Annotated in this window: 403 protein-coding genes, 1 pseudogene and 1 riboswitch (1 of these 405 cut by a window edge); of the genes and pseudogenes, 185 read left to right on the top strand and 219 right to left on the bottom strand. The window is 67.5% G+C overall.

Annotation, left to right across the window (positions count from 1 at the left end; all coding sequences use genetic code 11):
* Positions 1-86 precede the first annotated feature (86 nt).
* Both OHZ10_RS26985 and OHZ10_RS26980 read right to left on the bottom strand, forming a co-directional pair.
* Positions 87-1706 (bottom strand): methyl-accepting chemotaxis protein, encoded by a 1620-nt coding sequence (locus OHZ10_RS26985; protein WP_342704903.1) that lies wholly within the window; start codon positions 1704-1706, stop codon positions 87-89.
* A 465-nt stretch (positions 1707-2171) separates the two neighbouring features.
* Complete coding sequence (locus OHZ10_RS26980; RefSeq protein WP_342704901.1) at positions 2172-4253, bottom strand: TonB-dependent receptor; 2082 nt, start codon at positions 4251-4253, stop codon at positions 2172-2174.
* A gap of 367 nt (positions 4254-4620) precedes the next feature.
* Positions 4621-4777: riboswitch (FMN riboswitch) on the top strand.
* Positions 4778-4843: 66 nt separating this feature from the next.
* On the opposite strand from OHZ10_RS26980, the gene OHZ10_RS26975 reads away from it, so the two are divergent.
* On the top strand, positions 4844-5350 hold the full coding sequence (locus OHZ10_RS26975; RefSeq protein WP_174992128.1) for a 6,7-dimethyl-8-ribityllumazine synthase: 507 nt from the start codon (positions 4844-4846) through the stop codon (positions 5348-5350).
* Between the two features lie 105 nt (positions 5351-5455).
* On the opposite strand, the gene OHZ10_RS26970 is transcribed toward OHZ10_RS26975, so the two are convergent.
* Both OHZ10_RS26970 and OHZ10_RS26965 read right to left on the bottom strand, forming a co-directional pair.
* Positions 5456-5887, bottom strand: a complete 432-nt coding sequence (locus tag OHZ10_RS26970; RefSeq protein WP_059240503.1) for a MarR family winged helix-turn-helix transcriptional regulator — start codon at positions 5885-5887, stop codon at positions 5456-5458.
* Positions 5884-6801, bottom strand: a complete 918-nt coding sequence (locus OHZ10_RS26965; protein ID WP_174992129.1) for an alpha/beta hydrolase family protein — start codon at positions 6799-6801, stop codon at positions 5884-5886. The genes OHZ10_RS26970 and OHZ10_RS26965 overlap by 4 nt, the downstream gene beginning before the upstream one ends.
* A gap of 328 nt (positions 6802-7129) precedes the next feature.
* On the opposite strand from OHZ10_RS26965, the gene OHZ10_RS26960 reads away from it, so the two are divergent.
* On the top strand, positions 7130-8095 hold the full coding sequence (locus OHZ10_RS26960) for an ABC transporter substrate-binding protein (protein ID WP_256086351.1): 966 nt from the start codon (positions 7130-7132) through the stop codon (positions 8093-8095).
* 52 nt (positions 8096-8147) lie between these two features.
* Complete coding sequence (locus tag OHZ10_RS26955) at positions 8148-9242, top strand: LLM class flavin-dependent oxidoreductase (protein ID WP_059240505.1); 1095 nt, start codon at positions 8148-8150, stop codon at positions 9240-9242.
* 70 nt (positions 9243-9312) lie between these two features.
* On the opposite strand, the gene OHZ10_RS26950 is transcribed toward OHZ10_RS26955, so the two are convergent.
* The 7 genes from OHZ10_RS26950 to OHZ10_RS26920 all read right to left on the bottom strand — a co-directional run bounded on the left by OHZ10_RS26950 (position 9313) and on the right by OHZ10_RS26920 (position 17594).
* Positions 9313-10245: an ABC transporter substrate-binding protein gene (locus tag OHZ10_RS26950; protein ID WP_059240506.1), complete on the bottom strand. Its 933-nt coding sequence runs from the start codon at positions 10243-10245 to the stop codon at positions 9313-9315.
* A gap of 34 nt (positions 10246-10279) precedes the next feature.
* Positions 10280-12082, bottom strand: a complete 1803-nt coding sequence (locus OHZ10_RS26945; protein ID WP_342704897.1) for an amino acid ABC transporter permease/ATP-binding protein — start codon at positions 12080-12082, stop codon at positions 10280-10282.
* 61 nt (positions 12083-12143) lie between these two features.
* The gene (locus OHZ10_RS26940) at positions 12144-13496 is read right to left on the bottom strand and encodes an LLM class flavin-dependent oxidoreductase (RefSeq protein ID WP_342704895.1); all 1353 of its coding nucleotides are present in this window, start codon (positions 13494-13496) and stop codon (positions 12144-12146) included.
* Between the two features lie 7 nt (positions 13497-13503).
* Entirely contained in the window at positions 13504-14553 is a 1050-nt protein-coding gene (locus tag OHZ10_RS26935; protein WP_342704893.1) for an LLM class flavin-dependent oxidoreductase, read from the bottom strand.
* A gap of 52 nt (positions 14554-14605) precedes the next feature.
* Entirely contained in the window at positions 14606-15559 is a 954-nt protein-coding gene (locus OHZ10_RS26930; RefSeq protein ID WP_342704891.1) for an ABC transporter substrate-binding protein, read from the bottom strand.
* A 58-nt stretch (positions 15560-15617) separates the two neighbouring features.
* Positions 15618-16178 (bottom strand): GNAT family N-acetyltransferase, encoded by a 561-nt coding sequence (locus tag OHZ10_RS26925; RefSeq protein ID WP_256086354.1) that lies wholly within the window; start codon positions 16176-16178, stop codon positions 15618-15620.
* A 492-nt stretch (positions 16179-16670) separates the two neighbouring features.
* A complete protein-coding gene (locus OHZ10_RS26920; RefSeq protein ID WP_059240511.1) occupies positions 16671-17594 on the bottom strand; it encodes a recombination-associated protein RdgC in 924 nt (307 codons plus the stop codon).
* 436 nt (positions 17595-18030) lie between these two features.
* On the opposite strand from OHZ10_RS26920, the gene OHZ10_RS26915 reads away from it, so the two are divergent.
* Both OHZ10_RS26915 and OHZ10_RS26910 read left to right on the top strand, forming a co-directional pair.
* Complete coding sequence (locus OHZ10_RS26915; RefSeq protein ID WP_425394797.1) at positions 18031-19098, top strand: hypothetical protein; 1068 nt, start codon at positions 18031-18033, stop codon at positions 19096-19098.
* 258 nt (positions 19099-19356) lie between these two features.
* On the top strand, positions 19357-19833 hold the full coding sequence (locus tag OHZ10_RS26910; RefSeq protein ID WP_174992136.1) for a GNAT family N-acetyltransferase: 477 nt from the start codon (positions 19357-19359) through the stop codon (positions 19831-19833).
* A 126-nt stretch (positions 19834-19959) separates the two neighbouring features.
* On the opposite strand, the gene OHZ10_RS26905 is transcribed toward OHZ10_RS26910, so the two are convergent.
* Together OHZ10_RS26905 and OHZ10_RS26900 are read right to left on the bottom strand one after the other, a co-directional pair.
* Positions 19960-20994 (bottom strand): succinylglutamate desuccinylase/aspartoacylase family protein, encoded by a 1035-nt coding sequence (locus tag OHZ10_RS26905; RefSeq protein WP_059240512.1) that lies wholly within the window; start codon positions 20992-20994, stop codon positions 19960-19962.
* A gap of 96 nt (positions 20995-21090) precedes the next feature.
* Positions 21091-21996, bottom strand: a complete 906-nt coding sequence (locus OHZ10_RS26900; protein WP_174992137.1) for a LysR family transcriptional regulator — start codon at positions 21994-21996, stop codon at positions 21091-21093.
* A gap of 118 nt (positions 21997-22114) precedes the next feature.
* Here OHZ10_RS26900 and OHZ10_RS26895 point away from each other — a divergent pair, with 118 nt between their 5' ends.
* The 4 genes from OHZ10_RS26895 to OHZ10_RS26880 all read left to right on the top strand — a co-directional run bounded on the left by OHZ10_RS26895 (position 22115) and on the right by OHZ10_RS26880 (position 25136).
* Positions 22115-22696, top strand: coding sequence for a flavodoxin family protein (locus OHZ10_RS26895; protein ID WP_059240514.1), 582 nt, complete (start codon positions 22115-22117; stop codon positions 22694-22696).
* Between the two features lie 90 nt (positions 22697-22786).
* Positions 22787-23842, top strand: coding sequence for an aldo/keto reductase (locus OHZ10_RS26890; RefSeq protein ID WP_256086356.1), 1056 nt, complete (start codon positions 22787-22789; stop codon positions 23840-23842).
* Positions 23843-24113: 271 nt separating this feature from the next.
* A complete protein-coding gene (locus OHZ10_RS26885; RefSeq protein ID WP_059240516.1) occupies positions 24114-24581 on the top strand; it encodes an MEKHLA domain-containing protein in 468 nt (155 codons plus the stop codon).
* A 171-nt stretch (positions 24582-24752) separates the two neighbouring features.
* On the top strand, positions 24753-25136 hold the full coding sequence (locus OHZ10_RS26880; protein WP_174992140.1) for a nuclear transport factor 2 family protein: 384 nt from the start codon (positions 24753-24755) through the stop codon (positions 25134-25136).
* 169 nt (positions 25137-25305) lie between these two features.
* Here the strand turns inward: OHZ10_RS26880 and OHZ10_RS26875 are convergent, their stop codons facing one another.
* Positions 25306-25581 carry a hypothetical protein gene (locus OHZ10_RS26875; protein ID WP_059240518.1) on the bottom strand — a complete coding sequence of 92 codons (276 nt, stop codon included), beginning with the start codon at positions 25579-25581 and terminating at the stop codon, positions 25306-25308.
* A gap of 263 nt (positions 25582-25844) precedes the next feature.
* On the bottom strand, positions 25845-27395 hold the full coding sequence (locus tag OHZ10_RS26870; protein ID WP_342704881.1) for a diguanylate cyclase domain-containing protein: 1551 nt from the start codon (positions 27393-27395) through the stop codon (positions 25845-25847).
* A gap of 490 nt (positions 27396-27885) precedes the next feature.
* Between OHZ10_RS26870 and OHZ10_RS26865 the strand changes: the two genes are divergently transcribed.
* Genes OHZ10_RS26865 through OHZ10_RS26855 form a run of 3 tightly spaced genes read left to right on the top strand, consistent with a single transcriptional unit; the run spans position 27886 to position 32722 of the window.
* Positions 27886-30765, top strand: a complete 2880-nt coding sequence (locus OHZ10_RS26865; RefSeq protein ID WP_342704879.1) for a xanthine dehydrogenase family protein molybdopterin-binding subunit — start codon at positions 27886-27888, stop codon at positions 30763-30765.
* A complete protein-coding gene (locus OHZ10_RS26860) occupies positions 30762-31466 on the top strand; it encodes a (2Fe-2S)-binding protein (RefSeq protein ID WP_059240521.1) in 705 nt (234 codons plus the stop codon). Before OHZ10_RS26865 ends, OHZ10_RS26860 begins: the two co-directional genes overlap by 4 nt.
* Positions 31463-32722, top strand: a complete 1260-nt coding sequence (locus OHZ10_RS26855) for a cytochrome c (protein WP_174992144.1) — start codon at positions 31463-31465, stop codon at positions 32720-32722. The genes OHZ10_RS26860 and OHZ10_RS26855 overlap by 4 nt, the downstream gene beginning before the upstream one ends.
* Before the next feature lie 89 nt (positions 32723-32811).
* Here the strand turns inward: OHZ10_RS26855 and OHZ10_RS26850 are convergent, their stop codons facing one another.
* Positions 32812-32979, bottom strand: coding sequence for a hypothetical protein (locus OHZ10_RS26850; RefSeq protein ID WP_256086359.1), 168 nt, complete (start codon positions 32977-32979; stop codon positions 32812-32814).
* Positions 32980-33121: 142 nt separating this feature from the next.
* Between OHZ10_RS26850 and OHZ10_RS26845 the strand changes: the two genes are divergently transcribed.
* Entirely contained in the window at positions 33122-33520 is a 399-nt protein-coding gene (locus OHZ10_RS26845) for a hypothetical protein (RefSeq protein WP_342704877.1), read from the top strand.
* 275 nt (positions 33521-33795) lie between these two features.
* On the opposite strand, the gene pal is transcribed toward OHZ10_RS26845, so the two are convergent.
* From pal to OHZ10_RS26830, 3 genes are all read right to left on the bottom strand, one after another.
* The gene (pal, locus tag OHZ10_RS26840; protein ID WP_059240523.1) at positions 33796-34287 is read right to left on the bottom strand and encodes a peptidoglycan-associated lipoprotein Pal; all 492 of its coding nucleotides are present in this window, start codon (positions 34285-34287) and stop codon (positions 33796-33798) included.
* Positions 34288-34697: 410 nt separating this feature from the next.
* The gene (locus tag OHZ10_RS26835; protein WP_059240524.1) at positions 34698-35909 is read right to left on the bottom strand and encodes a porin; all 1212 of its coding nucleotides are present in this window, start codon (positions 35907-35909) and stop codon (positions 34698-34700) included.
* Positions 35910-36132: 223 nt separating this feature from the next.
* Positions 36133-36711, bottom strand: coding sequence for a hypothetical protein (locus OHZ10_RS26830; RefSeq protein WP_256086363.1), 579 nt, complete (start codon positions 36709-36711; stop codon positions 36133-36135).
* Positions 36712-37008: 297 nt separating this feature from the next.
* On the opposite strand from OHZ10_RS26830, the gene OHZ10_RS26825 reads away from it, so the two are divergent.
* A complete protein-coding gene (locus OHZ10_RS26825; protein ID WP_342704874.1) occupies positions 37009-38097 on the top strand; it encodes a hypothetical protein in 1089 nt (362 codons plus the stop codon).
* 20 nt (positions 38098-38117) lie between these two features.
* On the opposite strand, the gene OHZ10_RS26820 is transcribed toward OHZ10_RS26825, so the two are convergent.
* Together OHZ10_RS26820 and OHZ10_RS26815 are read right to left on the bottom strand one after the other, a co-directional pair.
* Positions 38118-39533, bottom strand: a complete 1416-nt coding sequence (locus OHZ10_RS26820; protein ID WP_342704872.1) for an ATP-binding protein — start codon at positions 39531-39533, stop codon at positions 38118-38120.
* Positions 39533-40246 (bottom strand): response regulator, encoded by a 714-nt coding sequence (locus OHZ10_RS26815; protein ID WP_059240528.1) that lies wholly within the window; start codon positions 40244-40246, stop codon positions 39533-39535. The genes OHZ10_RS26820 and OHZ10_RS26815 overlap by 1 nt, the downstream gene beginning before the upstream one ends.
* A gap of 157 nt (positions 40247-40403) precedes the next feature.
* Between OHZ10_RS26815 and OHZ10_RS26810 the strand changes: the two genes are divergently transcribed.
* From OHZ10_RS26810 to OHZ10_RS26770, 9 genes are all read left to right on the top strand, one after another.
* A complete protein-coding gene (locus OHZ10_RS26810) occupies positions 40404-41609 on the top strand; it encodes an ABC transporter substrate-binding protein (protein WP_340624934.1) in 1206 nt (401 codons plus the stop codon).
* Positions 41606-42700 (top strand): FecCD family ABC transporter permease, encoded by a 1095-nt coding sequence (locus OHZ10_RS26805; RefSeq protein ID WP_174992151.1) that lies wholly within the window; start codon positions 41606-41608, stop codon positions 42698-42700. The genes OHZ10_RS26810 and OHZ10_RS26805 overlap by 4 nt, the downstream gene beginning before the upstream one ends.
* Positions 42697-43524: an ABC transporter ATP-binding protein gene (locus tag OHZ10_RS26800; protein ID WP_174992152.1), complete on the top strand. Its 828-nt coding sequence runs from the start codon at positions 42697-42699 to the stop codon at positions 43522-43524. Before OHZ10_RS26805 ends, OHZ10_RS26800 begins: the two co-directional genes overlap by 4 nt.
* A gap of 36 nt (positions 43525-43560) precedes the next feature.
* Positions 43561-45930 carry a TonB-dependent siderophore receptor gene (locus tag OHZ10_RS26795; RefSeq protein ID WP_342704871.1) on the top strand — a complete coding sequence of 790 codons (2370 nt, stop codon included), beginning with the start codon at positions 43561-43563 and terminating at the stop codon, positions 45928-45930.
* A gap of 41 nt (positions 45931-45971) precedes the next feature.
* Positions 45972-46652, top strand: coding sequence for a Fe2+-dependent dioxygenase (locus OHZ10_RS26790; protein WP_059240532.1), 681 nt, complete (start codon positions 45972-45974; stop codon positions 46650-46652).
* Positions 46653-46819: 167 nt separating this feature from the next.
* A complete protein-coding gene (locus tag OHZ10_RS26785; protein WP_233464162.1) occupies positions 46820-47617 on the top strand; it encodes a hypothetical protein in 798 nt (265 codons plus the stop codon).
* A gap of 760 nt (positions 47618-48377) precedes the next feature.
* On the top strand, positions 48378-50327 hold the full coding sequence (locus tag OHZ10_RS26780; protein ID WP_174992155.1) for a Xaa-Pro dipeptidyl-peptidase: 1950 nt from the start codon (positions 48378-48380) through the stop codon (positions 50325-50327).
* Between the two features lie 158 nt (positions 50328-50485).
* Positions 50486-52222 (top strand): S10 family serine carboxypeptidase-like protein, encoded by a 1737-nt coding sequence (locus OHZ10_RS26775; RefSeq protein ID WP_342704868.1) that lies wholly within the window; start codon positions 50486-50488, stop codon positions 52220-52222.
* A gap of 13 nt (positions 52223-52235) precedes the next feature.
* Complete coding sequence (locus tag OHZ10_RS26770; RefSeq protein ID WP_059240535.1) at positions 52236-52637, top strand: hypothetical protein; 402 nt, start codon at positions 52236-52238, stop codon at positions 52635-52637.
* 178 nt (positions 52638-52815) lie between these two features.
* On the opposite strand, the gene OHZ10_RS26765 is transcribed toward OHZ10_RS26770, so the two are convergent.
* From OHZ10_RS26765 to tssJ, 22 genes and pseudogenes are all read right to left on the bottom strand, one after another.
* Positions 52816-55701: a hypothetical protein gene (locus tag OHZ10_RS26765; RefSeq protein WP_342704866.1), complete on the bottom strand. Its 2886-nt coding sequence runs from the start codon at positions 55699-55701 to the stop codon at positions 52816-52818.
* Positions 55702-56021: 320 nt separating this feature from the next.
* Positions 56022-56456 (bottom strand): annotated as a pseudogene (locus OHZ10_RS26760) (helix-turn-helix domain-containing protein); the annotation flags it as partial.
* Between the two features lie 148 nt (positions 56457-56604).
* Entirely contained in the window at positions 56605-56736 is a 132-nt protein-coding gene (locus tag OHZ10_RS26755) for a hypothetical protein (RefSeq protein WP_342704864.1), read from the bottom strand.
* 44 nt (positions 56737-56780) lie between these two features.
* Positions 56781-57578: a hypothetical protein gene (locus OHZ10_RS26750; RefSeq protein WP_342704863.1), complete on the bottom strand. Its 798-nt coding sequence runs from the start codon at positions 57576-57578 to the stop codon at positions 56781-56783.
* The gene (locus tag OHZ10_RS26745) at positions 57578-62152 is read right to left on the bottom strand and encodes an RHS repeat-associated core domain-containing protein (protein ID WP_342704862.1); all 4575 of its coding nucleotides are present in this window, start codon (positions 62150-62152) and stop codon (positions 57578-57580) included. The genes OHZ10_RS26750 and OHZ10_RS26745 overlap by 1 nt, the downstream gene beginning before the upstream one ends.
* The gene (locus tag OHZ10_RS26740) at positions 62149-63447 is read right to left on the bottom strand and encodes a hypothetical protein (protein WP_174992159.1); all 1299 of its coding nucleotides are present in this window, start codon (positions 63445-63447) and stop codon (positions 62149-62151) included. The genes OHZ10_RS26745 and OHZ10_RS26740 overlap by 4 nt, the downstream gene beginning before the upstream one ends.
* 16 nt (positions 63448-63463) lie before the next feature.
* Entirely contained in the window at positions 63464-64087 is a 624-nt protein-coding gene (locus tag OHZ10_RS26735) for a hypothetical protein (protein ID WP_256086376.1), read from the bottom strand.
* Between the two features lie 56 nt (positions 64088-64143).
* Positions 64144-66417: a type VI secretion system tip protein VgrG gene (gene tssI, locus OHZ10_RS26730; RefSeq protein WP_338083551.1), complete on the bottom strand. Its 2274-nt coding sequence runs from the start codon at positions 66415-66417 to the stop codon at positions 64144-64146.
* Positions 66414-69062, bottom strand: a complete 2649-nt coding sequence (tssH, locus tag OHZ10_RS26725) for a type VI secretion system ATPase TssH (protein WP_342704860.1) — start codon at positions 69060-69062, stop codon at positions 66414-66416. The genes tssI and tssH overlap by 4 nt, the downstream gene beginning before the upstream one ends.
* A 12-nt stretch (positions 69063-69074) precedes the next feature.
* Complete coding sequence (tssG, locus tag OHZ10_RS26720; RefSeq protein WP_342704859.1) at positions 69075-70166, bottom strand: type VI secretion system baseplate subunit TssG; 1092 nt, start codon at positions 70164-70166, stop codon at positions 69075-69077.
* Positions 70163-72034 (bottom strand): type VI secretion system baseplate subunit TssF, encoded by a 1872-nt coding sequence (gene tssF / locus OHZ10_RS26715; protein ID WP_342704858.1) that lies wholly within the window; start codon positions 72032-72034, stop codon positions 70163-70165. The genes tssG and tssF overlap by 4 nt, the downstream gene beginning before the upstream one ends.
* 4 nt (positions 72035-72038) lie before the next feature.
* Complete coding sequence (gene tssE / locus OHZ10_RS26710; protein ID WP_222907484.1) at positions 72039-72587, bottom strand: type VI secretion system baseplate subunit TssE; 549 nt, start codon at positions 72585-72587, stop codon at positions 72039-72041.
* A gap of 16 nt (positions 72588-72603) precedes the next feature.
* Complete coding sequence (locus OHZ10_RS26705; RefSeq protein WP_027791618.1) at positions 72604-73095, bottom strand: Hcp family type VI secretion system effector; 492 nt, start codon at positions 73093-73095, stop codon at positions 72604-72606.
* 59 nt (positions 73096-73154) lie between these two features.
* The gene (tssC, locus tag OHZ10_RS26700; RefSeq protein ID WP_256086380.1) at positions 73155-74663 is read right to left on the bottom strand and encodes a type VI secretion system contractile sheath large subunit; all 1509 of its coding nucleotides are present in this window, start codon (positions 74661-74663) and stop codon (positions 73155-73157) included.
* Entirely contained in the window at positions 74656-75210 is a 555-nt protein-coding gene (gene tssB, locus OHZ10_RS26695; protein ID WP_059240547.1) for a type VI secretion system contractile sheath small subunit, read from the bottom strand. Before tssB ends, tssC begins: the two co-directional genes overlap by 8 nt.
* Before the next feature lie 73 nt (positions 75211-75283).
* A complete protein-coding gene (tssA, locus tag OHZ10_RS26690) occupies positions 75284-76396 on the bottom strand; it encodes a type VI secretion system protein TssA (protein ID WP_342704854.1) in 1113 nt (370 codons plus the stop codon).
* Positions 76383-78731 carry a serine/threonine protein kinase gene (locus OHZ10_RS26685; protein ID WP_342704852.1) on the bottom strand — a complete coding sequence of 783 codons (2349 nt, stop codon included), beginning with the start codon at positions 78729-78731 and terminating at the stop codon, positions 76383-76385. Before OHZ10_RS26685 ends, tssA begins: the two co-directional genes overlap by 14 nt.
* Before the next feature lie 52 nt (positions 78732-78783).
* Positions 78784-79464 carry a type VI secretion system-associated protein TagF gene (gene tagF / locus OHZ10_RS26680; protein ID WP_063805273.1) on the bottom strand — a complete coding sequence of 227 codons (681 nt, stop codon included), beginning with the start codon at positions 79462-79464 and terminating at the stop codon, positions 78784-78786.
* Positions 79461-83087, bottom strand: coding sequence for a type VI secretion system membrane subunit TssM (gene tssM / locus OHZ10_RS26675; protein ID WP_342704851.1), 3627 nt, complete (start codon positions 83085-83087; stop codon positions 79461-79463). The genes tagF and tssM overlap by 4 nt, the downstream gene beginning before the upstream one ends.
* Position 83088: 1 nt before the next feature.
* Positions 83089-84408 (bottom strand): DotU family type VI secretion system protein, encoded by a 1320-nt coding sequence (locus OHZ10_RS26670; RefSeq protein WP_059240551.1) that lies wholly within the window; start codon positions 84406-84408, stop codon positions 83089-83091.
* A gap of 15 nt (positions 84409-84423) precedes the next feature.
* Positions 84424-85821: a type VI secretion system baseplate subunit TssK gene (tssK, locus tag OHZ10_RS26665; RefSeq protein ID WP_342704850.1), complete on the bottom strand. Its 1398-nt coding sequence runs from the start codon at positions 85819-85821 to the stop codon at positions 84424-84426.
* The gene (gene tssJ, locus OHZ10_RS26660) at positions 85818-86333 is read right to left on the bottom strand and encodes a type VI secretion system lipoprotein TssJ (RefSeq protein WP_059240553.1); all 516 of its coding nucleotides are present in this window, start codon (positions 86331-86333) and stop codon (positions 85818-85820) included. Before tssJ ends, tssK begins: the two co-directional genes overlap by 4 nt.
* 630 nt (positions 86334-86963) lie before the next feature.
* On the opposite strand from tssJ, the gene OHZ10_RS26655 reads away from it, so the two are divergent.
* Both OHZ10_RS26655 and tagH read left to right on the top strand, forming a co-directional pair.
* Positions 86964-87350: a TssQ family T6SS-associated lipoprotein gene (locus OHZ10_RS26655; protein WP_059240554.1), complete on the top strand. Its 387-nt coding sequence runs from the start codon at positions 86964-86966 to the stop codon at positions 87348-87350.
* A 46-nt stretch (positions 87351-87396) separates the two neighbouring features.
* Positions 87397-88824: a type VI secretion system-associated FHA domain protein TagH gene (tagH, locus tag OHZ10_RS26650; RefSeq protein ID WP_059240555.1), complete on the top strand. Its 1428-nt coding sequence runs from the start codon at positions 87397-87399 to the stop codon at positions 88822-88824.
* Positions 88825-88881: 57 nt separating this feature from the next.
* On the opposite strand, the gene OHZ10_RS26645 is transcribed toward tagH, so the two are convergent.
* From OHZ10_RS26645 to OHZ10_RS26610, 8 genes are all read right to left on the bottom strand, one after another.
* Complete coding sequence (locus OHZ10_RS26645; RefSeq protein ID WP_059240556.1) at positions 88882-89253, bottom strand: DUF4430 domain-containing protein; 372 nt, start codon at positions 89251-89253, stop codon at positions 88882-88884.
* Between the two features lie 352 nt (positions 89254-89605).
* Complete coding sequence (locus tag OHZ10_RS26640) at positions 89606-91051, bottom strand: NAD-dependent succinate-semialdehyde dehydrogenase (RefSeq protein WP_059240557.1); 1446 nt, start codon at positions 91049-91051, stop codon at positions 89606-89608.
* A 153-nt stretch (positions 91052-91204) separates the two neighbouring features.
* On the bottom strand, positions 91205-92503 hold the full coding sequence (locus tag OHZ10_RS26635) for a c-type cytochrome (protein WP_059240558.1): 1299 nt from the start codon (positions 92501-92503) through the stop codon (positions 91205-91207).
* A 15-nt stretch (positions 92504-92518) separates the two neighbouring features.
* Positions 92519-94738 carry a xanthine dehydrogenase family protein molybdopterin-binding subunit gene (locus OHZ10_RS26630; RefSeq protein WP_340624963.1) on the bottom strand — a complete coding sequence of 740 codons (2220 nt, stop codon included), beginning with the start codon at positions 94736-94738 and terminating at the stop codon, positions 92519-92521.
* A 1-nt stretch (position 94739) separates the two neighbouring features.
* Positions 94740-95195 (bottom strand): (2Fe-2S)-binding protein, encoded by a 456-nt coding sequence (locus OHZ10_RS26625; protein ID WP_048244466.1) that lies wholly within the window; start codon positions 95193-95195, stop codon positions 94740-94742.
* A gap of 145 nt (positions 95196-95340) precedes the next feature.
* Positions 95341-95640 carry a putative quinol monooxygenase gene (locus OHZ10_RS26620; protein ID WP_006482784.1) on the bottom strand — a complete coding sequence of 100 codons (300 nt, stop codon included), beginning with the start codon at positions 95638-95640 and terminating at the stop codon, positions 95341-95343.
* A 98-nt stretch (positions 95641-95738) separates the two neighbouring features.
* Positions 95739-96782 (bottom strand): NADP-dependent oxidoreductase, encoded by a 1044-nt coding sequence (locus OHZ10_RS26615; RefSeq protein WP_059240560.1) that lies wholly within the window; start codon positions 96780-96782, stop codon positions 95739-95741.
* Positions 96783-97017: 235 nt separating this feature from the next.
* The gene (locus OHZ10_RS26610) at positions 97018-97638 is read right to left on the bottom strand and encodes a TetR/AcrR family transcriptional regulator (RefSeq protein WP_059240561.1); all 621 of its coding nucleotides are present in this window, start codon (positions 97636-97638) and stop codon (positions 97018-97020) included.
* Between the two features lie 297 nt (positions 97639-97935).
* Between OHZ10_RS26610 and OHZ10_RS26605 the strand changes: the two genes are divergently transcribed.
* Positions 97936-99507 carry a hypothetical protein gene (locus OHZ10_RS26605; protein ID WP_342704848.1) on the top strand — a complete coding sequence of 524 codons (1572 nt, stop codon included), beginning with the start codon at positions 97936-97938 and terminating at the stop codon, positions 99505-99507.
* Positions 99508-99618: 111 nt separating this feature from the next.
* Here OHZ10_RS26605 and OHZ10_RS26600 read toward each other — a convergent pair whose 3' ends face one another.
* Positions 99619-100638 (bottom strand): DNA-binding protein, encoded by a 1020-nt coding sequence (locus tag OHZ10_RS26600; RefSeq protein ID WP_342705993.1) that lies wholly within the window; start codon positions 100636-100638, stop codon positions 99619-99621.
* A 183-nt stretch (positions 100639-100821) separates the two neighbouring features.
* On the opposite strand from OHZ10_RS26600, the gene OHZ10_RS26595 reads away from it, so the two are divergent.
* From OHZ10_RS26595 to OHZ10_RS26570, 6 genes are all read left to right on the top strand, one after another.
* Entirely contained in the window at positions 100822-101313 is a 492-nt protein-coding gene (locus tag OHZ10_RS26595) for a papain-like cysteine protease family protein (protein WP_342704847.1), read from the top strand.
* 160 nt (positions 101314-101473) lie between these two features.
* Entirely contained in the window at positions 101474-102928 is a 1455-nt protein-coding gene (locus OHZ10_RS26590; protein ID WP_342704846.1) for a HAMP domain-containing protein, read from the top strand.
* Positions 102925-103572 carry a response regulator transcription factor gene (locus OHZ10_RS26585; protein WP_342704845.1) on the top strand — a complete coding sequence of 216 codons (648 nt, stop codon included), beginning with the start codon at positions 102925-102927 and terminating at the stop codon, positions 103570-103572. The genes OHZ10_RS26590 and OHZ10_RS26585 overlap by 4 nt, the downstream gene beginning before the upstream one ends.
* A gap of 215 nt (positions 103573-103787) precedes the next feature.
* Complete coding sequence (locus OHZ10_RS26580; protein WP_059240567.1) at positions 103788-104159, top strand: DUF4156 domain-containing protein; 372 nt, start codon at positions 103788-103790, stop codon at positions 104157-104159.
* Between the two features lies 1 nt (position 104160).
* A complete protein-coding gene (locus OHZ10_RS26575; RefSeq protein ID WP_342704844.1) occupies positions 104161-105642 on the top strand; it encodes a S41 family peptidase in 1482 nt (493 codons plus the stop codon).
* Between the two features lie 118 nt (positions 105643-105760).
* Positions 105761-106426, top strand: a complete 666-nt coding sequence (locus OHZ10_RS26570; protein WP_342704843.1) for a cation diffusion facilitator family transporter — start codon at positions 105761-105763, stop codon at positions 106424-106426.
* A gap of 207 nt (positions 106427-106633) precedes the next feature.
* Here OHZ10_RS26570 and OHZ10_RS26565 read toward each other — a convergent pair whose 3' ends face one another.
* A complete protein-coding gene (locus tag OHZ10_RS26565) occupies positions 106634-107824 on the bottom strand; it encodes a helix-turn-helix transcriptional regulator (protein ID WP_059240569.1) in 1191 nt (396 codons plus the stop codon).
* 280 nt (positions 107825-108104) lie between these two features.
* On the opposite strand from OHZ10_RS26565, the gene OHZ10_RS26560 reads away from it, so the two are divergent.
* From OHZ10_RS26560 to OHZ10_RS26550, 3 genes are all read left to right on the top strand, one after another.
* Positions 108105-109043, top strand: a complete 939-nt coding sequence (locus OHZ10_RS26560) for an alpha/beta hydrolase (RefSeq protein ID WP_342704840.1) — start codon at positions 108105-108107, stop codon at positions 109041-109043.
* A complete protein-coding gene (ribBA, locus tag OHZ10_RS26555) occupies positions 109040-110164 on the top strand; it encodes a bifunctional 3,4-dihydroxy-2-butanone-4-phosphate synthase/GTP cyclohydrolase II (RefSeq protein WP_342704839.1) in 1125 nt (374 codons plus the stop codon). Before OHZ10_RS26560 ends, ribBA begins: the two co-directional genes overlap by 4 nt.
* A 252-nt stretch (positions 110165-110416) precedes the next feature.
* Positions 110417-111652, top strand: a complete 1236-nt coding sequence (locus OHZ10_RS26550; protein ID WP_174992184.1) for an NADH:flavin oxidoreductase — start codon at positions 110417-110419, stop codon at positions 111650-111652.
* A 38-nt stretch (positions 111653-111690) separates the two neighbouring features.
* On the opposite strand, the gene OHZ10_RS26545 is transcribed toward OHZ10_RS26550, so the two are convergent.
* Entirely contained in the window at positions 111691-112818 is a 1128-nt protein-coding gene (locus OHZ10_RS26545; RefSeq protein ID WP_174992185.1) for a 4-hydroxyphenylpyruvate dioxygenase family protein, read from the bottom strand.
* Positions 112819-113175: 357 nt separating this feature from the next.
* Between OHZ10_RS26545 and shiA the strand changes: the two genes are divergently transcribed.
* Together shiA and OHZ10_RS26535 are read left to right on the top strand one after the other, a co-directional pair.
* The gene (gene shiA, locus OHZ10_RS26540; RefSeq protein ID WP_342704837.1) at positions 113176-114483 is read left to right on the top strand and encodes a shikimate transporter; all 1308 of its coding nucleotides are present in this window, start codon (positions 113176-113178) and stop codon (positions 114481-114483) included.
* A 204-nt stretch (positions 114484-114687) separates the two neighbouring features.
* The gene (locus OHZ10_RS26535; RefSeq protein WP_059240575.1) at positions 114688-115989 is read left to right on the top strand and encodes a UDP-N-acetylglucosamine 1-carboxyvinyltransferase; all 1302 of its coding nucleotides are present in this window, start codon (positions 114688-114690) and stop codon (positions 115987-115989) included.
* Between the two features lie 88 nt (positions 115990-116077).
* On the opposite strand, the gene OHZ10_RS26530 is transcribed toward OHZ10_RS26535, so the two are convergent.
* Positions 116078-116692 carry a hypothetical protein gene (locus OHZ10_RS26530; protein WP_342704836.1) on the bottom strand — a complete coding sequence of 205 codons (615 nt, stop codon included), beginning with the start codon at positions 116690-116692 and terminating at the stop codon, positions 116078-116080.
* A 115-nt stretch (positions 116693-116807) separates the two neighbouring features.
* On the opposite strand from OHZ10_RS26530, the gene OHZ10_RS26525 reads away from it, so the two are divergent.
* A complete protein-coding gene (locus OHZ10_RS26525; protein WP_059240577.1) occupies positions 116808-117578 on the top strand; it encodes an IclR family transcriptional regulator domain-containing protein in 771 nt (256 codons plus the stop codon).
* A gap of 24 nt (positions 117579-117602) precedes the next feature.
* Here OHZ10_RS26525 and OHZ10_RS26520 read toward each other — a convergent pair whose 3' ends face one another.
* The 6 genes from OHZ10_RS26520 to OHZ10_RS26495 form a co-directional block, all read right to left on the bottom strand.
* Positions 117603-119903 carry an ATP-dependent DNA helicase gene (locus OHZ10_RS26520; RefSeq protein ID WP_342704833.1) on the bottom strand — a complete coding sequence of 767 codons (2301 nt, stop codon included), beginning with the start codon at positions 119901-119903 and terminating at the stop codon, positions 117603-117605.
* Complete coding sequence (locus tag OHZ10_RS26515) at positions 119900-121594, bottom strand: VRR-NUC domain-containing protein (protein WP_342704831.1); 1695 nt, start codon at positions 121592-121594, stop codon at positions 119900-119902. Before OHZ10_RS26515 ends, OHZ10_RS26520 begins: the two co-directional genes overlap by 4 nt.
* A 95-nt stretch (positions 121595-121689) precedes the next feature.
* Entirely contained in the window at positions 121690-122571 is an 882-nt protein-coding gene (locus OHZ10_RS26510; RefSeq protein WP_342704828.1) for a MipA/OmpV family protein, read from the bottom strand.
* Between the two features lie 203 nt (positions 122572-122774).
* A complete protein-coding gene (locus OHZ10_RS26505; RefSeq protein WP_059240581.1) occupies positions 122775-123086 on the bottom strand; it encodes a hypothetical protein in 312 nt (103 codons plus the stop codon).
* Between the two features lie 14 nt (positions 123087-123100).
* The gene (locus tag OHZ10_RS26500; RefSeq protein WP_342704826.1) at positions 123101-123298 is read right to left on the bottom strand and encodes a hypothetical protein; all 198 of its coding nucleotides are present in this window, start codon (positions 123296-123298) and stop codon (positions 123101-123103) included.
* A gap of 93 nt (positions 123299-123391) precedes the next feature.
* On the bottom strand, positions 123392-123691 hold the full coding sequence (locus tag OHZ10_RS26495) for a hypothetical protein (RefSeq protein ID WP_342704824.1): 300 nt from the start codon (positions 123689-123691) through the stop codon (positions 123392-123394).
* Between the two features lie 143 nt (positions 123692-123834).
* Between OHZ10_RS26495 and OHZ10_RS26490 the strand changes: the two genes are divergently transcribed.
* From OHZ10_RS26490 to OHZ10_RS26480, 3 genes are all read left to right on the top strand, one after another.
* Positions 123835-124083 carry a hypothetical protein gene (locus OHZ10_RS26490; RefSeq protein WP_059240584.1) on the top strand — a complete coding sequence of 83 codons (249 nt, stop codon included), beginning with the start codon at positions 123835-123837 and terminating at the stop codon, positions 124081-124083.
* A 339-nt stretch (positions 124084-124422) separates the two neighbouring features.
* The gene (locus OHZ10_RS26485) at positions 124423-124854 is read left to right on the top strand and encodes a CBS domain-containing protein (protein WP_342704822.1); all 432 of its coding nucleotides are present in this window, start codon (positions 124423-124425) and stop codon (positions 124852-124854) included.
* 59 nt (positions 124855-124913) lie between these two features.
* Positions 124914-125417, top strand: a complete 504-nt coding sequence (locus tag OHZ10_RS26480; RefSeq protein WP_256086401.1) for a PRC-barrel domain-containing protein — start codon at positions 124914-124916, stop codon at positions 125415-125417.
* 6 nt (positions 125418-125423) lie between these two features.
* Here OHZ10_RS26480 and OHZ10_RS26475 read toward each other — a convergent pair whose 3' ends face one another.
* The 4 genes from OHZ10_RS26475 to OHZ10_RS26460 all read right to left on the bottom strand — a co-directional run bounded on the left by OHZ10_RS26475 (position 125424) and on the right by OHZ10_RS26460 (position 129142).
* Positions 125424-126047, bottom strand: coding sequence for a DUF4142 domain-containing protein (locus OHZ10_RS26475; RefSeq protein ID WP_256086402.1), 624 nt, complete (start codon positions 126045-126047; stop codon positions 125424-125426).
* A 49-nt stretch (positions 126048-126096) separates the two neighbouring features.
* The gene (locus OHZ10_RS26470; protein ID WP_342704818.1) at positions 126097-126642 is read right to left on the bottom strand and encodes a hypothetical protein; all 546 of its coding nucleotides are present in this window, start codon (positions 126640-126642) and stop codon (positions 126097-126099) included.
* An 80-nt stretch (positions 126643-126722) separates the two neighbouring features.
* Positions 126723-127136 carry a BON domain-containing protein gene (locus OHZ10_RS26465; protein WP_059240589.1) on the bottom strand — a complete coding sequence of 138 codons (414 nt, stop codon included), beginning with the start codon at positions 127134-127136 and terminating at the stop codon, positions 126723-126725.
* 32 nt (positions 127137-127168) lie between these two features.
* The gene (locus tag OHZ10_RS26460; RefSeq protein ID WP_342704815.1) at positions 127169-129142 is read right to left on the bottom strand and encodes a hybrid sensor histidine kinase/response regulator; all 1974 of its coding nucleotides are present in this window, start codon (positions 129140-129142) and stop codon (positions 127169-127171) included.
* 364 nt (positions 129143-129506) lie between these two features.
* Between OHZ10_RS26460 and OHZ10_RS26455 the strand changes: the two genes are divergently transcribed.
* A complete protein-coding gene (locus OHZ10_RS26455; protein WP_342704813.1) occupies positions 129507-130553 on the top strand; it encodes a sigma-54 dependent transcriptional regulator in 1047 nt (348 codons plus the stop codon).
* Between the two features lie 30 nt (positions 130554-130583).
* Here OHZ10_RS26455 and OHZ10_RS26450 read toward each other — a convergent pair whose 3' ends face one another.
* Positions 130584-132383: a methyl-accepting chemotaxis protein gene (locus OHZ10_RS26450; RefSeq protein WP_059240592.1), complete on the bottom strand. Its 1800-nt coding sequence runs from the start codon at positions 132381-132383 to the stop codon at positions 130584-130586.
* A gap of 190 nt (positions 132384-132573) precedes the next feature.
* Positions 132574-132828: a DUF3562 domain-containing protein gene (locus OHZ10_RS26445; protein ID WP_059240593.1), complete on the bottom strand. Its 255-nt coding sequence runs from the start codon at positions 132826-132828 to the stop codon at positions 132574-132576.
* Between the two features lie 547 nt (positions 132829-133375).
* Here OHZ10_RS26445 and OHZ10_RS26440 point away from each other — a divergent pair.
* On the top strand, positions 133376-133810 hold the full coding sequence (locus OHZ10_RS26440; RefSeq protein WP_059240594.1) for a hypothetical protein: 435 nt from the start codon (positions 133376-133378) through the stop codon (positions 133808-133810).
* A gap of 499 nt (positions 133811-134309) precedes the next feature.
* Here the strand turns inward: OHZ10_RS26440 and OHZ10_RS26435 are convergent, their stop codons facing one another.
* The 6 genes from OHZ10_RS26435 to OHZ10_RS26410 form a co-directional block, all read right to left on the bottom strand.
* Positions 134310-135245 (bottom strand): universal stress protein, encoded by a 936-nt coding sequence (locus tag OHZ10_RS26435; protein ID WP_174992199.1) that lies wholly within the window; start codon positions 135243-135245, stop codon positions 134310-134312.
* A gap of 213 nt (positions 135246-135458) precedes the next feature.
* The gene (locus OHZ10_RS26430) at positions 135459-136841 is read right to left on the bottom strand and encodes an amino acid permease (RefSeq protein ID WP_174992200.1); all 1383 of its coding nucleotides are present in this window, start codon (positions 136839-136841) and stop codon (positions 135459-135461) included.
* 451 nt (positions 136842-137292) lie between these two features.
* Positions 137293-137580, bottom strand: a complete 288-nt coding sequence (locus OHZ10_RS26425) for a PAAR domain-containing protein (RefSeq protein ID WP_059240597.1) — start codon at positions 137578-137580, stop codon at positions 137293-137295.
* Positions 137581-137591: 11 nt separating this feature from the next.
* On the bottom strand, positions 137592-138551 hold the full coding sequence (locus tag OHZ10_RS26420) for a T6SS immunity protein Tli4 family protein (RefSeq protein ID WP_174992201.1): 960 nt from the start codon (positions 138549-138551) through the stop codon (positions 137592-137594).
* Between the two features lie 74 nt (positions 138552-138625).
* Positions 138626-140575: an esterase/lipase family protein gene (locus tag OHZ10_RS26415; RefSeq protein WP_174992202.1), complete on the bottom strand. Its 1950-nt coding sequence runs from the start codon at positions 140573-140575 to the stop codon at positions 138626-138628.
* Between the two features lie 35 nt (positions 140576-140610).
* Positions 140611-143376: a type VI secretion system Vgr family protein gene (locus OHZ10_RS26410; protein ID WP_342704805.1), complete on the bottom strand. Its 2766-nt coding sequence runs from the start codon at positions 143374-143376 to the stop codon at positions 140611-140613.
* Positions 143377-143674: 298 nt separating this feature from the next.
* On the opposite strand from OHZ10_RS26410, the gene OHZ10_RS26405 reads away from it, so the two are divergent.
* Positions 143675-143815 carry a hypothetical protein gene (locus OHZ10_RS26405; RefSeq protein ID WP_174992204.1) on the top strand — a complete coding sequence of 47 codons (141 nt, stop codon included), beginning with the start codon at positions 143675-143677 and terminating at the stop codon, positions 143813-143815.
* Between the two features lie 190 nt (positions 143816-144005).
* Here OHZ10_RS26405 and OHZ10_RS26400 read toward each other — a convergent pair whose 3' ends face one another.
* From OHZ10_RS26400 to OHZ10_RS26390, 3 genes are all read right to left on the bottom strand, one after another.
* On the bottom strand, positions 144006-145031 hold the full coding sequence (locus OHZ10_RS26400) for a DedA family protein/thiosulfate sulfurtransferase GlpE (protein WP_059240600.1): 1026 nt from the start codon (positions 145029-145031) through the stop codon (positions 144006-144008).
* A 184-nt stretch (positions 145032-145215) separates the two neighbouring features.
* On the bottom strand, positions 145216-145722 hold the full coding sequence (locus tag OHZ10_RS26395; protein ID WP_174992205.1) for a cupin domain-containing protein: 507 nt from the start codon (positions 145720-145722) through the stop codon (positions 145216-145218).
* 373 nt (positions 145723-146095) lie between these two features.
* Complete coding sequence (locus OHZ10_RS26390; protein ID WP_059240602.1) at positions 146096-146566, bottom strand: universal stress protein; 471 nt, start codon at positions 146564-146566, stop codon at positions 146096-146098.
* 320 nt (positions 146567-146886) lie between these two features.
* On the opposite strand from OHZ10_RS26390, the gene OHZ10_RS26385 reads away from it, so the two are divergent.
* Positions 146887-149001: a PAS domain S-box protein gene (locus OHZ10_RS26385; protein ID WP_174992207.1), complete on the top strand. Its 2115-nt coding sequence runs from the start codon at positions 146887-146889 to the stop codon at positions 148999-149001.
* Positions 148998-149645, top strand: a complete 648-nt coding sequence (locus OHZ10_RS26380; RefSeq protein WP_006483707.1) for a response regulator — start codon at positions 148998-149000, stop codon at positions 149643-149645. Before OHZ10_RS26385 ends, OHZ10_RS26380 begins: the two co-directional genes overlap by 4 nt.
* 38 nt (positions 149646-149683) lie before the next feature.
* Here OHZ10_RS26380 and OHZ10_RS26375 read toward each other — a convergent pair whose 3' ends face one another.
* Positions 149684-150088, bottom strand: coding sequence for a lysozyme inhibitor LprI family protein (locus OHZ10_RS26375; RefSeq protein ID WP_340624981.1), 405 nt, complete (start codon positions 150086-150088; stop codon positions 149684-149686).
* A gap of 325 nt (positions 150089-150413) precedes the next feature.
* Between OHZ10_RS26375 and OHZ10_RS26370 the strand changes: the two genes are divergently transcribed.
* From OHZ10_RS26370 to OHZ10_RS26360, 3 genes are read left to right on the top strand one after another with little or no spacing between them, the layout of a single operon-like run.
* The gene (locus OHZ10_RS26370; protein ID WP_059240606.1) at positions 150414-151016 is read left to right on the top strand and encodes a DUF1326 domain-containing protein; all 603 of its coding nucleotides are present in this window, start codon (positions 150414-150416) and stop codon (positions 151014-151016) included.
* 23 nt (positions 151017-151039) lie between these two features.
* Entirely contained in the window at positions 151040-151828 is a 789-nt protein-coding gene (locus OHZ10_RS26365; protein ID WP_174992208.1) for a DUF2182 domain-containing protein, read from the top strand.
* Positions 151829-151835: 7 nt separating this feature from the next.
* The gene (locus tag OHZ10_RS26360) at positions 151836-152732 is read left to right on the top strand and encodes a DMT family transporter (protein ID WP_059240608.1); all 897 of its coding nucleotides are present in this window, start codon (positions 151836-151838) and stop codon (positions 152730-152732) included.
* A gap of 77 nt (positions 152733-152809) precedes the next feature.
* On the opposite strand, the gene OHZ10_RS26355 is transcribed toward OHZ10_RS26360, so the two are convergent.
* The 9 genes from OHZ10_RS26355 to OHZ10_RS26315 form a co-directional block, all read right to left on the bottom strand.
* Positions 152810-153400 (bottom strand): SCO family protein, encoded by a 591-nt coding sequence (locus tag OHZ10_RS26355; RefSeq protein ID WP_342704788.1) that lies wholly within the window; start codon positions 153398-153400, stop codon positions 152810-152812.
* On the bottom strand, positions 153397-153822 hold the full coding sequence (locus OHZ10_RS26350) for a hypothetical protein (protein WP_338083558.1): 426 nt from the start codon (positions 153820-153822) through the stop codon (positions 153397-153399). The genes OHZ10_RS26355 and OHZ10_RS26350 overlap by 4 nt, the downstream gene beginning before the upstream one ends.
* A 26-nt stretch (positions 153823-153848) precedes the next feature.
* Positions 153849-156257, bottom strand: coding sequence for an RICIN domain-containing protein (locus tag OHZ10_RS26345; RefSeq protein ID WP_425394785.1), 2409 nt, complete (start codon positions 156255-156257; stop codon positions 153849-153851).
* 190 nt (positions 156258-156447) lie between these two features.
* Entirely contained in the window at positions 156448-156777 is a 330-nt protein-coding gene (locus tag OHZ10_RS26340) for a DUF4148 domain-containing protein (protein ID WP_034191417.1), read from the bottom strand.
* Positions 156778-157001: 224 nt separating this feature from the next.
* The gene (locus OHZ10_RS26335; protein ID WP_342704786.1) at positions 157002-157871 is read right to left on the bottom strand and encodes a PilZ domain-containing protein; all 870 of its coding nucleotides are present in this window, start codon (positions 157869-157871) and stop codon (positions 157002-157004) included.
* A gap of 79 nt (positions 157872-157950) precedes the next feature.
* Positions 157951-160527, bottom strand: a complete 2577-nt coding sequence (locus OHZ10_RS26330; protein ID WP_342704785.1) for a penicillin-binding protein 1A — start codon at positions 160525-160527, stop codon at positions 157951-157953.
* 174 nt (positions 160528-160701) lie between these two features.
* Complete coding sequence (lhpH, locus tag OHZ10_RS26325; RefSeq protein ID WP_059240612.1) at positions 160702-161709, bottom strand: trans-3-hydroxy-L-proline dehydratase; 1008 nt, start codon at positions 161707-161709, stop codon at positions 160702-160704.
* Positions 161710-161778: 69 nt separating this feature from the next.
* A complete protein-coding gene (locus OHZ10_RS26320; RefSeq protein ID WP_059240613.1) occupies positions 161779-162900 on the bottom strand; it encodes a branched-chain amino acid ABC transporter substrate-binding protein in 1122 nt (373 codons plus the stop codon).
* A 127-nt stretch (positions 162901-163027) separates the two neighbouring features.
* Positions 163028-163765 carry a FadR/GntR family transcriptional regulator gene (locus OHZ10_RS26315; RefSeq protein ID WP_059240614.1) on the bottom strand — a complete coding sequence of 246 codons (738 nt, stop codon included), beginning with the start codon at positions 163763-163765 and terminating at the stop codon, positions 163028-163030.
* Between the two features lie 263 nt (positions 163766-164028).
* Here OHZ10_RS26315 and lhpI point away from each other — a divergent pair, with 263 nt between their 5' ends.
* The 3 genes from lhpI to OHZ10_RS26300 all read left to right on the top strand — a co-directional run bounded on the left by lhpI (position 164029) and on the right by OHZ10_RS26300 (position 166334).
* Positions 164029-164964 carry a bifunctional Delta(1)-pyrroline-2-carboxylate/Delta(1)-piperideine-2-carboxylate reductase gene (gene lhpI, locus OHZ10_RS26310; RefSeq protein WP_342704783.1) on the top strand — a complete coding sequence of 312 codons (936 nt, stop codon included), beginning with the start codon at positions 164029-164031 and terminating at the stop codon, positions 164962-164964.
* Positions 164965-165133: 169 nt separating this feature from the next.
* Positions 165134-165538 (top strand): response regulator transcription factor, encoded by a 405-nt coding sequence (locus tag OHZ10_RS26305; protein ID WP_059240616.1) that lies wholly within the window; start codon positions 165134-165136, stop codon positions 165536-165538.
* 16 nt (positions 165539-165554) lie between these two features.
* Positions 165555-166334 carry a helix-turn-helix domain-containing protein gene (locus tag OHZ10_RS26300; RefSeq protein ID WP_059240617.1) on the top strand — a complete coding sequence of 260 codons (780 nt, stop codon included), beginning with the start codon at positions 165555-165557 and terminating at the stop codon, positions 166332-166334.
* 27 nt (positions 166335-166361) lie between these two features.
* On the opposite strand, the gene OHZ10_RS26295 is transcribed toward OHZ10_RS26300, so the two are convergent.
* The 6 genes from OHZ10_RS26295 to OHZ10_RS26270 all read right to left on the bottom strand — a co-directional run bounded on the left by OHZ10_RS26295 (position 166362) and on the right by OHZ10_RS26270 (position 170725).
* A complete protein-coding gene (locus OHZ10_RS26295) occupies positions 166362-166712 on the bottom strand; it encodes a metal ABC transporter ATPase (RefSeq protein WP_256086414.1) in 351 nt (116 codons plus the stop codon).
* A gap of 154 nt (positions 166713-166866) precedes the next feature.
* Entirely contained in the window at positions 166867-167106 is a 240-nt protein-coding gene (locus OHZ10_RS26290; RefSeq protein ID WP_059240619.1) for a hypothetical protein, read from the bottom strand.
* 16 nt (positions 167107-167122) lie between these two features.
* Positions 167123-167413 carry a DUF1488 domain-containing protein gene (locus OHZ10_RS26285; protein ID WP_059240620.1) on the bottom strand — a complete coding sequence of 97 codons (291 nt, stop codon included), beginning with the start codon at positions 167411-167413 and terminating at the stop codon, positions 167123-167125.
* Positions 167414-167524: 111 nt separating this feature from the next.
* A complete protein-coding gene (locus OHZ10_RS26280) occupies positions 167525-167923 on the bottom strand; it encodes a DUF488 domain-containing protein (protein ID WP_059240621.1) in 399 nt (132 codons plus the stop codon).
* A gap of 168 nt (positions 167924-168091) precedes the next feature.
* Positions 168092-169294 (bottom strand): amino acid aminotransferase, encoded by a 1203-nt coding sequence (locus OHZ10_RS26275; protein WP_059240622.1) that lies wholly within the window; start codon positions 169292-169294, stop codon positions 168092-168094.
* A gap of 45 nt (positions 169295-169339) precedes the next feature.
* Entirely contained in the window at positions 169340-170725 is a 1386-nt protein-coding gene (locus OHZ10_RS26270) for an amino acid permease (RefSeq protein ID WP_059240623.1), read from the bottom strand.
* Between the two features lie 321 nt (positions 170726-171046).
* Between OHZ10_RS26270 and OHZ10_RS26265 the strand changes: the two genes are divergently transcribed.
* From OHZ10_RS26265 to OHZ10_RS26250, 4 genes are all read left to right on the top strand, one after another.
* Entirely contained in the window at positions 171047-171520 is a 474-nt protein-coding gene (locus tag OHZ10_RS26265; RefSeq protein ID WP_342704778.1) for an Lrp/AsnC family transcriptional regulator, read from the top strand.
* A 176-nt stretch (positions 171521-171696) separates the two neighbouring features.
* Positions 171697-172242 (top strand): PAAR domain-containing protein, encoded by a 546-nt coding sequence (locus OHZ10_RS26260; RefSeq protein WP_342704776.1) that lies wholly within the window; start codon positions 171697-171699, stop codon positions 172240-172242.
* A gap of 3 nt (positions 172243-172245) precedes the next feature.
* Positions 172246-172878 carry a type VI secretion system amidase effector protein Tae4 gene (locus OHZ10_RS26255; protein WP_342704775.1) on the top strand — a complete coding sequence of 211 codons (633 nt, stop codon included), beginning with the start codon at positions 172246-172248 and terminating at the stop codon, positions 172876-172878.
* The gene (locus OHZ10_RS26250; protein WP_256086418.1) at positions 172875-173210 is read left to right on the top strand and encodes a hypothetical protein; all 336 of its coding nucleotides are present in this window, start codon (positions 172875-172877) and stop codon (positions 173208-173210) included. The genes OHZ10_RS26255 and OHZ10_RS26250 overlap by 4 nt, the downstream gene beginning before the upstream one ends.
* 139 nt (positions 173211-173349) lie before the next feature.
* Here OHZ10_RS26250 and OHZ10_RS26245 read toward each other — a convergent pair whose 3' ends face one another.
* Entirely contained in the window at positions 173350-174207 is an 858-nt protein-coding gene (locus OHZ10_RS26245; protein WP_256086419.1) for an EamA family transporter, read from the bottom strand.
* Positions 174208-174608: 401 nt separating this feature from the next.
* On the opposite strand from OHZ10_RS26245, the gene OHZ10_RS26240 reads away from it, so the two are divergent.
* Complete coding sequence (locus OHZ10_RS26240; RefSeq protein ID WP_174992216.1) at positions 174609-176282, top strand: phospholipase C; 1674 nt, start codon at positions 174609-174611, stop codon at positions 176280-176282.
* A gap of 94 nt (positions 176283-176376) precedes the next feature.
* Entirely contained in the window at positions 176377-177798 is a 1422-nt protein-coding gene (locus tag OHZ10_RS26235) for a cytochrome-c peroxidase (RefSeq protein WP_174992217.1), read from the top strand.
* 24 nt (positions 177799-177822) lie between these two features.
* Here OHZ10_RS26235 and OHZ10_RS26230 read toward each other — a convergent pair whose 3' ends face one another.
* From OHZ10_RS26230 to OHZ10_RS26210, 5 genes are all read right to left on the bottom strand, one after another.
* Positions 177823-178563 carry a class I SAM-dependent methyltransferase gene (locus tag OHZ10_RS26230; RefSeq protein WP_059240628.1) on the bottom strand — a complete coding sequence of 247 codons (741 nt, stop codon included), beginning with the start codon at positions 178561-178563 and terminating at the stop codon, positions 177823-177825.
* 79 nt (positions 178564-178642) lie between these two features.
* Entirely contained in the window at positions 178643-179953 is a 1311-nt protein-coding gene (locus tag OHZ10_RS26225) for an FAD-binding oxidoreductase (protein ID WP_342704770.1), read from the bottom strand.
* Entirely contained in the window at positions 179950-180705 is a 756-nt protein-coding gene (locus OHZ10_RS26220; RefSeq protein ID WP_059240630.1) for an amino acid ABC transporter ATP-binding protein, read from the bottom strand. The genes OHZ10_RS26225 and OHZ10_RS26220 overlap by 4 nt, the downstream gene beginning before the upstream one ends.
* Entirely contained in the window at positions 180702-181358 is a 657-nt protein-coding gene (locus OHZ10_RS26215) for an amino acid ABC transporter permease (protein ID WP_059240631.1), read from the bottom strand. The genes OHZ10_RS26220 and OHZ10_RS26215 overlap by 4 nt, the downstream gene beginning before the upstream one ends.
* Positions 181359-181446: 88 nt before the next feature.
* Positions 181447-182223: an ABC transporter substrate-binding protein gene (locus tag OHZ10_RS26210; protein ID WP_342704769.1), complete on the bottom strand. Its 777-nt coding sequence runs from the start codon at positions 182221-182223 to the stop codon at positions 181447-181449.
* Between the two features lie 159 nt (positions 182224-182382).
* On the opposite strand from OHZ10_RS26210, the gene OHZ10_RS26205 reads away from it, so the two are divergent.
* From OHZ10_RS26205 to OHZ10_RS26185, 5 genes are all read left to right on the top strand, one after another.
* Complete coding sequence (locus OHZ10_RS26205) at positions 182383-183174, top strand: IclR family transcriptional regulator (RefSeq protein ID WP_174992220.1); 792 nt, start codon at positions 182383-182385, stop codon at positions 183172-183174.
* 430 nt (positions 183175-183604) lie between these two features.
* Positions 183605-184315, top strand: coding sequence for a GntR family transcriptional regulator (locus OHZ10_RS26200; protein WP_340624990.1), 711 nt, complete (start codon positions 183605-183607; stop codon positions 184313-184315).
* Between the two features lie 72 nt (positions 184316-184387).
* Positions 184388-185194: an SDR family oxidoreductase gene (locus OHZ10_RS26195; RefSeq protein WP_059240635.1), complete on the top strand. Its 807-nt coding sequence runs from the start codon at positions 184388-184390 to the stop codon at positions 185192-185194.
* A 35-nt stretch (positions 185195-185229) separates the two neighbouring features.
* Positions 185230-186162, top strand: a complete 933-nt coding sequence (locus OHZ10_RS26190) for a 3-keto-5-aminohexanoate cleavage protein (RefSeq protein WP_006482842.1) — start codon at positions 185230-185232, stop codon at positions 186160-186162.
* A 222-nt stretch (positions 186163-186384) separates the two neighbouring features.
* Positions 186385-187713 (top strand): MFS transporter, encoded by a 1329-nt coding sequence (locus OHZ10_RS26185; RefSeq protein WP_059240636.1) that lies wholly within the window; start codon positions 186385-186387, stop codon positions 187711-187713.
* A gap of 66 nt (positions 187714-187779) precedes the next feature.
* Here the strand turns inward: OHZ10_RS26185 and OHZ10_RS26180 are convergent, their stop codons facing one another.
* From OHZ10_RS26180 to OHZ10_RS26155, 6 genes are all read right to left on the bottom strand, one after another.
* Positions 187780-189102 carry a TIGR00366 family protein gene (locus OHZ10_RS26180; RefSeq protein ID WP_342705991.1) on the bottom strand — a complete coding sequence of 441 codons (1323 nt, stop codon included), beginning with the start codon at positions 189100-189102 and terminating at the stop codon, positions 187780-187782.
* Between the two features lie 336 nt (positions 189103-189438).
* On the bottom strand, positions 189439-189786 hold the full coding sequence (locus OHZ10_RS26175; RefSeq protein WP_059240638.1) for a DUF1493 family protein: 348 nt from the start codon (positions 189784-189786) through the stop codon (positions 189439-189441).
* Positions 189779-190180, bottom strand: coding sequence for an STM2901 family protein (locus OHZ10_RS26170; RefSeq protein WP_342704768.1), 402 nt, complete (start codon positions 190178-190180; stop codon positions 189779-189781). The genes OHZ10_RS26175 and OHZ10_RS26170 overlap by 8 nt, the downstream gene beginning before the upstream one ends.
* Positions 190181-190515: 335 nt before the next feature.
* On the bottom strand, positions 190516-191850 hold the full coding sequence (locus tag OHZ10_RS26165; protein WP_342704767.1) for a chloride channel protein: 1335 nt from the start codon (positions 191848-191850) through the stop codon (positions 190516-190518).
* 165 nt (positions 191851-192015) lie between these two features.
* A complete protein-coding gene (gene codA, locus OHZ10_RS26160) occupies positions 192016-193257 on the bottom strand; it encodes a cytosine deaminase (protein WP_342704766.1) in 1242 nt (413 codons plus the stop codon).
* A gap of 74 nt (positions 193258-193331) precedes the next feature.
* On the bottom strand, positions 193332-193796 hold the full coding sequence (locus OHZ10_RS26155) for a VOC family protein (protein WP_059240642.1): 465 nt from the start codon (positions 193794-193796) through the stop codon (positions 193332-193334).
* A 310-nt stretch (positions 193797-194106) separates the two neighbouring features.
* On the opposite strand from OHZ10_RS26155, the gene OHZ10_RS26150 reads away from it, so the two are divergent.
* Both OHZ10_RS26150 and OHZ10_RS26145 read left to right on the top strand, forming a co-directional pair.
* Complete coding sequence (locus tag OHZ10_RS26150; RefSeq protein ID WP_059240643.1) at positions 194107-195249, top strand: porin; 1143 nt, start codon at positions 194107-194109, stop codon at positions 195247-195249.
* Positions 195250-195463: 214 nt separating this feature from the next.
* On the top strand, positions 195464-195766 hold the full coding sequence (locus OHZ10_RS26145) for a DUF4148 domain-containing protein (protein WP_059240644.1): 303 nt from the start codon (positions 195464-195466) through the stop codon (positions 195764-195766).
* A gap of 103 nt (positions 195767-195869) precedes the next feature.
* On the opposite strand, the gene OHZ10_RS26140 is transcribed toward OHZ10_RS26145, so the two are convergent.
* Positions 195870-196817: a LysR family transcriptional regulator gene (locus OHZ10_RS26140; RefSeq protein ID WP_059240645.1), complete on the bottom strand. Its 948-nt coding sequence runs from the start codon at positions 196815-196817 to the stop codon at positions 195870-195872.
* Between the two features lie 200 nt (positions 196818-197017).
* Between OHZ10_RS26140 and OHZ10_RS26135 the strand changes: the two genes are divergently transcribed.
* A complete protein-coding gene (locus tag OHZ10_RS26135) occupies positions 197018-199201 on the top strand; it encodes an FUSC family protein (protein WP_342704765.1) in 2184 nt (727 codons plus the stop codon).
* Between the two features lie 137 nt (positions 199202-199338).
* Entirely contained in the window at positions 199339-199551 is a 213-nt protein-coding gene (locus OHZ10_RS26130; protein ID WP_059240647.1) for a hypothetical protein, read from the top strand.
* Between the two features lie 138 nt (positions 199552-199689).
* Here OHZ10_RS26130 and OHZ10_RS26125 read toward each other — a convergent pair whose 3' ends face one another.
* Both OHZ10_RS26125 and OHZ10_RS26120 read right to left on the bottom strand, forming a co-directional pair.
* Entirely contained in the window at positions 199690-200799 is a 1110-nt protein-coding gene (locus tag OHZ10_RS26125; protein ID WP_059240648.1) for a P1 family peptidase, read from the bottom strand.
* Positions 200800-200863: 64 nt separating this feature from the next.
* The gene (locus OHZ10_RS26120; protein ID WP_174992231.1) at positions 200864-202270 is read right to left on the bottom strand and encodes an APC family permease; all 1407 of its coding nucleotides are present in this window, start codon (positions 202268-202270) and stop codon (positions 200864-200866) included.
* Between the two features lie 132 nt (positions 202271-202402).
* Here OHZ10_RS26120 and OHZ10_RS26115 point away from each other — a divergent pair, with 132 nt between their 5' ends.
* Both OHZ10_RS26115 and OHZ10_RS26110 read left to right on the top strand, forming a co-directional pair.
* Positions 202403-203203: a helix-turn-helix transcriptional regulator gene (locus tag OHZ10_RS26115; RefSeq protein ID WP_059240650.1), complete on the top strand. Its 801-nt coding sequence runs from the start codon at positions 202403-202405 to the stop codon at positions 203201-203203.
* A gap of 135 nt (positions 203204-203338) precedes the next feature.
* Entirely contained in the window at positions 203339-203722 is a 384-nt protein-coding gene (locus OHZ10_RS26110; protein ID WP_059240651.1) for a hypothetical protein, read from the top strand.
* Positions 203723-203794: 72 nt separating this feature from the next.
* Here OHZ10_RS26110 and OHZ10_RS26105 read toward each other — a convergent pair whose 3' ends face one another.
* Together OHZ10_RS26105 and OHZ10_RS26100 are read right to left on the bottom strand one after the other, a co-directional pair.
* Positions 203795-204100 (bottom strand): hypothetical protein, encoded by a 306-nt coding sequence (locus OHZ10_RS26105; RefSeq protein WP_059240997.1) that lies wholly within the window; start codon positions 204098-204100, stop codon positions 203795-203797.
* 188 nt (positions 204101-204288) lie between these two features.
* The gene (locus tag OHZ10_RS26100; protein ID WP_342705990.1) at positions 204289-205596 is read right to left on the bottom strand and encodes a cytochrome P450; all 1308 of its coding nucleotides are present in this window, start codon (positions 205594-205596) and stop codon (positions 204289-204291) included.
* Positions 205597-205815: 219 nt separating this feature from the next.
* Here OHZ10_RS26100 and OHZ10_RS26095 point away from each other — a divergent pair, with 219 nt between their 5' ends.
* Positions 205816-206751: a helix-turn-helix domain-containing protein gene (locus tag OHZ10_RS26095; protein WP_174992233.1), complete on the top strand. Its 936-nt coding sequence runs from the start codon at positions 205816-205818 to the stop codon at positions 206749-206751.
* Between the two features lie 7 nt (positions 206752-206758).
* On the opposite strand, the gene OHZ10_RS26090 is transcribed toward OHZ10_RS26095, so the two are convergent.
* Positions 206759-207136 (bottom strand): nuclear transport factor 2 family protein, encoded by a 378-nt coding sequence (locus tag OHZ10_RS26090; protein WP_174992234.1) that lies wholly within the window; start codon positions 207134-207136, stop codon positions 206759-206761.
* Between the two features lie 290 nt (positions 207137-207426).
* Here OHZ10_RS26090 and OHZ10_RS26085 point away from each other — a divergent pair, with 290 nt between their 5' ends.
* The 4 genes from OHZ10_RS26085 to OHZ10_RS26070 all read left to right on the top strand — a co-directional run bounded on the left by OHZ10_RS26085 (position 207427) and on the right by OHZ10_RS26070 (position 211103).
* Positions 207427-208311, top strand: a complete 885-nt coding sequence (locus tag OHZ10_RS26085; protein WP_059240654.1) for a LysR substrate-binding domain-containing protein — start codon at positions 207427-207429, stop codon at positions 208309-208311.
* Between the two features lie 152 nt (positions 208312-208463).
* Positions 208464-209396 carry an AEC family transporter gene (locus tag OHZ10_RS26080; RefSeq protein ID WP_196486624.1) on the top strand — a complete coding sequence of 311 codons (933 nt, stop codon included), beginning with the start codon at positions 208464-208466 and terminating at the stop codon, positions 209394-209396.
* 110 nt (positions 209397-209506) lie between these two features.
* Positions 209507-210439, top strand: a complete 933-nt coding sequence (locus tag OHZ10_RS26075) for a DMT family transporter (RefSeq protein ID WP_059240656.1) — start codon at positions 209507-209509, stop codon at positions 210437-210439.
* A 289-nt stretch (positions 210440-210728) separates the two neighbouring features.
* The gene (locus OHZ10_RS26070; protein ID WP_059240657.1) at positions 210729-211103 is read left to right on the top strand and encodes a COG4315 family predicted lipoprotein; all 375 of its coding nucleotides are present in this window, start codon (positions 210729-210731) and stop codon (positions 211101-211103) included.
* 119 nt (positions 211104-211222) lie between these two features.
* On the opposite strand, the gene OHZ10_RS26065 is transcribed toward OHZ10_RS26070, so the two are convergent.
* Together OHZ10_RS26065 and OHZ10_RS26060 are read right to left on the bottom strand one after the other, a co-directional pair.
* Positions 211223-212740: a CoA-acylating methylmalonate-semialdehyde dehydrogenase gene (locus tag OHZ10_RS26065; protein WP_059240658.1), complete on the bottom strand. Its 1518-nt coding sequence runs from the start codon at positions 212738-212740 to the stop codon at positions 211223-211225.
* 47 nt (positions 212741-212787) lie between these two features.
* Positions 212788-214143 (bottom strand): aspartate aminotransferase family protein, encoded by a 1356-nt coding sequence (locus tag OHZ10_RS26060; protein ID WP_059240999.1) that lies wholly within the window; start codon positions 214141-214143, stop codon positions 212788-212790.
* Between the two features lie 105 nt (positions 214144-214248).
* Between OHZ10_RS26060 and OHZ10_RS26055 the strand changes: the two genes are divergently transcribed.
* Positions 214249-215199, top strand: coding sequence for a LysR family transcriptional regulator (locus OHZ10_RS26055; RefSeq protein WP_256086430.1), 951 nt, complete (start codon positions 214249-214251; stop codon positions 215197-215199).
* Positions 215200-215325: 126 nt separating this feature from the next.
* On the opposite strand, the gene OHZ10_RS26050 is transcribed toward OHZ10_RS26055, so the two are convergent.
* Genes OHZ10_RS26050 through OHZ10_RS26040 form a run of 3 tightly spaced genes read right to left on the bottom strand, consistent with a single transcriptional unit; the run spans position 215326 to position 217428 of the window.
* A complete protein-coding gene (locus OHZ10_RS26050) occupies positions 215326-216582 on the bottom strand; it encodes an MFS transporter (RefSeq protein ID WP_340625003.1) in 1257 nt (418 codons plus the stop codon).
* Positions 216579-216920, bottom strand: a complete 342-nt coding sequence (locus OHZ10_RS26045; protein ID WP_174992236.1) for a hypothetical protein — start codon at positions 216918-216920, stop codon at positions 216579-216581. Before OHZ10_RS26045 ends, OHZ10_RS26050 begins: the two co-directional genes overlap by 4 nt.
* A 37-nt stretch (positions 216921-216957) precedes the next feature.
* On the bottom strand, positions 216958-217428 hold the full coding sequence (locus OHZ10_RS26040; RefSeq protein ID WP_059240662.1) for a MarR family winged helix-turn-helix transcriptional regulator: 471 nt from the start codon (positions 217426-217428) through the stop codon (positions 216958-216960).
* A gap of 168 nt (positions 217429-217596) precedes the next feature.
* Between OHZ10_RS26040 and OHZ10_RS26035 the strand changes: the two genes are divergently transcribed.
* Positions 217597-218088 carry a 2,4'-dihydroxyacetophenone dioxygenase family protein gene (locus OHZ10_RS26035; RefSeq protein WP_059240663.1) on the top strand — a complete coding sequence of 164 codons (492 nt, stop codon included), beginning with the start codon at positions 217597-217599 and terminating at the stop codon, positions 218086-218088.
* Between the two features lie 93 nt (positions 218089-218181).
* Here OHZ10_RS26035 and OHZ10_RS26030 read toward each other — a convergent pair whose 3' ends face one another.
* Complete coding sequence (locus OHZ10_RS26030) at positions 218182-219330, bottom strand: epoxide hydrolase family protein (RefSeq protein ID WP_059240664.1); 1149 nt, start codon at positions 219328-219330, stop codon at positions 218182-218184.
* Positions 219331-219406: 76 nt separating this feature from the next.
* Positions 219407-220366 (bottom strand): GlxA family transcriptional regulator, encoded by a 960-nt coding sequence (locus OHZ10_RS26025; RefSeq protein WP_342704764.1) that lies wholly within the window; start codon positions 220364-220366, stop codon positions 219407-219409.
* Between the two features lie 132 nt (positions 220367-220498).
* Between OHZ10_RS26025 and OHZ10_RS26020 the strand changes: the two genes are divergently transcribed.
* From OHZ10_RS26020 to OHZ10_RS26005, 3 genes are all read left to right on the top strand, one after another.
* Positions 220499-221299: an SDR family NAD(P)-dependent oxidoreductase gene (locus OHZ10_RS26020; protein WP_059240665.1), complete on the top strand. Its 801-nt coding sequence runs from the start codon at positions 220499-220501 to the stop codon at positions 221297-221299.
* Positions 221300-221340: 41 nt separating this feature from the next.
* Positions 221341-221745, top strand: a complete 405-nt coding sequence (locus OHZ10_RS26015; RefSeq protein ID WP_340625006.1) for a nuclear transport factor 2 family protein — start codon at positions 221341-221343, stop codon at positions 221743-221745.
* Positions 221746-221965: 220 nt separating this feature from the next.
* Positions 221966-223765, top strand: coding sequence for a sensor domain-containing diguanylate cyclase (locus OHZ10_RS26005; protein ID WP_425394784.1), 1800 nt, complete (start codon positions 221966-221968; stop codon positions 223763-223765).
* A 70-nt stretch (positions 223766-223835) separates the two neighbouring features.
* Here OHZ10_RS26005 and OHZ10_RS26000 read toward each other — a convergent pair whose 3' ends face one another.
* The 3 genes from OHZ10_RS26000 to OHZ10_RS25990 all read right to left on the bottom strand — a co-directional run bounded on the left by OHZ10_RS26000 (position 223836) and on the right by OHZ10_RS25990 (position 227797).
* Positions 223836-225203, bottom strand: coding sequence for an MFS transporter (locus OHZ10_RS26000; protein ID WP_340625009.1), 1368 nt, complete (start codon positions 225201-225203; stop codon positions 223836-223838).
* Positions 225204-225289: 86 nt separating this feature from the next.
* Entirely contained in the window at positions 225290-226654 is a 1365-nt protein-coding gene (locus OHZ10_RS25995; protein ID WP_174992241.1) for an MFS transporter, read from the bottom strand.
* A 183-nt stretch (positions 226655-226837) separates the two neighbouring features.
* The gene (locus OHZ10_RS25990; protein ID WP_174992242.1) at positions 226838-227797 is read right to left on the bottom strand and encodes an MBL fold metallo-hydrolase; all 960 of its coding nucleotides are present in this window, start codon (positions 227795-227797) and stop codon (positions 226838-226840) included.
* 177 nt (positions 227798-227974) lie between these two features.
* Here OHZ10_RS25990 and OHZ10_RS25985 point away from each other — a divergent pair, with 177 nt between their 5' ends.
* Both OHZ10_RS25985 and OHZ10_RS25980 read left to right on the top strand, forming a co-directional pair.
* Entirely contained in the window at positions 227975-229633 is a 1659-nt protein-coding gene (locus OHZ10_RS25985; protein WP_256086433.1) for an IclR family transcriptional regulator, read from the top strand.
* 231 nt (positions 229634-229864) lie between these two features.
* Entirely contained in the window at positions 229865-230008 is a 144-nt protein-coding gene (locus tag OHZ10_RS25980; RefSeq protein WP_226195990.1) for a hypothetical protein, read from the top strand.
* A gap of 374 nt (positions 230009-230382) precedes the next feature.
* Here the strand turns inward: OHZ10_RS25980 and OHZ10_RS25975 are convergent, their stop codons facing one another.
* Positions 230383-230865: an Lrp/AsnC family transcriptional regulator gene (locus OHZ10_RS25975; protein WP_059240672.1), complete on the bottom strand. Its 483-nt coding sequence runs from the start codon at positions 230863-230865 to the stop codon at positions 230383-230385.
* A 285-nt stretch (positions 230866-231150) separates the two neighbouring features.
* Here OHZ10_RS25975 and OHZ10_RS25970 point away from each other — a divergent pair, with 285 nt between their 5' ends.
* The 4 genes from OHZ10_RS25970 to OHZ10_RS25955 all read left to right on the top strand — a co-directional run bounded on the left by OHZ10_RS25970 (position 231151) and on the right by OHZ10_RS25955 (position 235724).
* Positions 231151-231801 carry a LysE family translocator gene (locus tag OHZ10_RS25970; protein ID WP_342704759.1) on the top strand — a complete coding sequence of 217 codons (651 nt, stop codon included), beginning with the start codon at positions 231151-231153 and terminating at the stop codon, positions 231799-231801.
* Between the two features lie 121 nt (positions 231802-231922).
* Positions 231923-233098: a voltage-gated potassium channel protein gene (kch, locus tag OHZ10_RS25965; RefSeq protein WP_174992245.1), complete on the top strand. Its 1176-nt coding sequence runs from the start codon at positions 231923-231925 to the stop codon at positions 233096-233098.
* 71 nt (positions 233099-233169) lie between these two features.
* Positions 233170-233601, top strand: a complete 432-nt coding sequence (locus OHZ10_RS25960; protein WP_340625012.1) for a YqaA family protein — start codon at positions 233170-233172, stop codon at positions 233599-233601.
* A gap of 140 nt (positions 233602-233741) precedes the next feature.
* Positions 233742-235724: a methyl-accepting chemotaxis protein gene (locus OHZ10_RS25955; RefSeq protein WP_342704758.1), complete on the top strand. Its 1983-nt coding sequence runs from the start codon at positions 233742-233744 to the stop codon at positions 235722-235724.
* Positions 235725-235761: 37 nt separating this feature from the next.
* Here the strand turns inward: OHZ10_RS25955 and OHZ10_RS25950 are convergent, their stop codons facing one another.
* The gene (locus OHZ10_RS25950; RefSeq protein ID WP_059240677.1) at positions 235762-237414 is read right to left on the bottom strand and encodes an acyl-CoA synthetase; all 1653 of its coding nucleotides are present in this window, start codon (positions 237412-237414) and stop codon (positions 235762-235764) included.
* Between the two features lie 168 nt (positions 237415-237582).
* On the opposite strand from OHZ10_RS25950, the gene OHZ10_RS25945 reads away from it, so the two are divergent.
* The 7 genes from OHZ10_RS25945 to OHZ10_RS25915 all read left to right on the top strand — a co-directional run bounded on the left by OHZ10_RS25945 (position 237583) and on the right by OHZ10_RS25915 (position 247324).
* Entirely contained in the window at positions 237583-238338 is a 756-nt protein-coding gene (locus OHZ10_RS25945; RefSeq protein ID WP_342704756.1) for a Crp/Fnr family transcriptional regulator, read from the top strand.
* A 185-nt stretch (positions 238339-238523) separates the two neighbouring features.
* Positions 238524-241691 carry an efflux RND transporter permease subunit gene (locus OHZ10_RS25940; protein WP_174992248.1) on the top strand — a complete coding sequence of 1056 codons (3168 nt, stop codon included), beginning with the start codon at positions 238524-238526 and terminating at the stop codon, positions 241689-241691.
* 36 nt (positions 241692-241727) lie between these two features.
* Positions 241728-242957, top strand: coding sequence for an efflux RND transporter periplasmic adaptor subunit (locus tag OHZ10_RS25935; RefSeq protein ID WP_059240680.1), 1230 nt, complete (start codon positions 241728-241730; stop codon positions 242955-242957).
* Positions 242958-242962: 5 nt separating this feature from the next.
* Positions 242963-244465 carry an efflux transporter outer membrane subunit gene (locus OHZ10_RS25930; RefSeq protein ID WP_059241001.1) on the top strand — a complete coding sequence of 501 codons (1503 nt, stop codon included), beginning with the start codon at positions 242963-242965 and terminating at the stop codon, positions 244463-244465.
* A 22-nt stretch (positions 244466-244487) separates the two neighbouring features.
* Entirely contained in the window at positions 244488-245183 is a 696-nt protein-coding gene (locus tag OHZ10_RS25925) for a heavy metal response regulator transcription factor (protein WP_009688307.1), read from the top strand.
* Positions 245180-246637 (top strand): heavy metal sensor histidine kinase, encoded by a 1458-nt coding sequence (locus OHZ10_RS25920; RefSeq protein WP_342704751.1) that lies wholly within the window; start codon positions 245180-245182, stop codon positions 246635-246637. Before OHZ10_RS25925 ends, OHZ10_RS25920 begins: the two co-directional genes overlap by 4 nt.
* A 99-nt stretch (positions 246638-246736) precedes the next feature.
* The gene (locus OHZ10_RS25915) at positions 246737-247324 is read left to right on the top strand and encodes a LysE family translocator (protein WP_059240682.1); all 588 of its coding nucleotides are present in this window, start codon (positions 246737-246739) and stop codon (positions 247322-247324) included.
* A gap of 15 nt (positions 247325-247339) precedes the next feature.
* On the opposite strand, the gene OHZ10_RS25910 is transcribed toward OHZ10_RS25915, so the two are convergent.
* Entirely contained in the window at positions 247340-248185 is an 846-nt protein-coding gene (locus OHZ10_RS25910; protein WP_340625016.1) for an AraC family transcriptional regulator, read from the bottom strand.
* A 241-nt stretch (positions 248186-248426) separates the two neighbouring features.
* Here OHZ10_RS25910 and OHZ10_RS25905 point away from each other — a divergent pair, with 241 nt between their 5' ends.
* A complete protein-coding gene (locus tag OHZ10_RS25905; RefSeq protein ID WP_059240684.1) occupies positions 248427-249221 on the top strand; it encodes an SDR family NAD(P)-dependent oxidoreductase in 795 nt (264 codons plus the stop codon).
* Between the two features lie 42 nt (positions 249222-249263).
* Here OHZ10_RS25905 and OHZ10_RS25900 read toward each other — a convergent pair whose 3' ends face one another.
* From OHZ10_RS25900 to OHZ10_RS25875, 6 genes are all read right to left on the bottom strand, one after another.
* Entirely contained in the window at positions 249264-249638 is a 375-nt protein-coding gene (locus tag OHZ10_RS25900; RefSeq protein ID WP_059241002.1) for a hypothetical protein, read from the bottom strand.
* A gap of 223 nt (positions 249639-249861) precedes the next feature.
* Positions 249862-250932 (bottom strand): AI-2E family transporter, encoded by a 1071-nt coding sequence (locus tag OHZ10_RS25895; RefSeq protein ID WP_174992251.1) that lies wholly within the window; start codon positions 250930-250932, stop codon positions 249862-249864.
* Between the two features lie 139 nt (positions 250933-251071).
* Positions 251072-252181, bottom strand: coding sequence for an NADH:flavin oxidoreductase/NADH oxidase (locus OHZ10_RS25890; RefSeq protein WP_059240686.1), 1110 nt, complete (start codon positions 252179-252181; stop codon positions 251072-251074).
* Between the two features lie 140 nt (positions 252182-252321).
* A complete protein-coding gene (locus tag OHZ10_RS25885) occupies positions 252322-253008 on the bottom strand; it encodes a type 1 glutamine amidotransferase domain-containing protein (RefSeq protein WP_059240687.1) in 687 nt (228 codons plus the stop codon).
* 568 nt (positions 253009-253576) lie between these two features.
* Complete coding sequence (locus OHZ10_RS25880; RefSeq protein ID WP_174992252.1) at positions 253577-254326, bottom strand: SDR family oxidoreductase; 750 nt, start codon at positions 254324-254326, stop codon at positions 253577-253579.
* 122 nt (positions 254327-254448) lie between these two features.
* Positions 254449-255366 carry a LysR family transcriptional regulator gene (locus OHZ10_RS25875; RefSeq protein ID WP_059240689.1) on the bottom strand — a complete coding sequence of 306 codons (918 nt, stop codon included), beginning with the start codon at positions 255364-255366 and terminating at the stop codon, positions 254449-254451.
* Between the two features lie 208 nt (positions 255367-255574).
* Between OHZ10_RS25875 and OHZ10_RS25870 the strand changes: the two genes are divergently transcribed.
* From OHZ10_RS25870 to OHZ10_RS25835, 8 genes are all read left to right on the top strand, one after another.
* On the top strand, positions 255575-257059 hold the full coding sequence (locus OHZ10_RS25870) for a PLP-dependent aminotransferase family protein (RefSeq protein WP_342704745.1): 1485 nt from the start codon (positions 255575-255577) through the stop codon (positions 257057-257059).
* A gap of 97 nt (positions 257060-257156) precedes the next feature.
* Positions 257157-257594 (top strand): carboxymuconolactone decarboxylase family protein, encoded by a 438-nt coding sequence (locus OHZ10_RS25865; protein WP_342704743.1) that lies wholly within the window; start codon positions 257157-257159, stop codon positions 257592-257594.
* Between the two features lie 10 nt (positions 257595-257604).
* Complete coding sequence (locus tag OHZ10_RS25860; protein ID WP_059240692.1) at positions 257605-258024, top strand: cupin domain-containing protein; 420 nt, start codon at positions 257605-257607, stop codon at positions 258022-258024.
* Positions 258025-258259: 235 nt separating this feature from the next.
* A complete protein-coding gene (locus tag OHZ10_RS25855) occupies positions 258260-258961 on the top strand; it encodes a TetR/AcrR family transcriptional regulator (RefSeq protein WP_256086442.1) in 702 nt (233 codons plus the stop codon).
* On the top strand, positions 258958-259923 hold the full coding sequence (locus OHZ10_RS25850; protein ID WP_256086443.1) for an HlyD family secretion protein: 966 nt from the start codon (positions 258958-258960) through the stop codon (positions 259921-259923). The genes OHZ10_RS25855 and OHZ10_RS25850 overlap by 4 nt, the downstream gene beginning before the upstream one ends.
* A complete protein-coding gene (locus tag OHZ10_RS25845; RefSeq protein ID WP_174992257.1) occupies positions 259920-260867 on the top strand; it encodes an ABC transporter ATP-binding protein in 948 nt (315 codons plus the stop codon). The genes OHZ10_RS25850 and OHZ10_RS25845 overlap by 4 nt, the downstream gene beginning before the upstream one ends.
* The gene (locus OHZ10_RS25840; RefSeq protein ID WP_342704739.1) at positions 260864-262018 is read left to right on the top strand and encodes an ABC transporter permease; all 1155 of its coding nucleotides are present in this window, start codon (positions 260864-260866) and stop codon (positions 262016-262018) included. The genes OHZ10_RS25845 and OHZ10_RS25840 overlap by 4 nt, the downstream gene beginning before the upstream one ends.
* Before the next feature lie 10 nt (positions 262019-262028).
* Positions 262029-263519 carry an efflux transporter outer membrane subunit gene (locus OHZ10_RS25835; protein ID WP_342704737.1) on the top strand — a complete coding sequence of 497 codons (1491 nt, stop codon included), beginning with the start codon at positions 262029-262031 and terminating at the stop codon, positions 263517-263519.
* Positions 263520-263663: 144 nt separating this feature from the next.
* Here OHZ10_RS25835 and OHZ10_RS25830 read toward each other — a convergent pair whose 3' ends face one another.
* Both OHZ10_RS25830 and OHZ10_RS25825 read right to left on the bottom strand, forming a co-directional pair.
* Entirely contained in the window at positions 263664-264878 is a 1215-nt protein-coding gene (locus OHZ10_RS25830; protein ID WP_059240697.1) for a porin, read from the bottom strand.
* A 477-nt stretch (positions 264879-265355) separates the two neighbouring features.
* Positions 265356-266420 (bottom strand): phytoene/squalene synthase family protein, encoded by a 1065-nt coding sequence (locus OHZ10_RS25825; protein WP_342704735.1) that lies wholly within the window; start codon positions 266418-266420, stop codon positions 265356-265358.
* A 375-nt stretch (positions 266421-266795) separates the two neighbouring features.
* On the opposite strand from OHZ10_RS25825, the gene OHZ10_RS25820 reads away from it, so the two are divergent.
* Positions 266796-267941: a glycerophosphodiester phosphodiesterase gene (locus tag OHZ10_RS25820; RefSeq protein ID WP_342704733.1), complete on the top strand. Its 1146-nt coding sequence runs from the start codon at positions 266796-266798 to the stop codon at positions 267939-267941.
* A gap of 59 nt (positions 267942-268000) precedes the next feature.
* On the opposite strand, the gene OHZ10_RS25815 is transcribed toward OHZ10_RS25820, so the two are convergent.
* A complete protein-coding gene (locus OHZ10_RS25815) occupies positions 268001-269626 on the bottom strand; it encodes a rhodanese-related sulfurtransferase (RefSeq protein ID WP_059240700.1) in 1626 nt (541 codons plus the stop codon).
* 105 nt (positions 269627-269731) lie between these two features.
* Complete coding sequence (locus tag OHZ10_RS25810; RefSeq protein ID WP_059240701.1) at positions 269732-270298, bottom strand: cysteine dioxygenase; 567 nt, start codon at positions 270296-270298, stop codon at positions 269732-269734.
* Between the two features lie 17 nt (positions 270299-270315).
* Here OHZ10_RS25810 and OHZ10_RS25805 point away from each other — a divergent pair, with 17 nt between their 5' ends.
* Complete coding sequence (locus OHZ10_RS25805) at positions 270316-271290, top strand: LysR family transcriptional regulator (protein WP_174991793.1); 975 nt, start codon at positions 270316-270318, stop codon at positions 271288-271290.
* Between the two features lie 61 nt (positions 271291-271351).
* Here the strand turns inward: OHZ10_RS25805 and OHZ10_RS25800 are convergent, their stop codons facing one another.
* Positions 271352-272695: an acyl-CoA dehydrogenase family protein gene (locus OHZ10_RS25800; RefSeq protein ID WP_059240703.1), complete on the bottom strand. Its 1344-nt coding sequence runs from the start codon at positions 272693-272695 to the stop codon at positions 271352-271354.
* Between the two features lie 214 nt (positions 272696-272909).
* Here OHZ10_RS25800 and OHZ10_RS25795 point away from each other — a divergent pair, with 214 nt between their 5' ends.
* The 8 genes from OHZ10_RS25795 (at position 272910) to OHZ10_RS25760 (ending at position 281004) form a co-directional block, all read left to right on the top strand.
* Positions 272910-273995, top strand: coding sequence for an LLM class flavin-dependent oxidoreductase (locus OHZ10_RS25795; RefSeq protein WP_342704729.1), 1086 nt, complete (start codon positions 272910-272912; stop codon positions 273993-273995).
* Positions 273996-274018: 23 nt separating this feature from the next.
* Positions 274019-274858: a class II aldolase/adducin family protein gene (locus OHZ10_RS25790; RefSeq protein WP_342704728.1), complete on the top strand. Its 840-nt coding sequence runs from the start codon at positions 274019-274021 to the stop codon at positions 274856-274858.
* Between the two features lie 30 nt (positions 274859-274888).
* Positions 274889-275923, top strand: a complete 1035-nt coding sequence (locus OHZ10_RS25785; protein ID WP_340625026.1) for an ABC transporter substrate-binding protein — start codon at positions 274889-274891, stop codon at positions 275921-275923.
* A 4-nt stretch (positions 275924-275927) separates the two neighbouring features.
* On the top strand, positions 275928-277019 hold the full coding sequence (locus tag OHZ10_RS25780; protein ID WP_256086450.1) for an ABC transporter permease: 1092 nt from the start codon (positions 275928-275930) through the stop codon (positions 277017-277019).
* The gene (locus OHZ10_RS25775; protein ID WP_342704726.1) at positions 277013-277828 is read left to right on the top strand and encodes an ABC transporter ATP-binding protein; all 816 of its coding nucleotides are present in this window, start codon (positions 277013-277015) and stop codon (positions 277826-277828) included. Before OHZ10_RS25780 ends, OHZ10_RS25775 begins: the two co-directional genes overlap by 7 nt.
* 50 nt (positions 277829-277878) lie before the next feature.
* Positions 277879-279060 carry a c-type cytochrome gene (locus tag OHZ10_RS25770; protein ID WP_174991798.1) on the top strand — a complete coding sequence of 394 codons (1182 nt, stop codon included), beginning with the start codon at positions 277879-277881 and terminating at the stop codon, positions 279058-279060.
* 34 nt (positions 279061-279094) lie between these two features.
* The gene (locus tag OHZ10_RS25765) at positions 279095-280048 is read left to right on the top strand and encodes an ABC transporter substrate-binding protein (protein WP_342704725.1); all 954 of its coding nucleotides are present in this window, start codon (positions 279095-279097) and stop codon (positions 280046-280048) included.
* A gap of 89 nt (positions 280049-280137) precedes the next feature.
* The gene (locus OHZ10_RS25760; RefSeq protein ID WP_342704724.1) at positions 280138-281004 is read left to right on the top strand and encodes an MOSC domain-containing protein; all 867 of its coding nucleotides are present in this window, start codon (positions 280138-280140) and stop codon (positions 281002-281004) included.
* 43 nt (positions 281005-281047) lie between these two features.
* On the opposite strand, the gene OHZ10_RS25755 is transcribed toward OHZ10_RS25760, so the two are convergent.
* The 3 genes from OHZ10_RS25755 to OHZ10_RS25745 form a co-directional block, all read right to left on the bottom strand.
* A complete protein-coding gene (locus OHZ10_RS25755) occupies positions 281048-282472 on the bottom strand; it encodes a sensor histidine kinase (RefSeq protein WP_342704722.1) in 1425 nt (474 codons plus the stop codon).
* On the bottom strand, positions 282469-283149 hold the full coding sequence (locus tag OHZ10_RS25750; protein WP_059240713.1) for a response regulator: 681 nt from the start codon (positions 283147-283149) through the stop codon (positions 282469-282471). The genes OHZ10_RS25755 and OHZ10_RS25750 overlap by 4 nt, the downstream gene beginning before the upstream one ends.
* A 124-nt stretch (positions 283150-283273) precedes the next feature.
* Positions 283274-284509 (bottom strand): multidrug effflux MFS transporter, encoded by a 1236-nt coding sequence (locus OHZ10_RS25745; RefSeq protein WP_059240714.1) that lies wholly within the window; start codon positions 284507-284509, stop codon positions 283274-283276.
* A 102-nt stretch (positions 284510-284611) separates the two neighbouring features.
* Here OHZ10_RS25745 and OHZ10_RS25740 point away from each other — a divergent pair, with 102 nt between their 5' ends.
* From OHZ10_RS25740 to OHZ10_RS25720, 5 genes are all read left to right on the top strand, one after another.
* Complete coding sequence (locus OHZ10_RS25740) at positions 284612-286087, top strand: PLP-dependent aminotransferase family protein (protein ID WP_059240715.1); 1476 nt, start codon at positions 284612-284614, stop codon at positions 286085-286087.
* Positions 286088-286306: 219 nt separating this feature from the next.
* A complete protein-coding gene (locus tag OHZ10_RS25735; protein WP_059240716.1) occupies positions 286307-287407 on the top strand; it encodes an ABC transporter substrate-binding protein in 1101 nt (366 codons plus the stop codon).
* A 100-nt stretch (positions 287408-287507) separates the two neighbouring features.
* The gene (locus OHZ10_RS25730; RefSeq protein WP_174991804.1) at positions 287508-289280 is read left to right on the top strand and encodes an ABC transporter permease; all 1773 of its coding nucleotides are present in this window, start codon (positions 287508-287510) and stop codon (positions 289278-289280) included.
* Positions 289273-290340, top strand: a complete 1068-nt coding sequence (locus OHZ10_RS25725; protein WP_059240718.1) for an ABC transporter ATP-binding protein — start codon at positions 289273-289275, stop codon at positions 290338-290340. The genes OHZ10_RS25730 and OHZ10_RS25725 overlap by 8 nt, the downstream gene beginning before the upstream one ends.
* Before the next feature lie 159 nt (positions 290341-290499).
* Positions 290500-291591 (top strand): porin, encoded by a 1092-nt coding sequence (locus OHZ10_RS25720; protein ID WP_059240719.1) that lies wholly within the window; start codon positions 290500-290502, stop codon positions 291589-291591.
* A gap of 137 nt (positions 291592-291728) precedes the next feature.
* Here the strand turns inward: OHZ10_RS25720 and OHZ10_RS25715 are convergent, their stop codons facing one another.
* Together OHZ10_RS25715 and OHZ10_RS25710 are read right to left on the bottom strand one after the other, a co-directional pair.
* Positions 291729-292691 (bottom strand): zinc-binding alcohol dehydrogenase family protein, encoded by a 963-nt coding sequence (locus tag OHZ10_RS25715; protein WP_342704719.1) that lies wholly within the window; start codon positions 292689-292691, stop codon positions 291729-291731.
* 46 nt (positions 292692-292737) lie between these two features.
* Positions 292738-292989 (bottom strand): hypothetical protein, encoded by a 252-nt coding sequence (locus OHZ10_RS25710; protein ID WP_059240721.1) that lies wholly within the window; start codon positions 292987-292989, stop codon positions 292738-292740.
* Positions 292990-293084: 95 nt separating this feature from the next.
* Here OHZ10_RS25710 and OHZ10_RS25705 point away from each other — a divergent pair, with 95 nt between their 5' ends.
* Positions 293085-293876: a helix-turn-helix transcriptional regulator gene (locus tag OHZ10_RS25705; RefSeq protein WP_340625032.1), complete on the top strand. Its 792-nt coding sequence runs from the start codon at positions 293085-293087 to the stop codon at positions 293874-293876.
* 64 nt (positions 293877-293940) lie between these two features.
* On the opposite strand, the gene hpaI is transcribed toward OHZ10_RS25705, so the two are convergent.
* The 7 genes from hpaI to OHZ10_RS25670 are packed head-to-tail and all read right to left on the bottom strand — an operon-like array spanning position 293941 to position 299842.
* On the bottom strand, positions 293941-294747 hold the full coding sequence (hpaI, locus tag OHZ10_RS25700) for a 4-hydroxy-2-oxoheptanedioate aldolase (RefSeq protein WP_059240723.1): 807 nt from the start codon (positions 294745-294747) through the stop codon (positions 293941-293943).
* 12 nt (positions 294748-294759) lie between these two features.
* A complete protein-coding gene (hpaH, locus tag OHZ10_RS25695) occupies positions 294760-295563 on the bottom strand; it encodes a 2-oxo-hept-4-ene-1,7-dioate hydratase (protein WP_059240724.1) in 804 nt (267 codons plus the stop codon).
* A 20-nt stretch (positions 295564-295583) separates the two neighbouring features.
* Positions 295584-295976 carry a 5-carboxymethyl-2-hydroxymuconate Delta-isomerase gene (locus OHZ10_RS25690; protein ID WP_059240725.1) on the bottom strand — a complete coding sequence of 131 codons (393 nt, stop codon included), beginning with the start codon at positions 295974-295976 and terminating at the stop codon, positions 295584-295586.
* A 35-nt stretch (positions 295977-296011) separates the two neighbouring features.
* The gene (hpaD, locus tag OHZ10_RS25685) at positions 296012-296860 is read right to left on the bottom strand and encodes a 3,4-dihydroxyphenylacetate 2,3-dioxygenase (protein WP_059240726.1); all 849 of its coding nucleotides are present in this window, start codon (positions 296858-296860) and stop codon (positions 296012-296014) included.
* Between the two features lie 45 nt (positions 296861-296905).
* Entirely contained in the window at positions 296906-298369 is a 1464-nt protein-coding gene (gene hpaE, locus OHZ10_RS25680; protein ID WP_174991808.1) for a 5-carboxymethyl-2-hydroxymuconate semialdehyde dehydrogenase, read from the bottom strand.
* A gap of 22 nt (positions 298370-298391) precedes the next feature.
* Positions 298392-299156 (bottom strand): fumarylacetoacetate hydrolase family protein, encoded by a 765-nt coding sequence (locus OHZ10_RS25675; RefSeq protein ID WP_174991809.1) that lies wholly within the window; start codon positions 299154-299156, stop codon positions 298392-298394.
* Positions 299153-299842, bottom strand: a complete 690-nt coding sequence (locus OHZ10_RS25670; RefSeq protein ID WP_340625035.1) for a fumarylacetoacetate hydrolase family protein — start codon at positions 299840-299842, stop codon at positions 299153-299155. Before OHZ10_RS25670 ends, OHZ10_RS25675 begins: the two co-directional genes overlap by 4 nt.
* Before the next feature lie 152 nt (positions 299843-299994).
* Between OHZ10_RS25670 and hpaR the strand changes: the two genes are divergently transcribed.
* A complete protein-coding gene (hpaR, locus tag OHZ10_RS25665) occupies positions 299995-300435 on the top strand; it encodes a homoprotocatechuate degradation operon regulator HpaR (RefSeq protein WP_034179682.1) in 441 nt (146 codons plus the stop codon).
* Positions 300436-300490: 55 nt separating this feature from the next.
* On the opposite strand, the gene OHZ10_RS25660 is transcribed toward hpaR, so the two are convergent.
* A complete protein-coding gene (locus OHZ10_RS25660) occupies positions 300491-301702 on the bottom strand; it encodes an SDR family oxidoreductase (RefSeq protein ID WP_059240730.1) in 1212 nt (403 codons plus the stop codon).
* 649 nt (positions 301703-302351) lie between these two features.
* Here OHZ10_RS25660 and OHZ10_RS25655 point away from each other — a divergent pair.
* From OHZ10_RS25655 to OHZ10_RS25640, 4 genes are all read left to right on the top strand, one after another.
* Positions 302352-302696: a DUF3564 family protein gene (locus OHZ10_RS25655; protein WP_059240731.1), complete on the top strand. Its 345-nt coding sequence runs from the start codon at positions 302352-302354 to the stop codon at positions 302694-302696.
* Positions 302697-303114: 418 nt separating this feature from the next.
* A complete protein-coding gene (locus tag OHZ10_RS25650) occupies positions 303115-305010 on the top strand; it encodes a peptidoglycan D,D-transpeptidase FtsI family protein (RefSeq protein ID WP_174991811.1) in 1896 nt (631 codons plus the stop codon).
* Positions 305011-305188: 178 nt separating this feature from the next.
* Positions 305189-306184 carry an arabinose ABC transporter substrate-binding protein gene (locus OHZ10_RS25645; protein ID WP_256086460.1) on the top strand — a complete coding sequence of 332 codons (996 nt, stop codon included), beginning with the start codon at positions 305189-305191 and terminating at the stop codon, positions 306182-306184.
* Positions 306185-306203: 19 nt separating this feature from the next.
* The gene (locus OHZ10_RS25640) at positions 306204-306968 is read left to right on the top strand and encodes an SDR family oxidoreductase (protein ID WP_256086461.1); all 765 of its coding nucleotides are present in this window, start codon (positions 306204-306206) and stop codon (positions 306966-306968) included.
* A gap of 94 nt (positions 306969-307062) precedes the next feature.
* Here OHZ10_RS25640 and OHZ10_RS25635 read toward each other — a convergent pair whose 3' ends face one another.
* The 4 genes from OHZ10_RS25635 to OHZ10_RS25620 form a co-directional block, all read right to left on the bottom strand.
* Positions 307063-308778 carry a cation:proton antiporter gene (locus OHZ10_RS25635; protein ID WP_059240735.1) on the bottom strand — a complete coding sequence of 572 codons (1716 nt, stop codon included), beginning with the start codon at positions 308776-308778 and terminating at the stop codon, positions 307063-307065.
* A gap of 208 nt (positions 308779-308986) precedes the next feature.
* Complete coding sequence (locus tag OHZ10_RS25630; RefSeq protein ID WP_256086462.1) at positions 308987-310408, bottom strand: c-type cytochrome; 1422 nt, start codon at positions 310406-310408, stop codon at positions 308987-308989.
* Positions 310405-312183, bottom strand: a complete 1779-nt coding sequence (locus OHZ10_RS25625) for a GMC family oxidoreductase (protein WP_059240737.1) — start codon at positions 312181-312183, stop codon at positions 310405-310407. The genes OHZ10_RS25630 and OHZ10_RS25625 overlap by 4 nt, the downstream gene beginning before the upstream one ends.
* A complete protein-coding gene (locus OHZ10_RS25620; RefSeq protein ID WP_059240738.1) occupies positions 312183-312923 on the bottom strand; it encodes a gluconate 2-dehydrogenase subunit 3 family protein in 741 nt (246 codons plus the stop codon). The genes OHZ10_RS25625 and OHZ10_RS25620 overlap by 1 nt, the downstream gene beginning before the upstream one ends.
* Before the next feature lie 536 nt (positions 312924-313459).
* Here OHZ10_RS25620 and OHZ10_RS25615 point away from each other — a divergent pair.
* Positions 313460-313744, top strand: coding sequence for an RNA 2'-phosphotransferase (locus OHZ10_RS25615; protein WP_342704707.1), 285 nt, complete (start codon positions 313460-313462; stop codon positions 313742-313744).
* Between the two features lie 12 nt (positions 313745-313756).
* Here OHZ10_RS25615 and OHZ10_RS25610 read toward each other — a convergent pair whose 3' ends face one another.
* Positions 313757-314173: a DUF3995 domain-containing protein gene (locus tag OHZ10_RS25610; RefSeq protein WP_174991815.1), complete on the bottom strand. Its 417-nt coding sequence runs from the start codon at positions 314171-314173 to the stop codon at positions 313757-313759.
* Between the two features lie 287 nt (positions 314174-314460).
* On the opposite strand from OHZ10_RS25610, the gene ald reads away from it, so the two are divergent.
* Positions 314461-315576: an alanine dehydrogenase gene (ald, locus tag OHZ10_RS25605; RefSeq protein ID WP_059240739.1), complete on the top strand. Its 1116-nt coding sequence runs from the start codon at positions 314461-314463 to the stop codon at positions 315574-315576.
* 53 nt (positions 315577-315629) lie between these two features.
* Here the strand turns inward: ald and polX are convergent, their stop codons facing one another.
* Positions 315630-317396, bottom strand: coding sequence for a DNA polymerase/3'-5' exonuclease PolX (gene polX, locus OHZ10_RS25600; RefSeq protein ID WP_342704703.1), 1767 nt, complete (start codon positions 317394-317396; stop codon positions 315630-315632).
* 149 nt (positions 317397-317545) lie between these two features.
* The gene (locus OHZ10_RS25595) at positions 317546-317938 is read right to left on the bottom strand and encodes a TraR/DksA family transcriptional regulator (RefSeq protein ID WP_059241005.1); all 393 of its coding nucleotides are present in this window, start codon (positions 317936-317938) and stop codon (positions 317546-317548) included.
* 151 nt (positions 317939-318089) lie between these two features.
* Between OHZ10_RS25595 and OHZ10_RS25590 the strand changes: the two genes are divergently transcribed.
* Positions 318090-318317, top strand: a complete 228-nt coding sequence (locus OHZ10_RS25590) for a hypothetical protein (RefSeq protein ID WP_340625039.1) — start codon at positions 318090-318092, stop codon at positions 318315-318317.
* Between the two features lie 10 nt (positions 318318-318327).
* Here OHZ10_RS25590 and OHZ10_RS25585 read toward each other — a convergent pair whose 3' ends face one another.
* Both OHZ10_RS25585 and OHZ10_RS25580 read right to left on the bottom strand, forming a co-directional pair.
* Positions 318328-319734: an undecaprenyl-phosphate glucose phosphotransferase gene (locus tag OHZ10_RS25585; protein WP_342704699.1), complete on the bottom strand. Its 1407-nt coding sequence runs from the start codon at positions 319732-319734 to the stop codon at positions 318328-318330.
* Between the two features lie 11 nt (positions 319735-319745).
* Complete coding sequence (locus OHZ10_RS25580) at positions 319746-320528, bottom strand: Crp/Fnr family transcriptional regulator (RefSeq protein ID WP_059240741.1); 783 nt, start codon at positions 320526-320528, stop codon at positions 319746-319748.
* Between the two features lie 921 nt (positions 320529-321449).
* Between OHZ10_RS25580 and OHZ10_RS25575 the strand changes: the two genes are divergently transcribed.
* The 6 genes from OHZ10_RS25575 (at position 321450) to OHZ10_RS25550 (ending at position 328363) form a co-directional block, all read left to right on the top strand.
* Positions 321450-322232 (top strand): Crp/Fnr family transcriptional regulator, encoded by a 783-nt coding sequence (locus OHZ10_RS25575; protein WP_226195986.1) that lies wholly within the window; start codon positions 321450-321452, stop codon positions 322230-322232.
* A 180-nt stretch (positions 322233-322412) separates the two neighbouring features.
* On the top strand, positions 322413-322664 hold the full coding sequence (locus tag OHZ10_RS25570; protein ID WP_059240742.1) for an acyl carrier protein: 252 nt from the start codon (positions 322413-322415) through the stop codon (positions 322662-322664).
* Positions 322661-323857: an acyl-CoA dehydrogenase family protein gene (locus OHZ10_RS25565; RefSeq protein WP_059236940.1), complete on the top strand. Its 1197-nt coding sequence runs from the start codon at positions 322661-322663 to the stop codon at positions 323855-323857. The genes OHZ10_RS25570 and OHZ10_RS25565 overlap by 4 nt, the downstream gene beginning before the upstream one ends.
* Positions 323854-324828, top strand: coding sequence for an amino acid--[acyl-carrier-protein] ligase (locus OHZ10_RS25560; RefSeq protein ID WP_342704693.1), 975 nt, complete (start codon positions 323854-323856; stop codon positions 324826-324828). The genes OHZ10_RS25565 and OHZ10_RS25560 overlap by 4 nt, the downstream gene beginning before the upstream one ends.
* Positions 324825-325880, top strand: coding sequence for a DUF1839 family protein (locus OHZ10_RS25555; protein WP_342704691.1), 1056 nt, complete (start codon positions 324825-324827; stop codon positions 325878-325880). Before OHZ10_RS25560 ends, OHZ10_RS25555 begins: the two co-directional genes overlap by 4 nt.
* 29 nt (positions 325881-325909) lie before the next feature.
* Positions 325910-328363 carry a glycoside hydrolase family 2 protein gene (locus tag OHZ10_RS25550; RefSeq protein ID WP_425394783.1) on the top strand — a complete coding sequence of 818 codons (2454 nt, stop codon included), beginning with the start codon at positions 325910-325912 and terminating at the stop codon, positions 328361-328363.
* Positions 328364-328403: 40 nt separating this feature from the next.
* Here the strand turns inward: OHZ10_RS25550 and OHZ10_RS25545 are convergent, their stop codons facing one another.
* Positions 328404-329795 carry a sigma-54 dependent transcriptional regulator gene (locus tag OHZ10_RS25545; protein ID WP_174991824.1) on the bottom strand — a complete coding sequence of 464 codons (1392 nt, stop codon included), beginning with the start codon at positions 329793-329795 and terminating at the stop codon, positions 328404-328406.
* A gap of 1340 nt (positions 329796-331135) precedes the next feature.
* On the opposite strand from OHZ10_RS25545, the gene OHZ10_RS25540 reads away from it, so the two are divergent.
* Both OHZ10_RS25540 and OHZ10_RS25535 read left to right on the top strand, forming a co-directional pair.
* Complete coding sequence (locus tag OHZ10_RS25540; protein WP_059240744.1) at positions 331136-331720, top strand: hypothetical protein; 585 nt, start codon at positions 331136-331138, stop codon at positions 331718-331720.
* The gene (locus OHZ10_RS25535; protein WP_174991825.1) at positions 331717-333282 is read left to right on the top strand and encodes a mannose-1-phosphate guanylyltransferase/mannose-6-phosphate isomerase; all 1566 of its coding nucleotides are present in this window, start codon (positions 331717-331719) and stop codon (positions 333280-333282) included. Before OHZ10_RS25540 ends, OHZ10_RS25535 begins: the two co-directional genes overlap by 4 nt.
* A gap of 33 nt (positions 333283-333315) precedes the next feature.
* Here OHZ10_RS25535 and OHZ10_RS25530 read toward each other — a convergent pair whose 3' ends face one another.
* The 14 genes from OHZ10_RS25530 to OHZ10_RS25465 all read right to left on the bottom strand — a co-directional run bounded on the left by OHZ10_RS25530 (position 333316) and on the right by OHZ10_RS25465 (position 350557).
* The gene (locus OHZ10_RS25530; protein WP_342704686.1) at positions 333316-334605 is read right to left on the bottom strand and encodes a hypothetical protein; all 1290 of its coding nucleotides are present in this window, start codon (positions 334603-334605) and stop codon (positions 333316-333318) included.
* 96 nt (positions 334606-334701) lie between these two features.
* Complete coding sequence (locus OHZ10_RS25525) at positions 334702-335916, bottom strand: glycosyltransferase (RefSeq protein ID WP_340625045.1); 1215 nt, start codon at positions 335914-335916, stop codon at positions 334702-334704.
* 163 nt (positions 335917-336079) lie between these two features.
* Entirely contained in the window at positions 336080-337246 is a 1167-nt protein-coding gene (locus OHZ10_RS25520) for an acyltransferase (RefSeq protein ID WP_342704684.1), read from the bottom strand.
* A 112-nt stretch (positions 337247-337358) separates the two neighbouring features.
* On the bottom strand, positions 337359-339167 hold the full coding sequence (locus tag OHZ10_RS25515) for an alpha/beta hydrolase (RefSeq protein WP_342704683.1): 1809 nt from the start codon (positions 339165-339167) through the stop codon (positions 337359-337361).
* 200 nt (positions 339168-339367) lie between these two features.
* Positions 339368-340576: a glycosyltransferase gene (locus OHZ10_RS25510; RefSeq protein WP_342704681.1), complete on the bottom strand. Its 1209-nt coding sequence runs from the start codon at positions 340574-340576 to the stop codon at positions 339368-339370.
* 65 nt (positions 340577-340641) lie between these two features.
* Positions 340642-341880 (bottom strand): hypothetical protein, encoded by a 1239-nt coding sequence (locus OHZ10_RS25505; protein ID WP_342704679.1) that lies wholly within the window; start codon positions 341878-341880, stop codon positions 340642-340644.
* Positions 341877-343310, bottom strand: coding sequence for a DUF6418 domain-containing protein (locus OHZ10_RS25500; RefSeq protein WP_342704678.1), 1434 nt, complete (start codon positions 343308-343310; stop codon positions 341877-341879). Before OHZ10_RS25500 ends, OHZ10_RS25505 begins: the two co-directional genes overlap by 4 nt.
* Before the next feature lie 11 nt (positions 343311-343321).
* Positions 343322-344503, bottom strand: coding sequence for a glycosyltransferase (locus tag OHZ10_RS25495; RefSeq protein ID WP_342704676.1), 1182 nt, complete (start codon positions 344501-344503; stop codon positions 343322-343324).
* 42 nt (positions 344504-344545) lie between these two features.
* Complete coding sequence (locus OHZ10_RS25490) at positions 344546-346768, bottom strand: GNVR domain-containing protein (protein WP_342704674.1); 2223 nt, start codon at positions 346766-346768, stop codon at positions 344546-344548.
* 232 nt (positions 346769-347000) lie between these two features.
* Positions 347001-347573, bottom strand: coding sequence for a D-glycero-beta-D-manno-heptose 1,7-bisphosphate 7-phosphatase (gene gmhB / locus OHZ10_RS25485; RefSeq protein ID WP_059236969.1), 573 nt, complete (start codon positions 347571-347573; stop codon positions 347001-347003).
* On the bottom strand, positions 347563-348294 hold the full coding sequence (locus tag OHZ10_RS25480; RefSeq protein ID WP_059236972.1) for a sugar phosphate nucleotidyltransferase: 732 nt from the start codon (positions 348292-348294) through the stop codon (positions 347563-347565). Before OHZ10_RS25480 ends, gmhB begins: the two co-directional genes overlap by 11 nt.
* Positions 348291-348872, bottom strand: a complete 582-nt coding sequence (locus OHZ10_RS25475) for a D-sedoheptulose-7-phosphate isomerase (protein ID WP_059236974.1) — start codon at positions 348870-348872, stop codon at positions 348291-348293. Before OHZ10_RS25475 ends, OHZ10_RS25480 begins: the two co-directional genes overlap by 4 nt.
* Entirely contained in the window at positions 348869-349915 is a 1047-nt protein-coding gene (locus tag OHZ10_RS25470; RefSeq protein ID WP_059236976.1) for a dehydrogenase, read from the bottom strand. The genes OHZ10_RS25475 and OHZ10_RS25470 overlap by 4 nt, the downstream gene beginning before the upstream one ends.
* Before the next feature lie 138 nt (positions 349916-350053).
* Entirely contained in the window at positions 350054-350557 is a 504-nt protein-coding gene (locus OHZ10_RS25465) for a hypothetical protein (RefSeq protein ID WP_342706019.1), read from the bottom strand.
* Between OHZ10_RS25465 and OHZ10_RS25460 the strand changes: the two genes are divergently transcribed.
* Positions 350499-351545, top strand: coding sequence for a polysaccharide biosynthesis/export family protein (locus tag OHZ10_RS25460; RefSeq protein WP_422674340.1), 1047 nt, complete (start codon positions 350499-350501; stop codon positions 351543-351545). The two genes, OHZ10_RS25465 and OHZ10_RS25460, sit on opposite strands and share 59 nt — an antisense overlap.
* 452 nt (positions 351546-351997) lie before the next feature.
* A complete protein-coding gene (locus OHZ10_RS25455; RefSeq protein ID WP_059240745.1) occupies positions 351998-354199 on the top strand; it encodes a glycoside hydrolase family 3 C-terminal domain-containing protein in 2202 nt (733 codons plus the stop codon).
* A 76-nt stretch (positions 354200-354275) separates the two neighbouring features.
* Here OHZ10_RS25455 and OHZ10_RS25450 read toward each other — a convergent pair whose 3' ends face one another.
* Both OHZ10_RS25450 and OHZ10_RS25445 read right to left on the bottom strand, forming a co-directional pair.
* Positions 354276-354401 (bottom strand): hypothetical protein, encoded by a 126-nt coding sequence (locus OHZ10_RS25450; protein ID WP_340625051.1) that lies wholly within the window; start codon positions 354399-354401, stop codon positions 354276-354278.
* A complete protein-coding gene (locus OHZ10_RS25445; protein ID WP_174991837.1) occupies positions 354398-354982 on the bottom strand; it encodes a DUF4865 family protein in 585 nt (194 codons plus the stop codon). Before OHZ10_RS25445 ends, OHZ10_RS25450 begins: the two co-directional genes overlap by 4 nt.
* Between OHZ10_RS25445 and OHZ10_RS25440 the strand changes: the two genes are divergently transcribed.
* From OHZ10_RS25440 to OHZ10_RS25425, 4 genes are all read left to right on the top strand, one after another.
* Positions 354981-355115 carry a hypothetical protein gene (locus tag OHZ10_RS25440; RefSeq protein ID WP_256086478.1) on the top strand — a complete coding sequence of 45 codons (135 nt, stop codon included), beginning with the start codon at positions 354981-354983 and terminating at the stop codon, positions 355113-355115. The genes OHZ10_RS25445 and OHZ10_RS25440 overlap by 2 nt on opposite strands.
* A complete protein-coding gene (locus tag OHZ10_RS25435) occupies positions 355112-355969 on the top strand; it encodes a LysR family transcriptional regulator (protein ID WP_342704668.1) in 858 nt (285 codons plus the stop codon). Before OHZ10_RS25440 ends, OHZ10_RS25435 begins: the two co-directional genes overlap by 4 nt.
* A gap of 75 nt (positions 355970-356044) precedes the next feature.
* A complete protein-coding gene (locus OHZ10_RS25430; RefSeq protein WP_059236979.1) occupies positions 356045-356695 on the top strand; it encodes a DUF2625 family protein in 651 nt (216 codons plus the stop codon).
* A 195-nt stretch (positions 356696-356890) separates the two neighbouring features.
* Complete coding sequence (locus OHZ10_RS25425; protein ID WP_059236980.1) at positions 356891-357478, top strand: IMPACT family protein; 588 nt, start codon at positions 356891-356893, stop codon at positions 357476-357478.
* A 49-nt stretch (positions 357479-357527) separates the two neighbouring features.
* On the opposite strand, the gene OHZ10_RS25420 is transcribed toward OHZ10_RS25425, so the two are convergent.
* The 8 genes from OHZ10_RS25420 to OHZ10_RS25385 form a co-directional block, all read right to left on the bottom strand.
* Complete coding sequence (locus tag OHZ10_RS25420; RefSeq protein ID WP_059236981.1) at positions 357528-358169, bottom strand: hypothetical protein; 642 nt, start codon at positions 358167-358169, stop codon at positions 357528-357530.
* Positions 358170-358568: 399 nt separating this feature from the next.
* On the bottom strand, positions 358569-359519 hold the full coding sequence (gene ppk2, locus OHZ10_RS25415) for a polyphosphate kinase 2 (RefSeq protein ID WP_059236982.1): 951 nt from the start codon (positions 359517-359519) through the stop codon (positions 358569-358571).
* Positions 359520-359607: 88 nt separating this feature from the next.
* Complete coding sequence (locus OHZ10_RS25410) at positions 359608-361002, bottom strand: OmpW/AlkL family protein (RefSeq protein WP_342704665.1); 1395 nt, start codon at positions 361000-361002, stop codon at positions 359608-359610.
* Between the two features lie 4 nt (positions 361003-361006).
* Positions 361007-362302, bottom strand: coding sequence for an HlyD family secretion protein (locus OHZ10_RS25405; RefSeq protein WP_059236984.1), 1296 nt, complete (start codon positions 362300-362302; stop codon positions 361007-361009).
* 12 nt (positions 362303-362314) lie between these two features.
* Positions 362315-363319 carry a hypothetical protein gene (locus tag OHZ10_RS25400; RefSeq protein ID WP_342704663.1) on the bottom strand — a complete coding sequence of 335 codons (1005 nt, stop codon included), beginning with the start codon at positions 363317-363319 and terminating at the stop codon, positions 362315-362317.
* A complete protein-coding gene (locus OHZ10_RS25395; RefSeq protein ID WP_342704661.1) occupies positions 363316-365436 on the bottom strand; it encodes a peptidase domain-containing ABC transporter in 2121 nt (706 codons plus the stop codon). The genes OHZ10_RS25400 and OHZ10_RS25395 overlap by 4 nt, the downstream gene beginning before the upstream one ends.
* A gap of 132 nt (positions 365437-365568) precedes the next feature.
* Complete coding sequence (locus OHZ10_RS25390; protein ID WP_027791386.1) at positions 365569-365754, bottom strand: hypothetical protein; 186 nt, start codon at positions 365752-365754, stop codon at positions 365569-365571.
* A 225-nt stretch (positions 365755-365979) separates the two neighbouring features.
* Positions 365980-366156: a hypothetical protein gene (locus tag OHZ10_RS25385; RefSeq protein ID WP_006479216.1), complete on the bottom strand. Its 177-nt coding sequence runs from the start codon at positions 366154-366156 to the stop codon at positions 365980-365982.
* Positions 366157-366433: 277 nt separating this feature from the next.
* Here OHZ10_RS25385 and OHZ10_RS25380 point away from each other — a divergent pair, with 277 nt between their 5' ends.
* The 7 genes from OHZ10_RS25380 (at position 366434) to OHZ10_RS25350 (ending at position 374110) form a co-directional block, all read left to right on the top strand.
* A complete protein-coding gene (locus OHZ10_RS25380; protein ID WP_425394782.1) occupies positions 366434-367849 on the top strand; it encodes a TolC family protein in 1416 nt (471 codons plus the stop codon).
* Between the two features lie 488 nt (positions 367850-368337).
* Positions 368338-369375 carry an aliphatic amidase gene (locus OHZ10_RS25375; RefSeq protein WP_059236988.1) on the top strand — a complete coding sequence of 346 codons (1038 nt, stop codon included), beginning with the start codon at positions 368338-368340 and terminating at the stop codon, positions 369373-369375.
* Positions 369376-369443: 68 nt separating this feature from the next.
* The gene (locus OHZ10_RS25370) at positions 369444-369926 is read left to right on the top strand and encodes an AmiS/UreI family transporter (protein ID WP_059236989.1); all 483 of its coding nucleotides are present in this window, start codon (positions 369444-369446) and stop codon (positions 369924-369926) included.
* Positions 369926-370765 carry a CbbQ/NirQ/NorQ/GpvN family protein gene (locus OHZ10_RS25365; RefSeq protein WP_342704644.1) on the top strand — a complete coding sequence of 280 codons (840 nt, stop codon included), beginning with the start codon at positions 369926-369928 and terminating at the stop codon, positions 370763-370765. The genes OHZ10_RS25370 and OHZ10_RS25365 overlap by 1 nt, the downstream gene beginning before the upstream one ends.
* Positions 370762-372318, top strand: coding sequence for a nitric oxide reductase activation protein (locus OHZ10_RS25360; RefSeq protein WP_342704643.1), 1557 nt, complete (start codon positions 370762-370764; stop codon positions 372316-372318). Before OHZ10_RS25365 ends, OHZ10_RS25360 begins: the two co-directional genes overlap by 4 nt.
* Positions 372319-372349: 31 nt before the next feature.
* Entirely contained in the window at positions 372350-373492 is a 1143-nt protein-coding gene (locus tag OHZ10_RS25355; protein WP_059236992.1) for a transporter substrate-binding domain-containing protein, read from the top strand.
* Positions 373493-373498: 6 nt separating this feature from the next.
* Positions 373499-374110 (top strand): ANTAR domain-containing response regulator, encoded by a 612-nt coding sequence (locus OHZ10_RS25350; RefSeq protein WP_174991845.1) that lies wholly within the window; start codon positions 373499-373501, stop codon positions 374108-374110.
* Between the two features lie 21 nt (positions 374111-374131).
* On the opposite strand, the gene OHZ10_RS25345 is transcribed toward OHZ10_RS25350, so the two are convergent.
* Positions 374132-374581: a winged helix-turn-helix transcriptional regulator gene (locus OHZ10_RS25345; RefSeq protein WP_059236994.1), complete on the bottom strand. Its 450-nt coding sequence runs from the start codon at positions 374579-374581 to the stop codon at positions 374132-374134.
* 352 nt (positions 374582-374933) lie between these two features.
* Between OHZ10_RS25345 and OHZ10_RS25340 the strand changes: the two genes are divergently transcribed.
* Positions 374934-375857: an alpha/beta fold hydrolase gene (locus tag OHZ10_RS25340; RefSeq protein ID WP_174991846.1), complete on the top strand. Its 924-nt coding sequence runs from the start codon at positions 374934-374936 to the stop codon at positions 375855-375857.
* A gap of 8 nt (positions 375858-375865) precedes the next feature.
* Here the strand turns inward: OHZ10_RS25340 and OHZ10_RS25335 are convergent, their stop codons facing one another.
* Both OHZ10_RS25335 and ggt read right to left on the bottom strand, forming a co-directional pair.
* Positions 375866-377086, bottom strand: coding sequence for an ISL3 family transposase (locus OHZ10_RS25335; protein WP_059233026.1), 1221 nt, complete (start codon positions 377084-377086; stop codon positions 375866-375868).
* 166 nt (positions 377087-377252) lie between these two features.
* Complete coding sequence (gene ggt, locus OHZ10_RS25330; RefSeq protein WP_174991847.1) at positions 377253-378974, bottom strand: gamma-glutamyltransferase; 1722 nt, start codon at positions 378972-378974, stop codon at positions 377253-377255.
* Positions 378975-379370: 396 nt separating this feature from the next.
* Between ggt and OHZ10_RS25325 the strand changes: the two genes are divergently transcribed.
* The 3 genes from OHZ10_RS25325 to OHZ10_RS25315 all read left to right on the top strand — a co-directional run bounded on the left by OHZ10_RS25325 (position 379371) and on the right by OHZ10_RS25315 (position 385971).
* A complete protein-coding gene (locus OHZ10_RS25325) occupies positions 379371-379895 on the top strand; it encodes a metal-dependent hydrolase (protein ID WP_059236997.1) in 525 nt (174 codons plus the stop codon).
* Between the two features lie 201 nt (positions 379896-380096).
* Entirely contained in the window at positions 380097-384557 is a 4461-nt protein-coding gene (locus OHZ10_RS25320; protein ID WP_342704636.1) for a DEAD/DEAH box helicase, read from the top strand.
* Positions 384558-384696: 139 nt separating this feature from the next.
* Entirely contained in the window at positions 384697-385971 is a 1275-nt protein-coding gene (locus OHZ10_RS25315) for an APC family permease (protein WP_342704634.1), read from the top strand.
* 93 nt (positions 385972-386064) lie between these two features.
* Here OHZ10_RS25315 and OHZ10_RS25310 read toward each other — a convergent pair whose 3' ends face one another.
* The 4 genes from OHZ10_RS25310 to OHZ10_RS25295 all read right to left on the bottom strand — a co-directional run bounded on the left by OHZ10_RS25310 (position 386065) and on the right by OHZ10_RS25295 (position 388712).
* A complete protein-coding gene (locus tag OHZ10_RS25310; protein ID WP_059240747.1) occupies positions 386065-386361 on the bottom strand; it encodes an XRE family transcriptional regulator in 297 nt (98 codons plus the stop codon).
* A gap of 74 nt (positions 386362-386435) precedes the next feature.
* Complete coding sequence (locus OHZ10_RS25305; protein WP_059237000.1) at positions 386436-386795, bottom strand: type II toxin-antitoxin system RelE/ParE family toxin; 360 nt, start codon at positions 386793-386795, stop codon at positions 386436-386438.
* Between the two features lie 115 nt (positions 386796-386910).
* A complete protein-coding gene (gene pcaQ / locus OHZ10_RS25300; RefSeq protein WP_059237001.1) occupies positions 386911-387897 on the bottom strand; it encodes a pca operon transcription factor PcaQ in 987 nt (328 codons plus the stop codon).
* A 77-nt stretch (positions 387898-387974) separates the two neighbouring features.
* Entirely contained in the window at positions 387975-388712 is a 738-nt protein-coding gene (locus tag OHZ10_RS25295; RefSeq protein WP_059237002.1) for a helix-turn-helix domain-containing protein, read from the bottom strand.
* A gap of 120 nt (positions 388713-388832) precedes the next feature.
* Between OHZ10_RS25295 and OHZ10_RS25290 the strand changes: the two genes are divergently transcribed.
* The 3 genes from OHZ10_RS25290 (at position 388833) to pcaG (ending at position 390989) form a co-directional block, all read left to right on the top strand.
* Entirely contained in the window at positions 388833-389408 is a 576-nt protein-coding gene (locus OHZ10_RS25290; protein WP_342704630.1) for a YiiX/YebB-like N1pC/P60 family cysteine hydrolase, read from the top strand.
* A 276-nt stretch (positions 389409-389684) separates the two neighbouring features.
* Positions 389685-390392: a protocatechuate 3,4-dioxygenase subunit beta gene (pcaH, locus tag OHZ10_RS25285; protein ID WP_059237004.1), complete on the top strand. Its 708-nt coding sequence runs from the start codon at positions 389685-389687 to the stop codon at positions 390390-390392.
* Positions 390393-390395: 3 nt separating this feature from the next.
* Positions 390396-390989 (top strand): protocatechuate 3,4-dioxygenase subunit alpha, encoded by a 594-nt coding sequence (pcaG, locus tag OHZ10_RS25280; protein WP_059237005.1) that lies wholly within the window; start codon positions 390396-390398, stop codon positions 390987-390989.
* 427 nt (positions 390990-391416) lie between these two features.
* Here pcaG and OHZ10_RS25275 read toward each other — a convergent pair whose 3' ends face one another.
* Positions 391417-392196, bottom strand: a complete 780-nt coding sequence (locus tag OHZ10_RS25275) for an AraC family transcriptional regulator (protein ID WP_059237006.1) — start codon at positions 392194-392196, stop codon at positions 391417-391419.
* A gap of 142 nt (positions 392197-392338) precedes the next feature.
* On the opposite strand from OHZ10_RS25275, the gene OHZ10_RS25270 reads away from it, so the two are divergent.
* Positions 392339-393118 carry an alpha/beta hydrolase gene (locus OHZ10_RS25270; RefSeq protein WP_342704627.1) on the top strand — a complete coding sequence of 260 codons (780 nt, stop codon included), beginning with the start codon at positions 392339-392341 and terminating at the stop codon, positions 393116-393118.
* A gap of 35 nt (positions 393119-393153) precedes the next feature.
* Here OHZ10_RS25270 and OHZ10_RS25265 read toward each other — a convergent pair whose 3' ends face one another.
* The 8 genes from OHZ10_RS25265 to OHZ10_RS25230 form a co-directional block, all read right to left on the bottom strand.
* Entirely contained in the window at positions 393154-393981 is an 828-nt protein-coding gene (locus tag OHZ10_RS25265; protein ID WP_059237008.1) for a M55 family metallopeptidase, read from the bottom strand.
* Between the two features lie 7 nt (positions 393982-393988).
* Positions 393989-395059: a P1 family peptidase gene (locus tag OHZ10_RS25260; protein ID WP_340625061.1), complete on the bottom strand. Its 1071-nt coding sequence runs from the start codon at positions 395057-395059 to the stop codon at positions 393989-393991.
* Positions 395059-395952 carry a glutathione ABC transporter permease GsiD gene (gsiD, locus tag OHZ10_RS25255; RefSeq protein WP_174948792.1) on the bottom strand — a complete coding sequence of 298 codons (894 nt, stop codon included), beginning with the start codon at positions 395950-395952 and terminating at the stop codon, positions 395059-395061. Before gsiD ends, OHZ10_RS25260 begins: the two co-directional genes overlap by 1 nt.
* A 7-nt stretch (positions 395953-395959) precedes the next feature.
* Positions 395960-396880, bottom strand: a complete 921-nt coding sequence (gsiC, locus tag OHZ10_RS25250; RefSeq protein ID WP_059237011.1) for a glutathione ABC transporter permease GsiC — start codon at positions 396878-396880, stop codon at positions 395960-395962.
* 67 nt (positions 396881-396947) lie between these two features.
* Positions 396948-398510, bottom strand: a complete 1563-nt coding sequence (gene gsiB, locus OHZ10_RS25245; protein WP_174991853.1) for a glutathione ABC transporter substrate-binding protein GsiB — start codon at positions 398508-398510, stop codon at positions 396948-396950.
* A gap of 123 nt (positions 398511-398633) precedes the next feature.
* Entirely contained in the window at positions 398634-400532 is a 1899-nt protein-coding gene (locus OHZ10_RS25240; RefSeq protein ID WP_256086496.1) for a dipeptide ABC transporter ATP-binding protein, read from the bottom strand.
* A gap of 25 nt (positions 400533-400557) precedes the next feature.
* Positions 400558-401556, bottom strand: a complete 999-nt coding sequence (locus tag OHZ10_RS25235; protein ID WP_342704620.1) for an isoaspartyl peptidase/L-asparaginase — start codon at positions 401554-401556, stop codon at positions 400558-400560.
* The gene (locus OHZ10_RS25230) at positions 401553-402497 is read right to left on the bottom strand and encodes a MurR/RpiR family transcriptional regulator (protein ID WP_059237015.1); all 945 of its coding nucleotides are present in this window, start codon (positions 402495-402497) and stop codon (positions 401553-401555) included. The genes OHZ10_RS25235 and OHZ10_RS25230 overlap by 4 nt, the downstream gene beginning before the upstream one ends.
* Positions 402498-402968: 471 nt before the next feature.
* Here OHZ10_RS25230 and OHZ10_RS25225 point away from each other — a divergent pair, with 471 nt between their 5' ends.
* The 5 genes from OHZ10_RS25225 to OHZ10_RS25205 all read left to right on the top strand — a co-directional run bounded on the left by OHZ10_RS25225 (position 402969) and on the right by OHZ10_RS25205 (position 410613).
* Entirely contained in the window at positions 402969-404240 is a 1272-nt protein-coding gene (locus OHZ10_RS25225; RefSeq protein ID WP_059237016.1) for an MFS transporter, read from the top strand.
* A 27-nt stretch (positions 404241-404267) separates the two neighbouring features.
* Entirely contained in the window at positions 404268-406688 is a 2421-nt protein-coding gene (locus OHZ10_RS25220) for a glycoside hydrolase family 31 protein (protein WP_059237017.1), read from the top strand.
* A gap of 99 nt (positions 406689-406787) precedes the next feature.
* Positions 406788-407975 (top strand): porin, encoded by a 1188-nt coding sequence (locus OHZ10_RS25215; protein ID WP_059237018.1) that lies wholly within the window; start codon positions 406788-406790, stop codon positions 407973-407975.
* A 308-nt stretch (positions 407976-408283) separates the two neighbouring features.
* Positions 408284-410305, top strand: coding sequence for a BCCT family transporter (locus tag OHZ10_RS25210; protein ID WP_342704617.1), 2022 nt, complete (start codon positions 408284-408286; stop codon positions 410303-410305).
* Positions 410302-410613, top strand: coding sequence for a hypothetical protein (locus tag OHZ10_RS25205; RefSeq protein ID WP_342704616.1), 312 nt, complete (start codon positions 410302-410304; stop codon positions 410611-410613). Before OHZ10_RS25210 ends, OHZ10_RS25205 begins: the two co-directional genes overlap by 4 nt.
* Positions 410614-410711: 98 nt before the next feature.
* Here OHZ10_RS25205 and OHZ10_RS25200 read toward each other — a convergent pair whose 3' ends face one another.
* A complete protein-coding gene (locus OHZ10_RS25200) occupies positions 410712-411560 on the bottom strand; it encodes a class I SAM-dependent methyltransferase (RefSeq protein WP_059237021.1) in 849 nt (282 codons plus the stop codon).
* 160 nt (positions 411561-411720) lie between these two features.
* On the opposite strand from OHZ10_RS25200, the gene OHZ10_RS25195 reads away from it, so the two are divergent.
* The 3 genes from OHZ10_RS25195 to OHZ10_RS25185 all read left to right on the top strand — a co-directional run bounded on the left by OHZ10_RS25195 (position 411721) and on the right by OHZ10_RS25185 (position 414930).
* A complete protein-coding gene (locus OHZ10_RS25195) occupies positions 411721-413184 on the top strand; it encodes a metallophosphoesterase family protein (RefSeq protein WP_059237022.1) in 1464 nt (487 codons plus the stop codon).
* Positions 413181-414557, top strand: coding sequence for a cytochrome-c peroxidase (locus OHZ10_RS25190; protein ID WP_425394781.1), 1377 nt, complete (start codon positions 413181-413183; stop codon positions 414555-414557). The genes OHZ10_RS25195 and OHZ10_RS25190 overlap by 4 nt, the downstream gene beginning before the upstream one ends.
* 97 nt (positions 414558-414654) lie before the next feature.
* Positions 414655-414930 (top strand): hypothetical protein, encoded by a 276-nt coding sequence (locus tag OHZ10_RS25185; protein ID WP_059237024.1) that lies wholly within the window; start codon positions 414655-414657, stop codon positions 414928-414930.
* Positions 414931-415011: 81 nt separating this feature from the next.
* On the opposite strand, the gene OHZ10_RS25180 is transcribed toward OHZ10_RS25185, so the two are convergent.
* Entirely contained in the window at positions 415012-416505 is a 1494-nt protein-coding gene (locus OHZ10_RS25180; protein ID WP_425394780.1) for a PLP-dependent aminotransferase family protein, read from the bottom strand.
* A 203-nt stretch (positions 416506-416708) separates the two neighbouring features.
* On the opposite strand from OHZ10_RS25180, the gene OHZ10_RS25175 reads away from it, so the two are divergent.
* Positions 416709-417059 (top strand): hypothetical protein, encoded by a 351-nt coding sequence (locus OHZ10_RS25175; protein ID WP_342704611.1) that lies wholly within the window; start codon positions 416709-416711, stop codon positions 417057-417059.
* 178 nt (positions 417060-417237) lie between these two features.
* Here OHZ10_RS25175 and OHZ10_RS25170 read toward each other — a convergent pair whose 3' ends face one another.
* The 8 genes from OHZ10_RS25170 to gtdA all read right to left on the bottom strand — a co-directional run bounded on the left by OHZ10_RS25170 (position 417238) and on the right by gtdA (position 423699).
* Positions 417238-417660 (bottom strand): DUF6691 family protein, encoded by a 423-nt coding sequence (locus OHZ10_RS25170; protein WP_174991862.1) that lies wholly within the window; start codon positions 417658-417660, stop codon positions 417238-417240.
* 1 nt (position 417661) lies between these two features.
* Positions 417662-418096: a YeeE/YedE family protein gene (locus OHZ10_RS25165; protein ID WP_059237028.1), complete on the bottom strand. Its 435-nt coding sequence runs from the start codon at positions 418094-418096 to the stop codon at positions 417662-417664.
* On the bottom strand, positions 418086-418436 hold the full coding sequence (locus tag OHZ10_RS25160) for an ArsR/SmtB family transcription factor (RefSeq protein ID WP_256087307.1): 351 nt from the start codon (positions 418434-418436) through the stop codon (positions 418086-418088). Before OHZ10_RS25160 ends, OHZ10_RS25165 begins: the two co-directional genes overlap by 11 nt.
* A 102-nt stretch (positions 418437-418538) precedes the next feature.
* Entirely contained in the window at positions 418539-419900 is a 1362-nt protein-coding gene (locus OHZ10_RS25155) for an aromatic acid/H+ symport family MFS transporter (protein WP_342704609.1), read from the bottom strand.
* Between the two features lie 81 nt (positions 419901-419981).
* Entirely contained in the window at positions 419982-421190 is a 1209-nt protein-coding gene (locus tag OHZ10_RS25150; protein ID WP_342704608.1) for a 3-hydroxybenzoate 6-monooxygenase, read from the bottom strand.
* Positions 421191-421209: 19 nt separating this feature from the next.
* On the bottom strand, positions 421210-421851 hold the full coding sequence (maiA, locus tag OHZ10_RS25145) for a maleylacetoacetate isomerase (RefSeq protein WP_059237032.1): 642 nt from the start codon (positions 421849-421851) through the stop codon (positions 421210-421212).
* A gap of 24 nt (positions 421852-421875) precedes the next feature.
* Positions 421876-422574 carry a fumarylacetoacetate hydrolase family protein gene (locus OHZ10_RS25140; protein ID WP_174991867.1) on the bottom strand — a complete coding sequence of 233 codons (699 nt, stop codon included), beginning with the start codon at positions 422572-422574 and terminating at the stop codon, positions 421876-421878.
* A gap of 81 nt (positions 422575-422655) precedes the next feature.
* A complete protein-coding gene (gene gtdA / locus OHZ10_RS25135) occupies positions 422656-423699 on the bottom strand; it encodes a gentisate 1,2-dioxygenase (RefSeq protein WP_059237034.1) in 1044 nt (347 codons plus the stop codon).
* A 168-nt stretch (positions 423700-423867) separates the two neighbouring features.
* On the opposite strand from gtdA, the gene OHZ10_RS25130 reads away from it, so the two are divergent.
* On the top strand, positions 423868-424812 hold the full coding sequence (locus OHZ10_RS25130; protein ID WP_174991868.1) for a LysR family transcriptional regulator: 945 nt from the start codon (positions 423868-423870) through the stop codon (positions 424810-424812).
* 43 nt (positions 424813-424855) lie between these two features.
* Here OHZ10_RS25130 and OHZ10_RS25125 read toward each other — a convergent pair whose 3' ends face one another.
* Genes OHZ10_RS25125 through OHZ10_RS25110 form a run of 4 tightly spaced genes read right to left on the bottom strand, consistent with a single transcriptional unit; the run spans position 424856 to position 428407 of the window.
* Complete coding sequence (locus OHZ10_RS25125; protein WP_342704606.1) at positions 424856-426124, bottom strand: FAD/NAD(P)-binding oxidoreductase; 1269 nt, start codon at positions 426122-426124, stop codon at positions 424856-424858.
* The gene (locus tag OHZ10_RS25120) at positions 426121-426354 is read right to left on the bottom strand and encodes a 2Fe-2S iron-sulfur cluster-binding protein (protein WP_011355492.1); all 234 of its coding nucleotides are present in this window, start codon (positions 426352-426354) and stop codon (positions 426121-426123) included. The genes OHZ10_RS25125 and OHZ10_RS25120 overlap by 4 nt, the downstream gene beginning before the upstream one ends.
* Positions 426351-427478 (bottom strand): NAD(P)/FAD-dependent oxidoreductase, encoded by a 1128-nt coding sequence (locus OHZ10_RS25115; RefSeq protein WP_059237037.1) that lies wholly within the window; start codon positions 427476-427478, stop codon positions 426351-426353. Before OHZ10_RS25115 ends, OHZ10_RS25120 begins: the two co-directional genes overlap by 4 nt.
* Complete coding sequence (locus OHZ10_RS25110; RefSeq protein WP_342705988.1) at positions 427475-428407, bottom strand: 4-hydroxyproline epimerase; 933 nt, start codon at positions 428405-428407, stop codon at positions 427475-427477. The genes OHZ10_RS25115 and OHZ10_RS25110 overlap by 4 nt, the downstream gene beginning before the upstream one ends.
* 251 nt (positions 428408-428658) lie before the next feature.
* Between OHZ10_RS25110 and OHZ10_RS25105 the strand changes: the two genes are divergently transcribed.
* The 5 genes from OHZ10_RS25105 (at position 428659) to ilvD (ending at position 436244) form a co-directional block, all read left to right on the top strand.
* Positions 428659-429579, top strand: a complete 921-nt coding sequence (locus OHZ10_RS25105) for a dihydrodipicolinate synthase family protein (protein ID WP_059237038.1) — start codon at positions 428659-428661, stop codon at positions 429577-429579.
* A gap of 230 nt (positions 429580-429809) precedes the next feature.
* Entirely contained in the window at positions 429810-431435 is a 1626-nt protein-coding gene (locus OHZ10_RS25100) for an APC family permease (protein WP_342705977.1), read from the top strand.
* Between the two features lie 74 nt (positions 431436-431509).
* Positions 431510-433102: an aldehyde dehydrogenase (NADP(+)) gene (locus OHZ10_RS25095; RefSeq protein ID WP_059237040.1), complete on the top strand. Its 1593-nt coding sequence runs from the start codon at positions 431510-431512 to the stop codon at positions 433100-433102.
* On the top strand, positions 433095-434117 hold the full coding sequence (locus OHZ10_RS25090; protein WP_059237041.1) for an Ldh family oxidoreductase: 1023 nt from the start codon (positions 433095-433097) through the stop codon (positions 434115-434117). Before OHZ10_RS25095 ends, OHZ10_RS25090 begins: the two co-directional genes overlap by 8 nt.
* 267 nt (positions 434118-434384) lie before the next feature.
* Positions 434385-436244 carry a dihydroxy-acid dehydratase gene (ilvD, locus tag OHZ10_RS25085; protein ID WP_059237042.1) on the top strand — a complete coding sequence of 620 codons (1860 nt, stop codon included), beginning with the start codon at positions 434385-434387 and terminating at the stop codon, positions 436242-436244.
* A 123-nt stretch (positions 436245-436367) separates the two neighbouring features.
* Here the strand turns inward: ilvD and OHZ10_RS25080 are convergent, their stop codons facing one another.
* Together OHZ10_RS25080 and OHZ10_RS25075 are read right to left on the bottom strand one after the other, a co-directional pair.
* Entirely contained in the window at positions 436368-437195 is an 828-nt protein-coding gene (locus OHZ10_RS25080) for a peptide-binding protein (protein ID WP_342705976.1), read from the bottom strand.
* Positions 437196-437238: 43 nt separating this feature from the next.
* Positions 437239-437661 (bottom strand): hypothetical protein, encoded by a 423-nt coding sequence (locus tag OHZ10_RS25075; RefSeq protein ID WP_340625073.1) that lies wholly within the window; start codon positions 437659-437661, stop codon positions 437239-437241.
* A 297-nt stretch (positions 437662-437958) separates the two neighbouring features.
* Here OHZ10_RS25075 and OHZ10_RS25070 point away from each other — a divergent pair, with 297 nt between their 5' ends.
* Positions 437959-439494 (top strand): sigma-70 family RNA polymerase sigma factor, encoded by a 1536-nt coding sequence (locus OHZ10_RS25070; protein ID WP_059237045.1) that lies wholly within the window; start codon positions 437959-437961, stop codon positions 439492-439494.
* 181 nt (positions 439495-439675) lie between these two features.
* Positions 439676-440557, top strand: a complete 882-nt coding sequence (locus OHZ10_RS25065; RefSeq protein ID WP_256086507.1) for a helix-hairpin-helix domain-containing protein — start codon at positions 439676-439678, stop codon at positions 440555-440557.
* A 1-nt stretch (position 440558) separates the two neighbouring features.
* On the opposite strand, the gene OHZ10_RS25060 is transcribed toward OHZ10_RS25065, so the two are convergent.
* Together OHZ10_RS25060 and OHZ10_RS25055 are read right to left on the bottom strand one after the other, a co-directional pair.
* Positions 440559-441275, bottom strand: coding sequence for a hypothetical protein (locus OHZ10_RS25060; protein WP_342705975.1), 717 nt, complete (start codon positions 441273-441275; stop codon positions 440559-440561).
* 215 nt (positions 441276-441490) lie between these two features.
* A complete protein-coding gene (locus tag OHZ10_RS25055; RefSeq protein WP_059237048.1) occupies positions 441491-441916 on the bottom strand; it encodes a helix-turn-helix domain-containing protein in 426 nt (141 codons plus the stop codon).
* A gap of 140 nt (positions 441917-442056) precedes the next feature.
* On the opposite strand from OHZ10_RS25055, the gene OHZ10_RS25050 reads away from it, so the two are divergent.
* On the top strand, positions 442057-442554 hold the full coding sequence (locus tag OHZ10_RS25050) for a DUF2938 domain-containing protein (protein WP_342705974.1): 498 nt from the start codon (positions 442057-442059) through the stop codon (positions 442552-442554).
* A gap of 135 nt (positions 442555-442689) precedes the next feature.
* Here the strand turns inward: OHZ10_RS25050 and OHZ10_RS25045 are convergent, their stop codons facing one another.
* Positions 442690-443130: a MarR family winged helix-turn-helix transcriptional regulator gene (locus tag OHZ10_RS25045; RefSeq protein WP_059237050.1), complete on the bottom strand. Its 441-nt coding sequence runs from the start codon at positions 443128-443130 to the stop codon at positions 442690-442692.
* Between the two features lie 135 nt (positions 443131-443265).
* On the opposite strand from OHZ10_RS25045, the gene OHZ10_RS25040 reads away from it, so the two are divergent.
* Positions 443266-444795, top strand: coding sequence for a DHA2 family efflux MFS transporter permease subunit (locus tag OHZ10_RS25040; protein WP_059237051.1), 1530 nt, complete (start codon positions 443266-443268; stop codon positions 444793-444795).
* 42 nt (positions 444796-444837) lie between these two features.
* Here OHZ10_RS25040 and OHZ10_RS25035 read toward each other — a convergent pair whose 3' ends face one another.
* On the bottom strand, positions 444838-446352 hold the full coding sequence (locus OHZ10_RS25035; protein WP_174991876.1) for an acetyl-CoA hydrolase/transferase family protein: 1515 nt from the start codon (positions 446350-446352) through the stop codon (positions 444838-444840).
* A gap of 664 nt (positions 446353-447016) precedes the next feature.
* Between OHZ10_RS25035 and OHZ10_RS25030 the strand changes: the two genes are divergently transcribed.
* The 10 genes from OHZ10_RS25030 (at position 447017) to OHZ10_RS24985 (ending at position 458008) form a co-directional block, all read left to right on the top strand.
* Positions 447017-447697, top strand: coding sequence for a CDP-alcohol phosphatidyltransferase family protein (locus OHZ10_RS25030; protein ID WP_059237053.1), 681 nt, complete (start codon positions 447017-447019; stop codon positions 447695-447697).
* The gene (locus OHZ10_RS25025) at positions 447694-448503 is read left to right on the top strand and encodes a HalD/BesD family halogenase (protein ID WP_059237054.1); all 810 of its coding nucleotides are present in this window, start codon (positions 447694-447696) and stop codon (positions 448501-448503) included. The genes OHZ10_RS25030 and OHZ10_RS25025 overlap by 4 nt, the downstream gene beginning before the upstream one ends.
* Positions 448500-449501, top strand: a complete 1002-nt coding sequence (locus OHZ10_RS25020) for an HpnL family protein (RefSeq protein ID WP_059237055.1) — start codon at positions 448500-448502, stop codon at positions 449499-449501. The genes OHZ10_RS25025 and OHZ10_RS25020 overlap by 4 nt, the downstream gene beginning before the upstream one ends.
* A gap of 35 nt (positions 449502-449536) precedes the next feature.
* Positions 449537-450304 carry an NTP transferase domain-containing protein gene (locus OHZ10_RS25015; RefSeq protein WP_059237056.1) on the top strand — a complete coding sequence of 256 codons (768 nt, stop codon included), beginning with the start codon at positions 449537-449539 and terminating at the stop codon, positions 450302-450304.
* Entirely contained in the window at positions 450301-451989 is a 1689-nt protein-coding gene (gene aepX / locus OHZ10_RS25010) for a phosphoenolpyruvate mutase (RefSeq protein WP_034205044.1), read from the top strand. Before OHZ10_RS25015 ends, aepX begins: the two co-directional genes overlap by 4 nt.
* On the top strand, positions 451986-453167 hold the full coding sequence (gene aepY, locus OHZ10_RS25005) for a phosphonopyruvate decarboxylase (RefSeq protein WP_342705973.1): 1182 nt from the start codon (positions 451986-451988) through the stop codon (positions 453165-453167). The genes aepX and aepY overlap by 4 nt, the downstream gene beginning before the upstream one ends.
* Complete coding sequence (locus OHZ10_RS25000; RefSeq protein ID WP_059237058.1) at positions 453167-454231, top strand: 2-aminoethylphosphonate aminotransferase; 1065 nt, start codon at positions 453167-453169, stop codon at positions 454229-454231. The genes aepY and OHZ10_RS25000 overlap by 1 nt, the downstream gene beginning before the upstream one ends.
* Positions 454232-454437: 206 nt before the next feature.
* Positions 454438-455307 carry a hypothetical protein gene (locus tag OHZ10_RS24995; RefSeq protein WP_155627200.1) on the top strand — a complete coding sequence of 290 codons (870 nt, stop codon included), beginning with the start codon at positions 454438-454440 and terminating at the stop codon, positions 455305-455307.
* Positions 455308-455476: 169 nt separating this feature from the next.
* Positions 455477-456217 (top strand): hypothetical protein, encoded by a 741-nt coding sequence (locus tag OHZ10_RS24990; protein WP_174991878.1) that lies wholly within the window; start codon positions 455477-455479, stop codon positions 456215-456217.
* 1497 nt (positions 456218-457714) lie between these two features.
* Positions 457715-458008 carry a toxin-antitoxin system YwqK family antitoxin gene (locus OHZ10_RS24985; protein ID WP_081051923.1) on the top strand — a complete coding sequence of 98 codons (294 nt, stop codon included), beginning with the start codon at positions 457715-457717 and terminating at the stop codon, positions 458006-458008.
* Positions 458009-458318: 310 nt separating this feature from the next.
* On the opposite strand, the gene OHZ10_RS24980 is transcribed toward OHZ10_RS24985, so the two are convergent.
* Positions 458319-458552 carry a hypothetical protein gene (locus OHZ10_RS24980; protein ID WP_011549124.1) on the bottom strand — a complete coding sequence of 78 codons (234 nt, stop codon included), beginning with the start codon at positions 458550-458552 and terminating at the stop codon, positions 458319-458321.
* Positions 458553-458843: 291 nt separating this feature from the next.
* Here OHZ10_RS24980 and OHZ10_RS24975 point away from each other — a divergent pair, with 291 nt between their 5' ends.
* The gene (locus OHZ10_RS24975; protein ID WP_342705972.1) at positions 458844-459662 is read left to right on the top strand and encodes a multidrug ABC transporter ATPase; all 819 of its coding nucleotides are present in this window, start codon (positions 458844-458846) and stop codon (positions 459660-459662) included.
* Positions 459663-459690: 28 nt separating this feature from the next.
* Here the strand turns inward: OHZ10_RS24975 and OHZ10_RS24970 are convergent, their stop codons facing one another.
* The gene (locus OHZ10_RS24970; RefSeq protein ID WP_342705971.1) at positions 459691-460842 is read right to left on the bottom strand and encodes an acyltransferase; all 1152 of its coding nucleotides are present in this window, start codon (positions 460840-460842) and stop codon (positions 459691-459693) included.
* A 328-nt stretch (positions 460843-461170) separates the two neighbouring features.
* Here OHZ10_RS24970 and pip point away from each other — a divergent pair, with 328 nt between their 5' ends.
* Positions 461171-461373 carry the 5' end (the start) of a prolyl aminopeptidase gene (pip, locus tag OHZ10_RS24965; protein WP_059237063.1) on the top strand. The gene runs 730 nt beyond the window's last position, so the window shows 203 of its 933 coding nt (coding positions 1-203); it begins with the start codon at positions 461171-461173; the stop codon falls past the right edge of the window.

Here is a 461373-nt window from a genome sequence, read left to right as displayed (position 1 = left end):
GTGGCCGCGCATCGTGCGGTGCACGTACGCACGATGCAGGCGGATGAGCGGAACAGCGTGCGCATCGTCGTCTCTTTCGCGTTTCGTTACGCGGTGGCCGGTTGCCAGTGCCGCATGTCGGCTCCCTGCGGATGCGTGCCCGACGCCGCCGCGTGTGCCCCGGACGGCATCCGGAACGCGGCGACCGTTTCGGACAGTTCGCGGCCCTGCGCCTCGAGCGACTTCGATGCGGCTGCAGCCTGCTCGACGAGCGCCGCGTTCTGTTGCGTCGTCTCGTCCATCTGCGTGATCGTCAGGTTCACCTGGTCGATGCCGCGGCTCTGTTCGGCCGACGCAGCGGCGATCTCGCCCATGATGTCCGTCACGCGCGCGACGGCCTGCGTGACGTCGGACATCGTCTTGCCGGCTTCACCCGCGAGCGCCGAGCCGTCCTGGATCGTCTGCACCGACACGGAGATCAGCTCCTTGATTTCCTTCGCCGCCGTCGACGAACGCTGCGCGAGACTGCGCACCTCGCTCGCGACGACCGCGAAGCCGCGGCCCTGTTCGCCCGCGCGCGCCGCTTCGACGGCGGCGTTCAGCGCGAGGATGTTGGTCTGGAACGCGATGCCTTCGATGATGCCCGTGATGTCGGCGATCTTCGACGAGCTGAGGCCGATCTCCGTCATCGTATCCACCACGCGGCCGACCACCGAGCTGCCGCGCTGCGCGACGTCCGACGCATTCGCGGCGAGCGTGCTCGCCTGTTGCGCGTTTTCCGCATTCAGCCGCACCGTCGACGTGAACTGCTCCATCGTCGCCGCGGTTTCCTGCAGCGACGCGGCCTGTTCCTCGGTGCGCTGGCTCAGATCGAGGTTGCCCGACGCGATTTCGCTCACCGCATGCGCGATGCTGTTCGACGAATCGCGCACGCGGCCGACGATGCCGATCAGCCGCTCGTTCATCGTCCGCAGCGCTTCGAGCAGGTCGCGCGTCTCGTCGTTGCCGCTCACCTGGATACGGCTGCCGAGATCGCCGTTCGCGACCGTGCGCGCGACATCCACCGCCGAGCCGATCGGCACCGTGATCTTGCGCGTCAGCCACAGGCCGCCGGCGGCCGCAACCGCGACCGCGATCAGGCAGATGCCGGCCAGCAGGTTGCGCTCCATCACGTAGCGGTCCGCGAATTGCTGCGCGATCGCGAGTTCGCGTTCATGCGTATAGGTTGCGTATGCGTCGGTCGCGCGCACCAGCTGCGCGAGCAGCGGGCGGCAATTGTCGTCGATGTCGGCGGTTGCCTCGTCCTTCTTGCCGGCCTGCGCGAGCCCGACGATGCGCAGCGCGACCGGCCCGTAGCTGCCTTCGATCCGCACGATGTCGCCCACCAGTTCGCGTGCGCGATCGGAGGTGTCGGTCGCGTTCGCCATCATGTCCTTGAGCTTCGCGAGATGTTCCTGCACATCCTTGTGCGCCTGGTTCACTTCGGCGAGTTCGACCTCGACGTCGGACGGTTTGGTCACCAGCACGAGGTTGCGCGCGGCGATCGCGCGACGGTCGACTGCGGTGCGGATTTGCGCGGACAGGTTCGCCCGCGCGCTGATGCCGTTCATGTAGCGGGAAAACTCGGCATTCGTATCGGACAGTGCCTTGAGGGCCATGCCCGACACGATCACGACGACCGCGGCGAGCAAGCCGAAGCCGCCAAGGAGTTTTGTTTTGATGCTCATTCTGGCGATTTTCACGTTGTGCCTCTGCGCGAGTGGTTGGCAAATGGAATTTATTGTTCGACCAGATACGGGCTCGTGCCGGCATTAACGGGTATACGGGATATTTCTTTACCCTTCGAAAACCCTGATATTAATTTTTTTAGTGCTGAAACCGTTGCCAGCTGGGCGTTCTTGATCTCGATCAAAAAGTCTCGGGTCGCCCGTAATTAAAGGGTTTATACGTGGAATTTGAAACCGGTTTTATTGGTGAAACAAGAAACGTCTTTTAACCAATAATCGTCTGATGATTTTGTTTCGATTTATGGATGAATAACGGAATTTCGTTTTCGACGAATTCCGGGAGGACGCCGATGCGGGTGCTCGGCGTGCGCCGCTCGATTGGCGCGATGGGAGGATTAACAGAGGCGGGCGCGCCATGTCGGCGCGCCCGACAAGCTCGCGGCGGGCGCCGCGAGCCGTGTGGGGTCAGAACGTGGTGCGCAACCCGGCCATCGCGCTGCGGCCGCCTTGCGGTGCGAAGCCGCGCACGACCGACGTCGAGTAGCGAATCTCCTGGTTCGTCAGGTTGTCGCCCCGCAGGTACGCGAGCCAGTGCGTCGGGCCGACGCGGAACTTGTAGGTCAGCATCACGCCGAGCGACGTGTAGCCGTCCGTCGAGAAGTCGTTGTCGGGCACGCGATGCTGCGACCACGCGTGCGTGACCTGCGCGCGCGCGCCGAACGGGCCGTAACCGTAGTCGGCCGCGAGCGTCGCGCGCAGCGGCGCGATGCGCGGCAGCGGCTGGCCCGTGTCGACGTTGCGCGCATGCGTGTAGTCGGCCGTCAGTTCGAGATCGACCGTATGGCCGCGTCGCGAGAACGCGCGCCATTTGCCGTCCAGCTCGATGCCGTAGAACTCGGCGCGCACGCCGCGATAGATCGCCTCGTTGAGCGAGCCGTCGGTGCCGGGTGCGACGGGTTCGCCGTCGTCGTTCACGACGCGGCCCGTGTTGTACTCGGTCAGGTAGTTCGAGAAGCGGTTGTAGAACACGCCGACGCTACCGCGGTTCGGCCCGCTCGCATAGCGCAGCGACAGGTCGGTCGACACGGCTTTTTCCTTCGACGCGTTCGGGTTGCCGATCAGGAACTGGCCGGTCGCATCGTGCGGGCCGTTCGAATACAGCTCGTAGAAGGTCGGCGCGCGTTCGGTGTACGCGACGTTCGCCGCGACCGACCATACCGGCGTCAGCGAGAACAGCGCGCCGGCCGACAGGCTGCCCGCGTTGAAGTCGCGCGGCTGCGCGCCCGCGAATTTCTCGACGCCGGCCGGATCGGGATCGACCTTCACATGCTCGAAGCGGCCGCCGAGGCTCAGCTTCAGCGCCGGGACGACCTGCCATTCCTCGAGGCCGAACAGCGCGACGCTGTTCGTGCGCGTGGACGGCACGAGCATTTCGTCGCCGAGCGCGGAGAACGTGTTCTGGCCGAACTGCACGCCGATCGCGCCTTCGAACGGGCCGATCTTGCGATGCCGCGCCTCGATGCGCGCCTCGTAGCCGCGATTGCGGAAGGTGGTCGCCGTTTCGCCGTTGTCGACTTCCTTGTGACGGTAGTCGGTGTAAGCGAAATCGAATTTCAGCTGCGTGAACGGCCCGCTCAGGTTGCGGATCTCGGACGCGAACGCGAGGCGTTCCTGCCGCATCCGCAGCCGCACGTCGCTTTCGGCGACGGAGCCGTAGTTCGATTCGTAACCGCTGTACGACAGGCCCGCGAACCCGTCGGCCCACGTGTACGACGCGCCGAGCGCGCCGCCATGCACGCGGCCGTCGCTGTTCGGCACGTTGCCTTCCGGCTGCGGCGTGTCGGGGCCGTCGATCGCGCGTTGCGGGCTGCTGCGCGCGTAACCGGGAATCCGCAGCTTGCTCGTTTCGCGGTCGAACGCGTCGACGTGGAACGCGAAGCGGCCATTGCCGCCTTCGACTTGCGCGGCACCGGCGCGCACGGAATTGGCGCCGCCGTAGCGCGCGTCGAGCGCGCCGGTCACGCCCTGGATCGCTTCGCGCGGGATCCGGTTGTCGATCGTGTTGACCACGCCGCCGACCGCGTTGCCGCCGTACAGCAGCGCGGCCGGGCCGCGTACGATTTCGATGCGTTCGATCGACAGCGGATCCTGCGGCACCGCATGGTCGTACGACAACGACGACGCGTCGTAGGCCGCGACGCCGTTCTGCAGCAGCCGGATCCGGTCGCCGTCCATTCCGCGGATGATCGGGCGGCCGACCATCGGTCCGTAGGTCGTGGTCGACACGCCGGGCAGCCCGTTGAGCGTTTCGCCGAGCGAATCGGCCTGGCGGCGCGTCAGCGCATCGCCGGAAAGCTGCACGGTCGGCGCGATCGGCTCGGTGTCGCCGAGCGGGTTCGCGGTCACGAAGATCGGCGCGAGCGGGGCGGCGGCCGGTGCCGGATTCGACGACGCGGGCGTATCGGTCTGCGCGTGGGCGACGGCGGCGAACAGCATCAGCGAAAGAGACGAGAGCGGGCGAAGCGGTAGACGAGGGAGGTCGCGCATGGTCGGTGAATCGGTTGGAATCGGATCGGATAACGAGCGATACGGGTCACCGCTGGATACGATATATTGTTGCGTCAATGACGCGCAGTGACCCGTTGGAACATGGCTCGGCGAGGCCCGGCCACCCACAGTGGAACAGCGTCGGGCGGACGAGCACCCGAAATGATATGTTATATCATTTCAAATTCCAAGCCGAATGGCAGGTTCCCGTCGGGTTTCTGTCGGATCGGTGAAAAGGGCGGCTGGAGCGGAGGGGCGATGGCGGGAAACGTGGGACGGGGTGCGCCGAGCGCATGAGGCGAGCGGCGATGTCCATGCGCCTGCACGTCGAGAGTGTGATAGATTTCCGGCGCGGCCAATGTGCCGCGAACGTTCTCAGGGCGGGGTGAAATTCCCCACCGGCGGTAATCGCGCGATTGCGCGTAGCCCGCGAGCGCTTGCCGGCACGCATGTGTCCGGCAAGGTCAGCAGACCCGGTTTGATTCCGGGGCCGACGGTTAAAGTCCGGATGAGAGAGAGCGGGGTTCGTTGCGTACGCAAGGTACGCGGCTTGTCCCTGTGCGCCCATTCAACTCACACAGGACCCATCGATGACCCAACTTGCTTCCCCCTCCCAAACTGCCGCGCCGCGTATCGCTTTTGTCCAGTCGTGCTGGCACAAGGAGATCGTCGACCAGTGCCGAAACGCGTTCGTCGACGGGCTCGCCAACGCGAACCTGAGCCAGGCGGATTGCGATTTCTTCGAAGTGGCAGGCGCTTTCGAAATTCCGCTGCATGCCAAATTGCTCGCGAAAACCGGCAAGTACGCGGCCATCGCGTGCGCCGGCCTGGTGGTCGACGGCGGCATCTATCGCCATGACTTCGTCGCGCAAGCGGTGATTTCCGGCCTCATGCAGGTGCAGCTCGAAACCGGCGTGGTGGTGCTGTCGGCGGTGCTGACGCCGCATCATTTCCACGGCGCCGAGCATGTCGCCTACTTCCACGAGCACTTCCTCGTGAAGGGCGCGGAACTCGCGCATGCCTGCGTCGATACGATCGGCAAGGTCGCGGCGCTGAAAGCGGAACCCGTGGTCGCTGCAATTCCGCAGGCTGCCTGACGCGTTGCGGTGTGCGTGCCGCCGCGTTGCCTGCGCGGCGGCACGCATGTCAGCTTTCGCGGGGTGTCAGCGAAGGCGGCAACGACACGATGTTGCCGCCTTCGCTCAGCGCTCTGCCGGAAACCGCTCCTGCAACGCGTGCAGCCAGCGCGCGACGACATCGAGTTCGTCGTCGGAAAACCCGTCGCACAGCTTGCCGTTCAGTTCGCGCAGCAGCACGCGCGCCCGCTTGAGCGCCGCGTGGCCTTCGTCGGTCAGGTACAGCCGCGTTGCGCGGCCGTCGTCGGAATCGGCATGACGCGTGATGAGGCCGGCCTTCGCCATCCGGTCGGCAAGGCCCGTCATCGCGGACGGCGCGAGCTGTAGCGCGGCGCCGACTTCGCCGATCAGCGCACCATCCTGCTTCGCGAGACAGAACAACGCGCCGGCCTGCGCGGCGCTCGCGCGCGTCTCGGTTTCGGCCTTGCGGTCGATCCAGCGCTGCACGCGCCGCTGGCCGATGTTCAACATGAAAAACAGTCGTCGGTCTTCGCTCAAGCTGGGTTCCCGGCTGCAATGGAAAGGGAGGGACGGCCCGCGGTGCGTGGCGTGTCGAGCGCCTGCGCGAGCCAGTCGGCGACGTCGGGCCACAGCACGGTGCCGGGCCGGCTGCGAAAGAAGCCCATGTGCCCGACCGGGCCGCTGCCCGCCGCGTGCGGATCGATCTGGCGGCGTTCGACCTTCGCGCGGGTCAGATAGCTTACCAGCAGGCCGATCGCGGCCGGGTTGGCCCACGGATCGTCGTTGAAACCGAGTGCGAGGATGGGCAACCGTTGCTTCGAGAAACGTTCGGCCGCGCCGAGCGTCGGATCGTCGAAGAAATAGTGCGGCAGCGTCGTCCAGCGGCTCCATTCGCGGAACACGCCGGCCGGCAGATCCTCGCCGAGCCCGAGCCGTTTGCCGGGCACGTAGCCGAGCAGCGCGGACATCAGCGGTCCGAGCACACGCAGGATCAGCCGTACCTTCAGGCGCTCGGCCGCCTGCGCGATCAGCCGCGTGCTGCCCGCATGCGCGGCGACGAGGACGGCGGCGCGCAGATGCGGCGTGCTTGCGGACAGCCCGATCGCATGCCCGCCGACGCTATGGCCGACCGCCAGCAGCGGCAACCCTTCATACGCCTGCCGCGCCCATGCGGTCGCGGCGCCCACGTCGAGCTCCATCCAGTCGCGCATGCGCGACCGCAGCGCGGCCAGGCGCGCGGGCCGCGATGCGCCGATGCCGCGATAGTTGTAGGTCAGCGCCGCGAAGCCGCGTTCGGTCAGGAAGCGTGCGAAGCCCGCATACAGCCGCTCGGGCACGGCCGTCGCCGGATGGATCAGCACCAGCGCGCGCGGCGCGGCGTCCGGCGACCACAGCGTGCCGTGCAGCACGTAGCCGTCGGCGGCCGAAAACTCGATGGGTTGGGCGGTCATGGGCGTCCTCGTTCCGGGTGGTTATTTCGTATGCGAAATATAGTCCGGGATTTATTTCGCGCACGAAATATCTATCGAGGAATCATTCGAACGACACGTGACGGAGGCCGGTGGCGAGCACGAGGGCGTGGTCGGTTGCTTCATAAAATATTTGCATCTTTCCATAGAAGAATATTGCGTTTGTCTCATGAAGTGGATCGACGTATCTTCATCGGTTGCATCGGTTGCATCGGTTGCATCGGTTGCATCGGTTTCGCCGGCCATCGCGCACGGCGGACAAAGGGTGCCGCCATCGCGCGGCAGCCTGCCAACCTTCCGGGAGATCACGTTGTTGAGCCGAATCGTCACGGCGCTCTTGCTGGCGCTTGCCGCGCAGCCGGGCATTGCCAAGGACACCGTCACGCTGCGCGTCGGTGAACAGAACTACTTCAACATCCAGGCCTCGATGGAGGCGTCCGGCGTGTTGAAGGACCTGCCGTACACGATCGAGTGGAAGCATTTCCAGGCCGCCGCACCCGTCGCCGAAAGCCTGAACGGCAACGCAATCGACGTCGGCTTCCTCGGCGATTCCGCGCTGCTGACGCTGGCCGCGCGCGGCGCGCCGGTCAAGGTCGTCGCGGTATCGCGGCAAAGCCTCGACGGCGTCGCGATCCTCGTGCCGAAGCATTCGCCGGTGCGTACCGTGGCCGATCTGCAGGGCAAGACCATCGCGGTCTGGCGCGGCGCATGGAGCCAGCAGCTCGTGCTGCGCGCGCTCGAACACGCGGGCCTGCGCGCCGATTCGGTGAAGTTCGCGTACCTGATGCCGATCGATGCGACCAACGCGCTCGCGAACGGCTCGGTCGACGCCGTGTCGCTGTGGGAGCCGTTCGTCAGCACGCTCGCCTTGCGGCAAGGCGCGCGGCCCGTGACGACCGCGCAGGGGCTGATGCCGGCGCTGAGCTTCGTCGCCGCGAACGAGCAGGCGGCGTCGGGCAAGCGCGCCGAGATCACCGATTTCCTGCGGCGCGTGGTGGCCGCGCGCCAGTGGGTCGACAGCCATCCGCGCGAGTACGCGGACCTGTGGGCGAAGCGCGCGAAGCTTGAACCCGACGTTGCGTACCGCTGGCTCAACAACGCGAAGCAGCGCGTGGGCCCGGTCGACGAAACGGCCGCGAAGGACGCGCAGAACACGGCCGACTTCCTGCACAAGGCCGGTGTGATTCCGGCTGCGTACGACACGTCGAAGCTGCTCGACCGCTCGTATGCGGGGGCGTTCGCGGCGCCTGCGCAGAAGACGGCCGCCGCGCAATGAGCGTGCGGCCATTGCCGCGATTCCCCATCGAACGCTAAGAGGACATCCCGACATGCCAGTCGACATCATCGGCATGATCACCGCGACACCCGGCGCGGAGGTCGACGTACCGGGCGGCGCGGCCGTCCAGCCCGACTACGTGCGCCGTTTCGCGCAGGCGCACGAGGCAGCGGGCTTCGACCAGATCCTGGTCGGCCATTTCAGCAACGCGGCGGACGGCTTCATCGTCGCGTCGTTCGCAGCGGCGGCGACCGAGCGTATCCGCATCCTGCTCGCGCACCGGCCGGGCGTGATCGTGCCGTCGGCCGCCGCGCGGCAGATCGCGACGCTCGACGTGTTCAGCGGCGGCCGGCTCGCGCTGAACGTCGTATCGGGCGGCGACGATACGGACCTGCAGCGCGACGGCGATTTCGTGCCGCACGATGCGCGCTACCGCCGCACCGGCGAATACCTCGACGTGCTGAAGCGGATCTGGCAGGCCGATGCACCGGTCGATCACGACGGCGCGTTCTACCGGCTGCGCGGCGCGTCGCCGCTCGTGAAGGGCGCGCAGCGGCCGCATGTGCCGATCTATTTCGGCGGATCGTCGCCGGCTGCGCTGACGGTCGCGGGTGAGCATGCGGACGTCTACATGACGTGGGGCGAGCCGCTCGACGCGGTGCGCGAGCAGATCGCGCGCGTGCGGGCCGCCGCCGCGCCGTTCGGGCGTGCGCCACGCATCAGCGTGTCGTTCCGGCCGATCGTTGCCGATACCGAGGCCGCCGCATGGGAGAAGGCCGAGGCGATCCGCGAGCGCGTGCGCGCGGCGCGGCTCGCGCATGGCCTGCCGATCGCAGGCCATGCGCCGCAGAATGCGGGTTCGCAGCGGTTGATGGCGGCCGCCGCACAGGGCGACGTGCTCGACGAGCGGTTGTGGATGGGCGTCGCGAACCTGACCGGCGCGCGCTGGAATTCGACCGCGCTGGTCGGCACGCCGGAACAGGTTGCGCGGGCGTTGGGCGCGTACTACCGGCTCGGCGTATCGACGTTCCTGATTCGCGGGTTCGATCCGCTCGACGATGCGCTGGCCTACGGGCGCGACCTGATTCCGGCGATACACGCGCAGATTGCGGAACTCGACCGGTATCGGGCGGCGGTGCCGGCGTAAATCGACAAGCCGTCGCTTGAATCGCCCCGGCATGTCCATCGCGGCATGCGGGGGCGATTGCCTTCATGCTTCAGAACGACGGCAACCCCGGCGGATTGGTTTCCGCACGCGCGATGGCCTCGCTCTGCAAGCCCCAGCGTGCGAGCGCCTGCCCGTAGCGGCCGCTGCCGATCAGCGCATTCGTCGCGAGCGTCAGCGCCGGTGCGAGCCCGCTGCCGCGGCGCGTCGCGATCGCGACGTCGGCATTGGCGGGCCAGCCCGCATTGACGACGCCGACGCGGCGGATCTTGCCGCTGCGCGCGGCCTCGTACGCGAGCGACGCGTTCGGGTTCAGCTCCGCATCGGCGCGGCCCGACAGCAGCGCGACACGTGCCGTGGCATCGTCGTCGAAATAGAGCAGTTCGGCCGGCTTCAGCCCCTGCGCGACGTTGCGCTTGCTCCATTCGAGCAGGATGCGCTCCTGGCTCGTGCCGGCGCCGGTGATGATCCGCAGGCCCGCGACGTCCTTCGGCTCGGCGATCTTCTCGATCGGGCTGCCGGTGCGCACATAGAAGCCGTGCAACCCGAGCCGGTAGGTCGTGAAGTCGTATTTCTCCTTGCGCTTCTCGGTCACGCCGACGTTCGAGATCACTGCGTCGTACTTGCCGGACGCCAGCCCCAGCGGCCAGTCGGCCCATGCGATCGGTACCAGCACGAGCGTGCGTCCGAGTGCGTCAGCGACGAGCTGCGCATAGTCGGGATCGGCGCCGACCACGGTACGCGCGTCGGTCGCGTAGGTCGATACGGGCGGCGCATGCGGTGAAATCGCAACCGTGAACGCGCCGTCGCGCACCCAGTGGTAGCCGCTTGCCGCATGAATTGCCGCGTCGTCGCGCCCGGCACGCAGGCGGCCGGCCTGGCGCGGGTCGAGATCGGCCGTTGCGGCAGCGGCGTGCGCGGCTTGCCACGGCAGGACGGCTGCCGCAGCCAGCGCGGCGGTGATGAACTGGCGCCGGTCGGTCATCGCGCGGGCCCTCGCAGGTTGGTGGCGATGCGCATCACAGCACCCGCGACAGGAACGCGCGCGTGCGCGGATGCGACGGCGCGTCGAGCACGACGGCCGGCGGCCCGGCCTCGACGATGCGACCGCGCTCCATGAACAGTACGGTGTCCGCGACTTCGCGGGCGAAGCCGATCTCGTGCGTGACGATCACGAGCGTCGTGCCCGAGCGCGCGAGTTCCTTGATCACGTCGAGCACTTCGTTGACGAGTTCGGGATCGAGCGCGGAAGTCGGTTCGTCGAACAGCAGCACCTTCGGACGCAACGCGAGCGCCCGCGCGATCGCGACGCGCTGCTGCTGACCGCCGGACAACTGGCGCGGGTACGCATCGGCTTTATCCGCGAGGCCGACACGCGCGAGCAGCGTGCGCGCCGTGCGTTCGGCTGCGTCGCGCGTCGCGCCGCCGACGGCGACCGGTGCTTCGATCAGGTTTTCGAGCACCGTCAGGTGCGGGAACAGGTTGAAGTTCTGGAACACCATGCCGACGGCCGTGCGCCGCTTCAGCACGTCACGCTCCTTCAGCTCGTAGAGCACGTCGCCGTCGCGGCGATAGCCGAGCAGTTCGCCGTCGATGTCGATGAAGCCGTCGTCGACGCGTTCGAGATGGTTGATCGTGCGCAGCAGCGTCGACTTGCCGGAGCCCGACGGCCCGACGATCACGGTCACGCTGCCGCGCGGCGCGACGAACGAGACGTTGTCGAGCACGCGCTGCATGCCGAACTGCTTCGACACGCCGTGCACGGCCACTTCGCCGCCGGTGCGCGACGCGGCGGTAGCGGCGCCGGCACCTGCATACGCATCATCGCTTTCGGCCGGTGCGATCGATGCGGCGCGGCGCGGGATGACACGCTGCCACAGCACGCCGATACGCGCGAGCGCGAACGTGAGCACCGACGGCGGCGGATTGCGCAACGCACCGCGCGCATAGTGCCGCTCGACCTGCACCTGGATCGCCGACAGCACGGTCAGGATGATCAGGTACCAGACGGTCGCGACCATCAGCAGCGGAATCACTTCGAGATTGCGCCGGTAGATCACCTGGACCGTGTAGAACAGCTCCGGCATCGCGAGCACGTACACCATCGACGTGCCTTTCGCGAGCATGATCAGGTCGTTGAACGCAGTTGGCAGGATCGCGCGCATCGCCTGCGGCAGCACGATTCGCGTGGTCTGGCGGCCGCGCGGGAGCCCGAGCGCGGCCGCCGCTTCGAGCTGGCCCTGGTCGACCGCGAGAATGCCGCCGCGGATCACTTCGGCGGAAAACGCCGCATGGTGCAGCGTGAGGCCGAGCACGGCCGCGAGGAACGGGCTGATCAGGTCGGTCGTCGGCGTCTCGAACCACACGATGCCGGTGAACGGTACGCCGAGCCGCACATGCTCGTACAGGTAGCCGAGGTTGTTCAGGATCAGCAGCAGCACGATCAGCGGTATCGAGCGGAACAGCCACACGAAGGTCCATGCGCTTGCGGACAGCAGCCGCGAACGCGACAGCCGGGCCAGCGCGACGAACGCGCCGAGCACGAGGCCGAATACCGCGCCGAGCAGCGTCAGCACCAGCGTGCGCGCGAGCCCCGACAGCACCGGCGGCGACAGGAACCATTCGGCGAACACCGGCCAGCCCCATTGCGGGTTGCCGAGGATCGAATGCAGCGTGATCGCGATCAGCACGAGCGCGAGCACGGTGCCGGCCGTGCGCGACCGGTGGCGCGCGGGCACGATCCGGAAACGCGTGCCGGCGTCGCGCGCGACGGGGGAAGAGAGCGGCGGCAGCGCGCCGCCGAGATGGGTCGTGTCGCTCATGGTTTCTGGAATTCCTCGAATCTGTCGGGCAGGCGCGCCGCGCAGGGGCGGCGCGGTGGCGTCACGCGTGTGCTTCGGCCGCCGTTTCGTGCGCGGCGCCGGGCGTCGCGTGGCGGCTCGCCTTGCGCGGCAGGCCGAGGTGGTCGCGCAGCGTCGAGCCGGGCAGGTCGCGGCTGTAGCGGCCGCGCGCCTCGAGCGCCGGAATCACGAGTTCGACGAAATCGTCGACGCCTTGCGCCTGCACCGGAAAGCCGAGGATGAAGCCGTCGCCGGCGCCCGCGTCGTGCCAGCGGATCAGTTCGTCGGCGACGTGCTCGGCCGTGCCGATGAAGTTCGGGCGCGGCGTGGCGACCGCGAGTGCCGTCTCGCGCAGCGACAGGCCTTTCTGCTTCGCGTCGGCCTTGATCCGGTCGGTGGTCGAGCGGAAGCTGTTGCGGCCGAGCTCGCCGAGTTCCGGGAACGGCGCGTCGAGCGCGTACTGCGTGAAGTCGTGGTGGTCGAAATAGCGGCCGAGGTACGCGAGCGCCTCGTCGATCGTCAACAGGTCGCGGATCGCCTGGTACTTGTCTTCCGCTTCGGCGGCCGTGCGGCCGACGATCGGCCCGACACCGGGGAAGATCTTCACGTCGTCGGCCTGGCGGCCGTGATCGATCGCACTCTGCTTCACGCGCCGCGTGAATGCGGCCGTTTCCTCGAGCGACGGCGAATGCGTGAACACGGCGTCCGCGTATTTGCCTGCGAGGCCGATCCCGGTGTCGGACGAACCGGCCTGGAAAATCACCGGCTGCCCCTGCGGCGAGCGCTGGATGTTCAGCGGGCCCGCGACCTGGAAGAAGCGGCCGTGGTGATCGAGCGTGTGGAGCTTGTCGCGATCGAAGAAGCGGCCGGTTGCGCGGTCGCGCACGAAAGCGTCGTCGTCCCAGCTGTCCCACAGGCCCTGCACGACGTCGAGGTACTCGTCGGCGATCTCGTAGCGCAGTTCGTGATCCGGGTGCGCCTTGCCGAAATTCTTCGCGGTGCCTTCGAGCGGCGTCGTCACGACGTTCCAGCCCGCGCGGCCGCCGCTGATCGCGTCGAGCGACGCGAGCTGGCGCGCGACCGTGAACGGCTCGCTGTACGACGTCGAGATCGTGCCCGCAAGCCCGATCTTCTTCGTCGCGACCGCCAGCGCCGACAGGACGGTCAGCGGCTCGAAGCGGTTCAGGAAGTGCGGGATCGACTTCTCGTTGATGTAGAGGCCGTCCGCGACGAACGCGAACGCGATGCCGGCCGCTTCCGCCTTGCGCGCGACGCCGATCGCGAAATCGAGGTTGATGCTCGCGTCCGGCGGGTTGCTCGGATGCCGCCATGCATTCATGTGGCTGCCTGCGCCTTGCAGCATCAGGCCGAAGGGGATCGATCGTCGGGTCGTCATGGGAGCGTCACGCGTTCTGGTCAGGGGAGAAGGAGCGGTCGGCCGCGAGGGCCGCCTGCAATGGCGTGGCCGACAGCGCGCCGCCGAGCCATTCGGCCGATGCCAGCCGCGCCGCGTAGTCGGTCACCGGGGAATCGATCACGAACGCGTCGACGTCGAGCCGCCGGCTCAGCGTGTCGAGCGCGCGGTGGATGCGCTCGGGCGTATCGGCCAGGACCGTCGGGCGCAACTCGTCGATCCGGTAGTCGGACGCGCCGCTTTGCCGTGCGAACTCGGCGGCCGCCTGCGCGCTGGCGAGGTTGAAGCTCTGGCCGCCCGCGAACTGCAGCTTGAAGATCTTCAGCGGCCCGATCAGTTGTTCGGCAGCGTCGCGTGTCGGCGCGGCGACCGCGTACAGTGCGACGAGCGGTTTCGTGCCGCCTGCGCTTCGATACGCATCGAGCGAGCGTTCGAGATTCGCGTCGTCGCCGTTGAAATGCCCCGCGTAGCAGAAGCGCCAGCCGTTGCGTGCGGCGAGCGCACCGCTGTCCGGCGAGCCGCCGAGCAGGATGCGTTCGGGCAGTTGCGGCGGCACCGGCATCGCGACCGCGCCGGCGAGCGGATGATCTTCCGCGACGCCCCAGCCGAGAAACGCGTCGAGCTCGGCGAGCTGGCCCGCGAAGTCGGGCTTGCGCGCCTTGTCGTGGAACCACTGCAGCGCGCGCGTGGTCAGCGGCAACCCGCCGGGCGCCTTGCCGATGCCGAGATCGACCCGGCCCGGCGCGAGCGCGGCCAGCAGCTTGAACGTCTCGGCGACCTTGAACGGGCTGTAGTGCTGCAGCATCACGCCGCCCGAGCCGACACGGATGCGCGACGTATGCGCGAGCAGGTGCGCGACGACGACTTCCGGCGCCGAGCTGGCGAAGCCCGGCGTGCCGTGATGCTCGGCGACCCAGAAGCGTTCGTAGCCGAGCTGTTCGGCACGCTGCGCGAGCGTCGTGGTGAAGCGCAGCGCGTCGGCGGCGGTCGCGCCGTCGGCGATCGGACTCTTGTCCAGCAGCGAAAGCGAATAAGACATGATGGGCGGCGTTCCTGCGTAAGCGTGGATGGACGGTGGGCGGGCGCGGCGTTCAGCTCTTCGGCAGCCCCGGCGGATTCGTGCGCGACTGGTCGATCGCCTCGGACGCGAGATTCCAGCGGTCGAGCACCTGCTGGTAGCGTCCGGTCTTGATCAGCCCGTTCAGCGCGACGGTCAGCGGATCGGCCAGGCCACTGCCGCGGCGCGTCGCGATCGCGATGTCGGCCGTGCGCGGCCAGCCGCCGCTGATCGCGCCGACGAGCCGCGTCTTGCCTTGCTGCGCGCTCTGGTACGCGAGCACCGAGTTCACGCTGAACACCGCGTCGGCGCGGCCCGACTGCACGGCGACGATGCGCATCGCCTGATCGTCGTAGTACTGGATCTGCACGGGTTTCAGCCCGTGCGCGACGTTCTCGCGGTCCCAGGCGAGCAGGATCTTTTCCTGATTGGTGCCGGCGTCGGTCACGATGCGCAGCCCCGCGACGTCCTTCGGCTCGCGGATCGCCTGGATCTTGCTGTCGTTGCGCACGTAGAAGCCGACCTGGTCCTTGCGGTAGGTCGAGAAATCGAGCTTCTGCTTGCGTTCCTCGGTGACGGTGACGTTCGAGATCACCGCGTCGACTTTCCCCGATTCGAGCGCGAGCGGCCAGTCGGCCCAGGCGAGCGCGACGATCTTCAGCTTGCGGCCGAGGCTGTCGGATACGAGCTGGCCGATGTCGGCGTCGAAGCCGATTACCGTGCGTGCGTCGGTCGCATACGAGCTGATCGGCGGCAGGCTCGGCGCGATGCCGATCGTCAGCGTGCCGGGTTCGGCGAACTTGAACGATGCGGGCACCGCGCGTTCGACCGCTGCGTCAGCCGTGCCGCGCGGACGGCCGCGCTGTTCGGGGCTCAGGTCGAACGTCGCAGCGGTGGCCGCGGCTGCGGCGGCGAATGCGGTCAGGCCGATCAGCGTGGCGGCCAGCGTGCGCGCGGCACGGGAAGAAAGCGATACGGCTCGTTGCATGAAAACGTCCTGTCGTGGAAAGCGGAGGGTGCGAGGTGAAATGCGGGGCGTTGCGCCGTCAGCGCGGCAGCGCCGGTTCCGGCACCGGTGCCCACAGGTCGGCGAGCGTCGACGTGCGTGACGGATCGACGAGATCCTTGCCGAACCGCAGGTGGAAATACGCTTCGGGGTCGATCGACGAATCGAACAGCCTCGTATAGCCGGTGCGGTCGTAGAGCGCCCACGCTTCGGGCTGGCGAAAGCCGGTGGTCAGGTAGAGGCGGCGGTAGCCCTGCTGCGCGGCGCGCAGTTCGAGCGCCGCGACGATGAGCCGTGCGAGGCCCTGGCGACGCAGGTCGCCGTGTGTCCAGATGCGCTTGAGCTCGGCGGTCTGTGCGTCGTAGCGCTTGAACGCGCCGCCGCCGACCGTTTCGCCGTCGCGCAGCAGCAGCACGAACGCGCCTTCGGGCGGTGCGAACAGTTCGGCCGGATAGCGCGCGAGTTCGTCGCGGGCGGACGCGCGGCTGTCGGGGCGGTACGCGTCGTAACGGGTCGAATACTCGTCGATCAGCGCGTCGATCAGCGGCTGCGCGCGGACGTCGAGCGGCGTCGTATCGATGATGCGGTCGTTCGTGGCCATGGGCATCGCGAAGGGCGCACGATGCGGACGTTCCTGGCGGGGTGCGGGCACGCGGCCCGTCCGGTCTGTTCCGCTATCGCGACATTGTTGTCGTGATGGCGGCGGCCGCTGTGCATCCTGCGATGCGGTTGGCGGGCCGCCGCCGTTTTGAACACGTTAGCGGCGCGGCCGGCAAAGGCGAACGAAGCAATTTCGATAAGGATTTCGCGGGAAGCGTCAGAAGGCTTGCAGGGGGCGCGGGGTGGGGCGAGGAGAACGGGGCGGTGGGGAGCAGCGCCCGTTCGGCGTGCGGGCGACGCATATGAACGCCGCGGATCGGCAGGGTGTTGTTGTTTCGATGGTCCGCCGGCCATGCCGATTCGAGACTGTCTCTTCAGGGGCGCGAGCGCCCGGCCGCGACCCGCCGCCTCGGTGGCGGCGGTCCTGATCGAATTGTCGCGCCGGCGCGAAGCCCCGCCGTCGCGGGGCGATGATCCTCGACGACGACGGCGATCAGGCTGCTGCCGCCTGATGAACCGATTCGTGCCGGTCGCCACCCAGGATCTCGACAAGATCGGTCAGCATCCGCCCCAATTCCCCCGTCATCAGCGTGACATCCGAGTCGAAGCGTTCATCGTCATTCTGCGCGGTGGGATCCGTCGCTTCCTTGATGACGTCGAGCGGCGTGACACGCTTGATTGTCAGCGACGGTGTCAGCACGAACGAGATTCGGTCGTCCCAGGTCATCGCGAGGCGCATGCACTGTTTGCCGGTTTCGATGTGCCGGCGCATGTCGTTCGCTTCCAGCGCGTGGCCGACGTATCGCACCGTGGCGCCGCCTTCGCCGCTCGAGCGCAACTCGGCATCCTGGTCCACGGTGAATCCGCCCGGCGCCTCGCCGGACAGCAGCCAATCCGTCATCGCGGCGACCGGCGAACGCGCCACATGAACGCCGGCGAGCGGCAACTGATCGATCGATTTGACGAGCAGGCTGCGAACGTCGTCGGCCAGCGCCTGTGACGCCGCATCGATGACGAGCCAGCCGTTCACCGTATCGATCCACACGCGGGTATCGCGGCGAATGCTGAACGCGCGCGGCAGCAGTTCGTCGACAACCTGCTCCTTGAGTTCGCGCAGCTGTTTTCGGCCTACCTTGAAGCCCTGCTGCTCCTCGATTTCAACCGCACGTGCTTTGGTCACCTGATTGACGACCGACGCCGGGAGCAGCTTCTTTTCGGCACGAAACACCAGCAGCATCTGCCGGTTGATCGAATACACGAGCGCGCCGTCGTCGCGCGGCGACGCCCATCCGGCGCTCTGCATGTCGACGCTGTTGCCGGGCTGGAACGCGTGAGGCGCCAGCCACTTTTCCATCTGGTCGGGGGTAACGGCCCAAGGTGCCGGAAGACGATGAAGCTGAAGATTCTTGAACCACATAGGAGGGCAGGCAAAGCGCACCATTCTATATGACGTTGACGTTCCCGGCCGGCAGCGGAAGCGCGCGTTCGTGCGGCAGCCCGGCAAGTCTGCGGTAAAGTTCCCGGCAGACGCGAGTCGGCTTGCGCGAATCCGCTCCCAATTGCAACGGATGCGTGTTCAGCGTCGCATCGCGCTGTCACGCGCAACCGGTTTTCATCCCGGAAATGTTGTGCCGACGGAGCTTGCTCCGCCCGGAGCGGAGTCGATGGGCTGACCGCAGGCGTTTTCGAACGTCCGGTTTCTGGCCCTCGATCCAGCGCATGCAAGCGGCGGCGACGGGGCGGCATGCGGCATCAGGGCGGTGTCGGGTTGTAATCGGCGAGAAAGAGACAATCGACGGTCGCATCGCGATTGATGGCAATGGAAACCATTCCAACCAAGGAAAAAAACAATGATGACTTCCGGCGACGGCCTGACCAGTCCAGCGCGGCTCCTGCGACTCGCCTCATGGGTGATTGCGATCGTCTTCGCTGTCTTTCTGAACATGCTCGGCAGTCTCGTGATCCGCGACATGGCGTTCGCCCCGAGCGGGGGCCCGCCCGTCATCGAGCAATTCGCCGATGCGCCGGCAAAAGCGCGGCTGGACGCGGCGCGGCGCCAACTGCAGGCGCAGCACGACGCGCTTGCCGAGAAGGTCGACACCATGGAAGTCGCGCGCGGCCGCGCCGCGAAGGAGTACGCGGCCGAGAAGGAAAGTTTCCGCAACTGGCTGGCAACCCGCTCGGTGACGGGAGACAGTGCGCGGGACCCGGACATTCTGGCGAGAACGCACAAGCTGGATATGCTCCAGGCCGTGGTGGTCAGCTGGCAGCGTCAGATCGATGCGATCGGCGACCAGCAACGGGCACTGACGTCGCAGCAGACTCAAGTAGACACGCAAATCGCCGAAGCGGACGCGGCGGCCGAACGGCGCCTCGACGCGGCAACACGGCATTACGAGATGCAGGTGTTCGGACTGCGGCTTGCGCTGACGTTACCGATACTGCTGGTTGCGACCTGGCTGTTCATACGCTACCGCAAGATGCGCTACTGGCCTTTCGTGCATGGCTTTGGCCTGTTTGCACTGAGCGCGTTTTTCATCGAACTGGTCCCGTACCTGCCGAATTTCGGCGGCTATGTCCGGGTCCTGGTCGGCATTGCGCTCACGGTATTCGCCGGCCTTTACATGATGAAGGCATTTCAGCGCTATGCCGAACGCAAACGGCTCGAATTGCAGCAGGATCGGGGAGAGCGTGCGCGCACGATCGGATACGAAAAAGCCGTGCGGTCACTCGAAAAAAAGCGCTGCCCGTCATGCGACAAACAATGGAATCTCGGCGGCGACGACTCCACGTTCTGCGTCCATTGCGGATTGAGGCTTTTCAATGTATGCGAATGCGGTGGCCGGAATTTCTTCTTCTTCCCGCATTGCCATCAATGCGGTGCTGCGCAGGGAAACGAGTTGCCCGTGTCGTCCGACTGACGGTCAGCGTGTTTGCAATACGGGCTGGCGCCGGCGCACGACGGTTGCGAAGCGTTGTCGATAGCGTTCGCGGGGCGGGTTGTGCCGGCCGCGAATGGCCGCAGCGGGCACCGACCGGGTTCGGCCCGTTGTTGGCGATGACGCGCGGCCGCGGCCGACCCGTAGGCGATGAGGCGGGGCCATTCCTGAAACCTCGTCGCGCAAACACCGGGCACGACCACGATGCGCTTCCGGATGTTGCCCGCTAGAATGCGCGACATGGGAGATTCGACGCACCGACGGTTTGTGATACGCGCCGGCCGCTCTTCGGATGCAGGCCAACTGACGCAGCTCGCCTTTCTTTCGAAGGCGCACTGGGGTTACCCCAGGGAATGGCTGGATCTGTGGCAGGCCGATCTGACGATTACGCCCGAGATGATCGAAGGCTCAATGGCCTACGTCGCCGAAACCGACGAGCAGATAATCGGGTTCTGGATGAGAGCCTTGATGGATTCCGATGAGCCTACCCCAGGGTGGCTATTCGTTCATCCTGACCATATGGGGCAGGGCGTCGCCCGTGCGTTATGGTCCGAACTGAGGAAAGAGGCCGCCGAAAGGGGAATCAGGTGCTTCGTGATCGAAGCAGATCCGAATGCCGTGCCATTCTATTTATCGCTGGGTGCGGAAAAAGTGGGAGAGAAAGCGTCGACCGTCATTCCGGGAAGATGCTTTCCAATCCTTCGGGTGCGTGTCTAGATGGACAAGGGGCAGTGACGGACCGAGCCGGCCTTTTTCCTCAATGGCGAAGCGGTCGGGAAGTGGAAGGCCCGGTCAAATGATTCCCTCGAACGCCGATCTTCCCGAACGCGTCTGCCGGATTCATCACGCGATGACACGCGGCGGCGTGGACAACTCCGCCAACTGAAACATGCAATCCCCACGCTGCACTTGCGCGGGCACGCGCTTGCACACCACCTCACCATCGCCCTTGAACCGATGCAGCACCGGTTCACGCAGCGGCGTATCGGGGAAATGCACCCACGCGGCCGGCTGCCCGGCCTTCACCTGATCGCCGAGTTCGACGAGCGGCTCATACAGCCCGCGCTCGTACGCATAGACGAAATGGCGATCGCCGTCGACGCGCATGAAGCGCGTGACGGTTGGCGGCGCGTCGGGCACGAGTGCGCCGTGCAGCAGGCCGATGTAGCCGAGGTAGTGCAGCAGCCCGTGGCGGCCGAGCCGGATCAGCGACGGATCGGCCATGCCGGCACCGCCGAGTTCGGTCACGATCGAGATCGCGCCTTGCCGGCGCGCGGCCGACGCCGAATGCACCGGATTCGGCGCATGCAGCAGCGCATTCTGCAACCCGAACGCGACCAGCAGCCCGTTGAGCTTCGCGGCTTCGTCGGCGTCGAGCGGATCGATCGCGAGCATGTTGCCGCCTTGATACAGCAGCGAACTGCCGCCCGAATGCAGGTCAACCAGATACTGCGCGCGCGACAGCAGTGCATGCTCGATGTAATGGGCGATCATCTGCGTCGGCGTGCCGGCCGGGTCACCGGGGAAGCTGCGGTTCAGGTTGCCTTCGTCGAGCGGCGACACGCGCAGGCCCGCATCCGCCGCCGGGAAATTCGCCATCGGCAGCAGGATCAGCTGCCCGCTGACCATCTCGGGTTCGATCTCGCGCATCAGTTGCGACACGATGATCTGGCCTTCGTACTCGTCGCCGTGGTTGCCGGCCATCACGAGCGCGACGGGGCCGTCGCCGTTGCGGATCGACGCGATCGGGATCGGCAGCCAGCCGTATGCCGAGCGGTGCACGGAGTGCGGCAGCCGCAGGTAGCCCGCGTGCTTGCCTTGCGCGTCGAGATCGATTTCGCAGTGAATGGGATTTCGGTGTGAGGAGGAGGCGGTCATGGCAGCGTCGTTCGATGAACGGAATCTGCCATCTTATCGGGAAACGACCGCCGCGCGGCGCGGCGGGCGCGTGCAACCTCGACCGTTCTCACGCCCTCAATCGAAATACGGTTCCAATACCGGTTCGATCCAATCCATGAACGCCCGGACGCGCGGCGAGAGATTGCGCCGATGGGCCACGACGAGCGACGCGGCGAGCGGTTCCGGACGCAGGTCGGGCAGCACCTCCACCAGCGCGCCGCTGGCGACGTAATTCGCGACCCCTGAATAGCCGGCCTGGATCAACCCGATGCCGGCAAGCCCGGCCGCGTGATAGGTCTGCACGTTGTTGACCTGCATCGCGCTCGGCAGCGCAAGCGTCGCATAGCCGTCGCCGCTCGGATATTCCCAGCCGGCATGTCTGGCACCGAGCGTCAGCGAGTAGTGGACCATGCAGTGCCCTTGGCTGAGCAGATCGTCGAGCGTATGCGGCACGCCATGCCGCGCCAGATAAGCGGGACTTGCCGCATTGATCATGCGCAGCCGGCCCAACGGCCGGGCAATCAGCGTTTCGTCCACGATCGGACCCATGCGGATCACACAATCGAATCCTTCCTGCACGAGGTCGACACGCCGGTCGGTGCTCGACAGCTCCAGTTCCAGCTCCGGATGTGCCGCCATCAGTTGCGGGAGCGCGGGCACCACGACGCTGCGTGCCAGCTCGGTCGGCATGTCGACGCGCAACCGTCCCCGGAGGCGTGTGCTGTCGCCGGAGAACATCGATTGTAGCGCCTGGACGTCGGCCAGCAGGTCCCGTGCGCGCGAATAGAACGCGCGGCCGTCGTCGGTCAACTGCACGCTCCGCGTCGTTCGATGCAGCAGCGCAACGCCCACGTCGCGCTCGAGTTGCCGGATCACCATCGAGACACGTCCTTTCTGGATGCCCAGGCTTTCGGCTGCCCGCGTGAAGCTCGTCATTTCGGCGACACGCGCAAAGATCAAAAGCGCATCGAGGTTTTGCATTGTTCACCCACGGAGTAACAGAACGTTCAATCGATCGTCATTTATAACTCAGTTGTGACCCAGTAGAGTGCTTTCCGACGTCGTCACCCGACGACAACCTCAACGGAAGGGCGCAACCATGACGCAACTCACTTCTCCGGTTAAGACAGCCGTGGTCTACCACTCCGGCTATGGACATACCCAACGGTTGGCCGCGGCGGTCGCCGAGGGCGCCGGCGCCGTACTCGTCGCCATCGACGCCGACGGCAACCTCGCGGAGGGCGCGTGGGACACGCTGGCCGGCGCCGACGCGATCCTGTTCGGCTCGCCGACCTACATGGGCGGGCCCAGCTGGCAGTTCAAGAAGTTTGCCGATGCGTCGTCGAAGGCCTGGTTCGACGGCGCGTGGCGCAACAAGATCTTCGGCGGCTTTACCAACAGCGCGAGCATCAACGGCGACAAGCTCAATACGCTCGAATACTTCGTTTTGCTGGCCGGGCAGCACGGGGGTATCTGGGTGAGCATGGACATCAAGCCGGCGAACCTGAAGGCGTCGGCGCGCGACGACCTGAACCGCATGGGCTCCTATATCGCGCCGATGGCGCAGACGCCGGCCGACGCGTCGCCGGACGAGATGTCGCCGGGGGATCTCGAGACCGCACGCCGCTATGGCGCACGCGTTGCGACGATCGCGGGACAGTTTCGGGCCGGGCAGTCCTGAATCAACGGAAGTCCTGGCGTGCACCGTGCACCGTGCACCGGACCGGACGACGCCGCATTTTTTTCCAGCCGAGCCTGAAGGAAATCGATCATGAAATACAAGCGACTGGGCCGCACCGGCCTGTATGTCTCGGAGCTGTGCCTCGGCACGATGACACTCGGTGGCAACGCGGATGCCGGCATGTGGGCGGCGATCGGCGCACTGGATCAGCGCGACGCGACCCGGCTGATTTCCCGTGGGCTGGAGGCGGGAATCAACTTCATCGATACCGCCGACATCTACTCGTTCGGTCAGTCCGAACGCCTCGTCGGACAGGCGCTCCGGGACCTCGGCGTCCCGCGCAACGAAATCGTGCTGGCGACCAAGACGGCCGGCGCGATGGGCCCGAAGCCCAACGATCAGGGGGCGTCGCGCGGTCACATCATGGATTCCGTGCAGCGCAGCCTGGAACGCCTCCAGGTCGACCATATCGACCTTTACCAGATACACGCCAGCGATTCCGTCACGCCGATCGAAGAGACACTGCGGGCGCTCGACGATCTGACGCGCCAGGGGCTGGTTCGCCATGTCGGCGTCTCGAACTGGCGCGCCGGAAAAATCGGCAAGGCGCTGGGCATTAGCCAGGGGCTCCATGCGACGCGCTTCGAGACGCTGCAGGCCTACTATTCCATCGCCGGACGGGACGTGGAGCGCGAACTGGTGCCGCTCGCGATCGACGAGCAGATGGGCCTCCTGGTCTGGTCGCCGCTCGCCGGCGGGCTGCTTTCGGGGAAGTTCGGCCCCGGTGCGCCCCACGAGGAAGGCGCGCGACGCAGCCATTTCGACTTTCCGCCGGTCGACCTCGAGCGAGCGTGGCCGTGCGTTGCCGCGATGCGTTCCATCGCCGACGCGCACGGGGTCTCGGTTGCCCGGATCGCGCTTGCCTGGTTGCTGGCGAAACCGCATGTCACGAGCGTCATCGTCGGCGCCAAACGGGTCGAGCAGCTCGAAGACAATCTCGGCGCGGTCGATGTCGTGCTGACCGCGGACGAGCTTGCGAGTCTGGACACAGTGAGTGCGTTACCGCCCGCGTATCCGGGCTGGATGATCGATCGTCAGGAGGCGGGCAGGGTGCCGCAGCCTTTCAAGGGCGTCGTGTCGACATAGCAAGATGCGGCCGCGTTCGAGCCGGGTGGTTGCAAAACCACCTGGTGTCGAACATGAGGGAGGTGGTGCAGTTGGGAGGTCGCGCGCACAAGCGGTCCTTGGTCGCGTCCGTACGTCGGACAGCGGCGTGTCCGCAGCGCACGGCTTGACCGTCGATTGTTCAAACACCGCTCACGCCACCGGTGGACGCAGGGTGACCAGGAAACGTCACCTGCAGATGCTATATCCTGAGCGTCTTCGCCCATTGCATCGACCAACGATCTCCGTTGACATGTCTCGGATCATTCCACTCCACAGCAGTTCAGCGTTCTATCAGCTCCTTGCCGACAGCTACACGCGGCTGCTTGGTCTCCCGCTGGTGCCCGAGGCCATGCCGGCGGACGAAGCTACCGCGTGGCTTTACGAGCGGGCCCCGTTCGCAGTACTCGCGCACAACACCGACTCCGACCCGCTCTTCATTTACGGCAACAGGGCCGCGCAGCGTCGCTTTGGATACAGCTGGGATGAAATCACCCGACTTCCGTCCCGACTCTCCGCGGAGGCCCCGAATCGCGAGGAGCGGCAGCAATTCCTGGCACGCGTACAGCGGCTGGGCTACGAGACGGGTTACAAGGGCGTGCGTGTCACCAAGTCAGGCCAGCGCTTCATCATCGAGGAAGCGACCCTGTGGCAACTTCTCGACGCGGACGGCAAACTGCATGGCCAGGCGGTTGTCATCCCGCGGACGCGCGACATCTGATCGCGCATTCGCGCCCTGGCGGGCCACTACCTATCATGAGGACGTGGCGGCCGCTGCTTTCCCGAGCCAGGACACTCAAGAGCACATCCAATGTGGAGTCTCGACGTCATCGAGACGGGAGACGGCGGGTGTGTTCCACGACACGCGTGAAACGGTATCCGGAGGCATTCCATGCAGGAAGAGGGAATACGCGAAGCGCTGAATGCGCACTGGCAAGCGTCGGCGGCCGGCGATCTCGACGCGGAACACGATATTTACGATGACGATGTCGTCTGTGACTATCCGCAGTCAGGGGAACGCATCCTGGGACGAATGAATCTGCAGGCATTGCGGGGTCATCATCCCGGCAAGCCGGCAGGTTTCGACGTCAGGCGAATTCAAGGAGAAGGCAATCTATGGGTTACGGAATACGCGATCACCTATAACGGCCGGCCGACTTGCACGGTCAGCATCATGGCGTTCCGCGACGGCAAGGTCGTTCACGAGACCCAGTATTTTTCCGATCCGTTCGAAGCGCCGGATTGGCGGAGGCAATGGGTTCAGCAGATCACGTGACAAGGCATGGCGGCCGGATCAACCTTCTCGTCCCGAGCGGCGAGAACGGCACGCGAGACCACGCGGATGTTGCAGCTGTGAACACATGCCGGCACGCGGGCCGCCTGCATTCGTGTGCCGAATTTCGCGCCGGTCCCTTGCTGCGACTGGGCCGGCGCGCGTAACCGGTTTACCGTCCCGATGTTTCAGCTTCGAGACGCCCCTCTTCCCACAGAGCCCAGAAACGGCTGCCGGCGCGATACGGATTTGCGCGTCGCGTGCCGTGATCGGCGATGCCCTGGCGAAACGCGCCGTACAGCGTCAGCGGCGGATTGTCGACGCAGGCAGCTTCGCGCGTGACCGGCATGCGGCGTTCGGACACGAGCCGGCGGATCAGCGATGCGCCGTCGATCACGTCCAGTTCGTCGATGGTATCGCTGCGGCTGAGGACTTCGACGGTATTCATGTTGGGTCTCCCTGACAACCTGTTTCCCTGACAGAGAGCAATAAGAGTGCCAACCATGAAAAGCCTTGCGCTGCGTCGATCGTGCGGGCTTCTGCGGCCAACGTGTTGCGTGGCGAACGGCGGTGTTACGGAACACGTCACGTGACACGCGAACGTGTGGCGCCACGTGCAAACCCGCAAAGCGTTGCGGAACTGAATCGTCAGGAGGATGCGGCAGGCGGGGAAAAGACGGAGAGCCAGCGGGCGACACGAGTGTCGCCGGCTCAGTTTGTGGCGGCCGGCGCCATGCGGCGGCTGCCGCTCGAATAGAAGCAGTAGATACCCTTGCCGGCCGACTTTGCGTCGTACAGCGCGCTGTCGGCCTGCCGGATCAGTTCGTCGGGCGAGCCGTGCCCGTCGTCGAGCGCGATGCCGATGCTGATGCCGATGCAGACGGTCTCGCCGATCGACAGCGTGTATGGCGCCGAGATCTGCCGGATGATCCGCGCGGCGAGGATCGAGCACGCCTGCATCGTCGTGTCGTCGATCGCGACGATGAACTCGTCGCCGCCGATACGCGCGGCGAACTCGCCGCGCGGCAGCGTCTTGCCGAGGCGCTCGGCGACCTGCGTGAGCACTTCGTCGCCGGCCTGGTGGCCGCACCGGTCGTTGATCGACTTGAAACCGTCGAGGTCGAGATACATGACGGCGAAGGCCGGGTTCGGCAGGCGCGGCCGGCGCGCGAGCATCCGCTTGAGCTCTGCATGCAGTTCGTGGCGGTTCGGCAAACCCGTCAACGCGTCGTGCCGCGCGAGGTGCCGGATGTGCTGTTCGGTCTGGCGGCGCGCGGTGACGTCCTCGACGATGATCACCGCGTTGCCGTCCGGCACGCGGTGACGCGTCAGTTCGAGCTGGCGGCCGTCGACGAGCGCGATGTCGAATGGCCCGGGTTCGTTGCGGCTCAGCCACGCGTCGCACTGCGCGGCGAGACCGAGGCCGCCGGGATCGGTCACGGCGTTCGTGCCGAGCGCCGCGACGACGGCCGGCAGCGGCGTATCGAGCATGATTTCGCGCGGCGAGCCGAACAGTTGCGCGGTGCGCCGGTTGGCGACGATCACGCGGCTGTCGCCGTCGATCATGCACAGGCCGTGCGGCATGTAGGTCAGGGCGGCGTCGAAGCGCGCGACGAGTTCGGCGTTGCGCTGGCGCGCGGCGATCAGCGCAACGAGCACGCGGTAGTGGCGCTGGACGACCGTGCGCATGGCCGCAAGATAGATCGCGAGCGGCGGCAGCAGCAGCCACGCGCCGGACCGGTGAGCGAGCAGCGCGCCGACGCCGATCGGCAGCACGCCGAGTGCGACCTGCGTCATCGCGAGCCGCGGCAGCGCCGAATTGCGCGACGCGATGCCGCCGAACACGCCGCCCGCAACCATCACCGACAGCGTGCCGAGCTCGACGTCGACGGCCTGCACGCAGCCCATCACGCCGAGGCCGAGCACGAAGCACGCGACGAGCGATACCGGCGCATAGCGCGCCGCCCAGAATTCGGCGCGGTCGTCGCCGGCGTTGCGCCGTACCGCGTAGGCCCGTGCGATCGACAGGCGCGCGACGAGCAGGCCGACGTCGACGATCAGCCACGCGAGACACCACAGCTGCTGTAGCCGGATCAGCGCCACGGCCGCGACGAAGCCGCTCGCGAGCCCGGACAGCGCCATCGGACGCACGTCCTCGAACAGCGTCACGAGCATCGACGGACGCAGCGCAGCCGTCACACGGTGGTTGCCGGAGGGAGGAGTGGCGAGAACGGAGTTCAGGAGAGATGCCCTGACTGCCATGGTTTTTGACCTCGACACGCTGTCGGGATGGCTGGCGGCGCCCGCACGGCACGTGGCGGAAGCACCGGCCGAGCCGGATGCGCACGACATTACCATGAAAAATAGACAGCGCGGGGCAGCCGGCCGCGCCGCGCGCTAGTCGTAAACCACGCCTGCGAAAGGCTTGCGCATTCGACGGCGCGAGGGCAGCATCGTTGCGAACGGAACGATGCGCGAGGGCCGACCGGAGACCGGCTGCAATGCGTGGCGCGCGTGCTCGTCGGGTGAGGTCGACACGGCCAAAGCCCGTGCGAATCCGGGTTAAACGCAGACGAATCGCTGCCCGCGACCGCCCGCCGCAGCCCGGCTGAATCCCGTTATAAGAAATTCAATAAGTATTTCATGCGAGAAATACTATAGGCGATATATCTAAAACAATGCCAGAATGCGCGCCGCTCCGAACGCCGCGACACCCTATCGCCGTCCGAGCCGCATCAGGAGGTTCCCCCCAATGAAAAACCACGGCCTGTCACGGCGGGGTTTTCTGAAAGCCAGCGTGCTGGCGGGCGTCGCAGTGTATGTCGCGCCCCTGGGCAGCCGCGCATTCGCGGCGCTCTTCGAAGAAAAACTCCTTACCCCCGTCAAATGGGATACCGTCACCGGCATCCCCCAATTCCGCATCGACGGCATCGCGAAGGTCACGGGCTCGAAAGTGTTCGCCCGCGACGTGCGCGCGGCCGACATGCCGCACTGGCCCCAGCAGCAGTCGCATGCGCTGATCCTGCGCGTCACGCAGGCCGACCGCACGTACGAAGGCTTCGACCTGTCGCTGCTCGGCGACGACCTGAAGCCGGACCACGTGGTCACGGCCGACGATCTCGCACGCGACGGCGTCGCGTTCCCGGCGTTCTACGGCGACGACATGCTGTTGCCGGCCGGCAAGACGCCCGCGTATCTCGGTCATGCGGTCGCGATCCTCATCTATCACGACTTCGCGCGCTTCCGTTTCGCGAAGAACGCGTTGAAGTTCCGCGACGACGTGATCCGCTACGGCGCGGTCACGGGCCCGCTCGAGCGCGATCCGTGGGGTACCTTCCGCTACGTGCGCGTGGGTGGCAAGACGGCCTATGACGACGACGTCTATTCGAGCCTGAAGGACGCGCCGATCTTCCCGAGCATGATGCGCAAGCACCTGCCGGTCTGGCCGGACGGCAAGGAACACGGCAAGCTGGACGAGCAGGGCATGTTCCTGGCCGGGCAGATCGCCAGCGAGCTCGATCATCCGACGGCCGACTGGCTCGTGTTCGACCGCGAATACAACACGCAGTCGGTCGATACGGCCGCGCTCGAGCCCGACAACGCGAACTGCTGGTACGACGCCGCGACGCAGTCGCTGCACCTCGTCGTGCCGACGCAGTCGCCGCTCGAAGTGTCGGAGAACGCGGCCGCGATGGTCGCGAAATGCCGCTTCCCGGTGAAGAAGCTGTTCGTGCATCCGTGCTACACGGTCGGCTACGGCTCGAAGGATCACTTCAACGTGCCGTTCTACGGCCTCGTCTGCGCGCTGTACGCGGACGGCCGCCCGGTACGTTTCGCGAACGACCGCTACGAGCAGTTCCAGACGTCGCTGAAGCGTCACGCGTTCAAGATGCATTACCGGATCGCGGTCGACCGCAATACGGGCCTGCTGCAGTCGTTCAAGGGCGACTTCGAGGCGAACGGCGGCGGCCGCATGAACTTCTCGCCGTCGGTCGCGATGGTCGGCGCCACGGCCGCGCAATCGATCTACTACTTCCCGAAGAGCGACCTGGCTTCGGTCGCGATCGCGACGCGCGCGATCGACGCCGGCTCGGCACGCGGCTATGGCACGCTGCAGAGCATGGCCGCGACCGAGATGGCGATCGACGAGATCGCCGCGCAGCTGAACATCGACCCGATCGATTTCCGTCTGCGCAACGCGCTGCGTTCGGGGATGAAGAACACGCAGGGTGCAATTCCCGCCGGCGCGCTGCGCGTCGACGAAGTGCTGGAGCGCGCGAAGCAGCATCCGCTGTGGACGCGCCGCGCCGCGCGCAAGACCGAATTCGAGGCGGCGCATCCGGGCAAGCGCTACGGCGTCGGCTTCGCGTGCGTGCAGAAGGATTTCGGCACGGGCGCGGAAGCGTCGTTCGCGAAGGTCGAGTTCGACGCGAACGGCAAGGTTTCACTGCGGCACACGGCGGCCGAGATCGGGACCGGGATGTCGACGTCGCAGGCCGTCGCGGTCGCGAAATGGCTCGGCCGTCCGGCGACGGACGTGCTCGTGGCCCAGACCGAATGGCCGGACCTGCCGGTCGAGACGAGCGGCGATCCGTACCTGATGTCGCAGGCCGACCAGGATCGCCTGAGCGCGAACCCGCGCTGGTCGCCGGGCTATGCGTCGCCGTCGAGCGCGACGAACTCGGCGTATTACTTCACGCACAGCACGCGCGAAGCCGCCCGTGCGGTGTTCCGCTACGGCCTGTGGCCGGCCGCGATGTCGATCTGGACGCGCGGCCTCGGCGGCGGTCAGGCCGCGCCGTACACGATCCGTATCGAAGACGCGCGCTGGGTCGACGGCAAGCTGACCGCCGACGGCCTCGAGCCGCTGACGTTCGAACAGCTTGCGAAACAGGCGCATGCGCTCGGCCTGCCGACCGGCGCCGCCGTGCACGTGTTCAACCGCTGGCAGTGGACCGAAGCCGAGTTCGAAGTGGGCGGTGCGGTCGAGCGCTTGCCGATCGACGCGCTGTCGCTGCGCGTCGGCGCGCCGAAGACGGGCGCCGACAGCGGCCCGGTGCCGGGCACGGCCGCGCCGGCCGGCGCGACCGCGATGCGCGTCACGCTGGCGCCGACCGCGAACGGCTATCGCGTGCTGGACCGCAAGCGCGTGTTCATCCCGCCGACGAGCCGCAACAACGCGGCCGTCACGTACTACACGGCGGTCGGCACGCTCGTCGAGCTGGCCGTGCACGAAGCGACCGGCAAGGTCGAGCTGCTCACGCACCACTCGATCATGGAATGCGGCAACCAGATTTCGCCGCAGCTCGTGTCGGGCCAGTTGCAGGGCGGTCTCGCGATGGGCATCGGTCACGCGCTGCACGAGTACCTGCCGCTCTATGAGGACGGCCCCGGCAACGGCACGTGGAACTTCAACCGTTACCAGCTGCCGCGCGCGTCGGATGTCGCCGTGTGGACGCAGACGGGCGACGTATTGCCGCCGCTGTCCGAGACCGATCCGCCGAAGGGCGTCGCCGAAGTGGTGATGATTCCCGTCGTCGGCGCGATCGTGAACGGCATCGCGCACGCGATCGGCCATCGTTTCACCGACCTGCCGGTGACCCCGCAAAAGATTCAGGAGGTGCTCGCATGACGACCGCCCAAACCGCGGCTTCGGCCGCGAGCGCCAGCGCGGCTGCGACCGGCGCTTCCGCGCCGGCGGCGGCTTCGGCCGCACCGGCATCCGTTCCTGCCGCGCCGGCTACGCCGGCATCGGCGCCGGCCGCCGTCGAGCGTCCGCTTGTCCGCTTCCAGCAGAAGCCGCTGTCGGTGAACATCAACGGCAAGTCCGTCGGCCCGATGCAGGTGCCGGAAGGGCTGATGATGATCGAGTTCCTGCACGAGTACGCGGGCCTCACCGGTTCGCGGCTCGGCTGCGGGCAGGGCATCTGCCACGCGTGCGTCGTGATCGTCGACAAGCCGGACGGCACGAGCGAGGAAATGCGCACCTGCATTACCGGCGCGCACTTCTTTCACGGCCGCTCGATCCGCACGATCGAAGGCCACGCGAAGCGCAATGAAGCGGGCGAGGTGGTCGAGCTGTCGCCGATCCAGCAGAAATTCCTCGAGCACTTCAGTTTCCAGTGCGGTTACTGCACGCCGGGCTTCGTCAATGCGGCGACCGTGCTGATCGAACGCCTGAAGCGCGAGCCGATCGCGAAGGCCGACGTCGAACGCACGATCACCGACGCGCTCGACGCGCACATCTGCCGCTGCACGGGCTATGTCCGCTACTACGAAGCCGTCAAGGACGTGGTGCTGACGACGCCGGGACTCGTGAAGGACGCCGCATGAAACGCACACTCGCTCATCGCGTCGCGCGGGCTGCGGGCCTGCCCGCACTCGCAGCGGCCTGCGCGCTGCTGCTCGCCGCATGCGGCGGCCACGACGCACCGGCCTCGAACGCTGCGTCCGGCGCGCCCGGCGCCGACCAGGTCGCGCGCGGCCGCTATCTCGTCAAGGCCGCCGACTGTGCGGCGTGCCACACCGCGAAGGACGGCGCGCCGTTCGCCGGCGGCGCGGCACTCGAATCGCCGTTCGGCACGTTCTACGGCTCGAACATCACGCCCGACAAGGATCACGGGATCGGCAACTGGAGCGCGGACGAGTTCTACGCCGCGCTGCACGACGGCAAGGCGCCCGGCAAGCGCCTGTATCCGTCGATGCCGTACACGTCGTACCGGCAGCTCACGCGCGCCGACGCCGACGCGATGTATGCGTACCTGATGACGGTCAAGCCGGTCGCACAGGAAAACCGCGCGCACGACCTGAAGTTCCCGTACAACCTGCGCTTCGGCATGGTCTTCTGGGACATGGTGTTCCTGAAGGACAGCCTGCCGGATGCGTCGGCCGGGCAATCCGCCGACTGGCAGCGCGGCCGCTATCTCGCGGGTGCGCTCGGCCACTGCGCGGAATGCCACACGCCGCGCGCATTCACGGGCCAGCTCGACGGTGCGAAGCCGTTCGCGGGTGCCGCGCTCGGCCGCGTGGCCGCGCCGGACATCACGCCGGCCGGCCTCGCCGCGCGCGGCTGGACGGGCACCGACCTGCAGACGTTCTTCGGCGTCGGCATCGCGCCGCAAGGCTCCGCGTTCGGCGAGATGTATCCGGTCGTGCACCTGAGCACGCAGTACCTGACGAAGGACGACCTGCGCGGGCTGTCGGTGTACCTGCTTGGCGACAAGCCGCCCGCGCCGGAACCGGTGAAGCCGGTGTCGGCCGATGCCGCGCAGCTGGCGGCCGGACGCTCGGTGTATCTCGCGGTGTGCGCGGGCTGCCACGGCTTCAACGGCGAAGGCAAGCCGCACGTGGCGGTGCCGATGAACGGCAACTCGACGGTGCGCCAGGGCGATCCGCGCAACCTGCTGGTCGCGATGCTCGACGGCATCGGCGAGCAGAAGTTCGCCGGCTTCGAAAACCTGCAGCCGATGCCGGGCTTCGCGCACACGCTGAGCGACGATGAACTCGCCCAGCTCGCCAATTACCTGCGCGCGACGTGGGGCGGCCAGCCCGCGAGCGTCACGCCGGCCGACGTGAAGGCGATGCGTTAAGTCGTACCGCGGGGCGGGGTGTCGCGCGCGAGGCAGCCGGTTTCCGGCGCTTGCGCGCGATGCGTCGCCCCGTTTATTGCTGCGGCGCTTCAGTAGCCGCCGCCTCCGCCACCGCCTCCGCTCCCTCCGGAGCCGCCGCCGCCGTACCGGCTCATGCCCGGTCCTTGCGACACGCCGCTGCCCGACGACGTACATCCCGCCGACAGCACGAGCATCAGCGCCGCGACCAGCGCCGCGGCCAACGTTGCCGATTTCATTGCAATCTCCTTGCAGCGCGCAGGCCGCAGGAAAGGCCGGTTCGCGTGAACCGCGCGTCTGCGCGATGAAAAGACGTTTCGGCGGGCCGTTTATTCCATGCTTTTTGCGTATCGTCGCGCGCGAAGGGGCCGGATCGACGGCATGGCGCGGCGACTTGATACACCCCGGCACGCCGCCATTCCGATTCCGACAAAAACAGCCATGCGTGCCATCGCCGAGCGAGCGTCTCGCGAGCCGTTGCGAACGTCCCGTCCGGTCTTGTCCGGCTGCGTGTCGTTCGCCATCGGCGGCCCGTTGATGGCCGCACTCGCATGGCCGCTCGTGATGCTGGTTGCGTGGTCCGTCATCCACGGGCCGCAATGGGACACACTGGCACTCTGCGCGGGCAGGGTGCCGATGATCTGCGTCGCGTCGTTCGGGTTCGGCGATGTCCTGCCTGCGATCGTGGCCGGCGGCATCATGGGCGCGATCGGCATGCGCGTACGACGATGCCGGCTCGTATTGCTGGGGGTAATCGGCGCGGGCGCGATGACCGGATAGGCGTTTCTGACCGCAGTCCTGCTTGGCATGGACGGAGTCGGCGGCATCGACGGCGTTGCGATCCTCGATTCGATCGCGACGTCAGCGGTGATGTCGCACCGGTTGCGCCGGCAGTTCGAACGCCGGGGTTGAGCACGACGCGAAGCGCCATCGAGCGCTTGCCCGACGACGCGTATCAACCGGGCAATCCGGGGCGGCACCGCGCGGCCGTGACGACGGTCAGCGGCCTGCGTGGCTTTCCGTCATGCGTGGGCCGCCGTCGCGGCGGCGGCCAATCAACGATAGACGAGATCGGCGCGGCGGTTCTGCGCCCACGCGTCCTCGTCATGACCGAGCGCGACCGGCTTTTCCTTGCCGAGGCTGACGGCCTCCATCTGCGTCGCCGGCACACCGAGCGTCTGGAGCGCGCTGTATACCGCTTGCGAACGACGCTGGCCGAGCGCGAGGTTGTATTCCGACGTGCCGCGTTCGTCGGTGTTGCCCTGGATCAGCACGCGCCGCGACGGATGGCTGCGCAGGTAGTCGGCGTGCGCCTGCAGCAGCGACTGGAATTCGGGCTTCACGGAATACTGGTCGAAATCGAAGTAGATGCTGCGCTTCGCGAGCGGGCTGTTCGGATTGTCGAGATCGTCGGCGGACACCGTCGCGACGGCTTCGCTCGAGGGCGTCGGCGCCATGCCGGCATTCTCGGGCGTTTTCGCCGCGTTGTGGCAACCGGCCAGTAGTACGAAGGTTGCCAGGACCGCAAATCGGTTCATTTTGCTCATCGTTCGTCTCCAGCGGTTGACTGCGTTGAAAGCGCGGCGCGTGCCGTCTGCACGCGCCAGTCCGGCCGTCATGGCGCGAAAGGTCCGGCTTCGCCGGCATGATGCAGGTTCGTAAGCCGGTGGTGCGCCAGATGAAAGTGTGTTGCGGCCGGAACGTCGAATAACGGTGTCGCTGCAAATAGATTAGGAAAAATGTCACAACGTGACCAGTTTCTCCGCATTTTTTGCGCAGACGCGACACTCGGGGAGACATTCTTGCTCCCGCCTGCCGGGTGCGGTACGCGACGCCACAGCGAAAAGGCCGCGCACGGGCGCGGCCTTATCAAGTGCGGATCGCGACGATCGGGCGGTGCCGGCAACGCGTACCGGATGCAACCGGCCGAGCCGTTCGGCAGCGACGCGCCGCGTCGTCAGAATTTGTGTCGCAGCCCCAGCGCGACGACGGCCTGGTTGCTGTTCGCCGACGGCGTCAGCGTCCAGACGGTCGCGTTGAACGCGGGATTGCCGTTGCCGCCGCTCACGCTCTGGTAGGTGCCTTCGAGATACGCGTCCGTGCGCTTCGACAGCGCATAGTCGGCCTGCGCGACCACCTGGTTCCATTTCGGGCGCGTCTGGCCCGTGCGCGTGTCGAAGCGGCCCATCGTGTACGTGTAGGCGGCGGCGACGCTCAGCGCACGCGTGACGAAGTAGCGCCCGTCGATCGTGAAGTTGTCGAACACCAGCGATTCGCCCTTCAGCGGCGCGATGTTGCCGCCCTGGAGCACGCCCGTCACGCCGTCGGTGGTCGAGTGCGACCAGGCGGCGCCGACCGAGTGCGGCCCGAATGCATAACGGCCGGCCATCGCCCAGATCTGCTGGTTGCCGCCCGTGATCGTCGCCGAACCGTCGACCGTGCTCAGCGCGCCGTCCGGATTCGGCGCATTGCGGTCGCGGCTGATCTTCAGGTAGCCGGCGCCGAGCTTCAGCGGCCCGTTCGCATACGACACCCCCGCGCTCCATGCTGCGTTGTTGGCGAACTGGCCAGCCGTGTTCGAGAAACCAGCCATCGCGCCGAACGTCAGCCCGCGATACGTCGGGCTCGTGTACTTGACCGCGTTGTTGATGCGCAGGTTGCGGTTCGAATCGTCGTTGTCGTACGGATGGACCGCGAGGTTGCCGCCCCAGCCGGGGCCGGACGCACCGAGCGGCGTCACGAAATCGAGGATCAGGTCGTACTGGCGGCCGAACGTGAGCGTGCCGGCCGTCTTCGAGCTCACGCCGACCCACGCCTGGCGGCCGAACAGGTCGACGCCTTTCTGCGACAGCTTGCCGGTGGTGCCCGAGAAGCCGTTCTCGAGCGCGAAGACCGCGGCCATCCCGCCGCCGAGATCCTCGCGGCCGCGCAGCCCCCAGCGCGACGCGTTCAGCGCGCCGCTCGTCATCGCGACGCTGCCGCTGCCCGGCGAGCCGGCACCGTGCGTGCGCTGGTTGGTCGAGTAGGTGATCGACGTGTCGATCAGGCCGTACAGCGTCACGCTGCTTTGTGCGTGCGCGAGGCCCGGTGCGAGGCCGGTCAGGCATGCGGCAATGACGGTCCCCGCGACGCGTGCGCCGGCATGCTGGTGAATCTGGTAGGAATGCATAGGAGTTTTTGTTGTTTGGCCGGCCGGGTGTGGCGGCTGGCGGATCGAGCGGCCATTATTGGAGATCCTGCGGCGGTCGATTAAGGCGTTGCACAGGAAAGGTCCTCTGCGGAATCGCACGGAATCGCGGTGCGTCGACTGCGGGGATTCAGTCGGGAAGGGGCGTGCGTCGCGCTGCGCGTGGCGGTTCAGGCCGCGATCGCGCGAGGGTCCGGTCGAACGCTTAGCGGCGGGCGAGCGGCAAGGCGGCGTCGGCGCCACCGCTGCGATACGCGGCGCGAACGGCGCTGGCCCTGGCTTCGAGCGCTTCGGGCGACAGCCAGGGTCTCAACCGGACGGCAACGCGCGGCAATGCGGCCAGCTGATTGCGCAGCAGCACGATCGACCGGCAGCAACGACAGGCCGACGAAGCCGCATCGGGGCCCGCCGCGGCCTCGGCCAGCTCGGCCGTCCACGCGACGCCGCGATGGTGCCTGGCGTCGTCGAGGTGCGGCAGGTAGCGTGCCTCCCCCGACAACGCGATCAGCAGCGCGGCCCATTGTGCGCCGTACCACCCGAAGTCCGCGTCTGAGGTCAGGTCGGCCAGCAGTGCGTCGTCGAGTACAGACAGGCTTTGCTGGCACAAATAGTGGAAGTCGAGCGGCTGGTAGCGGACCTGCGGGTAGTCGCGCAACACCTGTTCGAGTTCGTTGCCGGTATCGACGGCGGCGGAAAGAAACCGTTCGGCCGGGGCCGGGCGGTTCAACTGCAGCGTCGGAATGCTCCGGAACAGCCGGCGGATGTCGTCTGGATGGTAGTGCATCGCGAATGTCGTGGTGGCCGCCCGACGCCAATGTGGTGCTGCGTGCCGGACGGAAGCGCCGTGTAATGCCGCTGCATTCCATCGGGTTCGACCGCTTCGCTCGTCTGCCCGATATCGGCCGCAGCGGCGGCCGAGACTCATGCCGCGGATCGGCTCGTCAACGGCGAACAGGCCGATTCTACAAACGAATCGGGCGGCCCGTGCAACGCCGTGGCCCGCGTGACGCTCCGGGCGTCAATCGCTAGAATCCGGGTGGTTCGGCATCCTGCGCGCAACCCACACCGCCCGGTTTCCTTCATGCGACTGATCACGCCTCGTCACTTTTCCCTCGGGAAACGCGCGGCCCTGCTGTTCGCGTTCAGCTTCGCGACGATGGCGGTCACGCTGGTGATGCTCTACCGCGTCGACCGCACGGGGGCGATCGACACGCAGGCAGGCAATCCTTACGTCATCGGTGTGCAAACCTGCGTGATCGTCCTTTACGCGCTGCTCGGCTGGATGTGGATCGTGCGTCCGGCCCGTCACAATCAGCTGTATTTTCCCGGGATCGTCAACCAGGACCGTCAACTGATCGCGTGGTTCGTGCTGGTTTTGAACGGCGCGATCTTCGTGATGGTTCCGCTGCTTTTCAATACCGCGACCCTCAACCGGATGGCGGAGCGTACGAAGCATGTCCGCAGCGTCGTTGCGAGGTCGTATCGCTGGCAGGCCACCACGGGCGGCGGGAAGAATATTCCGCGCCACAGCTATACGACCGGCGGGCTGCTGTTCGCCGATGCCGCTGGCCGCGGGATGGAGCGCGTGCCGTCGCCCGGCGGCCCGTCCGGCGACGGCGCAACCTGTTTCGTCGAGCATACGGGCTGGCTCGGCCAGCGCTGGATCAGCGGCGTGCATCCGTGCGACACGCCCGTCGAACACATCCGGCTCGAGCGGCTGGCCGACGGCGGCGGCGAGCTGGCCGCGCAGCCGGGGCTGCAATGTCTGGACGATGAGCCGGCGACCGCGGTGCTCACGATGGGCGCCGATGCCGCGCGATGTCCGGCTGTCGTCAGGCGGGACGGCCGCTGGGTCGTCGTCGCGAATGGGGCCGCGCCATCGTCGCCCGTGCTGGCCGCGCTGCCGTTGCCGGACAACTTCTGGGATGCGCCGAAGGTGGCGTCGGTGTCACCGGACGGCGACCGGATCCTGGTCGGCGATTTCGGGCTGCGCAGCCCGCTGTTTCTGTGGAGCCGGCACGCGGGCGCGTGGGTCGCGCTGCAACTGCCGCCCAGCTACCCGTACAACGCGCCCAACCGCTACGTGCTGACGAGCGATGCGCACACGATCGACGATTGCCCGCAGGGGCCACTTCGCACCTGCGAACGGTGGGGCGATGCGGGCGGTTGAGGCGGTCGCATGCGTGACGGTTACGCGGCGTCGCGCGGCAGCATGAGAATCGCATCGAGCCCGCCGCCGTCGCGATTGCGCAGGATCAGCGTGCCGCCGTGCAGCGTCGCGATGCTGCGTGCGATCGTGAGCCCGAGCCCGGTGCCGCCGTCGTCGCGGTCCGCGTGCTCGCCGCGCCGGTACGGTTCGAACACGCGTTCGAGCCAGTCGTCCGGCAGGCCGGGGCCGCTGTCGCCGACGACGATGCGCACGGCGTCCTTGCCGTCGCGCACGTCGATCGTCACCGGTGCGCCGCCGCCGTAGTGCGCGGCGTTGTCGACGAGGTTCTGCAGGCAACGCTTCAGGTTGCGCGCGAAGCCCGAGACCGGCGCCGTCGCGTGCCCGCGGACCGCGACCGCCTGGCCCGTGTCGCGCGCATCCTCGGCCAGCCCTTCGAGCATCGAGTCGAGGTCGATCCCGCAGCGCGGCTCCGTCACTTCCACGCCGCGCACGGCGTCGAGCGCGCCGCGGACCATCGATTCCATCTCGTCGAGATCGCCGCGCAGGCGGTCGCGCCATTCGGGATCCGGAAGCATCTCGGTGCGCAGCCGCAGGCGCGTGAGCGGTGTGCGCAGGTCGTGCGACACCGCGCCGAGCAAGCGTGCGCGTCCGGCGAAGCTGTCGATCAACTGCCGCTGCATCGCGTTGAACGACTCCGCGGCGCTGCGCACTTCCGACGGTCCGTCGACCGCCAGCGGCGGCCGGTGGATGTCGCGACCGAGCGCTTCGGCCGCGCGCGCGAGCTGCGTGAGCGGTTTCAGCGCGAAGCGCACGGCAACGAACGCAACCGCGCAGACGGCGACAAAGCGGATCAGGTAGAGCCGCAGCAGGTAGTCGGCCACGAGCGACGCGGGCATCGCATGCATGCCCGCCTGGCCTTCGTCGGCCTGCACGTCGAGCCAGCCGCCGGACGGCAGGCCGACCTGGACGTGGAATTCGCCGGTCGGCATCCGTGAATCGAACAGGCTCAGCGGGCCCGCATGGCGGCCCGTGTCGTCGTGCAGTTCGGCATCGACGAGGCGAAACGGCGGATCGGCACCGAGCCGGGTCGACAGGACCCCGGCGATCAGCCCGGCCGTCGCATGCTGCGCGAACGTCAGCGTGCCGGCGGGCGAGGGCGCATCGACATGGCGCAGCCGGTAGCGTGCGTCGCCGAGCGCGGCGATGATCGCGTCGCGCGCTTGAGCATCCGGCGCGGCGTCGACGAGCCGCAGCGTATCGGCGAGCCGGCTCGCGAACAGCCGCGCCGGAATTTCCAGCATGCGGTTGTCGTGCGTGTCGAACCAGATCGTGCCGGTCAGCATCTGGCCGGCGAACATCCCGGCCGCAAGGATCGCGACGAGCCGCCCGAACAGCGAGTCGGGCCAGATGCGCAGCGCCGGGCGCCGCGTGCCCATCACGCTTCGTGCACGACGTCCGCGACGAGCATGTAGCCCTCGTTGCGAACCGTGCGGATCAGGGCCGCGTTGCGCGCGGCGTCCTTCAGGTGGTGGCGCAGCCGGCTCACGCACACGTCGATCGAGCGATCGAGCGGCGCCAGCTCCTTGCCGAACACGCGGTCGAGCAGGAACTCGCGCGACAGCGGGCGGTTCGGGTGATCGAGGAGCGCGCGCAGCGTGCGGTAGTCGGAACCGCCGAGCGATACGACGACGCCGTCCGGCGACATCATCTGCTTCATCCGCGTATCGAGATGCCAGCCGGCGAAGCTGACGCGGGACGATGCCTCGGTGCGCCGCGCGCCCGGAACCGCGCGCGTACGGCGCAGCACCACCTTGATCTTCGCGACGAGCTCGCGCGGATCGAACGGTTTCGGCAGGTAATCGTCCGCGCCCATCTCGAGGCCGAGGATCCGGTCGAGCAGGCCGCCGCGCGCGCTCAGGATCACGATCGGCACGTCGTGGCGCTGGCGCAGGTCGCGCGTGAGGTCGAGGCCGTCCTCGCCGTCGAGCATCAGGTCGAGCACGACGAGATCGACGGTCGCCGTACCGAGCGCCTGCCTGAGCTGCAAGCCGTTCTCGGCCAGCGTGACGCGGTAGTTCATCGCGCGCAGGTAGTCGCCGAGCAGCGTACGGAGGTTCGGATCGTCGTCGACGACAAGAATGTGGTCCATCGGGAGGTGCTTCCGGATCAATCGAAATGAATCTGAAAGGAATGTCGCGCCAACACATTCCATTACAAAAGGCCGTGCTTCCAACACATCGCCATTACACGCCGTGATTACAGTGTCGCCCTTCAAATGGCAATGATTCTCATTCAGAGGCGACATTATGGCAATTTTCAGGCATTCGTGGGTGCGACGTGCGGGCTTCGGCGCCGTCGCATGGGTGATCGGCGTGACCGCTGCGCACGCAGTGACGGCGACGAGTGTGCCGCTTGCCGCGATATCGCCCGCACCGGCGACCGTGACCGACCTCGCGGGCCGCACGGTTCGCGTGCCGGCTCAGGCGCCGCGCCGGATCCTGCTCGGCGAGAGCCGGCTGCTGTCGGCCGTCGCGCTGCTCGACGGCAAGCAGCCGCTCGCGCGTATCGTCGGCTGGCAGGGCGACCTGCCGCTGATGGACCCGCAGACCTTTGATGCATACGCGCAGGTATTCCCGCAGATCCGCCGGATTCCGCTGATCGGCCAGGCGACCGAGGACAGCATCAGTGCCGAGAAGGCGCTGAGCGTGAAACCGGACCTTGCGATCTTCAGCCTCGGCGGGCACGGGCCGAGCCGCTACAACGCGCTCGTGAAGCAACTGGAGGCGACCGGGACGACGGTCGTGTTCGTCGACTTCCGGCTGCATCCGCTGCAGAACACGCTGCCGAGCATCGCGCTGCTCGGCGCGGTCATGCATCGACCCGAGCAGGCGGATGCGTACGCGGCGTTCTACCGGGCACATCTCGCGCATGTCGAGGCGGTCGTGAACCGGATTCCCGACGCGCAGCGGCCCAAAGTGTTCGTCGATCTGCTCGCGGGCGTGTGGGACGCCGGCTGCTGCCACACCGCCGGCAACGGCAATTTCGGCGAATTCGTGACGGCCGCGGGCGGCCGCAACATCGCGGCGGGCCTGCTGCCCGGCGTGCTCGGCGACATCAGCATGGAGCAGGCGATCGCCGCGCGGCCCGACGTGTATATCGCGACCGGCAGCCGCACGAAGCCGGGGCTCGCGTCGCTGCGGGTCGGCGCACGGACGAGTGCGCATGACGCCGCGGCCAGCCTCGCGCAGCTCGCCGCGCGGCCGGGATTCGATGCGATCAAGGCGATTCACGACGGCCGCGTGCACGGCATCTCGCACAACTACTACGACTCGCCATACAACATCCTCGCGATCGAGGCGTTCGCGAAGTGGTTCTATCCGCAGCAGTTCAGGGATCTCGATGTGAAGGCAACGCAGGCCGAGCTGCATCGCCGCTTCCTCGCGATCGCGCCGCAGGGCGCCGAGTGGGTCGACGCGCCGCTGCCGGCCGCTTCGTCGCAGGCGGCACGATGAGCGACGCCGTGCTTCGGGACACCGCGCCCGGCCAGGCAGCCGGCCGTGTGCAGGCGGCGAGCCTGCGCGACTACCGCCGGCTCGTGCGGCGGCGCGCGGCCGCGCTGGTCGCCGTTGCGCTGCTGATCGTCGTGTCGGTGCTGTTCGACCTGTCGTCCGGGCCATCGGGCATGCCGGTCGCGACGCTGCTGCGCACGCTCGTCGAGCGCGCGGGCGCCGATCCGGCCGCGCGCGTGATCGTCTGGCAGATCCGCCTGCCGTATGCGGCGATGGCCGTGCTCGTCGGCGCGGCGCTCGGCCTCTCTGGCGCCGAGATGCAGACGATCCTCGCCAATCCGCTCGCGAGCCCGTACACGCTCGGCGTGTCGGCCGCTGCCGCATTCGGCGCGTCGCTCGCGATCGTCCTCGACGTGACGATTCCCGGTGTTGCGCAAACCTGGGTCGTATCGGCGAATGCGTTCGTTTTCGCGTTCCTGTCCGCGCTGCTGCTCGACGCGGTCGCGCGCTGGCGCGGGATGAACACCACGGGCGTCGTGTTGATGGGCATCGCGCTCGTATTTGCGTTCCACGCGCTCGTCTCGCTGATGCAGTTCATCGCGTCGGCCGACGCGCTGCAGGGGCTCGTGTTCTGGACGCTCGGTTCGCTCGCGCGCGCCGACTGGCCCAAGCTCGCGGTGCTCGCCGCGGCGCTCGCGCTGGCGTTGCCGCTGTCGATGCGCAACGCATGGACGCTCACCGCGCTGCGGCTCGGCGAGGATCGCGCGGCGAGCTTCGGCATCGACGTGAAGCGCGTGCGGCTCGCAACGCTGCTGCGCGTGTCGGTGCTGTCGGCGCTCGCGGTGTCGTTCGTCGGCACGATCGGCTTCGTCGGGCTGATCGCGCCGCATCTGGCCCGCACGCTGTTCGGCGAGGACCACCGGTTCTATCTGCCCGGCAGCGTGCTGCTTGGCGCGCTGATGCTGTCGCTCGCGTCGATCGCGTCGAAGCTGATCGTGCCGGGCGTGCTGATCCCGGTCGGGATCGTCACCGCGCTCGTGGGCATTCCGCTGTTCCTCGGCATCGTCGTGCGTTCGCAGGGAGGTCACGCATGAGCGGGCTGACGATCGACGGACTGACCGTGCATTACGGGCGGCGCAACGTGCTTGTGTCCCTGGGCGCGGGACCGCTGCCGCGCGGTTGCATCACCGCGCTGCTCGGCCCGAACGGCAGCGGCAAGTCGACGCTGCTGCGCACGCTGGCGGGGCTGACGCGTGCTGCATCGGGCTCGCTCGCGCTCGACGGCGCGGCGTTCGTGCCGGGGCTGCGCGATGCGCGCGCGCACGGTGTCGTGTACCTGCCGCAGGCGTTGCCGGCAGGCGTGCGCCTGCAGGTACTCGAATCGGTCGTCGTCGCGCGCCGTGCGACGCGGCACGGGTTCATGCCGGCCGGCCGCCACGCGGGCGCGGAGGATGACGGCACCGCGGCCCTCGCGGTGCTCGCACGGCTCGGCATCGAGGCGCTCGCGCTGCGCACGCTGGACGAACTGTCCGGCGGCCAGCGTCAGCTCGTCGGCCTCGCCCAGGCGCTCGCTCGCGATCCGCAAGTGCTGCTGCTCGACGAGCCGTTGTCGGCGCTCGACCTCAATCACCAGCACCAGGTGATGGCCGCGCTGCGCGACATCACGCGCGAGCGGCAACTCGTGACGGTCGTCGTGCTGCACGACATCAGCGCCGCGTTGCGCGGTTGCGACCGCGCGATGCTGCTGCACCGTAGCCGCATCGTGCGCTTCGGGATGCCGGAAGACGTCGTGACGCCCGTCAGCCTCGCCGACGTGTTCGGCGTCGCCGCGCGCATCGAACGCTGCTCGCGCGGCCAGCTCCAGGTGCTGATCGACGGGCTCGCGTCGAACGATCCGGTTGCCGCCGCCGCGCGCTAACCCGCCTCTTCATTACTCTCATCACCGGAAGGATTCATGTCGTCGTCTCTTCAACGGGCCGGCCGATCGCCGTCGGCCTTGCTGTCGAACCTGCTGGGCGCCACGCTCGGGCTGGCCATGCTGTCGGCCGCGCATGCGCAGCCGGGTATGCCGGCCGCCGCGCCGGATGCGTCGTCGTCGGGCGCCACGCTGCCCGCGATCGACATCCACGCGCATTCGTCGCCGTACCGCACCGAATTCCTGCAATCGGACCAGTTCACCGCGCCGCTGCTGGACATCGCACAGAGCGTCGCGGTCATCCCGAAGAAGGTGCTCGACGAGCAGCAGGCGCAGAGCCTGCAGGACATCCTGAAGAACGTGCCCGGCATCACGTTCACGTCGGGCGAGGGCAACCTCGGCTGGGGTGACATGTTCACGATCCGCGGTTTTTCGGGCGAGCAGAGCATCACCGTCGACGGCATTCGCGACGCGGGCCTCGCCGGACGCACGGATACGTTCAACGTCGAGCGCGTCGAAGTGTTCAAGGGCACCGGCACGATCGAGTCGGGCGTCGCCGCGCCCGGCGGCAGCGTGAACCTCGTCAGCAAGGACGCGCATGCCGGCGACGCGTACCACTTTTCGACGACGCTCGGCACCGCCAGCTACCGCCGCGTGACGGCCGACCTCAACAAGCAGTTGACGCCGACGTCGGCGTTCAGGCTGAACCTGATGCGCCACTACAACGCGGTCGACGGCCGCGCGGTGACCGACTACGACCGCTGGGGCGTGGCCGGCTCGCTGGCGCTCGGTCTCGGCACGCCGACGCGCGTGACGATCGACTATCTGCACCAGAACGACGTGAACACGCCCGACACCGGCGTGCCGATCGCGCGCGGCACCGGCGGCGCGCGGATGCCGGGCGTGCCGCGCAACGGCTGGTACGGCGATCCGAACCTGTTCACCGATCGCGAAGTGACGGACCGCGCGACGGTCAAGGTCGAGCACGACTTCAACGACAACGTGCGGATTTCCAACCTCAGCCGCTTCGAGCAGACCGACCGCATCACCGTGCTGTCGCCCGCGCGCTTCAATTCGACCGGCGGCACGTCGTACGGCTATGGCGGCACCGGGCCGCTCGTCACGAGCGGCGCAGGGCTCGCGTCGTACAGCGGCTATGCGCCGCTCGCGAACGCGTCGCCGCTGGCGGTGCTGCGCGGCAGCAACTTCGGCACGTCGAAGCGCTACGACATCGTGGCGAACGAAACCAACCTGAATCTCTCGTTCGACACGGGCGGCCTGCATCACGACGTCGTCGCGGGCGCCGAGGTCTATCACGAGCGCTACGGCGATCTCGCACGCACGATTCTCGCGCCGTCGGTGAACCCGGTGATGAACCTGACGAACGCATACGGCACGAGCATGGGCGGCGTGCCGACGCTGGAAGGCGGCGCGGGCGACTATGCGTCGCTGACCGATGCGGGCGTATACCTGCGCGATACCGTGACCGTCACGCCGAAGTGGATCGTCGAGGGCGCGGTGCGCTACGACCGTTTCTCGCTGAAGCAGGTCAACGGCGCGGCGAACGCGCACACGGTCGCGCGCAGCAACGACGGCGCGTTGAGCGGCCGGATCGGCATCACGTACAAGCCGGTGCCGTTCGGCAGCCTCTATGCGACCTACAGCCGGGCCGCGCAGCCGTCCGCGGTGGGCGCGACGACCAACAACGTGATCTACGGCAACACGTCGAGCCAGGACCTGCCGGCGGCCGTCGCGCAGACGTGGGAAGTCGGCTCGAAATGGGATCTGTTCGATCACCGGCTGTCGGTGACGGGGGCGCTGTTTCGCACGGAACTGTCCGATTCGTGGGATTACGGCGACGGCACGACGACGGTCGTTCGTGCGCTGCCGCCGCGCCGGGTGGACGGCCTCGAGCTCGGCGTGTCGGGCAACCTGACCGAACGATGGTCCGCGTTCGCGGGATTCGCCGCGATGCGCGGCCGCATCACGAAGGGCGCGAATGCCGGGCTGCGGCCGGCCAACGTGCCCAACGCGACGTTCAACCTGTGGACGACGTATGCCGTCACGCCGAAGCTGTCGGTCAGCTACGGCGCGCAGTACGTCGGCACGCGACGCTATACCGACAACGGCTACGTCGGCGGTCAGAACAACAACAGCAGTACCGTGAACGGCGCGAGCGGCAAGCATCCCGTCTACGTCGCGGACGGCGAAAAGGCACCGTCGTTCTGGCTGCATTCGATCGCCGCGCGCTACGAGGTCGACAAGCATCTGACAGTGGGGCTCAACGTGCAGAACCTGTTCGACACGTTCTACTACTCGGCGATCGGCGCTTCGCTCGACGGCTTCCAGCTGTATGGCGTGCCGGGAGCCGGGCGCACCGTGATGGCAACCGCCGATATCCGGTTCTGACGCCTGCGCGTGTCCGCATTCATTTCGAAGGAAACCACACGATGATGATCGAGATTCCGGGTGTGTTCAGCCCGGCAGAGGCCGCCCGGCTCGTCGAGCGGCTGCGCGCTGCGCAATGGGTCGACGGGCGTGCGACGGCCGGTGCGCAATCGCGGCGCGTGAAGGAGAACCGGCAACTCGACGGCGACGATCCGCTCGCGCGCGAGATCGGCGACGAGATCATTCGCCGTCTCGCACAGAATGCGGTGTTCATGTCGGCGGCGTTGCCCAGGCGGATTTATCCGCCGCTGTTCAACCGATATGCCGGCGGCGAGTCGTTCGGCTATCACGTCGACAATGCAGTGCGCGGCGTTCGCGCGTCGCGCGAACGTGTGCGCACGGACCTGTCGGCCACGTTGTTCCTGAACGACCCGGCGAGCTATGACGGCGGTGAGCTCGTCGTGCGCGACACGTATGGCGAGCATCGCGCCAAGCTCGCGGCTGGCAGCATGATCCTGTACCCGGGATCGAGCGTGCACAGGGTCGAAGCGGTGACGCGCGGCGAGCGGCTGGCGTCGTTTTTCTGGGTCGAGAGCCTCGTGCGCGAGGATGCGCAGCGGAGCCTGCTACTGGATATGGATGTCGCGATCCAGCGGTTGACGCAGCAGGACGCAGATGCGGAGTCGTTGTTGCAACTGACCGGCGCGTATCACAACCTGTTGAGGAGGTGGGCGGATGTCTGAGCCTCGCGTGGCCGGATGACATCCCGAGATCGAAATCCACCAGGACGAGACGCAAATCCACCTGGAACGGCGTGGGGCGGGGCAGAATAGGGCGAACGTGGCGAATGCCGGCTGTTGTCGGCCGATCGCCGATTCATGACAATCCAACTCGTCTCCAGGCGTTCCAGATGGCCACTATCCTGCGTCTATTCCGGTCGGCACCACGAACGACGGCGGGCGTCGCTTGCGTCGTCAGCCTGCTTACGGGGTGCGCCGCGATGACTTCATCCGTTCCGGCCGATCCCGAGCAGCAGTTCGTGACGGAGCAGCGAAACGCCAACATGCTGTACCTCCAAAGCCTGGCCGCGTACAAGCCCGCTTTCGAGAATCCCGGCAGTTTCAGTCGCGCGCAAGTGCTGGCGAAGTACGACGCGATGCTTTATCAATACTCGGTCGCCGCGGTCAGCTATATCCGCACGGTTTATCCGGCCGCCAGGCAAACGCTGCCGCCGTCCTTGCAGCCGTTGCCTGCACCGTCCGGCCCGGTCGGTATCGCGGACGTGAACCGGCACTACGAGCATGCGCTCGAGATGAACGCCGGCATGTGGGAGATCGGCATGGCGGCGGATTTCGGCAAGCCGTCGAAACTGGCGGTTCCGAAATACAACGGACCGTTGCTGTTCATGCCGGTTGCGCCGCCTTTTCCACCGTTGCAGGACGTTCGCGATCCCCAGTTCGCGCGGCTGGTGACCATGACCAAGAAAGTGGACGACGCGCAGAAGGCAGACCTTGCTCGACAGAATGCAGCGAACGCGAAACTGATGGCAGAGACCGCCGCGCGCAGAGCGGCAAACCGCCCGCCGGGGCCGGATCCGCTTGACTCGATCAATCCGCGGACCGGGTTGCCGTATCCGCCGCCGGCACAGGAGACGCAGCGCTGGTGCACGATGATGGGCAATGGCGTCGGCGGTCGGGTTCCGTGTTGACGCGTGGAGATCGGCAGCAGGGTGGTGGGATGAGTCGGCGACAATATGATCCGGATACACGAAAAATCACCGATTTTCCGCTTCAACTGAATTGACTTTTCAGCGTGAAAAATGGCTCTGCGGACATCAGCCGCCATCCACGATGCGGCTGATGCGACGGTAACAGGGATACCACATGCAAACGTCAATGCACTGCGTGTGCAGGCGGAATTTTCTCGAATTCCGGTCGAAATATTTCGGATTCGGCTTTGAATTGATCAATTAAATCGATTCGAGAAATAAAGCATGGAATCACACCGAGCGGCAAAACTGCCGCTCCCGCATCGCCTGCCTGGCCGAAAGTAACCGCGCGCCAAAACGTGCCGGTTCCGGTTTGACGGCACGCCGCGACAGGCGCCGGCGGCCACTGCGTCCGGTTCCGGAAACCCGCCACTGTGGCGGATCTCATCGAACACCCTCCCGTTCGGCGACCCGGTCGTCTCCGTGCTTTTCCATGTCCGACAAGGCTCGCGACAGCGGAATGGTCCACGCGTGCGGACACACGGCACGCCGACATCGTTGGCCGGTCCGACCTGTGCCGCGAGTGCCAACGACGTAATCCCCACGTCGGCAGCCCGGCATGGAAGTTGTCACTCTTTTAAGAATTTCCTTGACATCCGTAATACGGATGTCATTTCATACGGTCTGAAATATTTCACAGTGTTACAAAGAATTCGACTCATTAGTTTAGTTTTCCTAAATAAACAGGGTGTCGGAGAACATGAAAAAAACACAATGGGCGGGGGATCGTCCTTTTTTTGGGAGCAATGCCCGGCTGCTGAGTCTGCTGGTGCCGATTGCAATCCAGCTGGCCGGATGCGGCGGGGATGATTCGGCTTCGCCGCGCGCATCGAACGACGGGAGCGGCCAATCGACTCAACCCGGCACCGTGACGACGGCCCCCGTGCCGGCACCCTTTACGCCGCCCACGCCGGTGCCCGAAGTCGGCGCGCAGTACGAGCGCTCGCCGACCGGGTTGTCCTATCCGAAGCTGGCTGCGCTGTATCCGGGACACGATGGCCCGACTGTCGAGAACGGCATGATCTTGCCCTGGCTGTCGATGCGGCCGCCACTGAAGCTGAACGTGATGGTGCAGACTCCGTTCGACACGGACGCGGACGGCAAACCCGACCGGATCGCGCTGCGCATCGTGCAGCCTGCCGAAGTGGCGGAGGGGCTCAAGACACCGGTCATCGTGCGGCCGTCGGTGTACTACGCGGATCCGACTTACGCGACGCAGGCGCGCGCGCCGTTTCTCGGCGAGGCGGAGTATCTGCGGATGGGTTACACGATCGTCTACGCGGATTCGATCGGCACCAACCAGTCGGACGGCTGCTGGTCGGTGATGGACCGTACCGAACGCGACGCGATGGCGAGCGTCGTGCGTTGGTTGACGGGCGACCCGGTCGCACCGGGTTTCGACCCGCAGGGCAAACAGGTTGCGGCATCCTGGTCGACCGGGCACGTCGCGATGGAGGGGATTTCCTATGGCGGCACGTTGCCCACGATGGTCGCGGCGACGGGGGTGCCGGGGCTGGAGGCGATCGTGCCGGTGGAGGGCATCAGTAGCGGGTACGACTATTTCCGTTACAACGGCGTGATCGCGGATATCGACAACACGGTATCGCTCGGCAGCTACATGAAATCCCAGCAGGCGTCCGCTCGTGCGCCAATCTGCGAACCCGCGCGCGTCGCGGCCGTCACGGCTTCCGACAACACGACCTATGCGTACAACGAGTTCTGGAAGGCGCGCAACACGGTGTCGCTCGTCGACCGGATTCAGGCCGCTACGCTGATTGCACAGGGGCAGGCCGACAACAACGTCAAGACGAAGAACGCGACGCAACTGTACGACGCGTTGTATCGCGCGAAGAAGCCGGTGCAGCTCTGGCTGCACAGCCGAAACCATGACGATCCCGCGTGGCAAAAGGAATGGCAGAAGCAGATCGCGATGTGGTACTCACGCTATCTGTTCGGCGTCAACAATGGCGTCGAGACGCAGCCGACGTACGTTCGGGAGACGCCGGCGGGTGACATCCCGGTTGGCGCAACGCTGCCTCCCGATCCGAACAACACGGACGACACGCTGATCGGCCACTGCCATTCAGGCCACAATCCGCGCGACTGCATTCCGACGGGTGAGCTGTTCATCAAGGAGGATGCATGGCCCAAGACGGCCGACACGTCCTACTACCTGCGCGGCGACGGACGGGCGGGAGGATTGCTGACGCCGAATACGGCGGAGGGCACGCCGGCTGCGTCGGTCGATTTGAGCAACGCCACGGCCGTGACTTACGAGACGAAATCGCTCGCGAACGCGACCCGCTACGCCGGCGCGATCCGGGTCGCGATGCGTGGCCGGTTTGCGCCGGCCGTCACCAACATCAAGGCCACGTTGTCGGTGGACGGGCACGACGTGACCTACGGTTGGGCAAATCCGCGCTTCTACAAGGGGCTGGAGGTCGCACAACCGATCGCGCCGAACACGGACTACGATTTTTCGCTGGAGATGATGCCGCGCGATTTCACGGTACTGCCGGGCAGCAAGGTCAAGTTGAAGCTGGAGGGCTACCAGGGCACGTCACTGGTGACGCTCGACCTGTCGCACACGGTGCTCTCGATGCCGGTTGTTCCGAAGGCACGCGTCGCGGCAGTCATGATGGCGAAGTAGCAGGCGGGGCACGTTGTGAATCGATAGCCGGCGGCGGGACGTCTCGCCGACGCTATCGGGCATGACGCGGTATGCGACGCAAGGTTGTTCGGGTTGATCGAAGTCGTTGTGTGTTTATAAGCATATCTAATGAATTGAACTGTTCAGGAGATTGATCGATGACGATAAGAATTCCAGTCTGGGCCGTGGCCACTGCGCTCGCCACGGCAGTACTGGCAGCATGCGGTGGTGACGACCCGTCGTCCACTGCCGTGAGCGCGGCGAACACGACAGTCACCTCGCCGTCAACGCCGGTCACCGCGTCAGAGGAGTCCGAGCTGGATGTGTTTGCAAGAGTCGCGCCGGCCGACAAGGTGCTGAACGACGGCAACACCTACGACACGACGCTCAACGGATCGATCGCGTTGTCCAGGATCGACGAGGATTCGTCGGTCAAGCGTCACACGATCACGATCAACGGGAAGGTGTTGCCGTATGTTGCGCGCGCCGGGCACCTCGTTGCCTACCGGCAGAACGGGTCGGGCAAGAAGGCCGAGGCGGCGATCTTCTACACGGCGTACACGCGTGACGCGCTGCCCAAGGAGAATCGCCCGGTCACGTTCTTGTGGAACGGCGGCCCCGGTTCGGCGTCGATCTGGCTGCACATGGGATCGTGGGGCCCGAAACGGCTCAAATCCGACGCACCGAACATGGCCGATCCGACGAAACAGCCCGACAGCTTCCCGTTCGAGGACAATGCGATTTCGCTGCTCGACCAGTCGGATATCGTTTTCGTCGATCCGCCAGGGACCGGCCTCTCCACGGCCATCGAGCCGCTCAAGAACGGCGATCTATGGGGCACCGACGATGATGCCCAGGTCGTTGCCGACTTCATCACGAGCTATACGAACAAGTACAACCGGCAGAGCTCGCCGAAGTACCTGTACGGCGAATCCTACGGCGGCATCCGCACACCGATCGTCGCCAATCTGCTGGAGCAGGCGGGTACCAGCGGCTACGCCCCCGATCCGTCGGGCAAGCCGGCCAAGGTCCTGGCGGGGTTCATCCTCAATTCGCCGCTCGTCGACTACAACTCCAATTGCGACATGATGCGCGGGACGGTGACCTGCGAGGGTTACATCCCGTCCTACGCGATGACGGCAGACTACTTCAAGAAATCCGTCAAGCGCGGTACGCAAACGCAGGAGCAGTATCTTGGCGAGCTGCGCACGCTGGCGAGGGCGACATTCCAGACGACCTACGGGGCCTATTTCACCAACGGCCGGCCGAACAACCAATGGAATGCGTACGCGGCAAGCACGGCCGGACAAGCGCTCCTGAACCGGATGGCCGACTATACCGGGATTCCCGCGTCGACCTGGAAGAGCGCGTTCAACTACACGCCGGGGCCGTTCCGAAGCGCGCTGGTTCCCGGTTACAACCTCGGGCGCTACGATGCGCGCATGAAGGTACCGAACGGCAACAGCTTCGCGGCGGACAGCTACATCGACGTGGCCTTCCTCAATCAACTCAAGACGTATTTCCCCGATTTCGTCAACTACAAGACCCAGTCGAGCTACGAACCACTCAATAGTGCGACGATCTCGAACTGGAAATGGAAGCGGGCGGGGAGCAAATACTATTACCCGCAGAGCATTACCGATATTCAAGCCGTTCTCACCGCGGACCCCGATGCCAAACTGCTGATTCTTCACGGTTATGAAGATATCGCGACGCCAGGTTTCCAGACCGAGCTGGATCTCGAGGGGGTGAACCTGAGCGATCGCATCCCGGTCAAATGGTTCGAAGGCGGGCACATGATCTACAACACCGAGGCATCGCGCGCGCCGCTGAAACAAGCGATCGACAGCTATTACAAGTCGCCAGCGCGTATCGCGGACGGTTCCTTACTGTAAGCCGAGGACAGCTATGAAAATCGTGACTTATGTTGGTTTCACCGTAGCCGCCTCCGTCATTTCGATGTCGGGCATCGGCGCAGCGCTTGCCTACGACGATTTGCCGAAGCCGCCGCCGCCGCCCGAGGGCTGGGTTCAACCGCCCAAGCAATCGGAGGGCTCCGTGACGCGAGACGTCGATAACCAGGTCGCCCAGCGTTTTACCGCCGCCACCGGCGGCAATCCCGACGGACTCTTGTCGAAGCAGCAGGCCAAGGCGGCTGGCTGGGGGCTGGTCAGTGACCATTTTTCGGAGATCGACCGTGCAGGGACGGGTTATGTCCGGCTCGACGACGTGCTGCGGTTCATGTCTGAACGAACGCCGCAGCACATCATGCGCATGAAAAATGCGACGAAACAGAATCAGCAGCTGTGACGTGAGGGGGATTCCCCGCTGCGGGTGGCGGGGAGTCTTGTTTTGGCCGCGTGGGAATCGCTTGGGTCGGCGCTGCGTTCTTCATCCCCTTCGGGGGGCGGTGCCGATGAAAAGTGGATGACACGCGCCAGTCGAGCTTTTGCGCGCCGAGCGTCTCGACGCGCAAAAGCTCGCACCTTCAATCCTGCGCGGATTGGACACCCAAGCCCATCGCCGCCTTGCAGGCGTTTGCGACGTCGCCACGGGGGCGTCTGTCGAGGAAGGCTTGCCGCGAGTCAGCATCGAGCGGACGGAACATCTGATCGATCAACTGTGCGCGCGTCGCGTCAGGTACTTCCCTGAAGATGGCGTCTGGAATTCCGGCCAGATATTTCGCACGCTTGTCGGCGTCGGCGAGCCGGCGCACCCCCTGCAGCAGCGATTGCACGCCGCGCAAGCGAATCGACGGATCGTCGGACGTCCAGTCGAGCGCTGCGAGCGTCGCTCGAAAAGCGACGATTCGAGTGCGCGTCCTTTCCGATACACCGGGCATTCCTGCATTGATCAGCCCGTCGAGCAGCTCGTCGGCAATTTTGCGATCTGGTTCGCCTGTACGAAATCGCGTCAACGAATGTTCGTCGAATGCGATCACGCGCGCCATGTGTTCCACTACCGAGGCGATCCGGTTGACTGTAAATCTGCTCCGGGCGTTGTCGCGATGCAGGTTTGCGCGCATGCGCTGTGTCGTCGCGGACAGGCTCGCCTCCATGTCCTGAGATTCGGCTTCCGCGACGCCGATTCGTGCGATCTTGTCCTGCAGCGGTAGCGGTGGAGTACGCGCTGCGCCGTCCGGATCGATCTCCTTCATTGCGCTATCGACGAGTGCCATCACGTGCTTGCGCGCCTCAAGGGTGCCCCAGGCGCTGCGGGGCGTGCGCATGAGCAGGCCAGGTGTGTAAAACATCTCCATCAGTTCGCCGCGCGACTCCAGACCGAACGACAGCCGGATGCTCGACTCGACGTTGATCTTCGTCGTCGACGCGAAGGCGAAGCTGTCGCGTGTCGCAATCGAGTCCATGAGGTGGCCCGGCCGGGTGAAAACCGTCGGCCTGCCGCTGGCGAATCGAAAATACTGATCGGGCGTCTGGGCGTATTGCATTCGGGCGAGGGGAAGGCCTTCGTCGTACGTATCGAATCCCAGGTGCTCCGCGCTTGCGCCAAAGCAGGCAGTCCGAACGAAATCGGCATTGCTTGCCGCGCGTTCCAACAACGTGAATTCATGCGGATCGCCGCTGCGCAAGAAGTGAATCAGCAGTTGCATTTCGTCGTTGCCGGCCCAGCCGGTCGCCCGTTCGCGCAGACGCAACTGGTGCCGGGCTTCGTCGCTGGTTGCGTCGTCGGCGGAGAGCAGGGCGATGCTTCCCGCCATGACCTTCGCCGTGGCCAGATTCGCGTACTTCTGGTAGCTCTTGCAGATCAAGAAGCGTACCCGTCCCGCGGCGATATCGGGCGAGAAGCGGTCCAGTAATGCCTGCATGTCGCCGCGACGTTCAATCGTCGTGTCGAGCACAACCGTGAGGGGCGTTTCCGCGCGGACGGTCTGCCGCTCGCGCAGCAGGCCATCGAGTTTCCCGATCAACACGTGCACGTTCCACGCGCGTTCCTGGTCGTCGGGGCCGCGTTTCTCCGTGGTGCTGGGATTGAGTGTCGCGCTTACGACATCGCTGTCTTCGACGATATTGTCAAGCCTGAGCAACTGCATGATTTCGTAATAATCGGGCGCAACCTTCGTCGGCGCCGACGACGCCAGTCTGACTTTGTCGTGGCCACTCAGATCCGCGGCCAACTCGAATGCCCACGCCAGTGCGCCCATGCCGCTCGAGGTCAGGAAAATCTCGGGCGCGGCAATGCCGTTCTGTCCGGCAACCGTGCCCATGCGTGTTGCGAACTGGTCGTGAGCGGCCTGTTTGAAATCCGCTTCGCCATAGGGGCGCGCAGCCATCAGGACAACCTGCAATTCCTCGATCATGGCCTGGTACGCATTCGCGAAGCGGTCGCTGCGCTGGGCGAGGGGCGGCATTGCCCCCGCAATGGCGATCAGTGATTGAAGACCGCTGGCGAGAATCGCTGAGTGCTCGAGTGCTTCCGCCTTTCCGCTGCGTTCGAGAACCTCGGCCATGTCCGTGATCAGCGCCGCGCTGGTTTGTGCGAGCGCATGGGCCGAGTGGTGTTCGGGGATGGCGCGCAGCGCCGCGATGCAAAGCCCGGGCGTTTCATTGCGAAGGCGCGCGAGGAGGCGGCGATTGCTGATCCCGGGATCCATGACCTCGTCTCGAACGAGGGGGCACGTGAGGCTGGCGATCCGATACGCGGACGGCCGGGCACCCATCATCGTGGTCCACTTGTCCAGAATGTCGGCATCGTCCGCAGAACCGCATCGAATCGCTGTCAGCCCTGGTGCGATCGTGATGATGGGCATGCGCGCCGATTCGACCCGGCCCGTTATCGTTTCGACTCGGCTCATCATCTGCCAGGCGGCATCGTCGCTATGGACAAAGACGACGTTGTCATTGGGGTTGCCGCCTTGCGCTTCATAAAGCGCAAGGCAATCCGCGTGAAACCGCTCCGACTGGAATTCGCGCTGATATTTCCCGGTGTAGGGGCTGTCGAAGCGCAGTTCCGCAAGCGTATTCCGATCTTCGCGGTAGCTGGCCAGGCTGATCCCGTACTGCGCGCTTATCGCTTCTGCGCCGGGCAATGCGTTCAGCGTTTTCCTGCGTCGGGCGGCGTAGGAATTCATGCTGAGTTGATCGATCGCTACTGCGTGGTCGTACACACGCTGACGAACAAAGTTGTGCCTGAGGTCTGTCGACAGCGCACCATCGGCGTCGGGCAGGTGTCGAATCGAGGGCAGCGTGGCCGCGCGCCGTAGCGAATGCTGGCGCGGACGGAGAGGGTAGTCCGGCGATTGGGCGTTGCCGTCGCGAGGAGGCGATTCGCCGATCGCCGTGGCGGACGTTCCCGTCTGGGGCACTGCGTCATTCGATCGATCAGGAAGCGGAGGCAGGCCGGGCGTGATGCGCATAGGGTGCTCCATGCTGCTCGAATAGGTTCGCATGAGCCGGCCATTCCGGCATGTCGATCGATGATTCCGCCGTCGCCGGGCATCACGACCGGGGACGGTCTGCGACACGATCCCGCGTGAACGTGTGTACCTTGCTGCATGCCGTGGCGCAGCGGTGTGCCGACCGCGGCTGGGCCGGGAATGCACGATGCGGCGCGGAGATAGGCAATGGCCTCAACATGCTAGAACGCAAGATCGGTACGCGCTGAGGCAAGACGAAAAGCAAGCGCGCGAAACGAAGGCGTGATGGGGCCATTGCAGCCTCCGGCTGCTGGACATTGATCGCTGCCGTCGATCTGCACCAGTTCGCCCAGGCATGCCCGGCGCGCTCGCGGCTGGTAGACCTTGGGCGGTCGTTGCCGGCGCGGAATCCAGAGCCCAGCGTCCGTCATCAGCTTCCTGACCGTTTCCTTCGACAACTGCAGCCCGTGACATTCCCAGAGCTTCTCGCAGGCCAGCGTCGGGCCAAAATCGGCGTAGCGCTCGCGAATTAGGCTCAAGGCTCGATGAGCCAGATCCTCGGGCAGTTGATGGTTGCTCACGTGGCCACGACGCTGCGAAACCAGTCCGGCCGGGCCAGCAGCACGATACCGGGCGACCAGTCGTTCAATCTGTCGTCGACTGATCCCGAGCCGTTCTGCGGCTCGCCAAGGCATCAGACGCTGCTCGATCACAGCTTCCACGACCTTCAGACGATCCAACTCCCGCATGCTCATGGTGATCAGTCCAGGATGGCCCACGATGCGCTCCGGCAGTCCAAATCGCCGCCAGCATGCGCTCAACCCCTCGAGCTACGACATTTCAACTTTGCCCAGATGCGACATTACAACTTTGCTCTTACACCCAAACCATCGATAATTCACGTTATGTAAAATCAGTTTTGTTCGGCTCGAGATGCGGCGCGCCGATCACGGCAGCCTGCATCCCCGGCATCTTGTTGAGCTGCGGGATCTGCGCAATACCTGTACAAGGCACTACACGGCCAAGTTGCGTCAAGCGAATGCCTTCCAACTCGTACGCGCTCGACTCCGTACTGAAGCTCAAATGTCGATGTCGCGAATCACTCTCACCCTGACCCCGCCACGAGCGCGAACTTCCGGAAGCGTCGGCTCTTTGACCACTCGTCTCAAGCTTCCCGTGCCTGTTTTTTCCAGAATGCGATCGCCTTCCTCGAACGCCGTTATTTCGCTGTTGCACGATATCTCGATCTTCAGGCCGTTGTTCGGTGCGCCTGCGTAGGCCAGTAACAATGAATTTTCCTTGCGCCCGCAATAGAGTCGAGCATCGGAGAACCATTCTTCCAAATATCCGATATCGGCCAGGGTTGATTTGATCGCGTCAATCGTGATTTCACTGTTGAAATTTTCATAATGCGCAGTCAAATCCAGTGTTGCTCGCTCGTATAGGAATGCGCGCTGATACAAAAAAGACGGCAGATTTCCGCATAAAATATCACCAGGAAGGCCGTCATTCAAAAAGACGACGGGTGGATTGACGGAGTCCTGCTCCACCCACAATCCTATTCCTTCAAATACATCGCCAGTCGCAAATGGAATGCAACGTTCGAATTTTATGTCAGGGATATCTTCACGCAGGTCTTGGCAGTAGGTGGTGACTGTTCTTGCTCGAGAGTCGGCACGTAGCCTGTTGAGCAAGCCGCCGTCACTATCTCCCAGATGCATCAGGTATGCGCGATGCGCGGCCGGCAATCTTTCACCAATAACGTCCTCAAGAGCCGAGATCTCGCTTTCCCTGGCTGCCTTTATTGCGACGCCATATTCTGAATCGAATCGAGAAATATAGGCGATCAGTTCATTGATCCAGTTATTGTCGTCCATTAATGCCACACCTCTCGGGAAGTTCTTCTGGCGAATCGATTGATAACCCCCTCATTCAAGCTGCAATTGTCGCACGGTTCCATCTGGGTTGGCTCGAAAACGCCCTCCTTGTCCTTGTATCGTTGCGGAACCTCTTGCTTGCCCGGGTGATTTTCGTCGAGGGGCCATTGATTTTCATTGTATGGTCCGTTGACATTATCGAAGCCCGTGATTTTGCTGTTTGTCTGGTGAGCTGCAGCGGCGGCTCGCGGTTCCGCACAGTTGTCCTTGGCTATTCCTCCAGGCCTCTCAGGAGAGGATCCCAAATGGTTCGTATTCATCGGTTCGGTTGACGCGGAAACTCGCCAGGTACCCGGACTGTCCCGATTGAGATGGTCCTGGATTCGTGCGGCGTCTTCATTTGAAAATTTTTGCCCAGACAAGCCGACCGACCGGGTTCCATCCTGGTGCGTATAGACCGCGATCGACCCGGGCATCTTTCTCTTGGACACACCTGTATCCAGAAGCGCGTCATACACCTGCAGGCAGGCATCGTGAGCTTCTTTGGTTCGCGCCGGGTATTTGTTCTTTGCGCCCCTTTTAATCTTTGGCGGGTCCGCGTGATGTAGCTCCGTCGATTCGGCCTCCCCTCCACGGACATCACGACCCTTGGGAGCGGGGTCGTTGGTTTGGGCATGCCGCGCGTGCAGTCCAAGTACGTCAACCAGGACAAGGGGATTTGCCGGATAGGCATAGAGATTGATACCACCTGCCTGCCCCATTGGATCGGATTGAAGGTATCGACCCAGTGTCGGGCTATAAGATCGGAATCGGTTGTAGTGCAGTCCGGTTTCTCTATCGAACCAATGTCCCGGCCATCGAAGATCGTATTCAATCGAGTGCCCATCGGCGACCCGGATCGTGCCGTATGGATCAAGATCGTCGGCTCGCCAGACCGCATTCTGGCGTTCGTCTTCGATCCATTCCGGGAGGCCCGCCTGGTTGCAGAATACGAAGTAAGCGCGGCCCGTCTCGGGGGCAGCATCGACGTTCGGGTAGTCGACGAACATGAAAGGAAGGAGTGCCACCTCGTTGACGTAGACGTAGATTCGCACTGCGCCTGTGGGACCGATTTCGGCCGCCAGCCGATCGTTGTCCCAGTAATACGAAGTCCGCTGGTCGCGAACGGTCGTTTCCACACGCCGGCAAAGCCCGTCGTATGCAGCAGTCCATGAATGCGGCCTGTCACTCCACTCCACCCTGACCAACAGGTCCATTCCGTCGTAGTGGTACGTTTGCCGCCGTCCGTCACCCGTCAAATGTTCGGCAAGATGGTTGCGATCGTTATAGCGAAAGATGCCGGACGACGCGGTGGAGAGACGATTGCCTTCCGAATAGCGCATCCATGAGCAAGTCGGCATCGATAGCACGTTCCCGCCGGGATCGTATGCAAATTGACGGATGGGCCACCCATCGCGCCTCTCGCCAATCAGGCGGTGTGCCGCATCGTAGTAGAAATCGATGACACCGCTCCTGCCGTCAATTGTGCGTAGAAGCTCCCCCGTTTCGCTATATTGGTAACTCGCATGATTCTTCCTGACTGAACAGGCTTCCGGCCAGATCAGTCTTCCCGTACATCGACCCGCGGCGTCAAAGGTATAGGCCGAATTCGTGCCGTTGCCCAACTGCACGAGCATCTTCGTATCGGCTTCGCGAGATACATGATGGATGCCCCCGGTCGGCGTAATGATTCGCTTCCGGCCTGAACCGACCATTTCGTAGCGGACCTGGAATTTTCCCAGGTAAGTGGTTCGCGAAAGACCGTCTTCCCCATAGATATGCTCGATACCCATGCCGTCGCGTTTATCGGAGGTTCGGCGATGCTCATCATCGAACGTCCGCGTAACATCGAATCGGTCGGTCGAGGCTATCGTGTCGTTGCCGAACGCATCGTAGCCGTAGAAATGCGTCTCTCCAGTCGAAAGCAGCCGTTTGCTGTACAGGCCATCATTCCCCACCTGCAGTCGAAGCAGCGTGTTACCGGCACCGTCGCGTTTTTCGATCAGCCGGTCGCCGGCATCATAGACATAGGTCTCGCGCAGTGTGCCGTGACGCACGACGCTTGTGATACGGTTCTTGAAATCGTACGTGTATGCACTTTCGTTGCCATTCGGGTCGACGATCGTGGAAATTCTACGATTCGATGAATAGCGAAAGGACGTGGTCGATCCCATCGGATTTGTTTCACTGCCGCGGAGATGCCACGACGCGGCCGAATATCGATATGTTCCACCGCCGGGGTCGTGCCGGGCTTTCAACATACCGGTGGCATCATGTTCGAAGCGTTCGACGTGGCCATGCGGATCGGTACGCTGAACCAATCGCCCCATCGCGTCATGCCGCTCTCCCGGCGGATCTTCGGACGTTGCGAAAACCGACGTTATTTGCCACCCGTCGTAGTCGAGATCGGGCGGCAATAATATGCTGCCGGCGGTACTGATCGTCTCCTCTTCTCCCCAGTGCAATCCGATCGTGGTATCGGGAACTTGGTGAGCCAATGAGTTCGGCAAATTCGGTGCGTCGTCCTTGGGCGGGACGATATTTCCCCAATGGTCCATTCGACCGACGTTGTGCCCGCTGGCGTCATAGAGCCAGCGCAGCACGCGGCCACCTGAGTCCGTTTCCCTGACAACGCTTCCGTAACGGTCCAGGTTGTATTCCGTTGCTCCTCCATACGGATCTACGACGCGGGTAATCGTCCCTGCTTCGTTACAAAGAATCGTCCACTTCCCGCCGTTGCCCTCGGTGACGATCGTTCTTCCCGGGTGGTACTGGAATCGTACATGCCACATGCCGTCCTGCCCGGTACTTTCAACGCATCGGCCGCTACTGTCGTATCGGTATGAAAACGCGTACCCGTTTGCGTCCACGAGTCGCGCGATTCGCAAATTCTCCTCGTACTCGTATGTCGAAACGGCCCCGAGAGCATCGTGGGAACGTATCAGGCAGTCGCGTTCGTCATATTCGTATCGTGCAATCTGCTTGCTTGATCCGTCGATGTCTATCAGATCGACACGGACGATTCTTTCGAAGTCGCCGTATTTGAATGCAATGACACGCCGGGTTTGATCGTGCTCGTGAAATTGTTCGATTGTTTTCAGGAGACCGTTCTCACCCCGGTGCAGGATGCTATGTACGTTGTTGAAGACGTGCTTGATGCAATGGGCAGCCGATTCCGTTTCCTTCTTGAATTCGACATCGCCAGCGTCTCGATGTCGAACGATAAAACGTAGATCGTCCAGTTGCTCAAGTTTGTAGCCTTGGGCATGGCTGCGGTAATTTCCGTCGCTCCTTTTGTCGAAGTGGTGTTCAGTTCCATCGGGGTTCACGTAGATAATTCTAGTTCGGAGAATGTGAAGCTCGTGTTGCCACGAGTGACGAAATCCACGCCCAAGCGTTTGAATGTGCCCGTGCTTGCCACTGCTGTAATATCGAGCCCATCGGAACTGCATCGCCCCCTTGGCTTCGTAATCGACGAAGTCGTTTCGCACATCCCCGGTCACGGGATTGATCGGCTCACCTCGAAACTCGCATTTCAATTCCTGAGGCCGCTTTGGCAACTTGGGCTCGACTCTTTTCCCGACCCCATGCTTCGCCCCATGCCACATCACCTGCGAGTCCGGTAGCGGAAACCCGCCGATCAACACCGTCGGATTCCCCAGCAGCAACGTCCCCATACTCGGCTCGACACCGGGATCCTTGCCCATCAGATTGCTCAGCATCATGAACACGAGATCCGCGGCCGTCTGCGCAGCCATCATTGCCGCCGCGGCGATCTCCCCTTGCGATGCGTCTTCGGCCGCAGTCGCCCCCCCCGACGCCGGCCCGACTGCCGCGTTACCGACCGACCACGCCTTTCCTGCCCGCCCCAACGCTTTCGCCCGGCCGGTCACCTGCGCCGCCTCACTCGCGACCTCTTCGCTTTTCCCGGCAGCACTCGCCGCTTCACCACCCGACTTCCCGACATGCCCCATCGGGTTGCAGTGCCGCGTCATATCGATTCCCATGCGCGCGGCACGCATTCCGCCGATGAACGTATTGCTCGATCCCGTCTGAATATCGAAGTAAGGCGTCAATCCGCCGCAAGTCGGTGCATAGCCGATATCCAGCACACGGGCGGCCGGAATACCGCCGATCAACACGCTCAAACAACCGCTGCCGATCGTCAGGCCGACACTGGGCAACGGAAAGCCGTTGCTTGGCGGATGAGCATGCGCATGCGGCGTGCCGAGGTGGGGAACGCCGATCGTCGCCGCCGGCATCCCCGGCATTTTGTCGAGCAGCGGAATCTGCGCAATACCTGTGTTGAGCAACTGCGACGGCATACCCTGTACGGAGGCAAGCGCATTCACCGCCTCGCTGACATGGTGGAGTGCGCCGCCTTCCGACGAGAACGTCTGCTTGAACGGATCGAAGGTTGACTTGACCGTTCCGAGCAGCGAATCGCACGCGGTATCCGTCTTCGATTCAGACGACACGGTATGGCTCTCGGCGGGTTCGGACGCACGCGTCAAACGGCTTGCCGTTTCACTCATGGTCTTACTCCCTCGTATCCAGACGTCGCGTCGCGTATGCCCGGTGCTATGGCTTCCCGCAACCGGGCCATGTACCGCGGATCCTTTTCCAACTCATACGCCCTCGCCTCGGTTTTCAGCCCGGCGTTTCCATAAAGCGATACGAGTCGATCAAGGAGGCTGATGCGCTGCCGTTCGCAGCCGAACTGCTCGCACAATCCCTTCGCGGCGATCCAGCTTTTCGCGGCTTCGGCTGCTTGCCCACATGCCAGCAACGCGACACCGCCCTTCTCCATTGCCTCGATCTTCGTATGCACGAGCATCAGCCTGCCGGCCGCATCGCTTGCCAGACCGAAATAAGTCGCCGCCTTCGCATGTTCGCCAAGCTTGTTGAAACAGCCACCAGTCGCCATCAGCGCGTTGAGCACGACCAGCAAATTCCGGCCATCGAGTGCTGCAGGCAGTGCACGCAGGTACCAGTCCTTCGCATCGCGCGGTGATCCGTGGCGCAATGCGACGTCGCCCAAGCCATGCAACGCGACAGCGCAACCTGTCGAATCCTTCCGCTCCGCATGAAATGAAAAGAGCGCGTAGTACTTGCGCTGCGCGTCGGGCAGCCTGCCGTGCGCAAGGTCGATCCCGGCGATCTGCATCAGGGCACCCATGCGCTGCTCGATCGGATGAGCGGCATCATTCGCGATGTCGACCAGATGGCGGGTTGCCTTCTCTGACGAGAAATCGACCGGAAGAATCAGCACATGCTCGGCCTTTCTGTCGCGCGCAAGCGGAATCAGGCACGGATGTTTCCGGTCATCGCGGATACAAAACCGATGCCCTTCCATCCATTCCTCAAAACCGTTCAGCGCCAGGCATTGCAGCACCAGCTTCGCGAACCCGCCGAAATCGCCAAGCGGCGATGGCAACCATGCCCAGACGACCTTGGTGCCTTCCGGCATCAGCGTGCGGACGTGCATGACGGCATCGCGCAGTCGCGTCACCGGCGCGCGCCTCGGGTCGATACAGGTCAGTGGCAACGGCAGCCATCCTGTTTCGCCACGCTCGATGCGCGCGCTGCTCGCTTCGTCGATCTGACGTGCAAGCGCCTCCATGCATGTCTGCAAATACGCATCGGCAGAGTCGCAAGGAAACGGAAAATTAAGGAAAACGGCATCACCAACACGCTCGTCGAGCGACTGCATCATCTTCAGAACCGGCACGACATCGTTGTCGGTTGCCTCGATCAACAGCGTCGGATCGTCGGGCTGATCGACGAACGCTTCGATCGACGATTCGATGGCGGAGAATTCACGATGCATGACGTCAGGCCGCCTCTCAGTTCAGGCGAACGTACCGGCTGCGCACGACGGTGTCCGCTTCGGTCCGGATATCGACACCGCCTCGCCCGCCCTCCAGTTCGAGCGTCTGTGCACTCAACCGCAGCTTGCCGGCGACTTCGATGTTCACGTTCCGGTTCAGCAGCGTCACGACAGGCCCGTCCGGCGATGCCCGTACCTGCAGCAGCGGGCAGCCCGATGCATCCGCGATCTGTACGCACTTGTCGGCTTCGAGCGAAAGCGCCATCGCGGGCTCGACCACCGGTTCGACCGGTTCACCATGCCCTTTTCGTGTCAGCAGCCCGGCGATCAGGTACTCGGGCCAGTTCGCCGGCGATTGCAGCAGCACGCGATCGCCGATTCGCGGTTTCATGCCATCCACACAGTCGAGCCAGCGTTCGTATGTGGCGTCGTCCTGCGATGTCCACTTCACGCGAATGAGCCCCATCGCGTCGGGATGGTGCGTATCGGTCACTTCGCCGATCATCGTCGACGATTCACGGCGGTCGGCAGGTGGCGTGCGATCCGGCGTCGGATCGTTGGCGAACAACCGGCGCAATGCCTCGACCGTTTCCGCTTCGAGCGTTTCATCAACCATCATCTGATCCGATTCGTTTTCCATCGAATGTCTCCCATGCTTCGAATGCAATCGGGCAGCCGGCAGGCTGCCGGTCGAAATCAATTGATGTGGGCAATCGTTCCCTGGATCGTCACGCCCGATCCGTCGAGCGTGATGGAACCGCCGCCGGTCGACAGGACAATCCTCGTCGCGGTGACATTGACGGTGCAACTGGCCTTGCCGTTGTCGATGTTGACCGTCGGCGCCTGTAGATTGGCGGTCGACTTTCCGGAAAGATTGAGATCGTTTTCGCCGTAAATCGTTACGCCCGGTGCATAGCCCGCAATGTTGACGCCCTTGCCGTATCCGGCGATGGCCACACCGCCACCCTGGCCGTTGATCCCGACACCGGTATCGCCTCCGGTTCCGCCGATGGAGACGCCGATGTTGTCCTTGTTGATCGACACGCCACTCTTTCCTGAACCCATGTCGATGTACTGGCCCGCTGCCAGTGACGAGACTTTGGCGACGTCAACGGAATGGTTTCCCGTATTGACCTTCGTCGCATACGATCCGGTGCCGACGACATGCGTGCTGTTTCCCTCGACGAAAACGTCATGCGTGCCGGCAACCACGGCCAGGTTGTGATTCCCCTTCGTCACCGTATGCGAACTGTTCCCGTCGACCGACACGCTGCGATTCCCCGTCACCCCATGCGTCTCGTTCGCGCCGATCTGCGCGACCCGGTTCTGCCCGATATTGACCGTCTCGTTCTGCCCCACACGCCTCTGCCGGTTGTTCTTTACCTGCATCGTCTCGTCGTTCCCGACCGTATGCATATGGTTGTTCCCCACCGACAGCGTGTGATCGGCCTCCGTCTCCGCATCGAAATTCCGTTCCGCATGCATCCACAGCTGCTCGGCGCCCTTCTTGTCCTCGAACCGGAACGCATTCGCGTGCTCGGTTGTCCCGCCTGGCGACGACCTCGACAGCAACCCGCTCTGCGTCGCACTCCCCGGCAGCCCCCACGGCGGCATCTTCTCGCCGTTGTAAACCCGTCCGGTCACGATCGGCTCATCCGGATCGCCATTCAGGAAATCGACGACGACCTCGTCGCCTGCGCGAGGAACCTGCACGCCCCCGAACCCACCGCCGGCCCACGGGCTCGACACCCGCACCCAGCACGAAGAATCCTGATTGCTTTGCCCGTACCGGTCCCAGCGAAACTGCAGCTTCACGCGCCCGTACTGATCGGTCCAGATTTCCTCGCCCGGCGGCCCGACGACGGTTGCCGTTTGCGGCCCGTTGGTCCGTGGCCGCGGCGTATCGCGCGGCGACCGGTAAGGCAGGCTCGACGGTTGCACGAGCATCATCGTCTGATGCACGACGGCCTCCGCGCCCTGGTCGCTCGCATACGCGTTCTCCTGAAACCGGTACTGGCACCGCACGATCAGGTATTCACGGTTCTGGTCCGCGCGCGGGCAATGCGCAAGTGTGAACAGGTACCCCGGCGCGGCACCGCGCGCGTCGGTATCCGCACTCGCCCGCTCGTGCTCGGCCTGCTGTTCCTCGAGCCGCACGCGGCTGTAATGCGCACCGGGCGCATCGTCGCGATACCCGCCCGGCCATTCGAACGACGCGAAGCTGTCGTGATCGTGGCCGCGCGGATCGACCTTCTGTGAAGAAAGATCGGCGCGCGGCTTCGTGTAGTCGTAGTCGGTGGTCTGGTGCTTGCCGACGCTCACCGCCTGCGCGGGCAGCCAGCCGTCGATGTGTTCCTCGTCGGCGATCGCCGTACGGTCACGCGCGATGTACGGAATCGTCTCGTAACCGGGCAGCGCCGCATGCGACGACATCGCGTCGCCGAGCATCAGCGTATGCGTGTCGTCGGCGTGCCTGAACCAGTAATAGATACCCTCGAACTCCATCAGCCGCGACACGAACGCGGCGTCGGTCTCGTTGTATTGCACGCAAAACTCACGCGGCACGTACGATTCGACGAGATGGTTTTCAATCGGAAATCCGTACGTCGACAGCACGTCCTGCACGATCTCGGGCACGGTCTTGTTCTGGAAGATCCGGCAATCGGAGCGGCGCGTCGCGAGCCACAGCCACGGGCGCACGATCAGCTCGTAGCCGTAGTACCGCTCGGCACGCCGGCCGGCCAGCGAGGCGCGCGCAACGATGCCGTTGAGATAGCGCGTCGACTGGTCCTGCTGCTCGATCCGCACCGTCACGGGCTTGCCGAGCATGTCCTTCAGCGACAGGCTGTGGCTGTCGGCGAGCGCCTCGATCCGGAATTCGAACAGCCGGCCGAGTTCGTCGCTGCCGTCGAGCGTGTGAAATTTCAGGTCGTCGCCGTGCGGGCTGTCGAGGGTGAATACGCGATTCACGTCATGGCCTCCTCGTCGAACCGGTAAGCGAATTCGCCGTCGGCAGCGCTCACCTCGATCGACGCCAGCGCGCGCGCTTCGAGCGTGGCCTGCAGGATCGCGCGGCTGATGCGAGGCATCACGGTGTGCGTGAGAATCGCGTCGACCATGCGGCCGCCGGATTCAATGGTCCGGCAGCGTTCGACGATCAGCGCGGTCGCCGCGTCGGTGCAGCGCAGCCGGATGCCGTGATGCGCGTCGATCCGCTGCTCGATCCGCCGCAACTGCAACGCGACGATGCGCGCGAGCGTCGCGTCGGTGAGCGGGTAGTACGGCACGACGGTGAGCCGGCCGAGCAAGGCGGCCGGGAACACGTCGAGCAGCGGCGCGCGCAGCGCATCGGCAAGCGTCTGCACGTCGGGCAGGCGCTCGGGGTCGCGGCACAGCGCCATCATGCGATCGGCGCCGACGTTCGACGTCAGCAGGATCACGGTGTGCCGGAAATCGATGTCGCGCCCCTCGCCGTCCTCCATCCAGCCTTTGTCGAACACCTGGAAGAAAATCTCGTGCACGTCGCGGTGCGCCTTCTCGATCTCGTCGAGCAGCACGACGCTGTACGGCCGGCGGCGCACGGCCTCGGTCAGCACCCCGCCCTGCCCGTAGCCGACATAGCCGGGCGGCGCGCCTTTCAGCGTCGACACCGTGTGTGCTTCCTGAAACTCGCTCATGTTGATCGTGATCGCGTTGTGCTCGCCGCCGTACAACGTGTCGGCCAGCGCGAGCGCGGTCTCGGTCTTGCCGACGCCGGACGGGCCGCACAGCAGGAACACGCCGTGCGGTTTGGTCGGATCGTCGAGCTTCGCGCGCGCGGTCTGGATCCGTTCGGCGATCAGTTCGACCGCATGGCGCTGGCCGACGACGCGTTCGCCGAGCGTATCGGCGAGCTTCAGCACGGCCTGCGTTTCGTCGCGCACCATCCGGCCGAGCGGAATGCCGGTCCAGTCGGCGACGACGGCCGCCACGGCGTGCGTGTCGACGGCGGGCAGCACGAGCGGCGCATCGCCCTGCAGGTCCGCTAGCGCCTGCTGGGCGGCGGCGAGACGGGCTTGCGCGGCGGCGCGGGCGTCCGCATCGAGCGCATGCGACGAACCATCGTCGAGCAACAAGGCACGCGATTCGTCGATCGACGCCAGTGCATCGCGCTCGGTTTGCCAGCGTGCGTCGAGCCGGCCGAGTTCCGCCTGCGCAGCCGAAATCTCGGTGTCGATCGCATCGCGCCGTGCGGCATCGCCGGTGCCGAGCGCGCACTCGCGCCCGATCCGCGCTTGTTCGACACGCAGGCTGTCGATGCGGCGGCGCGCATCCTCGATCGGCGCGGGCACCGCGTGCTGGCTGACGGCAACGCGCGCACAGGCCGTATCGAGCAGGCTGATCGCCTTGTCGGGCAACTGCCGCGCGGGGATGTACCGGTGCGACAGCGTGACGGCCGCCTGCAGCGCATCGTCGAGCACGAGCACGCGGTGATGCGCCTCGAGCTTCGCGGCCAGGCCACGCAACATCGTCAGCGCGGCCGCTTCTTCCGGTTCATGCACGTGGACGAGCTGGAAACGCCGCGTCAGTGCGGGATCCTTCTCGATGTACTGCTTGTACTCGGACCATGTGGTCGCGCCGATCGTGCGCAGCAGGCCGCGCGCGAGCGCGGGCTTCAGCAGGTTCGCGGCATCGCCGGTGCCGGCTGCGCCGCCCGCGCCGACGAGCGTATGCACTTCGTCGATGAACAGGATCGCCGGCCGCTCGGACGACATCGCTTCGTCGATCACGCCGCGCAGCCGGCTCTCGAACTCGCCCTTCACGCTCGCGCCGGCCTGCAGCAGCCCGATGTCGAGCAGGTACAGCGTGACGCCGCGCAGCGAAGGCGGCACGTCGCCGGCCGCAATCCGCAGCGCGAAGCCTTCCGCGACGGCCGTCTTGCCGACGCCGGCCTCGCCGACCAGCAGCGGGTTGTTCTGCCGGCGCCGCAGCAGGATGTCGACGATCTGGCGAATCTCGGCGTCGCGGCCGACGACGGGATCGATCTCGCCGGCCCGTGCGCGCGCGGTCAGGTCGACGGCGAAGCGCGCGAGCGCGGCGCCTTCGGCGGCGGTCGCGCCTTGCAACGCCGTGTCGCTATCCTGCGAAGCCGGTTGCGCCTCCGGCGAACCTTCGACGATCGACGCCAGCTCGTCGGCGAGCACGTCGGGCACGATGCGCTCGAATTCGCGCGTGATCGCCACCAGCACGTTGCGCAACTGCGGCGTCTTCAGGATCGCGAGCAGCAGCACCGCGCCGCGAATGCGCGTCGCGTCGTATCTGAGCGTCGCATAGACCCACGCGCGCTCGACCGCGTCGTCGATGTGCACCGACAGGTCCGACACCGAGCCCGCGCCGCGCGGCAGCTTGTCGAGCGCGGCGACGAGCCCGCGGTCGATCACGGCTTCGTCGATCCCGAAGCGGCGCAGCACGCGCTGCAGGTCGCCGTCCGGCCGCTGCAACATCTGCTTGAACCAGTGCGCGAGTTCGACGTACGGGTTGCCGCGCAGCCGGCAGAACCCGGTCGCCTGCTCGAGCGTTTCGTAGAGGAACGGGTTCAGTTTCCCGAACAGGTTGACGCGGCCGATATCGGACATGACGGTTCCCGGTTAGGCGGTTTCGCGATGAAGGGGCGTGCCGCCGCGCCGCACGTCGTAGCGGACGACGAGATCGCGCGCGGGGCCGGGTTCGAGCCGCTGTCCGAGCCAGGCAGTCCGGCCGATGCCCTGCCGCATGCCGAGCGCGATGGCCGGTACCGCATCGGCAGCCAGTTCGAGCTGCACGTCCCAGTCGAACTCGATGCCGACGTATTCGCGCACCCATTGCGCGAGCTGCCGCGCGTGCGGCCCGCCCGGCAGGAAGCGGCGGTACGCGTCGAGCGACAGCGGGCCGAGCACGATCCGGAAGCGCGACTGCGCATCGCGCACCGCGACGCCGAGTGCGACGGCGCCGACCCGCATCGTCGGCCGCGTCGCGCGGATCGTGCAGCGCTGCGAGCGCTCGATCGCGACCCACTGCGGCACGTGCTCGACGATGCGCGCGTCGACGCCGAAATGCCGGCGCAGGATCTGCACGAGCCCTTCCGGGTTGCGCGTGTGCCGCACGAGATGGCCCGCATGGAAATAGCGCGCATGCGGCGCCAGCGTGTCGGCACCGGTTGGCGCGGCAGGTGTGTCGCGATGTGCCGTCCGCCCGATCAGGCTTGCGATATAGCCGTCGAACCGTGCGCGGTCCGGCCGATCGAGGCTCACCGTCGGCTGGGCGTCGGCCCACGCGCGGTAGAACAGCAGGATCAGCCGGTGATGAAACAGATCGGCGAACGCGGCAAACGTCGGGTCGTCGTGCTGCGCCGCGCGTTCGTGTGCGTATTCGGTCAGGTGCGTCGGCAGTGGCCCGTTCGGGCCGAACAGCCCGAATCCGTGGATCGCAATGCGCGGCGGCACGGCGCCGTCATCGTCGTGGATGCCGGCCAGCATCGACGCCGCGAACGCAAGCGACGGCTGCTGCCCGAGCCGCACCGGTTCGTCGCGCGGCCGGGTGGCCCGCCCGAGCGGCGCGCGGCCCGGCGACAGTGCGTCGAGCCAGCGCAGCGCCTGGAACAGGTCGTAGCCGTGCGGCGCGGCACGCAGCCGCGCCCACCACGCGTCGCGGCGTGCGGCTTCGGCGGCCGGCTGGATCCCGGATGACGGTTCGCGTTTCATATGGCCGGCCGCCTGCCGATACGCGCGGGCCAGCGCGCGAGCGTGCCGCGCTGCGTGCTGGTCAGCACGCATTCGGCGAACGCGTTGATCGATACATGGCGCGCGAAGAACTGTTCGAGCACCGCACCGAGCAGGAACGGGCTGTCGCCGGAAAACGCATGGTCGTCGACGGTCACGTCGACCTGCACGCCGCGCCCGAACATCAGCGGCCCGAGCGCCGGCAGCCGGCGGAACACGGGCGAGAACGCGACGCGCTGTACGCCGTCGATCTGCCGGCGCATCGCGGCGTCGGCGGGATCCGCATGCAGCCCGAGCAGTTCGCGCAACGCATGCGCGCCCTCGTCGTCGTCGAGATCGATCAGCGTGTGGCGCGCGAGCCCGAGATGGCGAATCAGCCGCCACGCGGTTTGCGCGTCGGCGATCGGCGGGCGCGGCCGCGACGGGCCGCGGATCGCGACGATGCGCTCGACCGGCGCCGACACGCGCAGCGTGAACGTGTTCGCGTCGCCGGGCGGCTGCAGCAGCACGAGGTCGCGATTCGTGCACAGCGTGTCCGCGGCCAGGTAGCGCATCGTCTCGTCGTACGGCGCGCACTGGCTGTCGACGAGCGATACGTAGGTTTCGCTGCCGACGTAGCCGGTGCGCGTACCGTTCGCGCGGGCCTGCGCGGACACCAGCCTCGGTTCGCGCCGCACGGTGTAATACGCGCCGTAGTTGCCGTCGTCGCCGGCGAACGATGCGTGAAACGGCCGGAATTCGCGCGACTGGCCGTCGTCGCGCTGCTCGCTCGCGAGCCGTTGCACCGCATAGACCTCGTAGTCGAGCGGCCGGCTGCGATCGACGACGACATGGTGTTCCCGCGCGCCCGGCTGCAGCGGAATACGATCGGCGCGGCGTGCAAACAGGTTCACGGCCGGCGTGCAGTTCAGCGCGAGATGGCGTGCGTCGACGGCCGCTTCGAGCGCCGCGTCGTGCCGGTCGAACAGCACGGTCAGCTCGCACTCGTCGCCGGTCGCACGCGCGAGCGCGGCGCGCAGCCCGCCGATGCTGAAGAACAGGAAGCGCGCCGGAAACGCGAAATACTCGCGCAGTAGCCGGTAACCGTGGAAGCTGCGGCCGTCGTCGGGCAGGATCGCCTGTGCCGGATCGAAGCCTTCGTGGACGATCGCATCGGCATCGAGCGTATGCAGCCAGCGCGGCGGCTGCCCCGGGTCGTGGCACACGACGCCGAGCGCATGTGCGGCGATCAGTTCGAGCAGATGCAGCGCGTCACGCTCGGGGCCGGCGAGATGGAACGTCAGCCGGTCGAGCGGCAATTGCGACAGCCTGGCGCCGCCGCGCGCCTTCAGCCGGATGCGCAGCGCGCCGCGCACGTCCTGGCGAGCGGCGACGGCGCCACGCGGCAGCCACGACGGCGCGCCGGTGACGGTCGCGTCGGTCAGTTCGAGCGGCCACAGCGTCAGGTCGTGCGCGGTGCGGAATTCGCACGCGGTCTGCTCGGACGCAACCGGCCGTGCGCGCAGCGCGGTGCCGGCCGGCAGGTGCCAGCCCTGCGCGAGGCTGCCTTCGTTCAGCAGCGGCGCGAAGCGCACGATCGCCATCGACGGCAACGGCGCGATATAGCCGGGATACACGGCATCGAGCAGCGCCTGCGTGAAGCGCGGGAATTCGGCGTCCATCTTCAGCTGCACGCGCGCCGTGAGGAAGCTGAAGCCTTCGAGCAGCCGCTCGACGTACGGGTCGGGCGGCCCGGATTCATTCAGCCGCAGCCGCGCGGCGACCTTCGGGAACTGCTGCGCGAATTCGCCGCCAAGCTCGCGCAGGTACGCGAGTTCGCGGTTGTAGTAGTCGAGCAGGCGCGTATCCATCGCGTCAGCCCCCCGCCACCGATTGCAGCGACATCGCGCCCGTCTCGAGATCGAGGTCGGAGCGCAGCACGAATTCGAGCGGATGCGGGATCGACCACAGCGTGCCGCGGATCTCGAACAGCAGCACGTTGTGGCGTCGTTCGCCGGCGCGGCCGCCGGGTGCGTCGATCACGCTGCGGACATCGATGCTGTCGGGCGCGATGCGTGGCTCGAAGCGGAGGATTGCGTCGCGGATCGACGCCTCGACCGACATCCGCTCGACGCCCGACATCGGCTTGCCGACGAGCGGCCGCATCCCGTAGTTGAGCACCGATGCCTGCGCGTGCGCGAACGCTGACCAGTCGACGAAGCCGTCCTCGGCGTTGCGTGTGTTGAGCAGCCACGCGAGATCGCGCAGCACGGCCGCACGCAGCCGTTCGGTGCCGATCCATTGCGCGCCGTGCGCTTCGGCTGCGCGCTGCGGCGCGTCGTCGGTGAGCCGGTCGAGCAATGCCGGCTGCAGCCGGTCGCGCAGGTTGCCCTCCCGGCCGTCGCGGGTTCGCGGGTCGTCCATGATCGTCTCCGCGCCGTCACATCTCGGTGTTTTCCTTGATGTTCCAGCCGACCGTTACCTCGGCGCCCTTGCCGCCGTTGTCGTTCTGCTGCCAGTACTGCTTCTTCACCTTCGCGGCCTGAAAGCCGTAGTGCATCATCAACCGGTCGGCGACGTCGCCCGGATCGATGCCCGCGACCTGCGCGGACGTGACGAGCACCTCCTGCAGCGTCACGCGCATGAACTCGACCTGCGTGCCGCCGGTCTTGCATGCGGAAATCTCGACCGACGACAGATGCTTGCCGTTCGCGCAGTTCTTGATGATCGCGGGCGCGCCTTTATCCATGTACGCGGCGACGACGAGATCGTTGAAGCTCGCCTTGCCCGCGTTGCCGCCGCTGCCGCTTGCCATCGCGCCCGGCTGGCTTGCGCCCCACGTGAACGACTGGATGTCGGTCCAGCCCTTGTGTTGCGCGTCCGCCGATTCGCCGGTCACGCCGTCCACCTTCATAAACATTGCCACGCCCATTGCCGTCTCCGTTTCGGTGCGATGTCAGGATGAATGCCGATCGTTGCGCGTGCCGCCGCTCACTCGTTCGCCGCCTTCGCGGTCGGCAGCCGCGAGATGAGCCGCAGCGACACGGTGAGCCCTTCGAGCTGGTAGTGCGGCCTCAGGAAGAATTTCGACGTGTAGTAGCCGGGGTTGTCCTCGACCTCGTCGACGACCACCTGCGCGGCCGCGAGCGGCTTGCGCGCCTTGGTTTCCTGCGACGAGTTCACGGGATCGCCGTCGACGTAGTTCATGATCCAGTCGTTCAGCCAGCGCTCCATGTCGTCGCGTTCGCGGAACGAGCCGATCTTGTCGCGCACGATGCACTTCAGGTAGTGCGCGAAGCGGCAGCACGCGAACAGGTACGGCAGGCGGCCGGACAGCCGCGCGTTCGCGGTCGCGTCGGGATCGTGGTATTCGGCCGGCTGGTACAGCGACTGCGCGCCGATGAACGCCGCGAAATCGGAGTTCTTCCGGTGCACGAACGGCATGAAGCCGTTCTTCGCGAGTTCGGCCTCGCGGCGGTCGCTGATTGCGATCTCGGTCGGGCATTTCTGGTCGACGCCGCCGTCGTCGGTCGGGAACGTGTGGCTCGGCAGCCCTTCGACGGCCCCGCCCGATTCGACGCCGCGAATCGACGAGCACCAGCCGAACTGCTTGAACGAACGGTTGATGTTCGCGGCCATCGCGTAGGCTGAATTCGCCCACGTGTAGCGGTCGTGATTCGCGGCGTCGGTGTCTTCCTCGAAGTCGAATTCGTCGACCGGGTTGGTGCGTGCGCCGTACGGCAGCCGCGCGAGAAAGCGCGGCATCGCGAGGCCGACGTAACGCGAATCCTCCGACTGCCGCAGGCTGCGCCACGCCGCGTACTCGGTGTTCTGGAAGATCTTCGTCAGGTCGCGCGGGTTCGACAATTCCTGCCACGAATCCATCTGCATCAGCTCCGGCGACGCCCCGGCGATGAACGGCGCATGGGCGGCCGCCGCGATCTTCGACAGCTCGCCGAGCATCTCGACGTCCGGCGGGCTGTGGTTGAAATGAAAATCGCCGACCAGGCAGCCGAACGGCTCGCCGCCGAACTGCCCGTATTCCTCCTCGTAGATCTTGCGGAACAACGGGCTCTGATCCCACGCGACACCCTTGTAGCGCTTCAGCATTCGCGCGACTTCGTTGCGCGATGCCGGCAGCGCCTTGATCTTCAGCAGCTCGTCGGTCTCGGTGTGCGTGACGAGGTAATGCAGCCCGCGCCACGCGCCTTCGAGCGTCTGGAATTCGTTGTGGTGCAGGATCTGGTTGATCTGCTCGGACAGCTTGCGATCGATCTCCGCGATGATCTGCTTCACGCTGCCGTACGCGTCGTTCGTCATGCCGGCCGTATGTTCGAGCGCCTGCTGCGCGAGCGTGCGCACCGCGCGCTCGACCGACTCGCGTGCCTCGGCCGTTTTCGGCTTGAATTCCTTTTGCAGCAGCGCAGCGAATTCGTCGTGCGCGACGGCCGGCTGCGCAGGCTGGCGCGTATCGGCGCGGGCTTGGACGGGATCATTCATCGCGGGCCTCCGGTTGGGTCGCATCGCCGCCCTGCGCGGGTTCGCGCGGCTCGCGCACGAGCGTTTTCAGCAGGTCGGGATCGTTGATCGCGCGCTCGATCAGCTGCTCGGCGCCGTGCTTGCCGTCCATGTACGACAGCAGGTTCGACAGCTCGGTGCGCGCCTCCAGCAACCGGCGCAGCGCATCGACGTTGCGTGCGATCGCGGCCGGCGAGAAATCGTCGATCTGCTCGAACGTCATGTCGACGTTGAGCATCCCGTCGCCCGTCAGCGTATTGGGCACCTGGAACGCGACGCGCGGTGCGACCGACTTCATCCGCTCGTCGAAGTTGTCGACGTCGATCTCGAGGAACTTGCGCTCCGGCAGGTCCGGCAGCGGCTCGGCGCGCTTGCCGGCCAGGTCCGAAATCACGCCCATCACGAACGGCAACTGCACCTTGCGTTCCGCGCCGTAAGTCTCGACGTCGTACTCGATCTGCACGCGCGGCGCCCGATTGCGTGCGATGAATTTCTGTCCGCTGCCCGCCGCCTTGGTTCTGTCCGTCATCGTCCACTCCTTCACATCGATCAGGTTGCGCAGGTCGCCGCCGCCGCCCGCATGGCGGCGCCGCCGGTTCGTTTCATTCGCTTCGCTCGCCGCTCAGCAGGTCCAGCTTCGGCAGGCTTTCCGGCGCGAGGTCGCGGATGATGTCGTAGAAGTCGAGCGCGAGCAGCCGCTGCGCGCGCCGCAACAGCAGCGGCGCCGGATGGCTCGGCTCGTGCTGCGCGAAATAGCGGCACATCTTGTCCAGGCCGATGCGCACGTCGTCGCGGCTCGTGATCTCGGCGTCGCGCCATGCGTGAGCGTTCGGCGTGGCCGCCGGTGCAGCGGTTGCCGCGCTGCCAGGCGTGGCCTGCCGTGCGGGCGTCGCGCCTTTCGGTACGTGCTGCGACGGCTCGGGCAGCGGGACTTCCTGCACGATCCGCCGCAACGCCTTTTCCGCATCGCCCTCATCGGGTACCCATTCGCGGCCGAGCTTGTCCGCGACGCACGCACGGATCGCATCGAGCGATCGCAACGCGGTGCGGGTTGCGTCGAGCGGCGTCGTGCCGTCGTCGCGCGCGGCCGACAGCGCGGCGATCAGGCTTTCGCGGCTGCCGGTTGCGACGGCGCCGGTTTCGTCGCGGCCGTCGAGCAGTCGTTCGGCGTCGCGCACGGTCGGCCCGCCGTCGAACAGTGGCTGGCGGCGCGCCGCGCGTGCGCAGTCGTGCGCGCTGGCCACGTCGGCGAGTGCGTTCATCCGTGGTGTCGGGTCCGGCTCGCCGTCCGCATCGAGCCGCGGATGCAGGTCGTCCCACCGGTGTTCGAGCAGGTCCGCGACGACCGCGAGCGCGTCCGCATAGCCGGGAATGCCGTGCTGCTCGGTCCAGCTGCGCGCGAGATATGCGACGACGCGCAGATCTTTCGTGCGCGCGGACAGCGCAAGTGCAAGCCGCTCGACCGTACGCCAGTCGGGCGCCTCGGCCGGGATCACGGTGTCGCCGTACTGCTGCTCGGCGCGCGGCGTCGCACGCTCCTGCAGTTGCAGGAACTCGGCGTCGTATTCGAGGTTCGCGCCGCACGGCGCATCGGGCGCGACGTCCGCGAGCAGCCGGCCGAGCAGGTCGGCGTGCGGCGATGCCGGCACGCCGGGCGATGCCGCGGAAGATTCGGCGGCGGCCAGCGCCGCCTGGCTGACGTCATTCGAATGCATAGTCGATGTTGACCGGTTTGCTGCCGAAGTCGATCGCGACGGTGCGGTGCAACGGCGGCAGCGAGCCGTTGCGGATTTCGATCACATAGACGCCCGGCGTCAGCGACACCGAGCGCAGCGGCGGGCTCGCGCCGCGCCGCGCACCGTTCACGTAGATATCGCCCCACGGCCGCACGTTGAAACGCACCTGGACGGTTTCCTGCGTCTTCGGCGGACGCGGCTGCGACTCGGCCGTCGGCGCGTTCACGGCGGCGACGGCCGGCTCGGCTTCCGCCTGCGTCCTGCGCGCGGGCGAAGGCGTGGTTGGCTGGGCCCCGGCCGCTTCCGACGGCGGCACGTTGACGATCCGCTCCGATGCGTCGAGGCTGCCGGCGGGTGCGATGGTTGAACTCGAACCGGCTTGCGGCGCAGGCGGGTTCGTCTCGGTCGTCGCGACCTGCGGCGCGGGCGTGGCGGTTTCGACGGCGGGCGCACTGCCCGGCGCGGCAGCGGCGGGCGGCGGCGGAACCTCCGCGGACGAACCGGCCGGCAGGCTCGACGGCGGCACGACGGTCGGTGTCGGCCCCTGCTGGGCCAGCGTGGCGCCCGGCGTGCTCGCAAGCGGCGACGTGCCGGCCAGCGGCTGGCTCGCGGCGGGCGCGGCTTCGTCGGCGACGCGGGCCGGACGCGACAGATAGGTCGCGGCAAGGCCAACCGCGATCAGTGCGACGAGCGCGCCGCCGGCGTAGACCGGGATGCGGCGGTTGCGCGATCCGGCGGCTGCCGCCGCACGCGGGGTGCCGGTCGGCGGTGATGCGCCGTCAGGCGCTGCGGCCGCTGCGGCGGGCCGCGGCGCGGTCGCTCCAGCGGCTCCGGCAATCGGGCCAGCATTTCCGTCGGCATTTCCGGCTCCCGGTGCGGTGTCACCCTTGCGGATAGCTGCGTCGGCACTTGCCGGTTGCGTGCCGGTATCGTCGTGTGCTCCGGTTCTCGCTGCGGGCGGTTCCTTTGCGCGTTCGACAACTCCGTCCGGCGCATTGGATCCCGCAGGCTTCGCCGCATGCGTTGCCGCCGAAGCTGCCGGCGTCCCCGTAGCGCCAATCGCGGCGCCTTGTACCGCCGCCTTCGACGTAGAAGATCCGTCCGACTCAGGTTTCGCGCCCGACATGACTGACGAGGCGGATGCGGTTTCCGATGGCGTCGACCCGTTGTCCGCACGCGCTGGTGGCGACGACGGCACCTCGGAATCGGCCTTGCCCGAAGCCGTCCCGCCCTCGCCTGTCGCCGACGCACCCGTAGTCGATGCGGTACCGGACGCGGCGGAAGCGGTTTCGGCCTTCCCTTCCCCGCCCCTGCCCGCATCGCCCGCCGGTGGCACGACCGCCGCGCCATACCCGCTTCCTGTCCGGTCGACGTCCCGCAACCCCAGCTCCGCCGCGAACGCCGCGACCGATTCCGGCCGGTCCGGTATCCGCAACTGCAGCGCATGATCGACTGCCGCGAGGAACGCCGGGCTGTACACCTCGCCGGCCGGCAGTTCGCGCGACGCGAGCGGCCGGTACGTGTCCTTGATGCTGCGCACGACGGCCGCCGGCGGCAACTCACCGGTGATCATCGCGTGCATCACCGCGCCGAGCGCATAGAGGTCGGTCCACGGCCCCTGGCTGAATGCGGGATCGTCGGTGTACTGCTCGATCGGCGCGTAGCCCGGCTTGATCATCATCGCGCCGTCGTCGACCAGGTCGCCGATCCGTTTGCGCGCCGCGCCGAAGTCGAGCAGGATCGCGCTGCCGTTCGGGCGGATCAGCACGTTGTCGAGCGCGACGTCGCGATGGAAGCACTGCGCGCGGTGCAGCGTATCGAGCGCGCCGAGCAGCGCGCCGACGATGTTGCGCAACTGTGTCTCGCTGATCCGCATCCCGCCGTCGAGCAGTTGCTTGAGCGTGCGCCCTTCGTAGAACGGCATCACCATGTAGGCGGTGCCGTGGCTTTCCCAGAAGTGCAGGACCTTGACGAGCCCCGGATGGTCGAACTGCGCGAGCAGGCGCGCTTCGTTGAGGAACGCGCCGCGCCCCGCGTCGAACGCCTGCGCGAACCGCTCGGAACGCAGCGACACCGTATAGTCGCCACCGCGCGTCGCCAGCATCGACGGCATGTATTCCTTGATCGCGACCGCGCGCCGCAACGTGCGGTCGAACGCGCGATAGACGATGCCGAAACCGCCAATGCCCAGCACCTCGTCGAGCTGAAGCTCGCCGAGGCGATGGCCGAGCGGCAGCGGCCGCACCGTGAATTCGGAAGCGTCGCCGCGTGTCGCGGTGTCGTGCTCGTGATCTCTCGATCCAGCGTCCTTCATCTCCACCACCTCTCGAAACTGCGTGTTGCCCCGCCGGCCTTCCTCCGGGCCGCTAGCCGCCGCCGAACAGCGTCAGGAACAGCGCGTTGTCGGGCGTGCCCGTATGCGCATGCGTGCGCAGCGGTGATCCGTCGGCGCGGTTGGTCCACCAGAAGCTGGTGCCGCCGTGCGGATCGAAATAGCCGGACAGCCCGGGCCATGCGGCCGCGGCCGGCTGCGCCGGCAACGCTGCCGACGAGCGTTCGTCGATGTCCGCGTAACGGCCGCCGCCCGGTGCGAGCCGCACGCGTTCGAGCGTCCGATCGAGATCGCCCGGCGCGCGCGCATGGCGGATCGCGTCGAGCAGCGCGTGGCCGATCTGCCAGTAGAACGCGCCGGCGGCGTCGGGCAGCCCGTTCCAGTAATCGGCCGCGCACATCGGCAGCGTGACGATCACCGGGTAGTAGCGCCCCACGCGGTCGCAACTCGGCGCGAGGCAGCCCGGCTGCACGCACGACGCGCCGGCGCCCGCCGGGATCAGGAAGTTCCAGACCGGCGCGACCGTGTAGTGGCGCTCGATCTCGTCCGTGCCGTGCTGGCGCATCGCGGCCATCCCCTGCTGGAGCCAGCGTTCCCACCACAGCGCGAGCGCATGCGGCAGCCGGCTGTTCACGAAGTCGCCGGCGCCGGGAATCTTCCCGTACCAGGCCGGCGCGTCGCCGTCGGCGCGCGCGAGCGGCGGCGTCGGGCTCATGGCTTCGGAGGGCATGTAAAGGACTCCATCTGGGGCAGCCGGAACGGATTGCGGACACTGCCCGCATTCACCTGCAGCACGATCGGTTTGCCGTCGACCGTGAAGCGCGCAATCATCTGGTCCGAACCGCGCCCGGCCGACACGGCCGCACGGTCGAACAGCCGGTGCAGCGCCCACGGCCCGTCGGCCGCGAAGCCATCGGACGCGCCGGCCTGGCCCGACACCTGCAGCCGCACCTGGTTGCTGCCGCGCGGGCCCGGCCAGTCCACCGCGCTCTGCACGAGCGGACCGTGCGCGTAGCGGACGATCTGCCCGTCGACGTCGAGCACCATCTCCGTGATCGACGGGTCCATTTCGAGCGGCTGGATCTGCACCTTCAACTGCGCGGTGCGCGCGCCGCCGCCGAAATAGACGTCGCGGATCACCGCGGCCTTTTCGAACGACGCGAGCATCGCGGCGGCCGACGGATCGGCGTCCGCATTGCGGTTCGCGAAGCGCCACGGGTGCGACGTCGTATCGACGATCGACTGCAGGTTCTTCTGGAAGAAATCGTCCATCAGCCCGCCCGGGGCGAACATCTGCGCGAAATCGGCCGGCGCGACGTCGCGCGACGCACCGCGCGCGAACGGATAGCGGCCCGCGATCGCCTGCCGGCAGAAGTCGCCGACGTTCGCGCCGGCGCGCTGCGCGACGCTGCGCTGCTCGACGGTCGCGACGCTGCCGTTCGCGACGTTCGACAGGTCGTCGAGCACTTCCCGGAACGGCGTCGGCAGGCGGCCGGCCTGCGCGCGCAGCCGCGCGGGGGCGTCCGACGGCGGCGGCTGCGCGCCGCTCCTCAGCGCGTCGTCGGTGGCCGTCAGGTACGTGTACAGCGCGTCGATCGACTTCAGCACCGCGTCGAATGCCTGCGCCTGGTCGCCGCTACCCGGGGCGAACGCGCGCAGCCCGGCGAAATGGCTGTCGACCACCTGTTCGGGGCTCGCGGGCGCCGCTGCCGACGGATTCGCGTCGCTGGCCTGCCCCGCGAAGATCTGCGACAGGGAACTGCGCGCTTCGTCGACCTTGTCCTGCGCACGCGACGCGAGATTGCGCGCGCCGCCCGGCGCATCGCCGAGCGCCGTGTCGCGCGCGAGCGCCACCATCAGCCGCGTGAGCGGCGAATCGGCCGACGACAGCGCGCGCGCGACCTGGATGCTCTGCGCGAGCGTCGCCGTGCGCTGCAGTTTGATGTCCGCGAGATAGTCGTCCCAGATCTTCAGGTAATCGTTCAGGTAGAGCTGGCGGATGTCGCGCGCCCAGGCGGCCGCGTCGTTCGGCCCGGGGATCTCGGACAGGCCGAGGTTCAGCACCCACACTTCCTCGCGCCCGTACGCTTCGACCTCGCCGGCCAGACGCGGCGCGAACACGTTGCGATAGCCGTTGCGCGTATAGAAGCCCGGCACGCCTTCCGACAACGACTTGCCGCTCTGGCGACGGAACACCAGCGACGCGTCGGGGCCGACCGCGCGGGCGACGCTGAAGTCGAACGCCGCCGTGGCCGGGCGCAGCGTGCGCGTGAGCTGCCGGTACAGCCGTTGCGAGAACGGCACCTGCCGCAGCCGGTCGCGCACGTCGGCCACGAGCCGCTCGTTCATCGGATACGGCGACACCGCGACGCGGCTGCCGAACAGCGCGGCGAGATGCGCGCGCAGCGCGGCGCGTTCGGCCGGCGAGAAATCGGGCGGCAGCGAGCGTTCCATTTCGAGGTCGACGACGGCCTGCACGAACGCGGGATCGTAGTGCGCGCTGTCGTACAGCATCAGGTACGCCTTCAGCGCCGCATACGCGTATTCGGTTTCGTCGGGCCGTGCGTCGCGCAGCGCGGCCTCCATGCGGCTCGCGGCGATCGGCAGCAGCACGTCGTCGAGCGCGCGCCGGTACACGGCCGCGACGGCCTCGTCGATCTTCTCGCCCTGGAACAGCCCCCAGCGGTACGCGAGCGGCGGATGCTGCAGATCGACGCCGCCCGCATTCGCGAGGCCGCCGAGCGCGTCGAGCACGGGCAGCAGCCGCGCGATGTCGGACGCACCGGAGAATTTCGCGCCGGCGATCTGCGAATCGACGGCCGGCACGCGCGCGGAGATCTGGTCGAGATACGCGCGGTTGTTCGCATAGCTGCGCAGCCACGCGGCCAGCACGGCGACACACACCAGTGCGAGCAGCACGTAGCCGGCGATCTGCAGCACGCGCCGCTTCTGGTGCCAGCGCAGGTCGCTGCCGGCGAGCGCGGCTTCGCGGAAGATGTGCTCCTGCAGCAGCGATTTCAGGAAGAAGCTGCGCCCGGTCGAGCCGACCTGCGCGGCCGGCGGCACGCCCTCGATCTTCAGGAAGCGCTTGATGCCGCTCATCACCCGATCGAATGCGGTGCCCTCCTGCGTGCCGCTCGTCAGGTAGACGCCGCGCAGCATCGGCATCGGCTCGTAGCTCGACACCGAAAACACTTCGGCGACGAACTGGCCGAGCATGTCCTGCAAGTCGGCGATCTGCTGCGGCAGCAGGTAGGTCATCTCGCGCTGGCGCGCGTCGGTCTGCGCGGCGAGCAGCTCGGGCAGACCGTCGTTCAGCCGCTGGTGCAGCAGCCGGTATTCGCGGTCGAATGCCGCGCGCAGGTCGAAGCCAGGCGCCTCGCTCTGCGCGAGCGGGAACGTGAAGCCCCATACCTGCGCACATTCCGCGCGGCCGTACGCTCCGAAATATTCGGCGAAGCCGGCCAGCAGGTCGGCCTTCGTCACGAGCAGGTACACGGGAAAGCGGATGCCGAGCTGCGCGCGCAGTTCGAGCAGCCGCTTGCGCAGCACCATCGCGTGCTGCGTGCGTTCGGCCTCCGATGCGCCGAGCAGGTCGGCGACGCTGATCGTCAGCATCGCGCCGTTCAGCGGCTGGCGCGTGCGGTATTTCTTCAGCAGCTCGACGAAGCCTTTCCACTCGGCCTCGTCGAGCGCGCGGTTGCCTTCGTGCGTCGTGTAGCGGCCGGCCGTGTCGATCAGCACCGCATCGTTCGTGAACCACCAGTCGCAGTGCCGCGTACCGCCCACGCCGCGGATCGCCGCGCGGCCGAATTGCTCGGCAAGCGGAAAGCTGAGCCCGGAATTCACGAGCGCGGTGGTCTTGCCCGAACCGGGCGCGCCGATGAACACGTACCACGGCAACTGGTACAGATACTGGCGCGACACCCGGTCGAACCAGCGCGGCAGGCCGCGGCGCACGGTATCGGCCTGCCCGAAGCGGACTTTCTTCAGCAGCGTCGCGGCTTCGTCGAAGCGGCTGCGCAACTCGTCGAGCTGCGCTTTCGCCGGATCGCCGGCGGTGGCCGGCCCCGGTGCGGCTTCGCGCAGCTGGTTCAGCAACTGTGCGTTGAGGCGGCCGGCGCGCCAACTGCGCCATGCGACGCGTGCGCCCCACGCGATGAACAGCACCGCGATCGTCAGCCCGCGCGCCCAGCTGCTTTCAAGCGGCCGGAATTCGGCGAACGCGAACAGCGGGCCCGCGAGCCACACGAAGCACGCGAGCACGACGAGACCGGCGAAGGTCCAGATTTCCCGCGACGGCAATGGCCGGACGAAACGCGCGACAGCCTGGTTCATGTCAGTTCGCCCCCTGCGTCGCGCCGACGGCGGCGCTGCCGGGCGCCGGCAGCAGCGTGATCTCGACGCGCCGGTTCAGCGCGCGGTTCGCGGGCGAATCGTTCGGCGCGACCGGATCGAGCGTGCCGCGCCCTTCCGCCGCGAGCCGTTCCGGATGGTCGAGCCGCGCCGCGATCATGGTGCGCACGGCTTCCGCGCGTTCGCGCGACAAATCCCAGTTCGACGCGAAGCGCGCCGTATGCACCGGCGTGTCGTCGGTATAGCCGGTCACGCGCACGTTGCCGGGCACCTTGTTCAGCGCATCGGCGACGCGCGCGAGCACCGGTGCGTAACGGTCGATCACCGACGTCGAGCCGGACTTGAACAGCCCGTCGCCGCGCAGCACGATCACGCTGCGATCGGCGTCGTCGCGCACCGACACGAGGCCGGCCGCGATCTCGGGCGCGAGGAACTGCGCGATGCGCGGCGCCGGCGCCGGGCGCGGTGGCGCCTGTGCGGGCTGCAGCTTCGGCACATGGAGTGCGTCGATCGACGCGAACAGCTGGTCCGAATGCCCGGCGAGCGCGATGCGCAGCCCGACGAACACGCCGAAGCCGATCAGCAGCGCGAGCGCCACGCACACCCACAGCGGCACGACGAAGCGGCGCGCGACGTCGCGCGTGACGACGTCGCGCCAGTGCGGCGACAGCGCGGGTTCGAATTCGCCGCGCACCGAGCGGATTGTGAGCGCAAGCTGGCGGCGCAGCGCATCGAGTTCCGCATGGCCGTTGTCGAGCACGCGATAGCGGCCCTCGAAGCCGAGCGCGAGACAGAAATACAGCAGTTCGAGCAGGTCGAGATGCTGGCGCGGCTGCTGCGACAGGCGTTCGAGCAGATGGAAGAACTTTTCGCCGCCCCACGTCTCGTTGTGGAACGACACCAGCAGGCTGTGCGACGACCATACGCTGCCGCCCCACGGCGTCAGCGCGGCCGCCTCGTCGAGCGCCGTGCACAGGCAGTAGCGCGCGCCGATGATCGCCTCGGACGGCACGCCGGCTTCCTGCGCACGCGCCTCGAACTGCCGGATCTCGACGACGAGATGCTCGCGCAGCCACGCGGGATTCGGATGGTGGACGGTCGAGCGGATCTGCGGCACCAGGTTGAGCAGCGGGTTGGCAGCGGCGACGAGCGGGTTCGTGCCGCTCGCGGCCCAGCGGCCGGGGCGCGGTTGCGTGGCCGTCGGCCCGGCCGTACCCGACGCGGCAGCCGGATGCATGCCGCCCGGATTCGGCGGCACGAATCCGCCGGCGCCGGCGGAGATCGGATCGGAAGAAGAGTTCATCGCGTCGCCCCGCCGTCACCCGCGTATCGCCCAGAACTCCATCGAGAGTCCGGGGAATTCGCCGGCAAAATGAAATGCGAGACCGCCGGAGCGCGCCAGCTGCTTCCACAGGTCGCTGCCCTTGTCGATCTCGAAGTACGTATGGCCCGCGTGATACGGGATCTGCCGCGGCGCGACCGGCAACTGCCGCATCGTGATGCCCGGCAGCTGCAACTGCACGAGATCGCGGATCCGCTCGACGGGCCCGAGCTTCGCCTGCGCCGGAAAACGGGTGCGCAGGCTGTCGGCCGGCACGTCGGCGCGCACCGCGAGCACGAAGCCGGCCGTATCGCGCAGCGCAGGATCGGCGAGCGTCGCGACGCGGATCCCGTTGCCCGCATCGCGCAGCTCGATCTGGATCGCGTTTTGCTCCAGCACGGTCGACAGCGACCGGCGCAGTTCCGTCATCAGTTCCGCGAAGCTCGTGCGCAGATCGTCATGCACGTACACGGCAAGCGACTGCGGGCGCCGGCCCGCCGCCGTGAACGTGCTCAGGTCGCACGCGAGCTTCAGCCAGTCGCAGAACAGCGCTTCCGGATGTGTCGACACATGCTGCTGCGCATGCCAGGTCAGCGCGAGATAGCGGTTCACGAGCTGCAGCAGCAGGAAATCCGCGACTTCCGACACGCCGCCGCGCCCGGGCTCCGACAGCCGCGCCGCGAGCGCCTCGCTGCGCTGCGTGAGCAGCCCGTGCAGTTCGCGCGCATAGGCGAGCAGCACCGGATCGCGCTGCGCGACGAGCCGCGGCGGAATATAGCCGTCGTCGGCCAGCAGCCGTGAATCGGTGCGCCGTTCGACGATGCGCGTAACGCCGAGCGCGTGCCAGTCGCCGGTCAATTCGGCGTCGAGCATCAGCCGCACGTTCAGGCGGCCCGTCTGCAGCAGCGCGGGTCCGAGCGCGACCGCGTTCGCGTCGGCCACCTCGTATTCGCGCACGACATAGCGCGCGACGTCCGCGCCGTCGCTTGCGCCGCTTGCGCCGTTAGCGGCGCCTGCGCCGAACGACACCTCTTCGCCGCCGCCGCGCCACAGCGGCAGCGCAAGCACGACGAGCTGGTCCTTCGCGTCGGCCGGCACGTCGAGCGGTGCGGGGAGATCGTCCGGATGCGACAGGTCGAACGGCGTGCCGTCGCGCATCACGCCTGAAGCGGCACGCAGCGCGACCTTGCCGAGCGCCAGTTGCTCGCGATCGAGTTCCAGCGCGTCGAAGCCCCAGTAGAAGCCCTGCAGCGGCAGGCAGCGCAGCGCGACGTAGCGTTCCCAGTGGCGCTCCAGCTGCTGGAAATGCTGCGGACGCAGGAACATTCCCTCGGTCCACACCACGCGCTGGCGGAGCGCCGCGACCGGCGTCGCGGACATCGTCGGTTCGGTCATGGGCGCCCCTGCGGATTGTTCAGCGCGATGCCGCCGTTCCTGACCGCGATCGACAGCTTCAGTTCGCCCGGCGACGTCTGCCAGAACTTGTAGAGGTTGAGCTGCTTCGCGCGCGGCAGCGGCACCGTCAGCCGCCAGCGGTTCTTTTCGAGCATCCGGTACTCGGCGACGACACCGATCGCGCCGGCCTCGACATTGCCGCGATAGTGCAGCGTGCGCGATTCGCCCGGCCGCAGGATCACGCGGTCGGTGCCGAGCAGGTCCGCGCCGAGCACGTTCTCGGGCTTGTCCTGCAGCGAGAAGAAGTCCGCGCTGTCGAAGCCCGACGCCGCGCGAAGCTGGAACACCTTCAGTACGATCGGTGAGGGCTTGCGATTCATGTCGGGGTTGACATCAGGCGCTACGTCGACCGTGATCGCATACGGGACCGCAGCCGCGTGCTCCGTCGCGCCGCACCCCGGAAACAGCAAGACGCATCCCCATACGATGAAACTGCTCGACCGCCATTGCATATTCCACCCTCGCCACCCAATAGCCATCCGCTGGTTTCCGAGTGCGAAACCGGTTGACCGGATTAAAAAAGGGACAATTAATTGACCGGTAATTATGTGGCTGTCAAATCCATCCATTGAAAATGGTGTCGGCAAATTGTTCTTGTCGGAAGCCGGGTCAAATCATTCAGGGTTTTTGAAAGTTGATTTGGCGGGATGACAGGTAATTGAATTGATATTGATCATTTGACGGAAAAAGTTAATCCGACCGGTTCGCCTGGGCGGCCCGGTTCTATTGCGTCGATATCTTTCGGATAGGCTCGGAGGCACGAGCCGGCCGGCCGCCGGACAAGGGTCGCGCGGCCCTGACGATGTGCCAGGCTATTCGTGCTGCCTGAACGGATGTCCCGTTTTCTCCGGCATTGACGAGCACTGGCCAAACAACTGACAAATCCGAAAAACACAGCGAACTATAGGTCGTTTTTCTGGATTAACAAGCACTGAAATTCGTAGTCTATTTTCAGGCTTTAATGGAATCCGATCGGCCACTTGAAACAAAACGTAACAGCAACATCGGCATCGATGATTGGCACTAGAATCCAACAGCGCTTGTGCGCCCCCTTCCAATTACGCGAATTCTTAATTTCAATAATGAAAGGCCGTGCATCGATTGTTGTTTTCCTCGGCGCGTGGTTGCTGGGGGCAGGCGGATGCAGCACGTCCCCGACGCAGTCGGCCGCGCATGCAACGGTCGACAGCGCGCGTGCCGCGTACGCCGCCGGCGACTATGGGCGCACGATCGCGCTCCTGAGCCACGCGAAGGAGATCGACGGCGCCGACACCGATACGCAGGTCGCCGCGCACAAGCTCCTTGCGTTCAGCTATTGCGTGACGAACCGCATTGCGCCGTGCCGCGCCGAGTTCTCGAAGATCCTCGACCTCAACCCGCGCTTCGACTTGTCCCCCGCCGAAAAGGGGCATCCGATCTGGGGGCCCGCATTCGAATTCGCGCGCCGCAGGCACGCGTCGACATCCTGAACGGGACGGATTCCGCGCGCGCCTCACTCACCGAGCGACGTATGACATGCAACTGATCGTGATCGAACATGCCGGCGAGCCGGTCGAAAACGACTCCTATGACGCCGTCGTGTTTCATCCGCCGGGCGGCACCATCGGCCGAGCCAGCGACAACCATCTGGTGCTGCACGACGACACCCGGCAGATTTCGCGCTTGCAGGCCCTGCTGCAGGTCGGCGACGACACGTGCCTGCTGAAGAACCTGAGCAGCGTATCGACGATCGAGGTGAACCGCGAGCCGGTCGGCTATGCGCAGGAGCGTCCGCTCAACACGGGCGACATCATTCGCATCGGGCCTTACGTGTTGCGCGCGGAACGCGATGACGGCGACGACGCGCCGGTCATCGACATGGCGCCCGACACCGGTGTGCAGGCGGACCCGCCGCACACGCGCTCGGCCGCCGCCCCCGCGCAACCGTCGCCTTCGCGCGTCGATACGAAAGGCGCCGGCATCCGGCTCTGGGGGCTGCTCCAGGATCGTCTCGCGCCGCGCACCCGGGCGGATGCCGGCACCCGCCCGGGCGGCCCGGCGCGTGCGGACACGCCGCAACCGGATCGCCGCGTCGCGCAGGCCGCACCGTCCGGGCCGTCACCGCGGGACCTGAACCAGTTGTCGACCGATCCGCTCGACCTGTTCGCGCAGTCGTCGGGCGGTATCGGTGGGCCGGGCGCGGGGGCGCAGGCGGAGCGCGACGCCTCGCACCCGGCCCAGGCCGACCACGCGCCCGAGTGGGCCCAGCACGTGCGCGTGCATCCGGCGGCTGCGCACACCGGCGCACGGCCGGCCGACGAACCGGCGCCGCATGCCGAGCGAGCGAGGCCGACACCGCCGACGCCGGACGAACTGCTGAGTGCCTTCTTCGAAGGCGCGGGGCTCGATACGGCGGCTGAATCGCACCAGTGGTCGGCCGAACAGCTGTACATCGCCGGCCAGTTGCTGGCGCTGTTCGCGAACGGCACGGTCGAACTGCTGTCGTCGCGCAGCATCCTGAAGCGCGAGGTGAAGGCGCACATGACAATGCTGCTCGATCGCGAGAACAATCCGCTGAAACTGTTGCCCGACGGCGGCGCGGTGCTGCGTCAGATGTTCGGGCTGCCGCTGCCGGGCTTCATGTCGCCGCAGAGTGCGGTCAGCGACGCGTTCCAGGATCTGCACGCGCACCAGATCGGCATGGTCGCCGGCATGCGCGCCGCGCTGATGGATCTGCTCACGCGCTTTTCGCCGCAACGGCTGCGCGAGCGCGACGACGCGATGCGCTGGTACGAGAAGCGCGTGCCGTCGCTGTACAAGGCGAGGATGTGGGATCGCTACGCGGCAACCCATCGCGACACGGTGTTCGCGATCGAGGACGATTTCGCGTCGGTGTTCGGCAAGGCGTTCCTGGCCGCATACGACGCCGAAGTGGAAAGTTATCGCGGCAGCGGGCGGCACTGACGAAGCGGAGGCGCGGGAAGACGATTCGCCTTCCCGCCCGTGCCGCGCCCGCAGCCGTCAGGCCAGCGGCGGATGAACGGCCTGCTTCAGGCCGCTCGAGTAGTGCTTGTAGTCCCAGGCCACGCTATCGCCGGGTTGCAGCGTGTAGACCGCGCAGGAGACGTCGGGCATCTGACCGTTGACGAAATACACCCACCAGTAGCCGTTTCCGCCCTGGTTCGCTTCCACGCCGCCCAGGGCCGTCACGAACAGGCTTGCGCCCGATCCCTGCGATTGCGGGTTGAGGGCGGGCGACACGCCGTCGGCGGTCAGGAGATCGAATACGGTCGTCGCGCCGGGCGCAATCGCGATGTTGTCGTTCGCTTGCCAGGGTGGCGCGTGGTATTCGGAACCCCAATCGACGAATTGATTTGCTACCGAATTGCCCATGACGATATCTCCGTAGTGGTGGTTGACCGAACTGCTCCCGCTTTGTGTTTTGCGTTGTGCGTGGAAAGCACTGGGGCCGGGCCCGGGTGTCGGAAAGTCATGGGAACCGCCTGCCGGTCGCCCGGTCACGGGCGCAGCCTCTCGGTTCGCGCTTCGCGCGCGGTTGTCGTTGCTCTGCTACCGGCGTCCCTGCCGTCCGTCCAGTCCGGTAGTTGTATTGATCTGAGGATAGGCGATGGGCCGATGCTCCGCAATGCGGTTCGATGCGGCGCCGGACTCCGTTGCGGGGCCGAAAAAAACCGCCGCCCCGCTGACGCGGGAACGGCGGCATGGGGCGACGGACGGCCGATCGTCAGACCGCCATCACCGTGACCGACTTCGTGACGAGATACGGTTCCAGCGCTTCCGGCCCGCCTTCCGAGCCATAACCCGAGTCCTTCACGCCGCCGAACGGCATTTCCGGCCACGGCGTCGCCGGCTGGTTGATCCACAGCATCCCGACTTCCATCCGCTGCGTGAGCAGATGGACGTTCGCGAACGAACGCGTGAACGCGTAGCCGGCCAGCCCGAACGGCAGACGGTTCGCTTCGGCGATCGCGTCCTCGAGCTTGTCGAAGCCGCGGATCGCGGCGACCGGGCCGAACGGCTCGTTGTTGAACACGTCCGCCTCGAGCGGCACGTCGGCGATCACGGTCGGCGCGAAGAAGTTGCCTGCCGAGCCGATCCGTTCGCCGCCGGTTTCGATGCGTGCACCGACCTTGCGCGCGTTGTCGACGACCGATGCCATCGCGGTGAGGCGGCGCGGGTTCGCGAGCGCGCCGAGCGTCGTGCCTTCCTCGAGGCCGTTGCCGACCTTCAGCCCTTCCGCATGCTTGACCAGCGCGCGCGTGAATTCGTCGCGGATGCTGTTGTGCACGAGGAAGCGCGTCGGCGAAATGCAGACCTGACCCGCGTTGCGGAACTTCGCGCCGCCGGCGGCCTTCACCGCGAGCGCGACGTCCGCATCCTCGGCGACGATCACCGGCGCGTGGCCGCCCAGCTCCATCGTCGCGCGCTTCATGTGCAGGCCGGCCATCGCGGCAAGCTGCTTGCCGACCGGCGTCGAACCCGTGAACGTGACCTTGCGGATCACCGGGTGCGGGATCAGGTACGACGAGATTTCAGCCGGATCGCCGTACACGAGGCCGATCACGCCGGCCGGCACGCCTGCGTCGACGAACGCGCGCAGCAGCGCGGCCGGCGATGCCGGGGTTTCTTCCGGCGCCTTCACGAGAAACGAGCAGCCGGTCGCGAGCGCCGCGCTCAGCTTGCGCACGACCTGGTTGACCGGGAAATTCCACGGCGTGAATGCGGCGACCGGGCCAACCGGCTCCTTCACGACCGTCTGCTGTGCCCCGAGGTTGCGCGGCGGCACGATCCGGCCGTACACGCGGCGGCCTTCGTCCGCGAACCATTCGATGATGTCGGCCGCCGACAGCACTTCGACGCGCGCCTCGGTGAGCGGCTTGCCCTGTTCCTGCGTCATCAGCTGCGCGATCGCGTCGGCGCGTTCGCGCACCAGCGCGGCCGCCTTGCGCATCGTCGCCGCGCGCTCGTGCGCAGGCACCTTGCGCCATGCTTCGAAGCCGCGTTGCGCGGCGGCGAGCGCCCGGTCGAGATCGGCGATGCCCGCGTGGGCCACCTTGCCGATCGGCTGGCCGGTCGCCGGGTTCACGACGTCGATCGTCTTGCCGCTCGCGGCGTCGACCCACTCGCCGTCGATCAGCAGTTGCGTATCCGTATAAGTCACGTTAGCCATCCAGACACCCCTACATTGCGTCGATAAAACGCGCGCTGCCGCGAACGGCCGCGCGCCGGTTGACAGAAAGAGCAAAGCCGCCGGGGCAGGCACGCACCCGGCGGCGCCGACGGCCGGCACGCGGGCCCGCCGTCAGTCCGCCTCGCGCCGCGCTCAGCGCGCGGCCGCCGTTGCCTTGCGGAGTTTCGCGACGTCTGCCGCCTGCACGGCCGGCGCGCCGTTGTTCCAGCCGGCGCGCATGAACGTCAGCACGTCGGCGATCTGCCGGTCGTTCAGCTGGTTCGAGAACGCCGGCATCGGATACGCGGAAGGCACGCCGCCGATCACGAGCGTGTCGCTGCCGTTCAGCGTCACGTTGATCAGCGACGATGCATCGGCCTCGAGGACGTTCGGATTGCCGGCGAGCGGCGCGAGCAGCGGTGCATAGCCGCGCCCGTCCGCACCGTGGCAATGCAGGCAGTAAGCGTTATACACCTTCGCGCCCGGATCGGCAGCGGGCCGGCCCAGCGCGACCTGTGTCGCCTTCGGATCGTAGCTGTACGGCGGTGCGCCCGTCCCGCCCGCGGGCGGCAGCGATTTCAGGTAGCGCGACATTGCGGCCAGATCGTCGTCGGTCAGTGCCTGCGTGCTGTGGTTGATCACGCTCACCATCGAGCCGAACGCGGTCGCATGCCGGTTCGCGCCGGTCTTCAGGAACTGCGCGACGTCGGCGTCGTTCCAGCGGCCGAGCCCGGTGTTGTGCTCGCCGGTCAGGTTCGACGCGAACCAGTTGTCGATCGGCGCGCCCGACAGGAACGCCGCGCCGCTTTCGTCGAGCGCCTTTTCCTGGAAGCCGACGCCGCGCGGCGTGTGGCACGACCCGCAGTGTCCGAGCCCCTGCACGAGATACGCACCACGGTTCCACATCGCGTCCTTGGCCGGTTTGTCGGCGTAAGGCGCCGTGTCGAGGAACACCATGTTCCACAACGCGAGCGGCCAGCGCATGTTGAGCGGCCACGGGATGTCGGACGGCCGGTTCGCCTGCTTCACCGGTTCGACGCCGTGCATGAAGTACGCGTACAGCGCCTTCACGTCGTCGTCCTTCAGCTTCGCGTACGACGGATACGGCATCGCCGGGTACAGGTTGTGACCGTCCTTCGCGACGCCCTTGCGCAGTGCGCCGGCGAAGTCGGCTTCCGTGTAGCCGCCGATGCCGGTTTCCGGGTCGGGCGTGATGTTGGTCGTGTAGATCGCGCCCATCGGCGTGACCATCTTCAGGCCGCCCGCGAACGGCGTACCGTGTGGCGCGGTGTGGCACGCCACGCAGTCGCCGGCTTTCGCGAGGTACGCGCCGCGTGCGACGAGCGCGTTGTCGGCCGGCGCCGTCGGTGCCGCATGCGCGGCCGTGCCGGCGAGCAGCGCAGACAGGGCCAGCAGTGACGCGCGGAGCGTGTTCAGGGTGAGGTTTCGCATGATCGTCGCCTCCCCTCAAGCCGTCTTCAGCTGGTTGCCGACCGGCAGCTTGCGCAGGCGCGTGCCGGTGGCCGCGAAGATCGCGTTCGACAGCGCCGCCGCGGTTGCCGCCGTGCCCGGCTCGCCGATCCCGCCCGGCGCCTCGCCGCTCTTCACGAGATGGACCTCGATCGGCGGCGTCTCGTTGATCCGCATCATCCGGTAGTCGGTGAAGTTGCCCTGTACGACGCGGCCGTCCTCGATCGTGATCTCGCCGTACAGCGCGCCCGTGATCCCGAAGATGATGCCGCCCTGCACCTGCGCTTCGATCGTGTTCGGATTCACGAACATCCCGCAATCGACCGCGCACACGACGCGCTTGACCTGCACCTCGCCGCCGTCCACGGCGACGTCGATGACGATCGAGAAGAAGCTGCCGAATGCGTGCATCACCGAGACGCCGCGCCCTTGCCCCTTCGGCAGCGACGCGCCCCAGCCGGCGGCCTTCGTCGCGACGTCGAGCACGTTGCGGGCGCGCGGCGTCTTGTCGAGCAGTGCGCGGCGGTATTGCACCGGGTCGGTCCTGGTCTGGGTGGCCAGTTCGTCGATGAAGCTCTCGACGACGAACGTGCCGCGCGTCGGCCCGACGCCTCGCCAGAACGCGGTCGGCACGTGGCGCGGTTCCTGCCGCACGTAGTCGACGAGCTGGTTCGGCAGGTCGTAAGGCAGTTCGGCCGCGACCTCGACCGCATCGGGATCGACGCCGTTCTGGAACGCGGGCGGCGCGAAGCGCGCCATGATCGACGAGCCGACGATCCGGTGCTGCCACGCGACCGGCTTGCCGTTCGCGTCGAGGCCGGCCGAGATCTTGTCGTAGTAGCACGGCCGGTACATGTCGTGCTGGACATCCTCCTCGCGCGTCCAGATCACCTTCACCGGCGCATTGACCTGTTTGCCGACCTTCACGGCCTGGCCGACCATGTCCGTTTCGAGCCGCCGGCCGAACCCGCCGCCGAGCAGGTGGTTGTGCACGACGATCTTGTCCGGCGACAGCCCGGTCAGTTGCTGCGCCGTGTCGCGGACCCGGGTCGGCACCTGCGTGCCGACCCAGATGTCGCAGCCGTCGCCACGCACGTGCACCGTGCAGTTCACGGGTTCCATCGTCGCGTGCGCGAGCAACGGCTGTTCGTAGACGGCGTCGACACGCGTCTTCGCGTTCGCGAAGGCCTTGCCGACGTCGCCTTCCTTGCGAGCGACCGCGCCCTTGCCGGTCGCCGCCGCTTGCGCGAGATCCGCGAACAGATCCTTCGTCGATACCTTCGCGCCCGCGCCCTCGTTCCATTTCACGACGAGCGCCGATGCGCCGCGCTTCGCGGCCCACGTGTGATCGCCGACCACCGCGACCGCATTGTCGACGCGGACGACCTGGCGCACGCCCGGAATCTTCTTCGCGGCCGTATCGTCGACGCTCGCGACGGTGCCGCCGAACACCGGGCTGTTCACGATCACCGCGTACAGCATGCCGGGCAGGCGTACGTCGAGCCCGAACTGCGCGGTGCCGTCGACCTTCTCCGGCGAATCGAGGCGCTTCGCGGGCGTGCCGATCAGCTTGAAATCTTCCGGCTTCTTCAGCGCGACGTCCTTCGGCACCGGCAGCTTCGCGGCGGCATCGGCCAACTGGCCGTATGACGCACGGCGGCCGCTCGGCGGATGCTGCACTTCGCCGTTCGCCGCGCGGCAGCTGGCCGGATCGACGTTCCATTGCTTGGCCGCCGCGGCCACCAGCAGCGTGCGCGCCGTGGCGCCCGCACGGCGCATCGGCTCCCACGCATAGCGTATCGACGTCGAGCCGCCGGTGAGCTGGCCGCCGAGCAGCGGATCGAGGAACAGCTTCTCGTTCGGCGGCGCATGATCGAGCGTCACGCTCGACAGCGGCACTTCGAGTTCCTCGGCGATCAGCATCGGCAGCGACGTATAGACACCCTGCCCCATCTCGACCTTCGGCATCACCAGCGTGACCCGGCCGGCGCGGTCGATCTGCACGAACGCGTTCGGGGCGAATACGCCTGGCTGCGCGGGTTCGGCCGCATCGCCGCCGATCACCGAGCGCCGTGCGTCGTCGCCCGCCGCCGGCAGGCTGAAGCCGAGCAGCAAGCCACCGCCGGCCGCCGCGCCGAGCGACATGCCGAGTTTCAGAAACGACCGGCGCGACACGCCTGCGCCGGCCCGACCTGCTTCGATCAGTCCGCGTGACATGTCAGGCCCCCTTCGCGGCTTGCTTCACCGCCGCGCGAATCCGGTTGTACGTGCCGCAGCGGCAGATGTTGCCGGCCATCGCCGCATCGATGTCGGCATCGCTCGGGTTCGGGTTCGACGCGATCAGCGCCGTGGCGGCCATCACCTGCCCCGACTGGCAGTAGCCGCATTGAACGACGTCGAGCTCGCGCCACGCCTGCTGGACCTTGTGGCCGGCCGGCGTTGCGCCGACGGCTTCGATCGTCGTGATCTTGCGGCCCGCGACGGCTGCGACCGGCAGCACGCATGAACGCGCGGCGACACCGTCGAGATGCACGGTGCACGCGCCGCATTGCGCAATCCCGCAGCCGAACTTGGTGCCGGTGAGGCCGACGACGTCGCGCAGCACCCAGAGCAAGGGCATGTCGTCGGGGGCGTCGACCGTGCGGGTTTCGCCGTTGATGTTGAGGGTGACCATTCAGCCTCCGGGCCGGTGTATTGGGGAAGCGGCGCGAGCGATGCGCTGCGCCGTGTCGTCGTCGTCATCGCCGGTGCGTCGTGCGCAACGGGTGCCGTGCAGCCCGGGTGGGGCGAGCCGCGGCGGTGGTGTTGCCACTACGTCCTTACTCTGCCACGTCGATGCCCGACAGCACCTTGATGACGGGCGGCGCCGTGAACCAGTCGGCCGACTTCGTGCGGAATTCGCCGAAATACGGGCTCGCGAGGTGCGCGTCGAATGCAGCCTGGTCGTCGTAGATCTCGTACAGGTGCAGGTTCGGCGAGCCGTCCTGCTCGCGGAACAGGTCGTAGCGCCGGTTGCCCGGCTCGGTGCGCGTCTTGGCGACCATGCTGCGCAGCTCGGCCTCGGCGGCCTGCGCGTGTTCGGGTTTCAGGAACAGGGAAGCAATTACGTGAAGCGCCATCGTGTCACTCCTTTCGAAACGGAATCGGAAAAGCCGCCCGCCGGTGTCGTGCGACGCCGGCGAGCGGCCATGTGTTGCGGCAAAGCGGTGCCGTCGTATCAGGCCAGTTCGTCCGGGCCCACGCGCACGACGACCTTGCCGAAATTCTTGCCGGCGAGCAAGCCGATCAGCGCTTCCGGCGCGTCGGCCAGGTCAGGCACGACGTCCTCGAGCGTCTTCACCTTGCCCTGCGCGACCCATTCGCTCATTTCCTTCAGGAACGGTGCATAGCCGGTTGCATAGTGATCCAGAATGATGAAACCCTGCACGCGGATGCGCTTGCGGAGGATCGTCGACATCAGCAGCGGTACGCGGTCGGGGCCGGCCGGCAGTTCGGTGTCGTTGTAATGCGCGATGACGCCGCAGACCGGCACGCGCGCATGCTCGTTGAGCAACGGCCACACCGCGTCGAACACGGCGCCGCCGACGTTCTCGAAATAGACGTCGATCCCGTTCGGGCACGCCTCCTTCAGCTTCGCGGCGAACGCCGGATCGCGATGGTCGACGCACGCGTCGAAGCCGAGCGAGTCGGTCACGTACGCGCACTTGTCGGCGCCGCCCGCGACGCCGACCACGCGGCAGCCCTTCAGCTTCGCGATCTGGCCGACCACGGCGCCGACCGCGCCGCTCGCCGCCGCGACGACCACCGTTTCGCCGGCTTTCGGTTCGCCGATCTTCAGCAGCCCCGTGTACGCGGTGAAGCCCGGCATGCCGAGCACGCCGAGCGCGTACGACGGATGTGCGAAGTCGCGGCCGAGCGGGATCAGGTCGCGTCCGTCGGACAGCGCATAGTCCTGCCAGCCGGCCCCGGCGACCACGAGATCGCCTTCGCGGAACGCGGGCAGGTTCGACGACACGACACGGCTGACCGTGCCGCCGACCATCGGCTGGCCGAGTTCGGCCGGCGGCGCATACGACGGCGCGTCGCTCATCCGGCCGCGCATGTACGGGTCGAGCGACAACCAGACCGTGCGCAGCAGCACCTGGCCGGCGCCGGGCGTCGGCACGGTGCTGGTTTCGGCGCGGAAGTTGCCCGGCGTCGGTGCGCCGACCGGGCGCGAAGTCAGGATGATCTGGCGGTTTGCGGTCTTGCTTTGCGGCATGTAAGCCTCCGTCAACAGGAATGAACGTGCTTCGTGGGCACGAACGGATCAGGGATGGACCAGCAGGAAGTGCGCGCCCGCGATAGCGGCAGCGGTCAGGCCGTCGTGGTCGCAGGCAGGCGGATGGAGCAATCGGGACAGCGTAACGCGGAGCAAGGCATTCGTCATTGATTGTCTGAGTAGACCAGTCGTCTAGAATCGGGGCAAAAACAAGGCGCGCCGATGCGCGCCCGGATTACGACTGCGCTCCGTTGTTTGCAACCGGTGGCAGGTTCAGCATGCGCCGCGTCTCGGCCATGGCCCTTTCCAGCGGTATGCGGGTGCGGTGAATTTTTTCCAGCAGCGTCGCGCCAAGCCACAGCTCGTACAGGATCGCGGCGGCGTGCGGCGGATCGTCGACCTGGCCGAGCGAGCCGTCGGCGAGCCCGGCTTCGATGCCGCCCGCAAGCCGCTCGATGATCTGGCTGGTGCCGCGCCGCAGTACCGCGCGCATCGCTTCCGACAGGTCCGACACTTCCGCGCCGAGTTTCACCGCGAGGCACTTGCCTTCGGGATCGTCCGCGCACTGCGTGTGCAGCCAGTTGCCCCAGTACGTCATCAGGCGCTCGGCACCGGTGCCGGCCTGATGCTTGAGCAGGTTGTCGAGATGCGCGAGATACCCCTCGAAATACGATTCGAGCAGCGCTTCGCCGAATGCCTCTTTCGAGCCGAAGTAATGATAGAACGAGCCCTTCGGGATGCCCGCCGCGGCGAGAATCTCGTTCAGACCGACCGCCGAAAACCCCTTGTGGAGCATGATCGGCTTCGCGATATTCAGGATGTGCTGGCGGACTTCCGCGCCTGAAGATGCATTCATGATGGCGTATGGTAGCAACGATTAGACCGGTCGTCTAGTAACGTCGAACCGGCATGTTGAGCGGCACTTTACCCGATCCCCGTCGCGCGCCCAATGGCCGGCCGGCAATCCCCTGCCCCGTTGCGTGCACGGCGTCACACGAGCGACTCGATTTCGTCGCAGGCGTTTCATCGATTTCCCGCTTAAATACGCCCGGCGCATGTGCCGGCGGTCGCAAAATGGCAACCGGCATTGCACACGTGTGCAATGCGCTGGAACGTCGTTGCCTCCTCTCGAACCCGTGACCAGGAACGCCCCATGACCGCTTCGAAACCCGCTCGCCCGCCTGCGCCGAACCGCCGGCGCTTCATCCAGCGCGGCGCCGCGCTGACCCTGTCGCCGCTCGTCGGTACGCTGGCCGCCTGTGGCGGCGACGGCAATACGACGTCTGCGTCGTCGTTTGCCGCAACCGGCGCCTCCAATACGTCCGCACGCAGCTTCGGCATTGCCGATCGCTCGATCACGATCAATGTCGTCAACGCGATCCCGTCGACGACGCTCGCGTTCGGCAGCGCGGCGAGCCAGAGCGGCTCGACGCCGCAGGCGTCGCAAGCCCTGATCGCGACCGGACAGTCGACGGCCGTCAGTGCCTCGAACAGCTGGGGCGATTGCACGGGATCGTTCAGCCTCGCCGGCGGCGACGCCTCGTTCGCGATTGCGTACACGCATCCGTTCGGCTCGCAGCCGACCACCGTCAGCGTCTCGCCGTCGGCCGGCTACGTCGCGGGCGCCGACGCCGCGACGTTTCCCGGTCACGACTCGGTCGCGAATCTCAACCTGTATCGCGGCGTCGCGACCGCGAACGGCGCATGGGTCGTCCCGCTCGCGCAGCTCGCGACGCCGCCGGCCAACAACGGCCAGGATTTCGCGAACAGCATGTTCGGCAGCAACGTGCGCACGGCCGCTGCCATCCAGTCCGCCTATCAGAGCACGGGCCCGCTCGGCTATGTGCCGCCCGCGGATTTCACGGGCGGCCAGCTCGCGGGCTTCGTCGCGCAATGGGTGCAGCGCTGGCAGAACGGCGCGTCGTACACCGTGCTGCCCGGCGCCGACGCGCAGCTGATCGATGCGCTGAAGCAGTATGTATCGAGTGCGTCGAATGCCGGCCCGCTGACGATGTGGGTGCCGCAGATCGCGTGGCAGGCCGGCACGGACCCGGCGGTTTTCGCGTTGACGGGCTATCGCGCGTTTCCGTTCGTCGATGCGCAAGGCAGCTGGATCGCGGCGACGGTGTCCGCGTTCCTGACGCTGCTGGCGGCCGGCTCGCACCTCGTCGCGATCAGCGCGACCGGCGACCTGCCGGCGGGCGTCACGATGCAGGCGTTCGACAGCTTCATGGGGGCGAGCGGGCTGGCGACGTCGACGGATATCGGCAACTCGCACTACGCTTCGGTCGTGAACACGACGGGCCGCTACTACCTGAGCGTCGGCAGCGATTTTGCGCCGGCGAACTGCGGGCTGATCCTGTCGTTCCTGTACGGGCGCACGGTGAACAACCTGCTCGCGGGCGCCGGTACGTACAACACGTTCATCCAGCTCGAAGGCTGGCAGGCTGGCGGCTCGCGTCACAACGCCGACTACGCGACCTATCAGCAGACGTTGTGGAACATCTCGACGTACGGCGCATCCGCGTACAGCGAGAAGCGCGCGACATCGATCTTCCTCGCGCCGGCCGGCTGGACGCCGCAGGTCTATCAGACGACGCGGATGATGCCGTACGTCGGTGCGTATGCGCAGTCGAACGGTACGCCGCAGGGCTGGTTGAATACGTCGCTCGTGACGATTCCGGCCGATGCGCCGCCGTTACTGTCGCGATATGTGACGAGCTGAGTTGAATCGGGCGTGCACGCGTTCAGGCGCGTGCCGTCGGGCCTGCTCACGGGCCGGCGTGCTCGTTCGGCGTGCGTCGATACCGGTCGGCGCACGCCTGCGGACCGATCGTCAGCGCGAGGCCTCGTCGGTGCGCTTTCTCGTGCGGGCCTTGCGGCCCTCGCGCTGGGCGGCCGGAGCCGTCTTGACGCCGCGCAGCGGCGCCCGGCGTGCGAGCACCGTCATCTCCCGCCTCAGCGCATCGAGCTCCTTGCCGCGCGCCGCATCGGTCGCCAGTGCGCCGTCGAGCTGCCCCTGAAGCACGCCGCATCGATGCAGCGCGTCGCCAAGTTGCGCCTGCAGCGCGGTCTGGTCCTTTCGCTGCTGCGCATCGCGTTGTTCGGTGCGCGACGTCGCTGCGTCGAGCTCCTTCTGCAACCGCGCGGCCGCGAGCCGCTCGCGATCGATTTCCTGCAGCGCCCGCTTCTCCGATGCACGCAAGCGCTCCTCGGCGCGGCCCGCATCGTCGCGCAGCCGGTCGAGCTGGGTACTGAAATCCGCGCGGGCCTGCGCGAGCGCGCGGTCGCCTTCCGCGTTGTCGGCCGTCACGCGTTCGATCTCTGCTTGCAGCGCTTGCCGCGATGCATCGTCGGCCGCCCTCGCCTGCTCCAGCTCCTGAATGCGGACCTGCGCGGCCAGCAACGCAGCCGTGCGTTGTTCCAGCGCGGTTTCGGTGCGGGCCAGTTCGGCCTGGAGCGTCGCGACTTCCGCGTGCGCGGTTGCCCGCGCGGCCTCGACTTCCGTACGCAGTGCATCGAGCGCGGCGGCCGCGGCGGCGCTCGACCGGTTCCACAATGCCGCGACCAGTTCGCCGGCCACCGCCTGCAGATCGGCCGGCAGGTCGGGATGCTCGATCCGGACGCGGCTCTTTTCCCGCAGCTCGGCCCAGAACTCGCCGAGGACGGCCGTCGGCGTGCTCATGCTGCCCTTGCGAACGAGCTGGTACAGGCGGTTGGCCGTGGGCGTGATGCCGAACCGGAAGAACAGCAGCGCGCACGCTTCGCGATACAGCTCGCGCGTTTTCGGGAAATCGGCCTTGAGACGCTCGATTTCGGCGGTCAGGCGGGGTTCGTCGACAGCGAGATCGGACATGGCGGGTTTCGTCGGGAATTTCGTGAATAATATAACGTAAATCGTTAAATATCCAATCATTCGCTCGATTGAATTTGACATTATTTCTATAATGTCGAGATTGATGGGGGCGACGGTCGCAATGGTTGTCGTCACGCCCGGTTCTTCATACGCTTAGGAATCACGCCTGCCGGGAGACCCGAAATGGTGGACGTCAGATTGAACGTACCGATGGTCGATCAGAGCGGCGTAAAGAAGACCAAGTCAGGATCCAAAGCACTGAACAACGCCTGCTGGTATGCGGCGGCGTGCATGGTTTCGTACTTCCACCGCCCCGGGCCGCGTGTGGGCATACCGTCGCTCTGGCGCGCGGACCAGGGGCTTCCTCAGTCGAGGATCCCCGACTTGTGCGCGAACGAGGGACTCGTGCCGCTCTTTCAGCCGACGACCATTACGCCCGAATGGCTCGCCACGGTACTGACGAAATTCGGTCCGATCTGGGCCGCCGGGCACTTCCTGGACAGGCCTGACCAGACTGAAATCGGTCACGTGATCGTCATCACGGGGATCCAGCAACGCATCGTTCATTACAACGACCCGGAGGGGCCCCCTCCGCGCACGATGCTTCTGGGGACGCTCGACACCGGACGGCACCGACCCAACGGACTGCTGGTGAAAGGGTCCCACCGATATTGAATGCCCGGCGGGCGCCGAGCCGCCCGGCGCGAAACGCCCCTGCAGCCGCCCCCGAAAACCGTCAACATTGCGCCATTGAAAGCCGGTTGCGCTGCCCTGCCGTGTCGTCGGCATCCATCCGCTGCATCCGCCAGGAAAACAGAAGAACCAGGAGCCCGCGTTGCGCACATTCCGGATCGGCTTCCGTGGCTTGTTCGTCAAGCTCGTGCCGACGTTCATCGTCGTGGGGTTCGTCGCGATGGTGCTGTCGTCGGTACTGACGAGCGTGCTGTGGCGCACGCATGCCGAAAGCGACATCCGCCGCTTTCTCGGCAACCTCGACCGCCCTGCACTGGCCGGCGCGGCCGGCGCCGTCGACTGGCGCGACCCGGTCGCCTGCCGCGCCGCGGCCGACGCGATGTTCTGGCAGATCGCGCGAATCGGCGCGCGCGACGTGATGGATTTCGCGCCGATGATGGGCTTCTTCGGCGCCGGCCGGCTGCAGGTGCGCATCGCGCGGCCGGATGGCGCGGGATGCGAGACGTCGCCGGCCGCGTCGCCGCTGTTGTCCGATGCGTTCGCGGCGACCCCGGCCGATTCCGCCGCACCCGACACGATGCTGCATCGCGACGGCGACTGGGCGATCGTCACGCGCGTCGCGCTGGCCGGCGGCGCGATCGCGCGGATCGGCGTGCATTACTGGCCGGGCTGGCAACTCCACTACGAGATCGCCGACGATGCATCGGCCTACGACCTGATGCGCACCGTGCTGTATCTCGGCGCGATGGGCGCGAGCTTCGCGGGACTGCTGGTCTGGTTGCTGGTGCGGCGCGTGCGGCGGATGACGGCCGCGGCCGACCGCTGGGCGGCCGGCGACCTGTCGGCGCGGATCGCCGATGCGTCGCGCGACGAGCTTGGCGCGCTGGCCGCGCATTTCAACCGGATGGCCGATGCGCTCGCGCGTGCATTCGGCACGCAGAAGGCGCTCGCGGTGTCGGTCGAGCGCACCCGCATCGCGCGCGATTTGCACGACACCGCGAAGCAGCGCAGCTTCGTGCTCGGCCTCAAGCTGACCGAACTGGAATACGAGGCGCAGCGCCACCCCGACTTGCTGCCGACCGTCGGCGCGGCGCGGCGCCTGGCCGATCATCTGCAGCAGGATCTCGACAACGTGGTGACCGGCTTCAGCCTGCCCGCGATCGCCGAGGACGGCCTGCACGCGGCCGTTTCGCACGCGGTGCACGACCTGCTGGCCGGTTCGGGCATCGACTGGTCGCTCGACCTGCCGGAAGCCGCGACGCGCGCGCTCGATGCCCATCCGGCAGCCGCGCACGAACTGCTGATGATCACGCACGAGGCAGCCGCGAATGCGCTGCGTCATAGCGGCTGCCGCCGCATCGACATCGCGTGCGAACCCGGCACTGCCGGGCGCGCATCGACCGGTTCGCCGCCGCGCTGGCGATGGGTCGTGCGCGACGACGGCAGCGGCTTCGATCCGGCCGCCGTGCCCGTCGGCATGGGGCTCGGCAACCTGCGCTGGCGCGCGGACGCGCTGCCCGGCGGCATGCTCGACATCGTGTCGGGCGCGGACGGCACGCGCGTGACCGTTCATTTCAATCCGATGGAGACGGCATGACCACCATCCTCATCGCCGACGATCACGCGGTCGTGCGCGAAGGCATCCGCGGACTGCTACGGCTCGATGCATCGTTCGAGATCGTCGCGGAAACGGACGACGGCGCATCGACGATCGAGCAGGTGCGCGCGCATCGCCCCGACGTGCTGTTGCTCGACCTGATGATGCCGGGCATGGGCCACGCGGGCGCGCCCGCCGTCATCCGCGCGATTCGCACGGCCAGCGGCGATACGCACATCATGGTGCTGACCTCGTCCGACGACGATGCGCTGGCGCTCGCCGCGATCGACGCCGGCGCCAATTCGTTCCTGCTGAAATCGATGCGCGGCGAGCGTCTGCTGCAGGCGATCCACGCGGCCGTCCACGGCGAACCGACGCTGCACCCGGGCATCGCGCAGCGCATGATCGGCGCATTGCGCAAGCCGCCGCGCAGCCCGTTCGCCGCGTTGACCGCGCGCGAGCTGGAAGTGCTGCGCTGCCTGGCCGAGGGCGGCAGCAATGCGCGCATCGCGACGACGCTCGGCATCACCGAAAAGACCGTCAAGACGCATCTCGGCAACGTGATGTCGAAGCTGCACCTGTCGGACCGCACGCAGGCCGTCGCGCTGGCATGGCGCGAAGGACTGATGTCGCCGAAATCCTGACAGCCGCCGGTTCGCCGGTTCGCCGGTTCGCCGGCTCTCGGTGGCGGCGAAACGCCAGCCGCCGTTCGCGCACTCCCCGGCGGCGCTTGCCGCGTCTACGACTTTGGTCGCATGCATTCCCCCGCAACGACAGGACCTTCGCCCGATGTGCGGCGCGGATGGCGTCCCTAAAGTGACGCTGTCGCGCAATCGAGCGCATTCGTTACGGCGAAACCATGAGACCTGCCTGGCTGCTGTTCCTTCCTGTCGCGCTGGCGGCGTGCGCGTCGCCCGAGCCTTCCGCCGCCGGCCGCGACGTGCGCATCGTCATGCGCGACCCCGGCAGCGCCTGCCGTCATCTCGGCGACGTGACCGGCAGCCGCGGCAACTTCCTGATCGGCGGCTTCATCCCGGACGCGGCGCTCGAGACCGGCGCGCGCAACGACCTGAAGAACCGGGCGGCCGAACTCGGCGGCAACGTCGTGGTGCTGCTCACGCAGCGCGGCGTGCAAAGCGGCAGCTTCGACGGCACCGACGGCGGCTACCTGCGGCAGACCGGCGTCACGCTGACCGGCAGCGTCTATCGCTGTCCGGGTACGGGAGCGTGACATGCGCCTCTTCGCGACCCTGATATGGAGCCTCGGCATTTCCGGCTGGCTGCCCGGCTGCGGCGGCGACGCCAACGAACCCGCCGTGCCGGGCGGCCTGCCGCCGGCGCCGCGCGAGAGGCTGCGCGCCGCGTTGCAGGACGACGCATTCGTGCCGCAGACGCACGGCATCTGGGCGCTCGCCGGCACCGGCGCCATCGCCGAGATTGGACCGCACGGCGCCGTCATCTACACCACGACGCGCACCGGCAGCCTGTGCTGGCGCGATCCCGCGTACAACGCGAGCACGAAGGCGACTGCCGCCCTGATCGGGATGTATGCGCACTGGCGCGGCGACATGATCTTCACCGATTCGCCCGACGGGCTGCAACTGCATGCGCGCCCACTGGCCGCGCTGCCCGACGCGTGCCGCACGGCGGGCAGCGGCGCGTCGTCGCCGCTTGCGACTTACGACGCGGTCGCGGCTCTGCTGCTCGATTACTACTCGTTCGCGGCCGACTACGACATCGACTGGCCAGCGCGCATCGCGCGGCTGCGTCCGCAGGCGGCCGCGGCCGGCAGCGACGCGGCGCTCGCGCCCGTGCTCGACGCGCTGCTCGCCGCACCGGTCGATGCGCATACCAGCATCGGCGACGAAAGCGATTCGTTCACGCTCGGCTGGCGCGACGAAAACGCGCCGCAGCAGACGTTTCGCCGGTTGCGCCACGCGTGGGCGCAGGAGGCGCCCGATACGCCGTTTCCGGCCTGGCTCGGCGTCTGGCATGCGCGCCAGACGCAGGCACGGCTCGGCTTGCTGCGCGCCGATGCGCGCGGCATCGAATTCGACGGCAGCGTGGTCTGGGGCGTGCTAGACGGCAATATCGGCTATCTCGCGATCGACCGGATGGGCGGCTTCGCGGGCGCTCCGATCACCGACATCGAACAGGATCGGGCCCGGCTGGCCGGCAAGCTCGATGCCGTGTTCGAGCGGCTCAAGGAAACGCGTGCGCTCGTGCTCGACCTCGCGTTCAACCAGGGCGGCGCGGCCGAGATCGCGCACGACATCGCCGCCCGCTTCGCCGACCGCAAGCGGCTCGCCTATACGCGTGCGCTGCCGCAGGCGGCCGGCGTCGCGCCGCAGCCGTTCCACGTCGAACCGGGCGGCGCCGTGCGCTACGCGAAGCCGGTCGTCGTGCTGACGAGCGACGTCACCGTCAGCGCCGGTGAATACCTCGTGCTGATGATGCGCACGCTGCCGCACGCGGTCCAGGCCGGACAGACCACGCAGGGGGCGTTGTCCGGCGGCTTCGGCAAAGGGTTGCCGAACGGCTGGATGATGGGCATCGCCAATCATGTGACGCGCGATGCGGCCGGCGTGTCGTACGAAGCACGGGGAATCCGGCCCCACGTGGCATTCGACGTGATCCCGGACAATGCCTCGGAGTCGGGATATGTTCGCGCCGTGACGCGTGCCGCGATGCTTGCGGCACAGCGGGCGCGGTAACGCGCCGGCGCACGCGCAGCGTGGACCGGTCGCGCCGCATCCCTGGGCTGTCATGGATCTGCCACCGTCGACCGGTAGCGTTCGGGGCTGACCCACGCTATCGACAGACGAATCCGCCATGCAGCGCACGTCGCGCGCCACGCCCCACGTTTATGCGGCCACGTCCCACGCCCTCGCCATCAGCCTCGCGGTCAACCTGTTGCTGCTTGCCGTCGAAACGGCCGCGGCATCGGCTGCGCATTCGTCGGGGCTGCTCGCGGACGTCGCGCATGCGGCGATCGACCTCGCGGCCGATGCGCTGATCCTCGTTGCCTGCCGGCTCGATGCCCGCCTGCCGCCGGAGCGGCGACCGACCTACGAACCGCTCGCGCTCGCCGGTCTCGGCGCATTGCTCGCCGCGACCGGCGCGCAGATGATCTGGCAGGCGATGAGCCGCTTCGCGACGCCGCCCGTCGTGCAGCCGGGCGCGACGGCGCTCGCGCTCGTCGCCGTCGCGCTTGCCGGCAAGGCCGTGCTGTCGCACTGGATGCTGCGCAAGGCGCGAGAGACCGGTTCCGCGCTGCTCGAGGCGAGCGGCTGGCACGTGCGTACCGATGCGCTGTCGTCGTTGCTGGCGGCGCTCGCGATGAGTGCGGCGCTGGTCGGTTTCGGCCGCCTCGACGATCTGGCCGCGCTCGCGATCGGCGCGCTCGTGATCCGCACGGGCGCCGGTTTCATCCGGCGCGGCTGCGCGCAATGGCCGGCGTTGGCCGCATGGGCCGATCGCTCGACGCGCGGGTCGTGAACGCGGGCAGCATCGGCGTGCATTGAGCGCCGCTACCCGCTTCGGGTGACGCATCCGGGCGGCGCAGAATGAAGAAGAGGCTCGCGTTGCGCGAGCCTCTTTTGCGTGATGTCGTCACCGCCGTTCGGCGCAGGACGCATCGGCCGGTGTCGATGTATTCCCAGACGAATGCATCCCTGGCCGATCAGTCGGCATCGAGCCTGCGGCTTACCCGAGCGGCACGACACTCCCGAGCAGGATCCGCACGAGCGTCGCCTGACGCGTGACGCCCGTCTTCGAGAAGATCGCGCGCAAGTGGGTGCGCGCCGTGTTCTTGCTGATCCCCGATTCCTCGGCCGCTTCCTCGAGCGTCAGCCCGTTCGTCAGCAGCAGCGCGAGCGACGTCTCGGCCGGGGTCAGGTCGAACAGCTTGCGGATGATCTCCTGCGCCCCCTGCGGCTTGCGGTCGGGGTCGCGCAGGAACAGCGTGACGGCCGGCCGCCGCTTGTTGTCTTCCGACCAGTCGGACAGCAGCACCGTGCGCACCAGCAGACCCAGGCGCGGCTTGTCGAAGCTGCGCGTGATCGGCATCGCCTCGACGGTTGCCGCGGCCGTGCCGTGGTGACCCATCACCGCATGGCGGATCAGCCGCTTCAGCGTGCGGTTCTCCTGCGCGTCGGTCGCCTCGATCGTGCCGCGCGCAATCGTCAGACCGTTGTTCTGCTTGAGGATCTCGTCGGCGACGCTGTTCATGTCGATGATCGTGCCGTTCTCGTCGAGCGCGATCGTGCCGACCTGCATGCGGTCGATCGCATTCGCGTAGATCGAGCGTTCGACCTCGGCCGAATCGAGCCGCGAATGCAGTTCCACCGCGCGCTTCAGGTGCGGCAGCAGCAGCGCGCAGATCGCCTTGTCGCGCGCGGAGAACTGCTTCGACGCATGGTTGCGGCAGACGCGGAACCGGCATTCGACGCCCGACGGCGTGCGCAGGTCCGCGCCGAGGATATAGCGCACGTCCTGCGGCTTCAGGAACTGCTTGTACAGTTCGCTCGACAGCCAGCCCGTGTCGCCGAACACGTCGTCGACCGTGACCACGCGATCGGCCGGCAGGCCGACGAACGGGTCGAGCGAATAGTAGTAGTTGTTGTACGACGCCTCGCCGTCGCCCGGCACGACCGGGCCGAATTCCGAGGCGTGCACGGACAGCGGCGCGCGGCGATCGCTCGCGGCCGCGCGCAGGATCAGCGTCACGTAGTTCGCCTGCAGCCAGCGACGGACGAGCTCGAGCGCACCGGCCCACGGCGGCGTCTCCAGCGGCCCCTGGTAAATGCGTGCCATCAGCTCGCTGAAATCCGCGACGCCGATATCGGCCTCGTCACTTGTTGCCTGGCTCTCTTGCGGAGCCCATCTCGTCTCCATCAGCACGCTCCATCCTCCATACGACATGTTTCCGGTGCGACCACCCGCGCCGCCATGATTAAGACGCGTCTAAATTCCGGCGTCATCGGGAGATTCACTGAATGGTGAGAATTGGTCATTCGCGCAGACGAACCATCGTCCAATCGGATGATGTGGCGCCCTGCCTGCTGCGCTGGAATGCCCGTCAGGCCGTGCCGGCAAGCATCCGGCGCGGACTCAGGGAAAACCGCGACACGGGTTTACCTGATTCAGACCGCTTCCGATTCAGACAGGAGTTCCCATGCCGCTCGACCCTCAGGCGCAGGCGCTGCTTGCCGCATTCGCCCAGGCCCCCGCGATCGATTTCGCGCAGCTCACCGTTCCCGCGTACCGCGCGAGTCTCGCCGCGGGCGGCGCCTTCGCGCCCGGCGACACCATTGCCGCCGAAGAGGACTGGCAGATCCCGGCATCGGGCCGCCCGTTGTCCGCACGGCTGTATCGGCCCGACGCCGACGGACCCTTGCCGCTGACCGTGTTCTTCCACGGCGGCGGCTTCGTGTCGTGCGGCATCGATTCGCACGCGAACCTGTGCCGCAGCCTCGCGCGGCGCGCGCGTACGCTCGTGCTGTCGGTCGACTACCGGCTCGCGCCCGAAGCACGCTTCCCGGCCGCCGCACACGACGCATGCGACGCCGTGCGCTGGGCGGCGGCCAGCGCACGCGATCTCGGCGCGCGTGCCGGTGCGGTGGCCGTGGCCGGCGACAGTGCGGGCGGCAATCTCGCGGCGGTCGCCGCGCTGCAACTGCGCGACTCGGGCGTCGCGATCGCTCACCAGTTGCTGTTGTATCCGGTCGTCGATTGCGCGACCGAGCATCCTTCGTACGAATCGCTCGGCGACGGCTTTTTCCTGACGGCCGACATGATGCGCTGGTTCAAGCATCACTACTTCGACGACGGCGCCGATCGCGCGTCGCCGCTCGCCAGCCCGCTCGCCACGCCGGACGTCGCGGGCGTTGCTCCGGCGACGATCGTCAGCGCCGAATTCGATCCACTGCGCGACGAGGCCGAAGCGTATGCGCTGCGCCTCGCGCAGGCCGGCACACCGGTGACCCTGGTGCGCTGGCCGGGCCAGTTGCACGGTTTCGCGAGCATGCTCGGCGCCGTCGACGCGGCCGATCGCGTGCTGACGTACGGCGCCGCCGCGCTGCGCCGCGCGTTCGACGCCACGGAGGCGCAATGACGCTCGCCAGCACGCTGGAGATCGTCGACGAGCTTCGTGCGGGCCGCATGGTCCTGCTCGTCGACGAAGAGGATCGCGAGAATGAAGGCGATCTCGTGATCGCCGCCGATCACGTGACACCCGACGCGATCAATTTCATGGCGCGCTTCGGGCGCGGGCTGATCTGCCTGACGCTGACCGCCGAGCGCTGCGAGCAACTTCGGCTGCCGCCGATGGCCGATCACAACGGCACGCCGTTCGGCACCGCGTTCACCGTCAGCATCGAGGCGGCCGAAGGCGTGACGACCGGCATTTCGGCGGCCGACCGTGCGCATACGATCCGCGCGGCGGTGCGGGAAGGCGCGCGCCCCGACGATCTCGTGCAGCCCGGCCACGTGTTCCCGATCGCCGCGCGCCCGGGCGGCGTGCTCGTGCGTGCGGGTCACACGGAAGCCGGCTGCGATCTCGCGGCGCTGGCCGGGCTCACGCCGGCGTCGGTGATCTGCGAAGTGATGAACGACGACGGCACGATGGCGCGCCTGCCGGAGCTGAAGACGTTCGCCGCGCATCACGGGCTGAAGATCGGCACGATCGCCGACCTGATCCACTACCGCCGCGAGCACGAATCGCTCGTCGAGCGCGTCGGTGAGCGGCCGCTGCATACGCCGTGGGGGCGGTTTCGCGCGATCGAGTATCGCGACGCGGTGCACGGCGCACCGCATCTCGCGCTCGTGCGCGGCGAACCCGATCCCGCGACGCCCGTGCTGACGCGCGTGCACGAATGCCATTCGTTGCTCGACCTGCTCGACGCGGAGCCGTCCGCGCATTCGTGGCCGTTGCACGCGGCGCTGCAGCGCATCGACGCGGCCGGTTGCGGGGTGGCGGTGCTGCTCGATTGCGACATGCGCGGCGACGCGATGCGGGTGCCATCCGGCACGGTGCGCCGCGACGGGCGCGTGACGGGGATCGGATCGCAGATCCTGCGCGACGTCGGCGTGCGGCGGCTGAACGTGCTGTCGAGCCCGTTCCGGCTGCCGGCGCTGTCGGGGCACGACCTGGAGATCATGGCGTTCATCCCGCTCGGGGACGACGATCCGGAAAGCGCACGGGGCGGGCACGGGAGTCCGCTGCGGGCCGCTTGATGCGTCGATGCACGGGCGTCGTGCGCGACGCCTGATGCGGGATGGTCGGCCGGGTGGACGCTCGACAGGCTATCGCTTGTTTTCGCGAAATACCGCCTCGGGTCGGTATGTCGCCGACGCATGCCGACGTTCATGTCCAGCGGGATGCCGGCTTGCCGCCGCCCCGCGCCATGACTCATCCACCCGGACGATGCGAGCCCGCACCACCGCCTCACAATGGTCGCCGTGCCCATTGCCGACGCCCGCGCCCTCATGGAATCTGCCGACCTCACGACCGCATTCAGCCCGCTGCAGATCGGCCCGCTGACGCTGCGCAACCGCCTGATCAAGTCCGCCACCAACGAAGGCATGACGCCGAACGGCGTGCCGTCGCGTGCGCTCGTCGGCTTTCATGAGCGCATTGCCGAAGGCGGCGCCGCGCTGACCACCGTCGCGTACTGCGCGGTCAGCGACGATGGCCGCACGTTCGTCGACCAGGCACGGCTCGACGTGCCGACGGTCCGCCAATTTCGCGCGCTGACCGATGCCGTTCATCGCCACGGTGCGGCCGCTTCCGCGCAGATCACGCACGGCGGCTGCTTCACGTTCCTGCCGTCGCTGTCGACGAAACGGCCGTTGAGCGCGTCGGGCGGCTTCAACAAGGTCGGCGTGATGAGCGGCCGTTTCCTGAAACAGGCGATGACGCGTGACCAGATGACGACGATCGCCGGCGAATTCGCGCAGGCGGCCCGGCATGCACGTGACGCAGGCTTCGACGCGGTCGAGATCCACATGGGGCATGGCTACCTGTTGAGCCAGTTCCTGTCACCGCTGTATAACCGCCGCCGCGATGCATACGGCGGCGACGCGGCGAGCCGGGCAGCGTTCCCGGTCGAGGTGCTGCGCCGCGTGCTCGACGCGGTGGGTCGAGATCTCGCGGTGGTCTGCAAGATCGGCGTGACCGAAGGCGTGCGCGGCGGTGGCACGGCCGACGACGCATGCGAGATCGCGCGGCGCCTCGAAGCGGAAGGTGCGCACTTGCTGGTGCTGAGCGGTGGAATGAATGTCGAATCGGTGTGGCAACTGTTCGGCAGCCCGTTGCCCGGCGACGCGCGTGCGAATGCCGACAACGCGATCGTGCGGGCCGCGATGACGCTGCAGAAGCTCACCGAACCGAAGATGGGCGCATTTCGCGAGATGTATTTCCTCGAGCATTCGAAGCAGGTGCGCGCGGCCGTCAGGATGCCGCTCGCGTATCTCGGCGGCGTGCGTTCGCGCGACAACGTCGAACGGGCGATGCGTGAAGGGTTCGACGCGGTCGCGCTCGCGCGTGCGCTCGTGTTCGAACCGGGTTTCGTCAACGGACTGCGCGACGGCAGGCTCGTGCAATCGGGCTGCACGTCGTGCAACCGCTGCGTCGTGTCGATGTACACGCCCGGCGGCACCGCGTGCGTGCTGCGCGAGCCGAACGACCCCGCGCCGAACCGCGTGCCGGCCGCCGGCGCTTGACGTCTGGATGCGACGCGTAACGCGGGCGCCGTGACCGCTCAGCCGGCGTCGCGCGCGCGGGCGAGCGCCGCGAGGTTGCCTTCCCCGAACCCGTGGTGCCCCTTGCGCTGCACGATCTCGAAGAAGATCTCGCCGGGCAGCCGTTTGACGAAGGTCTGGAAGAACAGCCTCGGCACGCCGTCGCTGCCGATTTCGCCGTCGACCAGCACCGCGCGGCGGCGCAGTGCGTCGAGATCGAGGCCGTGCCCCGGCAGCCGCGCATCGACGTCGTCGTAGTAGCGTGCCGGCGGCTCGATGAATTCGACGCCGTTCGCGCGCAGCGCATCGACGCACGACAGGATGTCGTCGGTGGCCAGCGCGACGTGCTGCACGCCTTCACCCGGGTGATCGGGCAGGTATGCGTGCATCAGCTCGGTGCGCCGCGTGCCTTCCTCGTAGACCGGAATCCGCACTGCGCCGCACGGCGACACCATCACGCGCGATTCCTCCGACACATGCCAGTGCGCATCGATTTCGTGGATCTCGCGAAAATGCAGCAGGTCGTGGTAGAAATCCAGCCACTCCTGCATGCGCCCCGCGCCGACGGTTTGCGTGAAGTGGTCGACCTGCTGCAGGCCGACGCCCACGCAGTCGAGGTCGGTATGCGCGGTCGCGATGTCGATCGGCCGGAAATCGATGTCGAAGATCGAGATGTCGCCGACGCCGCCGCGCTGGCCGTCCCGCCCGCGCCAGCGGTCGACGAAATAGAGGTGCGAATCGCCGATGCCCTGGATCGCCGGGATCTTCAGCTCCCCGACACCCACTTTTTCGCCCTCGAACGCCCACGCGCCGAGCTCGATCGCCCGTTCGAACGCGCGCCGGGCGCTCGCCACGCGCAGCCCGATCGCACAGACGCCCATCCCGTATTCCTCCGCGTAGCGCGCGGCGAACGAATCGGGCTCGGCGTTGATCAGGAAATGCATCTGCCCCTGCCGGTACAGCGTGACGTTCTTGCTGACGTGCCGTGCGATCGCCTTGAACCCGAGTTGCCCGAAGCGCTGGGCCAGCGCTTCCGGCACGGGCGCCGCGAATTCGACGAATTCGAGGCCGGCCATCCCGAGCGGATTGGCGGCCGGATCGGCGACGGGCGGCGTATCGCTGGACAGGGGGTGGGAATTGCCGGGCATTCCAGTCTCCGGGGACAGGCGGTCGATGGGGAAGGCGCCCGTCGCGTGCGGCATGCGCGGCCGACGGGGCGACCGCGCATCCGCCCCGAACGGGCGAATTGTCGATGCTGCAGATTTTAACCAGATCGTTCACGGCGGCACACCCTGGCCGAACGGGATATCGTCGCGCCGCCTAGTGCAAACCCGGAAAGCGTTCGATAATCGCACGAACTTGAACGATAATCGCGCATTTTGTCCGATTGGCCAATTGCCGCCGTGCGGCGCGCGCCCTATTCTCCGTTCACCCATCGACTTCAATGCAGCATCGGACGCGGCGCCGCCACGATTCCACGATGCGCCGTGCCAGGAGACACCGCCATGACCCCAACCTTCGACACCCTCGACGACGCCGCCGGCGCCCGCGCGCGCAGCCAGGCCCGCAAGGCCGCGATCGGCAGCTTCGTCGGCGCCGTCGTCGACTGGTACGACTTCCTGCTGTACGGGATCGTCGCCGCGCTCGTATTCAATTCCGAGTTCTTTCCGAAAGTCAGCCCCACGATGGGCACGCTCGCGGCGTTCGCGACGTTCGGCGTCGGCTTCCTGTTCCGGCCGCTCGGCGGCGTCGTGTTCGGCCACTACGGCGACCGGCTCGGCCGCAAGCGGATGCTCGTGCTGACCGTGATGCTGATGGGGCTGTCGACGGTCGCGATCGGCCTGCTGCCGGCGTTCTCGACGATCGGCTGGTGGGCGCCGGTGCTGCTGGTGCTGATGCGCGCGATCCAGGGTTTCGCGGTCGGCGGCGAATGGGGCGGCGCGGCGCTGATGGCCGTCGAGAGCGCGCCGAAGCAGAAGAAGGCGTTCTACAGCAGCGGCGTGCAGGTCGGCTACGGTGTCGGGCTCGTCCTGGCCACCGGCATCGTATCGATCCTGAGCCACACGCTCGGCGAGGCCGCGTTCAAGTCGTGGGGCTGGCGCCTGCCCTTCGTGTTCAGCATCGTGCTGGTGCTGATCGGGCTGTGGGTGCGCAAGAACATGGACGAGTCGCAGGAGTTCGTCGAGAAGGTCGAGCACGGCAACCGCAAGCTGCGCCTGCCGGTGCTGGAAGCGCTGACGCGCCATCCGAAGGCGTTCCTGCTGATCATCGCGCTGCGGCTCGCCGAACTGTTCACGATGTATATCGTCACCGCGTTCGCGCTCAGCTATTCGACGACGAACCTCGGCATGTCGCGCGACCTGTTCCTGAACATCGGCCTGCTGGTCGGCGCGGTGAGCTGCGTGACGATCCCGTGTTTCGCGTGGCTGGCCGACCGCTACGGCCTGCGCCGCATCTACCTGATCGGCGCGGTGATCGGCGTCGCGTCCGCGGTGCCGTTCTTCGTCGCGCTGGAAGCGCGGTCGATCGCGTGGATCGTGATCTTCTCGATCCTGCTGGCGAACGCCGCGCACGACATGGTCGTGAGCGTCCAGCAGCCGCTGTTCACCGAGCTGTTCGGCGCCGAATACCGCTACAGCGGCGCGGGCGTCGGCTACCAGTTCGCGAGCGTCGTCGGCGGCGGGTTCACGCCGTTCATCGCGGTCGGCCTCGTCAGCCTGGCGGGCGGGTCGTGGCACTTCGTCGCCGGTTATCTCGCGGTGGGCTGCCTGATCTCGCTGGCGGTCGCCGCACGGATGCGCGCGGCGCAGTGACGGAATGAGCGCGTGGCCGGCCCGACTCGCGGCCGGCCCATTCTCCACGCCGGCAGGCAATCGACCTGCTGCAGCGCAGGGGCGACGTCAAACACTGTCAATCGCACGCCCCCGATCCCCCTTTTCCCCTCTGAACATTCCACGCCGCCGGCCGACCAATGGCATCATATGGGCCTACGTCAGTCACCGATACGCCCCCATATCATGTCGAATCTCATCGTCCACGGCGGCACTCCGCTGCGCGGGGACATCAAGCCGTCCGCGAACAAGAACGCCGTCCTGCCGATTCTGTGCGCCACCCTGTTGACCGATCAGCCGCTGCGCCTCATCGGCGTGCCGGACATCACCGACGTGCGCAAGATCCTCGACATCTTCCGCACGCTCGGCAGCGATGTGTCGGTCGACTTCACGACGGGTTTGCTCGAACTCCACCATCGCAACACGAAGTTCGATCCGGCCGTCCACCGGCTGCCCGAGGCGATGCGCTCGTCGATCATGCTGATTCCGCCGCTGCTCGCGCGTTTCGGCGTCGCGCGCCTCGAGAACGACGTGAAAGGCTGCACGCTCGGCGTGCGCGAAATCGACCCGCACGTCGAGGTGTTCGAGCGTTTCGGCGCGCACATCGAGCGCACGCCCGATTCGCTGATCGTCCGTACCGACGGCCCGCTGACGGCCAACGATCACTGGTTCGACTACGCATCGGTGACGACTACCGAGAACTTCGCGCTGTGCGCGACGACCGCGAGCGGCACGTCGACGCTGATGAACGCGGCGTCCGAGCCGCACGTGCAGGAGTTCTGCCAGTTTCTCGCGATGATCGGCGTCACGATCGAGGGGATCGGCACGTCGCGGCTGTGCGTGACGGGCGGCGGCAAGCTCGGCGGCGGCGAGTTCCGCTTCGCCGAGGATTTCCACGAGATCGCGACGTTCCTCGCGCTCGGCGCGATCACCGGCGGCGACATCACCGTGCGTAACTCGTCGCCCGAACATTTCCCGCTGATCGACCGCACGTTCGCGAAGTTCGGCGTCAACGTCACGCACAGCGACGGCTGGTCGCGTGCGGAACGCGACGGCCCGCTGCGCGTGCGCCGGCCGTTCACGCAGAACATCCTGACCAAGGTCGAAGCGGCGCCGTGGCCGTACCTGCCGGTCGACCTGCTGCCGATCTTCATCGCGCTCGGCGTGCGCGCGGAAGGCAGCGCGATGTTCTGGAACAAGGTCTACGACGGCGCGCTCGGCTGGTCCGGCGAACTGTCGAAGTTCGGCGCGCACGTGCTGCTGTCCGATCCGCACCGGTTGATCACGTTCGGCGGGCTGCAACTGACGCCCGCACGCGTCGAGAGCCCGTACATCATCCGTGTCGCGATCGCGCTGCTGATGGTGGCCGCGAGCATCGAAGGCCGTTCGGAAATCATGAATGCGCTGCCGATCCGCCGCGCGCATCCGCATTTCGTCGAAAACCTGCGTTCGGTCGGTGCGAACGTCGAGTGGACGAGCAGCGAGTAAATCCCTGACGGGGCCGCTCACGTGACGCAAGCGTCGCATGGCGCCCCCGCAATCGGCCGGCCATTGCGCCGGCCGCTCCTCTCCCGCGTTACCCGCCTTCCCCGCAATCGACGTCACCGGCGCCCATGTGGTCGAACCCGTAAAGCATCACGGCCGTCGTGCCGCGTGCAGGGTTGCTCGGGCGTTTCGCGAGGCTTTCATCGAGCGCGTTCGACGGATACTGGACGCTCGTATCCATCACGTTGCCCGGCTGCGACCGCAGTTCCGCTTCGGTCAGCTTGCTCCCCTCCGCGCGCGGCAGCCCGAACGCCTTGCGCACCTCTGCCGCGTTCCACGTTCCCTTCAGCGTGACCGTGACCATCTGCAGCTCGCCATGCTCCCAGTTCAGGTCGACCTTCGTCGCGAGCGGATGCACGCTGGCCGCGAGCCGGTCGGGGAACGCCGGGCCTTCGTAGTACGCCTTCGTGTTCTTGCACGCGTCGCCGGTGTTCCGGTACTTCTTCAGCGCGCAATTGAAGCGCTTGTCACGATAGCCGAGCGCCGTTTCGACGTAGCAGCCGAACCTGGGCGACGTCATGCGCGGCCACGCACGGATGTCGACGGCCGGTTTGGGGAGTGTTGCGCCGGTAGTCGCAGGGTTCGCCGCGGCAAGCAGCGGCACGGCCGCGACGAGCACGGCCAGGGCGGATTCTCGGATTGTCATTGTTCTGTTCCAGTCGGACCGGCGATTCTAGCGCGGCTTCGCCAGCGTGGTTGATCTGCGCGATAATCGCCCGATTCTGCGCGTTCACCGCACACCAGCCTTCAGCGACCTGACGATGAAAAAGCCCGATCTCGACCGACGCGACTGGATTGCCGGCCTCGAAAAAGGCCTGATGATCCTGGAAGCCTTCGACAGCCAGCACGCGCGCATGACGCCCACGCAGGCCGCCGCGCGCACCGGCCTCACGCGCACGGCCGCGCGGCGCTACCTGCTGACGCTCGAATCGCTCGGCTACGTGTACACCGACGGCAAGCTGTACGGCCTCACGCCGCGCGTGCTGCGGGTCGGCTGGTCGTACTTCGATTCGGCGCGGCTGCCGCGCACGGTCCAGCCCTATCTGCAGCAACTGAGCGCGTCGCTGAACGAATCGGCGTACGTGAGCGTGCTCGACGGCTGGGAACTGGTGTTCATCGCACGCAACGGCGTGTCGCGGGTGATGACGACGGGCTTCGTGCTCGGCGCGCGCGTGCCGGCGCCGCTCACGTCGCCCGGTGTCGTGCTGCTCGCCCATCATCCCGATCGCGAAGCCGTGCGCGCGTGGCTCGACGACACCGAACTGCCGCCGTTCACGCCGCACACGATCACCAACAAGGCGCGCCTGCTCGAACAGGTCGACCAGGCGCGCGACGCCGGTTTCGCGGCGATCGAACAGCAATTGCAGGTCGGCGTGCGCGGGATCGCGGTGCCGTTGAAGAACCGTCACGGCGAAGTGGTCGCCGCGCTGAGCACGAACATGCCGATCGGCGCGGAGACGGCCGACGCGGCCGTGCGGCGTGTGCTGCCACATCTGCAGGAAGCCGCGCTCGCGATGCTCAACGTGCTGTAGCGGCAGGCGGCCTCGCCTTGACCGTCACCCGATTCGCCACCATCGCGGCAGCAGGTCGCGCACTTCGCGCCTTCGGTAACGGTCGTCGATCAGGTGCACGACGCCTTCGTCATGCTCGGTGCGGATCACGCGCCCGGCAGCCTGCACGACCTTCTGCAAGCCCGGATACAGGTACATGTAGTCGTAACCGTTGCCGAAGCGCGCCTCCATCGCTTGCCGCATCTGCTCGTTGACGTCGTTGACCTGCGGCAGCCCGAGCGTCGCGATGAAGGCGCCGATCAGCCGTTCGCCGACCAGGTCCACACCTTCCGAAAACGCCCCGCCCAGCACCGCGAAGCCGACGCCCCGCCCGCCTGCGTCGAAGCGCGCGAGAAACGCGTCGCGCTCGCTTTCGGCCATGCCGGGCGCCTGCGCCCACACGGGCACGTCCGGATGGCGCGTCTGCATCAGCGCAACCACGCGCCCGAGGTAGTCGAAGCTGCTCAGGAAACCGAGGTAGTTGCCGGGCCGTGTCGCGTATTGCGCCGCGATCAGGTCGGCGATCGGCTCGAGCGACCGGTCGCGGTCGCGCCAGCGCGTCGACACGTGGCTCGCGACGCGTACCGTCAGTTGCTCGGCGCGGAACGGCCCGTCGACGTCGAGCCAGCCCGTATCGCCGGGCAGCCCGAGCGTGTCGCGGTAGAAATGGAACGGGCTCAGCGTGCCCGAGAACAGCACGGTCGCGCGCGCGGCGTCGTAGCGCGGCGCCAGGAAACCGGCAGGGATCACGTTGCGCACGCACAGCGTCGACTGGACGCGGCGGCGTCGATGCGCCGATACGACCCCGTCGAGCGCCGGTTGGCGCGGCATCGGCTCGCCATGCAGGGTTGCGTCGAAGATCGAGGCGCTGTCGAAGGCTTCGGCGAGCACGCCGAACTGGATCGCCTCGAAATGAAACCGCAGCAGCGCGTCGCCGTTCGCGCGCGGCGCGTCGGTCAGGTGTTCGCCGATCGCCGCGACGAGGTTCTGCACGGCCGACACGATCGGGCCCGGGACATCGGGATAGGCCGCATAGCGCTCGGTCTGCGCGCGATTGACCGTGCCCCACGCGCGGGCGAGCCGGTCGAATGCCTTGCGCAGCGCCGTCGGCGCGGCTTCGCGTGCGGCCGCGAACGCGAACGGATCGAGCGACGCGCTGTACATCTTGCGCGCGCGGTCGAGCAGGTTGTGCGCTTCGTCGACGAGCACGCCGACGCGCCACTGGTTCTGCTGCGCGAGCGTATGCAGCATCGCGCTGCCGTCGTAGTAGTAGTTGTAGTCGCCGATCACCATGTCCGACCAGCGCGCGAGTTCCTGGGACAGGTAGTACGGACAGACGTCGTGCGCGAGCGCGGCCGTACGCACGGCATCGCGATCGAGCAGCCCGGCCTCGATCGCCGCATCGCGCGCGGCGGGCAGCCGGTCGTAGAAGCCTTTCGCGAGCGGACACGATTCGCCGTGGCACGCGCTGTCCGGATGCTCGCACGCCTTGTCGCGCGCGACGAGTTCCAGCACGCGCAACGGCAGCGCGGGCGTGCCGGCGCCGAGCGTCGTCGCCGCTTCGAGTGCGAGCGCGCGGCCGGGCGTTTTCGCGGTCAGGAAGAACACGTGGTCGAGCTCGCCCTCGCCGCACGCCTTCAGCATCGGAAACACGGTGCCGAGCGTCTTGCCGATGCCGGTCGGCGCTTGCGCCATCAGGCAGTGTTCGTCGCGTGCGGCGCGATAGACCGAGACCGCCAGTTCGCGCTGGCCGCTGCGGAACCGCCCGTGCGGAAACGCGAGCGCGCGCAGCGCCGCATCGCGCGCCGCGCGATGGGCCGTCTCGCGCTCGGCCCAGCCGACGAAGCACGCGCACTGCTCGGCGAAGAACGTCGCGAGCGTGCCGGCATCCAGCGTTTCCGTCAGCTTGGTCTCGCGTTCGGACACGATGTCGAAATACACGAGCGCGACGTCGATTTCCTTGAGGCCGCGCGCGTCGCACATCAGGTGCGCATAGACCTTCGCCTGTGCCCAGTGCAGCGCGCGGTGGTTGTCCGGCATCGCGTCGAGGCTGCCGCGGTAGGTCTTGATTTCCTCGAGACGGTTCGCGACCGGATCGTAGCCGTCCGCGCGGCCGCGCACGGTGAGCGTGCCCCACGTGCCCGTCAGCGCGATTTCGGTTTCGTAGCGCGCGCCGCGCTTCGACGTGACCGCGCCGTGGCCGGCGATGCCTTCGAGCGCCGTGGGCGCGGGCGTGAAGCGCAGGTCGAGATCGCCGCGCCGCGCGGTGAACTCGCACATCGCCCGCACCGCGACGACGTAGCTCATGCGGACAGCCCTGCCGCTTCGGCGTACGCGACGCCCTCGCCGGCCCACTCGACATCGACGACGCGCACCGGCATGCCGTGTGCGATGCAATACGCGAGCCAGCGCGTCTGGTTGTCCTGCAGGCGGTCGCCGGGCCCTTTGACCTCGATCAGCTCGTAGCGGCGTTCGCCGGGCCAGAAGCGGACGAGATCGGGCAGCCCCGAACGGTTGCTGCGGATATCGGAGAGCAGGCGCGTGAACCACAGCCGCAGGTGCTCGGGCGGCAGGCACGCGAGCGCTTCGTCGAGCAGCGTGTCGGTCAGCACGCCCCAGAACACGAACGGCGATTGCAGCCCCGCCTTCGTCGCGAAATGGCGGCGGATCGTGTCGCGGTACGCGCCCGAATCGAGCTGCGCGAAGCATGCGTCGAATGCAGCCGCCCGGCGCGCGCCGAAATCGGGCGCGTGCAGGTCGGCCGGGCCGCGCTGGAACGGGTGGAAAAACGCGCCGGGCACGGCCGCGAACACGGGCTCCCAGCACAGCAGCCCGAACAGCGAGTTGATCAGCGTGTTTTCGACGTAATGGACCGGCGAAGCGGGCTCCGCGAGATGGTCACGCACCGCGAATTCGACGCTGACGAACGCGTCGGGACGGGTGAGCACGAGCGTCTCGCGCGGCACGTCGGCCGCTGCGGCCGCGCGTTCGACGCGCTGGCCGGCGCGGCGCTGCAGACGCGGCAGCATGCGCTCGACGCGCTGGCGTTCCTCGTCGCTCTCGAAACCGGCGCGTGCATCGAGCGCCAGCGCGAGCGCCTCGTCGTCGCGCCCGCCGCGTTCGAGTACGCGGATGCGCCGGTGGCGGCTGCCGGGCCACGCGCTGCGCGCGTACGCGTCGAGCGCGGCATCCCAGTCGGCACGGCGCTCGCAGGTCTGCCCGAGCGCGAACAGCAGCTTCGCACGGCGCGTCGCGAGCCACGGCTGTGCGCAGCCGGCCGCGTCGATCGCGCGCATCAGGTCGTCGAACGGCAGATCGTCGGGCCACACGTCGAGCGCGTCGCGGCACATCTGCAGCGCGAGATACGCGTCGACGTCGCCACGCTGCTGGAACGCGCGCGACGACGGCGCGATCGGCACGCTTTCGTACTGGAACACGCCGAGATCGGCAAGCACGAACTCGCTCCAGTCCTGATGCAGATTGCCGAAGAACATCAGCCGCAGCCGGTCGCACAGCGCGCCGACCGTCACGCGCAGCACGCGGTCGCCGGCCTGCGCGCACCACGCGTCGAGCGGCTGCGCGGTGTCGTGCGCGGGCCGCAGCCGCTCGAGCCATTCGGGCTTGCGCTCGCCCGCATGCGCGGCGAGCGCCGGGAAGATGCGCAGCAGGTCGGCCTTGGTCGACAGCGCGAACAATTCGTCGAGCGTGAGTGCGGGCGCCGGGTCGACCCAGCCGAGTTCGACGAGCGGCGCGGCCGCGTCGAGCGTGCAGCCGATTTCGTCGTACACGAGCTTGCTGGCGCGGAAGTCGGACCCGTTGCGCATCAGCATCCGCACGAGCAGCGCGCGCGACGCCTGCGGCAAGGTCGCGAACTGCCGGACGAACGCGTGCTCGTGCGCGTCGAACAGGTCGTCGTAACGCTCGCCGAGCCAGGCCAGCGCGCGTTCGAAATTGGTCAGGTAGTAAAACGCCGGGGGCGTCGGCGAGGCAGGCGTCACGGAAATCGATCACTGTACATTTGTACAGGTTCGAATCATATCAAATGTGACGGCAGATGCCGTGTGCGGCATCTGCCCCCCGCTGCCCGCCCCGGTCAGAACTGGTAATTCACCGACATGTCGAACACGCCGTTGGTCGACTGCTGCGTGATCGGGCTGCGCGCCGCGCGGCCGACGAGCTGCTCGATCGCGCCGTCCATCGTGACGAACCAGTGCTTGTTCACGAACCACACCATCGTCATGCCGAGGCCGGCCGACTTGATCCCCGCTCCCGACGAGTAGGCCGGCAGCCCCGAGCGCGCGGCGGCGCCCTGGCTCACGCCGAACCAGCTGTTCATGTAACGCGAATCGGCGAACGACACGGTCGGCCCGGCGAACCAGAAGAAGTTTTCGTTGCTGCCCGGCATCGGCATGTACGCGGAGAAATCGCCGGTCCAGCCGTTCGAGCCGCCGATGCTGCGCCGGACGTCCGCGCGCAGCACCAGCGGGAATTCCTTCGAGATCACGTAATCGGCCGCCAGCTTCATCACGGGTGCCGCATTGATGTTGTCGAGGCCGTTCAGGTGGCCGAGATCGTCGGCCGAGCGGCGCCCGAGGTCATAGCCGACCGACAGGCTCACGCGCCAGTTCGGCCCGCGCAGCACGTTCGCGCCCAACCCTTCGCCCGTCGACAGGAAGAACAGGTCGCGATAGCGGATGTCGAAATTCGGGCCGCCCATCACGCGATAGCGGTCGGAGCCCGCATAGCGCGGCTGCAGCGTCATCGCGGCGCCGACGCTGACCTGCCAGGTGGAGATGGTCGGGTCGAACAGTTTCTCGAGCGGCACGCCCGCCGAGTATTGCCACTCGCCGAGCGGCGAAGGTGTCTGGGCCGACGCGTCGCGGGCGCCGGCCGCGGCGAGCGCCGCGCATGCCGACAGGCCGGATACGAACCGGCGTGCGCCGGGGGACAGCAACGGGCGAGCAACTGTGGTCAAGGCGGTCTCCGTCGGTTGCGCGAAACGAACCTGAAGGAAAGCGCGTCGCGCTTCATCGGCTGCAACAGCGGGCAGCCTGCTGCGCGAACGTAGCGTGCGCTGAATTAACGGACATCCTACGCGACACGCGCGCAGACGCAAAGCGCCCGTTGTGGGCGGGCACATTGCCGGATTCCGGCATGAGACGGTCGTTGATTGCGGAATCAGAAACGTTCGACGTGATAGTCGCCAGCCGGCGTGGCCGGACTGCGCGACGACATCATCCGCGTGAAGCCGTCGGCGAGCCGTCCGAGCGCGAGCTGTTTCTGGCTGGCGTCCCAGTGCGTATAGGTGTCGTACGCGGCATCGTCGAACGAAACGGTGACGGCGACCGGGCGGCCGCTGGCGCGAAAGCCGATCTGCAGCACGCCGCCCGGCAATTCCTCGATGTGATAGCGCAGCGAACGCGATTCGAAATAGCGGCCCAGCACCTGAGCGATCGCGCGCTTGTCTGGCGATTGCACGTGAATGTCCATGACGGTCCTCCTTTTCAGTGTTCGTGCGGCGGTTGTGGCGCACCGCTCCCGCCCGGCATCCGCATCGGCGGCGGATGCGACGGCGGGTCGCCTTGCGGCAACCCTTCGGGCACGGGCGGATCGACCGGATCGTCGTGCCCGGGCGGCGGCGGGTCCGGGTCGACGTCGGGTGTCGTCGGCTCGGGGCGGTGCAGCGTGGATCGCATCTTCATGTCACTCCTGCGCGACGGCGCGCCTCTCGATGGCGTCGCGATCGCGCGCAAGCGGTGTGCCCGCTGCCGCATCGTGAACATCGGCCGGCGCGTTCAGTCGCCGTAGGCCGCCATCACCGGCCACATCGCGCGGCCGTCCGCGGTCAGCGGCACCGCGAGCGCGAACCCGGCGGACGGCACGCATTGCGCGGCGAGCGCCCGCTGTGCGCGCTCCGGGCCGTCGTAGACGGTGTCGGTCAGTTCGCGTCCTCCGTCCCTGCCGTCGAACAGGCGCCGCTCGGGCCGACAGACCCGCGATTCACGCTTCCACGCGTCGAAGCGCCCGCGCACGTGGCCGAAATCGCCGCTGCATACGTTCGCGTCGTAACGTATCCTTTCCCTGGATGCATGCATCACGATGTCCTCTCGTCCATGCCGACGGCGCGCGACGCATGGCCTGCGTACCGGCCCGGCGCCCCCGGCGCGCGAGCGTCGTGCCGCTGCTGCGTCGCCGGCACGGCGCTTGCGCCTGCAGTCACGACCAAGGAGGTTCGACCATGACCGTTTACGCCACCGGCCGCCACGACGCCGTGTCACCGGCTGCCGGACTGCTCCGGATCGCCACGTCCCGCCCGCCGTCCGAAGACAAGACGGAGGAGCGCATCGACGAAGGCCTCGAGGAGACGTTTCCGGCCAGCGACCCGCCCGCCGTGGGCGGCGCGACCCGTATCGACCCCGCCAGACCGTCCGGCGAGCAGGACCGTCGCGCGCCGCACGTCCCTTCACCGCCCCGCGATCACGGCTGACGGCGGCAACCGGCCCGCAGTGCGCGGCGGCGCATGCGCGCGCCGGAGCAATCCGGAGTGAACCGATGAAACGCCTTGAACGCAGATGGCATGAAATCAGCGGCGCCGCCGGCGTCGCTGCACTGGCCGCCATCGAGAGCGCAGTGGTACTGGTGATCGTCGTGATGACGGGCATCGGCCACTGACGTCCCGCACCGCCCGCCCATGGCTGCCGCCGTGGAAGATGTACAAGCGGGCTGGCAAATTTCTCCGTCGCCCGGCCGTCGAGGCCCGGCGTGCACGGCGCGCGCGCGGCACGCAATCTGCTCCCGAATCGTCTCGCTCACAAAGGAGGCGCTCATGTATCGCGTCAACGAGATCATGTCGCGCGACGTGGTGTGCGTCGCGCCGACCGACACGATTCGGCATGCGGCCGAATTGATGCAGCGCTTCGATATCGGTGTGCTGCCCATTTGCGACGGCACCGGACTCGTCGCGATCGTGACCGACCGCGATCTCGCGATACGCGGGCTGTCGCACGGCCATTCGCCCGATACACCCGTACAGGCCGTCGCGTCCACGCCCGTGCAGTGGTGCGTCGAGGATGACGGTGTCGGCGACGTCCAGCAGCGGATGGCCGATGTGCAGTTGCATCGCCTGCCCGTGCTCGACCGCGGCCTGCGGCTCGTCGGCATGGTGTCGCTCGGCGACATCGCGACGCGCGCGGGCGGCCCCGAGCGCGACGAACTGGCCAATACGCTCGAGGACGTGTCGCTGCCGCGGCGGCGCTGACCGGCGCCTGCTCGTTTCGCGCGGGCCGCCGCGGTGCCGCTTCGACCAGGAGGTTTTCGATGACAACGGACAGAATGCCGCGTGACGACACGCGCATCGTCGGCGAACGCCGCGGTGCGGCCGGCAGCGGCCCCGGGCCCGACGTGATGGCGGCCCGCACGCTCGTCGGCGATCGCGTGCTGACGATGGATGGCGACGACATCGGCAACGTCGCCGACATCATGCTCGACGTGCGATCCGGCCGGATCGCGTATGCGGTGGTTGGGTCGGGCGGCGTGCGCGGGCTCGGCGACAAGCTGCTCGCGGTGCCGTGGAACGCGCTCGTGCTCGACGTCGAGCGCAAATGCTTCGTGCTGCCGGTGGCGACCGCGCACGTGCGCGACGCACCCGGCTTCGACCGCGACCGCTGGCCGGCGATGGCCGATCCGGACTGGGCCGGCGCGCTGCACGCGTATTACGGCAGTGCGCCGTACTGGCTGATCGAGGAAGGCGAAACGGCGCTCGACTCGCCACCGCACGAGGCGTCGCCGGACGGTCCCGAGAACGGCAAGCGGCAACGTTGACGCGGGTCAGTGCGCGGCCGCGATCGTCCGCGCGAGTTGCCGCGCGGCGGCCAGATGCGCGTTCAGCGTCGGCAGCGTGCCGGCCGCGAATGCGCGCAGCTGCGGGTCGCGGCCGATTCGCGCTTCGGTTTCGTAGAGCCGGATCGCCGACTCGTGAGCACGCGGGCCCGCCAGCGCAACATACGCCGCGTCGAACGCATGACCATCCTTCGTTCGCAACGCCGTGACGGCCGGATCGACCAGCATCCGCGCCTGGACCGGCACGCCCTTTTGCGTGCCGAGCTGCCGCAAATCGCCGGCGATGCGGGCGTGATCGTCGACCATCCGGCGCGCGAACGCCTTCACGTCAGGATTCGACGAGCGGTCGAGCGCCAGTTGGCTGGCCTGCCGCTCGACCTTGTCGAGCATGCCGGCCTTGTCGACGAACTCCGCATCGATGCCGGTCGGCCGCTGCGTCATGCCGGCCTCGTCGGCGGTCGTGCCGGGGCGGACGATACCCGGTGCGACCTGCACCGACGAAACGGGCGGCGTCTGCGCGTGCGAACGCGCGAAGGCCAGGGCGCCAACGAGGGCCGCCAGTGCGATTGCCGCCCGGCGGCGACCGTGGCGCCTCTTCCGGTTCGTTGTCATTCGGGCCTCCCGGTCTCGCGACGCAGCGGGCCGGCCGCGCGGGTTGCCGTCACGCGGGCCGCCGGGACGACGAGAAGAAATCGGTCCATGCGTCGTTGTGCCATGCGCCCTCGGTACGCTCCACCGACAGCGCACCGGCCGCGAGCATCGTCCGCTCCGCGAACGCGATCGTGCGCCGCGTCACATGCGCGGCCAGCCCGACGCCGTTCTCGCGCTGCTTCAGCGCGCCGTGGCCCTCGGGCGCATCGCCGCGCATCCTGCCGAGCGCACCGCGCAATGCGCCGACGTAACCACCGACGAGCGGCACACCGATCCACACGTGCGGCGAATGCAGCCCACCCAGGTCGAGCAGCGCGGCTCCGGCAAGCCCGGCGAGCGCGCCGATGGCCACGCCTTCCAGCGCACCGATGCGGCCCGGCCGCGCGGCGGTGTCTGCACAGGCATCGCCACCGAGCCGGAACAGCGCGTGCTGGCCAGGCGGATCGAGAAAGAAAACCTTGACGTCGTCACGCTGCATGACGTGGCCGCGCAGTTGCTCCGCGCAGCGTTCCGCCTGCTCGAGCCGCGAAAATCGGCCCGCGATGATGGTGTCCATGTCACGCCCTCCTGCCCGGCGACACGCCGGGCCGCGGGCGCGTGATGCCCGCTCGGCCTGGCGCTGCCCCGCGCATCCCGTTACTTCCGGCGGATCTGCAGCCTGTCGCGCACGCCGCTCACGCCGTCGACGTCGTGCGCGACGCGGAGCGCGGTCGCACGTTGTCGCTCGTCGGGCACGCTGCCCGTGAGTTCCGCGACGCGATGGCGAACCTGGACATCGATGTCGCCGGACGCCAGCCCGCGTTCAGCGACGAGCGCCGCCCTCACACGGGACGCGAGCGTCGCGTCGCGGATCTGGCCGCCGACCGCCGACGCCTGGTTCGCGAGCTTCGCGCCGACGCCTTCCTCGGCCGATGCCTGGCCGGGTGCCGCCGCGAACCCTGCACACGACAGCATCAGCATGCTCGCGATCGACACGACCGGCGTCATGCGCTTCGGTCGAGCTGGTTTGCGGCCCGTGCCGTCGCGCCGCATGGTTTTCGTTGCATCCATCGGGCCTCCTTTGCTCCAGTGTGACCGGGCGCTCAGCCGCGCCCTTTCCCGCCGTGCGCATCGTCCGGCGCGACGTCGACGATCACGCTCGCGAGCGTCGGCATGTCGACCGGCTTGCACAGATACGCGTCGAAGCCGGCGGCCATTACGCGATGGCGGTCGGCGTTGCCGGCATGCGCGGTGACGGCAACGACCGGCAGATGCCCGCCGCCGTCCGGCAAATGGCGGATGCGGTCGAGCAGCCAGAAACCGTCGCCGTCCGGCATCGCGAGATCCGACAGCACGACGCTCGGCGGATGCCGGGCCACTGCATCGAGCGCGTCGTGTCCCGATTGCGCGGTCGACACCTGCGCGCCCATCGTTTCGAGCGCCACGGCGAGGCTCGCGCGCGAGCTGGCGTCGTCGTCGACGACGAGCACGCGCTGGCCGTCGAGCGTCAGCGTGTCCGAGGCCCCTGCGGGGCGCGCGAAATTCCCGGCCGGATCGTCGGTGTCCCAGCCGGCCGGCAGCGTGACCGTCACGGTCGTCCCGCGCCCGGCGCCCTCGCTCGTCGCGACGACGTCGCCGCCGTGCAACTGCGCGATGTTGCGCACGATCGACAGGCCGAGGCCCAGCCCGCGTTTCGGCGACGCGAACGCGCCCTCGGGCCGGCTGAATGTCTCGAACAGGTGCGGCAGGTATTCCGGCGCAATGCCTTGCCCCGTGTCGGCGACCGACAGCCGCACACGCTCGCCCGCCCGCGTCAGCGACACGGTGATGCGTCCGCCTGGCGGCGTGAACTTGATCGCGTTCGACAGCAGGTTGGACAGCACCTGGCGCACGCGCTCGCCGTCGGCCGGAATCACGCAGGTCGGCATCGCATGCTCGGTCGACAGCTCGAGCCCGTTCGCCTGCGCCGTTGCGTCGAGTTCGCGCGCGGCATCGCCCACGACCCGCACGAGATCGACCGGCACGCGTTCGAGGCGCAGCCGGCCCGTCGCGAGCGACGACGCGTCGAGCAGGTCGGCGACCATGAGCGACAGCGACCGCGCGCTGCGATCGATTGCGTCGACCGCCTGTTCGGCGAGCCCGTGACCGTCGACGTTGCGCAGCACCTCGACCCAGCCGTAGATCACGTTCAACGGTGTGCGCAGTTCGTGCGACACCGTGGCCAGCAACTCGTCCTTGAGCCGGTTCGACGCGTCGGCCTGCATGCGCGCATCGCGTGCGCGGCGCAGGTCGCGCCGCTCGCCGCGGCGGCGTTCGCGCGCTTCGCGCAACGTCATCGACAGGCCCGTGCAGTTGCCGTGCGCATCGACGATCGGCGAAGCAGCGAAGGTGGCGCGGAACCGGCCGCCGCCGCTGCGCACGCACAGCACGTCGAGGGGGCCGACCGGCGCCTGCATGTCGGCGAACGACACCGGCACCGGATACCGCCGCAACCAGCGCGGCGCGATCATCGTGGCGACGTCGCGCCCGGCGGCCTGCGCCGCGTCGATGCCGAAGATCCGCCGGGCAGCCGGATTCCAGCTCGTGATCCGCCGCGCGGCATCGACGCCGACGATCGCATCGGGCGACGCGTCGACCACCCGGCGCAACACACTGTCGTCCGGCACGCGCGCGGCGGGCACGGGTTCGCGATGCGGCGCGCGTTCGGCGTCGTCGCCGTCGTCATCGATGGCATGCAGGCGATCGTTCGCCAGCAGCGGCTTCACGGTCATCACGAGCACGCACTCGGCGAAACCGGTCGCGACGAACGTGCCGGCGTGCACGAGCAGCGCGGCCGGCGGGATATCGCGCCACCACAGCGTGCCGATCACGGCCACGCTCGCGCCGATCGCGGCCAGGCCGCCGCCGAACGACGTCAGCCATGCGGCAGCGGCCACGCCTGCATAGAAAGGCAGCGGCGCAAACGGCGCGTGCTCGCCGACGGCGCGAATCGCCCACGCCTGCAGCGCGGACGCCAGCCCGACGGCCAGCACGACCCATGCACCCTGCCGTAACAGCTCACGGGTCAGGTTCCTCATCGCATCCTTGCCTCGCGCCGGCTCCCGTCGCACGGCGTCACGCCGTGTGTCGGCCATCCGGCATGCCGTCGAGCGTGCCGGGCGGGCTTGGTGGCATCAGCAAACGCTATGCCCGGCGCGGGCGCCAAATGGCCGGACGGTGCGTCGCGCCGGGTGTCCGTCGGGGCAAGGAAAGGCCTGCAGCGATCGACGGCGCCGGCCCTCCCGGCGCAATGCGGCCGTGACCGGCTTTTTCATCGGGTCTCTGTAAAAACGCACCGGTACGGCTCCGTACGCGAAAAGACCGATGGACGCCCTCTTCCGTCCCCGCTGCACACATTGGAATTTTCTATACAGCGGCACCTTCGCGGTCGTTTCGCTGTCGATGATAAATATTGCAATGAACGGAACGTGCGATGCCGATTTTCAAAACGGCCCGCCGTTCCCCCCGATACCGATGGTTGAAACCGCAAACCGGTCGAAGCAACGCGCAGACGGACGCCGGCTGTCCGGCCGTTCCGCCGCGATGCGCATGCTGATCGGCCGCATCGAGAAGATCGCGCCGACCCGCGCCAGCGTGATGATTGCCGGCGAAAGCGGGGTCGGGAAGGATATCGTCGCGCGCCGGCTGCACGATCTCAGTGCGCGGCGCGATGGCCCGTTCGTGCCCGTGAACTGCGGCGCGATCCCGCCCGATATTGCCGAGTCGCAACTGTTCGGGCACGAGAAAGGCAGTTTCACCGGCGCGATCGCGCAGCGGGAAGGATTCTTCGAAGCTGCACGCGGCGGCACGCTGCTGCTCGACGAGATCGCGGAAATGCCCGCGGCGCTGCAGGTGAAGCTGCTGCGGGCGATCGAGTCGAATGCGATCGTGCGGGTGGGCGGCACCGAGCCGATTCCGCTCGACGTGCGCATCGTGTCGGCCACCCGCCACAACCCGGCCGAAGCTGTGCGCGACGGCCGGCTGCGCGAGGATCTGTTCTACCGGCTCGCCGCGTTCGCGCTCTATGTGCCGCCGTTGCGCCAGCGCGACGGCGACGTCGAGACGATCGCGCAGGAGTTCGTCGAGTCGCTGAACGCGCGGCACAGCTCGCACAAACGACTGACCGACGCGGCGATCGCGGCGTTGCGCGCGTACCCGTGGCCCGGCAACGTGCGCGAGCTGCACAACGCGATCGAGCGCGCGTACATCCTGTCGGACGACGGCATCGACGTCGCGCTGCCGAAGCAGACGATACCGCTCGACCGCACGTCGGAGAGCGCGATGGCGCTGCCGCTCGGCGCGACGCTGCATCATGCGCAGCAGCGCTTCATCGCGGCGACGCTGCGCCATTTCGACGGCAACAAGCCGCGCGCGGCGAAGGCGCTCGGCATCAGCCTGAAGACGCTCTACAACCGGCTCGCGCTGATGCGCGACGGCGGCCGCTCCTGAGCGGCGCGGCCGCGCCCCCGCCTGGCCGCGTTACGCGACCTTGAACTGCCCGACCGTCGTCGCCAGCGCATTCGCCTGGGACTGCAGCGCCGTGGCGGCAGCGGTCGACTGTTCGACGAGCGCCGCGTTCTGCTGGACCATTTCGTCGAGCTGCGTCACCGCGCGGTTCACTTCCTGGATGCCGCGCGTCTGTTCGTTCGCCGCGTGTGTGATCTCGGAGATGATGGTCGTCACGTTCGACACGTTGGACACGATCTCGCGCATCGTGTCGCCGGCCTGGCGCACCTGCCCGGACCCGGCCGACACGCTCGCGACCGTCGATTCGACGAGCACCTTCACTTCGCGCGCGGCCTGTGCGCTGCGTTGCGCGAGGCTGCGCACCTCCTGCGCGACGACCGCGAAGCCGCGGCCCTGCTCGCCTGCGCGTGCCGCTTCGACGGCCGCGTTCAGCGCGAGGATGTTGGTCTGGAACGCGATCCCGTCGATTACACCGATGATGTCGCCGATCCGGCCCGACGCTTCCTCGATCTTCTCCATCGTCGCGACGACGTCCGACACGACCACGCCGCCGTGCGACGCGATCCGCGACGCGGCCGCCGCGCGTTCGTCGGCCTGGCCGGCGGCTGCCGCCGACTGGCCGACGGTCGCGGTGATCTCTTCCATCGATGCCGCCGTTTCCTCGAGGCTCGCCGCTGCCGATTCGGTGCGCGACGACAGGTCCTGGTTGCCCGCCGCGATCTCGTTCGCGGCCGTGCGCACCGATTCGCTGGCGTCGCGGATCTGGCGCATCACGTCGTTCAGCTTGTCGACGAAGCTGTTGAACGAGCGCGCGATGTCGGCCACTTCGTCGCGGCCGTCCGCCGGCAGGCGGTGCGTCAGGTCGCCTGCGCCCGAGCCGATCTCGGCCATCGCCTGGCGCACCTGCGACAGGCGGCGGAATGCGGTGGCGGTGATCGCGCCGATGATCAGCGACGCGATACCGACGATCACGACCAGCGTGATCAGCGACGCGGTCAGCAGCGAGCGCATCCCGGCCGTCGCCTCGGTCTTGTCGAGCAGCACCAGCGCGTACCAGTCGGTGCCCGGCACGGGTTTCGCACGCACCAGCTTCGCGTCCCCGCCGACGCTCACCTCGACCGGCGCGCTCGCGGCTGCGATCGATGCGGCGCCCAGCGTGCCGAGTTCGGGCGACACGTCGGCCACCGGCTTCAGCGTGAGCTTCGCGTCCGGATGCGCGACGACGTGCCCGCTGCTGTCGATCAACATCCCGAAGCTCGCAGGCGTCGGGCGGATCGACTTCACGTTGGCGATCACGGTGTCCATCGAGACGTCCGCGGCGACGACGCCTTTCAGCGCGCCGTCTTTCAGGATCGGTACCGCGAACGTGACGACGAGGTTGCCCGTGCCGGCATCGACGTAAGGCGGCGTGACGACCGGCTTGCCGGCCTGCGCGGCCTGCTTGTACCACGGGCGGCCGGTCGGGTCGTAGTCGGGCGGGATACCGGTCGGGTCGGAGAAGTGGAACGCCTTGTCGGCGTACCCCGCATAGACGTTCGTGAAGCCGCCGGCCGTGGCCATCTGCTTGAACACCGGCAGCGGATCGGGCGCGAGCGCCGCATCCTGCAGCGACGCGATCATCCGGCTGCGGGTGGCGACCCAGTCGGCGATCCCGACCACGTGGCCGCTCGCGACGGAGGTCAGGTTGCGGTCGATCGCGTCGTCGTTGTACGAGTGCGCGATGAAATAGTTGATCAGCGTGGTGGCGGCGAGCGCGAATACGACAATGGCGACGCACGCAGCAAGGATGCGGGCGCGAATGGACGAGAGCATGGCAACGACTCGGTAAGGGAGCGCGAACGCCCGGTGGACCAATTCACCGGGTAAACGGCACGCGCGCCGCTTACTTGAGGTCGTTGTGACAATTCAGTGAAACGTATGACGAAAGACGTTGACGGCCGTCAGCGGATCGTCAGGATGGCCGGGGCCTGCGGGCCCATCGGGCACCGGGCCCGGCCCCTCCTCACAGACGATGGCTCGGTCGCGGATCGGCGTCCGTGGGCGCGGCACCGGCCTGCGTGTCGGCGTCGAAATCGTCCCGCTGGCGCATCCGTTCGCGCAGGTTCCGGATCGCGAACACGTGGATGTAGTCGTGCACGCGCGCCCCGGACGACAGGGCGCGTACTTCATCGTCGAGCATCGCACGCAACTGATCCGCGCCGATCGCGCGCTGTTCGGCGGCTTCCTTGAGTGAATCGAGCAAATTGTCCTTGGACATCGACGGACTCCTGACAGTCGAGGAATGGAAAAAACGACGGTACTGGAAGCTTAAAGACGGGTCGGCCGCGCGGCGTGCGATGCGCCGGCGCGAGTTTGCGCGCGATCAACGGCACGTTGCGTGCCGCCGTGCCGGTCCGTCCCCGAACCGGCCGCGCATGATTCGCGGCGCAAACTGCCCGCGAACGAGACTGGATATCCTGCCACGCCACCCCGGGGCGCGGCACCGGCGCCGGGCCGCGAATGGCGTGCCGGGCTGCGTCGATGCAGTGGGAAACTTAGACCGGCCGAAATCATGCGTCAAGCGACGCCCTGCGCACGCCGTTCATTCGTCGGAGCGAACGATCGAAGCGGGCGATCGACCGCCGCGCGTGTCAGCGGATTCCGATACGGGTCGCGCAATTTCCTGACAGCGACTTCAGCGCGCGCCGCTTGGCAGCGCGCCACCGCCACACGATACTGATCACATGAACGAGAGGTTCATACCGGGACATCGCCCAGCCGGCCATCGAGCCGGCACGCGGGGTCTCTGGCGCAGGAGACCAGCCATGGCACATCGCAACTTCACCGGCCGGGACGGCCAGCGGCGCGCGTCGGGCAACGCGCGCGCCCTGCCCGCCCGGACCGGGTCGGCCGGCAACCGCCCGCCCGACGACCTCGACACCTTGCTCGCGCTCGCACGCGAGGCCGGGTTGCTCGTCACGCTCGACGGGCAGATCGGCCGCGAAAAGTACCAGAGCGTCGCGGGGTCGGTCCTCGCGTTGCAACGATTCGCGGCGGCACTCTGCGCGCGAAACGCAGCCGACGCGCCGGCCGTATCGGAGCCACGTCGCAAGGCGCGCCCCGGCTGGCCGCATGCAAACCGTCTGCGCAGTCGCACGTGCAGCGCATGCGCGCCACTGCATGTCGTACGCCCGCGTTCGCGGGTACGGCGCGGCGCAGCCCGCCGTCACGACCTGCGATCGATTCTTCGTACCTGCTGAACGCGCAGGCAGCCAACGCGCGGCACGAGGCCGCGCGCACCGCGACGTCGCTGCCGCACGAATGCAGCACCGGTGTGCCTGCGTGCATCTTCACCGCGGTTCGTATCGACACGACCGCGCGCCATGACGCGCCGCGCCTTGCGGCCGCCCATATAAAAATTCCTGCGGGGAAGTGAATCCGACGGGGCCAGCCAGGCGGAAAGCGGACGGGGTGACTTGCACCCCGCCCGTCCTCCAAGGCAGCCATCGGCTGCCTACCCTCGTGCCAGAGAGTTCCCGGTCGGATGACGCGCCGGACAAACGCGCGGCGCGGCTCCCGAAAATGATGTGGCGGCGTCGAATGCGACGAGGATCGTCGCGCGCGGCATGCGCGGTCGTCGTCGCACCTGCACGACAGACCGGCTGCGTCGCCGGATGTTCCGTCACTGTCTCACGCGATGTGCGTGCCGTTTCTGATGCAGGTCAATCCAACCCCGCTTCGCTCGCATCGACGCGCGATTCACCCGGCGCCGCGCACCAGCAGCACGGGCACCTGTGCGAGGTGCGCCACGCGCCGCGCCACGCTGCCGATCAGCCAGGCAGCGATGCCGCGGCGGCCATGCGTGCCGACCACCAGCAGCTCCGCGCGCCAGTGCACGGCATCGCGCATCAGCGCATGGGCCACGTCGTCGCTGGTCGGATGCGTTTCGACGACGCCGCGCTTGGTCGGATTCCCGGTCGCATGGAACAGCGGGCCGATCTTCGCGAGCGCATCCTCGCCCTCCGCGCGGTAGGCGTCCTCGAGCGCGCGCACCGGCACGACATCGGTCAGACGAACCGCGCGATCGATCACGTACGCCGCATACAGCAGCGTCGTCGGCGCGGCGAACCCGAGCCCGACGTGCACCGCGTGCAGCGACGGCTCGCTGCCGTCGACCGCGAACATCAGCCGCTGCAGCGTGCCGTCCGACGGCCGCGCATAGGCGGCCGGCACGATCAGCAACGCGCAGCGCGCACGTTTGGTCAGCGTGTCCGACATCGCGCCTTCGACGAGCCGCAACAGCCCGTGATGCGGATTCGCACCGACCACCAGTACGTCCGCGTGCCACGTCGACGTATCGTTCACCAGCGCATCGGCAACCGTGCCACCCGTGACCGACGTATCGACGATGACCTGCTCGACCTCGACGCCGCTGTCGGCGAACAGCGCCGCGATTTTCGCGCTGATGGCCTGCGCTTCGCGTGTCATGTCCTCGCGTGCGGATGTCAGCAACGCGTCGATGCGCGGAATGTCGGGCAGGACGAGACGCGGGTTGTCGATCGCGCAGACGATGCGCAATCGCATGCCCGGGCGTATCAGCGTGCGCGCATAGTGCGCGGCGGACAGGGATTCCGGCGTCGAATCGACGGCCAGCGCGATCCGCGCGAGCGTCGGGATGGACTGGGCAGGCTGCATGGCGAAGGCCTCCGTGCGTGCGCGTCGTCGCCGGACGACGACGGGAGCTTCGCGCGGAAGCGGCGCGCGGCGGCCGGACAGGCGCCGCGATCGCAGGGATCGGCGGGATGCCACGCGAAGCGCGGACAAGCGATGCGTTCGTTCAGCATAGGTCGTCCGGCCCGTGCGTGCATGATCGCGATCAACGATCGCGCGGCACCCCGCCCGCCCTGCTTACGACTTGGTCGGCACCGAGGCGGCCGGACGGTTCGCGTAGAACAGCGCGTACGCGATGCCGAGCAGCACGATCCATACCGGCCCGATCACGAGCGCGACGCGCGTATCGGGCGTGAATGCCATCAGCACGACGACCAGCGCGAGAAACCCGAGCGCGACGAACGACCCGAGCGGATAGAGCGGTACGCGGATCGGCAGACGCGCGACCTTGTCGGCCGACAGCGTCCGGCGAAAACGCATCTGCGCGATCAGGATCACGCACCACGTCCAGATCGCGCCGAACGTCGACACCGACGTGAGCCACGTGAACACGTGCTGCGGTGCGAGATAGTTGAGCAGCACGCCGATCAACAGCAGCGCGACCGACACGATCACGCCATACACCGGCACGCCGTTGCGGTTCACCCGGCCGAGCTTGGCCGGCGCCTGGCCTTGCTGCGCGAGGTTGTAGAGCATCCGCGCGGTGCTGAACAGGCCGCTGTTGCACGACGACAGCGCCGCGGTCAGCACGACGAAATTGATGATGCCGGCGGCGGCCGGGATGCCGAGCCGCGAGAACGTCATCACGAACGGGCTGCCCTGCGTGCCGATCTGGTCCCACGGATAGAGCGACATGATCACGAACAGCGCGCCGATGTAGAAAATCAGCACGCGCCAGAACACCGAGTTCACGGCTTTCGTCAGCGACTTTTCCGGGTTGCGCGCCTCGCCGGCCGTGAGGCCGAGCATTTCGACGCCGAGATACGCGAACATCACGATCGGCAGCGCGGCGATCACGCCGCTGATCCCGTTCGGGGCGAAGCCGCCGTGCGACCACAGGTTCGAGATGCCGGTCGCGATGCCGCCGTTGCCGATGCCGAACGCGATCATCAGCCCGCCGCCGATGATCATCAGCACGATCGTGACGATCTTGATCAGCGCGAACCAGAATTCGAATTCGCCATACAGCTTGACCGCGATGAAGTTCACCGAGCCCATCGCCATGAGCGCCGCGAGCGCCCAGATCCAGTTCGGCACGCCGGGAAACCACATGTGCATGTAGACGCCGACCGCCGTGATTTCGGCCATGCAGGTGACGATCCACACGAACCAGTAGGTCCAGCCGGTCAGGTAGCCGGCGAGCGGCCCGAGGTAGTCGCGCGCGTAGCGGCTGAATGCGCCGGCGACCGGGTTGGTGATCGCCATTTCGCCGAGTGCGCGCATGATCAGGAAGATCGCGATGCCGCCGAGCAGATAGGTCAGCAGAATGGCCGGGCCGGCCGTACGAATCGCGGTGGCCGAGCCGAGGAACAGGCCGACGCCGATCGTCGCGCCGAGCGCCATCAGGTTGATGTGCCGTTCTTCCAGCCCGCGGTGAAGCTGGTCTTCTGGTTGTTTCAAATCCGTCTCCTGGCAGCCGCGAACGGGCCGCCGTCATTGTGTCGATGTCAATGCGCGACCGTTCATGCCGATTTCGGCTGCCGAAAACGAAATAATCTCCGCTGTCATTTTCCAAATAAGAAACGACATGGATATTGCGTCAATCCGATCGGAATCGCCGCGGATTATCCGCACTTCCCGGAACAATCCGGAAAACGGATCGGGCCTTTCACGGAATACGCCCGGGCGGCCCGTGTGACGCGGCTGTGCACGTGTCGGGCGACAACGGGATCAATCGATTTCGGCGTGAACGAACACGCGTCGAATGTGCGCAATCGAGCGCACACAATATGCAGGCGGGATTATAGGGAGGATCAACGGTTTCGTGTCAGCCGATTTTCGTAGGCGTCGTGGTGCGTGAAATGCCGGAAGCCGAATTCGAATGCGCGCGATGTCGCGCGCATTCGGAGGTTCAGATCTCGATACAGGAGACCGATTGCGACGCCACCAGCTTTGGCGGCGTCGGACATGCGCACCGACAGAGATCGTCGCTTAGCGCCGACTGCCGGCCATCCGGCCCGGTGCTCGAATGACGTGGGCCGTCGCACACGATCACGCCGAGTGTCTTGCACACCGGGCACCACACCGGATCGTGTTCATACGCTTGTTCGCGACCGTGCAGCACGTCCTGTCCGTCACCGCCCTGCACGATGCCACCGACCGTCGTCGTGTCGCCTTTCACAATGTCGTAGCGTCGCATCGCGCCCTCGCTCACACCGCGCCAGGACGGAGTCGCAGGCTGTTCAGCAGCGTGTCCCACGTTTGCAGGGCGCCAGTTTCGTCCACCGGGGACGTCGCTTCGTCAGGCTTCAAATCAGGACTGCTCGCACCGAGCAGCAACTGAATGGCCGTGTGCGGCTTTGCCAACGTGCTCGGATCGCCCGGCGCGAGCAGGTAGAAGCGGTAGGACGTGATCTCGCCTTCCTTCAGCGCGAACAGCACTTCTTCGGCATCCATCCCGGCCACCGTGCGTTTGCCTTGTCGCAGGATTCGGTAGCTGCCGCTCGATACCTGATCCATCTTCGCGCGCAGTTCAGGAAGCGTCTTGGTCAATGGTTGACCTTGGTCCTCGCTCATCGATTTGCGCATCTGGATCACGAGTAATGCCGGCCGTCCCGGCATCAGCGCGAACGACTGGCTGGCTTCTTCAGGATAGGTTGAAGACCCCGTGACGATTCCGCCATCGAAGCAGAAGCCCGATTCGGTTGGAACCGACCAGTTGTCGCGCGACTTGATGCGCGGATAGAGATCAGTATAAAACCCCTTGAATTTACTCAATGCATCCGGGCCAAATGATCCGGTTGTATGAAATATTTCCTCGCCGTCAAAAACGAAACCCTCAGATTTAAACGACAGCTTTATTCCATCGGTGTGTGACATCTGATAAACAAAAGCTTTGGAGTCGCCTCGTGGCGAAACCTCCGCTTCCAGCCAGGAATGATTCGTCGGTTTATTATTGTCGCTCGGATCGATACGCTTGTTTGTGATCAGGGATTTTTCCAAATCGCCTATTTTTGCTCGATATGTGGTAATTGACGCATTGTGTTGCGTCTCCAGTTTCTCTCCTCGAAACGCGTACCGCTGATTCGAGATTTCGCTTGCTGCAGGCCGGCCGAAAACAAAGCGGCCGATGCACCACGGGCGTGGCTTGGACAACAAGGGATTCGTCATCGTTGGTTCCACTGAAAAGGTCATCGAACAGGCGCACACGCCCATCATTAAGAACAGGAGTCGGCCAATTCTCGTCAACATTTCGGCTCCGGGGCATCTTGCGCGATTTGCACGATGCTGTAGAGGAGCGCCCAGCGCGCCCACGGATGGTTATAGCTTTCCTGATGCACATAGCCTCCTTGGTCAAATACCATTTGCACGCCGTGGGCTGCGCCACCCTCAACGCCGTGCGCAGGGGCTTCCGCTGACCAGACTGGCACCGTACCATCACCCGGCACGATGCCATTTTTTTTGGGATCGGGAGCGTCGCTGCCCGGCGGCAGCTTCGCCACCTTCTGCACCTCGAATTCGACCGTAACGTTGTGCGAGTCTAGGTGAACGCGCAGCGTCCCGGTGTGAGAATCGTCGTGTTTCTCGCCGAGGAACCGTGCAGCGCGCAACTCTTCCTCCGTCACGCTGGCCGGCACGTTGCCCTTCCAGATCACCGTACCCCATGCCAACAGTTCGTCGAGCTTCTTGCCATTCTCGATCGCAGGTTTGCTTGACTCATTGCTTGAGGTAGCTTGCTCTTTAGGCAGCAAAGCGCCGTCGCCGTAGGAGATGTAAGTCCTGTCATGGTATTTATTTTTTATATTATTTTGATTTACCGTAACGACGTCTCCCATCAACGTTTTGAAATTACTTAGAACCGTATCGCCACGTCCCAAATCGTCCAGCCGCTTTTTCACGATTCCTTTCGGATCGAGTAGCGATACTGATTCGTCCGGCACCAATCCGTACCATTTGGTATTGGCATAAATCTCCTTGTATGCACTCCCTTCCTTCGGAAATTTCATAACCGGAGTGCCGTCGAGCCGCGAAAAGATCCACCACGCCTCCCCGTTGTGGTAATCCGGCATCGGCAACAGTTCGAGTGCCCCCGGCGCGTTCGCGGCCACCGCCACGAACTCGTCCGCGTTGCTGCCGAGCAGGGCGCCATTGATGAAGCCGTCTATTCCGCCCTCGCTGCCGCCACCGGTTCGGAACCGCTTGGCCGCGATCGGCGCGCCGGTCGCCGGCAGCACGTTGTGGAACACACCGTGCATCAGGTCCGCCGCACCGTGCATCGCGATCGCCATCCGTGCGACCAGCCCGCCCATCGAGTGCGTGAGGATGATCGCCTTGCCGCTGTCGTTCTCCGCGATGATCTCCGTGATCCCCATCAGCCGTGCCGTCTTGCCGGTCTTCTTGTCCTTGAAATCCTGTCCCTTGATCACGTCCTGTGCCGACTTCTCGTTCGATTGCAGCCAGTTGTAGCCGATCGCATAGACCCGGTACCGGTATTTCATGAACTTCTTGAACGCCTCCGAGTCTTTCGTGAGTGCATGTCCTCGGTGTTGGGCACCGGCATCGGTTGCCCCGTATTCTGCCGGTTCGGTGCCCAGGACGGGCTTGAGCGTCCACTTTTTGCCGTCTGGGTCGGATTCGACCCATGCGCCCTTGGTCTCCCCCAGGTGCATGGGCTCGTTCAGCTGTTCCTCCAGCCACGCCAGCATTGGTTGATAGCTCGATCGGTACACTGAACCCCAGCCGCGTCGACGCGCCTCTGCCTCGTCTACATACTGGTCTTCCTTGTCGTCCTTCTGGAGCTTGCCGGCGCGAATCGGGCCAAACGGAGTCACTGCGGCCAGCGTCGGGTCGAACTGCTTTTCCCGCGTGGACGCGCCCTTGAACCACATGCCGATCAGCGCCGGCAATGCGCCAGCCTTCCCGAGTATCCCGTCCGTGTTCGGCGCGAAAAACATTTCGTCGCCGGTATCCTTGTTGACCAACGGCGAACCCATCACGCCTGGCAGGAAGATCACCGGAATGATCGGCCGTACGTCGCACAGCAATTCCTTGCTCCGCGTGTCGTCGGCGGGCGTCAGCGTGAAATGCCCGGTTGATGCGCCGTCCTTGTCCGTGCGCCCTACTTGCCGCACGACGTCTTGCTCGGCGTCGCTGAACGGCGAGCCGCCCCCGGATTGATTTGTGTTATCGCTCATTGTCGTTCTTCAAATTCGCGCATCGTTTATCGGATTCACGCCGCAGGGCCGTTCGGTTTCGGCCGCAATGCACGCACCGCCAGCTTCTCGATATCCTCGCTCTTCTGTTCGGCCACATGCCCCAGTTCGTTCGTCATCCCGGTCAGGCGCGTGCCGTCTCCGCGAATCAATTCGTACGGGTGGTTTTTCAGCACTTCGCCGGAGATACGATCGCGCAGCACGTACGGATCGTTGAATTTGGTCTGCGGCAGGCTGTTCATGTGCTGCGCAATCGAACTCGGCCCTTGCCTGCTGAGCGACGCCGATTTGATCGTGCGCGGACCTTGCGTGCCGTCTTCGATACCCGCCGCCACCCATCTCGTGTACGAGCCACCCGCCTTGACGATGATTTCATCGGCATCGAGCACAATGCGCTTGGCCTTCACGGTCACGTCTTTGCCCGCGTTGACGTTCACGTCGTCCGTATTGGCCGAGAGCTTGATCGGACCTTTCGCCGTGACGAAGAATGCCCCCAGTTTCTGCGCGAAGAAGCTGACCTTTTCCGCGGCCGCCACAACGAGCGACTTCCCCGTTGCAACATACGTATTCTCGTTACTGACGACGTTGACCTCTTTCTCCGCCACGATATGCGCCGAGTTGTCCGCGACCAGTGCAATGTCTTTCGGCGTCGATACCAGGATGTTCGGTTGCGCAAATCCGTTGGCGCTGCCGGTGCCACCGCCCGCCGTTATCCCGCCTGACGTATCTCCCGACACCGGGTGCCGGATATCCTTCGACAGCGTCTTGAGCGCGTCCTGTCCGGTTTGCAGCGATTCCGCCTGAGCGGTCGTGCTTGCGCTAGACAGCGATTCGATCAGCATCTCCGCCTGCTGCAACCGCGATCGCGCCTCTTCCACGCCCATTTGTTCGTCGTCGTAGGCTTTCGAATGGGCGCTGATGGACAACCCCTTGCTGGCACGAATCGCACCGAACTCGTCAGCGTGCAGGATGAAACCGGCACCCAGATACTGGCCACGCGTGTTGCCGTCGTGCTTGATCAGGTAGCCCTGCGTCAGGGCCGCATAGCTTTTGCCGGTATAGCTGACCAGCCGCGTCCCGCTTTGATTCGTGGAATCGTCATGGACAAGCGAGTTGTAGGCGCCGGTCTTGCCGAACCCCTCCGACTGGAACCCGGACATCAACGCATTTGAATGCCATTGAGACGGCGTCGTGCCGCCATTGATACGTCCCAATACGAACGGCTTGTCGCAGTCACCGTTCCAGTAGCCGACGATGACCCATTCGCGCGCTCTTGGAACGTGAACCGCGCCGTAACCGTTGCCCGTATCGGATTGAAGCGACAACAGCAATGGCGACGAATTGAAGGTGTCCGCCGGATTCTTGTGATCCCACGCGAAATGCACCCTGATCTGGTTCCGGTCGTTCGTCCACGCTTCCGCACCGTCCGGCGTCACGACGAGCGCATGTTCGATGGACATGACCGGCCTGGGATGATCCAGCGGGCTCCGGTATTCGACCGTCGCGGGCTGCGCCTCGACTTCAAGCACGAAAAATCCTGCCGAGCCATCGGCCTCATGTCCGGGTGTATTGAATCGCTCGTGGTGAATCGCCTGCTGTTCGGCGAGCGTTGCGCGAAGACTTTGTGGAAACTCGACGATCTGTTGGCCGACCGGCACGTTGTTCTCGATGTACCAGCGCGCCTCAACGGTCAGAAACTCCCGCTTCTTCGCATCGCCGTCTCCGTGACGGGGATGTCCGTTCAACACAAACCTCGAACCGGCATCGAGCCAACGCACGCCGCCTACACCGAAATATCGGCTTGCACGCGCGTCCCATACCTGCACTCGCCGTCTCGCGCGCGCCTCACCCGTGTCCGAGCTGGAATATCCGTAGGCCGTCGATTCATAAACCGTCATCGGCGCGTCAGGAACGCTTTGCTCGACGTTCTGACGAGGCTCGTCCGCAACAAAATTTGTCGCGGCGAGCGCGCTCTCAACCTGAAAATCGGAAGCGGGCCGCTTGTAGTCAAACGCACGTGACAGGTATCGCGTGCTCTGCATCGTCTGCACGGCGGCCCAATGGGCGAAGCCGTCGGACTCGTTGCTGTCGTTTGCGCGGATAAATTCGACCGGCTTTGCGTCGGGCAGTGTCGAGACGCGGTCCACGACGACGAGCGTCGTCCTGGGTGTTTCACCGCTTTCGTGGCTCCAGTAGAAATACCAACCCTCGGCCTCGGCCAGGCGGTTCACGAAGTGAAGATCGGATTCGCTCTGCCTGCACCATGAACGCTTGACAGGATCGGACGACAGGGCGAAACGATACTGCCCGCGCAATTGCGGATACCGATCGAGCACGTCGGAAATGATTTCCCGGGCGTCTTTCTCGAGCCAGCCTTCTTCGTTATGGGTTTTTTCAAGGAAGACCAGCGCCGACGAAAACTCGATCTGGTACGTCGAAAGTCCACCGTTTCCGCCCAGATAGGCGACCCGATGCACGAAACCATGGACCGGACGATAAACGGGAACGGCAAAGGGCGCAGTGACCTGCTGAATCTGCAGCGTAACGGGCTGGTGCATCAGCGACAGCAGCGCAGTATCGTCGCGTGTCGACGCAACGTCGATCGTATACGAATAATCGCGCCCGATTCTGGCCGATCCGCGTGCCCGTAATGGCACCAGCGTGTTCTTGCCAAGTGGCGTATCGAGCATCAACAGACGCCCCTGCTGCAAAACGCCCCTGTTGATCGCCTCACGGAGGTCGCGCGATGCCAGGTCCCCGAGTGCGGACGGTCTGATATCCATTGTCGTTTTCTCTCTCAGGTTCGACCGTCACGACAGCGACACAAAAACAGACGGTCAGCCGGTGGCGACGTAAAGTCGCTCTTGCGCGAGTTTATCTCAGATTAATGAAACTCAAGCGACGAACGTCAGGCAATCATTTACACGTCGCTGTCACCAAGAATTTGCGCGGGGTCTACTTTCAGCATTAACGCGAGCAACGATCAAATCATCGATCGACAAATTGGCAACGCCATATCAGGCCGAAGGTCGAACGCCCAACGCAATACCGGCAACACCTTTTCGCCGTCTACGATACTCAATGACTGCAAGAATGAAAATCGGCGCAGTCAATGGCGAGACGCAACTTCAGCGGGTGATCCGCCCGGGAAAACGACTGGATAAAGGCTCACCGGCGTCGCGCAAGATAATCCGCAAGCGTGTGAACTTTGTGAACAACTGAAAACCCTGTCTGCGCTGCCCGCTAACCAACTGCGGGAAATGACGTCGCGGGTCAGGTCGCTATTGTTGCCGCCTGAAAGGCGCGCGGCGATCTGTCCGGATGCGGCGATGCGGGTTATGAAGTCGTTAATCGAGGGGGCGTGGGGGCAACACGGCACGCGCTCGGGCGTGAGAAATGACCTTTTCGAGCGTCACTTGGACAACGTCGCCCGCACCGTATATTCGCCTTCGAGCGCACCGTGATCCGGCCGCACGAAATAACGCGATGCATCGAGATCGGCCGGCATCGGTTCGACCGGGAAGCCGTGCTTCTCCCACGCATCGAGGCCGCCCTTCAGCGCGCGGATGTTGTGGATCATCTTCTTGCGCTGCATCTTCGCGATCAGGCGCTTGGCCGTGGCTTCGTTCGGACACACGCAATAGACGACGATCGGCCGTTTCAGCAATTCCGGATCGAGCAGGTCCGGCGAATCGAGATCGACCGGCACCGCGCCGGCGATCCGGTACGGCTCGCGCTCGCGGATCGCTTTCGGCCGCGCGTCGAAGATCAGCGGCGGTTCGTCCGACGTCATCATCTCGACGAGCTGCGGCGGCGAGATGCGCACCTGCGCGAGATAGCGGCGGAACTGCACGCGGCGCACCCAGCGGTACAGCAGGAACGTGATGAAGATCGCGAGGAACGCGTCGAGGATCGTGCCGCCGCTCGCGCGCACCCACAGCACGAACTGGACGATCTGGTCGTGAATGGCCGCACCGCCGACCAGCCAGAACGCGGCCCACAGCGACGCACCAGCCAGATCCCAGAACAGGAACACGCCGACGCCGATCGCTGTCGTGCCGAGCAGCGGCGCCGACACGAGGCCGAGGCCGGGCAGGAATTTGGACAGCACGAGCAGCGGTGCGCCGTACCTTTCGAATACGTTACGGGCAAAGCGCAGCGTCGTGTCGAGCGACAGCGAGAAGCGCACGAGGCCATTCAGCAGGCGCCGGCCGCGCGTGCGGCCCATGAAGAACCACAGCGAATCGGCCAGCATCGTCGCGCCGATCGCCGCCGCGAACATGCTGACCCAGGATGCCTGCCCCATTGCCGCCATCGTGCCGCCGAGAATCAGCATCGGTACGGCCGGCACCGGCACGCCGAGCTGCGTGATCAACACGCTCGCGAACACGGCCCATGGGCCGAGCGACGATGGAATAGCAATCGGAAAGTGCCACACGGCGGCGCTCCTGGAAGACATGCGGGCCGCGCGACGAGGCCGTCGGACGGCTGCGCAACGGCCGCCGCGGCACGTCCGCGACCGACCGGTGCATCACGCGCATTCTAAACGGGTTTGGCCGCGATCGCGCGGAACACCGGCCATCGGCGCGGGCTTTGCGCCGATGGCGGCACTTCCGTGACAGTCACACGTCGGGACGCGGCGCGAGCCGGGCGACATGCTCCGCGTAGTCGGGAAACGCGGCGGCCAGCGCGGCCGCATCCGCCAGCTCGAATTCCGAGAACTCGAACCCCGGCGCAACCGTGCAGCCGACGAGCGCAACATGCTCCGGCGACGCGCAACGCGCACCGAACCAGCTGCCGGCCGGCACGACCGCCTGGAACACGGTGCCCGGATGCGTGAGCGGGTTGCCGAGCCGGTGGATCGTCAGCCCGTCGCGCTCGTCGAGCACCCACACTTCGATCGGGTCGCCCGCGTAGAAATGCCAGACTTCGTCGGAACGGATCCGGTGCCACGACGAATACGCGCCGTCGCACAACAGGTAGTAGATCGCGGTCGACGCAGCGCGTGGCGCGCCGTCGGCCGGACGCACGACCGGATCGGCCGCGCGGTAGGTTTCACGGAAATAGCCGCCTTCGGGATGCGGCTGCAGGTCGAACTGGCGAATCAGGTCGGTGGCGGAAATCGGCATGGCGGATGACGTCGGTAAGGTAGGAAACCGGCATCCGGCGGCCGGCCCGGTTCATTACCCGTGCGACCGGTTCCAGCCGGATGCCCCTGCGTCGATCGCCGCGGCCATGCACGCGGCGAACAAGCGGACACCGGCCGATGCTGCCAGAACTGCATGCAGGGATGCAACCTCGCGCGTGCAATCCCGGTCCTGCGGGCGGGTTCGCGGCGCCCGCTTCCGGCGCGCTGCGACAGCTGCGACAACGGCGACAGCCGCGCTTGCGCGCGAAGCGCCGGCCAGCGCTTCGCGTGTTTCATCGGGCAGATGTGCGGCACAAGTGCATACAGCTGCGTCCTGCTCGGGCAGTGCATGCATCGACGCGTACCGCATACGGCTACGCGGCCGCCGTCGCGCCCGGCTCGCCGTGCCGCACCAGCAACACGGGCCGGTCGGCCGCCCGCAGCAGCGATTCCGCGACGCTGCCGAGCAACAGCCGGCGCAGGCCGTGCCGCCCGCTGGTGCCCATCACGATCAGGTCGGCGTCGGCTTCGGCCGCCGTGCGCATCAGCACCGTCGCGACGTCCTCGCCGTACGCATCGAGCGCGCGCACGGTGCCCTGCACATGCTGCTGCGCGAGCACCGCTTTCGCATCGTCGAGCACCGGCGTCGCGGCATCGGTCGCGGCCGCATCGCCGTCGCGCTCGGCCGCGAAACCTGCGTCCACATCGACGAGTTGCGGCCGATGTTCGACAACATACGCGCAGGTCACTTCACCGCCGGACGCCGCCGCGATCCGGATCGCCTCGTTCAGCGCGAGACGCGCGCTCGGGCTGCCGTCGAGCCCGACGAAAATCCGCTTGTACATGGTCCGTCCCTCCGACCGGGCACGCGTCGCGCCTGGCGCCACGGCGGCCCGTTACCGCAAGCCGGCCCGATGCCGGCTCGCCTGCCGAACAGTCTGCCCCACGTGCCGACGCGCGCGTTGATGCGCGTCAAGCGCGGCCGGCGCGCCCGCTGCTTCACGCCATTTGCCGCAATTTCTGCTGACCCCATTACAAAAAACGTGTAAAACGCGCACAATTTCATCTTGAAAATAGTCGTTGCACGCAGCCGGTGCGAGTTTTCCCCGGTTTTGCCGCGCTGCCCGAGTGCCCCGGGCAGCCCGAACAACAGAATGGCCATCGAATGACCGCCAGTGGAACCCCGACGCGTGACGCCCGAGGGCCCACGCGCCTCCAGATCATGTTACGCCAGCCGCTCGCGGCCGGCGTCGTTGCGCTGTGCGCCGGCGCCGTGCTGTCGCTCGGCGTTGCGCTGCTGGTGCGCGAGCAGTGGCAAGGCGCCGTCCGTACGCGTTTCGAACGCCGCACGACGCACGTGACCGCGATGCTGCGCCACGAGTTGCAGGCCGGCGTCGCCGTGCTCGAAGGCGCGCGCGGCGCGTTCGGCCTCGTCCCGGACATGACGCCCGAGCAATGGCGCCGCTATGCGGAGACGCTCGATCTCGACAGCGGCCGCTCGCCGGTCCGTCAGATCGGCTATGCACCGCTGTCGCCCGCCACCCGCAGCGCCCTCGCCGGCGCGAAGCCGTTGCCGCCCGGTCCGCTCGCGGCCGCGGCGCTCAGCGCGCCCGCGTCGAACTCGCCGGTCGTCCGCTTCGGCGCGTCCGACGCGGCGCCGCTGACGCGCGCGCTGCAGACCAGCGACATCGCGCTCGGCGTCCACCCGGTCGACGACGATACCTCGCGCGACGCACGCACCCTTACGCTGTTCCTGCCCGTGACCACGTCGCCGCGCGCGGCCGCCACGCCGTCCGGCACGCGCGAGGCCGGTGCCGACGGCGTGCTGTTCGCGGCGCTGAGCCCGCGGCGGCTGGTGGAGCGCGCGCTCGACGCGGAACGCGGGATCGACCTGTGGATGACCGCAGGCGGCGATTCGCGCGTAATCGGCAGCCTCGAGACGACGACCGACGAGGCGTCGGCATCGCCCGACCTGCTGCGGCGCACCGACGTGCTGAATTTCGGCGGCACCGTGCTGACGCTCGCCTATTCCGCCGACGGCCGCCCGAGCGCGACCGGCGCGCAGCGCGCGGCCGGCACCGTGCTCGGCGCGGGGCTGATCGCGTCGATCGCATTCGCGGTGCTCGTCCATGCGCTGGTGCGCGGCCGCGCCGGCGCGGCCGCCGATGCCGGCGCGAGCAGCCGCGGCATCCTCAACGAGGCGCGGATGATGGGCATCATCCGTTCGTCGATGGAAGCGATCATCACGATCGACGAGAAGCAGACGGTCGTGATCTTCAATCCGATGGCCGAGCAGGTGTTCGGCGTGTCCGCGATGGAAGCGATCGGTGCGCCGCTGTCGCGCTTCATCCCCGAGCGGTTCCGCGCCGCGCACGCGAAGCACGTCGACCAGTTCGGCGTGACGGGCGTGTCCGAGCGGCAGATGGGCCGCCAGCGCGTGCTGTTCGGGCTGCGCGCGAACGGCGAGGAGTTTCCGATCGAGGCGTCGATCTCGCAGATCCGCGACGCGTCGGGCAAGCTTTATACGGTGATGCTGCGCGACATCACCGAGCGGCTGCGTGCCGAGAACGCGCTGAAGCAGTCGCGCGAGGAGTTGCGCGAACTGTCGGCGAACCTGCAGAACGTGCGAGAAGAGGAAAAGACGCGCATCGCGCGCGAACTGCACGACGACCTCGGGCAACAGCTCACTGCGCTGAAGATGGACCTGTCGGTCGTCGAGCAGCAATTGCGCATGCCCGGCCATGCGCAGCCCGGCGAAGGCGTGCAGTCGCACCTGCAGGGCATGCGGCGGCTGATCGACGCGACGGTCGCGTCGGTGCGGCGCATCGCGGCCGACCTGCGGCCGGTGATGCTCGACGATCTCGGCCTCGTGCCGGCGATCGAATGGCTCGCGAACGATTTCACGAACCGCTACGGCATCGATGTCGAGCGCCACATCGAAACCGGAGGCCTCACGTTCACCAGCGCAGGCGCAACCACGCTGTTCCGCATCGTCCAGGAAGCGCTGACGAACGTCGCGCGCCATGCGGATGCGACGCGCGTGGCGCTGCGGCTCGACATCGAGGAAGGCTTTTGCGTGCTGCGCGTCGCGGACAACGGCCGCGGCGCAGCGCCCGGCGGTCCGGCCCACGAGGACAAATCGTTCGGCCTGATCGGCATTCGCGAACGCGCACACATGCTGGGCGGCACCGTGACGATCGACACCGCGCTCGCGCGCGGTTTTTCGATTACCGTTGCATTTCCGCTCAGCACCGTTCAACAGGAAACGCTCATCACATGATCAAGGTGCTCATCGCCGACGACCATACGCTCGTACGCGACGGTCTGCGGCACATTCTCCAGAACGCCACCGGATTCGAGGTGGCCGGCGAAGCCTGCGACGGCCCGTCGACGATCGCGCTCGTGCGCGCGACGCCCGCGCAGGTGCTCGTGCTCGACCTGTCGATGCCGGGCCGCAACGGCGTCGAACTGATCAAGCAGATCAAGGACGAGAAGCCCGCGCTGCGCGTGCTCGTGCTGACGATGCACGCGGAGCAGCAATACGCGGTGCGCGCGTTCCGCGCGGGCGCGTCCGGCTACCTGACGAAGGAAAGCGCGAGCGCGGAGCTGGTCGGCGCGGTCACGAAGGTGGCGTCGGGCGGCGTCTACGTGAGCCTCGCGATGGCCGAGCAGTTCGCACAGAGCCTGAACGAGCCGGCCGAGACGCTGCCGCACCAGCGGCTGTCCGACCGGGAATTCGACGTGTTCCGGCGCATCGCCGCCGGCCAGACGCTGACCGAGATCGCGAACGCGCTATGCGTGAGCGCGAAGACGGTCAGCACCTACAAGACCCGGATCCTGGAAAAGATGCAGATGCCGCACGAAGCGGCACTGGTGCGTTACGCGATGCGGCACAAGCTGCTCGACGAAACGGACGACGTCTAGCCCGGTATCGCGGGCCCGGCCGGGCCCGCGCATGCCCTTTACTTCGCGGGCACCGGGCACGCGAGGTCGCCCTCCTCGCAGGACAGATAGCCCTTCAGCGTTTCGGTGCGCGCTTTCGTCAGATCATCGAGGCAGGTCGATACGACCATCGGGTACACGCTGCCGCCCTCTGCGTTCGCGCTCGAGAAATTGCATTCGGCATCGCGGTACGCAATCCATGCGCGCTGCGCATTCACGAGCTTGTCCGCGAGCGGCCGCGCATCGCGCAGGCGCCCGGTCACGGCCTGGTAGGCCCGGTTCAGCTCCCCGTCGGATTTCTTGTACGCGCGATCGGCACACGCCGTCATCGTCGCCTGATCCGTCGCGTCCGCACAATTCGCTTGTGCATGGGCGACGTTCGCCAGCAGCGCCAGCGAGCACAGCAGACCGGTCAAGACACGCATGGATGCTCCTTGTTGTTCGTTGAAATGTGGAACCCGGTGCCGGGCCGGTTGCCCTGCCGCGCCTCGGCGCGCGGCGACACCGTCCGCGATGCTAGCGCACGCGCGAACGGTTGTCAGCCGGCGCCTTGCATATCGGCCCCGCACGCCTACACTGGAAAATCGATACGCCGTTTCAGGCCGCGCTATCGCATCCATCCCGTCTTCGCTTCCGCCGCATTCCTCAGCGCATTTCGCGTTCGCGACGCCGAGCGGGCGTGACGTTTCGTCAGCCGGTTTCCTCCGCCCAGCACAACGCGCAAGCGCCGTCGCTCACCTGGAGGAAATCATGAGCTATCACCTGGAAGGCCGTCTGCTCGAGGTCTGCAACTGTCGCGTACTGTGCCCGTGCTGGATCGGTGAAGATCCGGATTTCGGCGTCTGCGACACCATCGTCGCCTGGCATGTCGACAAGGGCACCGTCGACGGCGTCGACGTCGGCGGCAACACGATTGCCGCCGTGTGCCGCGTGCCGGGCAACATCCTGCAAGGCAACTGGACGGCCGCGATCTTCGTCAGCGACACGGCGTCGGAGGCGCAGGAACAGGCGCTGCTCAAGGTCTATACGGGCCAGGCCGGCGGCCCGATCGCCGAGCTCGCGAAACTGATCGGCAAGGTCGTGTCGGTCGAGCGCGCGCCGATCACGTTCGATGTCGTCGGCGCCCGCGGCACGCTGTCGATCGGCACCGACTACCACGCGGAACTCGAGCCGTATCTCGGCCCGACCGGCGCGCAGACGACGCTGGCCGACACGGTGTTCTCGACGGTGCCCGGCGCCCCCGTGTTCGTCGGCAAGGCGCCCGTCTACCGGTCGAAGAACGCGGCGATCGGCATCGACGTCGATCTGAAGGATCACAACGCGCTGCAGAGCACCTTCCTGTTCGACGCATGAATCACGATCGTACATAAACGGCCATGGCCGCGCGGTTGCACCGGCGCCTGTTTCCGTTCGTGCTCGCGAGCCTCGTCGGGTTTGCGTGGGTCACGCTGTGGGCGTGGACGCGCAGCCCGTACGGGCGTTATCTCGAACACGGCGACGACGCGTCGTCCTTGCCGTTCAGCACGCTGTGCCGCGCGCTGCCGGGTGGGGCACTGTGGCTGCCGGCCGCGTTCGACGCAGCAGCCTGGACGCTGATGATCCTCGCGATGATGCTGCCGACGACGCTGACGCTGTTCGACACATTCGCGCGCGTCGTGTCGGGCCGCCCCGACCGCACGTGGCTGCTCGCCCTCGTCGGCCTCGGCTACGTCGCGGCATGGAGCGGCTTCGGTCTCGTCGCGCACGGCCTGCACGCGCTGCTGCTGACCGGTGTCGCACACGTGCCGGCGCTTGCGTGGCGCGACTGGTTGATCGGCGCGGCCGTCTTCGCGCTCGCCGGCGCGTTTCAGTTCAGCGGATTGAAGGCGCGCTGCCTCGAGCGCTGCCGAACGCCGCTCGGTTTCGTGATCGGCCACTGGCGCGGCCGCACGCCGTGGCGACACGCATTCGCGCTGGGCGCGAGTCACGGGCTGTTCTGCGTCGGGTGCTGCTGGGCGCTGATGCTGCTGATGTTCGTCGTCGGGGCCGGCAGCCTCGGCTGGATGCTGGCGCTCGCCGCGCTGATGGCCATCGAGAAGAACGCCGTGTGGGGACGGCAACTCACCGCGCCGCTCGGCGCCGCGCTGTTCGGCGCGGCCGTGCTGATCGTCGCCGGCCACGCGTGAGCCCGCGATGCGCCCACCCGCTTCCGCACTCGCGTCGAACATGCGGCCGGGCGTGCGCGTCGCCGCGCTGACGTCGGTCGCGATGCTTGCGTTCGCATCGAATTCGCTGCTGTGCCGGCTCGCGCTGCAGGCCGGACGGATCGACGCGGCCAGTTTCGGCAGCGTGCGCCTCGTGTCGGGCGCGCTGATGCTCGCGCTCGTCGCGCGCGCAGGTGCGCGGCGGCCCGCCCAGCCGGCGGACTGGCCCGCGGCGGCGATGCTGTTCGCGTACGTCGTGTGCTTCTCGTTCGCGTACCTGACCGTCAGCGCCGCCACCGGTGCGCTGATCCTGTTCGGCGCGGTGCAACTCACGATGTTCGCGGCGGGATGGCGCGGCGGCGAACGGTTCGCTCCCCTGGGCTGGGCCGGATTTGGCGCGGCGCTGGCCGGGCTGCTGTATCTCGTCTCGCCGGGGCTGGCCGCGCCGACGCCGAGCGGCGCCGCGCTGATGACGGTCGCCGGTATTGCGTGGGGCATCTATTCGATACGCGGCCGCCGGACAACCGATCCGGTCGCGGCGACCGCCGGCAATTTCATGCGGGCCGCGCCGCTGGCGCTCGCGTTGAGCATCGTGCTCGCCGCCCGCATTCACCTGACGCCGGCCGGCATCGTGCTCGCCGTGCTGTCCGGCGCACTGACTTCCGGGATCGGCTACGTGATCTGGTACGCCGCGCTGCGGTACCTGACCGCGATGCGCGCCGCGGCGGTCCAGTTGTCGGTGCCGCCGATCGCCGCATGCGGCGCCGTGCTGTTTTTGTCGGAACAGCCGACCTGGCGGCTCGCGCTCGCGTCGGCCGCGATCCTCGGCGGCGTCGCCGCCGTGCTCGCGAGCCGGGCCCGCAGGGCGGACGTCGCGCCGCCGTGACGCGAATCGCGCGTCGTACCGCGACCGCCCCGTCCGCGATGCCAGCGCGTACGGCGGACAGTCAGCCGGCGCGTCGGTCATGCGCGCCGCAGGATGTCCGCGACCGATTCGGCCGACGGCAATTCGTAGGTCCGCCAGATCAGCATGCCACGCCGGTCGATCACCTGGACCTGGGTGCTGTGATTGTCCAGTCCCGTGAGACCACCGCCGAACAACGCCTGCAACACGTCGACATCCCACAGCTCCGGTGCGGCCGCGATCCAGCCCGGCCCCGCGTGGAAGCGCGCGAGCCACGCGCGCATCCGCGCGGGCGTGTCCTCGAGCGGGCTGATGCTGAGCGACAGCAACTGCACGTCGCGGTGTCGGTTCGAACCGAGTAACCCTTGCACGCGCTGGAACACGGCTCCCTGGATCGGACAGGTCGACGAACAGCCCGTGAAGAACAGCTGCAATGCGCTCACCCGGCCGTTCAGCAAAGTGTGCAGGCGGGTCGCGCGGCCGTCCGCTGTGCGCACCGGCACGTCCGGCACCGGTACCGACGGCGTGACACGCCCGCCGTGATAGCCGACGATCGGCGCGGCGCGCGCCGCGCCGGGCCGCAGCGCCGCCAGTGCGAGCGCGGCCAGCCACGCGCGCCGTTGCCGGGCGCACTCATCGAATGTGCTCACGTCACGCCTCCATTCAGATATCGCCACAGCGCGGTGCAGTCGCGCTCGCTGAGCGTGTAGCGCGGCATCGCGACGTTGATCAGGACATAGGCCGGATCGAGCCCGGTGCGCAGCAGCGCGCAGAAGGCGTCGCGATCGTAGCGCGTCGGCGGGCCGCCCCGCCGGGCGCGCAGCGCGGTCAACCCGTCGGGCGTGAGACGCGGCGCAAGCGAGTTCGGCACGGCCGGCCCTGCGCCCGCCGCATGACAGTTCGCGCATCGCACCACCTGCGGCGGCAGACTGTCCGGATGGGTCGACAGCCGCCCGTGCAGCGGCGCCTCGCCGCCGAAAAGCGCGTGGCCGCGTGTGACGTCGTCTGCCGCGGCAGCGCGCCCGCCGGACATTGCCGTGACGATGCCGGCAGCCGCCACGCAAGCGGCGATCCGCCGCCCGAATCGCGACGGAGGCGTCACGAGATCTGCAGCGACGTCGATACGCTCGGCACGCCGTTCGCATCGAGCGCGAACAGCATGTAATAGCCGGGCAGCACGACGCCCGCGTCCGACGGGATCGCGAGCCGGTACGACGTTCCGGTCACTGCCGCGATCGACAGAGGAATGCGGCGCTGATCGTTGTTCGTCGTATGCGTCACCGACGACAGGCGCATCAGCACGAACGACGCGACCGGGCCGCGCGTCGCGACATCGATCGACGCGCCGCGAGTCGCCGCCGCAGGCGCGCTCGCGATCGCGGGCCGCGCGGCCGGCGAGCCGTCCGCATTGAGCAGGTAGGGCGGTGTGAGGATTTCGGCGTTCAGGTGATTGGTCGCGCAGCCGCTGCCGCACTGCCCTCCGCCGCCGGCGAACACACGGCCGTCCGGCAGCAGAATCGCGGTGCTGTGATAGGTGCGCGGCGTCTGCATCGGCTTCAGCAGGTTGAAGCGCCGGGTCTTCGGACTCCAGATCTCCGGAACCATGATCGCCGTGGTGTCGGTGAACGGCATCGGCAAGCTCTGGCCGCCGATCATCACGATGCTGCCGTCCGGCAGGATCACGCTGTTCGCGAACGCGCGCTGGTAGGTCATCCCGTTCAGCCGTTGCACCGCAACCGGCTGGTTCGGCCCGCGCGTGATGTCGATCTCGTAGACCGCGTTCGACGCATAAGTCGACGCGCTGCCGTTCTGCTGGTACGACTTCGCGCCGCCAGCCTTCAGGATCTTGCCGATGTCGTACAACGACGCGGTGCCGTTGATGCTGTACGGGTCGGTCCCGCGCGTGCCGGCGGACTGGATTGCGCCGCTGCCGGTGGTCGAGATCCAGTTCATCTGCGCACTGGGGCCGGCGTGGAACACGCTGCCGTTGCCCTGCGCAAACAGCCACAGGTGGTTGTCGCCCCGGTAGATGCCTTGCGGATCAGGGCCAACGATGCCGGTTTCCGGTACGCCGGGCAACACCGTCCAGCTGCCGCCGTTCCAGATCTCCGCGCTCTTGCCGCCCTGGCCACCGCTCCACGAACCGCCGAGCGTCAGCACCGAGCCATTCGACAGCAGCGTGTCGCCCTGATAGCCGCGCGGAATGTTCATCGTCGCCGACGCACTCCACGTGTTGCTGTTCCAGTCGTACAGCGTCGTCTTCGGGCTGCTGTCGCCGCCGTTGACGAGCAACCTGCCGTCGGACAGCATCGCGGTGCCCGGGCAGAACATGTCCGAGCCCGCGGATGTCTCCAGGAACTGCGTTGCCCGGTTCGTCGCCGGATCGAACAGCGCGGTCTGCGTCTGCGTAGCCTTGCTGCCGACGTCATTCTGGAAGCTGAGGGTCTGGTCCGCCGACCACATCACGAGCTTGCCGTTCGGCACGTTCGCAATCCCGATCGGATTGACCGGCAACGGAATGACGGCACTCCACGCGGACGGCAGCGTGACCGGGAAACTTTGCGGCAAGCCAAGCGTAAACTGGTCGTTCAGCGCACCCGCGCCCTGGCACGGGTACTGGATCAGCGCGGCGCCGTCCGACAGCGCCCCGCCGCTCACGTTCAGGCACATTCCGCTCGCCACCGACATGAGCCGGTAGTACGAGCCCGACGCGGCTGCGACGGTCCACTGGTCGTTCGTCTGAGCATCGCCCTGGCATGGATACTGGATCACCGGCGTTCCGCTCCCGCCGGCTCCGCCCGCCACGTTCAGGCATTGCCCGGTGCGCTGGGACACGACGTGGTAGCCGCTGCCGGCCGGCAGCAACGACCACCCTGCATTGCTCTGGGTCGAGCACGCGCCTTGCACGATCGCCGCGCCCGCCCCGGTCGAGTTGCCGCTGATCGTCAGGCAACGGCCGCTGCCCGCGGACGCGATGTTGGAGAACGCGGCGACGGGTAGATACAGGTTGAACTGATCGTTCAGCGCGCTGGCGCCCTGGCACGGATACTGGATCAACTGCGCGCCAGATGCGCGCGAGCCGCCATTGACGTTCACGCACATGCCGCTCGAGACCGACACGATCCGGTAGCTTGCCCCGACGGCCGTGATGGTCCATTGGTCATTGGTCAGGCTGTCGCCCTGACACGGATACTGGATCAGCGGCGTGCCGCTGGTGCGCGAGCCGCCCGGTACGTTCAGGCACAGACCGCTGCCTTGCAACACGATGTGATAGTTGGCGCCGACAGGCACGAACGACCACGTCGTGTTGCCTTGTCCCGCACACGAGACCTGCACGATGCCCGCGCCGGATGCGCCCGAGTTGCCTGCGATCGCGACGCACTGGCCGCTGTCTGCCGACACGAGGTCCGAATAGGCAGCCGTGACCGCCGCCGCGGCGCTCGATGGCCACCACGCAACGAAAAACGACGCACACGCCCACAAGAACGCCTGTTTCCAGGCAAGCACCGACACTCGCATGATCCCCCCGTCGCTCGGTATTAATTTCCGGCCGTATTAAAACGTCGAAACCAGGGATCGGGATGTGCGCTGGGCCACTCAATGAAGACGGCGCAAAAAAGCCCGCACGCGACAGCGTGCGGGCTTTTTCGATACGGCCTCCGGTTACGACTCCGAAGGCCGCGATGCAGCGATCTGCTTAGTGGCCGAAGTACACCGACGAGCGATCGGCGGCGGCCGGCACGACCACGCGCTGGCCGGACTGCGACGTGGCGGCGGCATTCGCGCCGTAACCCGTTGCGTCGGCTTGCGCGCCGGTGTTCTGCGCGGCGGCGATCTTGGCCTGGGCGGCCTGGATGTTTTCCGGATAGTTCATCCAGTCGTTCGGGTTGTAACCGGCCTTTTCGAGCTGGACCAGTTCGGCGCGCACTTGTGCGCGCGTCAGCGGCTGCTGGTTCGATTGAGCGAACGAGACGACCGGTGCGGCCACCAGAGCGGCCAGTGCAACTGCCTTGATCAGCGATTTCATGATGCGTTACCTCCAGGATTGTTTTGTCAGGCGCTTCGGACTCGGGGTCGTTGCGCATGAGTAGAAGTCTAGGAGTCTCGGCTATCAGGGTAAATACTTAAATCGCAAATTCACTGTTGACGGAAACCGTACAATCTCGCGGGAATAAGCCGATTCATCAGATGATTACCGGTGTTCGCGCACCGAATACCGCAATGCGTGACCCGGCGCGCGCCGCCCGCCCGTCAGCGTATGGAATCGGTATCCGCCAGCGCCATCTGCCGGTCGAACAGCAATGCCTTGAGGCGGATCCGGTCATCGGCAGCGGTTTCGCCGAACGCCGCGTGATGCAGCGTCAGCGCCGGCAGCGCCGGGTCGGCATGGACGGCCCGCACCGTGCCGTCGAGCGCCAGCAGCTCGACGCGTCCGTCCGCTTCGAACGGCAGCAGCACGCGCAACGGCTCGCCGGTTGCCGCGATCGGCCGGTCGACGGCAATCGACAGCCCGCTCAGGCTGATGTCGTGCACCATCCCGATGCGTTCCGCTCCCGCCGTTTCGCCGCTGCAGCAGGCCGCGATCCGCACCGGCACGCGCGGCTCCGCGCGCGTACGCAACCGGTCGACGAACCCGGGGGGCGACAGGGTCATGAACGGCACGCCGCCCGACGCCTGCACGAACTCGACGGTTGCGCCGAAACGGGACACCGCGGCACGGCCGATCGCCACCGCTTCGACGTCGTCGCCGCGCGTGAATTCGAGCACGGCCGCCGGCTGCGGTTCGACGAACAGCGCGCCCGACGCAGCGACGCCGATCAGCCGGCAGCGCTGCAATGCGCGGGTCGTGCCGACCCGGCGGCGGATGCCGATCGCGGCGCCCACCGACAGGCCCATGCGCGTGGCCGGCGCAGCCGCGCCGGGCGGATCGGTGTCGGCATCCTCGCGCCGGCGTACGGGGCGGAAATGGTCGAACAGGAAAGCGTGCTGCGCGGCATCGCGCAGTGTCGTGCCGGCCGGCATCAGCGCAGCGCCGTCGGCATCGTAGAGATCGAAGCCGAGCGGGATGCCGGCGGAGAGATCGTCGCGCGCAAGCGCGACGTAGTCGGTGGGAAGCCGCATCGGAAAGGCGCGGAGCGACCGCGCGAGCTGTCGTGACAACTTGATTACGGCAGCATCGCGCAGAATCTGAACGGCTTCGTTACTGCGAAGCGCCGCTCGCGTCGGGAGCGGACGGCGCGGGGGGCGGGACCGGTGAGGCGGAAGGCGCGGCACCGGCGCCCGCGCTGCTCCCGCTCGTCACGCTGGCGCTCGTCGGCGGCTGCGCGGGCTGCAGTTGCGATGCGCCGGCCGACAAGGCCGCGGCCGATGCGGCGACTTCGGACGCCGGCACCCATTCCTCGACCATGCCGCCGGACGCGGCTTCGGGCGCCGACGCGGCCGAAGCCGCCGCTGCCGAGCCTTCGTCGGCCTCGGCCGGCCGCTCGACACGCTGCGTCCTGACCGGCGCAGGCGCCTTCTTCTGCTCGGGCGGGAACCATGTGTCGAACAGGTCGGTCACGCGCTCGCGCAGCGACGCGAACCAGCCGGGCGACGGCTCGGTATCGAATTTCGCCTTCGTGTCGACGATCCGGGCGCGCTGCGCGCGCTGGAAGAAATCGCCGACGATCGGCAGCGCGCTGTGCGCGCCCTGCCCCCAGTAATCGCTGCGCAGCGTCACGCGGCCGTCGTCGAAGCCGACCCACGCGCCGGCGACGAGGCCCGGCTGCATCAGGATGAACCAGCCGTCCGCGTTGTCCTGCGTCGTGCCCGTCTTGCCGGCCACGTCGCCGCGGATCCCGAAACGCGTGCGGATGCTGCCGCCCGTGCCGCGCGTCACGACATCGCGCATCACGCTCAGCAGCGTCTTGTCGGTTTCGGCATCGAGCGCGCGCTCGGGCGGCGCCGGCGCGTACTCGGCGAGTACTTCGCCCTGGCGGTTCTCGATGCGCGTCACCATCTGCGGCTCGACGTACAGCCCGGCGTTCGCGATCGTCGCGTACGACGCGACCATTTCCTTCAGCGTGACCGGGCTCGTGCCCAGCGCCAGCGACGGCACGCGTTCGAGCGGGCTTTCGCGCACGCCCATGTCGCGAGCGAGCCGTGCGACGGCGCCAGGCCCGACCTTTTCCATCACCTGCGCGGTGATCCGGTTGCGCGACAGCGCGACCGCGTCGCGCAGCGTCATCGGCTTGCCGGTCGGCGGCACGTCGTCGTTCGGCCGCCAGATCTCGCCGCCCTTCAGCGGAATCTCGACCGGCTGGTCGATGAACGTGTCGTCCGGCTTCATCCCGCTCGCGAACGCGACGCCATAGACGAACGGCTTGAACGTCGAGCCCGGCTGGCGCCGCGCCTGCGCGACGTGGTCGAACGGCTCGCTGGTGAAATCGCGGCTGCCGACCCATGCACGGATTTGCCCGTCACGCGGATCGATCGCGAGGAAGCCGGCCTGCACGTCGGTCTTCGCCTTGCACAGCGCGCGCATGAAGCCGCGGTCGGCCGCGAGCAGCTTCATCGCGGCCGCATCGTCCTTGCCGGCATCCTGCGCGGCCTTGTACTCGGGCGACTCGCGCATGAAGGTGCGGAACACCTCGTTGTCGGTGCCGCAGCCGTCGCGGCCGCTCCACGCGTTGTTCGCGATGCCCTGCAGCTGATTGCCCTGCAGCATGAGCGCCTGCGTCGCCATCTGCTGCAGCCGCGAGTCGATCGTCGTGCGCACGATCAGCCCGTCCGAGTAGATGTTGTAGTCGTTACGGTCGGCCCACGCGATCAGCCATTTGCGCAATTGCTGCGCGAAATGCGGCGCCGGCCCCGGCGGCTCCTTCTGGCGCTCGAAGTCGATGCGCAGCGGCCGGCGCTGCAGTTGCGCGAACTGCGCGGGCGACAGCTTGCCGTACTTCACCATCTGGCCGAGCACCGTGTTGCGCCGCTGCAGCGCGCGCTCGGGGTTCAGCACCGGGTTGTAGTAGCTGTTGCCCTTCAGCATCCCGACGAGCGTCGCACTGTCGAGCACGTCGAGCTCATCGGCCGACTTGTCGAAATAGGTCCGTGCGGCCATCTCGACGCCGTACGCGTTGTACAGGAACGGCACCGTGTTCAGGTAGGTCTCGAGGATCTGGTCCTTGCTGTAGACCGCTTCGATCTTCAGCGCGGTGATCGCTTCCTTCACCTTGCGCGTGAGCGTCGGCGCGCGGCCGATCTCGTCCGGATACAGGTTGCGCGCGAGCTGCTGCGTGATCGTCGAGCCGCCCTGGCGGCTGCCGGAGAACGTGTGGAGCGCGGCCGACGCCGTGCGCTTCCAGTCGAGGCCGTGGTGTTCGTAGAAGCGGTGATCCTCGGTCGCGATCAGCGCGTCGACCATGTGCGGCGAGATCTGCTTGAGCGGCACCCACTCGCGGTTCGACGGCTTGAATTCGGCCAGCAGCTTGCCGTCGGCGGACAGCACCTGCGCGGGCTGGTCGACGCGCGCCTTGCGGATGTCGCCGATGCCCGGCGTGAACGGGATCAGCACGACCACGTACACGACGAACAGCGTCGGCACGGCGGCGGCCGTGAGCAGCACGCCGCGGCGCGTCGGGTGGCGGACATGATGCCACGCGGTGGCGGCGAGAGGCTTGACCCGCGCGACGGCGGCAGCCGCGACGGGTTGGGCGCGCGCGGCCCATCTGGCACAAAAGTCACGCACTGACGACACGTTTCGGCGATTCACGCGGGTGGAGCTCGGCTGAAAAGGGTGCATCGTACCAAACTCGCACGCCCCGCCGGCCCGCTGCGGCGTTGTGCCGGCCGAGACTCGCGCGGGTGCGTGGCCCCGCACACGCAAAAAAGGCGCGTGCCCCGCAACGGGAACGACGCGCCAAACCTGGTACAACAACCGGGAAACCGCGCGACGGCGGCCGATCGGCGCCGCTGCTCAGCGCACGAGGAATCCGTACGTGAGCGGATCGCGCTCGTCGACGATCCAGTTCGCGAACCCGCAGATGTGCGCGCTGCCCTCCACTTCCGGAATCACGGCCGGGATGTCGCCGACCGTCGTTTCGCGCAGCACGCGCCCCTTGAAGACCGTGCCGACGATCGACTCGTTGACGAGCGTGTCGCCCGCCGCGAGCAGCCCGCGCTGGTACAGCTGCGCGACGCGGCCGCCGGTGCCGGAGCCCGTCGGCGAGCGGTCGACCTCGCGATCCGCGAACACGCAGCAGTTTGCCTGCGTCGAGCCCGGGTGGCGCGGCGCGTTCGCGATGATCGTGCCGTAGATATGGTTGATTTCCGGGATCTCCGGATGGACGACCGGATACTTCGCATTCGCGGCGGCCTTCACTTCCGCGCCGAAGCGGATCAGCCTTTCGACGGCCGATTCGCGCACCGGCAGGTCGAACGGCGCGCCGTCGGCATAGAAATAGAACGCGCCGCCATACGCGATGTCGCCCGTCACGGTGCCGAACGACGGCGTCTCGACCGACACGTCGCGCTGCCAGATGAACGACGGCACGTTGACGAAGCGCACCGGGCCCGCGTGCTCGCCGTCCCATTTGACGAAGGCCTCGATGAAACCGCACGGCGCGTCGATGCCGACCCGCGTTTCCGGCACCGTGCGCTGCACCCAGCCGAGTTCGACCGCGGCGGTCGACAGCGCGATCACGCCGTGTCCGCAATGGTCGCTGTAGCCTTCGTTGTGCACGAAGATCACGCCGAAATCGGCATTCGGCGACACCGGCTCGGTCAGGTAGCCGCCGTACATGTCGGCGTGGCCACGCGGTTCGAACATCAGCGCGCGGCGGATCTCGTCGGCGTTCTCCTTGAGCCACGCGCGGCGCTGGACGATCGTGTCGCCGACCAAGCGCGGCAACCCGCTCGTGACGATACGGAACGCTTCGCCGCCCGTATGGACTTCGACGGTGGAAAGGGATCGGGAAATTTTCATGTCGAATCGGATGCGTTGAAACGAAGGACGGCGGGCCGGCCGCCGTCCGGTGACAGGCCGGTGGCGCAGTTACTTCGCGTACGGCTCCGGCAGGCCGTTGCGGATCACGTAGACGGTGGTCGGCGCGCCCTTCAGGTCGCCGTTCGCGTCGAACGAATAGGTGCCCGCGACGCCGGCATAGTTCGACTTCGCGAGCTGCGCGGTCAACTTCGCCTTGTCGGTGGTCGTGCCGGCCTTGACCATCGCGTCGGCGAGCAACTTCATCCCGTCGTAGTAGTTGACGCCATAGACCTGCGTATCGGTGTGATACGCGTCGTGGTACTTCTTCAGGAATTCGCGGCCGGCCGCCGTCTTCTCGAGCGCGACGCCACCCTGCGCGCAGTAGACGATCGACGCCGCGTCGCCCGCGACCTTGCCCATGTCCGCCGAACAGATGCCGTCGCCGCCGAGCAGCTTCGCGCGCAGCCCGCGCTGCTTCATCTGCTTGGCCATCGGCGCGCCCTGCGCCGCGTAGCCGCCGAGGAAGATCACGTCGGGGTTGCTGGCCTTGATCTTGGTGAGAATGCCGAGAAAATCCGTCGCCGACGAGTTCGTGTATTCCTGGTCGACGATCTTGATTCCGTTGGCCTTCGCGACGTTCATGAATTGTTCGGCGACGCCCTGCCCGTATGCGGTGCGATCGTCGATCACGGCGGCCGTCTTCGCATGCAGCGTCTTGGCCGCAAACGTGGCCATCGTGCCGCCGAGCTGTTCGTCGCTCGCGCCGATCCGGAAGATGTTCTTGAAGCCCTGCTTGGTCAGCGCCGGGTTCGACGCGACCGGCAGGATCGGCACACCGGCCGTCGAATACACACGCGACGCGGGAATCGCAACGCCGGAGTTGTAAGGTCCGAGCACCGCGACGACCCCCTTGTCGACGAGGTTCTGCGCGACCTGCACGCCGGCCTTCGGGTCGGCCTGGTCGTCTTCGGAAACCAGTTTGAACGTGACGGCCTTGCCGGCGACCTTGATGCCGGCCTTGTTGAGTTCGTCGACGGCGAGCCGCGCGCCGTTTTCATTGTCCTTGCCGTTCGCGGCCTGCGGGCCCGTCAGCGGCGCCGAATGGCCGATCATCACGACTTCCTGCGCGTGCGCGGAAGTCAGCGCGCCGGCGGCAACAGCCACCGAGAGCGCGGTAACGAGGTGTCGCATGATGTCTCCTGATTGGTTTTGAGTGAAACCAATGTAGGACACGCGTGGTCACATCGCAAGCAATTTCAAAATAATTTCTGGCATTTTGGTCATATTTAAGACCAAAGCGAATTGGTGTGGATTCGTCTTACTTCGGCGCGATGTCCCGCCGCACGCGAAGGATGTGCTGCTGGACGTAGAACGCGGCCGCATCGGCGTCGCCCGACACGATCGCCTCGTAGATCAGCCGGTGCTCGGACACGTAGAGCCGGATCCGGCCCGCATCGTAGATGCCGTCGTCCTTCAGGCGCTTCCACAGCGGCTGGTCCATCGTCTTCGCGACTTCGTCCGCGATCTTCACCATCAGCGCATCGCCCGTCATCAGCGCGAGCTGCCGGTGGAACAGCCGGTCGCTCTCGTTCCAGAGCGCGCGCTGGTGCGGATCGTCGACGTCGGTGATGGTTTCCATCTGCGCGAGATAGCGCTCGGCGCCGGGATCGGCGCGGCCATGGGCCGCGGCGAGGCGCGCGATCGCAGGCTCCAGGATCAGCCGCACGTCGAGCGTCGACGTCGGGCTGAAGTCGGCCTCCGACGCCGCGCGCATGTCGCCACGCTGTGCGAGCACGTCGAGCGGCGACGCGACGACATAGGTGCCCGAATTGCGCTTCGTGAACACGAGCCCTTCGTTCTGCAGTGCGCCCAGCGCCTCGCGCACGGCCGGCCGGCCGACCTGGAACAGTCCCGCGAGTTCGCGCTCGGACGGCAGCCGCGACTCCGCCGCGTAGCGCCCGGCGCGGATTTCGTCGCGGATCTTCTCGGCCACCTGCTCGTAGATCTGCAGCGGCCGGAAACCGCCTTCGAGTGATTCGGGACGCGCGGACATCATCGTTTGGCTCCTGCCCGGTCACGGGCGTGGATCTGGAATGGGTTCGCACTATACCGGAGCGGCGCCGGTATCGTGCCATCGCAGCCCTTCTGGACAGATATTAGAACCAAAACCGGCAAGACGTTTTATTTTCTGGGTTGCAGGTGCGCCAGAAAGTGGTATAGATTCGATCCACACTGCCCTGTGTCACGGTATCCGGCAGCCCTGTGGCGGGCGCGGCACGCGTCCGCCCTTCACGCTCACCGACGCATGCGACGTACACGATGACCGCCCTTTCCCCGATTCCCGTTTTCGATGCGGCCGACACGGCCGCGCTGCTCGACTACCCGGCGCTGCTCGCCACGCTCAGGCAAGTCGTCGCCGAGTATGCGGCAGGCGAGATCGTCAGCCCCGAGCGCATGGTCGTCCCCCTGCAGGGCGGCGGCGTCATGCTGTCGATGCCGTCGAGCGCGCGCGACCTGGCGAGCCACAAGCTCGTGAACGTGTGCCCCGGCAACGGCACACGCGGGCTGCCGACGATCCTCGGCCAGGTGACCGCGTACGACGCGACCACGGGCGAGATGCGCTTCGCGCTCGACGGCCCGACGGTCACCGGCCGCCGCACGGCCGCCATCACCGCGCTCGGCGTCCAGGCGCTGCATGGCGCCGCGCCGCGCGACATCCTGCTGATCGGCACCGGCAAGCAGGCCGCCAATCATGCGGAAGCGCTCGCGGCGATCTTTCCGGAAGCGCGCGTCCACGTACGCGGCACGGGCGCCGACAGCGAGGCCGCCTTCTGCGCGGCGCATCGCGCGCAGGCGCCGCGACTCGCGCCGCTCGGCAGCGAGTCGATTCCCGACACGATCGACGTGGTCGTCACGCTGACGACGAGCCGCACGCCCGTCTACCGCGAAGCCGCGCGCGAAGGCCGGCTTGTGGTGGGCGTCGGCGCGTTCACCGCGGATGCCGCCGAGATCGACGCGAGCACGGTGCGTGGCAGCCGGCTCGTCGTCGACGATCCCGCCGGCGCGCGCCACGAAGCCGGCGACCTGATCGTCGCGCAGATCGACTGGCAGCAGGTCGCGTCGCTCGCCGACGTGCTGAACGGCACCTTCGCACTCGGCGGGCCACTGCTGTTCAAGAGCGTCGGCTGTGCCGCGTGGGACCTGGCCGCGTGCCGCACGGCGCGCGATGCGCTCGCCGCGCGCGGGGCCGGCTGACCGGGCACCGCCCCTCCTTCAGCCACGCATGCGGCATCGCAACATCGAAGCCGCTCCGGCGGATTCCCGTACGCGTTGTAGGAAACGCCCTACAACGCGTCGAAGCGGCCTACACGAACTTCCAATTCGGCCGATTTCATTTTCGGCGGCGCAACACGATACTGCCGGCATGAATGCCAGCCTGTCACCCGCCGCGCTCAGGGTGTTCCTCGTCGATCACGCCGTCGCCGTCCGGCAGCGAATCGCGCTGCTCGTCGGCGCGATTCGCGGCGTCGCCGTCGTGGGCGAAGCGGAAGACGGCCAGGACGCGTGGACGCATATCCGCAGCAGTCATGCGGACGTGGTGATCGTCGACCTGCGGCTTGCGGACGGCAGTGGTCTCGACCTGATCGGGATGCTGTCGAAAGCCGCGCCGCGCATCGTCACGATCGTGCTGACGAACCACTCGGCGCTGGCATTCAGAGAGGCATGCGCCGCGGCCGGAGCCGACTACTTCTTCGACAAGACGGTCGAATTCGACGCCGCATGCCGTGTGATCGAATCCCTGGTGCACGCACGCGTGCGCCACCCCTGACGAGCCGGAGCGACTCATGTCCACCGCCACCGCCTTCGCCGCCGACGTGTCCGTCGTACCCCGGCCAACGATTCCGCTGCGCACGGTCGCGCGCGCCGACGCCGCCAAACATCCGGCCGCGCGCTGCTCGGTCTGCGCGATGCGCTCGATGTGCCTGCCGCCGCACCTGACGGCCGCCGAATACGGCCGCCTCGACGCGATCATCTGCACGACCCGGCAGGTTCGCCAGGGCGACGCGCTGTTCCGTACCGACGATCCGTTCCAGAGCATCTACGCGGTGCGCGCGGGTTCGTTCAAGACGGTGATGATGCATCGCGACGGGCGCGAGCACGTGACGGGCTTCCAGATCGCCGGCGAAACGCTCGGCATGGACGGCATCGGCGGCGGCCAGCACTGCTGCGACGCCATCGCGCTGGAGGACAGCGTCGTGTGCATCATCCCGTTCGGCGCGCTCGAAGCGGCGTGCCGCGAGATGAAGCCGATGCAGCACTTCCTCTACCAGATGCTGAGCAGTGAAATTGTCCGCGAATCGAGCCAGATGCTGCTGCTCGGCACGATGTCGGCCGAACAGCGCGTCGCGCATTTCCTGCTGAACCTGTCGTCGCGGTTCGAGGCGCGCGGCTATTCGGCAACCGAATTCAACCTGCGGATGACGCGCGAGGAAATCGGCTGCTATCTCGGGATGAAGCTCGAAACCGTCAGCCGGATGTTCTCGCGGTTCCATCGCGAAGCGCTGGTCGAAACGCGCGGCAAGCGCGTGCGCATCATCGACGCACAAGCGCTCGCGCGGGTCTGACGCACCGCGCCGGACGCCCGCGCGGCGTCATCGCGCCGCGTCGCCCGTCGCGGCGTCGCGCAGCGCCACCCTAGCTCCGCCTGCCTGCCACGCGATCAGCGCCTGTTCGGCCTGTGCGAATGCACGCCGCAGCGCGTCGTCCACGTCGGCGCCGACGCACGGCGGCAGCGGCCTGAGCGCCGTGTCGCGCATCACCAGATCGAGCCGCGCGTGATACAGGCGGGCGCCATCGGCCGCCGCGCGCGATTCGATCGCGAGATGGCAGCCGCCGATCAGCGCGCGAAACCGTTCGAGCCGCACCAGCTGTGCGCCGGCTTCGGCTTCGATTGCAGCGGACCCCGTGAATCCAAGGCAGGCGATCTGCATGCCCACGCCCATGTCGTGTCTCCTGACGGGGCCGCCCGCTCGTCGACCGCCTTGCATGCGCCGCGCGCATCACGATGCGGCGGCACGCGTTTCCCGTGGCGCGGCGCGATTCTTCGATCGCGGCCCGGCCGACACTCCGCCCGCGCCGTCGCCGGCGCGGGACCGTTCATACGTTGAAAACCTGCGACGTCTTCATCTCGATCCAGGTCATGCCGGCCCGCAGTCCTTCGATCATGGCCTCGCGCTCGGTCGGATACGCGTGACTATGCTCGAACGTGTGATGAAACCGCGCGGCGCCGACGCCGTGCTCGACCGACACGCGGCAGCGGAACTCGCCCGATTCGCACGGGCGCGTCTCGACTTCGACCGACCAGTCGCGTTCGTGAATGTTGCCCTGCAGTGTCATGCGCCCTCCTGCGGTATCAGTCTTCGAGCCGGAAGTGACCGCTGTGCAGCAGCACCGGCCGGCCGCCGATTTCCTCGAGCATCCGTCGCGCCATCGCCTCGATCGCCCGCCGGTGCCCGTCGAATGCGGCCAGCAGGTCGCGCTCGAGCAGCGACCGCGCGCCGAAATGATCTTCCAGTGCCTCGGCCGTGACCGCGCACTGTACGCAACGCCCGTCGACCAGCGCCGAAAACGCGACGACCAGGTCGCGCGCGCAATACTCCGGCGGCTCGGGCGGAAAAACAATGTGCATCTGTCGGTCTGTCATCGTCGTGATGGCTCCATGACGAGAGCATAGTGGCGCGCGCGGCCGCGCGCTTGACCCACGTCAACCGGTTCGCTGCACCGCACGATCCTGGTGCAGCAGGACGACGCGGTTTCAGCCTGCGTCGGGCTCGATCGCCGCGCCGCGCTCCGCGAGCAGTTCGCGCAGCACGCTGCGGTGGCAATGGCGCTCGTCGTCGCAGTAGCAACCGATCGAGAACGCCGTGGTGGCGGACAGCGCCGCCAGCAGGTCCAGCACCTTCGCCGGATCGCCATGCGCCATCTCCGCGCGGAAATGGCGCTTGAACGCATGCCATTCGGCGTCGGTTTCGGCGGCCTGTGCCTGGGCAACGAGTTCGGCACTCGGCGACAGCGTCGGCAACCATACATCATAGTAGTTGCGCGACGCGAATTCCGCCTTCGGTACGCCACGCGGCGGCCGCCGCACCGTGCCGATCCGCAGGCCCTCGCCGGCCGCGCGCGGCGTGCCGAGCTGGATGATCCGGATGCCCATGTCGCTCCTTGTGTGTTGCGTCCGATGCCGCGATCGTACCGCCGCAAGCGCCATCGCGTCCGTCGGCCGGCGCACGTTGCCGGCGCGCAATGACAAACCGGCTGTTCCCGTGACGGGAAACAGCCGGTTCATCCAGCGTCATTCGTTGCGCGCCGGGGCGCGCCGCGCTCAGACGCCGCTCTTCAGCACCTTGCCGATCGCGTCCGCGACGATGCCGACGTTCGAGTCGTTCAGGCCCGCCACGCACATCCGGCCCGAACGCAGGATGTACACGCCGTGCACTTCGCGCAGCGCGTCGACCTGCGATTCGGTCAGGCCCGTGTACGTGAACATCCCGCGCTGCTTCACGTAGCGCGTGAGCGCTTCGCCGGTGACGTGGTCGCGCAGGCCGTCGTGGATCGACTGGCGCATCCGCGCGATGCGGCGGCACATCGCCGACAGCTCCTCTTCCCACTGCTTGCGCAGCGCCGGCGTGCCGAGCACGGCCGCAACGACCTTCGCGCCGTAGGTTTGCGGGTTGCTGTAGTTCGAGCGCACGGCGCCGGCCAGCTGGCCGAGCACGCGCTCGGCCGCGGCCGCATCCTCGCAGACGACGCTCAGGCCGCCCACGCGCTCGCCGTACAGCGAGAAGTTCTTCGAGAACGAGTTCGCGACGAGCGTCGGCACGCCGCGGCGGGCCAGTTCGCGCACCGCGAACGCGTCCGCGTCGAGGCCTGCGCCGAAGCCCTGGTACGCCATGTCGACGAACGGCAGCAGCCCGCGCGCCTCGATCACGTCGATCAGCTTCTGCCACTGGCCTTCGTCGAGGTCGACGCCGGTCGGGTTGTGGCAGCACGCATGCAGCAGCACGATGCTGCGCGCCGGCAGCGCGTCGATCGCCGCGAGCATCGCGTCGAACTTCAGGCCGCCCGTCGCTTCGTCGTAGTACGGATACGTGTTCACCGTGAAGCCGGCGCGCTCGAAGATGAAGCGGTGGTTTTCCCAGCTCGGATCGCTCAGCCACACCTGCGCATCCGGGAAGTAGCGCTTCAGGAAGTCGGCGCCGACCTTCAGCGCGCCCGAGCCGCCGAGCGTCTGCAGCGTCGCGATGCGGCCGGCCGCACGGGCCGGGTGATCCGCGCCGAACACGAGCGATTGCACGGCGTCGCGATACGCGGCCAGGCCGACCATCGGCAGGTACGGCTTCGGGCCGCTCTCGCGCTGCAGCGCGGTTTCGGCTTCGCGCACGGCGCCCATCACCGGAATCCGGCCTTCGGCGTCGAAATAGATCCCGATGCTCAGGTTGACCTTCTGGTCGCGCGGATCTTTCTGGAAGTTCTCGTTCAGCGTCAGGATCGGATCGCCCGGGTATGCGTCGATGTGTTCGAACATGGCTATGTCGGTCTCGTTTGGAAGAATGATCGGTCGTGGCCTGCGTCAGCGCGCGGATGCGCCGTCGCGCACCGCATAGCCGGCATTCTTCTGACGGAAGCGATACCCGACCGCGAGCACCGCGAGCCAAACCGGGATCAGGTACACCGACAGGCGGAGATCCGGCGTCAGGTACATCACGACGAGAATGCCGGCCATGAATGCCAGGCACAGGTAATTCGTGAAAGGATAGCCCAGACTGCGGAAGGAAGTCTCCTCCCCGGCTGCACGCTTGGCCTGGCGGAACTTCAGGTGGATCAGGCTGATCATCGCCCAGTTGATGATCAGCGCCGACACGACGAGGCCCATCAGCACCTCGAACGCCTTGCCCGGCATGAAGTAGTTGACCAGCACGCACACGCCGGTCGCGAGCGCCGACGCGCCGAGCGCGGCGAGCGGAATGCCGCGCTTGTTCACCGAGCACAGCACCTTCGGCGCGTTGCCCTGCTGCGCGAGGCCGAACAGCATCCGGCTGTTGCAGTACACGCCGCTGTTGTAGACCGACAGCGCGGCCGTCAGCACGACGACGTTCAGCACGTTCGCGACCAGGTTGCTGCTCAGCGCGTGGAAAATCAGCACGAACGGGCTGCCGCCGCTGACGACCTTCTCCCACGGATACAGCGACAGCAGCACGGCGAGCGCGCCGATGTAGAAAATCAGGATGCGGTAGATGACCTGGTTGGTCGCGCGCGGGATGCTGCGCTTCGGATCGTCGGCCTCCGCCGCCGTGATGCCGACGAGCTCGAGCCCGCCGAACGAGAACATGATCGCGGCCATCGACATCACGAGGCCCGACACGCCGTTCGGAAAGAAGCCGCCGTGCTGCCACAGGTTCCGGACGCTGGCTTCCGGCCCGGCATGGCCGCTCGCGAGCAGCCAGCCGCCGAAGCCGATCATCCCGACGATCGCGGCCACCTTGATGATCGAGAACCAGAATTCCGTCTCGCCGTACGATTTGACGCTGGTCAGGTTGATCAGGTTGATGACGACGAAGAACACGAGCGCCGACACCCAGGTCGGCACGCCCGGCCACCAGTACTGCACGTAGATCCCGACGGCCGACAGTTCGGCCATGCTGACGAGGATGTACAGCACCCAGTAGTTCCAGCCGGACAGGAAGCCGGTGAAGTGGCCGAAGTACTTGTTCGCGAAGTAGCTGAACGACCCCGCGACGGGCTCGTCGACGACCATCTCGCCGAGCTGGCGCATGATGAAGAACGCGACGATGCCGGCCACCGCATAGCCGAGCAGCACGGACGGACCGGCCATCTTGATGGTCTGCGCGATGCCGAGGAACAGCCCCGTGCCGAGCGCGCCGCCGAGCGCAATCAGCTGGATGTGCCGGTTCTTCAGCCCGCGCTGCAGGCCGTCGCTCTCGTTTCCAGAAACCATGTCTTCTCCACTCTGTCCGCCTCCGCCTGCAGCGGGGTGCGGCGCGCCTCGGTGTGCCGGGCGCTGTTTTGCTGTGCCGGCGGCCGTTCGTGGAGCCACCGGGTTGGGGGACTGCAATCCTCGCGTGGCGGCGCCCGATTCGCGTCGGCGTGCCCGCCAGACCGGCCGCCGACTGTCGCCGCATCCGCATTGCTGCGGCCGCACACGAAAATCCGGCGTCAGTTTAGCGTCGCGACGGCGAAATCGGGTTTCGTAACCCGTTCATGCAAACCCTACATTATGAGATAAGATTGCATCGAGGAGACAAACGAGGAAACAAAAATGCCTGAACCGGTTCTTGACCGCATCGACCGCCATTTGCTCTCGATCCTGCAGGAAAACGGCCGCGCGTCGAACCTCGATCTGGCGAAGGCCGTCGGCCTGTCGCCCGCGCAGACGCTGCGGCGCCACCGGCGGCTGGAGGAAATCGGCGCGATCCGCCGCTATGAAACCCGTTTGTGCCCCGATACGCTCGGCTTCGGCGTCACCGCGTTCGTACACGTGACGATGGAGCGCGGGCACATCCGCGACCTGTCGAAGTTCCAGAAACTGGTGTCCGAGCTCGCGCAAATCCAGGAGTGTTTCTCGGTGACGGGCGACATCGACTACGTGCTGAAGGTCGTCGCGCACGACCTGAAGGGGTTGTCACGGTTCCTGCTCGAGACGCTGATGCGGATTCCCGGCGTGAACGGCGTGCATTCGAGCGTGTGCCTCGACGAGATCAAGTGCACGAGTGCGATGCCGGTTGAAGTATAAGGGCCGGTACGCCTGCAGGTTACTTCAGTGACGGGCACATGCGTGCTCGGCAGCAGCGTTGCCGCCTATGCTGGTCTGGCAAAGGCATCCGTATTTCAAGAACCGTACACGTCCGATAGACAACTTGTTTCTTACCGGCGATTGTCGTCGCTTCCTTAATTCAAGAGGACGCGACCATGCGCAGAACAGCAGTGAGAAACGGCGACCGCACCACGACTGGTGGATTCGTCATAGCCGTCAGTTCAACAATTTTCGATAACGGAAAGCACGTTGCCATAGATGGAGACGAAGCAACGTGCGGCAACTGCAAAGGAGCGTTCCGGATCATCGGCAGCGCAAAGCGTATGAGCTGCCATGGCCGGAAGATCGTTCTAAGTGGCGACCCGGTACTTTGCCCGTGCGGACGGAACAACGTCATTGCGGGCGACGACAGCATGATTTTCTATGAAGAAGACAACACCTCGACGTCTTTAGCAGCTTCGATCGACGCGCAGCCACCTCCCCCGACCGTTCCGCCCCGATTCGATGAGAAGATCAAGTGTACGGCGCGCGCGTCAACGCTCGCGGGATATCCGTATTACGTCGAGACAGCAGACGGCAGAACATATTCCGGCCGCATCAACGACAGCGATTCGCTCCCGCGCATTGACACCCGCGCCGCAGCGGACGATTACGTCGTCTATTGGGGCGACGAAGCCATCGCAAAACAGTACGGGGCGTGATCGATGCCAAATTCACCCACGAAAGTCCGTACGAACAACACACCGCTATCCCAAAAAGACGTAGCGCTCAAAGTGCTGACGTTTCAGGAGCTTTGGCGTGCATACCCGACCAAAGATCCATACGACGACCCTACTGGCGAGTACGAAAATCAATGCGCAATCCGGATGAGCGTAACGTTTCATTCGATTGGAAGCGACATGAAGTCGTTTTCGCAAAAAGTTCTGAAACCCATGCCAGGAAAGCGCACGCTGGGACGACTGATTCTCAATGGCAAGGCAACCGCGACGCGTGCTTACGAGTTGGCCGCGTGGTTGAAACTTCGACCGTTTCTCGGTTTGGGCAAGCCGGAAAACATCACCGGCCAGGATTGGCAAGACAGGATAAAAGGTCGAACCGGTATCATCTACTTTTTCGGCTACTGGCGACAAGACGGTGACCCTGCCGATGCACTGAGCGGTGGCCATATCGACCTGTGGAACAACGACACGCTTACGCCATCGGCAGTGTCGTTCTGGCGGTTTCGCATCGGCGTACGACGCATGATTAACCCCGTTGATTATCTTCGGGGAAGACGCGGGAATTGGTATTCAGACCTGGCGGACTCGAAAGAGATTCTCTTCTGGGAAGTTAAATGAAACGACTGGCAGTCGCTGTTCCCGGATTCCTTTGGGGTGTGCTCGTCACTTGGCTGTCGCTTTACACGTTCAGCCGAATTCACTGGCCAGCTACGCCAGCGCGTTCGACCGGCTGTAACGACATGGAACACTGCGCACCTCACGCAATGTTCATCGCGGGCCTGCTCGTGCTGACCTTGTGGCCTTCGGTCGTCCTTGCGCTAATCAACGCCCTGGCTTACCGCCGCTGGTCGTTGCGCAAATGGGGAGTCACCTTCGTTGCTGCGACGCTGTTTGTCGTCCTTTTTCATCTCGGAACCTACGCGGCACCCGCGCTCGGCATCTTCAATTAAGCCGGATTGTCGAAGCGGCGCAATTTCGTTGGCACGCTGTTTCGACCGTTTCAGCAATCCTTGTCGGCGACAGTTCCAGTGATGTTGCATCTACAACGGCCCCATTCGGATTGCCGGGACCGGTGATCATCGCAGTTGTTCACCGCACCGCTTCGAACGCACTGATCAGCAACGCCCCCGCCGCGATCACCGCGCACCCGGCCGCCCGGCGCGGTGTCAGCCGTTCGCCGAGATAGACGCGCGCAATCAGCGCCGCGAACACCACGCTCGTCTCCCGCAGCGCCGACACGGGGCCCATCGGCGCGCGATCCATCGCCCAGATCACGATGCCGTACGCGAGCGCCGCGAACACGCCGCCGCACGCGGCCTTCGCCGTTTCGCCGACGTCCTGCGTCAGCCGCAGCGGCCCCGCGCGCAGCCGGTAGTACGCAGCCATCATCGCGCCCGTCAGCACGAACATCCATGCGGTATAGCCGACCGTGTTGCCGCTCTCCCGCACACCGATCCCGTCGACCACGCTGTACGCCGCGATCGACACGCCCGTCGCGAACGCGGTCGGCAGCACTTGCGTCATCCGGTGCTTCGCGTCGCGCCCGCGCTCCAGCCCGATCGCCAGGATGCCCGCACAGATCAGCACGAGCCCGCCTTGCGCACCGGCGTTCAGGTGCTCGCCCGCGAACGCCGCCGCGCCGAGCGTGACGAGCAGCGGCGCGGTGCCGCGTGCAACCGGGTACGCGACGGTCAGGTCGCCGTGCTCATAAGCGCGCACGAGCAGCAACGTATAGACGACGTGGATCAAGGCCGACGCGACCACGTAAAGCCAGCTCGCGGGCGTGATCGGCGCGGCGGCCGGCAGAAACAACAGCGCGAACACCCCGATCGCGATCTGCAGCACCGTGGCCGAGCGCAACCGGTCGCCGCTGCTGCGGACGAGCGCATTCCATGACGCATGCAGGAACGCCGCGCACAGAACGGCAAACAGAACGGGGATCGGCACGCTGAAACCTCATTGACGGTTGGAAATCACGCGGCGGGCGCGACAGGCGTTCATCGTAGGAATGCGTAACCGAATTGTCAAAAAAGCGACGCACGGCGTCGCATGGACGAATGGGCCCGCCACGCCGTTTCGCCCGTCCTGCATGGCTTCGGCAGTTGCCCCCGGCCCGCCGTCGAATGTGACGCGGCGGTGGCACCCGGCCCGCCCCTTTCCGTTCTCTTTCGCATCTCGTTGCGTCGTAATGAAATCGATACCGCAACGCAACCATCGCGAAAACACTCCGTCCCCATATCTTCATACGCGGCTGTTTCAATGCGCGTGCTCTCTCACGAGCTCCGCGCCGAACCGACACGGCGACGGGGCCGCTCTCCACCATCGAAGACCTTACCTGGAGTTTCCCGATGTTCCGTCAAGCCATGCTCGTCACCGCCTGCGCAGCCGCAGCGCTGGCGCTGTTCGCCTGCGGCGGCAGCGACGATCCCACGTCGACGCCTGCCGTGTCGTCGCAAGATGCGCTGCAGACCGCCACGCCGATCAAGCACGTCGTCGTGATCTATGGCGAAAACATCTCGTTCGACCACTACTTCGGCACCTACCCGAACGCGACGAACCCGTCGGGCGAACCGGCATTCAACGCGAAGTCCGGCACGCCGACGCCGAACGGGCTGACGGGCACGCTGCTTACTGCGAACCCGAACTTCACGAACACGGCCAACGGCACCGACGCGGCGAACCCGTTCCGTCTCGACCGCACGCAGGCCGCGACCGCCGACCAGAACCACGCGTATACGGCCGAGGAACAGGCCGAGGACAACGGCCTCGCCGACCTGTTCCCGAAATACACGGGCAAGGGCTCGTCCGGCGGCGCCGGCGCGTTCGGCACGAAGGGCCAGGTGATGGGCTACTTCGACGGCAACACCGTGACCGCGCTGTGGAACTACGCGCAACGCTTCGCGATGAGCGACAACATGTACACGACGTCGTACGGTCCGTCGACGCCGGGTGCGCTGAACGTCGTGGCGGGCCAGACCAACGGGATGCAGATCGTCAAGTCGTCGAAGCAGCCGTCGACGCTCGCGTCCAGCTCGTACTACATCAATGACGGCCAGGGCGGCTTCACGATGATCAACGACGTCGACCCGGGCTTCGACGTGTGTTCGAGCACGACCGACCAGGCGATGATGGCCGGCAAGAACATCGGCGACCTGCTGAACGGCGCGAAGATCACGTGGGGCGGCTTCATGGGCGGCTTCAACCTGTCGACGACGAACGGCAACGGCACGACGGGCTGCGCGCGCAGCACGGTCGCCACCGCCGTGAACGCCGCGACGTCCGACTACATCCCGCACCACAACTGGTTCCAGTACTACGCGTCGACCGCGAACCCGCAGCACACGCGCCCCAGCTCGGTCGCGGCAATCGGGTCGAGCCTCCAGGCCGACGGCAAGACCGCCGAACCCGCGAACCACCAGTACGACACCGACGACTTCTTCGCGGCCGTGAAGGCTGGCAACTTCCCGTCGGTCAGCTACCTGAAGGCGCCGGCCGCGCAGGACGGGCATGCAGGCTATTCGGATCCGCTCGACGAGCAGGCGTTCGTGACGAAGGTCGTCAACTTCCTGCAGCAGCAGCCGGACTGGCAGAACACGGCCGTGATCGTCACCTATGACGACTCGGATGGCTGGTACGACCACGTGTACACGCCGCCGACGCGCGCATCGTCGGACCCGGTCGACCAGCTCAACGGCGCCGGCAAGTGCGGCACGGGCGGCACCACCGGCGTGAACGGCGCAACCGTGAACGGCCGCTGCGGCCCGGGCGTGCGCATTCCGCTGGTCGTGATCTCGCCGTACGCGAAGCAGAACTACGTCGACCACACGATGATCGACCAGTCGTCCGTCGTGCGCTTCATCGAGGACAACTGGCTCGGCGGCCAGCGTATCGGCGGCGGTTCGTTCGATGCGACCGCGGGCGACCTGCGCAACCTGTTCGACTTCACGTCGAAGCCGAACACGACGCCGCTCTACCTCGACCCGACGCTGGGCACCGCGCTGAGCGCTGCACCGTCGATCTGACCGTCACGGCATGACCGCATGGCCGGCGCATCGTGCGCCGGCCGTTTCCGTTTAACGCGCCGCCTCACGCGGCGCCCGATTTTCGACCGACAGCATGACAGCTCGCCCCGCGTTCCCGTCTCCCGACGCCTCCGGCAACCCCGCGCCGCGCGCCCCTTCCCGCCTGCTGCGCCGCACGGCGTTCGTGCTCGGCGCGGCCGTGATCGGCTACGGCGCGTTCGCGATCGCGTTTCCCGCGCAGGTGCCGGCGGCGATCGGCACCGTCGTCGCCGACTGGACGGGCGCGAATCCGCATCCGGTCGTCCTGCAGCGACCCGCTGCGCAACCTTTGTCGGCGGTCGCGCAGCTCGGGCGCGCGCTGTTCCACGACCCGTCGCTGTCCGCGTCGGGCAAGCAATCGTGCGCGTCGTGCCACAGCCCCGATCATGCGTACGGCCCGCCGAATGCGCTCGACGTGCAGCCGGGCGGCCTCGCGATGACGCAGCAGGGGTATCGCCCGCCGCCATCGCTGATGTACCTGTACCGCCAGCCGAATTTCAGCATCGGCCCCGACGCCGGTGAAAACGACGCCGCGCCGAGCGTCGCGCAACAGGCCGCTTCGGCGGCCGGCGTCGTCAAGGCGCAGAAGGTGGCCGGCACGTCGGCCGCACCGCAGCTCGTGCCGCAGGGCGGGATGTTCTGGGACGGTCGCGCCGATACGCTGCAGCAGCAGGCGTTCGGCCCGCTGCTGAATCCGGTCGAGATGGCGAACGCGAGCATCGATGATGTCGCGCACAAGCTCGCGCAGTCGTCGCACCGTGCGCAGCTGGAAAAACTGTTCGGCGCGCGCGTGTTCGACAGTCCGCAGCTCGCGGTGTCGGAGGCGATGTTCGCGATCGCGCGCTACCAGGTCGAGGATCCGTCGTTCCACCCGTACAACAGCAAGTACGACCGCTGGCTCGAAGGCCGCGCGCGCCTCACACAGGCCGAGCTGCGCGGGCTGCGCCTGTTCAACGATCCGGACAAGGCGAATTGCGCCGGCTGCCACCTGTCGAAGCCCGGCAAGGACGGGCTGCCGCCGATGTTTACCGATTACCAGTACGAGGCGCTCGGCGCGCCGCGCAACAAGGACCTGGCGCAGAACCGCAATCCGGCGTTCTACGATCTCGGCGTGTGCGGGCCGTTCCGCGACGACCTGAAGGACCAGACGCAGTACTGCGCGATGTTCCTGACGCCGACGCTGCGCAACTCGGCGACGCGCCACGTGTTCTTCCACAACGGCGTGTTCCACACGCTCGACCAGGTGATGGCGTTCTACAACGAGCGCAGCATCTCGCCGCAGAAGTTCTATTCGCGCGGTGCAGACGGCAAGGTCGACGAGTACGACGACATTCCGCCGAAATACCGCGCGAACGTCGACGTGACCGATGCGCCGTTCGACCGCAAGCCGGGCGACAAACCCGCGATGACGGCGCAGGACATCAAGGATATCGAAGCGTTTCTCGGCACGCTGAACGACGAGCCGGCGCAGCGCTGAGCGCCGATCGTGCGCCGCGCCGCATCAGCGGCGCGCGCGGATGCACAGGAAGGCCGGCGCCAGCGACAGCTCCGCATGGAGCCGTTCCGACACGGCCTGCATCTCCGGCAGCGGCGTCGGTTCGACGAACCGGTCGAGCCGCCAGCCGCTTTCCGCGACGGCATTCAGGATCTCGGCCAGCGGCCGCCGCCAGGCTTCGACGTAGGGCCTCGGCTCGCCGAACCCCGACCAGTGGAAGCCGAAGCGCGACGTGTCGAAGTACGTGCCGTCACCGCGCGTGCGTTCGTCCATCCAGTCTCGCATCGGATGCGCCATCGAGAACACCAGCGTGGCAGCCGGCCGCGCGACGCGCCGGAATTCGCGCAGCGTCGGCGCGAGATCGCGCACGTAGTCGAGCGCGAGCGAACACAGCACCTTGTCGACCGACTCGTCGGGCAGCCAGGCGAGCGGCGCCTCCAGGTCGCCTTCCATGACGTCGACAGCAAGCCCGGCGCAGCGCGTTCGTGCAAGCGCGACCATCTCCGGCGTGACGTCGAACGCATGCACGGCCGCGCCGTGGCGCGCCAGATGCTCGCTGCAGATGCCGGGCCCGCAGCCGGCGTCGAGCACCGTCAGGCCGCCGACATCGCCGAGCAGCGCCATCGTCGCCGGCCGTTCGTAGAGCGCGTTGTGCGCCTTCGTCGGCGCGATGTCCGCATAGCGTTGCGCGAAGCTCGCATAGGCGCGGCGGCCGGGAGGATCGTTCGGGTCGTTCGGTTCGGTCATGCGGCATCCGTCGGCAGGAATCGGGCGTGTCGATTCTGCCCGATCGGACGACGGATGGCGACCTGCCCTCGTGCCTGCGTCAGGACAGGCTGTCGAGCAACCGATACCAGGCGACCCCGGCCGCGATATAGAAGCGCTGCAGCCCGTGAAACGGAATCGGGCGGACCGGCGTGACCCGGAACGGCAACGGCAATTGCGCATCGCCGGACAGGTGTGCGGCCAGATGCTTGCCGAGTGTCGTCGCCATCGCGATGCCGCGCCCGTTGTAGCCGAGCGCGATCGTCACGCCGGGCGCGGGTTCGTGCACGTGCGGCAGGAAATCCGCGGTGATCGCGACGCGCCCCGCCCAGCGGTATTCGAACCGGACGCCCTTCAGTTGCGGATACAGCAGCAGCGTCGCACGCTCGAGATGACGCCAGTCGCTCGTCGCACGCGGCTCAGCGAACGGGCCACGGCCGCCCATCAGCAGCCGGCCGGCCGCGTCGCGACGGAAATACAGCAGCAGGCGCCGCGCGTCGGATGCGACCTCTCCGCCCGCCAGAATGTCGCGGCCGAGATCCGGCGGAAGCGGTTGCGTCGCGACGATGAAACTGTTCGCGGCGATCACCGACTGGTGCAAGCCGGGCCATAGCCCATCCGTGTAGCCGTTGGTCGCGATCACGACGCGCTCCGCCGACAGCGTCGCGCCGCCGGACGTCGCGATCCGCCAGCGGCCGTCAGCACGCGTCAGCCCGACGGCGCGCGTCAGCCCGTGTACGACCGCCCCGCTCGCCTGCGCGGCGCGCACGAGGCCGCGCGTATAGCCAAGCGGCTGCACGCTGCCCGCGCGGCGGTCGATCCAGCCGCCCGCATACGCTTGCGTGCCGAGCCGACGCGCGACGTCGTCGCGGCCGAGCACGTCGACCGGCGCGCCGCGCGCGGCCCACTGCTGCGCACGGCGTGCGACCGTCTCGAGCATCGCGGCGGTCGGCGCCGGCTGGATCCAGCCGGTGCGGCGCGCATCGCAGTCGATCGCGTGCCGCGCGATCAGGTCGAACACCGTGTCGGCCGCGCCGCCGACAATGCCGGCAAGCTGCTCGCCGGCCGTGTCGCCGAACCGGCGAACCAGTTCGTCGGGGTCGTATTTCAGCCCGGGGATCACCTGCCCGCCGTTGCGGCCCGACGCGCCCCAGCCCGGTTGCGCCCCCTCGATCACGCGCACGTTCACGCCGCGTTCGGCCAGGTGAAGTGCGGTCGACAGACCGGTGAAGCCCGCGCCGATGATCGCCACGTCGCACGACACGGAGGCGTCGAGCGCGGGCGTATCGGGCGCCGGTGCGGCGGTCGCCGCCCACAACGAATCCGGCCACTGGGAATCGGGCCATCCGGGTACCGCGTTCCTTGCGCTCATGTTCGATCCGGGGTGTCGGCGCCGTCCGCTGCCAGCAGACGACGCAGGAATTCCTGCGTGCGGGGATGCGTCGGCTGCGTGAGCACGTCGCGCGCCGGCCCGCTTTCGCAGATGGTGCCGTCGTGCAGGAAGCACACGCGATCGGCCACCTCGCGCGCGAACGCCATTTCGTGCGTGACGACCACCATGGTCATCCCGTCGCGCGCGAGCCCGCGCATCACGCCGAGGACTTCGCCGACAAGCTCGGGATCGAGCGCCGACGTCGGCTCGTCGAACAGGATCGCCTGCGGCTCCATCGCCAGCGCGCGTGCGATCGCGACGCGCTGCTGCTGCCCGCCCGACAGCTCGGACGGGTATGCATTCATCCGATGCGCGAGCCCGACCTTGTCGAGCAGCGCGCGGGCCTGCTCGCGCGCTTGTGCGGCCGGCCTGCGCCGCACGTGCACGGGCCCTTCCATCACGTTCTCGAGCGCCGTGCGGTGCGAGAACAGGTTGAAGCGCTGGAACACCATGCCGACCCGCATCCGCAGCTCGTGGATCCGCTTCGAATGCGCGTCGACCTTCACGCCGTCGATCGTGATCGCGCCTTCGTCGTAAGTCTCGAAGCCGTTGATACAGCGCAACACGGTCGACTTGCCGGAGCCGGACGGCCCGATCAGGCACACGACCTCGCCCTGCTGCACGTCGAGGCTCACGCCCTTCAGCACCGCGTGCTGATGAAACCGCTTGTGTAGCGAATCGATCCGGATCATGCGCCTCTCCTCAGCGCGAGCCGCTTGCCGAGCCGGTTCACGCCGAACATCAGCGGCAGGCCGAGCGCGAGATACAGCAGTGCGACGAGCGTATAGACGCTCATGTTCTGGAACGTCGACGACGCGATCAGCTGGCCGGCGCGCGTGATTTCGGCGACCGTGATCGTCGACGCGACCGATGAGTCCTTGAGCAGCATCACGAGCGTGTTGCCGTACGGCGGCAGCGCAATGCGGAACGCCTGCGGCAGCACCACGCGCCGCATGATCATCGGGCCGCGCATGCCGATCGCGTGCGCGGCCTCGATCTGGCCGCGGTCGATCGCCTCGATGCCGGCGCGGAAGTTCTCGGCCTGGTAGGCCGAGTATGCGATGCCGAGACCGAGCACGCCGGCCTGGAACGCCGACAATTGCACACCCAGATCGGGCAGCACGAAATACATGTAGAACAGCTGCACGATGATCGGCAGCCCGCGAATCACGTTGACGATCGTGCTGCCGGCGGCCGACACGGCACGATTGCGCGACACCTTCAGCAACGCGAGGGCCAGCCCGAGCACCGAGCTGAGCACGAACGCGCATGCCGTGATCTCGATCGTGACCACCGCGCCCTTCAGCAGGATCGGCAGGAAATCGATCGCATTCTGAAAAAACATGAGGTCTCCTATGCGACGTCCGGACGGCGCGCCGCAGCAGATGCCCGCACGACGCGGGCGGAATCGTTCGGGAATCCGGGCCGGAGGCTCAGCTCATGTGCCACTTCTGCAGGATCTGCTGCAGCGTGCCGTCGCTCTTCATCTTGCGGATCGCGCCGTTGAGCTGCTCGAGCGTCGCGGTGTCGCCCTTGCGGACGATGAAGCAGACCTGCCCCTTCACGACGCTCTGGTATTCGGGCACGAGCCGTACCTGGCGGTTGACGCCGTGCTCGATCTGGTACGCGACGATCGGCTGGTCGGCGAAGCCGGCCTTGATGCGCCCGAGCGCGACGTCGCGCATGATGTCGGCGATCGAATCGTAGGTCCGGACTTCCTTGAAGATGCCCTTCTTGTTGAGCGCATCGACGAACGCGGTGCCGACCTGCGCGCCGACCACCTGCCCCTTGAAATCGTCCATCGACGTATAGCGGCCCGGGTCGTCGGCCTTCACGATCAGGCCCTCGCCGAACGTATAGACCGTGTCGGAGAAATCGACCACCTGCTGACGCACGGGCGTCTTCAGCATCGCGGCCGAGATGATGTCGATCTTCTGCATGGTGAGCGACGGGATCAGCGCCGAGAACACGGTCTGCTGCACGTCGACGCGGAACCCGGCGGATTTCCCGGCCGCGGTGACGGCATCGACCATCATCCCCTGGATCGAATTGCTCTTGACGTCGAGAAACGTGAACGGCACGCCGGTGGCTGTCGCGCCGACCTTCAGCGTGGGCTCGGCCGCAACGGCGCTCGCCGAAGCCGCGGAGAGGACGATACAGGCGGCGAAACCGGCGGCCAGTGCGCCGAACCGCTTGATGAACGGAACCATGGTGTCTCCTTCTCGATAATCCGGTGCGCCGGCCGGCCGCTGATCGACACTGCGACGATGACTCGATCTTAAAACGAATCGAAAACATCGCAAAAAGATTTTTGAGTATCGATATTCGATACGCTATGATTTGATATCGAATCGATCCCGCCCCTTGCCATGGAAACATCGTCCGATCAGTCAAACGACCTGCTGTTCAACCAGTCGCTGGAGAAAGGGCTGAACGTGCTGCGCGCGTTCAGCGCGAAGCGGCGCACGATGACGCTGGCGGAAGTGGCCGACGCGGCCGGGATGACGAAAAGCTCGGCGCAGCGGATGGTCTATACGCTCGAGAAGCTCGGCTACATTCGCAAGCATCCGGTCACGCGGCGTTACCAGCTCACGCCGCACGTGATGCGGATCGGCTTCAACTATCTCGCGGCCGATACGCTGATCGACGTGGCGAATCCATTTCTGTCCGAGCTCACGAACGTGACCGGCGAAACCACCAATCTCACGGAGCCGGACGAAGACGAGATGGTGTATGTCGCGCGCTTCGTGTCGACGAAGTTCGTGCCGATCCACATGCCGATCGGAAGCCGCATCCCGATGTATTGCACCGGCTGCGGCCGCGCGTTCCTGAGCGCGCTGCCACCCGGCGACGCGCGCGCGCGGCTCGACGGCATGGTGCGCGCACCGCACACGCCGCGTACGGTCACGGCGCTCGACGAACTCGTCGCGCTGCTCGACGGCGCGCGGCTCGACGGCTACGCGACCAACCAGGAAGAACTGTTCATCGGTGACATGTCGATCGCGGCGCCCGTGCTCGGCAGCCAGGGGCAGCCGGTCGCGGCCGTGCACGTGGTTGCGCCGACGAGCCGCTGGACGTTCGACGACGCGCGCCGCAAGCTCGCGCCGGCCGTGATCGACTGCGCGCGCGGCATCAGTAACTCGATCCGGACGCTCGAGTAGCGCGCGCGAGATTGCAGACGGTGCGCCGTTGCGTTGCGCAACGGTGTCTGGACGCTACCGCGACTTCGGCGAAGTCTCGCTCCGATAGGTCCGGTTCGGGCGCAACACGAGCTGCTTGGCGACGACGTCCAGTTCTTTGCCGCAGTACAGAAATTTGCGCGATCCGTACGATATCGCGCGCCCGGTTCGTTGAAATGGCAGTGGTCGTAACAGGTACGCCCGTTGAACAGCATGGCATGCCCCGGTGCATCGCTCCACCCGGACACGTCGAACAGGATGACGCCCTGTCGGCCTGCCTCCCCGCTTCGCATTCCTCTCCCCCTCGTTTTCCCCGATCCCGTTCGACTTGACTCGGTTCCTCGGATCGTCAACACTTCGCACATCGCAAGTGTGATCACAGATCGCAGATCAAACCTCGGAGAACCCCGTCTTGGCGCCTCGTATCGTTCCGCCCGCACTGAAAGCCATCGAACAGGAAACGATGGCCGACAAGGTCTACCAGCAACTGCGCGAAGCGCTGATGAGCGGCCGTTTCGCGCCCGGCCAAGCGTTGAGCCTGCGCAGCGTCGCCGAGGCCGTCGGCTCGTCGACGATGCCCGTGCGCGCCGCACTCACGCGGTTGCGCGCCGAGCGCGCGCTGGTCGATGGCCCGAACCGCGCGCTCGTCGTGCCGCCGATGACGCTCGACATGCTCGACGAACTGCGCGACGTGCGGATCGCACTCGAAGGCTGCATCGCCGAGCGTGCGTGCGGCCGGATGACCGACACGCAGATCGCGGCCGTGCGCAAGACCTGCGAGACGATGCAGGCGCACGTCGAGGCAGGCCGCTCGCGGGCTTACCTGCAATGCAATTTCGCGTTCCACAGCGCGATCTACGCGCATGGCGCAAGCGAAAGCACGCTCGCGATCGTCGAGAACCTGTGGATGCGCGTCGGCCCCTTCCTGAACATGGTCGCGCTCGACATTCCGCACATGCGGCGCTCGATGGATGCGCACCGCGCAATCGTCGATGCGCTCGAACGGCGCGACGGTGCAGGCGTGCGGGCCGGTATCGCGCTCGACATCGGCGGCGCCGCACACGATCTCGCCGAAACGCTGCGGGCCGAACAGACTCCGCGAACCGTGAACGCAAAACCGTAGCGGCTGCGCGCCGCAACCGCCCGATCGCGCGCGGCCGCAATCCCACAACACCAACGATGGAGACAACCCGGCATGACAGCTTCCGACCTGCTGAAACCCTATGACGGCCTGCGCGTCCTCGTGACGGGCGGTGCGTCGGGCATCGGTCTTGAAATCGCAGATGCGTTCGCCGAATGCGGCGCGCACGTGCATGTATGCGACGCATCGCACGCTGCGATCGCGGCGCTCGCCGACCGGCCGCCACGCGCCGGGGCCGGCGCGATCAGTGCGACGCTGGCCGACGTATCCGATCCGGCCGCGGTCGAACGCGTGTTCGCCGACGTATCGGCCAGGCTCGGCGGCCTCGACGTGCTCGTCAACAACGCCGGCATCGCCGGTCCGACCGGCGGCATCGACGAAATCGACCCCGTGCAATGGGAACAAACCGTCGCGATCAACCTGAACGCGCAATTCCAGTTCGCGCGCCACGCGGTACCGCTCCTGCGCGATTCGAAACACGGCGGCGCGATCATCGCACTGTCGTCGGTCGCGGGCCGGCTCGGTTACGCGTTCCGCACCCCGTATGCGGCAACGAAATGGGCCGTGGTCGGCCTCGTGAAGAGCCTCGCGATCGAACTCGGCCCGCTCGGCATCCGCGTGAACGCGATTCAGCCCGGCATCGTGCGCGGGCCCCGGATGCGCCGCGTGATCGACGCGCGTGCGCAGCAGCTCGGCATCGGTTACGACGAAATGGAGAAGCGCTATCTGGAGAAGATCTCGCTGCGGCGCATGACCGATCCGGCCGAGATTGCCGCCACCGCGCTGTTCCTGTGCTCGCCGGGCGGCCACGGTATCACCGGGCAGGCGATCTCCGTCTGCGGCAACGTCGAAGTGCTGTGACGCCTCCTGCATCGCTCACCGAAAGGAATCCATCCGTGGCAAACGCTCGCAAAGTCATCATCACCTGTGCGCCGACCGGCGCGATCCATACGCCGTCGATGTCGCCGTACCTGCCCGTGACACCGCACGAAATCGAAACGGCCGCCGTCGCGGCCGCGCAGGCCGGTGCCGCGATCCTGCACCTGCACGCGCGCAATCCGTCCGACGGCAAACCGACGCAGGATCCGGCCGTGTTCGCCGAATTCCTGCCGCGCATCAAGGCGCAAACCGACGCCGTCATCAACCTCACGTCGGGCGGCAGCCCGCACATGACGGTCGACGAACGGTTGCAGCCCGCACTGCATTTCCAGCCCGAAGTCGCATCGTTGAACATGGGCTCGATGAACTTCGGGCTGTACCCGATGCTCGAGCGCTTTCGCGAACTGAAGCATCCGTGGGAACGCGAGCATCTCGAGAAGAGCCGCGATCTCGTATTCAAGAACACGTTCGCCGATATCGAGACGATCCTCACGCGCTGCGGGGCGAACGGCACGCGTTTCGAATTCGAGTGCTACGACATTTCGCATCTGTACAACCTCGCGCATTTTGTCGACCGCGGACTCGCGAAACCGCCGTTCTTCGTGCAAAGCGTGTTCGGCCTGCTCGGCGGGATCGGCGCACACCCGGAGGACCTGATGCACATGCGCCGCACGGCCGACCGCCTGTTCGGCAGCGATTACGTGTGGTCGATCCTCGGCGCCGGCCGCAACCAGATTCCGCTCGCGACGATCGGCGCAGCACAGGGCGCGAACGTGCGCGTCGGGCTCGAGGATTCGCTGTGGATCGCGCCCGGCAAGCTCGCGGAATCGAGCGCCGCGCAGGTACTGAAAATGCGTCAGGTGCTCGAAGGCCTGTCGCTGGAGATCGCGACGCCGGCCGAGGCGCGTGCGATGCTCGCACTCAAGGGCGGCGACGCGGTGAATTTCTGATCGCCGGGTAGCCCCCCAACACCAGAACCCGCAAGCGCAGTGACAAGGCGCCGGCCCGAGCCGGCCGGCGCCAGGACGCCCATCATCGCCCCGCTCCGATCGAGCGCCGCCGGCGCGGCTCCGTCGTCTGCCCATCCGCTGCATGCTTCGCAGCGGCATCTGCCGAACGCGGCGCACCGTGCTTGCCGTGCGCGCCGGTTCGCCCTTACCGGAGTCGTCCGCATGTCCACTCATCACGCTCAGGCCCTGCCTTCCGCCGCCAGCGACGCGAGCGCGTCGCTGAACCGGCTGCTGTTCCGCAAACTCATGCCGCTGCTGATCGCGGCCTATGTGATCAGCTTTCTCGACCGCACCAACATCGCGTTCGCGAAACATTCGATGGGAGTCGACCTCGGCATTTCTTCGGCCGCGTACGGACTCGGCGCCGGGCTGTTCTTCCTGACCTATGCGTTCTTCGAGATCCCGAGCAACCTGATCATGCATCGCGTCGGCGCGCGCTTCTGGATCACGCGGATCATGATCACGTGGGGCGTGCTGTCGGTCGCCATGGCGTTCGTCAGCGGCGAGACCTCGTTCTACGTGATGCGGCTGCTGCTCGGCGCTGCCGAAGCCGGCCTGTTTCCCGGCGTGATGCTGTACCTGACGTATTGGTTCGGCCGCGAGGAGCGTGCGCGCGCAACCGGCTACTTCCTGCTCGGCGTGTGCATCGCAAACATCGTTGGCGGGCCCTTGGCCGGCGCATTGATCGAGCTCGACGGCACGCTGGGCTTCCACGGCTGGCAATGGCTGTTCGTCGTCGAAGGCATTCCGGCGATCCTGCTTGCGTTCGTCGTGTGGACACGGTTGCCGGATCGTCCGAGCGCCGCACCGTGGCTCTCTCCGGAAACGGGCCGCGCGCTCGAACGTACGCTGGCCGCGGAGCAGGACGCGGGCGTTGCCACGCACGGCGGGCATGCGTTCGGCGCCACACTGCGCGATCCACAGATCTGGCTTGCGATCTTCGTGTACTTCTGCCACCAGTTGACCATCTACACGGTGATCTTCTTCCTGCCGGGCATCATCGGTGCGTCGGGACGCCTCTCCCCGTTCGCGGTCGGGTTGCTGACCGCGCTGCCCTGGCTCGCCGCAGCGCTCGGGGCCGGGACGCTTCCGCGCTTCGCGCGCGAGTCGCGTCATTCCCGCCGGATGCTGTGTGCGGGGCTGGTCGTGATGGCGATCGGGATGGTCGGCGCCGCGCACGCGTCGCCAGTCGCGGGGCTCCTTTGCGTGTGCGTGGCCGCGTCGATGTTCTTCGTCGTTCAGTCGATCGTCTTCACGTTTCCCGCGTCGCGGCTCGCCGGTAGCGCGCTGGCCGGCGGACTCGGACTCGTGAATACCTGCGGGTTGCTCGGCGGTTTCGTCGGGCCGACCGTTGTCGGCGCGATCGAACAGGCGACCGGCAATGCGAAGAACGGGTTGACGCTGCTAGCCGCGGCACTCCTCGTCGCGGCATTCGCGAGCCTCGCGTTGCGTCACGGGCACGAGCGGCCCGACGCGCGGTCGCGCGGCTGACATCGCACTGGATTCGGGCTGGCGCGATGCGGGCGGAGCACGCCACCCGCCTCGCGCCTCGCTCGATCAGAACAGATACATTCCCGCGACGAACACCACGCCCGAGAACAGCAGCGTCGTCACGCAATACCCCATGATGTCGCGCACGCCGAGCCCGGCGATCGCCAGTGCGGGCAGTGCCCAGAACGGCTGGGCCATGTTGGTCCATGCCTCGCCGTAAGCGATCGCCATCGCAGCCTTGCCGAGATCGGCGCCGAGCGCCTGCGCGGCCGGCATCACGAACGGGCCCTGCACGACCCAGTGACCGCCGCCCGACGGCACCGCGAAATTGATCACGGCCGAGCTCAGGAACGCGAGCAGCGGGAACGTGTGCACGTTCGCGATATCGACGAACCACTTCGTGATCACGCCCGCCAGCCCCGAGTGATCCATCAATGCCTGGATGCCCGCGTAGAACGGGAACTGGATCATGATCCCGGACGCACCGCGCGCCGCGCCGGCCACCGCGCGTGCGTAGGCCATCGGCGTCCGGTGCAGCAGGATGCCGGCCGCGAGGAACGCGAGGTTCACGGTGTCGATGTCGAGCGCGAAGCCCTTCTGCGCGAAACGCAGCACGAGGAAAGCCGCGCACAGCGCCGCGACGAAGATCGACAGCAGCCGGCTTTCCTCCATCCGCTCCGCGAACGTCGCATCGGGCCCGAGCTTGCGCTCGACGCTCGGCGGCTCGGCGAGCAGCGCCGGATCGACGCTGACGACGTCGCCCGGCTTCGGCATCATCATGCGCGCGAGAAACGGCAGCATCACGATCAGCCCGATCGTGATGAACGCGTTGTAGCCGGTGAAGATCGTGTCGGACACGGGAATCAGCCCGATGGTCTTCTCCATCGGATTGCCCTTCGTGGCCGCGACGAGCGGGACCGAACCCGACAGCCCGCCGTGCCAGCTCAGGAAGCCCATGTACGCGGATGCGACGAGCAGGCGGTAGTCGCTGCCGGGCACGCGGCGCGCCACTTCGCGCGCCAGCATCGCGCCGAGCACGAGGCCGAAGCCCCAGTTGATCGCGCAGGCGAGCGCACCGACGAACGCGACGAGCATCACGCCCTGCCCCGGCGTGCGCGCGGTGCTCGCGAGCGCGACGAGCAGGCGCCGCACCGGCGGCGAACTCGCCAGCGCGTGGCCCGTCACGAGAATCATGACCATCTGCATCGAGAACGCGAGCAGGTTCCAGAAACCCGAACCCCACATCGTCGTGAGTTGCGCGGGCGTATTCGGCGTGAGGCCGAACGCAAGCGCAAACGTGACGATCGTCAGCAGGATCGCGAAAATCAACGGGTCGGGCAACACGCGGTGAACCACCTGCGTGAAGAAGCGGGAAATGCGCTGGATCAACTTGAGCTCCTCGTTTCCTGATAGGGACATCCGCGCGTGTCGTTGTTGGTTGATGCGCGGAAACGCGCGGATTCTTGCACAGAACCGTATCGCCTGCTTTGATGTCCGTGCCGATCATTGCGTTAGCCGATATCGGGCCGTCGGATTCGCCACTTGGCCGCCGCCGGGTCAGGACACCGGGCGGCAGGTCGATGAACTTCGACGGAACGCGTGACGGACGTCACTCGAGAACGAGGAGCGAACGCAAAAACGCCCGACTGACTGCCAATCAGGCGGGCGTTTCGACAAGCGACATTTTCTAGTCGTGTGTATCGTGAATCTCGATGAAGTGGCGAATCAAGGCGCCCAGCGCCCTCGCTCCATCGCCTCCTCCATCATTCCCAGCGTCAGTGACCGGCCACCCAACGTCTCGCGCGCCTCGGTGCTGAACGGCGCTTTGACCACCGTTGCGAGAAACGACCCGATGCCGAGTTTCGCTGACGGGTAGTAATAGTGGATGTCAAACGCGGACAGATCGATGCCGAACGTCCCGGCCCATTGCCGGACGATTCTGTCGATGTCGCTCGGTTCCAGGTCGAGATCGTGATAAAGATCCGTATCCCGAGACAGTTCGATGCGATCGACCGGCAGCTTTTCGATATCGGTCGCGATGAATGCTTCGAGACGTTTCCATGTGTCAGCCATATAGGCGATCCTCGGGCTTCACCATGCGGTTGTATGCGCCAACCGTGCGATAAGTGATCAGCGTGACATCCGTTGCCAGGATCACCCAACCGACTCCGGGAATCGCCCGCCCGACGAATGCGCCAATATTCTGCGTGAACTTGATGCGCAACATGATAAGGCTCGTAAACGAGGTCACGGTCGGCAAAATCCGGTGCTTCAGTTCGTATGGCAGCATCCGCCGCGCGACGACGGACGCGATGGACGTGCCTTTGACCGCGTTCGCGAACTTGCCTCGCGTCGGGATAAAGCGCTGCCCCATCAACACCATCGCGATGCCGACGGCATCGTCTACGCCCAATGCCTTGCCGGTCTCTTCGATAAAGATCAGAAAGAGCAAGGCTTCGCGGCTCAAGCCCTCATGAACGCCTTACCTGTACGTATTCGCCATTTTCTCTCAGATGGTTTGAATTTGAACGAGCAGGCAAGACTAGCGTGAGTGGCAAATCGGAAACAGCACGTTCATCGGTCTAGCGCCCTGACGGAAGCCCGGCCGGATGCAATTGATCGATCTCGTACAGTCTTACTGAAGTGCCTTTCTGCTTGCGATTCAGACAGTTACAGCTTCGTTGATCTGCACGAATGCGCCATCGCAGCGATATGCCTCGGAACGGATGCAGATTGTTAATTCCTGGTGGCTTGCGGACACTGCGCTCCATTGCGCCCGGCTTTTTGCCGCTCGTGCACCCGTCAGCGCACCGTCGCCACCGGCGTGCTCACGCTCGCCACCGCACTCGCCCGCCGCTCGGCCAACCGCTGCGCGAACCGGTATGCAACAAGCGAACCGGCCACGGCCAGCAGCATCGGCACAAGGCTGTCGTGATTCGCGCGCGTGAATTCGAGCAGCAGCACGACGGCCGTGATCGGCATCTGCATCGACGCAGCCAGAAACGCGGTCGCGCCGATCAGCGCACAGCCGCCGATCGATGCGCCCGGCCACACGAGGCTCCACAGCCCGCCAAGCACGACGCCGATCAGCGCGCCGTTCGCGAGGCCCGGCGTCAGCAGCCCGCCTTCCGCGCCGGCCCGCAGGCTGCCGGCCTCGATCAGCACCTTCAGCACGAGCAACACGGCGGCGAGGCCGATCGTCAGCGTTCCGTCGAAACCCAGCGATGCCGGGCCCTTGCCGTTGCCGAGCAGTTGCGGAAACCGCATCGCGAGCACGCCGATCACCGCGAAGTTGACCAGCGCGAACACGGGCAGCCGCCAGTCCTTCGGCGCGTTCGCCCGCGCGCGGGTCGTGAGCCGCACGAAGCCGTACGCGGCGAAGCCGAACAGCGGCCCGCAGACGACCGACCACGCAACGAGCGGCGTGCTCAGCACGAACGCCGGGATCGTGTACTGGTGCTCGTTGCCGAGGCCGAGCCATGCGACTGCCGCCGCGATCGCCGACGTCACGACCGCCACGACCAGCGCACGCAGCTCGAAGGTGCCGAGCAGCACCTCGAGCACGAAGACCGCACCGCCGAGCGGCACGTTGTAGACGGCCGCGAGCCCCGCGCCGGCGCCGCATGCAACCATCAGCCGGCAGTCGTCGGGCGTGAGCCCCGCCGCATGGGCCAGCCGCCCGGCCAGCAGCGAACCGATCTCGCGCGGCGCGACTTCGCGGCCGAGCGGCGAGCCGAGCGCGACGGTCACGATCTGCAGCAGCGCGTGCACCGTCGTGCTGACGAACGGCATCCGCGGATCGGCCGCGCGCACCGCGCGGCGGATGCTGACGAGCGGCCGGCCATACCGGTAAAGCGCCCACCAGCCACCGCCGGCGACGATCCCGCAGACGATCAGCACCGCCAGCCGGCGCAGCGGATCGGCGCCCGTCACGCCGCTGAGAAAGCTCTCGGACCCGATCACGTGTGCGACGCCGTAGCCGTACGCGATGTGCTGGATCGCGTGCAGCAGCAGCGCGAGCAGCATGCCGCCGAGGCCCGCGCCGACGCCGGTCAGGACCGTGACGACGGCCAGGCGAGCGAACGGGCTGGCGGGTGGCGAGGACGATGCGGGAGCGGACGGAAGATCGAGGCGCATGAGGTCGGCGAACGGAGATCGAAAGAACGGCGCGCATCACGCGCACCGTCGTCAGGACCGCATCGTAGGCCAGCACCTCTCATGAGACAAACGTATTTTTCGAATTGACTCATGCATTTTACGAATACTCGGCACCGAACAGGCCGTCGCGGCCCGTCTGCCCCGTCAATCCGGGTACGTGATGCGCTCCGGATCGCGCCGCATGATCACCTTCCCGCCGCGGATCGACAGCGTGGCCTTCGCCTGCCGGCGCACGGCTTCGTAATCGCTGTCCGCGTCGAGCACGACGAGATTCGCCGGCCGCCCGACCGCGATCCCGTAGCCGTCGCCGAGCTGCATCGTCGTCGCGCTGTGATAGGTCACGAAGTCGAGGCAGCGCTGCAGATCCTGGTAACCCATCATGTGGCAGATATGAAGGCCAGCATCGAGCACGCGCAGGATGTTGCCGTTGCCGAGCGGATACCACGGGTCCTTGATCGAATCCTGCCCGAAGCACACGTTGAGGCCCGCGCGGTCGAGTTCCGCGACCCGCGTCACGCCGCGCCGCTTCGGAAACGTGTCGAAGCGCCCCTGCAGATGGATGCTCTCGGTCGGGCACGAGATGAAGTTCAGGCCCGCGCGCTTCAGCAACCGGAACAGCTTCGAGCAGTATGCGTTGTCGTACGAACCCATCGCGGTCGTGTGGCTCGCGGTAACGCGCGCCCCCATTCCGCGCACGCGCGCCTCTTCGGCCAGCACCTCCAGAAAGCGCGAATGCGGATCGTCGGTCTCGTCGCAGTGCACGTCGACGAGGCAGCCGGTGCGTTCCGCAAGATCCATCAGGAAGCGGATCGAGCTGACACCCTGCTCGCGCGTGTTCTCGAAATGCGGAATCCCGCCAACGACATCCGCGCCGAGGTCGATCGCCTGCGCCATCAGCGCGCGGCCGCCGTTGAACGATTCGATGCCTTCCTGCGGAAACGCGACGATCTGCAGATCGATCAGCCCGCGCGCCTCGTCCTTCACTTCCAGCATCGCCTTCAACGCGGCGAGTGTCGGATCGGTCACGTCGACGTGCGTGCGCACGTGCTGGATTCCGTGATCGCGCAGCATGCCGATGGCCGCATGCGCGCGCGTCTTCGTGTCCTCGTGCGTGATCGTCGCCTTGCGGTCGGCCCAGCGTTCGATGCCCTCGAACAGCGTGCCGCTCATGTTCCAGGCAGGCTCGCCTGCCGTCAGCACGGCATCGAGGTGGATATGCGGTTCGACGAGCGGCGGAATCGCGAGACGGCCGCTCCCGTCGATATCGTCGGAGTTCGTCGGCGCGATCGGCGCCGCTTGTGCGTCAATGCGCGCGATCTTGCCGCCGTCGAGGCCGATCGTGAACAGGCCGTCGCGGCCACGCAGGCGTACGTTGAACAGATTCATGTGGGTCCGGTCGTCAGGCGGCCGCGGTGGGCCGCACGTTAAGAAATGGGAATACGGGCGACGCGCGCCGGCATTTACCTGAAATCGTCGATCTTCAGGCCGGTCGCCGCGCTCATCTCGTCGTTCGTCACGTCGCGCACGTGCCGGCCGAAGGTCCACACATGCCGGCCGGGGTCGCGCGCGCGGTACACACGCTCGCCGTAGAACTGGTCGGCCGGCGCTTGCAGGATCTCCGCGCCGGCGGCACGCGCACGTTCGCAATGCGCATCGATGTCCGCATCGTCGGGAAGATGCACGTGGACGTTCTGCGTATTGCGATCGCCCGTGTCTTCCGGCGACGCGATGAAGTCGGCCCATGCGCCGCCGATCATCACGATGCCATCGCCGAACTTCATCTCGGCATGCGCGATCTCGCCGTCGGGTGTGGTCACGACGATGAAGCGTTCGAAGCCGAATGCGCGCTCGAGCCAGTCCAGCGCGGCTTTCGGATTGCGGTAGCACAGGGCGGAGCTGAACGACGGACGGCGGGAGGTGGCCATGGGTTGACTCCGGATCTCGGCATCGGAGTGCCCATTCTCCGCGTCCGCCGCGCGGCGATCAACTCCGGCCTTGGCGGCCCGCGTGTTGTCGATGCGCGACATGCCCCGCGCGGGCAACCCGCGCGGCGCGGCGGACAGCCGGCGAGAACGCCCGGCGTGCGGCGCGTGCGTCGCTTTGTGAAGACGATGTGACGGACTCTTGCGCAACACGCAAAGGAGCGCTCGCACGCCGGCGCCACGGAACCGGACGACCGCGCCCCTACACTTGCGCCGAACTTTTGTTTCCAGTCCCACACGCAGGAGCCTCACCATGAAAAAAACCCTGATCGCCGGCGCATGCACCGCCGCCCTGTTCGCGCCGCTCGCCCACGCGCAAAGCTCGGTCACGCTGTACGGCCTGATCGACGCCGGCATCGCGTACACCAACAACGTGAACGGCGCGTCGCAGTGGCGCATGGCCAGCGGCACGGTCAACGGCAGCCGCTTCGGCGTGCGCGGCACCGAGGATCTCGGCGGCGGCCTGAAGGCGCTGTTCGTGCTCGAAAACGGCTTCAACGTGAACAACGGCGGGCTCGGCCAGGACGGCAAGCTGTTCGGCCGCCACGCGTATGTCGGCCTGAGCCAGGCCGGCTACGGGACGCTGACGCTCGGCCGCCAGTACGACACGATGGTCGACTTCGTCGCGCCGCTGTCCGCGACGGCCGGCGACCTCGGCGATGCGGGCTTCGCGCACCCGTTCGACAACGACAACCTGAACCACTCGCTGCGCATCAACAACGCGGTCAAGTACACGAGCGAGTCGATCGCGGGCTTCAAGGTCGGCGCGATGTACGCGTTCTCGAACTCGGCGAACTTCAGCGCCAACCGCGCGTACAGCATCGCGGCGAGCTATACGAACGGCCCGCTGAAGCTGGCCGGCGCGTACCTGCAGATGAACGGCACCAAGGGCTCGACGAGCGCGAGCCCCGGCGCGACCGATTCGGCCGAAGCGAAGAGCGTGAGCCAGGGCGGCTGGTCGATCGGCTCGGACCGCATGCGCTCGTACGGCGGCGGCGTCAGCTACGTGTTCGGGCCGGCAACCGTCGGCTTCGTCTACACGCGCTCGCAGTACGACAACACGGGGGCGTTCGGCTCCACCGGCCAGATCGCGTTCAACAACTACGACGTGAACGTGCGCTACGCGGTGACACCGGCCGTCAGCCTCGGCGCGGCTTACGTCTACACGGACGCCAGCGTGTCGAATCCCGACAGCAAGCACGGCACCGATCCGAAGTGGCACCAGGTCAACCTGCAGGCCGTGTACAAGCTGTCGCGCCGCACCGACCTGTACGCGGAAGCGATGGTCCAGCATGCGTCCGGGCGCGGCTACCAGGCGTTCATCAACACGTCGGGCGGCGCGTCGAGCACGGCGAACCAGGTCGTCGGCACGATCGGCATGCGCACGCGCTTCTGACCGGCATCGCACCGTTGTCCGTCTGCAATGAATCCGTGTTCGCACACGGATTCGTTCGCCGCGGGCGACGGGCCGCAATGTTGTGCCATCTGGAAGGCAGCCTGCCTGGAATCGGGGTTTTTGCGCGCGCGGCCGCTACGTAGACTGGCGTCGAAGGCTCGGGGCATGCGTCGCGCATCGATCCGGCCACCCACCCCGTATTCAGGAGAACCTCGTGAAATCGCTCGTCGTTACCGCCGCCGCTGCCGTCCTGCTCGCCGCACCGGCCCTGTCGTTCGCCCAGCAGGCACCGTCGCCCGTCACGCGCGCGCAGGTGCTGCAGGAACTGATCGATCTGGAATCGGTCGGCTACAACCCGGCGCGCGGCGAAGCCGACAACTATCCCGAGGACATCATGGCCGCGCAGGAACGGCTGCAGGCGAAGCGTCTCGCGGAGCGCAAAGCCGCGCAGGCTGCGTACGGCCCGACCGGTGCGCCGGCAACCGAATCGGGCGCGGCAGCCAGGCCCGCGCAGTGACGGCGCGACGACGCGCCCCGCCCGCGCAAAGGATCGTCGACGGGCGTGGCGCACGTCGCGTTTGCATGAAAACACCGGCAGCACGCGGATGCGCGCCCGCCGTTCAGGCGGCCTGCGGCTCGCGGCCGATTGCGTTCAGCATCTCGACGTCGCGCGCGATCATCCCCGGCACTTGGGCGCGCAACATCTCGACCCAGGTCCGCACCTTCGCATCGACGAAGCGGCGCGACGGATACAGCGCATAGACGTTCATCTTCTGCAGGATGTGGGCGGGCAGCACGCGCACGAGCGTGCCGTCGCGCAATGCATCGATCGCCGAGTACAGCGGCAGCATGCCGATTCCGATGCCGTCGCGGATCGCGAGTGCGAGCGATTCGGCCGTGTTCGTCTGTACCGGCCCCGCGACGTGGATCTGCTCGACGCCCTCGGGCCCTTCGAGCACCCACTCGTGCGTCGGGAACGCCGGCGTACACAGCGTCAGGCACGCGTGCGCGGCGAGATCCTGCGGGCGGCCCGGCACGCCGTGCCGTTTCACGTAGTCGGGTGACGCGCACAGGATGCTGAACGTCGAGCCGAGCAGGTGCGATACGAGCTCCGAATCGGGCAGCGACGACGCGGTGACGACTGCCATGTCGCTCGTGCCGTCGAACAGGTCGGGCATGCGCTGCGACAGCGACAGCTCGATCGACACGTCCGGGAACTGTGCGTGATAGCGCGTCAGCGCGGGCAATACGTAGTGGTGACCGACGCTCGCGAAGCTGTGCATGCGCAGCACGCCGGCCGGACGCTCATGCGCGCAACTCGCCTCTTCTTCCGCGCGGTCGACGTCCGCGAGGATCTGGCGGCAGCGCCGCAGATAGCTTTCGCCGGCCGACGTGAGCGCGAGACGGCGCGTCGAGCGATTCATCAGACGGGTGCGCAGCCGTGCCTCGAGCTCCGACACCGCGCGCGACATCGCGCCTGTCGTCGAATTCAGCGATTGCGCGGCGGCCGTGAAGCTGCCTGTCTCGACGACGCGCGAAAACACCCGCATGTTTTGTAGGGTATCCATTCCTGTGAGCAACCTGTAGCGGAGCCGCTATTTTCCTCCACTGGATGCGACAGATTGTTACTCCGGCTGCAACTATCGTTTCCCCGCAGCTGCGTTAATGTGCGGGCGCCGCACTCCTACAATCGGCGCCTCACCAGTCGAACGGACCGTTCGGAAGCGCCGCGGCACCTGCCCCGGCCCCGCACCGGCCCCCTTTTTTCATGAAGCCACAACCTGCGATCGAGCGACCTTCCATCGAACCGGCACGATGGAGGGCATGGCTCGATCCGCTCGGCGACGCGGCGCGCGACTGGGCCGCCAGCGACGGGCTGATCTGGCTGCACCTCGCGAAAACCGTGCTCGCGGCGCTGCTCGCGATGGGCATCGCGATGCGCCTCGAGATGTCGCAGCCGCGCACGGCGATGACGACCGTGTTCGTGCTGATGCAGCCGCTGTCGGGGATGGTGTTCGCGAAAAGCTTCTACCGGGTACTCGGCACGGCGGCCGGCCTCGTCGCCGCGCTCGCGCTCGGCGGGCTGTTCGCGCAGCAGCCCGAGCTGTACATGGCCGGCATCACGCTGTGGATCGGCGGCTGCATCGCGCTCGCGGTACGCAACCGGCACTTCCGCTGGTACGGCTTCGTGCTCGCCGGCTACACGGCCGCGCTGATCGGCCTGCCGGCCGTGATGACGCCGCAGACGCTGTTCCAGTCCGCGCTCACGCGCGCCGCGGAAGTCGCGCTCGGTATCGCGTGCTCGGGCGCGGTCAGCGCGCTGATCCTGCCGCTCAGTTCCGCGAAGGCGCTGATGCGCTCGCTGAGCGCGCGTCACGCAACGTTCGCGGCGTTCACGGCCGGCGCGCTCTCGGGCGAGGTCGCGCGCGGCGATTTCGAGCGGCGCTTCGCCGATTTCGTCGACGACATCGTCGGCTTCGAGGCCAACCGCGCATTCGCGTCGTTCGAAGATCCGCACATTCGCGCGCGCAGCCGCCGGCTCGCGCGGCTGAACAGCGAGTTCATGAACGCGTGCACACGGCTGCATGCGCTGCACCAGCTCGTCAAGCGCCTGCGCGCGAATCATTCGGACGCGGTGCTCGACGCGCTGGCACCGCACGTCGACGCGCTGGCGCTTCGGTTCGCCGCATTGCGCGACGAACGCCAGCGCAGCATCGCGCCAGCCACCGGCGCGTTGCTCGAACTGCACCGCTTCCACGGTGCGTTGCCGAAGGCTGCGCGCGCGTCGCGGCGAAACCTCGAAGCGCACGCGGCCGGCGGCCTGCTCGACTTCGATACCGCGATCGAGCTGCTGTACCGCTTCATCGGCGAATATCTCGGCTACGCCGATACCTATGCGTCGCTCGACCAGGACGATCACGCGTTCGAGCGCTCCGTCACGCATTACGCGGTGAAGACCAATTCGTTTTTCGTCGGCTTCGCGTTCCTGCGTACGGTCGTCGCCGTCGGCGCGATGAGCGCGTTCTGGATCGCGTCCGAATGGCCGAGCGGCTCGTTAGCCGTGATCGCCACCGCGATCGCATGCGCGCTCAGCTCGACGTCGCCGCGCGCGCCGAAGTTCGTCGCGCAGATGAGCGTCGGCGCGGCGTTCGCGACCGCCGTCGGCTACGTGTTCCTGTGCTACGTGTATCCGAACATCGACGGCTTCCCGCTGCTGTGCGCGACGCTCGCGCCGGTGCTTGGCCTCGGTGCGTTTCTCGCGATGCGGCCGGGATTGTCCGGTTACGGAATCGGCTTCGCGGTGTTCTTCTGTCTGCTCGCGGGACCGGACAACGCGATGGCCTATACGCCCGAAGTACTGATCAACAACGGGCTGGCGATCGTCATCGCGATGCTCGCATGCTCGCTCGTGTTCGCGGTCGTGTTCCCGACCCACATGCCGTGGCTCACCGGCCGCATCGCGCACGACCTGCGCCGCCAGGTCACGCTCGCATGCGAAGGCGCACCGGACGGCCTCGCGCAACGCTTCCAGTCGAGCACGCACGACCTGATGGCACAGCTGCGCACGCTGCTCGTCAGGCGCACGCGGCAGCACCGCGACGCCATGCGCTGGATGCTGGCGACGCTCGAGGTCGGCCACGCCGTGATCGACCTGCGCGACGAACTGCATGCGTTCAGTGCATCGAAACCGCCGCAGACGCTGCGCTGGACCGGCTCGATCGACGCGGTACTGCACGAATTGCCGCGCTTTTTCGACGACCCGACGCCCGGCCATCATGCACGCACGCTGAAATCGGTGAATCTCGCGATTCGCACGGCGCAACACACGTTGCAGGCGTGGTACGCGGTGCCCGATGCGCGCCGAAGCATGCAGCGGATCGTCGGCTGCCTGCATTTCATGCGCAGCGCACTGCTGGACAAGGACGCGCCGTTCAACCGGCACCGCCATTGAAAACGGGTGCGCGCGCAACGGGATCCTTGTTCCGGATGGAAATATGCTCTACAGCCGCGGTGATTAATCTTTAAGCAGTGCGAGCCTATAGTTTCCTCACTGCCAGCGAGACTGGCACTCACCCAGGAGAAACCCAAATGAAGCCGCTGCACCTCGCCCTCGTTGCCCTGTCGCTCACCGCTGCTGTCGCCCACGCACAGCCGGCACCGGCAGACGTCGCACAGCAACAGGTGAACCGCGCCGAAGCCGTCAAGGCCGCGGGCCGCGTCGATCGTGCGCAAACGAAGCAGGAAGACCCGAACGCCTGTGTCGGCCCCGTCAGCTTCTGCAACATCTACTTCGGCAGCTGAGCATGACGCCGCGTCGTCACGGCCAAGCCCGTGCCGCCCGCACCGCATGCGTCGCATGCGCGGGCGGACGGCGGCCCGGCCGATCGCCGCATCGCCGCCCCGCCCCACGCCGCTTCGATTGAAGCGGCGCTTGCCGTTTCAGGCGCCGCGCCCCGGCCGCCAGCCCACTTCGCGCAACGCATCCAGCAAGCGCGCCTGCCCGAGCCCTTCGACCCGCGCCCCGCGCGACTCGACGTTGCTGCCAGCCACCAGCGCATTCACGATCGCCTCCTCCACCGCTTCCGCCGCCGCGGCGAACAGCGCGGAAATGTGGTCGTTGTTGACCATCTTCAGGTCGGTGGTCGGCGCGCCCTTGCTGCCGTAGTTCGCTGCCGGCAAGCGTTCGTTGCCCGTTGCAAATGCCAGGAAGATGTCGCCGCTCGAATCCTCGGTGCCGCCGCCGACGCGTGCGAGCCCGACGCTCGCACGCTGCGCGAGGCGCGTGCATTGATGCGGCAGAAGCGGCGCGTCCGTCGCGATCGTCACGACGATCGACCCCATGCCCGGCTCGCCTTTGGCGTCGTGTTCGCGGAACGGCGAATGCACGTGCCGCAGCACCTCGCCGACCGGATAGCCGGCGACGCGCAGCAGCTCGCGCACGCCGTAGTTCGCCTGCACGAGCGCGCCGACGGTCCAGCCGCCCGCGTCGTCCGCCAGCACGCGCGACGCGGTGCCGATGCCGCCCTTGAACTCGTGGCAGATCATGCCCGTGCCGCCGCCCACGCCGCCTTCGGCGACCGGCCCCGACTGAGCGGCCGCCAGCGCGCGCTGCACGTGCGCGGCGCTCACATGCTGCCCCCAGATGTCGTTCAGCAGCCCGTCGTAGGTTTCCATCACGACCGGCATGCACCAGTACACGCGGCCGGCCGCCGCTTCGCGCTCGTTCGCGACGAGCGCGTCGCGCACCGCGCCGACGCTGTGCGTGTTCGTATAGGCGATCGGCGTCGTCAGCAGGCCGGCCTCGCGAATCCATTCGAGCCCCGTCGCGTCGCCGTTGCCGTTCAGCACGTGCACGCCCGCAAAACACGGCGAATCGTGCGCGGCGCCCGCGCGCGGCTCGATGACGGTGACGCCGGTGCGGATCGATGCGTCGCCATTCTCGACGTTCAGCGTGCAATGTCCGACCCGCACGCCCGGTACGTCCGTGATCGCGTTGAAGCGGCCCGGCGTGCCGAGTCCGATGCGGATGCCGAGATCCCTCGTGCGCATGATGCAATTCCTCCAGTCTTTCAGTGGTTCGGTAAGTCGATGTTGCACGATATTGATCCGGTGCTCAGAGCGCGCGGAACGCTTCGCTGTGGCGCGCCCACACCACGTACATCACGAGTGCGGCGACCAGCAGCCCCGCGATGATGATCAGGTCGGTCGACTTCGTTGCCGTCGCCAGCGTCGTGTACAGCGTGTAGGCCGCGCCTGCCACCGCGACGAGCGGCGTCACGGGCCACAGCGGCATCCGGTAGTGATGCTCGACGTCGCGGCGCACGAACCGGCTCGCGAGCGCGGCCAGCCCGACGACCAGGTAGATCAGCAGCAGCAGGTCGACGGTGAACGCCGTCAGTTCGTCGAGACTCGACACGAAGACGAGCCCCGCCGACGGGACGGCCAACGCGATCGTCGCAAGCCACGGCGATTCGAGGCGCGGATGAATCGTCGAGAATGCACGGTTGCAGGTGCGCGACCAGAGCGCGTGGCGGCCGCTGCTGTACAGCAGGCGGCCCATCGTGATCACGATCGCGATGATCGCATTGAACACCGACAGGAAGATCCCGCCGCTGACCACGCGCGACACCGCCGGGTTGCTCAGCGAGCGCACGACATAGCCGATCGGGTCGGCGCTCTTCGTCAGCTCCGTCAGCGACGGTGCGCCGAGCACGATCGCGGTGAGCGGCACCAGTTCGACGACGAGGATCACGAGCAGCGAATAGATCACCGCCTTCGCGACGTTGCGGTTGCCGCCGCGCAGATCCTCCGCGAGATACGCGGCCGAGCCGAAGCCGTTGTAGCAGAAGATCGCGGTGCCGATCGCCGGCACGATGGCCGCGAGCGTCGCCGGTACGAGCGCGTTGCCGCTCGCGACGACCGGTGCGATCAGCACGTCGGCACCGCGATGCGGCGAACCGAAGCCGAGGCCCGCGATCAGCATCAGCACGCCGATCTCGACGACGAGGAACGCGCCGGTGATCCACGCGTTCGTCTTGATGTTCAGCATGCCGAGCAGATAGCTGAGCAGTACGATCGTCAGCGCGACCGACTGGTTGCTGAAGTGCGTGCCGAGCGCGTTGTTCAGGTAGGGCGCGGCGCCGCTCGCGAGCACGGCCGGGATGAACACGCTGACGGACAGCACGGTGATGAAAGTCAGGTACCCGGGCAGCGTGCCGAACACGCGCTTGGCCATCACGTACTCGCCGCCCGCGCTGCGGTGCGCGGCGGCAAGCTCCGCGTAGCAGAGCGCGAATGCAAGCGCGAGCACGCCGCCGAGCACGAACGACAGCACGGCGCCGCTGCCCGCCTGCTGGATCGCGAACGGCGCGATCACGAAGATCGAGCTTGCGGGCGTCACGCCCGATACGGTGATCATCACCGCATCGCGCACACTGAGCGTCTGCGACAGCGCGCGCGGCGCGTCCTCCGTTGCAGGCGCCGCTTGCAGGCTACCCGTCGATTCCGACATCATCGCCATTTCGTTCTCCTGTGCTCCTTTGCTGCTCTTTTTTGAACACCCATACTCGGGCCCGATTGATTGCGTGGCAGTCTAGGAAGCCAATTTCAGGACCGCTATTCCCCCTTCGTGTTACGCCCTTCCGGTGGTGGTATGGATCGTCTCTTCTCCGAAATCGCGATGCACCAGGCGCTTGGCCGCGCAATCGATCATCTCGGCCAGCCGCGCTTCTGGCGTTTCCTGGTGCTGCTGCTCAATGAAATGGTGCCGTTCGACAACGCGCTCGCGACCGCGGTCGGCCGCGACGGCGTGCCGCTCGTGCTCGACGAATACGACGCGGGCGGCACCGACAGCGCATCGCCGGTGCCGCTCTACCTGAACGGCGTCTATCTGCTCGACCCGTTCCTGCAGGCCGCGCACGACGGGCTCGCCGACGGCTGCTACCGGCTCGAGGAAGTCGCGCCCGACCTGTTCCGGCAAAGCGAGTATTTCCTCAGCTACTTCCGCGATGCGGTCGGCGACGACGAAATCCAGATTCTCGTGCGGCCGAACGCCGACACGCTGCTGTCGCTGTCGCTCGGCGCGGCCGCGCGCTTCGACGTCGAGCCGCTCGGCAAGCTGACGGCCGCGATGCCGTGGGTGCTCGCGGCGATGCGGCAGCACTGGCGGCTGGTGGGCGACGCCGCACGCGCGACGCCCGATGCCGATCTCGGTGCGCGTGTCGAACAGGCGCTCGCGCGCTTCGGCGCGGGCGTGCTGACCGACCGCGAGATGTCGATCGCACGCATGGTGCTGCGCGGCAATTCGTCGAAGGCGATCGCCGAGCGGCTGGCGATATCCCCCGAAACGGTTAAGGTGCACCGGCGCCACCTGTACGCGAAGCTCGGGATTTCGTCGCAGCCCGAGCTGTTTTCGCGGTTCATACAGGCACTGGGGGAAGATGCGGCCGGGTGAGCGCCCGATCAGGACGGATGGCAACGGGCGCGAAATCGGGCACTATCCGTCAAGCGCCGCGTACCCTGCCGGTGCCGGTGCCGGTGCGGATACCCGGTCGACAACACGATTGCCCGAAAACAGGAATCCCGACCCATGTCACTCATTCCGCTCATAGGCATCGGCTGGCTGTTTCTGTGCGCGATCAGCGCCGCATCGATCGTGCTCGTGCCGCCCGTGGTGCTGGTCGCCTGTCTGATGGGCAAGGACGTCTGGTCGATCCTGACGCGCGGCCGATTGCAGGTCGCGTTCCTGGCCTACCTGGGCTCCGCGCCGGTACCGGCGGTCTTCACGTTCCTGCTGGAAGCCGGCGCCACGGCCGGAAACGCAGGCGGCGTGGCGTCCGACGGCCTGACGACGTGGAACGAGCGGTGTTTCTTCGTTTTCCTCGGCGCGGCTGCGCTGAGCGGGCTGCTGTTGCTGCTGCGGCCGAAAGACAGGCAAGCGGCAAACGTCGAGCCCTCGCAGTCTGCGCGCTAGCCGGCGCGCGAACGCCGCGCCATGCCGCCCGCCCGGTTTGCGGGCAGGGGCACGGTCATGCGCGGCGTCCTGTTACTTCCACTTCGCGCCGAGTTGCGCGAGCCCCGCGTTGCGGAGATCGTCCGGCAGCATCACCACGCGGAACTCGCAGTCCGCATTCAACATCAGGAACCACGGTTCCGCGAGCGCCGGGATCTGCGACGGGTCATCCAGATTGACGATCACGACCGCGCCGCGGTGGCCGCTCTGCTCCGTGAAATACACGGCCTCCGGCTTGACCGCTTCGAGTATTCGAGAGATCACGTCGCCGACGCTGCCGTCGCGCACGAGCGTGTTGAACGGTTCGTGAGGGATTCGTATGTTGAGAAGCATGCGCATGACCATCCTCCTTGGGCTCCGCCCGGCGTGGGCCCTTCAAGCATAGGTGCTGCGCGACGCCGCGCCAGTGGGACCGAAAGCCGTTGCCGGCACGCATTCACATTCCGACGATTCGATGACACCGCATCGCGCGAACGGCAATCGCTCGCGCGGTGCAGGCCGGGTCGAATCGACTTTTCATGCCTCCATCATTTGGAGATCGCATCGGCCGCCAGCTCCGGCGGCGCGATCGCCAGATGCAACGACTGCTGCGGCCGCAGCGTCACGTTCAGCACTTCGCGCGGCGGCGCCATGCCGGGCGGCACCGACAACACGTAGCGCTGCAGAACCATTGCGGCCACAACCGTCATCTCCGTCATCGCCAGATGCTGCCCGAGGCACACGCGCGGGCCGGTGCCGAACGGCATGTACGCGCCGCGCGGCAGCGCCGGCGCATCGTCGGCGAAGCGCTCCGGGCGGAAGGTACCGGGCTCCGGGAACCATCGCGGATCGCGCTGCATCAGTTGCAGCGGCAGCATGAACAGCGTGCGCGCGGGAAACTGCCACGCGCCCAGCGCGATCGGCCGCGATGCGCGACGGCTGATCAGGATCGGCGCGGACGGATACAGACGCAGCGTTTCGTCGAGTGTCTGCGACAGGTAGCGCAACGACGAGCGCGTCTCCGCGGACGGCGCGCGGCCGCCCAGCACGCGGGACACCTCGTCGCGCGCGGCGGCTTGCACGGCCGGATTCGCGGCCATGCACCAAGCCCACCAGGTCAGCGCCCCGGCCGTCGTCTCGTGGCCGGCCAGGAACGCCGTCACGCATTCGTCGTGCACGGCCTGCAGCGGCCATTTCCGCGCATCCGCCCGATGCAGCCGCAACAGGCGCGACAGCAGATCGTCGGGCCAGGCATGCTCGGACCGGTCGAGGCGCGCGTGCAGTTGCCGGTCGATCAGCCGTTTGAGCACCGCCATCGCGCGTGCCGTGCGGTGCTTCCACGGCACCCAGTTCGGCGTGTTCACCGGCTGGTAGAACGCCGCGTTGGCCGCGGCGCTCACCGCGCGCACCGCCTCCTCGGCTGCGCGCGCATCGTCGCCGATCGTATCGGAGAACATCGTGCGCATGATCACGTCCATCGCCAGCGACGTCAGCGCGCTTTCGATCGGCCAGTCCGGATCGCGCGCGGGCCATTGCGCGAGAGCATGACCGGCCGTGGCCGCGATCGCCGGAACGAACGCCTGAACCGGCTTCGGCATGAAATTCGGCTGCAGCGCCTGCCGCTTGTCGCGCCACGCCTCGCCTTCCGCGACCAGCACGCTTTGGCCGTGGACCTGCGCGAAGACGCGGGTGGCGCGCTCCCAGCGCCCGAGCGCATCGTGATGCGTGACCAGCAACTCGCGCACGAGCGCCGGATCGGTCACGGCCACGGCATGCTCGGGCCACACGCGCAAGTGCACGACGTCGCCGTAGGTGCGCTGCCAGCCGCCAAGCGTGCCGATCAGGTCGCGCGACATCGTTCGCAGCACCCCCCACCCCGTCAGGCCGGCGGGTGGCCCCGGCGGCCATACGCCGGGTGGATGTAGCACGGGCGCCGGCGCAGCCGTGCCCGCGTGGAATGGACATTGGGAAGAGGATCGTGTGTTCATGTGCCGGATTCTCCCCATCGGCGCGCCGCTAGTCTTGAACGCAAACGACATCGACACGCGCCGGACCGGTCCCTATACTGCGGCGTCATGTTCTCCGGTCCGCCATCGATTCCGCTGTCATGTCCCGATCCGCTTGCACGCGCGCCCCGCGTGGCGGGCGGCGGGCGGTCGCCGCATGCGCGGCTGCATCCCGCACCGGCCGCGCTGCAGGGCGCGGTGGTCGCGATCGTCCTGTGCGACACGCGCGGCGTCGCATTGAGCGACGCGCAACGGCTTTCGCACTTTCCGGCCACACCGCTCGTCTGCGTGTCCTGGTACCGGGATCTCGACGTGGGCTTCATCGAACCCTCGCCCGACGGCTCGCAATGGCGCCCCTTCGGCGCGACGGCGACGCTGTCGGGCAGCCATTCGGCCCCCACCGTCGCGTGGGCGCCGACGGGCGGGCTGATCGGCATGATCTGTTTCACCGCCGATGCCGCGCGGACGTTGTTCGGCATCGCGCTGCCGGACATCCACGACCGCGTTCTCGACGCGCACGCGTGCCTCGGCCACGACTGGCATCCGCTGCTCGATGCCCTGATCGGCGTGGATCGCGACGCCGACGTGCTGGCCACGATCGATCGCCATCTGGCGCCTCGCTGGCAGGCGCTGCGGCCTGCGACAGCGCTGTCGTCGCTCCGCAACGCAGGGCGCAGCTGGGTCGAGCGCCTCGCGCTGCAGGCGCGCGAATGGCGCGGCACGCACAGCCCGCGTCAGGTCGAACGGCGCATCAAGACATACAGCGGTCGATCGCTGCGCGAATGGCAGGCGCTCGTCCGGACGGAAAGCGCATTCTTCGCGGCGCGCGACCGTTTCGAAGCCGGCGCCCCCTTCAACTGGGCCACGCTGGCGCTGGACGAAGGATTCGCCGACCAGGCGCACCTGAGCCGCGAGGTCAAGCGCATCACGGGATTCTCGCCGAGCGAATTCACGCAGCGCTTCATCGACGACGAATCGTTCTGGATGTACCGGTTGTGGGTGTAGCCCGCACTCAACCGCGTGGTTCGACGAACGTGCCGTCACGCACATCGTGCGGCACGTTCCAGCCGAAATACACCTCGGCCTCGACGATCCGGCCATCGCGGACACGCAGCCGCTCCGCATTCCGGAACCGCTTGCCGCCATGCGTTTCGGCCTCGTACACGACGAATACGTATTCGCCGTGCGCGACGACGTCGATGAAGTCGAAGCACGTGAGCATCGCGCTGTTCGGCCAGCAGCGCGCGAAATAAGTGTCGCGGTCGAGCCGGTTGTCGAGCGGGCTCGTGAAATGAAAGTCCGGCGCAATCAGCGCTTCAATCGCGTCGCGGTCCTTGTCGGCGTATGCGCGGTAGCACGCACGCGCCACGTCGCCGGGATTCTGCAGCATCGTCGGGCCCTCCTTCAACGATCGGCGCAAGCGTCGCTCGCGTCGCTTCGGATAGTGCGGCGGAACACGCCCGGCGGCAACCGCCCCGACTAGCGTCCCCGCGGGCAACCCGACCGGGCCGTCGCACGCCGGCGATGCCGCGGTTGCCCGATTCGGACGCCACGGGCATGATGTCCGCGAACTGGCCGGTTGCATTGTCCGCTTGCGCATCTCGCCGGGTTCACCGCCTCCATGCGGCCCGTCACGCGAGCAATCCGCATGCCGGCCCTGCCGCTCACGCCACTTCGCCCATGTCATTACGCGCATTCAGAACGCTGGTCGCCATCGCCCGATACCGGACCTTCGCGCGCGCCGGCGAAGCCATCGGCCTCACGCAATCGGCGGTGAGCCTGCAGATCAAGACGCTCGAAAGCGAATACAACGTGCAGTTGTTCGACCGTTCGCGCCGGCAGCCGGTGCTCACCGAAGCCGGCAACATCCTGCTCGCGCAGGCCGAGCAGGTGCTCGCGATGGTCGACCGGATTCCCGATGCGCTCAGCGACGAGAAAAAGCTCGTCGGCCGCCTGCGGATCGGTGCGATCCAGACCGCGCTGTCCGGCCCGCTGCCTGACGCACTACTTGCTTTGCGTGCGGCGCATCCGTCGTTGCGCGTGCACGTGTCGGCCGGCATGTCGGCGGAACTCGCGAACCGCGTTGCGGCCGGCGAGCTCGACGCGGCGATCACGACGCGCCCGGTACGCCCGCATCCGGCCGAACTGACGTGGACCACGCTGTACGAGGACCGCTTCTGGCTGCTCGCGCCGCCCGACCATGCGGAACGCGACGCGGGCGCGCTGCTCGACGCGCTGCCGTTCATCCGCTTCGACGCGCAGGCGTGGGCCGGCCGGATGATTGCTGCCGAGCTGCGCCGCATTGGCGTGCGCGTACGCGAAGAGATGGTGCTGGACAGCGCGGAAACGATCGCGCGCATGGTGGCGCGCGGGCTCGGCGCGGCGATCGTCGCGCTCCCCGATGCGACGCTTGCACGCCTGCCGCCGGTCACGCGCTTGCCGTTCGGCCAGCCGCAGATGGGGCGCGCGGTCGTGCTGCTCGAACACCAGTCGCGCCCGGGCGAACGTTTCGCCCGCGCGCTGGCGGCCGAAGTCACTGCGTCATCAATGAGAATTTCTCATTGAACACCCGATAATTAACAATTATTCCTGTTGCTTGCGCGTGTTAACTTGGCGGCATCGTCACTCTTTCGATTGCGTGTCGCCATGTTGCCCGCCGGATGGATTCCCGCTTCGTTCCGCCGCCTTTCCCCGCCAATCGGTGTGAAGGTACGCCGGTGATCGGCCCGATCCTGCTCGCGCTCGCGCCGGTCGCGCTGCTGGTCGCGTTCGGTCACGGCCTGCGACGCACGGGCTTCATCGCCGACGCGTTCTGGCCGCACGCCGAGCGGCTCTGCTACTACATGCTGCTGCCCGCGCTGTTCGCGGACAGCCTCGCGAATGCGCGGCTGCAATCGCTGCCCGTTTTACCGCTCGCGGCGGCGCTGGTCGGTTCGACCGCACTCGCCGCGGCGCTTCTTCTGCTGGTCCGCCCGTTCGTCCGGGTCGACGGCGCCGGCTTCACGTCGGTGTTCCAGGGCGCCGTGCGCTTCAACAACTACGTCGGCACCGCGCTGGCCGCCGGGCTGCTCGGCGCGAAAGGGATCGCGCTCGCAGCCGTGTGCGTCGCGGCGATCGTCCCGACCGTCAACCTGATGTGCGTGCTGGTCTTCGCGCGCTACGGCGACACGCGGCTCGGTGCGGCGGCGCTCGCACGGCAGATCCTGTCGAATCCGCTCGTCGTCGCATGCGCGCTCGGGATCGCGATGCAGGCCGGTGGCGTCGCGTTCCCGGCTGCCGTCGAGCCGGCCGTGCGCGCGCTCGGCGCCGCATCGATGCCGCTCGGCCTGATGTGCGTCGGCGCGGCGCTGAAATTCGATGCGGCGCGTGCATGGCTGCAGCCGGTGTGCGTTGCGTCGGCGTTCAAGTTCATGGCGATGCCGCTCCTCACGCTCGCGGCCGGCCACCTGTTCGGGCTCGGCGATGCGGCGCTGACGGTCGCGCTGCTGTTCCAGGCGCTGCCGACGTCGTCGGCGTCGTACATCATGGCGCGCCAGCTCGGCGGCGATGCGCCGCTGATGGCCGGCATCACCGCATTCCAGACGATTGCCGCCGCTTTCGCGATGCCGGTCGTGCTGACCGCGCTCGCGTCGGCGCCGGCGTTTCGCTGACGGCGCCGCGAGCAGCCCCGTCTCCCTGAATCAGTCTGCCGGCCGGCCAACGCGCCGCTCGGTCACGTACGCATGGCCGCAGACGCTTTCGTTTCGAGAACCCACGCCCCATGCACGCTCCCGCCCCGCCCGCCCGCGTCGTCGCCACCCGGCCGCACGCGGCCATCTACGTCAAGCTCACGCTCGTCGCGCTGTTCTGGGGCGGGACGTTCATCGCGGGCCGGATCCTCGCCGCAACGATGTCCGCGACCTCGGCGGCGACCGGCCGCTTCGCGATCGCCGCGCTGCTGCTGGTCGTCCTGACGTGGAAAATCGAAGGCGGGCTGCCGAAACTGAGTGGCCGCCAGATCGTGACGACCTTCGGCCTCGGCGCGACCGGCATCTTCCTGTACAACGTCTGCTTCTTCGCAGCGCTCGCGCGGATGCCGGCCGGCCGCACCGCGCTGTTCGTCGCGCTGAATCCGGTCGCCACGGCCGTGCTGCTGTCGGTCGTCGCGCGCGAGCGCCTGTCGTTGTCGCGCTGGGCCGGCATCGTCGTCGCGCTGTTCGGTGCGCTCGTCGTGATCAGCCGCGGCGATCTGCTGCGCGTACTGACCGATCTCGGCAACACGTTCGGCGCCGGTGAACGTTTCATGCTGTGCGCGGTGCTGAGCTGGGCCGCCTATACGGTAATCGGCCGGCGCGCGCTCGACGGGCTGTCGCCGCTCGCGGCCACGACGTACGCGGCACTGTGGGGCCTCGCGCTGCTGATCGTCACGCACCTGTTCAGCCCGTCTGCGAACGGCGGCACGCCGCTGACGTGGCAGGCCATCGCGTCGATGCTCTACCTCGGCGCCATCGGCACGGTGGTCGCGTTCGTCTGGTATTCGCAGGGGATCCGCGAACTCGGGCCGGCCCGCGCCGCCGTGTTCACCAACCTGGTGCCCGTGTTCGGCGTGCTGCTGTCGGTCGCGCTGCTCGGCGAACCGCTGTCGCCGTCGATGCTGGCCGGCGGCGCGCTCGTGATCGCAGGCGTCGCGCTGACCAATCGCGCGAAACGCTGACGCACCGGCGCACATCCTGCGTACGGGGACGGACGCCGAATACCGGCTCGGCGGCGATCGCAACGCCGTTGTGTGACGCATACGCTTCGGCCGATACGCCCCCCGATCTTCTCGCAGCCCCGCCCAAAACCGCCTATCGTGAAGAAGGCGCCCCGTTTGCCGCCCTTCGGCCCCGCGTCGCTCGCACGGGCGGCAACGACATCGCGTTCCGGCACCATTCATCGCGATCCCTGCGCATGCTCGCCCGTGCACACGATCGCACCGCCCACCGGATAACCAGGAGGCACACATGAAAGCCGTGCTGCTCGTCAGCTCCGCTCTGCTCGCCATTGCATCCGCTTCGGCGATGGCCCAGGGTTCCATCACGAAGGAAGAAAACGGCGCGCTCGTCGCCGCAAACGGGATGACCGTCTACACGTTCGACCACGACAAGCCCAACGCCGGCACCAGCGCCTGCACGGGCCAGTGCGAATCCTTCTGGCCGCCGTACAAGGCCAGCGCGACCGACGTCCCGGTCGGCCCCTACACGATCGTCAAGCGCGACGACGGCAGCCCGCAATGGGCCTACAAGGGCAAGCCGCTGTACTTCTTCTCGAAGGACATGAAACAGGGCGACCGCAACGGCGACAACTTCAAGAACATGTGGCACGTTGCGGCACCGTAAGCGTCCTGCTGCCTTCCGCCCTGTCCGGGCAGACATGAAAAAGCCCGCCCCGATCGTCGATCGAAGCGGGCCTTTGCGGCTTGGCACGTCCGGCCGGCTGCACGCAGCCGGCTCGCGCGTCAGCGGCTCGACGGGAAGCTGAACACCGTGCCTTCGCGCACGCCGGCCGACGGCCAGCGCTGCGTGATCGTCTTGCGCTTCGTGTAGAAGCGCACGGCGTCCGGGCCGTATGCGTGCAGATCGCCGAACAGCGAACGCTTCCAGCCGCCGAACGAGTGGTACGCGACCGGCACCGGCAGCGGCACGTTGATGCCGACCATGCCGATCTGGATGTTGTCGCCGAAGTAGCGTGCGGCCTCGCCGTCGCGCGTGAACAGGCACGTGCCGTTGCCGTACTCGTGCGCATCGATCAGCGCCATCGCCTCGTCGAGCGACTTCAGGCGGATTACGCCGAGCACGGGCCCGAAGATCTCGTGCTGGTAGATCGGCATGCCGGGCTTCACGTTGTCGAACAGGCACGGGCCGAGGTAGTAGCCGCCGTCGTGGCCGTCGACCTTCACGCTGCGGCCGTCGACGACCAGCGTCGCACCGGCTTCCACGCCCGCTTCGACGAAACCCGTCACCTTCTCGAAATGCTGCTGCGTGACGAGCGGGCCCATGTCGACGCCCGCGCCGTTGCCCGGGCCGACCTTCATCTTCTCGATCTCGGCCTTCAGCCCCGCGACGACCTTGTCGCCCGTCTCGTCGCCGATCGCGACGACCAGCGGAATCGCCATGCAGCGCTCGCCGCACGAACCGTACGCGGCGCCCATCAGCGCGTTCACCGCATTGCCGATGTCGGCGTCCGGCATCACGACCGCGAAGTTCTTCGCGCCGCCGAGCGCCTGCACGCGCTTGCCGTGCGCGCAGCCGGTCGAGTAGATGTATTCGGCGATCGGCGTCGAGCCGACGAAGCTCACCGCCTTCACGCGCGGGTCGGTCAGGATCGTGTCGACCGCTTCCTTGTCGCCGTTCACGACGTTCAGCACGCCCGGCGGCAGGCCGGCTTCGAGCGCGAGCTCGGCCATGCGCAGCGTCGACGACGGCGTGCGCTCGGACGGCTTCAGCACGAACGTGTTGCCGCAGGCGACGGCCATCGGCCACATCCACAGCGGCACCATCACCGGGAAGTTGAACGGCGTGATGCCGGAGACGACACCGAGTGCCTGGAATTCGCTCCACGAATCGATCGCGGGGCCGACGTTCTTGCTGTGCTCGCCCTTCAGCAGCTCGGGCACGTAGGTCGCGTATTCGACGTTCTCGATCCCGCGCTGCAGTTCGCCCATTGCATCGGCGAGCACCTTGCCGTGCTCGGCGGTGATCAGCGCGCACAGCTCGTCGGCGTGCTCCTCGAGCAGCGTCTTGAAGCGGCTCATCACGCGGGCGCGCTTCAGCGGCGGCGTGTTGCGCCACGCCGGGAACGCGGCCTGCGCGGACGCGATCGCGGCTTCGACGGTCAGCTGGTCGGCAAGCGCGACGCTTTTGTTGGATTCGCCGGTGGCCGGGTCGAACACCGGCTGGACGCGGCTGCCGCCGTCGACGCGCTTGCCGTCGATCAGGTGGCCGATGGTGGAGGTCACATTGCTGTCGTGTTTCATCGTTGAGGCTCTTTCGTGAATTCGGTTATCGCGGGGCGCGCTGCGGCTCAGTCCACTTCGTTCAGTGCGTCGGACAGCGCGTTGACCAGGTTGTCGATCTCGCGCTTCTCGGCGATGAACGGCGGCGCGAGCTGGATCGTGTCGCCGCCGTAGCGCACGTAGAAACCCTTCGCCCAGCAGCGCATCGCGATCTCGTACGGGCGCCGCGCCGGTTCGCCCGGCAGCGCCGCGATCGTCAGGCCGGCAGCCAGCCCGTAGTTGCGGATGTCCGCGATGTGGCGCTGGCCCTTCAGACCGTGCACGGCCGCCTCGAAATGCGGCGCGAGATCGCGCACGCGGGCCACCGCGTCTTCCTTCACCAGCAGGTCGAGCGCCGCGACGCCGGCCGCGCACGCCACCGGGTGCGCCGAATACGTGTAGCCGTGCGGGAACTCGAGCATGTACTCGGGGCCGCCTGCGGCCATGAACGTGTCGTAGATCTCCTTCGTCGCGATCACGCCGCCGAGCGGCTGCACGCCGTTCGTCACCTGCTTCGCGAAGTTCATGATGTCCGGCACCACGCCGAACGCGTCGGCGCCCGTCATCGCGCCGGCGCGGCCGAAGGCCGTGATGACCTCGTCGAAAATCAGCAGGATGTCGTGCGCGGTACAGATGTCGCGCAGGCGCTTCAGGTAGCCCTTCGGCGGCACGACCACGCCCGCCGAGCCGGAGAACGGCTCGACGATCACGGCCGCGATGTTCGATGCGTCATGCAGCGCGATCAGCTCGAGCAGGCGGTCGGCCAGCTCGGCGCCGTGCTCGGGCATCCCGCGCGAGAACTTGTTCTCGGCGAGCTGCGTGTGCGGCAGGAAATCGGCGTCGAGGCCCTGGCCGAACAGCTTGCGATTCGGCCCGATCCCGCCAACCGAGATGCCGCCGAAGTTCACGCCGTGGTAGCCCTTCTCGCGGCCGATCAGGCGCGTCTTCGTGCCCTTGCCCTTCGCACGCCAGTACGCGCGGGCCAGCTTCAGCGACGTGTCGGCCGCTTCCGAACCCGAGCCCGTGAAGAACACGTAGTCGAGGCCGGCCGGCGTCAGCTCCTTGATCTTGTTCGCCAGTTCGAACGATTTCGGATGGCCGAACTGGAATGCCGGTGCGTAGTCGAGCTGAGCAACCTGGCGGCTCACGGCTTCGACGATTTCCGTGCGGCCATGACCGAGGCCCGTGCACCAGAGGCCCGACAGGCCGTCGAAAATCTTGCGGCCTTCGCCATCCGTGTAATACGCGCCCTGGCCCGACACGATCATGCGCGGATCGGCCTTGAACTGGCGGTTGGCCGTGAACGGCATCCAGTGCGCGTCGAGCCACGCGGCGTCGGTGCGGAGGTTCGTGTCGTCGTGCTGGGCGGTGGTGATGTCGGTCATGTCGGTCGGCGCGGCGCGCCCCTCCTCCTTGTGTTGATGTTGCACATTGTCGGGACGCCAATTAGTCTTTTGAATATCGCAATATCAATGTTCACTTGCTCAACTATGCAAGCAAAGAAACCGAAGAGCCGCGCGCTGCTCGGGCAGCTCAGCGACATGGATCTCCGCCTGCTGCGGGTCTTCAAGGGCGTCGTGCAGTGCGGCGGGATGGCCGCGGCCGAACTGGAACTGAATATCGGCATCTCGACGATCAGCCGGCACGTGAAGGATCTCGAAACGCGCCTCGGCCTCGTGCTGTGCCGGCGCGGCCGCGCCGGCTTCACGCTGACGCCGGAAGGCCAGACGGTGTACGAGGAAACGTTGCGACTACTCGCGTCGATGGAGGCATTTCGCAGCAGGATCGACGGCATTCACGACAAGATGGGCGGAGAACTCCACATCGCCGTGTTCGACAAGACGGCCACCAACGCGAACGCGCGGCTGGGCGACGCGATCCGCCAGTTCGCCGACGAAGCGCCCGACGTTGCACTGAACCTGCATGTCGCGTCGATCAACGAGGTCGAGCGCGGCATCATCGACGGCAGTTACCAGGTCGGGATCATTCCCGCGCACCGCAACTCGGGCAGCCTCGAGTATGCGGACCTGTTCGACGAACGGATGCTGCTCTACTGCGGCCGCCAGCATCCGCTCTTCGATGCGCCGCACGGCAAGCTCACGTGGACGACGATCCGCAACCACGCGTTCGCCGGGCTCGGCTTCCATTCGCCGAACATGGAGTTGAGCCATCGCGCGAAGCTCACGCGCAGCGCGACCGCGTCGGACCAGGAATCGATCGCGACGCTGATCCTGTCGGGCCGCTATCTCGGCTTCCTGCCCGACCATTACGCGGAAAGTTTCGAAAACAAGGGGCTGATGCAGCCGATCGCGCCGCAGCGGTTCAATTACCGGTGCCGGTTCGTGAGCCTGCTGCGGCGCTCGCCGCGGCCGTCGCGGGCCGCGCTGCTGTTCCAGTCGTGTCTCGAAGCCGCGCATGCGGCGGCGCGGCCGGCGGCGTAGACGATTCACGCGACGAATCGGGCTCCCGGCCCTTCGCTGTACGCCATCGCGCGACCGGTCGTCAACGGACTGCGCAGCGCGGCGGCGGCCCCTCGCGGTGCCGTGCCCGGACACCCTGACACCCGGTCACACGCCGTCGAACCGGTCGAGCGCGCCGTCGGCCCGTGCTTGCGCACGGGTGCGCTTCACGAAATGTGTCGCGACGAGCGCCGCGGCGAAACCGGACGCGGCACCGACGCCGAGCGCCCAGCGCGGGCCGAGATGGTTTGCGACCCAGCCCGCGACCGGTGCGCCGATCGGCGTGCCGCCGAGCGCGACCGCGAGGCGCAGCGCCATCACGCGGCCGCGCATCTCCGGTTCGGTGGACAGCTGCATCAGGCTGTTGGTCGAGTTCATGAAGGTGATCGCGGCGATCCCGGTCAGCACGAGCGCGGCCCCGAACAGCCAGTAGCCCGGCGCCAGCGCGGCGAGCGTGCAGCCGAGCCCGAACAGCGCCGCGCCGAACCACAGATGGCGGAAGCGCGGCTGCTCGCGGCGTGCGGCGAGCAGCGCGCCCGACACCGTGCCGACCGCCATCAGCGACGACAGCACGCCGAAACCGCGCGCATCGACGTGAAACACGCTGGCCGCCATCGTCGAGATGAACAGCTGGAAATTGAGCCCGAACGTGCCGATCAGGAACAGCATCACGAGGATCGCCTTCAGGTCGTCGCGCCGCCACACGTAGCGGAACCCGTCGAGCAGGCCGCCGCGCGAGCGGCCCGCGCGCAGGTTCGCGCGCAGTTCGTCCTCGCGGAGCAGCAGCAGCGACGCCAGCACCGCGAAGAAGCTGAGCCCGTTGGCGACAAACGCCCAGCCGGTGCCGACCGACGCGATCATGAACCCGGCTGCCGCCGGGCCGATCATCCGCGCAGCGTTGAACGACGTCGAATTGAGCGCGACCGCGTTCGCGAGTTCGCGGTCGCCGACCAGTTCCGCGACGAAGGTCTGCCGCACCGGCGCATCGAACGCCGACGCGCAGCCGAACAGGAACGCGAACACGTACACGTGTTCGAGCTGTGCGACGCCCGCGACGGTCAGCGCGCCGAGTAACAGCGCCAGCACGCCCATCAGCCCCTGCGTCACCATCAACAGCTTGCGCTGGTCGAAGCGGTCGGCCGCGTAGCCGGTCCACGGCAACAGCAGCAACTGCGGCCCGAACTGCAGCGCCATCACCGTGCCGACGGCCGATGCGTCGTGATGCGTGAGCTGCGTGAGAACGAGCCAGTCCTGCGCGGTGCGCTGAACCCAGGTGCCGATGTTCGACACCAGCGAACCGATCGCCCACACGCGATAGTTGAAACTGCGAAGTGAGCGGAACACGCCCGCCGCCGGCACGCTCATGGCCGCTCCCGTTCCCGCTCCGGATCGTTGCCGCCGTGCAGCGCGCCGAAGTGCCGCGCGAGATACAGGCCGAGCACCAGCCCGCCAAGGCCGAGCGGGGCCACGTCGGCAGTGGTTTTCAGGTCGAATGCGCCGACCCGGCAGACCAGCACGTAGCCGATCGCGAGATTCACGAAACCCCACACGACATTCACGACCGACGACGACAGCCCGCGCCCGGGCGGATTCGCGAACGGCGTCTGGAACGGCTCGCCGCGCAGCCCGCTGACGAGATGCGGCACGACGTTCGCGAGGAATGCGCCGCCGAAGAAGTACGACACGAGGTGCAGGAGGTTCATGTTCGGGATGCCCTTTCGTCGAGCGGATCGATACGGTTCACGAGCGCGCCGGGTCCTGGAATTCGGCGAGCCGCTGCAGCAGCTTCACGGCCGATGCCAGCTCGGCCTGCTCCGCCGCCGACAGTTGTGCGTGCAGCGCGCGGAACAGCCAGTCGTCCTTGGCCGCGCGATTGGCCTGCAGCACCTTGCGGAAGCCGGGCGTGAGCGCGATCAGCGTCTGCCGGCCGTCGGTCGGATCGGGCGCGCCGCTGACGGCGCCGAGCGCCTCGAGTGTCGCGACCGTCACGCGCATCGACTGCGGGCGGACGCTTTCGGCGCGTGCGAGCGCCGACACGGTTGCCGGACCGTCGCGGTCGAGCCGCAACAGCACCGATTTCTGCGAAGACGTGATGTCGTCCGGGTGGGTCTGCTCCCGCATGCGTCGCATCAGCTTGCCGACCGAGATGCGGAGTTCGCCGGCGAGACCGGCCAAGGGGAGCGTTTCGGCGGGGGGCGATCGCGTGTTCATGGCGCCACGATAGCATATCGACAGTTTAACTGTACAGTTTGACTGCACATTTCAGACTGTAAGGATCATGCTGCCGGCGGTGCCCGCGCCGATGCGAACCGGCGCGCTCGGCCGCGCGATCCGGCTCTGCGATAATGCGGGCTCCCCATTTCCGCTCCGCCTTCCGCCATGACGCAGCCGTCCGCCCCGCTCTCCACCGACCTGCCGCCGATCTCGTGCCTACCCGGCGATGCGCTGCCGTGGCTGCCGATGAGCGCCGATCTGCCGGGGCTCGCGATCAAGTACCTGCACATCAATGCGGCCGAGGACACGCTCACCGCGCTGCTGAAGATGCCGGCGGGCGGCACGCTGCCGCGCCACCGTCACGACGGCGAGGTGTTCGTCCATACGCTGCAGGGGGCGTGGCGCTACCGGGAATACGACTGGATCGCGCATGCCGGCTCGACGGTGCTCGAACCGGCCGGCTCGGTGCATACGCCGGAAACGCTCGGCGCGCCGGGCGAGGACGTGATCACGCTGAACGTGATGCGCGGCGATCTCGTGCTGCTCGACGATGAGGGTCGCGAAACGGCGCGCGAGAACTGCCGCGTCGCGCTGCTGCGCCAGCGCAAGCATGCGCGGACGGCGCCGGATGCCGCCGCGCCGTTCGTCACGCGGTAACGCAGGCGTCTGCGTCGCGTCACGACCCGCGTGGCGCCGGCGCTTCCCGTGGTGCGGATGACGGCCGATGCGCTGCGCCGGCCGTCCCGCGCATCACCGAAAGCGCCGAAAAAAACGCCGAATGTCGCTGGCCAGCAAGTCCGGCTCTTCCACTGCCGCGAAATGGCCGCCGGCCGGCATGTCGCTCCATTGCGCGACGTCGAACACGCGTTCGAGCCAGCTGCGCGGCGGTCGGCTGATTTCCTTCGGAAAGCGCGCGAACGCGACGGGTACCGCCATGCGTTGCCCGGCCGCGAAGCGTATCGGCTGCAGCCGGTTCTCCCAATACATCTGCATTGACGAACCGATGCAGCCGGTGAACCAGTAGAGCGAGATTCCGGTCAGCAGCGTGTCGAACGAAAACCGCCGTGCAACATCGCCGTCGCAATCGCTCCACGCGCGGAATTTCTCGGCGATCCATGCGGCCAGCCCGGCCGGCGAATCGTTGAGCGCGACGGCCAGCGTCTGCGGCTTCGTCGTGTGCACATGTGCGTATCCGCCTTCCAGCGCGGCCCACTCGCCGCGCTGCGTCACGAAGGCCCGTTCGTCCTCGGTCAGCGGCAAGGCCGCGTCGGCGGGCGGCTCGAAACTACCGGGCAGGTAATTCAGGTGGATGCCGTCCACCCTGTCGGCATGTCGCACCCCGAGCGCGATCGACACGCCTGCGCCGAGATCGCCGCCTTGCGCGCCGAAGCGTCGATAGCCGAGGCCGGACATCAACGCCGCCCAGCAGTCGGCAACCTGAAGCGCCGACATGCCCGGGGCTGCCGGCGCGGGCGAAAACAGGAAGCCGGGCAATGACGGCACGACGACGTCGAACGCGTCGCCAGGATCGCCGCCGAATGCCGCGGGATCGCACAGGCGATCGATCAGCGCGTCGAATTCGAACACGGAGCCCGGCCAGCCGTGCGTGATGACAAGCGGATAAGGGTTCGGTCCCGCCCCGCGCCGATGGATGAAATGCACGCGCTGCCCGCCTGCATCCGCGACGAACTGCGGCAGCCGGTTCAGCGCACGCTCCACCGCACGCCAGTCGAATCGCTCGGCCCAGTACGCAACCAGTTCGCGCAGCCACGCGCCGTCCACCCCCTGCTGCCACGGCTCAGCGGGTGTCAGCGTCGGCGGGCGACGGTCGCGCAAGCGCCGGCGCAGGTCGTCTAGCGCGTGATCGGGTATCGCAATGTCGAACGGCGTGGCGTGCATGGTGTCTCCTCGGGAAGCATGCCGGGGATTCTGCTCGATTTTTCCGCCCCGCGCTGGCGTCCCGCACCGGCGGGCGTCAGCCCGTTTCCCGCTCGTCCACCCGCGCGTCGCGCCGCATCGCCTGCGGCGGCACGCCGAATCCGCGCACGAACACCTCGCGCATGTGCCGGCGATCGCGAAAACCGTTCTCCTTCGCGATCACGTCGAGCGGATGGCGGCTCTGTTCGATCATCAACCGCGCCGATTCGAGCCGCAGCCGTTCGATCGCCTTCGCGGGCGACTGTCCCGTTTCCAACGTGAACACCCGGCTGAACTGGCGCGGACTCAGATGGACGGCCTCGGCCAGATCCTCGACGGTCAGCGCGCGACCGAGGTTCTGCCGCGCGTAGTTCAGCGCGTTCTGGATCCGGTCGGATTTCGGCGCGAGATCGAGCATTTCGGAATGCTGCGACTGGCCGCCGGCGCGGCGCTGGTGCATCACGAGCTTGTGCGCGACCGAGCGCGCGGCATCGGCGCCGAGATCCTTTTCCACCATGGCGAGCGCGAGGTCGAGGCCGGCCGTCATTCCGGCCGAGGTCCAGATCGGGCCGTCGACGATGTAGATCCGGTCCTCCTCGACGCGAATCTCCGGGTAATGCCGCTGCATGTCGCGGCCATACGCCCAGTGCGTGGTCGCGCGGCGCTGCGCGAGCAGCCCGGCCTCGGCCAGCACGAACGCGCCCGTGCAGATCCCGGCGATCCGCCGCGCGCGCGCATTCGCACGGCGCAGGTACGCGACGACGCCGGGCGGCGCCGGCGCGGCGAACGGATCGTTGACGCCCGCGACAATCCACGTATCGACGTCGATCCGCCCGCGCAGCGCACGCGTGGCAACCGACAGCCCGAGCGACGAGCGCACGTCGCCGCCTTCGACCGAATAATTGTCGATCGCGTAGAACGGCTCGTTCATGCCCATGTTCGCGTACTCGAACACCGATTGCGCGGCGAGCGCCATGATCTGGAAACCGTCGCTGATCAGAAAGCCGATTCGGTGCATGTGCATTCTCCGGTTCCGGGTCGGTCGGCCCGATGTCCTGAATCATACCCATCTACGTCATTTGTGTCGCAGCGGTTCGAGACCAGAATGCCTTCACGCCATCCGGCCATTCCCACCGAAACGGAGCACATCATGACGCAAGCACATCGCGGTACCGCCCTCATTACCGGCGCATCGTCGGGCATCGGCGCCGTCTACGCGGACCGCCTCGCGCGCCGCGGCTACGACCTGATCCTGGTCGCGCGCAACCGCGACCGGCTGAGCGCGCTCGCCGAGCGCATCACGAACGACACGCAGCGCAGTGTCGAGATCGTCGACGCGGACCTCAATGACCGTGCGGCGCTCGCCGCCGTCGAAGCGAAGCTGAAGCAGGACGCGAGCATCACGCTGCTCGTGAACAACGCGGGCATCGGCACGCATGCGCCGCTGCTCGACAGCGACGTCGACGCGATGACGCGGATGATCGACCTGAACGTGACCGCACTCACGCGCCTGACCTACGCGGCCGTACCCGGCTTCGTCGCCCGCGGCCGCGGCGCCGTGATCAACATTTCGTCGATCGTCGCGATCTCGCCGGAAACGCTGAACGGCGTGTACGGCGGCAGCAAGGCGTTCGTGCTCGCGTTCAGCCAGTCGCTGCATCACGAACTCGCCGGCAAGGGCGTGCAGGTGCAAGCGGTGCTGCCCGGCGCGACAGCCACCGATTTCTGGCAGACGGGCGGCCTGCCGCTCGAACACCTGCCGAAGGAAATCGTGATGACCGCGCAGGACATGGTCGATGCCGCGCTGGTCGGCTTCGATCGCGGCGAACTCGTCACGATCCCGCCGTTGCATGCGGGCCACGAATGGGATGCCTACGAGGCCGCACGCCGCACGATGGTGCCGCACCTGTCGGCCGATACGCCCGCGCCGCGCTACGCGACGACGCATTGACGCCGCCCCCCCGATCCGATCAGACACTGGGAGCACGCGTCATGACCACGGCACTGGAAGAAAAGAATACGGCCCTCGTTCTCGAAGCGCTGGATACGCTGTTCAACCGGAAGGACTACGATCGCGGCGCGCAATTCTGGGCCGACGATTACATCCAGCACAGCCGGCACGTGCCGGCCGGGCGCGACGGCTTGTTCGGCCTGGTCGCGTCGATGCCCGGCCTGCGTTTCGAATACGACCGCGTGGCCGCCAACGGCGACTTCGTCTGGGTGCATAGCCGCTACACGCATGCGGCCAGCGCGGTTGCGCTGATCGCGGTGGACATCCTGCGGGTCGAGAACGGCAGGCTCGTCGAGCACTGGGACGTACTGCAGGACGAAGCGGCGCGCGACGAATCGGCCGGCGGATATCCGATGTTCGGCGACACGTTTCCGGCCCGGCGCTGACAGCGCCGGTCGCGCGCAAACGATGCGGGCGGCGAGCTGCCGCCCGCATCCCTCAGATTCGCTCCCGACCGGCGCCAATGCGCGATGCCGCAAGCCGATTCCGCTTCGCTTGCCACGCATTCCGCACAACAGTAAGCTCTGCGATTGCAGTCCCCAGGCAGTCACATTCGATCGGCACTCGTCCGATCACGAGCGCAATCGTTCATTGCGGAATTCGACCATGCGGCTCCGTATGTTCATCACCGGGGCCGGCGACGCGCCGGCCGCCGCGCGCGACGCCGACAGCCAGCCGGCCCTTCCGCCGTTGCCCGAACTGGAAACCGTCTGCCGCGTCGCGCGTGCGCACTTCGGCGCGTCCGGCGCGTTCGTCGCGCATGCCGAAGCCGGCATGCCACGCGTGCTGGCGGCCGATGGAACGTTGCCCGCCCCGCTTCCTGCCGATCTTTTTCCACCGCACATCGAACCGCATTCGTCTACGGAAAGACGGCACGCCGTACACATTCCGCAACGGGACGACGGGATGCCTTGCGCACCGCGGATCGTCGCGGCCTGCGAACTGGCCGCCCCCGACGGCCTGTCGCCGGGCACGCTGCTGCTGGGCATCGTCAACGACACCCGCCTGACGCTCGACGCCGCGCAATCCGCGCTGCTGCGCGACCTCGCCGGGCTCGCCGGACATGCGCTCGCCCGCGCGTTCGCGGAAACCGCGATGCGCGAACGGCTCGCCGTCGTCGAGGAGCACAGCACGCTGACGACGCTCGCACTGACCGAAAGCGGCACCGGCGTGTGGGACCGCAACGTCGCAACCGGCGAGATTCATTACTCGCCGGCGTGGAAGGCGATGCTCGGCTATGCGCCGCACGAACTGAGCAACCGGATCGAGGAGGCGTACGAACGGCTGCATCCGGACGACGTCGACGACGTGAAAGCCACGATGCTCGCGCACTTCGAGAGCCGGACCGACAGCTACGAGGTCGAGCACCGCATCCGCTGCAAGGACGGCAGCTACAAATGGATCCGCAGCCGCGGCAAGGTAATCGCCCGTGACGGCAACGGCCGGGCCTTGCGCATGGTCGGCACGACCACCGACGTCACCGCGCTGCGCGAGCTCGCCGAGCGACTGCGCGATTCGGCCGCGCTCGTCACCGACCTCACCAACCAGGTTCCCGGGCTCGTGTTCCAGTTGCGGCAGACGGCTGGCGGACGCCGCTTCTTTTCCTACGCCAGCGCGGGAGCGGGCGACATCTACGAACTGACGCCCGGGCAGCTCGCCCGCAACGCGGAAGCGGTCGAGACGCGCATTCATCCGGCCGACCTGGTCGCCTATCGGCAGTCGCTGCACGAATCGTCGGTGCAACTGACGCCGTGGCGGCTCGAATATCGCGTGCTGCTGCCTGGCCAGGGCTTGCGCTGGCGCGAAGGCGATGCGCGCCCGCAGCGCATGGCGGACGGCGGCACCGTGTGGCACGGCTTCATCACCGATGCAACCGAGCGCAAGCACATCGAAGCCGAGCTACACCGGATGGCGACGACCGACCACCTGACGCAGTTGTCGAACCGCCATGCGTTCATGCGGCAAAGCGAAGCCGCGCTGTACGACATGCGCGCGACCGGCCTGCCTGCCGCCGTGCTGATGCTCGACCTCGATCACTTCAAGGCGCTGAACGACCGCTGGGGCCATCCGCTCGGCGACCGCGCACTCCGGCACTTTGCGCGGCTGCTGCTCGCGGAAACGGCGCCGGGCTGCGTCGTCGGCCGGGTCGGCGGCGAGGAGTTCGCGATCGTGCTGCCGCGGTCCGATCTCGAGATGGCGCTCGCCTTTGCGCGGCGCGTGCAGCAGCGTGCGATGCAGGCGCGGCTCATGCACGAGGATCAGCAGGTCGAGCTGACCGTGAGTATCGGCATCGATGCGATGCGCGCGTCGGACTTCGGCGCGTACCAGTCGCTGTCGCGCGCCGACAAGGCGCTCTATCTCGCGAAGGAGCGCGGCCGCAACCGGATCGAGGTCTATCGCGGGTAGCCGTGTCGCGCGCCTTCGCCGCGAACGGGACGACGGCAACGCGCCGCCGCCTGCGCGCCGAACCTGCCCGTCAATGCGGTGCGTCCGCTCGCGCGCCCGTGTCGTCGCGCGGCACGCCCAGCAGCATCGCGGCCGCGCATGCGGCCAGCAACGCCGCGATCATCAGCATCGCCGGGTCCATGCTGCCGGTTCGCGTCCGGATCAGCCCGACGAGCCAGGGCGTGATCATCCCGCTCGACACGCCGATGCTGCTGATCAGCGCGATCCCGCCCGCTGCGCCGGCGCCCGAGAAATACGCGGACGGCACGGCCCAGAACACCGGATGCGCGGCGAAGATCAGCATCGCCGCGATCGACAGCAGCGCCATCATCGCGACGATGCTCGGCAGGTGCAGCGTCAGCAGCGCAAGCGCCACCGCACCGCCGACCGCGCACGCGGCGAAGTGCCGGCGCCGTTCGCGCTTGCGGTCCGAGCGCCGCGCGATTGCGATCAGGCCGGCCGCGCCGATCGCGTTCGGCACGACCGACAGCAGACTGATCTGCACGACGTCGTGGATGCCGAATTCGCGGATCATCAGCGGCATCCAGAACAGCAGCATCAGCAGCGCGGTCGTCAGCGAGAAATAGATGAACGCGAACAGGTACGTGCGCGGTTCGGCCAGCACCTGCCGCAGCGAACGCGGCGCCTGCGTGCCCGTGCCGGCGCCGGCGTGGTCGGCGGCCAGGTCGGCCGCGAGCTGCCGGCGATCGGCGTCGGACAGCCAGTGCGCGTGCTCGGGACGATCGCACAGCCAGAACCACGCGATCACGCCGAGCAGGATCGCGGGCGCGCCCTCGATCGCGAACATCCATTGCCAGCCGTGCAGCCCCATCACGCCGGACATCCCGCGCATGAGCCAGCCCGACAGCAGGCCGCCGACCATCCCGGCCACCGCGACGCCCGCATAGAAGATCGACAGCACCGACGCGCGCCGCCGCGCCGGATACCAGTAGGTCAGGTAGAACACCACGCCCGGAAAGAACCCGGCCTCGAACAGCCCGAGCAGGAAACGCAGCACGTAAAAGTGCTTCGCGCTGTCGACGGTGATCATCGCGACCGACACCGCGCCCCACAGGAACATGATCCGCGCGAACGTGCGGCGCGCACCGAAGCGGCGCAGCAACGCGTTGCTCGGCACCTCGAACAGCACGTAGCCGACAAAGAACAGCACCGCGCCGAGGCTGTACATCGCATCGGTCAGTCCGAGGTCCTGCCGCATCTGCAACTGCGCGAAACCGATGTTGCTGCGATCGAGGATCGACACGATGTAGCAGATGAACAGGAACGGCACGATCCGCCGGCCGATACGACGGTACAGCGCATCGTCGCCGGTCGCGTCCGTGGAACCGGCACCGGACGCAACGGCCGGTGCGGCGTGCGCTTGAAGAGGGGCTGACATCGATCGTCTCCTCGATGGATTCGGATGCGGACGGACATGAAGCGCCGGTTGCCGCGGCCCGCGCGCAGCGACCGGCCGCGGTTCGCTCAGCCCCGCTGTGCGGCCTCGCCCTTCACGCCGAGCATCAGCGCCGCGCCGCTGGCCACCAGCAGCGCGGCCAGCAGGTACACGGCGAGATCCATGCTGCCGGTGCGCGTGCGGATCATCCCGATGACCCACGGGCTGACGATCCCGCTCGTGATCCCGATGCTGCTGATCAGCGCGATCCCGGCCGCGGCCGCGTTGCCCGACAGGTAACGGGTCGGGACCGACCAGAAGATCGGCAGCGCGGCGAAGATCAGCGTCGCCGCGATCGACAGGCACGCGAGCATCGCCGCGAAGCTGTGCAGGTGCAGCGTCAGCGCCGCGAGCGCGAGGCCGCCGCCGATCGTGCAGCACGCGAAGTGCTTGCGGCGCTCGCCGGTGCGGTCCGAGCGGCGCGCGATCAGCACCAGCCCGACCGCGCCGACCGCGTTCGGCACGACCGTGTAGAGGCTCACCGCGACGACGTCGGTCACGCCGAAGTCGCGGATCATCAGCGGCATCCAGAAGTTGAGCGTCAGCGACGCGCAGGTCAGCGAGAAATAGATGAACGCGAACAGGTACACGCGCGGATTCGCGAGCGCGGCCATCACGCTGCGCCCGTCGTGCGCGCTGCCGTGCCCGCGGCCTTCGGCGCACAGCGCCGCGACGCGCGCCTTTTCATCGGACGTGAGCCACGCGGCGTCCTGCGGCCGGTCGACGAGGAACGTGAACGCGGCGAACGCGAGCAGGATCGCCGGCGCGCCTTCGATCGCGAACATCCATTGCCAGCCGTGCAGCCCGAGCACGCCGCTCATGTCGCGCATGATCCAGCCCGACATCAGGCCGCCGAGCACGCCGGCCACCGCGACGCCCGCGAAGAACACCGAGATCGCCGCCGCGCGCCGGTTCGCCGGGAACCAGTAGGTCAGGTACAGCACGATACCGGGAAAGAAGCCGGCCTCGAACACGCCGAGCAGGAAGCGCAGCACGTAGAAATGCGACGGCTGCGACACGAACATCATCCCGGTGGACGCGATGCCCCACAGCAGCATGATCCGCGTGAACGTCCGGCGCGCGCCGAAGCGGGCGAGCAGCATGTTGCTCGGTACTTCGCAGAACACGTAGCCGACGTAGAACACCGCCGCGCCGAGACCGTACATCGCATCGCTGAAGCCGAGGTCGTGCTTCATCTGCAGCTGCGCGAAGCCGATGTTGATGCGGTCGAGAAACGACACGACGTAACAGAGGAACAGGAACGGGACGATCCGCCACGCGATCTTGCGGAACAGCTGCGCGTCGCTGGATTCGGATGCGGATGCGGATACGGAAGTCGGCGCCGAAGCACCCGCGTGCGCGAGCGTCGCTTCGGCGGGAAGCGATTGGGGCATGTCTCTCTCCAAACGGGCCGCGCGATGTCGAGCGCGCAGCAGTCTCCGAGGGCGTGCATGCGCCCTGCTTTCTTGTGAGACCGGATACGGCTGCCGGCACCGCGGCGCTCTGCCGCCACGGATGCCGCAGCCTTCAGGGAAACGGCGGCGCGTTCAGGTGAACGCCCCGCCGCCGTGTGCCGCTCAGTCCTGCAGCGCGGCCCACATGTCCTTGTCGCGCTGCGCGGTCCAGATGCGCGGATGCGCGATGCCGCTCGCCTCGTCGAAGGCGCGCGACACGTCGAACGGCAAACAGTGCTCGTAGATGAACACGTGGCCGAACTTCGGGTCCATCGCTTCGCGCGTGAGCGCCATCGCCGCCTTCAGGTCGAGATTGCGCTCGACGGCCTTGCGGCCCTGTGCGAGCAGCGTCGTGACGAAATCCTTCGTGTAGTCGAGGCCCTTGTCGACCTCGGCCGGGTTCAGCAGCGCGGGGCCGCGGCCCGGCACGAGCTTCTCGGCGCCGAGCGCGCGCAGCGCCTCGAGCGTGGCCGGCCACTGTTCGAGCTGCGCGTCGCCGCAATAGCACGCGGCGTCGTATTCGACGAGATCGCCCGAGAACAGCACCTTTTGCGACGGCAGCCAGACGATCGTGTCGCCCTTCGTGTGGCCCGAGCCGACGTGCATGATCTTCACTTCGAGCTTGCCGAGGAACAGCGTGATCTCGCGCTCGAACACGAGCGTCGGCCAGGTCAGCCCCGGCACCGTCTCGACACCGGCGAACAGGCGCGGGAAGCGTTCGATCTCCGACTTCATGTCGGCCTCGCCGCGCTCGACGATCATCTCGTACGTGCCGCGGCTCGCGATCACCTGCTGCGCGCCTTCGTCGAAATACGCGGATGCGCCGAGCACGCGCACCGCGTGGTAATGCGACAGCACCACGTGCTTGATCGGCTTGTCGGTCACGCTGCGGATCTTCGCGATCAGGTCCTGCGCCATCGCGGGCGTCGCGGTCGTGTCGACGATCAGCACGCTGTCGTCGCCGATGATCACGCCCGAGTTCGGGTCGCCTTCGGCGGTATACGCGTATGCGTTCTCGGACAGCTTCGTCCAGGTGACTTTCTTCTCTTCCAGATCGGCTTGGGAGGCGAATGCTTTGGCCATGTTGCGTTCCGTGGCTGCGAGCCATGTGTTGAGGGGAGTGAGCGGATCATCTGCCCGCACCGAATATTTGTCAATGGCAAATACGCTTGCTATTGTTTAATGCGGGTAAACCTGCGGGCTGGCGCGGTAAATGGCGTCGGATACCATGCGGGGTTTCGTCAACGGAAGAATCATCGCGTGCAGAACCACGAAGTCAGCGCAGACGACGCGGCGCCCAAGGCGCAGCGCGGGATCCAGAGCGTCGAGGTCGGCGGACGGCTGCTCGACGCGCTCGCGCGCCGGCGCAAGCCGCTCGGGCTGTCGGAGCTGGCCGCGGCGGCCGACCTGTCGACCGCGCAGGCGCACACCTATCTGGTCAGCCTGACGCGGCTCGCGCTCGTGAAGCGCGATGCGCTCACCGGCAACTACGAGCCTGGCCCGCTGTCGCTGCGGCTCGGACTGATGTCGATCGAGCGCCAGCCGGCCTACCGCGCGACGCTGCCGCACGCGGTGCAACTCGCGGAAGCCGTGGGGCTGAGCGTCGCGCTGTCGGTGCCGGGCGCGCTCGGCCCGACGATCGTGCGCATCGAGCACGGCGGCTATCCGTTGCACGTGAACCTGCACGTCGGCTCGGTGATGTCGCTCGACACGACGGCGACCGGGCGCGTGTTCCGCGCATTCGGCGATCCCGCGCAACTCGACGCGATGGCGGCCAGTCAGGCCGGCGCGGGCGCGACGCTTGCCGGTGCCGAAGGCGGGCACGCCGCGCCGGACGCCGACGCGCAACGGGCCGAACGCGATGCGATCCGCGCGCGCGGCATCGAACGCAGCATCGACCGGCCGAGCCCCGGCGTCAGCGCGATGTGCGTGCCCGTTTTCGACGCGTACGGCCGCCTGCAGCTTGCGTTGACGGTAATCGGTTCGAGCGGGTCGATCGATGTCGGCTGGGACGGTCCGATCGCGACGGCCTTGCGCGAAGCGGCACGGCAGGCCACCGCGTCGCTCGGCGCGGAAAGGTCGAATCCGGCCGAACCGCCGCCCGCGCCGGCGGCGGGCGCGACTCGCGTGCCACCGGCACTGGCCGACGACGCGAAGGCGCAGCGCGGGATCAATGCGCTCGACAGCACCGGCGAACTGTTGCTCGCGCTGGTGTCGGCGGGCCGTGCGCTGCCGCTGCGCGATCTCGCCGCGGTAGCCGGCATGCCGGCCGCGAAGGCGTTTCCGCACCTGGTCAGCCTGCAGAAGATCGGGCTGCTGAGCCGTGACGACGCCGGCTGCTTCGATGGCGGCCCGCTCGCGCAGGCGCTCGGCCTGATCGCGATGCAGCGTGTGTCGCCGACGCGCGACGCGGAAGCCGAGATCGTCGCGCTGGCCGGCGCGACCGACATGAGTGTCGCCGCCGCGACGCTCGGCCCCCTCGGCCCGACGGTGATCCGTCTGGAAGAATCGGCGCGGCCGCAGCACGTGAGCCTGCAGGTCGGCACCGTGATGTCGCTCGTCAACACGGCGATCGGCCGGATCTTTGCGTCCGGCATGTCCGACGACGTGCTGGCCGACCTGCTCGCCAACGAACCCGTGCGTCTCGCGGGCAGCCGCGCCGCACCCGACGACGCCGCGTTCCGCGCGCGGCTCGCGGCGATCCGCGCGGATGAACTCGATTTCGCGTTCGACGCGCCGGTGCCGGGCATCGGCACGGTCGCGGCCCCCGTGTTCGATCACACCGGCAGCATCCGGCTCGTGATCGCGATCATCGGCTCGTCGCGCGGCTTCCCGCGCGGGCCGGACAGCGACCTGGCGCAGACGCTGCTGGCCGCGGCGCGGCGGCTGTCCTGGCGGTTCGGGTGGATCGGCCGATAATCGCGCGCCCTTTCCCCGACACTCGACTCCCCCATTCTTTCTACCCGCGAGGCCGTGCCGGCACGGCCTCGGCACGCCTGTGCATCACGCAAAGGCAGCCAATATTCATGTTGCGTGGCAGCAACATAAAATGTCAGTAATTCTCATATAACGAAATCGCATTTCACAAGGCGGTGATGTTTCGCTATGATTAGGGTTATCCCTAACTCGCCACCTATATGGGGCTTCGTCATGCAAACGTCTAACGTCTCCGACCGTTCCACCGAATCCACTGGCTGGCTCGCACGTGTGAGCGAGCTGCTTGCAGAAGCGTGGGCGCTCCACCTCGAGACCTGCGAAGTCATCGCTGAAGCACACGCGCGCCTGCCGCGCTGAGCAGCACGACCGGCCGCCGCCCAGCGGCACACTCCCCGCCCGATCCGCTTGCCCGGACGCGCGCCGCCAGCGGCCGCTGCGTCGGGCATCGGGAAACGGTGGTGCCGACGTGGAAACTCCCCGGGCTTGTCCCGGCTGAATGGGCTCACCGCGTCGGGCGCGTTTGAAAGTCGTCTTGAGGCCGCTTCATGGCCGATATCGGGCGCACGATTGCGCCGCACCGCCGCTAACGGAAGATTCATCCGTTTTTCGCGGCCGCCTACCGTCTCGCCCGGCGAGCCTTTCCTGTCGGCCCTTTGGCGGTTTTCGCCGCGCCCTCGCGCCGCCGCACGCGCCGCCGTTTCAGCGACGGCCGCCCCCCATCTCCGCCCCCGTCACACCTGGATCGACGGCACGTCCTTCATGCACCGCAGCGCGAACATCGAGCGGCTGTGACGGATGCTCGAAATCCGGTACAGCTTTTCACGCAGGAAGCGTTCGTAGCCGGCCGTGCCATCCACCGCGACCTTGATCCAGTAGTCGTACTCGCCCGACACCAGATACGCCTCGAGCACCTCCGGCAGCGCCGCCAGTTCCGAGCCGAAACGCGCGAGCGCGTCGTCCTCGTGGCGATCGAGCGTGACTTCGAGGATCACGATGTCGGCGTAGCCGAGCATGCGCTGGTTGACCAATGCGACGTAACCGTCGATGTAGCCATCGAGTTCGAGCTGCCGCGTGCGGTTCCAGCATGCGGTGGTCGACATGCCGATCTGTTCGGCGAGTTCGGCGTTCGACAGGCGCGCATTTTTCTGCAATGCACCAAGGATCTTGCGATCCTGATTGTCGAGCGTTTTCGGCGTGCGTTCGCGGGTAGCCATGATGAGAAGAATCTTCTTTTGAAAACTGGCATTCTATCTGAACAGGATTCTGGTTTCAGGCCCGTTTTGCCTGAAAACAGGAAGCCTTTTAACCGGGCCGCTTGATACATTTTCTCCATGCCTGCTGTCCGGCACGCTCCCCGCGACAACCCCTTCGCACCGGGACGCACGGCCGCAATCACGAGTTGCGGTGCCGGCCGGCAGGCATGCGATTCCCCGCCGCCCGCACGCCTATCCGACCGCGTGCGGGGCCGGTGCCTGCGGCCCTGTTCCTGCACTTCCGTCATGTCGTTCAAGCTTTATCTGTCGTTCCTCGCTGCTTCCGTCGTCCTGATCTACGCCCCCGGTCCCGTCAACCTGCTCACGATGAACCAGGCGCTGCGCGCCGGCTGGCGCCGTGCGCTGCCATGCGTGTGGGGCGGCACGCTCGCCGTGCTGCTGCAACTCGCGCTGACCGCGCTGTGCCTGAATTCGCTGGTGCATCTCAACGAACACGCACTGACCGTGCTGCGCTGGGCCGGCGCCGCGTATCTCGTGTGGCTCGGGGCCAGGCAATGGCTCAGCCGTGCGCCGGCTGGCGCGCCCGCCGCATCGGCCGACGCGGAAACCGCAATCGGTCGGCAGGACACCGACACCGACCGTGCGCTGTTCTGGCGCGGTGTCGCCACCTCCGGCCTGAATCCGAAAACGCTGCTGTTCTTTCCGTCGTTCTTTCCGCAGTTCATCAGCCCGAATGCCGACTGGAGCCTGAACCTTCAATTCCTGCTGCTCGCGACGACGTTCGCGCTGCTGTTCGCGGGCGGGGTCGCGTCGATGGCGCTGTTCTCGCACCGGCTGAGCCGCGCGCTGCAGCGGCCGGCGCGGATGCGCGCAATGAATCGCGTGACCGGCGGGCTGCTCGTCGGGATGGGCGCGATCATGGTCGGCTGGAACTGAGCGGCCGGGCCTGCCGGCTTCGTCGCGGCGGCCGCCGGGCCCCGCGAAAAAGCAGCCGATCGCCGAATGCTTTAGGGTAGCGGCTGGTTCGTTGGACATGCCCGGCCCGCCGGGCGACTGAATGAAGCACGTCACTACCCGCCTGCGGCGCCTGTTCGCGCCGATCGGCCTGCACTGGTATCTCGCCCTCCTTCTCGCGCTCGATGCGTTCATGGTGCTGCGCCCCGTCGTCGCACGTGCCAGGCTCGGCCTGCACCATGCATGGCTCGCCGATGCGTTGAACCTCGTCGACAACGCGGGGCTCGTCGTGCTGCCGCAAGTCGTCGTCGCGGCCGGCCTCGCGACGATGGCCATCGGCATCGTGCTGCGCGCCCGCGTCGCGTGGGTGCTGTCGATCGTGCTGCTGGTCGCGGCCGCCGCGATCAGCGTGCTCGGCGGCTATCAAAGCCACGCCGTGTTCGTCTACACGGCCGTGCTGGTCGTCGCGCTGCTCTATTACTGGCGGCACTTCGACCGCGCGAGCGTCGCCGCGAGCAGCCTGTTCGCGTTGCTGAGCATCGTGTCGCTGCTGATCTACGCGACCTTCGGCGTGCTGTACCTCGGCGACGAATTCACGCCGCCGGTCCACGATCTCGCCACCGCCGTCTATTTCTCGATCGTGTCGATGTCGACGGTCGGCTACGGCGACATCGTCCCGCACGCGCCGACCGCGCGCCTGTTCACCGCGTCGGTGATCGTGCTCGGCATCACGGTGTTCGCGACGTCGATCAGCGCGGTCGTCGGCCCCGTGATCGGCGGCAATCTGAAACGGATCGTCAAGGGAGGCCTTTCGAACGTGATCCGCAAGCATCATTTCCTGATCGTCGGCGCGACGCCGGTTGCGCACGCGGTCCACGACGGGCTGCGCAAGCGCGGCTACGCGGTGACCGTGATCGTGCCGGCCGGTGTCGAGCACAACTATGCGGCCTCAACCGATCTGATCGTCGGTGACGCGACCGACCATGCGGTGCTGGACAGCGCCGGCGCGGCGACCGCGCGCGCGGTGCTGGCGCTGCGCTCCGACGACGCCGAAAACGCATTCATCATCCTCGCGATCCGCGAGATCGCGCCGACGGTGCGCACGGTCGCGCTCGTGAACCAGCAGCGCAACCTCGAACGGCTGCGCCTGCTGAAACCCGACATGGTGTTCTCGCCGCAGCAGCTCGCGGGCGAACTGCTCGCCAGCACGCTCAACGACGAGCCGGTCGACAAGTCGGTGATCTCGCATCTGCTGTTCGGCACGGCCGACGCCGCGTGACGCCGGCGGGCGCCGCGCGCCTGTGACCGTATGACCCGGGCCGGCCCGCGTGCGGCCGGTACAATCGCGCGATGTCCGAATTGCTCACTTACGGCGGCCTGTTCGCCGTGTCGATGGTCGCCGCGACCCTGTTTCCGCTCCAGTCCGAGGCCGTGCTCGCCGGCCTGCTGCTCGCCGGGCGCGAACCCGTGTGGGCGCTGGTGCTCGTCGCGAGCATCGGCAACGTCGCCGGCTCGGCGATCAACTGGGCGCTCGGGCGCGGCATCGAGCACTTCCGCGACCGCCGCTGGTTCCCGGTCAAACCGGCCGCGCTCGCGCGCGCCGAGCGCTGGTATGGGCGCTACGGCCGCTGGTCGCTGTTGCTGAGCTGGGCGCCGGTGATCGGCGATCCGCTGACGATGATCGCCGGCGTGCTGCGCGAGCCGCTGCCGACCTTTCTCGTCATCGTGACGATCGCGAAGGTCGGCCGTTACCTGGTTATCGCGTGGCTCGTGACGCACTGACTTTCGCTGCCCCGCCCTCCGCCCGCCCGGGCCGCCATCGACGACGCCCCCTAAAGAAATCGCCGAAGTTGCCGTATTAACGGAACCCAAGCGGTGACGCGTGCGTTCCGCCCCCTCTCCCTCCCCACTCAGGATGTTTCATGAGATTGACCCAATTGGGCCGGGTGAGCGTCGGCGCGCGTCTGGCCGCGCTGGCGTGCGCGCTGGTCGCCCTGCTGTTCACCGTGTTCGCGTGGACGCTCGCTCATTTCGCCGGCCAACAGCTCGCCGAAGAAGCACACATGCGGATCGTCGACAAGGAACGGTCGATCCGCGCGATGGTCGACCTGTTCGACAAGGCGCTGTCCACCGAAGCCGACCGTTCGATGTCGCTGTTCGCGAGCTTTCTGCCGGCCGATTTCTCGCTCGACCCGGCGCGCACCGTCGACATCGGCGGCGTCGCCGCGCCAACCCTCTATGCGGGCGGCCAGCCGCTCGACCTCGATTACTCGATTCCCGACCAGTTCCTGAAGAAAAGCGGCGCGATCGCGACGATCTTCGCGCGCGACGGCGACGAATTCGTGCGCATCACGACGTCGCTGAAAAAGCAGGACGGCGCGCGCGCAGTCGGCACGAAGCTCGACCGCGCCGGCCCCGCGTACGCGCCGCTCGTCGCCGGGCGCAGCTACACGGGCCTCGCGAAGCTGTTCGGCCGGCCGTACATCACGCAGTACAAGCCGGTGACCGATGCGACCGGCCGCGTGATCGGCGCGCTGTTCGTCGGCCTCGACATCGGCGCCGAGCTCAAGCTCGTCGAAGACGGCATCCGTTCGCTGAAGATCGGCGACAACGGGTACTACTTCGTGCTCGATGCGTCGCAGGGCCCGGCGCGCGGCACCTTCGTCGTGCATCCCGACGCGGCCGGCCAGCCTGCCGACGACGCGCGCGCACCGTACGCGCGCATGCTCGCCGCCGGCGAGGGCCGGCTCGCCTACACGTCGACCGACCCGGCCGCGCACGACGTCCGGGCGACCGCCAAATTCGTGTCGTTCACGACGATTCCGCAGTGGCAATGGCTCGTCGGCGGCATCGCGCTCGACGACGAACTGCTCGCGTCCATGCGCGCCACGCGCAACCACTTCCTGATGATCGGCGCCGTGCTCGTCGCGGCGTTCGCGACGCTGTTCGTCATCGTGGTGCGCCGCGTCGTGAGCCGGCCGCTCGATGCCGCGGCCCGGGCCTCCGAACGCTATGCGGCGGGCGATCTCAGCGTGCGCATCCGCGACGGCGCGGATGCGCACGGCGGCGCCGGCCACGACGAAATCGGCCGGCTCGTGCAGGCGGTCGACGGAATCGGCGACGGCCTCGCGCGGATCGTCGCGCAGGTGCGCAACAGCTCGGCCGACATCGCGCGCGGCACGGTCGACATCGCGGCCGGCAGCGGCGACATCGCCGCACGGATCGCGACGCAGGCGAGCAGCGTCGAACAGACGGCGGCCAGCATGGAACAGATCACCGCCGCCGTGCAGCAGAACGCCGAGCATGCGGCGCAGGCCAATGCGCTGGTGGCGGACGCGTCGGCCGCCGCGACGAACGGCGACGCCGCGGTGCAGCGCGTGGTCGCGACGATGGACGACATCGGCCGTGCGACGCGCCGGATCGCCGAGATCACCGGCGCGATCGAAGGCATCGCGTTCCAGACCAACATCCTCGCGCTGAACGCGGCCGTCGAGGCCGCCCGCGCGGGCGAGCACGGCAAGGGCTTCGCGGTGGTCGCGGCCGAAGTGCGCGCGCTCGCGCAGCGCAGCGCGGCCGCGGTCAAGGAGATCGACGCGCTGAGCGCCGAATCGTCGACGACCGTCGAACAGGGTTACCGGATCGCGGACGCCGCGCGCGGCACGATGCGCGACATCGTCGCGCGAGTCGACCAGGTCCGCACGCTGATCGGCGAGATCAGCGCCGCATCGCGCGAGCAATCGACCGGCATCGAGCAGGTGAACCTGGCCGTCACGCAGATCGGCAACGCGACGCAGCAGAATGCGACGCTGATCTCGGATGCCGAACGCGCGGCCGTCGCGCTGCGCGACCAGGCCGCGCAGCTGTCGGACGCGGTCAGCGTGTTCCGGCTCGGCCGCGACGCGTAACGGACGACGGATGATCGGCCAGGGCCGGGCGCCTCGCCTACTTCTTGTCGCCCGCCAGGTCGATCGCCTTGTCGGAGCCGACCGCATTGCGCAGCTGGAACTTCTGGATCTTGCCGGTCGACGTCTTCGGCAGCTCGCCGAAGCGCACGGCCTTCGGCACCTTGAAGCCCGCGAGCAGTTGCCGGCAGTGCGCGACGATCTCCTCCTCGGTCGCGCTCGCGCCTTCGCGCAGCTCGACGAACGCGCACGGCACCTCGCCCCATTTCGGGTCGGGCATCGCGACGACGGCCGCGACGGCGACTGCCGGATGGCGGTACAGCGCGTCCTCGACCTCGATGCTCGAAATGTTCTCGCCGCCCGAGATGATGATGTCCTTCTTGCGATCCTTGATCCGGATATAGCCATCCGGCATCAGCACCGCGAGATCGCCGGTATGGAACCAGCCGCCGTGGAACGCATCGTCGGTCGCCTTCGGGTTCTTCAGGTAGCCCTTCATGCAGATGTTGCCGCGGAACATGATCTCGCCGAGCGTCTCGCCGTCGGCCGGCACCGGCGCCATCGTGTCGGGATCGAGCACCGTCGCGCCTGCTTCGAGGTGGTAACGCACGCCCTGCCGCGCATTCAGCCGCGCGCGTTCCTCGTCGGACACGGCTTCCCAGTGCGCCTGCTTCGCGCAGACGGTCGCCGGGCCATACACCTCGGTCAGCCCGTACACGTGCAGCAGGTCGAAACCGATCTCCTTCATCTTCGCGATCACGGCCGGCGCGGGCGCCGCGCCCGCGACCATCGCGTGCACCGTATGGTCGATTCCTTCACGGAATTCGGCCGGCGCGTTCGCGATCGCGCTCTGCACGATCGGCGCGCCGCAATAATGCGTGATGCGTTCGCGGCGGATCAGGTCGAACACGGTCTTCGCGTCGAACCTGCGCAGGCACACGTTCACGCCCGCGCGCGCCGCGACGGCCCACGGGAAGCACCAGCCGTTGCAGTGGAACATCGGCAGCGTCCACAGATACACCGCGTGCTTCGGCATGTCCCATTCGAGGAGGTTGCTGATCGCCGCGAGATACGCGCCGCGATGGTGGTAGACGACGCCCTTCGGATCGCCGGTCGTGCCGGACGTGTAGTTCAGCGCGATCGCATCCCATTCGTCGGCGGGCGGCGTCCATGCGTAGTCGGCGTCGCCGCCCGCCAGGAACGCCTCATAGTCGGTCGCGCCCGCGAACCGGTCGGGGTCGGCCGGCATCGCATCGGCCACGCTGACGATCTTCAGGCCCGGCACCTCGAGCGCCGCGCGATGCGCGAATTCCGCGTATTCGGTGTCGACGATCAGCACCTTCGCCTCGCCGTGACGGAGCATGAACAGCACCGACGATACGTCGAGCCGCGTGTTGATCGTGTTCAGCACCGCACCGGCCATCGGCACGCCGAAGTGCGCCTCGACCATCGCCGGGATGTTCGGCAGCATCGCCGCGACGGTGTCGCCACGGCCGACGCCAGCCTGCGCGAGCGCGCTCGCCAGCTGCTTCGAACGCGTGTAGGTCTCGCCCCACGTGCGCCGCACGTCGCCGTGCACGATCGCAAGGCGCGCCCCGTAGACTTCGGCCGTCCGGACCAGGAAGTCGATCGGGGTGAGCGGCACGTAATTGGCGTCGCGGCGGCCGAGTCCGGCCTCGAACATCTGCGTCATGATCCTGTCTCCCGTGTCCTGTCGACCGGCGTGCATCCACCCCGGATCGTTTTGATGTGGTTCAATTGCCGACAGCCTAACGGGCGCTATTGTGAGCCGTCTGTCATCGAAACGACAGAGTGCCTTTCGAGCGTTGCGCGTTATCCCTATCCTCGCAAACCCGCACCCATGCACGACCAACACGTTGCGCCGCCCGACGCGGCCGCCCACCCGGCCGATACGCTTCCCGAACCCGGCCCGCTTGCGCCGCTGTCGACGCTGTTCGGCCAGTGCGCATGGTTCCGCACGCTTGCGCCCGAACACCAGGCGCTCGTGCTCGCGCAGTCGCACGTCGAGCAATGCGAGGCCGGCGACGTGATCGCACACCGGCTCGCGCCGTCCGAATACTGGATCGGCGTGCACCAGGGGTTGCTGAAGCTCGCGATCTTCAACGTATCGGGCCGCGGCTGCACGTTTTCCGGCGTGCCGTCGGGCGGCTGGTTCGGCGAAGGCAGCGTGATCAAGCGCGAGCTGCGCAAGTACGAAGTCGTCGCGATCCAGCGCTCGACCGTGCTGTTCGTGCCGGTCGACACCTTCCATGCGCTGCTCGATACCAGCCTGCCGTTCACGCGTTTCGTGATCCACCAGCTGAACAACCGGATGGGCGAATTCATCGCGTCGATCCAGAACAGCCGGCTGCTCGACGTCGACGCGCGCGTCGCGCAGGCGCTCGCGCAGCTCTTCAATCCCGACCTGTACCCGGATACCGGCCCGTCGTTGTCGATCTCGCAGGAGGAACTGGGCATGCTCGTCGGCGTATCGCGGCAGCGGATCAACCAGGCGTTGCAGCAGCTCGAGAAGCTCGGTGCGTTGCGGCTCGCGTACAACCAGATCGAGGTCGTCGAACTGGCGGCGCTCGCACGCTTCGGGATGGAGCAGCTTTGAACGCAGCGCGATCAGCGAAACCGTCGCCATCGCGACGCGTGCATTCCGTCTGCAGAATCGGCGAGCCGCTCGCGCCCCCAACCTGACAGTTCCGCCAGTTTCGCGACAGTAACCCGTTCCACGCCGACGCCTATCATTCGGGTTCCCTTCACCGACGCCTGATCACCGCCTGTCCCGCTGCCTCCATGTGGATCGTCAATCTCGCGCTCAAGCGCCCCTACACGTTCATCGTCATGGCCATCATGATCGTGCTGGCCACGCCGCTTGCGCTGATGCGCACACCGGTCGACGTGCTGCCCGCGATCAACATCCCCGTGATCAGCGTGATCTGGAATTACAACGGCTTCTCCGCGACGGAGATGACCAGCCGGATCACGTCCGTCCATGAGCGGATCCTGACGACGACCGTCAACAACATCCAGCACGTCGAATCGACGTCGTTGCCCGGCATCGCGGTCGTGAAGGTGTTCCTGCAGCCGGGCGCGAACGTGCAGACGGCGATCGCGCAGACGGTCTCGTCCGCGCAGGCGATCGTGCGGCAGATGCCCCAGGGCGCGACGCCGCCGCTCGTGATCACCTATTCGGCGTCGAGCATCCCGGTGATCCAGCTCGGGCTGTCGAGCAAGACGCTCAGCGAACAGTCGCTCGCCGACATCGCGCTCAACTTCCTGCGGCCGCAACTGATCACGGTGCCGGGCGTGCAGATCCCGTTCCCGTACGGTGGCCGCACGCGCGTGGTCGCGATCGACCTCGATCCGCAGGCGCTGCTCGCGAAGGGCCTCACGCCGGCCGACATCGTCAACTCGATCAACGCGCAGAACCTCGTGCTGCCGACCGGCACCGCGAAGATGGGCCAGACCGAATACCGGATCGACACGAACGCGTCGGCCGACACGATCGCCGACATCAACGACCTGCCGATCCAGACCGTCAACGGCGCGACGACCTACCTGCGCGAGGTGGCGTCGGTACGCGACGGCTTCGCGCCGCAGACCAACGTCGTGCGCCAGAACGGCCAGCGCGGCGTGCTCATCTCGATCCTGAAAAGCGGCGATGCATCGACGCTCAAGGTCGTGTCCGACCTGAAGGCGCTGCTGCCGAAGGTGATCCCGACGCTGCCCGAAGGACTCACGATCACGCCGCTGTTCGACCAGTCGGTATTCGTCGACGCGGCCGTCCAGGGCGTGATCCACGAAGCGCTGATCGCCGCGGTGCTGACCGCGATGATGATCCTGCTGTTCCTCGGCAACTGGCGCAGCACGCTGATCATCGCGATCTCGATCCCGCTGTCGATCTTCACGTCGCTGATCGCGCTGTCCGCGCTCGGGGAGACGATCAACATCATGACGCTCGGCGGGCTCGCGCTCGCGGTCGGGATCCTGGTGGACGATGCGACCGTCACGATCGAGAACATCGAGCGGCACCTGCATCTCGGCACCAATCTGCACGACGCGATCCTCGAAGGCGCCGGCGAGATCGCGGTGCCCGCGTTCGTGTCGACGCTGTGCATCTGCATCGTGTTCGTGCCGATGTTCTTCCTGACGGGCGTCGCGCGCTTCCTGTTCGTGCCGCTCGCGGAAGCCGTCGTGTTCGCGATGCTCGCGTCGTACGTGCTGTCGCGCACGCTGGTGCCGACGCTCGCGATGCTGCTGTTCCGCCCGCAGCAGGCGAGCACCGGCCCCGACCATTCGACGTCGCGGTTCGCGCGCCTCCATCACGCGTTCAACAACGCGTTCGAGCGGCTGCGTGCGTGGTACATCGTGCTGCTCAGCATCCTGCTCGTGCGCCGCCGCTTCTACGCGATGTGCTTCCTCGGCTTCTGCGTGCTGTCGACGGGCCTGGTATTCGTGCTCGGCCGCGACTTCTTCCCGAACGCCGATTCCGGCAACATCCGGCTGCACATGCGCGCGCCGACCGGCTTCCGGATCGAGGAAACCGCTCGCCTCGCCGATCAGGTCGAACGCGTGATCCGCGAAACCGTGCCGCCCGACGAGCTCGGCGCGATCGTCGACAACCTCGGCCTGCCGGTGAGCGGCATCAACCTGTCGTACAGCAACGCCGGCACGATCGGCACGCTCGACGGCGAGCTGCTGATCGCGCTGAAGCCCGGCCACCGCGCGACCCAGCACTACGTGCAGACGCTGCGCGCGCTGCTGCCCCAGCGCTTCCCGGGCGTCGAGTTCTTCTTCCAGCCGTCGGACATCATCACGCAGATCCTCAACTTCGGCCAGCCGGCCGCCATCGACGTGCAGGTGCTCGGCAACGATCTCGCGAGTAACATGACTATCGCGAGCAGCCTGATGAAAAAGTTCAGGCAAATCCCCGGCGCCGTCGACGTGCACGTGCTGCAACGCAACGACGAGCCGACCCTGCTGGCCGACATGGATCGTACGCGCATGCAGCAGCTCAACCTCTCCGCGCAGAACGTCGCGCAGAACATGCTGATCTCGCTGTCCGGCAGTTCGCAGACGACGCCGTCGTTCTGGATCAACCCGCGCACCGGCGTCCAGTACCCGCTGCAGATCCAGACCCCGCAATACAACATCTCGTCGGTCGACGACCTGCTCGGCACGCCGATCTCGGCGAGCGGCCGCACGGGCATGCCGCTGCAGCTGCTTGGCAACCTGGTGCAGATGCGCAGCGTCTCCAGCCCGGCGGTGATCACGCACTACAACATCCGCCCGGCGATCGACGTGTACGTGAGCGTCGAGGGGCGCGACCTCGGCGCGGTCGCGGGCGAGATCGACCGCATCGTGTCCGACGCGCGCGCGACGCTGCCGCGCGGCACCGACCTGACGATGCGCGGCCAGATCGAGACGATGCGCACGTCGTATATCGGCCTCGGCGCGGGCGTCGCGATGGCGATCGTGCTCGTCTACCTGCTGATCGTCGTCAATTTCCAGTCGTGGCTCGACCCGCTGATCATCATCAGCGCGATGCCGGCCGCGCTCGCCGGCATCGCATGGATGCTGTTCATCACCGGCACGCACCTGAGCGTGCCCGCGCTGACCGGCGCGATCATGACGGTCGGCGTCGCGACCGCGAACAGCATTCTGGTCGTGTCGTTCGCGCGCCAGCGCCTCGCGGCCGGCGCGCCGCCGCTGACCGCCGCGCTGGAAGCCGGCGCGACGCGGATCCGGCCGGTGCTGATGACGGCGCTCGCGATGATCATCGGGATGGTGCCGATGGCGCTCGGTCTCGGCGAAGGCGCCGAGCAGAACGCGCCGCTCGGCCGCGCGGTGATCGGCGGGCTGCTGTTCGCGACCGTTTCGACGTTGCTGTTCGTGCCGCTCGTGTTCGGCGGCGTGCATGCGCGGCTGGCCCGCCGGCGCGCGCGCCGGGCCGGACACTGACTTTCGCCCCACTACCCGGTTGAATTGGTTGAATTCATGGAAGAGAAACATCACAGCTCCGTCGGCATCCAGGTGGACGAACACGGCATGCACCTGCCGACGCGCACGTCGGTGTCGCGGCGCGGGCGCATCGTCCTGATCGTGATCGGCGTGCTACTGGCCGCCGGTGCCGCGCGCACGATCGTCGTCAACGTGCTGAACCGCAACCGGCTCGACGCGGTCGCCGAGCAGAACACGCGCCAGTACGTGAGCGTCGTGCATCCGGTCGACGCGGCGACCGGCGGCAAGCTGACGCTGCCCGGCACGCTGCGCGGCTTCGTGGAGGCGCCGATCTACGCGCGGGCGAGCGGCTACGTGCTGCGCTGGCAGGCCGACATCGGCGCGCACGTGAAGCAGGGGCAAACGCTCGCCGAACTCGACACGCCCGAGCTGAACCAGGAACTTGCGCAGGCCACCGCGCAACGCCAGCAGGCGCAGGCCGCGCTCGCGCTCGCGAAGACGTCGTTCGACCGCGCACAGCAACTGCGCCAGCGCGATGCCGTGTCGCAGCAGGAACTCGACGACCGGCAAGGCGCGTTCAACCAGGGCACCGCGAACCTCGCCGCGGCCGATGCGAACATGCGCCGGCTCACCGAGCTGAAGGGGTTCCAGCGGATCGTCGCGCCGATCGACGGGATCGTCACGCAGCGCAACGTCGACGTCGGCGATCTCGTCAGCTCCGGCAACGCGGGCCGCTCGCTGTTCACGGTCGTGCAGGCCGACCGGCTGCGCCTGTACGTGCAGGTGCCGCAGGCCTACGCGCAGCAGGTGAAGGTCGGCCAGCACGTGAGCGTCGCGCAGGCCGAGCTGCCGGGCCGGACCTTCGACGGCACGATCACGCGCACGTCCGAGGCGATCGACGTCGCGACGCGCTCGCTGCAGAGCGAGATCACGCTGCCGAACCCGGACGGCCGGCTGCTGCCCGGCGCTTACGTGCAGGCCACGCTGCCGATGACGCCGATCGGCCGCCTGCAGGTGCCGGCCAATACGCTGCTGTTCCGCGGTGAAGGCCCGACCGTCGCGACCGTCGATGCGAACGGGCTGGTCCATCTGAAGCAGGTGACGGTCGTGCGCACGATCGGCCAGACGCTCGAAGTCGACGGCCCGCTCACGCCGAACGATCGCCTCGTCGCGAACCCGAGCGACGCGCTCGCGAACGGCGACAAGGTGGTCGTGCAGGCGCCGCCGGCACAACCCGCCTCTTCCGTCGCGGGAGCCAAGTCGTGATCGCGATGCGCGCCCGCGTGCGGCCCGTGGCGCTCGCCGCCGTCGCGGCAGCGGCCCTCGCCGGCTGCGCCGTCGGCCCGGACTACCAGCGCCCGGCCGTCGACACGCCGGCCGCGTGGCGGCTCGATCCGGCCGATGCGTACTGGCACCCGGCCGCGCCCGCCCGTGCGCCGCTCGATCCGGCATGGTGGAGCGCGTTCGGCGACCCACAGCTCGACGCGCTGGAAGCCGATGCACTGCGCAACAACCAGAACCTGAAGGCGGTGGCCGCGCGCTACGACCAGGCGAAGGCGACGCTCGCGTCGGTCGCGTCCGCGCAGTATCCGGCGGTGGGCCTGAACGCGAGCGGTCAGCGCTTCAAGATCTCCGCCGACCGGCCGCAGACCAATTACGCGACGCAAAGCATGTCGACCGTGCAGAACGACATCCAGGTCGGCGCCGCCGTCAGCTACGAGCTCGACCTGTTCGGCCGCGTGCGGCGCAGCGTCGAATCCGCGCAGGCGACCACCGAGCAGGCGCGCGACGATTTCGCGAACGCGCGCCTCGTGCTGACCGCCGATCTCGCATCGAGCTATTTCGCGCTGCGCGAGCTCGACAGCGAAATCGACGTCGTCAAGCGCTCGATCGACCTGCAGCAGAAGGCGCTCGACTACGTGAGCGCGCGCCACGACCTCGGCGCGGTGTCGGGCCTCGATCTGCTGCAGCAACGTTCGCAACTCGACGCGACGCGCACGCAGGCGCAGTTGCTGCTCCAGCAGCGCGTGCAGGTCGAAACCGCGATCGCGACGCTGGTCGGCACGCCGGCCCCCGGATTCTCGCTGCCGCCGCGCGTGGTGCCGATCAATGCGCCGGCGCTGCCGACCGGCATGCCGAGCGACCTGCTGCAGCGGCGGCCCGACGTCGCATCGGCCGAACGCGCGATGGCCGCCGCGAACGCGCAGATCGGCGTCGCGCGCGCCGCGTATTTCCCGCGCATCACGCTGTCGCCCGACATCGGCTGGGATGCGACGCGTTTTGCGGGCCTGTTCACCGTGCCGGCGCTGCTGTGGTCGATCGGCGGGTCGCTCAGCCAGCCGCTGTTCGAAGGCGGCAAGCTGAAGGCCGGCGTCGATTTCGCGCAGGCCGGCTACGTTGCCGCGCAGGCCAGCTACCGGCAGACCGTGCTCACCGCGTTCCAGGAGGTGCAAAATGCGGTCACGGGCCTGTCGGTCCTCGCCGAAGCCGCGCAGCAGGCATCGGCGGCCGTCGACGACGCGCGCAAGCTCGTATCGCTCGCGCAAGACCGCTACGCGGGCGGCCTGACGCCGTTCATCGATGTGCTGACGGCCCAGCAGCAACTGCTGACGAGCGAGCGCCAGGCCGTGCAGATCCAGGGCCAGCGCGCGGCGCTCGTCGTGTTTCTCGCGAAGGCCCTCGGCGGCGGCTGGGACGGCGCTGCGACGAACGGCCCCGCGCCGTCCGACGTCGCGGCGGCAGGCCCGCAGCGCACCGCGGGCGTCGGCCCTTAACCCGGTTACGCGGAATACGAACATGAAAGTGCTGATCGTCGAAGACGAACCGAAAGTCGTCGAATACCTGAAGAGCGGCCTGACCGAGGAAGGCTGGGTCGTCGATACCGCGCTCGACGGCGAGGACGGCGCATGGAAAGCCGTCGAATTCGACTACGACGTGGTCGTGCTCGACGTGATGCTGCCGAAGCTCGACGGCTTCGGCGTGCTGCGCGCGTTGCGCGCGCAGAAGCAGACGCCCGTCATCATGCTGACCGCGCGCGACCGTGTCGACGATCGCGTGCGCGGGCTGCGCGGCGGCGCCGACGACTACCTGACCAAACCGTTCTCGTTCCTCGAACTGATCGAACGGCTGCGCGCGCTCACGCGCCGCGCACGCGTGCAGGAATCGACGCTGATCTCGATCGGCGACCTGCGCGTCGACCTGATCGGCCGCCGTGCGACGCGCGACGGCACGCGGCTCGACCTGACCGCGCAGGAATTCCAGCTGCTCGGCGTGCTCGCGCGGCGCAGCGGCGAAGTGCTGTCGAAGACGACGATCGCCGAACTCGTGTGGGACGTAAACTTCGACAGCAACGCGAACGTCGTCGAGACGGCGATCAAGCGCCTGCGCGCAAAACTCGACGGCCCGTTCGCGGACAAGCTGCTGCACACGATCCGCGGCATGGGCTACGTGCTCGAGGCGCGCGAAGACGGCGACACGGAGCGGCGGGCATGAAACGCTCGATCATCCTGCGGCTCTCGGCGATGTTCGGCATCGTGTCGCTGCTCGTGTTCACGCTGGTCGGCTGCGGGCTGTTCGTGATGATGGAGCGCCAGCTGTTCGCCGAGTTGCGCGCGACGATCGACACGCGCGCGAAGGTCGCCGAGATGATCGTGTCGCACGCGACCACGGCTGCACGCGGCCGACTGATGCAGGAAAAACTCGCCGATCTCGAACCGCCCGACGGCTCGACGCACTACCAGATCATCAGCGACAACCCGGCGTTCCGCTTCGGCAACCCCGTCAACGGCGTGCCGCTCGACCCGCCGTTCGGCGCATTCCAGCGCTACGAACTCAACGACAGCAGCTACGCGGTGATGACGAAGACCATCACGCTGGCCGGCGCCGGCGAACGGCCGACGCTGCAGCTGGTCGTCGCGACGTCGTGCGAGCGGACGCAGCGGATGCTGCGCCGCTTCGGCTGGACGCTCGCCGCGCTGATCGCGACGGCCACCGTCATCACGCTGCTGTTGAGCCGCGCGGTCGCGCGCTTCGGGCTCGCGCCGCTCGACCGGCTGTCGCAGGACGCGGCGAGCGTCAGCGCGACGAACCGCCGCCAGCGGCTGCAGACCGATGCGCTGCCGACCGAGCTGCGTGATCTCGCGACGTCGTTCAACGGCGCGCTCGAACGCATCCAGCAAACCTACGCGCGGCTCGAAGCGTTCAACGCGGACGTCGCGCACGAGCTGCGCACGCCGATCAGCATCCTGATCGGCCAGACCCAGGTCGCGCTGACGAGTCGCGACCGCTCGGTCGACCGGATGCGCCAGACGCTGCAGTCGAACCTCGAGGAATTCGAGCGGCTGCGCGTGATCATCAACGACATGCTGTTCCTGTCGCGCAGCGACCGCGGCGAACGCGCGACCGACCTGAAGGACGTGTCGCTCGCCGACGAGGTGCGGCGCATGCTCGACTTCCTCGAAATCCCGCTCGACGAGGCGCAGTTGCACGCCGAACTGCACGGCGATGCGCGCGCGGCCGTCGATCCGTCGCTGTTCCGCCGCGCGATGACGAACCTGCTGATCAACGCGATCCAGCATTCGGCACCCGGCGCGACGCTGAACGTAACGATCACGCGCCGCGACACGCTCATCGACATGGCCGTGTCGAACCCCGGCGAACCGATCGACCCGGTACAGCGCTCGCACGTGTTCGAGCGCTTCTACCGGCTCGAGGAAGCACGCGCGAACAGCAAGGAGAACCACGGGCTCGGCCTGTCGATCGTCAAGGCCGTGGCCGAGATGCACGGCGGCGGCGTGTTCGTCGCGTGCGCGGGCGGCGTCAATACGTTCGGCTTCTCGGTGTCGACGCAACCCTGCTCGGGCGGCCCGCTGCGCCCCGCCGACACAGCCGGTCCGGCCGATGCGCACGATGCGCGGCCGGCCCACGCGCCGCGCGCCCTGCACTGACGGCGGCCACGCGCCGCCGAGGGCAGTTTTCTTCAATACGGGCCGAAACGGCTCCCGTAGTCTCGATGCGACTTTCGACATTTCGCATGGAGACCCCTGATGAGCATGCTGGTTTCGATGGCCGCGTTCGCGCTCGCCTCTTCGATCACCCCCGGTCCCGTCAACATCGTCGCGCTCAGCGCGGGCGCCCGCCACGGGCTCGGCGCGAGCCTGCGCTACGCGGCCGGCGCGACGCTGGGCTTCGTCGCGCTCTTTCTGCTGATCGGCCTCGGCCTGCACGCGGCGCTCGCGCGCTGGCCCGTGCTGACGACCGCCACGCAATGGGCCGGGATCGCATTCCTGCTATACATGGCGCTGCGGCTCGCGCTCGACGACGGCCGGCTGTCAGCCGATCCGGACGTGGCCGGCCCGTCGGCGGCGGCCGGCGCAGCGATGCAGTGGCTCAACCCGAAGGCGTGGCTCGCGTGCGTGGCCGCGATGGGCGCGTATGCGGCCGATGGCGACCGCGCGCAGGTCTGGCAATTCGCCGCGCTGTATCTGGTGATCTGCTTCGCGTCAATCGCCTGCTGGGCGTATGCGGGCGCGTCGCTGCGGCACCGGCTCGCGAACGCACGGCGCATGCGCGTATTCAACCGGCTGATGGCATTGCTGCTCGCGGGCAGCGCGCTGTTTCTGCTCGACGTGTAGCTGCAGCCGCGCAACTCAGCGCATCGCGCTGCGGTATTGCCCGGGCGTCGCGGCGGCAATCCGCCGGAATGCGCGCTGGAAATGCGCCTGGTCCGCAAAGCCGGCATCGAGCGCGACTTCGGCGATCGGCCGGCCGCGGCGCAGCTCGGTACGGCCGTACTGCACGCGGCGATCGATCAGGAATGCATGCGGCGTCATCCCGTAGCGCGCGTTGAAAGCGCGGATCAGGTAGGACGGCGACAGGTCGGCCGCCGCACAGATCGCATCGAGCGTGACGCCCTCGCGGCAATGCGCGGCGATGTAGTCGGCCGCGCGCGCGAGTTTGGCGTTGTCGTCGCCTGGCCGCGGGTCGGGCAGCTCGCGATCGAGCGCGCCGTGCAGCGCGGTGAAGAATTCGACGGCCGCGCTCTCCTTTCCCAGCGGCTCGGCGGCAGGCGACACGAGTGTGCGGTAGAAACCGCCAAATTGCGCGAACAGGTCGCCCCGCTCGGTCAACTTCGGTGAAAAGCCGCGAAAATCCGTGTTCGGATCGTGGCCCAGCGAATGCTGCAGCCGCGCGAGCCACGGCACGTCGACATAGACCATCCGGTACGCCCACGCATCGGGGCCGTACGGGTTGCACGCATGCACCTGTTCCGGATCGATGATCACGAGCACGCCGCGCCCGACCTGTTCGTTCGTCGCACCGTTCATGTAGGTGCTGGTACCGCCGACGATCGCGCCCACCGAAAACGTGTCGTGCGTGTGCTTCGCGTAACAGATCTCGCGCCCGTCATCGACCGTGCGCGCCTCGATGAACGGCAGCGCGGCGTCGCGCCAGAACGGCGACGGGTCGATGGATCGGTTGGCGGTACGGCTCACGCGGCGGGCTCCCGGTTCGGACGGCGAACGCTCACCGTACAAGACTGTGCGACGCCGCGCAACCGGATCGCCGGATCGCCGGATCGCCGGATCGCCGGATCGCCGGATCGCCGAACCGCCGAACCGCCGGACCGCCGGACCGCCGGCTTCGACACCGGACCGCGCCGTTTCGCCTAAGCTTTGAGTTCCGGCCGCCGCGGCACGCGCGCCGGGTCCCGTTCACCCTTCCCCCGTCACGCACATGCAAATCGATCTGAAAGGCAAGACCGCGGTCGTCACCGCCTCCACCGCCGGCATCGGGCTCGCGATCGCCGAAGGGCTCGCCCAAGCCGGCGCGCGCGTCGTCGTCAACGGCCGCAGCGACGCGTCGGTGCAGTCCGCGCTCGCGAAACTGCGCGACGCCGTGCCCGGCGCAAGCTTCGACGGGGTCGCCGCCGACCTGTCCGACGCAGCCGGCGTCGCGCGCGTCACGCAGCACACGCCCGATGCCGACATCCTCGTCAACAACGCGGGCATCTACGGCCTGAAGGCGTTCTTCGACATCGACGACGCAGAATGGGAACATTATTTCCAGATGAACGTGATGTCCGGCGTGCGGCTCGCGCGGCATTACCTGAAAGGGATGATCGAACGCAATGCCGGTCGCATCGTGTTCATTTCGTCGGAATCGGGCCTGAACATCCCGGTCGACATGATTCATTACGGGTTCACGAAAACCGCGCAGTTATCGATCGCGCGCGGCCTCGCGAAGCTCGCGGCCGGCACGAACGTGACCGTCAACTCGGTGCTGCCGGGGCCGACGATGTCGGAAGGCGTGCGCGCGATGCTGAAGGCGCAGGCCGACGAAACGGGCCGCAGCATCGACGACGTCGCGGTCGATTTCGTGCGCACCGAGCGGGCGACCTCGATCATCCAGCGGCCGGCGTTGCCCGAGGAAATCGCGAACCTGGTCGTGTACGTGTGTTCGCCGCTGGCTTCGGCGACGACGGGCGCCGCGCTGCGCGCCGACGGCGGCGTGCTCGACACGATCGCATGACGCCAGCCGGCGCGTTGCGCGGGGGCGGCGCGCGCCGCCGCGCTAGCGCGAGGCGGCCTTGCCCGGCTGGAGCGTGCCCTTGCGGTCGGCGTCCATGCAGGAATCGAAGCCGTACTGCGTGACGACGCCGGCCTTGTCGAAGACGACGAAGTACGACCGGTGATCGTTGCCGTGCTCGATGAAGTAGTTGTAGCAGACGCCGCTGCCGTTGCGGACCATCCAGACGCTGCGCGGGTTGCCGGCGGCGCGGACGACGTCGGCGCGCGTCGCGCCGTGCCGCGACGCGGCCCGTGCAAGCGGCGTGCGCGAATACGAAAACGGCAGCCACGAGTCGAACCACGCGCAGCCGTGCAACATCAGGCAACTGGCGGCCAGGGACAGCGTTGCCGCGGGACGGGACATCGGAATCAATCGCATGCTTGGGAAAATCTGCTGCGCCATGCCGGCGTGATCGAAAGCCCCATGCTACTAGACCTTTGGGTCCGGATCGAAAAGAAATATAGAGAACCGTATACGAATTCCTGCATTGCCGGCTTTCGCGCAAACCGGATCGCGACCGACCGTTCCGGCAGGATCGATGCGCGTACACGCATCGATCCTGCCGCGCCGCTTCGTCAAAGCGGCGCGACGGCCTGCCTCTTCAGGCGATCCATTCGGCCCACAGCATCGTGAGCACCGTCATCAGCGCCGGGCCGACGAACAGCCCGATCAGGCCGAACGTCTCGGCGCCGCCGAGGATGCCGAACAGCACGAGCAGGAACGGCAGCCGCGCCGAACTGCCGATCAGCACCGGCCGCACGAAATGCTCGGCGATGAACACGACGATGAACCCGAGCGCCGCCACCACGACGGCCCACATGGTCGCCCCCTGTACGAACAGCCAGAGCGCCGCGCCGCAGAACACGACCGGCGCGCAGAACGGCAGCATCGCGGCGACCGCCGTGACGAGGCCGAGCAGCGCCGCGTGCGGAACGCCCGCGAGCGCATAGGCGACGCCGAGCAGCGCGCCCTCGCCGAGCCCGACGACAACGAGCCCCGTCACCGTGCCGAATACGGCCGCGACCATGCGCTCGATCAGTTCCGCGCCGTTGCGCCCGAACGCGCGCCGCGCGCCCTGCAGCAACGCCCCCGACAGCTTGTGGCCGGCACGCAGGATCACGAACAGCGTAACGAGCATGAAACCGAATTCGAGCAGCCCGTGCGCGAGCTTCGTGCCGAACTGCCGGCCGAACGCGATGAACTTCTCGCCGTTGACGCCGTGCATCGCGCTGGCTGCGTGCAGCGGATGGCCGAGATTGGCCTGCCACCATTCGGTGATCTGCGCCGCGCCGTACGGCAACCGGCTGACCACATCCGGCAACGGGATGCCGTTGTCCTGGATCGTGCGCAGCCACTCGCGCAGGTCATGCGCCTGCGCGATCGCCTGGCTCGCCGCGACCGCCACCGGCAGCACGACGAGCAGCGAAATCCCTGCGGTGATGACGGTCGCGATCAGCGTCGGCCGGTCACGGAACAGCCGGTGCGATTCGAAGCGCTTCAGCAGCGGCCACATCGCGATGGCGATCACGCAGGCCCACGCGATGGCAGGAAGGAAATCGCGGATCACCCACAGCGCGAGCACCAGCAGCGCCGCATACAGCGCGACGCGGGCGATCTGCTGCACGCGCGGCCGCGTGGCGGAATCGTGAGACGACGGGACATGTGCGCCCATGGCACCTCTGTCGAAATGGAAAAATGGCGGTTCGCGCAGGCATCCGGCCTGCACGAACCGCCATTCTATCCATCGGCGCCGGATCGGCGGCGACACGCGTGACACGCGGGCCGCCCCGGCGCTCCGTCGATGCGCCCGCTCAGGCCACCTTGTCGGCGATCCGGTAACGCTCGAGCCAGTGCGCGTACGGCGCAGGCAGCGTCCACGACGGGCGTTCGACGCCGAGCTGCTTCGCCGCGTAGTACGGCCAGTGCGGATCGGCCAGGTGCGCGCGGCCCACCATCACGAGATCGAGCTGCGCTTCGGCGACCACGCGGTTCGCCAGTTGCGGCGTGTCGATCCCCCACGCGGACGACACCGGCAGCCCGGCCTCGCGGCGCACGCGCTCGGCGATCGGCGCGAGGAAGGCCGGGCCCCACGGAATCTGGGCGGCGGGCGTCGAGAAGCCGACCGACACGCTCAGCATGTCGAGCCCTTCCTGCTTCATCCGCTGCGTCAACGCGATCGATTCGGCGAGCGTCTCTTCGTCGCGGCCGTCGTATTCGATCACGCCCAGGCGCGCGGTCAGCGGCAGATGTTCGGGCCAGACCTTGCGGACGGCCGCGAGCGTGTCGACGAGGAAGCGGCCGCGGTTTTCGGCCGAACCGCCGTATTCGTCGGTGCGTTGGTTCGAATGCACCGAGAAGAAGCTCTGGCCGAGATAGCCGTGTGCGAAATGCAGTTCGAGCCACTCGAAGCCGAGGTCTCGCGCACGCTTCGCCGATGCGACGAAGTCGGCCTGCACGCGGGCGATGTCGTCGTGCGTCATTTCACGCGGCACCTTCGGCAGGTGCGCACCGAACGGTACGGCCGACGGCGCGATGGTCGGCCAGCCGTGCGGATCGCCGTCGGCGATATGGTCGTCGCCTTCCCACGGCCGGTTCGCGCTCGCCTTGCGGCCCGCGTGTGCGAGCTGGATGCCGGGCACCGAGCCCGCCGCCTTGATCGCCGCGACCGACGGCGCGAACGCTTCGGCCTGCGCATCGTTCCACAGCCCGGCGCAGCCCGGCGTGATGCGTCCTTCCGGCGACACGGCCGTCGCCTCGGCGATCACGAGGCCCGCGCCGCCCCGTGCGATGCCGGCCAGATGCACGTGATGCCAGTCGTTGACGACACCGTCTTCGGCGACGTACTGGCACATCGGCGGCACCGCGATGCGGTTGCGCAGCGTGACATCCTTGAGTTTGAACGGTTCGAACAGGGCAGACATCCACGACTCCTTTGCTTGGTTCTGCAAAACGGCTGGAAATGCGGCGCGCGGTGCGCGCGACGCAACGATTCGGGCCGTCGGCGGGCCGATTGCACCCGGCGACGGAGGGGAAACGGCGCCGGCCCGGCCGGCGTCATGCATTACCGGCGGCCGAGCTTCGCGAGCAGCGCCTCGGCGGCGGGCTCCGACGACGCGGGATTCTGCCCGGTGATCAGCAGACCGTCGGTGACGACATGCGGCGCCCAGTCGGCGCTGCGCTCGAATTCCGCGCCGTTGGTCTTCAGCATGTCCTCGACGAGGAACGGCACGACTTCGGTCAGCTCGACCGCGGCTTCCTCGCTGTTGGTGAAGCCCGTCACGCGCTTGCCGCGCACGACCGACTCGCCGGTCTGCGGGTTCTTCACGTGCCGCAGCACGCCCGGCGCATGGCAGACGGTCGCGACCGGCTTGCCGGCCGCGAGCGCACGCTCGATCAGGCCGATCGAATGCAGATCCTCGGCGAGATCCCACAGCGGGCCGTGGCCGCCCGGGTAGAACACGGCGTCGTAGTCGTCCACCGACACGTCGGTCAGCTTGTGCGTCGACGCAAGTTCGGCCTTGGCCGCCGCATCCGCGTCGAAGCGGCGCGTCGCATCGGTCTGCGCAGACGGATCGCTGCTTTTCGGGTCGAGCGGCGGCTGGCCGCCCTTCGGCGACGCGAGCGTCAGCTCGACGCCCGCATCCTTGAACGTGTAGTACGGCGCGGCCAGTTCCTCGAGCCAGAAGCCGGTCTTCTTGCCGGTGTCGCCGAGCGTGTCGTGCGAGGTCAGGACAACCAGAATCTTCATGATCGGACACTCCTTCGAAATTGAACGGGGGAACGGGGCCGCGCAACCGGAGTCGGCCGGTCGGCGCGGCACGCCTGTCGGTTAGTCAGCGCTGGCGCGTCAACGTGCGATTCATCGAGTCGAATGCCCTCTGCACCTATTAGACCAGTCGTCTAGAAGCAAACCAAATAAAACGACGGCGTCTCGCTGCCTGGACAGCATCGCAGCGCGACATGGCATTTTCGCGTCTTGGCTGTCCGGGCCCGAATACGTCGTCGCATTCACGGGACGGATGATAGCGTCGAATTAGACCGGTCGTCTAGCGCAACGGGCATTCGCCCCTGCCGGCGTCATGGCCTTTTCGTCGACCCGCGCGGAACGCGGGACACCGCCCGGCAACGTTCGCGGCCGATTCCGCCGCGCTCCCGCGCCGGCTGGCCGTGCAGCGGGCCGTCGGTGTCGCGTGCCTCGATGGCGGGCGCCTGTGCGTCCCGACAGGCGCGGTTCGCACGCTCCCGTCAGGCAGATGACGGGGACCGTCCGCCCGGGGAGTTGCATCGCCCGGTGACGGCCCCGTCCGTGTCGCGGATCAGAGCAACCCCATTCCGCCCGACGCGATGATTTCTGCGCCGACGATGAACGCCGATTCCGCCGCGCTCAGGTGCAGCACCGTCGACGCGATTTCTTCCGGCGTGCCGAAGCGGCCGACCGGGACGAGGCCCTTGATCTTGTCCGCCGTCTCGTCGAGCGTCGCTGCATCGAGCCCGAGCTTGCCGTACAGCGGCGTCTGCACCGGCCCCGGGCTGACGACGTTCACGCGCACGCCGTGCGGCAGCAGTTCCGTCGACAGCGTCTTCGCGAACGAATTGACCGCCGCCTTGCTCGCCGCATACACCGACGAGCCGGGCATCCCGATGTGCGCGTTGATCGAGCCGTTGATCACGATCGACGCGCCGCGGTTCAGCAGCGGCACGAGCGACTGGATCTGGAAATACGCGCCCTTCACGTTGGTGTTGAACACGAGGTCCCACATGGCCTCGTCGCTGTCGGCGAACGGCGCGAGTTTCGCGACGCCCGCGTTGATGAACACGGCGTCGAGCCGTGCGCCGGCCGTCGCGATCGCGTCCGCCAGCGCGCGGGCCGACGCGACGCTGCCGGCGTCGTTGCGAATCGCCAGCGCACCTTCGCCGAGCGTTTGCCGGGCGGCTTCCAGCGTCTCGATGTCGCGTCCGGTGATGATGACCCGCGCACCTTCAGCCGCGAATGCCCGGGCGGCTGCCAGGCCGATGCCGCTGTTGCCGCCCGTGACGAGGACCGTTTTTCCTTCGAAGCGTTGCATGATGTTCTCCTGTGAACCGGTGAGTTGACCGTGAACACAGGATGCGCGCGGCGCCCGGCCGTGCCGTACGACGGGCGCGACGGACATGTTCGAAAACATCGAACATGTTTGGGCGCGCCGAGTCAGCCGGTCACGTCGATCCCGTCCAGCAGCCGCTGCGCGAGTCTCGGTTCGTGCAGTTGCTCGAGCCACCATTGCAGCGCACGGCCGTCGCGGTCACCGTGCCACGCGACATACAGCAGGTTCGGCTCGCGTGGATCGGCCGTCTGCTTCTCGACCAGATCACCGCGCGCGAGCAACGACGTCACGCGCCGGCGCGGCACCCAGCCGACGCCGAGTGCGTCGCGCTGCGCGAGGATCTTCGCGCGCATCGACGGCACCGCGAGCACGGCCTGCCCGCCGAGCAGCCCGTACGCACGGCCGGCCGCCCGCCGCGACGAATCGGCGACGACGACCGCGCGATGCGCGCCGATCGCGTCGCGCGTCAGCACACCGCTCGCGGATGCCAGCGGATGGCGCGGCGACACCGCGAACACCCACTCCATCGCGCCGAGCTCGAACCACTTGAAGCCCGGAATCGCCGGCGGCTCGTTGGTCGCGCCGACGACCAGATCCGCGCGGCCGTCGCGCAGCGCTTCCCAGGTGCCGCCGAGCACCTCGTGCGTGAAACGCAGCGACACGCCCGAATCGAGCGCGTCGAATGCGCGGACGACCGGCAGCAGCGTATCGAACTCCAGAACCTCGTCGCTGACGATCCACAGCCGGTCCTCCCAGCCGCTCGCGACCTGCCGCACACGCTGCGTGAGCCGCGCGACGTCCAGCGCCAATCGCACCGCCTCGTCGGCCAGCACGTGCCCGGCCGGCGTGAGCTGCAACCGGTAGCCGCGCCGGTCGAACAGGAGCGCGTCGAACCGCGTCTCGAGCTGGCGCGCCGCGTGCGACACCGTCGACGGCGCCTTGCCGAGCCGCGCGGCCGCACGCGACAGGCTGCCGGTGGCACGGATCGCATCGAGCAGCGCCAGTTCGTCTTCGGACAGCATGAGGTCGCTCCGGGGTGAGGTTGTCGTGGATCGTAAGGCAGCCGCGGGCTGCGGTCCAATCGGCCGGCGGCGGCTGGCGCCCGTCGCGGGAATGGGCGGCCCGGCCGGCATCGCGCCAAGCCGCTCGCCACCCCGAACCGCCGCTGACGCAGCCGACTTCCGGTATGCTGATCGGCACCAAATCACCCCGATCGAGGTAACCACTGCGATGGACATCGCGATCCGCATCGAAGGCCGTCACGACCTGACCGGGCAAATCTTCCGGCAACTGCGCACCGCGATCGTCGACGGGCGTCTCGCGAGCGGCGCGCGGCTGCCGTCGACGCGCGACCTCGCGAAACAGCTCGGCGTGTCGCGCAAGACGACGCTCGATGCGTTCGAGCGCCTGGTCGCCGAGGGCTACCTGAATACGCGCGCGGGCGACGGCACGTTCGTCGCCGATGGCCTCGCGCGCGTGCCGCACGCCGCGGCCACATCGGCACCGTCGATCGTCGAGGACACGCCGCGCGTCAGCGCGGTCGACGCACGCGCGCTGTGGAACGACCTCCCCGACGCGCTCGCGATGCCCACGCCGCAGGATTCGCCGGGCTTCGACTTCCGCGGCGGCGTGACCGACAAGACGCTGTTCCCGTTCGATGCGTGGCGGCGCTGCCTGCATCACGCGCTGCGCCAGCAGGCGCGCGGCCCCGGCCAGTACCACGACCCGGCCGGCGATCCGCAGTTGCGCGGCGCGATCGCGCGCTACGTCGCGTTCAGCCGCGCGGTTGGGTGCAGTTGGGACGACGTGCTCGTCACGCAAGGCGCGCAACAGGCGCTCGACCTGCTCGCGCGTGTCGTCGTGCGCCCCGGCGACGTCGTCGCGGTCGAGGATCCCGGCTATCCGCCCGCGCGCGCCGCGTTCGCGTCGCTCGGCGCGACGGTGATCGGCGTGCCGGTCGATGCGCACGGCCTCGTCACCGAACGGCTGCCCGACGAAGCGCGGCTCGTCTACGTGACGCCGTCGCACCAGTTCCCGCTCGGCATGCCGATGACGCTCGATCGCCGCGTCGCGCTGCTCGAATGGGCGCAGCGGCGCCGCGCGGTGATCATCGAGGACGACTACGACGGCGAATTCCGTTTCGAAGGCCGGCCGGTCGAATCGCTGAAGAGCCTCGACCGCACCGGCCTCGTCGCGTACGTCGGCACGTTCTCGAAGACGATCTTTCCCGAACTGCGGATCGGTTACGCGATTCCGCCGCGCGCGCTGCGCGGCGCGCTGGCCAAGGCGAAGCAGATCGTCGACTGGCACACCTGCACGCTGACGCAGGCGGCGCTTGCGCGCTTCATGCTCGAAGGCGATTTCGCCCGGCACCTGAAGCGCGTGCAGAAGCACTACGACGCGCGCCGCAAGATGCTGATCGCGCACCTGCGGGGCGAACTCGCGCCGTGGTTCGACGCGATCGTGCCGACGGCCGGCATCCACCTCGCCGCGCACCTGAAACCGGGGATCGACGAAGCGGCGCTGGTCCGCGCAGCGCGTGCGCAGGACATCGGCCTGTACGGGATCTCGACGTTCCATGTCGGCGTGCCGGTCCGCGCGGGGCTGCTGTTCGGCTATGGCGGCATCGACGCGCTGCGCATCGACACGGCACTCGCGAAGCTGGCCGGGCTGCTCGGTTCGGGCATCGCCGGCGAGCCGTCACTGGTTACCTGAATTTCCGCAAAATTGGCTATTCAAGCAGGCCAGTCCGAGTCTTAAAGTGGGTCCTGTCGCGCCACCCGGGCGCTACCCAACCGAACAAGGACCTGCCATGCAACCGCGCCTGAACTTTTATGCCGCCAGCCCGAATGCAATCAAGGCAATGCGCAACGCCGAGGAATTCCTCGCGAAGAGCTCGATCGAGAAGCCGCTCGCCGAACTCGTCCGCCTGCGCGCGTCGCAGATCAACGGCTGCGCGTTCTGTGTCGACATGCATACGACCGACGCGCGCAAGGGCGGCGAAACCGACCGCCGTCTTGCAACCGTCGTCACCTGGCGCGAAACGCCGTTCTTCACCGAGCGCGAACGCGCGGCGCTGGAATGGACCGAGGCGCTGACGCTGGTGGCCAGCAACCACGTGCCGGACGCCATCTGGGAAGCCGTGAAGCCGCACTTCACCGACGAGGAGCTGTTCGACCTGTCGATGCTGATCGCAACGATCAACTCGTGGAACCGCTTCGCGATCGCGTTCCGCAAGATGCCCGAGTAAGGAGGCGACGATGATCCGCTCCCCGCTCCATCGCGTCGTTTCGTGCGCCGCGCTCGTGCTCGGCGCGGCGCTGCCGGCCGCCGCCCAGGCGCACGACGCAGGCGACAACGTGCATGCCGTCATGCAGCAGGCCGTGCCCGAAGCGCCCGGCAAGCTCGTCGTCGTCGCGACCGTCGACTATGCGCCCGGTCAGGCGTCCGACGCGCACAAGCACCTCGGCTCGGTATTTGCCGTCGTGTCGAAAGGCGAAGTGCTGTCGCAGGTGAACGGCGGTCCGTTGCACCGCTACCGCGCCGGCGAAGGCTGGTACGAGGCGCCCGGCTCCCGCCACCAGGTGTCGCGCAACGCGAGCGCGACCGAGCCCGCGCAGCTCGTCGTGTTCGGGCTGACCGGCGAGCACGCGCCGCTGACGTCGCCGATCGATCAGTAATCCCGTTCCGGGGCGCGTGCGACACCTCGTGCGCACCCCGCTCCGCCACCGGCTTCCCCGCCGGTTCGTCACCGTTTCCCGTTAACTGCTCCCTACACGACACCGGCCGCGCACGGCCCGCGGCCACGTCGCACCGCGCTCGCCCGCGCGCCGCTTCGACGCCCGTCCGATCCCGGTCAAGCGCGGCGAAAACCCTTCCTTGAAATTAACTAACTCATCAATTAGCGTCGATTTCATGAACGCGAAATCGACAGACCCCAAGCCGCGCGGGCGCCGCCCGTCGGTGGACGATTTCGACCTGCGCGGCCACATGCTTGACGTCGCGATCCAGTTGTTCGCCGAGCGCGGCATCGCCGCGACGACGGTCGCGCAGATCGCCGCCGCCGCCGGCGTCACGTCGGCGATGGTCCACTACTACTTCACGAACCGCGAGCAACTGCTCGACGCGATCGTCGAGGAGCGGCTCGCGCAGGTCATCGCGTTCGTCTGGCGGCCGACCGAACCGCGGATCGAGAACGATCCGTTCGCGCTCGTCGCCGAACTCGTCGACCGCTTCTTCGACGTCACGCACCGCATGCCCTGGCTGCCGTCGATCTGGCTGCGCGAGATCGTCCACGAAGGCGGGTTGCTGCGCGAGCGGATGGTGCGGCGCATTCCGCTCGAACACATCGGACGCTTCGCCGAACGCATCCGCGCCGCGCAGCAGGCCGGCACATTGAACCCCGCGCTCGAACCGGCGTTCCTGTTCCACTCGATCATCGCGCTCGTGATGCTCCCTCTGGCCACCGCGAAACTGTGGCAAAGCGCGCGCGGCCTGCCGCCGATCGACCGCGACGCGCTGCACCGGCATGTCCGCGCGCTGCTCGGCTCGGGCGTGCAGCCGCCCGCCGCCGCGCCGCGTACGCCGCAGGCCCCGTCGCCTCGGAGGCCGTCGTGAACGCGGCTCACGTGCTACCGCTCGCGCTGACCGCCGCCGTCGCGCTGCTGGCCGGTTGCGGACGCTCGACGGACAACGGCGCGACCTACCAGGGCTATGTCGAAGGCGAATTCGTGTACCTGTCGTCGTCACAGTCGGGCACGCTGACGCAGTTGCCGATCGAACGCGGCCAGGCCATCGCCGCCGGCGCGCCCGCATTCTCGCTCGAAGCCGCCAGCGAAACGGCCGCGCTGCTGCAGGCTCAGCATCAGCTTGCGGCCGCCCGCGCGCAGCTGGCGGACCTGCAGACCGGCAAGCGTCCGCCGGAAATCGCGGTCACTCAGGCACAGCTCGCGCAAGCCAGCGCGCAAGCGGCACGGGCCGCCGCGCAACTCACGCGCGACGAACACCAGTACGCGGCCGGCGGCCTGTCGAAGCAGCAGCTCGACGATTCGCGCACGTCCGCGCAGACGACGGCCGCGCAGATGCGCGAACTGCAGAAACAGGTCGACGTCGCGCGCCTGCCGGGCCGCGCGCAACAGGTCGCGGCACAGGCCGCGCAGGTCGACGCCGCGCAGGCGGCGGTGGCCGAAGCGCAATGGAAGCTCGACCAGAAGCGTGTCGCCGCACCGGCCGCCGGGCGCGTGTACGACACGCTGTACCGGGTCGGCGAATGGGTGCAGGCCGGCAATCCGGTCGTGCAGATGCTGCCGCCGCAGAACCTGAAGGTGCGCTTCTTCGTGCCGGAAGCCGCCATCGCCTCGCTCGCGCCGGGGCACACGGTCGCGATCCATTGCGACGGCTGTGCGGCCGACGTGCCCGCGCGCATCACCTACGTGTCGAGCGAGGCCGAATACACGCCGCCCGTGATCTACAGCAACGAGAGCCGGACCAAGCTCGTGTTCATGATCGAGGCGCGCCCCGCCGCCGCTGACGCGCCGAAACTGCATCCGGGCCAGCCCGTTGCCGTGAGCGTGCGATGAACGCGCCGTCTGCCCCGTACGCGATCGACGTCGACCGGCTGAACAAGCGGTTCGGCGACAAGCACGTCGTGAAGGACGTGTCGCTGCGCGTCGCGCGCGGCGAGATTTTCGGCTTCCTCGGGCCGAACGGCAGCGGCAAGACGACGTCGATCCGGATGATGTGCGGTCTGCTCACGCCCGATTCGGGCAGCGGCACCTGCCTCGGCTACGACATCGTGCGCGACAGCGCGCAGATCAAGCGGCGCGTCGGCTACATGACGCAGCGCTTCTCGTACTGGGAAGACCTGTCGATTCGCGAGAACCTCGATTTCGTTGCGCGCGTGTATGGGATGCGCGACCGCAAGGCGGCCGTCGCGCGTGCGCTCGACGGGCTCGGCCTCGCGAGCCGCGCGGACCAGCTCACGGGCGCGCTGTCGGGCGGCTGGAAGCAGCGTCTCGCGCTGGCCGCGTGCATGCTGCACGAGCCCGAGCTGCTGCTGCTCGACGAGCCGACCGCCGGCGTCGATCCGGCCGCGCGCCGCGACTTCTGGGAGGAACTGCACCGGCTCGCCGCGCAGGGCATCTCGGTGCTCGTCAGCACGCACTACATGGACGAAGCCGAGCGCTGCCACAAGCTCGCGTATATCGCGTACGGCGAACTGCTCGCGCAGGGCACAGCGGCGGAGATCGTCGCGTCGCAGCACCTGTCGACGCGCGCGATCACCGGCGAGCGCCTGGCCGAACTGTCCGCGCGGCTGCGCACGATGCCGGGCATCGACCAGACGGTCGTGTTCGGTTCGGCGCTGCACGTGAGCGGCCGCGATCGCGCGCGGCTCGACGCGACGCTCGAACAGGTTGCGCGCGATACCGCTCTGCACGTCGCGCCGATCGACACCGGGCTCGAGGATGTGTTCATCTACATGATGGGCCGCGCGTCCGCGCCGCCCGGCGGGGTGTCGTCATGAACGCGTGGTCGAGCCTGCGCGAATCGTTCTCGGTCGCGCGCTGGTGGAGCATCGTGCTGAAAGAGTTCCTGCAGCTGCGCCGCGACCGCGTGACGTTCGCGATGATCGTCGGCGTGCCGATCATCCAGCTCACGCTGTTCGGCTTCGCGATCAACACCGATCCGAAGCACCTGCCGACCGCCGTGATCGTCGCCGACGCGAGCCCGTTCGCGCGCAGCTTCATCGCCGCGATGCGCCATTCCGCGTACTTCGACATCGTCGCGACGCTGCCCGACGAAGCGGCCGGCCGCCATGCGCTCGCCCGCGGCGACGTGCAGTTCGTGCTGAGCGTGCCGGCCGATTTCTCCCGGCGGCTGTTGCGCGGCGAGCACCCGTCGCTGCTCGTCGAAGCGGACGCCACCGACCCCGTCGCCACCGCGTCGGCGATCGGCGCGCTGCCGGGCCTCGTGCAGCCGGTCGCGGACAAGGACCTGACGGGCCCGCTCGCGCGCCTGAACGGCCGCCCGGCCGCGTTCGACGTCGTGCTGCACCGGCTCTACAACCCCGAAGGCATCACGCAGTACAACGTCGTGCCGGGCCTGATGGGCGTGATCCTGACGATGACGATGGTCATGATGACGGGCCTCGCGATCACCCGCGAACGCGAGCGCGGCACGATGGAGAACCTGCTCGCGACACCCGTGCGGCCGCTCGAGGTGATGACGGGCAAGATCGTCCCGTACGTGCTGATCGGGCTGATCCAGGTGTCGATCATCGTCGCCGCGTCGCGGTTCGTGTTCGACGTGCCGTTCGTCGGCGGCGTGTTCGCGCTCTACCTGTCCGCGCTGCTGTTCATCGCCGCGAACCTGACGGTCGGCATCACGCTGTCGTCGCTCGCGCAGAACCAGTTGCAGGCGATGCAGCTCGCGGTGTTCTATTTCCTGCCGAACATCCTGCTGTCGGGCTTCATGTTCCCGTTCGCCGGGATGCCGAAGTGGGCGCAGTTCATCGGCAACCTGCTGCCGCTCACCTACTTCAACCGCCTCGTGCGCGGCATCCTGCTGAAAGGCAACGGCTGGGCCGACCTGTGGCCGTCCGTGTGGCCGGTCGCGCTGTTCACGGTCGTCGTGATGGGCATCGCGTTGCGCTTCTACCGGCGCACGCTCGATTAGGCGGCCCGCGATGAAACCGGCCTCGCGTCGCCCCGCCCGCACGGCCCACGGCTGCGCATTGGCCGCCGCCGCGTTGCTCGTCGCCGGATGCGCGGCCGGGCCGGATTTCCACACGCCGGACGCACCGGCCACGCAGCAGTACACACTGGGCGAGCCCCCCGCGACCACGGTTGCCGCCAGCGGCCCGGCCGGCGACGCGCAGACGTTCGCGCCAGCCGCCCACACGCCGCAACGCTGGTGGACGCAGTTCCACTCCGAACCGTTGAACCGGCTCGTCGACACCGCTTGGCAAAACAGCCCGACGCTCGCCGAAGCACGCGCGCGGCTCGACGAGGCACGTCAGAACCACGCCGCCGAAGCCGGCGCGACGATGCTGCCGCGTGTCGACGCGAACCTGTCCGCCACGCGCGAGCAAGTCGATACCACCGCGTTCGGGCTGCCGGCCAGCGTGCCGAGCCCGGGACCGTTCACGCTGTACGACGCGTCGGTGAGCGTGTCGTATGTGCTCGACGTGTTCGGCGGCAATCGGCGTGCGCTCGAAGCGCTGCGCGCGCAGGTCGATTACCAGGCCTTCACGCTCGACGCCGCGCGACTGACACTCGCGGGCAATGTCGTCGCCACCGCGATCTTGCGTGCATCGCTTGCGCAACAGGTCGCGCTCACGCGGCAGCTCCTCGACGCGCAGGCACGCCAGTTGCGGATCGTCGAAGCGCGCTACGCGGCGGGCGGCGTATCGCTAGCCGACGTGCACGCGCAACGCGCGCTGCTCGCGCAGACGCGGGCGTCGTTGCCGCCGCTCGCGGCCCGTCTCGCACAGGCCGGCCACCGGCTTGCGATCCTGCTCGGCGCGCCGCCGTCCGACGCCACGCTGCCCGACCTCGCGCTCGATGCGCTCGCGCTGCCGCGCACGCTGCCCGTCGCACTGCCGTCGACGCTCGCGCGCGAACGGCCCGACATCCGCGCGGCGGAAGCCGTGCTGCACCAGGCGAGCGCGAACGTCGGCGTGGCCGCCGCGAACCTGTATCCGCGATTGTCGATTTCGGCGGGAATCGGTTCGGAGCGCACGCGCATCGCGGATATCGTCAGCGGGCTCAATGTGTGGAATGTCGGTCTCGGCCTCACGCAGCCGCTCTTTCACGGCGGCGAGCTGCGCGCGAAGAAACGCGCGGCCGAAGCGGCATACGACGCCGCGTTCGCGAGTTATCGGGACACCGTGCTGCTGGCGCTGCAACAGGTGGCCGACGCGATGCGCGCGATCGAGCACGATGCGGCTGCCTTGCAGGCACGGGACACGGCCGCGCAGGAAGCGGCGGCAAGCCACGCGATTGCCGGTGACCGTTACGCGGCAGGCGGAATCAGCACGTTCGACCTGCTCGACACGCAGCGGCAGGCGCTGCAGACGGTGCTCGACCGCACGCGCGCGCAGGCCGACCGGCTGGCCGACACGGCGGCGCTGTTTCAGGCGCTGGCGGGAAGCTGGACGGACGATGCGACACAGTGATCGGGCCGTGGCGCCGCCCGCGCACGACCTGGCCGATGCCGCACGACGGCTGACGCATCATGCGTGCCGCCCATAAAAAAAACCGGCCCGAAGGCCGGTTTTTCATACCGCATGCCGCAAGCGGCGCTCGCGCGCCGCGCGACATCAGAAGCGGTGGATCAGGCCGACGCCGAGGCCGATCTGGTTCTGCTTCGAACCTGCGCCCACGCCGTCGCCGATCGACGTCGTTGCCGCGATGATCTTGCCTGCGTTCAGCGTGTTGCCGCTCGAATGCTGGTAAGCCTCGACTGCGTACAGGCCCGTGCGCTTCGACAGGCTGTAGTACTGCGACAGCGTGACCTGGTGGTACTTGGCCGAGCTCGTGATGCCGTTCGACTGCGTTGCCGCCGTGTACGAGTAGCCCGCCGCGAAGTCCCACTGAGCCGCTGCCTTCCAGTGCAGCACGGCGCCTGCCGTGTTGAAGATGGCCGTGTTGCGGAACGACGAGCCAACGCCCGGCGTGTACTGCACGTTCGAGTACGACGCCGAAATGTCCCATGCCGGCGTGAACTGGTAACCCGCCGTCACGGCGATACGCTGCTGCGATTGCGCGGTCGCGTAGCCGTTGTTGATCGACGAGACTGCCGGCTGGTTGCCGTCGCCCGTTGCCGTCAGGCCGTTCTGCACCGTCGAGTTCGCGCCCCACACGCCGCCACCCAGCGTCGCGTTGTTGACCTTCTGGTAGCCGACGGCGATGCCTGCCGGGCCGTTCAGGTACTGGATCGCCGCGCTCCACGTCGAGCCGCGGTTCGTCGCGCCTGCGACGCCGCCGAACGAGTACGAACCGCCGACCGTGAAGCCGTAGAACTTCGGCGACATGTACACGAGCGAGTTGTTCGCGCGGTAGCTGGTATCCAGCGAATCGATATCGCCCGGGTGCGCGCCGTAATAGCCGGTCAGCCAGGTCGTCGGGCTGTACGGCGACAGCAGCGTGTAGTACGCGGTGTACTGGCGGCCGGCCGTCAGCGTACCGTACGTGGCGTTGGTCATCCCAACCCATGCCTGACGCGTGAAGATGCCGTTGGTCCACTGCGACGAGCCGTTAGCCGTGTTGACGCCGGCTTCCAACTGGAAAATCGCCTTCGTGCCGCCGCCGAGATCTTCGCTGCCCTTCAGGCCGAAGCGGCTGCCTGCCCACACGCCGGTGGACATTTGCACCTTCGAGTGACCACCCGTCGTCGCGCCCGTGGCCGACGAGTTGTTCTGGTAAGCGATACCGTTGTCGACGATACCGTACAGGGTCACGCTGCTCTGGGCGTGGGCAGCGGTAGCGGCTGCAAGGCCCACTGCCGTCATGGCGAAAGCGACGCGCTTTTTCATTGATTCTCCGTCCTCAAAGAATGATTTCTTTTCTGGTGTGGTTTTATGACTGACACATGTGCGAGTACATGCCGACGCGATTCTGACGGATTACCAATTGTTTCCCAATACGTGCAGTCGGTCATCGTATGATCGACGCAACGCACGGGTTCACCAAGCGGTTACATAACACCTTGAAACGCTTATGCAGCGGGCCTTTCCGGCATTTCCCGGTGAAAACCCTAGCTTTACATTTTTACTGGTGCAACACGACCGTCCGATGTCGTCAGACGCCTTCGGCAAAAAATCATCTTACAAATGCGCGGTCGCAGCTGACACTGCGATTCACGCCGCCGCGCAGGATCGCTGACATTCATGACACCCACATTTCGGGAAGCGAAATCATGAAAACGTTTTAGTCGATCGGCGGGAAACCGGACGGGCGCGGCCCGGCGAACGCGGGCCGAGGGGGATGCCGGCGCAGTGCGCCGGCGATATTCAGCGCGATGCCGGGCCGGCGAGCCGCGCGTTCACCGCATCGGTGAGCGCGGCCATGCGCGCGCGGATCGCCGTGTTCGACCCGACCAGCGCAAGCGACGACGCCATGATCCGGTAGATGCGCTTTCTCGGCACCTTGGCCGGCTTCGCCGGATCGAGCCACGCATCGTGGCCGGCCAGCAGCTCGAGCGTTTCGAGGCCGATCATGATCGGCCACAGGCACGCGAGCCGCAGCCGCATGTAACGGCGCGGAATCGCGAGCGTATACAGGCACGCGTCGCGATACTGGTCGAGCGTCACGCGCAACAGGTCGACCAGCACGCCGCGCGCACGCGCCGACGCACCGGGTTGCATCAGGTCGGCCACACCGAGCCCGTGGGCGCCCAGTACGGCGTCCGGCAGATAGCAGCGGCCGATGCGCAGGTCCTTCGCACAGTCGCGCAGGATGTTGGTCATCTGCAGCGCCTTGCCGAAACGGATGCCCTTCTCCCGCATGTCCGGCAGGTCCCAGCCGCGCGCGGCGCGCGTGTGCGCGCCCGTCATGTCGGTCCAGAACTCGCCGACGCAGCCGGCAACGAGGTACGTGTAGCGATCGAGTTCGTCGCGCGTCGGCAGCGACGCAACCCGCCCCGACTGCTCGTCCGGGAACGTGTGCAGGTCGAATTCCATCCCTGAGATCAGCGTCGCGACGACCTTGCGGATCGACGCGCGATCCGCATCCGGCTGCGCGCGCAGCAGCGCGAGCATCGGCTCCATCGAGCCGAGCAGCACGTGCTCGTGCGAATCGGTCTGCATCCGCGTCACGTCCTCGAGCGAACGCGACAGCGCCGCGCCGTCGCCGAGCCGCTCGATCTCGTCGCGCAGGCCGGTCAGCAACGCCGCGCGGCGACCGGGCGCGACGAGCGCGGTGTCGGCGATCGTGTCGGCCGCGCGCGCGAGCAGGTACGCAAGGCCGACCGGGTCGCGCATGCCGTCGGGCAGCACGCGCAGCGTCAGGTAGAAGGAGCGGGAAACGTTCTTCAGCAGCTCGCCGAGCAGATAGGCGGGATCGGTATGGGTCGTCATGGGTCGGGAAAAATCGGCCGGCGCGAGCCCCGGACGCACTCGGGCGCCGGGCGCCCGCGCCGTCCGCGAGTCGCCGCATCGTCGCGCCGGGCGGGCGTCGGCCCCCGGCGCGGCGATGCAAAATTCCCGCAAGTTTAGTGCATCCGGCGCGCGGCCTGCCTGCGGCGGCCGGATTGCGGCATACGCCAGGCCATCGTCAACGCGCCTGTCACGGGCATCGCACCCTAAAAAATCAGAACGGAAAGATCAAAGTAATACATATGTAATTATTCGGTGCGACGATCGCGCACCGTTCGATCCCGTGCGGCACGGCCCCCCGGCCGCGCCGCCGGAACGACCGCCCTTTTCCGACTCCCGTTTCGAAGGTTCATCGACATGCTCTTCAAGCGCCCGACCTCCCTGCGCTATGTCCCGTTCGCCTGTGCCGCCGCGTTCCTGCTCGCCGCGTGCGGCGGCGACGACGATGTGGCGTCCGATCCCACGCAGCCGATTTCCGCGAAGGTCCAGGTGGTCGGCCATCGCGGCGCGAGCGCGCTGCGCCCCGAACACACGCTCGCGTCGTACCGCAAGGCGGTCGAGGACGGCGCGGACGTGATCGAGCCCGATCTCGTGTCGACGCGCGACGGCGTGCTCGTCGCGCGCCACGAGAACGAGATCTCGGGCACGACGAACGTGTCGGTGCTGCCACAGTTCGCGAGCCGCAAGGCGACCAAGACGATCGACGGCGCCCAGCTGACCGGCTGGTTCACCGAGGATTTCACGCTCGCCGAGCTGAAGACGCTGCGGGCGCGCGAGCGCATTCCGCAGGTCCGCCCCGCGAACACCGCGTACAACGACCAGTTCGAGATTCCGACGTTCGACGAGATCGTCGCGCTCGCGAAGCAGATGTCCGCACAGACCGGCCGCACGATTCACCTGTATCCGGAAACCAAGCATCCGACCTACTTCCAGTCGATCAATCTGCCGCTCGAGGACCGTCTCGTCGATGCGCTGCTGAAGGATACGTACACGTCGCGCACGGCGACCGTCTACATCCAGTCGTTCGAGGTCGCGAACCTGAAGGCGATCCGCAACCGGATCAGGTCGAGCCAGCCGAACTGGAAGCTCGTGCAGCTGATGGACGAAGCCGGCCAGCGCCCGTACGACTTCGTCAAGGCCAACGACAAGCGCACCTACGGCGACCTGTCGACGCGCGACGGCATGCGCGAGATCGCGACTTATGCGAACGGCGTCGGTCCGTACAAGACGTCGATCATCGCGGTCGCCGCGGACGGCACGCTGCAGCAGCCGACGCCGTACGTGCGCTACGCGCACGAGGCCGGCCTCGTCGTGCATCCGTACACGTTCCGTCCGGAGAACAACTTCCTGCCCGCGTCGCTGAAGGACGGCGGCACGCCGGCCACGCGCAATACGGCCGGCTCGGTGCGCGAGATCCAGGCGTACCTGCGCGCGGGCATCGACGGCTTCTTCACCGACGATCCGGCCGTCGGCCGCACGGCCGTCGATACGTTCAAGCGCTGACACGCGCGACCCGGGCGCGGCGCACGTCGCACGCACCGCGCCCGGTTGCACCGTATCGGTCAGATCACGTTGAAGTGGTGCGTGCCGTCCCGCTTCAACTGGTCGACCAACCCGTATTCCCAGTCGAGATACGCCTGCATCGCGGCCGCCGCGTTGTCGGTGCCTTCGTACGGGCGCCGGTAACGGTCGACGCGCGGCGACGCGAGATGCGTCTCGCCGCTTTCGAGCGGCAGCCCCGCGTCGATCCACGCGGCCGTGCCGCCGGTCAGCACCGAGATGTCGGCCGACGCCGGCAGCAACGCGCGTGCATCGTCCGCCGCGAACCGCGCCAGCAGGCTCGATCCGCACGTGAACACATAGCGCTTCGCGGGCGGGATCGCCGCGAGCGCATCGCGCAACTGCGCGCGCACGGCGAACCACGCGCCCGGAATATGGCGCTTCACGTAATTCGCGCTGGCCGTCACGTCGACGATCGCGAGTTCGCCGGGCGCCGCTTCCTTCAGCCAGCCCGCGAGCGTCGCGGGCGACACGTCGGTCGCAGGCGGCGTTGCCGGCACGTCGCGCGGCGGCTGGCCGCGCTCGCCGAACGCGGCCTCGCCGGCCGGTTCCACGACACGCACGTCCCAGCCCATCTGCGCGAGCCACGACGCGGTCATGTCCGCGCGCACGCCGTCGTCATCGGCGAGCACGATCCGTGCACCGCGCACGGCCGCGTGATGGTCGGTCTCCTGCACGAGCTGGCCGCCCGGCGTGCTCAGGAAGCCCGGCAGGTGGCCGGCTTCATATTCCTCCGGCGTGCGCACGTCGAAGCGGTACAGCGTGCGGCCCGGCTCGTCGAGCGCGGCGACGTCGGCCAGCGCCATGCGCGGCACGCCGGCACGTTCGGCCACCGCGCGTGCAGCCTGACGCGCGTCGGCGCGCTGCGTCGCGTCGATCTCGTCCGGAAAGCGGCGGGCGGCGCCGCGTTCGAGCGCCTGGCCCGCGAGCGTCCAGCCGATCGTGCCGTTGCGCAGTGCCGCGACCGGATTCGGCAGCCCCGCGTTGACGAGCGACTGCGTGCCGATGATGCTGCGCGTGCGGCCCGCGCAGTTGACGACCACCTGCGTCGCCGGATCGGGCGCGAGCGCACGCACGCGCAGCACGAGTTCCGCGCCCGGTACGCTCGTCGACGTCGGGATGTTCATCGTCTGGTATTCGTCGAACCGGCGTGCGTCGACGATCACGACATCGGCCTTCGCATCGATCAGCGCCTGGACTTCCTGCGCGGACAGCGACGGCGTATGGCGTTCGGCCTCGACCCATTCGCCGAACGACTTGCTCGGCACGTTCACGTCGATGAACAGCTCGCCGCCCGCAGCCTGCCAGCCGGCAAGACCGCCGTCGAGCAACCGCACATCGGTGTAGCCGAGTGCCGCGAGCTTCGCGGCCGCGCGCGGCGCGAGATCCTCGCCGCCCGCGTCGCCGAACACGACGATCGGCGTGTCACGGCGCGGAATCCGCGTCCATGCGTCGAGTTCGAGCTTCGACAGCGGGAAGTTGGCAGCCCACAGCGGATGGCCCTGCGCGTACGGATCTTCCTCGCGTACGTCGATCAGCGCGAGCTCGTCGCGGGCCAGCAGGCGTGCGCGCACGTCTTGATACGACGCGACGGGAAAACGGGAGGTGGAATCGGCGGATTGCGTCACGATGTCTCTGGGTTGAATACGTTGAAGTCGGTGAAGAAAGCGGAACGGATCAATCTTGGGCCTGCCGGCACGCGCCCGCAACGGGCCGCGACGACGGGCGTTGCGTCAGGCATTCGAATAGCCCGACACGAAAGGCTTCACGGTGCCGTCGTCCAGGAACACCGCGCGCTCGACCTTGCCGATGTTCGCGCCGTACACGTGAATGCTGATCGACACCTGGTCGGCAAATGCGTTGGTCACGCGATGGACGTCGCCGATGCGCGGCGACACGGCCTCGACCTCGCCGGGCGCCAGCCGCACGGCATCGCCCGCGGCCACCGGCTTGCCCGCTGCGTCGAACCGGTACGGCTGCGAGAACTCGCCGCCGCGCAGCATCCCGATCAGCCCCCACACCGTGTGGTTGTGGATCGGCGTCGTCTGGCCGGGGCCCCACACGAAGCTGACGACCGAGAACCGCTCGTCCGGATCGAGATGCAGCAGGTATTGCCGATAGCGCTCGGGATCGGGCTGCGCGAACGCGTCGGGCAACCAGTCGTCGTGTTCGACGAGCGCGGCGAGCAATGCGCCGCCCTCGTCGAGAATGCGCGCCTCGTTCGCGCCGGACGCGAGCAGCGCGCCCAGACCATCGACGAACGGACGCAGCGGCGTCTGCTGCAACGAAAGCGTACTCATCGGCTGTCTCCTCGAATATGATGCCGAATATGATGGATCGTCATGATGCACCCGAAAGACCATGCAGAACAAACATGAAAATTAGCGATATCGACGCTTTTGCAGCGGTCGTCCGCTGCCAGACCCTGAGCCAGGCCGCGGCCGAGCTCGGGATGACGCAGCCCGCGATCACGCGGCGCGTCCAGAATCTCGAGGAAGCGCTCGGCGTGATCCTGCTCGACCGCAACACGAAGCCGCCGCGCCCGACCGACATCGGCCGGCAGGTCTTCGAGCAGTGTCGCGCGATCCTGCGCGAGGTCGATGCACTGCGCGAGCTGACGGCCGGTGAGCAGCCGCCCGCCGGCGAATTCCGGATCGGGCTCACGCAGGGGCTCGGCGAACTGATGTTGCCGGCGCTGATCGCCGATCTCGCCGCGCAGTGGCCCGCGCTCGCGACGCAGGTCACGACGGCCTGGGGCGGGATGCTCGTCGAGCGTGTCGCCCGCCGCGAACTCGATGCGGCGCTCGTGTTCCTCGCACGCGAAATGGTGCTGCCGGCGCAGGTCGAGGGCGAACGGCTGCTGGCCACGCGGCTCGTTGCAGTCGGCCGCCGGGGCGACTGGCCGCGCCGCAGCTACCGGCTCGCCGATTGCCACGCGCGCGGCTGGGTGCTCAATCCGGACGGCTGCGGCTTTCGCGCGGGGCTGCGGCGCGCGCTCGACGCGCAAGGCCTGCCGATGCCGGTCACGCTCGACACCTACGGCCGCGACCTGCAACTGCAGAGTGTCGCGAATGGCTTCGGCCTGGGGTTGATGCCGCTGCCGCTCGTCGAAGGCAGCCCGCTGCGCGATGCGCTCGACATCGTGCCGCTCGCCGATTTCAAGCCGCAGATCGATCTGTGGCTGCTGCGCCGGCGCGATGCGGCCCGCTTCGACGCGCCGCTCACGGCCGTCGCCACACATGCACGCGCGGCGTTTGCCGTGCCCGGGCAATCGCACGGCAAGGCCGCTTAACCCGGCGGGGCGGCACGTCCACCGCGCCGCCCGGTCGTCACGCGCGACACCCCAGCCTCGCTCATGCATCGTGTCGATCGCGTTCGACCTCGCTGCGTGACGCGTCTCCCGCCTCGATCCTCGTTTCGCTCGCGCTTGCCGCGTCAAGCGCCGCCCGCCCCGCCGCCACCGCGATCGCGTCGTCCTGCGGCGTATGCACACGGCTGCACAGCACGTCGCGATAGTGGCGTTCGAGCGGATTGGCGCGGCTCAGCCCGTGATTGCCCGACAGCTTCAGCGCCTGCTCGACCACGCGGATCGCGTGCCCGGTCACGGTGCGTTTGACGAGGCCGCTCGTCGTCACGGACGGCGCGTTGCCCGCGTCGGTGCGTGCGATGTGATCGTCGAGCAGCACCCGGTTCGTGTGCAGCCAGCCCTCGATTTCGCCGACGGCTTCCTGCACGCGCGGCAGCGTCGCGAGCGGCGCGCCGAGCCCGCTCGGCGCACGCGTCGTCGCGAATCCGGCCAGCCAGTCGCGCGACGCGCGCGCAACCGCGTCGTACAGGCTGCCGAGCAGCGCGACCATCCACGCTTGCTGGTCGGCCTGCGCGTCGGCATCCGCATGGGTCGCGCCCGACACGGCCCACGCGTCCGGCGCGCGCACGTCGACCGCGTGATCGGGCGGCACCCACGCATCGTCGAACACGACTTCGTGACTGCCCGATGCGCGCAAACCGAGGTGGTTCCAGCTTTCGATCACGCGGATGCGGTCGCCGTCCGCGTCGCGGTCGCGCGGAACGAGAAACACGCCGACGCGCGACTCCGGTTCGTCGGTGCGTGCCCACACGGCCAGCCAGCGCAGTGCCGGAATGCCGGTGCTGTACAGCTTGTGGCCCGACAGCCGCCAGCCGTCGCCGTCGCGACGCGCGATGGTTGCCGGGAGCCCGCCGCGCGACGGCGAGCCGAGTGCCGGCTCGACGCGCAGCGCGTTGATCAGCGCGCCGTGCGCGACCGCGCTGTCGAACACCGCGCGCCGCACCTGGGCCGGCCAGCGGTTGTCGGCGCGGCCAAGCGCGCGATGCTGCAGGTACGTCATCGTCAGTACCAGCGCGGTGGCCGGATCAGACCGCGCGACGGCTGCCACGATCCGGCTCGCCTGCGCGAGCGTCGCACCGGCGCCGCCATGCTCGCGCGGCACCACCTGCGCGATCAGCCCCGCGCGATGCAGCCGCGCAAAGTTCTCGTGCGGAAAACGGCCTTCAACGTCGTTGCGGGCCGCATCGTCGGCAAGCTCGGGGGCGAGACGGTCGAGCAGCGCGGCGACGCGTGCGTCGTTCGCCCGGCCAGCGTCGCCGGCATCGTCGGCAGGCAGGAGGCGCAGCGCAGGCTGCGGGGACGGCGAGGAAGCGGCAAGGCTGGCGGACATCGAGACGGATTCCCTGGGGAGTGCAAACACGGCGCCAACGCGCGCCCGATCATTCACGAGCCCACAGCGTATGCGCAACGCAACCGGCCCCAAACCATGCAAATCTGATATTCAAATCGGGATTGATTATTTCCATTCCGCATGATCGCGGCGTTAACCTGCGCTCCATTCCTGCCCGGCCGTGCGCCGGGATATCCCTGCACCGGAGACCCAGATGAGCGTCGAATTCATCGGCATGATCCAGAGCCAGAAGCAGTCGGAGATCCACCCGGCATCCGGCCCCGTGGTCGACCCCGACTATGTGCGCGACTTCGCGCGCGCCCACGAAACGGCCGGCTTCGACCGGATCCTCGTGCCGCACCATTCGACCGGCCCGTCGGCCACGCTGACGATCGCGTTCGCGGCGGCCGCGACCGAGCGCATCCACTTCATGCTCGCGCATCGTCCGGGCTTCACCACACCGACGCTCGCCGCGCGGCAGATCGCGACGCTCGACCAGTTCAGCCGCGGCCGGCTCGCCGTGCACTTCATCTCCGGCGGCTCGGACAGCGAGCAGCAGCGCGACGGCGATTTCCTCGACCACGATGCGCGTTATGCGCGCACCGACGAATATCTCGGCATCCTGCGGCGGATCTGGACCGAAGCGCAGCCGTTCGATCACGACGGCGCGCACTACCGGTTCACGCAGGGCTTTTCGGAAGTGAAGCCGTTCCAGCAGCCGCATGTGCCGATCTACTTCGGCGGCGCGTCGGAAGCCGCGCTCGCGGTGGCCGGCAAACACGCAGACGTGTACGCGCTGTGGGGCGAGTCGCTCGACCAGGTGCGCGACCTGACGACACGCGTGCGCGCCGAAGCCGCGAAGCACGGCCGGCAGGTGCGCTTCTCCGTGTCGTTCCGCCCGATCCTCGCCGCGACCGAAGACGAAGCGTGGGCGCGCGCGCATCGCATCCTCGACGAAACGCGCCGGCTGCGCGAAGCCGCCGGTCTCGGCGCCGGCGGCCCGCAGCAGAGCGAAGGCGCGCGTCGCCTGCTGGCCGCGGCCGATCGCGGCTCGCGTGTCGACAAGCGGCTGTGGACCGAGATCGCGAAGCTCACCGGCGCGCGCTCGAACTCGACGGCGCTCGTCGGCACGCCCGAACAGGTCGCCGACGCGCTGCTCGACTACTACGACCTCGGCGTGACGACCTTCCTGATCCGCGGCTTCGACCCGCTGGAAGACGCGATCGACTACGGCCGCGAACTGATTCCACGCGTGCGCAGCGCCGTCGCCGCACGCGACGCAGCACGCCGCGCCGCCTGAGCCCAACGGAGCAACCCGCCATCATGTCCGCCGTCCTTTCCTCGCCCGTCCGCACCGCGTCGGGCCTCGAACTTGCCGAAGCACCGCGCCAGCATTTCTGGTTCGACCCGGCCGCACCGCGCATCGACGTCGCCGCCGAACGCCGCCACCGTCAGGAGCGGCTCGCAGCCGCGTTCCGCCTGTTCGCGCGCTTCGGCTTCGCGTCGGGCCTCGCCGGCCACATCACCGCGCGCGATCCGGAACTGCCCGATCACTTCTGGGTGAACCCGCTCGGCGTGCATTTCTCGCAAATCAAGGTGTCCGACCTGCTGCTCGTCAACGCACGCGGCGAAACCGCGATCGGCACGCGGCCGCTGAACAAGGCCGCATTCGCGATCCATGCGGCGATCCACGAAGCCCATCCGCACGTCGTCGCCGCCGCGCACACGCATTCGACCTACGGCAAGGCGTGGTCGACGCTCGGCCGCCCGCTCGATCCGCTCACGCAGGACGCTTGCGTGTTCTACGAGGATCACGCGCTGTTCGACGACTTCACGGGAATGGTCGTCGACACCGGCGAAGGTGCACGGATTGCCGGTGCGCTCGCGAAACCGGACGGCACCACGCACAAGGGCGTGATCCTGAAGAACCACGGGATCCTGACGGCCGGCCCGACGGTCGAGGCCGCCGCGTGGTGGTACATCGCGCTCGACAACGCCGCGCACACGCAATTGCTCGCGGAAGCGGCCGGCACGCCGCAGCCGATCGATCACGCCACCGCCCGCCACACGCACGGGCAGATCGGCGGCCCCGACGGTGCGTTGCATGCGTTCGACAGCCTGTTCGCGCGCGTCGTCGCCGACGAACCCGACCTGCTCGACTGAGCGCCTTTCCGCAAGACCGGAGACCCGACAATGACCCACCCCACCGCTCCCGCTCCCGCCGGCGCGCACGACGACAAGCGCCGCCGCCTGCTGCGCGCGGCCGGCGTCGCCGCGCTCGCCGTGCCGGCGATCACGCTCGGCCGCAAGGCATGGTCCGCGCCGCCACTGAAGAAGCTCACGTTCGCGTGGAACCAGAACGCGTTCTGCCTGACGCCGATCGTCGTCGCGCAGGAGCGCGGCTTCTTCGAGAAAAACGGCCTGAAGGTCGAGTTGGTCAACTACAGCGGATCGACCGACCAGTTGCTCGAATCGATCGCGACCGGCAAGGCCGATGCGGCGGTCGGGATGATCCACCGCTGGCTGAAGCCGCTCGAAGCCGGCTTCGACGTGAAGATCATCGGCAGCTCGCACGGCGGCTGCGTACGGCTGCTCGGCGCGAAGGCGGCCGGCGTCACGACGCTGCAGGCGCTGAAGGGCAAGACCGTCGGCGTCAGCGATCTCGCTGCGCCCGGCAAGCATTTCTTCTCGATCCTGCTCGCAAGGAACGGGATCGATCCCGAGCGCGACATCACGTGGCGGCAGTATCCGGCCGACCTGCTCGGCGTCGCGGTCGACAAGGGCGAAATTCATGCGATCGCCGACGGCGACCCGAATCTCTATCTGCTCGAAAAGCGCAGCAACGGCGCGTATACGGAACTCGCGACGAACCTGTCCGGCGAATACGCGCGCAAGGTGTGCTGCGTGATCGGCGCACGCGGCGACCTCGTACGCAACGACCGGCCGTCGGCCGCCGCGCTCGCGCGCTCGATCGTCCAGGCCACCGAGTACACGCACGACAACCCGAACGAAGCCGCGAAGGTGTTCGCGAAGTATTCGCCGAAGATCAGCCCCGAAGACCTGCGCAAGCTGTACGCGACGCTTACCTACACGCATCACCCGACCAACGTCGACCTGCAGCAGGAAATCGCGTTCTATGCGGACGATTTCCGCCGCATCAGCGTGTTGAAGAAGAGCACGGACCCGCAGCGTTTCGCGCAGCAGGTCTATGCCAACGTACTGGGGTAACGCGATGTCGACGATCGAACACGCTTCCACGGCCCGCACCGCCGCGGCACCCGGCGGCGGCAGTAGCGCCACGTCTGCGCGCGTTGCCTGCACGGCCTGCGAAGCCACGCTGGCCGCCGAAGCGCGCCGCGCGCGCATCTGGCCGGCCGGGATCGCCGCCGCGCTCGCGTGGGCCGCGCTCGGCGCGCTCACGCAACTGTGGCCGAACCGCATCGTCGGCTTCAGCGACTGGGCGTACACCGACACGTTCGGCACCGCCGCATGGACGATCGCCGCGCTGCTGCTGGCCGCCGCGACGCTCGGCCATCTCGTCCCCGCGACGCGCACGCGGCTCGCGCGCGTGCGCCCGGCCGGCCCGTGGCTCGTCGCGCTGCCGCTCGTGCTCGCCGCGTGGGAAATCGTCACCGCGAAAACCGGCTGGCTGCCGACGCCGTTCTTCGCGCCGCCGCAGGCGCTGATCGAGGTCTACGTCGACGACTGGCCGCGCCTGCTGGGCAGCGCCGGCAACACGCTGAAGCTGCTCGCGCTCGGGTTCGCATACGGCGTCGCGGTCGGCTTCGCGGTTGGCGTGTCGATCGGCTGGTCGCGCCGGATCGGCTACTGGATCCATCCGGTGCTGCGCGTGCTCGGCCCCGTGCCGGCCACCGCGCTGCTGCCGCTCACGTTCTACTTCTTCCCGTCGAGCTATTCGGCCGCCGCGTTCCTGATCGCGCTCGCAACCGGTTTCCCGGTCGCGGTGCTCACGTGGTCGGGCGTCGCGAGCGTGAACAAGCAGTACTACGACGTCGCCCGCACGCTCGGCGCGAACGCGCGCTTCCTCGTGCTGCGCGTCGCGATTCCGGCCGCGCTGCCGCACGTGTTCGTCGGCATCTTCATGGGGCTGAGCGCGTCGTTCACCGTGCTGGTCGTCGCCGAGATGATGGGCGTGAAGTCGGGGCTCGGCTGGTACCTGAGCTGGGCGCAGGGCTGGGCGTCGTACGTGAACATGTACGCGGCGCTGATCGTGATGGCGCTGCTGTTTTCCGGGCTGATCGCGCTGCTGTTCGCGGTGCGCGACCGCGCGCTCGCGTGGCAGAAAGGAACCGTCAAATGGTAAGCGCCACCGTACTCGAATCATCCGATGCCGCTGCACCCGCCGTCACTGCGCCGCGCGGCGCGCGCATCGACATCCGCCGCGTAAGCCATGCGTTCGACGGCCCCGGCGGTGCGCTGCCGGTGCTCGACGACGTCACGCTGTCGGTCGCGGCCGGCGAATTCGTCGCGCTGCTCGGCCCGAGCGGCTGCGGGAAATCGACGCTGCTGCGCCTCGTCGCGGGGCTCGATGCCGCGCGGCAAGGCGGAATCGCGCAGGACGGCGTGCCGATCGAGCAACCCGATCCGTCGCGCATCGTCGTGTTCCAGGACCCGACGCTGTACCCGTGGCGGCGCGTGCGCGCGAACGTCTCGCTCGGCCTCGAAGCGCGCGGCGTGGCGCGAACCGCGCAGCACCGCGTCGACGATGCGCTCGCGCGCGTCGGGTTGCAGGACTTCGCGAACGTGTTCCCGCATCAGTTGTCCGGCGGGATGGCGCAACGTGTCGCGCTCGCCCGCGCGCTCGTCAACGATCCACGTCTGCTGATTCTCGACGAGCCGCTCGGCAAGCTCGATTCGCTGACGCGGCTCACGATGCAGGCCGAGCTGACCGCGCTGTGGCAACGCGACGGGTTCTCGGCGCTGCTCGTCACGCACGATGTCGAGGAAGCGCTGTTCCTCGCGCAACGCGTGATCGTGTTCGGGCCGCGCCCCGCACGGATCGTCGCCGAATTGCGCGTCGACCTGCCCTACCCGCGCCATCGCGGCGACCCGCGCCTCGCCGAACTGCGCCACGACGCGCTGCGGCATCTCGGGCTCGACGCGAGCTGGTAGATGCGAGGTGCCGTTCGACGACGGGTTGTGACACGGCGGAGACGCGTGCGATGAATGCGCCGCCGTTCTCCGACTGGGCGATCGCATTCCTGCAATTGCTGTATCGCGCGCAAATCGCATTGGCGCACGTGTTGCACGCAGTTGGCCTGACGGGTGACGCCGACGGCCAGGCCGCGTGGCCGTGGACGCACCGTATTGCGCTCGAAACATTGCGCATCGATGCCGGACTGACGCGACAACTCGCGTTCGCCTGCGCAGTGACGGCGCTGGCCGTCGTGCTCGCCGGCGTCGCGCTCGCTGCGCGCAAGTGGCGCGTGCCATCTGCGATTGCCGCTCTGGCAGTCGCATGGCTCGCGCCGTGGCCGCCGTCGTCGCTGTGGCTCGCGCCCGCCGTGCCGACGAGTTTTCAGCGCGATCCCGCGCCGTTTTCCGTATCGAACGTGATGCGCGGAGCGCACCTGTATGCGCAGCACTGCGCGGCCTGCCACGGCGCGGACGGGCGTGGCGAAGGACCGCTCGCGGCCACGCTCACGCACTGGCCGCCAACCTTTGCCGGCGCGCTGCTCGCGCGTCGTCTCGACGGCGAACTGTTCTGGCGTGTGCGGAACGGCACGCACGACGAACGGGGTGTGTCGACGATGCCCGGGTTCTCCGCGACACTCGGCGCGCAGGACACGTGGGCCGTGCTCGACTACCTGAAGGCGCTGGCTGCGGGCAGCGGCGCGCAGGCGGACGGCGCATGGCCGGTACCCGTCCCGCTGCCGGCGCTCGACGTGCGCTGCGGCAACGCCGCGCCGCAATCGCTCGACCGCTGGCGCGAAGGCCAGCGCGTGCGCATCGTTGCGCTCGCGCCGGGTGCGGCAGCGCCCCCCGAAGACGCGCGCTGGCAAACCTTGCTCGTCACTGAACAGGGGGCGTCCGTGGCGCCCTCGACCGCCACGCGCGCGAACTGCGTCGCGACGACGCCCGACGCATGGCTCGCGTTCGCAACGATTGCCGGCGTCGCGCCCGACGCGCTCGGCGGCACGCAACTGCTCGCCGATCGCCGAGGCTGGCTGCGGGCACGCGCGTTGCCGGGCAGCGCCGGCTGGTCGGACGCCGACCTGCTGTGCCGCTCGGATGCGGGCGCCCGGCCGGCTGCCTCGACCGCCGGTGGCGACGCGCTGAGCGCCCTGCTGCTGCGCGTCGACACCGAACCCGTGCGCGACGTGCAGGCCGGACTCCCGCATTGACCTCCTCGAATCCTTCTTCCGACCGACCTTCACGATGAATCCGACCCGACGCCATTTCCTCGCGCAAGCGAGCGCCCTCGCCACGATCGCCGCCGTGCCTGCCGCACTGCGCGCGCAATCGGGTTCACGGCCGCTGCTGCGCGCCGGCGACCAGAAAGGCGGCCTGCGCGCGCTGCTCGAAGCGGCCGGCGAACTGAACGGCCTCGCGTACGACATCGCGTGGACCGAGTTCCCGGCTGCCGCACCGCTCGCCGAAGCCTTGAACGCGGCGGCCGTCGACTGCGGGCCGATCGGCGACGCGCCGGTGATCTTCGCGCTCGCGTCGGGCGCCCGCATCAAGGTGATCGGTGTGAACCGTTCCGATCCGTACGGCACGGCCGTGCTCGTGCGCCCCGACGCCGCACTGAAAGGCGCGGCGGACCTGAAGGGCAAGCGCATCGGCACCACGCGCGGTTCGATCGGCCATTTCGTCACGCTGAAGGCGCTCGACGCCGCCGGCCTGCCGCCCGATGCGGTGTCGTTCCGCTTCCTGCCGCCGGCCGACACGATGCTTGCGCTCGCCACCGGGTCGATCGACGCGTGGGCGACGTGGGAGCCCTATACCGCGCTCGCCGAAACGAGCGGCCGCGCGCGCGTGCTGGTCAACGGCCGCGGGCTGTGGTCGGGCCTCAGCTATCTCGCGGCGACCGACGCGGCGATCGCATCGAAGCGCGACGCGTTGCACGATTTCCTGCGGCGCGTCGTGCGCGCACAGACGTGGTCCTACCGGCATGCCGACGCGTATTCGGCGGCGCTCGCGCGCATCATCGGCATTCCGCCGGCCGCCGCGAAGCTGCAGTTCGAGCGCCGCAACACGCGCTGGCTGCCGATCGACGCGACGGTGATCGCCGAACAGCAGCGCACGGCCGACTTCTACCTGAAGGCCGGGCTGCTGCCCCAGCCGCTCGACGTGCGCACGACCTTCGACACCGGGTTTCCGCTCGCCTGAGCCGCGGCGCGGCAGCGTGCAGCGGCCCAAACGGCATCGGCACGATCTGGCACAATCGCGATTCGACCATCCCGCGTTCAGCCAGCGTCATGCCAGCCATCACCGAACTCTTCGTCTATCCGATCAAATCCTGCGCCGGCATCGCGCTGACGCGCGCACAACTGCTCGAAACGGGCCTCGCGTACGACCGCCACTGGCTGATCACCGATCCCGACGGGCAGATGATCACGCAGCGCACGCATCCGCGCCTCGCGCTGATCCGCACCGCGCTCGACCAGGATGCGCTCGTACTGAACGCGTCGGGCATGCCCGAGATCCGCACGCCGCTCGACGGCGACGCATCGCCCGCGACGCCGAAGATGGCCGCGACCGTCTGGCGCGACACCGTCGACGCGATCGACACGGGCGCCGAAACGGCCGCGTGGCTCACCGCATACCTCGGCACGCCGACGAAGCTCGCGCGCTTCGGGTCCGACTCGCGCCGTGGCTGCAACCGCAAATGGACTGGCGAGATCGACACGCATACGCAGTTCGCTGACGGCTATCCGCTGCTCGTGATCGGCCAGTCGTCGCTCGACGACCTGAACGCGCGGCTCGCCGCGAAAGGCGCGCCGGCGATTCCGATGAACCGCTTCCGCCCGAACATCGTCGTGTCGGATCTCGATGCATACGAAGAGGATTTCGTCGAACACCTCGACACCGACGGCGAAACGCCGGTGCGGCTGCGCCTCGTGAAGCTGTGCACGCGCTGCCCGATGCCGACGATCGACCAGGCCACCGGCGCACCCGATCCGGCGTGGCCGCACGAGCCGACCGACACGATGCAGACCTATCGCGCGAACCCGAATTACGACGACGCGCTGACGTTCGGCATCAATGCGATCGTCGTCGAAGGCGCCGGTGCGTGGCTGGAAATCGGCCAGCCGGTCGAAGCGGAAATCGGGTTCGGCGACTGAGCCGGGCAGTTCCCCCCTTCCGGTCCCGCAGCGTCACGCGCCCTCACGCGGCGCGTGACGCCACCGCCTCCTTCACCGCCACCGGCAGCCGGATCGTCACGACCAGCCCGCCGCCTGTCGCATCGGCAAGGGTGACGCTGCCCTGATGCACGCGTGCGATTTCCCGCACGATCGACAGCCCGAGCCCCGTCCCTTCGACCGTCTGCGTCTTGCTGCCGCGATGAAAGCGCTCGAACACGGCATCGCGTTCGTCCATCGGGATGCCCGGCCCGTTGTCGATCACGTCGAGCCGCGCCTGCTCGCCGTCGCGCGACACGCGCACCGTGATCACCGCATGGTCACCCGCATAACGGATCGCGTTGTCGATCAGGTTGCCGATCATCTCGCCGAGCAGGTCGGACTGCCCGTGCACGTCGACGTCGGTCTCGTGCTCGAAGCCGAGATCGATGTCGCGCGCACGCGCGACGGGCGACCAGTCGAGCGTCACGCTGCGCGCGAGCCGGTGCAGCGCAACCGGCTTGTGCGCGACCGCATGGCCGCTGTCCGAATCGAGCCGCGACAGCGACAGCAGTTGCTGGACGATCTTCGCCGCCTGCCGCACCGCACCGTTCGCGCGCCGCAGGTGCCCGTTCGCGCGCGGCTGCTCGTCGGGCCGCAGCGCGAGCTCGACGCCGGCCTGCACGGCCGCGAGCGGCGTCTTCAACTGATGCGCCGCATCGGCGAAGAAGCGGCGCCGGGCAACCTGCATCCGCTGTGTACGACCGATGTACTGGTTGATCGAATCGACGAGCGGCGCCAGCTCGCTCGGGATCGCGCCGGTGTCGAGCGGCGTCGTGTCGTCCTCGCTGCGGGCGGCGACGGTGGCCGACAGCCGGTTCAGCGGCCGCAGCCCGCGCCCGACACCGAGCCACACGATCCCGAGCGCGAGCACGACGAGCAGCCCTTCCTGCAGCAGCGACCCGATCAGGATCTCGCGTGCGAGCGCCTGGCGCGCCTCGATCGTCTCGCCGACCATCACCCACACGATGCGCGACTGCGCGGTCGGCACGTCGTGCACCGGGATACGCAGCGCGGCCATCCGCAACTGTTCGCCGCGATAGACGACGTCATAGTAGCGCGTGACGAACAGCGCGCCGTCGCCCGCGTCGCGCCCCTGCGGCAACGGCAGGTCCGGATAGCCGGTGATCGTGTGGCCGTTGTCTTCGCGGATCAGGTAGTAGATCTTGCCGCCGTCGCTCGATTCGAGCATTTCGAGCGCGAGATACGGCAGGTCGACCTCGATCTCGCCGTCGTTGAGGCGCACGCCTTCGCGGATCGACTTCAGCGACGACGACAGCGTGCGGTCGAACGCGACGTGCGCGGCGCTCATCGCGCGCTGGTACGTCAGCCACGAGTCGAGCGCGAGCAGCCCGAGCAGCGGCAGCAGCAGCCACAGCGCGACCTGCGCGCGCAGGTTCGGGCGGGTCATTCAGCGCGCTCCACCTTCGCTTCGAGCAAGTAGCCCAAGCCGCGCAACGTGACGATCGCGACGCCCGTGTTCTCCAGCTTCTTGCGCAACCGGTACACGTAGATCTCGATCGCATCGGCATTGACCGACTCGTCGAGCCCGAAGATCTTCTCCGACAGCGTGTCCTTGTTGATCGCGCGGCCGTTGCGCAGGATCAGCACCTCGAGCACCGAGCGCTCGCGCGGCGTGAGCGACAGCGGCTCGCCCGCGAGGTGAAAGCTGCGGTCGATACTGTCATACAAAAGCGGCCCGCATTCGACGCGCGAATGCTCGTGGCCGAGGCTGCGCCGGATCAGCGCGCGGGCGCGCGCCTCCAGCTCCGTCAGCTCGAACGGCTTCGCGAGATAGTCATCGGCGCCGAGATCGAGCCCCTTCACGCGGTCCTCGACCGACCCGTGCGCGGTGAGGATCAGCACCGGCACCGGGTTGCGGCGCGCGCGCAGCCGCCGCAGCACCTCCAGCCCGTCGAGCTTGGGGAGCCCGAGATCGAGGATCACCAGCGCGTAATCCTGCGTGCGCAGCACGTGGTCCGCCGCCTCGCCGTCCGCCATGTGATCGACCGCGAAGCGCGCGGCGCTCAGCGCGTCGCTCAGCGACTGGGCGAGGTTCGGATTGTCTTCGACGAGCAGCACACGCATGGGGATTCCGGTAAGGTCAGCGACAGGCCGCTACATTACATGATCCTTTCCATGCCGACGCCTCGCGGAAACACGGGTTGCGCGGGTGCCGCCAAGCCGCCGCGCGCGGCCCCGACGCTGCGGCTCAGCGCTCGGCGGCGGAACGGTTGCCCGTCGCGAATCGCGCCTTGCCGACCCCGCTCCGTTCGCGAAAACCGACCACCACCGCCAGGAACGCGACGCTCGCGCCGACCGTGACGACGATCATCGGGTGCGGCGTACCGTCCGACAACCACGCCAGCACGCCGCCGCACGCGGCCGTGATCCCCATCTGGATAAAGAAGAACAGCCCCGACGCCGTGCCGGCGATTTTCGTGTACGGCTGCATCACCGCGAACTGGCAGGCCGGGATCGCGATCCCGACGGCGATCATCACGACGAACATCGGCACGACGAGGGCCGTGACCGCCATCGGCGCGACCGCGCCGCCGATCCACAGCACGGCGGCGCCGGCCAGATTGACGGCTGCCGCCGCCGCGATCACGGCATCGGCGTTCCAGCGCCTGCTGGTCCGCGCGAACGCGCTCGAGCCGATCAGGTAGCCGAGCACGGTCACGCCGAAAATCGCCGCATAGACCGGGCCGGACACGCCGATTTGCCGCTGGAACAGCGTCGACGACTCCGCAATGAACGGATAGTACGTGCAGTAAACGAAGCTGATCGCCAGCGAGTAACGCAGGAAACGGCGTTCGCGCAGCAGGCCCGCGTAGATCCGCACGAGCCCGGGGCCGGCCTGCGGCCCCGCATCGCGCTCGCGAGTCTCGGGCAGGTAACGCAGCACCATCGCGGTTGCGACCAGCCCGCCCGCCGCGAGCCACCCGAACACGCCGCGCCAGCCGAGCCACTCGGCAATGGCGCTGCCTGCCAGCGGCGCGACCACCGGCGACAGCGCCATGCCGGCCGAAATGTGGCCGAGCATCGTGGCCTGCGTCGCGGCCGGAAAGCGCTCGCGCACGATCACGCGCCCGATCACGGTGCCGCTGCAGCCGCCCAGCGCCTGGAACACGCGCGCGGCGATCAGCGCCGGGATGCTGGTCGACAGCGCGCAGGCGACACTCGCGACGACGTACAGGCCCAGGCCGCCGAGCAGCACGGGACGGCGGCCGTAGCGGTCGGACAACGGCCCCGACACCAGCATCGACAGTGCATAGCCGACCATGTAGAGGGTCAGCGTCAGCTGCAATTGGGCGTCGGTGCCATGCAGCGCGTCCGCCATCGCGGGCAGCGACGGCAGATACGCATCGATCGTGACGCGCGGCAGGCACACGACGAGCATCAACAGGAACAGCCAGCCCCATTGGGCCAAGGAACGCGTCTTCATGCGATAAGTCCGTTTCAGTCCGGATGGATGGGATCGATCGCAATTTATGAGGAAAGTGATATAAGCTGAAGGGCCATTAAATCCACCATTGACTGGACCACTATGCCGCGAGGCAAAGCCGCGATTCCGCTTGATCTGCCGCGCCCCGCCGGGTTGTCGGCCGGCAGTCCGCAATCGAAACAGGAGTGCATCGCCGACACGATTCGCGATGCGATCCTGAAGCGCCTGCTGCCCGGCGACAGCCCGCTGCCGTCCAGCCGGACGCTGGCCGCGCGCTGGGACATCGCGCGCGGCACCGTCGAAGCGGCTTACGACATCCTGTGCGCCGAGGGCTACATTGCGCGCACGCAAGGGTCCGGAACGCGGGTCTGCGCGGTGGTGCCGGACAGCTATCTGCGCGCGGCCGCGCAGTCGCGCGACGGCCCCCCGCGCGTCACCGCGGAGTCCGTCGCGCCGGCCGCCGCCGAGCCTGAACATGGCGTGCGCCCGGGCGTCCCGTTCGTCGCGCGGCTCGCCGATCCCGGCCTGATGCCGATGCAGCAATGGAAGAAGGCACTCGGCGCGAGCCTGCTTGCCGCAACGGCTGACGACCTCGGGGCGACGCCGGCACAAGGCGTCGAGGGCCTGCGCAGCGAAATTGCCGCGTACCTGCGGGAATACCGCGGCATCCCGTGCGAAGCCGGCGACATCTTCATCACGACCGGCATCCGGAACGCGATCGATCTCGTCGCGCGCACGCTGCTCACGCCCGGCTCGACGGTCCTGATGGAAGATCCCGGCTACGCGTCGGCCTGGCAGATTTTCACGATCGCGGGGGCGACCGTGATCGACGTGCCGGTCGATCGCGAGGGGATCGACGCCGCGGCGCTGGACCGCTATCCCGATGCGTGTGCCGCTTACGTGACACCGGCCCATCAGGCGCCGCTCGGCATCACGATGTCGGTATCGCGCCGCCTCGAGCTGCTCGACCGGGCGCAGCGCCACCGCACGTGGATCATCGAAGACGACTACGACGGCGAATTCAGCTACCAGACCGCCCCGCTGCCCGCGCTGAAATCGCTCGACGCGTGCGATCGCGTGATCTACTGCGGCTCGTTCAACAAGACGCTGTTTTCGGGGCTGCGTATCGGCTTCATGGTCGTGCCGGAAGCATTGCGGCCGGCGCTGTCGGCCGTGTGGCACGCGACTGCGCGCGCGGTCGGCGTGGCCCCCCAGCTGGCGCTCGCCCGCTTCATCGCAAACGGCGATTTTGCGAAGCACCTGCGCGCCGCCCGCCATGCGTACCGCCAGCGTCGCGACATCGTGCTCGACCAGTTGGCGAAGCACGCCGGCGGGCGCTACACGGTGTCCGGCGAGCACGCGGGCTTTCATTTCGTGCTGTGGCTGCCGCCCGGGATCGACGACGCGACCTGTGTCGCACAGGCCCGCGCGGCCGGCGTCGCGTTGCAGCCGATCCGCGAATTCTGTCGCAGCGCCCGGCGCGAAGCGGGCGTCGTCGTCGGGTATTCCGCGCTGACCGCCGCGCACGCGCGGCATGGCGGCCGCCTCCTCGGCAAGCTGCTGGCCGCCGCCGCGTAGCCCGCCGCCAACAAGGGCGTCCGCGCCCGCCTGCGCACCGCTTTCTTCCCCTGTCGAACCGTGCCGCGCGCCGCGAAACCCGCGGCCGCCGCCGCTTCGACCTCGGGAAATCCATGACACAAACGACACGATTGTGAACCGGAATGAAAGCAGGCTGAAAGTGCCTCGCAATTAACATCCGCGTCACTCGAACAACACTATGCGTAACTGGAGGAAGACATGCCGTTTGCACCGAAGCACCTCGCCGCCGCGCTGGCGATCGTCCTGGGCACTGCCGCCGGCAGCGCCGTCGCGCAGGTTCCGGCCGGGTATCCGGGTAACTACCAGGGCGTGATCGACGCCGCGAAGAAGGAAGGCAAGCTGATCGTCTACTCGACGACCGATACGGGCCTCGTGCGTCCGCTGCTCAAGGACTTCGAAAGCCTGTACGGCGTGAAGGTCGAGTACAACGACATGAACAGCACCGAGCTGTACAACCGCTACATCAGCGAGAACGCGGCAAGCAGCACCAGCGCCGACGTGCTGTGGAGCTCGGCGATGGACCTGCAGGTGAAGCTCGTCAACGACGGCCTGATGGCGTCGTACGATTCGCCCGAAAGCCCGAACGTGCCGCAATGGGCGCAGTACCAGAAGCAGGCGTACGGCACGACGTTCGAGCCGCTCGCGATCGTCTACAACAAGCGCCTGATCCCCGAGAACGAAGTGCCGACGACGCGCGCCGACCTGATCAAGCTGCTCACCACGCAGGCCGACAAGTTCAAGGGCAAGGTCACGACCTACGACATCGAGAAATCGGGCGTCGGCTTCAACTACCTGACGCAGGACGCGCACGTGAACGAGAAGGTCACGTGGGAGCTCGTGAAGGCGATCGGCGCGACCGGCCCGAAGCTGCAGTCGAGCACCGGCGCGATGATGGAACGCATCTCGTCGGGCGAGAACCTGATCGGCTACAACATCATCGGTTCGTATGCCTATGCGAAGGCGAAGAAGGACAAGTCGATCGGCTACGTGTTTCCGAAGGACTACACGCAGGTCGTGAGCCGCCTCGCCACCGTGTCGAAGAAGGCGAAGAACCCGAACGCCGCGAAGCTGTGGGTCGACTACCTGCTGTCGAAGCGCGGCCAGACGCTGATCGCGAACCAGGCGAACCTGTACGCGATCCGCGCGGACGTGAGCGGCGAAACGTCGGCCGCCAGCCTCACGAAGGAACTCGGCGATTCGCTGAAGCCGATCCAGATCGGCACCGGCCTGCTCGTCTATCTCGACCAGTCGAAACGCCTCGCCTTCCTGAAGCAATGGCAGCAGGCGATCAAGCGCTGATCCGCTGACTGCCGGCCGCCCGCCGCACATCGCGCGGGCGGCCCCTTCCCCTTACCGACTTCCTTGAGGCGGCCATCCGGATGGCCGCAGGGGCGAACTCATGCTTTCAACCAGCACACGCGGCACGGCACCGGCCGTTCCACCCGCCACCGGCCCGCGCGACGCGATTCCCGCGCTGCCGGTCAACAGCCTGCAGCCGCTCGCCGGCATGCTGCGCTGGATCGTCGTCGCGGTACTGACCATCGCGGTCGCACTGCCGCTCGGCTTCATCCTGTTCCAGAGCCTGCTGTCCGCGCCGTTCTTCGACGCGAACAAGACGCTCGGCATCGAAGGCTTCCGCTTCATCTTCAGCGATCCCGACTTCTGGTCGGCGGTGAAGAACTCGTTCATCATCGCCGGCGGGATGCTGTTCATCTCGATCCCGCTCGGCGGCATCCTCGCGTTCCTGATGGTGCGCACCGACCTGCCCGGCCGCCGCTGGCTCGAACCGCTGCTGCTCACGCCCGTGTTCGTGTCGCCGATGGTGCTCGCGTTCGGCTACGTGGTCGCGGCCGGCCCGGTCGGCTTCTACTCGGTGTGGTTCAAGGAACTGTTCGGGGTGCAGAACGTGCCCTGGAACGTGTATTCGATCTTCGCGATCACGGTCATCGTCGGCCTCACGCACGTGCCGCACGTGTACCTGTATTCGTCGGCCGCGCTGCGCAACCTCGGCTCGGACGTCGAGGAAGCCGCGCGGGTGACGGGCGCCCGCCCGTTCCGCGTCGCACTCGACGTGAGCCTGCCGATGACGATGCCCGCACTGCTGTTCGCCGGCGTGCTCGTGTTCTTCCTCGGCTTCGAGGTATTCGGGCTGCCGCTCGTGCTCGGCGATCCGGAAGGCCACCTCGTGCTCGCGACCTACCTGTACAAGCTGACCAACAAGCTCGGCGTGCCGTCGTATCACCTGATGGCCGCGGTCGCCGTGTGCATCGTCGCGATCACGTTCCCGCTCGTGCTGCTGCAGCGCCGCCTGCTGAAAACCGCGAACCGCTTCGTCACCGTGAAGGGCAAGGCCGGCCGCGCGACGGTGCTGCCGCTCGGCGTGTGGCGCTGGGTCGCGCTCGCGATCGTCGCGCTGTGGCTGATGCTGACCGTGATCGTGCCGATCTCCGGCATCGTGCTGCGCGCGTTCGTGACCAACTGGGGCGAAGGCGTCGCGCTCGCCGAGGTGCTGACGCTGTCGAACTTCGTCGAACTGTTCGAACAGGACAACCTGGTGCGCGCGATCGTCAACACGCTCGGCATCGGCGTGATCGGCGGCGCGCTCGCGATCGGCTTCTACTCGCTCGTCGCGTTCGCCGGCCACCGCCGCCCCGACTGGGCGACCAGGCTGCTCGACTACCTCGTGCTGCTGCCGCGCGCGGTGCCCGGCCTGCTCGCCGGCCTCGCGTTCCTGTGGATCTTCCTGTTCGTGCCGGGCCTGCGCGAGCTGAAGAACTCGATGTGGAGCATCTGGATCGCGTACACGGTCGTGTGGCTCGCATACGGGATGCGCCTCATCCAGAGCGCGCTGCTGCAGGTCGGCCCCGAGCTCGAGGAAGCCGGCCGCAGCGTCGGCGCGACGCGCAGCCGCGTATCGCTCGACGTGACGCTGCCGCTCGTGCGCTTCGGCCTGCTCGCCGCGTGGCTGCTGATCTTCATGATCTTCGAGCGCGAATACTCGACGGCCGTCTACCTGCTGTCGCCCGGCACCGAAGTGATCGGCGCGCTGCTCGTGTCGCTGTGGGCGACCGGCGCCGTCGACCAGGTTGCCGCGCTTTCTGTCATCAACATCGCGATGGTCGGCGCCGGTCTCGGCGTGGCCCTGCGCTTCGGAGTGAAACTTCATGGATAAGCTCATCGTCGACGACCTGCATCTCAGCTACGGCGCCAATCCGATCCTCAAGGGCGTGTCGTTCGAACTGAAGGCCGGTGAAGTCGTGTGCCTGCTCGGCGCGTCGGGCAGCGGCAAGACCACGCTGCTGCGCGCGGTGGCCGGCCTCGAACAGCCGTCCGACGGCCGTATCCAGCTCGACGACCGCGTGTTCTTCGACGGCGCGCGGCGCGTCGACCTGCCCGTCGAGCAGCGCTCGCTCGGCCTCGTGTTCCAGTCGTACGCGCTGTGGCCGCACCGCACCGTCGCCGACAACGTCGGCTACGGGCTGAAGTTGCGCCGCGTCGCCCCGGCCGAACAGAAGCGCCGCGTGCAGAGCGCACTCGACCAGCTCGGCCTCGGCCATCTCGCGGAACGCTTTCCGCACCAGCTGTCGGGCGGCCAGCAGCAGCGCGTCGCGATCGCACGCGCGCTCGTCTACAACCCGCCGGTGATCCTGCTCGACGAGCCGCTGTCGAACCTCGACGCGAAGCTGCGCGAGGAAGCGCGTGCGTGGCTGCGCGAGCTGATCGTGTCGCTCGGGCTGTCGGCCCTGTGCGTGACGCACGACCAGACCGAGGCGATGGCGATGTCCGACCGCATCCTGCTGCTGCGCAACGGCCGCATCGAGCAGGAAGGCACGCCGGCCGAGCTGTACGGCGCGCCGCGCTCGCTGTACACGGCCGAGTTCATGGGCAGCAACAACCGGATCGACGCGCGTGTCGCGGCGATCGACGGCGAATGCGTGACGCTCGCCGGCGACGGCTGGGAGCTGCGCGCCCTCGCCCGCGACACGCTCGCGCCGGGCCAGGACGCGCAGGCCGTGATCCGTCTCGAACGCGTGCAGGTCACCGACGGCCCGGGCGCGAACCGGCTGCAGGCCGACCTCGTCACGTCGATGTATCTCGGCGACCGCTGGGAATACCTGTTCCATTGCGGCGACATGCGCCTGCGCGCGTTCGGCCACGTACCGCGCGCGGCCGGCAAGCACTGGATCGAATTCCCGACCAACGACTGCTGGGCGTTCGCGAAAGCGGGCTGACCCGGTCGCGGCGGCCCACGTGCCGCCGCGCATGCACGCCGCGCGCATCCCGCCATGCGATGACACGCCTGTCCGGCGGACGCCTGGCCGCGTCCGCCGCGGCCGGTTGCGCGCCGCCCCCGTTTCACCCCACCCACAAGAAACAAGGAGACACCGTCAATGAAGTCACGCGCAGAACGCTCCCTTCGCGCCGCCGTCCTGACCGGATCGGCCGCCGTCGCCGGCCTCGCGGCAGGCGCCGCGCACGCGCAGTCGTCGGTCACGATGTACGGGATCATGGACGCCGGCATCGAATACACGAACCATGCGGCGCCGGAAGGCGGCAGCTCGGTCAAGCTGAAGTCGGGCAACAAGAACACGTCGCGCTGGGGCTTGCGCGGCGTCGAGGATCTCGGCGGCGGATTGAAGGCCGTGTTCCGCCTCGAAAGCGGGATCGACCTCGCGAACGGCGCATTCGACGACGGCCCCGACTCGATCTTCGCGCGCCGCGCGACGGTCGGCCTGAAAAGCAAATGGGGCGAACTGACGCTCGGCCGCAACTACACCGTCACGTACGACTACATGCTGCCGTTCGACCCGATGGGTTACGCGCAGAACTATTCGTGGGCCACGTCGTCGATGGCGACGGGCGGCCGCAAGGACGGCATGTTCACGCGCTCGTCGAACGCGGTGCGCTACGACGGCGAGTTCAGCGGCTTCAAGTTCGGCGCGATGTACGGCTTCGGCAACGTGCCGGGCAGCATGAAGACCAGCTCGAAATACGACTTCGCGGTCGGCTACGAGAAAGGCCCGTTCGCGGCGGTCGTCACGTTCGACCGGCAGAACGGCGCGGCCGACAGCGTCACGCCGGCCGATACCGTCAACTATATCCAGGGCATCCACGCGGGCCTGAGCTACGACTTCGGCAACCTGAAGACGATGGCCGGCTATCGCAACTACAAGCGCACGTTCCACACCACGGCGGCGAACCAGTTGAGCGACACGTACTGGCTCGGCGGGTCGTATCAGTTCACGCCGGCGTTCTCGCTGATCGCGGCCGTCTATCACCAGAACATCAAGGGGGGCAGCGATGCCGATCCGACGCTGGTGTCGATGCGCGCGAACTACGCGCTGTCGAAGCGCACGGTGCTTTACGCGGCAGGCGCGTTCGCGATCGCGAAACATGACCAGAAGGTCGGCGTGTCGCGCGATTTCGCGGGCTACGGCACCACGCAGGTCGGTGTCACGGCGGGGATTCAGCAGCGCTTCTGACGCCGGCTCGACGGGCGGCAGCGGTCGGCCGCCCGTTCTTCACGCCACGCGCGGCGGCATGACGGCGAACGGCCGATCGCTGCCGCGCAGCTCGCCACCCCGCGCCGTCTCCGGCTGGCGGCGTTTCGATACGCCGCTCACTCACTGCGCATCGTGAACACCGGGCGCACGAGACTGTTTGCTTCGCTCCAGTGCTCGCCGACCGCCGACAGCGGCACCGTGCGCGTGCCGATCGCGAAGCCCGCCGGCCCGGCCGCATCGAACACGCCGCGCACCGACGCCAGCAAGCGCGGCAGCGACACGCTGCCGAGGCCGCTGCCCATCAGTTCAATGGCAGTCGCACGCAGTACCGCGCCCGGCAGCAACACGTCCGCACCGCCGATCGAGCCGATCTGCACGAAACGCAGCCGCCGACCATCAGGCGTCGCCTTCGCGGCGGCAACCAGCAGCGTCTGCGCGCTGGCCCCCCACAGATAGTCGAGCACGACATCCACGCCTTCACGGAAATGCGGTTCGAGCGCCCGTGCCAGATGTGCGTCGTCCTGTTGCAACGACACGACGGCATCCGCACCGGCATTCAGTAGCCCCTGCAACACCGCCGCATTGCGGCCCGTCGCGATCACCTTTGCGGCGCCGAGATGTTTCGCGATCCGCACCGCCAGCCGCCCCGACGTCCCGGTTGCGCCATTGACGAGCACCGTCTCGCCCGCGACGAGCCGCGCGCGTTCGGTCAGCGCCGCCCACGACGACATCCCGGGAATCGCAATCGCCGCAGCCGTGACGTCGTCGAGCGTATCCGGCAACGGCACGCACTGCGTATCGGGCGCGATCGTGCGTTCGGCCAGCGCGCCGAACGGCGCGGCAGCGCCGAAGAAGTAGACGCGTTGACCATCGTCGAGGCGGCCGACACCGTCGACGCCGACGACGAACGGATAGTGTCCGTCCGACGAGTAATGCTGGCCGGACGCACGCGCCTGCGCGATCCGGCTCAATGCCGACGCCGTCACGTCGATCAGGCGGTGGCCCGGCATCGCGTGCGGCGCATCGAATTCCATATGAACGGGACGCTCGCCGGCGCCCGTCACGACTGCTGCTTTCATGGTGACTCCTTGAATCGGGGATCTCGATCGACTGATCCGGTGCGCATCAGCGTGCGTCGAGCCATGCGCGCAGCGCGGGATCGCGGACTTCGAGCACGTCGAACAGGCCGAGCGCCCGCAGTGCGGGCAACGCGTCGATCGCGTCGGCCTCCGCGCGCGCCCGGTCGGCGGGTGCTGCGCTCGGGTCGATCAACACACGCGCGTTGACCAGGAACGCGCCGACGGTGCCCTTGCGGATCGTCGTTCCGCCGATCGTCATCCGGTCGGTCTGGTCGGGAAGCATCTGTTCGGCTCGCATCGCGTCGTACTCCGGTTGTCATCGATGGACGCAGTGTAGGCGTGCGAAGCCGGCCGATCTCCGGTATAACAGCCATTCGATACCGATTTCCGGCCATGTCCGATCCGCTCCTGCCCGCCCGATTCATCACGTCCGACGACGGCCCGTTCGTGGTCGCCGCCGTGCTGTCGCAACGCGACCCGCGCGTGACAGCCGCGCATTCGCATGCGCGCGGCCAGCTCGTCGGCGCGCTGAGCGGGCTGGTGACGATCGGTCTCGACGATCAGGACTGGGTCGTGCCGGCGATCCACGCGATCTGGATTCCGCCGCATTGCCGGCATTCGCTGCGCTCGTTCGGGCCGATTGCCGGCTGGTCGGCGTTCATCGCCGAGGCGCGCTGCGCGGCGCTGCCGGCCACGCCGCGCGCGATCCGCACGACGCCGCTGCTGCGCGAAGCCGTGCAGCGCGCGGCAAGCTGGGGCGATTCGGAACTGGACGCCGCGCAGACGCGGATCGCCGACGTGATCCTCGATGAAATCGCGGCGTCGGAGGTCGAGGCGCTGGGGCTGGTACGGCCGCAGGATCCGCGGCTCGTGAAGATCACCGATGCGCTGGCCGCGGATCTCGCGGACAACCGGCGGCTGGAGGAATGGGCCGAATGGGCCGGCATCAGCGCACGGACGATGAGCCGCCGCTTCGTCGCCGAAACGGGGCTGACGTTCGCGCAGTGGCGTCAGCAGGCCAGGCTGCTGCGGGCGCTGGAGCGCATTGCCGACGGCGTGCCGGTGACGACGATCGCGCTCGATCTCGGGTACGACAACGTGAGCGCATTCATCGACATGTTCCGGCGTGCGCTGGGAACGACGCCGGGAAGATATATGGAGGCGGGACGGCGCACGGAAGAATAAGTGCAGCGATGCACGGCGGAAGGCGGACCGTTCGACAGGTCGAACCCTGCCTCCCGCCGCCGCGTCAATACGTGCCGTCGCCCTGCTTCACGGCCTCCCCGCCGTTCCCCTTGAACTGCGCGGCCAGCCGCTCCGCGCTTCTCGCGAGCAGCGTCGTATCGACACCGACCGCGACGAACCGCGCACCCGCTGCCAGGTAACGCCGCGCGGCCGTTTCATCGGCACTGAGGATGCCCGGCGCCTTGCCGGCCGCCTTGATTGTCCGGATCGCGCCGTCGATCGCGGCCTGCACGTCCGGATGCCCCGGATTGCCGAGATGCCCGAGGTCCGCGGCGAGATCGGCCGGCCCGATGAACACGCCGTCGACCCCCTCGACCCGCGCGATCGCATCGATTGCATCGAGCCCCGCCCGCGTCTCGACCTGCACGAGCACGGCCATTTCGTCGTTCGCGCGATGCAGATAGTCGCCGACACGATTCCACCGCGACGCACGCGCCAGCGCACTGCCGACGCCGCGAATCCCGTGCGGCGGGTAACGCGTCGCGGCCACGGCCGCGCGCGCTTCGTCGGCGCTCTGCACCATCGGCACGAGCAGCGTCTGCGCGCCGAGGTCGAGCACCTGCTTGACGATCACCGGATCGTTCCACGGCACGCGCACGACCGGATGCGACGGGTACGGCGCGATCGCCTGCAGCTGCGCGAGGATCGTCGGCACCGTGTTCGGCGCATGCTCGCCGTCGATCAGCAGCCAGTCGAAACCGGCGCCCGCGACGACTTCGGCACTGTACGGATTCGCGAGCCCGAGCCACAGCCCGACCTGCGCATCGCCGCGTGCCAGCGCGGCCTTGAACACATTCGACGGAATCTGCATCGTTCGCTCACCTCACTCGAAATAGCACTGGATCGTCCCGAGCGGGCCGTAGTCGACGCTGAACGTGTCGCCCGAGCGCGCCGCGCACGGCCGTGTGAACGAGCCGCCGAGCACGATCTGCCCGGGTTCCAGCGCGACGTCGAAGCGCGACAGCCGGTTCGCGAGCCACGCGACGCCGTTCGCCGGATGGTTCAGCACGCCGGCCGCGACCCCCGTTTCCTCGACCACGCCGTTGCGCGACATGATCGCCGCGACCCAGCGCAGGTCGACGTCCTGCGGCCGCACCGGCCGGCCGCCGATCACGACGCCCGCGTTCGCCGCGTTGTCGGCGATCGTGTCGAACACCTTGCGCGGCCGTTTCGTATCGGGGTCGATCGACTGGCTGCGCGCGTCGATGATCTCGAGCGCCGGCACGACGTAGTCGACCGCGTCGTACACGTCGAAGATCGTGCAGTTCGGGCCGGTGAGCCGCTTGCCGAGCACGAACGCGAGCTCGACCTCGACGCGCGGCACGATGAAGCGGCCGGTCGGGATCGTGCCGCCGTCTTCGAAGAACATGTCGTCGAGCAGTGCGCCGTAGTCGGGCTCGTCGATCTGCGACGTGTTCTGCATGGCCTTCGACGTCAGGCCGATCTTGTGCCCCTTCAGCGTGCGGCCTTCCGCGAGCTTGAGGGTCACCCACGCGCGCTGGATCGCATACGCGTCGTCGATCGTGATGTCGGGATGGTCGAGCGAGATCTGGCGGATCTGCTTGCGCTCGCGCTCGGCGTCGTGCAGACGCTGCGCGAGCTGGTCGATGATGGCGGGTTCGAGCATGGTCGGATCGGGAATGGGGTTCAGCCGGCCCGCTTGTAGCGGGCGTGAATGTTGTTGTGCTTGTACGAGCCGCTTTCGCTGAACTCGGTCAGTTCCATCGACAGCGCGAGGGTGCGTTGCGCGTACAGTTCGGCGAAATGCAGCTTGATCGCGTCGAACAGCGCGTCGCACGCGGCCTTCTTCTGCGCGTCGGTGCGGCCCGAGCCGATCTTCAGCGTCACGTGGACGAACGCGTCGTCCTCCGTGCCGTCGGCGACGCAGTAGTCCTGCAGTTCGATCGCGCGCGAACGGATGCCGCCGGTCGGGAACACGCCGCCCTGCGCGATCAGCGTCGCGTTGATCGTGCGCAGCAGCGCGGGAATGCGCGCGTCGTCGCGGATGTTCGCGGTGTATTCGACGACGATGTGTGGCATGGAAAACCTCCGGTCGGATGTCGGGTGCGCGGCGCTCAGGACAGCGGGAAGATCGCGTTGATCTGCCCGGTGCCCGAACTCGCGAAATAGTCGGTGACGATCTCGACGGGCTTGTCGTAGCGGTCCCAGCCGAGCAGCCCGAGCAGCATCGCCGTATCGTGCATCCCGCCTTCGCCGTGGCAGTGCGTGTTGTACTCGGGCAGCATCGCGCAGAAGGTCTTGAAATCGCCCTGCTTCCACAGCTCGACCACGCGCAGGTCGACCTGCCGGAAGAATTCGCGGCTGATCTGGTGGATCGATTCCTCGGGGCTGCCGTTGTCGTTGAAGCGGTGCGACAGCGAACCGCTCGCGAGAAACGCGACGTTCGAATCGCTCTGCTCGATCGCTTCGAGCAGCGCCTCGCCGAAGCGGCGGCTTTCGTCGAGCTGGTGCCACATGCACCAGCCGGCGATCGACACGACCTTGAAATGCTGGTCGGCGTTCATGTAGCGCATCGGCACCAGCGTGCCGTATTCGAGTTCGAGGCTGTCGATCTCGTGCGCGCGCGTCGCGATGCCGCGCCCGGTCGCCGTCTCGGCGATCAGCCGGCCGAGCGCCGGATTGCCCGGATACGCGTACTGCATGTCGCGGATGAAATGCGGCAGCTCATTGCTCGTGTAGGTGCCCGAGAACCGGGCATTGCAGTTCACGTGATAGCCCGCGTTGACGAGCCAGTGCACGTCCGACACGACGATCGTGTCGACGCCGAGCGCACGGCAGCGCTCGCCGATCAGCTGGTGGCCGCGGATCGCCGCCTCACGGCAGCCGTGATGCTTGCCGGGCAACTCCGACAGGTACATCGACGGCACGTGCGTGATTTTCGCGGCGAGGGACAATTTGCCCATCGTTTAGTCTCCGTATGGTCTTTGCAGCGACTCGGCCCGCGCCCGTCACACGCCCCAGCGCGGGACGTGATGCGAACCCATCGAGATGCACACGTTCTTGATCTCCGCGAACACCTCGAAACTGTATTCGCCGCCTTCGCGCCCGGTGCCCGACTCCTTCACGCCGCCGAACGGCTGGCGCAGATCGCGCACGTTCTGGCTGTTCACGAACACCATCCCGGCCTCGATCCCGCGTGCCAGCCGATGCACCTTGCCGACGTCCTGCGTCCAGATGTACGACGCGAGGCCGTACGCCGTGTCGTTCGCGAGCCGCAGCCCGTCGTCTTCGTCCTCGAACGGGATGATGCAGGCGACCGGCCCGAAGATCTCTTCCTGCGCGATGCGCATCCGGTTGTCGACGTCGGCGAACACGGTCGGACGCACGAAGTTGCCGTTGCGCAGATGGTCGGGCAGCCCGGCCGGCTTGTCCGCGCCGCCCGCGACCACGCGCGCGCCTTCCTGCTCGCCGATGCGGATATAGCCCGTCACCTTCTCCCAGTGCTGGCGCGTGATCATCGCGCCGAGATTCGTGCCCGGATCGGCCGGATCGCCCACCACCAGGTTGTTCGCGCGGCGCGCGAATTCCTGCACGAAGCGATCGTAGATCGTGCGCTGCACGAAGATCCGCGATCCGGCGGTGCAGCGTTCGCCGTTGATCGAGAAGATCGTGAACAGCGACGCGTCGAGCGCGCGATCGAAATCGGCGTCGTCGAAGACCAGCACCGGCGACTTGCCGCCCAGCTCCATCGAATACTTCTTGAGACCGGCACGCTCCATGATGCGCTTGCCGGTGACGGTGCCGCCGGTGAACGACACCGCGCGCACGTCCGGATGCCGCACGAGCGCGTCGCCGGCGGTTGCGCCATAGCCCTGCACGACATTCAGCACGCCGGGCGGAATGCCGGCTTCAAGAGCGAGCCGGCCGAGCTGGTCGGCCGTCAGCGGCGACAGTTCCGACATCTTCAACACGGCCGTGTTGCCGAGCGCGAGGCACGGCGCCGTCTTCCACGTCGCGGTCATGAACGGCACGTTCCACGGCGACACCAGCGCGCACACGCCGACCGGCTGGTACAGCGTGTAGTTCAGCATCTGGTCGTCGACCGGATACGTGCGGCCGTTCATCTGCACGCATACTTCCGCGAAGAAGTTGAAGTTCTCGGACGCACGCGGAATCAGCTGCTTGCTCGTCTGCGCGATCGGCAGGCCCGTGTCCTGCGTCTCCAGCGCCGCGAGCATCGGCACGTTCTTCTCGATCAGCTCGCCGAGCTTGCGCATCAGCTTCGCGCGCTCCTTCGCGGGCGTGTTCGCCCATTTCGGAAACGCTTCCTTCGCCGCGCGCACGGCCGCGTCGACCTCGACCTCGCCGCCCGACGCGACGTCGGTGATGACGTCACCCGTCGCGGGGTTCAGCGTCGTGAAGGTTTCGCGGCTCTCCACTTCGCGGCCGCCGATCCAGTGCTTGATGGTCATGTGCTCTCCTTGGGCGACGGGCTCAGCCGGCGCGATAGTAGTCTGCTTCGCCGACGATCGTGTTCACGAGCCGGCCAATCCCTTCGATCTCGGTCACGACCTCGTCGCCCGGCTTCGTGTCCGCCAGCCCCTCGGGCGTGCCGGTCAGGATCAGGTCGCCCGGCGAGAGCGTCATGAAACCGCTGATGTGCTCGATCAGCGCCGGCACGTCGAAAATCATGTCGCGCGTGCTGCCGCGCTGCGTCTCCTGGCCGTTCACGGTCGTGCGCAGCATCAGGTCGCCTGCGTCGCCGATCTCGTCGCGGCTGACGAACCACGGCCCGAGCGGCGTGCAGGTGTCGCGGTTCTTCACGCGCAGGTTCGGGCGGTAGTAGTTCTCGAGATAGTCGCGGATCGCGTAGTCGTTCGCGACCGTATAGCCGGCCACGTAGTCGATCGCCTGCGCACGGCCCACGTTGCGCGCGGGCCGGCCGATCACGACGGCCAGTTCGCACTCGTAGTGCATGTGCGTCGCGTCCGCCGGGCGCACGGTGCGCGATCGGTGGCCGACGAACGTGTTCGGCCCCTTCAGGAAGATCAGCGGCTCGCTCGGCGCCTTGAACGCGAGTTCCTTCGCGTGGTCGGCATAGTTCAGGCCGAGCGCGAACGTCGTGCGCGGCGCGACGGGCGGCAGCCACGCCACCACGTCCTCGGCGACCGTGCGCCCCGTATCGAGGCGGATCATGCCGTCGCCGGCCGGTTCGGCCGCATGCAGTGCGCCGTTGTAGATCACGCGCGCCGTCTTCATCGTGCTTCCTCCGCAACCAGCGTATGCCGCAGCGTGCCGATGCCGGCGGCTGAAATCTCGATCGTGCTGCCCGCGCGGGCGCGCGGTGCGCCGCCCGCGACGCCGAGCAACAGCACGTCGCCCGCGTCGAACGACATGAACGCCGTCACCTCGGCGATCAGCTCGCGCACCGGGCGGACCAGCGTCGCGGTCGATCCGGACACCGCCACCTCGCCGTCGATCCACACGGTCAGGCCGATCGCGTCGACATCGCCGAGCGCGGCGGCCGGCACGATGGCCGGGCCCAGCGGGCAGAAGCCGTCACGGCACTTGAAGCGCACGGCCGGACGGTAGTAATCGGGATGCGGCACCGAGACGTCGCTCGCGAGCGTGAAACCGTGCACGTAGTCGAGCGCCTGCTCGGCCGGCACGCGCGTCGCGCGCCGGGCAAACACGACGGCCACCGATGCGCCGATCTCGAGCGCATCGACGCCGGCCGGCACGACGACGGCCGCACCGTCGGCCGCATGCGTGTTGGCAGGCTTGATATACAGGATCGGCGCCTGCGGCGGGCGGCCGTAAGGCGGTGCGTTCACGGCATCGCCGAGCGCGTCGAGCGCCGCGCGCTCGTTGAGCAGCGCCCCGTAGACGGTACCGATGGCGACCGGCAACGGCGGTGCCGCGGCGGTCGTGCAAGACAGCTCCATGCGTCATTCCCCTGCCGCGCGTCGCGGCGCATCGTCAATAGTTAACATCTTAAGTAAACAATCGGGCGCTGGCAACCTAGATTACCCTGAGATGCGAAATTCATCACCTTCGGCTGTTAAGATTGATGCGTCCCCGTCCTCTACCCACCCCGATGAACCGTACGCTCGACCATCGCAACCTGGCCATGCTGCTGCTCGAGGCCCGCGAAACGCTGATGGGTCTGTTTCGCCCCATTCTCAAGGAATTCGCGCTGACCGAACAGCAATGGCGGATCATCCGCGTGCTCGACGGCGAACCGGCGCATGCGCTCGAAGCAGGACAGATCGCCAGGCGCTGCTGCATCCTGAGCCCGAGCCTCACGGGCGTGCTGGAACGGATGGAGCGCGACGGCCTGATCACGCGCACGCGCGCGCAGGAAGATCAGCGCCGGCTGCTGGTCAGCCTGACGCCGCAAAGCAGGAAACTGGTGACGGAAATCGGTCCGCGCATCGACGAGCAATACCGGCAGCTCGAGTCGCGCTTCGGCCAGGACGGCCTCGAAGACATCTACCGCGCGCTCGACCGGCTCATCGAGCTCGGCGGCAACGCGTGATGGCGGCGCCCGCTCCCGTCACGCACGGGAACGGGCACCGGCCCGGTGCGGGCGGTCAGTGCACCGCGCCGCGCATCAGCTCGGTCACGGCGACGCCACGCGACGTGCGCATGCATTCCTCGACGTAATCGATGAACGGCAACGGCTCGAAATCGATTTCGTCGCGTACGCGGCGGTTGTCGAACACGCGATCGACCGTCGCGAATTCCCCGCAGCGCTGCAGCGCCCGGCCGATCACGCGCTCGAGCGCCGGATCGGGCCGCCCGAGCACATCGCGCACCACGAGCGGCAGTTCGGCCGGCGCGCACGCCGCGTAGCGCGGCGCCCCCGTCATCCCCGCCGCCTCGTCCATCGCGCGCACGATCTGCGCGACCTGCGGCGCCTCGTCGCCGGCCGACACGTGATAGACGTCGTGCGCGAGCGTCGGCTTCACGGCCAGCAGCATCGTCGCGCGCGCCACGTCGTCCACCGACACGATGTCGATGCGCGTCATCGGCCGCGCGGTGAAGCGGCGCGCGGCATGCGCCAGCCGGAACATCCAGAACGAATTCGGCGCAGGCCGCGTGCCGAGCACCGTATGGCCGACCACGTGCGACGGCCGCACGACGACGAGCGGCAGCCCGAGCGCGCGCAGGCGCTGCTCCGTTTCCGCCTTCGCGTGCAGGTAGCCGGCCGCGAGCACCGCGCCCGGCAGGCCTTCGTCGTTGTGCGCCGTGTCGTTCAACGCGTCGCCCATCGCTTCCTCCTGCACGATCCCGCCGCGGCCCGCATGCGCATAGGCCGTGCCAACGTACACGAAGCGCTGCAGGCGCGGCGCGCGTGCAAAGCGTTCGGCGAAGTGCACCGCATCGGCGATGTCGGCCTGCAGGTGCGCGCCGTCTGCGGGCGATGCATGGCCCGCGCAGTGAATCACATGCGTCGCGCCGGCGAGGCGCGGTGCATCGGCGCCGCGCCATACGTCGCCGAGCGCGCCGACGATCACGTTCGCGTCGGTCAGACGCGATGCCCAATACGGCGCGAGCCCGGCGCGCAATGCCGCTTCGCGCAGCCGCGCGACGGCATGGCCGCGGTCCTGCGCACGCACGACGCAGACGATGCGGTCGAGCAGCCCAGCATTCACGAGCGCCGTCAGCACGGTACTGCCGATGAAGCCGGTCGCGCCGGTCAGCACCAGCCGTCCGACGTTCGCCGCCGCGACCGGTGCGCTGGCCGGCGACACGAGGCTCGTCCGCCAGTTAAGCGACAACGCGGTTTTCCAGATCAGCACGATAGTCTCCTTCGAAGAATCGGCCGGGCGGCGCGGCACCCGCGGTTGCGGGCTGCGCACGGCACACCGGCCGGGCCGGGGCTGACGCGCGCCCTGGCAGCCCCGATCGGGCGTGCGGCCTGCGATCGCGTCGATCGCGCTCTGGCACGAGGTGGCGGCAGCCGCCGCGGACGGGCGTCCGCGGCACCGGATCGGGAAGTTCCCAGTGTGGGGCCCGACCGAATGCAAGTCTGTCCCGAAAGTTTCGTGAAAGTGTGCCGATTTGTACGCGATTGTCGGAGTGTGTCAGGCCGGCCGCACCGTCAACACGCTGAAACATCCGTCCGGGCAGCGTCCGGACCCGGTCTTGCCACATCCGTCGGCACCGTGTCCGGCGGCATATCGCGCGCGACAGATCGACGCGCCCCGCCGCCATGTCATCCCATGTCTCGCGCACCATCGACGGGCGCATCGGCGGAACGGCCGCCCGTGATGCCCGTCACTGCGCAAGCCTCCGGAATGACCACGAATCGTCAGACGTCGTTTCATCTGAAACCGCAATAGACTCAATACGGACTTATTGCGGATTAACACTTGCGTTTCACACCAGTCTATCTAGACTGATCAAGTCAAAACGGTCCAATGTGTCATTTTCTAGGAGACGATCACAATGCGCCTCACCATTCGGATTAATGGCAGCGAATCGGCAACCCGGCATTCCTTCGCGGTACTGTGGGTCGACACCGACGAGGGGCTGTGGTCGCGCGAGGCACATCAGGGCATCGATCTTCCGACCTGGGGCAAGGTCCGCGACGTCGAGGGCGCAATGGCGCTCTGCGCGGCCGACAGCGGGAACGCCGTGTGCCAGTTGAAGGGGCTGTCGTTCGACGCGACCCAGCGCGAACAGGGCCCCGCCGTGCTCGCCGGCGATCATGCCGGTGCGTGGCGGCTGCAGGAAATCGATCGCTGCACGACCCAGCCGGAATACCGCGAGTTCATTTCCGTTGCACGATAGTATTTATTGACGTGAATCGTCTGCGGTTTTCGGGTTTATTCCGGTCTCGGTAATATTCATTTCGATATTCAGTATTAACGACGCCCCTTTTCGGGGCGTTTTTCATTTTCTGGCATAAAGAAATAATCGAGGCCCGGGCAATTGATCGCGCTGCGCCGACGGCCGCGATCGACCGGCGCCGGCATCCGCATACGCTGATCGACGCGCGGCCGGACGCTCGCCTCATCGCCTGCCGCGGCACCGACATCCCGCGTTCCCCGCGCCGTTCCTGCCCCCGTTTCCGCGTACGGCCGAATCGCCGTTTAACGTTTTTTCACGGGGCCGGAACACACTTTCCCCACACGGTGTTTACTCATTTATTACAATCGCATTATCCAGACTGATTTGCCGCCGCCCGGCGGCCTGACCCGGCCATTGCATGAGCGTGAAAAAGAAGACCCACCCCGCCGATCCGTACGCGGCTGCGACCAAGAATCCGATGCTCGCGTCGCGCCTGCCGATGTGGCGCTCGAGGTTCATCGTGGTCATCGTGTTCCTCGCGTTCGCCGCGCTGATCGCGCGGGCTTTCTGGGTGCAGGTCGCGAACCAGGATTTCTACGTCGGCCAGGGCCAGAAGCGCTACCAGCGCACGATCGAGCTGGATGCAATGCGCGGGCGCATCGTCGACCGCAACGGTGCGATGCTCGCGGTCAGCCTGTCGACCTATGAAATCTGGGCGAACCCGAAACAGGTCGCCGATACCGACTACCCGCAGATCGCGAAGCTGCTCGACATGCCGCTCGTCGAGGTGAAGCGGCGGCTCGGCAACGAGAAGACCTTCGTGCTCCTCAAGCGGCAGGTCGACGCCGATACCGCGGGCCGCCTCGACAAGCTCGCGATCGACGGCATCACGCAGATCGCCGATTCGAAGCGCTTCTATCCCGAAGGCGAATCGGCCGCGCACGTGGTCGGCTTCACGAACGTCGAGGACAAGGGCCAGGAAGGCGTCGAGCTCGCGGCGAACGCCCGCCTGCAAGGCACGTCCGGGCAGCGCGAAGTGATCCGCGACCGGCTCGGCCGCATCGTGTCGGATACGCGCCCGCTCGTCCCCGCGCAGCACGGCGCGACGATCGAACTGACGATCGACCGCCGGATCCAGCAGCTCGCGTACAGCCAGCTCAAGGCGGCCGTGGTCGAGAACAACGCGGAGGCCGGCAGCGTCGTCGTGCTCGACGCGCAGAACGGCGAAATCCTCGCGCTCGCGAACTACCCGACTTTCGACCCGAACGACCGCGCGCGCCTCACCGGCCAGCAATTGCGCAACCGCGCGGTGATCGACACGTTCGAGCCGGGCTCGACGATCAAGCCGCTCGTCGTCGCGCTGTCGATCGACGAACGCAAGGTCACGCCGAACACGATCATCAACACGTCGCCGGGCACCTACAAGATCGGCCCGGCCGTGATTCACGACACGTCGAACCACGGGTCGCTGACCGTCTCGCAGGCGCTGCAGAAGTCGAGCAACGTCGCGCTCGCGAAACTCGCACTGAACCTGCCCGCCGAAACGATCTGGAACAAATACCAGGAGTACGGGATCGGCCGCGCGCCGGAACTGACGTTCCCGGGTGTCGCGTCGGGCCGGCTGCGCGGCTACAAGCGCTGGCGGCCGATCGAGCAGGCGACGATGGCGTACGGCTACGGGCTGTCGATGTCGCTGCTGCAGATCGCGCAGACCTACACGGCCTATGCGGGCGACGGCACGCTGCACCCGGTGTCGCTGCTGAAGAACGGCACCGACCAGCAGACGATCGACGCGCATCGCGGCCACCGCGTGACGTCGCCGCAGACGGCCGCGTCGATCCGCTCGATGCTCGAGATGGCGGTCGGCGAAGGCGGCACGGGGCGCCGCGCGCGCGTCGACGGCTACCGGATCGGCGGCAAGACCGGTACCGCGCGCAAGCAGGTTGGCGCGACCTATGCAAAGGGCAAGTACCGCGCGCTGTTCGCGGGGATGGCGCCGATGAGCAACCCGCGCCTGATCGTCGCGGTGATGATCGACGAGCCGCGCGGCAAGGGCTACTACGGCGGCACGGTGGCCGGCCCGGTATTCGCGTCGGTCACGAGCGGCTCGCTGCAACTGCTCGGCGTGCCGCCCGATGCACCCGTCGAGCCCGAGAAGAATGCGCCGGCGAAGGCTGCTGCGCCGCAGAAGACGGTGGCTGCGCCGAAGGCGGCGGCCCCGGCCAGGACGGCCGTCTCGCAGAAACCGGCCCCGCTCAGGACGGCCGCGCACGCTGCGACGGCTGCGCCGGCGAAGACTGCTGCCGCAAGCTGAAGAAGCCGCTCGGGCGATGCTGCATGCGCGTCGCCCGCTCCCTCCTCGCCCCCGCTCTCATCCCACTTTCTAGGAATGCGCCGCATTATTTGAGCGTTCCCGCCGCGTCCTCCTACAATTTTTGCGCGCCGCAGGCGGCCTTGCCTGCGCGCCCGACTACAAAAACGGAGAGAGACGCATGCGATTCCACTGGAAAACGCTCGTGCTGGCTACCGCGAGCGTCACGCTGCTGGGCGGCGCCCCGGCCCGGGCCGCCGATGCCACCGACGTGAAAATCGGCTTCCTCGTCAAACAGCCGGACGATCCGTGGTTCCAGGACGAATGGCGCTTCGCCGAGCAGGCCGCGAAGGAAAAACACTTCACGCTGATCAAGATCGCGACGCCGAGCGGCGAGAAAGTATCGACCGCGCTCGACAGCCTCGCCGCGCAGAAGGCGCAAGGCGTGATCGTCTGCGCGCCCGACGTGAAGCTCGGCCCCGGCATCGCGGCAAAAGCGAAACGCGCGGGGATGAAGCTGATGTCGGTCGACGACCAGCTCGTCGACGGCCACGGCGCGCCGCTCCCGGGCGTGCCGCACATGGGCATCTCCGCGTACAAGATCGGCCAGCAGGTTGGTCAGGCGATCGCCGACGAGACCAGGCGGCGCGGCTGGAACCCGGCCGAAGTGGGCATTATCCGGATTGCCTACGACCAGTTGCCGACCGCGCGCGAACGCACGGCCGGCGCGGTCGATGCGCTGAAGGCCGCCGGATTTCCGGCCGCGAACGTGATAGACGCGCCCGAAATGACTGCCGATACCGAAGGCGCGTTCAACGCGGCCAACATCGCGCTCACCAAGCATGCGAACTTCAAGCGCTGGGTCGCGTTCGGCTCGAACGACGATACGACGGTCGGCGCAGTGCGCGCCGCCGAGGGGCGCGGGATCGGCGCGGACGCGATGGTCGCGGTCGGCATCAACGGCAGCCAGGTCGCGCTCAACGAATTCGCGAAGCCGAAACCGACCGGTTTCTACGGTTCGATCCTGCTGAATCCGCGCCAGCACGGCTACCAGACGAGCATCGACATGTATGACTGGATCACGAAGAACCAGGCGCCGCCGCCGCTCGTGCTGACGTCCGGCACGCTGATCACGCGCGACAACGAGAAGCAGGCGCGCGCCGCGCTCGGCCTGTGAGCCTGTACCAGGAGCCGACATGACACGCACTACCCTCGTGACGGGCGCCGCCGGCGGCATCGGCCAGGCGCTGTGCCGTACCTTTCTTGCTGCCGGCGACCGCGTGCTCGCGCTCGATCGCGACCGCGCGGCGCTGGACCGCTTCATCGATACGCTCGGCGACGCGCGCGCGACACCGGTCGTCGACGACCTGACCGACGCCGAACGGCTGCGCTCGGTGCTCGAAGCCCATCCGCCGGCCGACGTGCTGGTCGCGAACGCGGGCACGGCCGCATCGACCACGCTGCGCGACACGACGCCCGCCAGCTGGCGCACCGATCTCGATGCGAACCTGACGGCCACCTACGTGAGCGTCGAGGCCGTGCTGCCCGCCATGCGCGCGAACCGGCGCGGCGCGATCGCGATCATCGGTTCGGTGAACGGCGTGCACGCGCTCGGGCATCCGGCCTACAGCGCGGCGAAGGCCGGGCTGATCAGCTACACGAAATCACTCGCGATCGAATACGGCCGCGACGGCGTGCGCGCGAACATCGTGCTGCCGGGCACGGTGAAGACGCCCGCCTGGGAAGCGCGCGTGCAGCGCAACCCGCAGGTGTTCGAGCAATTGAGGAAGTGGTATCCGCTCGACGATTTCGCGACGCCCGACGACGTCGCGCAGGCCGCGCTGTTCCTGTGCTCGCCGGCCGCGCGGATCATCACCGGCGTCGCGCTGCCGGTGGACGGCGGCCTGCTGGCCGGCAATCGCGTGATGGCGCAGGAACTGACGCTCGAGACGTTTTACTGAGCGATCGTGAAGCGGCCCGCAGGGCCAGCGGCCGCCCGGGCCGCCGCGCCCTGCCCGATACGCGGCCCGATACGCGGCGCGATGCCGCGCGCCATCAGTGCGCGGCCGCGACCGGCTTCACCATCCGGCCGAGCACGTGCTCGGTCATCCCGCGTGCGAGTTCGGTCTCGCCCATGAATACGGTGCCGATTCCTTCGTGCGACAGCAGCGCGGCCTCGTCGCCGCTGTTCGTGCACAGCACGACCTCGAGCGTCGGGTTGAGCGTGCGCGAGATCTCGACGATCTGCCGCACGTCGAACACGTCGGGCAGCGTGACGACCAGCATCCCGGCGCGCGCGATATGCGCCTGCACGAGCACGATCGGCTCGATCGCATCGCCCGATACGGCCGCAATGCCGTCCGCGCGCAGCTTCTCGACGAGTTCGCGATTCTGCTCGACGACGACGTACGCGATCCCGCGCTCGTCCAGCGCATGTGCGATCCGTGTGCCGACCTTGCCGTAGCCGACGATCACGACCTGCCCGGTCAGGTGCGTCTGCGGCGTCGACATCGGCAGCGCGGCGAGCGGATCGTCGCGCGCCTCGAGTTTGCGCGCGAACGCGGAATGCTTGCGGATCCATGCGAGTGCGGGGTCGATCATCGCGAACAGCAGCGTGTTCATCGCGATCGAGATCAGCGCGACCGCGAGAATCAGGCTTTGCCCCTCGGCCGACAGCAGCCCGAGCGCCCGGCCCAGCCCCGCGAGGATGAACGAGAATTCGCCGATCTGCGCGAGGCCCGCGCCGACCGTCAGCGCGGTGTTCAGCGGATAGCGGAACGCAATCACGAGCGCGACGGCCGCGAGCGTCTTGCCGACCAGCACGATCGCCGCGACCTCGATCACGTGCAGCGGCTCGTCGAGCAGCACCTTCGGGTCGAACAGCATGCCGACCGAGATGAAGAACAGCACCGAGAACGCGTCGCGCAGCGGCAGCGTCTCGTCGGCCGCGCGCCGGCTGAATTCCGACTCGCGCATCATCATCCCGGCGAAGAACGCGCCGAGCGCGAACGACACGTCGAACAGCTTCGCCGCGCCGAACGCGATGCCGACCGCGGCCGCGATCATGCACAGCGTGAACAGCTCGCGCGAACCGGTGCGCGCGACGAGCCACAGAATGCGCGGGAACACGCGCTTGCCGACCACCAGCATCAGCGCGATGAATGCCGCGACCTTCAGCATCGTGACGCCGAGCGTGCCCCACACGCTGCCGCCGGCCGCCTGCGTATCGCCGGGCGGCGTGCCGCCGAGCAGCCCCGCGACGGGCGGCAGCAGCACCAGCACGAGCACCATCACGAGATCCTCGACGACCAGCCAGCCGACCGCGATGCGCCCGTTGACCGTCTCGACGAGCCCGCGCCCTTCCAGCGCGCGCAACAGCACGACGGTGCTCGCGACCGACAACGCGAGCCCGAACACGAGCGCCGCGCCGAGGCTCCAGCCCCACGTGAGCGCGAGCCCGCCGCCGAGCAGCGTCGCGACGGTAATCTGGACGACGGCGCCCGGCAGCGCGATCTTGCGCACCGCGAGGAGATCGCCGAGCGAAAAATGCAGGCCGACGCCGAACATCAGCAGCATCACGCCCACTTCCGCGAGCTGCTGCGCGAGCGACAGGTCGCCGACGAAACCGGGCGTGCCGGGGCCGATCACGATCCCGGCGAGCAGATAGCCGACGAGCGGCGGCATTTTCAGCAGCGACGCGAGGTAACCGAAGATCATCGCGAGACCGAAACCGGCCGCGAGCAACGCAATCAGGCTGACGTCATGAGGCATCCCCCCTCCCAAGTTCTTGTAACTATTTAGTAAGGTTCAAGAGTGAGAGGATAAGGGATGAGGCGGAAGAATGGCGCGCGGCCACGAAAATATCACGCGGCGGCGTGCCTTTGCGGGGTGCAACCCCGGCGGAACGGCAGGCGCCGCACGTCGCGGCCGGCGCCCTGAAACGGGCCGGGCTGGCGGGGCCGGGGCCCCGCCGCCGGCGTCAACGCGACGCTTGCGGGAACCGCGCGCCCGGCGGCGGTTCGGGCCGCGTCGACGGCACGCTCTTGCGCACCTTCGCGACCTGCGCGGCCGTCACCGGCGCGCCGGTATTGCCCCAGCTCGTGCGCACGAAGTTCGACACGTCCGCGACTTCCTGGTCCGACAGGCGCCAGCCGAACGGCGGCATCGTGAAGGTCGACGGCGCGGTGCGTGTCCCCTCCAGCGCGCTGCCTTCCAGTACGACGTGGATCAGCGAGGTCGGATCGTCGCCCTGCACGACCGGGTTGCCGGCCAGCGCCGGGAACACGCGCGTGTAGCCGTGGCCGTCGCTGCGGTGGCAGGCCATGCAGTTGTCGCGATAGACGGCCGCGCCCGGCTTGCTCGCATCGCCGGTCTGCAGCGCCTTCGCGGCGGCCGCATCGTACACGTGCGGCTGCTCGCCCTGCACGCGCGGCGGCAGCGTCTTCAGGTAGCGCGCGATCGCGTTCAGGTCGCCGTCGGTCATGTGCTGCATGCTGTGGCCGACCACGTCCGTCATCCCGCCGAATGCGGCCGTGCGCAGCGTGCGGCCCGTCTTCAGGAACTGCACGATCTCCGCTTCGTTCCAGGAGCCGAGGCCCGTGCGCGGCTCGCCGCGCAGGCTCGTCGGCACCCAGCCGTCGATCGCCGCGCCGCCGGCCAGGAAGTCCGGGCCGTCCGCGTCGGTCAGCCCGCGCTCCTGCATCGTCGGCGCGCGCGGCGTGTGGCACGCGCCGCAGTGGCCGAGGCCCTGCACGAGATACGCGCCGCGCGCGACCACCGGATCGGTGTACGGCGCCGTATCGAACGGCTTCGGCGTCGGCGCGAACATCTTGCGCCAGATGCCGAGCGGCCAGCGCATCGACAGCGGCCACACGATGTCGACGGCGCGGTTCTCGTGCTCGACGGGCGCGACGCCGTGCATGAAGTACGCGTACAGCGCCTTCATGTCGTCGTCGGTGACGCGCGCGTACGACGGGAACGGCATCGCCGGATACATCGTGTCACCGTTCTTGCGCACGCCTTCGCGCACCGCACGCGTGAAGTCCTCGTAGGTCCAGCCGCCGAGGCCCGTCTTCGGGTCCGGCGTGATGTTCGTCGAGTAAATGCCGCCGATCGGCGTGTCGAACTTCAGCCCGCCCGCGAACGGCTTGCCGCCGCTCGCGGTGTGGCACGCGATACAGTCGCCGGCGCGCGCGAGGTATTCGCCGCGCTTGATCAGGTTCGCGTCGGCGGACTGGGCCACCGGTGCAGCCGCCGGGCCGGAAGCCGCGGCGGGCGCCGCCGGTTGCGCGAAGGCCGTCGTGCCGGCCAGGCCGAACACGGCCCAGCTCGCACCGGCCGCCAGTGCGCGCCACAACGGGGACATACGGCGCGTGGCGAGGGAGTTCATCGTCCTCTTCATACGGTCACCAGCGGGGCAGGATTCTTCAGGTATTGCTCGCGGATCGCACGTGCCGACCAGTAGGCCAGCGCCGCGATGATCCCGGTCGGGTTGTAGCCGATGCCCTGCGGCAGCGCGGACGCGCCCATCACGAACACGTTGTGCACGTCCCAGCACTGTAGGTAGCGGTTCAGCACGCTCGTCTTCGGGTCGGTGCCCATGATCGCGCCGCCGACGAGGTGAGTCGTCTGGTACGCACGCGAATCGAAGTGCTTGCCGAACTCGCGCGTCGACACGCCGATCGCCTTCGGCCCCATCGCTTCCGCGATCTTCTTCATCTGCCCGGTCACGTACTGCGCCATCTTGATGTCGTTGTCCTTCCAGTCGAACGTCATCCGCAACAGCGGCTGGCCGTACGAATCGCGATAGGTCGGATCGAGGTCGAGATAGACGTCGCGATACGACATGTTGGTGCCGTGCGCGTCCATCGAAATCGTGTGCGCGTAGTTGTCCTTGACGGCCTTCTTCCACGCCGAGCCCCACTGCGGCGTACCGGGCGGCGTGGCGATGCCGCTGATCGGCTTCACGCCGGCCTGGTTCACCCACAGCGGCGAGCCGCCGACGAAGCCGAGCGGGCCGTGGTCGAAGTTGTCCGCGTTGAAATCGTCCACCGCGACGCCGTTGCCGCCCGCGCCGATGAACGGGTTCGTGTAGGTGTCCTTGTCGAAGAACGCCTTGATCGTCGACAGGTTCTGGTACGCGAAATTGCGGCCGACGACGCCCTCGCCCGAGACCGGATCGTACGGCTTGCCGATGCCCGACAGCAGCAGCAGGTGCACGTTGTGGTACTGGAACGCGGCCACGATCACGAGATCGGCCGGCTGGTGCACTTCGCGCCCGGCCGGATCGACGTAGGTCACGCCCGTTGCGCGCTTCTTCGTGTCGTCGAGATCGACGCGCAGCACGTGGCACTTCGAGCGCAGCTCGAAGTTCGGCGCCTGCTTCAGCGCGGGCAGGATGTTCAGGTTCGGCGACGCCTTCGAGTACATGTAGCACGCGTAGCCGCTGCAATAGCCGCAGAAGTTGCACGGGCCCATCTGCACGCCGTACGGGTTCGTGTACGGGCCCGACGTATTCGCCGACGGCAGCCGGTACGGATGCAGGCCGAGCGACTTGGCGGCATCGGAGAAGCGCTGCGCCGAATACGTATTGAGCTGCGCGGGCAGCGGGAAGTTGTCGCTGCGGTTCGCTTCGAACACGTTGCCGTCGCCGACCACCTTGCCGCCGACCTTGTACGCCTGACCCGACGTGCCGAACACCTTCTCGGCGAAGTCGAAATACGGCTCGAGCTCGTCGTAGGTCACGCCGGTATCCTGGATCGTCATCCCTTCGGGGATGAACTTCTTGCCGTAGCGCTCTTCATAGTGGCTGCGCAGGCGCAGCTCTTCCGGCGTGATCCGGAAATGCACGCCCGACCAGTGCAACCCCGCGCCGCCAACGCCTTCGCCCGGCAGGAACGCGGCGAGCTGCCGGTACGGCAGCGCGGTGTCCTGCAGGCCGTGGCGGATCGACACGGTCGTCTTCGACAGGTCGAGGAACAGCTTCTTGCGGATGTTGTAGGTCAGCTCGTCGATCGTGTTCGGATACGCGCCGTCCGGATAGGTGTCGCGATATTCGCCGCGCTCGAGCGCGACGACCTTCAGGCCCGCTTCGGTCAGTTCCTTCGCGAGAATCGCGCCGGTCCAGCCGAAGCCGACGATCACCGCATCGACATGCGGTTTTTTCTCTGCGGCCATCAGCTGCGCTCCCCGTTGATCGAGACGGGGCCGTACGGATAGGCCTTGCCGCTCTGGTTGACGAAATCCATGAAGTCGGCGCGCGCGCCCGGAAAGCCGATCATCTTCCACGCGGCCATGTCGCGATTGCCGCCATGCACCGGATCGCAGAAATAGCCTTCCCGCGTGTTCTGCAGCAACTGGCCGAAGAACACGCCGGGCGGCACGTCGTCGATCTGCGCGCCGCCCTTCTCCAGCGCGCCGAGCACCGCGTCGCGCGTCGGTGCGTCGAGATCCGCGAACGCCTTGCCGTGCGCCTTCTCGCAATAGCGGTTGACCGCCGCGATGCCGAGCCGGTAAATGTCGCGCGGCACCAGCTTCAGCTGGTAGCCGAGTTCGGGTACGCCCTGCTGGAACGGCCCCTGCATGTACCACGTCGCGCCGTGCGCATACGGCGTCTCCATCTGGCGGTCGATGAATTCGGGCACGCCCGATTCGAGCGCGCCGGGGCCTTCGGCGTCGGCCGGGATCAGCCGGTCGACGGCGGCCTGGACGAACGCCCACTCCTTCGCATCGAAGAAGGTCGGCTTGTACGGGGCGCGTTCGGCGTTGGCCGATGCGGCGGGCGCGTTGCCGGCCGTCGTCGCGGATTGCGACGACGAGCGCAGGTCGCAACCCGCGACCGACGCGATCGGCACGAGCGCGACCGACGTGCGCAGGAAACGGCGGCGCGAGTTGGGTTTGTCAGGTGGCGTGGACATGGTCGGATGTTGATCGTTGGGGATCGGGGTCCGGACGCGCGCACTCCGCATGCGGCATGTCCGGCATGGCAGCCATGCCGCGCGCGGCCGGCCGTCCTGTTCTTTCGTGTGTTGCGAACAACCTCGATGCGGGCGCCCGCCGCGCTATCTGCAACGGCGCCTTCATGCAGCCGCACATCGCGCCGGTTCCGGCGGCGCTGCGCGGATCGGCCTCTTCGCGAGCCTTATCGTCTGACAAATGCCGGCATCGGCCTGCATCTGCCCCTCATCGCCCATGACCCTCATTCAACTTAGACGTCGCGTTTGCCGACAGCAAGCGCAACGTGCACGACCCTCTTCCGGGTCTGGCGACGAGTGCCGCGAATTATATATGGAACCGGTTCCATTACGAGGGGGATCAATGCAATTCAATGCATCGAAATTCGCAACAATTGAAAAATCCGGAAGCCGGAATGGGCAAGGATGGAGGGATCACAAGCGGATGAAGGTCGCGGGCGCGTATCGCGGGCGCGTATGTTCCGCGCCGGTATCCGGCCGTGCAACCGCCCGAGCGCCTCTGTCACGGCACGGCGACACGCTTCCTGGATTCGATTCGTGCACAAGGACTGAAACCCGGCACCCGGCACCACGTGCACCTGTCGGCCGACATCCGGACTGCGCTGGCTGTCGGCGCGCGCTACGGCGTGCCGGTGATTCTCGAAGTCGCTGCGCAACGCATGCACCGGCAGGGCCACGCGTTCTTCGTCGCCGAAAACGGCGTCTGGCTAACCGATGCCGTGCCGGCCGATTGCCTTACGGCGATCGGTACGCAGGCGGGCTGAGCCGTCCGCCCCTCACCACGGCCAGAACATCGACGCGATCGACAGCGACAGCGCCGCGCAAAGCGGCGAGTAATACAGCGTGTCCATCCGCGCGAAACGCGACCCGCGAATCCGCTTGAAGAAGCCGACGTAGCGGAAATCGCCGACGGCACGCACCGCGAAAATCAGTGCGAACGCAACGACTGCGAATGCGATCGTGCCGGGATACGCGTTGCGCCCCAGCCAGCCCGCCCGCGCGGCAACCACGCACGCACCGCCCAGCAGTGCCACCGCGACGGCAAGCGTGCCAATGGCGGTCGGCCGCAGCAGCGGCACGCCATCCTGTTCCGGAATCGCCGCACGCTTGCCGCGCCGCCCGCCCAACGCCCAGTAGACGTGCACGAGCGCGATCGCGCAAAGCGTCGGCACGCTGAAATACGCACCGGTCATGTCGGTAAATGTCCTCGTCTCGTTGTTCTGCCGGAACGGTTCCGGCACGCGGCCCCGGCCCGCGCCACGCATGACGATACCGAAACCCGGCATGGCGTGCATTGCGACGTCCGGTCGCAACCCGCGGCAGCGCATGGTGCGATGCAGTGCGCACGCATCGCCGCGGGGGCCGGCCGCTTGACTTCCCTCCGCGCACTACTACCCTGTTATTCCAGTGCTGCGCCGGCACGCCGCTGCGCAACCGGCTGCCCGCACGACAACGATAACGAAGGCCAAGGAGGCGACTCATGCTGATCGGTGTGCCGAAAGAGATCAAGAACCACGAATACCGCGTCGGCCTCACGCCGGCCGGCGCGCGTGAACTCACGCGGCACGGCCATCGCGTACTCGTGCAGCGCGGTGCGGGCACGGCGATCGGCCTGCTCGACGACGACTACACGGCCGCGGGCGCGACGCTCGGCGACGGCGCCGACGAAATCTTCGCGCGGGCCGACATGATCATCAAGGTCAAGGAGCCGCAGCCGGCCGAATGCGCGATGCTGCGGCGCGGCCAGATCCTCTATACGTACCTGCATCTCGCGCCCGATCCCGACCAGGCGGCTGCGCTGGTGAAATCCGGCGCGGTCTGCATCGCGTACGAAACCGTGACGGGCCCCGGCGGCGGCCTGCCGCTGCTCGCGCCGATGAGCGAAGTGGCCGGACGCATGTCGATCCAGGTTGCGGCGACCCACCTCGAAAGCCCGCGCGGCGGCCGCGGCCTGTTGATCGCCGGCGTGCCCGGCGTGCCGGCCGCGCATGTCGTCGTGCTCGGCGCGGGCGTCGTGGGCACCGGCGCGCTGCAGATGGCGGTGGGCCTCGGCGCGCGCGTCACCGTGCTCGACAACAACGTGAACCGGTTGCGCCAGCTCGACCTCGTGTTCGCCAACCGGATCGCGACGGTCTGTTCGAATGCGCATACGGTCGACGAAGCCGTACGCGATGCCGACGTCGTGATCGGCGCGGTGCTCGTGCCGGGCGCATCGGCGCCGCGGCTCGTCACGCGCGACATGATCGCGACGATGCGTACCGGCGCGGTCGTCGTCGACGTCGCGATCGACCAGGGCGGATGCTTCGAGACATCGCACGCGACGACGCACGCGGATCCGACCTTCGTCGTCGACGGCGTCGTGCACTACTGCGTCGCGAACATGCCCGGTGCCGTCGCCCGCACGTCGACCTTCGCGCTGAACAACGCGACGCTCGGGCACGCGCTCGCGCTCGCCGACAAGGGCTGGAAACAGGCGATGACCGACGATCCGCATCTGCGCGCGGGGCTGAACGTCTGCGACGGGCACATCACGTACGAAGCGGTCGCGCAGGCGCTCGGCCTGCCCTACGTACCGGCGGCCGGCGTGCTGGCATGACCGTGCCGGCCTGACCTGGATGCACGGCTGGCGGCACGCGCCGCCGGCCGCGTTCACGCGCCCTTCGACCGGTTCCGCTTCGCCCCGCCGCCCGCGCCCATCGTGCGGGCCAGCAACGGCCGCAGTTGCGCGAGCGTGCGCGTGTTCAGCACATCCTGCCGCGTGAGCCAGCCGCGTCGCGCCTGATCGACCCCATACGCGAGATTGTCGAGTTCGTCGCCACTGCACGCATCCGAACCGATCGCGACCGCCACGCCGGCCTGCGCAGCCTCGCGGCACCAGATGTCCGGCAGATCGAGCCGCCGCGGCTGCGCATCAAGCTCGACGAAGCAGCCGCGCGCCGCGGCCTGCGCGATCACGCGCGGCACGTCGAGTTCGCATGCGTCGCGCTCGCCGAGCACGCGGCCGGTCGGGTGCGCGAGAATCGTGAAATGCGGATGGTCCATCGCGCGCAGCATGCGCCCGGTCTGCGCGTCGCGCGGCAGGTCGAAGCCGTCGCGTACCGCACCGACCACGAGATCGAGCCGGCCGAGCATCGCATCGGGCACGTCGAGACTGCCGTCCTCGCGAATGCCGGCTTCCACGCCCTTGAGCAGCACGAAATCGTCGAACGACGCGTTGACGCGATCGATCTCGTCGAGCTGCCGCGCGAGCCAGTCGAAGTCGTTGCGGCCGCCGCCGGCAGGCGGTGCGCGGTCGGTGACGGCCAGGTACGCAAGCCCGCGCGCACGGGCCGCATCGGCCATCGTGCGCAGGCTGTCGCGACCGGCCGACACGTCGGTATGCGCATGCAGGTCGCCGCGGACGTGCTTGCGCTCGACCAGCGCCGGCAGCGTGCCGGCACGCGACGCGTCGATCTCGCCGCGATCCTCGCGCAGCTCGGGCGGCACGTCGTGCAGCCCGATGGCGGCGTACACCGATGCCTCCGTGTCGCCGGCAATCCGCTCGTCGCCGCGAAACACGCCGTATTCGTTGATCTTCAGGCCGCCGGCCTGCGCGATCCTGCGCAGCGCGATGTTGTGCGCCTTCGATCCCGTGAAGTAGACGAGCGTCGCACCGAACGCATCGGCATCGACCACCCGCAGGTCGACCTGCAACCCGCTGGCGAGCACGACGCTCGATTTCGTCTTGCCGTGCGCGAGCACGCGCGCCACGTCGCCGTAGCCGACGAACGCTTCGGCAACCGCCACCGGGTCGCTCGCGGTAACGAGGATGTCGAGATCGCCGACCGTCTCGCGGCGGCGGCGGAAACTGCCGGCCGGCATGACCTTGCCGACGCCGGCGACCGCACGCAGGCGTTCGAGCAACGGCATCAGCGCATGCGCGGCGTCGGGCAGCAGGAAGCGCTGCGGTTCGCGCTGCAGGCGGTCGTCGATCGCTTCGAGCAGATGGGCCTCGGTCTTTGCGCCGAAGCCCGGCAGTTCGCGCACATGCCCGCTCTTCGCTTCGGCGCGCAGCTGTTCGAGCGAATCGACGTGCAGCGCGTCATGCAGCGCCTTCACGCGCTTGGCACCGAGCCCCGGCACATCGAGCAGCTCGACGATCGCGCCCGGCAGCGCCTGGCGCAGCGTCTGCTGCAGTTCGCAGGTACCGGTCGCGGCGATCTCGCGCAGCTTCGATGCGAGATCAGGCCCGATCGACGGAATCTTCCCGAGATCGTCGCCGTTCGCGATCATCGCCGGGATATCGCGACCGTAGTCGGCAATCGTCCGCGCGGCATTGCGGTACGCCCGCACGCGAAACGGATTGGCGCCCTGGATCTCGAGCATGTCGGCGATCTCGGCGAACACGGCCGCGCACTCGGCATTGTGGATCGGCATGATCGGCGTGGCTCCCTTCCACGTGGATGGCGCCGCACGCGTGCGCGACGGCGTCTGCCCGCCCGGCGCCGCATGTCGACGCCGCCGGGCGCCCGTTCGTCATCGTACGCCGCCGGCGCGCCGCGTGCAGCGCCGTTGCGGCCGCGACGTCAGAGCGACGCGCGCGGTGTCGTCGCGTAGTGCCGCTCGTAGATCGACTGGCAATGCGTGCAGCGTTCGGCGGTCGGGCGCGCCAGCAGGCGCTCGTAGCCGACCGAGCTGTCGCAGTCGATGCATTCGCCGTAACTGCCGTCGCGCATCCGCTGCTGCGCACGGCCGATCGCGCGCAGTTCGGTCAGCTTCATGCCGATCAATGCATGATCGACGTCGACGAACAGATCCGCGTTCGCCTCGTCGCCTTCGTCCGGCGCCGCGCCGGCAAGGTCCGCATAGGATTCCGACGCACGATGGTCTTCGCTCGTGCGGATCTCCGCACGCAGCGCCTGCTCGCTCTCGTTCAGCCGCTGTTTGAGCGTCTGCCGTTGTTGTTGGTCGAGCGACATGGCCGTCTCTCCTGTTCCGGGTTCCGCGCGGAAAAATGCGGCGCGCGGTATCGCGCCGGTGCGCGGCAGGCAGGCGCCACCGCCGCTGCCGCGTCCGGATGTGCGCCCGGCAGCACGAAGCACCGGACGCCTTCGACGCAGGATAAACCCATTGAACACGCGTGTGTTGACCGGAATCAGCCCGCCGGTCGCGCGCGCGGCCGGCGCGCGAAAACTGGGGACGGACGCGAAATCGCGGCCGGCCACGCTCGCCGCGCAGCCCGTCGGCGCAACCGCAGCGCAGCAATTTTCCGTGCGGCCCCATTGCTTCTTCGGCGCGCGCGGCCCGGCATCCATCCGTCGACCGGATCGCTCGCGCAGCGCGCCGCCTCCTCAATGATTCGTCATCCTCAGAAAGCATTGCGCCCGATGAAGCCGCGCACGACCGTCAGCAGGATGATCTTCATGTCGAACCAGAAGCTCCAGTTCTGCATGTAGAACAGATCGAACTTCACGCGCGCGGCCATCGCCTCGACCTTGCGGGTCTCGCCGCGATAGCCGTTCACCTGTGCCCACCCGGTGATGCCCGGGCGCACGCGGTAGCGGTACATGTAGCAATCGATCAGTTGCCGATAGAAGTCGTCGTGTTCGATCGCGTGCGGACGCGGGCCCACCACCGACATCTGCCCGAACAGCACGTTGAAGAACTGCGGCAGCTCGTCGAGCGACGTGCGCCGCAGGAACGCGCCGACGCGCGTGATGCGCGCATCGTTGCGCGACGCCTGCCGCACGACGCCCGGCTGCGCGCGATGCACGCGCATCGTCCTGAACTTCAGGATGTCGAACTCGCGGCCGTCGACACCCTTGCGGCGCTGCCTGAACAGCACGGGCCCCGGCGACGACAGCTTGACCGCGATCGCCAGCATCGACAGCAGCGGCAGCAACGGAATCAACACGCCGAACGCGAACAGCCGGTCGAACGCGAACTTCGCCCACAGCTCCGGCGCCGCGCGCGGCGTGGTCGCGAGATTGATCGCCGGCATGCCGAGGACGTCGGTCGCGGAGCGATCGACGACCGCCATCTGCCGGACGTCGGGCAACAGCCGCAACTCGACGAATTCGTCGCGCAACTCGCGCACGATGCGCTGGATCCGCCATTCATGCGACATCGGCAACGTGAGCCACACCTCGTCGATCCCGCCGCCGCGAATCAGGTCGCGCAACGCGTTCCAGTCGTCGATCACCGGGACGCCGCCGATGCCGCCCGCGGTAGCCTGGGCATCGTCGTCGAATACGCATGCGGCCACGAACGGGCCATTCGGCGCGAGCTGCATCCGCTCGATTGCCACGCGCCCGTATGCGGTTGCCCCGACCACAGCGACGCGGCGCTGCCGTGCTCGCGGACCGTCACGCGTGAGCGCAAGGGCCAGCAGCGCCGCGCGGCCGAGCAGCAGCGCCGTGTCGCCGGCCAGCACCGTGCGCACGATCCAGCGGGTCGTGACCGTGCCGCCGCGATTCATGATCCACATCGCGGCGGCCACCGTCAGCACGCTCGCGCACACGACCGCCACCATCGTCTGCGTCAGCACGTGCGCGCCGCCCTGCGCCGCCACGCCGCCGCGCACGGTGCGCAGGTAGCGCGGCAGCAGCGCCACCGTCAGCACACACAGCAGCGCGATCGCGCCGCGCTGCGCGTCGGACAGTTCGCGCCACGCCAGCCCCGACGCCGCCTGCGCGGCAAGCGCCCCGGCCAGCACGAGCACGACGTCGGCCGCCGCGATCGCGGCACGCCGCATCGCATTCGTTCCACCGGACATCGACGGCATCGTCACGCACCATGTGCCGGGAATCCGCAACGCCCCTCCTGCAGGCGCGGGCGAACCGGCGCCGGCCGCACATTCCCGCGCGTGCCGAGCAAGCGACGATAGTCGGCGCGGATCAGGTCGTAACATTCGCACGCGTGATGTTCGAGGCCGTCGCGATCGAGCACCGTGATGCGGCCGCGGCGCTGCCGGATCAGCCCGGCTTCCTGCAGGTTCCCCGCTGCCTCCGTCACGCCCTCGCGCCGCACGCCGAGCATGTTCGCGATCGTCTGCTGCGTGACGGCCAGCTCGTCGCCGTCGATACGGTCGTGCGCGAGCAGCAGCCAGCGGCTCAACTGCTCGCCGACCGAGTGATGCCGGTTGCACAGTGCGCTGCGCGAGATCTGCGCCATCGCCGCCTGGCAGTAGTTGAGCAGCAGCCGGTACGTCTGCGGCGATCGCTCGAACTCGGCGCGCATCACGCAACTCGGCACACGATAGGCCATCCCGCCGATGCGCACCTCGACCCGGTTCGACGCCGCGACGCCCCCGACCAGCGTCCCCAGCCCGACCACGCCTTCGCGGCCGACCACCGCCACCTCGACCATCGCACCATCCTCCATCAGGTGCTGCACCGACATCATCGCCGTCGTCGGAAAATGCAGATGGCGCATCGGCTCGCCGACCCGGTCGAGCATCCCGGCCTTGATCCTGACCAGTTCGAGATGCGGTGCGATGGTGCGGATGCTGTCCTCCGGGAGGGCAGCGAGGATGGCATTCGCCGAGTAGCTCGAGTGAAGATGAAGCATGTCTGTATCCCTTTTATTGTCCGCGCCGCCTGCAGCCGCATGCACGGAACTCGTTATCGCGATGCGCGCCCGGACGTTGACAGCGGTTGCGGCCCACAACCCTGAATCCGACTGACCGTCGGCTTGTCATCACCGGATTGAGTCGACCGTCCCGTTTCGGCACGCGAGCCCGAATAAGCGATTTACGTGCCAATACCCGCCCATCCTTAATATATGAATCACATCCGATTTAAATCGGCCGAATAACCGGCCTCAAACCGTAAAAAGCGTCTCATTTCCGGACACTCTTCCATGCGATGGACACAGAACGCCATTCGACTGACTAATTCCCGCACGTCGCGGCGGCACAACCGCATTGCCCCGCAACGCTTACCGGTCAATTACTTACAGTCGATTTTCAATTGTTTCCGTGATGAACCGGGCGGTATTTTCGAGCGCCGCCACGCTTCACACGCTCGTTTGAAACTGTCTCAGGCCTGAATCGACGCACTCATATCCGGCTCTGTCATCTACCGCACATATGCCACGCAAGCCATTGATTTAAATAAACAATCTTGCGACACCCGTTTATTTGTCAAATAATGTTCAATGTCCAACCGACACTTTCGCAGTACGATGCGCGGCATTGCGCGATTGATTCCCGCTCGGAGCTGAATGACAGGAACGCAGGCCATTCCATTTCCAGATGATTAATTCCATGAAAATGAATCATTAAATCCGCATGACGTTTTCACCCAATCGCAATCGTCAAACTTTGTGAAATGACGTCATGCGCAATTGCCTGAATTCAATTGCGTGCTAGCCTTTTTGCCAGCATCGTCATTCTGTTTTCGATGAACACAAGTCCGCACGATCGTGCGAAATTCCCGCCCGGGGATATCGCCGCGACGACGCGCGACCGCCACCCTGCGAGGATGTGCCGTGACTCACCAGGCCCCTGACGCCGTCGCGTACGCGAACGGCATGATCGAGCTTTCCCACAGCTTCGAAGCCAACCGGTTTCTCGCGGCCATCGACCGCGACGAGCTCGCCACGCTCACGCCCCACCTTCAACTGGTTCACCTGAAATCGGGGCAAGTGCTCTGCGAACCCGGCGAAATGCTTGCCGCGGTCTACCTGCCCGTCACGACCGCGATTTCGCTGCAGTACGTGTCGTCCGGCGGCATGACGCTGGAGGTCGCGGAGATCGGCAGCGAGAGCGTGGTTTGCGACGACGTGATCGGCGGCAGCGGCCGGATGCCCTGCCGGGCGGTCGCATGCCGCGACGGCTTCGTCTACCGGCTCGACCGGCGCGTGTTCGCCGCCGCGTTCGATGCATCGCCGGTGATCCGTCACCTCGTGTTCGTCTGCGTGCGGCTGCTGATGGCGCAGGTCTCGCAGATCACGTTCTGCAGCCGCCATCACGTGCTGAAACATCAGTTATGCCGATGGTTCCTGCTCGCGTTCGACCGCACGCGCAGCATCGAGATCCAGGTCACGCACAGCATGCTGGCGCAAATGCTCGGCGTGCGGCGCGAGACGGTCACGGATGCCGCCGGCGAAATCCAGAAGCTCGGCCTGATCCGGCAATACCGGAGCTCGATCGAGCTCGCCGACCTCGACGGCCTCGAAAAGATGTCGTGCGGCTGCCGCGCGATCGTGCGCGACGAGATGAAGCGCATCCTGTCGGCCGATTCGGGCGTACCGGCCGCCTCGCGCGCCTGATTGGCGTGCCGGACCGGAACGGCGCCGCGGCGCCGTCCGGGTTCCGGGTTAGCTGTTTGTAGGGTGGCGAACAGAACGTCGTGCCTGCCAATGGTCTACTGATGCCGGACTGCCGGGGGGACGTCAGCGCCTATCGCGCGTTTGCCCGAGCGGACGACACCACGCACGCCGGAGCAGCACGTGAAAAACGAAATCAGAACCATCCTGAAGCACGTCGCCCATCTCGAAGCCGCGATCGATTCGATCGGCGACGGGGACGACCTCTACGCAGCGGGCCTCTCCTCGCTCGACACGATCCAGCTGATGCTCGCGATCGAGAAGCAGTTCAACATCGAGATTCCCGACGAGATGCTGAACCGCAACCTGTTCCGCAGCATCGACGCACTCGCGGACACCATCGCCACGCTGCAACGCACCGAGCATTCCGCATGAGCGCGCTGCTCCCCGAACTCGCGGCCGACAGCGATTCGCATCGGCTCGACGAGGCCGCGCACGCCGTCGCGCAGATCGCCGCCCAGCATGCGGATGCGGTCGATCGCGACGCGCGCTGCCCCGTCGAGGCGATCGAGGCGATGCGCGCGCGCCGGCTGCTCGGCGCGATGGTCCCGACCCATCTCGGCGGCGCAGGCGCGTCGCTGGACGACATTGCGTCGGCCTGTTCGATCCTCGGCCAGGCGTGCGCATCGTCGGCGATGGTGTTCGCGATGCACCAGATCCAGGTCGCCTGCATCGTCAGCCACGCCGCCGACCAGGGCTGGCACAAGCTGTTCCTGCAGCAGCTCGTGCGCCACCAGTGGCTGCTCGCGTCGGCCACGTCGGAAGACGGCGTCGGCGGCAACCTGCGCGCGAGCCAGTGCGCGCTCGAAACCGACGGCGGCGGGTTCCGGCTGCGCAAATCCGCGCCGACGATCTCGTACGGCGACTATGCGGACGGCATCCTCGCGACCGCGCGGCGCGACGCGGACGCACCAGCGTCCGAGCAGGTGCTCGTCACGCTGCTGCGCGACGGCTATACGCTCACGCGCCGCGGCGAATGGGACACGCTCGGGATGCGCGGCACGTGCAGCAACGGCTTCGAGCTCGACGCGCAGGGCGCCGCCGTGCAGTGCCTGCCGGTGCCGTTCGCGAAGATCGCCGAAGAAACGATGGTGCCGGTCTCGCACATCCTGTGGGCCGCGGTCTGGATCGGCGTGGCCGGCGACGCGTTCCATCGCGCACACCAGTTCTTCCGCGCGCAGGCTCGCCAGACCGACGGCGCACCGTCGCCCGCGGCGCGCCGCATCGCCGAATCGCTCGCGCTGATGCAGGCGATGCAGGCCCGCGTCGACAACGTGCTGCGCCTCCATGCGAACGCGTCGGCCCGCTCGTGGTCGGCCGGCATGGCCTGGGCCGCCGAGATCAACACGCTGAAGACCTACGTGTCGGCGAGCGCGCTCGAAGTCGCGCACCAGGCGATGATGATCTGCGGGATGGCCGGCTACAAGCAAGGCTCGCCGTTCAGCATCGGCCGCCACATTCGCGACCTGCACGCGGCGCCGCTGATGATCAGCAACGACCGCATTGCCGCCAACACTGCGAGCCTGCTGCTCGCGCTGCGTCCTGCGACGCTGGAGAAACATACGTGAACGACCGCCTCGCCGTGCCCTCCGCCGCCTCCCTTCCCGCCGACGCACCGCTCGACCGTGCGGGCGTCAATCCGCTGCGCGACGAACTGATCGACGCCGGCCTGCTGGTCTCGACCGGCATCCAGGGCCTGTTCGGCCGCAGCGAACGGTTCGAGCGCGTCGTCGAAGCGCTCGACGCGTTCGTCACGCGCCTCGGGGCTGACCAACAGGCCGAAGTGCTGCGTTTCCCGCCGGCGATGAGCCGCCCCGAATTCGAACGCAGCGAATACATGAAGAGCTTCCCGCAGCTCGCGGGCAGCGTGCACGCGTTCTGCGGCGACGAACGACAGCACCAGCGCGTGCTGCAATGCCTCGATCGCGGCGACGACTGGACGGAAAACCAGAAGCCGACCTACGTCGTGATGACGCCGGCCGCGTGCTACCCGGTCTATCCGGTCGTCGCGCGCGCGGGCGCGCTGCCCGCCGACGGCCGGATCGTCGACGTGTTCTCGTACTGCTTCCGTCACGAGCCGTCGCTCGACCCGACCCGCATGCAGCTGTTCAGGATGCGCGAGTACGTGCGGATTGGCACGCCCGAGCAGATCGTCGCGTTCCGCGAAACGTGGATCGAGCGCGGCACGCGCATGATCGACGCGCTGCGCCTGCCGAACGCGATCGACCTCGCGAACGATCCGTTCTTCGGGCGCGGCGGCAAGATCGTCGCGAACAGCCAGCGCGAGCAGAACCTGAAGTTCGAGCTGCTGATCCCGATCGAGCACGACGGCCGCCAGACCGCGTGCCTGAGTTTCAACTATCACATGGACCACTTCGGGCTGCTGTGGGACATCCGCACCGCGACGGACGACGTCGCGCACACGGGCTGCGTCGGCTTCGGCCTCGAACGGCTCACGCTCGCGCTGTTCCGCCACCACGGATTCGATATCGACGCATGGCCGCGCGAAGTCCGCGACGTGCTGTGGGGCACGCCATGAGATTCGTTTCCCGCGACGGCGAAGACGCGTCGTTCGAGGATGTGCGCCACCGCGCGCGCCACTACCGGCCACACCCGCTGCACAGCCAGGAAATGGTCTGGAAACAGACCAACTGCTACGTCGACATGTGGCTCGAGGTGCTCCGGTGGTGGGGCTTCAATCCGTATGCGGCACTGCCGTTCACGATCGCGCTCGATTTCGAGGGCGACCAGTTCACGTTCTTCAAGTTTCCGCACGACGAGCTGGAGCGGCTCTACGGGATCGTCGTGCAGGAACATTCGATCTACGAACCGCTCGACCAGCACATCGAAACGCAGGTCGCGCGCGGGCACCTGATGATCGTCGAGGTCGACGCATGGTTCCTGCCCGACACGCGCGGCAGCAGCTACCGCACGCAGCACACGAAGACGACGATCGGCATCGATGCGATCGACCGTGCGAAGCGCCAGATCGGCTATTTCCACAACAGCGGCTATTACGTCGCCGAGGATTTCGACTACAACGGGCTCGTCGGCGCCAGTTCGCCGATGACGCTGCCTCCGTACGTCGAGTGCGCGAAGCGACGCTTTGCGCCACTCGACGAACGCGCGCTCTGCGAAGCGTCGCTCGCCGCGCTGCAGCGCCACCTGCGGCGCCTGCCGGTCGTCGATCCGATCGCGGCATTCCGGCGGCAGTTGCAGACCGATGCGCGGACCCTCGCCGATTCGCCGCTCGACCACTTCCATGCGTATTCGTTCAACTCGGTGCGGCAGCTCGGCGCGAACTTCGAACTGTTCGGCCACTATGCCCGCTGGCTGCAGGCCAGCGGCTGCGTCGGACCGTTCGCCGAGATCCGCGCCGCGTGCGATCGCATCGCGTCCGAAGCGATGGTGCTGGAATTCCGGCTCGCGCGCGCCTGCGCGCGCGGCAAGGAAGAGCGCGGCGATTCGACACTCGAAGCCATCGAGGCCGCGTATGCGGACGTCGTCGCGTGCGCGCGGCAAATCGGTTCGCCGCTGCGCCACGTGACGCCCGTCCATTACGACGCGGCCCCCGTGCCGGCCATGCGGTGACGCGCGCGCGGACCCTGCCCGCATGGTCGATGCTGGCGACGGCCGCGGGCGCCCTGCAGGCACCACGCGACCTTCCGGCCGACCACGGCGGCTGGATCGCGGCGCCGGTGCCCGGCACGGTCGCGCAGGCGCTTGCGCTGGCCGGCCGGCTCGACGAAGCCGGGTCGCTCGACGAGCGCGACCACTGGTACCGGATCGAATTGCGCGGGCGCGGGCCGCGCATCCTGCGCTTCCACGGCCTCGCGACGCTCGCGCAGGCGTGGCTCGACGACACGCCGCTCCTCCGCTCGGACAGCATGTTCGTCGCGCACGACATCCCCGTGTCGCTCGACGGCACACACCGGCTGACCCTCTGTTTCCGCGCACTCGCGCCGCACCTGCGCGACGCGCGCGCGCCGCGCCGTGCACGTTGGCGCACGCGGCTGGCCGAGCCGGCCGCGCTGCGCACGGTCCGCACGTCGCTGTTCGGGCACATGCCCGGCTGGTTCCCGCCGTATGTGCCGGCTGGCCCGTGGCGCCCGGTCGACGTGCTCGATCCGGCCGACGGGCCCGTTCTCGCCGATTGCAACCTGCACGCGCGCGTCGAAGGCGACACGGGCTGGCTCGACGCGGAACTGACGTTCGCCGCACCGCTGCCCGACACGCTCGCCGCGCGGCTGTCGTGCGGCGAACATCACGCGACGCTCGAACGGGCCGGCGCCGACCGGCTGCGCGCGAGCGTCGCGGTGCCGAACGTGCGTCGCTGGTGGCCGCATACGCACGGCGAGCCGGCCCTCTACGCGGTCACGCTGCATCTCGGCGACGCACGCCGGCCGCTCGGCTCGACGGGCTTCCGCACGATCGAGATCGACACCGGTGCCGACGGCAAGGGCTTCGGGCTGCGCATCAACGGCGTGCCCGTGTTCGCGCGCGGCGCATGCTGGAGCAGCGCCGCGCCGCTCGCGCTGCACGCGGACGACGCGACTTACGGCCGCCTGCTCGGGCTCGCGCGCGACGCCGGCTTCAACATGATCCGCGTCGGCGGCACGATGACCTACGAAGCCGACGCGTTCCATGCGTGGTGCGACCGGCTCGGCCTGCTGGTCTGGCAAGACTTCATGTTCGCGAACTTCGACTACGCGCTCGACGATCCCGCGTTCGCGGACGACATCGATCGCGAAGCGAGTCAATTCCTCGTGCGTCATCGCGCATCGCCGTCGCTTGCGGTGCTGTGCGGCGGCAGCGAGATCGCGCAGCAGGCGGCGATGTCGGGGCTCGGGCCGAAGCAGCGCTTCGTCGAGCTGACCGCCGACCGGCTGGCCGGCCACGCGGCCTCGCACCGCCCCGATGTCCCGTACGTGCCCGATTCGCCCGACGGCGGCGTGCTGCCGTTCACGCCGCGCGAACGCGTGTCGCACTACTACGGCGTCGGCGCCTACCTGCGCCCGCTCGACGACGCGCGCCGTGCGGACGTGCGCTTCGCGAGCGAATGCCTCGCGTTCGCGAACGTACCGTGCGATGCAACGCTCGCCGAACTCGGCTGGCCGGGCGTGCACGAGCCGCGCTGGAAGGCGGCCGTGCCGCGCGACCCCGGCACGTCGTGGGATTTCGACGATATCCGCGACCACTATCTGCAAACGCTGTACGACGTTGCGCCCGACCGGCTGCGGCGTGAGGATCCGGCCCGCTACTTCGAACTGTCGCGCGCGGTGATCGCTGACCTGATGCGCGAGACGTTTTCCGAATGGCGACGGGCCGGCTCGCGGTGCGCCGGCGCACTCGTGTGGCAGTTCCTGGATGCGATGCCGGGCGCCGGATGGGGCGTGATCGACGCCGCGCACCGGCCGAAATCGGCGTGGTACGCACTGCGCCAGGTGCTGCAGCCGGTTCAGGTGCTGCTCGTCGACGAAGGCTTGAACGGGCTCGACGTGCATGTGATCAACGAGCGCCCGGCGCCGCTGTCGGCGGCGATCGAGCTGGTCGCGCTGCGCGACGGCCGCACGCCGGTCGCGCGGGCCGGCTGCCCGGTGCGGATCGCCGCGCACGATACGGTGCGGCTCGGCTCGGCCGAGTTGCTCGGCCGTTTCTTCGACTGGACCTACGCGTACCGTTTCGGGCCCTGCGAACACGATACGGTCGTCGCGACGCTTCGCGCCGACGACGGCACGCTGCTGTCGCAGGCGTTCCATTTCCCGTCCCGCACGCATCCGGCCGTGCTGGCGCGCCGCGAACCCGGCATCGAGGCATGCGTGTCGCGCACCGGCGATACCTGGCACGTCGACATCGACACGCGGCACGTTGCGCGCCATGTGCAAATCGACGCACCGGGTTTCATGCCGAGCGACGACTGGTTCCATCTCGCGCCCGGCATGCCGGCGCGCATCGCGCTCATGCCGCTGGGAACCGGCGGAAAGCAACCGGCCGCTGACGCCAACGTACCGCCTGCGGTGGACATCCGCGCCGTGAACGCCGCGCGCGCGGTGCGCGCCACGCAGGCGGATTGACGCGACGCGCGCAGCCCCGCGAGCGTCGCGCCGTCGAATCTCAGTCGGACGAGCCCGTCCCGCGCGGCCGCTCGATGCCGTACGCCTCCATCCAGCGATACAGCGTTGCGCGCGACACGCCGAGTTCGCGCGCGGAAGCCGCGACGCGCCCGCGCGTGCGCAGCAACGCGGTTTCGATCGCCTCGCGCTCGATCGACTTGCGGATGTCCGCCACCGACGGCGACGCCGCGTCGAGACAGTATTCGAGTTCGAGGTCCTGCGCGGTGATCAGGCGCCCCTCGGTCATCACGACCGCGCGGCGCACGCGGTTGATCAGTTCGCGGACATTGCCCGGCCAGTCGTGCTTGTAGAGTGCCGTGATCGCATCCGTCGAGAACCCGCGCACGCGATGGCGCGCGTCGCCGCGGAAGCGCTCGAGCATGTGATGCGCGAGCAGTTCGATGTCCTTGCCGCGTGCGCGCAGCGGCGGCTGGTCGATGCGCATCACGCACAGGCGGTGGAACAGGTCGGCACGAAAACGCCCTTCCTCCATCGCGTCGCGCAGGTCGACGTGCGTCGCCGACACGATCCGGACGTCGACCGGCACCGGATCGCTGCCGCCGAGACGATGGATCGCACGCTCCTGCAAAAACCGCAGCAGGCTCGCCTGGCTCTCGTGCGGCAGATCGCCGATCTCGTCGAGCAACAGCGTGCCGCCGTTCGCGGCTTCGACATAACCGATCTTGCGCGCATTCGCGCCGGTAAACGCGCCGCGCTCATAGCCGAACAGTTCGGATTGCAGCAGATGCGGCGGAATCGCGCCGCAATTGACCGCGACGAACGGGCCGTTGCGCCGCTCCGAATGACGATGAATCGCGACGGCCGTCAGTTCCTTGCCCGTTCCTGTTTCGCCGAACACGAACACCGGTGCGTCGGTGCGCGCGAAACGCCGCACCGTATCGAACAGCCGCAGCATCGCGCTGCAGGTGCCGACGATGCCCTTTTCTTCCGATTCGAGCTGCTCGCGATCGCGTGCGAACAGGCATTCCATGCCGTACGCGTGGCCGACCGTATCGGCGATCCGCTGGTGCGACGCGGGCAACGTGACGTAGTCGAAGCAGTAGTCGCGCAACAGCGCGCGCACGTTCGGCGACGCGGTCTGGCCGACGTCCACGAGCGCCACCCAGACGACGTCTCGCATCGACGCGCAGGTCGACGCGATGCTGCCGATCGCATCGGCATGACCGCCGCTCAGGTCGAGGATGCCGCAGGTGATTTCACCGGACGTGTCGCGCAACTCGTTCGCATGCGCGACGATCGACACCTTCCAGTCGCGGCGCGACAGTTCTTTTCGCAGCATCACGGACGGCGCCTGCGTCCAGTAGATCAGCGGACGTTGCCCGTTACCGCTCCCCGCGCCGGCGCTCTTATCGCGCGTTATTGGCATATTCATAACGAACCATCACTATCTCCACTCCGCGAACCGTTCGCGTGCGCTGCGGCCGGCGGCGCATGGCCACCTGTCCGCGCTGCGTTTCCGCAGCCTTGGCGAAGATCGAAACTGCACACGGCGAGAACCCCCGGAGGTCGAGCCGGATGTCATCCGGCCTCGTTGTCATCGAACTCGAACGGAATGCGCGGCTGCGGGAGTCGCGACATTCCGGCTTTGAAACGACCCGCCGTCAGGCAGGACACCACGGCAAACGGAAATGCCGTCCGCATGTGCGTCGCGTCGTACACGACAGTCGCGCCCGATGCTGAACCGGATGGCCGCCAAACCGCACTCGGATTGACTGCCCCATTTCATTCGCCCCTGAATTTACACCCCGTTTCGAGATGGTCTTGTTACCAAAAGATAATCCTGAATCAGGCGGTTACACCACCGGTCACCCCGCGCCATGCGTATTTGATCACTGAGATTTGATTATCTACGACCATTGCCGTCAATCAGTGGCAAATACTACTTTTCCGCAAGATTGGCACTGCCGATTGCCTGCGATTCTCATCGAAATCCCCGAAAACGGCCGGCACCGCATGCCACGCACCGCATAATCACGCGCACCGCCGGGCCGCCGCCTCGCATCGCAGCGGCATGCGGCACGCTCGGCCGTTACACGTCGTAATCAACCGCGTCGCGGCACGCCGCCTGCTCGCAATGCCGGGCCCGTGCCTGCCATTTTGCGGCGACTTGCCGTTGCACGGCGAGAAACCGGTGGCGCCGGCCGCCGCTTCCCGCAATGCAGCATGGCCCCGGCACACCGGCGGCGACCCGCGGCCGTGACCGGTCAGATCGCGGGGCCCGCCGCGAGCGGAAGCAACGGCAAATTGCTGCGGCCACATCTGCGCGCGAACGGCAGCTTGTGGATGGAGGACGTACGTGCCGCTCAGGCACGCAGGGTTCCGATGGAATTCGACGAGGCCAACGCAGCCAGCGCCACAGCCGGCACCGTCATGCACGACCGGTCCGTCGTGAACGATCGCAATCTTCAAGTCCTGCCCCCGGGTGCGTCATTCGCATGCGATGTCAGCCAGCCGTGCATCGCCGCGGGCCGCCACGATGAATCAATTATGAAAAAGCGCCGGCCTCGACGATGTGTGCTACCGCACATTGCGCCACTCCCGTGGCGCGCGCATCGCCCCGCATCCCGCGCCGGCAGCGCGGATCCGGAGCGTGAGTACGCTTTCGAACAGACCGGTGCGCCGCGCAGCCGGATGATGAAGATCGCCGCGCAGCACGGAACGATCGCGTCCGTGCGGCGCGGCGTGCCGAAGGCATCACGCGAGGACCGCATCATGGAATGGCATTGTTGTGAATTCGAACATCTGAGCGCCGTCGATCTCTATGCAATCCTGCGCGCGCGCAACGCCGTGCTGGTGGTCGAGGACGCGCACACGCATCTCGACATCGACGGCAAGGACGCAGGCGCGCTGCATGTCTATGCGAGCGTGCGCGACGGCGACACGACGGAAGTCGCGGCCTACGCGCGCATCCTGCCCGGCGACGACATCGATCCGGACGTCGTGATCGACAAGGTACTGACGAGCGAGCACTGTCGCGACGACGACACGCTCGAGCGGCTGATCGGACGCGCGCTCGCGGCCGCGCAGGCCGCGTGGCCGGACACCGCCGTGCGCACGCACGTCCCCGCGCCGCGTCAGGCGTTCTACAAGCGTTTCGGTTTCCGCAAGGCCTACGGCCCGTATCTCGAACAGGGTGCGCCGTTCGTCGGCCTGGTCCGGTCGGCCGACCGCGCGGCCGGCACACTGCGCCACCTGCTGTCCCGGGCCGTGTCGGCCTCGCGCTCGCGCAGCGACGACACGCATGCGGACGGGCGCGCTCACAGCCGGCTGCCCGCCGATACCGGAGCCAACCGATGACCCGCACCCTTCGCCCGGTTCCCGAACCCGATCTGCCGAGCATCCTGCCGGTGATCCTCGCCGGCGGCTCCGGCACGCGGCTGTGGCCGCTGTCGCGCGAGCAGTATCCGAAGCAGCTGATCGAGCTGATCTCGAACGAGTCGCCGCTGTCGGCGACCGCGCGCCGCCTGAACGGCATCACCAATGCATCGCTCGGCGACACGCTGCTGCTGGTGTGCGGCGAGCAGCATCGCTTCATGAGCGCGGAGCAGGTGCTCGGCCGCTCGGCGCCGGCCCGCATCCTGCTCGAACCGGCCGCGCGCAACACCGCGCCCGCATTGACGCTTGCCGCACTCGACGCGAGCGCCCTCGCGGACGATCCGGTGCTCGCGGTGATGCCGGCCGATCACGTGATCGTCGACGTCGGTGCGTTTCAGGACGCGATCGCACGCGCGGCACGTTACGCGCAGGAAGGCGCGATCGTCACGCTCGGCGTGCTGCCGCGTCGCGCGGAGACCGGCTACGGCTACATCCAGGTCGGCGAGCCGCGCACCGGCAGCCACGGCGGCCAAGGCGGCTACGCGATCGGGCGTTTCGTCGAAAAACCCGACGCGGTGCTCGCCGAGCGCTACCTGCAATCGGGCGACTACTGGTGGAACAGCGGGATCTTCGTCACGCGCGCCTCGGTCTGGCTGACGGCGATCGGTGCGCTCGCACCGGATATCCACGCGGCCTGCGAAGCGGCCTGGCGCGCGGGTGTCGCCGACGATCCGTTCTTCCGGATCGATGCGGCGGCCTTCGACGCGTGCCCGTCGGATTCGATCGACTACGCGGTGATGGAGCGCCTCGCGGAGCACGGCGAACTCGGCATCGAAGGCATCGTGGTGCCGCTCGCGGCCGGCTGGTCGGACGTCGGCACGTGGGACGCGATCTGGGAAATCATGCCGAAGGACGATCACGGCAACGTCGCACGCGGCCCGATCGTGTTCGAGGACACGCAGGACAGCCTCGTGCGCTCGGAGGGCCGCCTCGTCGCCTGCGTCGGGATGAGGGATGTCGTGGTGATCGAGACGCCCGATGCGGTGCTGGTCGCGAACAAGCACGACGTGCAGCGCGTGAAGAACATCGTCGCGCGCCTGAAGACCGACCGGCGCCCGCAGGCGAGCGAGCACCGCAAGGTGCAACGGCCGTGGGGTCATTACGATTCGATCGATCTCGGCGAGCGCTTCCAGGTGAAGCGGATCGTCGTCGAGCCCGGCAAGCGGCTGTCGCTGCAAATGCACTATCACCGCGCCGAGCACTGGATCGTCGTGCGCGGCACCGCGAAGGTGACGCGCGGCAACGAGACGTTCCTGCTCTGCGAGAACGAGTCGACGTATATCGCGGTCGGCGAAGTGCATCGTCTCGAGAACCCCGGCCGGATTCCGCTCGAAATCATCGAGGTGCAATCGGGCGACTATCTCGGCGAAGACGATATCGTCCGCTTCGACGACCAGTATGGCCGGCCGACCTGCGCACCGCCGGAACCGGATGCGCCGACGCCGCCCGCGCTCGCGCTGCCGACGGCGAACGATGCGCGCTGACCGCGGGGCCGGCGCCCGCAGGCCCCGCGTGCGTCAGCGCGCGACGATCGCCGCCGACACGACGTTCTCGATGAACGGTTTGCCTACCGCCTTGATGAAATAGGTACCCGCGCGGCCGTCCGGAAGCGGGAGGCTCGTCGCATCGGCCGGATAGCGGCCCGCCAGCCTGAACGTCGCGTCGCCGACCTGCTCGTACAGCTCGAGATGGTCCACGGTGTCCGGATGGGTGATCCGGACGGTCACGCTCGCGCCCACCGGCTGCGCGTCGATCGCGGTGCAACTGGCGATGCCGGTTTCGAGCGCGCTGCCCTCCTCGTAGTCGTTCCACGTGATCAGCTGGACGAACGGCAGCTGCTGCCGCACGCTGTAGCGCTCGTTGATGCTCCTGAACGTGTCGAGCCAGGTCCGGCCGCACGATGGCGCAAGAAATCGCGGCGCCGCGGCGCCCCACGATGCCTTCGTATCGTCGAACCCGCTCCACGCGCCACCGACCGTAATCGTCCCGGGCGGCTGGTTGCGCGCGATGGTGTAGAAACGCTCGCGATACAGCAGGTCGTGCCGCGTGCCGGTGGCTTGCGGCGTGGCCCACGACGACGGTTGCGCCCAGACATACGCGCCCTTGCTGTACGGAAGGTCGAAGCCTTGCGCGAGCGTATGAATCCAGTAGATGTCGGGGTACGCCGCGTGAATGCGCGCCCAGTCGGCCTTCCCGACCGCATCCATCCCGAACTCGGACACGACCGGATGGCCGTCGTAACGCAGATACTGATCCGACGTGAAGTATTCGCGGCTGATGTACGCCAGGTTGTGCAGGATCGTCCCGGTCAGGTCGCAGCCGCGGCACGCATTGAACTTGAAGGAGCCGCTGTCGATCATGATCGAGAACGTCATCCCGGGAAATTTCGCCAGTTCGGGCAGGGACGCCCGCCAGGCCGTGTCGACGAAATGCCCCTCTCCGTACCAGTCGACGATCACACCGTCGATGCCTCTCGAACGCATGTCGGCGAAGGTACGGAAGGCCTGGTGCGGATCGTCGGATCGATAGCCGACGTTCACGCCGCGCGGGTCGGGGCCCCACCACGGCAGGTAGTGGGCCAGCACCTGCGTCGTGCTGCCCGGATACAGCAACGTATGCACGTCGACTTTCGATATCGACGACGTGCCGGCGAGCAGCCCGTTCGACGATCCCTTGAAATCGCGGCTGCCGGACGTATTGGCCGGCGCGATCGCCGCCACCCGCCCGCTGTCATGGCCATAGCCGCGACCGGCCGACAACGCCAGTGCGCCCAGCGCCACCGCCGCGATGCGTCTCAATGCCCGCATGACATTCCTCTTGCGTGAGTATCGCGGCCGCGCGGCGCGCGCGCGGCCCGTATGGTCGTGCTGGCCTTGTCCGATGCGACGCCTCCGCGTCGCGCCCTAGCGGCCAGGGTGCCCGCCGAGCCCCAGCCACGACGCAAGCTGCGCCGCGTAGCGCGACGTTGTGTAGGCCGAACAATCGTAGTGCCGGCTGGCGGTGCGCAAGTGACGGTTCAACTCGTCGAGCGCGCTCGTCAGGCCGGCCGGCGAATTCCGGTACAGGATCTTGTTGCCGATCTCGCTGCCGAACGTCGCCAGGCTGCCGATTTCGTGCGCGAGCACCGGCAACCCCAGCGTGGCGGCCTCGACCACCACGAGCGGCGCGTTCTCGGCCCAGACGGACGGCAGCACCAGCGCATCGTGAGCGCGCAGCGCATGAAACAGCTCGCCGTGGCCGAGCCGGCCCGCAAAGCGCAGCCGGCCGGCCTGCACCAGATCCTGGTGGCGCGTTTCGAGCTGCGCGCGCTGCGTCCCGTCGCCGTAGAGCGTCAGGCTGTCGATACGACGGAAATCCGTCTGGCGCGCCAGTTCGATGAACTCGTGGATACCCTTCTCCGCATCGAGGCGCCCCACGTAGGCCAGATCGAACCGTTCGCGATCGCATACGCGCGGCGGAAACGGCTCGGCCAGCGTGCTCACCGGGTTCGGCAGCAATGCGCTTTTCGTGATGCCTCGCTGCGCCAGCGCCGTGCGCATGTAGGGACTCGGGCACAGGAACAGGTCGAATACGTTTCGCGGATTGCAGTACGCGTACACGGCATGCCAGTGCAGCTTCTTCACCGTGTCGTAGAGACGCCCGCGCGGGCTCGCAAGCGCGAACAGCCGCGCCGGATTCGACAGCGCATCGACCGGGACGGGCACCGGTTGCCCGTTGCGATAGGCCAGCAGATTCGGGTTGTAAAAGACCAGATGGTAGTCGTGGCACGTGAGATACGTGCGGAAGCCCTGCTCGCGGCGCCGCCGCGCGAGTACCGGCAGGATCGATTGCGTCAGCAGATTGTGGTAGTTGTGCACGAGAACGCGATGCGGACGCACTTCGTCGAGCAACGCCGCCAGCGCACTCGCCGCGGCCCGGTTCCAGCCGCGCGTGAGCGAGCCTTCGCCCGGCGGGAAATTCGTCTCGTCGAACGAGTACACGTCGACGTCCGGCATGTTGCGCAGCACTTCGATGGAAGTCTGGTAGACCTCCTCCGCGCCGCCCTTTCGCGCGTAGTCGTTGATCACGACGATGCGCGTCGTTTCCGCGCGGGAACCGGTCGACGGGAAGCCGTTCAATTCGGCATCCCGAACGCAGGTTGAACAATCCGGCATCGTGGCATGCCGCCGCAACCGTCAACCACCATCGCATTCGTCATCATCATTTGCATTCCGTACGGTCCATTCCATTCATGTCGGCAACCCGGGATTGCCGTTTCAAGCCGTCGATCGTCCGGGCCGGTCAGTTGCGGAACGGGTCTTGCGTCGCGTTGACCGGACGATTGCCGGCCGGCAGGTCGCCGCGTTGCCGCGACGCAGTCAGGCGGTGCGCGAGCCGCACACAGGGCGCTTCGCAATACCGGTAGCTTGCATACGACAATGCGATCAACGGCACGACGGGAACGATCATGTAGACGCCCAGCGGCCACCCGGTCCATCGGTAGTGTTCGCACAGCCAGTAAAACCCGAACAGCGGGATCGCATGAAACAGGTAAATCGAATAACTGACCTCGCCCAGCTTCGCCATCACGCGCAGGCGGATTTTCAATACCGTCGCCATCGTCACGAAGATCGCGATGCCGGCCACATACGCCAGCGACGACGGCAGATGAGCCATGTTGCGATGCCGCCAGTCGCTGGCAGCGCCGGCGAGCGCAACGCCGACAAGCATCGCCGTCAGCAGGCCCGCGACGGACCGGTACGTCAACGCGACGCCGCCGTGTCCGCCGCGCCGCCCTGTCACGCGCACCGTTTCGAGCGGACGGTCGTAAGCCTGACGAAAACACGCGCCCCAGAACATGATCGCAAGGTGGTAAGGCATCGCCTTGTACTGGCCCAGCGTGTTCTCGGGAAAAACGCGCAACCCGAGCGTGATCACGAACACCGCGCACAGCGCGATGCAGGCGAGCGCGAGATCGCGCATCCGGTGCAGCCCGCCCCACCAGAACAGCACGAGGCAGAGCCCGTAGAAATACAGTTCCGTCTCGAGCGTCCAGTAATGGCCCATCACCGGCTCCTGCCCGAACGCGGTCGGGATCATCGTGGCGTTGGCAACCAGCAACGCCGCGCTCACCGGCTTGCCGAACAACGTCCAGAAGACGACGCAGCCCACCGGAATGGACAGCCAGAATGCCGGATACAAGCGCAGGAAGCGGCGGATCAGGAAGCGCCGCGTGCCGGGTCCGGCGGGGCCGCGCAGGCTGACCGGAATCAGCAGGCCGCTGATGCCGAAGAAGACCACCACGCCGATCCGTCCGAAGTTGACGGAGCGCTGCAGCGTGTCGAGCCACTGCTGGGCGCCCGCCAGCGCCGCGAACCGTTCGGCGTAGTGCGTCCAGATGACGAGCAGGACCGCGACGGCGCGCATCGCGTCGATATGGTCAAGACGTCCGGTGTTTTCGGAGGGCATCGTAAGGGTCGCGCAGAGGCCGGGCGGGTTCGCCAGAAGACAGGCGAGTTACCGTATCACCGCCCCTGCGCGCCGACTGTGCGACATCTGACACAGCCCCGCCTGCCCCGGATCACGCGGGCGATTCCGCGTTGACGATCCTCCCCGTCGTCGCGCGACGCGCGTCGAGCCCCTTGACGAATTCGCTGCACAACCCGACCACGGCCTCGGCAGCATGCGCGCTGAAGAGGCTGTGATCGAGATCGTCGAGCACGACGGCGCGCGCGCCGGCGAAGCGCGACAGCCGCTTTCCGCGCGGGCCGAAATACATCGTCATCAGGTCGAGGCTGCTGTCGAATCCGCCGCAGACGAACAGCGTGCTTACCTCCTTGCGCTGCAAGGTGCGCAGGATGTCATGCGGATCGACCGGCATCGTCTCCGCGCACGACCATCCGGCGATCCGGCGCCGCCACGCGCCGGTGCGGACCGACACCAGCGTCGCCATGCGCTTCAGCACCAGCCGGACGAACGGCATGATCTTCCGGTCGCCGCTCAGCACCTGCTTCCATTTCTTCAGTTCGAAGAACGACGATCGGTACCCGGCCATCGAATTGGGGCGGTGCTGGCGCAGTGCGTCGGTCGAGATGCCGTCGGGCATGTGGAAACGCTGCAGGTTCACCGAGATGACGCCCGACAGCGCCCGCCCCACGAGCGCCGCACGCAGCGCACTGTACGCGCCCGAGCAGATGCCGAAGGACACGACCTGCCGGTACCCCTGCTCCTTCAACCAGTGGGCAGCCGTCGCGACATCCTCGACGACGGCACTCGAATAGACCGGCTGAAGCGCGTCTTCCGGCGCACTGCCGCCGCGCACCGGCGCACTGTCGCCGATCCCGCGCCCGTCGAACCGCAGCGATGCGATGCCGCGGCGCGCGAGCTCGCGGGCGATCCGCACCGACAGCCGGCTGTCGCCGACATGCGGACTCGCCGACGTGTTCGTGATCAGCAGCACCGGCCCACGGTCGTGCAACGCGTGCGGTGTGCACAGGATGCCGAACAGGCCGGCGACGCCGAACCGGACCGGCCGTTCGCAGGCTTCCGGCGTCCGGAGCATCAGGCCGGCATCCCAGTCCAGGTTCGACGCGGCGCGCGGCGCCGGGTCGTGCCGGCCCCCGGTGGCCGCGATCCAGTCGACGACCGCGTCGAAAACGCGCGTCGGCATGCTCGAGAAAGTCGTTTCCTGCATGAACGCCGCATAGCCGTCGAAAGACCGTTGCTCGACAGTACCGCCCAGCGCCTGGAGCCGCTTCTGCAGCGGTTCGCTGGCGCCGGCCGTCGCGTCGACGATCAGCGTTCCCGAGGCCGGCGCGCCTGCGCCGTCCTTCAACGCGTCGACGGCGTCGAACGCATTGAGCCGCGTCCGGAACGCCGCACTGTAGACCTGTCCGAGCACGTTGAACGGCGCGTCTTTCGGCTGGGCCGCGCGCAATGGCGCTGCCAGCTGGTCGAGCCAGATATTGCGCATGATCGACAGCTCGCGCACGTAGCTGCGCCCGCTGGCCACCGGCGCCAGCAACACGAGCTGATCGACGTCGCGCGAGTTCGCCGCAAGCAGCGCGAATGCCGCGCCCAGGCGCAGGCCGCACAGCGTCACCCGCGTCACGCCGGTTGCCTCGCGCAATTGCGCGATGGCTGCGCACACGTCGTCGACGGCCGTCTCGAACTGATCGCTCGCGCCGTCCGCCCCGGCGGAATCGCCCGTGCCGCGGTAATCGAAACGCAGCACCGGCATCCCGTTCGCGGACAGGCGGTCCGCCAGGTTCCGCATGCCGCCGTGACTCCAGACGGATTCGTGCCCGTAAGCGTTGCACAGGACGACGCCCCGCGTCCCGTTGCCCGGATGCAGCCATCCGAACCGTCCGCCAAATATGATCGGTCTCATTTTCTATTAGGTATCGGTGAAGAATGGGTACGGCGTCCTTCGGCCGGACTGCTGAATCGATCGGCCGCAGGACGGCAAATCGCTCGCGGAAGCCTTTCCTCTTTCCGGCATCCCCGCTGCACATGCAAGGTCCGGAAGCCGGCCGGCCGCGAGCCGTTCGGATCACGCCATCGAGGCCCTCCTGTCCGTTGCGCCGCCCGTCACGACGGGCTGCCTGCCGGCGGCGCGATCAGCGCGCGCCACCGGCGATCGAATACCGGCATGCTGAAATGCTGCTCGCAGTACGCGGCGAAGCGCGTCGCCGCTGCCACGACCCGATCCAGCTCCGCGGCCGGCTCGGCCACGAGCCGCTCGAGTCGCGATTCGCTCATCGCCAGCGCGTCGTCGTGGAACCCGAGCCCCTCGAAGGCGGCTTCGTTTCCGACCGGCACGCAACCGTACGACACGGCTTCCAGTACCTTCGACTTGATGCCGCCGCGCAGGAACGCGGGGCACAACGCAATCGAGCACCCGGTGTAGACATCGGCCTGCGTCGGCGCGAACCCGGCGAATTCGACGTTCGGAACGGCTGCGTAGCGGCCGGCCATGCGCCCGTAGATCACCAGCGGCGTGGCCGGCCTGACACGCGCCCACAGCGCCACCAGGTACTCGATCGCGAGCCGGTTCTGCAACTGGCGGTCCGAACCGATGAAGACGAACCGGAACGGCGCCGCCGGATACCGCATCGGCATCAGCGCATTCATCGGCGGCGCGATCACGTGCGTCTTCATGGCTTCGTCGCGCGTGAGGGACTGCCGCAGCGCATGCGCGTCTTCCGTGGAAACGAGCGTGACGGCATGCGACGACCCGATCGCCGCACGCTCCTGCCGCTTCAGCGCGAACGCTTCATAGCCCAGGAATGCGTTGCGGACCAGCCTCGCGTTGGCGAGCCTGACGAACGGCCGCGGAATCGACTTTTCCAGATACCCGGCCGACAACGGAAAATCCTGTTCGCGCAGGATGTTCGCGCGGCGCGACATCAGGTCGTCGAAATCCACGACGATCCGGCAGCCAGGCACGCTGCGCCGAACCAGGATCGCGTAGTCCACGAGCCGGATGCCGTCGAAATAGATCACGTCCGGCTTGAACGCGTCGACGGCGCGAAGCAGCGCCGCCCGCTTGCTCGGGTGCGAGAACATCGCCACCTGAAGCGCGCACGGCGCGCCGCGCAACACGCTCCATCCGACCCGCACCGCCGCGCCGACCTTTGCGCGCCAGCCGCCGTCCTCGAACACCGACCGGATCTTGAATTCGGTCACGTCCATGTGGTTGCCGATTGCCTGGCGGATGAAGCTCAGCGTGCGCTCCCGCCCGTTCGATACGTCTTGCGGAATGTCCCGCGTCATCACCATCAGCACCCGGCTTTTCACGAGTGGCCTCCCCGTCGATCCGAAACGTTCCCGATTCCATTCCCCGCCCGCACCGGCCCGGCTGCTCACGGCCGCGCCCGGTTGAAGACGAGATTCCCGAGCACCACGCACCAGAACGCGACGAGCGATACCGCGATGCCCGTCGAAGGCGCATACATCACCAGCGTGCGCGGCATGACGAACGGCGCGGCGACGATCGCCGCGACGATCAGCACCTGCTTGATCATGATGAGCCGGTAGCGGCGCACGGCCAGCAGCCACGTGCTCAGCCCCGCGTCGACGAACGTGGCGATCGCGCAGCCGGTCGCGTAGATCATGATCGGCACGCCCTGCACGAATGCCGGCCCGTAGATCATCAGGAATACCTTGCGGCCGACGAAATAGCTGCCGACCCATGCGACGCAGCCGACGAGGCCGAGATACAGGCCGAGCTTCAACGCCTTGGCACGCACGAGCGACTCGGTCCGCGCCGAAAAGACCATGCTCGGCGCCAATGCCAGCGCCAACGTCGTGCCGACCGAATTCCACTGCTCGACCAGCGACGCCGCCGACGCGTAAATGCCGAGATCGGCCTTGGAGACCAGCACGCCGAGCAACAACCGGTCCATCCGCAATACCAGCACGCTGGCCGCAATGGCCGGCCAGATCCGCAGCCCGCGCACGACCAGCGCTTTCGTGACGGCCGCGCTGCCGCGAAACGATTTCGGCGACTTCAACGCCAGCGCGCGATAGCGGCTGAACGGTGCCGCGGCCGCCACGCATGCCTCGAGCGGCCACGCGAACGCGGCGACGATCACGCCCATCGACGCGTGTGCCGCGACGTACAGCCACAGCACGCGGACACAGCTTGCATAGGCCCGCGCCCGCGTGATGACCCACGGCCTGGATTCGGCATAGGCCATCAGCGAACCGAGCGCGATCGGCTCCACGATCAACGCGAATGCCGCGATCAGCGTGAGTTCGGACACGCTCGACGGTCGCATGACGATCACCACGACGCCCATGAACAGCAGCATCACGGCCAGCGTCAGCGTCAGCCGCAGGCGGAACGCGCGGTAGACGACCATGTGCCGCAGGCGCGGGTGCTTGCCGAGGATCGGCTGGATCACCTGTGCGCCGAAAATCAGCGCGACGCTGCCGATCACGTAGGCCAGCGACAACGCGAACTGCAGCTCGCCGAACAGGCGTGCGCCGTAGATGTTCGCAAACAGGTGATTGCTCGCGATTGCCGCGAGCGCACCGATGATCTTTTCGCACACCACGCCCGCGAACGACGAAAACAGCAGCCTGACGAACGCGTTCAAGATGTCCCCGTCCGCGTCGCGCCGGCGCGCTGGCGCCTCGCGTCGATGCAATGCCACCAGATCAGTGCGATCGCCAGGTAGAACAACGTGCGCGCGCCGAACAGCGTCCAGTAGTCGCCTTGCTGGATCGCATAGGTCGCGTAAGCGAACACCTTCGCGGTCAGCCACAGCATCACGACCCCGCCGCGCATCGCGACCTGGATCAGCATCGCGCTCGCCGCGCCGTAGACCGCGCCCGTCAACGCGACGAAGAGCGCGCCGCCCGCGTAGCCGAACCAGTAGACCGGCACCGCCACGTTGCCCATCGTGAACGTGACATCGTCGAACACGTAGGCTTTCAGGATCTCGGGCGTGCCGTACGACAGCATCAGGTCGCGCAGGCCGCTCACGGGTGCATCGCTGAAGAAGGTCGGTTCGGTGAACGAGCCCAGCGAACCGATGAAGCGTCCGAACGCCGCCATGCCCCCGAACGCCGGCGCGCCGAACAGGTGCGCGTCGCCGTCCACCACGTACCACGCCTGCCCCTGTTCGAGAAATCGCGACACCACCGTCTCCGCGATGTCCAGCCCCTGCCCCCGGTACGCGTAGAACACGGACACGCTGCCGATCACGAGCGCGATGACCGAGCCGATCCCCAGATAGCGCATTACCGGCTTGCCGTTCATCGCATGGATGGCGATAAACGGGATCAGAAAGGTCAGGCACACATGCAGTACGGCCATGAACTGCTCGCCGTGCAACGCCTCGAGCACCAGATCGGCGACGATCATGCCGACGGACACCGATCGCACCGTCTTGTTCGTGCTCGTGCAGAAGGTGCCGAGCAGCACGGCGACGAACGTCTGGTTGTTGAGGAACAGGTTGAACAGCGTGCTGTTCGACGCGTCGTTGCGCAGCGCGTAGCGGTTGACGCCGCTCAGCACCGCGAAGCCGCCCGTCAGGCCCGCCAGCACGCCCGTCGCGAGGATCGCGCCGACCAGCCCGAACCCGAGCGCGAGGCTGACCGGCACGCGCGTCATCCGCGCGCGGATCGGTTCGTGCACGGCGCGCTCGTTCAGAAACCGGCCGAATGCGAACAGCGCACATGCGACGAAAATCACGTAGAACGACAGCAGCCGGCTGAACGCGCCGTTCGCGACGCCGAAGATGTCCGTTTCCCGCAGGAATCCGCCGGATTCGATCCCCACGCCGGCGACGAATGCGGTCAACCCGATCACCAGCGTGTAGAGCGCCGACACCGCGAACACCGGGCGCGCGACGATCAGCGCGATCACGCCCGCCACCGCCACCAGCAACGTGCAGGTCGCGCTCGGCGCCATCGCGCCGAGCGCCGGCAGCATCGCGTTGAGTGTCAGCGCGAGCGCGAACAGCGTCGCCACGGTCAATCCCGTCACCGCCGCCGCGCGGCCGTCGGCTTGCCTCGCTCGCATCGCCGCCTCTTTCACGCTTGCGCCCGGCCCGCGCGCGGCCGGTCATGCACGGCCCGGTCGAGCGCACCGTGCAGTTGCGCGCTGACCGCGCGCGACGAGAAGCGCTGGGCGTTGACCCGCCCGGCACTCACCAGCGCGTCCCGCAGCGACGGATCGCCCGCGACGCGTTCGATCTGCCGGCCCCATTCGGCGGCATCCATCGCGTCGGCGACGGCCACGAACGACTCGCCCATCGTGTAGCGGTACACCGGCAGATCCGACGCGACCACGGGAACGCCGACGAACTGCGCTTCGATCACCGTGCGGCCGAAGCCTTCGTGCAGCGTCGGCGACACGTACAGGTCCGAGGCCTGGAAGAAATAGCCGAGATCCTCGTCGCCGACGTTCTCGACGAAATGGGCGGCGATTCCCGCCTGGGCGGCAATGTCCCGGCATTCGTCGCGGTTGGTCTGGTTTTGCGCGCTGCCCACCCGCAGCACCATCACGTCCTTGCGCCCGAGCGACGCCAGCGCGCGAAACAGCGTCGCGTTGTTCTTGCGCGTTTCGTCGGAACCGACGTTCAGCACGACCAGCGCGTCGTCGATACGGATGCCGAAGCGTGCCAGCAGCGTCGCGCGCGCCCGTTCGCGCACGGCAGCGTCAGCCGGCGCATAGCGATCGTCGAACGCATTGGGCACGACCTGGATCCGGTCGGCGCGCAGGCGAAGGTCCGCCAGCGCTTCCTGCGCCGTCACGTCCGAGGGCGCGAGCACGACGTCCGCGGTCGCGATCAGCGACTGCGTGAGCCTCATGTACGCGTTCTTCAGCTTCTCGACCACGCCGCGCACCTGCCCCGGACGCTGCACGTGATGCAGCACGATGCCGACCCGGCCGCCCGCCCAGCGGATCAGCGGAATCATGAAGGCCAGGTCCTCCTGGTACAGCATGACGAAGTGCCCGGCACGCGCCGCCGCGACCGCGCGCAGCGGGTACAGCACGAACTGCGTCCAGTAGCGCCGGAACGAACGCGGCTCGGCCGGAATATCGACCGGCTCCACGTCGAATCCCGCCATTGCCGGAATGAAGTCGATGCATTTGAGGCTGTATCGCATGACGCCGTTCCAGCTCACCGGGCGCGGCCCGAGAAACCACACGACCCGCACCGCGTGCGACGCGCGCCGCAACCCGCCCTTGCCTGCCATCGAATTGCTCATGCGCTGCGCTCCTTGCCCAATTGCATCGAATCCTCCGTGCGATCAGGCGCGCGCCGCTGCGAAGCCGGCGCCGATCCGGCGAACGCCGCGCAGCGGCGACGGCACGAAGCCGTTGAACACCAGTCCGTCGATGCGCACGCCGATCTTGCCGAGGCTGTCGAGCGCGTCCGTCACGCCGGCCGCGCTCGCCGAACCCTGGCGCGCCACCAGCAGCGTCATGTCGGAGACGCGCGACAAGGCGGCGAGATCGGCCACCGGCAGCGCGGACGGCGCATCCACGACGACCATGTCGTATTGGCTCCGCAACGACGCGGCCAGCTTGTCCAGACGCGCGAGGTCGAACAGGTTGCGCGTTGACGCGCCCGGCGATCCGGCCGACAGCGCATCGAGCTGGCCGGCGACGCGAGTGATCGCCTCGTTGGCCGGCAGCACGCCCTTCAGTACGTCCGACAGGCCTTTCGTCGCCGTGACCGGCAGATAGCGATGCAGCGCCGGTGCGCGCAGGTTGGCATCCACGATCACCGTCCTGAGCCCCTTCTCGGCATACAGGTACGCGAGATTCGCGGCAATCATCGACTTGCCCTGCGCGGGCGACGCAGACGACACCAGCACGACCTTCGCGTCGCCGCCATACGCCGCCAGCCGGTGCCGCAACGTCAGCGCCAGGCTGTCCATCGCGTCGGCCAGCGGCTCGTCGGCCGGCTCCTTCGTCGCGATGAAGGCCGGCGTGCGGTTCGCATCCGCGTCCGCCTGGCGGCGCGAATTCGGGAGAATGCCGAGCATCGGGATGCCCAGCGCCGCCTCCAGGTCATGCGGATCGCGAATGCGCCCGGCCAGCAATGCACGGCCCTGCGCCGCGAGAAAGCCCAGCATCAGTCCGATCACCGCACCGGCGAGGATCGCGACCAGGCGCTTCGGCCGGACCGGCTTGTCGCTGACGACCGCCTTGTCGACGATCGACGCGTTGCCGACCGTACCGGCTTCCGCGATCTGCAACTGCTGCGTGTTGTTCAGCAGCCCGACATAGAGCTGATTGTTGACCTCGACGTCGCGCGCCAGCCGCAGGTACGTCTGCTGCTGCGACGGCAGGCGCGCAGCCTTGTCCTTCAGCACCGCGGCCTGCTTGTCGAGTTCCTTCAGCTTGTTGGCCGCCGCCACGACCTGCGGTTGCCCCGGCACGTACTTCGACAACAGGTCCTGGTACGCGAGCTTGGTCTCGAGCCGCGACTTGTCGACGAACGCCAGTTGCTCGACGAGCAGCCGGATGTCGCCCTGCGCGTCGATCGACCCCTGCTGGTTGCGAAACGCGTTCAGCGCCTGCTCGGCCTGCTGCAGCCGTGCCTTCACGATCGGCAGCTGTGCGTTGAGGAACTTGAGACTGCGCTCGGCATCGTCGGCGCGGCGTCTCGCGTTGAAGTTCAGGTAGGCGGCCGCGATCGCATTGAGCATGCGCGCGGCAAAGTCCGGATCGACGTCCTCGAAACTCAGCTGCATGATGCCCGACTGCCGCTTCGTCTCGGTCACGCCGAGTTTCTTCAGGATGGCTTCGAGCCGCACGTCGGTGGCGATGCGCCGCACACGGAATGTCGCGCCGGGGCGCGCGACGATCCGCGCCACGTCGACGCGATAGCCGTTGCTTGCGGCCGGCACGCCGACCGCGCCGCTCAGCACTTCCTGGCCGCTGCGATCCGTCAGCCGAAACCGGTTGCCGTCGAGATAGTCGAACGTCAGCGGCTTGCCGATCTGCGCAGCCGGAACCTCGAACGTGCGGAACTCGAGGCGCTCGCCGCCCCATGCCCACGACGACATCCCGAGCGGCGCGTCGACGAGCCCGTTCGCGTCCTTCGGCATGAACGCGCCGATGAGGCCGCCCACGAGCGGAAACCGGCTCTCGACCGACACTTCGGCCTGTGCGGCCGTCGCATTCATTGCGTCCATGACGACCGCGCGCGAGCGGACGATGTCGATTTCGCCGACCACGGCCGAATTCTGGATGTCGAGCGCCTTCGAGATCGACGACAGCGAGCCCAGCGCGCTGGCCTTGTTCTCCTCGATCTGGATCAGCGTGTCGGCCGAATACACCGGCGTTGCCGCGACCGCATAGACGATCGCCAGCAGCAGGCAGGCCGCGAACACGGCGACGAAGAGGCGACCGTGGTCGAGCACGTTCTCCAGCAAATCGATCGGCGACAACCGCGTCGCAGGCCCGGCAGCCTGTTTCGGTTCGTTCTGGTGCCCGGTCAATGCAGGTCGGTCCATCTTCATGCTGAACTCCAGAATGGAAGATCCGGCTGGCTTCGCCGCTTTACGCGCGTGTTGGTTCACATTCATTTCATTGAAAATCCGGCTGGAAGCCCTTCAGTGCCGCTCGGGAAACCGCTGCGCCGGGAATCGGGATTCCCCGCGCGTTTCCGCCCGGCCGGCGCCACGGCCGGCAGTTCGTTTCGAAGGCGTCGTTCGATTCATTCCGGCCTGCAGCCGTCGATGCCGCCGCCGGCTACGCACGCATGGCGGCAATTCCCCTGCCTTGCAGCGCCGCGCCGATATCCGCCAGCCGTGCAACGACCTCGGCAGACGGATCGGCATCCGCATCGCCGGCCCGGTCGCCCACGAACAGGAAGCGACGCCCGACGCCGGCGCGCGCGCCGGCATCGAGATCGGACCGCTTGTCGCCGACCAGGATCGACGCAGACAGGTCGAGGCCGAGGTCGCGCCGCGCGTCGTGCAGCATCCCGGGCTGCGGTTTGCGGCATGCGCACGCCTGCCGGTAGCGGCCCATCCCGGCCACCGGGTGATGCGGGCAGAAATAGACGCGGTCGATTCTCGCGCCGCGCTCGTCGAACCTGCGGCGCATCCAGTCCATGAACGCGACGAACTGCGATTCCGAAAAATAGCCGCGGCCGATTCCGGCCTGATTCGTCACGACGACCACCTGGTGACCGGTCGCATTCGCCAGCCGCACGAGATCGAAGATGCCGTCGACGAATACGCAGTCCTGCTGGCGGTGGACGTAGCCGTAGTCGACATTGATCACGCCGTCGCGATCCAGGAACAGGGCTTTACGCTTCACTGGTTCGCGTCTCCAGCATGAGCGGAATGACGGTCTGCGCACGCCGGTAGTCCGCCGGTACGCCGATGTCGATAAACTCGGTGACTTCCGGGAACACACGGATGTCGAGCGCCTCGACCCGTTCGCCCAGGAAATCCTGCTCGAACGAAAATGTCGCCGGCAGCGCGAAACCGAGCAGCTTGCGCGCGTTGACGACATACGTGCCCGCATTGATGTAGCCCTGCGCCGGGCGCTTCTCCCGGAATGCCGACAGCCTGCGCGACGTCGCGTCGAAATCGAGCGTGCCGTAGCGCGACGCATCGTCGACCCGGGTTGCCGCGACGACCAGATCGGGGCATGTCGCGCGATAGAACGCCGACAACGCGCGCAGATCCAGATTCGACAACGTGTCGCCGTTCATCACGATCATGTCGTTCGCGCCGTATGCCTTCAGCGCGTGAACGATCGCACCGCCGGTACCGAGCGGCTCGTCCTCCTCGATCACGGAAATCGCGATGCCGAAGTCGCGCGACGCCACGAGCGCCTTGATCGGGCCGCTGCCGTAGCCGAGCGACAGCACCACCTCGGCGACCCCCTGCTGCCGGAGCGCTCTCAGCATCCAGCACAGGAACGGCTCGCCGTCGATCGACGCGAGCGCCTTCGGCAACGCGTCGCCCAGCACCGGGCGCAACCGCGTGCCGAGGCCGCCGGCGAGGATCAGGCAAGGCAGCATCGCGCTCATGCAAAGATCCGCTCTTCGACGATGCCGCAGATGATGTGGCCGCACACGAGGTGCCCTTCCTGGATCTTCGGGGTCGATGCGGACGGAATCTCGATGCAGATGTCGGCACGCCCGCGCATCTCGGCGGCGCCCGGCCCGTTGCCGGTGAACCCGACCGACAACATGCCGGCCGTCCTGGCCACTTCCAGCGCGCGGAGAATGTTCGGCGAACGCCCGGACGTCGAATACGCCCAGAAGATGTCGCCGGGGCGCCCGGTCGCCTGAATCTGGCGCTCGAACAGTTTCTCGTAGCCGTAGTCGTTGCCGATCGCCGTCATGACCGAGCTGTCCACGGTCAGCGCAAAGGCGGCGAGACCCGGCCGGTCGAAGTTGAAACGGCTGACGAATTCGCCGGCGATGTGCTGCGCGTCCGCCGCGCTGCCGCCGTTGCCCGCGAGCAGGATCTTGTTGCCCGTGCGCAGCGCCTCCGTCACGCGCTCGGCCACCTGCTCGATGCGCGCCAGTTGCTCGCGGTCGGATACGAGCGCCGTCAGGACCGACAGCGTCTGGCGAATTTCGCTCTCTACTCCGATCGTCATTGATTCTTTCTCCACGACTGGGCGCCGATGTCCGTGAACGTGCAGTTCAGCACCTGGCCATTGATCCCGTTGTATGCATCGAGCGCACGCATCACGGCCGGCCGTTCGACCGGATCGACGAAGAACATCATGAAGCCGCCGCCGCCCGCGCCGGACACCTTGCCGGCCTTCGCGCCGGCCCGCACCGCGACCCGGTACAGATCGTCGATCATCGCGTTCGAGATGTTCTTCGCCATGCGCTTCTTCGATTCCCACGCGTCGCGCATCGACGCGGCGAACGCGTCGAAGTCGGCGCGCAACACGGCTTCCTTCATGCGCACGGCCTCGTCCTTCACTTCGTGCAGCGCGGCCAGCGAATCGACCACGCCTTCCGTCACGTTGCTGCTCTGTTCCTTGATGATGTTGGCCGACTCGCGCGATACGCCGGTGTAATACAGCACGAGCGACGCCTCCATCTCGGCCTTGATTTCCTGCTTGATCCGCAGCGGATTGACGATCACGCGATCGCCGTAGAACTCCATGAAGTTCAGCCCGCCGAACGTCGCCGCATACTGATCCTGCTTGCCGCCGGCAAGCCCCAGATCCTCGCGCTCGATGTCGTGTGCGAGATGCGCGATGTCGTATTCGCCGAGCGGCAGCGACAGCAGCTCGCAGAAGGCCCTGACCAGCGCGACGACGATCGTCGACGACGATCCGAGCCCGGAACCCGGCGGCGCTTCGGAACACGTCGTGATCGTGACGGCCAGCGGGTGACCGCCGTGAAAGTCGCGGACGATCCGGTTGTAGACGCCGACATGCAGCCCGAGCCCGTTCTGCACCTCGAGCACCGGCGACACGGGGCCGATCCATCGGGTATCCGTATCGGCCGCCACCAGTTCGACCTTCGCGTCGTCGCGCGGCGCGATCGACGCGTACGCAAACTTCTCGATCGTCACATTGAGCGCCAGACCGCCGAACCGGTCCGAATAAGGCGGCACGTCGGTTCCGCCGCCGCCCAGCCCCAACCGCAAAGGCGCCCTCGAACGGGCAATGAAGCGTGTCATGAAATCTCTCGCAGGCAATGAGCCGGACGCCGGCACGATGCCGTTCCCGCCCCCGCACATTCCGCCGGGAATGCACGGCCATGTTCGTTGGCGCCACTATGCGATAGATGTCCGGGACGCTGCGTGCGATGGCTTACATTAAGCCGCCGCCGCGAAATCGAAGCGCCCAACCTGCGTTACGCTCTGTTCGCGATCGGCACGGCGACGTGCGAACCGGCGGGGACATCGCCGATACGTCACCGGCCGCGCACGACGACGCCCTTCCGTCATTGCCAATTTTTGACAATCGCTTTCCGGAGCGATGCCGCGGTGGAACACGCGCCGGTCGATCGGTGCCGGAATGCCGCCAGGAAGCGTCATCACGATGTGCGGAACGAAGCGGGCACGCAATGACCGGCCCGCATTCGATCCGGATACCGTATCAATCGATTCATCGATGCTGGACACAAAAATGACAAACGCTCTACCGTTCGATTCCGTGGCGCCGGGCCACACTCGCACTGCCATGCGCGGCATGTGCATGGCGCTCTCCTTCGCGACCGTCGCGATGCTTTCCGCATGCACGGTGGTGCCGGGGCAGCACATGAGTTCGACCGCACTGCCGGTCACGACCGCCGACAACGGCGACGTGACGAGCGACATGCAGGTGCCGGTCAGGCAGATCGACCTGACGCAGATCGAGCAGATCCGCGCCGAGCAGAAGCGCGCGCCTGCCGCGTCCATCCCGCCGAACCTGTCCGCGAAGTCGGACATGTACCGGCTCGGCGCCGGCGACGTGCTGCAGATCACCGTGTGGGATCACCCGGAATTCGCGACGGCCGCCGGGCAACCCGTGCAGAACACGAAAGCCGCGGACGCCGCGCCGGGCTTCGTCGTCGACGGCAACGGCAACGTGCAGTTTCCATACGTCCCGCGGCCGATCCGCGCAGCCGGGAAAACCGTCGCGCAGATCCAGCACGAGGTCGGGACCGAACTCGCCAAGGTATTCGTCAAGCCGCAGGTCACGGTGCGGGTCGCGTCGTTCCGTGCGACGCAGGTCTACATCGACGGCGAAGTGCGCAACCCGGGCGCGCAGGCGATCAACGACATTCCGATGACGCTGATCGAAGCCGTGAGCCGCGCCGGCGGATTCGCGCCGACCGCGGATCAGAGCCGCGTCACGATCACCCGCAACGGCACGATCTATCCGCTGAACGTCGCGCAGATGATGAAGACGGGGAAGAACCCGGCGGACATCATGCTGAAACCCGGCGACATGCTGCATGTGAGCGCACGCGACGACAATCCCGTGTACGTGATGGGCGAAGTGGTCAGGCCGCAAGCCGTCGCGCCGCTGCGCGACGGTTCGCTCACGCTGAGCGAAGCGCTCACGCAGGCCGGCCAGCTCAACCAGCAGACCTCGAATGCCAAGCAGGTGTTCGTGCTGCGCAAGGCCGCCGACAGCGCGCCCGTCATCTATCACCTCGACATGCAGTCGCCGGTATCGATGCTGCTCGCGAACCAGTTTCCGCTTGCGTCGAAGGACGTCGTCTATGTCGACAACACCGGGCTCGTCCGTGCGAGCCGCGTGCTGAACCTGCTGCTGCCGGCGATCAGCGCCGGGTTGACCGGCGCGCTCGTGACGAAGTAAGCCGCCGCGTGTTTCAACCGGCCCGGTTCGATGCGCACGCAACGAACCGGGTCGCCCGCCTCGATCGGCTTCCCCGCAAAAACCCAGGTACTTCTTACCCGGCCGCCCCCGCGCCATCGGGAACGATGACCGCCTTTCCACCCTGCCGCGCCACCGCGTCGAAAAAAGATCGTACGTATCGGTAGAAACACCGATGCTGTAGTCAAACTACATTCGTACGATTGGTCGCTGCAGAGAATCGCTACATCCGATTCGGCAGTGTCGGACGGTCCGCGTCGCCGTCCTCGATGCCCGGTCGGGCCCAACCGGCCGTAACGATTCCCCGCCTGGCCTGGCATGCCGACGCGCAACCACCCTGCATCGCCAGCCGAATGCGTCCGGTGCGAATCCATCGGACGAGCGCAGCTCCAGACATCATTCGAACAACCGGCAATACGATCATGGAGAGCAACATGCGGGACAAACTCTGGCCGGCCGTCGTGCTGGCAGCGACCCTCTGCACCACCGCCTACGCCGGCGACGCCGGTTTCAACTCACCGGGCGACGCCACCGACGCGTTCGCGTCGGCCGCCGCGCAACGGCGCGCCGACCTGCTCGTGCGCAAGATGACGCTCGACGAGAAGCTCCAGTTTATTCATTCGCAATACGAAATGTCCAAGGTGCCGGGTGGCGGCGCCGGCTATATCCAGGGCGTGCCGCGGCTCGGCATTCCCGATCTCAACATGGCCGATTCGTCGACCGGCTCCGGCAGCACGTCGCAAGCCAGCACGACGTTCCCGGCGACGATCGCCGTCGCCGCGAGCTGGGATCGCCGGCTGTCGTACGACTACGGCAAGCAGGTCGCGATCCAGTTGCGCGCGCAAGGCTTCGGCATGGGCCTCGGCGGCGGCACCAACCTCGCGCGCGAGCCGCGCGGCGGCCGCCTGTTCGAGTATCTCGGCGAAGATCCGCTGCTCGCCGGCGACCTGCTCGCCGAACGCACGCTCGCCACGCAGCGGCAGAAAGTCATCGCGACGATCAAGCACTACGCCGGCAACGAGCAGGAGCACGGCCGGATGGGCGGCAACACGCAGATCGACGAACGCACGCTGCGCGAGCTTTACCTGCTGCCGTTCGAGATCGCTGCGAAGCGCGGGCGGCCCGGCAGCGTGATGTGCAGCTACAACCGCCTGAACGGCGCGTATGCGTGCGAAAACAATCACCTGCTGAACGACGTGCTGAAGAACGAATGGGGCTTCCAGGGCCAGGTCCAGTCCGACTGGGGCGCCACGCACAGCACCGCCGCCGCGATCAACGCCGGGCTCGACGAGGAAGAAGACGTCGGCTCGACCGTGTATCTGACGCCGGCGGCCGTCAAGCAGGCGATCGCGAACGGCTCGGTATCGACCGCGCGCCTCGACGACATGGTGCGCCGCAAGCTCGCCGTGATGATCCGCGTCGGCGTGATGGACGATCCGGCCAAGGGCGGCGGCACGATCGATTTCGCGGCCGCGAACCGGTTCGCGCAGGCGGCCTCCGAGCAGTCGATCGTGCTGCTGAAGAACGACGGCAACCAGTTGCCGCTGGCCGCGTCGGCGCTGTCGCGTATTGCCGTGATCGGCGGTCATGCGGATGCGGCCGTTCTGTCCGGCGGCGGCTCGGGCAACACGCGCGATCCCGTATCGGGGTCGTTTGCAGGCTGCGGCGGCCTGACGTTCGGGTCGTCGACCGGCTGCAGCTGGTGGCGCAATCCGTGGCTCAAGGTCGACGTGCCGATCGTCGCGGCCATCCGTGCGCTTGCGCCGGCCGCGCAGGTCACGTACGCGGGCAACAGCGACCAGCAGTCGCCGTTCCGCGCGTACACGCAGCAGGAAATCGACCAGGCCGCAGCGCTCGCCGGCCGCTCGGATGTCGCGATCGTCGTGGTCGCGCAGCCGGCCGGCGAGGATTTCGGCGATCTGCAGAGCCTGAGCCTCGCGAACCCGTCGAACCAGGACGCGCTCGTCGAAGCCGTCGCGCGTGCGAATCCGCATACGATCGTCGTCGTCCAGAGCGGCAATCCGGTGCTGATGCCGTGGAAGGACAACGTGTCTGCCATCGTCGAGGCGTGGTATCCGGGCGAAGCCGGCGGCAAGGCGATCGCGAACGTGCTGTTCGGCGCGGTCAATCCGTCAGGCAAGCTGCCCGTCACGTTCCCCGCGCGCGATCAGGATTCGCCGACCTGGGGGCAGAACGGCGCGTTCGACAACGATCCCGTCTACGCGGAAAAGCTGAACATGGGCTATCGCTGGTATGACGCGCGCAACATCAAGCCGATGTTCGAATTCGGCTACGGGCTGTCCTATACGCACTTCGCGTATTCCGGGCTGTCGGTGTCGAAGCAATGGGACGGTTCGCTGAGCGTCGCGTTCACCGTGCGCAACGACGGGCGCGTCACCGGCGCGGAAACGCCGCAGGTCTATCTCGGCGTGCCGTACAAGGACGAACCGCCGAAGCGGCTGGTCGGCTGGGAGAAGATCCGGCTGAATCCGGGCGAAGCGCGGCGCGTGCGCGTGACCGTATCGCCGCGGATGCAGAGCGTGTGGGAGACGTCGCGTAACGGCTGGCGAGTCGTGCCGGGCGGAACCGTGTATGTCGGTGCTTCGTCGCGCGATATCCGCCTTCAAGGCCATTGATCGCCGATGAATCGACGGGGGACGCCGGGCATCGCATGCCCGGCGTCCCCCGCGCTGGCCGATCCGCGGATCGCGTCTAGCGGACCAGCAGTGCCAGCGTCGTCGCGAGCGCCGCAATCGCGGCGATTCCCGCCACCACACCCGCCAGATGCGCGGCAACCACCAGGCCGGCCGGCAATCGGGTCGCGACGCCGGCCATCACGCGCCGCCCGCGTCCAGCGTATCGAGCAGCGGCCTCGCCAGATGCAGGACCTGGTACACCGTGCCCGCGCCGCCGCCGTCGTCGTCCGGTTCGTGTTCCGTGACGACGGCACGCGTCAGCCGCCAGCGCAGCGGGTCGAGACTGACGGCCGCCGCAACCACACCCCGCCGTGCCGCCACGTCGCGATTGCGCGCAACCTCGCGCGCAAGCGTCGCATCGAGGTCGGCATCCGCCGGAATCTCGATGGTTTCCAGGCGCGCGAACCGTCCGGTCGACGCACTGCCCTTGCGCGCATCGAGCGCAACCTGGGTGTCGATCGGCGCGCGGCCGAAGCTGTCCGTCACGACCCGATAGCGGCCGTCGGTCACGAAACCGGCGAACGCCTGTTCGTTGCGCCACAGATAGAACGACGCATAGCCGTTTTCCGTCGCGCCGTAGCGGCCGGCCTCGCGCAGCAGGAATCCCTTGAACAGCAGGTCCGGCGTGTCGTCCCACAGCCTGCCGCGCTCGCGCACGCGCTGGCGGATGATCTCGAGGTCGTAATCCGCCGGCAGGCGGTGCACGTAGTACGCGGTCAGCATGATCGGCTCCTGGCAAAAGAAAGGCGGGAATTCGGGACAGCCTGGAAACAGCGTAGAAGACCTTGAATCATTTGAAAAGACGATGGCAGAATATTTCAATGATTCGATTTTGAAATGGGTGCGTGTGCGATGAAAACACTCGACATCGAAGCCGTGCAGGCGTTCGTGCTGACCGCCGACCTCAAGAGCTTCACGCGGGCCGCGGAAGCGATGGACACGACGCAGTCCGCGGTGAGCCTGAAGATCAAGCGGCTGGAAGACGGGCTCGGCCGCCGCCTGCTGGAGCGCACGCCACGGCAGGTCCGCCTGTCGGCCGACGGCACCGCGTTCCTGGAACCGGCGCGCGAACTGGTGGCGGCTCACCATGGTGCGGTCGGCGCGTTCGGCACCGGCCAGCGGCGGCTGGTGATCGGCGTCAGCCACCATGTCGTCGGCGCCGATCTCCCGATGCTGCTGCGGCGCATGAGCGAGGCGGAGCCGACGCTCGTGCTCGAGATCCGCGTCGCCGCGTCGCGCAACGTGCTCGATGCGTTCGATCGCGGGCAGCTCGACGCGGCCGTCGCGCTGCAACACGGCAGCCGGCGGCTCGACGGCGAAACCCTCCTGTCGGAGTCGTTCGGCTGGATGGCCGCGGCCGATTTCGAGTACCATCCGCCGCAGCCGTTGCGGCTGGCCACGCAAGCCGAGCCGTGCAGCGTGCGCCGCATGGCGGTCGGCGCGCTGGACGAAGCCGGGGTCGCGTGGACGGAAGTCTTCGTCGGCGGCGGCGTGGCGACGATCGGCGCGGCGGTATCCGCGGGGCTGGCCGTCGCGGCGCTCGGGCATCGCGTGGCGCCCGCCGGCACGGTCGACGTCGGTGCGCGATACGGGTTGCCGCCGTTGCCGACGCGCGACGTGGTGCTTCATTCGAACCTGACCGATGCACGCGCACGGCAGGCATTGCGCACGCTGGGCGCGGCGCTCAGGTCATCGGTCGGCACGCGTTGAGGTCGCCCGCGTGGGTACTGGTCGTATCGCTCACGCCTGGCCGATTCCGAACCGCCCCTCTCGGAGAGAACAAACATGCGTCCGCTGGAAGAACTGGTCGACGAACGCGAGTCCGCTCTGCCGTCACTGCTCGAGTGGGCGGCAGCAGCGGGCCATCGTTGCGAAATATTGCCGCCCTCGGATCGGAACGGCGAGATTCTCTCCGCCCTTCAGGTCACCACGCGCTCGCCCCTGGGGACCATCGCCTATTCGACGGGCGGCGTGCTCGTGGACGGCGGCTACCTCCGTCTGCTCGGCTCGGGCCATCACAAGATGCGCAGGGACATCGTCGGCTGGAATGACGGACGGTCTTCCGGTTTTCTGCTGGTCGCGGACGATGCCGTCGGCGGATTCTTCGCGCTGAACGGGGGCGCACTCGGGGAGGACACGGGTTCGGTGTACTACTTTGCACCGGACACGCCGGGATGGGAGCCCCTTGAGATCGGCTACGGCGACTTCGTGCGATGGTCCCTCGGCGACAGGCTGCACGACTTCTACGCGAGCATGCGCTGGCCCGGCTGGCAAGCCGATGTTCAGGGCCTGACGACGGACCAATGCTTCAGCTTCTATCCGTTCTTGTGGACGAAAGAAGGCTCGGTCGAGCACAGCAGCCGTCGGGCGGTCAACGTTTCCGAGGTGTACGCGCTCCAGATCGGCGCCGGTCCCGTGGCATCAGGGCAACCGTGATCGGGTATCCGGGCGCCGGGATCCAGCGCGATGCCGCCGCCGGGTCGCGTTTTGACCTCGTCGACCTGCTTCGATGCGCGCCACGGTAAAATTCCCCGTTCATGTCACCCGCCCGTGCCGGCCAGCCATGCCTGCCCGGGTCAACATCAAAGCCGTCATCGCGTTGATTTCCTTGTACTTTTCATCTTGCGGCGCATGAGTTACTCGCTCGCCACCACCTACATCAGCGAACTCGAGATCCGCAAGAGCCGCTTCATCGCGTATGCGCTTCCCGTCGACGACCGCGACGCCGCCATGCAGGTGCTGCAACGCCTGCGCGACGAGCATCCGGCGGCCACTCACGTGTGCTGGGCGCTGCTGGCGGGCGGCCAGTCGGGCATGTCGGACGACGGCGAGCCGTCGGGCACCGCGGGCCGGCCGATTCTCGAAGTGCTGCGCCATCACGATCTCGACGGCGTGCTCGGCGCGGTCGTGCGTTACTACGGCGGCGTGAAGCTCGGTGCGGGCGGGCTGGTGCGCGCGTACACGGATGCGATCGCATCGGCGCTGCTCGATGCCGAGCGCGTCGAACGCATTCGCTACGCACGCCTCGCGATCGAGATCGGCTACCCGGAAGAAGCGCGCGTGCGCCGCTGGATCGAACAGGCCGGGTATGAACTGGTCGACAGCGCGTACGGCATGACGGTGAAGCTCGTGATCAAGCTGCCGGAAACCGCCCACGCCGATGCAAAAACCGAACTGTTCGATCTGACGCAGGGGCGCTCAGGGTTTCCGGACCTTTAAGTCATTGCGACGGCAGGCCCGCGCGGGTGCGACCGCCCATCCGGAGACTTCAACGGAAAGCCGGCCACGGCCCCGAGAATGCAAGAAACGGCGCAATCAGGATGATCAACGGCACCTGGCCGATCACGACCACGCCATCGGCTGCAAGGGTCAGCGGCGTCAACGGCAGCAACGCGATCTTCTGCCCTGCACTCAGCCGCTGCCGGACCTGGATGCTGTACGGCCGGTTGAAACGCTGGACATGCGCGGCGACGTTGTCGTTGCCCGCATTGAACACCTGCCCGGCAATCTCCTCGTCCAGCGTCAGCAACTGACCCGAGCGGGCAAATCCCAGTTCCGCAGCGCGACGTCGGATGTCGTCCGGTGCGTCTTTCCTGAGCGATAACGTGAACGATCCGGATACCGCGCCGGCATCGACGGTGAAGGTCCAGAACCGGGCCGTCAGGTACTCGCGAACGGGAGATTCGAGGATGTTCGCCAGATTCGGCGGAATATCGAAGATGTAGTGACGCGTCTGCCCGATAACGACGAGCTTCGACCGATCACCGGTCATCGCGAAGGTCTCGATCTGCTCGGTGTACGGATGATCCGAGAACAGATCCTTGGTCATGTGCGGCGCGCAGGCGCCGACGGAAAGCGCGCCGACCGCAATAGCGCCTGCGACGACGAAACGTCTGCGTGCCGGGTTCATCGGGCAATCCCGTTCGCGTTGCCTTGCGCAATCGCGCAGGCAGGCGCTTCTTCATGGGGATCGCCGCTGCGATCGCTAGCGTCGACACGCTGCAACCGCGCCGCGGCCATGCGGACACGCTCCGGTTCATTCATTTTTTATGCAGGCTCTCAGGTTCTCGCGACCGCATGGATTTCCCGGTGCGATCATATTCTTCAGCGCGTCCGGACTGCCCGTTTCGACATCGACGACGCTCATCGACGCGCACATTACGGCACGCTTTCGAAGCTGTCAATCCGACCTCGCGAAAGACTGTAAAACCCGTCAAGGCGAATCGCCCGCGCCCGGCGAAGACGCAAAAAAAGCGCGCCGCATGACGCGGCGCGCTTCTTCACATCAAACCCGGCCGGGGCGAACCGGTCAGTAAGTATCCGGCACGATCATGTTGTCCGGCACCGGCCGGCGGATGTAATCCTCGTGATGTTCACGCGGCGGCAGGTCGATCGGCGGGTGCGACACCTCGTGATACGGCACCTGGCCCAGCAGGTGGTGGATGCAGTTCAGCCGCGCGCGCTTCTTGTCGACGGCCTGCACGACCCACCACGGCGCCTCGGGAATATGCGTGCGCTGCAGCATCTCTTCCTTCGCGGCCGTATAAGCCTCCCAACGGCGACGGCTTTCGAGGTCCATCGGGCTCAGCTTCCACTGCTTCAGCGGATCCTCGATCCGGCTCTGGAAGCGCAGCTCCTGCTCATGATCGGTGATCGAGAACCAGTACTTGACGATCTGGATCCCGCTGCGCACGAGCATCTTCTCGAACTCGGGCACCGACCGGAAGAACTCCTCGTACTCGTCGTCGGTACAGAAATTCATCACGCGCTCGACGCCCGCACGGTTGTACCAGCTGCGGTCGAACAGCACGATCTCGCCGCCGGCCGGCAGATGTGCGACGTAGCGCTGGAAATACCATTGCGTGCGCTCGCGGTTGCTCGGTGCGGGCAGCGCCGCGACGCGGCACACCCGCGGGTTCAGGCGCTGCGTGATGCGCTTGATCGCGCCGCCCTTGCCGGCCGCATCGCGCCCTTCGAAAATGACGACGAGCCGGTGACCCGTGCTCACGACCCAGTCCTGCAGCTTCACGAGCTCGCCTTGCAGCCGGAACAGTTCGCGGAAATATTCCTTGCGCGCCTCGCGACGCTCTTGCGAAAACAGCAGGTCGTCGCCCTCGTCGAAGCGGCGGTCGTCAAGCTCCATCTCGAGTTCTTCGTCGTAGGCGTCGACGAGATCTTCCTCGAAGCGGCGCTGGCGCGACTCCATCGACGCCATGTCGGCGCGGTCGTCGGTCTCGGTGCGGGTATCGTTGTCGCCCATGGGGCCTCCTTCCATCATTGACGCAGCCAAACTCGGCCATTATCCCAGTGTCGCGCGTCAAATTCATGAAAATGGGCGGCCACCCCCGTCAGAAGCGGAAGTTCAGCAGCACGCTGGCCAGCACCGGGTTCGCCGAAATGTCGAACGTGTTCGATGCGAGTGTCCGGTTCGGCTGGCTGATGTCGAGCGTGATCTTCGTGCGCAGCGGGATGTAGGTGACCATTCCGGTGACCCAGAGCTGGCGCGTGATCTGGTAGCTCGCGCCGACGGTGAACACCGGCTCCCACACGCTCTTCACCTTCGCCGACACGTTGGTCCGCCCCGACAGCAGCAGGTCGCCGCCCGCGTCCCAGATCCGCTGGAACAGCGCCGGGTCGAGCAGCAGCGACTGCAGGCTGCCGATGTCCCCGCCCGCCGCGAGCAGCCCGCCGAGCGATGCCAGCTTGCGCTGGAACACGGGGTTCAGGTTCGTGTTCGTGAAGCGCGTATAGCTGATGCCGATGCCCGCAAATGGGCGAAAACGATCGTCGCGCTCGCCGAGGTAGTACTTGAACACGACGGACCCGAGCCATGCGCGCGTGGTCGCGAGCGGGTTGCTTTGCGTGTTCGCGAGGTCGATCAGCGGAAAGCGCCCCTGGACGCCGGCAAAAATGCGATCGAGCGGCAGCGCGATGCTGCCGTGCCCGCGCAGCGTCAGCACCGGCGGAATGCCGCCACCGAGTTCGGCCGCCCAGTTCTCCGAGAAAAAGTGAGTGAACGTGAACGCCAGCGTGTTCGAGTTGCTGAGCGACAGGCTCGACCCCGCGTTCTGGAAGCTGTTCAGCCCGAGCGCGTCGGTATGCGTCGTCACGGGCGACGACCGGCCAGTCGTCGCGATGAAGTGCCAGCCAAGGCCGACCATGTTGCGGTCGTCGCCCATCAACTGCTCGAGCAACGGCGGTGCCTGCGCGGCCGGCAGATCGGGCAGCCGCGACGGATCGACCGGATGCAGCTCGTACGGCATCCGGTCGGCGTGGACGACGCCGCCGGCCGGTGCGCCATCCGCCGCTGCATCGCGCGGCGCGGCCGGATCGCAGCCGCCGGGCGCACCGTTGTCGTCGAAGCCGATACCGTCCACGCCATCGTCGCGCGCTGTCGCGCACGCACGCCCCGCTCCGCCGGTTCGCTGCCCGAGCGTGATCTTGCGGGCGGTCAGCGGAACGGGGTCGGCTGGCGGCACGTCGACGGACGCACCGGCGCGCCCGCCGCGCGCCGGCCCTGCATCGGTTGCCCACGCGCTCGCATCGAACCCGTCCGCATCGCCGCCCGGCCAGAAGCCGATCCCGTCGGCGCCCGCCTGCCAGCGCGGTTGCGTGTCGCCGTCCGGCTGCGGCGCGCCGTGCGCGGCGGCCGCGCACGCGAACAGCGTCGCGCCGAGCCAGCGCGACAGCGGGCGCACGGTGCCCGGCCGCGCGCGGCGGCGGGTCGTATCGCGAGTCGTCATCGGCTCAGGCCGGCACGCCGAACAGGCGCTGGCGGATCCGGTACAACGGCTCGAACAGCCATTCGAGCAGGCTGCGCCGCTCCAGCACGACGTCGGCCTTCAGCATCATCCCGGCGCGCAGCGACAGCGGCCGCCCTTCGAACGACGGCGCGCGGTCGGCGAGTTCGACCCAGGTCTTGAAGTAGGTCTGCGGCGCAGCCGCGTCGCCGGGCAGGTTCAGCTCCTTCGCCGAGAACGCGACGGGCGAGATCGACAGCACCTTGCCGCGATAGGTGCCGAATTTCTCGACCGGATAGCTTGCGTACGCAACCTTCACCTCCTGCCCCTTCTTTACGAAGCCGGCCTTCGACGACGGAATGTAGACCTCGGCGATCAGCCCGTCGGCCTTCGCGGGCAGGATCTCGACGACGCGCGTGCCCGGCGGGTCGATCACGCCACCCTGCACGACGTCGAGCCGCACGATCTGCCCGTCGGCCGGTGCGTACAGCACCTGGTTCACGTTCTCGTCGATGTTGTATTCCTTTGCGTTCAGCTCCTCCTGCTTGATCTTCAGCTCCGCGTTCGCGCCGTCGTACTTGCTCTGCATCGTGTCGAGGTCGCCGCGCAGCTTCATCGCGTTCTTCGCGAGCTCGGCGCGGCGCAGCAGCAGGTCCTGGTACGCCTGCCCGGCCTGCAGGTACTGCGTGTTGACCTGGTTGTACTGCTCGAGCGTCACGACCTGTTCGTCGAGCAGCTGCTTCACGCGCGCGCGCCGTTCGCCGTACTCGTCGACGATGCGCTTCTGGTCCTGGATCTGCCGGTCGATCAACCCGCGGCTCTCGCCCTGCGCGGCGATCTGCTGGTTGATCTGCTGCACCGTCGACCGGTACTCGAGCTGCGCCGCGTCGATCTGCTGCTTCACCTCGACGCGCTGCCGGTCGAGCGCCATGCGCATCCCCTGCACGTTGTTCGCCTGGCTGACGAAGCTCGTGTCGCGTGTCACCGCGAGCAGCTTCTGGCCGGCCTTCACGTGCTGGTCCTTGCCGACGTAGATGTCGCGCACGGCCCAGCCCGGCGGCGCACTGACGCCGATCAGCCCGGAACGCGGCGTCAGCATCCCCGACACGCTCTCGGTATTCGCGTAGCTCAGTTCGACGAGCGCGGTCACGAACATCGCGAACATCGCGAGCGACAGGTAGCAGAAGAACCGCATCGACACCGGCACGTCGACGACGCCGTGGATCACGGTGCCGAAGGTCGTGCCGCGCGCGAGCTTGCGCGACGGCTTCTGTTCTCGGAGGGCGGAGTTCCAGGTCGGCATGGGGCAGGCTCGTCAGGAGCGACGCCGCGCGGCCGCATCGAGCAGCGGCGTCGGCATCAGGTAGGGCGTGAAGTGTTCCCAGAAATGCCATTGCTCGGGCTGGCGCACGAGCGCCTGCTCGAGGCGGTCGACGATCCGCTGGTGTGTCGCGCGCACCGGCGACGCGTCGTCGTCCGCGCCGAGCATCGGCGCGAGCGGGCTGGCCGCGAGTTCGGTGAAATGCACCGCGCAGCGATCGCGGAACGGCACGCCCGTCGCATACGCGACAAGCAGCGGAATCCCCTGCTCGACCGCGAGCTTCACGCCGCCGCCGGCCATCCGCACCCAGCGCCCGCCGAGCCGGCAGCGGTTGGTCTTGCCGAACTTGCCGTGCAGGTCGGAGAACAGCAGGAACACGGGTGCCTCGCGCCGCAGGCTCGTGATCAGCCGCCGCAGGTGCACGCGCTCCTCGATGTCGATGAACTCGACCTCACCTGCGCCGTATTCGGCGACGAGCCGCAGCGCATCGTCGAAGAACGCACCGGGCGCATCGCGGTGCATGATCACCATCAGCTTGCGGTCGTCCGGAATCATGAAGCGCAGCTTCGTGACGAACAGCATCAGGTTGCCGAAGTGCAGCCCCGCGAGCATCAGCGGGCCGCCGCGTGCAAGCGCCGCCCGCAGCTGCTCGTCGCCTTCGCACGCCATCCCGTCGATCATCGACTTCATCGATGCGAGGCTGTGCGTGCGCAGCTTGAGGCCGGCGAACTCGGCCTCGAACAGCTCGCGCACAACCGCAGCCGACACTTCCCGCACGCGCCGCGGATCGTCGTTCAGGTGCGCGCTCAGCATGTAGGCGACCGCGCGCTCGATCGATTCGCGAATGCACGGAAAGCAGCGCAGGCATGCCCCCGAGCACCAGCGCATCAGCCGCAGCCCGCGCGCGGGCGACGTGCGCAACGCGACCGCACGCACCGCGCGACGCACCAGGAACGCATACGAGAACGGATTCAGCAGAAAGAGTCGCCCGAGCATCACCGCATCTCCTCGTTCATGCGCCACGCGCCGGTCGCATCGGTCAGGACGCCCTCGTGCATCTGGTAGATGCGGTCGACCATCGACAGGATCGACGCATCGTGCGTGACGAGCACGATCGTGGACGGCAGCGTCAGCACGTTGCGGCAGATCTCGTGCGTCGTCGCCTGGTCGAGATTCGACGAAAACTCGTCGAGGATCAGCAGGCGCGGCTCGCAATACAGCGCCCGCGCGATCAGCAGCCGCTGCATCTGGCCGGCCGACAGGAATTTCTGCGTATCGCCGAGCGGCGTGTCGTAGCGATGGTCGAGCCGCTCGATCTCGTCGTGGATGCACGCGAGCTTCGCCGCGTCGAACATCGCGCCGATCCGCGGTGCCGGCGCGAAGTTCGTGATGTTGTCGCGGATCGTCCCGCGAAACAGCTGGTCGGACTGCGTGACGGCCGCCAGATGCTTGCGGTATTGCCGCAGGTTCACTTCCGCGAGATCGACGCCGCCGACGAACAGCGTGCCGGGGTCCGGCCGCACGAGCCCGCAGATCAGGTTCAGCAGCGTCGTCTTGCCGCTGCCGGTGCGGCCGACGATCGCGATCTTGCTGCCGGCCGGCACGTCGAGCGCGACGTCGCGCAGGATCGGACGGTTGCCGCCTTTCGGCGTGTACGACAGCGCGCGGATCGCCAGCGTGCCGTCGAACCCGTCGACCGGCCGCACGACCGCATCCGGCGCGGGCTCCTCGGTCTCGGTCTGCAGCACGTCCGCGACGCGGTCCATGTGCACCTGCAGCACCTTGCGGCGCACGTAGAGCTGGATCGAATCGATGAACTTGTCCGCGAACAGGTTCTTGTACTGGATGAACGCATAGATCACGCCGATCGTGCTCTGGCCGTGCATCACGAGCCACGCGCCGTAGGTCACGATCACCAGTTGCTCGACGTGCACGATCCCCTTCGAAATCGCATCGAACAGCAGTTGCAGCCGTTCCTGCTGGCGCATCGCCTGCAGCTTCTGCGTGAACGCGTTGACCCACAGGCTGCTGCGCGCGGTCTCGGCCGACAGCAGTTTGATCGAATGCGCGGAACGGATGTTCTCGATCAGCAGCGCATCGGCCTCCGCGCCGCGCGTGAGGATCTGCGACATCGCGTCCTGCAGTTGCGGCTGGATCGCGAGCCGGCTCAGCGCGAACAGCACCATCCCGGCGAGACTGATGCCGGCCAGCACGGGGCTGTAGTACAGCATCAGCACGAGCGTCAGCGTGCAGGTGACGATATTGAGCAGCCCGCCGACGAGCCCGTCGACGAGAAAGCGCCCGACCTCCGACACCGACGACACGCGCGAAATCGAATCGCCGGTGTTGTGGAACAGGAAATAACCGATCGGCAGCCGCGCGAGATGGCCGACCATGTTCGCCGACAGCTGCTGCGACACGATGTTGCGCAGGTAGCTCTTGATGTTGCCGACGAGGTTCGCATACAGCGTGTCGAACAGGAACACGATCGCGAACAGGATCGTCAGCAGGTACAGGATGTCGACGTCGGTCTTCTTCAGCGCCTCGTCGATCGTCAACTGCACGTACGACGGGCCGAGCAGCAGCAGGAGCTGCGCGGCGACGCCACCCGCAACCCCGATCGCGAGGCTCTTGCGGATGCCCGTCAGCCCTTCGACGTAGTCGCGCAGCCGGATCCGGTCGGCCTGCCCCGCCCGCGTGAAACCGATGTCCGGATTCAGCTCGAGTGCATAGCCTGTGATGTGCGTGAGCGCCTGTGCGAGCGGCAGCTTCGTCTCGCCGAGCGCCGGGTCGACGATGTGCACGCTGCCGTAGCCGACCTTCGTCAGCACGACATAGTGGTTCATTCCCCAGTGCAGGATGCACGGCGTCTTGAGCGCGTCGAGTTCGCCCGCGTCGAACTGCAGCCCGCGGGCGCGCAAGCCGAGATCGTTCGAGATCTCCATCAGGTCGAAGAACGACAGCCCGGAATCGATCCGGACCGGATAGCGGTTGCGCAGCGTGCGCAACGTCGTTTCGCGCCCATGCCACGACGCGATCATCGCGAGGCAGGCGAGGCCGCACTCCGTCACTTCGTCCTGCAGGACCGGACGGACTTTACGCGTATTGAAGAGCATGGTCGGGCACCCGGGGCGCGACGACGCGCCGCCCGGGCCTGACGGTGCGGGCCCGCGGCGGATCGTGCGCGATACGCATGGGCGCAGCCGGCACGCTGCCGGCTGCGACGGAAGATCGGTGTTACCGGCCGCTCAGCGCGACGAACCGAGCGACATCCGGAACTGTTCGACGGCGCGGGTCTGGTACTGGGTCATCAGGCCCTGCAGCGTGGTCCCGATCGACTGATTGACGAGATCGACCGTATAGGCAGCCGAATTGGAGTAAAGCGACGCGCCGCCGCGAATCTGGCGGGCCTGTTCTTCCGTGATGTCTCGCATTTGTTGTGGCCTTTATATTTTCGGAATGCCTTCAGCTGTCAGCCAATCGCAAACCCAATGGCCGTTTGCTTTATTACGGAGATAATCCGGCACTCCTGCCTCCCGATAATCGCCCGATCCCGAAACAATGCATTTCGGAGTCGCTTTATTTCCACTGCGGCGATCGATTCTTTTCCTTCTGTTTCGCAGCATTTCGCGCGGGGGGCGCCTCCCCGCGCACGGCGGTTACTTGCCGGTGTTATTGAACGTCTTCGGGTTCTGCAGGTAATTGCCGAGGCTCGGCAGGAACTGGCCGAGCGCGGTTACCACCGGCGCGGCGTCAACAGCGAGGCTACCCAGCGAGCTGATCGCACCGCCGCCATGCACATTCCTGACCTGTTCCGTCGTCATGACCTTCATCATTCTCTCCTCGTAAAAATAAAGATGATGCAAAGAACCTTCATTGAAAGACAAACGGCCTTTAATCCCTAGCGACTTGTTAATCTAATAATCACTGCGATTACGAGCCGAAATCAGGCTATCATGCGGTCGCATCGGAATTCAATGGAGGACACACTCTTACAGGTGCGTTTTCCGATGTGTGACAGGCAGCAGACATTCACGCTGTTTGAATTTCAATTTCAAAACGTTTAAATCCCGCCGCAATGCATTGCGGCACGGGCAGGAGACGGAGACGGCCATGTTTGAAACGAGGCGCGCGAATCGCGGTTCGGCGGCACCGGATACGGGTAATTCCCTATCAAGATTTTCGACTAGGTGGAATCCCCGACTTGCAACCATGACAGCGTTCGCTGTAACGATGACCGGCATGTCGGCAAGCACGCATGCGTTCTGCCTCGATACGGCCTACCAGTACGCGGCCGTGCACGATCCGCGCTACCTGCAGGCGCGCAGCGAATACGATGCGGCTCGCCAGAAATTCCCCGAAGCGCGCGCGCAGATGCTGCCGCAGGCCGCCGCGCAACTCGAATGGGGGCGCTACGGCACGCACGCGAACCTGTTCGGCATCGACGTCAGCGGCTCGAGCAATGCCGCGTACGGTTCCGCGCAGGTCACGCAGGCGCTGTTCAACGTGCCCTACCTGTACGACATGCGGCGTGCGACGGAGTACGAGGAATCGGCGAAGCAGAAGCTCGAGGTCGCGAAGCAGGACCTGATCCTGCGCGTCGCGAACGCGTGTTTCGACCTGCTGAGTGCGCGCGAGAAACTGCAGTCGGCCGACGACGAGGTCAGCGCGCTCACGCGGCTCGAAAGCGATACGCGGCGCATGGCGCAGCTCGGCATGAAGACGATCGGCGATACGGCCGAGATCGAGGCGCGCCGCAGCCTCGCGCAATCCGACGAGGCACTTGCGCAGACCGACGTCGACGCGCGTCGCGCCCGCTACGAGACGCTGCTCGGCTCGACGATCGACTTCACGCGCTGGCCTCGGCTCGCGATGCGCGGGTCGTCGCCGCGCATTCCGTCGGGCGAGTACGCGCCGCAGGACAACCCCGCGTACCGGCAGGCGTATCGCGACGTCCAGGTCGCGCGGCTCGCGGCGAAACGCGTCAGCGCCGAGCATTTGCCGACCGTCGACCTGTTCGCGTCGTATTCGCGCGGGCTCAACCCGAACCTGCGCGGGCTCACCGATCGTTCGGACTTCCATCAGAGCGCATTCGGCGTACAGGTGACGATCCCGATCTTCTCCGGCGGCAGCGTGTACTACCGGCAAGTGGAAGCCGAGCACGTGACCGAGCAATACCGCAACCGGCTGCGCGAGGTCGAGGAGCAACTGGGCACCGATCATCGCGAGGCGTTGTCCGCGCTCGAATCGGTCGGCAAGCGCATCCGCGCGCTGCAGCAGTCGCTGCAGGCCGCACGGCTCGCGTACGATTCGTCGATGAAGGCGCATCAGGTCGGCTACAGCACGACGTACGAAACGCTGAACCTGCGACGCGACATCTCGGGCATCCGGCAGAAGCTGTTCGACAGCTACCTCGATGCGCTGAAGCTGCAACTGAAGCTGAAAAGCGTGCTCGGCACGCTCGACGAACAATCGCTGATCGCGGTGGACGGCTTCCTCCAAAGCAACGCGGCGACCGACCGGAGCTGAACGCAATTCGATGCGCATCGCACATGCCGAATAACGTTGTGTACGCAACGTTATCGAGGAAGGCCGATGCGCCGGCCGGTCGCTTCCTCGACACCCGCGCATCGCGATTCCGTCTCGTCGCTTCCCGCAAGCTTGCGTCCGACCCTGCACGTTCGTGCCGCGCAATGTCCGGTCCCGACCGCACATGACACCGGCCGCCGCCCCTTCACGACGTGCAGGGGTATACGCGGTGTTGCGTCGGAAAAAAACTTTGCATAGAGTGCTTCCCATCGATCCGGCGGACAAAGACGTCCCACGATCGTGCGCAGCGCGATCCCGATAGCCCGCGCTTCGCTGGCCACGCATCCGGCCACCCATCCGCATTCCCGTTATCCGACAGCGTTGTCGGATGAACGGACCGGCAAAGAAGCCCTTGCCTCGCTCGTCGAGGCAAGGGCTTTTTTTTGTCTTTCGAAAACGCACGTCTTCACCTGAACCAGGAGCACACCATGCGTCATGGCGATATTTCCAGCAGCAACGACGCCGTCGGCGTCGCCGTCGTCCAGTACAAGATGCCGCGCCTGCACACCCGCGCCGACGTGATCGCGAACGCCCGCGAAATTGCGGAGCGCGTGGTCGGCATCAAGCGCGGCCTGCCCGGCATGGACCTCATCGTGTTTCCCGAGTATTCGACGCACGGGATCATGTACGACGCGAAGGAGATGTACGACACGGCATCGACGATCCCCGGCGAGGAAACCGACATCTTCGCGGCTGCGTGCCGCAAGGCGAACGTGTGGGGCGTGTTCTCGCTGACCGGCGAGCGCCACGAGGAACACCCGGACAAGGCGCCGTACAACACGCTCGTGCTGATCAACAACCAGGGCGAGATCGTGCAGAAGTACCGCAAGATCATGCCGTGGGTGCCCGTCGAAGGCTGGTATCCGGGCGACTGCACGTATGTCGCCGACGGGCCGAAGGGGCTCAAGATCAGCCTGATCATCTGCGACGACGGCAACTATCCGGAAATCTGGCGCGACTGCGTGATGCGCGGCGCCGAGCTCGTCGTGCGCTGCCAGGGCTACATGTACCCGGCGAAGGACCAGCAGGTGCTCGTGTCGAAGGCGATGGCGTTCATGAACAACTGCTACGTCGCGGTCGCGAACGCGGCCGGGTTCGACGGCGTGTATTCGTATTTCGGCCACTCGGCGATCGTCGGCTTCGACGGCCGCACGCTCGGCGAATGCGGCGAGGAGGAAAACGGCGTGCAGTATGCGGAGCTGTCGGTGAGCCTGATCCGCGACGCGCGCCGCAACATGCAGTCGCAGAATCACCTGTACAAGCTGCTGCACCGCGGCTACACGGGCAAGATCGGCTCCGGCGAATCGCCGAACGGCGTCGCGCAATGCCCGTTCGAGTTCTACGCGAACTGGGTGAACGACCCGGACGGCACGCGCCAGGCCGTCGAGCGCCTGACGCGCGCGACACCCGGCACACCTGAATGCCCGATCGAAGGCATTCCGTCCGAAGCGCCCGCGCACCGCTGAGCCCGCGCCCCGCCCGGCCGTTCGCGCCACCTGCGCGAACGGCTCCGCCTCACTCTGGAGCCCTCATCATGCTCGGTGTCGCTCTCTTCTTCATCGGCGCGGTGCTGGTCGTCAACGGCGTCGCGCTCACCGGCCGCATCGAACCGCGCGACGCGGCCGGCCTGAACCTGCTCGTCGGGCTGCTTGCGCTGCTGATCAACCTCGCCGGCCTCGTGCAGGCATCCGCGCCGCCGCAATATTTCTCGAGCGCGGGCGGCCTGCTGTTCGCGTTCACGTACCTGTACCTCGCGGCCGTCCAGTGGCGCGGGCTGCAGGGCGCCGGCCTCGGCTGGTACTGCCTGTTCGTCGCGATCAGCGCGCTCGTCTATGCGGGCACGTCGAACGACATGCGTTTCGGTGCGATGTGGCTGCTGTGGTCGAGCCTGTGGTTCCTGTTCTTCGTCGCGCTCGGCCTGAAGCGGACCGTACGCTTCCTGCCCGGCTACACGATCGCGATCGGCGTCGGCACCTGCTGGCTGCCCGGCATGCTGATGATGACGGGGAGGTGGTAATGAGCGCACGCGATACGCCGCTTGCCGCCGATCCGCTCGCCGGACACCGCATCGCCGACGCGCCGTTCTACCAGGCGGCCGGCGCCGAAGCCGACTGGTTCGAGACGGCCTGCCGGCATCGCCTGCCGATCCTGCTGAAAGGGCCGACCGGCTGCGGCAAGACGCGGTTCGTCGAATACATGGCGTGGCGCATGGGCCTGCCGCTGATCCAGGTCGCGTGCAACGACGACACGTCGGCGGCCGACCTGACGGGCCGCCATCTGCTCGACGCCGACGGCACCTACTGGGCCGACGGGCCGCTCACGCTCGCGGCGCGGCATGGCGCGATCTGCTATCTGGACGAGATCGTCGAAGCGCGCCCCGACGCGACGGTCGTGATCCACCCGCTGACCGACTCGCGGCGCGTGCTGCCGCTCGACCGGCTCGGCGAGGTCGTGCACGCGCATCCGGATTTCCATCTGGTGATCTCGTACAACCCCGGCTATCACGGCGAACACCGGCGGTTGAAGCCGTCGACGCGGCAGCGCTTCGTCGCGATCGACTTCGGCTATCCGGATGCCGCACACGAGGCCGATGTCGTCGTGCGCGAAAGCGGCACCGACCGCGACACCGCACGCCGGCTCGTCGATCTCGCGCAGCGCACGCGTGCGTTGGCGCAGGCCGGCAACGGCCTCGACGAAGGCGCGTCGACGCGCCTGCTGGTGCACGCGGCCCGGCTGATCGTCGCGGGGCTCGCGCCGCTCGACGCGTGCCGGATCGCGATCAGCGACGCGGCAACCGACGACGCCGACACGCGCGCCGCGTTGCAGACGATGGCCGCCGCGCACTTCGCGACATGAGCGCGCTGCACCTCGCCCGCTTCCTGCACGGAATGAGCGCGCAGGAGACCGACGTGCGACTCGACGATGCGGCATTGCGCGCGACGCTCGGTCACGCCGCGTTGCGCGTGCCGGGCACGTTACCGCCCGATGCGCGCATCGCGGCGGCCGCGCACGCGCTCGCGCACTGGCGGCATTCGCCGCCCGGCGAACCGGCCGACACACTGACGCCGATCGGCATCGCGGTTGCCGGCCTGATCGAGGATGCGCGTGTCGAGACGCTGCTCGCCCGGACATGGCCGGGGCTGACGACCTTCTGGGCACCGGCGTTCACGCCGATCGACCGCGAAGGGCTCACGTTCGGTTGCCTGTGCGCGCGGCTCGCGAAGGCGCTGTTCGATCCGTCGTATCGCGACGGCAATCCGTGGGTCGACAAGGGTGTGCAGCTGTTCAACGCGAAACGCGATGCACTCGACGACTACCGCGCATTCCGCTCGATCGCGTCGCGGCTCGCGAACGATCTCGGCCAGATGCGCGTGCGCTTCGAGCTCGACGACGGCGCATGGCTGCGCTATCGCGACGACAACGCGTGGCTGTGGGCGCAACCGGCTGCCGCGTCGGAACGAGCGGGCAACGAAGGCGTCGAGACGTCGGCCGCGACAGGCGGCCACAGCGACGAACCCGACGACGAACCGCACCCGGCACCCGGCGCGACGCGCTATCCCGAATGGAATTGCCACACGCAACGCGAGCGCCGCGACTGGGCGACCGTCGTCGAACGCGCGCCCGTCACGTCGGCGCCGCCGCGCTCGCTGGCCACGCTGATCGAAGCCGACCGGCGCGCCGCGAAACGGCTGCCGTCCCCGCGCGCGTCGGAGCCGATGCGACGCGTCGGCCGCCAGCTCGACGGCGACGCGCTCGACGTCGATGCCGCGATTGCCGCACGCATCGCGCGCCGCGCCGGGCATGCTCCCGATCCGCGCGTGTTCCGCCGCCGCGTGCCGCACGATGCGCACGGGCCCGTGCTGATCCTGCTCGACCTGTCGGCGTCGACGGCCGCGCACGTCGCCGCGCTCGAAAAACGCGCCGCATTCGTGCTCGGCGACCTGTTCGACCGGCAGCGGCGGCGTTGGGCGGTGCACGGCTACACGTCGGACGGCCGGCATCGCGTGTACTACGCCCGCTTCAAGGATTTCGGCGATGCGTTCGACGCCGGCCGCCGCGCGGCGCTGCTCGCGGCCGACGCCGGGATGAGCACGCGCACCGGTGCGGCGCTGCGTCATGCGCTGGCGCTGCTGCGGCGTGAAGCGGCCTGCGCGCGCGCCGCCGTGCTGATGATCGGCGACGGCGAAGCGGCCGACATCGACGTGTTCGACCCGCGCTACCTCGTCGAGGATGCACGTTACGCGGCACGCCAGGGCCGGCAGCGCGGCGTCGCGATCGCCGGTTTGTCGTTCGGCGCGCCGCCCGGGTTGTCTACAATACTTGGCATCGGCCCGCGCTGCGTGCACGCGGCGAACGGCGACGCCCTGCCCGCCGTCGTCGCGCACGCGGCCGGCCGGCTGACCGCGTGACGGCCCTACCCGCAAGCATCAGGATGGACGAATGAACAGTGTGAAGGTTGGCGTATTGTTCTCGCAGAGCGGATGCACGTCGCACCTTGGCCAGAGCCAGTTGCGCGGCACGCTGCAGGCGATCGCCGAAATCAACGAAGCGGGCGGCGCGAACGGCTGCGAGATCGTGCCCGTCGTGCGCGACGCGTGCTCGGACCCGGCCGTCTACGCGCGCCTCGCCGAGGAGCTGATCGCCACCGAGCGCGTGAACGTGCTGTTCGGCGGATACATGTCGAGCAGCCGCAAGGCGTTGATACCGATCGTCGAGAAGTGGGACAAGCTGCTGTTCTACCCGACGCTCTACGAAGGCTTCGAGTTCTCGCCGAACGTGATCTACACGGGCGCCGCGCCGAACCAGAACAGCGTGCAGCTCGCCGCGTTCATGACCGCGCAGTTCGGTGCGCGCGTGTACCTGGTCGGGTCCGACTACATCTACCCGTACGAGTCGAACCGCATCATGATCGACCTCGTCACGCAACACCCTGAAGGCCAGATCCTCGGCGAGGTGTACATGCCGCTCGTCGCATCCGAGCAGGATTTCGCGGCGGTCGTCGAGGACATTCGCGCGAAGGCGCCCGACTTCGTGTTCAGCACGCTCGTCGGCGACAGCACGGCCGCGTTCTACCGCGCATACGCGCAGGCCGGCCTCGATGCACGCAAGATGCCGATCGCGAGCCTGACGACATCCGAGATCGAACTCGGCCAGATGGGCGCGGCCGCGGCCGGCCACTACACGTCGTCGCCGTATTTCCAGACGATCGATTCCGACGTGAACCGCCGCTGCATTGCACAGCTCAAGGCGCGCTTCGGCGACGATGCGAGCGCGTCCGCGCCGTGGGAAGCCGCGTATTTCCAGGTCCACCTGTTCGCCAACGCACTCGCGCGGGCCGGCACCGACCAGCGCGACCGGCTCGTCGAACATCTGGCCGATGCGGAGTTCGATGCGCCGCAGGGGCGCGTGAAGATCGACCGGCTCACGCAGCACACGTGCCTGTACCCGCGCATCGGCTGCGCGACGGCCGACGGCAACTTCACGATCGTGCGCGAAGCGACGCGCCGCGTGCATCCCGATCCGTACCTCGTCACGCATTCGCTCGGCGACCGCGTGCACACGCCCGACGAACTGAAGGCGTAACCGACGATGCGCGCCCGCACCCCGATCCGCTCGACGCCGCGCCTGCTCGCCGAACTGCGCTCGCTCCGCGTGATGGTGTACTACCCGGACGACGACAACGGCCTGCTGCTCGTCGAGCAGCTGTCGCGCATCGGCTGCCCGACCGAGCAGCGCTGGCCGCCGCCCGCGGCGCTGCCGGAGAGCGTCGATCTCGTGATTCTCGCGGTCCGGCCGGACCTGCTGCACCTGTCGATCCCGTGGCTCGAGGACGACGCGCGGCCGCCGCTCATCGCCGTCACGACCTACGAAAGCCCGACGATCCTCGAACTGATGCTGCGCATCGATGCGCAGAGCGCGGTCACGACGCCCGTGCGCTCGTTCGGCCTGTTGAGCGCGATGGCGCTCGCGTGCCACCAGAGCCGCCGGCACGACGAATACCGGCGCCGCATCGCGCAGCTCGAACAGCGCGCGATGTCCGTGCGCACGCTGCAGGAAGCGAAGGCGCTGCTGATGCAGCACAACGCGATCAGCGAGGAAGAGGCGTACCAGCAGATCCGCTCGCAGGCGATGGAGCGGCGCATCTCGATCAACCAGCTCGCCGAGCAGATCGTGCAGGCGCATGCGCTGCTGAAGCGGTGATCCCTGCCCGTGCGCCGCGCGTCAGTCCGGCGGCGGCAGCACGACCGTGTCCTCCGGCCCGAGCACGCGCCCGTCCTGCGCACGCAGCTCCAGCTTCCTGACCGGCAGCCCGGCCTTCCGGTCGACGAGCAGCACGTGCGCCTCGTCCGGTTCGAAGAAGAAATCCTCGCCCCACTGCCGCAGCGCGACCAGCAGCGGAAACAGCCCGCGCCCCTTCTCGGTCAGCACGTATTCGTGATGCGCGCCGCCGTCGACGGCCGGCACGATGTCCATGATCCCGTGCGCGACCAGGTTGCGCAGGCGGGCGGCCAGGATGTTCTTCGCGAGGCCGAGGTTCTTCTGGAATTCGCCGAAGCGGCGCAGCCCGTCGAACGCGTCGCGCACGATCAGCAGCGACCACCAGTCGCCGATCGCGTCGAGCGGGCGGGCAACGCCGCAAAGGGAATCTTCGTGCGTGGTTCGTCTGTTCATCGATGCGTGCGGCGATGCCGTTCCCGGAGCGCGGGCTGGATGGCAGTCGTTTCCGTTGACATAAATGGTTGCAATATAAAACCCGTTCAGCAAAAGATCAATTCCGGGAACTCGACTGTTCGCGATCGATGAACGGCACGACGGCTTCATCCCGGATTGATGCGTACAGCGATCATATTCAGGCGATATTCCCCCGCGTTTTCGCCCTCCGTCGCGCCCTCCCGCGCCATCGCCCTCGCCATTCGGCAAGTGGACCGACGATCGAATAGGTTGCAACTTGAAACCACATATCCTACGCTTCGACTTGGTTTCAACTTGAAACCAATCTGTCCGACTACCGAAGGAGCGCTCGATGATCCGGTCCGATGCTACGTTCGACGGCACCTTTCCTTTCGCCCCGCATTTCGACGACGCATCCGGCTTCCGGATGCATTACGTGGACGAAGGCCCGCGCGACGGCGAAACCGTCCTGTGCCTGCATGGCGAACCCACGTGGGGTTATCTGTTCCGTCATCTGGTGACGGCACTGCGTCCCCGCTATCGCGTCGTCGTGCCCGATCACATGGGATTCGGCAAAAGCGCGACGCCGCAGGACCGCAGCTACTGGCTGCAGGACCACATCGACAATCTCGAGCATTTCGTGCTCGCCCGCGGCCTCGACCGCATCACGCTCGTGATGCACGACTTCGGCGGCCCGGTCGGCATGGGGCTCGCCGCACGGCATCCGGACCGGATTCGCCGTATCGTCTCGGCGAACGGGCCAACGCCGTTCGGCCAGCCCGACCTGGTCGAGCGACTGACGGCGAACGGCCGCGATGCGCCGTGGTTCCAGTGGATCATGCGTGCAGCGGCCGACGACACGCTCGAAACCGTGCTCGGGCAGCTCGGCTTCAACATCCTGAGCACGCTGAAGCTGAACGGTTTCGAGAATCACGCGATCGTCAACGACACGTGGATCGCCGCGTACGGTACGCCGTTCGCGCAACCGGCCGACTGTCTCGGCGCGATTGGATGGGCACGCGGGTTCGCGGCCGGCGCGCACCGGTTCGAGGCACCCGATGCGGCGGCACGGCGCGCGATACGCGACAAACCCGCGCTCGCGATCTGGGGAAACGCCGATCGAACGCTCGGCGCAGAACACTTCCTGCCGCTCTTTACCGCACTGTTTCCGGCCGCGCCCGTCGAGCGGCTGGCGGGCGTCGGACACTACTGTTTCGAGGATGCGCCCGACACCATTGCCGCGCGGATCGCCGGTTTCATCCGGACGACCGGCTAAAAAAAGGTTCATCGAGGATTACCGGGGAACGCGGCGCGGATCTTGAGGAAGAAATATTCCTCGTCGCGGTACCCGTAGGCCCTGCGTTTGATGACCTTGATGGTGTTGTTGATGCCTTCGACGACGCTGGTATTGAGCGGATGGCGGCAGCGGGCGAGGATTCCGTGCCAGTAACTCTGCAGACGCTGCGCAAACAGTTGCAGCGCGGCAATCCCGCTTTGCCGTGCTTGCTCGATCCATTGCTCCCAGGCTTTTTGCGCCCAAGCTGGCTTCTGGTAGAACCAGAGCCGCTTGAGTTCGTCCCGTAGCACGTAGACGCACAGCAACGGCTGATTGGCGGCCAGCAGTTCCTTCAGATGCACGGCCTGTTCCTGCTTCAGGTTGCGACGGTTGCGCAGCAGCAGCCAGCGACTGGACTTCAGAACCTTCCGGGCCGGCCGGTCGTGGCGCAACTGATTGGCCTGATCAACGCGCACCCGATCGATGACCTCGCGCCCGTACTTGGCGACGACGTGGAACAGGTCGTAGACCACCTCGGCTTGTGGACACTGCGCCTTGATCTCCAACTCGTAGGCCGTGGTCATGTCGATCGCGACCGCTTCGATGCGCTCGGCGACGCCCGCGGGAAGTTGTTCGAAGAAGGCCCTGGCCGTCTCGCGAGAGCGCCCCTGTCCGATCCAGAGCACTTGCCGGCCGATCGGATCGACCACCACCGTGGCGTAGCGATGGCCTTTATGTAGCGCGAACTCGTCCATCGCCAGATAGCGGATCGTTGACCAGTCCGGCTCGGCCACGCGTGCGCGCAAGCGCATCTTGTCGATCGATTTGACCGTATGCCAGCCCAGGTCGTAGAAGGCCGCTACCGCTTGCACGCTGGCCGCTTGCAGCAGCTTCTCGCAGGCCTTGGCGAATCGCTCCGTCACCCGCTGGTAGCGTCCCAGCCAGTCCAGCTTCTCCAGCCTCGGCCCGCCGCAGCGTTCGCACCAGACCCGGCGACGAGGCACATGCAACACCACCCGGTACTCGAACAGCGGCAGATCGCGCACCCGACGAACCGTCGTCTCGTGGATTTGCTGGCAACGCGCTCCGCATTGCTCGCAGTACATGACCTTGCTGACCGGCTTCAAGTACAGCGACAGCGTGCGGCTATCGCCCTGCGGCCACTCCACCCGCTCCAGCCGATAGCCTGTCCAGCAACCCAGTGCCTGAAGTGCCTTGCGATCGAGCAATTCTGCCTCCTGACCTCCATAAAGTCAGGCGTCAGGTTACGCAATCGCTCTTCAAGGCTCCACGGTTTCCTGCGATGAACCTAAAAAAATCGGCAGCCGGATCGACACACCCGGCTGCCGAACGGCGTGCGCACCGCTTTCGCCAGCGCGCACGCATTGCTTCACGTCAGCGGATGATCCGCGTCACGCCACGCCCGCGCGGATCGGCCATCGCTTCCGGCGTCTTGCCGTCGATCTTGATGACCTGGATGTCGCCGCTGAAATCCTGCCCCTTCAGCGTATAGCCGCGCGCCTCGATCTGCTTCGCGAGTTCGCCTTCGATCGGGTGGTACGGCTCCCAGAAGATCGTGTTCGGCGGCAGCAGCTGGTGATGGAAGCGCATCGCGCCGACCGCTTCCTTCAACGGCATCTTGAAGTCGTAGATGTTGTTGATCACCTGGAAGATCGACGTGAAGATGCGCGAGCCGCCTGGCGTGCCGATCACGAGCGACACCTTGCCGTCCTTCGTCATGATCGTCGGCGACATCGACGACAGCGGGCGCTTCTTCGGTTCGATCGCGTTCGCGTCGCTGCCGACCACGCCGAACATGTTCGCGACGCCCGGCTTCGCGGAGAAGTCGTCCATCTCGTCGTTCAGCACGATGCCGGTGCCGTCGGCGATCACGCCCGAGCCGAAGTAGCCGTTGATCGTGTACGTGTTCGACACCGCGTTGCCCCACTTGTCGACCACCGAGAAGTGCGTCGTTTCGGCCTTCTCCGGCATCGTCGTGCCGAGGCCCGGCTGCACGCTCTTCGTGTCCGACGGCTCCTTCGGGTTGACCTCGGCCGCACGCTTCGCGATGTACGCGTTGTCGGTCAGCTGCGCGATCGGCACCTTGTAGAAGTCGGGATCGCCGAGATACTGCGCGCGATCCGCAAACACGCGCTTCTCGATTTCCGCGACGAGGTGGATGTACTGCGGCGAGTTGAGCTTCACGCCCTCGAAATCCTGCTTGAGGTCGGCCTTCATCTTCAGCAACTGCACAAGGCCGATGCCGCCCGAGCTCGGTGGCGGCGCGGTGATCACGTCATAGCCGTTCCACTTCGCCTGCACCGGCTGGCGCCATACCGCGCGGTACTGCGCAAGATCCTCGGTGGTGATCAGCCCGTTGCCGTCGCCGGTCTTCATCGACGCGGCGATCAGCTCGGCCGTCTTGCCCTTGTAGAAGCCTTCCGCGCCGTCGTTCGCGATCCGCGTCAGCACGTCGGCGAGGTCCGGCTGCTTGAAGTTCACGCCGGCCTTCAGCCCGGCGAAATACTTGTCGAAGTTGGTCTTGCCGCCGAACTCCTTCGATGCATCGACGCCGCGCTGCGCGAGCTGCTCGTCGACGACGAAACCGTCGCGCGCATAGTGGATCGCCGGCGCGAGCACCTGCTTCCACTTCAGCTTGCCGAAGCGCTTCTGCGCTTCCCACATGCCGGCCACCGTGCCCGGCACGCCGACCGCGCGCGGACCGTACAGGCTCATGCCCTTGACGACGTTGCCGTCCTTGTCGAGGTACATGTCCTTCGTCGCGGCAAGCGGCGCGCGCTCGCGGTAGTCGATGAAGTACGGCTTGCCGTCCTTGTAGATCGTCATGAAGCCGCCGCCGCCGATGTTGCCGGCTTCCGGATACGTGACGGCGAGCGTGAATGCGATCGCGACGGCCGCGTCGATCGCGTTGCCGCCCTCCTTGAAGATCCGCTCCGCGGCATCCGCGCTGTACTTGTCGGCCACCGCCACTGCCGAGCTCGTCAGGACCGCCGGCTGCGGCCCTTTCGCATACGCGGGCGCGTTCGGCAGGAACCCGATGCCGGCCACCGCCGCAAGTACGGCAGCGGATGATTTGAAGCGATTCAGCGTAGTCATTGCATGTCCCCCATGTGGATCTCCTTCAGGCAGGAAAAGCGCCTGATCCGCGGATGGCCGCCGGCACGCCAACGGCCATATGCCGGCTTCGTAGTATAGGGGGACAAAAAGGGTCGAACACGTGGCATGCCACGAAAGCATGCCGATCGGGTGCGCCCGGTCACGTTGCAGCGCCGCGACGTGCAAACGCATCGGCCGAAACGGCATGCGATGCACGTCATCACGCAGCGCACAAAACCGAAAGTTGCGAACCTCGCGGCGTGCCATGCAGCACGCGCAAAAAAATCTGCAAACGCCCCTCCCGCAGCGCGGGTCGATCTGAGAAGATAGCGCCCCTTTCGCACGGCATCACCGTTTCGTTCACGTGCCGCTTCACGTTTCTTCGTCTCGCTCCCTATGGCATCACACAATGCGCATCATGCGTCCGGCTTCGCGGCCGGCGTCGCCGCCGCCGTCCTCGTCGCTCAAACCGGGGCAACCGGCCCGTGGCACACCGGCATGCTCGCCGCGTTCGCGGCGGGCGTCGCGGGCGGCACCGCGCCCGACTGGCTCGAAGTCGCCTGGTGGAGCCGCAAGCGCCGCCTGTGGATCACGCATCGCACCGTCACGCACTGGGGCATCGGCTGGATCGCGCTGCTTGCGCTCGGGTGGCACGGGCTCATCCATCATCCGCATCCGCTGTGGGCCGCACCGCTGTTCGGCTTCGCATGCGGCGGCTTGATGCACCTGCTCGCCGACTGGCCGAACCCGCTCGGCGTGCCGTGGATCTGGCGGCGCCACTCGCTCAACCTGTGGAACAGCGGGAATTGCGACCTGATCGTCGTGGCCGCTGCATGGGGCGGCACGCTGTGGCTCGCGCAGTCGCTGTGGTCGCGCGCCCCGCTGCTCGAACACTGGCTCGGCTGGCTGAATCGCGTTTAGTTGCGATTCGAAGCAATTCGGCGCGATATCGGCGCACCGAATGGCACGCAACTTTCCGTCCGTTGAAAGTGTGGCGCGCGCCCCCAACTGAATTGGCTTCGTCGACATGCATGCCCGGCACGCACGCGCGACGTCTGGCACACTGACGATTCGATTCAGGCGCGGTTCGTCCGCGCACTCGCACCCCATTTCAACGCTCCGATGGACGTCACCGCTATCCGCCCTGCCGCCCGTGCGCTCGACGTGTTCCACCCGGCCGTCGCCGCGTGGTTCCAGCGCACGTTCGCCGCGCCGACCGGCGCGCAGGCGCTCGCGTGGCCGCACATCAAGGCCGGCCGCTCGACGCTCGTCGCCGCGCCAACCGGTTCCGGCAAGACGCTCACCGCTTTCCTGTGCGCGCTCGACGATCTGGTGCGCGATGCGCTGGCGCACGACGGCACGCTGCCCGACGCGACGCTGGTCGTCTATGTGTCGCCGCTGAAGGCGCTGTCGAACGACATCCACGTGAACCTCGACGCGCCGCTCGCCGGCATCGCCGAATCGCTCGCGCACCTCGGCCTGCCGGTGCCGACGATCCGCACCGCGGTACGTACCGGCGACACGACGCAAGCGGAACGCGCCGCGCTGCGCAAGCGTGCGCCGCACATCCTCGTCACGACACCCGAATCGCTGTACGTGCTGCTGTCGTCCACGTCGGGGCGCCAGATGCTGTCGAACGTGCGCTCGGTCATCGTCGACGAGATCCATGCGCTCGCGTCGTCCAAGCGCGGCAGCCATCTCGCGCTGTCGCTCGAGCGCCTCGATGCACTGTCCGGCCGCGCATTGCCGCGCATCGGGCTGTCGGCCACGCAAAAGCCGATCGACGCGGTTGCGCGCTTCCTGGTCGGCGGGCCGGCCGATGCGCCGCGAGACTGCACGATCGTCGACACGGGCCACACGCGCGAGCGCGATCTCGCGCTCGAACTGCCGAACGTGCCGCTCGAACCCGTGATGGCGACCGACGTGTGGGAACAGGTGTACGACCGCATCGCCGGGCTCGCGGCCGCGCATCGCACGACGCTCGTGTTCGTCAACACGCGGCGCACCGCCGAGCGCATGGCGCGCCATCTCGCCGACCGGCTCGGCAAGAACGCGATCGCCGCGCATCACGGCAGCCTCGCCAAGGAACACCGCTTCGATGCCGAGCAACGCCTGAAGCGCGGCGAACTGAAGCTGCTCGTCGCCACGGCCTCGCTCGAACTCGGCATTGACATCGGCGACGTCGATCTCGTCTGCCAGGTCGGCTCGCCGCGTGGCATCGCGCCGTTCCTGCAGCGCGTCGGCCGCTCGGGGCACCATGTCGGCGGCGTGCCGAAGGGCCGGCTGTTCCCGCTGTCGCGCGACGAACTCGTCGAATGCGCGGCGCTGCTCGATTGCGTGCAACGCGGCGAGCTCGATGCGCTGCGGATTCCCGAAGCGCCGCTCGACGTGCTCGCCCAGCAGATCGTCGCCGAAGTCGCGTGCACGGAATGGCAGGAAGACGCGCTGTATGCGCGCTTCACGCACGCGGCGCCGTACGCACGGCTGACACGCGAACGCTTCGACGAAGTGATGAAGATGCTCGCCGAAGGCTTCACGAGCCGGCGCGGCGTGCGCGGTGCGTACCTGCATCGCGACGTGGTCGGCGGCACCGTGCGCGGGCGCCGTAACGCAATGATGACCGCGACCACGTCGGGCGGCACGATCCCCGACATGGCCGACTATGCGGTGCTGCTCGAACCGCAAGGCATCCAGGTTGGCACCGTCAACGAGGATTTCGCGATCGAGAGCCTGGCCGGCGACGTGTTCCAGCTCGGCAACCAGTCGTACCGGATCATTCGCGTGGAAACGGGCCGCGTGCGCGTCGAGGACGCGCAAGGCCAGTCGCCGAACATTCCGTTCTGGCTCGGCGAGGCGCCGGGGCGCAGCGACGAACTGTCGGCGGCGGTCGGCCGGCTGCGTGCACGGCTCGACGGGCTGTTCGCGGACGGCGACCGGCAGGCCGGTGCCGGTGCCGGTGCCGGTGCCGGTGGACGCAATCGTGCGGGCAGCAACGCCGAAGCCAAAGCGAATGGCGAAACCGGCACGGCACGCGCCTCCGCCGAAAGCCGCCTCGCGCCGGCGCTGCGCTGGCTCGTCGACGAGCTCCGCCTGTCGCCGGACGCGGCGCGCCAGATCGCCGACTACCTCGCCCGCACCCGCGCCGCGCTCGGCGCACTGCCGACGCAGGACACGCTCGTGATGGAGCGTTTCTTCGACGAATCGGGCGGCACGCAGCTCGTGATCCATTCGCCGTTCGGCAGCCGCATCAACCGCGCCTGGGGGCTCGCGCTGCGCAAGCGCTTCTGCCGCAGCTTCAACTTCGAGCTGCAGGCCGCCGCGACCGACGACGCGATCATCCTGTCGCTGTCGCTCGCGCACAGCTTCGCGCTCGACGAGGTGTGGCGCTACCTGCGTTCGGCCAGCGCCGAGCACGTGCTGGTCCAGGCGCTGCTCGACGCGCCGATGTTCGGCGTGCGCTGGCGCTGGAACGCGACGACCGCGCTCGCGCTGCCGCGCTTCACCGGCGGCCGGCGCACTGCGCCGCAACTGCAGCGGATGAAGAGTGAGGATCTGCTCGCGACCGTGTTCCCCGATCAGGTCGCGTGCCTCGAGAACATCGTCGGCGAACGCGAGATTCCGCATCATCCGCTCGTCGACCAGACGCTCGACGATTGCCTGCACGATGCAATGGACACTGACGGCTGGCTCGCGCTGCTGCGCCGGATCGAAAGCGGCGCGATCGAACTCGTCGCGCGCGACCTGCCCGCACCGTCGCCGCTCGCGGCCGAGATCCTGAACGCGAAACCCTACGCGTTCCTCGACGACGCACCGCTCGAGGAGCGCCGCACACAGGCCGTTCAGTCGCGCCGGTGGAGCGATCCCGAATCGGCCGACGATCTCGGCGCGCTCGACGCCGACGCGATCGATGCAGTCCGCGACGAAGCATGGCCGCTCGTACGCGACGCCGACGAAATGCACGATGCGCTGCTCACGCTCGCCTGCATCGCCGACAGCGAAGCACAAGCCCACGCAGGCTGGCCCGACCGGCTCGCGGAACTCGCGGATCGCCGCCGCGCGACGAAACTGGTCGCGCCGGGCGGTACCGGGCTGTGGGCGCCGGTCGAACGGCTCGTATGCCTGCGTGCGCTGCATCCCGACGCGCGCCCCATGCCGGCGCTCAAGGTGCCGGCCGCATGCGCGCAGCCGTGGGAAGCCGATGCGGCACTCGTCGATGTGATCCGCGCGCGGCTGACCGGCTTCGGGCCGCTCACGCTCGACGCGATCGCGACACCCGTTGGCCTGCCGCCCGCGTCGGTCGCGACGGCGCTCGCGGCGCTTGAGCGCGAAGGCTACGTGATGCGCGGCCGCTTCACGCCGGGCGCGACGACCGACGAATGGTGCGAACGCCATCTGCTGGCGCGCATTCACCGCTATACGGTGAAGCGGCTGCGCCGCGAAATCGAACCGGTCGAGCGCGCCGACTTCATGCGCTTCCTGTTCCACTGGCAGCACCTGACGCCCGACACGCGCGGCACGGGCCGCGACGCACTCGCGGCCGTGGTCGAACAGCTCGAAGGCTACGAGGCCGCGGCAAGCGCGTGGGAAGACGCGCTGCTGCCCGCGCGGCTCACCGACTACATGGCCGGCGGCCTCGACGAGCTGTGCCGCTCGGGCAAACTCGTCTGGACCCGCATCGGCGCGCCGGCGCGCGCGGCCGGCACACCCGTGAAGACGACGCCGATCGTGCTGCTGCCGCGCCGCCACCTCTCCGCGTGGCAGGCGCTGCGCGATCCCGATGCGCAACCGGCGCTGTCCGCGCGCGCCACGCAGGTGCGCGACGCACTCGCCGCGCACGGCGCGATGTTCTTCGATGCGCTGCTCGACGACCTGCACGTGCTGCCCGTCGAACTCGAACAGGCGCTCGGCGAACTCGTGTCGGCCGGCCTCGTGAATGCGGACAGCTACGCGGGACTGCGCGCGCTGCTGAAGCCCGCCGTCAAGCGCAGCGCAACCTATGCCCCGCGCACGCGACGCGGCGGCGCGCTGATCGGCGGAATGGACGACGCGGGCCGCTGGGCGCTCGTGCAGCGTCAGGCGCCGCGGGACGATGCGCCCGCGCCGAAGCGCGGCCCGGCGGCGACCGATCCCGACGCGCTCGAGCACATCGTGTGGACGCTGCTGCGCCGTTACGGCGTCGTGTTCTGGCGACTGCTCGAACGCGAAGCCGACTGGCTGCCGAGCTGGCGCGAACTCGTGCGCGTGCTGCAACGGCTCGAAGCGCGCGGCGAGATTCGCGGCGGACGCTTCGTTGCCGGGCTCGCGGGCGAGCAGTTCGCGCTGCCCGAAGCGATCCCGATCCTGCGCGAACTGCGGCGGCAACCGGGCGACGGACAATACGTGTGCGTGACGGGCGCCGATCCGCTGAACCTCGCCGGCACGCTGCTGCCCGGCGACAAGGTGCCGGCGCTCGCCGGCAATCGCGTGCTGTTCCGCGACGGCGTGCCCGTTGCATCGCTGGTATCCGGCACGTTCCATTACGCCCCCGACCTGCCGCCCGCCGCCCGCGAGGATGCGCGCCTGCGGCTCGCGCGTTACTGCTGACATCGGCTGACACGCACGCCGCACAGACTACTGATCGCCGGGCCGCGCAGCCGCCATCGTTCAGGTAGCATCGGACGATTGACTGCGCGGGCTCCCGCGCGTCGCCCAGACAAAACAAGACTTCCGGAGACTGCCGCTCATGGCTTCGCATGCCGATTCGCCCGTCGCTCATCACGCGGGTTCGCTGACCATTTTCCAGGGTGCCGCACTCTATATCGGCGCGGTGCTCGGCACCGGCGTGATCGCGTTGCCCGCGCTTGCCGCCGAAGTCGCGGGGCCGGCCTCGCTGCTCGCGTGGGCTGCGCTCGTCGTGCTGTCCGGGCCGCTCGCTGCCACCTTCGCCGCACTCGGCGCCCGTTATCCCGATGCCGGTGGCGTATCGACCTACGCCCGGCGCGCATTCGGCCCGAAGGCCGCTGCCATCGTCGGCTGGTGCTTCTATTTCGCGGTGCCGGCCGGCGCGCCGGCCGCCGCGATGTTCGGCGGCGCATACGTTGCGGCCGTCACGGGCGGCGGGCACACGACGATCATCGTCACGGCCGCCGCGCTGATCGCGACCGTGTCGGCCGCGAACGCATTCGGCGTCACCGTGTCGGGCCGCATGCAACTCGTATTGTCGGCGCTGCTCGTCACGCTGCTGCTCGTCGCGGTGCTCGCGTCCGCGCCGCATGCGCGCCCCGCGAACCTGCATCCGTTCGCGCCGCATGGCTGGCTCGCGGTCGGCCAGGCCGCCGCGCTGCTCGTGTGGAGCTTCGCCGGCTGGGAAGCGATCACGCATCTCGCGGCCGAATTCCGCCGGCCCGCGCACGACATGCCGCGCTCGGCCGGCATCGCGGTCGTGGTCGTCGGATTCCTGTACCTGTCGGTCGCCGCCGCGAGCGTGATGGTGCTCGGGCCATCGGCCGGCGCATCGGGTGCCCCGCTCGCCGAACTGATCGCAGGCGGCATCGGCGGCCACGCGCAGGTGCTGGCGGCCGCGGCCGCGCTGCTGCTCACGCTCGGCACGATGAACGCATATTTCGCGGGCGCGGCCAAGCTCGGCGCGGCGCTCGGTCGCGACGGCGCGCTGCCGGCGTGGCTCGCGCACGGCAGCCAGATCGGCGGCGTGCCGCGCCGCAGCCTCGGCGTGATCGCCTTGCTCGCGGCCGTCGCGCTCGCTGCAACGACGCTCTCGGACGTCGGGCCGAAACCGCTCGTGCTCGTCACGTCCGGATGCTTCGTGATGGTGTACGGGCTCGGCGCAGCCGCCGCGCTGAAGTTGCTGCCGCGCGGCAGCATCGCCCACCGTTGCGCATGGGTTTCGCTGATTGCGGTCGCGGGGCTGTTCCTGACGACCGGATGGTATTTCCTGTTCCCGCTGCTGCTCGCAGGCGCCGCACTGCTTTATCTGCAAGTGACCGGCCCGCGCAAATGACCTGGCGCGTGCACGGGCATCGCCCGCCCGCTCGCTGCGCACGGCGCTTGCCGGGTCACGCCGATCCGGCCAGGCGCCGTTTCGTCGCGCCGGTCAGGCCGGCACCAGTTCGAAGCTGAGCCGTTTGCCGAGTGCGGCGGCCGCGCTCGCGAGCGTCGCCAGCGTGAGGCTCGTGTCGGTTTCGTCGAGCAGGCGGTTGAGTGCGGCGCGGCTGGTTTTCATCCGCGCGGCCATTGCGGTTTTCGTGATGTGTTGCGCCTTCATCTCCTGCCCGATCTGCCACGCGATCACGCGCTTGATTGCCGTGGCGGTGGCCGCTTCGAGATTGCCGTCTTCTTCGAGGAAGCGATCGAAATCGCTGCCGATATGCGGGTTGTTCGTGGTCGTCATGTCGTACTCCAGGTGCATGGCGTTGCCGGCTGCCCGACCGTCGGAGACGGCGCGTTCCGGCACAACCGGGGAATTCAGATGGCGTGCGTCAGCACCTTCAGGCGCGCGACGGTGACGTCGAGATCGTCCGACGGCGTGGCCCGCGATTGCTTGAAGAAGCCGTGCAGCAGGACCATCGTGTCGCCAGCGACCGTGAACAGCACGCGAGCGCTTCGCCCCGGCAGCATCACGCGGATCTCCCATAGATCCTTCGCCATCTTCCGGACCAGCGGCATGCCGAGCGGCCAGCCGAGTTGAACGGTCTTGATCTCTTCGCCGAGAGCCGTTCGCTCCGCCTGCCCGAGCGCCTTGAGCCATTCGCGCACCGGCTCGTTGCCTCGGGCCGTCCGGAAGAACCGCACGCCGAGCGTGACCTGTATCTGCTGTCTCGCCATCGTCTTGTCGCCAATCGTACCAAAAACGGTACGATATGCCAAGTGCCCCGGTGGCGGCTACTGACCGGATGGCCAGTCCTGCGGCAAGGAAAGGGATCGAGCTGCGCCCGACGGGTCAACGGTTGCCGCGGGCCGGCTTGCGCGCCGCCCGAGGCGCCCGGTGCGGGCGTGTGTCGCCGAAGCGCGACCGCGCGATGTCGCGCACCGCGTCGATCAGCGTTCGCGCCACCGGCGACGGCTGCGCATCGGTCCGCAGCACGAGCCCGACCGGCTCGTCGGTGCCCGCCGACGGCAGCGGCAGGCGCGCCAGCGCACCGGCCGACAGATCGTATTCGGCCGCGTAGAGCGGCACGAACCAGACCGCGTCGTTCTCGAGCGCAAGCGCACGCGCGACCGAGACCGACAATACCTCGATGAACGAATCCAGCGGCGGTGCGCCGCATGCGCCGAGCAGTTGCTCGGCCGACTGCCGGATCAGCGTGCCGAACGGCGGCAGCACGACCGGATAGCGTGCAAGCTCGGCAGCCGGCGCCGCGCTTGCGAGCAGCGGATGCCCGGCACGCACGACCGCGACGAGCGGTTCGTTGTACAACTGCTCGAACGCGAGCCCGATCATCCGCTCAGGCTCCGACAGCCGCCCGATCGCGCATTCGATCGCACCGGACTTCAGGCGCTCGAGCAGCTCGGCATTCGCGGCCGTCGCGATCCGTACGACGATGCGCGGCCAGCGTTCGGCCAACGCCTTCATCAACGCCGGCGCGAGCGAGGCCGCGACGGTCGGCAGCATGCCGACTTCGAGCGTCGCCGCCGCGGCCCCGCCCTCGCGCGCGAGCAGCCCGACGCCCTGCCGCAACGCGAGCACGCACGCATTCGCGTGCGGCATGAACAACTGCGCTTCGCGGGTCGGCTGCGCGCCCTGCCGGCCACGTTCGAACAGCTTCACGCCGAGGATCGCCTCCAGTTCGGCGATCGTCTTCGACACGGCCGGCTGCGTGATCGACAGGCTTTCGGCCGCCTTCTGCACGCCGCCCAGCTGCGCGACCGCGAGAAAGCACTGCAGGTGCCGGAATTTGACGCGGCCGTCGGCAATACGATTATTCATAACGAACGGTTATGCGGATGACGATGAAATGCCATTTTGCATAACTTTCCGGAGAGTCCCAAGCACTCGGTGATCCGTCATGCTTTCCGTCGCAGCGCCTGGAAACCCGTCGGCTCCCAGATCCGCTTCGCGATCAGCAAGCCCGTTCCGTGCTTTTGCCCGAGCGGCGCCGACGCCGATTCCGCATGCAGCGCGGCCGCCTTGCTGCGCAGCCGGCGCAACTCCAGTTCCAGCTCCGCGGCGGCGGCTTCGGTCAGCATCCCCTGCGAGAACGTCATCGTCTCGCCCGCGCCGTCGAAGCGGCTGTCGAGGAAATCGCCGAGCGCATGCGTATGAAAGTAACGGCGGATCGGCCCGCCCGGCAGCCAGTCGAAATCGCGGGCGACACGCACGCGAATCCGGTCGCCCGGCAACAGCGCCACGACGTTCATCCGGTCGAGCATCAGCAGGTATTTCACGCACTCGGCCTGCGACACCCGATACGCCGACACGATGTCCTGCACGGTCCAGTAGTTGATCGCGCAGACGGCAACGAGCAGCAGCTTCTCGTCCGACACGAGCAGCGCCTCCTGCTGTTCGGTCAGCACGTGCAGCCTCGGCGCCGAAGCGGACGCCTCCTGCACGAGCTCGGCCAGCGTATAGCCGAGCAGTTGCGCGATCTCCACGACCCGCTCGAGCGTGAAGCGGCCGCTGGCGAACAGCCGCTTCACGCTCGTCTCGGAGACGTCGAGCGACCGCGCGACGTCGCGGTAGGTCATGCCCTGCGCCTTCAACTGGCGCTTCAGCGTTTCGATGAGCTGGGCGGTTTCGGTCATATTGGTATCGAAAAATGGTGCTCACGGTCGAATGTTAGGCTACCTGCGCAGGCAAATGAACACTTTTCGTTACTTACCCGCATAATCCGCTCCGTCCTGTCACTCAACGACGGAGCCGAAATGACCACCCGGACCGAAACCGCCGCGTACGAACCGCACGACACCGCACCACGCGATGCACGCGACACCGATCGCACGATGCCACTCGCGACCGTCCGCACGCTGGCCGCCAGCGTGCATGTCGGCGATCTCGTGTTCATCCGCGTGCCGGCCGGGGCGCCGCGCGACGCGGCCGGCACGACGGGCCCGGCCGGCGCGTGGGCCAATCGCTGCGGGATCGTCGTCGATACGTCGGGCGACGAACCGTTGATCGCCGAATCCGCGGCGTTGGCGTGGACGAAGCTCTCGCCGCTGTCGCGCTTCGTCGCCCGCACCGCAGGCGGACGCATCGCACTGGCACGCCGCATCGCGGCACCCACCGCCGATGCGCAGCGCCAGGTCCATGCCGCGGCCGAACAGCGAATCGACGCGCTGCTCGGCAACCGCTTCAACCTGCGGGTGCGGCGCGGGTTCTGCGCGCGATATGTAAGCGACGTGCTCGGCATGGACCAGGCTGCGACGCCGGCCGCCCTGCTGCGCAGCGGCGCGCTGACACTCGAATTCGACGGGATCGTGTTCGATCCCGGCCGCCGCTGATAACGGGCACGCTCGGGGAGACCGGATAACGACAAGAACAAAAGACAAGAAATAGCGACGGGCTGGCTGGAGGGCCGTGCACGGGGTCGTCACCGACGACGCGAAGCCCGATCGCTTTTTCCGCCGGACAGGCATCCTGTCCGGCGGATTTTTCATGGGCGCGCCGAACATAACGAATGGTTATGCGATTCGCGAAAAAAGGTCATTTTGCATAACTTTCCGGATTGGCTAAAGTCGTGCCATCCACTTTGCGAAAAACCTATCAGGAGACGCCCGATGGATTCCCCCACGATCCTCACGCCGCGCGACTGGCCGTCGCATCCGGCCTATGTCCACCCCGAATACCGTTCGTCCGTGAAGCGCGGCCCGACCCGAGCGCTGATCCCGCTGAAGGAGAAACTGCGCGACCAGTACGCCCCCGTCTACGGCGCCGAAGATCTCGGCGCGCTCGACCACGACCTGACGAAGAACGCCGTGAAGAACGGCGAGCCGCTCGGCGAGCGCATGGTCGTCACCGGCCGCGTGCTCGACGAAGGCGGCAAGCCCGTGCGCAACACGCTCGTCGAGGTGTGGCAGGCGAACGCGGCCGGCCGCTACGTGCACAAGGTCGACCAGCACGACGCGCCGCTCGACCCGAACTTCCTCGGCGCGGGCCGCTGCCTGACCGACGACGACGGCCGCTACCGCTTCCTGACGATCAAGCCCGGTGCGTATCCGTGGGGCAACCACCCGAACGCGTGGCGCCCGAATCACATCCACTTCTCGCTGTTCGGCGATTACTTCGGCTCGCGTCTCGTCACGCAGATGTACTTCCCCGGCGATCCGCTGCTCGCGTACGACCCGATCTTCCAGGGCACGCCCGAGGCCGCGCGCGATCGCCTGATCTCGCGCTTCTCGATGGACATCACCGAAGAAGGCTATGCGCTCGGCTACGAATTCGACATCGTGCTGCGCGGCCGCGACGCCACCCCGATGGAGCGCTGAACCATGACGACGCTGAAGCAAACCCCTTCGCAGACGGTCGGCCCGTACTTCGCGTACGGCCTGTGCCCGCAGCAATACGACTATGACCTGAAGAGCCTGTTCACGCCGACGATCGCCGCGGCGCACGCCGAAGGCGAGCACGTGCTGCTGGTCGGGCAGGTGTTCGACGGCGACGGCAACGTGGTCGGCGACGCGGTGCTCGAATTCACGCAGGTGGACGGCGCGGGCCGCTACCCCGCCTCGCGCGACGACATCGCGAAATCCGGCTTCACGGGCTTCGCGCGGGTCGGCACGGGCACCGACCCGCAGCAGCGCTTCGTCGTCGAGACGGTGAAGCCGGGCCGCCTCGCCGCCGACGAGGCACCGCACATCAACGTGACCGTGATGATGCGCGGGATCCTCACGCATGCGTTCACCCGCGTGTACTTCGACGACGAAGCCGCCGCGAACGCGGCCGACCCCGTGCTGAACGCCGTGCCGGCCGAACGCCGCGCGACGCTCGTCGCGAAACGCGACGCGCAGCCGGGCCGGCCGGTCGTCTACCGCTTCGACATCCGCATGCAGGGGCCGGACGAAACCGTATTCTTCGACGTTTGACGCATGCGCCGGCACTCGCCGGTGTCGACAGCATCCACGCCGTGTGGCGCGATACCGACAGGCATCGCGCCACACGGCGTTTTTCATGCGCCGTCGCCATCATTCGATGATGCGTCGCATCGTGGCGCATTGCGACGACGGATGCCTGTTGACCAAGGCTTCCCGCCCCAATATCAAACACACGTTTGAAACGCATGCTGCGACCGCACATGAATCGTCGGGCCGACAGGATATCGTTTGCGCGTTATGCGGCGTATCCTTCGCTATCTGCAACGAGTCAGCGGGATTGAATCGGACGAGGCAACAATTACATGAGTCATGCGCGACACTGCCCGGCAGGCCGTTCGCGCATTTTTTCTGACCGGGTGCCTTTAAACGCGTCTGACCGAATTTGGCGGACGCGTATTTTTTTTCCTGGCCGGCCCCGCTAGCGGCGAATCTCCAGATACCGGCTCGGCGTGTCGCCCAGGATGCGGCGAAACGCCGACGTGAACGCGCTTGCGCTCGCGTACCCGAGATCGAGCGCGACGCGCGTCACCGGCTGCCCGTCGGTCAGGCGGGCAATCGCCGCGAGCATGCACACCTGCTGGCGCCACGCGGCAAAACTCACGCCCGTCTGCGCGCGGAACTGCCGCGTGAACGTCCGCCGGCTCACACCGGCATCGGCCGCGACCCGGTCGAGATCGGCCGCGATCGACGGCGACGCGAACAGGTGCCGGCACACCTTCGCCAGCCGTGCGTCGGCCGGCAGCGGCGCATGCAGCGACAGGCGCGGCATCGTCGCGATTTCCGCAACCAGCAGATCCATCAGCTTGCCCGCGCGCCCGTCGACGTCGTACAGGGCCGGCAGGTCGATCGCATCGTCGATCAGTTGCCGCAGCAGCGGCGACACGCCATGCACGCCGCACTGCGCGGGCAGCCCGGCAGCCTGCGCGGCGTCGGCGGACACGAACGTGTTGAGCATCGTGACCGGCCCGGTCATCGTCATTTCGTGCCGCACGCCGGCCGGCACCCAGCACGCGCGCTGCGGCGGCACCAGCCAGCGGCCGTGCGGCGTCGACACGCTGATCGTGCCGCGCGACGCAAACGCGAATTGCCCGCGCACGTGCGCGTGCTCCGGAAACGTCGTGCCCGCCGCAAAGTCGTTGGCGGTCACGACCACGCTCCGGGGAATGTGTTCGTAGGGATCTAGCTGCGTATTTCTCACGGCCCGAATTCCATCATCAATGACCCGATATCGAAGGCGGGTCGCCTTCGATCGATCTACGATCCGCTCCACCGTTGCGCGACCTCGCGGCCGCAAGACCCGTCGGCCCGATCGGCCGGATTGCAACCTCATCGGAGCGGAGATGCCGAATACGTTTCATCGCGTGGGGGACGGCCCCCACCCTGTTCTCGTGCTGCACGGCTGGTTCGGCGACGCCCGCGCGTTCGAGCCCGTCGAAGCCTGGCTGTCGCGCGAGCATTTCAGCTATGTATTCATGGACTACCGAGGTTACGGCCGCATGCGCGACGCACGCGGCGACTACACGATCGACGAGATTGCCGCCGACACGCTCGCGCTCGCCGACGCAGTCGGCTTCCCGACCTTCAGCCTCGTCGGCCATTCGATGGGCGGCATGGCGATCGAGAAGATTGCCGCCATCGCGCCCGACCGCGTGCGCGCGCTGGTACCGATCGCGCCCGTGCCGTGCGGCGGCCTGCCGTTCGACGCCGTGCGACGCGCGCTATTCGAGCGTGCCGCCGGCCACCTTGCCGATCGCAGGACCATCATCGATCGCAGCACCGGCAACCGGCTGCCGGCCGCCTGGGTCGAGTGGAAAGCCGCGTATTCGGCCGCCTGTTCGTCGGCGCAGGCATTCGGCGCGTACTTCCGTGCGTGGGCCGATACCGATTTCAGCGGGGAGATCGCGGGGCGCCATCCGGTGAAAGTGCTGATCGGCGAACACGATCCCGCTTTCGACATGGCGCTGATGGCGCGCACTTACCTGCAACGCTACCCGCTCGCCACCGTCGACGTGCTGCGCAATGCAGGCCACTATCCGATGAACGAGACGCCGCTCGCGCTGGTCGCGGCGATGGAAGCGTTCCTGCTCGCCGCGACGGCTCGCCCCGCCGCCATCGACTGACCGGCCGCGCGCCGGCGGCATGGCCGCGGCACGCATCACCGCAGCATGAACGACATCGCCGACAGGCTGTTCAGCGTGCGCACCACGTGCTCGACCGACGGCCCGTCGAAGCGCAGCGTCACCGCGTCGACACGCTCGAGCGACGGCAGCACGCAAAACAGGTCGGCCAGCGCGGCCGTCTGCACGCGCAACGTGCAGGCGGCCGGTGCCGGCCGATGCGCGCCGGCGCGCACGCCGGCCGACAGCGCCCGCGCAACCGTTTCGCGCGCCGCGGTCGCGATCCGCGCACACGACGCGGCGGGCGTGAGCGTATCGCCGCTCGAGGCGCCGCCGGCCGTCTTGACCGTCTCGAAACGCGCATCCGGAAACAGCGGCTGCGTTTCCTCGGCGAACACGTCGTCGCCCGTGGCGAGCGCGACGTGCGCGCCATATTCCCGCGCCAGCGCGCCGTACAACCCGGCTTCGCCAAGCTCGACGCCGTTCAGCCACACCTGCGTGAACGCAAAGCTGTTGATCGTGTGCGCGAGCACGCCGCGCGCCTGCGATTTCGCGTGATAGCCGATCATGAACACGAGGTCGGGCTGCTGTTCGACGCCCGCCATCATCCCGAGCATGCGCGGCTTGCCGAGCACGACGCGCGCACGCGCATCGAGCCCGTCGGGCAACAGGTTGCGAAAGCCGCCGTGCGAATCGTTGACCCAGACGCTCTGCGCACCGCCCGCGAATGCGCCTTCGATCGCCGCGTTCGCCTCGGCGGTCATCCAGCGGCGCGCCCGTTCGTACTCCGGATTGCCGGCGCGCGTCTGCTCGGTGGCGAATACGCCGGCGACACCCTCGATGTCGGTCGAGATCAGGATCTTCATGACTGGTTCACAGCCCTTCGTTAGGTTCGTTGAACAACCGGTCGAGATCGGGCACCGCGTCGCGCAGCGCTTGCCGCACGTGGCCGTCGCGCCCGGCGACCGTCACGGCCTGCAGCAACGCGTCGGCGATCGCGTGCTCGACGCTTTCGGCCGCGGCCATGAACAGCGGGTCGAGCGCCGCATCGGCCACGAGGGCCGGCAGCGCGATCGTCGATGCGTCGTGCGCGATCGTGTAGGCGGTCGAGAAGGCAAGCGCGATGTCGCCGCTGCCATGCCCGTAGACGGAACCCGTGCGGGCCAGCCCCGCGCCCGCGCGACGCGCGAGCCGCGACAGCTGCCGCGCATCGAGCGGCGCGTCGGTGGCGAGCAACAGGATGATCGAACCCTGCTCGGGCGGCGCCGCATGCGCGGCTTCAGCCGCGCGCCGTTGCGCGACGATGTGCCCGAGCGGCACGCCGCCGAGCGTCAGCATCGGCAGCCGGCCGAAATTCGCGAGCACGAGCGCACCGACCGTATAGGGCCGGCCGGCCGCGACGGCGACGCGCGACGCGGAGCCGATCCCGCCTTTCAGGTCGAAGCACGACATCCCGCGCCCGGCGCCCACCGCGCCGCGTGCGACGTCGCGCGACGCGGTGCGGCACGCATCGTCGTAATGCGCGGCGGTGACCGCGAACGCCTGGATATCGTTCAGGTAACCGTCGTTGCACTCGAACACGAGCGGATTGACGGTCGACCAGTCGCGGCCGACCTGCGGATTCGCGGCGATCGCCGCGCGGATCTGCGCCTGCGCGACCGCGCCGACGCCGAACGTATTGGTCAGCGCGATCGGCGTATCGAGCGTGCCGAGCTCGTCGACCTGCACGAGCCCGACGCTCTTGCCGAACCCGTTGATCACGGCAGCGCCCGCCGGCACCTTGCTGCGGTACACGTCGCCCGGATGCGGCTTCACGACGGTCACGCCCGTCTGCACGTTGCCGGCATCGAGCGTGCAATGGCCGACCGTCACGCCCGGCACGTCGGCGATCGTGCCGCGCGGCCCGGCCGGCAGCGTCGCACTCCACATCGGAGCAGCATGCATCAGCGGCGCTCCAGTTTCGGATCGAGCGCGTCGCGCAGCCCGTCGCCGAGCAGGTTGAACGCGAGCACGGTCAGGAAGATCGCAAGGCTCGGGAAAATGGCGATGTGCGGCGCCGTCACCATGTCCGCGCGCGCTTCGTTGAGCATCGCGCCCCACTCCGGCGTCGGCGGCTGCGCGCCGAGCCCGAGGAACGACAGGCTCGCGGCCGTGATGATCGACGTGCCGATGCGCATCGTGAAGTAGACGACGACCGACGACACCGTGCCCGGCAGGATGTGCCGCATGATGATCGTCCAGTCCGACGCGCCGATGCTGCGCGCGGCCTCGACATAGGTCATGTGCTTGAGCATCAGCGTGTTGCCGCGCACGAGCCGCGCGAACGCCGGGATGCTGAAGATCGCGACCGCGCAGATCACGTTGACCATCCCGTTGCCGAGGATCGCGACCACGCCGATCGCGAGCAGGATGCCCGGGAACGCGAACAGCACGTCGGCGACGCGCATCGTGATGCGGTCCCACCAGCCTTCGTAGTAACCGGCGAGCAGGCCGAAGAACGTGCCGATCACTGCGCCGAGCGCAACCGAGAAGAAACCGGCCGCGAGCGAGATGCGCGTGCCCGCGATGATCCGGCTGAAGATGTCGCGGCCGAGCGAATCGACACCGAACCAGTGCACGGCCGACGGCCCCGCGTTCAGCGCGTCGTAGTCGAAGTAGTTCTCCGGGTCGAACGGCACGATGTGCGGGCCGACGAACGCCAGCACGACGAGCGCCAGCACGAAGCCGCCCGCGACGAGCGCGACGGTCTGCTTGCGGAACTTGCGCCAGAATTCGCGCCACGGCGTGCGGATCGCAGTCGGTGCGGCCGGCGCCGCGGTCTGGACAGTCGCGTTCATACGCGCCTCACTTGAACCGGATGGTCGGGTTGATGACCGCGTACAGCACGTCGACGGTCAGGTTGATCAGGATGAATTCGAGCGAGAACAGCAGCACGATCGCCTGGATCACGGGGTAGTCGCGCATCGTCACGGCATCGACGAGCAGGCGGCCGAGCCCCGGCCAGTTGAACACGACCTCGACGACGATCGAGCCGCCGAGCAGGAAGCCGAACTGCAGCCCCATCATCGTGACGACCGGGATCATCGCGTTGCGCAGGCAGTGCTTGAGCACGACCATCGGCTCGTGCACGCCCTTCGCCCGCGCGGTGCGCACGAAGTCTTCGTTCAGCACCTCGACGAACGACGCGCGCGTGAAACGCGCCATCACGGCCGCGACCGCGGCGCCGAGCGTCAGCGACGGCAGCACGTAGCTTTTCCAGGTACCGTCCGGCACGACCGGCAGCCAGCCGAGCTTCACCGAGAAGATTTCCATCAGCAGCATGCCGAGCGCGAAGGCGGGAAACGAGATGCCCGACACCGCGACCGTCATGCCGAGACGGTCGGGCCAGCGATTGCGCCACACCGCCGACGCAATCCCGATCGCCATGCCGAACAGCGTCGACCACACCATGCTGACGAGCGTCAGCATCAGCGTCGGCATGAAGCGTTCGCCGATCTCGGTCGAGACCGGCCGCTTGCTGCGGGTCGACATGCCGAAGTCACCGTGCGCGATCTTCGTGAAGAAGTTCACGAACTGCGCGGGCAACGGCCGGTCGAGCCCGAGATCGGCACGCACGAGCGCGATCGTCGCGTCGTCGGCTTCGGGGCCGGCCGCGAGCCGCGCCGGGTCGCCCGGCAGCAGATGCACGAACAGGAACACCAGCACCGCGACGATCGCGAGCGTGGGCAGCAGGCCGAACAGGCGTTTGACGAGGAAATTCAGCATGGGGCACCGATCGAATCAGCGTACCGGCGGCGTGCGCCGCCGGCACCGCGTGGCGGGCAAACCGCCGTCATTTCAGCGAGATCTCGTCGAAGTTGAACGAGCCGTCCGGCATCACGTACGCGCCCTGCAGCCGCTTGCTGCGCGCATACACGATCTTTTCCTGCACGAGGAAGATCCACGGCGCATCGGCCCAGATCTGCTTCTGCGCATCGGCGTAGAACTCGGTCTTCTTCGTCCGGTCGACCGTCTCCAGCGCCTTCGTCAGATCGCCGTCGACCGTGTCGTTCTTGTAGTACGCGGTATTGACGAGCTTCGGCGGCGCCGACGCGCCGGCGAGCAGCGGCGTGATCGCCCAGTTCGCCTCGCCCGTCGACGACGACCAGCCGATGTAGTACATCCGCACCGGCGCCTTCGCCGGATCCGGCGCGCTCTCGACCTTCGCGACGCGCTCGCCGGCTTCCAGCGCCTGCACCTGCACCTTCACGCCGACCTGCGCGAGCTGCTGCTGCACGAACTGGATCGCCTTCTGCGACGTCGAGTTGTTATAGGCGGACCACAGCGTCGTCTCGAAGCCGTTCGGATAACCGGCTTCCTTCAGCAGCGCACGCGCCTTCGCCGGGTCGTACGGCCAGGGGCCCAGCTTCGTCGCAAAATCGACGCCCTGCGGCACCACACCGGTCGACGGCGTCGCGAAACCGGAGAACGCGACCTTCGCGAGCGCTTCCTTGTTCACCGCATAGTTCAGCGCCTGGCGCACCTTCGGGTTGTCGAACGGCTTCTGCAGCATGTTCAGCGACACATAGCGCTGCACGATCGACGGCCGCTCGACAACGTCGACCTTCGCGTTGCCCTTCAGGTCCGCCGCCTGCTCGAACGGAATGCGGAATGCGAAATCGGCTTCGCCCGTCTTCATCAGCGCCGCGCGCGTGTTGTTGTCGACCACCGGCTTCCAGTCGATCGCGTCGATCTTCGGGTAGCCCTTCTTCCAGTAGCCGGCGAACTTCTTCACCTTCAGGTCGTCGGTCTGCTTCCATTCGACGAACTCGAACGGCCCGGTGCCGACCGGATGCAGCGCGATGTCGCGGCCCCACTTCTTCAGCGCGGCCGGCGAGATCATCACGGCCGACGGGTGCGCGAGCGTGTTGATGAACGCCGAGAACGGCTCGCGCAACGTCACCTTCACCGTGGCCGGATCGACGACCTCGGTCTTCTCGATCACGCGGAACATGTTGTAGCGCTTCAGGTGGTTCGCGGGATCGGTCACGCGGTCGAAGTTCGCCTTCACGGCCGCCGCGTTGAAATCGGTGCCGTCGTGGAACTTCACGCCCTGGCGCAGCTTGATCGTGTACGTCTTCGCGTCGGCGCTCGCGTCGTAGCTCGTCGCCAGCACGTTGACGAGCTTCATGTCCTTGTCGAAGCCGAACAGCCCCTGGTAGAACGACTTGACGACGGCCTGCGACACCGTGTCGTTCGCGTCGTACGGGTCCATCGTCGTGAAGGTCGAATCCACCGCCATCACCGCGGTCTGCTGCGCGTACGCGGGCAGCGCGGCCGACAGCGCGAACGCGCCGGCGAGCGCAACGAAGCATGCGCGCGGACGAAACATCGGGAACGGATGCTGCTTGGTCATTTTGCTGGGCTCCTATCGGTGAATCGGTGACGCCTCACGGGCGTTTCGGTTTCGACTGCCTGCTGGTTCGCGCGCCGTCATCGCGGCGCACGCACTCAATAAAGCGATGGATCTGGGTGCACCTCAATACGCGCCGCCGACGCGATGCGTCGCGACGTAATGATCGGGGCCGACCGCGACGAGCGGCGCGACGACCGGTTCGTCGCCGATCGTGCGGATCGGGCTCGGAATCTCGTCCGCCGCGAGCTGGCGCGGCGCATGCCGGCGCGCGGGGTCGGCCACCGGCACCGCGCTCATCAGCTTCTTCGTGTACGGGTGCTGCGGCGCCTCGAACACCGCGCGGCGCGGGCCGATCTCGACGATCTGGCCGAGATACATCACCGCGACGCGATGGCTGATGCGCTCGACCACCGCCATGTCGTGCGAGATGAACAGGTACGCGACGCCGAGCTCGCGCTGCAGGTCGAGCATCAGGTTGACGATCTGCGCCTGCACCGACACGTCGAGCGCCGATACGGACTCGTCGGCGATCACGACCTTCGGATTCAGTGCGAGCGCACGCGCAATCGCAATCCGCTGGCGCTGCCCGCCCGAGAATTCGTGCGGATAGCGGCGCGCGGCCTCGGGCGGCAGGCCGACCTTGTCGAGCAGCCAGTCGACGCGCGCCTGCGCCTCGCTGCCGGTTGCGACGCCGTGCACGAGCAACGGCTCCATGATCGAGAAGCCGACGGTCAGGCGCGGGTTCAGCGACGCGAACGGGTCCTGGAAAATGAACTGGATGTTCCGGCGCAGCGCCTGCAGGTCCGGGCCCTTCATTGCGCTGATGTCGCGGCCGTCGAATTCGATCGAACCGCTCTGCGATTCGACGAGGCGCAACAGCGAACGGCCGGTGGTCGACTTGCCGCAGCCCGATTCGCCGACGAGCGCGAGCGTCTCGCCCGCGCGCAGCTCGAAGCTCACGCGCTCGACCGCATGCACGTATTGCGACACGCGGCCGAACACGCCGCTCTTCACCGGGAAACGCGTGACCAGATCGCTCACGCGCAGGATCGGGGGCGCCGCCCGATCGACGGGCGGCTGCGCATCGTCGTTCGCGGCAGGCGCCGTGGCCGGCGCCGTCGTGTTCGCGTCCACCTTCAGCAGCGGGAATTTCTCGGGCGCGTCGGTGCCCTGCATCGAGCCGAGCCGCGGCACGGCGGCGAGCAGCGCGCGCGTGTAGCGATGCGCGGGCGCCGCGAAGAGGCGGTCCGACTCGCCCTCCTCGACCTTCTCGCCGCGATACATCACGAGCACGCGGTCGGCCACTTCGGCCACCACGCCCATGTCGTGCGTGATGAAGACCACGCCCATGTTCATTTCGTCCTGCAGCCCGCGCACCAGTTGCAGGATCTGCGCCTGGATCGTCACGTCGAGCGCGGTCGTCGGCTCGTCGGCGATCAGCAGCGCGGGCCGGCACGACAGCGCCATCGCGATCATCACGCGCTGCCGCATCCCGCCCGACAGCTGGTGCGGATAGCGCGCGAACACACGGCGCGCTTCCGGGATGCGCACGAGATCGAGCAGCCGCAGCGCTTCCGCGCGGGCTTCGGCCGCGCCCTTCGACTGGTGCAGCGCAATCGCTTCGCTGATCTGGTCGCCGACCGTGAACACCGGGTTCAGCGACGTCATCGGCTCCTGGAAGATCATCGCGATGTCCGCGCCGCGGATGCCGCGCATCGTCGCGGCGCTGGCCCGGGCCAGATCGACGAGCGCGCCGCCACGGCGCCGGAACGCGATCCGGCCGCCCGTGATCGCGCCGCCGCCGTGCTCGACGAGCCGCATCAGCGCAAGCGACGTGACCGACTTGCCCGAGCCCGATTCGCCGACGATCGCGAGCGTCTCGCCGCGATCGACGTGAAACGACACGTTGCGCACCGCGTCGAACGTCGCGCCTTCGCGGCGGAACGTGACCGACAGGTCGTCGACGGCCACCACGCGCTGCTCGGGCAGCGCCAGGGTCGACGGGTTACGGCTCGAAGTCATGCGTGTCTCCTCGTGCGATCCGGCATCAGGCCGCATCGTCGCTGTAGATGCCGACGACCGGCGCCTCACCGACGCGCGCGTAGCCGCGGTACATCCCTTCGGTGTTGAACGGCATCGCGACGTTGCCCTGTGCGTCGACCGCGACGATCCCGCCGCGGCCCGCGAGGCGCGGCAGCTTGTTCATCACGACGTCGTGTGCCGCATCGGCCAGCGACGCGCCGCGATAGGCCATCTGCGCGGCCACGTCATGCGCGGTCGCGAGCCGGATGAACATTTCGCCCGTGCCCGTCGACGATACCGCGCAGGTCGCGTCGTCCGCATAGCAACCGGCCCCGATGATCGGCGAATCGCCGACCCGTCCGGGCTGCTTGTTCGTGATGCCGCCCGTCGACGTCGCCGCCGCGATGTGGCCGTTCAGGTCGCACGCGACCGCACCGACCGTGCCGTGCTTGCGGTCCGGATCGAGCGGCTCGGCCGGCTGCGGCTGCGACTGCGACTTGCCGAACGCAAACGTCGCCGCATCGTGGTCGAGCATCGCACCGGCCGCCGCACGCGCCTTGACCCACTGCGCATGCCGCGACTCGGTATCGAAGTAGCCGGGTTCCGCGAGTTCGAGCCCCTGCGCGGCGGCGAACGCATCGGCGCCCGCGCCGGCGAACAGCACGTGCTCGCTCACCTCCATCACGCGTCGTGCAGCCAGCACCGGATTGCGCACGCGCGTCGCGCAACAGATCGCGCCGGCGCCGAGCGTCGCGCCGTCCATGACCGCCGCGTCGAGTTCATGCTTGCCTTCTGCCGTATAAACGGCGCCGCGTCCGGCGTTGAACAGCGGACAGTCCTCGAGCATGCGCACCGCGACCGTGACGGCGTCGAGCGCGCTGCCGCCGTCGGCCAGCACCTGCTGCGCGGCCTGCAGGATCGCGGTCAGTTCGGCACGGTATCGACGTTCGGTGTCGGTATCCATCGCTTCGCGCAGGATCGTGCCTGCGCCGCCGTGAATTGCGACGATCGCGGATGAAGTCATGATTTTTTCGGACGTGGGGAAGAAGGGTTGGCGGCCGGCAACGCCGCTTGCGGCTGCACGAGCCACGGCAGCAGGAATTCGGTCATCTCGGCGGCGGATTTCGCGGACCGGTGCGTGCGCAGCGCGACTGCATCGATCAGCGCCTCGATCATCGTGAGCACGGCGGCTTCCGACGTGGCCGCGAAACGCCGTTCGGCCTTGACGTACAGGTTCAGCGACGCGATCGGCGCCAGCGGCGATTGCGGCCCGTCGGAGATGCCGAGCACGCGCGCACCGCGCGCCGCCGCACGCCGGGCCAGCTCGATCGTGTCCTTCACATAGCGCGGAAACGCGAGCGCGATCACGAGATCGCGCGAATCGGCCGTGTACAGGCGCCGCGCCGCGTGCGAAGGGCCGCCGAGCAGCGCGAGCGATTGCACGCTGTCGTGGCACACGGACAGCCCGTGCTCCATCAGCCCGGTCAGAAACGCGCTCGACCCCGCGCCGAGGATCAGCACGCGCCGCGCGCCGACGATCGCCTCGACCGCGGCCTCGACATCGGCCGCGTCGAGTTGCGCGCGCGTGCCCTCGATGTTGGCGACAGCCTGGTCGAATACCGCGTCGATCCACGCGGCGCCGCGTACGCCGGGCTCCTGCTCCTGCGCGGAACGCAACCGCTCCACCGGCCCGAGCGTCGCTTCGAAGCCCCTCACGAGCGCCGCGCGCATCGCCGGATAGCCGTCGAAACCGAGCGCCTTCGCGAAGCGGTTCGCAGTCGCGATCGACGCATTCACGGCCTGCGCGAGTTCGTCGATCCGCATCGTCGCCGCGCGAAACGGGTTCGCGAGCACGAATTCACCCATGCGCCGGTGAATCGGCGTCATCAACGGCATCGCCGACGCGATCCGCTCGGCGATCGCGGGTTCGTCGTGACTGGCGTCGTGCGGAACGAGAGGCGTCATGCGAAGGGTCATTGCAAGGTAAATGAAAATCAATTTACACAATCTGTCTCCAGAAAAGAAATAAATTTTCATCAGGGTTGTCACGCCCTGCCCGGCGTCCGGCGTTCGTCCGGAAACCGCTCAGCCCCGTCGCGCGGGCCTTTGGCGCGCGATCTCGATGCGTCGCCGCACACGCCGCACTCACCCGCTCGTCGGGAAAACCCCGAGCAAGTTCGTTCGAATGCAGATTCACGTTGACCGGATTCGAATTCGAACATAGGATGTTCGAAAATGATCAGTCGTCAGATAACATGGCGATTGAATGACAGATAAATGTTCGCTTGAACACCGTATTTTCGGCATAACCGAGGGAAAACGGCGCGCATCAAGATCGGACATCGTACAAATAAAGCGAAACAAGCCATCCCGGACGGATGGCCCTCATGGATCGGGCAGGCGCCGCGCGCCCGCCCTGTCTGACAGGAGACAGCAGTGAAGACAGTCAAGGCGTTGCGCTGGTGGATCATCGTGCTCGTGTGTCTCGGCACGATCCTCAACTACCTCGCACGGAATTCCCTCGCGGTGCTGGCACCCGAGCTCAAGCAGGTGTTCTCGATCTCGACGCAGCAGTATTCGTACATCGTCGGCGCATTCCAGATCGGCTACACGATCATGCAGCCGGTGTGCGGGTTCGTCGTGGACCTGATCGGGCTGCGGCTCGGCTTCGCGCTGTTCGCGATGCTGTGGTCGGTGGTCGGCGTCGCGCACGGCTTCGCGTCGGGCTGGCTGTCGCTCGGCATCCTGCGCGGCTTTCTGGGGCTGTTCGAGGCCGCCGCGATTCCGTCGGGGATGAAGGCCGTCGCCGAATGGTTTCCCGATCGCGAGAAATCCGTCGCGGTCGGCTACTTCAACGCGGGTACGTCGCTCGGCGCCGCGATCGCGCCGCCGCTCGTCGTGTTCCTGTCGATGCGGTTCGGCTGGCAGGCCGCGTTCATGGCCACCGGTGCGCTCGGGTTCGTATGGGCCGCGCTCTGGTACACGCAGTACCGGTCGCCGGCCGATCACCCGCGCATCACGCCGCAGGAGCGCGCGCTGATCCGCGACGGCCAGGCCACGATGCCGGCCGTGTCGACGCGCCGGATCCGCGACGTCGTCACCGCGCGGCGCTTCTGGGCCATCGCGCTGCCGCGCTTCTTCGCGGAGCCCGCGTGGCAAACCTTCAGCTTCTGGATTCCGCTGTACCTCGCGACCGAACGCCACATGGCGCTCGCGCAGATCGCGATCTTCGCGTGGATGCCGTTTCTCGCGGCCGACCTCGGCGGCATCGCGGGCGGCTACCTGTCGCCGTATCTCGCGAAACGCTACAAGCTGCCGCTCGTGTGGTCGCGCGTCGCCGGCGTCGCGCTCGGCGCGGTGCTGATGCTCGGGCCCGCGATGATCGGCCTCGTGTCGTCGCCGTACACGGCCATCGCGCTGTTCTGCGTCGGCGGTTTCGCGCACCAGATGATCTCCGCGCTCGTCAACACGCTGTCGGCCGACGTATTCGATCCAGAGGAAGTCGGCACCGCGAGCGGCTTCGCCGGGATGGCCGCGTGGATCGGCGGCCTCGGTTTCTCGCTGCTGGTCGGCGCGCTCGCCGACAAGATCGGCTATGCGCCGCTGTTCGCGTGCCTCGGCCTGTTCGACATCATCGGCGTCACGCTGCTCGCGGTGCTGATCCGCGGGCAGTCGAAGCAGGAACGCCTGCTCGCGCGGCACGCCTGACATTTGCCCTCACCAGGAATCGCATTCATGACTTCGCTCCTTCATCCGCCCGTGTTCCGCGTCGCCGGCAAGCATGCGAACCGCGTGCTGCTCGCGTCCGATGCGGGCGCCACCCTCGAGATCTTCGTGCTCGAGGACGACATCGTGCGGGTACGCGTGCTGCCCGACGCGACGGCGCACACCCCGCGCACATGGACGATCGCGCCGGGCCTCGACGACGTGCCGCTCGACGGGCGCGATCGCCTCGACCTCGACGGCTTCACGCTGCCCGCCTTTACCCTCGCCGAAGACGACGACGGCCTGCACGTCGAAACCGCGCAGATCCGGCTCGCCGTGCGCTGGCAAGGCGGCCATTGCACGTGGTCGATGCGCGGCGCGGACGGTACGTGGCGCGTCGCGCTCGCCGATCGCGCGACGCAGGCGTACAACTTCGGCTGGTGGGACGGGCGCGCCTATCACTACGTCGCCCGCGAACGCGGCGACAAGGTGTTCGGCCTCGGCGAACGCGCGGGCGAACTCGACCGCACGGGCGCGCGCTTCGAGATGCGCAACATCGACGCGATGGGCTACAGCGCGAAGCATACCGACCCGCTGTACAAGCACATCCCGTTCTACATCACGTGGTCGCCCGATGCGTGCCAGGGCTTCGGGCTGTTCTACGACACGCTGTCGGACTGCTCGTTCGACATGGGCCGCGAGCTCGACAACTATCACGGCCCGTACCGCTACTTCGTCGCCGAGCATGGCGATCTCGACTACTACTTCATCGCATCGCCCGATACGCCGCTCGCGGCCGCGCGGCGCTTCACGTGGCTCACCGGGCGCCCCGCGCGCACGCCGAAATGGGGGCTCGGCTATTCGGGCTCGACGATGAGCTATACCGACGCGCCGGATGCACAGCAGCAGATGAACCGGTTCGTCGAGCAGTGCGACGCGCACGACATCCTGTGCGATTCGTTCCACCTGTCGTCGGGCTATACGTCGATCGGCGCGAAGCGCTACGTATTCAACTGGAACCGCGACAAGTTTCCCGACGCGAAGGGCTTCGCGAAGCACTATCGCGACCACGGCATCCGCCTGTGCGCGAACATCAAGCCGTGCCTGCTGCGCGACCATCCCGCGTTCGACGATGCCGCGCAACGCGGCCTGCTGATCCGCTCGGCATCCGGCGAACCCGCGTGGGTGCAGTTCTGGGACGAGGTCGGCGCGTACATCGACTTCACGCAGCCGGACGCGTACCGCTGGTGGCGCGAACAGGTCACATCGGCACTGCTCGAGTACGGGATCGAATCGACCTGGAACGACAACAACGAATACGAGATCTGGTCGCCCGATGCGATCGCGCACGGCTTCGGCCGATCGTTCCCGGCACGCGAAGCAAAAGTGTTGCAGACGATGCTGATGATGCGCGCGTCGCGCGAAGCGCAGCGTGCGCATGCACCGGCGCAGCGGCCGTTCCTCGTGTCGCGCTCCGGCGGCGCCGGCATGCAGCGCTACGTGCAGACCTGGTCCGGCGACAACTACACGTCGTGGGAAACGCTGCGCTACAACCTGAAGATGGGCCTTGGGCTCGCGCTGTCGGGCGTATCGAACATCGGCCACGACATCGGCGGCTTCTCCGGCCCCGCGCCGTCGCCCGAGCTGCTGCTGCGCTGGGTGCAGTTCGGCATCTTCATGCCGCGCTTCAGCATCCATTCGTGGAACGACGACGGCACCGTCAACGAGCCGTGGATGTATCCGGAGATCACCGCGCAGATCGCGACGCTGATCAAGCAGCGCTACCGGCTGCTGCCTTACCTCTATCACCTGCTGTGGCTGTCGACGACACGCTACGAGCCCGTGCTGCGGCCGACCCTTGCGGATTTCCCCGGCGATGCGCGCTGCTACGACGCGTGCGACGACATGATGCTCGGCGACGCGCTGCTCGTCGCGCCGGTCGTCGATCCCGGCCAGACCGAGCGTACGGTCTACCTGCCGTCGGGCGCGCGCTGGATGTGCTGTGCGAGCGCGCAGGCGTTCGACGGCGGCGCGAGCGTGACGCTGCCCGCACCGCTCGACACGCCGGTGATGCTGCTGCGTGAAGGCCGCGTGCTGCCGCTGAACGTCGCGGCACAGCATTTCGGCGCGCGCGCCGACACACGCGGCTTCCTCGTCGCGCCCCGCATCGAGGACGGCGTCGCATACGGCGAATGCGTCGAGGACGACGGCGAAACGGAAGCGTGGCGCGACGGCGAATACGGACTGTGGCGCATCGAGACCGGCCGCGAGGCGTCGGGCGTGCTCGGCGTGTCGGTCCGCTGGGACGGCCACCCGGGCCGCCCGGCCAGCCGCGTCGAGATCCTGCTGCCCGCGTCGCTGCAAGGCCCGGTTGCCGTCCGCGGCGCCCGCGCCGAACAGGACACGCAGGACGGCGCATGGCGCCGCCTCGTCGTGACGTTCGACAACTGAAGCAAGCCCGATCAGGCGGGCCGTTCGCGCGGCCCGCCATAGAGGAGGCGCTGCAGCCTCCCGCCCCGTTGAAAAGATGATGAGCCCTGGAGATCGCCCATGAAAGCACCCGTCAACCATTATGCAATCCTGATTTTATCGGCCGCATCGCTCGGCGCGACCGCCGCCCACGCGCAGAGCAGCGTGACGCTGTACGGCGTCGTCGACGATTCGCTCGCGTACGTGAACAACCAGCAGGGCCATTCGAACCTCTACATGCGCGACGGCAACCTGTACGCGTCGAAGTTCGGGCTGCGCGGCGACGAAGATCTCGGCGGCGGCACGCACGCGATCTTCGACCTGCAGTCCGGCTTCAACCTGAACACGGGTGCGCAGGCCGCCGCCGGCACGATGTTCAACCGCCAGGCCTTCGTCGGCCTGCGCAACGATCGCTACGGCACGATGACGGCCGGCCGCCAGTACACGCCCTACTTCCTGTTCGTCGGCCCGTACGCGTCGAGCAGCTGGCTGACCGGCGCGACGGGCGCGCATCCTGGCGACATCGACGGCCTCGACACGACGATCCGCGTGAACAACTCGGTCACCTATACGTCGCCGACCTTCGCCGGGCTGACCGCGAGCGCGATGTACGCATTCGGCGGCATCGCCGGCGCGACCGGCAAGGGCAACACGTTCAGCGCCGCGCTGCGCTACGCGAACGGGCCGATCGGGATCGCGGCCGGCTACCTGCGGATCAACAGTTCGGGCTCGTCCGCGGGCTTCCTGAATCCGGCCACCGCGCCGTCGGGCAGCTTCGCGGTGTCCGTGCTGAACCAGGGCTACCTGACCGCGAAAGCCGTCGAGCAGGTCGCGGCAGCCGGCAACTACACGCTCGGCGACCTGACGATGGGTCTCAACTATTCGAACGTGAAGTACCTGCCCGGCAACGGCTCCGCGTTCACCGACACGGCCGTGTTCAACACCTACGGCGCGCTTGCCGCATACCGCTTCACGCCGGCGTTCTCGGTGGCCGGCGCATTCGCGTACACGCTGGCGTCGAGGGCGAACGGCGTCGCGAACGCGGCCCGCTACCAGCAGTATTCGCTGAAGGAGTCGTACAGCCTGTCGAAGCGCACGACGCTCTACGCGCTGCAGGCGTACACGCATTCGAGCGGCCAGACGCTCGGCGCGCAAGGCGCCGGCCACGTCATCGACGCCGCGCCGATCGTCGGCGATTCGCAGCAGCTCACGCCGTCGACGACGCACGGCCAGTTCGTCGGCATGGCCGGCATCGCCGTCACGTTCTGAACCCGCCCCGCAGCGCCTTCGGCGCGCAGCCCATGCCCCGGACGATGCGCGTTCCGCGCGCGCCGTCCGGGCGCCCGATGTCCGTCCGCCACGACGTCTTCCGCGTCCCGCCGGCCCACCCGGCAAATCGCGCGGGTTTTCCCGATCGCCCCGATACCTTACAATTCGTCAGGTTCATCCCTTCTGCATGCCCCTTCTTGCAGTCCTGACACCGCGGTACACTCGACGCACGCCGTATCAGGGTCCGACGCGCGACGCGCGCGCCGGGCGGCGTCGCGCCTCGTTGCGCCCACAACTGGATGCCCGCCATGCCAGATTCCCGCCCCTCGCCCCGCACGACCTTCAAGCCGCAGGTCGTCCTGCCCGCGCTCGCGGTCATCGGCGCGCTGCTCGTCGTGTGCGCGCTGCGCCCGAGCGAAGCCGGCGCGCTGTTCGCCGCCGGCCAGCAATGGGTCATCGCACGCTTCGACTGGTTCTACGTGCTCGCCGTCACCGGCTTCCTCGTGTTTCTCGTGCTGATCGCCGCAAGCGACTTCGGCAACATCCGCCTCGGCCCCGACGATGCCGAGCCCGAATTCAGCTTCGTGTCGTGGACAGCCATGCTGTTCGCGGCCGGCATGGGCATCGGCCTCATGTACTTCGGCGTCGGCGAGCCGATGCAGCATTTCCTGAAGCCGCCGACCGTCGATCCCGGCACGCCCGCCGCCGCGCGCGAGGCGATGCTGATGACCTTCTTCCACTGGGGTTTCCATGCGTGGGCAATCTACGGGCTGATGGGGCTCGTGCTCGCGTATTTCGGCTTTCGCTACAACCTGCCGCTGACGCTGCGCTCGGGGTTGTATCCGGTGCTGCGCGAGCGCATCAACGGCTGGATCGGCCACACGGTCGACGCGTTCGCGCTGGTCGGCACGGTCGCCGGCATCGCGACGACGCTCGGCTACGGCGTGATGCAGCTGAGCGCGGGCCTGCATACGGTCGGCGGCTGGGATACCGGCAGCAACCTGTTCCGCATCGGGCTCGTCGCAATTGTCGTGATCCTCGCGGGCGTGTCGGCCGCGACCGGCCTCGACAAGGGCGTGCGCCGGCTGTCCGAGCTGAACCTGCTGCTTGCGTTCCTGCTGCTCGCCTTCGTGGTGGTCGCCGGCCCGACGGCGTTCCTGCTGCGCGCGCTCGGCGACAACATCGGCCAGTACCTGTCGAGCCTCGTCGACCTGTCGTTCCGCACGTATGCGTACGCACCGCCGCGCGAGGAAGGCTGGTTCGGCGGCTGGACGATCCTCTACTGGGCGTGGTGGGTGTCGTGGTCGCCGTTCGTCGGCATGTTCATCGCACGCATTTCGCGCGGCCGCACGATCCGCCAGTTCGTGATCGGCGTGCTGCTCGTGCCGACCGCGTTCAACCTCGTGTGGATGACCGTGTTCGGCAACAGCGCGATCTGGCTCGACACGCACGGCGCGGCCGGCGCGCTCGCGCAAACGGCCACCAACGTCGACGCGCTGCTGTTCCGCTTCTTCGATTTCCTGCCGTTCCCGCAACTGCTGTCGATCGCCGCGATCGTGCTGATCGCGGTGTTCTTCGTCACGTCCGCCGATTCGGGCGCATTCGTGATCGACCAGATCGCGACGCGCGGCAACCCGCATTCGCCCGTGTGGCAGCGGCTGTTCTGGGCCGCGCTGCTCGGCGTGACCGCCGCGGTGCTGCTCGTCGCGGGCGGCCTCGGCGCGCTGCAGGCGATGACGCTGATCGCCGCGCTGCCGGTCGCGATCATCATGCTCGCGCTGTGCTACGGGTTATGGCGTGGACTTGCCGCCGACCGCGCGCACTATTCGCAGGACGTCGCGCCCGCGACGAGCTTCTGGACCGGCCAGCACTGGCGCCATCGCCTCACGCACATCCTGCGGCAGACGACCGAAGCCGAGGCGCGCCAGTTCGTCGCGGAAACGGTCGAGCCCGCGCTGCGCAAGGTCGCCGACGAACTGCGCGCGAGCGGCGTCGATGCGCACGTGCAGCGCGACAGCGACGATGCGGTGCGGCTCACCGTGCCGACCGCCGAGCATCGCGACTTCGTGTACGGCGTGCGCGTGACCGTGAAATCCGCGGCCGCTTTCCTGGTGCGCGAGGCGGCCGAGCCGGATCCGGCACGCGAGCACGTATACGGGATCGTCACGTTCTTCGAGGACGGCCGGCTCGGCTACGACGTCGAATACCTGCGCGGCGACGAGGTGATCGCCGACGTGCTGCGCCAGTACGAACGCTACGTGTCGCTCGCGGCCGACAAACGCACGCATCTGCTGAGCCGCGCGCCGGGACATGCCACGGAGGCCGAATGAACGGGTTCCTGCAAAGCCGCGCGTCCGACGTCATCGCGCTCGGCACGCTCGCCGTGTTCTACCTCGGCGGCTCCGGCATCGCGCTGTGGCGAATCCGGGCCGCGGCGCCGCGCGGCAAGATCTACTGGATCGCCTGCGCGGCGCTGCTCGCCGGCGGCGCCATCGCGATGGGCGGCAACCTGTCGCCAGTGCCGGACAGCGGCGAAATGCCGCCCGGCTTCGCGCTCGGCGCCGAGGCCGTCCTGCTCGGTCTCGCGCTGGTTGCCGGCGGTTGCGCCTGGCTGATGCTGCGCGCGCGGAAACGCTGACGCGCGCACCGCACAGCCCCGCTTCGTCACGCGCGAACGGCAACGCGCGGCGAACCGGCAGCCGCGCCTTCCCCGATCCGCTTCTCTGCCGCACTACGTCATGCGGACGGCGCGCGCGCCGTCACGAGCCAGCACGCCGCGTCGAAGCGCACCTCGGCGCCGTGCACGTATTGCTCGAACGCCGCACGCACCGCATCGACCACGCGCCGCCGCGTCGCTTCGTCCGTCTCCAGCAGCGCAAGGCCCACCGGGCCCAGCCGTGCAATGTAGTCGTCCAGCGCGGCCTCAGGCAGCGCACACGCCCTGTCGACCGGTTCGATCACAATGCCGGTCCAGCCGCTGTCCGACAGCACCGACGCGATCCGCTGCCGGTCGCCGAACGCGAACTGGCCCGGCGCGCCGGGCTGCCGGGCGGGCAGGTTCGGCAGCAACGGCGCGGCCACCCGCTCGGCCGTCGTCATGAACGGGTTGTCGGCCGGCCCGCGCCACGCGACGAACTGCATCCGCGCGCCCGGCCGCGCCGCATGCCGCAGGTTCGCGAATGCGCGGACCGGATCGTCGAAGAACATCACGCCAAGGCGCGACACGATCAGGTCGACGCTCGCGGGCTCGAACGCATGCGTCTGCACGTCCGCACACACGAAACGGGCGTCCAGGCCGCTGCGTCCGGCGCGCCCCCGCGCGGCGTCGATCATCCGCGCCGAGATATCGATGCCCGTGCAGCGCGCGTTCGCCCCCAGCCGCCGTGCGACCGCGAGCGTGACGGCGCCCGTGCCGCAGCCGACGTCGAGCACGCTGCGGGCCGACGACGCGGCCGCTGCATCGGCGAGCAGCGTCTCGAACGGTTCGAACATCCGGTCCATCGGCGCCTGCGCATCGACCCATGCGCGCCCCGACGGGCCGTTCCACAACGCGGATTGCGCTGCGTTGGGCCGGTTGGTTTCCATCGTCGATCTCCTTCTGGTTCATGGTTGATGAACCGCACTGTGCTGCTTCAAGCCGGCTTGAGGTCAAGGCCGGCCGGGTTGCGCCCGCCGTTGCGCCCCGCTTTTCACATTTCTTACATTCACGCTGCGTATCGTTGACGACTTTCCTACGGTGCCTCCCATGCGACGACTCCTCACGCGCACGCTGCTCATGCGCTGCGCTCCCCTTGTTGCCCTCGCCGCGCTGTCCGCGTGCTCGAATCACATCGATACGCCGGACGATCCGGCCAGCGCATCGGTCAACGTCCAGGCCGCATGGGTCGAAATCGGCGACGCGAACCAGGCGATCGCGCGCGTCATCACGAACTACACGCCCGCGTCGGCCAGCGATCCGCTGTGCCCGCAGTTGACCGTCGACGGCAAGCTGTCGCGCATGGCGCTGCGCGCAGGCGCCGCGACCGTCGCCCAGCGGCCGACCGCCAGCGATCCGGCCGATTCGAAACCGTCCAGCTTCCCGGTCTCCGTGTGCGAAACGACACTGCCGGCCGGCGCGCAGGCCGCAAGCGTCGCGGGCCGCACGCTGCCGCTGCCGAAAGCGCAGCCGCAACGCGTCGCGATCATCGCCGACACGGGCTGCCGGATGAAGAAGGCCGACAACGCATGGCAGGCGTGCAATGACGCATCGGTCTGGCCGCTGGCCACGATCGCGGCCAGCGTCGCGAAGCTGTCGCCCGATCTCGTGCTGCACATCGGCGACTACCACTATCGCGAGAACGCGTGCCCGCCGGACATCGCCGGCTGCAAGGACAGCCCGTGGGGCTATGGCTGGGATACGTGGCAGGCCGACCTGTTCCGCCCGGCCGCGCCGCTGCTCGCGAAGGCCCCGTGGGTCGTCGTGCGCGGCAACCACGAGGAATGCGCGCGCGCGGGCCAGGGCTGGTTCCGCTTCCTCGATCCGCGCCCGTATTCGGCGGCCCGCTCGTGCGACGATCCGGCCAACGACAACAACGCGAACTATTCGGAACCCTATGCGGTGTCGCTCGGCGGCGGCTCGCAGGTGATCGTGTTCGATACCGCGAAGGTCGGCCGCACGCCGCTCAAGACGACCGACGCGCAATTCGGCATCTACCAGAAGCAGTTCCAGACGGTCGCATCGCTCGCGTCGAAGGCCGGCATGACGACGACGATCTTCACGAACCATCATCCGATCCTCGCGTTCGCGCCGATCGCGGGCAGCACGCCCGCGCCGGGCAACCTCGCGCTGCAATCGGTCATGTCGAGCCTCAACGCGCAGGCATACTACCCGCCGGGCGTGCATGTCGCGCTGCACGGTCACGTGCACGATTTCCAGGCGATCAACTTCTCGTCCGGGCACCCGGCGACGATCGTGTCCGGCAACGGCGGCGACAACCTCGACGTCGCGCTGCCCGACCCGTTCCCGGCCGGCCTGACGCCCGCACCGGGCGCAGTGATCGATCGGCTGTCGCACAACAACAGCTTCGGGTTCCTGATCATGGAACGCAGCGCAGCGCCGGCAACGGGCTGGGTATACCGTGCGTATTCGGCGGCCGGCAAGCTGCTCGCGTCGTGCAACCAGTCGGGCACGACGCTCGCCTGCGACAAGACGGGGTTCATCGCACCGTGAGTGAAGCAGTCCGATGTGACGGCCGCGGGGTACGCGGCCGGCAAAAGCGGTACGCGCTTGCCGCAACCGTGCTCGCCGGCCTGACGCTCGCGGCCCACGCCGCGCCGGCCGAAACGGTGCTGCTTCCCGGCGCACCGCCGTCGCGGGTCGTCGACACGATCGGCAACGGCACGCCGCAGGTGACGGGCAAGATCGACGCGGCCACCGCGCGCTTCGCGCCCGACCCGACGCTCGTCGCGCTCGGCCGCCGGATCTTCTTCGATCCGCGGCTGTCCGAGCCGCGCGGCATGTCGTGCGCGAGCTGCCACGATCCCGGCCGCGCGTTCGCGCCGACGCTGTCGGCGGCCTCGCTCGCGGGGCCCGGCGTGCCGGAAGGCAGCCGGCCCGGGCGCTTCAGCCAGCGCAATGCACCGTCGCTGCTCTACGTGCGCTACGTGCCGCGCCGCCACTTCTACCAGGACGACGATGCGCCCGCGCCGTCGCCGTTCGGCGGGCTGTTCATCGACGGCCGCGCGGATACGCTCGCCGAGCAGATCCGCGGGCCGCTGTTCGATCAGAACGAGATGAACAACCGGTCGCCGGCTGCGCTGCTGCGCAAGGTCAACGCGACCGAACTCGCGCCCGATCTCGCCGCGCGCTTCGGCGCGCCGGTGCGGCGCGATCCCGAGCAACTGGTACGCGCACTGGGTTCGGCTGTCGAGGCGTATCTGCAGAGCGACGAGATGGCGCCGTTCACGTCGCGCTTCGACGCATTCCTGCGCACGCGCAAGCCGCTCGCGCCGGCCGAGATGCGCGGCCTCGCGCTGTTCCGGAATCCTGACAAGGGCAATTGCATGACTTGCCACACGCTGTCGGAGACATCGAGCCGCCCGGAGCGCTCGCTGTTCACCGATTTCGGCTACGACGCGATCGCGGTGCCGCGCAACCGCGCGCTGCCGGCGAACCGCGATCCGCGCCATTTCGACAACGGGCTGTGCGACACCGCGCGGCGGCTGCGCTGGCCCGAACCGACGCAATGGTGCGGTTACCTGCGCACGCCGGGGCTGCGCAACGTCGCGGTCAAGCAGACGTTCATGCACAACGGCGTGTTCACGACGCTGCGCGACGCGGTCGCGTTCTACAACACGCGTTCGACCGACCCCGGCTTCTGGTATCACGGCGCCAAAACGTTCGACGACGTGCCCGCCGCCTATCGCGGCAACATCAACGTCAACTCGACGCCGATGAACCGCCGGCCCGGCACGCCGCCCGCGCTGACCGACGCGGAAATCGACGACATCGTCGCATTCCTCGGCACGCTGACCGACGCGCGCTATACGGAGGCCGCGGCCCCTGCGGCCCGCCTCGCCCGGACCGCCGCGCCGGCACGCTGACCCTGGCCGAACGGCCAGCCGGATGCGCACCCGCTTGCGGACAGCGAAAACACTGGTTATATTTACAGTACTGTATTTATGAACAGTGAGGTGCGCGATGGAACATCTGGTCCGTATCGTCAACGACACCGATCGCCAAGTGCTGGCGTGGCTGCGTTCCCAGGTCGGCGATGCCCGCGTCGAACGCGCGGCGCGTCAGCTCGGGCATACACGCAAGCCCTTTCCGTCTGCCGTCTGCCGGTATCTGGGCATGAGCGCGCCGGCCACGCTGCGTCCGGCGGCCCGGCCGCGCGCCGCGCGCGATTTCTCGGTAGGCGATCGTTACCTGTCGCTGATCCGCCAGCATCTCGCGTCGCACTCGGCCAGCCGATGAAATGGCGACGGCTTGCCGCGTCGGTGCCTTGGCAAGCCGGGGCGCTCGCCTATTCGCAAGCCCGGCCCGTCGCCGCCACGCTTACGCAGCCGCCTTGGCTTCCCGTACGAGGCGGCCGAGCGTTTCGAATGCCGCTTCGTGCGCCACATCGAACACGCGCGTGCAAGCGAGCCGGATATAGCCGTCGAAGCGGTCGGAATTCGAGAAGATCGACCCGGGCGCGATCCTGATTCCGTGCGCCAGTGCGGCGTCGAACAGCGCATCGGAGCGCACGCCGTCCGGCAATGCGATCCACAGCAGCATTCCGCCCGGCGGCTGGTTCATCCGCGTGCCGGCCGGGAAATGCCGCGCTATCGCGTCGATCGTCACGTCGCGCTGCACGCGCAACTGTTCGCGGAACCGGTGCAGGTGGCGGTCGAACGCGCCCGAGCCGACGAATTCGGCCGCAACGGCCTGCAGCAATGCGGCGTTGTGCCGGCTGTGCGCGAACTTCAGCATCCTCACACGCGCCTGCCAGCGGCCCGCAGTCATCCAGCCGAGCCGCATCCCGGGGGCCAGCACCTTGTTGAACGACGGGCAGTAGATCACCGTGCCGTCGCGGTCCCATGCCTTGACCGGCTTGACCGCCTGCGGCGCCTCGACGAGCTCGCGATACGGCTCGTCCTCGATCACGGCCACACCGTGGCGCGAACAGAGCGCGACAAGCGCCGCCTTGCGCTCGTCGGGCATCACGCAGCCAAGCGGGTTCTGCAGGTTCGGCACGACCACCACGGCCCGAATGTCCGGATACGCGGCCAGCGCCACTTCGAGCGCCTCGATCGACAGGCCGGCCGTCGGGCTCGCCGGGATTTCGAGTGCACGCAGGCCGAGGCTTTCGAGCAACTGGATCAGCCCGAAGAAGGCCGGCGATTCGATCGCGATCGTGTCGCCGGGGCGCGCCACCGCACGCAACGCGAGATTCACGGCATCGACGCCGCCGCTCGTCGACATCACGTCGTCCGGCGTCACCGTCACGCCATACGACAGCGCGCGTTTGGCCATCGTCTGCCGGAATTCGGGCGAACCGCCGACCGGCCCCGCATCGGTCAGCAACGTGGGCTTGCGCCGCAGCAGCCGGATCGCCAGCGTCTGCAGGCGCTCGGCCGGATACAGCGTGGCGAGCGCGGACGCGCCGCCGAGATTCAATGCATCGGTCGCCGCATTCGCGCGGTCGATCACGCGCGACACGCGCTCGTGCAGCCCCGCGAACGGCGGCTCGACGCTCAGCGGCGGCCCGTCGCTTTCCGGCAGTGTTGCAAGCGCGGCCGCCGCGCGGCGGCGCACGAAGTAACCGGAGCGCGGCTTCGCCTCGCACCAGCCCGTATCCTCGAGCCGCCTGAATGTCTGGATCGCGGTCGACAGGCTCACGCCGTGCTGCGCCATGAACGCGCGCACCGACGGCATCCGGTCGCCGGGCGACAGCGTGCCGGCCGCGATGATCCGGCGGTAATGTTCGGCGAGCCGTTCGTAAAGCGGCTCGCCGTCCAGCGGCAAAGGCGTGCGGGATACGTCGGCGAAAGGCGTCATGCGGATCATCGTGCCCGCTCGCCCAGGCGCTCGCCAGATACAGATTCGGGGAAAACCCACCGATACAGCCGCTCGAAATCGCTGCCTGCACCGCAACAGATTCCCGTCCCCTGAATCTGTCGCGCCTGCGCCCGTTTCCCTAACCTGATTGCACGCCAGCGCCTCGCCGTCACGAGGCCGCGCAACCGGGGCCACCGGGAAAAGGAATCGCGATGCGAACGCAACACATCCGGCTCGACGCCGGGCAAAGCCACTTTGCGTGGTTCGACAAGGGTAGCCAGGTGATCGTGCTGGACGGCGCACTCGCGGTCACGCTGCGTCACGGCGCGCTCGACTGGCTGCCCGACGCGCCGCAATACATACGCCGCGAACTCGACGAAGGCGAATGCCTGACGTTCGAGACGGCCGGTCACGCGGCGCTGTCGGCTGGCAACGCCGGCGCGGTCCGTACAACGGTCGTGGAACCTGCGGGCCGGAACGGCATGCGCGCGGCGTGGCGACGCATCCTGCGCCGGCTGTCCGGGCGAGTGCGCGGCAGCACTCATGTGCGCGGGCATTCCTGACATCGCGACTTGCCGCGACTTGCCGCGACTTGCCGCGACTTGCCGCGTCGCACCGCGCACCTCCCCCATTGTCACTGCAACCGGCGAACGCACGCTTTGCCGGCCACCCTCACCGGAGCGTCCCCATCGCCCACCATTCGACCGCCGCAGCCTTCCCGGCATCGCGGCGGTCACCGCCTCACCGTGCGCTCCGGCGACGCTCGATCCACTCGAATACGGCCATCCCCACCAGCATCGCTGCGACGAACCCGATCCCCTTGGCCGACCCGAAGCCGATCGACACGATCGCGGGTCCCGGACAGAACCCGGCAATTCCCCAGCCGATGCCGAACACCGCACTGCCCGCGACGAGGCGCACGGTAATCGCGCGCAACGCCGGCAACTGCATCGGCAGGCCGAGCCATGACCGTGTCCGGCGCTTTGCCCACGCGAACGCGAATACCGCCACACCTGTCGCACCCGCCATCACGAACGCAAGCGACGGATCCCAATGGCCGGCCAGGTCCAGAAAGCCGAGCACCTTCTGCGGATTGGCCATGCCCGACACGATGAGGCCGACGCCGAACAGCAGCCCCGCCAGAAACGCGCATCCTGCCTGCATGTCAGCCTCCCGGCACGTGCAACCGCACGAAGACGGTCACGAAACCCGCGACCATGAAGGTCGCCGTCGCGACCACCGAGCGCAGCGCACCGCGCGACATCCCGCATACACCGTGGCCGCTCGTGCAACCGCCCGCGTACCGCGTGCCGATCCCGACCAGCAGACCGGCCGCCAGCAATTCGAACCAGCTTGCGTCCACCTGCGGCGTCAGACCGGCTCCGGCAACGCGCATCAGGACCGGCGCGACGATCATCCCGCCGACGAACGCCATGCGCCAGTCGCGCTCCCCGCCACCCGCCGTCAGCAGGCCGCCGACGATCCCGCTGATGCCGGCAATCCGGCCGTTGAACGCGACGAGCCACGCGGCCGCGAGCCCGATCAACACGCCGCCCGCCAGCGACAGCCACGGCGTGAAGTGAAGTGCGTCAATCTGCATCGCGCTTCTCCTTCGCAGCCGGGCCGCAGAACTGTTCATACAGCACGCCCATCACCGCGATCGCGGCCGGACTGTCGAGCGAATAGTGGATGGCCTTGCCCTCGCGGCGCGTACGGACCAGCGCGTTGTCCCGCAACACGCCGAGCTGCTGCGACAGTGTCGGCTGACGAATGTCGAGCCGCGTCTCGAGATCGCTGACGCAACGCTCGCCCTGCGACAGTTCGCACAGCAGCAGCAGCCGGTCGGGATTCGACAGCACCTTGAGGAGCGCGCAGGCCGATTCGGCGGCAGCGCGCAATTGATCGGGCCGGGGCGGCCCGGCGGGAAGCGCGGCATTCATCGGAGCAAAAAAATCAATTAAAGATTTAATATTATATCGTTTTATATAATATTGCACCCTGCCGCTTGTTCACCGGCAACCCGGCCTTGTCCCCTCCTTCGCTCAGGCCTGCTTGCCCACGATCCCGTCGACGCCCGACGCCCGCGCCGCATCGGCGCGAACCCTCCCGAGCGCCAGCACCGCGACCGCCGCGATCACGCACGGCACCGCCACGACGGCAAACGCGGTCGACAGCGGTACGCCCATCGCGAGCATCGCACCGCCCGCCATCGATCCGACCACCGAGCCGCCGCGGCCGATCCCGTTGGCCCAGCTCACGCCAGTGGTCCGGCACTCGGTCGGATAGAACGCGGCCGACAACGCGTTCGCACCGACCTGCGAGCCCGACACGCAGAAGCCGGCGGCGAACACCGCGAGCGCGGCGCCTGACGGCGACGCGGCAAACACGCCGATCGCCGCGACGAAGATGCCGGCCGCCGCATAGCTGCAGGCCAGCACGCGATGCGGATCAAAGCGGTCCATCAACCCGCCGAGGACGATCGCGCCGAGCGTGCCGCCGACCTGGAACATCGCGGTCACGCGCGCGGCCGTCTGCAGCGTTGCACCGGTCGTGCGCAGCAGCGTCGGCAGCCAGCTGGACAGCAGGTAGATGACGAGCAGGCTCATGAAGAACGTCAGCCACAGCAGCAGCGTGCCGCGCAGCAGGTCGGCGCCGAACAGCCGGCCGAGCGGCGACCCGGCCGGCTTGCCGGCCGGTGCGACGAACGACGCGTGCACGAGGTGCGGATCCGGTGCGATGCGGCCGAGCATTGCCGCGATCCGCGCGGAAGGCGCGCCCCGGTTGACGAGATAGCGCACCGATTCCGGCAGCCGCCATGCCAGCACCGGCAGGAGCAGCAGCGGCGCGGCGCCGCCAACGACGAGCACCGCGCGCCAGCCGTGGTGCTCGATCAGCGACGCGGCCGCGAGCCCGCCGAGCGCGGAACCGATCGTGAAGCCGCAGAACATCGTCGTCACGAGCAGCGAACGGCGGCGCGCCGGACAGTATTCGGACGTCAGCGTGATCGCATTCGGCATCGCGCCGCCGAGCCCGAGCCCGGTCACGAAGCGCCACACGATCAGCTCGGTCAGGCCGCCGGCGCTTGCCGACGCAGCACTCGCAATGCCGAAGCACGCGACGCACGCGAGCAGCAGGCGCTTGCGGCCGAACCGGTCGCCGAACGGCCCGAACACGAGCGCGCCGGCCATCAGCCCGGCGAGCCCCGCGCCGAACACCGGGGCGAGCTGCGCGGGCGACAGGCCCCACTCCGTACGGATGACGGGTGCGATGAACCCGATCGATGCGGTATCGAATCCGTCGATCGCGACGATCAGAAAGCACAGAACGACGATCGCGGCCTGAAACGGCGCCACGCGATGCCGGTCGATCCATTCGCTGACGTCGATGGACAGCGTATCGGCCATAAGGGTGTCTCCTCCAGGAAGGCGGTCGCGCGTCGTATGTCGTTGGAATGCGCGCCGCCGGAATCGGGCTGAATGTATGCGTTATGCGCCGGTCTTCAGGCAATCCTCCGCGCGCCAGCCGTGCAGCCAGTCGAGCGCGTCGTAGAACTGCGCCTGCGTGCGGCCGACCCAGAGCCCGTTGCGCACCTCCCGCTCGACGCCTTTCGCGTGATAGATCCGCCCCATTTCCCGTGCCGAATACAGCACGCGTGCGGTACGCGGAATCCGCACGCGCTCGTACCGCGCGAACGCGGCCTCGAAATCACCGTCGGTCTGCGCAACGGCCGCGCCGAGCGTCACCGCGTCCTCGAGCGCCTGGCATGCGCCCTGCGCGATGTATTGCGTCATCGGATGGGCCGCATCGCCGAGCACCGTCGCACGGCCCGCGCTCCAGCCCTCCACCGGATCGCGGTCGGCGGTCGCCCAGCGTTTCCACGACGTCGGCCGGTCGAGCATCTGTTTCGGCAGCGGATGAATGCCGTCGAAGTACGACAGCACCTCTTCCTTGCTGCCCTCGCGCACGCCCCAGGTTTCCTGCTCACGGCTGTGGAACGTGACGACGAGGTTGTACTGCTGCCCGCCGCGCAGCGGATAGTGAACCAGATGGCAATGCGGGCCGGCCCACACGACCGGTGCATTGATCTGCAGATCCTTCGGCATGTTGTCGACGTCGACCACCGCGCGATACACGACGTGGCCCGTCACGCGATGCGCATCGCCGATCAGCGCCTGACGGATCGCGGATTTCACGCCATCGCAACCGATCACCGCGTCGGCACGATAGCGCTCGCCATGCTGGTCGATCACGGTCACGCCGTTGCCGTCCTGCTCGAACCCGCACACCTGCGTGCTCGTCCGGAATTCGATCAGCGGGTGATCCCGGACAGCTTCGTAGATCGACAGGTGAATGTCCGCGCGATGGATCACTGCATACGGATTGCCGAACCGTTCGCGATACGCAGCCCCCGTATCGATGCGCGCGACTTCGCGCGCATCGATCGCGTCCATCAGTTGCAGCCAGTCGGTGAACACCGCGCGACCGCGTGCCGCCTCACCGACACCCAGCGCATCGAGCGCGTTGAATGCGTTCGCCGCAAGCTGGATTCCCGCGCCGATCTCGCCGATCTGCCCGGCCTGTTCGAGCAGCTTCACGCGGATACCCTGGCGCGCGAGCGCCAGCGCCGCTGCCAGCCCGCCGATACCGCCGCCGATCACGAGAACGCGCCGGCCGTTGTGGTGTGTCTCACCCATGTTTGTCTCCTGCTTTGTGTTACGCGACGTAATCCGGTTGCCGCTGCGGTTGCGCGGCCTCGAAAGCCGGCTCGTGCCGCGCGTGTTCAAACACCGCGAGGCTGCGCGGAAACGCGCTCAGGTCGCAATCCATCCGCAATGCGTTCGCGACCTGCGGCACGAGACACACGTCGGCGAGCGTCGGCGTGTCGCCGAAGCACCACGGGCCCTCGTCCGCGCGGGCCAGCAGGCGCTCGACGCCGGCCATCCCTTCCGCGATCCAGTGCCGGTACCACGCGGTCTTCTGCTGCGGCGTGACCTTCAGTTCGCTGTCGAGATAGCGCAGCACGCGCAGGTTGTTGACCGGATGGATGTCGCACGCGATCAACGTCGCCAGTTCCAGTACGCGCGCCCGGCGGCGCAGCTCGAGCGGAATCAGCCGCGGTTCCGGCCGGATCCGGTCGAGGTAATCGAGGATCGCAAGCGACTGGCCGAGGCGGAAATCGCCGTCAACCAGCGCCGGCACCGCGGCCGACGGGTTCACCTGCGCGACGTAAGCGGCGTCGCGCTGCTCGCCGGTGCGGATGTTCACGGGCAGCGTGTCGTACGGCAGCCCTTTCAGCGCGAGCGCAATGCGCACCCGGTAGGATGTCGAACTGTTGAAGAAGCTATGCAGTTGCACGATGTGACCTTTCGGGGAAACGCGTCAGACCACGCGCACGGTCAGTTCGCCGAGACGCTCGACGCCGACCTTCATCACGTCGCCCGCCACCACCGCGCCGACACCTTCGGGCGTACCCGTGAAGATCACGTCGCCCGGTTCGAGGCGGAAGAACTTCGACAGGTCGGCCACCGTCTCCGCAACCGACCAGATCAGGTGCGACACGTCGCTCTTCTGCTTCGTCGCGTCATTGACCGTCAGCCACAGGCCGCCCTGCTCGAAATGACCGACGTCGCTGGCCGGATGCACGGGCCCGATCGGCGCCGAGCGGTCGAACGCCTTGCCGATTTCCCACGGCCGGCCCATTTCGCGCATCTTCATCTGCAGGTCGCGGCGCGTCATGTCGAGGCCGACCGCATAGCCCCACACGTGCTCGAGCGCGCGCTCGAGCGGGATGTCCGAACCGCCCTTGCCGACCACCGCGACGAGTTCGGCTTCGTAGTGATAGTTCTGCGTCTGCGACGGATACGCGAGGTCGAGCGTTTCGCCGTACGCGACCGGCACGATCGAATCGGCCGGCTTGCAGAAGAAGAACGGCGGCTCGCGATCGGGATCGAAGCCCATTTCACGCGCATGAGCCGCGTAGTTGCGGCCGACGCAATAGACGCGGCGCACGGCGAATTGGGCATCGCTGCCGGCAACAGGCAGCGCCACGGGTGCTTCGGGCGGGAAAACGAAAGTCATGAACGGCTCCAGCTTAGACATGAATGAAGGGGCGCGCCGCCGCGGCAGCGCACGGAAAACGGATCGTTGAAAGCGCCGGCGTCAGTCGCGCGCTTCGCGCAGCAGATTCAGCGCGGACAGCACGGGCCGGTCGGAATAGCTGAACAGCACGCTGTCGGACGACGCCGACAGCCGCACCGGCGCCCACGACGGCGCGACGAAGATGTCGTGCGGCTCGAACGCGAATGCGCTGTCGCCGACCCATGCGGTGCCGGAGCCTTCGACGACGCAGTAGATCGTCGCGTCGGTGCTGCGGTACGTGCGGCCGTCGAAGCCGGCCGGCAGGAACTGCATGAAGGTGGCGATGGTCGGCATCGGCCAGCCGCCCGTCGCGGGGTTCACGTAGCGCAGCTTCACGCCGTCCCACGCGTCAATCTCGCCGTTCCGGTACAGCGCGTCGAGCGCCTCGCGGGTACGGGCATACGGATAGCTGAACACCGGCGACGTCGGGTCGCTCACGCGATGCCGCACCGGCACCATGTTGTGACCGAAGCGCGCGAAGCTGTCGCCTTCCGGGCGATTCACGGGCTGCACGGCTTCCGGGTAGTTCTCCGCAAAACCGGCGTCGAGATTCGCGACGAGCGGGATGTCGAGCCCGTCGAGCCACACGACCGGCTCGCCGCCCTCGTCCGCCGACGGATTGCCGTGGTCGTGCCACGCCCACGACGGCGTGATGATGAAGTCGCCCGGATGCATCGTCGTGCGCTCGCCGTTCACGGCCGTCCATGCGCCGCGCCCTTCGACGATGAACCGCAGCGCCGACTGCGTATGGCGGTGGCTCGGCGCGATCTCGCCCGGCAGGATCAGCTGCAGCCCCGCATACAGGCTCGGCGTCATGCTCGACTTGCCGGGCAGCCCCGGGTTCTCCAGCACCAGCACGCGGCGCACGGCTTCTTCCGCGCTGATCACGCTGCCGGCCTGCATCACGAGGTCGCGTATCTGCGCGTACTTCCAGATCGCGGCCTGCGCAGCCGGCTGCGGCGATTTCGGCACGAGGTTGTGCAGCGATTCCCACAGCGGCGCGAGGCGCTGCTCGGCGATCCGTGCGTAGTAGGCGGCGCGCGACGCGTCCGGATGGGTCGTCATGATGTCTCCTTGCAGGCGGCCGATCGGCGTCGGCGCCAGGTCTGTCGGGTCGGGGACCGTGCTGCGGTCCGTGAGTGGATTTATATTCGACGCAGCCATACCCGGTAAAATGATCAAATCATCTGATCCATATAACTCTGGATATACCTTCTCGAGACGAGGCATGCGATGGACTGGACCCACCGGCTGCGGCTGCGGCATCTGCAGGTACTGTTGAGCCTGGCCGGCACCGGCAACCTGAGCCAGTCGGCGCTGGCGCTCGCGACCACGCAGCCGGCGCTGTCGAAATGGCTGAAGGAGCTGGAAGAGGATGTCGGGCTGCCGCTATTCGAGCGGCATGCGCGCGGCCTGCGGCCGACGCCCTACGGCGAAGCGTTGATCGAGCACGCGCGCCGCGTCGAAGCGCAGCTCGACATCGCGCGCGACGACATGGCCGCGCTGCGCGAAGGCGGCAGCGGCCTCGTGACGATCGGCACATCGGGCGTCGCGGCGGCCGATACGGTGCCGCTCGCAGTGTCGCAACTGCTGAAGCGGATGCCGCGCGCGCAGGTGCGGCTCACCGAAAGCACGATGAACCAGCTGATGCCGCAGCTCGCACGCAGCGAACTGGATATCGTCGTCGGCCGCTCGGGCTCGACCTACGTCGATCCGCTGCTGCATGCCGAAGCGCTGTATGTCGATCCGGTCGTGTTCGTCGCGCGGCCCGGCCATGCGCTCGCCGGTGCGACGTCGGTCGGCTGGGACGACGTGCTCGCCTACCCGTGGATCGTGTGGCCGTCCGGCACGCCCGTGCACAACGCGCTGGAAGCCGCACTGAATGCCGCCGGCCGCGTGCAGCCGCCGCACTGCGTCGAATCGAATTCGTCGATCCTGAACCTCACGCTGCTGAACAACACCGACCTGCTCGGTGTCGCGTCACATCGTGCCGCGCGGCGTTTCGCGCAACTGAACGCGATCCGCATCCTGCCGATGGAGCTCGAGGGCCAGGGCGCGGTGTCGATCTACTGGCACCCCGACAGCGCGAACCGCGCGGCCGTGGCCGCGACGATCGAGTGCCTGCGCGCCTGTGCGGCGCCGCAAGTCGGCGGCTGGGAGAAAGTGAAGGTGGAGTGAATGGCGCGGCCCGGCGCGAACCGGGCCGCCTGGAGGCGGCACGTCACGCGCCGTCGCAGGATGCCGTGCCGTCGAGCATCAGCGTGCCGACCCGCGCAGGCACGAGCGGCGTACGCGGCACCGGCGGCGTCCAGCCGAACAGCGCCTGCGCGGCCGCACCGCAGACGCGGCCCTGGCACGCGCCCATCCCGCAACGCGACTGCAGCTTCGCGGCCGTCCAGCCGGGCTCCTGCACGACCGCATCGACACGCACATCCTCGCAACGGCACAGCAGCGTATCGGGCCGCGCGAGCCGGCGGACCGGCTCGCGGATCGCGAAGCGCTCGCGTACCGCGTCCGCGAACGCCTGCCAGTGCGCGCGCCGCGCGACGAGCGCAGCCAACGGCGCCGTTTGCCCGGTCGCCGCGTAACCGGCGATTTCGCCTTCGACCATCGCCAGTTCGCTGCCGCCGACGCCCGTACACTCGCCCGCCGCGAAAACCCCGTCGCGGCTCGTGCGCTGGTGCGCATCGACCGCCACCGCACCGTTGTCGATCCGGCAGCCGAGATGGCTCGGCAGCACGGTATTCGGCACGAGGCCGAAGCCGCACGCGAGCCGCTCGCAATCGACGTCGAACTCGCGATCGCCCTGACGGATCCGGACACGTTCGAGCCGCTTGTCGCCGAACGCCTCGACGACGTGCGCATCGGGCCGGTAAGCCGCCGTGACGAGCTTCGCGGCCTGCGCGAGCTTCGACGGCCAGCGCCACAACCCCGCGCCGAAGCCCGCCACGTCGCCCCATGCGGCCTGCTCGAGCACGTGCGACACGCGTGCCCCGGACTGACGGGCCGTCGCCGCGCTCGCCAGCAGCAGCGGCCCGCTGCCCGCGATCACCGTGCGCTGCCCGCGCACATCGAGGCCGTACTTGATCAACGCCTGCAAACCGCCCGCGCCGGTGACGCCGGGCAGCGTCCAGCCCGGAAACGGCAGCAGCAGTTCGCGTGCGCCGCAGCAAAGAATCAGCGTCCGGAAATCGAGCAGCAGCCCGCGCTCGTCGTCCTCGAGCAGCAGCGTGCCCGGCTGCGTTTCGGCGACGATGCGCGTCGCCGCGAGATGCGTGACGTCCGGCTGCCGCAGCACGGCGAGGCGTTCAGCGGCGACCGGTACCGGTGTGGCCGCTACGCCTTGCCGCCAGATCTGCCCGCCCGCCCGCGGGTTGTCGTCGACGATCGCGACCGTCGCGCCGCCTTTCGCCGCGGCCCGCGCGGCCGACAGCCCGGCCGGGCCCGCGCCGACGATCGCGACGTCGACGCTCAGTCGTTCCTGTTTCATCGCGTACGCTCCACCTGCATCCCGTCACGGCACAATGTCTGGCAAGCCAGCCGGCGCCGGCCGTCGATCGTCATCCGGCATTCCTGGCAGACGCCCATTCCGCAAAACGGCGCGCGCGCCGCGCCCGTGCACGACACACGTGTCGTGTCGTCGCCGCTCGCCGCGACAGCGGCCGCGACGGTCGCGCCGTCGGCCACCGTCAGCGCGCGGCCGTCCAGATGAATGATCATGTCAGCGCTCCGGCGACGGGGGACGCGGTCAGGAAGCGTCCCGGCAAATACGGTTCGATATCGATCGGCGGCCGCTCGCCGGCCATCAGCGCGGCAATGAGCCGCGCGCTGCCCGGCGCGGTCGTCACGCCGAGCCCTTCGTGCCCGACCGCGAGCCACACGCCTGGCCGCGCCGGGTGCTCCCCGAGCAGCGGCAGGCCGTCGGGGCTCGCGGAACGGAATCCTGTCCATGAACGGATGCCGTTCAGGTCAGCCAGATCCGGCAGGTAGCCGACCGCGCGGCGCAGCATCCGCGCGAGCACGGGCGGCTCGACACGCGCATCCTCGGTGTCGAACTGGCGCGACGAACCGATCAGCAACTGGCCGGTCGGCCGCGGCTGCACGTTGAACGCGACCGACGTGCCGTCGCTCGCATGCGCGCTTGCGGCATAGCCGAGTTCGACGAGCTGGTGCGACACGTGCCCCGGATAGCGGTCGGTGATCAGCAGGTGGCCCTTTTTCGGGCGCAGCGGCAGTTCGGGCAACAGTGTGCGTGCCGCGACACCATTCGCGACGACCACGCGTTCGGCGCACAGCGTGTCGCCGCTTGCAAGCACCACGCCCGGGCCATCAACCGCGACGGCCCGGTCGCGACGCAACGTGATGCGCGGCGCGCGCTGCAGCAGCCAGTTCGCGGTGACGGGCGCGTAAAGAATCGCGTCGCCGGGAATCTTCAGCGCACCGCCGAGCCCCGCGCGCAGCATCGGCTCCAGTTGCGCGAGCGCCGCCGCGTCGATCAGTTCGCCCGCCACGCCGTGTGCGGCGAGCGTCGCCTGCTTCGCGCGTGCCAGATCCATCTCGTGCGCATCGGCCGCGAGCCACAGCGTGCCGCAGTTGCGGTACGCGCAGCCTGCGGGCATCTCGCCGCTCAACGCGCGCCACAATTCGATCGAGTAGTGACTCAGCGCGAGCTCGGCCGCGTTGTCGTCCATCGCGACGAGGTGGCCCATGCCCGCGCCGGTCGCGCCGCCGCTCGCGTCGTCGACGACCAGCACGCGCAGCCCGCGCTGCGCGAGTTCGTGCGCACACGCCGCGCCGACGATGCCGGCGCCGATCACGACGACGTCGGTCTTCGTTTCGCTCACGACCCGATGCCCCAGCCGAACGGATCGACTTCCTCGATCAGCAGCGTCGCTTCCGCGCTCAGGTGCGCGCTGCCGCGAATCGTCGGCACGATGCCGCCGTCGGCCTGCTCGTAGCTCGCGTGGAACACGCTGCCGATCACGCTCGCCTGCCGCCACACGGCACCCGGCGCAAGCTTGCCGTCGGCCGCAAGGCACGCGAGCTTCGCGCTGGTGCCGGTGCCGCACGGCGAACGGTCGTATGCAAGGCCCGGACACAGCACGAAGCTGCGGCTGTCGTGCTCGGGATCGCCGGCAAACAGCTCGATGTGGTCGATCTCGCCGCCGTTCGCGCCGGTGATGCCCGCACGTTCGAGCCCTTCGCGCACGGCCGACGCGTACGCAGTGAGCGCCGCGACGTTGTCGCCCGTCACGCGCTGCCCATGGTCGCTGATCAGGAAGAACCAGTTGCCGCCCCACGCGATGTCGCCCTTCACGGGGCCGTATCCCGGCACGTCGAGCGCGACGTCCTGCGCATGACGATATGCAGGCACGTTGCGCACGCTGACCGACAGGTCGTCGTGCAGCGTCGCCTCGACGGTGCCGACGGGCGTTTCGATCCGGTGCAAGCCGGGCGCGATGCGCCCCATGTGATGCAGCGTGCGCACGACACCGATCGTGCCGTGCCCGCACATCCCGAGATAGCCGCTATTGTTGAAGAAGATCACGCCGGCCGCCGCGTCGGGCGATACGGGTTCGCACAGCAGCGCGCCGACCAGCACGTCGCTGCCGCGCGGCTCGAGGATGCACGCGGTGCGGTAACGGTCGTGCTCGCGCGCGAGCACGTCGCGTCGCTCGGCCATCGTGCCGCTGCCGAGCGACGGGAAGCCGGACACGACGAGCCGAGTGGGTTCGCCGCCCGTGTGCGAATCGATGATCTGGATGCGCTTCATCATGAGCCGTCCGAAGTGGGGAAAGGAGCATAGCTTCCTCCGTCGCGCGTCCGCCCGCTTGTGGCTTTTCGATGAGGACGACGACGAAATCGGCATAGTGCAACGCGCCCGCCGCGCCCCTGCCGGCCGCTGTGCCGATTTCGTCATTTTGCTCCGCGATACGACTCAAGCGTGATGGGCATTTGCGCGGCGATACTGGTTGCCACACCGACACACCTGTCGGCCGACCGATACAAACGTAGGAGATTTCAGTGAGCCGAAACGCCATTCAGTGGACCGGGGTTTTCCCGGCCGTCAGCACCCAGTTCAAGCCGGACTTTTCCCTCGACATCGACGCCACGCACCGCGTGGTCAAGAACCTGGTGAACGACGGCGTGTCGGGCCTCGTGGTCTGCGGCACGGTCGGCGAGAACACGTCGCTGTCGACGAGCGAGAAGCTCCAGGTGATCGAGGCTGCGCGCGACGCGGCCGGCGGCAAGATTCCGGTGATCGCCGGCATCGCCGAATTCACGACCGAATTCGCGCGCAACACGGTGCGCGAAGCGCAGCGCGTCGGCGTCGACGGCGTGATGGTGATGCCCGCGCTCGTGTACTCGGCGAAGCCGCACGAAACCGCCGCGCACTTCCGCGCGGTCGCGACGAGCACCGACCTGCCGGTGATGGTCTACAACAACCCGCCGATCTACAAGAACGACGTGACGCCCGACGTGCTGATCGCACTGCAGGATTGCGAGAACATCGTCTGCTTCAAGGATTCGTCTGGCGATACGCGCCGCTTCATCGACCTGCGCAATGCGGTCGGCGATCGCTTCGTGCTGTTCGCTGGCCTCGACGACGTCGTGGTCGAGAGCATCGCGGTCGGCGCCGAAGGCTGGGTGTCGGGCATGTCGAACGCGTTCCCGAAGGAAGGCGAGACGCTGTTCCGCCTCGCGAAGCAGAAGCGCTTCGACGAAGCGCTCGCGCTGTACCGCTGGTTCATGCCGCTGCTGCACCTCGATGCACGCCCCGACCTCGTGCAGTGCATCAAGCTGTGCGAAGAACTGGTCGGCCGCGGCAGCGCGATCACGCGTCCGCCGCGCCTCGCGCTGCAGGGCGACACGCTCGCGGAAGTGAAGGCGATCGTCGCGAAGGCGCTCGAAACGCGCCCGGTACTGCCCGACGTCGGTCTCTGATCGACTCCCTTGCGGCGGCGCGCAGGCTTCCCCTGCACGCCGCCGTCTCCGGTCCGGCATGGCCTGCGGACCCGTTCGCCCCGGCGCCAGCCCGCGCCGCGCGTGAACGGCCCGAGCCCCGCCCCGGTCGTTCGAACCGGGCGACGCCGGCCGGCAGGCAAGCGCCGCTGCTCCGTCGGAGCGCGGCGCACCTCAAGCCTGTGCCGATATTCCCCCTAGGAGACAAGCCCATGCCAGGCCAAGGCAACGCTCACCCGTCTGTCCCGCTTTCCCGTTCCGCGCACCCCGACGCGGGTCACGGCAAGTTCAAGAAACAGCTGTCGCTGACCGATCTCACGTTCATCGGTCTCGGCGCCATTTTCGGTTCGGGGTGGCTGTTCGCCGCGAGTCACGTGTCGACGATCGCAGGCCCGGCCGGCATCTTCTCGTGGCTGCTCGGCGGCTTCGCGGTGCTGCTGCTCGGCATCGTCTACTGCGAACTCGGCGCCGCGCTGCCGCGCGCCGGTGGCGTCGTGCGCTACCCGGTGTTCTCGCACGGCCCGCTGCTCGGCTACCTGATGGGCTTCATCACGCTGATCGCCTTTTCGAGCCTGATCGCGATCGAAGTCGTCGCCGCGCGCCAGTATGCGGCCGCGTGGTTTCCGGGCCTGACGGCCGAAGGATCGAGCGACCCGACCACGCTCGGCTGGCTCGTGCAGGCCGCGCTGCTCTGCTTCTTCTTTTACCTGAACTATTCGAGCGTGAAGACGTTCGCAAAAGCGAACAACATCATCAGCATCTTCAAGTTCATCGTGCCGCTCGCGGTGATCGGCGTGCTGTTCACGTTCTTCAAGCCCGCGAACCTGACCGTGCACGGCTTCGCGCCGTTCGGCATGCCGGGCATCGAAATGGCCGTGTCCGCCGGCGGCATCATCTTCGCGTACCTCGGGCTCACGCCGATCGTGTCGGTCGCGAGCGAGGTGCGCAATCCGCAACGCACGATCCCGATCGCGCTGATCCTGTCGATCCTGCTGTCGACGCTGATCTACGTGCTGCTGCAGCTCGCGTTCATCGGCAGCATCCCGACCGCGATGCTCGCCGCCGGCTGGCACGACGTGAGCAAGGCGTTCTCGCTGCCGTACCGCGACATCGCGCTCGCGCTCGGCGTCGGCTGGCTCGCGGTGATGGTCGTCGCCGACGCGATGATCTCGCCGAGCGGCTGCGGCAACATCTACATGAACGCGACGCCGCGCGTCATCTACGGCTGGGCGAAGACGGGCACGTTCTTCAAGGTGTTCACGCGCGTCGACGAAGCGTCGGGCATCCCGCGCGCGGGCCTGTGGCTCACGTTCGGCCTCGCGATCTTCTGGACGCTGCCGTTCCCGTCGTGGGAAGCGCTGATCAACATCGTGTCGGCCGCGCTCGTGTTGAGCTATGCCGTCGCGCCGGTGTCGGTCGCCGCGCTGCGCCGCACCGCGCCCGACCTGCCGCGGCCGTTCCGCGCGAGCGCGTTCGTCATCACCGGCCCCGCGTCGTTCGTGATCGCCGCGCTGATCGTCTACTGGTCGGGCTGGAGCACGGTGTCCTGGCTGCTCGGCCTGCAGATCGCGATGTTCGTCATCTATCTCGCGTGCCGCCGCTGGGTGCCGACCGCGCACCTGAGCCTCGCCGAACAGGTGCGCTCGTCGGCGTGGCTGATCGCGTTCTATGCCGCGATGATCGTGCTGTCGTATCTCGGCGGCTTCGGCGGCACGGGCCGCCTTGCGCATCCGTACGACACGGGCGTCGTCGCGGCCGTCGCGCTCGTCATCTACTACTGGGGCGCCAACACCGGCGTGCGCGCCGACAAGCTGCAGCTCGACGACGACGAGGACTGACGCGCCCGCGCCCTTTTCCCCTTTCCATCGGCCGGGCGCACCACGCCCGGCCCCTGCTTTTTCCGAGGCACACCATGCAACTCACAGGTCAGCTCCTGATCGGCCAGTCGGCCGTCGCCGGACAGAACGGCACCCTCCATGCGATCGCCGCCGCAACCGGCGAACCGCTCGAACCCGCTTTCGGCGGCGCAAGCCTGCATGACCTCGAGACGGCCTGCGCGCTCGCCGACGACGCGTTCGACCGCTATCGCGAAACGTCGCTCGAAGCCCGCGCCGCGTTTCTCGATGCGATCGGCCGCCACATCATGGCGCTCGGCGACGACCTGATCGAGCGCTGCGTCATCGAAACGGGGCTGCCGCGCGCACGCGTCGAAGGCGAGCGCGGCCGCACGGTCGGCCAGCTCGCGCTGTTCGCGGCGCTCGTGCGCGACGGCGGCTTTCTCGACGCGCGGATCGATCCGGCGCGCCCCGAACGCAAGCCGCTGCCGCGCGTCGACCTGCGGCTGCGCAACGTCGCGGTCGGGCCCGTCGCCGTGTTCGGCGCGTCGAACTTCCCGCTCGCGTTCTCGGTCGCCGGCGGCGATACGGCGTCGGCGCTGGCGGCCGGCTGCCCGGTGATCGTCAAGGCGCACTCCGCGCATCCGGGCACGTCGGAACTCGTCGGCCGCGCGATCCAGCAGGCCGCGCGCGAATGCGGCATGCCGGCCGGCGTGTTCTCGTTGCTGTTCGACGCATCGCGCGAGATCGGCCAGGCACTCGTCGCCGATCCGCGCATCAAGGCCGTCGGCTTCACCGGCTCGCGGCGCGGCGGCGTCGCGCTGATGCACATCGCGGCCGCGCGCCCCGAGCCGGTTCCGGTCTATGCGGAAATGAGCTCGATCAATCCCGTGCTGCTGTGCCCCGCCGCGCTCGACGCGCGCCACGACGCGATCGCGCCGCAGTTCGTCGCATCGCTCACGCTCGGCGCCGGCCAGTTCTGCACGAACCCCGGCCTGGTGCTCGCCGTCGACGGCCCGGCGCTGCGCGCATTCGAAGCCGCGGCGGCCGTTGCCGTGCGCGCGGCGGCCGCGCAGACGATGCTGACGCCGCATATCCACGCGAGCTATGCGCAAGGCGTCGCGGCGCTGCGCAATCACGATGCGGTCGAGCCACTGGCGGAAGGTGCCGAAGGCGGCCGTCTGCAGGCCCGCGCAGCGCTGTTCGCGACGTCCGCCGACGCGTTCGTCGCGCGCCCCGAACTGCGCGACGAAGTGTTCGGCCCCGCGTCGCTGATCGTCCGCTGCCCGGATGCCGACACGCTGCATCGCGTGCTGAAGTCGCTCGAAGGCCAGCTGACGATCGCCGCGCACCTCGCCGACGGCGACGCGGCGCTGTTCGCCGCGCTGCGCCCGACGCTCGAGCGCAAGGCCGGCCGCATTCTCGTCAACGGCTTCGGCACGGGCGTCGAGGTCGGTCATGCGATGGTGCACGGCGGCCCGTTCCCGGCGACGTCCGACACGCGCACGACATCCGTCGGCGCACGCGCGATCGAGCGCTTCCTGCGCCCCGTGTCGTACCAGGACCTGCCGGACGCGCTGCTGCCGGACGCGATCCGCAGCGGCAATCCGCTAAACGTGCCGCAACGCATCGACGGCGTGCCCGCGCCGCGCGAGGTGAATCATGGCTGAGCAAACCGCCGAAGTCGTCCTGTCGCTCGATGAAGTCCATGCGCTCGCGCTGCGCGTGCTGACGCACCACGGGATGTCCGACGCGCATGCGCGGGCCATCGCCAACGTCATCACCCAAGGCCAGCGCGACGAATGCCATTCGCACGGCGTGTACCGGCTGCTCGTCTGCGTGCGGTCGCTGAAGAAGGGCAAGGTCGATCCGCAAGCGGTGCCGACGCTGCGCCGGCTGTCGTCGTCGATCGTCTCGGTCGACGCGCATCGCGGCTTCTCGCTGCTGAGCTTCGAGACCGGGCTGCCCGTGCTCGTCGAGATGGCGAAGCAGCACGGCATCGCCGCGATGACGATCAATCACTGCTACCACTTCTCCGCGTTGTGGCCCGAGGTCGAGGCAATCGCGGCCGAAGGGCTGGTCGGCATCGCGATGAACCCGAGCCATAGCTGGGTCGCACCGGAAGGCGGCCGCGAACCCGTGTTCGGCACGAACCCGATCGCATTCGCATGGCCGCGCCCGGGCGGCACGCCGTTCGTGTTCGATTTCGCGACGAGCGCGATCGCGCGCGGCGACATCGAGCTGCACGCGAAGCAAGGCAAGGCGATTCCGTCGCACTGGGCGATCGACGCCGACGGCCAGCCGACCACCGACCCGAAGGCCGCGCTGCAGGGCGCGATGCGCACGTTCGGCGGCCACAAGGGCTCGGCGCTCGCGGCGATGGTCGAACTGCTCGGCGGCGCGCTGATCGGCGACATGACGAGCCGGGAATCGATGGACTTCGACGAAGGCGTCGGCGCAACGCCGTGCCACGGCGAGCTCGTGATCGCGTTCGACCCGAAGGTGTTCCTCGGCGACGATCTCGACGCAGGGCTCCAGCGCGGCGAACGGATGTTCGAATCGATCGTCGCGCAGGGTGCGCGGCTGCCGTCGCAACGGCGCTTCGACGCCCGCGCGCGCAGCATCGCGAACGGCGTGCGGATTCCGCAGGCGCTGTACGACGAGATCCTGACGCTGCTCGACTGACGCGGGGCACCGGGGGCCGCGCGCGCTCGTCATCGTCAGGAAGGCGCCTCGGCCGCCTCCCGAACCGGCCAGGCGGGCAGCCCGCAGCCCCCGTTCGTCACGCCGCCCCGCCCGCCCCGGCCCCGTGAACGCCACGCCCGCGGCGGCTGTGGGATAATCGCCGGGTTTGCCCAGGGCGCAGCTCAAGAGGTTGTTCGCACGGGCGCGAGAGAGGCCTTTATTCCCGTGCCTCCACCCTTTTCCCGCGATATTTCTTCAGCAACCACCATGCCCACTTACCGTTCCAAAACCTCCACCGCCGGCCGCAACATGGCAGGTGCGCGCTCGCTGTGGCGCGCCACCGGCATGAAAGACGACGATTTCTCGAAGCCGATCATCGCGGTCGTCAACTCGTTCACGCAGTTCGTGCCCGGGCACGTGCACCTGAAGGATCTCGGCCAGCTCGTCGCGCGCGAGATCGAAGCCGCCGGCGGCGTCGCAAAGGAATTCAACACGATCGCGGTCGACGACGGCATCGCGATGGGTCACGACGGCATGCTGTATTCGCTGCCGAGCCGCGACATCATCGCCGACTCGGTCGAATACATGGTGAACGCGCACTGCGCGGACGCGATGGTGTGCATCTCGAACTGCGACAAGATCACGCCGGGGATGCTGATGGCCGCGATGCGCCTCAACATTCCGGTGATCTTCGTGTCGGGCGGCCCGATGGAAGCCGGCAAGACGCGCCTCGCGAACCCGGTCACCAAGACCGTCGAACTGAAGAAGCTCGACCTCGTCGACGCGATGGTGATCGCGGTCGACCCGTCGTATTCGGACGCCGAAGTCGCCGAAGTCGAACGCTCGGCCTGCCCGACCTGCGGTTCGTGCTCGGGCATGTTCACCGCGAACTCGATGAACTGCCTGACCGAAGCGCTCGGCCTGTCGCTGCCCGGCAACGGCACGGTGGTCGCCACGCACGCCGATCGCGAACAGCTGTTCAAGCGCGCCGGCCGTCGCATCGTCGAACTGACGCGCCAGCACTACGAGCAGGACGACGAACGCGTGCTGCCGCGCTCGGTCGGCTTCGCCGCGTTCGAGAACGCGATGACGCTCGACATCGCGATGGGCGGGTCGACCAACACGATCCTGCACCTGCTCGCGATCGCACAGGAAGCCGGCATCGACTTCACGATGAAGGACATCGACCGCCTGTCGCGCAGCGTGCCGCAGCTGTGCAAGGTCGCACCGAACACGAACAAGTACCACATCGAGGACGTGCACCGCGCAGGCGGCATCATGGCGATCCTCGGCGAGCTCGACCGCGCCGGGAAGCTGCACACCGATGCACCGACCGTGCACGCACCGACGCTGAAAGATGCGCTCGACCAGTGGGACATCGTGCGCACCCAGGACGACGCGGTCCGCACGTTCTACCTCGCCGGCCCGGCCGGCATCCCGACGCAGGTCGCATTCAGCCAGAACACGCGCTGGCCGAGCCTCGACCTCGACCGCGCCGAAGGCTGCATCCGTTCGTACGAGCATGCGTTCTCGAAGGAAGGCGGCCTCGCCGTGCTGACGGGCAACATCGCGCTCGACGGTTGCGTGGTGAAGACGGCCGGCGTCGACGAAAGCATCCTCGTGTTCGAGGGCGCGGCTCACGTGACCGAATCGCAGGACGAAGCGGTCGAGAACATCCTGAACGACAAGGTCAAGGCCGGCGACGTGGTGATCGTGCGCTACGAAGGCCCGAAGGGCGGCCCGGGCATGCAGGAAATGCTCTACCCGACCAGCTACATCAAGTCGAAGGGGCTCGGCAAGGCCTGCGCGCTGCTGACGGACGGCCGTTTCTCGGGCGGCACGTCGGGCCTGTCGATCGGCCACTGCTCGCCGGAAGCGGCAGCAGGCGGCGCGATCGGCCTCGTGCGCAACGGCGACAAGATCCGCATCGACATCCCGAACCGCACGATCGACGTGCTGGTGTCGGACGAGGAACTGGCGCGCCGCCGCGAAGAGCAGAACGCGAAGGGCTGGAAGCCGGCGCAGCCGCGTCCGCGCAAGGTATCCGCGGCACTGAAGGCGTACGCGAAACTGGTCATGTCGGCCGACAAGGGCGCCGTGCGCGACCTGTCGCTGCTCGACGACTGACGCAGCGGGCGACCGGCGACGGCCGGAAGGAGGCTACGCAGCCGACCGCTCGCCCGATCGAAAACCGCTCTCCGGAGCGGTTTTTTTCGTCCGGTGCCCGGATAGATCCAGGCACCGGCGACATCAATGGCGGAAATCCTCGGGGCCACCGCCTCCCCCGCCGCCGCCGCCGCCGTGGTTACCGCCCCCGTTTCCGCCACCGTTTCCGCCGCCTTGCGGCCGCGCATAACCGCCGCCGCCGCCGCCACCACCGCCCTGACGCACCGGCGGCATCGTGCGGACCTCGCCGCCCGGTGCGGGCGGCGGGCGCAACACGGCCGGCGGCGGGCCGGCAGGACGCGCATTGCCCGCCCCGCCCGGCATCGGCGCAGGCGCCGGTGCTGCCGGCGGCGGTGTGCGGATCGCACCGTTCCAGCCGCCGCGTGCAGCCGACGGCCGCGCGTCATGCACGGGCGGCGGGCCGCCCGGCGCAACCTGCATCGGCGCGCCCGGTTGCGGCCGGCCTTGCCCCGGCGGCCTGCCCCCGGGGCCGAGCCTCGGTTCCGGACGATTCGCCCAGCGATCGCGGTCGTGATACCACGGGCGGTGCCGGTAATAGCGATCCCAGTACGCGGCGATCGCGAATCCCGTCACAGGGACCCCGATGATCGCGCCGTATTCGAGCAACGGCACGTAGTTGCCCTGATACGGATACTCGAGCAACTGCGCATCGATCCAGCCGCGCACGCCCGGCAGCGCGACGTCGCACCACGAGTAGTCGCTCAGGCAGCCGAATACGTCCAGCGCGGTGTCGGGCGGGATCTGCGCGACCACCGGATAATCGGGCGCCGGCCCCGCAAACAGCTCGGCCGGCGAGTTCGTGTAAGCGCTGCTCTGCGCATCGGCGATGCCCGGCGCGGCCGCAAGGCCGGCCAGGACGACGCACAGACTTCGGACAATCGTGTTCCTCATGATGCTCTCCCGCGCGGTGCCGCCGCGCGCCGGTCAATCTCGATCAGTGCCGATGGCCGCCGCCCCAGTGGCCGCCGCCCCAATGCCCGCCGCCCCACGGGCGATGCCAGTACCCGCCGCGCCCGCCCCAGTATCCGCCGCCCCAGCGGCCCCAGAAGCCGATCGTGACGGGCGGCCCGTACCAGCCCGAGTAATACGCGGGGTAGTAGTACGGATACGGCGGCGGCACATAGGCCGGTGCGACATACACGGGCGCCTGCGCATCGACGTAGTCTGGCGTGACAGGCACCGTGGAAGGGGCCGGACCGGGCGTCGCCGGTGCGGCCGGGATTTCACGCTGCGTCACCGTGGCGGGCACCGGCGCGTAATAAGGCGCATAGCCGTACGGACTCGAGTAGTAGCAGCCGCCCAGCGTCAGGGCGGCCAGCGCGATGATGGCGGGTCTCGCGGCGGGAATCGGGTTCATCTGTTGCTCCGGCAGAATCCGCGCGCCGCCGCCGGGCGCGCGCCTGACTCTAGCTTACGTCCCCTGCAGATTTCCGCGCGTATGATCGGTTACTTTTTGTTTCCTGCCCCGGACGGCCGCGCAGGCACGCCGCGTGCTGGCCCGTCCACCGCGCCGGCGTTGAAGTTGGCGCAAATGCCCTCAACTTGAACGATGTCAGGCTGACCGGCGCGGACGAGCGTTCGCGAGCAACCGGCAACCGCAAACCGGCGAGCTTCGGCCCGCCCAGACAGGAACGCGGCTCGCGCCGCCATCGACATGACTACGCCACGCCCCACTCCCCGGGCGGACACACCGCTCGATCCGATCATCCAGTTGCTGGCGCTCGCCGGCGAGCAGGGTTATCTGACGCACGCCGATCTCGTCGACGCGCTGCCGCCGGAAAGCGACAGCCCCGACGCGCTCGACGTCGTGCGCGCCGCGCTTGCCGACATCGGCATCGCCGTGCTCGACGAGCCGGCCGCGCCCGCGCCGTTCGCCGGCGCGGCGCCGGTCGACGTCGATCGCGACGCGCTCGACGAAGGCCGCGCGATGCTCGGCGACCTGACACGCGGCACGGCCGCGTCGACCGATCCGCTCGCGCTCTACATGCGGCGCATGCAGGCCGTGCCGCTGCTCACGCGCGAAGGCGAAATCGTGCTCGCCCGAGAGATCGAGACGGGCCGCCACCAGATGCTGCACGCGATTGCCGGCTATCCGGCGGCAGTCGATGCGCTGCTGGTGCGTCACGGCGCGACGGGGGCGACCGGTGCAACTGCCACGGCCGACGACGACGCTGCCGATACGCCCGCCCCTGCCCGCTACGACGCGCTGCAGGCCGCTGTCCCGGCGTTGCGCGACGCGTTGCAGGCGCATGGCTTCCGTTCGGACGACTACCGCGACGCGCGCAACCGCGTGGCCACCCTGCTCGGTTCGCTTGCGTGGGTGGCACCGGCCGTCGACGATGCCGGCCGCGTCGTGCGTACGCTCGCAACCGCGCCGCATGGCGACGCAACAGGCGAAGCCGCCCGCTTCGACGCGGTCGCACGGCGGGCCCTCGCGGCGGCGCTGAACGACGGCCAGCAGAAAGTGCGCGATGCGACGCGCGCGATGCTCGAGGCGAACCTGCGGCTCGTGCTGTCGATCGCGCGCAAGTACATGAACCGCGGCGTCGACCTGTCCGACCTCGTGCAGGATGGCTCCCTCGGCCTGATGCGTGCGATCGAGAAGTTCGAATACCGGCGCGGGTTCAAGTTCTCGACCTACGCGACCTGGTGGATTCGTCAGGCGATCACGCGCGCGGTCGCCGATCGTTCCCGCACGATCCGCGTGCCCGTGCACGTCGGCGACCAGTACCAGCGCGTGCAGCGGCATGCGCTGCGCTTTCGCCAGCGTACGGGCCGCCGGGCGACGCCGGCCGAACTCGCGGCCGAAACCGGCCTCGACGAGGACAAGCTGCGCGCGGTGCTCGCGCTGCCCGCCGAGCCGCTCTCGCTCGATACGCCGCTGCCCGACGCGGACACCGGCCTCGTGGAGCTGATCGAGGACCAGACGTCGGCCAGCCCGTTCGAGCAACTGGCCGACACCCGCATGCGCGAATGCGTGCGCTCGCTGCTCCGGTCGGTCACGCCGGCCGAAGCCGACGTGCTGCGCCGGCGGTTCGGCCTTGGCGGCGCCGAACCCGATACCTACGACGCGATCGCGCAGGACGCGGGGATGTCGCGGGAACGCGTGCGGCAGATCGAGAAACGGGCGCTCGCCGCGCTGCGCACGGCCGCCGAGGCCGAAAACGCGCAGTCGTTCCTCGACGCGTAACCGCGCCACTCGACGCACGGCCGTGCCGCTTCATGGCACGACCGTGCGCTTCGCGCCTGTGCTACGTTTGCCATTGACGTGCATCAAGTTTTCTTCATCGCGCGTCGCGACAATGGTTGAAAGCCGACCGGCGCATCGCTCGCCGCGTCCATTCCGTTTGTGCTACCCCGGGTCCTTTGCCATGCAGTCGGCCGTCAGCCAAACGCACGAGGAAAACCGGCATATCGCGGCCTGCCTGCGCGAGGCCGCGCAGTGGCTCGTCGACCAGGGCGCGAACCCGTACCGGGTCGCCGCATATCGCGCGGCGGCCGATACGGTCGACGCGCTCGACCGTGATCTCCGCACCTTGTTCGAGTCAGGCGGCATCGACACGCTCGGCGCGCTGCCCGACATCGGCACGGGCGTCGCGCAGGCGATCGCCGAGTTGCTGGTGACGGGACGCTGGCGCCAGCTCGACCGCCTGCGCGGCGATGCCGAACGTACGTCCGCTTTCGAAGCGGTGCCGGGCATCGGCCACGCGCTCGCGCTGCGCATTCACGACGCACTGCACATCGACACGCTCGAGGAACTCGAACGCGCGGCCCGCAACGGCCAGCTCGAAACGATCGCGGGCGTCGGCCCGCGGCGTGCGGTCGGCATCCGCGCCGCGCTCGACGACGTGCTGAGCCGCCGGCGGCGCTGGCTGGGCCACATGCAAAACGCCGGTCCGGGCACGGAGCCGCCCGTCGAACTGCTGCTTTACATCGATCGCCAGTACCGCAACAAGGCCGCCGCCGGCGTGCTGCCGACGCTCGCGCACCGGCGCCTGAACGCGGACGCGTACGTCCCGCCGCCCGTGATGCACATGACCAAGGGCGGCTGGCATTTCACCGCGCTGAGCCTGCATGCGTCGATGCGCACGCCGGAAGCCGTCCGCCCGACGGACTGGGTTTCGCTCTACTTCTACGACGCCGCGCAGTGCGAGCACCAGCGCACCGTGTTCACCGAAACGTTCGGCTCGCTCATCGGCAAGCGCATCGTGCGCGGGCGCGAGATGGAATGCCGCGTGTATTACGCGGGATGAATCATGCGTCGGAGGATTCGCTGACGTCGAACGCTGCGTCGAGCAGCGACGCGATCTCGCGACATGCACGGGTGAGCGTGCGTGAACGGCGACGTGCGTGTTCGAGGTCGAGATTGAGCGATGTCCAATGCGACACGTAATCGTCCGCCTTGCCCCGCTCCGGCACGTCGAACGTGAGCGACACCATGTAGCCGCCGGCCCAGCGAACCGGCATCACCAAGTCGAGCTGGAACTTCGTGATCGCACCATGGCGGAACCGGAACCAGTCATCGCCGGCGCGGAATCCCGACCACGCACCGTCGTTCGACGCGAACACCGTCAGCGTGTCGTCCGTCGACGTGGCCAGCATGTGCCCTGACGCCGCCAGTTCGGCCGCCGACACCATCGCCGCATCCGATCCGCCGCGACCGGACTCGACCTCCACGAACGCTTCGATCTTCCCCTTCAACCCGTCGTAGAAACGGCGCGTGATACCGCATCGCGCCTCGTCGTCAACCAGCACCAGTTGCTTGAATCGCGCGTGTTCGCCGTATTGAAGCGGCACGTCGGGTTCGTCGTCCAGCTCGTCCGCGGACTCATCGTCAGGCTCGGCCCCTGCATCGTCGCCTGGCGCGGCCGGCGCTGCGGGTTCAGGCTGGACGCCGCCCCCGCGCCGCCGCTCCAACCAGCCCACGCTCCACGTCAGCAGCGCGGTCTGCGCTGCCAGCACGGCCGCCATCGTTGCGCACCCCGCGAGAAATCCGTAATGCGGCCCGATCTTCGATGCCGCATACGCGGCCGGAAGCAGGTAAAGCACAAGTAATGGCGCAAGCAATAACGACACGTGGCAACCCTGTTGTTTCTGTTTTCGTGTGCGACGTCCGGCTGCGCATGGCGGCGGCGCTCCCTGCGGCCGGGCCGCTACGCCCCCCGCGCATCGCGTGGGCTCGCGTCCTACGCGCCTTCCGCCTTCGTGCGGCGCGCCGGATGACGATGCGCGGCGATGCGCAGCAGTTTCTGGAACGACGGGCATTCGAGATGGTTCGCCGCCGGGCACGCGACCGCATGCCGCAACGCATCGCGTACCGCACCGAGACGGCGGATCGTGCGGTCGAGCTCGTCGGCCTTGCCGTCGAGCTTCGCGCGATCGATTGCGGGCCGTCCGTCCGCGCCGACCATCGCGAGGATGTCGTCGAGCGAGAAACCGGCCTCGCGGCCAAGCGCGATCAACGCCAGGCGTTCCAGCACCGACTCGTCGTACTGCCGCCGCAGCCCGTGCCGGCCGATCGGCACGATCAGCCCCTTTTCCTCGTAGTAGCGCAGCGTCGACGCGGGCAATCCCGTGCGCCGCGCGACGTCCGCAATGTCCAGTCGGCTCATGCTTGACCTCAAGTGAACTTGAAGTTGCAAGATAACCGCTCGACTCCATCAAGACAAGCACGAACCGCCATGAAACCGTTGAAACCGCCTTGCAATCCGCTGCGCCGCGCAGCCATCGCCGCCTGCCGTGGAGGTGCGCAATGAGTTCGCCCGACGTTCTGTTGAACCTGCTGCTGATCGGCGCGGGAGCGACGTTCTTGATGGATCTGTGGACGCTGTTCCGGCGGCGTGCATTCGGCACTCCGTCGCTCGATTACGCACTGGTCGGCCGCTGGATTGGCCACATGATGCACGGCCGGTTCCGGCATGCGTCGATCGTCGCGGCGGCGCCCGTGGCGGGCGAGCGTGCGCTCGGCTGGCTCGCGCATTACGCGATCGGCATCGCGTTCGCGGCGTTGCCCGTCGCGATCGCGGGCACGGCATGGATCGACACGCCGACGCCCCTTCCCGCGCTCGTCGCCGGCGTCGCGAGCGTGGTCGCGCCGTTCTTCGTGATGCAGCCGGCATTCGGTTTCGGCATCGCGGCATCGCGCACGCCGCATCCGGGCATCGCGCGCCGGCGCAGCCTCGTCACGCATCTGTCGTACGGGGTGGGACTCTATCTCGCGGCTTTCGCGCTCGCGGCGCTGGCCCGTTGAACATCCGGCTTCACATGAGCGGTGCCCGGCCGCGCGCATACAACCGGCAGCCGTCGGCGGTTCATCGTGCAAACGCGCGATCCGTCGGCGCTCCCGTTGTTTCCAGCCCTCCGGCGCCCCGCGCAGGCGCCCACGTCACTCCCCGCCGCAATCGATCAGGTTGTGGCGTACGCGGCCGAGCAGCCGCACCAGCGTATCGCGTTCGTCGGGCGTGAAGCCGCGCAGCCCGTCGTCGGCGACGGTATCGCCCACTTCCAGCATCTGCGGAAAGATCTCGCGCGCCTTGTCGGTCAGCCGGATCACGAACGCGCGCCGGTCGTCGTCGTTCGCGACGCGTTCGATCCAGCCGTAACTTTCCATCCGGTCGAGCAGCCGCGTGAGCGAGATCGGCGTGATCTCGAGCCATTCGGCCAGCCGCGCCTGGTTCATCTCGCCCTTCCACGTCAGGTACGCGAGCACGCGGCTTTGCGCCCGCGTCAGCCCGATGCGCTTCGCGCGCCGGTCGAACAGGCGTCCGTTCAGGCGGGCCACGTCGGCGATCAGGTAACCGATCCGGTTCTCGTAAGTCTTGTCCATCCGACGATTATAGGGTCAAGCCGTCAACCAGCCGTGGCTCGCGCCCCGGCGATAAGCAGCTATATAATAAGTGTGCTTATAACTTGAGCCATACCGGATCGCCGCCCACGGCGACCACCCCACGGAGACACCCGCTTGAACCCCGCCGCCGACGCCCCCGCCTCGCCCGCCCTGAACCGGCCGATGCTGACCCTGTCGATCATGCTCGCCACGCTGATCCAGACGCTCGACAGCACGATCGCGAACGTCGCGCTGCCGCACATGCAGGGCACGCTGTCCGCGTCGCAGGACGAAATCACGTGGGTGCTGACCTCCTACATCGTCGCCGCGGCGATCGCGACGCCGCTCACCGGCTGGCTGTCCGACCGGCTCAGCGTCAAACGGCTGCTGATCGTGTCGATCGCGGGCTTCACGGTGGCGTCGGCGCTGTGCGGGCTGTCGGAGACGCTCGTGCAGATCGTCGGCGCGCGGCTGCTGCAGGGCGTGTTCGGTGCCGCGCTGGTACCGCTGTCCCAGTCGATCCTGCTCGACATCAACCCGCGCGAGAAACAAGGCCAGGCGATGGCGATCTGGGGGATGGGCGTGATGGTCGGCCCGATCCTCGGCCCGACGCTCGGCGGCTGGCTCACCGACAGCTACAACTGGCGCTGGGTGTTCTTCATCAACGTGCCGATCGGCGCGTTCGCGCTCGCCGGCGTGATGACCTTCCTGCCGGCGCGCGCACCGCGCCCGCACGTGAAATTCGACGCGTTCGGCTTCGCGACGCTGGCGCTCGCGATCGGCGCGTTCCAGGCGATGCTCGACCGCGGCGAACAGCTCGACTGGTTCGGTTCGTACGAAATCCGCATCGAGGCGCTCGTCGCCGCGCTCAGCTTCGCGTTCTTCCTCGTGCACACGGCGACCGCCGGCAAGGCGTCGTTCTTCAAGTCGGAACTGCTGCGCGACCCGAACTTCGCGACGGGCACGCTGTTCATCTTCGTGGTCGGCGCGGTGCTGTACGCGACGCGTGCGCTGCTGCCGCCGATGCTGCAGAACCTGATGGGCTACCCGGTCGCGACGACGGGCCTCGTCACCGCGCCGAGCGGCGCCGGCACGATGATCGCGATGCTGTTCGTCGGCAGGCTGTTGAAGTACGTGGATGCGCGGATGCTGCTGCTCGCGGGGCTGTCGATTTCCGCGCTCGCGCTGTGGCAGATGATGCAGTACACGGTCGTGCTGTCCGAATCGGACATCGTGTGGCCGGGCGTGGTCCAGGGCTTCGGGCTGGGGCTCGTGTTCGTGCCGCTGAGCGCGCTGTCGTTCTCGACGCTGCCGCCCGACCTGCGCGCGGACGGCACGGCCACCTACAGCCTGATGCGCAACATCGGCAGCAGTATCGGCATCTCGATCGTGCAGACGCTGATGACGCGCAACACGCAGGTCGCGCATGCCGACCTCGCCACCCACATCACGCCGTTCAACCCGGCCGTGCAGGCGATGACCGGCAGCCGCCTCGACATCGCGCTGCTCGACCGCACGATCAACCAGCAGGCGACGATGATCGCTTACCTGAACGACTTCAAGCTGATGTTCGTCGCGACGCTGCTGATGATCCCGCTATTGCTGCTGATCCGCCCGCCGCAGAAAACGGCGAGCGTCGACGTTGCGCACGCGGCGATGGACTGACGGGCGCACGCGCGGCGCGCGCCCGATCCGCGTGTGGCCGCGTCAGACCTTCATCGTGCCGGTCCGCACGTAGCGCTCGTGCCACGACAGCGCCTCGGCGAGCAGGTGCGGCGTGTGCTTGCCGAAGCTCTCGTGCGATGCGCGCTCGAAGTAGTCCTCGAGCATCGGCCGGTAGTCGGGATGCGCGCAGGTCGCGATGACCTTGCGCGCGCGCTGCTTCGGCGACAGGCCGCGCAGGTCGGCCAGGCCCTGCTCGGTCACGACCACCGCGACGTCGTGCTCGGTATGGTCGACGTGGCTCGCCATCGGCACGATCCGCGAGATCGCACCGCCCTTCGCGGTACTCGCCGACATGAAGCACGACAGGTAGCCGTTGCGCGCGAAATCGCCCGAGCCGCCGATGCCGTTCTGGATCTTCGTGCCCATCACGTGGGTCGAGTTCACGTTGCCGTAGATGTCGGCCTCGATCATCCCGTTCATCGCGATGCAGCCGAGGCGGCGCACGAGTTCCGGATGGTTGCTGATCTCCTGCGGGCGCAGCACGATCTTCTCGCGGAACGTCGCGATTTCGTCGGCGAAGCGCTGCACGGCGGCCGGGCTCAACGACAGCGCAGTGGCCGACGCGAAGCTCAGCGTGCCGTCGTCGAGCAGGTCGAGCATGCCGTCCTGGATCACTTCGGTGTAGGCGGTCAGGTTCGAGAAGCCGGCCGAGCTGAGTTCCGCGAGCACCGCGTTGGTGATGTTGCCGACGCCCGACTGCAGCGGCAGCAGGTTTTCCGGCAGGCGGCCGCGCTTCACTTCGTGGCGCAGGAAGTCGATCAGCTGCAGCGCGATCTGCTTCGACGTCGCGTCCGGCGCGGAAAACGCATTGCTGCGATCGGGCGCGTCGGTCTCGACGATCGCGACGATCTTGTCGGCCGGGCAGCGCAGGTACGGCTCGCCGATCCGGTCGTCGCTCTTCGTCAGCGGAATCGGCTTGCGGTGCGGCGGCAGCGCGGTGCCGTAGTAGATGTCGTGCATCCCGTCGAGGCCGAGCGGCTGACGCGAGTTGACCTCGAGGATCACGTGCTTCGCGCGCTCCAGCCAGGTCTTGTTGTTGCCGATCGACGCGGACGGGATCAGCAGGCCGTCCTCGCGGATGCCGGCGACTTCGACGATCGCGACGTCGAGATCGCCGTACAGCCCGAACCACGCGTACTGCGCGACGTGGCTCAGGTGGACGTCCTGGTAATCGACTTCACCGCTGTTGATCTTGTCGCGCAGCGTCGGGTCGGACTGGTACGGCAGCCGCATCGAGATGCCGTTGGTGCGGGCAAGCGCGCCGTCGAGTTCCGGCGCGGTCGATGCGCCGGTCAGCACGTTGATCCGGAAATCCTCGCCGCGCGCGTGCGCCGCGTCGATATGGGTGGCAAGCGCGGCCGGTACGGCCTTCGGGTAGCCCGAACCGGTGAAGCCGCTCATGGCGACGGTCATGCCGGGACGGATCAGCGCGGCGGCTTCGTCGGCGGTGCGGACGAGCGAACGCAGGGCGGGAGCGAGGATGCGTGATGAAGACATGGCTGGTTTCTGACGCTTTGATCTGTCGTTGACGTCGCGGGGGGTGTCTCCTGAGCGACATGAAGCCCTTGGGGCCGCGCGGGGCGGCCGGCACCACAGGCACGGTCGGAGTATCGCAGAGGCCATCGCCGCGAAATGTCCGCTGGATGCAAAAGATCCTTGCCGAATATGCCGGGTATCGAACGACCGTTCTGTGACAGGCAATCCGCACGCGCCGGATGCACGCGAAAGGTGCACGAAAGCATCGGAACGAATGACCGGACACGGATCGCCAACCTTCGCGCATCAATCGGCGGATTTTCTTTGCAATTTGCCGCCCGGCGATCGGTAATCGCCGATGAAACCGCGGCGCGGCCAATTGTCACCCGATGCGGCTTTTCCGGACCTGACGCACATCAACGTCGCATGCGCTGCGCGCCGCCCGCCGGCTCGCTCGAAAAGCTCCGGCGGATCGGCCTGCGAGGCCCGTCCGTCCTTGACAGCCGCGTGACGCGAGCCACACTGGAATACGGGTCCGGCCGCGCCGCTTGCCGTCCCGATCGCCCGCGCTTGCGCACGTCCGGGATCGACCGGCCGATACGCGCAAGACGCGGTAACACTCCCGCATGTCAGGACATTGATCGAATAAAAAGCACCAAATTACAATTCCGTATATATTTCGCCGATGGACCAAAGAAAAACCGCCACACGCTCCGAGCCCCCCCTGCCACGCACCTGGGATGCGCGGCTCGCGCGCTCGCTTGTCCGACCGCTCGTCGATACACCCGTCACCCCGAATCACCTCACTACCGTTCGCCTGCTGATCGGCCTCGCCGGCGCCTGGTGCCTTGCGCACGGCGGCTTCGGCTGGAGCAACGCAGGCGCGTTCCTGATCGTGCTGTCGAACTTCGTCGATCACACCGATGGCGAACTCGCGCGCATCAGCGGCAAGTCCAGCAAGATCGGTCATTTTTACGATCTCGCGGCCGATGCGCTCGTGACGGTCGCGCTGTTCGTCAGCATGGGCCTCGGCATCGTCGCCCAGGGCGGCCAGATGGCAGCATCGCCGGTGCTGCTCGGCGCCGTGGCCGGCGCGGCCGTCGCGCTGATCTTCTTCCTGCGCATGCGGATCGAATCGATCGCCGGCAAGGCCGGCACCAAGCAGGCATTCGCAGGCGGCTTCGAAACCGAGGACGTGCTGTACCTGCTGCCGATCGTGACGCTCGTGGACGGCGTCGAGCCGTTCCTGCTCGCGGCGTCGATCGGCGCCCCGCTGTTCGCCGCATGGGTCGTGATCGACTGGTGGCGCATCGTCCGCCGCGGCAACGCCCCGCAGAATTCAACTGAAATCCAGGCTTCCAAATGACTCCTAGCACGCGCGACGACTCCGTGCTGAGCCCGGCACGCCCCGCGCCCGTGCGCGCGGCCGCGGCCGACCCCGATCGCACCGTGGCCGACCGCGTCGGCCATCTCGACCTCGACCGCCTGCGCAGCGACTACACGCGCCAGGGCTCGTTCCTGTACCTCGATGCCTTCCTGCCGGCCGACGCGCACGCGAAGCTCGCGGACGCCGCCCGCGCGATGCAGGCCGGCCTGAATCGCAATTACCTGCCCGGCCACAAGCAGGGCGGCAGCGTGAGCCGCCATACGATCGACGAGCAGGCGCCGTACATCGCCGAGCTGTATCGCTCGAAGGCGCTGATCGGGTTCCTCGAGAAAGTCACGGGCGACAAGCTGATGCTGTCGCCGGACGACGATCCGCATGCCTACGCGCTGTACTACTACACGAAGCCCGGCGACCACATCGGCTGGCATTACGACACGTCGTACTACGACGGCCGCCGCTACACGCTGCTGATCGGCGTGATCGACGAATCGTCGTGCCGGCTCGACTACGAGCTGCACACGCGCAATCCCGACGTGGCCGACGAACCGGGCTCGGTGCAGATCGCCGACGGCGGCATCGTGCTGTTCGACGGCGACAAGCTGCGCCACCGCATCACGCCGCTCGGCCAGAACGAGATGCGCGTATCGCTCACGTTCGAATACGTGACGAACCCCGGCATGCGGCCGTGGAAGCGCTTCATCTCGAACATGAAGGACGCGATCGCGTATTTCGGTTTCCGCCAGGTGTTCAAGCAGCTGGCCACGCGGCGCACGACCGGATCATGACGCGCGCGGGCCTCATCCTGCTGTCCCTCGGGACGGCACTCTTCATCGCACTCCTTGCCTGGCAGGGCGTCGGCGCGGTCGCGTCCACGTTCCTCGCGGCCGGCTGGGGCCTCGCGCTCGTCGCAGCGTTCCACGTCGTGCCCCTCGTGATCGATGCCATCGCGATCTCCGTGATGTTCCGCCGCGGCCAGCCGGGCGCCGAGCTCGGCAACGCACTGCGCGCGCGCTGGGTCGGCGAATCGGTGAACAGCCTGCTGCCCGCCGGGCAGATCGGCGGCCCCGTGCTGATGGTGCGCCACCTCGCGCAGCGCGGCACGCGGATGGCCGACGCGGCCGCCGCCGTGACCGTCAGCACGACGATGCAGGCGCTCGCGCAGATGGCGTTCGCGCTGATCGGGATCGCCGCATTCAGCCTGTATGCGACGCACGAGTCGGTCGCGCACCTGCGCACGCCCGCGCTGATCGCGACCGGCGTGCTCGGCGCGCTCGCGGTGCTGTTCTATGCGGCGCAGCGGCGCGGGCTGTTCGGCCGCGGCCTGCGCCTCGCGTCGAAGCTGCTCGGCCCGCGCGACTGGTCGTCGCTGGCCACGCGCGCCGACGCAATCGACGACGCGGTCGGCGCGCTGTACCGCGATCGCGCGAAAGTCGCGAAGACGTTCGCGTTGAGCCTCGTCGGCTGGATCGTCGGCACCGCGGAAGTGTGGCTCGCGCTGCACTTCCTCGGGCACCCGGTGAGCTGGCTCGACGCGCTGCTGCTGGAAAGCGTCGGCCAGGCGATCCGTGGTGCGGCCTTCGCGATCCCGGGCTCGCTCGGTGCGCAGGAGGGCGGCTACCTGCTGCTCGCCCCGCTGGTCGGACTGCCGCCCGACGCGGCGCTCGCGCTGTCGCTCGCGAAGCGCGCGCGCGAACTCGCGCTCGGCCTGCCCGGCCTGCTCTATCTGCATTTCAGTGAAAGAAACTGGCAGCGGCGCCGTGCGCCGCAGCCGCTCGCCGACTGATCGTTCAGATCGCCGGCTTTTTGGTTGGAGAACCCATGCGAGCCATCATTCTTGCGGCAGGCCTCGGCTTGCGCCTGCAACAACCGCCCGAAGCGCAGTTCCCGAAGTGCCTGCTGCGCTTTGACGACGTTTCGCTGCTCGAGCGCCATCTGCGCGTACTCGACGCCGCGGGCGTCGACGAGATCGTGCTCGGGCTCGGCTTTCAGCACGAGAAGGTCGAGCAGGAACTGAAGCGCCTCGGCCGCCAGGCCGAGATCGTCATCAACGACCGCTACGACCTCGGCAGCGTGCTGACCGTGCATACCGTCGCCGATGCGATGACGCGCGGGGGCGACGTGCTGCTGATGGACGCGGACGTGCTGTACGACGAGAACATCCTGCACGCGCTGGTGGCCGATTCCGACAAGACGGTCGACCGCCTGCTGATCGACCGCGACTTCGAAGCCGGCGACGAGCCCGTCAAGCTGTGCCTGAAGAACGGCGTGCCGGTCGAACTGCGCAAGCAGCTCGCGGTCGATCTCGAATACGACACGATCGGCGAATCGGTCGGCTTCTTCCGCTTCACCGAAGGTACCGCGCGGCGCCTCGCGACGATCGTCGCGGGCTACGTCGACAGCGGCCGCGCAAACATGCCGCACGAAGAAGCCGTGCGCGACCTGCTGCTCGAAGGCGGTCATTCGTTCGACGTCGCCGACGTCACCGGTTCGCCGTGGATCGAGATCGACTTCCCGAACGACGTCGCCCGCGCCACGCAAGAAATCCTCCCCCTGATTCAACGCACCACCGCAGGAGCCGCACGATGAACGCACGCGAACCCAACTTCACCGAATCGCGCAGCGCACGCCTGCGCCGCATGCTCGTCAGCAGCGACCTCGAATTCCTGATGGAAGCGCACAACGGCCTGTCCGCGCGAATCGTCCGCGAAGCCGGCTTCAAGGGCATCTGGGCATCGGGCCTCGCGATCTCCGCGCAGTTCGGCGTACGCGACAACAACGAAGCGAGCTGGACGCAGGTCGTCGACGTGCTCGAATTCATGGCCGACGCAAGCGACCTGCCGATCCTGCTCGACGGCGACACCGGCTACGGCAACTTCAACAACGTGCGCCGCCTCGTGAAGAAGCTCGAACAGCGCGGCATCGCGGGCGTCTGTATCGAAGACAAGCAGTTTCCGAAGACCAACAGCTTCATCGACGGCGAACGCCAGCCGCTCGCCGAAATCGACGAATTCTGCGGCAAGATCAAGGCCGGCAAGGACTCGCAGACCGATCCCGACTTCTCGATCGTCGCGCGCGTCGAGGCGCTGATCGCGGGCTGGGGGATGGACGAGGCGCTGCGCCGCGCAAACGCGTATGCGGAAGCCGGCGCCGACGCGATCCTGATCCACAGCAAGCTGTCGCGTCCGGACGAAATCCTGCAGTTCGCGCGCGAATGGAGCGGCAAGGCGCCGCTCGTGATCGTGCCGACCAAGTACTACAGCACGCCGACCGACGTGTTCCGCCAGGCCGGCATCAGCACCGTGATCTGGGCGAACCACCTGATCCGCGCGTCCGCGTCGGCGATGCAGGCCGTCGCGCGCGAGATCCACGAGAACGAAACGCTGATCAACGTCGAAGACCGCGTCGCATCGGTCAACGAAATCTTCCGCCTGCAGGACGCCGACGAGTACTCGGCGGCCGAGCGCATCTACCTGTCGTCGTCGTCGCGCGCGTCGAACGCGGCGGTCGTGCTCGCCGCCAGCCGCGGCAAGGGCCTCGAAGCCGTCACCGAAGACAAGCCGAAGGTCATGCTGCCGGTCGCCGGCAAGCCGCTGCTGCGCTGGCTCGTCGACGGCTTCAAGAAGCAAGGCGTGAACGACATCACCGTGGTCGGCGGCTACCGCGCCGACGCGATCGACACGTCGGGCATCAAGCTCGTCGTCAACGAGCGCCATGCGCAGACGGGCGAACTCGCGTCGCTCGCATGCGCGGCCGAGCGCCTGACGGGCGACACCGTGATCTCGTACGGCGACCTGCTGTTCCGCAGCTACATCCTGCGCGACCTCGCGGAGAGCGAGGCCGAATTCAGCGTCGTCGTCGATTCGTCGCTGACGGAGCCGTCGAACCAGAGCGTGCGCGACTTCGCACTGTGCTCGGCTGCCGACGATCGCGGCCTGTTCGGCCAGAAGACCTACCTGCAACGCGTGTCGAGCGACGTCGCTGCGGGCACGCCGCACGGCCGCTGGATCGGCCTGCTGAACGTGCGCGGCGCCGGTGTCGATCGCCTGAAGGCGATGCTCGCGACGCTGCAGGCACGCCCCGATTTCGACACGCTCGACATCCCGTCGCTGCTCAACGAACTGATCGCCGCCGGCGAGAAGATCGAAGTGCAATACGTGCACGGCCACTGGCGCGGCGTCAACGATCTCGAAGACTTCCGCCGCGCGGGCGACTTCGCGCACGGCCAGACGCCGCTGTCCGAACCGGGCGCCGGCAACGGGGGCGCGCAATGATCGAAGCGGCCCAGTTCGTCGAGGCCGCGCGCGAACGCGGCTTCGACTGGTACGCGGGCGTGCCCTGCTCGTACCTGACGCCGTTCATCAATTACGTGCTGCAGGACCCGACGCTGAACTACGTGTCGGCCGCGAACGAAGGCGACGCGGTCGCGCTGATCGCGGGCGCGACGCTCGGCGGCAAGCGCGGGATCGCGATGATGCAGAACTCCGGGCTCGGCAACGCGGTGAGCCCGCTCACGTCGCTGACCTGGACGTTTCGCCTGCCGCAGCTGCTGATCGTCACGTGGCGCGGGCAGCCGGGCGTGGCCGACGAGCCGCAGCATGCGCTGATGGGCCCGATCACGCCCGCGATGCTCGACACGATGGAGATCCCGTGGGAGACGTTCCCGACCGACCCCGAACAGGTCGGCCCGGCACTCGACCGCGCGATCGCGCACATGGACGCGACGGGCCGCCCGTACGCGCTCGTGATGCAGAAAGGCAGCGTCGCGCCGTATGAACTGAAGGCGAACCCGGCCGTGCGGCCGCGTGCACACGTCGCCGCGCAATCGTCGTCGCGCGCAGCGTCGGCCGATGCGTGGCCGACCCGTCACGACGCATTGAAGCGCGTGATCGCACACACGCCGGTCGATTCGACCGTCGTGCTCGCATCGACCGGTTTCTGCGGCCGCGAACTCTATGCGCTCGACGATCGCCCGAACCAGCTGTACATGGTCGGCTCGATGGGCTGCGTGACGCCGCTCGCGCTCGGCCTCGCGCTCGCGCGCCCCGACCTGCACGTGGTGGCCGTCGACGGCGACGGCGCCGCGCTGATGCGGATGGGCGTGTTCGCGACGCTCGGCACCTACGGCCCGGCCAACCTCACGCACGTGCTTCTCGACAACGGCGCGCACGAATCGACGGGTGGCCAGGCGACGGTGTCGCAGCATGTGTCGTTCGCGGGCGTCGCTGCCGCGTGCGGCTATGCGTCGGCGGTCGAAAGCGACACGCTCGACGTGCTCGATACGACGCTGGCTGAGTCGAGCGATGGTGCACGGTTCGTGCGCGTTGCGATCCGCACGGGCGTGCCCGACGGCCTGCCCCGCCCGACCGTCACGCCGGTCGAGGTCAAGACCCGTCTGATGCGGCACATCGGCGCCGCGCAGACCGAAGCCCACGTTGAAGGAGCCCTTTGATGCTGCTGCTGAACCCCGGCCCGGTCACGCTCACGGAACGCGTGCGCCGCAGCCTGCTGCAACCCGATCTGTGCCATCGCGAAAGCGAATTCTTCGATCTGCAGGATGAGGCGCGTGCGCGCCTCGTCGCCGCGTACGAGCTCGATCCGGCCGAATGGTCGGCCGTGCTGATGACGGGTTCGGGCACGGCCGCCGTCGAGAGCATGATCGCGGCGCTGGTGCCGCAGGACGGCAAGCTGCTCGTGATCGAGAACGGCGTGTACGGCGAGCGGATCACGCAGATCGCGACGCAGTACGGGATCGCGCATGACGTGCTGAAGCATGAGTGGATGCAGGCGCCCGATCTCGCGCAGATCGGCGCGCGACTCGATGCGGGCGGTTATACGCACGTCGCCGTGATTCATCACGAAACGACCACGGGCCGGCTGAACGATCTCGGCGCGATCGCTGAAGTCTGCCGCGCGCGTGGCGTGAAGATGCTCGTTGATGGCGTCAGCAGCTTTGGCGCGGAAGCGATCGATTTTGCAGGCGGCGATATCGACGCTGTTGCTGCGACGGCGAACAAGTGCCTGCATGGTGTACCGGGCGCAGCGTTCGTGATCGTGCGACGTAGCGCGCTTGCAAAGGCTGCGAGCCGGACTTACTACCTCGATCTCGGTCGCCTCGCGAAGCTGCAGGATCAGCGGAATACGCCGTTCACGCCTTCCGTGCATGCGTATTACGCGCTTGTCGAGGCGCTGCGCGAGTTTGACGAGGCTGGCGGCTGGCGTGCGCGGCACGCGCATTACAAGGCGCTCGCCGATCAGGCGCAGGCCGGGCTGGCGGCGCGCGGAATGCCGCTGGTGCTGCCGGAAGGTGCTTCGTCGGTCGTGCTGCGCGCGTATCGGCTGCCGCAAGGCGTCACGTACGAGACGCTTCACGACGGGCTGAAGGCGCGTGGCTTCGTGATCTACGCGGGGCAAGGTGGGTTGTCGAAGGAGCTGTTCCGGATTTCGACGATGGGCGCGATTCAAGCGGCTGATGTTGAGCGGTTGCTGGAAGGGTTTACGGCGCTGACGCGGTAAGCGTTGCTCGTGCCTTCGTCTATGAAAGGCCCGCAAGGGCCTTTTTTCTTGTTCTTCGCAAATTTCGGCGGGAGATGAGACACGCTGTCGCCATTCGTCCAAAAGCAGACATCAGGGGCATAACTGTCATTGCGAGTTATGCTGCCGGATGTACCTCCAGATGAGCGTCGAGGAGAATCCGCTCATCTTCCTTCCAGAAGAATGACATGACATCGCCGCCGCTGCCTTCAATGATCGAACAGTTCCGCCAGTACGCAAGAGAGGTGCGTGAAGCGCTGCCCAACGAGTCGTCGGCGAACCACGTCTATACCTTGGCGGTGAGAGTCCTGAACTCGACCTTTGGCAACGGCTGGGTGGACCGTCACGTACTAGCCAGTGATGATCAATCCCCCTTCTTTCGCAATCTCGAGGCGGCAGCTGGAGACGAGGCGTTGCATCGCGCACGCGTGGTTGATCTCGCCGAGACCATCAGCAACCTTCAGAAGGTTCCGGGCTTGATCGACGTTCTCCGCGCGATGAAGTCGGGCCACATCGAAGACCGCTTTGCCGAGCTTGAGGTGGGCAAGATGCTGGCTTTGGCAGGTTCGCAGTTCAATTTCGTGACACCTGGCGGCCCCCGCGGCAGCAGCTACGACCTGGAGATCGTGACGCCAGCGGGCAAGGTATGTGCGGACGTCAAGTGCAAAGTTGAGAGCAACCTCACCCCCAGTGCGAGCGCGATCCTGAACACCCTCAAAGCTGGGCGCACACAGCTGCCAAATGATCAAATGGGAGCATTCTTCCTCAAGTTTCCGCAATCCTGGGCGCCCGACGGCGACATCAAGCCGCTAATTGCGATACTGGAGCAAGCTGCGCTCGACTTCCTGCGCGGAACGAAGCGCGTCGTAGCCATCGTCATGTACTTCAACATCGTCTTGCCGGTGAACGGTGGTTTGGGCGTCTACAACGTGTATCGACAGGTGCTCAACTCGCGGCACCGGTTTGGGAACAACGAGGTCCCCGTCCTTCCTCTAAACCACGAACCGTTTATGGCGCCGCGTCCAGACTGGATCCGCTTGGCGGACGTCTTTAGGTGAGCGCTCAGGTCGAGCATGCGCCTCCTAACCCCGCGGGCGCCGCCACTGGCCCGTTTGACGGGGTGTAGTTGAACATGCGCAATGCACGACGTCTGCTTTGGGTCGGGAAGCGCCATTCGCTGGCGCGAGATGGCACGGCGACCAAGGTAGCCGCTTTACACTGCAACAAATGAGCGACCCTTCCCTGCAACCCCAGCCCCAAAACGTCCTCACCTCCTATTTCTGGAGCGGCGACGCCATCCGCAGTCGGCGCGTAAGTGACATCGTGCTGTCCGGCACGGTCGCCGTGCCAGAGCCGCCGGCGCGTCTGCTCGCGGATTGGGCCAGGGAGATTTCGTCCCGCATGACCCTGGAACCTGGGGATGTTGAGGCGTTACCTCTGGCACGAGCACGAGCGCGCTGGCCGGACTACTCGCACTGCGTGCAGGCAGTGGCTGATTGGGCGAGCAAGCTTGGACTGCCCGGAGTACTTGCCTCCAGTGACGTCGCGCTCATGGCTTGCCGCGGCGCGAGGTATCACCACGACGGAGAGCAGTATGGCGGCGCAGCCTTCTGCAATCTCTTCCTGAGCGAGGATAAGGGTCAGGACGTACACTTTCCGTCGTTGGGTCTTCGAATCCCCCTGACCCGCGGTTCGGTTCTGATATTCGATACCTGCCAGTCTCATGGCGTCATTCGGCGCGGCAGCAGCGGTTTTGACGTGGACGACTTCCCACCCGACCAGGATTGCACTCAGCTATTCCTGACCTGGGAGCTTCCCGTTGAGGCCATCCATGTCAGGCAGGCACTCAATGTCGCCTTCGACATTGATCTTTCGACCTCGCTGAAGGTAAATGAGGAGCAAGTCCGGCTGAATGATGAAAGAGTCAGCGTGTGTGACAAGTCAGGTCGGTGGCACCGAGCTGACTAATCGCCAGGACTAGTCGCGATCCCACCTGGTCGGCTGCATCGATCTCGCCGTCGCCTGCCGGCCAGGAGCAGCCGCTGGACTTACCCGTGGCAGCACCCGGCTCCTACTGAAAGCGATCATTCGACAGGATGCCAGCAAATTCAAAAGCCTGTGCGACCCTCGACGCGATTATCAGGTTTAGGCGCGATACTCCTTGCCCTTTGTGCTTCAACTTCAGCCAGAATTCGCTGGCCTACCGCGCCGTAAAAGCGCAACCCAGTAGCGCAACCGTGGATACGTAACGTGACCGTGCGTAAAAAGAACACCTGTCTTTGTGATGCGCTGATGGCATCCCAGGGTATGGAGATCGCGGGAAGTCGCAAGTTCAATGGAAAGCTGGGTCGTAGCCATAAGTGTTGAGGATAGAGTTCAACGGCCACAGCGAAGCTGGTCCATTTTATTCGGCATGAAACCCAGCGATAGGATCCATTGGAGATTTGCCTTTCGTTCGGGGCATCCCGCCTCGTCTTGTACGGCTCAAGATCCTTCCAGCCGGACAGCCACCGCACAGCCTGGAGCCCGGAACCAAAGAAAATGACTACGACGAAGATAAATCGGAAGGTATCGCGCATATTCCGTGGAGCTAGGATGCACTCGCCATGAATCGCTTCGTCGGGTGCATGTTGCCGAACACTGGAGCGGTGTTGGGGCGATGACTCGCTCGGGCGAGAGGAAACCTTTCTTACCGGGCATTCCCGGCCCCACCAATCGTGATCGTCCGCTTTGCGGATCAAGGATACCCAAAGCTTGATGGCGCCGAAGGACCGTAACGGGTCGGTAGCGGCCCATCCATAAAAGTGCGGGCGTAGGTTTCAGCGTAGCTTTGTGCGTCGGACCTTGTCAGATAAGGCGCAGGTACTGCTGCATCATTGGGGTGACGGGTGCACGTGCTGCTGCGGGTTGCGTGCTCATGTGACCGGGGAAAGTTGCTTTGGCTGCCCGAGTTTACCAGTGGCACTGACTGCGCCGCGCGAATCTAGTCATTTGGCCAACTAAGGCAATTCGACAATCGGTACCGGATCGGCAAGAATTGCATCATCGAGTCAACGCGGCGGCTTGCACGGCTGCCTACTTTCCCATCATGAACGCTAATGGACCCTCTATCGGACAACTCGGTTTCGTCGCCGCAATCCTGATTTCGGCGATAGTTCGATGGAATAGTTGGCGCAAGTCGCGGGCGCAAGGTCTGAACCGCGCTCAGTTTGCCCTGGCAAGCGGGCTCACGGCTCAACGAGTGCGTGAACGAGCACGAAATGCACGTCTGTTAGGATGGGGCCTGATCTGCTTTCCGCTTGTACTAGCTGCCGTATCAATGATCCACCGTCGAGATCCGTGGCCGGTTCTAGTTACAGGTGTGATCCTATTTCAAGTTATCTTCGGGGGGCTCGGATGGATCTTTCTCTGGATCGCGAAAAGCAATGATGAGCTCGCTCGTCAGATGTAGGTAAGGGGGGCGCAATGGCGGAATTGAATATCGCGGAAGTTTTGTATCCAAGCGGTGCGCTGAGATACCGCTACAGCAGATACATGGCTGCTGATGGGCGGCGATGGATTCGGCACGGCCTCTTCGTTGAATACAGAGAGGACGGCACTCTCGCGTCTGAAGGAACCTACGAACACGGCGTTGAGCACGGAGTCTGGAAGGATTTCCATCCAAACGGACAACTAGCCGCCCTTGGGGACTACGATCACGGAACCGAAGCCGAGAACTGGACGTATTGGGATGCTGAAGGGCAACGCGAGATGAAGTGACGGCCGATCTCGACAGCGGCGAGCGTAGGTCTCAGCGTAACTTTCTACGCCAACCTTTGTCAGATAAGGCGCAGGTACTGCTGCATCATTGGGGTGACGGGTGCACGTGCTGCTGCGGGTTGCGTGCTCATGTGACCGGGGAAAGTTGCTTTGGCTGCCCGAGTTTACCAGTGGGCTGGACGGGATCGTCCGAAGTTTGCCATCCGGCCAGGTGCTGGGGGGCAAGCGGCTGCTGCCGGCCACAAACGGCCGTTCGACACTGCTTTTTAGATCGTCGACAATCGGTGCAGACAAGGTAAGGGCGTAGCCTTTAGCGGTTACCGTCGATCAGATCGTTCAGCAGCGCATCGAACGCGGCCTGTGCGTCTTCAAGTTCCTGCAGGGCGGCATCGAAGGTTTGCAGCGCGAACGGCGAAGGCTCGCCGCTGCCTTGCGGCGGAAATTGCTTTTGCATCGAGGCGAACGTACTCTGCACGCGCAGCGTGGCGGCCACCATGCGCTCCATCGCCTGGGTTTCTTCGGCTCGGGCCTGTTCCGGATTCATTCCTCTCTCCTTGGATGGTTTTCTTGAAGACCAGATCGTACACGCTGTGTCCATTCTTGCCGCCCTTGGCAGAACGACTCCGTTGAAGGTTCCAACGGCACGCTGTGGGAGAAGCGATTTAATCGGGAATGATTCCGCAGTCGCGCCGAGGCCAAGATACTCATCGAGCGTGGCTACAAAATCCCGCTGCAGGTCACAACGATTGGCCGCTTTGGATAAATCTAAAGGGCCATTCAGGGTCGGCAGGCAACACCCACGAACATCCATGAAAAAACATTTCCGATCGCGACAATGAGAATCCTGCGCTTCGCCCCATTACTGGCGCTCGCCGCCGCCCCCGTCGTTCACGCCGCCGACAGCCAGCCGTGCGGCGACGACACCGTCACGACCATCGCCCGCTGGGCCGGCATCGCCAGCGCCCGTATCGCCACGCGCGACGCGGACCGGCTCGTCGTCGCGTCGGCGTGCAAGGTCATGCCGAACGCGCCGGAAACGACGATCGCGGCCGTTGCGTTCGATTCGCTGCCAAAGAGCAAGAACCCGGACGAAAGCAGCAAGCTGCAGATCATCGCGTTAGTCGAAGGCGGCAAGGTCGTGGCAGCTGAGCGGTCGGAGGTTCAGGAAGACGCAGCGACCCAGATCGGCGAGAACAGCTATCGAATCGACACGGCGCCGTACCGGCTGTCTCCCGAGGTGCGCGCATTCGGCGTCGTGTTCACGAGCAGCGCGCGCGGGCCGAGCTGTCCCGATGCCGACGCCAGCGAAGAATTGACGCTGTGGGTGCGCGAAGGCAACCGTATCCGTCCGGTGTTCGGCACCAATCTCTACGGCTGGGTCTCTGTTGAAGGCGCGGCTTGCAGCGCCAGTTTGGGTGACGCGGTCAGCGAAGACGCCCGCATGACGATCGCCGTCGAAAAGACCGCCAGCCACGGTTTCGCAGATCTGTCGATCACTGCACACATCACCAGGAGCCAACGCAAAGACAACGACTACTCGGACGCGGGCAAACGCACTGCACGCACGGTCGTCCGTTACGACGGCAAGTCATACGGCATCGATATGTTCCGAAACTTCTGGTATTCCCCCGCCGCGATGAAGCGCTTCAAGTGAGACTGGGGCCCGCCGCCGCCCCGCCCGCCTACTCCACCACCTTCGGCCCGATCGCATCGCCCGACGCCGGCATCCGCAACGCGTCATCCCGCACGCGTCGCACCTCGCGCGCGGTATAGCGATCCTTCAACCGCAGGAACGGTTTCTCGACGAGGAAGTAACTGGCCGTCGCGGCCAGCAGCGCCCACACGATGCCAAGCGGAAACGCGTGCGGAACCGCCAGATCCGGGTTCGCGAACGGCTGCTGCCACAGATAGAGGCTGAACGAGATCGTGCCGACGAACACCACCGGCCGCGCGCGCAGCCAGCGAGCGCACCAGAACTCGCTGCGGAAATTCAGCACGACGATCACGATCGCGATCAGCGCGGCTTCGAGCGTCACACCATACGTCGCATTCCAGAACCCGCCGAGCCGATGCTCGGCTAGCGGCATCCCGAGCAGCACGATGAAAACGAGCGCCGTCACGATGCGCGCCTCGCCGCGCCACGAGCCGATCCACGCTTCGAGCCGTTCGCGGTTGAGCGATGCATAGCAGCCGATCAGGATCGGATCGACACCGGTGTGGAGCATCATTCCGAGTTGCCCCCGCAGCGCAGGTGCAACGAAGTACGTGACGGCGCGCACCAGCGGCACAATCAGGATCAGCGCGGCCAGCCAGCGCGTGCCCGTGCGACGCACGCCGAACACGAACAGCAGCGGCCAGAACCAGTAGAACTGTTCCTCGAGCGCGAGCGACCAGAAATGGCCGAGATACCACGCACCGTCCGGATGCAGCGCGTTGTCGCCGCTCAGCCCGAACCACGCCGAGTAATTCCACAGGTGCAGCGCCGCATACAGCCACTGCCGGCGATCGACGTCGAACCAGCCGGCAAACGCCACGATCGCGACGGCCGCGAGATAGACATAGCAAGCCGGCCAGATCCGCAACGCGCGGCGCACATAGAACGACGTCAGCGCGATGCCGCCGGTGCGCGCGAACTCGGCGCGCAGCACGTTGGTAATCAGGAAGCCGCTCAGGACGAAGAAGATCAGCACACCGAGCCGGCCGTCGGCGATCAGCCGCAACGGCGCGTGCCAGCCCGTATAGCCGCCAGGCAGTACATGCTCGGCGTGTCCGACCACCACCATCGCGACCGCGACGGCGCGCAACCCGGTCAACTGCGTGACGCGATGGTTCATCGGCTGGTTCCCGTTGGCACGGTAAAGGAGCAGGAGATGGCCGGCGCGCCGACTGGCACGCCGATATGCCGCCGGGATTTTGTATGAAAAATATCGGAATGAAATTGCTTCAAAAATCCCCGGGGCAAATACCGGCGGCAACGCTGCGCTGCAACGCCCCGACGTCCGGCGCGGCGAATGGGCATAATGACTAACCTTGCCCGGCGGTGGCCGGACCGATGCCCACGCAACGATTTTTGCGGCGCAGCAACACCCGACGTACCGTACCCGCCCGCGCACCGGCCCGCGCCTCGCCCGGCCCCTGTCGACCCTCACCCGGAGCCTGCCTGTGTACCCACCGATCGAACCTTACGCCCACGGCCACCTCGATACCGGCGACGGCCATCGCATCTACTGGGAGCGCTGCGGCAACCCGGCCGGCAAACCCGCCGTGTTCCTGCACGGCGGCCCCGGCGCCGGCTGCAGCCCCGACCATCGCCGCCTGTTCGATCCCGAGCGCTACGACATCCTGCTGTTCGACCAGCGCGGCTG

It is taken from the genome of Burkholderia arboris (genome assembly GCF_038723655.1).
Classification (GTDB): Bacteria; Pseudomonadota; Gammaproteobacteria; order Burkholderiales; family Burkholderiaceae; genus Burkholderia; species Burkholderia arboris.
This window is presented reverse-complemented; position numbering and strand designations above follow the sequence as displayed.

What these genes read in the sequence shown, in the direction of transcription:
- OHZ10_RS26985 (WP_342704903.1), bottom strand. Translation starts at nt 1,706, where the DNA reads ATGAGCATCAAAACAAAACTCCTTGGCGGCTTCGGCTTGCTCGCCGCG.
- OHZ10_RS26980 (WP_342704901.1), bottom strand. Translation starts at nt 4,253, where the DNA reads ATGCGCGACCTCCCTCGTCTACCGCTTCGCCCGCTCTCGTCTCTTTCG.
- OHZ10_RS26975 (WP_174992128.1), top strand. Translation starts at nt 4,844, where the DNA reads ATGACCCAACTTGCTTCCCCCTCCCAAACTGCCGCGCCGCGTATCGCT.
- OHZ10_RS26965 (WP_174992129.1), bottom strand. Translation starts at nt 6,801, where the DNA reads ATGACCGCCCAACCCATCGAGTTTTCGGCCGCCGACGGCTACGTGCTG.
- OHZ10_RS26955 (WP_059240505.1), top strand. Translation starts at nt 8,148, where the DNA reads ATGCCAGTCGACATCATCGGCATGATCACCGCGACACCCGGCGCGGAG.
- OHZ10_RS26950 (WP_059240506.1), bottom strand. Translation starts at nt 10,245, where the DNA reads ATGACCGACCGGCGCCAGTTCATCACCGCCGCGCTGGCTGCGGCAGCC.
- OHZ10_RS26945 (WP_342704897.1), bottom strand. Translation starts at nt 12,082, where the DNA reads ATGAGCGACACGACCCATCTCGGCGGCGCGCTGCCGCCGCTCTCTTCC.
- OHZ10_RS26940 (WP_342704895.1), bottom strand. Translation starts at nt 13,496, where the DNA reads ATGACGACCCGACGATCGATCCCCTTCGGCCTGATGCTGCAAGGCGCA.
- OHZ10_RS26935 (WP_342704893.1), bottom strand. Translation starts at nt 14,553, where the DNA reads ATGTCTTATTCGCTTTCGCTGCTGGACAAGAGTCCGATCGCCGACGGC.
- OHZ10_RS26930 (WP_342704891.1), bottom strand. Translation starts at nt 15,559, where the DNA reads ATGCAACGAGCCGTATCGCTTTCTTCCCGTGCCGCGCGCACGCTGGCC.
- OHZ10_RS26925 (WP_256086354.1), bottom strand. Translation starts at nt 16,178, where the DNA reads ATGGCCACGAACGACCGCATCATCGATACGACGCCGCTCGACGTCCGC.
- OHZ10_RS26920 (WP_059240511.1), bottom strand. Translation starts at nt 17,594, where the DNA reads ATGTGGTTCAAGAATCTTCAGCTTCATCGTCTTCCGGCACCTTGGGCC.
- OHZ10_RS26915 (WP_425394797.1), top strand. Translation starts at nt 18,031, where the DNA reads ATGACTTCCGGCGACGGCCTGACCAGTCCAGCGCGGCTCCTGCGACTC.
- OHZ10_RS26910 (WP_174992136.1), top strand. Translation starts at nt 19,357, where the DNA reads ATGGGAGATTCGACGCACCGACGGTTTGTGATACGCGCCGGCCGCTCT.
- OHZ10_RS26905 (WP_059240512.1), bottom strand. Translation starts at nt 20,994, where the DNA reads ATGACCGCCTCCTCCTCACACCGAAATCCCATTCACTGCGAAATCGAT.
- OHZ10_RS26900 (WP_174992137.1), bottom strand. Translation starts at nt 21,996, where the DNA reads ATGCAAAACCTCGATGCGCTTTTGATCTTTGCGCGTGTCGCCGAAATG.
- OHZ10_RS26895 (WP_059240514.1), top strand. Translation starts at nt 22,115, where the DNA reads ATGACGCAACTCACTTCTCCGGTTAAGACAGCCGTGGTCTACCACTCC.
- OHZ10_RS26890 (WP_256086356.1), top strand. Translation starts at nt 22,787, where the DNA reads ATGAAATACAAGCGACTGGGCCGCACCGGCCTGTATGTCTCGGAGCTG.
- OHZ10_RS26885 (WP_059240516.1), top strand. Translation starts at nt 24,114, where the DNA reads ATGTCTCGGATCATTCCACTCCACAGCAGTTCAGCGTTCTATCAGCTC.
- OHZ10_RS26880 (WP_174992140.1), top strand. Translation starts at nt 24,753, where the DNA reads ATGCAGGAAGAGGGAATACGCGAAGCGCTGAATGCGCACTGGCAAGCG.
- OHZ10_RS26875 (WP_059240518.1), bottom strand. Translation starts at nt 25,581, where the DNA reads ATGAATACCGTCGAAGTCCTCAGCCGCAGCGATACCATCGACGAACTG.
- OHZ10_RS26870 (WP_342704881.1), bottom strand. Translation starts at nt 27,395, where the DNA reads ATGGCAGTCAGGGCATCTCTCCTGAACTCCGTTCTCGCCACTCCTCCC.
- OHZ10_RS26865 (WP_342704879.1), top strand. Translation starts at nt 27,886, where the DNA reads ATGAAAAACCACGGCCTGTCACGGCGGGGTTTTCTGAAAGCCAGCGTG.
- OHZ10_RS26860 (WP_059240521.1), top strand. Translation starts at nt 30,762, where the DNA reads ATGACGACCGCCCAAACCGCGGCTTCGGCCGCGAGCGCCAGCGCGGCT.
- OHZ10_RS26855 (WP_174992144.1), top strand. Translation starts at nt 31,463, where the DNA reads ATGAAACGCACACTCGCTCATCGCGTCGCGCGGGCTGCGGGCCTGCCC.
- OHZ10_RS26850 (WP_256086359.1), bottom strand. Translation starts at nt 32,979, where the DNA reads ATGAAATCGGCAACGTTGGCCGCGGCGCTGGTCGCGGCGCTGATGCTC.
- OHZ10_RS26845 (WP_342704877.1), top strand. Translation starts at nt 33,122, where the DNA reads ATGGCGCGGCGACTTGATACACCCCGGCACGCCGCCATTCCGATTCCG.
- pal (WP_059240523.1), bottom strand. Translation starts at nt 34,287, where the DNA reads ATGAGCAAAATGAACCGATTTGCGGTCCTGGCAACCTTCGTACTACTG.
- OHZ10_RS26835 (WP_059240524.1), bottom strand. Translation starts at nt 35,909, where the DNA reads ATGCATTCCTACCAGATTCACCAGCATGCCGGCGCACGCGTCGCGGGG.
- OHZ10_RS26830 (WP_256086363.1), bottom strand. Translation starts at nt 36,711, where the DNA reads ATGCACTACCATCCAGACGACATCCGCCGGCTGTTCCGGAGCATTCCG.
- OHZ10_RS26825 (WP_342704874.1), top strand. Translation starts at nt 37,009, where the DNA reads ATGCGACTGATCACGCCTCGTCACTTTTCCCTCGGGAAACGCGCGGCC.
- OHZ10_RS26820 (WP_342704872.1), bottom strand. Translation starts at nt 39,533, where the DNA reads ATGGGCACGCGGCGCCCGGCGCTGCGCATCTGGCCCGACTCGCTGTTC.
- OHZ10_RS26815 (WP_059240528.1), bottom strand. Translation starts at nt 40,246, where the DNA reads ATGGACCACATTCTTGTCGTCGACGACGATCCGAACCTCCGTACGCTG.
- OHZ10_RS26810 (WP_340624934.1), top strand. Translation starts at nt 40,404, where the DNA reads ATGGCAATTTTCAGGCATTCGTGGGTGCGACGTGCGGGCTTCGGCGCC.
- OHZ10_RS26805 (WP_174992151.1), top strand. Translation starts at nt 41,606, where the DNA reads ATGAGCGACGCCGTGCTTCGGGACACCGCGCCCGGCCAGGCAGCCGGC.
- OHZ10_RS26800 (WP_174992152.1), top strand. Translation starts at nt 42,697, where the DNA reads ATGAGCGGGCTGACGATCGACGGACTGACCGTGCATTACGGGCGGCGC.
- OHZ10_RS26795 (WP_342704871.1), top strand. Translation starts at nt 43,561, where the DNA reads ATGTCGTCGTCTCTTCAACGGGCCGGCCGATCGCCGTCGGCCTTGCTG.
- OHZ10_RS26790 (WP_059240532.1), top strand. Translation starts at nt 45,972, where the DNA reads ATGATGATCGAGATTCCGGGTGTGTTCAGCCCGGCAGAGGCCGCCCGG.
- OHZ10_RS26785 (WP_233464162.1), top strand. Translation starts at nt 46,820, where the DNA reads ATGGCCACTATCCTGCGTCTATTCCGGTCGGCACCACGAACGACGGCG.
- OHZ10_RS26780 (WP_174992155.1), top strand. Translation starts at nt 48,378, where the DNA reads ATGAAAAAAACACAATGGGCGGGGGATCGTCCTTTTTTTGGGAGCAAT.
- OHZ10_RS26775 (WP_342704868.1), top strand. Translation starts at nt 50,486, where the DNA reads ATGACGATAAGAATTCCAGTCTGGGCCGTGGCCACTGCGCTCGCCACG.
- OHZ10_RS26770 (WP_059240535.1), top strand. Translation starts at nt 52,236, where the DNA reads ATGAAAATCGTGACTTATGTTGGTTTCACCGTAGCCGCCTCCGTCATT.
- OHZ10_RS26765 (WP_342704866.1), bottom strand. Translation starts at nt 55,701, where the DNA reads ATGCGCATCACGCCCGGCCTGCCTCCGCTTCCTGATCGATCGAATGAC.
- OHZ10_RS26750 (WP_342704863.1), bottom strand. Translation starts at nt 57,578, where the DNA reads ATGGACGACAATAACTGGATCAATGAACTGATCGCCTATATTTCTCGA.
- OHZ10_RS26745 (WP_342704862.1), bottom strand. Translation starts at nt 62,152, where the DNA reads ATGAGTGAAACGGCAAGCCGTTTGACGCGTGCGTCCGAACCCGCCGAG.
- OHZ10_RS26740 (WP_174992159.1), bottom strand. Translation starts at nt 63,447, where the DNA reads ATGCATCGTGAATTCTCCGCCATCGAATCGTCGATCGAAGCGTTCGTC.
- OHZ10_RS26735 (WP_256086376.1), bottom strand. Translation starts at nt 64,087, where the DNA reads ATGGAAAACGAATCGGATCAGATGATGGTTGATGAAACGCTCGAAGCG.
- tssH (WP_342704860.1), bottom strand. Translation starts at nt 69,062, where the DNA reads ATGTCCGATATCGGCCGCGTCAACCTGTTCGGGAAACTGAACCCGTTC.
- tssG (WP_342704859.1), bottom strand. Translation starts at nt 70,166, where the DNA reads ATGAAACGCGAACCGTCATCCGGGATCCAGCCGGCCGCCGAAGCCGCA.
- tssF (WP_342704858.1), bottom strand. Translation starts at nt 72,034, where the DNA reads ATGGATACGCGCCTGCTCGACTACTACAACCGCGAACTCGCGTACCTG.
- tssE (WP_222907484.1), bottom strand. Translation starts at nt 72,587, where the DNA reads ATGGACGACCCGCGAACCCGCGACGGCCGGGAGGGCAACCTGCGCGAC.
- OHZ10_RS26705 (WP_027791618.1), bottom strand. Translation starts at nt 73,095, where the DNA reads ATGGGCGTGGCAATGTTTATGAAGGTGGACGGCGTGACCGGCGAATCG.
- tssC (WP_256086380.1), bottom strand. Translation starts at nt 74,663, where the DNA reads ATGAATGATCCCGTCCAAGCCCGCGCCGATACGCGCCAGCCTGCGCAG.
- tssB (WP_059240547.1), bottom strand. Translation starts at nt 75,210, where the DNA reads ATGACGGACAGAACCAAGGCGGCGGGCAGCGGACAGAAATTCATCGCA.
- tssA (WP_342704854.1), bottom strand. Translation starts at nt 76,396, where the DNA reads ATGCATTCGAATGACGTCAGCCAGGCGGCGCTGGCCGCCGCCGAATCT.
- OHZ10_RS26685 (WP_342704852.1), bottom strand. Translation starts at nt 78,731, where the DNA reads ATGAAGGACGCTGGATCGAGAGATCACGAGCACGACACCGCGACACGC.
- tagF (WP_063805273.1), bottom strand. Translation starts at nt 79,464, where the DNA reads ATGAGCCCGACGCCGCCGCTCGCGCGCGCCGACGGCGACGCGCCGGCC.
- tssM (WP_342704851.1), bottom strand. Translation starts at nt 83,087, where the DNA reads ATGAACCAGGCTGTCGCGCGTTTCGTCCGGCCATTGCCGTCGCGGGAA.
- OHZ10_RS26670 (WP_059240551.1), bottom strand. Translation starts at nt 84,408, where the DNA reads ATGAACTCTTCTTCCGATCCGATCTCCGCCGGCGCCGGCGGATTCGTG.
- tssK (WP_342704850.1), bottom strand. Translation starts at nt 85,821, where the DNA reads ATGACCGAACCGACGATGTCCGCGACGCCGGTCGCGGCGCTCCGCCAG.
- tssJ (WP_059240553.1), bottom strand. Translation starts at nt 86,333, where the DNA reads ATGCAATGGCGGTCGAGCAGTTTCATCGTATGGGGATGCGTCTTGCTG.
- OHZ10_RS26655 (WP_059240554.1), top strand. Translation starts at nt 86,964, where the DNA reads ATGAAAGGCCGTGCATCGATTGTTGTTTTCCTCGGCGCGTGGTTGCTG.
- tagH (WP_059240555.1), top strand. Translation starts at nt 87,397, where the DNA reads ATGCAACTGATCGTGATCGAACATGCCGGCGAGCCGGTCGAAAACGAC.
- OHZ10_RS26645 (WP_059240556.1), bottom strand. Translation starts at nt 89,253, where the DNA reads ATGGGCAATTCGGTAGCAAATCAATTCGTCGATTGGGGTTCCGAATAC.
- OHZ10_RS26640 (WP_059240557.1), bottom strand. Translation starts at nt 91,051, where the DNA reads ATGGCTAACGTGACTTATACGGATACGCAACTGCTGATCGACGGCGAG.
- OHZ10_RS26635 (WP_059240558.1), bottom strand. Translation starts at nt 92,503, where the DNA reads ATGCGAAACCTCACCCTGAACACGCTCCGCGCGTCACTGCTGGCCCTG.
- OHZ10_RS26630 (WP_340624963.1), bottom strand. Translation starts at nt 94,738, where the DNA reads ATGTCACGCGGACTGATCGAAGCAGGTCGGGCCGGCGCAGGCGTGTCG.
- OHZ10_RS26625 (WP_048244466.1), bottom strand. Translation starts at nt 95,195, where the DNA reads ATGGTCACCCTCAACATCAACGGCGAAACCCGCACGGTCGACGCCCCC.
- OHZ10_RS26620 (WP_006482784.1), bottom strand. Translation starts at nt 95,640, where the DNA reads ATGGCGCTTCACGTAATTGCTTCCCTGTTCCTGAAACCCGAACACGCG.
- OHZ10_RS26615 (WP_059240560.1), bottom strand. Translation starts at nt 96,782, where the DNA reads ATGCCGCAAAGCAAGACCGCAAACCGCCAGATCATCCTGACTTCGCGC.
- OHZ10_RS26610 (WP_059240561.1), bottom strand. Translation starts at nt 97,638, where the DNA reads ATGAATGCATCTTCAGGCGCGGAAGTCCGCCAGCACATCCTGAATATC.
- OHZ10_RS26605 (WP_342704848.1), top strand. Translation starts at nt 97,936, where the DNA reads ATGACCGCTTCGAAACCCGCTCGCCCGCCTGCGCCGAACCGCCGGCGC.
- OHZ10_RS26600 (WP_342705993.1), bottom strand. Translation starts at nt 100,638, where the DNA reads ATGTCCGATCTCGCTGTCGACGAACCCCGCCTGACCGCCGAAATCGAG.
- OHZ10_RS26595 (WP_342704847.1), top strand. Translation starts at nt 100,822, where the DNA reads ATGGTGGACGTCAGATTGAACGTACCGATGGTCGATCAGAGCGGCGTA.
- OHZ10_RS26585 (WP_342704845.1), top strand. Translation starts at nt 102,925, where the DNA reads ATGACCACCATCCTCATCGCCGACGATCACGCGGTCGTGCGCGAAGGC.
- OHZ10_RS26580 (WP_059240567.1), top strand. Translation starts at nt 103,788, where the DNA reads ATGAGACCTGCCTGGCTGCTGTTCCTTCCTGTCGCGCTGGCGGCGTGC.
- OHZ10_RS26575 (WP_342704844.1), top strand. Translation starts at nt 104,161, where the DNA reads ATGCGCCTCTTCGCGACCCTGATATGGAGCCTCGGCATTTCCGGCTGG.
- OHZ10_RS26570 (WP_342704843.1), top strand. Translation starts at nt 105,761, where the DNA reads ATGCAGCGCACGTCGCGCGCCACGCCCCACGTTTATGCGGCCACGTCC.
- OHZ10_RS26565 (WP_059240569.1), bottom strand. Translation starts at nt 107,824, where the DNA reads ATGGAGACGAGATGGGCTCCGCAAGAGAGCCAGGCAACAAGTGACGAG.
- OHZ10_RS26560 (WP_342704840.1), top strand. Translation starts at nt 108,105, where the DNA reads ATGCCGCTCGACCCTCAGGCGCAGGCGCTGCTTGCCGCATTCGCCCAG.
- ribBA (WP_342704839.1), top strand. Translation starts at nt 109,040, where the DNA reads ATGACGCTCGCCAGCACGCTGGAGATCGTCGACGAGCTTCGTGCGGGC.
- OHZ10_RS26550 (WP_174992184.1), top strand. Translation starts at nt 110,417, where the DNA reads ATGGAATCTGCCGACCTCACGACCGCATTCAGCCCGCTGCAGATCGGC.
- OHZ10_RS26545 (WP_174992185.1), bottom strand. Translation starts at nt 112,818, where the DNA reads ATGCCCGGCAATTCCCACCCCCTGTCCAGCGATACGCCGCCCGTCGCC.
- shiA (WP_342704837.1), top strand. Translation starts at nt 113,176, where the DNA reads ATGACCCCAACCTTCGACACCCTCGACGACGCCGCCGGCGCCCGCGCG.
- OHZ10_RS26535 (WP_059240575.1), top strand. Translation starts at nt 114,688, where the DNA reads ATGTCGAATCTCATCGTCCACGGCGGCACTCCGCTGCGCGGGGACATC.
- OHZ10_RS26530 (WP_342704836.1), bottom strand. Translation starts at nt 116,692, where the DNA reads ATGACAATCCGAGAATCCGCCCTGGCCGTGCTCGTCGCGGCCGTGCCG.
- OHZ10_RS26525 (WP_059240577.1), top strand. Translation starts at nt 116,808, where the DNA reads ATGAAAAAGCCCGATCTCGACCGACGCGACTGGATTGCCGGCCTCGAA.
- OHZ10_RS26520 (WP_342704833.1), bottom strand. Translation starts at nt 119,903, where the DNA reads ATGAGCTACGTCGTCGCGGTGCGGGCGATGTGCGAGTTCACCGCGCGG.
- OHZ10_RS26505 (WP_059240581.1), bottom strand. Translation starts at nt 123,086, where the DNA reads ATGGACATTCACGTGCAATCGCCAGACAAGCGCGCGATCGCTCAGGTG.
- OHZ10_RS26500 (WP_342704826.1), bottom strand. Translation starts at nt 123,298, where the DNA reads ATGAAGATGCGATCCACGCTGCACCGCCCCGAGCCGACGACACCCGAC.
- OHZ10_RS26495 (WP_342704824.1), bottom strand. Translation starts at nt 123,691, where the DNA reads ATGCATGCATCCAGGGAAAGGATACGTTACGACGCGAACGTATGCAGC.
- OHZ10_RS26490 (WP_059240584.1), top strand. Translation starts at nt 123,835, where the DNA reads ATGACCGTTTACGCCACCGGCCGCCACGACGCCGTGTCACCGGCTGCC.
- OHZ10_RS26485 (WP_342704822.1), top strand. Translation starts at nt 124,423, where the DNA reads ATGTATCGCGTCAACGAGATCATGTCGCGCGACGTGGTGTGCGTCGCG.
- OHZ10_RS26480 (WP_256086401.1), top strand. Translation starts at nt 124,914, where the DNA reads ATGACAACGGACAGAATGCCGCGTGACGACACGCGCATCGTCGGCGAA.
- OHZ10_RS26475 (WP_256086402.1), bottom strand. Translation starts at nt 126,047, where the DNA reads ATGACAACGAACCGGAAGAGGCGCCACGGTCGCCGCCGGGCGGCAATC.
- OHZ10_RS26470 (WP_342704818.1), bottom strand. Translation starts at nt 126,642, where the DNA reads ATGGACACCATCATCGCGGGCCGATTTTCGCGGCTCGAGCAGGCGGAA.
- OHZ10_RS26465 (WP_059240589.1), bottom strand. Translation starts at nt 127,136, where the DNA reads ATGGATGCAACGAAAACCATGCGGCGCGACGGCACGGGCCGCAAACCA.
- OHZ10_RS26460 (WP_342704815.1), bottom strand. Translation starts at nt 129,142, where the DNA reads ATGAGGAACCTGACCCGTGAGCTGTTACGGCAGGGTGCATGGGTCGTG.
- OHZ10_RS26455 (WP_342704813.1), top strand. Translation starts at nt 129,507, where the DNA reads ATGATAAATATTGCAATGAACGGAACGTGCGATGCCGATTTTCAAAAC.
- OHZ10_RS26450 (WP_059240592.1), bottom strand. Translation starts at nt 132,383, where the DNA reads ATGCTCTCGTCCATTCGCGCCCGCATCCTTGCTGCGTGCGTCGCCATT.
- OHZ10_RS26445 (WP_059240593.1), bottom strand. Translation starts at nt 132,828, where the DNA reads ATGTCCAAGGACAATTTGCTCGATTCACTCAAGGAAGCCGCCGAACAG.
- OHZ10_RS26440 (WP_059240594.1), top strand. Translation starts at nt 133,376, where the DNA reads ATGGCACATCGCAACTTCACCGGCCGGGACGGCCAGCGGCGCGCGTCG.
- OHZ10_RS26435 (WP_174992199.1), bottom strand. Translation starts at nt 135,245, where the DNA reads ATGCAGCCTGCCCAGTCCATCCCGACGCTCGCGCGGATCGCGCTGGCC.
- OHZ10_RS26425 (WP_059240597.1), bottom strand. Translation starts at nt 137,580, where the DNA reads ATGCGACGCTACGACATTGTGAAAGGCGACACGACGACGGTCGGTGGC.
- OHZ10_RS26420 (WP_174992201.1), bottom strand. Translation starts at nt 138,551, where the DNA reads ATGACGAATCCCTTGTTGTCCAAGCCACGCCCGTGGTGCATCGGCCGC.
- OHZ10_RS26415 (WP_174992202.1), bottom strand. Translation starts at nt 140,575, where the DNA reads ATGAGCGATAACACAAATCAATCCGGGGGCGGCTCGCCGTTCAGCGAC.
- OHZ10_RS26410 (WP_342704805.1), bottom strand. Translation starts at nt 143,376, where the DNA reads ATGGATATCAGACCGTCCGCACTCGGGGACCTGGCATCGCGCGACCTC.
- OHZ10_RS26405 (WP_174992204.1), top strand. Translation starts at nt 143,675, where the DNA reads ATGACTGCAAGAATGAAAATCGGCGCAGTCAATGGCGAGACGCAACTT.
- OHZ10_RS26395 (WP_174992205.1), bottom strand. Translation starts at nt 145,722, where the DNA reads ATGCCGATTTCCGCCACCGACCTGATTCGCCAGTTCGACCTGCAGCCG.
- OHZ10_RS26390 (WP_059240602.1), bottom strand. Translation starts at nt 146,566, where the DNA reads ATGTACAAGCGGATTTTCGTCGGGCTCGACGGCAGCCCGAGCGCGCGT.
- OHZ10_RS26385 (WP_174992207.1), top strand. Translation starts at nt 146,887, where the DNA reads ATGACCGCCAGTGGAACCCCGACGCGTGACGCCCGAGGGCCCACGCGC.
- OHZ10_RS26380 (WP_006483707.1), top strand. Translation starts at nt 148,998, where the DNA reads ATGATCAAGGTGCTCATCGCCGACGACCATACGCTCGTACGCGACGGT.
- OHZ10_RS26375 (WP_340624981.1), bottom strand. Translation starts at nt 150,088, where the DNA reads ATGCGTGTCTTGACCGGTCTGCTGTGCTCGCTGGCGCTGCTGGCGAAC.
- OHZ10_RS26370 (WP_059240606.1), top strand. Translation starts at nt 150,414, where the DNA reads ATGAGCTATCACCTGGAAGGCCGTCTGCTCGAGGTCTGCAACTGTCGC.
- OHZ10_RS26365 (WP_174992208.1), top strand. Translation starts at nt 151,040, where the DNA reads ATGGCCGCGCGGTTGCACCGGCGCCTGTTTCCGTTCGTGCTCGCGAGC.
- OHZ10_RS26360 (WP_059240608.1), top strand. Translation starts at nt 151,836, where the DNA reads ATGCGCCCACCCGCTTCCGCACTCGCGTCGAACATGCGGCCGGGCGTG.
- OHZ10_RS26340 (WP_034191417.1), bottom strand. Translation starts at nt 156,777, where the DNA reads ATGAAATCGCTGATCAAGGCAGTTGCACTGGCCGCTCTGGTGGCCGCA.
- OHZ10_RS26335 (WP_342704786.1), bottom strand. Translation starts at nt 157,871, where the DNA reads ATGCGGCTTCCCACCGACTACGTCGCGCTTGCGCGCGACGATCTCTCC.
- OHZ10_RS26330 (WP_342704785.1), bottom strand. Translation starts at nt 160,527, where the DNA reads ATGCACCCTTTTCAGCCGAGCTCCACCCGCGTGAATCGCCGAAACGTG.
- lhpH (WP_059240612.1), bottom strand. Translation starts at nt 161,709, where the DNA reads ATGAAAATTTCCCGATCCCTTTCCACCGTCGAAGTCCATACGGGCGGC.
- OHZ10_RS26320 (WP_059240613.1), bottom strand. Translation starts at nt 162,900, where the DNA reads ATGCGACACCTCGTTACCGCGCTCTCGGTGGCTGTTGCCGCCGGCGCG.
- OHZ10_RS26315 (WP_059240614.1), bottom strand. Translation starts at nt 163,765, where the DNA reads ATGATGTCCGCGCGTCCCGAATCACTCGAAGGCGGTTTCCGGCCGCTG.
- lhpI (WP_342704783.1), top strand. Translation starts at nt 164,029, where the DNA reads ATGACCGCCCTTTCCCCGATTCCCGTTTTCGATGCGGCCGACACGGCC.
- OHZ10_RS26305 (WP_059240616.1), top strand. Translation starts at nt 165,134, where the DNA reads ATGAATGCCAGCCTGTCACCCGCCGCGCTCAGGGTGTTCCTCGTCGAT.
- OHZ10_RS26300 (WP_059240617.1), top strand. Translation starts at nt 165,555, where the DNA reads ATGTCCACCGCCACCGCCTTCGCCGCCGACGTGTCCGTCGTACCCCGG.
- OHZ10_RS26295 (WP_256086414.1), bottom strand. Translation starts at nt 166,712, where the DNA reads ATGGGCGTGGGCATGCAGATCGCCTGCCTTGGATTCACGGGGTCCGCT.
- OHZ10_RS26290 (WP_059240619.1), bottom strand. Translation starts at nt 167,106, where the DNA reads ATGACACTGCAGGGCAACATTCACGAACGCGACTGGTCGGTCGAAGTC.
- OHZ10_RS26285 (WP_059240620.1), bottom strand. Translation starts at nt 167,413, where the DNA reads ATGACAGACCGACAGATGCACATTGTTTTTCCGCCCGAGCCGCCGGAG.
- OHZ10_RS26280 (WP_059240621.1), bottom strand. Translation starts at nt 167,923, where the DNA reads ATGGGCATCCGGATCATCCAGCTCGGCACGCCGCGCGCGGCCGGCGAG.
- OHZ10_RS26275 (WP_059240622.1), bottom strand. Translation starts at nt 169,294, where the DNA reads ATGTTCGAACACATCGACGCATACCCGGGCGATCCGATCCTGACGCTG.
- OHZ10_RS26270 (WP_059240623.1), bottom strand. Translation starts at nt 170,725, where the DNA reads ATGGTTTCTGGAAACGAGAGCGACGGCCTGCAGCGCGGGCTGAAGAAC.
- OHZ10_RS26265 (WP_342704778.1), top strand. Translation starts at nt 171,047, where the DNA reads ATGCCTGAACCGGTTCTTGACCGCATCGACCGCCATTTGCTCTCGATC.
- OHZ10_RS26260 (WP_342704776.1), top strand. Translation starts at nt 171,697, where the DNA reads ATGCGCAGAACAGCAGTGAGAAACGGCGACCGCACCACGACTGGTGGA.
- OHZ10_RS26255 (WP_342704775.1), top strand. Translation starts at nt 172,246, where the DNA reads ATGCCAAATTCACCCACGAAAGTCCGTACGAACAACACACCGCTATCC.
- OHZ10_RS26250 (WP_256086418.1), top strand. Translation starts at nt 172,875, where the DNA reads ATGAAACGACTGGCAGTCGCTGTTCCCGGATTCCTTTGGGGTGTGCTC.
- OHZ10_RS26240 (WP_174992216.1), top strand. Translation starts at nt 174,609, where the DNA reads ATGTTCCGTCAAGCCATGCTCGTCACCGCCTGCGCAGCCGCAGCGCTG.
- OHZ10_RS26235 (WP_174992217.1), top strand. Translation starts at nt 176,377, where the DNA reads ATGACAGCTCGCCCCGCGTTCCCGTCTCCCGACGCCTCCGGCAACCCC.
- OHZ10_RS26230 (WP_059240628.1), bottom strand. Translation starts at nt 178,563, where the DNA reads ATGACCGAACCGAACGACCCGAACGATCCTCCCGGCCGCCGCGCCTAT.
- OHZ10_RS26225 (WP_342704770.1), bottom strand. Translation starts at nt 179,953, where the DNA reads ATGAGCGCAAGGAACGCGGTACCCGGATGGCCCGATTCCCAGTGGCCG.
- OHZ10_RS26220 (WP_059240630.1), bottom strand. Translation starts at nt 180,705, where the DNA reads ATGATCCGGATCGATTCGCTACACAAGCGGTTTCATCAGCACGCGGTG.
- OHZ10_RS26215 (WP_059240631.1), bottom strand. Translation starts at nt 181,358, where the DNA reads ATGTTTTTTCAGAATGCGATCGATTTCCTGCCGATCCTGCTGAAGGGC.
- OHZ10_RS26210 (WP_342704769.1), bottom strand. Translation starts at nt 182,223, where the DNA reads ATGGTTCCGTTCATCAAGCGGTTCGGCGCACTGGCCGCCGGTTTCGCC.
- OHZ10_RS26205 (WP_174992220.1), top strand. Translation starts at nt 182,383, where the DNA reads ATGGAAACATCGTCCGATCAGTCAAACGACCTGCTGTTCAACCAGTCG.
- OHZ10_RS26195 (WP_059240635.1), top strand. Translation starts at nt 184,388, where the DNA reads ATGACAGCTTCCGACCTGCTGAAACCCTATGACGGCCTGCGCGTCCTC.
- OHZ10_RS26185 (WP_059240636.1), top strand. Translation starts at nt 186,385, where the DNA reads ATGTCCACTCATCACGCTCAGGCCCTGCCTTCCGCCGCCAGCGACGCG.
- OHZ10_RS26175 (WP_059240638.1), bottom strand. Translation starts at nt 189,786, where the DNA reads ATGGCTGACACATGGAAACGTCTCGAAGCATTCATCGCGACCGATATC.
- OHZ10_RS26165 (WP_342704767.1), bottom strand. Translation starts at nt 191,850, where the DNA reads ATGCGCCTCGATCTTCCGTCCGCTCCCGCATCGTCCTCGCCACCCGCC.
- codA (WP_342704766.1), bottom strand. Translation starts at nt 193,257, where the DNA reads ATGAATCTGTTCAACGTACGCCTGCGTGGCCGCGACGGCCTGTTCACG.
- OHZ10_RS26155 (WP_059240642.1), bottom strand. Translation starts at nt 193,796, where the DNA reads ATGGCCACCTCCCGCCGTCCGTCGTTCAGCTCCGCCCTGTGCTACCGC.
- OHZ10_RS26150 (WP_059240643.1), top strand. Translation starts at nt 194,107, where the DNA reads ATGAAAAAAACCCTGATCGCCGGCGCATGCACCGCCGCCCTGTTCGCG.
- OHZ10_RS26140 (WP_059240645.1), bottom strand. Translation starts at nt 196,817, where the DNA reads ATGGATACCCTACAAAACATGCGGGTGTTTTCGCGCGTCGTCGAGACA.
- OHZ10_RS26135 (WP_342704765.1), top strand. Translation starts at nt 197,018, where the DNA reads ATGAAGCCACAACCTGCGATCGAGCGACCTTCCATCGAACCGGCACGA.
- OHZ10_RS26130 (WP_059240647.1), top strand. Translation starts at nt 199,339, where the DNA reads ATGAAGCCGCTGCACCTCGCCCTCGTTGCCCTGTCGCTCACCGCTGCT.
- OHZ10_RS26125 (WP_059240648.1), bottom strand. Translation starts at nt 200,799, where the DNA reads ATGCGCACGAGGGATCTCGGCATCCGCATCGGACTCGGCACGCCGGGC.
- OHZ10_RS26120 (WP_174992231.1), bottom strand. Translation starts at nt 202,270, where the DNA reads ATGGCGATGATGTCGGAATCGACGGGTAGCCTGCAAGCGGCGCCTGCA.
- OHZ10_RS26115 (WP_059240650.1), top strand. Translation starts at nt 202,403, where the DNA reads ATGGATCGTCTCTTCTCCGAAATCGCGATGCACCAGGCGCTTGGCCGC.
- OHZ10_RS26110 (WP_059240651.1), top strand. Translation starts at nt 203,339, where the DNA reads ATGTCACTCATTCCGCTCATAGGCATCGGCTGGCTGTTTCTGTGCGCG.
- OHZ10_RS26105 (WP_059240997.1), bottom strand. Translation starts at nt 204,100, where the DNA reads ATGCGCATGCTTCTCAACATACGAATCCCTCACGAACCGTTCAACACG.
- OHZ10_RS26100 (WP_342705990.1), bottom strand. Translation starts at nt 205,596, where the DNA reads ATGTCGCGCGACCTGATCGGCACGCTTGGCGGCTGGCAGCGCACCTAC.
- OHZ10_RS26095 (WP_174992233.1), top strand. Translation starts at nt 205,816, where the DNA reads ATGTTCTCCGGTCCGCCATCGATTCCGCTGTCATGTCCCGATCCGCTT.
- OHZ10_RS26090 (WP_174992234.1), bottom strand. Translation starts at nt 207,136, where the DNA reads ATGCTGCAGAATCCCGGCGACGTGGCGCGTGCGTGCTACCGCGCATAC.
- OHZ10_RS26085 (WP_059240654.1), top strand. Translation starts at nt 207,427, where the DNA reads ATGTCATTACGCGCATTCAGAACGCTGGTCGCCATCGCCCGATACCGG.
- OHZ10_RS26075 (WP_059240656.1), top strand. Translation starts at nt 209,507, where the DNA reads ATGCACGCTCCCGCCCCGCCCGCCCGCGTCGTCGCCACCCGGCCGCAC.
- OHZ10_RS26070 (WP_059240657.1), top strand. Translation starts at nt 210,729, where the DNA reads ATGAAAGCCGTGCTGCTCGTCAGCTCCGCTCTGCTCGCCATTGCATCC.
- OHZ10_RS26065 (WP_059240658.1), bottom strand. Translation starts at nt 212,740, where the DNA reads ATGAAACACGACAGCAATGTGACCTCCACCATCGGCCACCTGATCGAC.
- OHZ10_RS26060 (WP_059240999.1), bottom strand. Translation starts at nt 214,143, where the DNA reads ATGACCGACATCACCACCGCCCAGCACGACGACACGAACCTCCGCACC.
- OHZ10_RS26055 (WP_256086430.1), top strand. Translation starts at nt 214,249, where the DNA reads ATGCAAGCAAAGAAACCGAAGAGCCGCGCGCTGCTCGGGCAGCTCAGC.
- OHZ10_RS26050 (WP_340625003.1), bottom strand. Translation starts at nt 216,582, where the DNA reads ATGAGCGTGCCGGCGGCGGGCGTGTTCCGCTCACTTCGCAGTTTCAAC.
- OHZ10_RS26045 (WP_174992236.1), bottom strand. Translation starts at nt 216,920, where the DNA reads ATGAACCTCCTGCACCTCGTGTCGTACTTCTTCGGCGGCGCATTCCTC.
- OHZ10_RS26040 (WP_059240662.1), bottom strand. Translation starts at nt 217,428, where the DNA reads ATGAACACGCGATCGCCCCCCGCCGAAACGCTCCCCTTGGCCGGTCTC.
- OHZ10_RS26035 (WP_059240663.1), top strand. Translation starts at nt 217,597, where the DNA reads ATGACGCAGCCGTCCGCCCCGCTCTCCACCGACCTGCCGCCGATCTCG.
- OHZ10_RS26030 (WP_059240664.1), bottom strand. Translation starts at nt 219,330, where the DNA reads ATGCACGCCACGCCGTTCGACATTGCGATACCCGATCACGCGCTAGAC.
- OHZ10_RS26025 (WP_342704764.1), bottom strand. Translation starts at nt 220,366, where the DNA reads ATGCACCGAATCGGCTTTCTGATCAGCGACGGTTTCCAGATCATGGCG.
- OHZ10_RS26020 (WP_059240665.1), top strand. Translation starts at nt 220,499, where the DNA reads ATGACGCAAGCACATCGCGGTACCGCCCTCATTACCGGCGCATCGTCG.
- OHZ10_RS26015 (WP_340625006.1), top strand. Translation starts at nt 221,341, where the DNA reads ATGACCACGGCACTGGAAGAAAAGAATACGGCCCTCGTTCTCGAAGCG.
- OHZ10_RS26005 (WP_425394784.1), top strand. Translation starts at nt 221,966, where the DNA reads ATGCGGCTCCGTATGTTCATCACCGGGGCCGGCGACGCGCCGGCCGCC.
- OHZ10_RS26000 (WP_340625009.1), bottom strand. Translation starts at nt 225,203, where the DNA reads ATGTCAGCCCCTCTTCAAGCGCACGCCGCACCGGCCGTTGCGTCCGGT.
- OHZ10_RS25995 (WP_174992241.1), bottom strand. Translation starts at nt 226,654, where the DNA reads ATGCCCCAATCGCTTCCCGCCGAAGCGACGCTCGCGCACGCGGGTGCT.
- OHZ10_RS25990 (WP_174992242.1), bottom strand. Translation starts at nt 227,797, where the DNA reads ATGGCCAAAGCATTCGCCTCCCAAGCCGATCTGGAAGAGAAGAAAGTC.
- OHZ10_RS25980 (WP_226195990.1), top strand. Translation starts at nt 229,865, where the DNA reads ATGCAAACGTCTAACGTCTCCGACCGTTCCACCGAATCCACTGGCTGG.
- OHZ10_RS25975 (WP_059240672.1), bottom strand. Translation starts at nt 230,865, where the DNA reads ATGGCTACCCGCGAACGCACGCCGAAAACGCTCGACAATCAGGATCGC.
- OHZ10_RS25970 (WP_342704759.1), top strand. Translation starts at nt 231,151, where the DNA reads ATGTCGTTCAAGCTTTATCTGTCGTTCCTCGCTGCTTCCGTCGTCCTG.
- kch (WP_174992245.1), top strand. Translation starts at nt 231,923, where the DNA reads ATGAAGCACGTCACTACCCGCCTGCGGCGCCTGTTCGCGCCGATCGGC.
- OHZ10_RS25960 (WP_340625012.1), top strand. Translation starts at nt 233,170, where the DNA reads ATGTCCGAATTGCTCACTTACGGCGGCCTGTTCGCCGTGTCGATGGTC.
- OHZ10_RS25955 (WP_342704758.1), top strand. Translation starts at nt 233,742, where the DNA reads ATGAGATTGACCCAATTGGGCCGGGTGAGCGTCGGCGCGCGTCTGGCC.
- OHZ10_RS25950 (WP_059240677.1), bottom strand. Translation starts at nt 237,414, where the DNA reads ATGACGCAGATGTTCGAGGCCGGACTCGGCCGCCGCGACGCCAATTAC.
- OHZ10_RS25945 (WP_342704756.1), top strand. Translation starts at nt 237,583, where the DNA reads ATGCACGACCAACACGTTGCGCCGCCCGACGCGGCCGCCCACCCGGCC.
- OHZ10_RS25940 (WP_174992248.1), top strand. Translation starts at nt 238,524, where the DNA reads ATGTGGATCGTCAATCTCGCGCTCAAGCGCCCCTACACGTTCATCGTC.
- OHZ10_RS25935 (WP_059240680.1), top strand. Translation starts at nt 241,728, where the DNA reads ATGGAAGAGAAACATCACAGCTCCGTCGGCATCCAGGTGGACGAACAC.
- OHZ10_RS25930 (WP_059241001.1), top strand. Translation starts at nt 242,963, where the DNA reads ATGCGCGCCCGCGTGCGGCCCGTGGCGCTCGCCGCCGTCGCGGCAGCG.
- OHZ10_RS25925 (WP_009688307.1), top strand. Translation starts at nt 244,488, where the DNA reads ATGAAAGTGCTGATCGTCGAAGACGAACCGAAAGTCGTCGAATACCTG.
- OHZ10_RS25920 (WP_342704751.1), top strand. Translation starts at nt 245,180, where the DNA reads ATGAAACGCTCGATCATCCTGCGGCTCTCGGCGATGTTCGGCATCGTG.
- OHZ10_RS25915 (WP_059240682.1), top strand. Translation starts at nt 246,737, where the DNA reads ATGAGCATGCTGGTTTCGATGGCCGCGTTCGCGCTCGCCTCTTCGATC.
- OHZ10_RS25905 (WP_059240684.1), top strand. Translation starts at nt 248,427, where the DNA reads ATGCAAATCGATCTGAAAGGCAAGACCGCGGTCGTCACCGCCTCCACC.
- OHZ10_RS25900 (WP_059241002.1), bottom strand. Translation starts at nt 249,638, where the DNA reads ATGCGATTGATTCCGATGTCCCGTCCCGCGGCAACGCTGTCCCTGGCC.
- OHZ10_RS25895 (WP_174992251.1), bottom strand. Translation starts at nt 250,932, where the DNA reads ATGGGCGCACATGTCCCGTCGTCTCACGATTCCGCCACGCGGCCGCGC.
- OHZ10_RS25890 (WP_059240686.1), bottom strand. Translation starts at nt 252,181, where the DNA reads ATGTCTGCCCTGTTCGAACCGTTCAAACTCAAGGATGTCACGCTGCGC.
- OHZ10_RS25885 (WP_059240687.1), bottom strand. Translation starts at nt 253,008, where the DNA reads ATGAAGATTCTGGTTGTCCTGACCTCGCACGACACGCTCGGCGACACC.
- OHZ10_RS25880 (WP_174992252.1), bottom strand. Translation starts at nt 254,326, where the DNA reads ATGCAACGCTTCGAAGGAAAAACGGTCCTCGTCACGGGCGGCAACAGC.
- OHZ10_RS25875 (WP_059240689.1), bottom strand. Translation starts at nt 255,366, where the DNA reads ATGCTGTCCGAAGACGAACTGGCGCTGCTCGATGCGATCCGTGCCACC.
- OHZ10_RS25870 (WP_342704745.1), top strand. Translation starts at nt 255,575, where the DNA reads ATGGACATCGCGATCCGCATCGAAGGCCGTCACGACCTGACCGGGCAA.
- OHZ10_RS25865 (WP_342704743.1), top strand. Translation starts at nt 257,157, where the DNA reads ATGCAACCGCGCCTGAACTTTTATGCCGCCAGCCCGAATGCAATCAAG.
- OHZ10_RS25860 (WP_059240692.1), top strand. Translation starts at nt 257,605, where the DNA reads ATGATCCGCTCCCCGCTCCATCGCGTCGTTTCGTGCGCCGCGCTCGTG.
- OHZ10_RS25855 (WP_256086442.1), top strand. Translation starts at nt 258,260, where the DNA reads ATGAACGCGAAATCGACAGACCCCAAGCCGCGCGGGCGCCGCCCGTCG.
- OHZ10_RS25845 (WP_174992257.1), top strand. Translation starts at nt 259,920, where the DNA reads ATGAACGCGCCGTCTGCCCCGTACGCGATCGACGTCGACCGGCTGAAC.
- OHZ10_RS25840 (WP_342704739.1), top strand. Translation starts at nt 260,864, where the DNA reads ATGAACGCGTGGTCGAGCCTGCGCGAATCGTTCTCGGTCGCGCGCTGG.
- OHZ10_RS25835 (WP_342704737.1), top strand. Translation starts at nt 262,029, where the DNA reads ATGAAACCGGCCTCGCGTCGCCCCGCCCGCACGGCCCACGGCTGCGCA.
- OHZ10_RS25830 (WP_059240697.1), bottom strand. Translation starts at nt 264,878, where the DNA reads ATGAAAAAGCGCGTCGCTTTCGCCATGACGGCAGTGGGCCTTGCAGCC.
- OHZ10_RS25825 (WP_342704735.1), bottom strand. Translation starts at nt 266,420, where the DNA reads ATGACGACCCATACCGATCCCGCCTATCTGCTCGGCGAGCTGCTGAAG.
- OHZ10_RS25820 (WP_342704733.1), top strand. Translation starts at nt 266,796, where the DNA reads ATGCTCTTCAAGCGCCCGACCTCCCTGCGCTATGTCCCGTTCGCCTGT.
- OHZ10_RS25810 (WP_059240701.1), bottom strand. Translation starts at nt 270,298, where the DNA reads ATGAGTACGCTTTCGTTGCAGCAGACGCCGCTGCGTCCGTTCGTCGAT.
- OHZ10_RS25805 (WP_174991793.1), top strand. Translation starts at nt 270,316, where the DNA reads ATGATGCCGAATATGATGGATCGTCATGATGCACCCGAAAGACCATGC.
- OHZ10_RS25800 (WP_059240703.1), bottom strand. Translation starts at nt 272,695, where the DNA reads ATGTCCGCCAGCCTTGCCGCTTCCTCGCCGTCCCCGCAGCCTGCGCTG.
- OHZ10_RS25795 (WP_342704729.1), top strand. Translation starts at nt 272,910, where the DNA reads ATGAGCGTCGAATTCATCGGCATGATCCAGAGCCAGAAGCAGTCGGAG.
- OHZ10_RS25790 (WP_342704728.1), top strand. Translation starts at nt 274,019, where the DNA reads ATGTCCGCCGTCCTTTCCTCGCCCGTCCGCACCGCGTCGGGCCTCGAA.
- OHZ10_RS25785 (WP_340625026.1), top strand. Translation starts at nt 274,889, where the DNA reads ATGACCCACCCCACCGCTCCCGCTCCCGCCGGCGCGCACGACGACAAG.
- OHZ10_RS25780 (WP_256086450.1), top strand. Translation starts at nt 275,928, where the DNA reads ATGTCGACGATCGAACACGCTTCCACGGCCCGCACCGCCGCGGCACCC.
- OHZ10_RS25775 (WP_342704726.1), top strand. Translation starts at nt 277,013, where the DNA reads ATGGTAAGCGCCACCGTACTCGAATCATCCGATGCCGCTGCACCCGCC.
- OHZ10_RS25770 (WP_174991798.1), top strand. Translation starts at nt 277,879, where the DNA reads ATGAATGCGCCGCCGTTCTCCGACTGGGCGATCGCATTCCTGCAATTG.
- OHZ10_RS25765 (WP_342704725.1), top strand. Translation starts at nt 279,095, where the DNA reads ATGAATCCGACCCGACGCCATTTCCTCGCGCAAGCGAGCGCCCTCGCC.
- OHZ10_RS25760 (WP_342704724.1), top strand. Translation starts at nt 280,138, where the DNA reads ATGCCAGCCATCACCGAACTCTTCGTCTATCCGATCAAATCCTGCGCC.
- OHZ10_RS25755 (WP_342704722.1), bottom strand. Translation starts at nt 282,472, where the DNA reads ATGACCCGCCCGAACCTGCGCGCGCAGGTCGCGCTGTGGCTGCTGCTG.
- OHZ10_RS25750 (WP_059240713.1), bottom strand. Translation starts at nt 283,149, where the DNA reads ATGCGTGTGCTGCTCGTCGAAGACAATCCGAACCTCGCCCAGTCGCTG.
- OHZ10_RS25745 (WP_059240714.1), bottom strand. Translation starts at nt 284,509, where the DNA reads ATGAAGACGCGTTCCTTGGCCCAATGGGGCTGGCTGTTCCTGTTGATG.
- OHZ10_RS25740 (WP_059240715.1), top strand. Translation starts at nt 284,612, where the DNA reads ATGCCGCGAGGCAAAGCCGCGATTCCGCTTGATCTGCCGCGCCCCGCC.
- OHZ10_RS25735 (WP_059240716.1), top strand. Translation starts at nt 286,307, where the DNA reads ATGCCGTTTGCACCGAAGCACCTCGCCGCCGCGCTGGCGATCGTCCTG.
- OHZ10_RS25730 (WP_174991804.1), top strand. Translation starts at nt 287,508, where the DNA reads ATGCTTTCAACCAGCACACGCGGCACGGCACCGGCCGTTCCACCCGCC.
- OHZ10_RS25725 (WP_059240718.1), top strand. Translation starts at nt 289,273, where the DNA reads ATGGATAAGCTCATCGTCGACGACCTGCATCTCAGCTACGGCGCCAAT.
- OHZ10_RS25720 (WP_059240719.1), top strand. Translation starts at nt 290,500, where the DNA reads ATGAAGTCACGCGCAGAACGCTCCCTTCGCGCCGCCGTCCTGACCGGA.
- OHZ10_RS25715 (WP_342704719.1), bottom strand. Translation starts at nt 292,691, where the DNA reads ATGAAAGCAGCAGTCGTGACGGGCGCCGGCGAGCGTCCCGTTCATATG.
- OHZ10_RS25710 (WP_059240721.1), bottom strand. Translation starts at nt 292,989, where the DNA reads ATGCGAGCCGAACAGATGCTTCCCGACCAGACCGACCGGATGACGATC.
- OHZ10_RS25705 (WP_340625032.1), top strand. Translation starts at nt 293,085, where the DNA reads ATGTCCGATCCGCTCCTGCCCGCCCGATTCATCACGTCCGACGACGGC.
- hpaI (WP_059240723.1), bottom strand. Translation starts at nt 294,747, where the DNA reads ATGCAGATTCCGTCGAATGTGTTCAAGGCCGCGCTGGCACGCGGCGAT.
- hpaH (WP_059240724.1), bottom strand. Translation starts at nt 295,563, where the DNA reads ATGCTCGAACCCGCCATCATCGACCAGCTCGCGCAGCGTCTGCACGAC.
- OHZ10_RS25690 (WP_059240725.1), bottom strand. Translation starts at nt 295,976, where the DNA reads ATGCCACACATCGTCGTCGAATACACCGCGAACATCCGCGACGACGCG.
- hpaD (WP_059240726.1), bottom strand. Translation starts at nt 296,860, where the DNA reads ATGGGCAAATTGTCCCTCGCCGCGAAAATCACGCACGTGCCGTCGATG.
- hpaE (WP_174991808.1), bottom strand. Translation starts at nt 298,369, where the DNA reads ATGACCATCAAGCACTGGATCGGCGGCCGCGAAGTGGAGAGCCGCGAA.
- OHZ10_RS25675 (WP_174991809.1), bottom strand. Translation starts at nt 299,156, where the DNA reads ATGAAGACGGCGCGCGTGATCTACAACGGCGCACTGCATGCGGCCGAA.
- OHZ10_RS25670 (WP_340625035.1), bottom strand. Translation starts at nt 299,842, where the DNA reads ATGGAGCTGTCTTGCACGACCGCCGCGGCACCGCCGTTGCCGGTCGCC.
- hpaR (WP_034179682.1), top strand. Translation starts at nt 299,995, where the DNA reads ATGAACCGTACGCTCGACCATCGCAACCTGGCCATGCTGCTGCTCGAG.
- OHZ10_RS25655 (WP_059240731.1), top strand. Translation starts at nt 302,352, where the DNA reads ATGCGCCTCACCATTCGGATTAATGGCAGCGAATCGGCAACCCGGCAT.
- OHZ10_RS25650 (WP_174991811.1), top strand. Translation starts at nt 303,115, where the DNA reads ATGAGCGTGAAAAAGAAGACCCACCCCGCCGATCCGTACGCGGCTGCG.
- OHZ10_RS25645 (WP_256086460.1), top strand. Translation starts at nt 305,189, where the DNA reads ATGCGATTCCACTGGAAAACGCTCGTGCTGGCTACCGCGAGCGTCACG.
- OHZ10_RS25640 (WP_256086461.1), top strand. Translation starts at nt 306,204, where the DNA reads ATGACACGCACTACCCTCGTGACGGGCGCCGCCGGCGGCATCGGCCAG.
- OHZ10_RS25635 (WP_059240735.1), bottom strand. Translation starts at nt 308,778, where the DNA reads ATGCCTCATGACGTCAGCCTGATTGCGTTGCTCGCGGCCGGTTTCGGT.
- OHZ10_RS25630 (WP_256086462.1), bottom strand. Translation starts at nt 310,408, where the DNA reads ATGAAGAGGACGATGAACTCCCTCGCCACGCGCCGTATGTCCCCGTTG.
- OHZ10_RS25625 (WP_059240737.1), bottom strand. Translation starts at nt 312,183, where the DNA reads ATGGCCGCAGAGAAAAAACCGCATGTCGATGCGGTGATCGTCGGCTTC.
- OHZ10_RS25620 (WP_059240738.1), bottom strand. Translation starts at nt 312,923, where the DNA reads ATGTCCACGCCACCTGACAAACCCAACTCGCGCCGCCGTTTCCTGCGC.
- OHZ10_RS25610 (WP_174991815.1), bottom strand. Translation starts at nt 314,173, where the DNA reads ATGACCGGTGCGTATTTCAGCGTGCCGACGCTTTGCGCGATCGCGCTC.
- ald (WP_059240739.1), top strand. Translation starts at nt 314,461, where the DNA reads ATGCTGATCGGTGTGCCGAAAGAGATCAAGAACCACGAATACCGCGTC.
- polX (WP_342704703.1), bottom strand. Translation starts at nt 317,396, where the DNA reads ATGCCGATCCACAATGCCGAGTGCGCGGCCGTGTTCGCCGAGATCGCC.
- OHZ10_RS25595 (WP_059241005.1), bottom strand. Translation starts at nt 317,938, where the DNA reads ATGTCGCTCGACCAACAACAACGGCAGACGCTCAAACAGCGGCTGAAC.
- OHZ10_RS25585 (WP_342704699.1), bottom strand. Translation starts at nt 319,734, where the DNA reads ATGTCCGGTGGAACGAATGCGATGCGGCGTGCCGCGATCGCGGCGGCC.
- OHZ10_RS25580 (WP_059240741.1), bottom strand. Translation starts at nt 320,528, where the DNA reads ATGCTTCATCTTCACTCGAGCTACTCGGCGAATGCCATCCTCGCTGCC.
- OHZ10_RS25565 (WP_059236940.1), top strand. Translation starts at nt 322,661, where the DNA reads ATGAGCGCGCTGCTCCCCGAACTCGCGGCCGACAGCGATTCGCATCGG.
- OHZ10_RS25555 (WP_342704691.1), top strand. Translation starts at nt 324,825, where the DNA reads ATGAGATTCGTTTCCCGCGACGGCGAAGACGCGTCGTTCGAGGATGTG.
- OHZ10_RS25550 (WP_425394783.1), top strand. Translation starts at nt 325,910, where the DNA reads ATGCTGGCGACGGCCGCGGGCGCCCTGCAGGCACCACGCGACCTTCCG.
- OHZ10_RS25545 (WP_174991824.1), bottom strand. Translation starts at nt 329,795, where the DNA reads ATGAATATGCCAATAACGCGCGATAAGAGCGCCGGCGCGGGGAGCGGT.
- OHZ10_RS25540 (WP_059240744.1), top strand. Translation starts at nt 331,136, where the DNA reads ATGGAATGGCATTGTTGTGAATTCGAACATCTGAGCGCCGTCGATCTC.
- OHZ10_RS25535 (WP_174991825.1), top strand. Translation starts at nt 331,717, where the DNA reads ATGACCCGCACCCTTCGCCCGGTTCCCGAACCCGATCTGCCGAGCATC.
- OHZ10_RS25530 (WP_342704686.1), bottom strand. Translation starts at nt 334,605, where the DNA reads ATGCGGGCATTGAGACGCATCGCGGCGGTGGCGCTGGGCGCACTGGCG.
- OHZ10_RS25520 (WP_342704684.1), bottom strand. Translation starts at nt 337,246, where the DNA reads ATGCCCTCCGAAAACACCGGACGTCTTGACCATATCGACGCGATGCGC.
- OHZ10_RS25515 (WP_342704683.1), bottom strand. Translation starts at nt 339,167, where the DNA reads ATGAGACCGATCATATTTGGCGGACGGTTCGGATGGCTGCATCCGGGC.
- OHZ10_RS25500 (WP_342704678.1), bottom strand. Translation starts at nt 343,310, where the DNA reads ATGCGAGCGAGGCAAGCCGACGGCCGCGCGGCGGCGGTGACGGGATTG.
- OHZ10_RS25495 (WP_342704676.1), bottom strand. Translation starts at nt 344,503, where the DNA reads ATGAGCAATTCGATGGCAGGCAAGGGCGGGTTGCGGCGCGCGTCGCAC.
- OHZ10_RS25490 (WP_342704674.1), bottom strand. Translation starts at nt 346,768, where the DNA reads ATGAAGATGGACCGACCTGCATTGACCGGGCACCAGAACGAACCGAAA.
- OHZ10_RS25480 (WP_059236972.1), bottom strand. Translation starts at nt 348,294, where the DNA reads ATGAGCGCGATGCTGCCTTGCCTGATCCTCGCCGGCGGCCTCGGCACG.
- OHZ10_RS25475 (WP_059236974.1), bottom strand. Translation starts at nt 348,872, where the DNA reads ATGACGATCGGAGTAGAGAGCGAAATTCGCCAGACGCTGTCGGTCCTG.
- OHZ10_RS25470 (WP_059236976.1), bottom strand. Translation starts at nt 349,915, where the DNA reads ATGACACGCTTCATTGCCCGTTCGAGGGCGCCTTTGCGGTTGGGGCTG.
- OHZ10_RS25460 (WP_422674340.1), top strand. Translation starts at nt 350,499, where the DNA reads ATGAGTTCGACCGCACTGCCGGTCACGACCGCCGACAACGGCGACGTG.
- OHZ10_RS25465 (WP_342706019.1), bottom strand. Translation starts at nt 350,557, where the DNA reads ATGTCGCTCGTCACGTCGCCGTTGTCGGCGGTCGTGACCGGCAGTGCG.
- OHZ10_RS25455 (WP_059240745.1), top strand. Translation starts at nt 351,998, where the DNA reads ATGCGGGACAAACTCTGGCCGGCCGTCGTGCTGGCAGCGACCCTCTGC.
- OHZ10_RS25440 (WP_256086478.1), top strand. Translation starts at nt 354,981, where the DNA reads ATGATCGGCTCCTGGCAAAAGAAAGGCGGGAATTCGGGACAGCCTGGA.
- OHZ10_RS25445 (WP_174991837.1), bottom strand. Translation starts at nt 354,982, where the DNA reads ATGCTGACCGCGTACTACGTGCACCGCCTGCCGGCGGATTACGACCTC.
- OHZ10_RS25435 (WP_342704668.1), top strand. Translation starts at nt 355,112, where the DNA reads ATGAAAACACTCGACATCGAAGCCGTGCAGGCGTTCGTGCTGACCGCC.
- OHZ10_RS25430 (WP_059236979.1), top strand. Translation starts at nt 356,045, where the DNA reads ATGCGTCCGCTGGAAGAACTGGTCGACGAACGCGAGTCCGCTCTGCCG.
- OHZ10_RS25425 (WP_059236980.1), top strand. Translation starts at nt 356,891, where the DNA reads ATGAGTTACTCGCTCGCCACCACCTACATCAGCGAACTCGAGATCCGC.
- OHZ10_RS25420 (WP_059236981.1), bottom strand. Translation starts at nt 358,169, where the DNA reads ATGAACCCGGCACGCAGACGTTTCGTCGTCGCAGGCGCTATTGCGGTC.
- ppk2 (WP_059236982.1), bottom strand. Translation starts at nt 359,519, where the DNA reads ATGGGCGACAACGATACCCGCACCGAGACCGACGACCGCGCCGACATG.
- OHZ10_RS25410 (WP_342704665.1), bottom strand. Translation starts at nt 361,002, where the DNA reads ATGACGACTCGCGATACGACCCGCCGCCGCGCGCGGCCGGGCACCGTG.
- OHZ10_RS25405 (WP_059236984.1), bottom strand. Translation starts at nt 362,302, where the DNA reads ATGCCGACCTGGAACTCCGCCCTCCGAGAACAGAAGCCGTCGCGCAAG.
- OHZ10_RS25395 (WP_342704661.1), bottom strand. Translation starts at nt 365,436, where the DNA reads ATGCTCTTCAATACGCGTAAAGTCCGTCCGGTCCTGCAGGACGAAGTG.
- OHZ10_RS25390 (WP_027791386.1), bottom strand. Translation starts at nt 365,754, where the DNA reads ATGCGAGACATCACGGAAGAACAGGCCCGCCAGATTCGCGGCGGCGCG.
- OHZ10_RS25385 (WP_006479216.1), bottom strand. Translation starts at nt 366,156, where the DNA reads ATGATGAAGGTCATGACGACGGAACAGGTCAGGAATGTGCATGGCGGC.
- OHZ10_RS25380 (WP_425394782.1), top strand. Translation starts at nt 366,434, where the DNA reads ATGTTTGAAACGAGGCGCGCGAATCGCGGTTCGGCGGCACCGGATACG.
- OHZ10_RS25375 (WP_059236988.1), top strand. Translation starts at nt 368,338, where the DNA reads ATGCGTCATGGCGATATTTCCAGCAGCAACGACGCCGTCGGCGTCGCC.
- OHZ10_RS25370 (WP_059236989.1), top strand. Translation starts at nt 369,444, where the DNA reads ATGCTCGGTGTCGCTCTCTTCTTCATCGGCGCGGTGCTGGTCGTCAAC.
- OHZ10_RS25365 (WP_342704644.1), top strand. Translation starts at nt 369,926, where the DNA reads ATGAGCGCACGCGATACGCCGCTTGCCGCCGATCCGCTCGCCGGACAC.
- OHZ10_RS25360 (WP_342704643.1), top strand. Translation starts at nt 370,762, where the DNA reads ATGAGCGCGCTGCACCTCGCCCGCTTCCTGCACGGAATGAGCGCGCAG.
- OHZ10_RS25355 (WP_059236992.1), top strand. Translation starts at nt 372,350, where the DNA reads ATGAACAGTGTGAAGGTTGGCGTATTGTTCTCGCAGAGCGGATGCACG.
- OHZ10_RS25350 (WP_174991845.1), top strand. Translation starts at nt 373,499, where the DNA reads ATGCGCGCCCGCACCCCGATCCGCTCGACGCCGCGCCTGCTCGCCGAA.
- OHZ10_RS25345 (WP_059236994.1), bottom strand. Translation starts at nt 374,581, where the DNA reads ATGAACAGACGAACCACGCACGAAGATTCCCTTTGCGGCGTTGCCCGC.
- OHZ10_RS25340 (WP_174991846.1), top strand. Translation starts at nt 374,934, where the DNA reads ATGATCCGGTCCGATGCTACGTTCGACGGCACCTTTCCTTTCGCCCCG.
- ggt (WP_174991847.1), bottom strand. Translation starts at nt 378,974, where the DNA reads ATGACTACGCTGAATCGCTTCAAATCATCCGCTGCCGTACTTGCGGCG.
- OHZ10_RS25325 (WP_059236997.1), top strand. Translation starts at nt 379,371, where the DNA reads ATGGCATCACACAATGCGCATCATGCGTCCGGCTTCGCGGCCGGCGTC.
- OHZ10_RS25320 (WP_342704636.1), top strand. Translation starts at nt 380,097, where the DNA reads ATGGACGTCACCGCTATCCGCCCTGCCGCCCGTGCGCTCGACGTGTTC.
- OHZ10_RS25315 (WP_342704634.1), top strand. Translation starts at nt 384,697, where the DNA reads ATGGCTTCGCATGCCGATTCGCCCGTCGCTCATCACGCGGGTTCGCTG.
- OHZ10_RS25310 (WP_059240747.1), bottom strand. Translation starts at nt 386,361, where the DNA reads ATGACGACCACGAACAACCCGCATATCGGCAGCGATTTCGATCGCTTC.
- OHZ10_RS25305 (WP_059237000.1), bottom strand. Translation starts at nt 386,795, where the DNA reads ATGGCGAGACAGCAGATACAGGTCACGCTCGGCGTGCGGTTCTTCCGG.
- pcaQ (WP_059237001.1), bottom strand. Translation starts at nt 387,897, where the DNA reads ATGAATAATCGTATTGCCGACGGCCGCGTCAAATTCCGGCACCTGCAG.
- OHZ10_RS25295 (WP_059237002.1), bottom strand. Translation starts at nt 388,712, where the DNA reads ATGACCGAAACCGCCCAGCTCATCGAAACGCTGAAGCGCCAGTTGAAG.
- OHZ10_RS25290 (WP_342704630.1), top strand. Translation starts at nt 388,833, where the DNA reads ATGACCACCCGGACCGAAACCGCCGCGTACGAACCGCACGACACCGCA.
- pcaH (WP_059237004.1), top strand. Translation starts at nt 389,685, where the DNA reads ATGGATTCCCCCACGATCCTCACGCCGCGCGACTGGCCGTCGCATCCG.
- pcaG (WP_059237005.1), top strand. Translation starts at nt 390,396, where the DNA reads ATGACGACGCTGAAGCAAACCCCTTCGCAGACGGTCGGCCCGTACTTC.
- OHZ10_RS25270 (WP_342704627.1), top strand. Translation starts at nt 392,339, where the DNA reads ATGCCGAATACGTTTCATCGCGTGGGGGACGGCCCCCACCCTGTTCTC.
- OHZ10_RS25265 (WP_059237008.1), bottom strand. Translation starts at nt 393,981, where the DNA reads ATGAAGATCCTGATCTCGACCGACATCGAGGGTGTCGCCGGCGTATTC.
- OHZ10_RS25260 (WP_340625061.1), bottom strand. Translation starts at nt 395,059, where the DNA reads ATGCATGCTGCTCCGATGTGGAGTGCGACGCTGCCGGCCGGGCCGCGC.
- gsiD (WP_174948792.1), bottom strand. Translation starts at nt 395,952, where the DNA reads ATGAACGCGACTGTCCAGACCGCGGCGCCGGCCGCACCGACTGCGATC.
- gsiC (WP_059237011.1), bottom strand. Translation starts at nt 396,880, where the DNA reads ATGCTGAATTTCCTCGTCAAACGCCTGTTCGGCCTGCTGCCCACGCTC.
- gsiB (WP_174991853.1), bottom strand. Translation starts at nt 398,510, where the DNA reads ATGACCAAGCAGCATCCGTTCCCGATGTTTCGTCCGCGCGCATGCTTC.
- OHZ10_RS25240 (WP_256086496.1), bottom strand. Translation starts at nt 400,532, where the DNA reads ATGACTTCGAGCCGTAACCCGTCGACCCTGGCGCTGCCCGAGCAGCGC.
- OHZ10_RS25235 (WP_342704620.1), bottom strand. Translation starts at nt 401,556, where the DNA reads ATGACTTCATCCGCGATCGTCGCAATTCACGGCGGCGCAGGCACGATC.
- OHZ10_RS25230 (WP_059237015.1), bottom strand. Translation starts at nt 402,497, where the DNA reads ATGACGCCTCTCGTTCCGCACGACGCCAGTCACGACGAACCCGCGATC.
- OHZ10_RS25220 (WP_059237017.1), top strand. Translation starts at nt 404,268, where the DNA reads ATGACTTCGCTCCTTCATCCGCCCGTGTTCCGCGTCGCCGGCAAGCAT.
- OHZ10_RS25215 (WP_059237018.1), top strand. Translation starts at nt 406,788, where the DNA reads ATGAAAGCACCCGTCAACCATTATGCAATCCTGATTTTATCGGCCGCA.
- OHZ10_RS25210 (WP_342704617.1), top strand. Translation starts at nt 408,284, where the DNA reads ATGCCAGATTCCCGCCCCTCGCCCCGCACGACCTTCAAGCCGCAGGTC.
- OHZ10_RS25205 (WP_342704616.1), top strand. Translation starts at nt 410,302, where the DNA reads ATGAACGGGTTCCTGCAAAGCCGCGCGTCCGACGTCATCGCGCTCGGC.
- OHZ10_RS25200 (WP_059237021.1), bottom strand. Translation starts at nt 411,560, where the DNA reads ATGGAAACCAACCGGCCCAACGCAGCGCAATCCGCGTTGTGGAACGGC.
- OHZ10_RS25195 (WP_059237022.1), top strand. Translation starts at nt 411,721, where the DNA reads ATGCGACGACTCCTCACGCGCACGCTGCTCATGCGCTGCGCTCCCCTT.
- OHZ10_RS25185 (WP_059237024.1), top strand. Translation starts at nt 414,655, where the DNA reads ATGGAACATCTGGTCCGTATCGTCAACGACACCGATCGCCAAGTGCTG.
- OHZ10_RS25180 (WP_425394780.1), bottom strand. Translation starts at nt 416,505, where the DNA reads ATGATCCGCATGACGCCTTTCGCCGACGTATCCCGCACGCCTTTGCCG.
- OHZ10_RS25175 (WP_342704611.1), top strand. Translation starts at nt 416,709, where the DNA reads ATGCGAACGCAACACATCCGGCTCGACGCCGGGCAAAGCCACTTTGCG.
- OHZ10_RS25170 (WP_174991862.1), bottom strand. Translation starts at nt 417,660, where the DNA reads ATGCAGGCAGGATGCGCGTTTCTGGCGGGGCTGCTGTTCGGCGTCGGC.
- OHZ10_RS25165 (WP_059237028.1), bottom strand. Translation starts at nt 418,096, where the DNA reads ATGCAGATTGACGCACTTCACTTCACGCCGTGGCTGTCGCTGGCGGGC.
- OHZ10_RS25160 (WP_256087307.1), bottom strand. Translation starts at nt 418,436, where the DNA reads ATGAATGCCGCGCTTCCCGCCGGGCCGCCCCGGCCCGATCAATTGCGC.
- OHZ10_RS25155 (WP_342704609.1), bottom strand. Translation starts at nt 419,900, where the DNA reads ATGGCCGATACGCTGTCCATCGACGTCAGCGAATGGATCGACCGGCAT.
- OHZ10_RS25150 (WP_342704608.1), bottom strand. Translation starts at nt 421,190, where the DNA reads ATGGGTGAGACACACCACAACGGCCGGCGCGTTCTCGTGATCGGCGGC.
- OHZ10_RS25140 (WP_174991867.1), bottom strand. Translation starts at nt 422,574, where the DNA reads ATGACTTTCGTTTTCCCGCCCGAAGCACCCGTGGCGCTGCCTGTTGCC.
- gtdA (WP_059237034.1), bottom strand. Translation starts at nt 423,699, where the DNA reads ATGACGACCCATCCGGACGCGTCGCGCGCCGCCTACTACGCACGGATC.
- OHZ10_RS25130 (WP_174991868.1), top strand. Translation starts at nt 423,868, where the DNA reads ATGGACTGGACCCACCGGCTGCGGCTGCGGCATCTGCAGGTACTGTTG.
- OHZ10_RS25125 (WP_342704606.1), bottom strand. Translation starts at nt 426,124, where the DNA reads ATGAAACAGGAACGACTGAGCGTCGACGTCGCGATCGTCGGCGCGGGC.
- OHZ10_RS25120 (WP_011355492.1), bottom strand. Translation starts at nt 426,354, where the DNA reads ATGATCATTCATCTGGACGGCCGCGCGCTGACGGTGGCCGACGGCGCG.
- OHZ10_RS25110 (WP_342705988.1), bottom strand. Translation starts at nt 428,407, where the DNA reads ATGAAGCGCATCCAGATCATCGATTCGCACACGGGCGGCGAACCCACT.
- OHZ10_RS25100 (WP_342705977.1), top strand. Translation starts at nt 429,810, where the DNA reads ATGCCAGGCCAAGGCAACGCTCACCCGTCTGTCCCGCTTTCCCGTTCC.
- OHZ10_RS25095 (WP_059237040.1), top strand. Translation starts at nt 431,510, where the DNA reads ATGCAACTCACAGGTCAGCTCCTGATCGGCCAGTCGGCCGTCGCCGGA.
- OHZ10_RS25090 (WP_059237041.1), top strand. Translation starts at nt 433,095, where the DNA reads ATGGCTGAGCAAACCGCCGAAGTCGTCCTGTCGCTCGATGAAGTCCAT.
- ilvD (WP_059237042.1), top strand. Translation starts at nt 434,385, where the DNA reads ATGCCCACTTACCGTTCCAAAACCTCCACCGCCGGCCGCAACATGGCA.
- OHZ10_RS25080 (WP_342705976.1), bottom strand. Translation starts at nt 437,195, where the DNA reads ATGAGGAACACGATTGTCCGAAGTCTGTGCGTCGTCCTGGCCGGCCTT.
- OHZ10_RS25075 (WP_340625073.1), bottom strand. Translation starts at nt 437,661, where the DNA reads ATGAACCCGATTCCCGCCGCGAGACCCGCCATCATCGCGCTGGCCGCC.
- OHZ10_RS25070 (WP_059237045.1), top strand. Translation starts at nt 437,959, where the DNA reads ATGACTACGCCACGCCCCACTCCCCGGGCGGACACACCGCTCGATCCG.
- OHZ10_RS25065 (WP_256086507.1), top strand. Translation starts at nt 439,676, where the DNA reads ATGCAGTCGGCCGTCAGCCAAACGCACGAGGAAAACCGGCATATCGCG.
- OHZ10_RS25060 (WP_342705975.1), bottom strand. Translation starts at nt 441,275, where the DNA reads ATGGCGGCCGTGCTGGCAGCGCAGACCGCGCTGCTGACGTGGAGCGTG.
- OHZ10_RS25055 (WP_059237048.1), bottom strand. Translation starts at nt 441,916, where the DNA reads ATGAGCCGACTGGACATTGCGGACGTCGCGCGGCGCACGGGATTGCCC.
- OHZ10_RS25050 (WP_342705974.1), top strand. Translation starts at nt 442,057, where the DNA reads ATGAGTTCGCCCGACGTTCTGTTGAACCTGCTGCTGATCGGCGCGGGA.
- OHZ10_RS25045 (WP_059237050.1), bottom strand. Translation starts at nt 443,130, where the DNA reads ATGGACAAGACTTACGAGAACCGGATCGGTTACCTGATCGCCGACGTG.
- OHZ10_RS25035 (WP_174991876.1), bottom strand. Translation starts at nt 446,352, where the DNA reads ATGTCTTCATCACGCATCCTCGCTCCCGCCCTGCGTTCGCTCGTCCGC.
- OHZ10_RS25030 (WP_059237053.1), top strand. Translation starts at nt 447,017, where the DNA reads ATGGACCAAAGAAAAACCGCCACACGCTCCGAGCCCCCCCTGCCACGC.
- OHZ10_RS25025 (WP_059237054.1), top strand. Translation starts at nt 447,694, where the DNA reads ATGACTCCTAGCACGCGCGACGACTCCGTGCTGAGCCCGGCACGCCCC.
- OHZ10_RS25020 (WP_059237055.1), top strand. Translation starts at nt 448,500, where the DNA reads ATGACGCGCGCGGGCCTCATCCTGCTGTCCCTCGGGACGGCACTCTTC.
- OHZ10_RS25015 (WP_059237056.1), top strand. Translation starts at nt 449,537, where the DNA reads ATGCGAGCCATCATTCTTGCGGCAGGCCTCGGCTTGCGCCTGCAACAA.
- aepX (WP_034205044.1), top strand. Translation starts at nt 450,301, where the DNA reads ATGAACGCACGCGAACCCAACTTCACCGAATCGCGCAGCGCACGCCTG.
- aepY (WP_342705973.1), top strand. Translation starts at nt 451,986, where the DNA reads ATGATCGAAGCGGCCCAGTTCGTCGAGGCCGCGCGCGAACGCGGCTTC.
- OHZ10_RS25000 (WP_059237058.1), top strand. Translation starts at nt 453,167, where the DNA reads ATGCTGCTGCTGAACCCCGGCCCGGTCACGCTCACGGAACGCGTGCGC.
- OHZ10_RS24995 (WP_155627200.1), top strand. Translation starts at nt 454,438, where the DNA reads ATGACATCGCCGCCGCTGCCTTCAATGATCGAACAGTTCCGCCAGTAC.
- OHZ10_RS24990 (WP_174991878.1), top strand. Translation starts at nt 455,477, where the DNA reads ATGAGCGACCCTTCCCTGCAACCCCAGCCCCAAAACGTCCTCACCTCC.
- OHZ10_RS24985 (WP_081051923.1), top strand. Translation starts at nt 457,715, where the DNA reads ATGGCGGAATTGAATATCGCGGAAGTTTTGTATCCAAGCGGTGCGCTG.
- OHZ10_RS24980 (WP_011549124.1), bottom strand. Translation starts at nt 458,552, where the DNA reads ATGAATCCGGAACAGGCCCGAGCCGAAGAAACCCAGGCGATGGAGCGC.
- OHZ10_RS24975 (WP_342705972.1), top strand. Translation starts at nt 458,844, where the DNA reads ATGAGAATCCTGCGCTTCGCCCCATTACTGGCGCTCGCCGCCGCCCCC.
- OHZ10_RS24970 (WP_342705971.1), bottom strand. Translation starts at nt 460,842, where the DNA reads ATGAACCATCGCGTCACGCAGTTGACCGGGTTGCGCGCCGTCGCGGTC.